At 37.2% G+C, this 461,373-nt stretch carries 461 protein-coding genes, 8 pseudogenes and 3 riboswitches (2 of these 472 only partly in view); of the genes and pseudogenes, 370 read left to right on the forward strand and 99 right to left on the reverse strand.

Annotated features, from left to right (window positions below):
- From ffh to MKY49_RS05155, 84 genes are all read left to right on the forward strand, one after another.
- On the forward strand, window positions 1-779 hold the 3' portion of the coding sequence (gene ffh, locus MKY49_RS04740) for a signal recognition particle protein (protein ID WP_274795942.1). It extends 580 nt beyond the left edge of the window; only the last 779 of its 1,359 coding nucleotides appear in the window; its start codon lies beyond the left edge, outside the window; it ends in the stop codon at window positions 777-779.
- A gap of 94 nt (window positions 780-873) precedes the next feature.
- Window positions 874-1,146 (forward strand): 30S ribosomal protein S16, encoded by a 273-nt coding sequence (gene rpsP, locus MKY49_RS04745; RefSeq protein WP_024362057.1) that lies wholly within the window; start codon window positions 874-876, stop codon window positions 1,144-1,146.
- 15 nt (window positions 1,147-1,161) lie between these two features.
- On the forward strand, window positions 1,162-1,395 hold the full coding sequence (locus MKY49_RS04750; protein WP_004269410.1) for a KH domain-containing protein: 234 nt from the start codon (window positions 1,162-1,164) through the stop codon (window positions 1,393-1,395).
- 482 nt (window positions 1,396-1,877) lie between these two features.
- Window positions 1,878-2,393 carry a ribosome maturation factor RimM gene (rimM, locus tag MKY49_RS04755; protein WP_341385711.1) on the forward strand — a complete coding sequence of 172 codons (516 nt, stop codon included), beginning with the start codon at window positions 1,878-1,880 and terminating at the stop codon, window positions 2,391-2,393.
- Entirely contained in the window at window positions 2,393-3,130 is a 738-nt protein-coding gene (gene trmD, locus MKY49_RS04760) for a tRNA (guanosine(37)-N1)-methyltransferase TrmD (RefSeq protein ID WP_312505489.1), read from the forward strand. The genes rimM and trmD overlap by 1 nt, the downstream gene beginning before the upstream one ends.
- A gap of 117 nt (window positions 3,131-3,247) precedes the next feature.
- Window positions 3,248-3,592: a 50S ribosomal protein L19 gene (gene rplS, locus MKY49_RS04765; protein WP_274795944.1), complete on the forward strand. Its 345-nt coding sequence runs from the start codon at window positions 3,248-3,250 to the stop codon at window positions 3,590-3,592.
- Window positions 3,593-3,697: 105 nt separating this feature from the next.
- A complete protein-coding gene (gene lepB / locus MKY49_RS04770) occupies window positions 3,698-4,261 on the forward strand; it encodes a signal peptidase I (protein WP_274795945.1) in 564 nt (187 codons plus the stop codon).
- A gap of 57 nt (window positions 4,262-4,318) precedes the next feature.
- Window positions 4,319-5,194: a ribosome biogenesis GTPase YlqF gene (gene ylqF, locus MKY49_RS04775; RefSeq protein WP_341385712.1), complete on the forward strand. Its 876-nt coding sequence runs from the start codon at window positions 4,319-4,321 to the stop codon at window positions 5,192-5,194.
- A 154-nt stretch (window positions 5,195-5,348) separates the two neighbouring features.
- The gene (locus MKY49_RS04780; protein ID WP_341385713.1) at window positions 5,349-6,110 is read left to right on the forward strand and encodes a ribonuclease HII; all 762 of its coding nucleotides are present in this window, start codon (window positions 5,349-5,351) and stop codon (window positions 6,108-6,110) included.
- Window positions 6,111-6,167: 57 nt separating this feature from the next.
- Window positions 6,168-8,057, forward strand: coding sequence for a hypothetical protein (locus MKY49_RS04785; RefSeq protein ID WP_341385714.1), 1,890 nt, complete (start codon window positions 6,168-6,170; stop codon window positions 8,055-8,057).
- Window positions 8,054-8,356, forward strand: coding sequence for an EscU/YscU/HrcU family type III secretion system export apparatus switch protein (locus tag MKY49_RS04790; protein WP_341385715.1), 303 nt, complete (start codon window positions 8,054-8,056; stop codon window positions 8,354-8,356). Before MKY49_RS04785 ends, MKY49_RS04790 begins: the two co-directional genes overlap by 4 nt.
- A 162-nt stretch (window positions 8,357-8,518) precedes the next feature.
- Window positions 8,519-9,679 carry an ADP-forming succinate--CoA ligase subunit beta gene (sucC, locus tag MKY49_RS04795; RefSeq protein WP_274795950.1) on the forward strand — a complete coding sequence of 387 codons (1,161 nt, stop codon included), beginning with the start codon at window positions 8,519-8,521 and terminating at the stop codon, window positions 9,677-9,679.
- A 17-nt stretch (window positions 9,680-9,696) separates the two neighbouring features.
- A complete protein-coding gene (gene sucD, locus MKY49_RS04800; protein ID WP_341385716.1) occupies window positions 9,697-10,599 on the forward strand; it encodes a succinate--CoA ligase subunit alpha in 903 nt (300 codons plus the stop codon).
- Between the two features lie 193 nt (window positions 10,600-10,792).
- Window positions 10,793-11,689 (forward strand): DNA-processing protein DprA, encoded by an 897-nt coding sequence (dprA, locus tag MKY49_RS04805; RefSeq protein WP_341385717.1) that lies wholly within the window; start codon window positions 10,793-10,795, stop codon window positions 11,687-11,689.
- 91 nt (window positions 11,690-11,780) lie between these two features.
- Window positions 11,781-13,859 (forward strand): type I DNA topoisomerase, encoded by a 2,079-nt coding sequence (gene topA / locus MKY49_RS04810; RefSeq protein ID WP_341385718.1) that lies wholly within the window; start codon window positions 11,781-11,783, stop codon window positions 13,857-13,859.
- A gap of 23 nt (window positions 13,860-13,882) precedes the next feature.
- Window positions 13,883-15,196 (forward strand): FADH(2)-oxidizing methylenetetrahydrofolate--tRNA-(uracil(54)-C(5))-methyltransferase TrmFO, encoded by a 1,314-nt coding sequence (gene trmFO / locus MKY49_RS04815; RefSeq protein WP_312505168.1) that lies wholly within the window; start codon window positions 13,883-13,885, stop codon window positions 15,194-15,196.
- Window positions 15,197-15,480: 284 nt separating this feature from the next.
- Window positions 15,481-16,380 (forward strand): tyrosine recombinase XerC, encoded by a 900-nt coding sequence (gene xerC / locus MKY49_RS04820; RefSeq protein ID WP_322605975.1) that lies wholly within the window; start codon window positions 15,481-15,483, stop codon window positions 16,378-16,380.
- A gap of 21 nt (window positions 16,381-16,401) precedes the next feature.
- The gene (gene hslV, locus MKY49_RS04825; protein ID WP_004229270.1) at window positions 16,402-16,947 is read left to right on the forward strand and encodes an ATP-dependent protease subunit HslV; all 546 of its coding nucleotides are present in this window, start codon (window positions 16,402-16,404) and stop codon (window positions 16,945-16,947) included.
- Window positions 16,947-18,347: an ATP-dependent protease ATPase subunit HslU gene (gene hslU, locus MKY49_RS04830; protein ID WP_274795956.1), complete on the forward strand. Its 1,401-nt coding sequence runs from the start codon at window positions 16,947-16,949 to the stop codon at window positions 18,345-18,347. The genes hslV and hslU overlap by 1 nt, the downstream gene beginning before the upstream one ends.
- An 87-nt stretch (window positions 18,348-18,434) precedes the next feature.
- Complete coding sequence (gene codY, locus MKY49_RS04835; RefSeq protein ID WP_004229266.1) at window positions 18,435-19,214, forward strand: GTP-sensing pleiotropic transcriptional regulator CodY; 780 nt, start codon at window positions 18,435-18,437, stop codon at window positions 19,212-19,214.
- A gap of 950 nt (window positions 19,215-20,164) precedes the next feature.
- Complete coding sequence (gene flgB / locus MKY49_RS04840; RefSeq protein WP_274795957.1) at window positions 20,165-20,557, forward strand: flagellar basal body rod protein FlgB; 393 nt, start codon at window positions 20,165-20,167, stop codon at window positions 20,555-20,557.
- 3 nt (window positions 20,558-20,560) lie between these two features.
- Entirely contained in the window at window positions 20,561-21,022 is a 462-nt protein-coding gene (gene flgC, locus MKY49_RS04845) for a flagellar basal body rod protein FlgC (protein WP_274795958.1), read from the forward strand.
- A gap of 24 nt (window positions 21,023-21,046) precedes the next feature.
- Window positions 21,047-21,352 carry a flagellar hook-basal body complex protein FliE gene (gene fliE, locus MKY49_RS04850; RefSeq protein WP_274795959.1) on the forward strand — a complete coding sequence of 102 codons (306 nt, stop codon included), beginning with the start codon at window positions 21,047-21,049 and terminating at the stop codon, window positions 21,350-21,352.
- Between the two features lie 119 nt (window positions 21,353-21,471).
- Complete coding sequence (gene fliF, locus MKY49_RS04855; protein ID WP_341385719.1) at window positions 21,472-23,064, forward strand: flagellar basal-body MS-ring/collar protein FliF; 1,593 nt, start codon at window positions 21,472-21,474, stop codon at window positions 23,062-23,064.
- Window positions 23,065-23,079: 15 nt separating this feature from the next.
- On the forward strand, window positions 23,080-24,093 hold the full coding sequence (fliG, locus tag MKY49_RS04860) for a flagellar motor switch protein FliG (RefSeq protein WP_248718157.1): 1,014 nt from the start codon (window positions 23,080-23,082) through the stop codon (window positions 24,091-24,093).
- Window positions 24,086-24,874, forward strand: a complete 789-nt coding sequence (gene fliH / locus MKY49_RS04865; protein ID WP_341385720.1) for a flagellar assembly protein FliH — start codon at window positions 24,086-24,088, stop codon at window positions 24,872-24,874. The genes fliG and fliH overlap by 8 nt, the downstream gene beginning before the upstream one ends.
- A gap of 5 nt (window positions 24,875-24,879) precedes the next feature.
- Window positions 24,880-26,205, forward strand: coding sequence for a flagellar protein export ATPase FliI (gene fliI, locus MKY49_RS04870; RefSeq protein WP_341385721.1), 1,326 nt, complete (start codon window positions 24,880-24,882; stop codon window positions 26,203-26,205).
- On the forward strand, window positions 26,206-26,655 hold the full coding sequence (gene fliJ / locus MKY49_RS04875) for a flagellar export protein FliJ (RefSeq protein WP_274795963.1): 450 nt from the start codon (window positions 26,206-26,208) through the stop codon (window positions 26,653-26,655).
- A gap of 4 nt (window positions 26,656-26,659) precedes the next feature.
- Window positions 26,660-27,268, forward strand: coding sequence for a MotE family protein (locus tag MKY49_RS04880; RefSeq protein WP_274795964.1), 609 nt, complete (start codon window positions 26,660-26,662; stop codon window positions 27,266-27,268).
- A gap of 26 nt (window positions 27,269-27,294) precedes the next feature.
- A complete protein-coding gene (locus MKY49_RS04885) occupies window positions 27,295-28,542 on the forward strand; it encodes a flagellar hook-length control protein FliK (protein WP_341385722.1) in 1,248 nt (415 codons plus the stop codon).
- A gap of 2 nt (window positions 28,543-28,544) precedes the next feature.
- The gene (gene flgD / locus MKY49_RS04890; RefSeq protein ID WP_274795966.1) at window positions 28,545-29,237 is read left to right on the forward strand and encodes a flagellar hook assembly protein FlgD; all 693 of its coding nucleotides are present in this window, start codon (window positions 28,545-28,547) and stop codon (window positions 29,235-29,237) included.
- A gap of 15 nt (window positions 29,238-29,252) precedes the next feature.
- On the forward strand, window positions 29,253-29,624 hold the full coding sequence (locus MKY49_RS04895; RefSeq protein WP_274795967.1) for a TIGR02530 family flagellar biosynthesis protein: 372 nt from the start codon (window positions 29,253-29,255) through the stop codon (window positions 29,622-29,624).
- Window positions 29,625-29,710: 86 nt separating this feature from the next.
- Entirely contained in the window at window positions 29,711-30,676 is a 966-nt protein-coding gene (gene flgG / locus MKY49_RS04900) for a flagellar basal body rod protein FlgG (protein WP_312505178.1), read from the forward strand.
- Between the two features lie 99 nt (window positions 30,677-30,775).
- Complete coding sequence (locus MKY49_RS04905) at window positions 30,776-30,997, forward strand: flagellar FlbD family protein (protein WP_274795969.1); 222 nt, start codon at window positions 30,776-30,778, stop codon at window positions 30,995-30,997.
- A complete protein-coding gene (fliL, locus tag MKY49_RS04910; RefSeq protein ID WP_274795971.1) occupies window positions 30,987-31,415 on the forward strand; it encodes a flagellar basal body-associated protein FliL in 429 nt (142 codons plus the stop codon). Before MKY49_RS04905 ends, fliL begins: the two co-directional genes overlap by 11 nt.
- 31 nt (window positions 31,416-31,446) lie before the next feature.
- Entirely contained in the window at window positions 31,447-32,442 is a 996-nt protein-coding gene (fliM, locus tag MKY49_RS04915; protein ID WP_274795973.1) for a flagellar motor switch protein FliM, read from the forward strand.
- Window positions 32,435-33,658 carry a flagellar motor switch phosphatase FliY gene (gene fliY / locus MKY49_RS04920; RefSeq protein WP_312505180.1) on the forward strand — a complete coding sequence of 408 codons (1,224 nt, stop codon included), beginning with the start codon at window positions 32,435-32,437 and terminating at the stop codon, window positions 33,656-33,658. Before fliM ends, fliY begins: the two co-directional genes overlap by 8 nt.
- A 21-nt stretch (window positions 33,659-33,679) precedes the next feature.
- The gene (locus MKY49_RS04925) at window positions 33,680-34,042 is read left to right on the forward strand and encodes a response regulator (RefSeq protein WP_008180756.1); all 363 of its coding nucleotides are present in this window, start codon (window positions 33,680-33,682) and stop codon (window positions 34,040-34,042) included.
- Between the two features lie 4 nt (window positions 34,043-34,046).
- Window positions 34,047-34,727, forward strand: coding sequence for a flagellar biosynthetic protein FliO (locus tag MKY49_RS04930; RefSeq protein WP_274795975.1), 681 nt, complete (start codon window positions 34,047-34,049; stop codon window positions 34,725-34,727).
- Complete coding sequence (fliP, locus tag MKY49_RS04935; RefSeq protein ID WP_155590241.1) at window positions 34,724-35,389, forward strand: flagellar type III secretion system pore protein FliP; 666 nt, start codon at window positions 34,724-34,726, stop codon at window positions 35,387-35,389. The genes MKY49_RS04930 and fliP overlap by 4 nt, the downstream gene beginning before the upstream one ends.
- 13 nt (window positions 35,390-35,402) lie before the next feature.
- Window positions 35,403-35,672 (forward strand): flagellar biosynthesis protein FliQ, encoded by a 270-nt coding sequence (gene fliQ, locus MKY49_RS04940; RefSeq protein ID WP_274795976.1) that lies wholly within the window; start codon window positions 35,403-35,405, stop codon window positions 35,670-35,672.
- Window positions 35,673-35,676: 4 nt separating this feature from the next.
- A complete protein-coding gene (fliR, locus tag MKY49_RS04945; protein WP_322605965.1) occupies window positions 35,677-36,450 on the forward strand; it encodes a flagellar biosynthetic protein FliR in 774 nt (257 codons plus the stop codon).
- 1 nt (window position 36,451) lies between these two features.
- The gene (gene flhB, locus MKY49_RS04950) at window positions 36,452-37,540 is read left to right on the forward strand and encodes a flagellar biosynthesis protein FlhB (protein WP_274795978.1); all 1,089 of its coding nucleotides are present in this window, start codon (window positions 36,452-36,454) and stop codon (window positions 37,538-37,540) included.
- Window positions 37,541-37,564: 24 nt separating this feature from the next.
- Window positions 37,565-39,598 carry a flagellar biosynthesis protein FlhA gene (gene flhA, locus MKY49_RS04955; RefSeq protein ID WP_274795979.1) on the forward strand — a complete coding sequence of 678 codons (2,034 nt, stop codon included), beginning with the start codon at window positions 37,565-37,567 and terminating at the stop codon, window positions 39,596-39,598.
- Window positions 39,595-40,791: a flagellar biosynthesis protein FlhF gene (flhF, locus tag MKY49_RS04960; RefSeq protein WP_341385724.1), complete on the forward strand. Its 1,197-nt coding sequence runs from the start codon at window positions 39,595-39,597 to the stop codon at window positions 40,789-40,791. The genes flhA and flhF overlap by 4 nt, the downstream gene beginning before the upstream one ends.
- Window positions 40,788-41,663, forward strand: coding sequence for a MinD/ParA family protein (locus MKY49_RS04965; protein ID WP_274795981.1), 876 nt, complete (start codon window positions 40,788-40,790; stop codon window positions 41,661-41,663). Before flhF ends, MKY49_RS04965 begins: the two co-directional genes overlap by 4 nt.
- Window positions 41,664-42,818, forward strand: coding sequence for a protein-glutamate methylesterase/protein-glutamine glutaminase (locus MKY49_RS04970; protein ID WP_312505190.1), 1,155 nt, complete (start codon window positions 41,664-41,666; stop codon window positions 42,816-42,818).
- 15 nt (window positions 42,819-42,833) lie between these two features.
- Window positions 42,834-44,891, forward strand: coding sequence for a chemotaxis protein CheA (locus MKY49_RS04975; protein ID WP_322611418.1), 2,058 nt, complete (start codon window positions 42,834-42,836; stop codon window positions 44,889-44,891).
- 27 nt (window positions 44,892-44,918) lie between these two features.
- Complete coding sequence (locus tag MKY49_RS04980) at window positions 44,919-45,365, forward strand: chemotaxis protein CheW (protein WP_274795984.1); 447 nt, start codon at window positions 44,919-44,921, stop codon at window positions 45,363-45,365.
- Window positions 45,366-45,374: 9 nt separating this feature from the next.
- Complete coding sequence (locus tag MKY49_RS04985) at window positions 45,375-46,007, forward strand: chemotaxis protein CheC (RefSeq protein WP_274795985.1); 633 nt, start codon at window positions 45,375-45,377, stop codon at window positions 46,005-46,007.
- Entirely contained in the window at window positions 46,007-46,513 is a 507-nt protein-coding gene (locus tag MKY49_RS04990) for a chemotaxis protein CheD (RefSeq protein ID WP_396631730.1), read from the forward strand. The genes MKY49_RS04985 and MKY49_RS04990 overlap by 1 nt, the downstream gene beginning before the upstream one ends.
- Window positions 46,513-46,875, forward strand: a complete 363-nt coding sequence (locus MKY49_RS04995) for a hypothetical protein (RefSeq protein ID WP_274795986.1) — start codon at window positions 46,513-46,515, stop codon at window positions 46,873-46,875. The genes MKY49_RS04990 and MKY49_RS04995 overlap by 1 nt, the downstream gene beginning before the upstream one ends.
- Before the next feature lie 364 nt (window positions 46,876-47,239).
- Complete coding sequence (locus MKY49_RS05000; protein ID WP_274795987.1) at window positions 47,240-47,641, forward strand: nucleoside deaminase; 402 nt, start codon at window positions 47,240-47,242, stop codon at window positions 47,639-47,641.
- Between the two features lie 19 nt (window positions 47,642-47,660).
- Complete coding sequence (locus MKY49_RS05005; RefSeq protein ID WP_274795988.1) at window positions 47,661-48,884, forward strand: amidohydrolase; 1,224 nt, start codon at window positions 47,661-47,663, stop codon at window positions 48,882-48,884.
- Between the two features lie 28 nt (window positions 48,885-48,912).
- Complete coding sequence (locus MKY49_RS05010; RefSeq protein WP_274795989.1) at window positions 48,913-50,133, forward strand: amidohydrolase; 1,221 nt, start codon at window positions 48,913-48,915, stop codon at window positions 50,131-50,133.
- A 698-nt stretch (window positions 50,134-50,831) separates the two neighbouring features.
- Complete coding sequence (locus MKY49_RS05015) at window positions 50,832-51,602, forward strand: FliA/WhiG family RNA polymerase sigma factor (RefSeq protein WP_274795990.1); 771 nt, start codon at window positions 50,832-50,834, stop codon at window positions 51,600-51,602.
- A 23-nt stretch (window positions 51,603-51,625) separates the two neighbouring features.
- Window positions 51,626-51,934 carry an RNA polymerase subunit sigma gene (locus MKY49_RS05020; protein WP_274795991.1) on the forward strand — a complete coding sequence of 103 codons (309 nt, stop codon included), beginning with the start codon at window positions 51,626-51,628 and terminating at the stop codon, window positions 51,932-51,934.
- Between the two features lie 9 nt (window positions 51,935-51,943).
- Window positions 51,944-52,522, forward strand: coding sequence for a hypothetical protein (locus MKY49_RS05025; RefSeq protein WP_341385725.1), 579 nt, complete (start codon window positions 51,944-51,946; stop codon window positions 52,520-52,522).
- Between the two features lie 156 nt (window positions 52,523-52,678).
- Complete coding sequence (gene rpsB / locus MKY49_RS05030; protein ID WP_274795993.1) at window positions 52,679-53,398, forward strand: 30S ribosomal protein S2; 720 nt, start codon at window positions 52,679-52,681, stop codon at window positions 53,396-53,398.
- Window positions 53,399-53,496: 98 nt separating this feature from the next.
- On the forward strand, window positions 53,497-54,384 hold the full coding sequence (gene tsf, locus MKY49_RS05035) for a translation elongation factor Ts (RefSeq protein ID WP_274795994.1): 888 nt from the start codon (window positions 53,497-53,499) through the stop codon (window positions 54,382-54,384).
- A gap of 216 nt (window positions 54,385-54,600) precedes the next feature.
- Window positions 54,601-55,326 (forward strand): UMP kinase, encoded by a 726-nt coding sequence (gene pyrH / locus MKY49_RS05040; RefSeq protein ID WP_274795995.1) that lies wholly within the window; start codon window positions 54,601-54,603, stop codon window positions 55,324-55,326.
- Complete coding sequence (frr, locus tag MKY49_RS05045) at window positions 55,326-55,883, forward strand: ribosome recycling factor (RefSeq protein WP_274795996.1); 558 nt, start codon at window positions 55,326-55,328, stop codon at window positions 55,881-55,883. Before pyrH ends, frr begins: the two co-directional genes overlap by 1 nt.
- Before the next feature lie 296 nt (window positions 55,884-56,179).
- Entirely contained in the window at window positions 56,180-56,974 is a 795-nt protein-coding gene (locus MKY49_RS05050; RefSeq protein ID WP_274795997.1) for an isoprenyl transferase, read from the forward strand.
- A complete protein-coding gene (locus tag MKY49_RS05055) occupies window positions 56,971-57,771 on the forward strand; it encodes a phosphatidate cytidylyltransferase (RefSeq protein WP_274795998.1) in 801 nt (266 codons plus the stop codon). The genes MKY49_RS05050 and MKY49_RS05055 overlap by 4 nt, the downstream gene beginning before the upstream one ends.
- Before the next feature lie 61 nt (window positions 57,772-57,832).
- Window positions 57,833-58,978: a 1-deoxy-D-xylulose-5-phosphate reductoisomerase gene (gene dxr / locus MKY49_RS05060; RefSeq protein ID WP_274795999.1), complete on the forward strand. Its 1,146-nt coding sequence runs from the start codon at window positions 57,833-57,835 to the stop codon at window positions 58,976-58,978.
- A 46-nt stretch (window positions 58,979-59,024) separates the two neighbouring features.
- A complete protein-coding gene (rseP, locus tag MKY49_RS05065) occupies window positions 59,025-60,290 on the forward strand; it encodes an RIP metalloprotease RseP (RefSeq protein ID WP_274796001.1) in 1,266 nt (421 codons plus the stop codon).
- A 149-nt stretch (window positions 60,291-60,439) separates the two neighbouring features.
- On the forward strand, window positions 60,440-62,146 hold the full coding sequence (locus tag MKY49_RS05070) for a proline--tRNA ligase (RefSeq protein ID WP_274796003.1): 1,707 nt from the start codon (window positions 60,440-60,442) through the stop codon (window positions 62,144-62,146).
- A 270-nt stretch (window positions 62,147-62,416) separates the two neighbouring features.
- Complete coding sequence (locus MKY49_RS05075) at window positions 62,417-66,748, forward strand: PolC-type DNA polymerase III (RefSeq protein WP_341385726.1); 4,332 nt, start codon at window positions 62,417-62,419, stop codon at window positions 66,746-66,748.
- Between the two features lie 332 nt (window positions 66,749-67,080).
- Window positions 67,081-67,557, forward strand: a complete 477-nt coding sequence (gene rimP, locus MKY49_RS05080) for a ribosome maturation factor RimP (protein WP_274796005.1) — start codon at window positions 67,081-67,083, stop codon at window positions 67,555-67,557.
- Between the two features lie 24 nt (window positions 67,558-67,581).
- Window positions 67,582-68,721, forward strand: coding sequence for a transcription termination factor NusA (gene nusA, locus MKY49_RS05085; RefSeq protein WP_274796006.1), 1,140 nt, complete (start codon window positions 67,582-67,584; stop codon window positions 68,719-68,721).
- 136 nt (window positions 68,722-68,857) lie between these two features.
- The gene (rnpM, locus tag MKY49_RS05090) at window positions 68,858-69,136 is read left to right on the forward strand and encodes an RNase P modulator RnpM (protein ID WP_274796007.1); all 279 of its coding nucleotides are present in this window, start codon (window positions 68,858-68,860) and stop codon (window positions 69,134-69,136) included.
- On the forward strand, window positions 69,133-69,441 hold the full coding sequence (locus MKY49_RS05095) for a YlxQ family RNA-binding protein (RefSeq protein ID WP_016994544.1): 309 nt from the start codon (window positions 69,133-69,135) through the stop codon (window positions 69,439-69,441). Before rnpM ends, MKY49_RS05095 begins: the two co-directional genes overlap by 4 nt.
- Window positions 69,442-69,455: 14 nt before the next feature.
- Window positions 69,456-71,738, forward strand: a complete 2,283-nt coding sequence (infB, locus tag MKY49_RS05100) for a translation initiation factor IF-2 (RefSeq protein WP_322611421.1) — start codon at window positions 69,456-69,458, stop codon at window positions 71,736-71,738.
- A complete protein-coding gene (locus MKY49_RS05105) occupies window positions 71,738-72,016 on the forward strand; it encodes a DUF503 domain-containing protein (RefSeq protein WP_008178987.1) in 279 nt (92 codons plus the stop codon). The genes infB and MKY49_RS05105 overlap by 1 nt, the downstream gene beginning before the upstream one ends.
- A gap of 78 nt (window positions 72,017-72,094) precedes the next feature.
- Window positions 72,095-72,436 (forward strand): 30S ribosome-binding factor RbfA, encoded by a 342-nt coding sequence (gene rbfA, locus MKY49_RS05110; protein WP_274796009.1) that lies wholly within the window; start codon window positions 72,095-72,097, stop codon window positions 72,434-72,436.
- Window positions 72,437-72,554: 118 nt separating this feature from the next.
- Entirely contained in the window at window positions 72,555-73,466 is a 912-nt protein-coding gene (gene truB, locus MKY49_RS05115) for a tRNA pseudouridine(55) synthase TruB (protein ID WP_274796010.1), read from the forward strand.
- Between the two features lie 12 nt (window positions 73,467-73,478).
- Window positions 73,479-74,432, forward strand: coding sequence for a riboflavin biosynthesis protein RibF (ribF, locus tag MKY49_RS05120; protein WP_322605959.1), 954 nt, complete (start codon window positions 73,479-73,481; stop codon window positions 74,430-74,432).
- Window positions 74,433-74,600: 168 nt separating this feature from the next.
- Complete coding sequence (gene rpsO / locus MKY49_RS05125; RefSeq protein ID WP_036121378.1) at window positions 74,601-74,870, forward strand: 30S ribosomal protein S15; 270 nt, start codon at window positions 74,601-74,603, stop codon at window positions 74,868-74,870.
- A gap of 606 nt (window positions 74,871-75,476) precedes the next feature.
- A complete protein-coding gene (gene pnp, locus MKY49_RS05130) occupies window positions 75,477-77,591 on the forward strand; it encodes a polyribonucleotide nucleotidyltransferase (protein ID WP_274796015.1) in 2,115 nt (704 codons plus the stop codon).
- 103 nt (window positions 77,592-77,694) lie between these two features.
- The gene (locus MKY49_RS05135; RefSeq protein WP_341385727.1) at window positions 77,695-78,918 is read left to right on the forward strand and encodes a M16 family metallopeptidase; all 1,224 of its coding nucleotides are present in this window, start codon (window positions 77,695-77,697) and stop codon (window positions 78,916-78,918) included.
- Window positions 78,919-79,088: 170 nt separating this feature from the next.
- A complete protein-coding gene (locus MKY49_RS05140) occupies window positions 79,089-80,084 on the forward strand; it encodes an ABC transporter substrate-binding protein (RefSeq protein WP_274796017.1) in 996 nt (331 codons plus the stop codon).
- A 17-nt stretch (window positions 80,085-80,101) separates the two neighbouring features.
- Window positions 80,102-81,094 carry a FecCD family ABC transporter permease gene (locus tag MKY49_RS05145; RefSeq protein ID WP_341385729.1) on the forward strand — a complete coding sequence of 331 codons (993 nt, stop codon included), beginning with the start codon at window positions 80,102-80,104 and terminating at the stop codon, window positions 81,092-81,094.
- On the forward strand, window positions 81,094-81,876 hold the full coding sequence (locus MKY49_RS05150; RefSeq protein WP_341385730.1) for an ABC transporter ATP-binding protein: 783 nt from the start codon (window positions 81,094-81,096) through the stop codon (window positions 81,874-81,876). The genes MKY49_RS05145 and MKY49_RS05150 overlap by 1 nt, the downstream gene beginning before the upstream one ends.
- 11 nt (window positions 81,877-81,887) lie before the next feature.
- Window positions 81,888-82,382: a HugZ family pyridoxamine 5'-phosphate oxidase gene (locus tag MKY49_RS05155; protein ID WP_341385731.1), complete on the forward strand. Its 495-nt coding sequence runs from the start codon at window positions 81,888-81,890 to the stop codon at window positions 82,380-82,382.
- A gap of 36 nt (window positions 82,383-82,418) precedes the next feature.
- Here the strand turns inward: MKY49_RS05155 and MKY49_RS05160 are convergent, their stop codons facing one another.
- Genes MKY49_RS05160 through MKY49_RS05175 form a run of 4 tightly spaced genes read right to left on the reverse strand, consistent with a single transcriptional unit; the run spans window position 82,419 to window position 84,894 of the window.
- Complete coding sequence (locus tag MKY49_RS05160) at window positions 82,419-83,033, reverse strand: ABC-2 transporter permease (RefSeq protein ID WP_341385732.1); 615 nt, start codon at window positions 83,031-83,033, stop codon at window positions 82,419-82,421.
- A gap of 11 nt (window positions 83,034-83,044) precedes the next feature.
- Window positions 83,045-83,671, reverse strand: coding sequence for an ABC-2 transporter permease (locus tag MKY49_RS05165; protein ID WP_341385733.1), 627 nt, complete (start codon window positions 83,669-83,671; stop codon window positions 83,045-83,047).
- Between the two features lie 2 nt (window positions 83,672-83,673).
- Window positions 83,674-84,516, reverse strand: coding sequence for an ABC transporter ATP-binding protein (locus tag MKY49_RS05170; RefSeq protein WP_341385734.1), 843 nt, complete (start codon window positions 84,514-84,516; stop codon window positions 83,674-83,676).
- Window positions 84,517-84,894, reverse strand: coding sequence for a GntR family transcriptional regulator (locus MKY49_RS05175; protein WP_274796025.1), 378 nt, complete (start codon window positions 84,892-84,894; stop codon window positions 84,517-84,519).
- A gap of 142 nt (window positions 84,895-85,036) precedes the next feature.
- On the opposite strand from MKY49_RS05175, the gene MKY49_RS05180 reads away from it, so the two are divergent.
- The 59 genes from MKY49_RS05180 (at window position 85,037) to MKY49_RS05470 (ending at window position 149,299) form a co-directional block, all read left to right on the forward strand.
- The gene (locus MKY49_RS05180; RefSeq protein ID WP_004224966.1) at window positions 85,037-85,300 is read left to right on the forward strand and encodes a hypothetical protein; all 264 of its coding nucleotides are present in this window, start codon (window positions 85,037-85,039) and stop codon (window positions 85,298-85,300) included.
- Window positions 85,301-85,309: 9 nt separating this feature from the next.
- On the forward strand, window positions 85,310-86,089 hold the full coding sequence (locus tag MKY49_RS05185; RefSeq protein ID WP_274796026.1) for an NAD(P)-dependent oxidoreductase: 780 nt from the start codon (window positions 85,310-85,312) through the stop codon (window positions 86,087-86,089).
- Complete coding sequence (locus MKY49_RS05190) at window positions 86,083-86,673, forward strand: dipicolinate synthase subunit B (protein ID WP_274796027.1); 591 nt, start codon at window positions 86,083-86,085, stop codon at window positions 86,671-86,673. The genes MKY49_RS05185 and MKY49_RS05190 overlap by 7 nt, the downstream gene beginning before the upstream one ends.
- An 82-nt stretch (window positions 86,674-86,755) precedes the next feature.
- On the forward strand, window positions 86,756-87,793 hold the full coding sequence (locus MKY49_RS05195; RefSeq protein WP_274796028.1) for an aspartate-semialdehyde dehydrogenase: 1,038 nt from the start codon (window positions 86,756-86,758) through the stop codon (window positions 87,791-87,793).
- A gap of 13 nt (window positions 87,794-87,806) precedes the next feature.
- Window positions 87,807-88,706: a 4-hydroxy-tetrahydrodipicolinate synthase gene (gene dapA, locus MKY49_RS05200; protein ID WP_341385735.1), complete on the forward strand. Its 900-nt coding sequence runs from the start codon at window positions 87,807-87,809 to the stop codon at window positions 88,704-88,706.
- 278 nt (window positions 88,707-88,984) lie between these two features.
- Window positions 88,985-90,652: a ribonuclease J gene (locus MKY49_RS05205; RefSeq protein WP_274796030.1), complete on the forward strand. Its 1,668-nt coding sequence runs from the start codon at window positions 88,985-88,987 to the stop codon at window positions 90,650-90,652.
- A gap of 155 nt (window positions 90,653-90,807) precedes the next feature.
- The gene (locus tag MKY49_RS05210) at window positions 90,808-93,099 is read left to right on the forward strand and encodes an FtsK/SpoIIIE family DNA translocase (protein ID WP_341385736.1); all 2,292 of its coding nucleotides are present in this window, start codon (window positions 90,808-90,810) and stop codon (window positions 93,097-93,099) included.
- A gap of 199 nt (window positions 93,100-93,298) precedes the next feature.
- The gene (locus MKY49_RS05215; RefSeq protein ID WP_274796032.1) at window positions 93,299-94,027 is read left to right on the forward strand and encodes a GntR family transcriptional regulator; all 729 of its coding nucleotides are present in this window, start codon (window positions 93,299-93,301) and stop codon (window positions 94,025-94,027) included.
- A 53-nt stretch (window positions 94,028-94,080) separates the two neighbouring features.
- The gene (locus MKY49_RS05220) at window positions 94,081-95,166 is read left to right on the forward strand and encodes a BMP family lipoprotein (RefSeq protein ID WP_274796033.1); all 1,086 of its coding nucleotides are present in this window, start codon (window positions 94,081-94,083) and stop codon (window positions 95,164-95,166) included.
- 361 nt (window positions 95,167-95,527) lie between these two features.
- Window positions 95,528-97,075 (forward strand): ABC transporter ATP-binding protein, encoded by a 1,548-nt coding sequence (locus MKY49_RS05225; RefSeq protein WP_274796034.1) that lies wholly within the window; start codon window positions 95,528-95,530, stop codon window positions 97,073-97,075.
- Window positions 97,075-98,121 (forward strand): ABC transporter permease, encoded by a 1,047-nt coding sequence (locus MKY49_RS05230; RefSeq protein ID WP_322605952.1) that lies wholly within the window; start codon window positions 97,075-97,077, stop codon window positions 98,119-98,121. The genes MKY49_RS05225 and MKY49_RS05230 overlap by 1 nt, the downstream gene beginning before the upstream one ends.
- 1 nt (window position 98,122) lies before the next feature.
- Window positions 98,123-99,082, forward strand: a complete 960-nt coding sequence (locus MKY49_RS05235; RefSeq protein ID WP_274796036.1) for an ABC transporter permease — start codon at window positions 98,123-98,125, stop codon at window positions 99,080-99,082.
- A gap of 174 nt (window positions 99,083-99,256) precedes the next feature.
- Window positions 99,257-100,528 carry an EF-P 5-aminopentanol modification-associated protein YfmF gene (yfmF, locus tag MKY49_RS05240; RefSeq protein WP_341385737.1) on the forward strand — a complete coding sequence of 424 codons (1,272 nt, stop codon included), beginning with the start codon at window positions 99,257-99,259 and terminating at the stop codon, window positions 100,526-100,528.
- Window positions 100,525-101,826: an EF-P 5-aminopentanol modification-associated protein YfmH gene (gene yfmH / locus MKY49_RS05245; RefSeq protein ID WP_274796038.1), complete on the forward strand. Its 1,302-nt coding sequence runs from the start codon at window positions 100,525-100,527 to the stop codon at window positions 101,824-101,826. The genes yfmF and yfmH overlap by 4 nt, the downstream gene beginning before the upstream one ends.
- Window positions 101,823-102,551, forward strand: a complete 729-nt coding sequence (ymfI, locus tag MKY49_RS05250; RefSeq protein ID WP_274796039.1) for an elongation factor P 5-aminopentanone reductase — start codon at window positions 101,823-101,825, stop codon at window positions 102,549-102,551. Before yfmH ends, ymfI begins: the two co-directional genes overlap by 4 nt.
- 44 nt (window positions 102,552-102,595) lie before the next feature.
- Window positions 102,596-102,853, forward strand: coding sequence for a DUF3243 domain-containing protein (locus MKY49_RS05255; RefSeq protein WP_004224939.1), 258 nt, complete (start codon window positions 102,596-102,598; stop codon window positions 102,851-102,853).
- Window positions 102,854-103,070: 217 nt separating this feature from the next.
- Window positions 103,071-103,856 (forward strand): DUF3388 domain-containing protein, encoded by a 786-nt coding sequence (locus MKY49_RS05260; protein ID WP_274797280.1) that lies wholly within the window; start codon window positions 103,071-103,073, stop codon window positions 103,854-103,856.
- Between the two features lie 16 nt (window positions 103,857-103,872).
- The gene (locus MKY49_RS05265) at window positions 103,873-104,802 is read left to right on the forward strand and encodes a helix-turn-helix domain-containing protein (RefSeq protein WP_274796040.1); all 930 of its coding nucleotides are present in this window, start codon (window positions 103,873-103,875) and stop codon (window positions 104,800-104,802) included.
- Window positions 104,803-104,849: 47 nt separating this feature from the next.
- Window positions 104,850-105,428, forward strand: coding sequence for a CDP-diacylglycerol--glycerol-3-phosphate 3-phosphatidyltransferase (pgsA, locus tag MKY49_RS05270; RefSeq protein WP_274796041.1), 579 nt, complete (start codon window positions 104,850-104,852; stop codon window positions 105,426-105,428).
- Between the two features lie 17 nt (window positions 105,429-105,445).
- A complete protein-coding gene (locus MKY49_RS05275) occupies window positions 105,446-106,708 on the forward strand; it encodes a competence/damage-inducible protein A (protein WP_341385738.1) in 1,263 nt (420 codons plus the stop codon).
- 156 nt (window positions 106,709-106,864) lie between these two features.
- Window positions 106,865-107,926 carry a recombinase RecA gene (recA, locus tag MKY49_RS05280; protein WP_274796044.1) on the forward strand — a complete coding sequence of 354 codons (1,062 nt, stop codon included), beginning with the start codon at window positions 106,865-106,867 and terminating at the stop codon, window positions 107,924-107,926.
- A gap of 554 nt (window positions 107,927-108,480) precedes the next feature.
- Complete coding sequence (rny, locus tag MKY49_RS05285) at window positions 108,481-110,040, forward strand: ribonuclease Y (RefSeq protein ID WP_274796045.1); 1,560 nt, start codon at window positions 108,481-108,483, stop codon at window positions 110,038-110,040.
- A gap of 137 nt (window positions 110,041-110,177) precedes the next feature.
- A complete protein-coding gene (locus MKY49_RS05290) occupies window positions 110,178-110,942 on the forward strand; it encodes a tyrosine-protein phosphatase (protein ID WP_341385739.1) in 765 nt (254 codons plus the stop codon).
- A gap of 253 nt (window positions 110,943-111,195) precedes the next feature.
- Entirely contained in the window at window positions 111,196-112,131 is a 936-nt protein-coding gene (locus tag MKY49_RS05295; protein WP_341385740.1) for an O-antigen ligase family protein, read from the forward strand.
- Between the two features lie 66 nt (window positions 112,132-112,197).
- Window positions 112,198-112,911: a YveK family protein gene (locus MKY49_RS05300; RefSeq protein WP_274796048.1), complete on the forward strand. Its 714-nt coding sequence runs from the start codon at window positions 112,198-112,200 to the stop codon at window positions 112,909-112,911.
- Window positions 112,911-113,609, forward strand: a complete 699-nt coding sequence (locus MKY49_RS05305; RefSeq protein ID WP_274797281.1) for a CpsD/CapB family tyrosine-protein kinase — start codon at window positions 112,911-112,913, stop codon at window positions 113,607-113,609. The genes MKY49_RS05300 and MKY49_RS05305 overlap by 1 nt, the downstream gene beginning before the upstream one ends.
- Window positions 113,610-113,625: 16 nt before the next feature.
- Complete coding sequence (locus MKY49_RS05310) at window positions 113,626-114,705, forward strand: glycosyltransferase (RefSeq protein WP_322605948.1); 1,080 nt, start codon at window positions 113,626-113,628, stop codon at window positions 114,703-114,705.
- Complete coding sequence (locus tag MKY49_RS05315; protein ID WP_341385741.1) at window positions 114,671-115,861, forward strand: glycosyltransferase; 1,191 nt, start codon at window positions 114,671-114,673, stop codon at window positions 115,859-115,861. The genes MKY49_RS05310 and MKY49_RS05315 overlap by 35 nt, the downstream gene beginning before the upstream one ends.
- A gap of 19 nt (window positions 115,862-115,880) precedes the next feature.
- Window positions 115,881-117,410 carry an oligosaccharide flippase family protein gene (locus MKY49_RS05320; RefSeq protein ID WP_312505245.1) on the forward strand — a complete coding sequence of 510 codons (1,530 nt, stop codon included), beginning with the start codon at window positions 115,881-115,883 and terminating at the stop codon, window positions 117,408-117,410.
- The gene (locus MKY49_RS05325; protein WP_341385742.1) at window positions 117,392-118,393 is read left to right on the forward strand and encodes a glycosyltransferase family 2 protein; all 1,002 of its coding nucleotides are present in this window, start codon (window positions 117,392-117,394) and stop codon (window positions 118,391-118,393) included. Before MKY49_RS05320 ends, MKY49_RS05325 begins: the two co-directional genes overlap by 19 nt.
- A gap of 130 nt (window positions 118,394-118,523) precedes the next feature.
- The gene (locus tag MKY49_RS05330; protein ID WP_274796053.1) at window positions 118,524-119,321 is read left to right on the forward strand and encodes a TIGR00282 family metallophosphoesterase; all 798 of its coding nucleotides are present in this window, start codon (window positions 118,524-118,526) and stop codon (window positions 119,319-119,321) included.
- A gap of 170 nt (window positions 119,322-119,491) precedes the next feature.
- Window positions 119,492-119,758 (forward strand): stage V sporulation protein S, encoded by a 267-nt coding sequence (locus MKY49_RS05335; protein WP_004224903.1) that lies wholly within the window; start codon window positions 119,492-119,494, stop codon window positions 119,756-119,758.
- Window positions 119,759-120,015: 257 nt separating this feature from the next.
- The gene (locus MKY49_RS05340; RefSeq protein ID WP_274796054.1) at window positions 120,016-121,755 is read left to right on the forward strand and encodes a 2-oxoacid:acceptor oxidoreductase subunit alpha; all 1,740 of its coding nucleotides are present in this window, start codon (window positions 120,016-120,018) and stop codon (window positions 121,753-121,755) included.
- On the forward strand, window positions 121,755-122,621 hold the full coding sequence (locus MKY49_RS05345) for a 2-oxoacid:ferredoxin oxidoreductase subunit beta (protein ID WP_274796055.1): 867 nt from the start codon (window positions 121,755-121,757) through the stop codon (window positions 122,619-122,621). The genes MKY49_RS05340 and MKY49_RS05345 overlap by 1 nt, the downstream gene beginning before the upstream one ends.
- A 142-nt stretch (window positions 122,622-122,763) precedes the next feature.
- Entirely contained in the window at window positions 122,764-123,471 is a 708-nt protein-coding gene (locus MKY49_RS05350; RefSeq protein ID WP_312505250.1) for a lantibiotic protection ABC transporter ATP-binding protein, read from the forward strand.
- A 1-nt stretch (window position 123,472) separates the two neighbouring features.
- Complete coding sequence (locus MKY49_RS05355; RefSeq protein WP_274796057.1) at window positions 123,473-124,201, forward strand: lantibiotic immunity ABC transporter MutE/EpiE family permease subunit; 729 nt, start codon at window positions 123,473-123,475, stop codon at window positions 124,199-124,201.
- A gap of 3 nt (window positions 124,202-124,204) precedes the next feature.
- Complete coding sequence (locus MKY49_RS05360; RefSeq protein ID WP_341385743.1) at window positions 124,205-124,960, forward strand: lantibiotic immunity ABC transporter MutG family permease subunit; 756 nt, start codon at window positions 124,205-124,207, stop codon at window positions 124,958-124,960.
- A gap of 21 nt (window positions 124,961-124,981) precedes the next feature.
- Window positions 124,982-125,644 carry a response regulator transcription factor gene (locus MKY49_RS05365; RefSeq protein WP_274796059.1) on the forward strand — a complete coding sequence of 221 codons (663 nt, stop codon included), beginning with the start codon at window positions 124,982-124,984 and terminating at the stop codon, window positions 125,642-125,644.
- Window positions 125,632-127,011, forward strand: a complete 1,380-nt coding sequence (locus MKY49_RS05370; RefSeq protein ID WP_341385744.1) for a sensor histidine kinase — start codon at window positions 125,632-125,634, stop codon at window positions 127,009-127,011. The genes MKY49_RS05365 and MKY49_RS05370 overlap by 13 nt, the downstream gene beginning before the upstream one ends.
- Window positions 127,012-127,154: 143 nt before the next feature.
- Complete coding sequence (locus MKY49_RS05375) at window positions 127,155-127,532, forward strand: 2-oxoglutarate ferredoxin oxidoreductase subunit beta (protein WP_274796061.1); 378 nt, start codon at window positions 127,155-127,157, stop codon at window positions 127,530-127,532.
- A 683-nt stretch (window positions 127,533-128,215) separates the two neighbouring features.
- Window positions 128,216-129,304 carry an ABC transporter substrate-binding protein gene (locus tag MKY49_RS05380; RefSeq protein WP_341385745.1) on the forward strand — a complete coding sequence of 363 codons (1,089 nt, stop codon included), beginning with the start codon at window positions 128,216-128,218 and terminating at the stop codon, window positions 129,302-129,304.
- Entirely contained in the window at window positions 129,294-130,130 is an 837-nt protein-coding gene (locus MKY49_RS05385) for an alkaline phosphatase family protein (protein ID WP_274796063.1), read from the forward strand. The genes MKY49_RS05380 and MKY49_RS05385 overlap by 11 nt, the downstream gene beginning before the upstream one ends.
- Window positions 130,131-130,202: 72 nt before the next feature.
- On the forward strand, window positions 130,203-131,048 hold the full coding sequence (locus MKY49_RS05390; protein ID WP_274796064.1) for an ABC transporter permease: 846 nt from the start codon (window positions 130,203-130,205) through the stop codon (window positions 131,046-131,048).
- Complete coding sequence (locus MKY49_RS05395) at window positions 131,045-131,830, forward strand: ABC transporter permease (RefSeq protein WP_274796065.1); 786 nt, start codon at window positions 131,045-131,047, stop codon at window positions 131,828-131,830. Before MKY49_RS05390 ends, MKY49_RS05395 begins: the two co-directional genes overlap by 4 nt.
- On the forward strand, window positions 131,827-132,828 hold the full coding sequence (locus MKY49_RS05400; protein ID WP_341385746.1) for an ABC transporter ATP-binding protein: 1,002 nt from the start codon (window positions 131,827-131,829) through the stop codon (window positions 132,826-132,828). Before MKY49_RS05395 ends, MKY49_RS05400 begins: the two co-directional genes overlap by 4 nt.
- A complete protein-coding gene (locus MKY49_RS05405) occupies window positions 132,825-133,610 on the forward strand; it encodes a DeoR/GlpR family DNA-binding transcription regulator (RefSeq protein ID WP_312505261.1) in 786 nt (261 codons plus the stop codon). The genes MKY49_RS05400 and MKY49_RS05405 overlap by 4 nt, the downstream gene beginning before the upstream one ends.
- Window positions 133,607-134,617 carry a histidinol phosphate phosphatase domain-containing protein gene (locus tag MKY49_RS05410; protein WP_341385747.1) on the forward strand — a complete coding sequence of 337 codons (1,011 nt, stop codon included), beginning with the start codon at window positions 133,607-133,609 and terminating at the stop codon, window positions 134,615-134,617. Before MKY49_RS05405 ends, MKY49_RS05410 begins: the two co-directional genes overlap by 4 nt.
- 111 nt (window positions 134,618-134,728) lie before the next feature.
- Window positions 134,729-135,991, forward strand: coding sequence for a carboxylate--amine ligase (locus MKY49_RS05415; protein ID WP_341385748.1), 1,263 nt, complete (start codon window positions 134,729-134,731; stop codon window positions 135,989-135,991).
- Window positions 135,992-136,206: 215 nt separating this feature from the next.
- Window positions 136,207-137,751 (forward strand): tRNA (N6-isopentenyl adenosine(37)-C2)-methylthiotransferase MiaB, encoded by a 1,545-nt coding sequence (miaB, locus tag MKY49_RS05420; RefSeq protein WP_341385749.1) that lies wholly within the window; start codon window positions 136,207-136,209, stop codon window positions 137,749-137,751.
- On the forward strand, window positions 137,752-138,189 hold the full coding sequence (locus MKY49_RS05425) for a RicAFT regulatory complex protein RicA family protein (RefSeq protein WP_274796071.1): 438 nt from the start codon (window positions 137,752-137,754) through the stop codon (window positions 138,187-138,189). It begins immediately after the preceding gene.
- 133 nt (window positions 138,190-138,322) lie between these two features.
- Window positions 138,323-138,982, forward strand: coding sequence for an outer spore coat protein CotE (gene cotE, locus MKY49_RS05430; protein ID WP_274796072.1), 660 nt, complete (start codon window positions 138,323-138,325; stop codon window positions 138,980-138,982).
- Between the two features lie 128 nt (window positions 138,983-139,110).
- The gene (gene mutS / locus MKY49_RS05435; protein WP_341385750.1) at window positions 139,111-141,681 is read left to right on the forward strand and encodes a DNA mismatch repair protein MutS; all 2,571 of its coding nucleotides are present in this window, start codon (window positions 139,111-139,113) and stop codon (window positions 141,679-141,681) included.
- 15 nt (window positions 141,682-141,696) lie between these two features.
- On the forward strand, window positions 141,697-143,562 hold the full coding sequence (mutL, locus tag MKY49_RS05440; RefSeq protein WP_322605930.1) for a DNA mismatch repair endonuclease MutL: 1,866 nt from the start codon (window positions 141,697-141,699) through the stop codon (window positions 143,560-143,562).
- 18 nt (window positions 143,563-143,580) lie between these two features.
- Window positions 143,581-145,074 carry a glycerol kinase GlpK gene (glpK, locus tag MKY49_RS05445; protein ID WP_274796075.1) on the forward strand — a complete coding sequence of 498 codons (1,494 nt, stop codon included), beginning with the start codon at window positions 143,581-143,583 and terminating at the stop codon, window positions 145,072-145,074.
- A gap of 19 nt (window positions 145,075-145,093) precedes the next feature.
- On the forward strand, window positions 145,094-146,740 hold the full coding sequence (locus MKY49_RS05450; protein ID WP_341385751.1) for a glycerol-3-phosphate dehydrogenase/oxidase: 1,647 nt from the start codon (window positions 145,094-145,096) through the stop codon (window positions 146,738-146,740).
- Between the two features lie 3 nt (window positions 146,741-146,743).
- Complete coding sequence (locus tag MKY49_RS05455) at window positions 146,744-147,661, forward strand: alpha/beta fold hydrolase (RefSeq protein ID WP_341385752.1); 918 nt, start codon at window positions 146,744-146,746, stop codon at window positions 147,659-147,661.
- Window positions 147,648-148,550, forward strand: a complete 903-nt coding sequence (gene miaA / locus MKY49_RS05460; RefSeq protein ID WP_322605928.1) for a tRNA (adenosine(37)-N6)-dimethylallyltransferase MiaA — start codon at window positions 147,648-147,650, stop codon at window positions 148,548-148,550. Before MKY49_RS05455 ends, miaA begins: the two co-directional genes overlap by 14 nt.
- 118 nt (window positions 148,551-148,668) lie before the next feature.
- A complete protein-coding gene (gene hfq / locus MKY49_RS05465; protein ID WP_274796079.1) occupies window positions 148,669-148,899 on the forward strand; it encodes an RNA chaperone Hfq in 231 nt (76 codons plus the stop codon).
- A 97-nt stretch (window positions 148,900-148,996) separates the two neighbouring features.
- Window positions 148,997-149,299, forward strand: coding sequence for a rhodanese-like domain-containing protein (locus MKY49_RS05470; RefSeq protein WP_274796080.1), 303 nt, complete (start codon window positions 148,997-148,999; stop codon window positions 149,297-149,299).
- A gap of 45 nt (window positions 149,300-149,344) precedes the next feature.
- Here the strand turns inward: MKY49_RS05470 and MKY49_RS05475 are convergent, their stop codons facing one another.
- A complete protein-coding gene (locus tag MKY49_RS05475; RefSeq protein ID WP_312505493.1) occupies window positions 149,345-149,740 on the reverse strand; it encodes a hypothetical protein in 396 nt (131 codons plus the stop codon).
- Between the two features lie 258 nt (window positions 149,741-149,998).
- Here MKY49_RS05475 and MKY49_RS05480 point away from each other — a divergent pair, with 258 nt between their 5' ends.
- Together MKY49_RS05480 and cobT are read left to right on the forward strand one after the other, a co-directional pair.
- Window positions 149,999-150,853: a DMT family transporter gene (locus tag MKY49_RS05480; protein WP_341385753.1), complete on the forward strand. Its 855-nt coding sequence runs from the start codon at window positions 149,999-150,001 to the stop codon at window positions 150,851-150,853.
- A 41-nt stretch (window positions 150,854-150,894) separates the two neighbouring features.
- Window positions 150,895-151,070, forward strand: a riboswitch (cobalamin riboswitch).
- An 89-nt stretch (window positions 151,071-151,159) separates the two neighbouring features.
- Window positions 151,160-152,215, forward strand: coding sequence for a nicotinate-nucleotide--dimethylbenzimidazole phosphoribosyltransferase (gene cobT, locus MKY49_RS05485; RefSeq protein WP_322605925.1), 1,056 nt, complete (start codon window positions 151,160-151,162; stop codon window positions 152,213-152,215).
- A gap of 53 nt (window positions 152,216-152,268) precedes the next feature.
- Here cobT and MKY49_RS05490 read toward each other — a convergent pair whose 3' ends face one another.
- A complete protein-coding gene (locus tag MKY49_RS05490) occupies window positions 152,269-152,874 on the reverse strand; it encodes a trimeric intracellular cation channel family protein (RefSeq protein WP_274796084.1) in 606 nt (201 codons plus the stop codon).
- A 341-nt stretch (window positions 152,875-153,215) separates the two neighbouring features.
- Between MKY49_RS05490 and MKY49_RS05495 the strand changes: the two genes are divergently transcribed.
- The 3 genes from MKY49_RS05495 to glnA (MKY49_RS05505) all read left to right on the forward strand — a co-directional run bounded on the left by MKY49_RS05495 (window position 153,216) and on the right by glnA (MKY49_RS05505) (window position 156,382).
- Entirely contained in the window at window positions 153,216-154,466 is a 1,251-nt protein-coding gene (locus MKY49_RS05495; protein WP_312505279.1) for a methionine gamma-lyase family protein, read from the forward strand.
- 148 nt (window positions 154,467-154,614) lie between these two features.
- A complete protein-coding gene (locus tag MKY49_RS05500) occupies window positions 154,615-154,992 on the forward strand; it encodes a MerR family transcriptional regulator (RefSeq protein WP_274796087.1) in 378 nt (125 codons plus the stop codon).
- Between the two features lie 55 nt (window positions 154,993-155,047).
- The gene (gene glnA, locus MKY49_RS05505; protein ID WP_274796088.1) at window positions 155,048-156,382 is read left to right on the forward strand and encodes a type I glutamate--ammonia ligase; all 1,335 of its coding nucleotides are present in this window, start codon (window positions 155,048-155,050) and stop codon (window positions 156,380-156,382) included.
- 82 nt (window positions 156,383-156,464) lie between these two features.
- Here glnA (MKY49_RS05505) and MKY49_RS05510 read toward each other — a convergent pair whose 3' ends face one another.
- Window positions 156,465-156,773, reverse strand: coding sequence for a CotD family spore coat protein (locus tag MKY49_RS05510; RefSeq protein WP_274796089.1), 309 nt, complete (start codon window positions 156,771-156,773; stop codon window positions 156,465-156,467).
- A gap of 362 nt (window positions 156,774-157,135) precedes the next feature.
- Here MKY49_RS05510 and MKY49_RS05515 point away from each other — a divergent pair, with 362 nt between their 5' ends.
- The 6 genes from MKY49_RS05515 (at window position 157,136) to MKY49_RS05540 (ending at window position 163,864) form a co-directional block, all read left to right on the forward strand.
- Window positions 157,136-158,140 carry an ABC transporter substrate-binding protein gene (locus MKY49_RS05515; RefSeq protein ID WP_322605924.1) on the forward strand — a complete coding sequence of 335 codons (1,005 nt, stop codon included), beginning with the start codon at window positions 157,136-157,138 and terminating at the stop codon, window positions 158,138-158,140.
- Between the two features lie 130 nt (window positions 158,141-158,270).
- Window positions 158,271-159,287: a FecCD family ABC transporter permease gene (locus MKY49_RS05520; protein ID WP_312505283.1), complete on the forward strand. Its 1,017-nt coding sequence runs from the start codon at window positions 158,271-158,273 to the stop codon at window positions 159,285-159,287.
- Window positions 159,280-160,320, forward strand: a complete 1,041-nt coding sequence (locus MKY49_RS05525) for a FecCD family ABC transporter permease (protein ID WP_322611444.1) — start codon at window positions 159,280-159,282, stop codon at window positions 160,318-160,320. The genes MKY49_RS05520 and MKY49_RS05525 overlap by 8 nt, the downstream gene beginning before the upstream one ends.
- 45 nt (window positions 160,321-160,365) lie before the next feature.
- Window positions 160,366-161,193, forward strand: a complete 828-nt coding sequence (locus MKY49_RS05530; protein ID WP_274796093.1) for an ABC transporter ATP-binding protein — start codon at window positions 160,366-160,368, stop codon at window positions 161,191-161,193.
- Complete coding sequence (locus MKY49_RS05535) at window positions 161,190-161,957, forward strand: IucA/IucC family C-terminal-domain containing protein (RefSeq protein WP_274796095.1); 768 nt, start codon at window positions 161,190-161,192, stop codon at window positions 161,955-161,957. Before MKY49_RS05530 ends, MKY49_RS05535 begins: the two co-directional genes overlap by 4 nt.
- Window positions 161,958-162,508: 551 nt before the next feature.
- Window positions 162,509-163,864, forward strand: coding sequence for a YjiH family protein (locus tag MKY49_RS05540; protein WP_274796097.1), 1,356 nt, complete (start codon window positions 162,509-162,511; stop codon window positions 163,862-163,864).
- Between the two features lie 305 nt (window positions 163,865-164,169).
- Here MKY49_RS05540 and MKY49_RS05545 read toward each other — a convergent pair whose 3' ends face one another.
- Together MKY49_RS05545 and MKY49_RS22970 are read right to left on the reverse strand one after the other, a co-directional pair.
- On the reverse strand, window positions 164,170-164,490 hold the full coding sequence (locus tag MKY49_RS05545; RefSeq protein ID WP_144787983.1) for a general stress protein: 321 nt from the start codon (window positions 164,488-164,490) through the stop codon (window positions 164,170-164,172).
- Between the two features lie 420 nt (window positions 164,491-164,910).
- Window positions 164,911-165,064: pseudogene (locus MKY49_RS22970) on the reverse strand (tyrosine-type recombinase/integrase); the annotation flags it as partial.
- A 213-nt stretch (window positions 165,065-165,277) separates the two neighbouring features.
- Here MKY49_RS22970 and MKY49_RS05550 point away from each other — a divergent pair.
- The 6 genes and pseudogenes from MKY49_RS05550 to MKY49_RS05565 all read left to right on the forward strand — a co-directional run bounded on the left by MKY49_RS05550 (window position 165,278) and on the right by MKY49_RS05565 (window position 176,271).
- Window positions 165,278-166,635, forward strand: a protein-coding gene (locus MKY49_RS05550) for an IS3 family transposase (protein WP_274793488.1) whose coding sequence is annotated in 2 segments (ribosomal slippage) — window positions 165,278-165,731 and window positions 165,731-166,635 — 1,359 coding nt in all. Because the reading frame shifts where the segments join, the coding sequence is not laid out codon by codon here.
- A 1,432-nt stretch (window positions 166,636-168,067) separates the two neighbouring features.
- Window positions 168,068-170,128: pseudogene (locus MKY49_RS22975) on the forward strand (lectin-like domain-containing protein); the annotation flags it as partial.
- 30 nt (window positions 170,129-170,158) lie between these two features.
- Window positions 170,159-172,768, forward strand: a pseudogene (locus MKY49_RS22980) (isopeptide-forming domain-containing fimbrial protein); the annotation flags it as partial.
- Window positions 172,769-172,780: 12 nt separating this feature from the next.
- Entirely contained in the window at window positions 172,781-174,007 is a 1,227-nt protein-coding gene (locus MKY49_RS22985; RefSeq protein WP_445928414.1) for an isopeptide-forming domain-containing fimbrial protein, read from the forward strand.
- Window positions 174,008-174,823: 816 nt separating this feature from the next.
- On the forward strand, window positions 174,824-175,642 hold the full coding sequence (locus MKY49_RS05560) for an alpha/beta fold hydrolase (protein WP_312505299.1): 819 nt from the start codon (window positions 174,824-174,826) through the stop codon (window positions 175,640-175,642).
- Between the two features lie 62 nt (window positions 175,643-175,704).
- Window positions 175,705-176,271: a TetR/AcrR family transcriptional regulator gene (locus MKY49_RS05565; protein WP_312505300.1), complete on the forward strand. Its 567-nt coding sequence runs from the start codon at window positions 175,705-175,707 to the stop codon at window positions 176,269-176,271.
- A 127-nt stretch (window positions 176,272-176,398) separates the two neighbouring features.
- On the opposite strand, the gene MKY49_RS05570 is transcribed toward MKY49_RS05565, so the two are convergent.
- Window positions 176,399-177,751, reverse strand: coding sequence for a lytic polysaccharide monooxygenase (locus MKY49_RS05570; RefSeq protein ID WP_341385755.1), 1,353 nt, complete (start codon window positions 177,749-177,751; stop codon window positions 176,399-176,401).
- 1,448 nt (window positions 177,752-179,199) lie between these two features.
- Between MKY49_RS05570 and MKY49_RS05575 the strand changes: the two genes are divergently transcribed.
- From MKY49_RS05575 to MKY49_RS05610, 8 genes and pseudogenes are all read left to right on the forward strand, one after another.
- A complete protein-coding gene (locus MKY49_RS05575) occupies window positions 179,200-180,183 on the forward strand; it encodes a ketoacyl-ACP synthase III (protein WP_341385756.1) in 984 nt (327 codons plus the stop codon).
- A 199-nt stretch (window positions 180,184-180,382) separates the two neighbouring features.
- Window positions 180,383-180,667: a hypothetical protein gene (locus MKY49_RS05580; RefSeq protein ID WP_341385757.1), complete on the forward strand. Its 285-nt coding sequence runs from the start codon at window positions 180,383-180,385 to the stop codon at window positions 180,665-180,667.
- A 122-nt stretch (window positions 180,668-180,789) separates the two neighbouring features.
- Window positions 180,790-181,188, forward strand: coding sequence for a hypothetical protein (locus MKY49_RS05585; protein ID WP_269897391.1), 399 nt, complete (start codon window positions 180,790-180,792; stop codon window positions 181,186-181,188).
- 394 nt (window positions 181,189-181,582) lie between these two features.
- Window positions 181,583-182,290, forward strand: coding sequence for a hypothetical protein (locus tag MKY49_RS05590; RefSeq protein WP_341385758.1), 708 nt, complete (start codon window positions 181,583-181,585; stop codon window positions 182,288-182,290).
- A 180-nt stretch (window positions 182,291-182,470) separates the two neighbouring features.
- Window positions 182,471-183,306, forward strand: a pseudogene (locus tag MKY49_RS05595) (tyrosine-type recombinase/integrase).
- Between the two features lie 64 nt (window positions 183,307-183,370).
- The gene (locus MKY49_RS05600; protein ID WP_312505305.1) at window positions 183,371-183,925 is read left to right on the forward strand and encodes a hypothetical protein; all 555 of its coding nucleotides are present in this window, start codon (window positions 183,371-183,373) and stop codon (window positions 183,923-183,925) included.
- 299 nt (window positions 183,926-184,224) lie between these two features.
- Window positions 184,225-184,749, forward strand: a complete 525-nt coding sequence (locus MKY49_RS05605; RefSeq protein ID WP_012296026.1) for an AAA family ATPase — start codon at window positions 184,225-184,227, stop codon at window positions 184,747-184,749.
- A 248-nt stretch (window positions 184,750-184,997) separates the two neighbouring features.
- Complete coding sequence (locus MKY49_RS05610; RefSeq protein ID WP_274796109.1) at window positions 184,998-185,516, forward strand: NUDIX hydrolase; 519 nt, start codon at window positions 184,998-185,000, stop codon at window positions 185,514-185,516.
- A gap of 367 nt (window positions 185,517-185,883) precedes the next feature.
- Here the strand turns inward: MKY49_RS05610 and MKY49_RS05615 are convergent, their stop codons facing one another.
- Window positions 185,884-186,753: a LysR family transcriptional regulator gene (locus tag MKY49_RS05615; protein WP_274796110.1), complete on the reverse strand. Its 870-nt coding sequence runs from the start codon at window positions 186,751-186,753 to the stop codon at window positions 185,884-185,886.
- Window positions 186,754-186,844: 91 nt separating this feature from the next.
- On the opposite strand from MKY49_RS05615, the gene MKY49_RS05620 reads away from it, so the two are divergent.
- The 4 genes from MKY49_RS05620 to MKY49_RS05635 all read left to right on the forward strand — a co-directional run bounded on the left by MKY49_RS05620 (window position 186,845) and on the right by MKY49_RS05635 (window position 191,038).
- Window positions 186,845-188,032, forward strand: a complete 1,188-nt coding sequence (locus MKY49_RS05620; protein ID WP_341385759.1) for an MFS transporter — start codon at window positions 186,845-186,847, stop codon at window positions 188,030-188,032.
- A gap of 439 nt (window positions 188,033-188,471) precedes the next feature.
- Window positions 188,472-189,014: a hypothetical protein gene (locus tag MKY49_RS05625; protein ID WP_341385760.1), complete on the forward strand. Its 543-nt coding sequence runs from the start codon at window positions 188,472-188,474 to the stop codon at window positions 189,012-189,014.
- 349 nt (window positions 189,015-189,363) lie between these two features.
- The gene (locus tag MKY49_RS05630) at window positions 189,364-190,146 is read left to right on the forward strand and encodes an MBL fold metallo-hydrolase (protein ID WP_274796113.1); all 783 of its coding nucleotides are present in this window, start codon (window positions 189,364-189,366) and stop codon (window positions 190,144-190,146) included.
- Between the two features lie 316 nt (window positions 190,147-190,462).
- Window positions 190,463-191,038 (forward strand): hypothetical protein, encoded by a 576-nt coding sequence (locus tag MKY49_RS05635; RefSeq protein WP_274796114.1) that lies wholly within the window; start codon window positions 190,463-190,465, stop codon window positions 191,036-191,038.
- A gap of 241 nt (window positions 191,039-191,279) precedes the next feature.
- Here MKY49_RS05635 and MKY49_RS05640 read toward each other — a convergent pair whose 3' ends face one another.
- Together MKY49_RS05640 and MKY49_RS05645 are read right to left on the reverse strand one after the other, a co-directional pair.
- Window positions 191,280-191,744 (reverse strand): hypothetical protein, encoded by a 465-nt coding sequence (locus tag MKY49_RS05640; protein ID WP_274796115.1) that lies wholly within the window; start codon window positions 191,742-191,744, stop codon window positions 191,280-191,282.
- Between the two features lie 495 nt (window positions 191,745-192,239).
- Window positions 192,240-193,697: a M1 family metallopeptidase gene (locus MKY49_RS05645; RefSeq protein WP_341385761.1), complete on the reverse strand. Its 1,458-nt coding sequence runs from the start codon at window positions 193,695-193,697 to the stop codon at window positions 192,240-192,242.
- A 154-nt stretch (window positions 193,698-193,851) separates the two neighbouring features.
- Between MKY49_RS05645 and MKY49_RS22990 the strand changes: the two are divergent.
- From MKY49_RS22990 to MKY49_RS05660, 4 genes and pseudogenes are all read left to right on the forward strand, one after another.
- Window positions 193,852-193,971: pseudogene (locus MKY49_RS22990) on the forward strand (DUF3221 domain-containing protein); the annotation flags it as partial.
- Between the two features lie 293 nt (window positions 193,972-194,264).
- Window positions 194,265-194,759, forward strand: a complete 495-nt coding sequence (locus MKY49_RS05650) for a GNAT family N-acetyltransferase (RefSeq protein WP_274796118.1) — start codon at window positions 194,265-194,267, stop codon at window positions 194,757-194,759.
- 359 nt (window positions 194,760-195,118) lie between these two features.
- Window positions 195,119-195,349 (forward strand): ArsR/SmtB family transcription factor, encoded by a 231-nt coding sequence (locus MKY49_RS05655; protein WP_341385762.1) that lies wholly within the window; start codon window positions 195,119-195,121, stop codon window positions 195,347-195,349.
- Window positions 195,346-195,843 (forward strand): SRPBCC family protein, encoded by a 498-nt coding sequence (locus tag MKY49_RS05660; protein ID WP_274796120.1) that lies wholly within the window; start codon window positions 195,346-195,348, stop codon window positions 195,841-195,843. The genes MKY49_RS05655 and MKY49_RS05660 overlap by 4 nt, the downstream gene beginning before the upstream one ends.
- Before the next feature lie 364 nt (window positions 195,844-196,207).
- Here MKY49_RS05660 and MKY49_RS05665 read toward each other — a convergent pair whose 3' ends face one another.
- Window positions 196,208-196,681: an SgcJ/EcaC family oxidoreductase gene (locus tag MKY49_RS05665; RefSeq protein ID WP_341385763.1), complete on the reverse strand. Its 474-nt coding sequence runs from the start codon at window positions 196,679-196,681 to the stop codon at window positions 196,208-196,210.
- A gap of 1 nt (window position 196,682) precedes the next feature.
- Complete coding sequence (locus MKY49_RS05670; protein ID WP_341385764.1) at window positions 196,683-197,270, reverse strand: PadR family transcriptional regulator; 588 nt, start codon at window positions 197,268-197,270, stop codon at window positions 196,683-196,685.
- Between the two features lie 441 nt (window positions 197,271-197,711).
- On the opposite strand from MKY49_RS05670, the gene MKY49_RS05675 reads away from it, so the two are divergent.
- On the forward strand, window positions 197,712-198,536 hold the full coding sequence (locus MKY49_RS05675) for an AraC family transcriptional regulator (protein ID WP_274796123.1): 825 nt from the start codon (window positions 197,712-197,714) through the stop codon (window positions 198,534-198,536).
- Between the two features lie 142 nt (window positions 198,537-198,678).
- Complete coding sequence (locus MKY49_RS05680; RefSeq protein WP_341385765.1) at window positions 198,679-199,641, forward strand: proline dehydrogenase family protein; 963 nt, start codon at window positions 198,679-198,681, stop codon at window positions 199,639-199,641.
- 318 nt (window positions 199,642-199,959) lie between these two features.
- Here the strand turns inward: MKY49_RS05680 and MKY49_RS05685 are convergent, their stop codons facing one another.
- Complete coding sequence (locus MKY49_RS05685; protein ID WP_341385766.1) at window positions 199,960-200,868, reverse strand: DMT family transporter; 909 nt, start codon at window positions 200,866-200,868, stop codon at window positions 199,960-199,962.
- A gap of 117 nt (window positions 200,869-200,985) precedes the next feature.
- On the opposite strand from MKY49_RS05685, the gene MKY49_RS05690 reads away from it, so the two are divergent.
- The gene (locus tag MKY49_RS05690; RefSeq protein ID WP_341385767.1) at window positions 200,986-202,395 is read left to right on the forward strand and encodes an aminotransferase-like domain-containing protein; all 1,410 of its coding nucleotides are present in this window, start codon (window positions 200,986-200,988) and stop codon (window positions 202,393-202,395) included.
- Between the two features lie 421 nt (window positions 202,396-202,816).
- On the opposite strand, the gene MKY49_RS05695 is transcribed toward MKY49_RS05690, so the two are convergent.
- On the reverse strand, window positions 202,817-204,247 hold the full coding sequence (locus tag MKY49_RS05695; RefSeq protein ID WP_274796127.1) for a serine hydrolase domain-containing protein: 1,431 nt from the start codon (window positions 204,245-204,247) through the stop codon (window positions 202,817-202,819).
- Window positions 204,248-204,624: 377 nt separating this feature from the next.
- On the opposite strand from MKY49_RS05695, the gene MKY49_RS05700 reads away from it, so the two are divergent.
- The 4 genes from MKY49_RS05700 to MKY49_RS05715 all read left to right on the forward strand — a co-directional run bounded on the left by MKY49_RS05700 (window position 204,625) and on the right by MKY49_RS05715 (window position 207,356).
- On the forward strand, window positions 204,625-204,954 hold the full coding sequence (locus MKY49_RS05700; RefSeq protein ID WP_274796128.1) for a hypothetical protein: 330 nt from the start codon (window positions 204,625-204,627) through the stop codon (window positions 204,952-204,954).
- Between the two features lie 362 nt (window positions 204,955-205,316).
- Entirely contained in the window at window positions 205,317-206,264 is a 948-nt protein-coding gene (locus MKY49_RS05705) for a helix-turn-helix transcriptional regulator (protein ID WP_341385768.1), read from the forward strand.
- Window positions 206,265-206,331: 67 nt separating this feature from the next.
- Window positions 206,332-206,871, forward strand: a complete 540-nt coding sequence (locus MKY49_RS05710; RefSeq protein ID WP_341385769.1) for a DinB family protein — start codon at window positions 206,332-206,334, stop codon at window positions 206,869-206,871.
- An 11-nt stretch (window positions 206,872-206,882) separates the two neighbouring features.
- A complete protein-coding gene (locus tag MKY49_RS05715; protein ID WP_341385770.1) occupies window positions 206,883-207,356 on the forward strand; it encodes an EVE domain-containing protein in 474 nt (157 codons plus the stop codon).
- 842 nt (window positions 207,357-208,198) lie between these two features.
- On the opposite strand, the gene MKY49_RS05720 is transcribed toward MKY49_RS05715, so the two are convergent.
- Window positions 208,199-209,077, reverse strand: coding sequence for a DMT family transporter (locus MKY49_RS05720; RefSeq protein ID WP_274796133.1), 879 nt, complete (start codon window positions 209,075-209,077; stop codon window positions 208,199-208,201).
- Window positions 209,078-209,196: 119 nt separating this feature from the next.
- On the opposite strand from MKY49_RS05720, the gene MKY49_RS05725 reads away from it, so the two are divergent.
- From MKY49_RS05725 to MKY49_RS22995, 3 genes and pseudogenes are all read left to right on the forward strand, one after another.
- Window positions 209,197-210,054 carry a LysR family transcriptional regulator gene (locus MKY49_RS05725; RefSeq protein WP_341385771.1) on the forward strand — a complete coding sequence of 286 codons (858 nt, stop codon included), beginning with the start codon at window positions 209,197-209,199 and terminating at the stop codon, window positions 210,052-210,054.
- A 183-nt stretch (window positions 210,055-210,237) separates the two neighbouring features.
- Window positions 210,238-210,757, forward strand: a pseudogene (locus MKY49_RS05730) (DUF2785 domain-containing protein); the annotation flags it as partial.
- Window positions 210,736-210,854, forward strand: a pseudogene (locus MKY49_RS22995) (integrase); the annotation flags it as partial. The pseudogenes MKY49_RS05730 and MKY49_RS22995, both read left to right, overlap by 22 nt.
- A 217-nt stretch (window positions 210,855-211,071) precedes the next feature.
- On the opposite strand, the gene MKY49_RS05740 reads toward MKY49_RS22995, so the two are convergent.
- Window positions 211,072-211,581: a DinB family protein gene (locus tag MKY49_RS05740; protein WP_341385772.1), complete on the reverse strand. Its 510-nt coding sequence runs from the start codon at window positions 211,579-211,581 to the stop codon at window positions 211,072-211,074.
- A gap of 350 nt (window positions 211,582-211,931) precedes the next feature.
- On the opposite strand from MKY49_RS05740, the gene MKY49_RS05745 reads away from it, so the two are divergent.
- Window positions 211,932-212,471 (forward strand): sigma-70 family RNA polymerase sigma factor, encoded by a 540-nt coding sequence (locus tag MKY49_RS05745; RefSeq protein WP_312505344.1) that lies wholly within the window; start codon window positions 211,932-211,934, stop codon window positions 212,469-212,471.
- An 11-nt stretch (window positions 212,472-212,482) separates the two neighbouring features.
- Entirely contained in the window at window positions 212,483-213,586 is a 1,104-nt protein-coding gene (locus MKY49_RS05750) for a DUF4179 domain-containing protein (RefSeq protein WP_341385773.1), read from the forward strand.
- Window positions 213,587-214,092: 506 nt separating this feature from the next.
- Here MKY49_RS05750 and MKY49_RS05755 read toward each other — a convergent pair.
- Window positions 214,093-214,239: a YrzI family small protein gene (locus MKY49_RS05755; protein ID WP_274796140.1), complete on the reverse strand. Its 147-nt coding sequence runs from the start codon at window positions 214,237-214,239 to the stop codon at window positions 214,093-214,095.
- Between the two features lie 784 nt (window positions 214,240-215,023).
- Between MKY49_RS05755 and MKY49_RS05760 the strand changes: the two genes are divergently transcribed.
- Window positions 215,024-215,959 carry a DNA/RNA non-specific endonuclease gene (locus tag MKY49_RS05760; RefSeq protein ID WP_341385775.1) on the forward strand — a complete coding sequence of 312 codons (936 nt, stop codon included), beginning with the start codon at window positions 215,024-215,026 and terminating at the stop codon, window positions 215,957-215,959.
- Between the two features lie 675 nt (window positions 215,960-216,634).
- Here the strand turns inward: MKY49_RS05760 and MKY49_RS05765 are convergent.
- Complete coding sequence (locus MKY49_RS05765) at window positions 216,635-217,363, reverse strand: DUF981 family protein (protein ID WP_274796142.1); 729 nt, start codon at window positions 217,361-217,363, stop codon at window positions 216,635-216,637.
- A gap of 223 nt (window positions 217,364-217,586) precedes the next feature.
- Between MKY49_RS05765 and MKY49_RS05770 the strand changes: the two genes are divergently transcribed.
- The 4 genes from MKY49_RS05770 to MKY49_RS05785 all read left to right on the forward strand — a co-directional run bounded on the left by MKY49_RS05770 (window position 217,587) and on the right by MKY49_RS05785 (window position 220,328).
- On the forward strand, window positions 217,587-218,138 hold the full coding sequence (locus MKY49_RS05770) for a TetR/AcrR family transcriptional regulator (RefSeq protein WP_274796143.1): 552 nt from the start codon (window positions 217,587-217,589) through the stop codon (window positions 218,136-218,138).
- Window positions 218,139-218,192: 54 nt separating this feature from the next.
- Window positions 218,193-218,612: a MarR family winged helix-turn-helix transcriptional regulator gene (locus MKY49_RS05775; protein WP_274796144.1), complete on the forward strand. Its 420-nt coding sequence runs from the start codon at window positions 218,193-218,195 to the stop codon at window positions 218,610-218,612.
- Window positions 218,613-219,622: 1,010 nt separating this feature from the next.
- Window positions 219,623-219,895, forward strand: coding sequence for a hypothetical protein (locus MKY49_RS05780; protein ID WP_341385776.1), 273 nt, complete (start codon window positions 219,623-219,625; stop codon window positions 219,893-219,895).
- Window positions 219,885-220,328, forward strand: a complete 444-nt coding sequence (locus MKY49_RS05785) for a DUF5694 domain-containing protein (RefSeq protein ID WP_341385777.1) — start codon at window positions 219,885-219,887, stop codon at window positions 220,326-220,328. The genes MKY49_RS05780 and MKY49_RS05785 overlap by 11 nt, the downstream gene beginning before the upstream one ends.
- A gap of 189 nt (window positions 220,329-220,517) precedes the next feature.
- Here the strand turns inward: MKY49_RS05785 and MKY49_RS05790 are convergent, their stop codons facing one another.
- From MKY49_RS05790 to MKY49_RS05810, 5 genes are all read right to left on the reverse strand, one after another.
- Window positions 220,518-221,081, reverse strand: a complete 564-nt coding sequence (locus tag MKY49_RS05790) for a CPBP family intramembrane glutamic endopeptidase (protein WP_341385778.1) — start codon at window positions 221,079-221,081, stop codon at window positions 220,518-220,520.
- Window positions 221,082-221,264: 183 nt separating this feature from the next.
- Entirely contained in the window at window positions 221,265-221,963 is a 699-nt protein-coding gene (locus MKY49_RS05795; RefSeq protein WP_341385779.1) for a hypothetical protein, read from the reverse strand.
- Entirely contained in the window at window positions 221,960-222,823 is an 864-nt protein-coding gene (locus MKY49_RS05800) for an ABC transporter ATP-binding protein (protein ID WP_341385780.1), read from the reverse strand. Before MKY49_RS05800 ends, MKY49_RS05795 begins: the two co-directional genes overlap by 4 nt.
- 3 nt (window positions 222,824-222,826) lie before the next feature.
- Window positions 222,827-223,186: a GntR family transcriptional regulator gene (locus MKY49_RS05805; RefSeq protein ID WP_274796148.1), complete on the reverse strand. Its 360-nt coding sequence runs from the start codon at window positions 223,184-223,186 to the stop codon at window positions 222,827-222,829.
- Window positions 223,187-223,307: 121 nt separating this feature from the next.
- Window positions 223,308-224,306 carry an acyltransferase family protein gene (locus MKY49_RS05810; protein ID WP_322610350.1) on the reverse strand — a complete coding sequence of 333 codons (999 nt, stop codon included), beginning with the start codon at window positions 224,304-224,306 and terminating at the stop codon, window positions 223,308-223,310.
- Window positions 224,307-224,544: 238 nt separating this feature from the next.
- Between MKY49_RS05810 and MKY49_RS05815 the strand changes: the two genes are divergently transcribed.
- From MKY49_RS05815 to MKY49_RS05830, 4 genes are all read left to right on the forward strand, one after another.
- Window positions 224,545-224,796, forward strand: a complete 252-nt coding sequence (locus MKY49_RS05815) for a phage holin (RefSeq protein WP_274796150.1) — start codon at window positions 224,545-224,547, stop codon at window positions 224,794-224,796.
- Between the two features lie 81 nt (window positions 224,797-224,877).
- Window positions 224,878-226,959, forward strand: a complete 2,082-nt coding sequence (locus MKY49_RS05820) for a DUF2339 domain-containing protein (protein WP_341385781.1) — start codon at window positions 224,878-224,880, stop codon at window positions 226,957-226,959.
- Between the two features lie 283 nt (window positions 226,960-227,242).
- A complete protein-coding gene (locus tag MKY49_RS05825; RefSeq protein WP_341385782.1) occupies window positions 227,243-227,995 on the forward strand; it encodes a prepilin peptidase in 753 nt (250 codons plus the stop codon).
- A gap of 32 nt (window positions 227,996-228,027) precedes the next feature.
- On the forward strand, window positions 228,028-228,750 hold the full coding sequence (locus tag MKY49_RS05830; protein ID WP_341385783.1) for a gamma-glutamyl-gamma-aminobutyrate hydrolase family protein: 723 nt from the start codon (window positions 228,028-228,030) through the stop codon (window positions 228,748-228,750).
- A gap of 109 nt (window positions 228,751-228,859) precedes the next feature.
- Here the strand turns inward: MKY49_RS05830 and lexA are convergent, their stop codons facing one another.
- The gene (gene lexA, locus MKY49_RS05835) at window positions 228,860-229,477 is read right to left on the reverse strand and encodes a transcriptional repressor LexA (protein WP_004232118.1); all 618 of its coding nucleotides are present in this window, start codon (window positions 229,475-229,477) and stop codon (window positions 228,860-228,862) included.
- Window positions 229,478-229,643: 166 nt separating this feature from the next.
- Between lexA and yneA the strand changes: the two genes are divergently transcribed.
- Together yneA and MKY49_RS05845 are read left to right on the forward strand one after the other, a co-directional pair.
- Window positions 229,644-229,958: a cell division suppressor protein YneA gene (gene yneA / locus MKY49_RS05840; protein ID WP_312505368.1), complete on the forward strand. Its 315-nt coding sequence runs from the start codon at window positions 229,644-229,646 to the stop codon at window positions 229,956-229,958.
- Complete coding sequence (locus MKY49_RS05845; protein WP_312505370.1) at window positions 229,955-230,620, forward strand: YneB family resolvase-like protein; 666 nt, start codon at window positions 229,955-229,957, stop codon at window positions 230,618-230,620. Before yneA ends, MKY49_RS05845 begins: the two co-directional genes overlap by 4 nt.
- Window positions 230,621-230,660: 40 nt before the next feature.
- Here MKY49_RS05845 and def read toward each other — a convergent pair whose 3' ends face one another.
- The 4 genes from def to MKY49_RS05865 form a co-directional block, all read right to left on the reverse strand.
- Complete coding sequence (def, locus tag MKY49_RS05850; RefSeq protein WP_341385784.1) at window positions 230,661-231,233, reverse strand: peptide deformylase; 573 nt, start codon at window positions 231,231-231,233, stop codon at window positions 230,661-230,663.
- Entirely contained in the window at window positions 231,226-231,417 is a 192-nt protein-coding gene (locus MKY49_RS05855; protein ID WP_274797284.1) for a helix-turn-helix transcriptional regulator, read from the reverse strand. Before MKY49_RS05855 ends, def begins: the two co-directional genes overlap by 8 nt.
- Window positions 231,418-231,507: 90 nt before the next feature.
- Window positions 231,508-232,047: a DJ-1/PfpI family protein gene (locus MKY49_RS05860; RefSeq protein WP_341385785.1), complete on the reverse strand. Its 540-nt coding sequence runs from the start codon at window positions 232,045-232,047 to the stop codon at window positions 231,508-231,510.
- On the reverse strand, window positions 232,044-232,574 hold the full coding sequence (locus MKY49_RS05865) for a GNAT family N-acetyltransferase (protein ID WP_341385786.1): 531 nt from the start codon (window positions 232,572-232,574) through the stop codon (window positions 232,044-232,046). The genes MKY49_RS05860 and MKY49_RS05865 overlap by 4 nt, the downstream gene beginning before the upstream one ends.
- Window positions 232,575-232,759: 185 nt before the next feature.
- On the opposite strand from MKY49_RS05865, the gene MKY49_RS05870 reads away from it, so the two are divergent.
- Together MKY49_RS05870 and tkt are read left to right on the forward strand one after the other, a co-directional pair.
- Complete coding sequence (locus tag MKY49_RS05870; protein WP_274796159.1) at window positions 232,760-232,993, forward strand: DUF896 domain-containing protein; 234 nt, start codon at window positions 232,760-232,762, stop codon at window positions 232,991-232,993.
- Window positions 232,994-233,119: 126 nt separating this feature from the next.
- Window positions 233,120-235,114 carry a transketolase gene (tkt, locus tag MKY49_RS05875; protein ID WP_274796160.1) on the forward strand — a complete coding sequence of 665 codons (1,995 nt, stop codon included), beginning with the start codon at window positions 233,120-233,122 and terminating at the stop codon, window positions 235,112-235,114.
- A 41-nt stretch (window positions 235,115-235,155) separates the two neighbouring features.
- On the opposite strand, the gene MKY49_RS05880 is transcribed toward tkt, so the two are convergent.
- From MKY49_RS05880 to MKY49_RS05905, 6 genes are all read right to left on the reverse strand, one after another.
- Window positions 235,156-235,494, reverse strand: a complete 339-nt coding sequence (locus MKY49_RS05880) for a hypothetical protein (protein WP_341385787.1) — start codon at window positions 235,492-235,494, stop codon at window positions 235,156-235,158.
- A 189-nt stretch (window positions 235,495-235,683) separates the two neighbouring features.
- Window positions 235,684-236,316: a response regulator transcription factor gene (locus MKY49_RS05885; protein WP_274797285.1), complete on the reverse strand. Its 633-nt coding sequence runs from the start codon at window positions 236,314-236,316 to the stop codon at window positions 235,684-235,686.
- Window positions 236,291-237,331: a sensor histidine kinase gene (locus MKY49_RS05890; protein ID WP_341385788.1), complete on the reverse strand. Its 1,041-nt coding sequence runs from the start codon at window positions 237,329-237,331 to the stop codon at window positions 236,291-236,293. Before MKY49_RS05890 ends, MKY49_RS05885 begins: the two co-directional genes overlap by 26 nt.
- Complete coding sequence (gene liaF / locus MKY49_RS05895; RefSeq protein WP_312505381.1) at window positions 237,328-238,011, reverse strand: cell wall-active antibiotics response protein LiaF; 684 nt, start codon at window positions 238,009-238,011, stop codon at window positions 237,328-237,330. The genes MKY49_RS05890 and liaF overlap by 4 nt, the downstream gene beginning before the upstream one ends.
- Window positions 238,012-238,123: 112 nt before the next feature.
- Window positions 238,124-238,762 (reverse strand): PspA/IM30 family protein, encoded by a 639-nt coding sequence (locus tag MKY49_RS05900; RefSeq protein WP_274796164.1) that lies wholly within the window; start codon window positions 238,760-238,762, stop codon window positions 238,124-238,126.
- A gap of 15 nt (window positions 238,763-238,777) precedes the next feature.
- On the reverse strand, window positions 238,778-239,134 hold the full coding sequence (locus MKY49_RS05905; protein WP_274796166.1) for a lmo0954 family membrane protein: 357 nt from the start codon (window positions 239,132-239,134) through the stop codon (window positions 238,778-238,780).
- 340 nt (window positions 239,135-239,474) lie between these two features.
- On the opposite strand from MKY49_RS05905, the gene sirA reads away from it, so the two are divergent.
- The 3 genes from sirA to MKY49_RS05920 all read left to right on the forward strand — a co-directional run bounded on the left by sirA (window position 239,475) and on the right by MKY49_RS05920 (window position 241,033).
- The gene (sirA, locus tag MKY49_RS05910; protein WP_004232148.1) at window positions 239,475-239,900 is read left to right on the forward strand and encodes a sporulation inhibitor of replication protein SirA; all 426 of its coding nucleotides are present in this window, start codon (window positions 239,475-239,477) and stop codon (window positions 239,898-239,900) included.
- A gap of 98 nt (window positions 239,901-239,998) precedes the next feature.
- Window positions 239,999-240,217: a YneF family protein gene (locus MKY49_RS05915; RefSeq protein ID WP_004232154.1), complete on the forward strand. Its 219-nt coding sequence runs from the start codon at window positions 239,999-240,001 to the stop codon at window positions 240,215-240,217.
- A gap of 345 nt (window positions 240,218-240,562) precedes the next feature.
- Window positions 240,563-241,033 carry an S-ribosylhomocysteine lyase gene (locus MKY49_RS05920; protein WP_312505386.1) on the forward strand — a complete coding sequence of 157 codons (471 nt, stop codon included), beginning with the start codon at window positions 240,563-240,565 and terminating at the stop codon, window positions 241,031-241,033.
- Window positions 241,034-241,083: 50 nt separating this feature from the next.
- Here MKY49_RS05920 and MKY49_RS05925 read toward each other — a convergent pair whose 3' ends face one another.
- Entirely contained in the window at window positions 241,084-242,055 is a 972-nt protein-coding gene (locus tag MKY49_RS05925; protein WP_274796168.1) for an alpha/beta hydrolase, read from the reverse strand.
- 206 nt (window positions 242,056-242,261) lie between these two features.
- On the opposite strand from MKY49_RS05925, the gene MKY49_RS05930 reads away from it, so the two are divergent.
- The 3 genes from MKY49_RS05930 to MKY49_RS05940 all read left to right on the forward strand — a co-directional run bounded on the left by MKY49_RS05930 (window position 242,262) and on the right by MKY49_RS05940 (window position 244,425).
- Entirely contained in the window at window positions 242,262-243,446 is a 1,185-nt protein-coding gene (locus MKY49_RS05930; protein ID WP_396631732.1) for an acetyl-CoA C-acetyltransferase, read from the forward strand.
- A 22-nt stretch (window positions 243,447-243,468) separates the two neighbouring features.
- Window positions 243,469-243,735, forward strand: a complete 267-nt coding sequence (locus tag MKY49_RS05935; protein WP_274796170.1) for a YqkE family protein — start codon at window positions 243,469-243,471, stop codon at window positions 243,733-243,735.
- A gap of 183 nt (window positions 243,736-243,918) precedes the next feature.
- The gene (locus tag MKY49_RS05940) at window positions 243,919-244,425 is read left to right on the forward strand and encodes a GNAT family N-acetyltransferase (protein WP_274796171.1); all 507 of its coding nucleotides are present in this window, start codon (window positions 243,919-243,921) and stop codon (window positions 244,423-244,425) included.
- A 21-nt stretch (window positions 244,426-244,446) separates the two neighbouring features.
- On the opposite strand, the gene MKY49_RS05945 is transcribed toward MKY49_RS05940, so the two are convergent.
- Window positions 244,447-244,926, reverse strand: coding sequence for a VanZ family protein (locus MKY49_RS05945; RefSeq protein ID WP_274796172.1), 480 nt, complete (start codon window positions 244,924-244,926; stop codon window positions 244,447-244,449).
- Window positions 244,923-245,822, reverse strand: a complete 900-nt coding sequence (locus MKY49_RS05950; RefSeq protein WP_274796173.1) for an aldo/keto reductase — start codon at window positions 245,820-245,822, stop codon at window positions 244,923-244,925. The genes MKY49_RS05945 and MKY49_RS05950 overlap by 4 nt, the downstream gene beginning before the upstream one ends.
- A 76-nt stretch (window positions 245,823-245,898) precedes the next feature.
- Between MKY49_RS05950 and MKY49_RS05955 the strand changes: the two genes are divergently transcribed.
- The 12 genes from MKY49_RS05955 to MKY49_RS06010 all read left to right on the forward strand — a co-directional run bounded on the left by MKY49_RS05955 (window position 245,899) and on the right by MKY49_RS06010 (window position 256,753).
- The gene (locus tag MKY49_RS05955; protein WP_274796174.1) at window positions 245,899-246,456 is read left to right on the forward strand and encodes an NUDIX domain-containing protein; all 558 of its coding nucleotides are present in this window, start codon (window positions 245,899-245,901) and stop codon (window positions 246,454-246,456) included.
- 53 nt (window positions 246,457-246,509) lie between these two features.
- Window positions 246,510-247,022 (forward strand): hypothetical protein, encoded by a 513-nt coding sequence (locus tag MKY49_RS05960; RefSeq protein ID WP_341385790.1) that lies wholly within the window; start codon window positions 246,510-246,512, stop codon window positions 247,020-247,022.
- Window positions 247,023-247,144: 122 nt separating this feature from the next.
- Window positions 247,145-247,606 carry a ferric iron uptake transcriptional regulator gene (gene fur, locus MKY49_RS05965; protein WP_274796176.1) on the forward strand — a complete coding sequence of 154 codons (462 nt, stop codon included), beginning with the start codon at window positions 247,145-247,147 and terminating at the stop codon, window positions 247,604-247,606.
- A gap of 232 nt (window positions 247,607-247,838) precedes the next feature.
- Window positions 247,839-248,741, forward strand: a complete 903-nt coding sequence (gene xerD, locus MKY49_RS05970; protein ID WP_274796177.1) for a site-specific tyrosine recombinase XerD — start codon at window positions 247,839-247,841, stop codon at window positions 248,739-248,741.
- Between the two features lie 98 nt (window positions 248,742-248,839).
- Window positions 248,840-250,021: a phosphopentomutase gene (deoB, locus tag MKY49_RS05975; protein WP_322610358.1), complete on the forward strand. Its 1,182-nt coding sequence runs from the start codon at window positions 248,840-248,842 to the stop codon at window positions 250,019-250,021.
- Window positions 250,022-250,034: 13 nt separating this feature from the next.
- Entirely contained in the window at window positions 250,035-251,285 is a 1,251-nt protein-coding gene (locus tag MKY49_RS05980) for a thymidine phosphorylase (protein WP_341385791.1), read from the forward strand.
- Window positions 251,286-251,581: 296 nt separating this feature from the next.
- Entirely contained in the window at window positions 251,582-251,935 is a 354-nt protein-coding gene (gene spoIIAA, locus MKY49_RS05985) for an anti-sigma F factor antagonist (protein ID WP_004232181.1), read from the forward strand.
- On the forward strand, window positions 251,928-252,368 hold the full coding sequence (gene spoIIAB, locus MKY49_RS05990) for an anti-sigma F factor (protein WP_155590400.1): 441 nt from the start codon (window positions 251,928-251,930) through the stop codon (window positions 252,366-252,368). Before spoIIAA ends, spoIIAB begins: the two co-directional genes overlap by 8 nt.
- Before the next feature lie 58 nt (window positions 252,369-252,426).
- Window positions 252,427-253,170, forward strand: a complete 744-nt coding sequence (sigF, locus tag MKY49_RS05995; RefSeq protein WP_445480759.1) for an RNA polymerase sporulation sigma factor SigF — start codon at window positions 252,427-252,429, stop codon at window positions 253,168-253,170.
- 15 nt (window positions 253,171-253,185) lie between these two features.
- The gene (locus tag MKY49_RS06000) at window positions 253,186-254,640 is read left to right on the forward strand and encodes a spore germination protein (protein ID WP_274796181.1); all 1,455 of its coding nucleotides are present in this window, start codon (window positions 253,186-253,188) and stop codon (window positions 254,638-254,640) included.
- A 222-nt stretch (window positions 254,641-254,862) separates the two neighbouring features.
- A complete protein-coding gene (gene lysA, locus MKY49_RS06005) occupies window positions 254,863-256,182 on the forward strand; it encodes a diaminopimelate decarboxylase (RefSeq protein WP_274796182.1) in 1,320 nt (439 codons plus the stop codon).
- Between the two features lie 199 nt (window positions 256,183-256,381).
- Window positions 256,382-256,753, forward strand: a complete 372-nt coding sequence (locus MKY49_RS06010) for a GNAT family N-acetyltransferase (protein ID WP_274796183.1) — start codon at window positions 256,382-256,384, stop codon at window positions 256,751-256,753.
- Here the strand turns inward: MKY49_RS06010 and MKY49_RS06015 are convergent.
- Window positions 256,750-257,256, reverse strand: coding sequence for a DUF309 domain-containing protein (locus MKY49_RS06015; RefSeq protein ID WP_274796184.1), 507 nt, complete (start codon window positions 257,254-257,256; stop codon window positions 256,750-256,752). The genes MKY49_RS06010 and MKY49_RS06015 overlap by 4 nt on opposite strands.
- Window positions 257,257-257,311: 55 nt before the next feature.
- Here MKY49_RS06015 and MKY49_RS06020 point away from each other — a divergent pair, with 55 nt between their 5' ends.
- The 16 genes from MKY49_RS06020 (at window position 257,312) to MKY49_RS06095 (ending at window position 274,305) form a co-directional block, all read left to right on the forward strand.
- The gene (locus tag MKY49_RS06020) at window positions 257,312-258,091 is read left to right on the forward strand and encodes a segregation/condensation protein A (protein WP_274796185.1); all 780 of its coding nucleotides are present in this window, start codon (window positions 257,312-257,314) and stop codon (window positions 258,089-258,091) included.
- The gene (scpB, locus tag MKY49_RS06025) at window positions 258,063-258,656 is read left to right on the forward strand and encodes an SMC-Scp complex subunit ScpB (protein WP_341385793.1); all 594 of its coding nucleotides are present in this window, start codon (window positions 258,063-258,065) and stop codon (window positions 258,654-258,656) included. The genes MKY49_RS06020 and scpB overlap by 29 nt, the downstream gene beginning before the upstream one ends.
- Before the next feature lie 78 nt (window positions 258,657-258,734).
- Window positions 258,735-259,805, forward strand: coding sequence for a D-alanyl-D-alanine carboxypeptidase family protein (locus tag MKY49_RS06030; protein ID WP_341385794.1), 1,071 nt, complete (start codon window positions 258,735-258,737; stop codon window positions 259,803-259,805).
- Window positions 259,806-259,911: 106 nt separating this feature from the next.
- Entirely contained in the window at window positions 259,912-260,499 is a 588-nt protein-coding gene (locus MKY49_RS06035; protein ID WP_274796188.1) for a hypothetical protein, read from the forward strand.
- Window positions 260,500-260,824: 325 nt separating this feature from the next.
- Window positions 260,825-261,556 carry a pseudouridine synthase gene (locus MKY49_RS06040; protein WP_274796189.1) on the forward strand — a complete coding sequence of 244 codons (732 nt, stop codon included), beginning with the start codon at window positions 260,825-260,827 and terminating at the stop codon, window positions 261,554-261,556.
- A 336-nt stretch (window positions 261,557-261,892) separates the two neighbouring features.
- Entirely contained in the window at window positions 261,893-262,426 is a 534-nt protein-coding gene (resA, locus tag MKY49_RS06045) for a thiol-disulfide oxidoreductase ResA (protein ID WP_274796190.1), read from the forward strand.
- Between the two features lie 13 nt (window positions 262,427-262,439).
- On the forward strand, window positions 262,440-264,116 hold the full coding sequence (gene resB, locus MKY49_RS06050; protein ID WP_274796191.1) for a cytochrome c biogenesis protein ResB: 1,677 nt from the start codon (window positions 262,440-262,442) through the stop codon (window positions 264,114-264,116).
- Window positions 264,113-265,294, forward strand: coding sequence for a c-type cytochrome biogenesis protein CcsB (ccsB, locus tag MKY49_RS06055; protein WP_274796192.1), 1,182 nt, complete (start codon window positions 264,113-264,115; stop codon window positions 265,292-265,294). The genes resB and ccsB overlap by 4 nt, the downstream gene beginning before the upstream one ends.
- Window positions 265,295-265,409: 115 nt before the next feature.
- On the forward strand, window positions 265,410-266,126 hold the full coding sequence (locus tag MKY49_RS06060; protein ID WP_274796193.1) for a response regulator transcription factor: 717 nt from the start codon (window positions 265,410-265,412) through the stop codon (window positions 266,124-266,126).
- Window positions 266,119-267,894, forward strand: coding sequence for an ATP-binding protein (locus MKY49_RS06065; RefSeq protein ID WP_274796195.1), 1,776 nt, complete (start codon window positions 266,119-266,121; stop codon window positions 267,892-267,894). The genes MKY49_RS06060 and MKY49_RS06065 overlap by 8 nt, the downstream gene beginning before the upstream one ends.
- A 78-nt stretch (window positions 267,895-267,972) precedes the next feature.
- A complete protein-coding gene (gene sigX, locus MKY49_RS06070; RefSeq protein ID WP_396631733.1) occupies window positions 267,973-268,506 on the forward strand; it encodes an RNA polymerase sigma factor SigX in 534 nt (177 codons plus the stop codon).
- A complete protein-coding gene (locus tag MKY49_RS06075; protein WP_274796196.1) occupies window positions 268,503-269,789 on the forward strand; it encodes an RNA polymerase subunit sigma in 1,287 nt (428 codons plus the stop codon). The genes sigX and MKY49_RS06075 overlap by 4 nt, the downstream gene beginning before the upstream one ends.
- Before the next feature lie 154 nt (window positions 269,790-269,943).
- Window positions 269,944-270,131: riboswitch (FMN riboswitch) on the forward strand.
- 214 nt (window positions 270,132-270,345) lie between these two features.
- Complete coding sequence (locus MKY49_RS06080; RefSeq protein ID WP_274796197.1) at window positions 270,346-270,933, forward strand: ECF transporter S component; 588 nt, start codon at window positions 270,346-270,348, stop codon at window positions 270,931-270,933.
- Between the two features lie 225 nt (window positions 270,934-271,158).
- Entirely contained in the window at window positions 271,159-272,505 is a 1,347-nt protein-coding gene (locus MKY49_RS06085) for a sodium-dependent transporter (RefSeq protein ID WP_341385795.1), read from the forward strand.
- A 190-nt stretch (window positions 272,506-272,695) separates the two neighbouring features.
- Window positions 272,696-274,030, forward strand: coding sequence for a type I glutamate--ammonia ligase (gene glnA, locus MKY49_RS06090; RefSeq protein WP_341385796.1), 1,335 nt, complete (start codon window positions 272,696-272,698; stop codon window positions 274,028-274,030).
- An 89-nt stretch (window positions 274,031-274,119) separates the two neighbouring features.
- Window positions 274,120-274,305, forward strand: a complete 186-nt coding sequence (locus tag MKY49_RS06095) for a sporulation protein Cse60 (RefSeq protein WP_274796200.1) — start codon at window positions 274,120-274,122, stop codon at window positions 274,303-274,305.
- A 65-nt stretch (window positions 274,306-274,370) separates the two neighbouring features.
- On the opposite strand, the gene MKY49_RS06100 is transcribed toward MKY49_RS06095, so the two are convergent.
- On the reverse strand, window positions 274,371-274,754 hold the full coding sequence (locus MKY49_RS06100; protein WP_274796201.1) for an NUDIX hydrolase: 384 nt from the start codon (window positions 274,752-274,754) through the stop codon (window positions 274,371-274,373).
- 203 nt (window positions 274,755-274,957) lie between these two features.
- Between MKY49_RS06100 and MKY49_RS06105 the strand changes: the two genes are divergently transcribed.
- Entirely contained in the window at window positions 274,958-275,821 is an 864-nt protein-coding gene (locus MKY49_RS06105) for an AraC family transcriptional regulator (RefSeq protein ID WP_341385797.1), read from the forward strand.
- A gap of 555 nt (window positions 275,822-276,376) precedes the next feature.
- Here MKY49_RS06105 and MKY49_RS06115 read toward each other — a convergent pair.
- Window positions 276,377-276,883 carry a GNAT family N-acetyltransferase gene (locus tag MKY49_RS06115; protein WP_274796204.1) on the reverse strand — a complete coding sequence of 169 codons (507 nt, stop codon included), beginning with the start codon at window positions 276,881-276,883 and terminating at the stop codon, window positions 276,377-276,379.
- A 132-nt stretch (window positions 276,884-277,015) separates the two neighbouring features.
- Here MKY49_RS06115 and MKY49_RS06120 point away from each other — a divergent pair, with 132 nt between their 5' ends.
- Window positions 277,016-277,813, forward strand: a complete 798-nt coding sequence (locus MKY49_RS06120) for a GNAT family N-acetyltransferase (protein ID WP_341385798.1) — start codon at window positions 277,016-277,018, stop codon at window positions 277,811-277,813.
- Between the two features lie 10 nt (window positions 277,814-277,823).
- On the opposite strand, the gene MKY49_RS06125 is transcribed toward MKY49_RS06120, so the two are convergent.
- Window positions 277,824-278,087 (reverse strand): Parvovirus coat protein VP1-like protein, encoded by a 264-nt coding sequence (locus MKY49_RS06125; protein WP_274796206.1) that lies wholly within the window; start codon window positions 278,085-278,087, stop codon window positions 277,824-277,826.
- Between the two features lie 182 nt (window positions 278,088-278,269).
- Here MKY49_RS06125 and MKY49_RS06130 point away from each other — a divergent pair, with 182 nt between their 5' ends.
- The 3 genes from MKY49_RS06130 to MKY49_RS06140 all read left to right on the forward strand — a co-directional run bounded on the left by MKY49_RS06130 (window position 278,270) and on the right by MKY49_RS06140 (window position 281,391).
- Window positions 278,270-279,316: a DUF418 domain-containing protein gene (locus MKY49_RS06130; RefSeq protein WP_341385799.1), complete on the forward strand. Its 1,047-nt coding sequence runs from the start codon at window positions 278,270-278,272 to the stop codon at window positions 279,314-279,316.
- Between the two features lie 139 nt (window positions 279,317-279,455).
- The gene (locus MKY49_RS06135) at window positions 279,456-280,115 is read left to right on the forward strand and encodes a hypothetical protein (RefSeq protein WP_322610366.1); all 660 of its coding nucleotides are present in this window, start codon (window positions 279,456-279,458) and stop codon (window positions 280,113-280,115) included.
- Between the two features lie 25 nt (window positions 280,116-280,140).
- Window positions 280,141-281,391, forward strand: coding sequence for a glutathionylspermidine synthase family protein (locus tag MKY49_RS06140; RefSeq protein ID WP_274796209.1), 1,251 nt, complete (start codon window positions 280,141-280,143; stop codon window positions 281,389-281,391).
- Between the two features lie 58 nt (window positions 281,392-281,449).
- On the opposite strand, the gene MKY49_RS06145 is transcribed toward MKY49_RS06140, so the two are convergent.
- Entirely contained in the window at window positions 281,450-281,923 is a 474-nt protein-coding gene (locus tag MKY49_RS06145; RefSeq protein WP_322605440.1) for a YbaK/EbsC family protein, read from the reverse strand.
- A gap of 306 nt (window positions 281,924-282,229) precedes the next feature.
- Here MKY49_RS06145 and MKY49_RS06150 point away from each other — a divergent pair, with 306 nt between their 5' ends.
- From MKY49_RS06150 to MKY49_RS06160, 3 genes are all read left to right on the forward strand, one after another.
- A complete protein-coding gene (locus MKY49_RS06150; protein ID WP_404809735.1) occupies window positions 282,230-283,321 on the forward strand; it encodes a PstS family phosphate ABC transporter substrate-binding protein in 1,092 nt (363 codons plus the stop codon).
- A gap of 31 nt (window positions 283,322-283,352) precedes the next feature.
- Window positions 283,353-283,448: riboswitch (guanidine-I (ykkC/yxkD leader) on the forward strand.
- Between the two features lie 112 nt (window positions 283,449-283,560).
- Window positions 283,561-283,902, forward strand: coding sequence for a DMT family transporter (locus MKY49_RS06155; protein WP_274796212.1), 342 nt, complete (start codon window positions 283,561-283,563; stop codon window positions 283,900-283,902).
- Window positions 283,902-284,216, forward strand: coding sequence for a DMT family transporter (locus MKY49_RS06160; protein WP_274796213.1), 315 nt, complete (start codon window positions 283,902-283,904; stop codon window positions 284,214-284,216). The genes MKY49_RS06155 and MKY49_RS06160 overlap by 1 nt, the downstream gene beginning before the upstream one ends.
- Before the next feature lie 44 nt (window positions 284,217-284,260).
- Here the strand turns inward: MKY49_RS06160 and MKY49_RS06165 are convergent, their stop codons facing one another.
- The 4 genes from MKY49_RS06165 to MKY49_RS06180 all read right to left on the reverse strand — a co-directional run bounded on the left by MKY49_RS06165 (window position 284,261) and on the right by MKY49_RS06180 (window position 288,071).
- Entirely contained in the window at window positions 284,261-285,145 is an 885-nt protein-coding gene (locus MKY49_RS06165; protein WP_341385800.1) for a glycine betaine ABC transporter substrate-binding protein, read from the reverse strand.
- An 85-nt stretch (window positions 285,146-285,230) separates the two neighbouring features.
- Window positions 285,231-286,085 carry an ABC transporter permease gene (locus tag MKY49_RS06170; protein ID WP_312505433.1) on the reverse strand — a complete coding sequence of 285 codons (855 nt, stop codon included), beginning with the start codon at window positions 286,083-286,085 and terminating at the stop codon, window positions 285,231-285,233.
- Window positions 286,078-287,277 carry a quaternary amine ABC transporter ATP-binding protein gene (locus MKY49_RS06175; protein ID WP_274796216.1) on the reverse strand — a complete coding sequence of 400 codons (1,200 nt, stop codon included), beginning with the start codon at window positions 287,275-287,277 and terminating at the stop codon, window positions 286,078-286,080. The genes MKY49_RS06170 and MKY49_RS06175 overlap by 8 nt, the downstream gene beginning before the upstream one ends.
- A 158-nt stretch (window positions 287,278-287,435) precedes the next feature.
- Window positions 287,436-288,071: a TrkA C-terminal domain-containing protein gene (locus MKY49_RS06180; RefSeq protein ID WP_274796217.1), complete on the reverse strand. Its 636-nt coding sequence runs from the start codon at window positions 288,069-288,071 to the stop codon at window positions 287,436-287,438.
- A gap of 271 nt (window positions 288,072-288,342) precedes the next feature.
- On the opposite strand from MKY49_RS06180, the gene MKY49_RS06185 reads away from it, so the two are divergent.
- The 4 genes from MKY49_RS06185 to MKY49_RS06200 are packed head-to-tail and all read left to right on the forward strand — an operon-like array spanning window position 288,343 to window position 291,864.
- The gene (locus MKY49_RS06185; RefSeq protein WP_322610369.1) at window positions 288,343-289,074 is read left to right on the forward strand and encodes a GTP cyclohydrolase II; all 732 of its coding nucleotides are present in this window, start codon (window positions 288,343-288,345) and stop codon (window positions 289,072-289,074) included.
- A gap of 15 nt (window positions 289,075-289,089) precedes the next feature.
- Entirely contained in the window at window positions 289,090-290,202 is a 1,113-nt protein-coding gene (gene ribD, locus MKY49_RS06190; RefSeq protein WP_341385801.1) for a bifunctional diaminohydroxyphosphoribosylaminopyrimidine deaminase/5-amino-6-(5-phosphoribosylamino)uracil reductase RibD, read from the forward strand.
- Window positions 290,199-291,284, forward strand: a complete 1,086-nt coding sequence (locus MKY49_RS06195; RefSeq protein ID WP_341385802.1) for an FAD-dependent oxidoreductase — start codon at window positions 290,199-290,201, stop codon at window positions 291,282-291,284. Before ribD ends, MKY49_RS06195 begins: the two co-directional genes overlap by 4 nt.
- A gap of 16 nt (window positions 291,285-291,300) precedes the next feature.
- On the forward strand, window positions 291,301-291,864 hold the full coding sequence (locus MKY49_RS06200; protein WP_274796222.1) for a 5' nucleotidase, NT5C type: 564 nt from the start codon (window positions 291,301-291,303) through the stop codon (window positions 291,862-291,864).
- A 42-nt stretch (window positions 291,865-291,906) separates the two neighbouring features.
- On the opposite strand, the gene solA is transcribed toward MKY49_RS06200, so the two are convergent.
- From solA to MKY49_RS06220, 4 genes are all read right to left on the reverse strand, one after another.
- Window positions 291,907-293,022 carry an N-methyl-L-tryptophan oxidase gene (gene solA / locus MKY49_RS06205; protein ID WP_274796223.1) on the reverse strand — a complete coding sequence of 372 codons (1,116 nt, stop codon included), beginning with the start codon at window positions 293,020-293,022 and terminating at the stop codon, window positions 291,907-291,909.
- Window positions 293,023-293,146: 124 nt separating this feature from the next.
- Entirely contained in the window at window positions 293,147-294,496 is a 1,350-nt protein-coding gene (locus MKY49_RS06210) for a uracil-xanthine permease family protein (RefSeq protein ID WP_341385803.1), read from the reverse strand.
- Between the two features lie 55 nt (window positions 294,497-294,551).
- Window positions 294,552-295,919: a guanine deaminase gene (guaD, locus tag MKY49_RS06215; RefSeq protein ID WP_341385804.1), complete on the reverse strand. Its 1,368-nt coding sequence runs from the start codon at window positions 295,917-295,919 to the stop codon at window positions 294,552-294,554.
- Between the two features lie 321 nt (window positions 295,920-296,240).
- On the reverse strand, window positions 296,241-297,128 hold the full coding sequence (locus tag MKY49_RS06220) for a LysR family transcriptional regulator (RefSeq protein ID WP_341385805.1): 888 nt from the start codon (window positions 297,126-297,128) through the stop codon (window positions 296,241-296,243).
- A 119-nt stretch (window positions 297,129-297,247) separates the two neighbouring features.
- Between MKY49_RS06220 and MKY49_RS06225 the strand changes: the two genes are divergently transcribed.
- From MKY49_RS06225 to MKY49_RS06235, 3 genes are all read left to right on the forward strand, one after another.
- Complete coding sequence (locus MKY49_RS06225) at window positions 297,248-298,432, forward strand: YbfB/YjiJ family MFS transporter (RefSeq protein ID WP_341385806.1); 1,185 nt, start codon at window positions 297,248-297,250, stop codon at window positions 298,430-298,432.
- A gap of 186 nt (window positions 298,433-298,618) precedes the next feature.
- Window positions 298,619-299,359, forward strand: coding sequence for a class I SAM-dependent methyltransferase (locus MKY49_RS06230; protein ID WP_322610376.1), 741 nt, complete (start codon window positions 298,619-298,621; stop codon window positions 299,357-299,359).
- A gap of 13 nt (window positions 299,360-299,372) precedes the next feature.
- Complete coding sequence (locus MKY49_RS06235) at window positions 299,373-299,888, forward strand: DUF6886 family protein (protein ID WP_341385807.1); 516 nt, start codon at window positions 299,373-299,375, stop codon at window positions 299,886-299,888.
- Between the two features lie 48 nt (window positions 299,889-299,936).
- Here MKY49_RS06235 and MKY49_RS06240 read toward each other — a convergent pair whose 3' ends face one another.
- Together MKY49_RS06240 and MKY49_RS06245 are read right to left on the reverse strand one after the other, a co-directional pair.
- Window positions 299,937-300,422, reverse strand: a complete 486-nt coding sequence (locus tag MKY49_RS06240; protein ID WP_312505452.1) for an NUDIX hydrolase — start codon at window positions 300,420-300,422, stop codon at window positions 299,937-299,939.
- A gap of 19 nt (window positions 300,423-300,441) precedes the next feature.
- Complete coding sequence (locus tag MKY49_RS06245; RefSeq protein WP_322605427.1) at window positions 300,442-300,987, reverse strand: GrpB family protein; 546 nt, start codon at window positions 300,985-300,987, stop codon at window positions 300,442-300,444.
- Between the two features lie 117 nt (window positions 300,988-301,104).
- On the opposite strand from MKY49_RS06245, the gene MKY49_RS06250 reads away from it, so the two are divergent.
- Both MKY49_RS06250 and MKY49_RS06255 read left to right on the forward strand, forming a co-directional pair.
- Complete coding sequence (locus tag MKY49_RS06250; RefSeq protein WP_322605426.1) at window positions 301,105-301,557, forward strand: DUF523 domain-containing protein; 453 nt, start codon at window positions 301,105-301,107, stop codon at window positions 301,555-301,557.
- Between the two features lie 79 nt (window positions 301,558-301,636).
- Window positions 301,637-302,395, forward strand: a complete 759-nt coding sequence (locus tag MKY49_RS06255; protein ID WP_341385808.1) for a DUF4184 family protein — start codon at window positions 301,637-301,639, stop codon at window positions 302,393-302,395.
- 16 nt (window positions 302,396-302,411) lie between these two features.
- Here the strand turns inward: MKY49_RS06255 and MKY49_RS06260 are convergent, their stop codons facing one another.
- The 4 genes from MKY49_RS06260 to MKY49_RS06275 all read right to left on the reverse strand — a co-directional run bounded on the left by MKY49_RS06260 (window position 302,412) and on the right by MKY49_RS06275 (window position 305,870).
- Window positions 302,412-303,119, reverse strand: a complete 708-nt coding sequence (locus tag MKY49_RS06260; protein ID WP_274796234.1) for an ABC transporter permease — start codon at window positions 303,117-303,119, stop codon at window positions 302,412-302,414.
- On the reverse strand, window positions 303,112-303,984 hold the full coding sequence (locus MKY49_RS06265; protein ID WP_341385809.1) for an ABC transporter ATP-binding protein: 873 nt from the start codon (window positions 303,982-303,984) through the stop codon (window positions 303,112-303,114). The genes MKY49_RS06260 and MKY49_RS06265 overlap by 8 nt, the downstream gene beginning before the upstream one ends.
- A gap of 144 nt (window positions 303,985-304,128) precedes the next feature.
- A complete protein-coding gene (locus MKY49_RS06270) occupies window positions 304,129-305,145 on the reverse strand; it encodes an ABC transporter permease (RefSeq protein ID WP_341385810.1) in 1,017 nt (338 codons plus the stop codon).
- A complete protein-coding gene (locus MKY49_RS06275) occupies window positions 305,142-305,870 on the reverse strand; it encodes an ABC transporter ATP-binding protein (RefSeq protein WP_274796237.1) in 729 nt (242 codons plus the stop codon). The genes MKY49_RS06270 and MKY49_RS06275 overlap by 4 nt, the downstream gene beginning before the upstream one ends.
- A 117-nt stretch (window positions 305,871-305,987) precedes the next feature.
- On the opposite strand from MKY49_RS06275, the gene MKY49_RS06280 reads away from it, so the two are divergent.
- Window positions 305,988-306,590, forward strand: a complete 603-nt coding sequence (locus tag MKY49_RS06280) for a TetR/AcrR family transcriptional regulator (RefSeq protein WP_274796239.1) — start codon at window positions 305,988-305,990, stop codon at window positions 306,588-306,590.
- A 147-nt stretch (window positions 306,591-306,737) separates the two neighbouring features.
- On the opposite strand, the gene MKY49_RS06285 is transcribed toward MKY49_RS06280, so the two are convergent.
- On the reverse strand, window positions 306,738-307,637 hold the full coding sequence (locus tag MKY49_RS06285; RefSeq protein ID WP_274796240.1) for a hypothetical protein: 900 nt from the start codon (window positions 307,635-307,637) through the stop codon (window positions 306,738-306,740).
- 231 nt (window positions 307,638-307,868) lie between these two features.
- Here MKY49_RS06285 and MKY49_RS06290 point away from each other — a divergent pair, with 231 nt between their 5' ends.
- The 4 genes from MKY49_RS06290 to MKY49_RS06305 are packed head-to-tail and all read left to right on the forward strand — an operon-like array spanning window position 307,869 to window position 311,280.
- Window positions 307,869-308,441: a class I SAM-dependent methyltransferase gene (locus tag MKY49_RS06290; RefSeq protein ID WP_274796241.1), complete on the forward strand. Its 573-nt coding sequence runs from the start codon at window positions 307,869-307,871 to the stop codon at window positions 308,439-308,441.
- The gene (locus MKY49_RS06295) at window positions 308,441-309,031 is read left to right on the forward strand and encodes a DedA family protein (RefSeq protein ID WP_341385811.1); all 591 of its coding nucleotides are present in this window, start codon (window positions 308,441-308,443) and stop codon (window positions 309,029-309,031) included. The genes MKY49_RS06290 and MKY49_RS06295 overlap by 1 nt, the downstream gene beginning before the upstream one ends.
- 49 nt (window positions 309,032-309,080) lie before the next feature.
- Complete coding sequence (locus MKY49_RS06300) at window positions 309,081-309,782, forward strand: response regulator transcription factor (protein ID WP_274796243.1); 702 nt, start codon at window positions 309,081-309,083, stop codon at window positions 309,780-309,782.
- Window positions 309,766-311,280 (forward strand): sensor histidine kinase, encoded by a 1,515-nt coding sequence (locus MKY49_RS06305; protein ID WP_313470527.1) that lies wholly within the window; start codon window positions 309,766-309,768, stop codon window positions 311,278-311,280. The genes MKY49_RS06300 and MKY49_RS06305 overlap by 17 nt, the downstream gene beginning before the upstream one ends.
- Window positions 311,281-311,286: 6 nt before the next feature.
- Here the strand turns inward: MKY49_RS06305 and MKY49_RS06310 are convergent, their stop codons facing one another.
- Together MKY49_RS06310 and MKY49_RS06315 are read right to left on the reverse strand one after the other, a co-directional pair.
- Entirely contained in the window at window positions 311,287-311,592 is a 306-nt protein-coding gene (locus MKY49_RS06310; RefSeq protein ID WP_274796245.1) for a hypothetical protein, read from the reverse strand.
- A gap of 136 nt (window positions 311,593-311,728) precedes the next feature.
- Window positions 311,729-312,607 (reverse strand): LysR family transcriptional regulator, encoded by an 879-nt coding sequence (locus tag MKY49_RS06315; RefSeq protein WP_274796246.1) that lies wholly within the window; start codon window positions 312,605-312,607, stop codon window positions 311,729-311,731.
- Window positions 312,608-312,709: 102 nt separating this feature from the next.
- Here MKY49_RS06315 and MKY49_RS06320 point away from each other — a divergent pair, with 102 nt between their 5' ends.
- Window positions 312,710-313,900: a YbfB/YjiJ family MFS transporter gene (locus MKY49_RS06320; protein WP_313470526.1), complete on the forward strand. Its 1,191-nt coding sequence runs from the start codon at window positions 312,710-312,712 to the stop codon at window positions 313,898-313,900.
- Window positions 313,901-313,945: 45 nt separating this feature from the next.
- On the opposite strand, the gene MKY49_RS06325 is transcribed toward MKY49_RS06320, so the two are convergent.
- Window positions 313,946-314,806, reverse strand: coding sequence for a YitT family protein (locus MKY49_RS06325; protein ID WP_274796248.1), 861 nt, complete (start codon window positions 314,804-314,806; stop codon window positions 313,946-313,948).
- A gap of 33 nt (window positions 314,807-314,839) precedes the next feature.
- On the reverse strand, window positions 314,840-315,379 hold the full coding sequence (locus MKY49_RS06330; protein ID WP_274796249.1) for a transcriptional regulator: 540 nt from the start codon (window positions 315,377-315,379) through the stop codon (window positions 314,840-314,842).
- 187 nt (window positions 315,380-315,566) lie between these two features.
- Here MKY49_RS06330 and MKY49_RS06335 point away from each other — a divergent pair, with 187 nt between their 5' ends.
- The 4 genes from MKY49_RS06335 to MKY49_RS06350 are packed head-to-tail and all read left to right on the forward strand — an operon-like array spanning window position 315,567 to window position 317,908.
- Window positions 315,567-315,818 (forward strand): PLD nuclease N-terminal domain-containing protein, encoded by a 252-nt coding sequence (locus tag MKY49_RS06335; protein ID WP_322610383.1) that lies wholly within the window; start codon window positions 315,567-315,569, stop codon window positions 315,816-315,818.
- Window positions 315,802-316,704, forward strand: coding sequence for an ABC transporter ATP-binding protein (locus tag MKY49_RS06340; RefSeq protein ID WP_274796251.1), 903 nt, complete (start codon window positions 315,802-315,804; stop codon window positions 316,702-316,704). Before MKY49_RS06335 ends, MKY49_RS06340 begins: the two co-directional genes overlap by 17 nt.
- Before the next feature lie 6 nt (window positions 316,705-316,710).
- Complete coding sequence (locus MKY49_RS06345; RefSeq protein WP_274796252.1) at window positions 316,711-317,490, forward strand: ABC transporter permease; 780 nt, start codon at window positions 316,711-316,713, stop codon at window positions 317,488-317,490.
- A 19-nt stretch (window positions 317,491-317,509) separates the two neighbouring features.
- The gene (locus MKY49_RS06350) at window positions 317,510-317,908 is read left to right on the forward strand and encodes a GntR family transcriptional regulator (protein WP_312505745.1); all 399 of its coding nucleotides are present in this window, start codon (window positions 317,510-317,512) and stop codon (window positions 317,906-317,908) included.
- Between the two features lie 28 nt (window positions 317,909-317,936).
- Here the strand turns inward: MKY49_RS06350 and MKY49_RS06355 are convergent, their stop codons facing one another.
- Window positions 317,937-319,334: a hypothetical protein gene (locus tag MKY49_RS06355; protein WP_274796254.1), complete on the reverse strand. Its 1,398-nt coding sequence runs from the start codon at window positions 319,332-319,334 to the stop codon at window positions 317,937-317,939.
- A 422-nt stretch (window positions 319,335-319,756) separates the two neighbouring features.
- Here MKY49_RS06355 and MKY49_RS06360 point away from each other — a divergent pair.
- From MKY49_RS06360 to MKY49_RS06370, 3 genes and pseudogenes are all read left to right on the forward strand, one after another.
- Window positions 319,757-320,004: pseudogene (locus MKY49_RS06360) on the forward strand (aldo/keto reductase); the annotation flags it as partial.
- Between the two features lie 367 nt (window positions 320,005-320,371).
- Complete coding sequence (locus MKY49_RS06365) at window positions 320,372-321,541, forward strand: cyclopropane-fatty-acyl-phospholipid synthase family protein (RefSeq protein ID WP_341385813.1); 1,170 nt, start codon at window positions 320,372-320,374, stop codon at window positions 321,539-321,541.
- A gap of 36 nt (window positions 321,542-321,577) precedes the next feature.
- Entirely contained in the window at window positions 321,578-321,871 is a 294-nt protein-coding gene (locus MKY49_RS06370) for a putative quinol monooxygenase (RefSeq protein WP_274796256.1), read from the forward strand.
- Between the two features lie 115 nt (window positions 321,872-321,986).
- Here the strand turns inward: MKY49_RS06370 and MKY49_RS06375 are convergent, their stop codons facing one another.
- Window positions 321,987-322,370: a winged helix-turn-helix transcriptional regulator gene (locus MKY49_RS06375; RefSeq protein ID WP_274796257.1), complete on the reverse strand. Its 384-nt coding sequence runs from the start codon at window positions 322,368-322,370 to the stop codon at window positions 321,987-321,989.
- Between the two features lie 421 nt (window positions 322,371-322,791).
- Between MKY49_RS06375 and MKY49_RS06380 the strand changes: the two genes are divergently transcribed.
- Both MKY49_RS06380 and MKY49_RS06385 read left to right on the forward strand, forming a co-directional pair.
- The gene (locus MKY49_RS06380; protein ID WP_274796258.1) at window positions 322,792-323,430 is read left to right on the forward strand and encodes a GntR family transcriptional regulator; all 639 of its coding nucleotides are present in this window, start codon (window positions 322,792-322,794) and stop codon (window positions 323,428-323,430) included.
- Between the two features lie 17 nt (window positions 323,431-323,447).
- Entirely contained in the window at window positions 323,448-324,497 is a 1,050-nt protein-coding gene (locus tag MKY49_RS06385) for a 2,3-butanediol dehydrogenase (RefSeq protein WP_274796259.1), read from the forward strand.
- A 321-nt stretch (window positions 324,498-324,818) separates the two neighbouring features.
- On the opposite strand, the gene yiaA is transcribed toward MKY49_RS06385, so the two are convergent.
- Entirely contained in the window at window positions 324,819-325,289 is a 471-nt protein-coding gene (gene yiaA, locus MKY49_RS06390; RefSeq protein ID WP_274796260.1) for an inner membrane protein YiaA, read from the reverse strand.
- A 769-nt stretch (window positions 325,290-326,058) separates the two neighbouring features.
- Here yiaA and MKY49_RS06395 point away from each other — a divergent pair.
- The 4 genes from MKY49_RS06395 (at window position 326,059) to MKY49_RS06410 (ending at window position 330,687) form a co-directional block, all read left to right on the forward strand.
- Entirely contained in the window at window positions 326,059-326,502 is a 444-nt protein-coding gene (locus tag MKY49_RS06395; protein WP_274796261.1) for a GNAT family N-acetyltransferase, read from the forward strand.
- A 443-nt stretch (window positions 326,503-326,945) separates the two neighbouring features.
- Entirely contained in the window at window positions 326,946-327,755 is an 810-nt protein-coding gene (locus MKY49_RS06400) for a CPBP family intramembrane glutamic endopeptidase (protein WP_274796262.1), read from the forward strand.
- A 78-nt stretch (window positions 327,756-327,833) separates the two neighbouring features.
- Window positions 327,834-330,092 carry a sensor histidine kinase gene (locus MKY49_RS06405; RefSeq protein ID WP_341385814.1) on the forward strand — a complete coding sequence of 753 codons (2,259 nt, stop codon included), beginning with the start codon at window positions 327,834-327,836 and terminating at the stop codon, window positions 330,090-330,092.
- A complete protein-coding gene (locus MKY49_RS06410; protein ID WP_274796264.1) occupies window positions 330,058-330,687 on the forward strand; it encodes a response regulator transcription factor in 630 nt (209 codons plus the stop codon). The genes MKY49_RS06405 and MKY49_RS06410 overlap by 35 nt, the downstream gene beginning before the upstream one ends.
- A gap of 205 nt (window positions 330,688-330,892) precedes the next feature.
- On the opposite strand, the gene MKY49_RS06415 is transcribed toward MKY49_RS06410, so the two are convergent.
- The gene (locus tag MKY49_RS06415) at window positions 330,893-332,086 is read right to left on the reverse strand and encodes an MFS transporter (protein ID WP_322610391.1); all 1,194 of its coding nucleotides are present in this window, start codon (window positions 332,084-332,086) and stop codon (window positions 330,893-330,895) included.
- Between the two features lie 242 nt (window positions 332,087-332,328).
- Here MKY49_RS06415 and MKY49_RS06420 point away from each other — a divergent pair, with 242 nt between their 5' ends.
- The 6 genes from MKY49_RS06420 to MKY49_RS06445 all read left to right on the forward strand — a co-directional run bounded on the left by MKY49_RS06420 (window position 332,329) and on the right by MKY49_RS06445 (window position 337,329).
- Entirely contained in the window at window positions 332,329-332,913 is a 585-nt protein-coding gene (locus MKY49_RS06420) for a TetR/AcrR family transcriptional regulator (RefSeq protein ID WP_274796266.1), read from the forward strand.
- 184 nt (window positions 332,914-333,097) lie between these two features.
- A complete protein-coding gene (locus tag MKY49_RS06425) occupies window positions 333,098-333,259 on the forward strand; it encodes a hypothetical protein (protein ID WP_274796267.1) in 162 nt (53 codons plus the stop codon).
- 154 nt (window positions 333,260-333,413) lie between these two features.
- Window positions 333,414-334,463 carry a Cfr family 23S rRNA (adenine(2503)-C(8))-methyltransferase gene (locus MKY49_RS06430; RefSeq protein ID WP_274796268.1) on the forward strand — a complete coding sequence of 350 codons (1,050 nt, stop codon included), beginning with the start codon at window positions 333,414-333,416 and terminating at the stop codon, window positions 334,461-334,463.
- 447 nt (window positions 334,464-334,910) lie between these two features.
- Window positions 334,911-335,654 carry an SDR family NAD(P)-dependent oxidoreductase gene (locus tag MKY49_RS06435; RefSeq protein WP_274796269.1) on the forward strand — a complete coding sequence of 248 codons (744 nt, stop codon included), beginning with the start codon at window positions 334,911-334,913 and terminating at the stop codon, window positions 335,652-335,654.
- A 287-nt stretch (window positions 335,655-335,941) separates the two neighbouring features.
- Complete coding sequence (locus MKY49_RS06440) at window positions 335,942-336,349, forward strand: Rrf2 family transcriptional regulator (protein ID WP_274796270.1); 408 nt, start codon at window positions 335,942-335,944, stop codon at window positions 336,347-336,349.
- 74 nt (window positions 336,350-336,423) lie between these two features.
- Window positions 336,424-337,329, forward strand: coding sequence for an NAD(P)/FAD-dependent oxidoreductase (locus MKY49_RS06445; protein ID WP_341385816.1), 906 nt, complete (start codon window positions 336,424-336,426; stop codon window positions 337,327-337,329).
- A 56-nt stretch (window positions 337,330-337,385) separates the two neighbouring features.
- Here the strand turns inward: MKY49_RS06445 and MKY49_RS06450 are convergent, their stop codons facing one another.
- Window positions 337,386-338,000, reverse strand: coding sequence for a flavin reductase family protein (locus MKY49_RS06450; protein WP_341385817.1), 615 nt, complete (start codon window positions 337,998-338,000; stop codon window positions 337,386-337,388).
- 312 nt (window positions 338,001-338,312) lie between these two features.
- Between MKY49_RS06450 and MKY49_RS06455 the strand changes: the two genes are divergently transcribed.
- The 3 genes from MKY49_RS06455 to MKY49_RS06465 all read left to right on the forward strand — a co-directional run bounded on the left by MKY49_RS06455 (window position 338,313) and on the right by MKY49_RS06465 (window position 343,465).
- Window positions 338,313-338,720, forward strand: a complete 408-nt coding sequence (locus MKY49_RS06455) for a CBO0543 family protein (RefSeq protein WP_341386911.1) — start codon at window positions 338,313-338,315, stop codon at window positions 338,718-338,720.
- A 470-nt stretch (window positions 338,721-339,190) separates the two neighbouring features.
- On the forward strand, window positions 339,191-340,462 hold the full coding sequence (locus tag MKY49_RS06460) for a DUF5068 domain-containing protein (protein ID WP_274796275.1): 1,272 nt from the start codon (window positions 339,191-339,193) through the stop codon (window positions 340,460-340,462).
- A gap of 522 nt (window positions 340,463-340,984) precedes the next feature.
- Window positions 340,985-343,465, forward strand: a complete 2,481-nt coding sequence (locus tag MKY49_RS06465) for an S-layer homology domain-containing protein (protein WP_274796276.1) — start codon at window positions 340,985-340,987, stop codon at window positions 343,463-343,465.
- Window positions 343,466-343,601: 136 nt separating this feature from the next.
- On the opposite strand, the gene MKY49_RS06470 is transcribed toward MKY49_RS06465, so the two are convergent.
- Both MKY49_RS06470 and MKY49_RS06475 read right to left on the reverse strand, forming a co-directional pair.
- Window positions 343,602-344,729, reverse strand: coding sequence for an acyltransferase (locus MKY49_RS06470; protein WP_274796277.1), 1,128 nt, complete (start codon window positions 344,727-344,729; stop codon window positions 343,602-343,604).
- Between the two features lie 265 nt (window positions 344,730-344,994).
- Window positions 344,995-345,987, reverse strand: a complete 993-nt coding sequence (locus tag MKY49_RS06475; protein WP_274796278.1) for an NADPH:quinone oxidoreductase family protein — start codon at window positions 345,985-345,987, stop codon at window positions 344,995-344,997.
- 125 nt (window positions 345,988-346,112) lie between these two features.
- Here MKY49_RS06475 and MKY49_RS06480 point away from each other — a divergent pair, with 125 nt between their 5' ends.
- From MKY49_RS06480 to MKY49_RS06520, 9 genes are all read left to right on the forward strand, one after another.
- A complete protein-coding gene (locus MKY49_RS06480) occupies window positions 346,113-346,700 on the forward strand; it encodes a TetR/AcrR family transcriptional regulator (RefSeq protein WP_274796279.1) in 588 nt (195 codons plus the stop codon).
- A 416-nt stretch (window positions 346,701-347,116) separates the two neighbouring features.
- Complete coding sequence (gene rocF, locus MKY49_RS06485; protein ID WP_274796280.1) at window positions 347,117-348,022, forward strand: arginase; 906 nt, start codon at window positions 347,117-347,119, stop codon at window positions 348,020-348,022.
- 261 nt (window positions 348,023-348,283) lie between these two features.
- Window positions 348,284-349,711, forward strand: coding sequence for an amino acid permease (locus MKY49_RS06490; protein ID WP_274796281.1), 1,428 nt, complete (start codon window positions 348,284-348,286; stop codon window positions 349,709-349,711).
- 221 nt (window positions 349,712-349,932) lie between these two features.
- Complete coding sequence (locus MKY49_RS06495) at window positions 349,933-350,733, forward strand: DUF817 domain-containing protein (protein ID WP_274796282.1); 801 nt, start codon at window positions 349,933-349,935, stop codon at window positions 350,731-350,733.
- Between the two features lie 155 nt (window positions 350,734-350,888).
- Entirely contained in the window at window positions 350,889-351,467 is a 579-nt protein-coding gene (locus tag MKY49_RS06500) for a pyridoxamine 5'-phosphate oxidase family protein (protein WP_341385818.1), read from the forward strand.
- Window positions 351,468-351,624: 157 nt separating this feature from the next.
- Window positions 351,625-352,308 (forward strand): VanR-ABDEGLN family response regulator transcription factor, encoded by a 684-nt coding sequence (gene vanR / locus MKY49_RS06505; RefSeq protein WP_341385819.1) that lies wholly within the window; start codon window positions 351,625-351,627, stop codon window positions 352,306-352,308.
- Window positions 352,309-352,333: 25 nt separating this feature from the next.
- Window positions 352,334-353,428, forward strand: a complete 1,095-nt coding sequence (locus MKY49_RS06510; RefSeq protein WP_341386912.1) for a sensor histidine kinase — start codon at window positions 352,334-352,336, stop codon at window positions 353,426-353,428.
- 87 nt (window positions 353,429-353,515) lie between these two features.
- On the forward strand, window positions 353,516-354,430 hold the full coding sequence (locus tag MKY49_RS06515) for a D-alanyl-D-alanine carboxypeptidase family protein (protein ID WP_341385820.1): 915 nt from the start codon (window positions 353,516-353,518) through the stop codon (window positions 354,428-354,430).
- 657 nt (window positions 354,431-355,087) lie between these two features.
- The gene (locus MKY49_RS06520; protein WP_341385821.1) at window positions 355,088-356,191 is read left to right on the forward strand and encodes a CamS family sex pheromone protein; all 1,104 of its coding nucleotides are present in this window, start codon (window positions 355,088-355,090) and stop codon (window positions 356,189-356,191) included.
- A gap of 272 nt (window positions 356,192-356,463) precedes the next feature.
- Here MKY49_RS06520 and MKY49_RS06525 read toward each other — a convergent pair whose 3' ends face one another.
- The 3 genes from MKY49_RS06525 to MKY49_RS06535 form a co-directional block, all read right to left on the reverse strand.
- The gene (locus MKY49_RS06525) at window positions 356,464-357,372 is read right to left on the reverse strand and encodes a TIGR03943 family putative permease subunit (protein ID WP_341385822.1); all 909 of its coding nucleotides are present in this window, start codon (window positions 357,370-357,372) and stop codon (window positions 356,464-356,466) included.
- An 11-nt stretch (window positions 357,373-357,383) separates the two neighbouring features.
- A complete protein-coding gene (locus MKY49_RS06530; RefSeq protein WP_341385823.1) occupies window positions 357,384-358,382 on the reverse strand; it encodes a permease in 999 nt (332 codons plus the stop codon).
- Window positions 358,383-358,514: 132 nt separating this feature from the next.
- Window positions 358,515-359,714 (reverse strand): AraC family transcriptional regulator, encoded by a 1,200-nt coding sequence (locus tag MKY49_RS06535; RefSeq protein WP_274796289.1) that lies wholly within the window; start codon window positions 359,712-359,714, stop codon window positions 358,515-358,517.
- Between the two features lie 155 nt (window positions 359,715-359,869).
- On the opposite strand from MKY49_RS06535, the gene MKY49_RS06540 reads away from it, so the two are divergent.
- A complete protein-coding gene (locus MKY49_RS06540) occupies window positions 359,870-360,628 on the forward strand; it encodes an SDR family NAD(P)-dependent oxidoreductase (protein WP_274796290.1) in 759 nt (252 codons plus the stop codon).
- Window positions 360,629-360,685: 57 nt separating this feature from the next.
- Here MKY49_RS06540 and MKY49_RS06545 read toward each other — a convergent pair whose 3' ends face one another.
- The 6 genes from MKY49_RS06545 to MKY49_RS06570 form a co-directional block, all read right to left on the reverse strand.
- Window positions 360,686-362,347, reverse strand: coding sequence for a methyl-accepting chemotaxis protein (locus tag MKY49_RS06545; protein ID WP_341385824.1), 1,662 nt, complete (start codon window positions 362,345-362,347; stop codon window positions 360,686-360,688).
- Complete coding sequence (locus MKY49_RS06550; RefSeq protein ID WP_312505708.1) at window positions 362,344-363,330, reverse strand: BMP family lipoprotein; 987 nt, start codon at window positions 363,328-363,330, stop codon at window positions 362,344-362,346. The genes MKY49_RS06545 and MKY49_RS06550 overlap by 4 nt, the downstream gene beginning before the upstream one ends.
- 384 nt (window positions 363,331-363,714) lie before the next feature.
- Window positions 363,715-364,983 carry a PTS ascorbate transporter subunit IIC gene (locus MKY49_RS06555; protein WP_274796295.1) on the reverse strand — a complete coding sequence of 423 codons (1,269 nt, stop codon included), beginning with the start codon at window positions 364,981-364,983 and terminating at the stop codon, window positions 363,715-363,717.
- A 35-nt stretch (window positions 364,984-365,018) separates the two neighbouring features.
- Window positions 365,019-365,282: a PTS sugar transporter subunit IIB gene (locus tag MKY49_RS06560; protein ID WP_274796296.1), complete on the reverse strand. Its 264-nt coding sequence runs from the start codon at window positions 365,280-365,282 to the stop codon at window positions 365,019-365,021.
- The gene (locus tag MKY49_RS06565) at window positions 365,279-365,737 is read right to left on the reverse strand and encodes a PTS sugar transporter subunit IIA (RefSeq protein WP_341385825.1); all 459 of its coding nucleotides are present in this window, start codon (window positions 365,735-365,737) and stop codon (window positions 365,279-365,281) included. The genes MKY49_RS06560 and MKY49_RS06565 overlap by 4 nt, the downstream gene beginning before the upstream one ends.
- A 65-nt stretch (window positions 365,738-365,802) precedes the next feature.
- Window positions 365,803-366,714 (reverse strand): LysR family transcriptional regulator, encoded by a 912-nt coding sequence (locus MKY49_RS06570; RefSeq protein ID WP_313470290.1) that lies wholly within the window; start codon window positions 366,712-366,714, stop codon window positions 365,803-365,805.
- Between the two features lie 138 nt (window positions 366,715-366,852).
- On the opposite strand from MKY49_RS06570, the gene MKY49_RS06575 reads away from it, so the two are divergent.
- The 8 genes from MKY49_RS06575 to MKY49_RS06610 all read left to right on the forward strand — a co-directional run bounded on the left by MKY49_RS06575 (window position 366,853) and on the right by MKY49_RS06610 (window position 375,303).
- Window positions 366,853-367,818: an ABC transporter ATP-binding protein gene (locus MKY49_RS06575; RefSeq protein ID WP_322605349.1), complete on the forward strand. Its 966-nt coding sequence runs from the start codon at window positions 366,853-366,855 to the stop codon at window positions 367,816-367,818.
- Window positions 367,815-368,840 (forward strand): ABC transporter substrate-binding protein, encoded by a 1,026-nt coding sequence (locus MKY49_RS06580; RefSeq protein WP_341385826.1) that lies wholly within the window; start codon window positions 367,815-367,817, stop codon window positions 368,838-368,840. The genes MKY49_RS06575 and MKY49_RS06580 overlap by 4 nt, the downstream gene beginning before the upstream one ends.
- Before the next feature lie 52 nt (window positions 368,841-368,892).
- Window positions 368,893-370,554, forward strand: coding sequence for an ABC transporter permease (locus tag MKY49_RS06585; RefSeq protein WP_341385827.1), 1,662 nt, complete (start codon window positions 368,893-368,895; stop codon window positions 370,552-370,554).
- Window positions 370,547-371,617, forward strand: a complete 1,071-nt coding sequence (locus MKY49_RS06590; protein ID WP_341385828.1) for an MBL fold metallo-hydrolase — start codon at window positions 370,547-370,549, stop codon at window positions 371,615-371,617. The genes MKY49_RS06585 and MKY49_RS06590 overlap by 8 nt, the downstream gene beginning before the upstream one ends.
- Entirely contained in the window at window positions 371,610-372,419 is an 810-nt protein-coding gene (locus tag MKY49_RS06595) for a hypothetical protein (protein WP_341385829.1), read from the forward strand. Before MKY49_RS06590 ends, MKY49_RS06595 begins: the two co-directional genes overlap by 8 nt.
- 187 nt (window positions 372,420-372,606) lie before the next feature.
- Entirely contained in the window at window positions 372,607-373,905 is a 1,299-nt protein-coding gene (locus tag MKY49_RS06600) for a M48 family metallopeptidase (RefSeq protein ID WP_341386913.1), read from the forward strand.
- A gap of 84 nt (window positions 373,906-373,989) precedes the next feature.
- Complete coding sequence (locus MKY49_RS06605; RefSeq protein ID WP_312505696.1) at window positions 373,990-374,808, forward strand: YitT family protein; 819 nt, start codon at window positions 373,990-373,992, stop codon at window positions 374,806-374,808.
- 123 nt (window positions 374,809-374,931) lie between these two features.
- Window positions 374,932-375,303: an MmcQ/YjbR family DNA-binding protein gene (locus tag MKY49_RS06610; protein WP_312505694.1), complete on the forward strand. Its 372-nt coding sequence runs from the start codon at window positions 374,932-374,934 to the stop codon at window positions 375,301-375,303.
- 68 nt (window positions 375,304-375,371) lie between these two features.
- Here the strand turns inward: MKY49_RS06610 and MKY49_RS06615 are convergent, their stop codons facing one another.
- Complete coding sequence (locus MKY49_RS06615; RefSeq protein ID WP_274796307.1) at window positions 375,372-375,716, reverse strand: GIY-YIG nuclease family protein; 345 nt, start codon at window positions 375,714-375,716, stop codon at window positions 375,372-375,374.
- A 17-nt stretch (window positions 375,717-375,733) separates the two neighbouring features.
- The gene (locus MKY49_RS06620) at window positions 375,734-376,489 is read right to left on the reverse strand and encodes a DUF2087 domain-containing protein (protein WP_274796308.1); all 756 of its coding nucleotides are present in this window, start codon (window positions 376,487-376,489) and stop codon (window positions 375,734-375,736) included.
- 257 nt (window positions 376,490-376,746) lie between these two features.
- On the opposite strand from MKY49_RS06620, the gene MKY49_RS06625 reads away from it, so the two are divergent.
- Window positions 376,747-377,457, forward strand: a complete 711-nt coding sequence (locus tag MKY49_RS06625) for a ZinT family metal-binding protein (protein ID WP_341385830.1) — start codon at window positions 376,747-376,749, stop codon at window positions 377,455-377,457.
- A gap of 322 nt (window positions 377,458-377,779) precedes the next feature.
- Here MKY49_RS06625 and MKY49_RS06630 read toward each other — a convergent pair whose 3' ends face one another.
- From MKY49_RS06630 to MKY49_RS06645, 4 genes are read right to left on the reverse strand one after another with little or no spacing between them, the layout of a single operon-like run.
- A complete protein-coding gene (locus MKY49_RS06630) occupies window positions 377,780-378,655 on the reverse strand; it encodes an ABC transporter permease (RefSeq protein WP_274796310.1) in 876 nt (291 codons plus the stop codon).
- Entirely contained in the window at window positions 378,655-379,575 is a 921-nt protein-coding gene (locus MKY49_RS06635) for an ABC transporter ATP-binding protein (RefSeq protein WP_322605345.1), read from the reverse strand. Before MKY49_RS06635 ends, MKY49_RS06630 begins: the two co-directional genes overlap by 1 nt.
- Window positions 379,576-379,580: 5 nt before the next feature.
- Window positions 379,581-379,982: a DUF3021 domain-containing protein gene (locus tag MKY49_RS06640; RefSeq protein WP_274796312.1), complete on the reverse strand. Its 402-nt coding sequence runs from the start codon at window positions 379,980-379,982 to the stop codon at window positions 379,581-379,583.
- A gap of 1 nt (window position 379,983) precedes the next feature.
- Window positions 379,984-380,433 (reverse strand): LytTR family DNA-binding domain-containing protein, encoded by a 450-nt coding sequence (locus tag MKY49_RS06645; protein ID WP_274796313.1) that lies wholly within the window; start codon window positions 380,431-380,433, stop codon window positions 379,984-379,986.
- 218 nt (window positions 380,434-380,651) lie between these two features.
- Between MKY49_RS06645 and MKY49_RS06650 the strand changes: the two genes are divergently transcribed.
- The 5 genes from MKY49_RS06650 (at window position 380,652) to MKY49_RS06670 (ending at window position 385,880) form a co-directional block, all read left to right on the forward strand.
- Window positions 380,652-381,680, forward strand: a complete 1,029-nt coding sequence (locus tag MKY49_RS06650) for an AbrB family transcriptional regulator (protein WP_312505686.1) — start codon at window positions 380,652-380,654, stop codon at window positions 381,678-381,680.
- A 161-nt stretch (window positions 381,681-381,841) separates the two neighbouring features.
- Entirely contained in the window at window positions 381,842-381,982 is a 141-nt protein-coding gene (locus MKY49_RS06655) for an RAxF-45 family protein (RefSeq protein WP_004232534.1), read from the forward strand.
- Between the two features lie 104 nt (window positions 381,983-382,086).
- Window positions 382,087-383,889, forward strand: a complete 1,803-nt coding sequence (gene abc-f, locus MKY49_RS06660; RefSeq protein WP_341385831.1) for a ribosomal protection-like ABC-F family protein — start codon at window positions 382,087-382,089, stop codon at window positions 383,887-383,889.
- Window positions 383,882-384,673: a GNAT family N-acetyltransferase gene (locus MKY49_RS06665; protein WP_341385832.1), complete on the forward strand. Its 792-nt coding sequence runs from the start codon at window positions 383,882-383,884 to the stop codon at window positions 384,671-384,673. The genes abc-f and MKY49_RS06665 overlap by 8 nt, the downstream gene beginning before the upstream one ends.
- 472 nt (window positions 384,674-385,145) lie before the next feature.
- Window positions 385,146-385,880, forward strand: coding sequence for a hypothetical protein (locus MKY49_RS06670; RefSeq protein WP_274796317.1), 735 nt, complete (start codon window positions 385,146-385,148; stop codon window positions 385,878-385,880).
- A gap of 154 nt (window positions 385,881-386,034) precedes the next feature.
- Here the strand turns inward: MKY49_RS06670 and MKY49_RS06675 are convergent, their stop codons facing one another.
- Window positions 386,035-386,412 (reverse strand): hypothetical protein, encoded by a 378-nt coding sequence (locus MKY49_RS06675; protein WP_274796318.1) that lies wholly within the window; start codon window positions 386,410-386,412, stop codon window positions 386,035-386,037.
- A 153-nt stretch (window positions 386,413-386,565) separates the two neighbouring features.
- Here MKY49_RS06675 and MKY49_RS06680 point away from each other — a divergent pair, with 153 nt between their 5' ends.
- Together MKY49_RS06680 and MKY49_RS06685 are read left to right on the forward strand one after the other, a co-directional pair.
- Complete coding sequence (locus tag MKY49_RS06680; protein WP_313470677.1) at window positions 386,566-387,096, forward strand: hypothetical protein; 531 nt, start codon at window positions 386,566-386,568, stop codon at window positions 387,094-387,096.
- 15 nt (window positions 387,097-387,111) lie between these two features.
- Complete coding sequence (locus MKY49_RS06685) at window positions 387,112-388,665, forward strand: flotillin family protein (RefSeq protein WP_274796320.1); 1,554 nt, start codon at window positions 387,112-387,114, stop codon at window positions 388,663-388,665.
- Window positions 388,666-388,704: 39 nt separating this feature from the next.
- Here the strand turns inward: MKY49_RS06685 and MKY49_RS06690 are convergent, their stop codons facing one another.
- Both MKY49_RS06690 and MKY49_RS06695 read right to left on the reverse strand, forming a co-directional pair.
- Window positions 388,705-389,250, reverse strand: a complete 546-nt coding sequence (locus MKY49_RS06690; protein ID WP_312505679.1) for a GNAT family N-acetyltransferase — start codon at window positions 389,248-389,250, stop codon at window positions 388,705-388,707.
- A gap of 14 nt (window positions 389,251-389,264) precedes the next feature.
- On the reverse strand, window positions 389,265-390,089 hold the full coding sequence (locus tag MKY49_RS06695; RefSeq protein ID WP_312505677.1) for a methyl-accepting chemotaxis protein: 825 nt from the start codon (window positions 390,087-390,089) through the stop codon (window positions 389,265-389,267).
- Between the two features lie 291 nt (window positions 390,090-390,380).
- Between MKY49_RS06695 and MKY49_RS06700 the strand changes: the two genes are divergently transcribed.
- Window positions 390,381-391,586: an MFS transporter gene (locus tag MKY49_RS06700; protein WP_274796323.1), complete on the forward strand. Its 1,206-nt coding sequence runs from the start codon at window positions 390,381-390,383 to the stop codon at window positions 391,584-391,586.
- Window positions 391,587-391,610: 24 nt separating this feature from the next.
- The gene (locus MKY49_RS06705) at window positions 391,611-392,339 is read left to right on the forward strand and encodes a sulfite exporter TauE/SafE family protein (RefSeq protein ID WP_341385835.1); all 729 of its coding nucleotides are present in this window, start codon (window positions 391,611-391,613) and stop codon (window positions 392,337-392,339) included.
- 47 nt (window positions 392,340-392,386) lie between these two features.
- Here the strand turns inward: MKY49_RS06705 and MKY49_RS06710 are convergent, their stop codons facing one another.
- The 3 genes from MKY49_RS06710 to MKY49_RS06720 all read right to left on the reverse strand — a co-directional run bounded on the left by MKY49_RS06710 (window position 392,387) and on the right by MKY49_RS06720 (window position 394,304).
- Window positions 392,387-393,169 (reverse strand): enoyl-ACP reductase FabI, encoded by a 783-nt coding sequence (locus MKY49_RS06710; protein ID WP_274796325.1) that lies wholly within the window; start codon window positions 393,167-393,169, stop codon window positions 392,387-392,389.
- Window positions 393,170-393,325: 156 nt separating this feature from the next.
- On the reverse strand, window positions 393,326-393,919 hold the full coding sequence (locus tag MKY49_RS06715) for a hypothetical protein (RefSeq protein WP_312505674.1): 594 nt from the start codon (window positions 393,917-393,919) through the stop codon (window positions 393,326-393,328).
- Window positions 393,920-394,055: 136 nt separating this feature from the next.
- Window positions 394,056-394,304 carry a ferredoxin gene (locus tag MKY49_RS06720; protein WP_274796327.1) on the reverse strand — a complete coding sequence of 83 codons (249 nt, stop codon included), beginning with the start codon at window positions 394,302-394,304 and terminating at the stop codon, window positions 394,056-394,058.
- Window positions 394,305-394,410: 106 nt separating this feature from the next.
- On the opposite strand from MKY49_RS06720, the gene MKY49_RS06725 reads away from it, so the two are divergent.
- From MKY49_RS06725 to MKY49_RS06755, 7 genes are all read left to right on the forward strand, one after another.
- The gene (locus tag MKY49_RS06725) at window positions 394,411-395,442 is read left to right on the forward strand and encodes a helix-turn-helix domain-containing protein (protein WP_274796328.1); all 1,032 of its coding nucleotides are present in this window, start codon (window positions 394,411-394,413) and stop codon (window positions 395,440-395,442) included.
- Window positions 395,443-396,885, forward strand: a complete 1,443-nt coding sequence (locus tag MKY49_RS06730) for a RecQ family ATP-dependent DNA helicase (RefSeq protein ID WP_313470743.1) — start codon at window positions 395,443-395,445, stop codon at window positions 396,883-396,885. It begins immediately after the preceding gene.
- 86 nt (window positions 396,886-396,971) lie between these two features.
- The gene (locus tag MKY49_RS06735) at window positions 396,972-397,712 is read left to right on the forward strand and encodes a LysM peptidoglycan-binding domain-containing protein (RefSeq protein WP_341385836.1); all 741 of its coding nucleotides are present in this window, start codon (window positions 396,972-396,974) and stop codon (window positions 397,710-397,712) included.
- Between the two features lie 113 nt (window positions 397,713-397,825).
- On the forward strand, window positions 397,826-398,581 hold the full coding sequence (locus MKY49_RS06740) for a metallophosphoesterase (RefSeq protein WP_341385837.1): 756 nt from the start codon (window positions 397,826-397,828) through the stop codon (window positions 398,579-398,581).
- A 113-nt stretch (window positions 398,582-398,694) separates the two neighbouring features.
- Window positions 398,695-399,660 carry a YpdA family putative bacillithiol disulfide reductase gene (locus MKY49_RS06745; protein ID WP_274796332.1) on the forward strand — a complete coding sequence of 322 codons (966 nt, stop codon included), beginning with the start codon at window positions 398,695-398,697 and terminating at the stop codon, window positions 399,658-399,660.
- 59 nt (window positions 399,661-399,719) lie between these two features.
- Window positions 399,720-400,280, forward strand: coding sequence for a glycerol-3-phosphate acyltransferase (locus MKY49_RS06750; RefSeq protein ID WP_341385838.1), 561 nt, complete (start codon window positions 399,720-399,722; stop codon window positions 400,278-400,280).
- A gap of 4 nt (window positions 400,281-400,284) precedes the next feature.
- Window positions 400,285-401,856 (forward strand): aminotransferase class V-fold PLP-dependent enzyme, encoded by a 1,572-nt coding sequence (locus tag MKY49_RS06755; protein WP_312505664.1) that lies wholly within the window; start codon window positions 400,285-400,287, stop codon window positions 401,854-401,856.
- Here the strand turns inward: MKY49_RS06755 and MKY49_RS06760 are convergent.
- Window positions 401,836-402,804: an asparaginase gene (locus tag MKY49_RS06760; protein ID WP_274796335.1), complete on the reverse strand. Its 969-nt coding sequence runs from the start codon at window positions 402,802-402,804 to the stop codon at window positions 401,836-401,838. The genes MKY49_RS06755 and MKY49_RS06760 overlap by 21 nt on opposite strands.
- Before the next feature lie 84 nt (window positions 402,805-402,888).
- Between MKY49_RS06760 and prsW the strand changes: the two genes are divergently transcribed.
- The 37 genes from prsW (at window position 402,889) to MKY49_RS06945 (ending at window position 437,178) form a co-directional block, all read left to right on the forward strand.
- Window positions 402,889-403,563: a glutamic-type intramembrane protease PrsW gene (gene prsW, locus MKY49_RS06765; protein ID WP_004232588.1), complete on the forward strand. Its 675-nt coding sequence runs from the start codon at window positions 402,889-402,891 to the stop codon at window positions 403,561-403,563.
- Window positions 403,564-403,662: 99 nt separating this feature from the next.
- Window positions 403,663-404,472, forward strand: coding sequence for a spore cortex-lytic enzyme (gene sleB, locus MKY49_RS06770; RefSeq protein ID WP_274796336.1), 810 nt, complete (start codon window positions 403,663-403,665; stop codon window positions 404,470-404,472).
- A 15-nt stretch (window positions 404,473-404,487) separates the two neighbouring features.
- Window positions 404,488-405,771 carry a PepSY1/2 domain-containing protein gene (locus MKY49_RS06775; RefSeq protein ID WP_341385839.1) on the forward strand — a complete coding sequence of 428 codons (1,284 nt, stop codon included), beginning with the start codon at window positions 404,488-404,490 and terminating at the stop codon, window positions 405,769-405,771.
- Between the two features lie 86 nt (window positions 405,772-405,857).
- Window positions 405,858-406,517 carry a flagellar brake protein gene (locus tag MKY49_RS06780; RefSeq protein WP_274796338.1) on the forward strand — a complete coding sequence of 220 codons (660 nt, stop codon included), beginning with the start codon at window positions 405,858-405,860 and terminating at the stop codon, window positions 406,515-406,517.
- A 95-nt stretch (window positions 406,518-406,612) separates the two neighbouring features.
- Entirely contained in the window at window positions 406,613-407,287 is a 675-nt protein-coding gene (gene cmk / locus MKY49_RS06785) for a (d)CMP kinase (protein ID WP_274796339.1), read from the forward strand.
- A 102-nt stretch (window positions 407,288-407,389) separates the two neighbouring features.
- Window positions 407,390-408,526, forward strand: coding sequence for a 30S ribosomal protein S1 (gene rpsA / locus MKY49_RS06790; protein ID WP_274796340.1), 1,137 nt, complete (start codon window positions 407,390-407,392; stop codon window positions 408,524-408,526).
- A 718-nt stretch (window positions 408,527-409,244) separates the two neighbouring features.
- On the forward strand, window positions 409,245-410,555 hold the full coding sequence (gene der, locus MKY49_RS06795) for a ribosome biogenesis GTPase Der (RefSeq protein ID WP_274796341.1): 1,311 nt from the start codon (window positions 409,245-409,247) through the stop codon (window positions 410,553-410,555).
- 107 nt (window positions 410,556-410,662) lie between these two features.
- Window positions 410,663-411,679: an NAD(P)H-dependent glycerol-3-phosphate dehydrogenase gene (locus MKY49_RS06800; protein WP_274796342.1), complete on the forward strand. Its 1,017-nt coding sequence runs from the start codon at window positions 410,663-410,665 to the stop codon at window positions 411,677-411,679.
- Between the two features lie 224 nt (window positions 411,680-411,903).
- Window positions 411,904-412,116, forward strand: coding sequence for a DUF2768 domain-containing protein (locus MKY49_RS06805; RefSeq protein WP_155590613.1), 213 nt, complete (start codon window positions 411,904-411,906; stop codon window positions 412,114-412,116).
- 23 nt (window positions 412,117-412,139) lie between these two features.
- Window positions 412,140-412,922, forward strand: a complete 783-nt coding sequence (locus tag MKY49_RS06810) for a hypothetical protein (RefSeq protein WP_274796343.1) — start codon at window positions 412,140-412,142, stop codon at window positions 412,920-412,922.
- Between the two features lie 92 nt (window positions 412,923-413,014).
- Window positions 413,015-414,493, forward strand: a complete 1,479-nt coding sequence (gene spoIVA / locus MKY49_RS06815) for a stage IV sporulation protein A (RefSeq protein ID WP_274796344.1) — start codon at window positions 413,015-413,017, stop codon at window positions 414,491-414,493.
- 198 nt (window positions 414,494-414,691) lie between these two features.
- Window positions 414,692-414,964, forward strand: a complete 273-nt coding sequence (locus tag MKY49_RS06820) for an HU family DNA-binding protein (protein ID WP_004232618.1) — start codon at window positions 414,692-414,694, stop codon at window positions 414,962-414,964.
- 210 nt (window positions 414,965-415,174) lie between these two features.
- Window positions 415,175-415,744 carry a GTP cyclohydrolase I FolE gene (folE, locus tag MKY49_RS06825; RefSeq protein ID WP_036126769.1) on the forward strand — a complete coding sequence of 190 codons (570 nt, stop codon included), beginning with the start codon at window positions 415,175-415,177 and terminating at the stop codon, window positions 415,742-415,744.
- Window positions 415,745-415,806: 62 nt separating this feature from the next.
- Window positions 415,807-416,025: a trp RNA-binding attenuation protein MtrB gene (gene mtrB / locus MKY49_RS06830; protein WP_008180408.1), complete on the forward strand. Its 219-nt coding sequence runs from the start codon at window positions 415,807-415,809 to the stop codon at window positions 416,023-416,025.
- Between the two features lie 313 nt (window positions 416,026-416,338).
- On the forward strand, window positions 416,339-417,109 hold the full coding sequence (locus MKY49_RS06835) for a heptaprenyl diphosphate synthase component 1 (RefSeq protein WP_274796345.1): 771 nt from the start codon (window positions 416,339-416,341) through the stop codon (window positions 417,107-417,109).
- Between the two features lie 15 nt (window positions 417,110-417,124).
- Complete coding sequence (locus tag MKY49_RS06840) at window positions 417,125-417,829, forward strand: demethylmenaquinone methyltransferase (protein WP_274796346.1); 705 nt, start codon at window positions 417,125-417,127, stop codon at window positions 417,827-417,829.
- A gap of 19 nt (window positions 417,830-417,848) precedes the next feature.
- Window positions 417,849-418,823, forward strand: coding sequence for a heptaprenyl diphosphate synthase component II (gene hepT, locus MKY49_RS06845; RefSeq protein ID WP_274796347.1), 975 nt, complete (start codon window positions 417,849-417,851; stop codon window positions 418,821-418,823).
- Between the two features lie 86 nt (window positions 418,824-418,909).
- Window positions 418,910-419,326 carry a nucleoside-diphosphate kinase gene (gene ndk / locus MKY49_RS06850; RefSeq protein ID WP_016994415.1) on the forward strand — a complete coding sequence of 139 codons (417 nt, stop codon included), beginning with the start codon at window positions 418,910-418,912 and terminating at the stop codon, window positions 419,324-419,326.
- Window positions 419,327-419,578: 252 nt separating this feature from the next.
- The gene (locus MKY49_RS06855) at window positions 419,579-420,727 is read left to right on the forward strand and encodes a thiolase family protein (RefSeq protein WP_274796357.1); all 1,149 of its coding nucleotides are present in this window, start codon (window positions 419,579-419,581) and stop codon (window positions 420,725-420,727) included.
- A gap of 16 nt (window positions 420,728-420,743) precedes the next feature.
- A complete protein-coding gene (locus tag MKY49_RS06860) occupies window positions 420,744-421,511 on the forward strand; it encodes a 3-hydroxyacyl-CoA dehydrogenase (protein WP_274796358.1) in 768 nt (255 codons plus the stop codon).
- 82 nt (window positions 421,512-421,593) lie between these two features.
- Window positions 421,594-423,219: a long-chain fatty acid--CoA ligase gene (locus MKY49_RS06865; RefSeq protein WP_312505633.1), complete on the forward strand. Its 1,626-nt coding sequence runs from the start codon at window positions 421,594-421,596 to the stop codon at window positions 423,217-423,219.
- A gap of 125 nt (window positions 423,220-423,344) precedes the next feature.
- Window positions 423,345-423,575, forward strand: a complete 231-nt coding sequence (locus MKY49_RS06870) for a hypothetical protein (protein ID WP_274796360.1) — start codon at window positions 423,345-423,347, stop codon at window positions 423,573-423,575.
- A gap of 81 nt (window positions 423,576-423,656) precedes the next feature.
- The gene (locus tag MKY49_RS06875) at window positions 423,657-424,430 is read left to right on the forward strand and encodes a CheR family methyltransferase (protein WP_274796361.1); all 774 of its coding nucleotides are present in this window, start codon (window positions 423,657-423,659) and stop codon (window positions 424,428-424,430) included.
- Between the two features lie 302 nt (window positions 424,431-424,732).
- Window positions 424,733-425,914 carry a chorismate synthase gene (gene aroC, locus MKY49_RS06880; RefSeq protein WP_322605330.1) on the forward strand — a complete coding sequence of 394 codons (1,182 nt, stop codon included), beginning with the start codon at window positions 424,733-424,735 and terminating at the stop codon, window positions 425,912-425,914.
- A 3-nt stretch (window positions 425,915-425,917) separates the two neighbouring features.
- Window positions 425,918-427,009: a 3-dehydroquinate synthase gene (gene aroB / locus MKY49_RS06885; protein WP_341385842.1), complete on the forward strand. Its 1,092-nt coding sequence runs from the start codon at window positions 425,918-425,920 to the stop codon at window positions 427,007-427,009.
- The gene (gene aroH / locus MKY49_RS06890) at window positions 427,006-427,371 is read left to right on the forward strand and encodes a chorismate mutase (protein WP_274796364.1); all 366 of its coding nucleotides are present in this window, start codon (window positions 427,006-427,008) and stop codon (window positions 427,369-427,371) included. The genes aroB and aroH overlap by 4 nt, the downstream gene beginning before the upstream one ends.
- 22 nt (window positions 427,372-427,393) lie before the next feature.
- The gene (gene hisC, locus MKY49_RS06895; protein WP_312505630.1) at window positions 427,394-428,494 is read left to right on the forward strand and encodes a histidinol-phosphate transaminase; all 1,101 of its coding nucleotides are present in this window, start codon (window positions 427,394-427,396) and stop codon (window positions 428,492-428,494) included.
- Window positions 428,491-429,588, forward strand: coding sequence for a prephenate dehydrogenase (locus MKY49_RS06900; RefSeq protein ID WP_274796367.1), 1,098 nt, complete (start codon window positions 428,491-428,493; stop codon window positions 429,586-429,588). Before hisC ends, MKY49_RS06900 begins: the two co-directional genes overlap by 4 nt.
- A 59-nt stretch (window positions 429,589-429,647) precedes the next feature.
- On the forward strand, window positions 429,648-430,940 hold the full coding sequence (gene aroA / locus MKY49_RS06905) for a 3-phosphoshikimate 1-carboxyvinyltransferase (RefSeq protein WP_274796369.1): 1,293 nt from the start codon (window positions 429,648-429,650) through the stop codon (window positions 430,938-430,940).
- An 89-nt stretch (window positions 430,941-431,029) separates the two neighbouring features.
- Complete coding sequence (locus tag MKY49_RS06910; protein ID WP_313471001.1) at window positions 431,030-432,298, forward strand: tetratricopeptide repeat protein; 1,269 nt, start codon at window positions 431,030-431,032, stop codon at window positions 432,296-432,298.
- 14 nt (window positions 432,299-432,312) lie between these two features.
- Window positions 432,313-432,870: a ReoY family proteolytic degradation factor gene (locus MKY49_RS06915; protein ID WP_036123193.1), complete on the forward strand. Its 558-nt coding sequence runs from the start codon at window positions 432,313-432,315 to the stop codon at window positions 432,868-432,870.
- Between the two features lie 140 nt (window positions 432,871-433,010).
- Window positions 433,011-433,460: a DUF2487 family protein gene (locus MKY49_RS06920; protein WP_274796371.1), complete on the forward strand. Its 450-nt coding sequence runs from the start codon at window positions 433,011-433,013 to the stop codon at window positions 433,458-433,460.
- Between the two features lie 154 nt (window positions 433,461-433,614).
- The gene (locus tag MKY49_RS06925) at window positions 433,615-434,121 is read left to right on the forward strand and encodes a QcrA and Rieske domain-containing protein (protein WP_312505623.1); all 507 of its coding nucleotides are present in this window, start codon (window positions 433,615-433,617) and stop codon (window positions 434,119-434,121) included.
- Window positions 434,122-434,138: 17 nt separating this feature from the next.
- Window positions 434,139-434,813 (forward strand): menaquinol-cytochrome c reductase cytochrome b subunit, encoded by a 675-nt coding sequence (gene qcrB, locus MKY49_RS06930; RefSeq protein ID WP_008181573.1) that lies wholly within the window; start codon window positions 434,139-434,141, stop codon window positions 434,811-434,813.
- A 41-nt stretch (window positions 434,814-434,854) separates the two neighbouring features.
- Window positions 434,855-435,622 (forward strand): menaquinol-cytochrome c reductase cytochrome b/c subunit, encoded by a 768-nt coding sequence (locus MKY49_RS06935; protein WP_313471002.1) that lies wholly within the window; start codon window positions 434,855-434,857, stop codon window positions 435,620-435,622.
- 224 nt (window positions 435,623-435,846) lie between these two features.
- On the forward strand, window positions 435,847-436,443 hold the full coding sequence (locus tag MKY49_RS06940) for a DUF1405 domain-containing protein (RefSeq protein ID WP_312505622.1): 597 nt from the start codon (window positions 435,847-435,849) through the stop codon (window positions 436,441-436,443).
- A 60-nt stretch (window positions 436,444-436,503) separates the two neighbouring features.
- Window positions 436,504-437,178: a zinc metallopeptidase gene (locus MKY49_RS06945; RefSeq protein ID WP_313471017.1), complete on the forward strand. Its 675-nt coding sequence runs from the start codon at window positions 436,504-436,506 to the stop codon at window positions 437,176-437,178.
- 55 nt (window positions 437,179-437,233) lie between these two features.
- Here MKY49_RS06945 and MKY49_RS06950 read toward each other — a convergent pair whose 3' ends face one another.
- Entirely contained in the window at window positions 437,234-438,103 is an 870-nt protein-coding gene (locus MKY49_RS06950) for a YitT family protein (RefSeq protein ID WP_274796374.1), read from the reverse strand.
- Between the two features lie 115 nt (window positions 438,104-438,218).
- Between MKY49_RS06950 and MKY49_RS06955 the strand changes: the two genes are divergently transcribed.
- The 6 genes from MKY49_RS06955 (at window position 438,219) to MKY49_RS06980 (ending at window position 443,258) form a co-directional block, all read left to right on the forward strand.
- Complete coding sequence (locus tag MKY49_RS06955) at window positions 438,219-438,554, forward strand: nucleotide pyrophosphohydrolase (protein WP_274796375.1); 336 nt, start codon at window positions 438,219-438,221, stop codon at window positions 438,552-438,554.
- Window positions 438,554-439,351: a 4-hydroxy-tetrahydrodipicolinate reductase gene (gene dapB, locus MKY49_RS06960; RefSeq protein WP_313471005.1), complete on the forward strand. Its 798-nt coding sequence runs from the start codon at window positions 438,554-438,556 to the stop codon at window positions 439,349-439,351. The genes MKY49_RS06955 and dapB overlap by 1 nt, the downstream gene beginning before the upstream one ends.
- Window positions 439,352-439,370: 19 nt before the next feature.
- Window positions 439,371-439,775: a methylglyoxal synthase gene (mgsA, locus tag MKY49_RS06965; protein WP_274796376.1), complete on the forward strand. Its 405-nt coding sequence runs from the start codon at window positions 439,371-439,373 to the stop codon at window positions 439,773-439,775.
- Between the two features lie 33 nt (window positions 439,776-439,808).
- A complete protein-coding gene (gene bshA, locus MKY49_RS06970; protein WP_274796377.1) occupies window positions 439,809-440,954 on the forward strand; it encodes an N-acetyl-alpha-D-glucosaminyl L-malate synthase BshA in 1,146 nt (381 codons plus the stop codon).
- On the forward strand, window positions 440,941-442,110 hold the full coding sequence (locus tag MKY49_RS06975; protein WP_341385843.1) for a CCA tRNA nucleotidyltransferase: 1,170 nt from the start codon (window positions 440,941-440,943) through the stop codon (window positions 442,108-442,110). The genes bshA and MKY49_RS06975 overlap by 14 nt, the downstream gene beginning before the upstream one ends.
- Before the next feature lie 164 nt (window positions 442,111-442,274).
- Window positions 442,275-443,258 carry a biotin--[acetyl-CoA-carboxylase] ligase gene (locus MKY49_RS06980; protein ID WP_341385844.1) on the forward strand — a complete coding sequence of 328 codons (984 nt, stop codon included), beginning with the start codon at window positions 442,275-442,277 and terminating at the stop codon, window positions 443,256-443,258.
- Between the two features lie 43 nt (window positions 443,259-443,301).
- Here the strand turns inward: MKY49_RS06980 and MKY49_RS06985 are convergent, their stop codons facing one another.
- Genes MKY49_RS06985 through MKY49_RS06995 form a run of 3 tightly spaced genes read right to left on the reverse strand, consistent with a single transcriptional unit; the run spans window position 443,302 to window position 445,053 of the window.
- Window positions 443,302-444,138 (reverse strand): DUF4097 family beta strand repeat-containing protein, encoded by an 837-nt coding sequence (locus MKY49_RS06985; protein ID WP_341385845.1) that lies wholly within the window; start codon window positions 444,136-444,138, stop codon window positions 443,302-443,304.
- On the reverse strand, window positions 444,135-444,740 hold the full coding sequence (locus MKY49_RS06990) for a DUF1700 domain-containing protein (RefSeq protein ID WP_322605324.1): 606 nt from the start codon (window positions 444,738-444,740) through the stop codon (window positions 444,135-444,137). Before MKY49_RS06990 ends, MKY49_RS06985 begins: the two co-directional genes overlap by 4 nt.
- Window positions 444,733-445,053: a PadR family transcriptional regulator gene (locus MKY49_RS06995; RefSeq protein WP_036124518.1), complete on the reverse strand. Its 321-nt coding sequence runs from the start codon at window positions 445,051-445,053 to the stop codon at window positions 444,733-444,735. Before MKY49_RS06995 ends, MKY49_RS06990 begins: the two co-directional genes overlap by 8 nt.
- 410 nt (window positions 445,054-445,463) lie before the next feature.
- On the opposite strand from MKY49_RS06995, the gene panB reads away from it, so the two are divergent.
- The 5 genes from panB (at window position 445,464) to dinG (ending at window position 452,862) form a co-directional block, all read left to right on the forward strand.
- Window positions 445,464-446,303, forward strand: coding sequence for a 3-methyl-2-oxobutanoate hydroxymethyltransferase (gene panB / locus MKY49_RS07000; protein ID WP_322605323.1), 840 nt, complete (start codon window positions 445,464-445,466; stop codon window positions 446,301-446,303).
- Entirely contained in the window at window positions 446,300-447,154 is an 855-nt protein-coding gene (gene panC, locus MKY49_RS07005; RefSeq protein WP_274796384.1) for a pantoate--beta-alanine ligase, read from the forward strand. Before panB ends, panC begins: the two co-directional genes overlap by 4 nt.
- Before the next feature lie 2 nt (window positions 447,155-447,156).
- Window positions 447,157-447,540, forward strand: coding sequence for an aspartate 1-decarboxylase (gene panD, locus MKY49_RS07010; protein WP_312505611.1), 384 nt, complete (start codon window positions 447,157-447,159; stop codon window positions 447,538-447,540).
- A gap of 218 nt (window positions 447,541-447,758) precedes the next feature.
- Complete coding sequence (locus tag MKY49_RS07015) at window positions 447,759-449,909, forward strand: 5'-nucleotidase C-terminal domain-containing protein (RefSeq protein ID WP_322605322.1); 2,151 nt, start codon at window positions 447,759-447,761, stop codon at window positions 449,907-449,909.
- Between the two features lie 181 nt (window positions 449,910-450,090).
- Entirely contained in the window at window positions 450,091-452,862 is a 2,772-nt protein-coding gene (gene dinG, locus MKY49_RS07020) for an ATP-dependent DNA helicase DinG (RefSeq protein WP_341385846.1), read from the forward strand.
- A gap of 89 nt (window positions 452,863-452,951) precedes the next feature.
- Here the strand turns inward: dinG and MKY49_RS07025 are convergent, their stop codons facing one another.
- On the reverse strand, window positions 452,952-453,605 hold the full coding sequence (locus MKY49_RS07025; protein WP_322605468.1) for a TetR/AcrR family transcriptional regulator: 654 nt from the start codon (window positions 453,603-453,605) through the stop codon (window positions 452,952-452,954).
- A 293-nt stretch (window positions 453,606-453,898) separates the two neighbouring features.
- Here MKY49_RS07025 and MKY49_RS07030 point away from each other — a divergent pair, with 293 nt between their 5' ends.
- From MKY49_RS07030 to MKY49_RS07060, 7 genes are all read left to right on the forward strand, one after another.
- A complete protein-coding gene (locus MKY49_RS07030) occupies window positions 453,899-455,932 on the forward strand; it encodes a CocE/NonD family hydrolase (RefSeq protein ID WP_341385847.1) in 2,034 nt (677 codons plus the stop codon).
- Window positions 455,933-455,954: 22 nt separating this feature from the next.
- The gene (locus MKY49_RS07035) at window positions 455,955-457,253 is read left to right on the forward strand and encodes an MFS transporter (protein WP_341385848.1); all 1,299 of its coding nucleotides are present in this window, start codon (window positions 455,955-455,957) and stop codon (window positions 457,251-457,253) included.
- A 174-nt stretch (window positions 457,254-457,427) separates the two neighbouring features.
- Window positions 457,428-458,195 carry an isocitrate lyase/PEP mutase family protein gene (locus MKY49_RS07040; protein WP_341385849.1) on the forward strand — a complete coding sequence of 256 codons (768 nt, stop codon included), beginning with the start codon at window positions 457,428-457,430 and terminating at the stop codon, window positions 458,193-458,195.
- Between the two features lie 25 nt (window positions 458,196-458,220).
- The gene (locus MKY49_RS07045; RefSeq protein WP_312505604.1) at window positions 458,221-458,778 is read left to right on the forward strand and encodes a bifunctional transcriptional activator/DNA repair enzyme AdaA; all 558 of its coding nucleotides are present in this window, start codon (window positions 458,221-458,223) and stop codon (window positions 458,776-458,778) included.
- Between the two features lie 13 nt (window positions 458,779-458,791).
- The gene (locus MKY49_RS07050) at window positions 458,792-459,706 is read left to right on the forward strand and encodes a DNA-3-methyladenine glycosylase family protein (RefSeq protein WP_341385850.1); all 915 of its coding nucleotides are present in this window, start codon (window positions 458,792-458,794) and stop codon (window positions 459,704-459,706) included.
- Window positions 459,693-460,178, forward strand: coding sequence for a methylated-DNA--[protein]-cysteine S-methyltransferase (locus MKY49_RS07055; RefSeq protein WP_274796396.1), 486 nt, complete (start codon window positions 459,693-459,695; stop codon window positions 460,176-460,178). Before MKY49_RS07050 ends, MKY49_RS07055 begins: the two co-directional genes overlap by 14 nt.
- Window positions 460,179-460,378: 200 nt before the next feature.
- Window positions 460,379-460,708 (forward strand): DUF378 domain-containing protein, encoded by a 330-nt coding sequence (locus MKY49_RS07060; RefSeq protein ID WP_274796397.1) that lies wholly within the window; start codon window positions 460,379-460,381, stop codon window positions 460,706-460,708.
- A 150-nt stretch (window positions 460,709-460,858) separates the two neighbouring features.
- Here MKY49_RS07060 and MKY49_RS07065 read toward each other — a convergent pair whose 3' ends face one another.
- On the reverse strand, window positions 460,859-461,373 hold the end of the coding sequence (locus tag MKY49_RS07065; RefSeq protein WP_341385851.1) for an aspartate aminotransferase family protein. The gene runs 847 nt beyond the window's last position; 515 of the gene's 1,362 nt are visible here — the last part of the coding sequence; its start codon lies beyond the right edge, outside the window; its stop codon occupies window positions 460,859-460,861.

A 461,373-nucleotide genomic window follows, 5' to 3' on the forward strand; every position in this document is an offset into this window, starting at 1 on the left:
GTCGTTTGCATATAGATGAGGACTTAATGCAGGAATTAAAGGATATTCGTGCGTTAAAAGAGCCAGATGAAGTATTTCTTGTTGTTGATGCCATGACAGGTCAGGATGCAGTCAATGTAGCAGAAAGCTTTAATGAAGCAATCGGCATTACTGGGGTAGTTTTAACAAAGCTTGATGGCGATACACGTGGTGGTGCGGCACTATCTATCCGTTCTGTGACTCAAAAGCCAATTAAATTTGTTGGGATGGGCGAAAAGATGGATGCGCTGGAGCCATTCCACCCAGAACGTATGGCATCACGTATTTTAGGTATGGGTGATGTGCTGTCATTAATCGAGAAAGCCCAAGCAACGGTTGATGAGGCAAAGGCAAAAGAACTTGAAGAAAAGTTCAAGTCTCAAACCTTTACATTTGATGATTTTGTTGAACAATTACAGCAAGTCAAGAAAATGGGACCTCTTGATGAAATATTAAAAATGCTTCCTGGTGCAAATAAAATTAAAGGCTTAGACAATGTAAAAGTCGATGATAAGCAAATGGGACGGGTGGAGGCTATTATTTATTCCATGACGCCTGCTGAAAAGACCAACCCCGAGATTATTAATGGTAGCCGTAAAAAACGTATTGCTAAAGGCTCAGGGACGTCTATTCAAGAGGTTAATCGTCTGATCAAGCAATTTGATGAAATGAAAAAAATGATGAAGCAAATGACTGGAATGGCAAGTGGTAAAGGGAAGAAAAAAATGAAATTACCAGGCTTTGATTCATTGTTTAAATAATAATTTTTAGGTGTTAAGAAAAAACACTTTACAAACAACCTAAACATTGATAATATACTATCTTGTGTGAAACTTATTCGGAGGTGCTATTAAAATGGCAGTTAAAATTCGCTTAAAACGTATGGGAGCTAAAAAATCTCCTTTCTATCGTATCGTAGTTGCAGACGCTCGTTCACCACGTGACGGTCGTTCAATTGAAACAGTTGGTACTTACAACCCACTAACTCAACCAGCTACTGTAAACATTGATGAAGAGAAAGCTCTTAAATGGTTAGCTGACGGTGCAAAACCATCAGATACAGTACGTAACCTGTTCTCAGAACAAGGAATCATGGAAAAATTCCATAACCAAAAATTCAGTAAATAATCGGGGGCGACGTCTTTGAAGCAGCTGATTGAAGCAATCGTTTTACCGTTAGTCGATTATCCAGAAGAAGTTCGTATTGAGACGGATGAAAATGCAAATCGAATTGTTTATAAACTTTTTGTTCATCCAGAGGATCGAGGGAAAGTCATAGGCAAGCAAGGGCGAGTAGCGAAAGCGATTCGTACAATTGTTTATTCAGCGGCAGGTAGTCACCATCAAAAGAAGACCTACGTCGATATATTGGATTAATAGAAAAGATGTTTACGCTCTTGCACTAAGTACTTTTGGATCCTGATAGATGTGGTTACATGTCGCTTAGGAGTTCGAAGTGGCCTTTTAGCATGAAGCGTAAAATCTGGACGAAGAAGGAGGGAGCTTGTAGGTTCCTTCCTTTTTTTATCTTTTTTCGCAATAGAAGCGCTTTATTCCGCATGAACAAGCTGTAATGCCAACTGAACACTTATACTGAAACCGAAGTTAGGTGGTAGGTGAGTTGCTGTACATGTTTGATTAGTGAAAGCTAATAACCGGTAGCTCTAAGGACAAGCAGAAAATAAAGCATAATTAAAGATTATAGCTAATGGTAATTGCTTATATTGATAATACAAGACAAATTAGTCTTAGCTAAAACTACGTTCTTCAAAAGTAAATCTGCTAACAGTGATAGAAGTGAAAATGCTACGCAAGATGCTTTGTGAAGACAAGTATGTTTTTTACGAGGTGAAAGTTGAATGGAATGGTTTAATGTAGGTCGTATTGTCAATACACATGGTATTCGTGGTGAGATACGTGTGCTATCGACAACAGACTTTGAAGAAGAACGTTTTGCAGTAGGGAATAAGCTTGCTGCCTTTAAAAAAGACGATAAGAAGCCAACATGGGTGACTATTGAATCTGTACGTCGTCATAAAAACTTTATTTTATTAACTTTTGAAGGTATGAACAATATTAATTTAGTCGAGCCGTTTAAAGAAGGCATGCTAAAAGTGACAAAAGATCAAATGACTGATGATCTACTTCAAGAAAATGAATTCTTTTTCCATGAAATAATAGGTTGTACTGTTATCTCTGAAGAGGGCGAAACAATTGGTATTGTGGCAGATATCCTGCAAACAGGGGCAAATGATGTGTGGGTAGTCAAAGGTTCGAAAAAAGAGCATTATATCCCTTATATAGAAGATATCGTAAAAGATATAGATGTTAAAGAAAAGAAAATAGTAATCCATGTAATGGAAGGTCTATTATGATGAATATCCATGTACTAAGCCTATTCCCAGATATGTTTTCTGGCGTTTTTGGAGCGTCGATATTAAAGAAAGCACAAGAAAAAGGCGCTGTAAAGCTAGAGGTAACGGATATTCGTACATTTTCGGGGAACAAGCACAATCAAGTTGATGACTATCCATATGGTGGTGGAGCAGGCATGGTATTAAAGCCTGAACCTATGTTTAGTGCAGTAGAGGCAATAACTGCAGGAAAACAGCCACGTATCATTTTGATGTGTCCACAGGGTGAAAGATTTACTCAGAAAAAGGCAGAGGAGCTAGCACAGGAAACGGAATTAGTTTTCTTATGCGGGCATTATGAGGGCTATGATGAACGTATACGTCAGCACCTTGTGACAGATGAAATCTCCATTGGTGATTTTGTGTTAACAGGTGGCGAGTTAGGAGCTATGACCGTTATTGATAGTGTAGTTAGACTGTTACCTGGTGTATTAGGGCAAGAGGATTCCCATATTCAAGATTCATTTTCAACAGGTTTATTGGAGCATCCTCATTATACACGACCTGCGGAGTTTCGTGGAATGAAGGTACCTGATGTTTTACTTTCGGGAAATCATGCTAAAATCGAGCAATGGCGAGAGGAACAATCGCTGAAAAGAACTTTTGAGCGTCGACCAGACTTACTCGAGCATTATCCATTAACAGACAAGCAAAAATTGTATCTAGAAAAACTAAAAAACAATCATCAAGATGCTTGATTACGTGCTTTATTTATGATAACATCTATTCTGTACTTCTATGTGAAGTACTGAATTACGGTGTTCCGCTGTGGCATAGATTGCGTGCAAGAGCATCTGTCTAAGGAGAGAAAAACAATGTCAAACATTATTGCAGAAATTACAAAAGCTCAGCTTCGCACTGATCTACCAGCTTTCCGTCCTGGTGATACTGTTAAGGTACACGTGAAAGTAGTAGAGGGTACTCGTGAACGTATCCAAATCTTCGAAGGTGTAGTAATTAAACGTCGTGGTGGCGGTATTAGCGAAACTTTCACAGTTCGTAAAATTTCTTACGGTGTAGGTGTTGAACGTACATTCCCTGTACACACACCAAAAATCGCTAACCTAGAAGTTGTACGTCGTGGTAAAGTACGTCGTGCTAAACTTTACTACCTACGTAACCTACGTGGTAAAGCTGCTCGTATTAAAGAAATTCGATAATTATGACTTAAAAGTGAGGGGCTTGTGTTCAAGCCCCTTTTCTTTTTGCTTGTCATCTTAATTCACTATCATCTAAAATGGTGATAGACAAGGGGGCAATTCTCGATGGAAAAACAGGTGAAAGAAAAGAATGAATTATGGGAATGGACAAAAGCACTATTAATTGCATTTGCGATTGCTGCAATTATTCGATATTTTTTATTTACACCCATAGCAGTTGATGGAGAGTCCATGATGCCAACCCTTGAAGATGGCGATCGAATGATTGTGAATAAAATTGGTTATAAAATAGGTGAACCGAAACGTTTTGATATCGTTGTATTTCATGCACCTGAACAAAAAAATTATATCAAGCGTGTAATTGGATTGCCGGGGGATACACTGGAATATAAGGACGATCAATTGTATATCAATGGTGAGCCAATAGATGAGCCCTATTTAGATGCTTATAAAGCGCAAATCACCGGAGGAACCTTAACAGAAGACTTTACCCTAAAAGACATCGATGTTTCCTTGGACACTATTCCTGAAGGATATGTTTTTGTTATGGGGGATAATCGTCGAAATAGTAAAGATAGCCGACATATTGGGCTAGTTGAACAAAAGGAAATTATCGGTAACACCAGTTTGATTTTCTGGCCGTTTAGTGACATAAAAATTGTAAAGTAATGCAAGAAAGGGAGAGCTGAATCACTCCCTTTTTCTTTTAGTTTAGGAGGTATAGGTGTGACAATACAATGGTTTCCTGGGCATATGGCAAAAGCCCGACGTGAAGTAACTGAAAAATTAAAGCTTGTTGATATTATATTTGAATTAATAGATGCTCGTTTACCCCTATCCTCACGTAATCCGATGATCGACGAAGTAATTAATCAAAAACCTCGTCTTTTAATCTTAAATAAAGCGGATATGGCAGATGAGCAAGAAACACGTAAATGGGTAGAATATTTTGCACAACGTGGTCATAGAGCAGTAGCCATTAATTCACTTGAGGGCAAGGGCTTACAGCAAGTAACAAAAGCCGCACAAGAAATTTTAAAAGAAAAATTTGAACGTATGAAAGCAAAAGGAATGAAACCTAGGGCTATTCGTGCCATGATTGTTGGAATACCGAACGTTGGAAAATCAACGCTCATCAATCGCTTAGCGAAAAAAAATATTGCTAAAACGGGCAATACACCTGGTGTGACGAAAGCACAGCAGTGGATTAAAGTCGGTAAAGAACTGGAACTATTGGATACACCAGGTATTTTATGGCCGAAGTTTGAGGATCAAGAAGTGGGCTTTAAGTTAGCTTTAACGGGTGCTATTAAGGATACTATTACAAATATGGAAGACTTAGCTGTCTATGGGTTGCGATTCTTATCTGTTCATTACCCAAAGCGTATGGAAGAGAGATATGGTATCGAATTTGTTCATGAAGAGTTAGTGGATACTTTTGATCATATTGGAAAACTACGTCGTGTATTCGGTCCTGGTGGAGAAATTGACTATGATCAAGTAGCTCAACTAATTGTTCGAGATATACGCGGATTACAATTGGGGAAACTTACCTTTGATTTTGTTGAAGAACAGCTAGAAAAAGAAGCTGAGCAATTATAAGTTTTGAAACTGTCACATGTTCTTGTGGCAGTTTTTCTTTTAGGAATGACTTTTCTTACCGATAATGACTATAGAGAGGTAAATAGTTTTCAAGTTAAAGAGACTACATAAACATGTTATAGTTTTAATGAGTAGTAGCAAGAAGGAGTACAAAATGAAAACCATTAAAGAAATTACAACTGCATTGAAAGATGCGGAGGAATGGCAAGATTGGATGTTAGAAATTGAAGCGGATGAAAGAGCTGGGGTACAGAAGGCTTGGCTTACATGGCAAAAAAGACAAGATAAAAAACGTCAATTACAAAAAGAACATCAAGCAAAAGTCGCATTCGATTTAAGCTATGGGGGAATAGATACATTGATTGCTGGTGTAGATGAAGCAGGACGTGGACCGCTAGCGGGGCCAGTCGTGACTGCAGCTGTTATATTACCGACTAATTGCGAGGCATTTGTTGGATTGAATGATTCGAAACAATTATCAAAAGAAAAACGAAACGCCTTTGCCACTTTAATTAAAGAGCATGCCATTAGTTATTTTATCCATTTTCAATCGGCCCAGCAAATCGATGCATTAAATATTTATGAGGCAACCAAACAATCAATGAAAGCAAGTGTAGAGGCTCTAACGAAAAAGCCAGATGTTGTTCTTGTAGACGCTATGACATTGCCCATTTCAATCCCGCAGGATTCGATTATTAAAGGTGATGCTAAAAGCTTAGCGATAGCAGCTGCCTCTATTTTAGCTAAAACAGCCCGAGATGATTATATGGAACAATTAGATAAGGACTTTCCGATGTATGGCTTTGGGCAACATGCGGGCTATGGTACAAAACAACATTTAAAAGCATTAGAGGAATACGGACCGACTATTCACCATCGTAAATCCTTCGAACCAATTAAATCCATGTTTCAATAAAGATAAAAAAAGGTAACACAATTACACGAAGGAGTAATTGATGAAAGGAGTTTGTATATGACAGCCACATCATTTAATCCGATTCAACTGCAACAAAATGCTATCACATCAACAAATCAACCCCTTGCCTTAAAGCAAGGACAAGTATTCCATGGCACAATTAAGCAATTATATCCAGATCAGATGGCAGAGATACAAGTAGGCAATCAAAAATTCATAGCGAAACTTGAAGTACCATTAAAAACTGGAGATGCCCATTTCTTTCAGGTAACAGGAACAAATCCACAAACAGAATTGAAAGTGGTAACAGGACCGATGGCGCAAGCATCTACGTCAAGTCAACAAATGAACCAGCTTTTAGAATCTATGAATTTACCTAAATCTACAGAGATGCAGCAATTGTTAGGACATTTTATGAAGGCGCAGCTACCTATTTCAAAAGATCAACTGCTTCAAGCGGAAATATGGTTAAAGGCATTACCTGAAGGGATGTCAAAAATAGATGCACTGCAAACTATTCAAAAAATGATAGAGCTTAAAATGCCGATGACAAATGATGTGTTTCATGCGCTCATGAATGGTCAAAAAACGTCAGGTATGACCACGCTCATGGATAACTTTGCTCAGCTTTTAGCAAAGGATGTAACTTTATCTGCCCAATTGAGGCAAACTCTAATGCAACAAGTACAAGCGATTGCCAAGCCTTTTGAAGTAGAAACGGGTGGTGTCATCCTTGCTAGAGTTCTTCAAAGTTTAACAAATAGTGCTGCAACGATGAGTGAAAAAATGCAAGCATTATCGATTCTAAAGGAATCAGGCATTCTTCCACAGCAGGCTACATTACAAAACTGGTCAAACATTAAAGAAGCTAAAGCTTTTCAACCAATGCAGCAAGCTGGACAAGTTATTCAAACCATCCTTGCTACAAAGCCTGAAAATGCCAGTCAACTTGTGGAACAGCTTAAAACATGGCTAGGAAATCAGCAATTATTAACGAATGAGCAAAAACAGCAAATCAATCAGCTAATGGACCGTTTTAATCAGATACCGGTAACGAAACAAGCGCTAGATGTTTTTGCTAAACAAATGCAGGATCAACTATTAAAAGTGTTTGCTCAAAATACAGCTGATCGTTTATTTACACAGGATGCCCATGCACTTTCTGTGAAGGATCATCTGCTATCTCTTTTTAGGCAGGAATTCAATTCACCTTTCCAGAATGAAGTGCTAATGCGAAATCTGGTGAAAAATAGCATTGATTCTACACAACCTTTCATTCAGCAAACTTTAACCCAAGCAGATGCACTAGTACAAAATTCGATGGATAGCAAAGCGATGGAGCATGCCCTAAAAACAGTGTTGAAAAATTTAGGGATTAGCTATGAGGCCACTTTAGGAAATAAGTCAGCGGATCTGCAAATGATTGCTCATCAGCTAAAGCCGCAGCTCCATACATTATTGCAGGAAACTAATACGACACCTCAAATGAAGGAAGCGGCAGAAATGCTCATGACACGAATGAATGGCATGCAGCTATCTTCAGGTGAGAATGGTCATCAACACCAGCTTATCATGCAAGTCCCACTTGAGTTTTTCGGCAAAAAGATGGATGCAACATTACAGTGGAATGGTCGTATGAAGGATGATGGCAAAATTGATGCCAACTATGCACGTGTATTATTTTATTTACAGATGGCATCAATGCAAGAAACGGTGATTGATATGCAGGTTCAAAATAGAGTGGTCACAGTAACAGTCTTTAATGAGAATTCAGATATTCAGCCACTTGCGGAGCCACTAAAGGCAGCCTTGAAAATGGGCTTGGCAGAAAAAAATTATCAACTTTCAGGAGTCTTTATTAAACAATTTGACAAGGGGCAAACGACAAAAGTAAGTCCTGTAGTAGAACAGCAAGAGGAGCATAGTGGGGTGGATATCCGCGTATGAGCGAAGAAAAATTTACACGAAAAGAGGCAATTGCGCTTACTTATAAACTTGGACAATTTGATAGTCCAACTGTTGTAGCAAAGGGAAAAGGGAAAATTGCAGAAAATATTTTAGCCCGTGCTACTGAGCATAATGTGCCAATTTATGAGGATCCTAACCTCGTGCAATTGCTTGGTCAACTAGATTTAAATGAGTCCATTCCTGAAGAATTATATCAGGCTGTAGCTGAGGTTTTTGCATTTATCTATCGTTTAGATCAGCAACATGCGCAAAAATATAGAAAAAATGAAGTATTCTGACTATTCTTGCAAGCTGTTTTAGTACACAAAATAGAAAAAAGCGTCATAATAAGAGAGAAAATTCGAACTAAAGACAAAGTGTAGACTTTATCAGAATCTTTCGTTAGAATAGTCTATGTTAGTAAAACAATTCTACGCAAATGTTTGATGGGAGGATGTATTATGAATATCCATGAATATCAAGGGAAAGAGATTCTGAGAAAATATGGTGTAGCTGTACCGAACGGAAAAGTTGCTTTTTCCCCTGATGAAGCAGTGAAAGTAGCGAAGGAACTTGGCTCAAATGTAACAGTGGTCAAGGCGCAAATTCATGCAGGTGGACGCGGTAAAGCAGGTGGTGTAAAAATCGCTAAAAACCTAGACGAGGTACGTACGTACGCAAAAGAATTATTAGGGAAAATTTTAGTGACTCATCAAACAGGTCCAGAAGGTAAAGAAGTAAAACGCTTGTATATTGAAGAGGGTTCTGATATCCAAAAAGAATATTATTTAAGTCTAGTATTAGATCGTGCAACATCTCGTGTTACGATGATGGGATCTGAAGAAGGCGGTATGGATATTGAAGAGGTTGCAGAAACAAATCCAGAAAAAATCTTCAAAGAAGTAGTAGATCCTGTTGTGGGCTTAACAAGCTTCCAAGCACGTCGTATGGCGTTTAATATGAATATTCCAGCAAACCTAGTAGGGAAAGCTGTTAAATTAATGTTAGGTTTATATCAAGCATTTATCGACAAAGATGCTTCGATTGTAGAAATTAATCCACTTGTTGTAACTGGACAAGGTGAAGTTGTGGCATTAGATGCTAAATTCAATTTTGATGCGAATGCACTATATCGACATAAAGATATTGTCGAATTACGCGATTTCGACGAAGAAGATGCAAAAGAAATCGAAGCATCCAAATATGATTTAAGCTATATTTCATTAGATGGTAACATTGGTTGTATGGTTAATGGTGCCGGTCTTGCAATGGCCACAATGGATACAATTAGTTATTATGGCGGAAGCCCTGCTAACTTCCTAGATGTAGGGGGCGGTGCAACAGCTGAAAAAGTAACAGAGGCTTTCAAAATTATCCTTTCTGATCCAAACGTAAAAGGCATTTTCGTAAACATTTTTGGCGGAATTATGAAGTGTAACATTATTGCTGAAGGTGTTGTGACAGCTGCTAAAGAAATTGGTTTAGCTGTGCCGTTAGTTGTACGTTTAGAAGGTACAAATGTAGAACTTGGAAAAGAAATTTTAAATGCATCTGGTTTAAACATCGTTGCAGCGGATTCAATGGCTGACGGTGCACAAAAAATTGTGGGACTAGTAGGCTAAGGAAGGCAGGGAGAACAATGGCTGTATTTATTAACAAAGATACGAAGGTAATTGTACAAGGAATTACGGGCGAAACAGCTCTTTTCCATACGAAGCAAATGCTAGAGTATGGTACTAAAATCGTAGCAGGTGTAACACCAGGAAAAGGTGGACTTGAAATCGAGGGAGTTCCTGTTTTCAATACAGTAGCAGAAGCTGTAGCTGCAACAGGTGCTACAACTTCAGTTATCTATGTACCTGCACCATTTGCGGCAGATGCAATTTTAGAAGCTGTTGATGCTGAATTAGAATTAACAATCTGTATCACAGAGCATATTCCTGTCCTTGATATGGTTAAAGTTAAACGTTATATGGAAGGTAAAAATACTCGCTTAGTAGGTCCGAACTGTCCGGGTGTTATTACTGCTGACGAATGTAAGATTGGGATCATGCCTGGTTACATTCATACAAAAGGCCATGTAGGAGTTGTTTCTCGTTCTGGTACTTTAACATATGAAGCAGTGCACCAACTAACACAAGCTGGCATTGGACAAACAACTGCTGTAGGTATCGGTGGAGACCCTGTTAATGGTACAAACTTCATTGATGTTCTAGAAGCATTTAATAATGATCCAGAAACATACGCAGTAGTGATGATTGGAGAAATCGGTGGTACAGCTGAGGAAGAGGCAGCTGCATGGATTAAGGCAAATATGACGAAACCTGTCGTAGGCTTTATCGGTGGACAAACTGCACCTCCAGGCAAACGTATGGGTCACGCTGGTGCTATCATTTCTGGTGGTAAAGGAACAGCAGCAGAAAAAATTAAAGCGATGAACGCTGCTGGTATTGAAGTAGCGGAAACACCGTCTGTTATTGGTGAAACGTTAATTAAAGTAATTAAAGAAAAAGGGCTATACGAAAAGTGTAAAACCCATTAAAATGGAAGATGTAGCACATTGCGGCTACATCTTTTTCATTATTTATACACTGTATACCATCTTCACTTTTTCCTACTTACGGCGAAGAAAAACGACAATTCTGTGGCAGGTGTCATAAATAATGATGAAAAAGTTGTGTTGAAATTATCTTGCGGTCATTTAATTTCTTCTATTATAAAAGGAGGTTTGTTAAATGATCCTTGCAATGGATACCCAGAGATTACTAGCTTTACATTATGTATACCCATTACCACTTCAGAAACTTCAGCGTTTATTGTCCCCAGTGAATATTTTAAGCGAGTTTGAAAATATTCAATATGATGAAATTGCAAAGGTTTTACAAATATCGGCACATAAAGCATATCAACTCTCGCAAAGTTTTCGACAAATTATGACAAAATCATTTGAAGAGGTTTATGCACAAGCAAATATAATCCCCATACCGTTTTATCATCCCTACTTCCCGGCGCAATTATTTGAAATATCCAGCCCACCTACTGTATTGTATGTGAAAGGTCAGTATTCCTTGTTATCAAATAATAAACAGATAGCTATTATAGGTTCTAGGAAGGCTACAGCGTATTCAAAGAGGGCGATAGATGTCATAGTCCCACCACTTGTTCAACGTGGGTATACGGTCGTCAGTGGGCTTGCTAGAGGTGCTGATACGATAGCACATACGGCGACACTTAATGTGGGAGGCCACACAATTGCGGTGCTTGGACATGGTTTTAATTATCTCTATCCAGCAGAAAATCGCATTCTTGCTAAACAATTGGCAGAACACCAACTATTAGTGACAGAATACCCCCCTTACATGAAGCCTGAAAAATGGCATTTTCCAATGCGTAATCGAATTATTAGTGGATTATCTCAGGCCTTAGTTGTCACAGAAGCTGCGTTGAAGAGTGGCACGCTTATTACAACTGAGCTTGCATTGGAGCAAGGGAAAGATGTATTTGTTGTGCCAGGACCTATTGATGCAATGCAGTCTAGGGGAACAAATCAATTACTTTTAGAAGGGGCCATTCCAGTAATAAATGGTCATCAAATTCTTGAAACATTGGACCTCTTTTCTAACAAAAATTGAAAAAAAGTTGCATTATCTTAAAATCTGTTATACATTTTGCAACAGGTAACTTAAAAAATTAGTAATAGACCTCGCTAAGGGGGAGACATAGATGGCGGATTATTTAGTGATTGTAGAATCACCAGCAAAAGCAAAAACAATTGAACGATATTTAGGTAAGAAATATAAAGTAAAAGCGTCGGTTGGACATGTTAGGGATCTTCCACGTAGCCAAATGGGCGTTAGTGCTGAGAATAACTTTGAACCTAAATATATTACGATACGTGGTAAAGGTCCTGTCTTACAGGAATTAAAATCTGCGGCTAAAAAAGTGAAGAAAGTTTATCTAGCGGCCGATCCAGACCGCGAGGGAGAAGCAATTGCTTGGCACCTTGCGACTGCGTTAAACATTGATATTCACTCAGATTGTCGTGTTGTATTTAATGAAATCACCAAAGATGCAATTATAGAGTCCTTTAAAAATCCACGTCCAATTAACATGGATTTAGTAGATGCACAACAAACAAGACGTATATTGGATAGACTTGTAGGCTATAACATTAGCCCAATTCTGTGGAAAAAGGTGAAAAAGGGTCTATCAGCAGGTCGTGTACAATCGGTAGCTCTACGCATGATTATTGATCGTGAAAATGAAATTAAAAACTTCCAACCAGAAGAATATTGGACAATTGAAGGAACATTTGAAAAAGGTAAAAAAACCTTTGATGCACTTTACTATGGAAATGGTAAAGACAAAATTAAATTAACAAATGAAGAACAAGTAAAGGCAATATTAAAAGATGTAAAAGGAACAAACTTTAATGTTGTTAATGTAACGAAAAAGGAACGCAAACGTAATGCTGCGCCAGCCTTCACAACATCTTCTTTACAACAAGAAGCGGCACGAAAGTTAAATTTCCGAGCTAAGAAAACCATGATGCTAGCTCAGCAGTTATATGAAGGTATTGATATTGGGAAAAAAGAAGGAACTGTCGGGTTAATCACATATATGCGTACCGATTCAACACGTATTTCAGATACAGCTAAAGCGGAAGCGGTAACTTATATTGAAGGAAAGTATGGTAAAGAATATATTGCTACTGAGATAAAGCAAACGAAGAAGGCTTCGAATGCGCAGGATGCTCATGAAGCAATACGCCCAACAAGCACAATGCGTACACCAGATGAATTGAAGACTGTTCTTAGCCGTGATCAGTTACGTTTATATCGCTTAATTTGGGAGCGCTTTATCGCCAGCCAAATGGCTCCAGCAATATTAGATACGGTAGCAGTTGATCTTCAAAATGGTGATGTTTTATTCCGAGCGAATGGCTCACAAGTCAAATTTGCAGGCTTTATGAAACTGTATATCGAAGGTACTGATGATCAGACAGAAGAGACGACAAAACTTTTGCCTGAAATGGAAATTGGTGATCAAGTAAAATCGCTTGAAATCGAGCCTAAGCAACATTTTACACAGCCACCACCACGTTATTCAGAGGCGCGACTTGTTAAAACAATGGAAGAACTAGGTATTGGGCGCCCATCCACATATGCACCGACCCTCGATACAATTCAGCGCCGTGGCTATGTTGTATTAGATGCTAAACGCTTTATGCCAACAGAGCTAGGTGAAATTGTACACCAACTCGTACTAGAATTTTTCCCTGATATCATAAACATCGAATTCACAGCACAAATGGAACAAGATCTAGATGATATTGAAGAAGGTAGTCGTCAATGGAAAAATGTTGTGGAAGAGTTTTATAAAGACTTTGAAGTTCATGTAAAACATGCAGATGAGGCTATGGAAAAAGTTGTGATTAAAGATGAACCTGCTGGAGAGGATTGCGAGCATTGTGGATCCCCGATGGTTTATAAGCTTGGACGATATGGCAAATTTATGGCTTGTTCGAACTTCCCGGACTGTAGAAATACAAAAGCTATTATGAAACCTATTGGTGTAAAATGTCCTTCCTGTGAAACGGGCGAAATTGTAGAACGAAAAAGTAAAACAAAGAGACTGTTCTATGGTTGTAACCAATACCCTGAATGTGAATTTGTATCATGGGACAAGCCAATTAGTAGACCATGCCCGAAATGTAGTGCATTATTAGTAGAGAAAAAGATAAAAAAAGGTGTCCAAATTCAATGTACAAAGTGTGATTATGAAGAGACACCAACTCAATGATAGATAGGAAGATGGTAAGAAACATGGCTGAACAAGTAGTAAATGTAATTGGAGCGGGACTTGCGGGTAGTGAAGCAGCTTGGCAAATTGCTAAGCGTGGTGTAAAAGTTAAACTTTATGAGATGCGTCCAGTAAAGCAAACGCCGGCGCACCATACGGATAAGTTTGCAGAACTTGTTTGTTCTAACTCATTGCGTGCAAATGGTTTAACAAATGCCGTGGGCGTTATTAAAGAAGAAATGCGTTTGTTAGATTCTGTTATCTTAAAAGCTGCAGATCAGTGCTCAGTACCTGCTGGCGGCGCATTAGCAGTAGACCGTCATGAATTTGCTGGATATGTAACTGAGGCTGTAAAAAACCACCCACTAGTGGAGGTTATTCATGAAGAAGTTACTGAAATTCCAGAAGGTATTACAGTTATTGCAACAGGTCCATTGACTTCAAAAGCTTTAGCTGAGAAAATTCAAGGTTTAACTGGCTTGGATTATTTATACTTTTATGATGCAGCAGCACCCATTATTGAAAAAGATAGTATAGACATGGATAAAGTTTATTTGAAGTCTCGTTATGATAAAGGTGAAGCAGCATATTTAAACTGTCCTATGACAAAGGAAGAATTCGATCGATTCCGTCAAGCATTAATAGAAGCAGAAGTTGTTCCATTGAAAGAATTTGAAAAAGAAATTTATTTTGAGGGATGTATGCCGATCGAAGTTATGGCTGCGCGTGGGGAGAAAACGATGTTATTTGGTCCTATGAAGCCAGTAGGTCTTGAAGATCCAAAAACAGGGAAACGTCCTTATGCTGTTGTGCAACTTCGTCAAGATGATGCAGCTGGCACCCTTTATAACATTGTTGGTTTCCAAACGCATCTAAAATGGGGGCCGCAAAAGGAAGTACTACAGCTAATCCCTGGATTAGAGAATGTGGAAATTGTACGCTATGGTGTTATGCACCGTAATACATTCATCAACTCTCCAAAAGTTTTAGAAAAGACATATCAACTTCGTGAACGCAAAAACATTTTCTTTGCAGGTCAGATGACAGGTGTAGAAGGATATGTTGAATCAGCAGGAAGTGGGTTAATTGCAGGAATTAATGCTGCTCGTTTAGCATTAGGGCAAGACCCGATTATTTTCCCATTTGAAACGGCATTAGGAAGTATGGCCCGTTATATAACAGAAGCTCAATCGAAAAACTTCCAGCCGATGAATGTTAACTTCGGTATTTTCCCTGAGTTACCACCAGGACGCCGTTCTAAACCGGAACGTGCTGAAATGCATGCAACACGTGCTTTGAGCACAATTCGAAATTTTGTGAATTCACAAACAATTTGATTGCCAAAAGCCTCTAAAAGTTGATATACTCTTAGAGGCTTTTTCTTTTTGTAGACAAAATGCTTAATTAGACGTATTTTATTATTTTGTATGGACATTTTCTCAAAATATAACTATTTACACTTGCTATATTACGAAGATAGGTTTAGTGTCAATATGTATGTTTATTAATGATGAGCAAAACGATGCAAACTTGTAAGAGATGACAAAGATATATATATCCGTTATACAAGTGTCAGTCATTTGAGAAAATTATTAATAAATCATTGGTGGTGAATCTTTCCATGTTAGTTTCGTCCCAAGATGCACTCGAACAGTTCATGCTTTACATCCAAGTTGAAAAGAACTTCTCTGTTCATACAGTGCGAGAATATGAATCAGACCTGCTAGATTTTTTAACCTTTTTGCAAACGGAGGGAATCGATGATTTAGCGAGTGTTGAATATATACATGCACGTCTTTATGTAACAAAGTTGTATGAAGAAAAAAGGGCAAGGGCTTCTATTTCTAGAAAGATTTCCTCGATCCGTTCCTTTTTTCGCTTTCTAAATAGACAATACGGATTAGATGACGGAGCATTCCGTTCGCTCTATCACCCTAAAAAGGAATCTCGTTTACCAAATTTTTTCTACGAAGAAGAATTGAAGCAGCTATTTGATGCGAATACTGGTGATGATTTGAAATCATTGAGAAATATAGCTATATTAGAGCTGTTATATGCTACAGGTATACGTGTAAGTGAACTGACTTCTATTCAAGTAGAGGATGTAGATTTTCATTATTCAATCATACGAGTAATGGGTAAAGGTCGAAAAGAACGAATTATTCCATTTGGTCAATTTGCGAGTTTAGCAATGCAGGACTACATAGAGCAAGCTCGTCCACGATTGATGAAAAAGACCAGTCATCAGCAGTTGTTTGTCAATATGCGCGGTGGGGAACTTACGCCTCGAGGGGTACGTCATATTTTAAACGAAATGATTGACAAGGCCTCACTCCATACGAAAATTTACCCACACATGCTTCGCCATACTTTTGCCACTCATTTATTGAATAATGGCGCTGATTTGCGAACGGTGCAGGAGTTATTAGGTCACTCTCATTTATCTTCTACACAAGTTTACACACATGTAACAAAAGAGCATCTTCGTCAAACATATATGAATGCTCATCCAAGGGCATAATAGAGCTAAGGAGGAAGGCAGATGGGACAAATTCATGCGACAACGATATTTGCGGTTCATCATAACGGAGGATGTGCCATGGCTGGTGATGGCCAAGTAACATTGGGAAATGCAGTTGTGATGAAGGGTACAGCAAGGAAGGTCAGACGTCTGTTTAATGGGCAGGTCCTTGCAGGTTTTGCAGGTTCCGTTGCTGATGCTTTTACACTGTTTGAAATGTTTGAAGGCAAACTAAATGAATATAACGGTAATTTACAACGAGCTGCAGTAGAAGTAGCAAAGCAATGGCGTGGTGATAAAATGCTTCGTCAGCTAGAAGCAATGTTATTAGTAATGGATAAAACGACATTACTACTTGTTTCAGGTACAGGAGAAGTAATTGAACCAGATGATGGTATTTTGGCAATTGGCTCTGGTGGAAACTATGCTTTATCTGCGGGTAGAGCATTAAAAAAATATGCAGGTGAAACGATGACTGCTCGTGAAATTGCAGAAGCGGCATTAGAAACAGCTGCTGAAATATGTGTATTTACGAATCATAATATTATCGTGGAGGCGCTGAACTAATGACGCAAAAAAATTTAACGCCAAGACAAATTACTGAGCATTTAGATCGCTATATTGTTGGGCAGAATGAAGCTAAGCGAGCAGTAGCCATTGCGTTACGTAACCGCTATCGTCGTTCGTTATTAAATGACGATATGAAGGCTGAAGTTATCCCGAAAAATATTTTAATGATTGGTCCAACTGGTGTCGGAAAAACGGAAATTGCCAGAAGAATTGCGAAGCTTACAAATGCTCCTTTTGTAAAAGTTGAAGCGACAAAGTTTACAGAGGTAGGCTATGTAGGTCGAGATGTTGAATCAATGGTTCGTGACTTAGTAGAAGCCTCACATCGTTTAGTTAAGGAAGAAATGATGGAGTCTGTTAAGGAACAAGCTGAGGAATTAGCAAATGAAGCAATCGTCAAACTTTTAGTGCCTTCTTTAAGGAAAAAACAGGCGATGCAAAATCCATTTGAAATGTTATTCGGTGGGAAAGAACAATCATCAACTGACGATTCATCAACTGATGAAGCTGAGGTACGCTCTAAGCGCGCGCAAATTGCCATTGATTTACGCAATGGTAAATTAGAAAATGAATGGGTTACTGTAGAAGTTACAGAACAAAATCCATCAATTTTTGATGCGCTTCAAGGAACTGGAATGGATATGTCTGCGAATAGCGGCATGCAGGATATGTTATCTAGTTTAATGCCGAAAAAACAGAAAAAACGCCGTGTGCAAGTGAAAGATGCACGCCGTATTTTAACTATAGAAGAAGCAAATAAACTGATAGATGCTGACGAAGTGGCACAAGAAGCTATTACTAGAGCAGAACAATCGGGTATCATTTTTATTGATGAAATCGATAAAATTGCTAGTAAAGAAGGAAACACTTCAGCAAATGTCTCACGTGAAGGTGTTCAACGAGATATTCTACCAATTGTAGAAGGATCTACTGTCACTACGAAATATGGAGCAGTGAAAACCGATTATATGCTGTTTGTAGCAGCAGGTGCATTCCATATGTCGAAGCCATCGGATTTAATTCCTGAATTACAAGGCCGTTTCCCAATTCGTGTAGAGCTAGAAAAATTAACAAAACAAGACTTTGTAAGAATTTTGCAAGAGCCAGATCAATCGCTTATTTTGCAATACAAAGCATTATTAGAAACAGAAGGCGTGGAAATTCATTTCACAACAGATGCTATTGAGCGAATTGCTGAAATAGCAACAGAGGTTAATCAGGAAACAGATAATATCGGAGCCCGTCGTTTACACACGATTTTAGAACGTTTACTTGAAGAGCTATCGTTTGAAGCATCTGAAATTGCACCAGCAAGTATCCCAATCAATGCTGCGTATGTTGATCAAAAACTTGCGGGTATAGTAAAAAACAAAGATTTATCACAATTTATACTGTAGGGTAAAGTGAATTAGTATCATTCAGTATTAAAAACCTTTAGAATATTTAGTAAATACTCTTCGGATTATTTATAGGAGGAACATATAATGAATTTATTAGAAAAAACACGTAAAATTAACTCGATGCTTCAAGCTTCTGCTGGTAAGCCGGTAAACTTTAAAGAAATGGCTGATACTTTAGGAGATATTATTGATAGTAATGTCTATATTTTAAGCCGTAAAGGTAAATTATTAGGTATTTCAATTCACCAACAAATTGAAAACGAACGTATGAAGAAAATGTTCGAAGAGCGACAATTCCCAGAAGAATACACTCATAGCTTATTTACGATTTCTGAAACATCATCGAATTTAGATATCAATAACGAACATACTGCTTTTCCTGTAGAAAATAAAGATTTATTCCAAAATGCTTTAACAACTATCGTACCAATCGTTGGTGGTGGAGAGCGTTTAGGAACACTGATTCTTGCTCGTTTATCTTCTCAATTTGAAGATGATGATTTAATTTTAGCGGAGTACGGTGCAACAGTAGTTGGTATGGAAATTTTACGTGAGAAATCTGAAGAAATTGAAGAAGAGGCTCGTAGCAAAGCTGTCGTACAAATGGCTATCAATTCCCTTTCATACAGTGAGTTAGAAGCGATTGAACATATTTTTGAAGAACTTGATGGCAATGAAGGTTTATTAGTTGCTTCAAAAATTGCTGACCGAGTGGGTATTACAAGATCAGTAATTGTAAATGCATTACGTAAACTTGAATCTGCTGGTGTAATTGAATCTCGTTCTTTAGGTATGAAAGGTACTTATATTAAAGTACTAAATGATAAATTCTTAAATGCTCTAGCAGAAATTAAAATGAAATAATAATACAGATGAAAGCGTCTAGAGTAACTCTAGGCGCTTTCGAACTGTTGGTAAAAGGAATCGGGACTTCATTTTCGATTCCTTTTATCATATAATACCTTGTAGCATTAGTGGTTCATTAAAGGACCGGCCACGACCGGATGATTAGCTTCTTTAAATTGTAGAAAAATAAGCTCACTATCTTAACCATCTTATAGATATTTATCTTGTCCATGCTTTTCATCTAGCACAAAAATTCGTTCAAGGTTTCTTTTCACTTTGTGTAGTGTTATTTAATATCAGTAGATAAAAGAAAAGAGAGGCAGCCAGCACGACTCGCCGATTGAAAGCGTCTGGCCATTGAGTTTATCAAAATAAAAACTTTCAAACTTCTTGAGATTGTCTACTGTTCGAAGCTCTAGAGTAAATCTAGGCGCTTTTTTTATGCAAAAGTATCTTCAGTTTTTGTATTTGCACTATATGCTCTTTTAGAAATTATACAAAAATATTGAAACATGATACTTTTTGTTTCTTTCTTCCTAATATTGTTCAACAATTTGTCACTACCATTAGCACATATAATTTTCTAGTATGTTACTTTAGAATATAGTGAACAAATTGTGAAATGTTCATTTGTAAAATACTTTCGTAATGAATGAACTAGTAAAAAGGGACCTTTATTTATAAGTTAATAAAAAGGCGATAAAGCTCAAAAAAAGGCGTATTTAATACTAAAAGCGTAAACACTGTCGAAATAGTGTAAAATAACTAGATGTATACTATCCTTCCGTGAAGCCTAGAGACGAAAGGGTTCCGGAAGTTTTGTCACGGTTTAGTGGGATAAAAAATAGGGCATATAGACTATCAAAAAGTGACAAAAGACAATAGACACTAGGTATCATCTTAATTACAATTGTATTATTGGATAAATTAACAAGTACATAAATTGGAATAAAATGAGGTGAACAGTTTTGAATTTATTTGGAGGAACTATTAGTAGCCTGGAAAAAGGACTTTCCTATGCAACTTTGAATCATAAAACAATCGCGAATAATATTGCGAATGTCGATACGCCTAATTATAAGGCGAAAAATGTTAGTTTTAAGGGTATGTTGGAAGAACAAAAAAGTATAGCTATCTCTGCTTATCGTACTGATAGTAGACATTATGATTTCACGATTCGACAATCTACACCTGGTGTCAATAATGTCGAGAACCTGCGATATAGGAATAACGGAAATGCTGTAGACATGGATGCTGAGCAGGCGAAATTAGCTGAGAATCAAATTTATTACAATGCTTTGATTGATCGTGTAAATGGAAAATTAAATACATTAAATACTGTTATTAAAGGAGGTAAGTAATAGATGTCTATATTTCACGGGATGAATACCACTGCCTCTGCTTTAACAGCGCAACGATTACGCATGGATGTCATTTCTTCTAATATGGCTAATATGGATACAACTCGCGCTCGTCAAGTGAATGGGGAGTGGGAACCATATCGACGTAAGTCTGTTACGTTCAGTGCACAAGAAGGACAATTTTCAAAATTTTTGAATGTTGCACTTGGTAAAAATGCCAAAAGTGGTGTTGGTAATGGTGTGAAAGTTACTCGAATTTCTGAAGATCAAGAAACACCTTTTAAACTTGTTTATGACCCAACTCATCCAGATGCAAATGCAGATGGTTATGTCAATATGCCGAACGTAGATCCATTGAAAGAAATGGTTGACTTAATGTCAGCTACGCGTTCCTATGAAGCGAATATAACTGTGTTTAATGCAAATAAATCAATGCTTACTAAGGCTTTAGAGATTGGTAAATAAACTAAGTAGAAAGGAAGATACATAATGGCTATTTCGTCCGTTTCGCTAATGACACCTACTCAGGTTGTAAATGAAACAAATAAACTTAATACAACACCTTATGAAGCCCAACAAAGCTTCGCGAACTCGTTAAAAGAAGCGATTTCTAAAGTGAATGATCAGCAAATAACTTCTGATACATATACTCAAAAACTGATTAAAGGTGAAGACGTGGAGTTGCACGAAGTGATGATTGCATCACAAAAGGCAAGCATTACATTAAACGCAACAATTGAAGTTCGCAATAAGGTGATTGAAGCTTACCAAGAAATAATGCGCATGAGTGTTTAATTTTATTATTTAGATAAGGTGACTCCTTTTCAAAATAGATTAATAACCACTACAAGTGGGCTCATTATGTTCGCAAATTATTGATGGCTAGGTTATTCACTATAACCGGAGGATTCATAATGAATGAACGATTGACGAAAATAAAGAACGACACTAGTCAATTTTGGACGAGTCGAAGTAAAAAGCAAAAAATAGTTATGATTGGTTCCCTAGTAGGCGTAATCGCACTAGCTGCCATAGTGACATTTTTTGCTTCAAAAACTACATATGTTCCACTTTATAAAGATTTATCGACAAGGGAGATTGGACAAGTAAAAGAAGCGTTAGATTCTCAAGGTGTGACCTATCAAATTGCTCCAGGTGGAACATCTATTTTGGTGCCAGAAGAGCAAGTTGACTCCTTATTAGTACAATTAGCTTCAGAGGGGTACCCACAGACAGGTACAATTGATTACTCATTTGCTAATAGTTCAGGATTTGGTATGACAGATAATGAATTTAACCTACTTAAAAAAGCAGCTACTGAAACAGAAATTGCGAAGCTTTTTAAAAATTTAGAGGGTGTTAAAGATGCAAAAGTAATGATTACTGTTCCTGAAGAAGGGGTATTCGTTACGGATGTTCAAGAAGAGGCAACTGCATCTATTGTATTAAATACAGACCCCGGCTATAAATTCACAGAACAGCAAATTACTACTATGTACAATTTGGTGTCCAAAAGTATTCCAAATTTAAAAACTGATAATATTGTGATTTCTAACCAATTCTCAGAGTACTTTGATTTGAATGCTGCCACAGCAGATGGAACTTCTACAACTACTGCTGAAGGACAATTACAAATGAAGAAATTAGTTGAACGTGATCTACAGCGTCAAGTGCAAAATATGCTTGGCACGTTAATGGGACAAGATAAAGTGATGGTTTCTGTCACAACAGATATTGATTTCAAAAAAGAAAATCGAGAAGAAAATCTTGTGACACCTGTTGATGAGGAAAATATGGAAGGTATTGCGATTAGTGCTCAACGAATTACAGAGCAATATTCTGGTACTGGAGCAGCTGCAGCTGGAACACCTGAAGCTGAAACAACTACTGATAACTTCACTACTTATAACGAAGGTGCAATGGGGAACGGGGATTATGAACGTACAGAAGAGACGATTAATAATGATGTAAACCGTATCCGTAAAGACATCCAAGAAGCTCCTTATAAAGTTCAAGATATTGGCATTCAAGTCATTGTTGAACCACCGACAGCGGCTGACGCAGCATCGCTACCAGACGGTGTCCGCGAAGATATTGAGAAAATTTTAAGTACTATTGTACGTACAACGATTTCCAAAGACGTTGCAGCAGAACTTACACAAGAGCAAATTGATGAAAAAGTAGCCGTATCTGTACAACCACTATACGGTAAGGCAACTGAGGTTGCTGACGAAAAACCTGTTATTCCATGGTGGGTTTGGGTTATTGGCGGTATTTTATTAGCCGTTATTTTACTTCTTGCATTCTTTATTATCCGTTCACGTAAACGTGCGAAGGAAGAAGAAGAGCTAAGTATCCTAGAAGAACAAGAAGAATTAATGATTGATGATATTAATGAAGAAATTGAAACGGAAGCTACAATGCGTCGTAAGCAGCTTGAAAAAATGGCTAAAGAAAAGCCAGATGATTTTGCGAAATTACTGCGTAGTTGGATTGCTGAAGACTAACTAGGAGGTTCGGCTGTGTCCAAGAAAGAAAAGGAATTAACCGGAAAACAAAAGGCCGCACTCTTGTTAATATCATTAGGGCCTGAGGTTTCAGCTTCTGTTTATAAACATTTAACAGAGGAAGAGATTGAACGTTTAACTTTAGAAATTTCGAGTGTTAAAAAAGTAGAAGCAAATGTTAAAGAAGAGATTATCGAAGAATTTCATAATATCGCATTAGCACAAGACTATATCACACAAGGTGGTATTGGCTATGCGAAAACTGTTTTAGAAAAAGCGCTCGGTGTTGAACAAGCGCAAACGATTATTAATCGTTTAACTTCTTCTTTGCAAGTACGTCCGTTTGATTTTGCACGAAGAGCTGATCCAGCACAAATTTTCAACTTTATCCAAAATGAACATCCACAAACAATTGCCCTGATTCTCTCCTATTTAGAGGCGGGGCAAGCGGGTGTTATTTTATCTTCATTACCACAGGAAGTACAAGCTGATATTGCTAAACGTATTGCGGTTATGGAGTCGACTTCCCCAGAAGTAATTAGTGAAATTGAATCTGTGTTAGAACGTAAATTATCGTCAACCGTGACACAGGATTACACGGAAACGGGTGGTATTGATGCAGTCGTTGAAGTTTTAAATGGTGTAGATCGACAAACGGAAAAAACAATCCTCGATGCACTCGAAATACAAGATCCAGAGCTTGCAGAGGAAATCAAGAAACGTATGTTTGTGTTCGAAGATATCGTTACACTCGACAATCGTTCTATACAGCGTGTTATTCGTGATTGTGAAAACGAAGACTTACTGCTTTCAATGAAGGTATCAAGTGAAGAAGTGAAAGATATTATTTTCCGCAATATGTCACAACGTATGGCGGAAACATTTAAAGAAGAAATGGAGATTATGGGACCTGTACGATTACGTGATGTAGAGGAAGCACAATCTCGAATTGTTGCTGTTATTCGTCGTTTAGAGGATGCTGGAGAGATTATCATTGCTCGTGGTGGAGGAGATGACGTCATTGTCTAGAATCATCCGTTCTGTTTACACACAATCCGATAGCGATAATGTTAAGGAAATACAAATTCGTGATATGTTTGAGCCGATTGAGCCTGAACAAGTTGACATGCCGCCACAGCATCAATTGTCAATAGATGACATATTGGCAGAGCGGGATCAGTTACTTGCAGAAGCTAAATCTATGCTGCAAACAGAGCGTGAGAAGTTTGAACAAGAAAAGCAAGTGCACTTTCAAGAGATTGAACACTTAAAACTCAGCTGGGAAGAAGAGAGACCAAATCGAGTTCAAGAAGCTTATGATGAGGGCTTTGGGCAAGGTTATGAAGATGGTATGAACAAAGCTACTGAAGCGATGGTTCAGTCTCTTCAAACAGCGAATGAAATTATTATTCAAGCTAAAGAAAATGCTCAAAAATATATTGATGATCAAGAAGTAGTTATTTTAGAGCTTGGTCTAACTGCTGCTGAACGAATTATTGGCACGTCATTAGAACAGAATGACGAGCTGTTTGTATCGATTGTACGCAGAGGCTTAAAAGAAGCAAGAGAAATGAAAGAAATTAAAATTTATGTTTCTCCAGCTTATTATGCTTTAATTACAGCCAATCGTGATGAATTAGCAGAAATGTTCCCAATTGATGTACCGTTTATGATTTTTGTAAATGAGGATTTGGAGAATGAAACAGATTGCTATATTGAAACAAATCATGGTCGCATTATGGTTAGTATTGATGAGCAATTGAATGAGCTTAGGTTAAAGCTACATGAAATATTAGAAAGTAAGGAATGATCTTGATGAAAACGGCTCAATTAATCGAACATATTCCTCATATACCTACGTTTAAAAAGTTTGGTAGAGTAACTAGAGTTGTCGGCTTGATGATTGAGTCGCAAGGTCCAGATAGTTCCATTGGTGATGTTTGTAAAATTCATGTGGATACAATAAATAACGGTCACCAGATTATTTTAGCAGAGGTTGTAGGTTTTAAAGATGAAATTGTTATCTTAATGCCTTTCACCTCTTTACGTGAAATATCGATTGGCTGCCTTGTTGAAGGGACGGGAGCTCCACTAGAGGTAAAGGTGGGACCTGAATTAATTGGTAAAGTATTGGATTCTATGGGGAATCCAATCGATGGTACCATATTACCGAAGGGACTAATGACAGTTCCGACTGAGCAAGATCCACCAAACCCACTGACACGTCCACCAATCAATGAAAGACTTGAAGTAGGGGTTAAAGCTATTGATGGCATGTTAACAGTTGGGAATGGTCAACGTGTTGGGATATTCGCTGGTTCTGGGGTTGGGAAAAGTACGCTACTTGGTATGATTGCGAGAAATACCCAAGCTGATTTAAATGTCATTGCATTAATTGGAGAGCGTGGTCGAGAGGTCCGTGAATTTATAGAACGTGATCTAGGGTCTGAAGGTTTAAGTCGCTCTATTGTAGTAGCAGCCACTTCAGATCAACCAGCACTCATGCGAATTAAAGGGGCATTTACGGCTACAGCGATTGCCGAATATTTTAGAAATCGTGGCTTAAATGTCATGCTTATGATGGACTCCGTTACTCGTGTTGCTATGGCACAACGAGAAATAGGACTTGCCACGGGAGAACCCCCTGCACAAAAAGGCTACACGCCTTCTGTATTTGCGATATTGCCAAAATTATTAGAACGTACAGGTACGAATGAAAAAGGTTCAATTACAGCATTCTATACAGTTTTAGTAGATGGTGATGATATGAATGAACCAATTGCGGATACGGTCCGAGGGATATTAGATGGACATATTGTATTGGATCGAAACCTTGCCAATAAAGGTCAATATCCAGCGATAAATGTCTTAAAAAGCGTGAGCCGTCTAATGAATCATGTTGCAGAGCCAGAACATAAAAAAGCTGCTGAGCGATTAAGAGAACTCTATTATACATATGACAAATCAGAGGATTTGATCAATATTGGTGCTTACAAAAGAGGAACATCTAAAGAAATTGATGAAGCAATTTATTATGAACCTCTCATTACAGCTTATCTTAAACAAGGTTACTTAGACAAAGTAACGTTAGAAGAGAGTGTAAACGAGTTAATAACATTATCGAACGGTGGAGGAAAATAGATGGTCAGTTATGTGTATCGTTTTGAAAAAGTATTAACTATTCGTGAGCAAGAAAAAAACGAAACCGAAATGGCTTATAAGGAAGCTGTCCGTTCTTTTGAAGAAATAGCAACAAAATTATATGAATTACTGAAAAAGAAAGAGGATTTAATTGCGTTTCAGCAGGAGCGGTTAACGATCGGCTCATCTATTGATGAAATTCATCACTATAGTCGTTTTATTGATAGTCTTGAGAAAACAATTGCAGATGTGCAACAGAAAGTGATACAAGCTCGGGCAAAGATGAATTGGCACGAAGAAAAATTATTAGAAAAAAACTTGGAAGTACGTAAATTTGAAAAAATGAGAGAAAAGGATTTTAAGCTATTCCGACAAGAGCAAGATCGTATAGAGAGCCTTTTTTTAGACGAAATTTCATTACAAACGTATAACAAGAGAGAAATCAGGTGATTTCATGGCGAAAAAAGACAATCGTTTAACAGCAGATTTAATAGAAGAGCAACCAAAGAAAAAAAAGGGGGGCTTTTTAAAGTTTTTTACTTGGATTGTACTGCCAATTATGTTTGTAGTAGCAGTTTTACTTGTTGTGGCAACGTTAATGAATACGAATGTTTTTGATTTAGGGAAAAAAGCGATAGGTAGTTTACCTTTTATGCCAACAGAAGAGCAACAAGCAAAAGATGCTGTCGTTAATAACGACTCTAAAATAGTCAATTTACAGGCAGAGATACAAGAAAAAGAAGCAGAAATTACACAGCTACAAAAGAAGCTAGATACAACAACAACCGAAAAAGAGAAACTAATGACAGAAAAAGAACAGCTTCAATTTGAAATTGAAAAATTGAATCGTGAGCAAGATGAAGTAAAGCGTGATTTCAACGATATTTTATCGACGTTTGATAAGATGTCTCCTAAAGCTGCGGCACCTGTGTTGATCAATATGAGTGATACAGAAGCTCTACGAATTTTAACGAATTTAAAGCCTGATAAATTAGCAGCTATATTAGAGAAAATGGATGCTAAAGATGCAGCAAAATATACTGAACTGATGGCTAAACAATAGGATTCGTGAAAGGGGGTGAAAGAACAATGGATGTAGCAATGATGCAAATGATGACTAAATCAGCGCCTACTAAAACAACAAAACCAACAACAGTTAGTAGTACGGAAGGCAAGATCAATGGAACATCGTCTAAAGATAATATATCAAAATTCGGGACGGTTTTTGGCCAAATGATGTCGTCTTCAACGCAAACAAACCAATCCTCGCAGACAACTGTAACAAATGAGCTTGATGATTTACAATCTATTTTAAATGCTGGGTCAATGGAGGAAGTACTAGATTTACTAGGGATCCCCCATGATGATGGTTTATTAATGCTTCAGCTTGGTGAAGACGGAAAAGCAGTGGCGATGGATGAAATGCTTAATTTAGACAATATATTAAACGCCTTAGGTATTGATGAAGAGCAACTGCAAAAAATAGTTCAACAGCTGCTAGGAGAGGAAAAGGAAGCTAGTGATGTTTGGGAGCTATTGTCATTAGTGGATGCACAAGCCCCGATCCTACAAGCACAAATAGGTACTGCATTACAGGGGGAAGGTCAAGTAACACCGAAAGAGGCAACACAGCTTCTTCAAGTCTTGAAGCTAGCCCAATTGGTAGGACAGAAAACGGACTTAACGTCAAACCAAGAAAACTTGTTATCTTCGGTTAAAGATATTTTAACGTCATTGCAAACGCAAGTAGGAACACAAGTATTATCAAAAACAACAATAACTTTCCCATTACAAGGTTTTCAGCAAGTCCAAGTAACGAAGCAGAGTGAGACAAGTACGAATGATATGGTGACACCACAAACCGTTCAAACAAAACCAGATACATTCCAGGTAACATTACCAACTGCCAAACCTGCTCAGTCAGAAGCTTTATTAAAAGAAATGCAAGCCATAATTAATAGAGCACAAATTTCTAATGCACAAGGGATCACTCGTTTAACGATTAAACTGTATCCGGAAAACCTAGGGACCGTTCGTATTGAACTTGTCCAAAATGATGGTGTACTGACAGCTCGTCTACTAGCTTCTACAGCTCATGGACGTGAGTTACTTGACAGTCAAGCACACCAGTTAAAGCAAGCGTTTGTTCAGCAAAACATTCAAGTGGATCGTCTGGATATCGCACAATCACTGCAGGATGCAGATCGTCAACAACGGGATCAAAGCTTCTTCAATAATTTCTTTAAGCAGCAGCAAGATGATGAGCAAGAACAAAACAATAATGATGACGATGAAGGATTATCCTTTAGTGACTATTTAATCAATGAGGAGGTGTAACAATGGCAGATGCAACTACGACGAAAGCGACCAATCAGGCTATAACAGACGACCTTTATTACTCTAATTATAGAAAACCTACGAAGCAAACAGGTAATAGTGAACTTGGCAAGGATGCCTTTCTACAATTGTTAATAACACAATTACAGCATCAGGATCCTACGAATCCGATGGATGACCGAGAATTTATTTCTCAGATGGCACAGTTTTCTTCTTTAGAGCAAATGCAAAACATGACAAAGGCCATGGAATCTTTACTAGCATCACAGCAACAAACACAAATGATGAGTTATTCGACATTTGTTGGCAAAGAAGTTAAATGGCATGAAATTACAGAAGAGAAAGATGAAAAAGGGAATCCTGTTGTTAATGAAGGAACAGGCGTTATCGAGTCCCTTAAATTTGTTGATGGAAGTGTTGTATTCGTTTTAGCTGATGGGAAAGAAATAACTCCGGGCAATATTTCAGGAATCTTAGGTGGCTCTGGAACAAATACCACTGGTGATAACACAGCTACAGAATCTCCACTCGTTCAGGCAAGTAAATTGATTGGTAAAAATGTGACGTATAAAGATGGAGAACAAGAATTACAAGGGCGAATCGTTTCTGTTTCAAATAAAGATGGCGTCATTTATTACGTTTTAGATAATGATAAAAAACTAACAGATAAAGATTTTACTGTAATTAGCGAATAAAGGTGGAGAAAAGTGATGGATAAGTTTTCAATTCATCGTGTACCCTTGCATCCATCTATTCGCACTACACAGCCTACATCACTCAATTCACAGCAATCTTCGTTTAAAGCGCATTTACAAGAAGCGGCAAAGCAAGAGCTAAAGGTGAGCAAGCATGCGCATGAACGAATGATGGAGCGCAAAATCGATATCTCTGAACAAGAATGGCAGGTTGTATCGGATAAGGTATTTGAAGCACGCTCAAAAGGTGTCAAACAACCATTAGTTTTGATGGATCAAGCAGCTTTAATTATCAGTGCTAAAAACGCGACTGTCATTACAGCAATGGATCGCACGGAAGCAAAGCAACAGCTATTTACAAATATTGATGGCACGATTGTACTATAAAGGCCGGACCTTCTTACGTAAGGAAGCCTTAGTGATGCTGATTGATAGAGGCTCACACATAAAAAATGAAGGGAGAACGACAACTTATGTTACGTTCTATGTATTCAGGTATTTCAGGTCTTAAAAACTTCCAAACAAAGCTAGATGTTATTGGTAATAACATCGCGAATGTTAATACATACGGCTTTAAAAAAGGAAGAGTTGTTTTTAAAGATTTAGTCTCTCAAATGCAAACAGGAGCATCTGCACCAACGCAAACACGTGGTGGTGTAAACTCAATCCAAGTTGGATTAGGAGCACAACTTTCCGCAATTGACACAATTCACGGCTCAGGATCCTTGCAAACAACTGCTCGAGTTTTAGACTTAGCTATTTCTGGTGATGGGTTCTTCATGGTAGGTGATGCGAATGGAGCACCTAATGAAGACGGAATTATTGATGGAGATGGATACAGCAATATTCTCTATACCCGAGCTGGTAATTTCTATATGGATAAAAACGGTTATTTAGTAAATGCTGATGGTAAATATTTAGTTGGTCATGCAAGTGATGCTTTATCTATTTCAGCAGATGGCGATACAATTGATGGCTCTGAAGCTGAAGAGCAAAAAGCAGATAATGGTCTTTCTGATATCGAAGGAAATATCGCTGAAGAAATGGATTTTTCAGCCGATATTTCGCCAATTCGAATTCCTACAACAGCACAATCTATGTCTATTGGACAAGATGGTACGGTTGAGTATGTAGATTACAAAGGTGACCGTCAATATGCAGGACAGCTAGTACTTGTTAAATTCCCGAATGCTGGTGGCCTTCAGAAACAAGGGTCCAACTACTATCAAGTGACAGCGAACTCTGGTGATCCATATGCTCAAGTAGCAACTGTAGGTGGAATTGGTTCCGTACAATCTGGTTTCCTTGAAATGTCTAACGTAGATTTATCAGAAGAATTTACAGAGATGATTGTAGCGCAACGTGGTTTCCAAGCAAATACACGTATTATTACTACTTCGGATGAAGTGTTACAAGAGCTAGTAAACTTAAAACGATAATCTTATAGTGTAGTCCTTTCAAAGTGGACTTTTATTAAAACATATTTTCATATGAGGGAGGGTCGGGCCGGCTCTCATGCTAGACCCGGCCCTATTTCAATGATAGAGCTAACACGTCTTAGTGGCAAAGCATTTACATTAAACGCTTTATACATAGAAACAGTCGAATCTTTCCCAGATACGACTATTACTTTAACAACTGGAACAAAAGTAATTGTTTTAGAGAGTGAAGATGAGGTGCGACAAAAGGTAACTGCCTTTTATAACAATATACAAATTTTATCCAACCCGCATCTACGAGGTGAAAAAGATGAAGAATAATAAAATGTTAACAATGATTATTATTTTGCTAGTGGCAGTCATACTGATTGGGGTTATTTTGTTTGTATTGCTTACACAATTTAATAAACCAACAGGAGCTGTTGAGCCATCCATTGACGAGATTGTAGAGTCCACAGTGGAGGTACCAGAAATCACAACAAATCTTGCTGATAAAAGAGTTGTGCGCTTGTCATTAAAAATTCAAACAACAAGTAAAGATGCTGCTGCTGAATTAACAAAGCGTGTTTTCCAAGTGCAAAACATTGCCATTCAAGAGCTTTCTGAAATGGAGCAAAAGGATTTAGAAGGTAAGCAAGGCAAACAAATTTTCCAAAAATCATTAAAAACAAGGTTAAATGAATTGATGCAAGAGGGAGAAGTTCAGGAAGTATATTTTACCTCCTTCATCACTCAATAAAACAGAAACTGCTTGAAATGGAGGTGGGCAAATGGCAGGAGATGTGTTATCTCAATCCGAGATAGATGCGCTGCTTTCCGCTATATCAACTGGCGAAATGTCAGCAGATGACATAAAAAAAGAGGATGAGGTTCGCAAAGTTAAAGTATATGACTTTAAACGTGCACTTAGATTCTCAAAAGATCAAATCCGAAGTTTGACCCGAATACATGAAAATTTTGCACGATTATTGACAACCTTCTTCTCTGCACAACTTAGAAGCTATGTGCAGATTACGGTTGCATCAGTAGACCAAATACCATTTGAAGAGTTTGTTCGTTCGATTCCGAATATGACACTCATTAATGTGTTTGAAGTGCCACCATTAGATGGTAATATATTGATGGAAATAAATCCGAACATTGCCTATTCCATGTTAGATCGTTTAATGGGCGGTAGTGGGGCGAGTCATAGTAATGTAGATAATCTAACTGAAATTGAAACTAAAATTATGACAAACCTTTTTGAACGTTCATTCGATAATTTACGCGAGGCATGGGAAAATGTAGCGGAAATCGATCCGATTTTAGTGGAGCTTGAAGTAAATCCACAATTTTTACAAATGATTTCACCAAATGAAACAGTTGTTGTTATTTCGTTAAATACAATCATTGGTGAGACAAGCGGCATGATTAATATTTGTATTCCTCATGTTGTATTAGAGCCAATTGTTCCAAATCTTTCTGTTCGCTATTGGATGCAAACCAATACAAAAGAAATGTCTCCAGAACAAACAAAAATGCTGGAAACGCGTGTGAAACAAGCTCAATTACCACTTTCAGTTGAATTAGGTTTAACAGACATCACAATCGAAGATTTCCTTACAATGCAAGTTGGCGATGTTATTCAGTTAGATCAAAAAATTGAAGACCCATTACTATTGAAAGTAGGAACATTGCCGAAGTTTACTGTTCAACCAGGTAAGCAAGGTAAAAAATTAGCAATCCAGATTATCGACCCTTTGAAAGGAGGAGACGAAGATGAGTGATGAAATGCTCTCCCAAGAAGAAATTGAAGCGTTATTAAGGGGCGAGACGTTGGAAGATAAAAACAGCGACACTGCAGCTTCTTCAAATGATGAAACAAATGAAATTAGAGTAGAGGATTACCTAGATTCGTTTGCACAAGATGCATTAGGTGAGGTAGGTAATATTTCTTTTGGAAGCTCTGCTACAGCTCTTTCTGCGTTATTAGGTCAAAAAGTTGATATTACTACACCAAGTATTTCAATGATCAATCGCAATAAATTAGAAGAGGAATTTCCTCATCCTTATGTGGCTGTTCAAGTGGAATACACGATTGGTTTAACGGGTATGAATTTACTTGTTATTAAACAATCGGATGCAGCCATTATTGCTGATTTAATGTTAGGTGGCGATGGATTAAATCCAAAGCCAGACTTAGGTGAAATTCAGTTAAGTGCTGTTCAAGAGGCAATGAACCAAATGATGGGTTCAGCAGCAACATCAATGTCAACAGTATTCAACAAAAAAGTGGATATCTCTCCACCGACAATAGATTTAATGAATATTTCACAAGACGAAGGTCGAGAGAATATACCAGAAGATGATTTACTCGTTAAAGTTTCATTTAGACTGCGAATTGGTAATTTAATTGATTCAAATTTAATGCAGCTCTTACCGCTTAAATTTAGTCAAAACATCGTAAAATCTCTATTAGGTGAAACAGAGTCAATTGAAGAACCAGTGGCTGCTACTATTGCTCCTGAAGCACCTCCAGTTGCACCAACGCCTGTTCAACAATCGGCGCCTGCAACACCGCCACCTGCCCAACCAATTTATGAGCAGCCGGCAGCACCAATGCAGCAACCTATATATCAGGAGCAACCACAGTTTACGCAACCATCAAGGCCTGCCCAACCTGTGAATGTGCAACAAGCACAGTTTGCTAGCTTCGATACAAATGTAATCTCTCAATCTGAAGCTAGAAATTTAAATATGCTACTTGATATTCCATTGCAAGTTACTGTAGAGTTAGGACGTACGAAGCGTTCTGTAAAAGAGATTTTAGAACTATCAAGTGGTTCGATTATTGAACTAGATAAATTAGCCGGGGAACCGGTTGATATTTTAGTGAATAGTCGTTTAATCGCTAAGGGTGAAGTTGTTGTTATTGATGAGAACTTTGGTGTTCGTATTACAGATGTTTTAAGTCAAGCAGAACGTTTAAATAATTTAAGATAGTTTCAATTGGAGGAGTTAACCATGTCTAAAAGAATTTTGATTGTAGACGATGCTGCATTTATGCGCATGATGATCAAGGATATTTTATCAAAAAATGGATTTGAAGTTGTTGGAGAGGCAGCAGATGGTTTACAGGCTGTTGAAAAGTACAATGAATTAAAACCAGATTTAGTAACAATGGATATTACAATGCCAGAGATGGATGGTATTGCTGCTCTTAAAGCAATTAAGGGTTCTGATCCAAGTGCAACTGTAATTATGTGCTCAGCAATGGGACAACAAGCAATGGTAATCGATGCAATTCAAGCTGGTGCAAAGGACTTTATCGTTAAGCCTTTCCAAGCAGATCGAGTAATTGAAGCGATTCAAAAAGCACTAGGATGATTGCATGAAAATGTTAAAATCATTTCGTTTAACGATGATTTTCGCATTTCTTGTAACCTTCCTGTTTTTATACCCGACACCAGCTTCTGTCTATGCAGACGCTGATACGAATAGTGTCACGGATTGCATTCAAAACCCAGAAGCTTGTAATGGAGATACTACTGATCCAGCTGCTAAACAAGAGACAAATGTATCAGCAGCTGGAGATATATCTGCATGGGAATACATAAAAATGGTTTTGGCGCTTATTTTTGTTGTAGCTTTATTTTATGGATTGATGAAGTTTTTAAACAAGCGAAATTTAAACTTCCAACGTAATCAAATGGTACAAAATTTAGGCGGTTTATCGTTAGGTGCTCAAAAATCGGTTCAGCTTTTACAAGTAGGTAAGACATTGTATCTAGTTGGTGTTGGAGAAGACGTTCAACTGTTACGTGAAATTACTGATCCAGAAGAAGTTGAAGCATTGTTAGCACTATATAACGAAAGGCAAGAACTTGCAGCAACATCACCGTATATTGCAGAAGTATTATCTAAATTTAAGAAAAAAGATCAAGTAAGCGTGCGCAATGAACAAAAGCAAGACTCATTTGGCACATTATTTGAAAAAAAGATATCCGAAATAAAACAGGAGCGTAGTGACGAGATAGAGAGATGGAAGCAAAAGGAGAAGGATGATAAATGAATGATTTAATCAATGTTTTTTCCAATAGCGATCCTACCAACGTCTCTACATCTGTTAAGCTCTTACTTTTACTAACTGTTTTATCACTTGCACCGAGTATATTAATTTTGATGACATCCTTTGCTCGTATTGTCATTGTCCTATCCTTTGTGCGTACGGCATTAGCTACACAGCAAATGCCACCCAATCAAGTGATTATCGGTCTGGCACTATTTTTAACGTTCTTTATTATGGCACCAACTTTTCAGGAGGTTAATAAAGAGGCATTACAGCCGTTATTTGCTGAAGAAATTGGACTGGAAGAAGCTTATGATCGTGCAAGTGTGCCATTTAAAGAGTTTATGAGTAAGCATACAAGGCAAAAAGATCTTGATTTGTTTTTATCGTATAATCAAGCAGAAAAACCAGCATCAGTCGAAGAAATACCTCTGACAATGCTCGTTCCTGCATTTGCTTTGAGTGAAATAAAAACAGCATTTCAAATTGGATTTATGATTTTTATACCATTCCTCGTAATCGATATGATTGTTGCAAGTACATTAATGTCGATGGGGATGATGATGTTACCACCAGTAATGATTTCTTTGCCATTTAAGATTTTATTATTTGTTCTCGTCGATGGCTGGTATCTCGTTATGAAATCGTTACTACAAAGTTTTTAGGGGATGATACAGTATGACAGGTGAATTGGTTATTTCCATTGCAGAGCGTGCCATTATGATTATCCTTCTAACAAGCGGTCCGCTACTTTTAGTTGCCTTAGTTACTGGATTAGCGGTCAGTGTTTTTCAAGCAACAACTTCCATTCAAGAGCAAACATTAGCATTCGTACCAAAAATCATTGCTGTCTTTGTGGCCATTGTGTTTTTTGGCCCATGGATGTTATCTCAAGTAATTAGCTATGCGAGAGACATTTTTGAGAATTTAACGCGTTATATAGGGTGAGTCCATGAATGAATTAATTCCGCATTTAACGGTTTTCTTATTAGTACTTGTGCGAGTTTCAGCATTTTTTGTTACAGTACCATTTTTTTCGTATAGGACCATCCCGCCACAAGTCAAAATTACTCTCGCATTGGTATTAGCTTGGATGATGTATTATACACTGGATGTTGAGCCATTTGCTTTTAATGATGAATACATATTATTAGTGATGAAAGAGGCACTTGTTGGACTGTTATTTGGTCTTATTGGCTATATCATCATGTCCGCAATACAAATTGCCGGAAGCTTTATAGATTTTCAAATGGGATTTGCCATCGCCAATATCATTGACCCACAAACGGGTGCACAAAGCCCATTAATTGGTCAGTTTTTTAATATGCTAGCACTTCTTTTATTGCTAGCTATTGATGGGCATCATATGATTTTAAACGGCATTTACTATAGCTATCAATTTTTACCGATGGATCAATTTCCTAGTTTTACGAATGAAAACTTTCCGCAGTTCATCATCACAACTTTCACAGCCGTTTTCGCGATAGCATTCCAAATGGCTGCTCCTGTGGTGGCAACCTTATTTTTAGTCGATTTAGCTTTGGGTATTACTGCGAAAACAGTGCCCCAATTAAATATATTTGTTGTAGGTTTCCCTATTAAAATTGGTGTTAGTTTTTTAGTGTTGTTTACAATGATGGCTGTAATGATTCAAGTTATTCAAAAGCTCATTACAATTATGATCTATGGTATGCGTGATTTAATGGCCATTTTAGGTGGTGGATAATATGAAACTACTACTGAATTTAGATATACAGTTTTTTTCAGGGGAAAAAACAGAAAAGGCGACACCTAAAAAACGTCAGGATGCTCGAAAAAAAGGACAGGTCGTAAAGAGTCAGGATATTACTAGTGCCATTGTCATGCTTATGGTATTTATCTTTTTATTTTTTTTCGCAGGAACTTTACGGGACGAGCTACTAGCTTTTTTTAGGCAAACTTTTATTCATAACATACGCATCGAGACATTGACTATTGACAGTGTGATGCACTTATTTACAGAAACATTGATACAAATGGCTTTTATAGTTGTACCGATTATGGCAATTGCAGTGGTTGGAGCACTGGCAGGTAACTTTCTGCAGTTTGGCTTTCTCTTTACATTAGAGCCAATGAAATTTGATTTGAAAAAGATGGACCCTATTAAAGGGTTAAAAAAGATATTTTCTGTTAAAGCCATTGTTGAGTTACTGAAGTCTGTCTTAAAGATAGGCTTTATCGGAAGTGTGACAACGATCATTATTTGGACAAACTTACCGGAAGTTTTAGCACTATCTTTTAAAAGCCCGTGGATGACGCTCATAACAGTAGGGAAGCTTGTTGGCATTATGGGTATAGCGGCTTCTTTAGTTTTACTTTGTGTATCCCTCTTAGACTGGATTTATCAAAAATATGAATATGAAAAAAATCTTAAAATGTCTAAGCAAGATATTAAAGATGAATATAAAAATAGTGAGGGTGACCCTCTGATTAAATCAAAAATCAAACAACGACAACGTGAAATGGCCATGCGACGTATGATGTCAGAGGTGCCAAGTGCAGATGTTGTCATCACTAACCCTACTCACTATGCGATTGCCCTCAAATATGATGAGGATAGCATGGATGCCCCACGTATAATTGCTAAGGGGACAGACTTTATCGCTCAAAAAATTAAACTGATTGCCAAAGAACATGACGTCATTATGGTTGAAAATAGACCATTAGCACGTGCTATGTATGATCAAGTTGAAATTGGTGATCAAGTACCAGAGGAATTTTTTAAAGCAGTAGCAGAAATACTTGCTTATGTTTACCGCATTAAGCGAAAAATTTAAAGCTTTTTAGTAGGAGGGACACAAATGAAAGTTCGCGATATTGGGGTTTTAGGTGCGGTTATTTTAATCGTTGCGATGCTCATCATTCCTCTTCCTCCGTGGATGTTAAGTTTCTTAATTGTCATTAATATTACATTAGGATTAATTGTACTGCTAACAGCAATGAGCATGAAGGAAGCATTAGATTTTTCAATTTTTCCTTCAGTAATATTACTGTTAACTTTGTTCCGGTTAGGATTAAGTGTATCCACAACTCGTGCCATTCTAGCGAATGGTGATGCAGGATCTGTCGTTGAAACATTCGGTGATTTCGTAGTTGGAGGAAATATTCTTGTTGGTTTAGTTGTCTTTTTAATTCTAGTGTTAATTCAGTTTATTGTTATTACAAAAGGTGCAGAGCGGGTAGCTGAAGTTGCAGCACGTTTCACACTTGATGCAATGCCTGGTAAACAAATGAGTATTGATGCTGACTTAAATGCAGGGATTATTTCCGAAAAGGAAGCACGTGAACGTCGTGAAAAAGTATCAGGAGAAGCCGACTTCTATGGAGCGATGGACGGTGCTACAAAATTCGTAAAAGGGGATGCCATTGCCTCGATGGTAATGGTTATTATCAACCTATTATTCGGTATCATCATTGGGGTTGTCCAAATGGGGCTTCCATTTGCGGAAGCAGCAACTCATTTTTCTAAGCTAACTGTTGGTGATGGTATTGTATCCCAAATTCCGGCCTTGCTTATTTCAACAGCCACAGGGATAGTTGTAACACGTGCATCTTCTAAAGGGAGTCTTGGCCAGGACATTACAGGACAATTATTTGCCCAAGCTAAGCTTCTTTATGTAGCTGGTGGTACAATTGTATTACTTGGTTTATTTACGCCAATTCCGGATTGGATCACACTTCCAATCGGAATTGCTCTAATAGCAGGAGCTTATATGATGGGGCGTAAGAAGCCAGAGGACGAAGAGGAATTACTTGAAATTGAGGAAGAAGTGGCAACAGATGGCATGAAGAGCCCTGAAAATGTTGTGAATTTATTAAATGTGGACCCTATCGAATTTGAATTTGGTTATGGATTAATTCCTTTAGTAGATGCTGCACAAGGTGGAGATTTATTAGATCGTGTCATCATGATTCGTCGACAGCTAGCATTAGAATTAGGAATTGTCATTCCAGTTGTTCGTATTCGTGATAATATTCAACTTCAACCAAATGAATATCGAATCAAAATAAAAGGGAACGAAATGGCACGTGGTGAGCTTTTATTAGATCATTACTTAGCGATGAGTCCAGGCGATGATGATTCTATTGAAGGTATTGATACGGTTGAGCCATCATTTGGACTACCAGCTAAATGGATTACAGAGCAAGTAAAAGAAGATGCAGAAATGTATGGTTATACTGTTGTGGATCCACCAAGTGTGGTGTCAACACACTTAACAGAAATCATACGAGCAAATGCTCATGAGTTACTAGGACGTCAAGAGACAAAGCAGCTAATCGATCATTTGCGCGAAACGCATCCAATTTTAGTAGAGGAATTGACGCCAACTCCTTTATCTACTGGAGAAATTCAAAAGGTACTTGGCAAGCTACTTCGGGAAAATGTGTCTGTCCGTAACTTACCAATTATTTTTGAAACACTTGCTGACTATGCAAAGTTAACGAGTGATACAGATATTTTAACAGAGTATGTTCGTCAAGCATTGGCTCGCCAAATTACGGCGCAGTATGTTGGAGATAGCTCAGCATTAAAGGTTATTACGGTGTCAGGTAAGGTAGAAAAAATGATTGCTGATAGTATTCAGCAAACGGATCATGGGAATTATTTAGCAATGGATCCTCAAGATTCTCAAACAGTTTTAGAGACTATTGCAGCAGAGGTAGAGCGTGTTTCCTTTATGGAGCAATCCGCTATTATTTTATGCTCTCCAGCTGTTCGTATGTACTTACGTCAACTCACGGAGCGTTATTTCCCACAAATTCCGGTTTTATCCTATAATGAGCTGGATGCTTCGGTCGAAATTCAAAGTGTTGGAGTGGTGAATGTTCAATGAAAATGAAAAAGTATTATGCATCATCCATACCAGAAGCGATGAAGCAGGTGCGGGCAGAATTAGGTGAGGACGCAGTCATTTTGAATTCAAAAGTAGTCATTAAAAAGAAATTTTTCGGTATGATTAAACAGAAAAGTTTTGAAGTGGTTGCAGGAGTGGATGCAATGGAGCCAAATCAAGTAGCTCCAGCACCCTCACCTGCTGTATTACCTGTAGCTCCGAAAAACAATGCAAGGCTACAAGAGATTACTGATGCTATTCAAGCAAAAATTCATCAAGATCAAATACCGCAGGATGCAGCTGTACTAGAGGACACTAGTATGTCTGAAGAATTGAGGAAGGAAATTGCTGATTTAAAATCTTTAATGCAATCCATGCATAAAAAGACTACCCAAGCTCAATATCCCGATGAACTCTTACCCTTCATTGAATACTTAAGACAGCAAGAGCTAAGTGAAGAGCTCATCACAACGATAGGTGATGAGCTTTTTATGCATTTTAAAGAAGCGTCAGAAATAAATTTCTCACAATGTAAAATGATTACGAAAAATTTACTACGTAAAAAGTTAGAAGTTCTTCAAGTAGGGGGATTATCCTACGAAAGAAAATATATCAATGTTTTAGGACCAACAGGTGTTGGAAAGACAACAACCATTGCCAAAATGGCAGCTAGAGCTGTGTTAGAAAAAAAGAAAAAGGTTGGCTTTATCACGACTGACACATATCGAATTGCTGCAATAGAGCAGCTAAAAACATATGCTGGGCTTTTACAGGCACCTGTCGAAATAGCCTATAATGCCACAGATTTTGAGCAAGCCGTGCAAAAGTTATCTCATTTAGATTTAGTTTTTATTGATACAGCTGGCCGAAATTATAAAGAAGTTAAATATGTGGAAGATCTCCAGCGTCTCATAAAATTTGATGATCAAGCAGAATCTTACTTAGTCCTTGCCATGACAACGAAAGAAAAGGATATGGAAAACATTGTTGACCAATTTAAACAAGTACCGATTGAAAAATTTATTTTCACTAAGATTGATGAAACAAATTCTATTGGCACTATGATCAATTTAATGATTAAATATAATAAAGGACTTGCTTACTATACGAATGGTCAAGAAGTACCAGAAGATATTGAGGAAGCTGATTTAGAAGCAGTGCTTAATATGTTTTTTCAAGGTGAAGAAAAATGAGAGACCAAGCTGAAGCATTACGCTTGAAAATGATGAAACAGCAAGGCGAACTAGGTAGAGCAATTGCAATTGTTAGTGGGAAAGGTGGGGTAGGTAAAAGTAACTTCACAATGAATTTTGCTATGACTTTAGTCCAAAAAGGTAAAAAAGTTGCCGTTGTTGATATGGATATTGGGATGGGGAATATCCATATTCTAATTGGAAGAAATGTTTCTAATAGTTTAAAAGATTACCTAGAAGGAAATAAGCAACTTGATGAGGTCATATTTGAAGGACCCTATGGTTTAAAATATATTTCAGGTGGATCAGGTATGACAAGCGTACTTGAATGGTCACATAGTATGTTTGAGCGACTTATTCTTGCATTTGAACAGCTTCAAAAAAACTATGATTATATTTTATTTGATATGGGGGCTGGTGCGACAAATTGGTCGCTAGACTTACTAACATCCATTGATGAAATTATTGTTATTTCAACTGCGGAACCTACCTCTATAACAGATGCATATTCCATGATGAAATATATACATGTTCGAGATCCAGAAAAGCAGTTTTATACTCTCTGTAACCGTGCTTTTAGCAAAGAAGAAGGAATAGAAACGAATGAACGATTAAAGGTAACGATGAAACGTTTTTTAGACAAAGAGATAGAAACTCTTGGTTCTTTACCTGAGGATCCAATTGTGCGTAAGGCCGTGCGTGAGCAAGTACCATTCTCTCTTGCTTACCCAGACGCACTCATTTCAAAGACATTACAGCTCATTGTTGTACGATTTATAGAGCATCGTGTGGAGGAAATACATGCACATGATCAAGCAGCAAAAAAATTTATAACAAAACTCAGAAGTATTTTCTCGAAAGGGCGTGATTAATTGGACTTTTTACATAAAAGCAAGCTATTAGTTGTGGATGATTCTGCTTTTATGAGAAAGCTAATTAGTGACTTTTTTGTTGGCAACTCGAAGGTAGAAGTTGTTGGAACAGCACGGAATGGAAAAGATGCGATCAAAAAGATACAATCGTTGAAGCCTACAGTTGTGACAATGGATATTGAAATGCCCGAATTGAATGGGCTCGATGCTTTAAAAGAAATTATGAAACAATGTCCAGTTCCCGTAGTAATGCTCTCGAGTACCACACAGCGTGGGACAGAAAATGCGATAGCAGCAATTGAGAGTGGTGCAGTAGATTTTGTCGCAAAGCCAAGCGGAACTATTTCTCTTGATTTACATAAAATCCAAAATGAGCTTGTTCGTAAAGTGGAGCAAGCTGCTATGGTGCCAATTTCCAAATTGAAAAAACCTTCTGGTAGTAAAAGACAACAAGAACCAGTGACAAATGCGAGTACCGTAATAAATGAATCACAACAGGTTGGACGAGCACATACTCCTGCAAATGCTACTGCTACTAAGGTAGCGGTAACAAGGCCACAGGTAGAATGGAGTAAAGTTGGGAAAAAAATTGTGCTAATTGGTACGTCCACCGGAGGACCTCGTGCACTTCAGGAGGTTGTAACTAAAATCCCTAAATCCATCCAAGCACCTATATTAATTGTTCAGCATATGCCTGCTGGATTTACTAAATCACTTGCTACTCGTCTCGATCAGCTGAGTGAAATTACTGTAAAGGAAGCTGAACAGGGAGATATATTGCAAAATGGAGTGGCCTATATTGCACCAGGTGGTTATCATATAAAACTCAGAAAAGTAGGGACGACTTTTGGTATTGTTCTAGATAACCAAGAACCACCAAGATCAGGCCATCGACCTTCTGTTGATGTGATGTTTGAAGATGTTAGTCAGTTTAACGATTTTGATAAAGTAGCAGTGATTATGACAGGTATGGGTCATGACGGTTCTAACGGATTAAAGGTATTAAAAAGTACTGGTAACGTTATTGCAATTGCAGAGTCATCAGAAACATGCATTGTATATGGTATGCCAAAAGCAGCGGTTGAAACGCAACTTGTAGATGAAGTTGCAGATGTAGATGATATTGCACAAACAATAATGAAATATTTGCCTTAAAAGGGGTGTCCTCTTATGGAAGTCAATCAATATTTAGAGATGTTTATTGAAGAAAGTAAAGAGCATTTACAAGCGTGTAGTGAACATTTATTAGAATTAGAAAAAAATCCAGAAGACTTAGCAATTGTTGGGGAAATCTTCCGTTCAGCCCATACGTTAAAAGGTATGTCTGCCACAATGGGATTTGAAGATTTAGCTGATTTAACCCATAAAATGGAAAATGTTTTAGATGCTATTCGAAATGAAAAGATTCATGTAACACCTGAAATTTTAGACGTTGTCTTTGAATCTGTTGATCATTTAGAAGAAATGGTGATGGATATTGCGAACGGCGGTGATGGAAAACGTGATGTTTCATCAACTGTTGCACAGCTTAAACGGATTGAATTAGGTGAGGAAGCAGTAGCTGAGGTGGTAGCAACAGCCGTAGCACCAGCTGTAGAAAGTGTTTTAGAATATGATAGTTTTGAACAAACAGTTATTACTCAATCATCAGAACAAGGCTTTAATGCTTATGAAATTTCAGTTACGTTACGTGAGGATTGCCTTCTAAAGGCTGCACGTGTATTTATGGTATTTGAGATTTTAGAAAAAGATGGGGATGTCATTAAATCAAGTCCATCGGTTGAAAAACTTGAAGATGAACAGTTTGATCAACAATTTTATGTTGCATTTGTCACAAAAGAATCAGCAGAAGATATGCAGAAAAAGCTGATGAAAGTTTCAGAGGTTGAGGAAGTTGTTGTGACAACTATTGACCAAAAGAAATTTAGTGAAAAAGAATATGAAGCTCAACAAGAAATAGCTGCAACGGCCACTGCGGTAGTTGAGATGGAGGCTACACCTGTTAAAGCCGAACCAGTTGCAAAGCCAGCTAAATCAGCAGCTCCTAACAAGGCTGATAAAACACATGCACCAGTTGGGAATAAAACAATTCGTGTAAATATTGAACGACTTGATATTTTAATGAACTTATTTGAGGAGCTAGTCATTGATCGTGGTCGCCTTCAATCTATCGCTACAGAAGTGAATCATGGAGAACTCAATGAAACAGTTGAGCGAATGAGTCGTGTAATGGGTGATTTACAAACAATCATTTTAACGATGCGCATGGTTCCAGTCGAAACTGTTTTCAACCGTTTCCCAAAAATGATTCGTCAACTATCGCGTGACTTAAATAAGAAAATTAACCTTGAAATTATTGGTGCTGAAACTGAATTAGATCGTACGGTTATCGATGAAATTGGTGATCCGCTAGTCCATTTAATCCGTAATTCCGTAGACCATGGAATTGAGAATCCAACGGCTCGTCGTGCAAAAGGCAAGCCAGAGGAAGGAACGGTGGTATTACGTGCATACCATAGTGGTAACTACGTCTTTATCGAGATTGAAGATGATGGTGCAGGCATCAATCGTGAAAAAGTACTAGCGAAAGCTATTTCAAAAGGCATTGTGACACAAGAACAATCTTATTCAATGTCTGATCAACAAATCAATGAGCTTATTTTAGCTTCAGGCTTCTCGACTGCAGATGTTATTTCAGATGTGTCTGGTCGTGGGGTAGGGTTAGATGTTGTGAAAACAACGATTGAATCATTAGGTGGCAATATTTCAATTGAATCTACACAAGACGTTGGATCTATCTTTTCAATTCAATTACCACTGACATTATCTATTATTTCAGTAATGCTTGTGGAAATTGAAAAGGAAATTTATGCAATTCCGCTGTCGTCTATTATTGAAACATCTATTATCCGTTCATCAGAGATTATGAATGCACATAATCAAAAAGTAATCGACTTCCGTGGCAAGGTTGTTCCTTTGGTATTTTTAGAGGAAATCTTTGAAGTTCCACGTAAAGCACCGCAAGAGGAAGAATTCCATTCAGTAGTAATTGTCCGCAAAGGTGAAAAACTTGCTGGTTTAGTAGTGGATTCTTTCATTGGCCAACAAGAAATTGTCTTGAAGTCATTAGGAAATTACTTAACAAATATCTTTGCGATTTCCGGTGCAACTATTTTAGGTAATGGTAAGGTAGCCTTGATTGTAGATTGCAACGCACTAATTAAGTAAGGTGAATGAATAAGAGAGGTGTAAAGTATGACAAACGCAGTGGAACAAGAAAGTATAAAAGTTATTGTTTTTCAACTAGCCGATAAAGAATATGCAATTCCTGTATCCCATGTCCAAGGAATAGAAAAATTAATGCATATCACACGTGTGCCGAAAACAGCGAAATATGTTAAAGGTGTAATCAATCTACGTGGGGTTGTAACGCCGATAGTGGATTTACGAGAACGTTTTGAATTACCGATTTCTGATCATGAGGAAACAACACGCATTATTATTATTTCATTAGAGGATATGGAAGTAGGCTTTGTCGTAGACTCAGCTAACGATGTGATTGATATTCCTGCAAGTGCTATTGAACCACAACCAGAGGTTGTTGGATCACTTGAAGAGGAATTTATTTCAGGAGTAGCTAAAGTAGAAAAACGATTATTAATTTTATTGCATTTAGAAAAAGTATTAAATCCACTAAAGTAGGGATCGATAATGACATTTAATCAAAAGATTACATCACTACATTTAGATGTATTAAAGGAAATTGGAAACATTGGTGCTGCGCATGCCGCGACAGCACTTTCCAATTTACTTGGGAAAAAAATTGATATGCGGGTACCAAAGGTAGAAATGGTGTCCTTTAACGATATGATGGAGTTGGCTGGCGGATCAGAAAACGTCGTTGTTGGTATTTATCTTCGCATTGAAGGTGATGCAGAGGGCAGTATGTTCTTTATTTTACCTATCGAACAAGCTAACCGCTTTATTCGTCGTCTTATTTTCGATGACTCATTTGACTTTAAAAAACGACCTGTTTCAGATTTAGGTTTATCTGCTATGCAAGAGATGGGGAATATTTTATCTGGCTCCTATTTATCTGCTCTATCGGACTTTACTAATTTAAAAATTTATCCGACTGTGCCCGGTCTAAGCGTTGATATGTTTGGAGCTATTATAAGCATTGGTTTAATTGAATTATCACATGTGAGTGATAATGTTATTGTTATAAATACATCCATTTTTGAAGAAGGTGTGGAAGACCACGAAACAGTGAGAGGTCATTTCTTCCTACTACCAGATCCTGACTCTTTCGATGCAATTTTTAAATCATTAGGGGTTTCATGATGATGTTAAGCAGTAGTAGTGGACAAGTGATTAAAGTGGGAATTGCACAAATGGATGTAGTAAAACTTCCTAACACAATTCGAACTTCTGGTCTTGGTTCTTGTGTTGGCGTTATTTTATATGATGAGTCAAAAAAAATTGCTGGTTTAATCCATGTGATGTTACCAGATTCAAATTTAGGCAGAGCAGAGTCAATCAATGTAGCAAAATTTGCTGATACGGGTATTGCTGCAATGATTGATTTATTGAAGTTAGAAGGCGTTCAAAAATTTAAACTAAAGGCAAAAATTGCAGGGGGCGCGCAAATGTTTCAATTTACGTCTGATAAAGATACAATGCGCATTGGTCCCCGTAATGTAGAAGCTGTCAAACAGGAATTAAAGAAGCACAGCATTCCTTTAGTGGCCGAGGATACTGGTGGAAATAGTGGTAGAACGATTGAATTTAATCCTGCAACGTCAATATTACATATTCGAACAGTTAACCAAGGAGTGAGCGAAATCTAATGTTTGGTTCTATATTTTATAATCTCTGGGGAGCTTTAATTGCCTTTTCTCTTTATTTTTTTAGCACTTTTCTAAAACCGTATACTCCTCTGCGAATTATTATCGGCTCATTTATTGTAGCAATAATTGTATTTTTATTGATGTATATAGTGCGTTTTTTAATTGCTTACATCATGTTTACCCCAGAGGTAAATGAGGAAGTAGATGAAAGTGATTTAGGGGAAAATGGACTTGATTCAGCGAAAGAAGCAGAAACTCCAGCAGCTAATTCAACGGTAGAATTTCAAGATGAGAATTCTGAAGAAATTGCACAAGTAGTACGAACAATGATGAATCGAGAAGAACAACAAGTGAATGCATAAAAGAGAGTCGCGAATAGCGGCTTTTTTTTATTGGTCTGTATAGGCTTTATTATATGAAAAACTTAAGTAAAACTAATTTTTTTTATATTATTCATATATGCAGTCTTCGTGTTAGCATATTGTACAAAGGATATAGCTTTTAATCAGAAAACTTCAAATTATAAAAAGATTTGACGTTTATCATAGAATGAGTCCTTGTAATCACTTCTTGAAAAGGGCTATGAAAAGGACAAGGATGCCATTGTTTGTACCGTAAAAAGACGAAATGTTTTGACTAGAAATTTTTCAGGGCATCTTTTTTTATCATCATTTGGAATGAAGAGGCAGTGGAATAGTGAATTTCGCATTTCTAGGAGGGAAAGATATGAAACGGCAAGACTTTATGAAACAAGTGCTTGACTTAGCGCGGGAAAATGAAAGTACGAAACATGGTGCTCCTTTTGGCGCCATTGTAGTAAAAGATGGCCAAGTGATAGGGTCTGGCGTGAATGAAGTGACAGTTACCAATGATCTAACGAATCATGCAGAGATTCAAGCAATAAGACAAGCTTGTCATACATTGAAAACGACTAGTTTAGAAGGTTGCGAAATGTATGCGAGTACTGAACCGTGTCCTATGTGTTTAAGTGCCGTCTATTTTTCTAAAATCTCAACTGTTTATTTTTATAATGCTAGTAACCCTAGTCAAGATTATGTCTACAATCAACTATCTTTACCCCCAAAAGAGAGAGCCATTCAAATGGTTCAACTAGTTAATCTTCAATAAATTTTAGGAGGTTCAATGAATGACGCCAACAGCATATTGGTTAATAAATGTACGATTAGAAACGGCTTATCATTACGATAAGGGGACTGTTACAGGAACCAAAACAGCTCTTTTTAATGTTCTCATTGAAAATGGGGAAATAAAGCAGATAATTAGTGGAGATCAGCCGTTAGAAACGGATTTACCTAAACGAGATGCACGAAGTTATTTAATGCTTCCAGCTTTTAGAGATATGCATATTCATATTGATAAAACATATTTTGGCGGGCCGTGGAAGGCTCCTTCGATACCAACAGAAGGTCTTATCACAAGGTTAAAAGAAGAAGAGGTACTACTTCCAAGCTTATTGCCTGTTGCAGAGGAACGAGCGAAAAAGTTATTAGATTTACTTTTACACGCTGGTTCAACACATATTCGGACGCATTGTAATATCGATCCGTTTATTGGTTTGAAAAATCTAGAAGCTGTGTTACGAGCAAAAGAGGCCTTTCGAAATAAGGTAGCTTTAGAGATCGTGGCTTTCCCACAGCATGGGTTATTGCGTAGTGACTCCGTTTCTTTAGTAAGAGAAGCATTACGTAGTGGAGCGTCACTAGTAGGTGGCGTAGATCCAGCGACAATCGATGAAAACATTGAGAAATCATTACAAACGGTAATGGAGCTAGCAGTGGAAGCAAATGCAAATGTTGATTTACATATCCATGATCCAGGTCATTTAGGCATCTTTACCTTTAAACGATTAGCAGCCTTAACCGAGGAAGCAGGGTGGCAGGGAAGGGTGACAATTAGTCATGCGATGGCTCTTGCGGATGTTTCTAGGGAAGAGGCAACTGAAGTAGCAGCGTTGCTAGCGTACCATAGTATTGATATTACCTCATCAGTTCCAATAGGTCAGACAATTCCTATTCCATTATTAGATCAAAAAGGAGTACAAATCTCTTTAGGAGATGATAGTATTACGGATCACTGGTCGCCATTCGGTATGGGTGACAGCTTAGAAAAAGCAGGAACACTAGCTGAACGCTTTGGTTTAAGTGATGAACATTCACTTGCTCAAAGTCTAAAGTATATTACTGGAGGCGTGACACCTTTAAACAGTGAGGGACAACTTGTTTGGCCGAATATTGGAGATGAAGCGGATGTTGTTTTTGTTGAAGCAACTTGTTCAGCAGAAGCAATAGCAAGAAGAGCAAGACGAGTGGCAGTACTCTTTAAAGGAAATGTCGTTTCAGGAGAACTTTAATTTTTGAAAAAGAAGGGATCGTTATAGAATGAATTCTACTTTCTGGTTAACTAATGTACGTCTTGAAACGGGTTATCAAATTGAAAATGGAATGGTTTGCAAGACAAATACGGCTTGTTCTCATCTCTTAATCAAAGATGGAAAAATCGCAGAAATAGTTTCTGCTGATAGTCGATTACATGATGATTTCCCGAAAAACGATATGAAACAATTATTAGCACTACCTTCATTTATAGAAAAACATTGTCATCTGGACAAAACACTCTTAAGCGATCAATGGCGCGCAGTCACACCTGCTAACAATATTTTTGAACGCTTTGAGATTGAAAAAGAGGTGCTGCCAACATTGCACACAACCACACAACAACGTGCAGAGGAGCTACTGGCTCGTTATGTGCAAGCCGGCGTGACACATGTCCGTACGCATGTGGATTTATATCCTGAGGTAGGCTTGAAAAATTTAGAGGAAGTTCAAAAAGCTTTAAATACATTTGAAGGAAAGCTGTCCTATGAAATCGTTGCCTTTCCACAACATGGGCTCTTACGAACGAAGGCAGCAAATTTAGTAAGAGAGGCCCTCCATATGGGTGTCGACCTTGTAGGAGGGGTTGATCCTGCTACAGTTGATGGTGATATTGAAGCCTCTCTACAACAAATGGTGGAACTAGCTGTTGAAGGAAATGTAGGGATTGATTTGCATTTACATGATCCAGATCAACTGGGGACATTTACAATGAAACGATTAGCCCAATTGACTAAAGAAGCTGGTTTACAAGGCAAGGTAGCGATTAGTCATGCATTTGGATTAGGAGATGTTTCTAAAGCCGAGGCAGAAGAAATGGCAGATATTTTATGTGATGCGGGCATCACGATTGTGACAAGTGTTCCTTTACGTAGAAAATTCCCACCTGTTGGTTTATTACACAGTAAAGGAGTACCTGTTGCGATTGGTTGTGACAATATCTTTGATGTTTGGTCACCATTTGGTAATGGGGATTTATTAGAACGAGCAGGCCGTTTGGCAAAAAGTTCAGGATGGGGAAATGAGCGCTCATTAGCACAAACGCTCCATTTTATTACAGGAGGAAAAACACCGCTTAATCAAGCTGGCGAACAAGTATGGCCAAAAGTAGGAGATAGCGCGAACATAGTATTAGTTGAGGCTTCTTGCTCTGCTGAAGCAATAGCCCGCAGATCTCGCCGCATGGCCACTATTTTCAATGGTAATATTGTTTCCAATACAATTTAACATTTGATGATGGGATGGCACACCTAAATTCCAGTAAAATAGCCATCCCTTACTCATTTGTTCTTAATATTTTAATAGTTTGTAGGACAAGGTGGAAAAACATGTAGGGCTCTACATTTTGCATAAATGCTCTATTAGAAAGGGCTCTCACTATGAGAATAGCTTAGCAATCGAGACTATTACAGAAAAGGTACATATATTAATTGACAATGGCTTAATTACTTCTATTGTTCCTGTTACTACGCCATATTGTAATATTTAGAGAATATACGTTGAAACTTATCAAACTTTTAGCAATCATACCGTTTATTGGACTTCTTGTTGTCGTACCATTTGTTAATAGAGGAGAGCCATTTATTTTAGGACTGCCTTTCTAAAATTAAAGTTTAATCATTTCATCAGAATAAGAACTGTATCCAACACGTTCATCATAACGAGGATACAGTTTTTCTATGTAAATAAAAACTAAAGGAATATATTAGAGACTAAGAGAAACAAATGAAATTATAGTCGATTCTTGTTATAATATAGGAAAGATGGCAACAGCTTATTGATTTTTTTGCTTTTCGGGTTCACGTCTAGATTAACTTTAATGTGGATTTAAAAACCGAGAAATCCTGTTGAATGAAAAATTTTAGGAGCGCATGTAGTCAGTGGCAAACGGGCGTGTAAAAGCGTTTTTTAGAGAGGTGGATTTCATGACACAACCAATTCTGAACGATGAGCAAAAACTATGGAATCGATGGATACATGAGCGTGATCCAGATGCTGGTGATTTACTTATAAAAAAATATATTTCTTTAGTGTCTTATCATGTCCAACGTATTGGTGCTGGTTTACCAAAGAGCGTTTCACGAGATGATTTAACGAGTTTAGGTATGGTAGGACTTTTTGATGCTTTAAATAAGTTTGATATCAACAGAGATTTAAAATTTGATACATATGCTTCGTTTCGAGTGAGAGGAGCAATCATAGATGGTCTACGTAAGGAAGACTGGTTACCGCGTTCTGCGCGTGAAAAGGCCAAAAAATTAGATGCTCAAATTGAGCGATTAGAACAAAAATATATGCGTCATGTAACACCTGAGGAACTTGCGGAGCATATGAATGTACCAATTGAAGATGTTTATCAGACGGTGCAGGAGCACTTTTTTTCCAATGTTCTTTCCATTAATGAACAACAAGATCAGGAAGAAGTAGAAGGTAAGTCATTTGTTATTCGGGATGATACGACAAAAACACCCGAACAAACTGTTATTAAAGCAGAGTTGCTAGAAGATTTGGCTGAAAATATTCAAAAGCTCAATGAAAAAGAACAACTTGTACTTAGTCTATTTTACACAGAGGAATTAACATTGACTGAAATTGGTGAAATGCTTGAGCTATCAACATCACGTATTTCTCAAATTCATTCAAAAGCGCTATTAAAGCTAAGAAAGCTATTATCTAGTGAAATGATTAATGCGTAAATATCCTTAGGGGAGAGATTCCAATGAGTTTAAAAGGTGTCGAATTGCAAATTGCTATTCCAAAAACATTTGAAGCTGGAAAAATCGCAGATCAGGCTCAGCAACAAGTATCAGCCCAACAAGCACATGCAAATGAAGCATTAAAAAAGGAAGTAGAACGCAAGCAGAAAATTGTCAATACATCAGAAGGTATGGACGAAATTAGTGAGGATGAAGATGCAGGTGGGGAATATTTAAAGGGTATTTATAAAAAGAAGAAAAAGAAACGGGATCAACAAGAAAAACAGGCAAAGCATCCGTTTAAAGGCAATTTCGTGGATTTCAGTGGATAGGAGTTTACAATGACAACCATACTAATAGCGGTACTATTCTTTTTACAGTTACTTTCATTTTACTTCCTTATTATTTTAAATACAAAGCTAGCAAAGTTTAAAGATTTGGAAAAGAAACAAGAACGCCTAATGCGGGAAATGGACGATACGATTAGTGTCTATTTAACTGAAATGAAAGATGAAAATGATCGTCTTATTAAAGAATTACAAAATGTTTCTCAACCAGAAGTAGCAGCGGGTAGAATGCTGCCAGCAGAACACATTAGAGCACCAAAGGAAAGGGCATCTTCACCAGCAGTACAAGAGTCTCATAGTGATAGTTCTCTAAATTTAGATAAAGAATCTCGTAGCTATGTGCCTAAAAATGTTGTAGCGAATGCTTATTCCCGTCAGCAGCATACAAGTTCAAAAAGGATGCAATCAGCCTCGCCACCAAAAGTAGAGGAGCAAAAGAATCTTGAAAAAGTACTGACAGTGGAACAACAAGCTTTAGAATTAGCAAAGCAGGGTAAATCAACAGAGGAAATAGCGAAACAACTACAAAAGGGCAAAACAGAAATCGAGCTTTTACTGAAATTTCACTACTAAATTGTTGCGAATCAGTTAAAGCTATGATATAGTTGCAAATGGTGTTATTACTACACACGCATTTTGATGTAGTAAGTGGTGCTCTAAGCTTAGGGTAGCTTGTTGCAGATGATAAATGCGGAGGATAAAAACCAAACATACTAGGAGGAAATTCACATGTCAGTAATTTCTATGAAACAATTACTTGAAGCTGGTGTACATTTCGGTCACCAAACTCGTCGTTGGAACCCAAAAATGAAGAAATATATCTTCGTTGAACGTAACGGGATCTACATCATCGACTTACAAAAAACTGTTAAAAAATTAGAGGAAGCTTATGACTTCATGCGTCAAGTTGGTCAAGACGGTGGTAAAGTTCTTTTCGTTGGTACGAAAAAACAAGCACAAGAAGCGATCAAAGACGAAGCTGAACGTTCAGGCAACTACTACATCAACCAACGTTGGTTAGGTGGTACTCTTACAAACTTCGGTACAATTCAAAAACGTGTTGCACGTATGAAAGAAATCGAAAAAATGGAAGAAGAAGGAACTTTCGAAGTTCTTCCTAAAAAAGAAGTAATCCAACTTAAAAAAGAACACGAACGTCTAATCAAATTCTTAGGCGGTATCCGTGATATGCACGATCTTCCAGACGTAATGTTCGTGGTTGACCCACGTAAAGAACGTATTGCGGTTGCTGAAGCTCGTAAATTAAACATCCCTCTAGTAGGTATTGTTGATACTAACTGTGATCCAGATGAAATCGACTACGTAATCCCTGCTAACGATGATGCTATTCGCGCTGTTAAACTTTTAACTGCAAAAATGGCTGACGCTTTAATCGAGTCAAAACAAGGTGAAGAAGAAGCTCCAGCTGTAGAAGCTGCTGCTGAGTAATTCACGTTTACAAAAAGGTGATAAGTGGCTCAAAACCCTTATCACCTTTTTTAGAACCTATCATTAATAGTTCAACCAATTTGAGGAGGAAACACTAAATGGCAAACATTACTGCACAATTAGTAAAAGAATTACGCGAAAAAACTGGCGCTGGTATGATGGATTGTAAAAAAGCGTTAGTACAAACTGATGGCGACTTAGAAGCTGCAATCGACTTCCTACGTGAAAAAGGTCTTTCTTCAGCTGCTAAGAAAGCTGACCGTATCGCTGCTGAGGGTACAACTTACATTTTAGAACAAGGTAACGAAGCAATTATCCTAGAAGTAAATGCTGAAACTGACTTTGTTGCTAAAAACGAAAAATTCCAAGTATTAGTTGCTTCTTTAGCAGAGCAATTACTTGCTGCTAAACCAGCATCAGTAGAAGCTGCATTAGAACTTGTAAATGCTGAAGGTGTAAAAATTGAAGATCAAATTTCTACAGCTGTTGCAACAATTGGTGAAAAAATTACACTTCGTCGTTTCGAAATCAAAACTAAATCTGATGCAGATGCATTCGGTTCTTACTTACACATGGGCGGCCGTATTGGTGTATTAGTAACTTTAGAAGGTTCTACTGATGCAGCAGCTGCTAAAGATGTTGCTATGCACATCGCAGCAATCAACCCAACTTATGTTTCTCGTGATGAAGTTTCAGCTGAAGAAGTTGAACGTGAACGTAAAGTATTAACTGAACAAGCTCTTAACGAAGGTAAACCAGAAAACATCGTTGCTAAAATGGTTGAAGGTCGTCTTGGTAAATATTTCGAAGATGTTTGCTTACTTGATCAAACATTCGTTAAAAACTCAGATCAAAAAGTACGTGACTTCGTAGCTTCTACTGGTGGTTCTGTAAACGGCTTCGTACGTTACGCTGTAGGTGAAGGTATCGAAAAACGTGAAGATAACTTCGCAGAAGAAGTAATGAGCCAAGTTAAAGGTAACTAATTTAGCTTGCATTTGATACTAATCAAATAATATCTAGATTTTCTAGACAAAAAATGGGGAACACAACATAGCGTGTTCCCTATTTTTCCGAAATGCAAGAAAAAAATGCATATAATTTTCTATTCTGCCTTATTCACAACTAGCAATTATTGTTAGATATACTATAATGGAAAAGAGAATAGAGAGGTTTTAAATAAAGTCTTACGGAGGTTTACAATGAGTGTGCCGCAATATAAACGAGTAGTTATTAAATTAAGTGGTGAAGCGTTAGCTGGAGAAGCGGGCTTCGGTTTATCACCAAAAATAATCAAGGCTGTTGCAGAAGAAGTAAAAGAAGTAGTAGATCTTGATGTAGAAGTTGCTGTTGTTGTTGGTGGCGGTAATATATGGCGTGGGAAAATTGGTAGTGAAATGGGAATGGATCGTGCAGCAGCCGACTATATGGGGATGTTAGCAACAGTCATGAACTCTCTTGCTCTACAAGATGCTCTTGAAAAATTAGGCATTGAAACACGTGTTCAATCTTCTATCGTGATGACACAAGTAGCAGAGCCATACATTCGTCGTAAAGCAGTTAGACATTTAGAGAAAAAACGTGTTGTAATCTTTGCAGCAGGGACAGGTAATCCGTTCTTCTCTACTGATACGACGGCCGCATTACGCGCAGCAGAAATTGATGCAGATGCGATTTTAATGGCTAAAAACAATGTCGATGGCGTTTATTCGGCAGATCCAAAAGTGGATGAGACAGCCATTAAATATGATACACTCACATACTTAGACGTTATCCAACAAGGCTTACAAGTAATGGATTCAACGGCTTCAACTTTATGTATGGATAACGATATCCCGCTAATTGTTTTCTCAATTACGGAGCCAGGTAACATTAAACGTGCTGTACAAGGTGAAAAAATCGGAACAGTTGTTAGGAGGAATGCATAATGACTAAACAAGTATTAGAACAAGCAAAAGAAAAAATGAATAAAACAATCGCAGCTTTCACACGTGAACTAGCATCTATTCGTGCAGGCCGTGCAAACGCATCTTTATTAGATCGTATTATGGTTGACTATTATGGTGCACCAACACCAATTAATCAACTTGGTGGTGTATCAATACCGGAAGCTCGTTTATTAGTAATTACACCTTACGATAAAACAATTCTAGGTGATATTGAAAAAGCAATTATGAAATCAGATATCGGTATCACACCAACAAATGATGGTTCTGTTATTCGTTTAATGATTCCAGCTCTAACGGAAGAACGTCGTAAGGAGCTAGTAAAGCAAGTGAAAAAAGAAGCGGAAGATGCAAAAATCGCTGTACGTAATGTTCGACGTGATGCAAATGATGATTTGAAAAAACTTGAAAAAGCTGGCGAAATCACAGAAGATGATCTACGAGGCTACGGTGATGATATCCAAAAGTTAACAGATGAATTCATTGTGAAAGTAGATCAAGTAGCGAAAGATAAAGAAAAAGAAATTTTAGAGGTGTAAACGACACGATTTACATGTCTTGATGGAACTTTTTGAGGAGATGAAGGCGTCCTATACATAACAGGACGTCTTTTCTCTTTATTGTTCATAGCGATGTGCTGATAAAGAAATTTAGAAAAGATCATTTATGACACAATCATCAAATTTTTAACAAACTCATTCTTTAATATGTGTATAGTTCTAAAATAAGCTAGTACATACATAGTCAATTTAGAGGGGAAAAAAAAGACAAAAAGCGCTTTTGTTTGTTATGATAGGTTAGTATACGTCCGATTAGTTGTAGTGGGGGAGTTAGCATGTTTAAAAAGCTATTAGGTAAACAAATAAATATGGATACACTATCATTGGAGGAGCGTGTGGACCTTGCTAAAAGCGAGCCGATTCCTGCCCATGTAGCGATTATTATGGACGGAAATGGACGTTGGGCGAAAAAACGAGCGATGCCACGTGTTGCTGGTCATCATGAAGGAATGAAGACAGTACGTAAGGTAACAAGATTTGCGTCAGACCTAGGTATTAAAGTCTTAACCGTATATGCATTTTCTACGGAGAATTGGAAGCGACCAAAGCCAGAGGTGGATTTTCTTATGCGACTACCAGTTGAGTTTTTAGGTTCCTTTCTACCAGAAATGATGGAGCGTAATGTACGTGTCGAAATGATTGGAGACCCATCTTTATTGCCTGCCCATACGCAAAAAGCATTGTATGAGGCAATGGAAGAAACGAAACATAATACAGGGCTTATCTTAAATTTTGCGCTAAATTATGGCAGTCGTTCTGAAATGGTCAATGCCATGAAAATGATGCTTCAAAAAGTGCAGGACGGTCATTTAACGATGCAAGACATAACAGAAGATTGCTTAACCTCTCATTTGATGACGGCTCATCTGCCTGAACCAGATCTATTAATTCGTACAAGTGGTGAAGTACGATTAAGTAACTTTATGTTATGGCAGCTCGCCTATACAGAATTTTGGTTTACAGATACATTGTGGCCAGATTTTAGCGAGGAAAACTTACTGGAAGCGGTCGAAAACTATCAGAAACGTAATCGCCGTTACGGTGGGTTGAAGGGAGAAGAAACAACTTGAAACAACGAATTATCACGGCAATAATTGCAGCAGCACTTTTCATACCATTCGTTATTTATGGTAAAGTACCGTTCACAATTCTTGTGCTTGCAATGGCTATTGTTGGTTTTTATGAAATATTAAAAATGAAAGGTATCTCCATTTTTTCTGTACCAGGTTTCTTAGGTTTAGTAACCTTAATTTTGCTTGTCATTCCGGGGAACTGGAGTGACAAGCTTGTAGAGACAATTGGCTATTCGTCTAATTTAATGGTAGTCTATGGCTTAATGATGCTACTACTTATTTACGTGGTCCTTGTAAAAAATAAAATCACTTTCGACGAAGTTGGCTTTATTTTATTAGGTGCATTTTATGTAGGGTTAGGATTCCATTACTTAATTGAAACAAGAAATGTTGGATTAGAGTATGTTGTCTATTGTTTATTAGTTGTATGGACAACAGATTCAGGTGCCTATTTTGTAGGACGAAAACTAGGTAAAAATAAGTTATGGCCAGAAATCTCACCAAAGAAAACAATTGAAGGTTTTATAGGTGGCATTGTTATTGCAGTCATATTTGCAATTGGTATGCAACTTATCTATCCATTTGCAAATGGTTATATCTCACTTGTCTTTGTCACGATTTTTGCCTCCATTATTGGTCAAATGGGCGATCTGGTAGAATCGGCTATCAAGCGTCATTTTGATGTAAAGGATTCAGGTAATATTTTACCAGGGCATGGTGGAATTTTAGATCGCTTTGATAGTCTACTATTTGTCGTGCCTCTGCTCCATTTTTTACATTTGTTCAATAATTAATCATTACGTCGAGACATCTTGTGAAATCATTTGCTTAGATAGAAAAAGGGGACAACTTGTTGTGAAAAAAATTAGTTTATTGGGTGCAACTGGTTCAATCGGTTGGCAAACCTACGATATTTTAAAAGATCAACGTGATGCCTTTCAATTAGTGGCATTTTCATCAGGAAGAAACATTGAAAAAACTAGAGAAATGATTGAAACATTAAAGCCTGAGCTAGTGTCTGTGCAGCTTGAAGAAGACGCATGTTCACTTGCAAAGGAGTATCCTCAAATCCAGTTTACATTTGGGGCAAAAGGACTTGTTGAAGTTGCGACACATCCGGAGTCCACAGTTCTAGTCAATGCAGTGCTTGGAAGTGTGGGACTAGAATCAACATTAGCAGCTATTCGTATGGGAAAAACAATTGCTATTGCTAATAAAGAAACACTTGTAACGGCTGGTCATTTAGTGATGGCAGAAGCTAAAAAACACAAAGCAACTATTTTACCTGTTGATAGTGAGCACTCTGCAATTTTCCAATCAATGAATGGAGAAAACCCTAAAAATATCGAACGTCTAATTATTACGGCTTCAGGTGGTAGCTTCCGTGATAAGACTCGAGATCAATTAAAGCATGTTACGGTTGCTGATGCACTAAATCATCCGAATTGGTCTATGGGTGCAAAGATTACCATTGATTCCGCAACAATGATGAATAAAGGGTTAGAAGTCATCGAAGCACATGTATTATTTGATATGCCGTATGATAAAATCGATGTACTTTTGCATAGAGAAAGTATTATTCACTCTCTAGTTGAGTATCATGATACTAGTGTCATTGCTCAGTTAGGCACACCAGATATGCGAGTACCAATTCAATATGCTTTAAGCTACCCAGATCGTATACCGTTACATAATGGTCAGCGGCTAAATTTAGCACAAATTGGTCAGCTCCATTTTCAAGAGATGGACTTTGAGCGTTACCCAGCTTTGCGTTTAGCGTATGAGGCTGGACGTATGGGTGGTACTATTTTAACAGCAATGAATGCAGCAAACGAAGCAGCAGTTGCAGCCTTTTTACAAGGGAAAATCACATTCCTTGAAATTGATGAGACGATTGAACGTGTGATGCAAGCGCATCAAAACATTGCAGTACCAGATCTACAAACAATTTTACATGTGGACAGTGAGACAAGAAAAATAGTGTTAGACATGGTAAAATAACGAGAGCAATGTATCGTTAACTAATCGCTATTAAAGGTGGGGTATTATGCAAACAGCCATTGCATTTATATTAATATTTGGTATGCTCGTCTTCTTCCATGAACTTGGACATTTCTTATTCGCTAAACGTGCAGGTATCTTAGTACGTGAATTTGCCATCGGAATGGGTCCCAAAATTTATGGGAAAACGCATGGAGAAACAATGTATACTATTCGTTTATTGCCTATCGGAGGATACGTACGTATGGCTGGCGAGGATATGGATGGTACTGAATTACAGCCAGGCTACCGAATAGGACTCATTGTAAATGAGGATAATATTGTTAAAAAAATTATTTTCAATCAAAATAATAAGCAGCTACCAGATTTATTATTTTTAGAAGTTGAGCGTGCTGATTTAGAGAAGGACTTGTTTGTAGAGGGCTATGATGAAGAAGAGCGCCTAGTTCGCTATCAAGTAGCAAGAGATTGTGTTCTCGTGGAAAATGGTCGTGAACTGGTCATTGCACCGCATGATCGTCAGTTTAATGCAAAAACAGTTGGTCAACGAGCGATGACAATCTTTGCTGGTCCATTGTTTAACTTTATTTTGGCATTTGTTATTTACTTAGTGATTGGATTAATCCATGGTGTCCCAACATACGAGCCTATCATCACTGAAGTAGTTGAAAATGATCCTGCTGCACAGGCAGGAATGCTTGCAGGGGATAAAGTAACGGCCATTAATGGACAAGTTGTTGAAAAATGGCAGGATTTAGCTGCCATCGTTCAAGACCATCCGAACGAAGATATAAAGGTGACTGTTGATCGAAATGGACAATCCGTTAACTTGAATATGACAGTAAAAGAAGTCCAACAACAAGATGGCGAAAAATATGGACAAATTGGTGTTCGTTATGAAAGCCCAAGAGAATTTAATCCATTAAAAGCTGTTGTATATGGAGCTCAAGAAACTTATAATATGACCGTTAAAATTTTTGAACTGCTAGGTATGCTGATTACAGGTAAGTTTACCATTGATGCACTTTCAGGTCCGGTAGGTATTTATAAAGCAACTGAGCAAGTAGCCCAGTATGGTATTATGAACTTAATGAATTGGGCAGCCATGTTAAGTATTAACTTAGGGATTATGAACCTACTTCCATTACCTGCACTTGACGGTGGTCGTTTATTATTCTTTGGCTTTGAAGCTTTACGAGGAAAACCAATTGATCGTCAAAAAGAAGGAATTGTTCATTTTGTAGGAATTGTGCTACTAATGATCTTAATGGTGGTCGTTACATGGAACGATATACAAAGATTCTTCTTTTAATATTGATTAGCTATTCCGATAAATTACAGTTAAATGAAGTTTGATTTTCTAGCTTTGAGCGCATTTTCTATGAAACATTGCGCTCAAAGCTAAATTTGTTTATGCTATTGAGAGTATAAACTTATCTATTGAAAAAGGTGGAACACTGAATGAAGCAAAGTAAAACATTTATCCCAACGTTACGTGAAGTACCTGCTGATGCTGAGGTAAAGTCACATAAGCAATTACTACGTGCAGGGTTTATTCGTCAAAATACAAGTGGGGTATACTCGTATTTACCGCTTGCAAAACGTGTCTTAACAAAAATTGAAACAATTATTCGTGAAGAAATGGAAGCGATCAATTCAATTGAGCTTTTAATGCCATCACTACAATCTGCAGAGCTTTGGCAGGAGTCAGGTCGCTGGGAAAAGTACGGTCCAGAATTAATGCGCTTAAAAGATCGTCATGATCGTGATTTCGCCTTAGGACCAACACATGAAGAAGTGATTACCACTTTAGTGCGTGATGAAATTAAATCCTATAAAAAATTACCGTTAACATTGTATCAAATTCAAACAAAGTTCCGTGATGAAAAACGTCCTCGCTTTGGCTTACTACGAGGAAGAGAGTTTATTATGAAAGATGCTTATTCTTTCCATGCATCACGAGAAAGCTTAGATGAAACGTATGAAGATATGTATCGTGCATATTCTAATATTTTCTCTCGTTTAGGCTTAAACTACCGTGCTGTTATTGCAGATGCGGGATCTATCGGTGGGAAAGGCACACATGAATTTATGGTGCTTTCTGAAATTGGAGAAGATACGATTGCCTATTCAGATTCATCTGATTATGCGGCTAATATCGAAATGGCTGAAGTAATTGTCAACTATCAACCTTCTGATGAGGCTTTAAAGGAAGTTGAAAAAGTAGCTACCCCAGATCAAAAAACAATTGAAGAAGTATCAGCATTCTTAAAAGTAGAGCCTGCCAATGTCATTAAATCTTTAGTTTTTGACGTGGATGGAGAGCTTGTTGTGGTCCTAGCGCGTGGGGATCATGAAATCAATGATATTAAATTGAAAAATGCACTTGAAGCAGGCTCTGTGGAACTAGCAAGTGAAGCAGCAATTCGTGACTTATTAGGCTGTGGCGTGGGTTCAATTGGACCTGTGAAATTACCTGTCGATGTAAAAGTAGTTGCAGATCATGCGATTAAATCAATTCGTAATGGTATTGCAGGTGCAAATGAGGATGGATTCCATTTAGTAAATGTCAACCCAGAGCGCGATTTTGCTGTGAATGATTACTTAGATATTCGCTTTATTCAAGAGGGAGACCCTTCTCCAGATGGACAAGGTATTATCAAATTTGCGGAAGGTATTGAAGTTGGTCATATTTTCAAATTAGGTACTACATACTCTGCTAAAATGAATGGTACTTTCTTAGACGAGCAAGGGAAGGCCCAACCATTTATTATGGGTTGCTATGGTATTGGTGTTTCTCGTATTTTAGCTGCTGTAGCTGAGCACTTCCAAGATGAAAATGGCTTTACATGGCCAGCACAATTAGCACCATACGATATTCATGTTGTTCCTGTTAATACGAAAGATGAGGCACAGGTTGCTTTAGCAGATGAGCTATACGGCTTATTAAAATCATATCGTTATGATGTTCTTTTAGATGATCGTGCTGAGCGTGCGGGTGTAAAATTTGCTGATGCTGATTTAATTGGTTTACCTGTTCGTGTAACAGTTGGTAAAAAAGCAACTGAAGGTATTGTAGAAGTGAAATTCCGTCAAACAGGTGAAACGTTTGAATGGAAAAAAGAAGAAGTAATTGATCACTTAAACGAATTTTTCCGTAAAAATTAATGGTTTATTACTGGGCGGTTATAATTGGAAGTCCATGCTTTTGATAGAGGCTTTCGTATAATTTTGATAAGATAGATATAAATAAATTCGCGACACTTCTGCGGGACAGTGAGCCAAGCAAAATAGAACAGATGGTACAAACTCTGTTAAGCTTGAAGAGCGCCCGCAGTGAGGGAGCGAATTTTTTTCTTGAATTCTCGTCATGTGTTAAGGCGAAATAGAAGATGAGGCTTTATGGACTGCCTCTTTCTGAAAGTAGGTGTCGATAGATTGGAACAGCAACAAGAGGCAAGAATGAGATTTCGAATGCTCTTGCAGCAACTTGAGTTAACAGATGATGTATACATGTCATTTTTTGAAGAAGGTGAATTATCACGTCTTACTGTCCATAAAAAGGACAGACTGTGGCATTTTACTATTAGATTAAGAGATATTCTTCCGTTTCCACTTTACCAGCTTTTCCGCACTCATTTAACAGAGAAATTTGCAGCAATAGCGCAAATATATACAACGTTTGAGACGCTAGAAAAAAGTGTAACAGAGGAACTTGTGCAGGCTTACTGGTTAAGTGTTGTTGAGCAAATTGATGAGATGGCGCCAACACTAAAAAGCTGTCTTATTTCCCAAATGCCAATGTGGAATGGTCAAAAAATAACGTTATCCTGTATGCAGGAAATGGAATATATGATGTTAAAAACAAAGTATGCAGACAAACTGGCAGAAAGCTATAGTCAGTTTGGTTTCCCGCATATGGCAATAGATTTTGTACTACAGGAAGAAACCGAGGAAATGATTGCTGCTCAGGAAGCATTTATGGAGCAGAAGCGTATAGAGGAAGCGGCATTGGCTCAGCAAGCAATGCAAGATTTCCAAAAACGAGAGCAGGAGAAAAAGGACAATCCAGCAGCAGCGAGCCTAGGAGATCGTCCATTTCAACTTGGGATGCATATTAAAGATGATGAAACGATGGAAATTAAACGAATTGTCGAAGAAGAGCGTCGTGTCATTATAGAAGGTTTTGTCTTTGATACCGAAATTAGAGAACTGAAAAGTGGGCGTTCCTTATTACAAATTAAAATTACCGACTATACAGATTCTATCGTAGTCAAAATGTTCTCTCGTGATAATGATGATGCAGAATTGATGCAGCATTTGAAAAAGGGTATGTGGGTAAAAGTTCGAGGCTCCGTACAAACAGATACGTTCATCCGTGATTTAATTGTCATGGCCAACGACATTAATGAAATCAAAAAAGAAACACGACAGGATCTCGCACCTGAGGGTGAAAAACGTGTTGAATTGCATTTGCATACACCAATGAGTCAAATGGACGCTGTTACGCCTGTTGATCGACTAGTAGCACAGGCTGCAAAGTGGGGTCACCCAGCTATAGCTATTACAGATCATGCGGTTGTACAATCTTTCCCAGAAGCATATGCAGCAGGGAAAAAACATGGGATTAAAATAATTTATGGTCTAGAGGCTAATTTAGTTGATGACGGGGTTCCGATTGCCTATGCTCCAGAGCATCGTTTATTAGCAGATGCAACGTATGTTGTCTTTGACGTGGAAACGACAGGATTATCTACAGCTTACGATACAATCATTGAACTTGCCGCAGTAAAAATTAAAGATGGCCAAGTCATCGATAAATACGAAAGCTTTGCGAACCCTCATCATCCACTTTCAGCTACTACAATTGAATTAACAGGGATTACAGATGATATGGTTCGAAACGCACCAGAAGTAGAGCAGGTTATTAAGGAGTTTCATGCATTTATTGGTGATGCGATTGTCGTCGCTCATAACGCATCATTTGATATTGGTTTCTTGTATACTGGCTATAAAAAATTTGGTCTTGAAGAAATGGTACATCCAGTAATTGATACGTTAGAGCTTGCCAGATTACTTTATCCTACGATGAAAAACCATCGCTTAAATACATTGTGTAAAAAATTCAATATTGAATTAACACAACATCACCGAGCGATTTATGATACTGAGGCGACTGGATATCTACTGTTGCAACTTTTAAAAGATGCAGATGAATTAGCCATCAAATACCATGATGACTTTAATAAGCACATAGGTGGGGGTGACGCCTATAAAAAGGGGCGACCAATGCATTGTACAATTTTAGCAGTCGACAATGCAGGTTTAAAAAATTTATTTAAACTTGTCTCACACTCCCATACCAAAACATTCTATCGTGTTCCTCGTGTGACACGAGCTGTCCTCGAGCAATATAGAGAAGGTTTGTTGGTCGGTTCAGGATGTAATAACGGCGAATTATTCGAAACAATGATGAATAAATCACCTGAGGAAGCAGAGCAAGTCGCTCGTTTCTATGACTATATTGAGGTACAACCGAAGGCGGTCTATGCTCCTTTAATTGAACGCAATGTCGTGCGTGATGAATGGACATTAGAGGATATTATCCGTAAGCTTGTGAAATTAGGGAAGAAGCTAGATAAACCTGTTGTGGCCACTGGTAACGTCCATTATTTAGATCCGACAGATGCTATGTTTAGACAAATACTTATAGGGTCTCAAGGTGGGGCGAATATTTTAAATCGTTCCAAGCTACCAGAAGTTCATTTTAGAACAACAGATGAAATGCTGAAGGAATTTGACTTTTTAGGACCTGACCTTGCAAAAGAAGTCGTGGTGACAAATGCTCAAAAAATTGCTGCAAGCATTGGCGATGTTAAACCGATTAAAGATGACCTTTATACACCAAAAATTGAAGGCTCAGATGATGAAGTAACGAATTTAACCTATGAAATGGCTCATCGTATTTATGGTGAAGAGTTACCTGAAATTGTAAAGGCTCGAATTGAAAAGGAATTAAAATCAATTTTAGGTCACGGGTTTGGCGTAATTTACTTAATTTCGGCCAAGCTAGTGAAAAAATCATTAGCTGATGGCTATTTAGTAGGTTCACGTGGTTCGGTTGGTTCCTCATTAGTTGCAACCTTTATGGAAATAACAGAGGTAAACCCACTACCTCCTCATTATGTTTGTCCCAATTGTAAGCATTCCGAGTTTTTTGATGATGGTTCGGTTAGCTCTGGCTTCGACTTGCCAAATAAGGACTGTACAGAATGTGGCACGCCATATAAAAAAGATGGCCAAGATATTCCATTTGAAACTTTCCTTGGCTTTAAAGGGGATAAGGTACCAGATATCGATTTGAACTTTTCAGGTGAATATCAGCCACAAGCTCATAACTATACAAAGGTGCTATTTGGAGAGGATTACGTGTACCGTGCTGGAACTATTGGTACCGTTGCGGAAAAAACTGCATATGGCTATGTAAAAGGTTATGCGAGTGATCATAATCTACATTTCCGAGGAGCAGAAGTAGATCGTTTAGTTCAAGGCTGTACAGGTGTAAAACGTACAACGGGACAACACCCTGGAGGGATAATTGTAGTACCTGATTATATGGATATATATGATTTCTCTCCTGTACAGTACCCAGCGGATGCACAGGATTCGGAATGGCGGACAACTCATTTTGATTTCCACTCTATCCATGACAATATTTTAAAGCTGGATATACTAGGACACGATGATCCGACTGTTATTAGGATGCTCCAGGATTTATCAGGAATTGATCCAAAAACAATTCCAACCGATGATCCTGTCGTAATGAAAATTTTTAGTTCTCCAGAAACTTTAGGGGTAACAGAAAAACAAATTGGCTGTAAAACCGGAACTTTAGGTATTCCAGAGTTTGGTACCCGCTTCGTGCGTCAAATGCTAGAGGATACAAAGCCCTCAACATTCTCGGAGCTTGTGCAAATTTCTGGACTATCCCATGGAACAGACGTATGGCTCGGCAATGCACAGGAACTAATTCAAAATGGCACATGTGTGCTAAAGGAAGTAATTGGTTGTCGTGACGATATTATGGTGTATTTAATTTACCAAGGTTTAGAACCATCGCTAGCATTTAAAATCATGGAGTCTGTACGTAAAGGGAAAGGTTTATCGGAGGAATTTGAAGCCGAGATGCTTGCTAATAAAGTACCTGGCTGGTATATCGAATCATGTAAAAAGATCAAATACATGTTCCCGAAAGCCCATGCGGCAGCTTACGTTTTAATGGCTGTACGTATAGCATGGTTTAAGGTACATTTCCCAATCCTGTATTATGCAGCGTATTTCACTGTCCGTGCAGATGACTTTGATTTAATTGCAATGGTTCAGGGTTCACAAATGATTCGTGCACGTATCGATGAAATCAATATGAAGGGCTTAGATGCATCAACAAAAGAGAAAAACTTATTAACGGTGCTGGAGCTTGCACTAGAAATGTGCGAACGAGGCATGAGCTTCCAAAAAGTTGACTTATACCGTTCACAGGCAAGTGAATTTGTCATAGATGGGAATTCGCTTATTCCGCCATTTGATGCAATTCCAGGGCTTGGAACCAACGTTGCCAAAACGATTGTAGCTGCCCGTGAAGAGGGAGAGTTTTTATCGAAGGAAGATTTACAGCAACGTGGTCGTGTATCGAAAACACTTATTGAATACATGGATCAACTTGGTTGTCTAGAAGGCATGCCTGATGCCAATCAGTTATCACTATTTTAGTATGGAATTTAATTTGTCAGGTTACGTTACAGAGAATTTCAAATTCCTGACACAATATGGTTATCTTCAATGAAGGAAATTTGCATTGTGTCGAGAACTGTGCTATCCTTATGGTAATAATTTGTTGATATTTTTCCAGCAAAAGAGTGGGTCCTTCCCGCTCTTTTCTGTTGTTATACCGTAGCAAAACAAATTTTGACTAACAGCAGGTAAGACCGTAAAATTTCACCAAAGCAACTGGTGGAATTTCTGTTTTATTTAGGTTCATTACTGAATCAATGGCAGTGATGAACAGTTCATACGCTAGAATTTGATAGATACAGGAGGAAACAATGAGCAAAGTACCATCTTTAATTGAAGAGCTCGCTAAACCAATTGTGGATGAGTTAAATCTTGAGCTAGTGGATATTGAGTTCGTCAAAGAAGGACGTAACTGGTTTTTACGTGTCTACGTTGATACGCCTGAGGGTGGAATTGACATTGACCAATGTGCTCAAGTTAGTGAACGACTAAGTTTGCTATTGGATGAAAAAGATCCAATTACACAAAACTATTATTTAGAAGTTTCTTCACCTGGAGCAGAGCGTCCATTAAAAAAAGATACTGATTTTCAAAAAGCAATTGGCAAATTTATTTATGTAAAAACCTATGAGCCCATCAAGGACATGAAGGAATTCCAAGGCTACTTAACGTCATACGATGAACATACATTAGTGATGGAAGTGCGTATTAAAACGCGTAAAATAACAGTAACAATTGAACAAGAAAAAATCGCATTGGCACGACTTGCCATCGATTTTTCAGCATAATGCATATTTAGGAGTGAAAATAAAATGAGTAGTGATTTGTTAGATGCGCTGAATGCGCTAGAAGAACAAAAAGGAATTTCAAGAGATGTGTTAATTGAAGCCATTGAAGCGGCATTAGTTACAGCTTACAAACGCAACTTTAATCAAGCACAAAATGTTCGTGTGGACTTAAATTTAGATAAGGGCTCTATTCGCGTATTTTCACGTAAAGATGTTGTGGAAGAGGTAGAGGATGATCGTTTGCAAATTGCTTTAGAAGATGCAAAAGCCATTAATCCAGCTTACCAGCTAGAGGATATCGTGGAGCAGGAAGTAACTCCACGTAACTTTGGACGCATTGCTGCTCAGACGGCTAAACAAGTGGTGACACAACGTGTACGTGAGGCGGAACGCGGTTTAATTTATGAACAATATGTGGACCGTGAAGATGATATCGTAACAGGTGTTGTTGAACGTTTAGATGCTCGAAATATCTATGTAGGTTTAGGTAAAGTAGAAGCAGCTCTGCCAATTAACGAACAAATCCAAGGTGAATCTTACCATCCTCATGATCGTATTAAAGTGTATATCACAAAAGTTGAACGTACAACACGTGGTCCACAAGTGATTGTGTCACGTACACATCCAGGTTTATTACGCCGATTATTTGAGATGGAAGTACCTGAAATTTATGAAGGCATTGTTGAGATTAAATCAATCGCTCGAGAAGCGGGAGATCGCTCTAAAATTTCTGTCTATGCCCATAATGAAGAAGTTGACCCAGTAGGTTCATGTGTTGGGGCAAAAGGCGCTCGTGTACAAACAATTGTCAATGAACTAAATGGTGAAAAAATTGATATCGTAGAATGGTCTGAAGATCCAGTAGTATTCGTTGCGAATGCTTTAAGCCCATCAAAGGTATTAGACGTTCAAGTGAATGAGGAAGAAAAATCGACAACAGTTGTTGTTCCAGACTATCAATTATCACTTGCGATTGGTAAACGTGGGCAAAATGCACGTTTAGCTGCGAAGCTTACTGGTTGGAAAATTGATATTAAGAGTGAGACAGATGCTCGTGAGCTAGGTATTTATCCTTCTGCTACAAGCACTTTCATCCCTGCTGACGATGAAGAAAGTGATTTTGATGATGTGGCAGTAGACTTATATCAAGACGACGAAGAATAAGTAAGAAAGCCCGTGTGACAAGTCAGCTGACAGTATTCAGTGGGCCCCCTACGCCGACTGAATACTGTCAGAGCGTCAAGTAGAGCATGACTTGTCCACCTCTTACGACAAGCTTCAGAGAGGAATGGTGATTCTTATGGCTGTAAACAAAAAAGTACCTCTTCGTAAATGTGTAGCAACTGGAGAAATGCTACCGAAGAAAGAGATGATACGTGTTGTTCGCTCCAAAGAGGGCGAAGTAAGTGTAGATGTCTCTGGAAAAAAACCAGGACGTGGTGCCTATGTCTCGAAATCAGAGAAGGCAGTTGACATCGCACGTAAGAAAAATGTATTAGGGCACCAACTTGATGTAAAAATTCCTGAAGAAATATACGAAGAACTGATTTTGCTGATTCGTAGGGAGTCAATTTTATGATGAATCAAGCAATATTTAATTTGCTTGGGATTGCGGCAAGAGCACGTAAAGTGATTTCAGGAGAAGAGTTAGTAGTAAAGGAAGTCCGCAATGGCAATGCTAAGTTAGTACTGCTTGCAAACGATGCTTCTAAAAACTCTAGCAAGAAAATTCAAGATAAGTGCACGTACTACAACGTTGAGTATCATGTAATTGGAGATCGTTATGATCTAGGACATGCTACAGGTAAGGAGGCCCGAGTGGCTTTAGCTATTACCGATAAAGGTTTTGCAAGTAAATTGTCTAGTCTACTCAACGAAAACTAATCGGGGGTGAGCAGATGACCAAAATCAGAGTTCATGAATATGCAAAGCAAGTGAATAAAACGAGTAAAGAGGTTATTGAAGCACTAAGTAAATTAAATGTGAGTGTAACAAACCACATGTCTATGTTGGAGAAAGATATTGTGGCTAAGTTAAACCAATCATTTAAAGCAACACCTGAGAAAAATGTAGCAAAACAATCAACTCAAAACATGGCACAAAGACCTCAATCGAATGGCCAGCAAAAACCACAGCATTCGGTGAAGAAGCAAGAGGGACAAAGGCAGCAATCTGCTACTTCTAAACCTAAAGCAAACAATCAGCAACACGCACAGCAAAACTCAAATTCGTCTAACGAAAAATCTAAGAATACAAAAGGTAATCAAAATAGAAATATGACACAAAATAATAATAATAACAATAATAATCGTAGAGGTGGCGGTGGTTATAACCAACGTCCAAAACCAGGGATTCATGGAGGCAAACGTCGCCATCCAAAAACGCATCAACCATCAATACCAGTAAAACAAAAGGAACTTCCAGAAAAAATTACTTTTGTTGAATCATTATCAGTTGCAGAATTAGCAAAAAAATTACACCGTGAGCCATCGGAAATCATTAAAAAACTATTTATGCTTGGTGTAATGGCAACAATTAACCAAGAATTAGATAAGGATGCAATTGAATTAATTTGCGCAGACTATGGTGTAGAAGTTGAAGAAGAAATCCGTGTAGATATTACGGATTTAGAAACTCACTTCGAGCAAACTGAAGAAGTAAACGAGGCAGATCTATCAGAACGTCCGCCAGTAGTAACAATTATGGGACACGTTGACCATGGTAAAACAACATTATTAGATTCTATCCGCCACACGAAAGTGACAGCTGGAGAAGCTGGTGGTATTACACAACATATTGGTGCATACCAAGTGACAGAAGGCGACAAGAAAATTACATTCCTTGATACACCAGGGCATGCTGCTTTCACTACAATGCGAGCACGTGGAGCGAAAGTTACAGATTTAACAATTTTAGTAGTTGCTGCTGACGATGGTGTTATGCCACAAACAGTAGAAGCGATTAATCATGCTAAAGCAGCTGAAGTACCAATTATCGTTGCTGTGAATAAAATGGATAAACCATCAGCAAATCCAGATCGTGTAATGCAAGAATTAACAGAGCACGGCCTAGTTCCTGAAGCATGGGGTGGCGACACAATTTTCGTACCAATTTCAGCATTAAAAGGTGAAGGCATTGATACATTACTAGAAATGATTTTACTTGTTGCGGAAGTTGGCGAACTTAAAGCAAATCCAGATCGTTTAGCGCTTGGTACGGTTATTGAGGCGCAGCTTGATAAAGGACGCGGTTCTGTTGCTACACTTTTAGTACAAGATGGAACGTTAAAAGTAGGTGACCCAATCGTTGTTGGTCATACGTATGGCCGAGTTCGTGCGATGGTGAATGACAAAGGTCGTCGTGTAAAAGAAGCTGGACCATCAACACCAGTGGAAATTACAGGTTTAAATGATGTACCTCAAGCAGGTGACCGCTTCGTTGTTTTTGAAGATGAAAAAACAGCACGCCAAGTTGGGGAAACTCGTGCGATGTCAGCAATCCAAGCGCAACGTTCAGAAAAACAACGTGTAACACTTGATAACTTATTTGAACAAATGAGTCAGGGTGAAATGAAAGAGCTTAACCTAATTGTGAAGGCTGATGTTCAAGGTACTGTTGAAGCAATGGCTGCCTCATTAATGAAAATTGATGTGGAAGGCGTAAATGTGAAAATCATTCACACAGGTGCTGGTGCTATTACGGAATCAGATATTTCTTTGGCAGCGGCTTCAAATGCAATTGTTATTGGATTCAACGTACGTCCAGATGCAAACGCAAAGCGTGCAGCTGAAGAAGAAGGCGTAGATATCCGTTTACACCGTATTATTTATAAAGTAATTGAAGAGATTGAACAAGCAATGAAAGGTATGCTTGATCCTGAGTTCGAAGAGAAAATTATTGGTCAAGCAGAAGTTCGTCAAACAATTAAAGTATCTAAAGTTGGTACGATTGCTGGTTCATACGTAACTGAAGGAAAAGTAACACGTGATTCAGGTGTTCGTGTAATTCGTGATAACGTAGTTATTTTTGAAGGTGAGCTAGATACACTTAAACGCTTCAAGGATGAAGTAAAAGAAGTTGCAAAAGGATACGAATGTGGTATTACCATTACAAACTTCAACGATATTAAAGAAGGCGATATTATTGAAGCCTATATTATGGAAGAAGTTAAACGCGTCTAATGATCGTGTATGCAGAAGTTGAATTCATTATTCAAACTGCCCATTCGTTAAAGGAAAAACGTGCTGTCCTACAGCGTATGATTACCCGCACCAAGCAGAAATTTAATGTATCTATTGCGGAAATTGACCATCAAAATGTATGGCAGCGTACGAAATTAGCACTTGTTGCTGTTTCTTCGTCCAAAGAAGCAGCTGAACGCGAAATTAATCACGCGCTCCACTATTTAGAGTCAAATCCGTCATGGGAACAGCTTAATGTGTGGCGAGATTATTTATAAGTAGTAATAGGTAGTTGTCCAAGCTTACGAAAGCATGGTACACACAACTATCTGTACATCGAAATAGAGGTGACAAATATGTCTCTACGTTCAAACCGTGTTGCTGAGCAAATGAAAAAGGAGCTCGGTGATATTCTTGGTCGTAAAATAAAAGATCCGCGTGTTGGTTTTGTTACGGTTACAGGTGTTGAAGTAACAGGTGATTTACAGCAAGCGACAATTTATATTACATCTTTAGGCAATGAACGTGAACGAGAGGACACGCTTAAAGCGTTAGTAAAAGCTTCGGGCTTTATTCGCTCTGAAATCGGGTCACGCATTCGTTTACGACGTACACCAGAATTAATCTTCGAATTTGATTCATCGATTGAATATGGTAACCGTATTGATACATTGCTAAGAGATTTACACAAAGAATAAGTTGAAAAAGTCTGCCACATGCATGTTTATGCAGGCAGACTTTTTATCTTCATACTGTAAAAAATGATAGCAGTGAGGATGCACTGCGAAATGAATGAAGGCAATTGGGAGGAGCTATATGAACGGTATTTTACCGCTTTGGAAAGAAAGAGGCATGACAAGCCATGATTGTGTCTTTAAATTACGCAAAATTTTGCGGACAAAAAAAGTTGGACATACAGGTACACTGGATCCAGGTGTTGAAGGTGTGCTACCAATTTGTATTGGTCAAGCAACTCGAATTGCAGAATATTTAACTGATGCAGGGAAGACCTATGAAGCTATCATTTCGATAGGTCGTACAACGACAACGGAAGATGCAGAAGGCGAAACGGTTGAACAAGATCAGACAGTGAAAACATTTTCTCGTAAGCAATTACTAGAGGTTCTAGCTTCCTTAACAGGTGCTATTGAACAAACACCACCCATGTTTTCAGCAGTAAAAGTAAATGGGAAGCGCCTCTATGAATATGCTCGAAAAGGCGAAACGGTTGAAAGACCAACTCGTCAAGTAACCATTTATGATTTAGAGCTTCTTGACAAGGTAGAACTATATGAGGGGCAAGAAATAACATTTCCTGTCCGAATCGCGTGTAGTAAAGGGACTTATATTCGTACATTAGCTGTGCAAATTGGTGAAGCGCTAGGCTATCCAGCACATATGAAGGAGCTTGTAAGAACGGCCTCTGGTACCTTTACACGTGACAACTGTTTTACATTAGCACAAGTTGCAGAGCTAATGGATGCAGAGCAAGTAACTACCTGTATTTTACCTGTCGAGTATGCATTAGCAGACTATCCATATATTGAGATTACTGCCGCCAATGAAAAAGAAATTTTCAATGGACAAGTGCTTCCAGCAGATGCATTATTAAAGAGTCATGATAAAATTGTGTTTGGAATCAATGGAAAGGCAGTTGCGGTTTATCAGGCTCACCCTACGAAGGATGGTTTGATGAAGCCACACAAGATGTTTCCGACGATAGAGTAGGAGGATTTTTCAATGGAGGTCATTCATTTAAAATACCCACATCAATTACAGCAACGAGAAAGCATGCAGGCATATTCACTAGCGCTTGGTTTTTTCGATGGTGTACATAGAGGGCATCAAGCAGTGATCAAGGCAGCTAAGGAAGAGGGGGACAAACGTCAAATTCCAACTGCAGTGATGACATTCGATCCACATCCTTCATTAGTCCTTGGTGGACGGAACGAAAAAGTGTTTTATATTACACTCTTACAACAGAAATTACAACTGTTTGAGGAACAGGGTGTGGATAAAGTGTTTGTTGTCCATTTCACATCAGATTTTGCTAAGCTTTCACCAGCAGCGTTTATTGATACATTTATTCGTGGATTAAATATTCAACATGTGACAGCTGGCTTTGATTATTCGTTTGGAGCATTTGGTAAAGGAACAATGGACGATATGCGTGCACTAAGTAATGGTGAGTATGGTGTAACAGTTGTTGAGAAGAAAACAGACGATATTGAGAAAATTAGCTCTACCCGTATTCGTAAGCTATTACAAGAGGGCGATATGGAAGAGGCAACAAAGCTATTAGGGAGACCATTTGAAATCAATGGGATAGTTGTACATGGTGATAAACGAGGTCGTACAATCGGATTCCCTACAGCGAATGTCCAAGCATTAGAAGGAACCTTTATTCCAGCAAGTGGTGTCTATGCTGTCCGTTTACTAGTGCAAAATAACTGGTATGATGGGGTCTGCAATGTGGGCTACAAACCAACTTTCAAAGATCCGAATGATAAGCAATTATCAATTGAAGTTCATATTTTAAACTTTGATAAAAATATCTATGGTGAGGAAGTACATGTAGCTTGGTATAAACGGATTCGAAGCGAACGAAAATTTGATGGTATTGAGGCGTTGAAGACACAAATCGAAAAAGATAAACAAGAAGCAATTCGCTACTTTAACGACTTGGAAGGCTAACTTCATCATTGTCTTCACATCCTTCAGGTCTACGTTTTGCTTGCTTGACTAACTGATTTATGGTAACATTCATAAGTGCATAAATGCTTAACCTTAGCTCGGTATTTCGATGACTCCAACGTTTACTGTGCTAATGGGGATTAATTATAATTTAGGAGGTCCATACAAATGGCTATTACAAAAGAACGCAAAAACGAAATTATCGCTGAGTACCGTACTCACGAAAGTGACACTGGTTCACCAGAAGTACAAGTTGCAGTATTAACAGAGGAAATCAACGCTCTAAATGCTCACTTACGTACACACAAAAAAGATTTCCACTCTGAGCGTGGTCTTCTTAAAATGGTAGGTCGTCGTCGTCACTTATTAAAATATCTTCGTGAAACTGACGTACAACGTTACCGTGAACTAATCAACCGTTTAGGCTTACGTCGCTAATTAAAGGCGGAAGTATTCCTGTATTAAACTGTAGACAAACCTATGTTTGTCTACAGTTTTTTTATGTTTCTAAGCAGTGGTTATCCTAGGCTTTGTTCATTAGAGAGCCATAACTTTTTATTACACAACAATGACTGATCAATATAAAAATACTATTCTCAATTATAAGAGAGACTATTAGTCAGACATGCCCAGTAAAAGATAGTTTTTCGGGGCTTGCATTTCCATTGTTCACTCAAGCCATTGCTTAAACTTTACTACATACGGAACTTTCTTTATACTAGTAAGATGTTGTATGTTAAGCACCATGTTATAATAAAGCTATTGTTAAAACTTGCACTAGAAAAAATAATGTTTGATAACAGTTACTTCCATTTACATACATTACTTTTCGTCAAGAAGGAATCAATATAAAAAAATCCATATACCAAAATGCTTTTTCAATTAAATATAGAAATAAATCTTAAATAAATTGGCAATAACTGAATTTAAATGTATGATTATTTCATGAAATATTATTTAGCATAGAACAAGCATTTTTGGTACACTTACTATTAGTACATACAGACGAAGTAAGTGTTTTTATAATAGAGAGGGGTTCATTGAATGAACGAAAAGAAAGTCTATTCCTACGAATGGGCTGGCCGTCCACTTGTAATTGAAGTCGGACAGTTAGCAAAACAAGCAAACGGAGCCGTACTAGTACGCTATGGCGATACTTCTGTACTTGCTACAGCAACAATGTCTAAATCACCTAAACCACTTGATTTCTTCCCACTAACAGTTAACTATGAAGAGCGTCTATATGCTGCAGGTAAAATTCCTGGCGGCTTTATTAAACGTGAAGGACGTCCATCTGAAAAAGCGATTTTAGCAAGCCGTTTAATCGACCGTCCAATTCGTCCGATGTTCCCAGATGGTTTCCGTAACGAGGTACAAGTCATTTCTATGGTTATGTCAAACGATCCTGATTGTACTTCAGAGATGGCAGCAATGGTTGGTTCATCATTAGCTTTAGCTATTTCAGATATTCCATTTGATGGGCCAATAGCTGGTGTACAAGTAGGTTATATTGATGGAGAATTCATCGTAAACCCGACAGTAGAACAATCGAATCATTCGACAATTCATTTATCTGTTGCAGGGAACAAAGATGCCATCAACATGGTTGAAGCAGGGGCACTTGAAGTTCCAGAAGAAATTATGTTAGAAGCAATTATGTTCGGTCATGAAGAAATCAAAAAAATCATTGCTTTCCAAGAGCAAATTGTGGCGGAAGTAGGTAAAGAAAAATTACCTGTGACACTATTTGAAATTGATGAGGCGATTCAAGCCGACATAAAAGCAGCTTGTGAGACGGATATGCATGATGCTATTCAAACTGCGGAGAAACATGCACGTGATGAGGCGATTCAAGCTGTAAAAGATCGTATTATCGCTTCTTATGAAGAACAAGAAGCCGATGATGAAACAATGAAACAAGTTTATACAATTTTAGATAAAATGGTTAAAGATGAAGTTCGTCGTCAAATTACGGAAGATAAGATTCGTCCAGATGGTCGTAAGCTAGATGAAATTCGACCACTTTCTTCTGAAACAGGCTTATTACAACGTACACATGGTTCTGGTCTGTTTACACGTGGACAAACACAAGCACTATCTATTTGTACACTAGGCGCACTAGGTGATGTACAAATTATTGACGGTTTAGGTGTTGAAGAATCGAAACGCTTTATGCACCATTATAACTTCCCACAATTTTCTGTAGGGGAAACTGGCCCAATCCGTGGACCAGGCCGTCGTGAAATTGGTCATGGTGCGTTAGGTGAACGTGCGTTAGAGGCAGTTATTCCAGATGAATCAGAATTCCCATATACAATTCGTTGTGTATCAGAAGTACTTGAATCGAACGGATCTACTTCTCAAGCATCTATCTGTGCATCAACATTAGCGATGATGGATGCAGGTGTTCCATTAAAAGCACCAGTGGCAGGTATTGCTATGGGTCTTATTAAAAAAGGTGAACACTATTCAATTTTAACGGATATTCAAGGAATGGAAGACCATCTAGGAGATATGGACTTTAAAGTTGCTGGTACAGCTAAAGGTGTAACAGCTTTACAAATGGACATTAAAATCGATGGTTTATCTCGCAATATTTTAGAAGAAGCACTGACACAAGCTAAGGTTGGTCGTATGCATATTCTAGAATCAATGCTAGCAACACTTTCAGAACCACGTGAAAAGTTATCTGAATTTGCACCAAAAATTGTTATTGTGAAAATTAATCCAGATAAAATTCGCGATGTAATTGGACCTGGTGGTAAACAAATTAACAAAATTATTGAAGAGACAGGCGTTAAGATTGATACGGAACAAGATGGTACAATCTATATTTCTTCTGCTGATGAAGAAATGAATGCTCGTGCAAAACAAATAATTGAAGATATCGTACGTGAAGCAAAAGTAGGGGAATACTACTTAGCAACAGTGAAGCGTATTGAAAAATTCGGTGCATTCTGTGAAATTTTCCCAGGGAAAGATGGTTTACTTCACATTTCCGAAATTCAAGAGGAACGTACGAAGCAAGTAGAGGATGTCTTAAAACTTGGTGATCAATTACTTGTTAAAGTGATTGAAATCGACAAGCAAGGTCGTGTGAATTTATCTCGTAAAGTTGTGATTCAAGAGGAAAAAGAACGCGCTGAACAAGAAAAATAAAAATGATCAAAGGGCTGCGTATGATTGCGCAGCCTTTTTAGATAGTAACAAAAAGAATGTTAGGAATTATACAATAGAGAAATTAAGAATTGGGGGAGATTTTTTGGTTCAAGTACATACATGTCAAAATGGTGTTCGTATTGTATCTGAGCAGATTGATCATGTTCGATCAGTTGCATTAGGTATTTTTGTGAATGCAGGTTCCCGCTATGAACTACCTGAAGAGAATGGTATTACACATTTTATTGAGCATATGTTGTTTAAAGGAACAGCTACTCGCTCAGCTCGTCAAATTGCGGAAGAATTTGATCGAATTGGAGGAGAGCTAAATGCCTTCACGTCTAAAGAAAATACATGTTACTATGCAAAAGTTTTAGATCATCATGCCGAGCTCGCTGTCACAATACTTGCTGATATGTTTTTTAATTCTACGTTTGCAGAGGAAGAATTAGAAAAAGAACGACAAGTGGTGTTAGAAGAAATATTAATGAGCGAAGATGCTCCTGATGATGATGTACATGAAAAGCTATGGAGTGTCATGTATCCGAATGACGCACTTGGTCGTCCAATACTTGGTACTGCAGCTACGTTAAAGACATTTACAGCAGAAACAATTCGACAATATATGGCCAAACATTATGGTCCAGAGTCTGTTGTAATTTCTATTGCAGGAAATATTTCTCCGCAGCTTTTACAAAAGATTGAAGATTTATTTGGACTATATCAGCCTTCACCACATGCTGTAGCGCCTGTGCTAACAAATCCTCCATTTTATCCGGGAGAGATTACAAAAATACGCGATACAGAGCAAGCCCATCTAGCCATTTCTTATCCAGCAATCGGTGTAAAAGATCCAGATATGTATAGCTTTATTGCTCTGAACAATATTATTGGAGGCAATATGAGTTCTCGTCTGTTTCAGGAGGTACGTGAAGAACGCGGGTTAGCTTATTCTATTTTTTCTTATCAATCCTGTTATGCAGATGTTGGTGCTTTTACGATTTATGGTAGTACAAGCCGTCAACAATTAGCACAGCTCCAACATACGATTGATGCCACGTTACTGGATATTGTTGCAGGCGGTGTTACGGAGGAGGAGCTTGATAATGCGAAAGAGCAACTGAAAGGGAGCTTTGTTCTTGGATTAGAGGGGACGGGTGCTCGTATGAATCGCAATGGAACGAGTGAACTTGTCCATCGGAAGCATCGAACTGTAGACGATGTTCTTGCCTCGATAGATGCTGTATCGATGGAGTCGATAGATCGTCTAATTGCTAAAATATTAAAAGCAGAACCAGCTATTTCGATTATCGGTCCTAGTGAATAAAGTCAACAAAATTAACTAATTGTAAGAGGAGAACTTTGATTATTTTCGAAGTTCTCCTTTTTCGTGTTTTCCTCTTTATCAATTAGGTGTTGTAATTCTCAATTAGCTTTGATAGTATAAATGATATTGAAAATCATTTTCAATTAAAAAGTTGATTGGAGGATATATAGGTGAAAAAATGGCTTATCGCTAGTACCTTTGTGATTTCATTAACACTAGTTGGCTGTGTAGAGCAGGAAGATAAAAATATCGACATAGAGGTGAAGAAAGAAGAAACACAGCAACAAGAAACAGCTAATACAGCTAAAGTACAAAAAGCCAAGATTCAGGATGGGGTAGATGAAGAAGCCTTTCAAAAAGCATTAGCAAGCTTCCCAACGACCATACCAGAAAACATAGTAACCACTTCGGTTCCATTAACAGAAATGTTACATCTCCTAGGAATTACACCTGTAGGGGTACCAACATCGACCAATCCTATACCAACAGATTTTGATTCGATTACAAAAATAGGCTCACCTATGTCACCTGACTTAGAGGTCATCTCGAGCTTACAATCGGATTTAATAATTGGAGCTTCCTCCCTACAAAGCTCGCTCGATCAGGCACTTCAAGGAATGAATTTGCCGACAGCTTATTTACCGACAGATTCGTATGAGGACTTAAAATTGAGCTTTAAAGTGCTAGGTACGTACTTTGCTAAAGAAGAAAAAATGAATGACGTTTTACAAAGAATCGTAGCAAAGGAAAAAGAGTTAGAAGCTCAAGCACAAGGCAAAGAATTACCTTCCGTAATGCTTGTAATCGGTACATCGGATTCCTTTATGGTAATGAACGACAAATCCTATTTAGGAAGCTTAGTGGAACGATTAGGGGCAGACAATATTGCGAAATCTGTGTTAAAAGCAGATTCAACTTATTCACCTATGAATCTTGAAGATATTATTGTGGCTGACCCAGACATTGTTTTTGTGTTAGCATCGGGTGACCACGGGGCAAATGAAGATAAATTTAAACAAGAAATTGAAAAAAATAGCGCTTGGCAACAATTATCAGCCTATAAAAATAATAAAATCTATGTACTTGATTACAGCACATTCGGTGTAACATCTATTACGAATGTGGAAACAGCACTGACAACAATTGCAGATTATTTCTATAAATAAGTTTGTGAGGTAAAGGTATGATTCATACAACAAGAAGTCGCATGATTATAATTACAACCTTTGTGGTTACGATAGTAGTGGCAATCATTGCGGTCGGGTTAGGTAGTGTTCATATTTCCGTTCCTAATATTTTAACCACCCTTCTCAATGGACATGATCAGGAAGGTGTATATACAACAATAATTTGGGATATCCGATTACCTCGAGTGTTATTGGCTTTAATTATTGGTGCAAGTATTGCCATTTCGGGTGCCTTATTGCAGGCAGTTATGGGCAATCCGTTAGCAGATCCTGGATTAACAGGGGTAACAAGCGGGGCAGCAGCCTTTGTATTACTCATCCTTTTAGCAAATCCAGAGTTGACACACTTCATTCCTTTAGCTGCATTTGTGGGCGGATTGATTGCGGCTGCAATTGTTTATGCTCTCGCTTGGAGACGGACAGGCATTACACCCATCACTATTATTTTATCGGGGGTAGCCGTGAACGCTTTATGCGGCGGAGTCATTGGATTTTTATCGATTCTTTATAGTGATCGTTTGCCATCAGCTGTGCAATGGATGAATGGTAGTCTCGCTGCAAAAGGGAATGTATCACTACATATGATTTATTTGTATGCCATCATAGGTTGGGTACTATCCATTTTTGCGATTCGCAAAGCCAATATCATTCGTTTAGGTGATCAGGTGGCGACCAATTTAGGAGAAAGTGTAACGCGTATTCGTATTATGTTATCTATTTTAGCTGTTTTTCTAGCAGCTATTTCAGTCGCTGCAGTTGGTATGATTAGTTTTGTTGGATTAATCGTACCGCATATGGCTAGATTACTCGTTGGCTCAGATTATAAGTATATGTTGCCGATGAGTATGGCATTAGGGGCGATTGTCTTATTGATTGCCGACACTGGAGGGCGGACATTATTTGCACCTCTTGATATTCCAGCAGGTATTTTAATGGCCGTCATTGGTGGACCTTACTTCTTATACTTGATGAGAAAGAAGGCGTTTTAATGTTAAAGATTGAACAGTTATCCATCAGCTATGAACAAAAGGAAGTTGTCCATGACTTTTCTTTTGATGTTAAAAAAGGCGAAATCCTATCCATCATTGGACCGAATGGCTCTGGCAAATCAACGATATTAAAGGCCCTTGCAAGGATGCAGCCGTACCAGACAGGAACTATTTTGTTTGATGGGGAAAATATGCGTCGATTATCCTCAAAACAAATTGCTCGAAAAATGTGTATGCTTAGTCAACAAAATCAAGCCCCAACTGATATATCTGTCAAAAATTTAGTGGCCTATGGTCGTTATCCACATAAAAAGTGGTTTGAGCGCCTCAATGCAGAGGATGAGAACATTATTGATTGGGCATTAGAAAAAACTGATCTCTCACATTATAAAGAAAAGCCGATTGCTGCCTTGTCTGGGGGAGAAGCACAGCGCGCATGGATTGCCATGGCTTTAGCGCAACGGCCCGAAGTTTTACTATTAGATGAGCCCACGACATTCTTAGATATTGCGCATCAGCATGAAGTGCTAGAATTAGTGCGAGAGCTGAATCGTGACATGGGCATGACCGTTGTGATGGTACTCCATGATTTAAACCAAGCCTCTAGCTACAGTGATCAAATAGTGGTGGTAAAGGATGGAAAAAGAACTCATATGGGTACACCAGATGAAGTCATGACAGAGCGGATGATTCAACAAATCTATCGGATGGAAGCGGAAATTCAATATGTTTCATGGGATGGTGCTCCAAGAATTCAATTAAAAAATACGGTCAAAGCTTAGGAGGAAAATACATGCCAAAAGCAATCGATTTGGAACAAGTTAAACAGGATTATGAGGCATTTATTCAAAATAAAAAAAATTGTGTGTTAAGCTTCGTGGATAGAGAAGGCAGGCCTTTTAGTAGTACAGCCCCTTTTGTACGACTAAATGGAAAATTTTATATTTATATTAGTCGGATTGCAGAGCATTACCAGCTAATGGAGAAGTCAGAAGTAGTCGATTTAATTTGTGTAGCGGATGAAGCAGTAACAGCTAATCCTTTTGCCACAGAGCGAGCACGCTGGCAATGTCAGCCTAAAAATTTGGGCAATGAAGGGCATGAGAAAGTATTTGCAGCCTTTGATCAACTATTTAATGCAAAAATGATGGCAATGTTACGTTCACTTGATTTCTCATTATTTGAGTTAACGCCAGTAGCTGGGCGGTATATCGTAGGATTTGGCAAAGCCTTTACGATTGATATTGCCAATGACAAATTGATACATGTTGTCATTGATAAAAAATAGGTTGCCAATAAAGGCAGCCTATTTTTCAATGAATAGTTAGCAAATTTCTCTTGTCGTATATAAATGAAGACATTTATGGAACGTAAGAACGCTAATGAGGATGCTAACAATTGTTGGGAGCACTAAGGTGAATAAGTTTCCAGCTACTAATGATAAATAGTAATGAACAACAAAGTTTAGCAGAATAATCAGCAAGGTAGCCGAAAGCATTCTGATAGTTCGTATTCCCTCCTTTTCTTGAAGCTGCTGAATATAAAATTGACTACAGATGAGAAAATAAGCACTGCTTATATAAGCGAAATACATAGCAAAATGCTCCAAAAAATCTGTAGAAGCTTCGGGTTGAGAGAAATAGATTGGTGCAATGAAAAGAAAGAGCAGTGTAATAAAGCCATAGCAATAAAGGAAATCAGACTGTAATTGCGTCTTTTTTGACAGAGGTAGGCTATTGACAAACACTTCCCAGTTTACATGTCGATCCCCTTTGTATAAATTTTCAACAAGTGTGGCCGAAATGACGACAATCACCAAACCAATGGAAGAGCTATCCACGAAGGAGAAGTGAACAATATTAAGGAGAAGACATAAGGTCATTGCAAAAATGAGAGACCATTTTTGTACGACAAATCTTTGTAACAATAATGCCCGCATAGAACCCCTCCCTAAAACTCTTTCCTTTTATAAATGGCTGTAGAAATTAACGAGGATAGCCAAAGTATTAATAATCCGGCAAATGGTGTTACAAACATAAACTGTTTAACATTTAAAAAAGTGAAGGGTATATTGGGTAGATTCTCTTTAAACATCCCTAACAAGAAGCCTGGGATAAAACAAAGCGCAATCAAAACCATTTTTCCTTTAATGGAGCCAAATTTAATATAAATAGGTAATAATACAGCTAACAGACAGAGAGCCAATGTCACAATCATATTAAATGTTAGGAAAAAATCTGTGGTGATACCTTGATCGGTAAAATAATTGATAAGAAATATAATGGGCAGTGCAATAATAAGACCAATGATCATAAGCAATACACTCAATATATATTTACTAAGAACAATATCCCCTTTAGAAATCGGTAGGGTATTGGCATACTTATCCCAGCTACTTTGCTCATCGTAGGTAAGAGCAGTTATAGCTTGAATCGTTACAATAAAGACAATAACAGCCAGCAGCATTGAGCTTTGCTGCATAAAGATCGCCATCACAAGAAGAAATAGAACAACGTATGCCTGGGATCTCAATTGACGTTGAATAGTCATTAAATCTTTTACTATAAGACCTATCATATTTAAACACTACCTTTCACAAAAAATAGCATGATATCCTCTATAGAAGGTTTTTCGAGTCGGAAAGCCTCGTTTACTTCATGTTTCAGAACGAGGGCTTCAATTCCGAATGCTCCATTTCGTTTTTTTATAATGGCATGCTCTGGCAATACGCTTACTTCCTCACTACTCCCTTTGAAAATGCCGTAATCATATAATAGAGCGTCTTTACTTTCACTCAATAAAATTTCACCATTATGGATGAGCGTAATATAGTCAGCAATTTTTTCTAAATCGCTTGTAATATGAGAAGAAAATAAAATGCTATGTGTTTCATCCTGCATAAATGCTAAAAATAAATCTAAAATTTCATCCCTAATAATAGGATCTAGTCCACTTGTTGGTTCGTCTAAAATCAATAATTTTGGATGATGTGACAAGGCTAATGCAATCGACAGCTTCATCCTCATTCCTCGTGATAGTTCCTTGATCTTCTTCCTCTTTGGTACGTTAAATTGAGTCAATCGTTCAAAGTAATAGCTAGAATCCCACGTTTGAAATACCTTTTTCATAATCTTGTCGAGCTGCGTCGCATTTAGCGTCTCAGGTACATGTAAATCGTCAAACACTACACCGATGTCGTTTTTTATCGATAGCTCATGTTCGACATGATCCTGACCAAAAAGCAATATTTCGCCATATTCTTTTTTTAATAAATTCAGCATGCATTTAATGGTAGTTGATTTTCCTGCCCCATTTTCACCGACAAAGCCCATTACCGTTCCTTGAGGGACTGAAAAGCTTACATCTTTAAGGGAAAAGCCTTCAAAAATCTTATGTAGACCATGAAGTTCAATGGCATTCATTTAAATTTCCTCCTCTAACAGTAAAGATATTAATTCTTGCATTTCTTCTTTAGAAAGACCAGCTGTTTTCGCTGCTCTTACCGCCCTCTGCAAATGTTCCTCCACCTGACGTAGTAACTCCTCGCGTAAAAAATCCTGATTACGTTCGGTGACAAAGCTTCCTTTTCCAGCGACTGTTTCAATGAAGCCATCTCGCTCTAAATCGGCATATGCTCGTTTGGTCGTCATCACACTTATTTTTAAATCCTTTGCTAGGGCACGAATAGATGGTAGTGCATCACCTGCTTGAAATTTATTCGCTAGAATGGCCTCTTTGAGTTGTGTGGTGATTTGCTCATAAATAGGCTTATCACTAGCATTACTTAAATGAATATGCACAAATCCTCACCTCTTATAACTGTATATATACACTATATACAGTAGGCGATAAAAATGCAACATATTCCTACTTTTGGTAGGGGGCACGATTTGCAAAAACTCGGCATATATTGAGGTAACGGCTCAAGGAGGGAGATGAGGCATGCTACTATCTGAGATGGTGGATAAAGAATTAATTCAAATTGAGGGTGGCGTACATTTTGGCATTTTAGCACATACAGAATGCCTATTGGATGTGCAAACAGGAAAAATACATGGATTTGAGATTGTGAAAGATAAATTACCATTCCAAAAAAAGAAGATGAAAGTTAGTGAAATGATACCTTGGCATGAAATTATATTAATTGGAGAAGATCGGATTTTATTTAATAAGACATCTACAGTACAATCAGAATATTTACAGTGAGGTGAGCTTTTGGAAAACGAAAAATGGCTTGTTATCGGTGAGGACTCGAGATTAAAGGAATTAGCGACAATGCTAAGAAGTCCATCGAGAACAGTGTTTTATAAAAGAACGACAGTTTGGAACGAAGAGTTAAATAAACTTGTTTTAGAATTCCAACCAAATAAAATTATCCTACCTATTCTTCCGTTGAAAATAGAAGTTGAGCAACTATATGGCATATCACAAGTTAAATTTTATACAGGTCGATTAACGATGCATTGGAAGCAATTGCTGGAGAAAAATGAATCCATTTGTTATTTACAACAAGAATCGTTTATTTGGCAAAATGCTCGGTTAACAGCGGAGGGATTTATCGCCACGTTCTACGGACTCGAGCAAAAATGTATTTACGGACAAAATTTTACGATCGCAGGCTTCGGTCGTATCGCCAAAATGCTCGCCTCTTTACTTGTTAAAATGGGTGCGAATGTTCATATTGTGGCACGTTCAGTTGTACAAGTGAGTGAAGCAAAAGCATATGGTTATAAAGCTACAAATTTAGATGACCGTCAATGGTCTATTACGGATAGCATTTTTATAAATACAATTCCAGCAAAATGGATTACAGAGTCATTTATCGAGCATGTTCCAGCAGTTTTATATGATTTAGCCTCAGAGCCAGGCTGTTTAGATATAGATGCTGATCAATTACAAACGTATGTACTATTGCCATCATTGCCTGGGAAATACTTTGCACATGACGCAGCTACAATATTGTGCAAGGCAATAGAGGAGGAAGAAAATTGTTAACGGGGAAACGAATTGGCCTAGGTATTACTGCTTCACATTGTACTTATGAAGATGTAGTGCCTAAAATTCAAAATTTTATTGATGTTGGGGCTACAGTTATTCCTATCATTACCCACTCCGTTTTACATGCGGCTACCCGCTTTGGGACAGGGGAAGAGTGGATTGCAAAAATAGAAGCATTAACGGGTGAAAAGGTTATTTCTTCTATAAAGGAGGCGGAGCCATTTGGACCATCCAATCCTTTAGATGCAATGGTCATTGCGCCAATGACAGGCAATAGCATTAGTAAATTTGCTAATGCAGCAACAGATAGTCCTGTATTAATGGCAGCGAAGGCAACTTTACGTAATGGGTCTCCTGTAGTATTAGGTATTTCAACCAACGATGCACTTGGCTTAAATGGTATCAATATTATGAAGTTGTTAAATGCTAAAAACATCTATTTTATTCCATTTGGTCAAGATTCCCCTCATTCCAAACCGAATTCTTTAATTGCTGATTTTGATCAAATGGTGGATACTGTTCATGCAGCAATTACGCAGAAAAAGCAATTACAACCGCTGTTGATACAATATTTCAAATAAATCATATATTACACACAATTTTCAGTATTTTTGTGATACAATAGCACACATTATGAAACATGTATTCAAGGAGAGATGACAGATGACAAAGCAGTTAACGGTTGCAGTTGTTGGGGCAACAGGGGCAGTTGGTTCGAAAATGATGGAGCAGTTAATTAAACGTAAATTCCCAATTGGGAACATTAAATTTCTTGCTTCTGCTCGTTCAGCAGGAAAATCAATCGAATTTAATGGTCAAACATATACAATTGAAGAAGCGACACCTGAAGCTTTTGAAGGCGTCAATGTCGCTTTATTCTCAGCTGGTGGGTCAGTATCAGCTGTGCTTGCACCTGAAGCTGCTAAGCGTGGTGCAGTAGTAATTGATAATACGAGCCATTTCCGTATGGATCCAGAGGTACCGCTTGTCGTTCCTGAAGTGAATCGTGGCGACTTAGCGAAGCATAAAGGGATTATTGCGAATCCAAACTGCTCAACAATTCAAATGGTAGCTGCACTTGAACCAATTCGTAATGCATTTGGTTTAACGAAAGTAATTGTTTCAACTTATCAAGCAGTATCAGGTGCAGGTATTTCTGCTATTGAAGAATTAAAGGCACAAAGCGCAAACTGGGAAGCAGGTAAAGATGTAGAAGCAACTATTTTACCGTCTGGTAGTGATAAACGTCATTACCCAATCGCTCGTAATGTCATTCCACAAATTGATAAATTTACAGATAATGGATTTACATACGAAGAAATGAAGATGATTAATGAGACCAAAAAAATTATGCATGCACCAGAGCTAAAAGTAGCTGCTACTTGTGTTCGTGTGCCAGTTGTTTCAGGTCACTCTGAATCAGTTTATATTGAGGTAGAGAAAGAAGCGTCAATTCAAGAAATTTTCGACGTATTACGCAATGCACCAGGTGTGATATTACAAGATGATATTGCAACACAAACTTACCCAATGCCTATTTATGCAGAAGGGGAAGACGCTACTTTTGTAGGACGTATCCGTCAAGATTTAGACAATAGCAAAGGATTCCATCTATGGATCGTTTCTGACAATTTATTAAAAGGCGCCGCATTAAACTCTATCCAAATTGCAGAAGCAATGCTTGAGGATAACTTACTATAAAAGGGGTGTAAGGATGAATTTAGGTCGAATTGGAACGGCAATGATTACGCCGTTCAAAGATGATGGCACGATTAATTATCCAGAACTAGAACGTATTATTAATCATTTGATAGATAACGGTACAGATTGTATAGTTGCTTGTGGTACGACTTCTGAAAACCCAACGATGTCAACGGAGGAGAAAATTGAAGTTGTGCGCTTTACAGTAGAGAAAGTAGCTGGTCGTGTACCCGTTATTGCCGGCACAGGGGATAATGAAACGGCATACTCTATCGCAATGACTCATAAAGCAGAAGAAAATGGAGCCGATGGCATCATGCTAGTAGCTCCATACTATAATAAGCCAAATCAACGTGGGATTTTTGCTCACTTTGAAACAATTGCTAAACAAACGAGTCTACCTGTTATGCTCTATAATGTCCCAGGGCGTACTGGTGTCAATGTTGCCTATGAAACTTCTGTTGCGTTAAGCAAGATTCCAAACATAGCTTGGATTAAAGAAGCGAGTGGTAATTTAGATCAAATGGGTGATATTATCGAGAATGTTGACCCAGAAGATGATTTCTTAGTTTATAGTGGAGATGATGGCTTAACATTACCTCTAATGGCAATTGGCGGGGCAGGCGTTATTTCCGTAGCAGCTCACGTTGTAGGCAATGATATGCAATTAATGATTAAAGCGTTTGAAGAAGGAAATAATAAGCTAGCAGCCAAAATTCACCGAGCATTATTACCTTTAGTACGTGCGCTGTTCGCTCAACCAAATCCTTCGCCTATTAAATATGCGATGACAAAATTAGGTTTTGATACACTCAATGTACGTCTACCAATGATGGAAATGACAGATCAAGAGAAAGCTAACTTCGACAGAATTTGGGATACGTATCAAGAAAAAGCGAAAAGTTTTAGATAAAAAGCAACGAGGCTGAGATTCTTTCAGCCTCGTTTTTGTATGCTAGAAAAAAGATGAAAGACCCCTCAATCCATTACTTCTCATCCTCAAAAATACTAATATGACTATCATGATACAAGTTATCCAATATCTGCTGATCCCTCTCCTAATAATAAGCAAATAAAAGAAAATCTATTTCCAACGTGAAACATGTATTTTTAATTTGTGCAAAAGCTTTGCAAACCGTATAATAAATGTTAAGTGGTTGCTGTTCGGGATATTTTTTAGGAGGAAATAAATTGACAAAAAAGAAAAATGAATTAATTCGTATCATCCCTCTTGGGGGGGTAGGCGAAATTGGGAAAGCAATGTACGTAGTAGAAATTGATGAAGAGCTATTTGTAGTGGATAGCGGCTTAATGTTCCCAGAAGATGAGATGCTAGGCATAGATATCGTGATTCCTGACATTACGTACTTAGAAGAAAATAAAGAGCGTGTGAAAGGTATTTTCTTAACACATGGTCATGAAGATGCGATCGGTTCTATTGCCTATGTTTTACAAAAAATAAAGGCACCTGTGTACGGATCAAAATTAACAATTGCATTAGCAAAGGAACATTTAAAAGAATTACCTGCACCACATCAGGTGAAATTTTTTGAAGTAACAAATCGAAGTCGTATGAATTTCAATTCAACGTATGTAACATTCTTCCACACAACACATAGTATTCCCGATTCGTTAGGGGTGGTGTTCCATACATCTGAAGGCGCGATTGTTCATACAGGAGAGTTTAAATTCGATCAGTCAGCAACAGGTAAATTCAAACCTGATTTAGCAAAAATGGCACAATTAGGAGAAGACGGTGTCTTTATTCTCTTATCTGAATCGTGCGAAGCTGAACGACCAGGATATACGACATCGGAGATTGTGATTGAAGAACAATTATCAAAAACATTCCACTCAGCACCAGGTCGTATTTTAGTAGCTGTTTATGCATCGAATTTTATTCGTATTCAACAAGTTTTTGCCCAAGCCCAAAAATCATTCCGTAAAGTTGTGATTGTTGGTAAACCATTGGAAAAGGCTGTTGATTTAGGCGTACAGCTAGGTTATTTAACAGTTGAAGAAGATACAATTATTCCGATTTCAGAAATGCAAAAATATCAAGATGATGAAATTATCATTATTGCAACAGGTAATAGAGGAGAGCCTCTAGATGCATTAGAGAAAATCGTCCGCAAGCACCATCGTGATATTAAAATTAAGCAAGGGGATACAGTGCTAATCACATTTACACCTTCTCCTGGTATGGAAGTACAAATGGCTAATACGATGAACTCTATGTCCAAAGCAGGCGCTGAAATTTTGACTTCTAGCAAAAATGTTCATGTATCAGGACATGGTAGTCAGGAAGATTTAAAGCTTATGCTGAATTTGATGCAGCCAAAGTATTTTGTCCCTGTACAAGGCGAGTACCGCATGCTAATTGCTCACTCGAAGTTAGCGCAACAGCTTGGTATGCAAAAATCACAAATTTTTATCGCTGATAAAGGGGATATTGTAGAGTATAAAAATAATAAAATGCGCATGAGTGGTCGTGTACAAGCTGGTAACGTCTTAATTGACGGTATTGGTGTAGGCGATGTAGGGAATATTGTTCTTCGTGATCGTAAATTATTATCACAAGATGGTATTTTCATTGTGGTTGTGACATTAAACCGCGCACAAAAGAAAATTGCCTCTGGCCCAGAGATTTTATCGCGAGGCTTTGTATATGTACGAGAATCAGAGGAATTAATGATTGAGGCATCTGACATTGCGAAAAACGTCATTGAAAAATATGTTGGTAAAGATACATTTGAATGGACGAATATTAAACAAGAAATTCGAGATACACTAAATACGTATTTATTCCAAAAAACAAAACGTCGCCCAATGATTATTCCAATTATTATGGAGTACTAATTGAACAAGCTTATCGTCAATGCTTTGAGGAAAAAGTAAAAGAAAAAGGATTTTCTCCCAATTGCGGTGGAAAATCCTTTTTTTGAAATAGTCAAGTTCTACTTGTGATGATTCGCTACATATATAAAATGGATTGCAAAAGAAGGTGAAAATAGATGGCAGTTAGTAAAAGAAAGAAAGGAACTAAAAGTAAAGCGACAACTGAAAAAAAAGACATGCATCCGCTTATGTATGAAATTTTAGGACTGCTTTTAATTGCCTTAGCAGTCATTATGATTTTTGAATTCGGTATGATTGGGCGGATTTTACAAACAATCGCCATGTTTCTTTTAGGTAATTTACATTTTGCTGTTCCATTTATGCTTATATTTGTTGCGTTGTTAATGATGATTGGTCGTAAAAAAATCGGTTTGAAGGATCGATTAATACTCGGCATGGTACTCATTATTATGAGCTTAACCATTTTTAGCCATGGCATATTATTTGAGCAATTATCGAAATCAGGTGGTCTATTATCTGATTCTGTTCTTCGTGAATCGTGGCGCATATTGATCAATACAGAAGGTATTATTCATCGTAGCAATGCTCTAGGCGGTGGGATGATTGGTGCCCTATTATTTAGCGGCCTCCACGTGTTATTTGAAGCATCAGGGGCAAAAGTCGTTGCTTGGGTTATTTTCTTTATAGGGTTAATTTTAGTCACAGGTAAGGCATTGGTACCTTATTTAGCTGAAAAAATGCCAGGTCTATTTGGCAAATGGAAAAAGAAACACCGTGATAAGAAAAAAAATACACCGAAAAAGCCTAGCAATCGTCGCTCTAGAGTAGAAAGTGGAGATGAGGTAGCAGCAGTTAATCAAATGACAGATGTGTCAGAACAAGAGGAGGAAATACCTCATGAGCCGATTATCTCTGCTTTTACGCAAAATGTCTCACAGGAAAGAGCTGTATTTGATACGCCAACGATGGTGGAAAATGAACTAGAAGAAGCAACGGATGATGTCCATATTCAAGGCACTGATACTGTAGAAAATGCAGATTATCAGCTCCCATCCTATAATCTATTACAATTACCACCTCAACATGACCAAAGCGGTGAATATTCGGTGATTCAAGCTAATGCTAAAAAGCTAGAACAAACATTACAAAGCTTTGGTGTAAAAGCAAAGGTGACACAAGTCCATTTGGGACCAGCTGTCACGAAATATGAAATTTTACCAGATATAGGTGTGAAAGTAAGCAAAATTGTCAATCTGCAAGATGATCTTGCGCTAGCACTTGCCGCTAAAGATATTCGTATGGAAGCTCCTATCCCTGGGAAATCAGCGATTGGTATTGAAGTGCCAAATAGTGAGGTAGCCATTGTGACACTTCGTGAGGTATTGGAATCTAATGATGGTGCTAAGCCTGATGCATTGTTACAAGTAGCATTTGGTCGTGATATTACAGGACAAGCGGTTCTAGCAGAGCTCAATAAAATGCCACATTTACTTGTAGCTGGTTCAACAGGTAGCGGGAAAAGTGTCTGCATAAATGGCATAGTTGTATCCATACTAATGCGTACAAAACCACATGAAGTGAAACTCATGATGATTGACCCAAAAATGGTGGAGTTAAATGTTTATAATGGTATTCCTCATTTATTGGCGCCTGTCGTGACAGATGCACGAAAAGCCTCGCAAGCACTAAAAAAAGTGGTATCTGAAATGGAACGCCGTTATGACTTGTTTTCTCATACAGGTACACGAAATATTGAGGGCTATAATGCTCATGTACAAAAGGTTAATGAGCAAACAGAAGAAAAGCATCCAAAGCTACCGTATATCGTTGTCATTGTGGATGAGTTAGCGGATTTGATGATGGTTGCATCAAGTGATGTAGAGGATTCAATTACACGTTTAGCGCAAATGGCACGCGCTGCAGGGATTCATTTAATAATTGCAACACAAAGACCGAGTGTAGATGTCTTAACAGGCGTCATAAAGGCAAATATACCTTCAAGAATTGCATTTGCAGTTTCTTCAGCAATTGATTCAAGAACCATTTTAGACATGGGTGGGGCTGAACGCCTACTTGGTCGTGGTGATATGCTATTTTTACCTGCCGGGGCTTCGAAACCAAAAAGGGTGCAGGGTGCTTTTTTATCAGATCAAGAGGTTGAAGCTGTTGTGAATTTTGTTATAGAACAGCAAAAGGCACAGTATCAGGAGGAGATGATTCCTACTGAAGAAGAAACCATTTTAGAGGAAACGGATGAATTATATGATGAAGCTGTCCAATTAGTTGTCAGCATGCAAACAGCATCAGTATCTATGCTACAACGTCGCTTCCGAATTGGCTATTCAAGGGCAGCACGTATTGTCGATCAAATGGAACAACGCGGGATTGTAGGGCCTCCAGAGGGAAGTAAACCGCGTCAAGTACTTGTTCACCAGTACGATAACTAACCAAAAAATTGGACAAAAATAACTGTGTTTCACTGTATATTTGTCCAAATATTTGCAATAAAAATGAAGAAAGAATGAATTCTATAACAGATTTTCTTTAAAACTGTTTATTTCATTCTGCAAAAATGTTATATTTATGAACGATTAGTAGGAATGTTGTACATCAGATGTCTGATCTCTGATTTTGGTGGTGATATATGTGACTATTAAAGCAGATCATCGTCATCTCTATCTTCAAGTAATCGATCGTTTAAAATCTGACATTGAGGCTGGTATTTTTAAAGAAAATGAAAAGCTTCCGTCAGAATTTGAATTATCGAAATCACTAGGAGTCAGTCGAGCAACACTTAGAGAAGCACTTCGACTGTTGGAAGAGGAAAATGTGATTGTGCGCCGACATGGGGTTGGGACTTTTGTCAATCCTAAGCCGTTGTTTACATCAGGCATCGAGCATTTATCGAGCATTTCTTCTATGATCGAGGCAGCGGGTATGGAGCCAGGTTCGCGGTTTTTAAAAGCGACTGAGCACGTACCTTCTGAGGAAGATTTAAAACGCTTCCAATGTGATGGCGAAGATAAAATACTCACGATTGAACGTGTCAGAACAGCGGATGGCGAACCAGTAGTATACTGCATAGACAGGCTACCTGCAAGCTTCCTGCCTACTGACTTTGTCGAAAAAAAAGAAGTTTCACTGTTCTCTGCTCTTGAGCAATCTGGCAAAATTCATGTAGCCTACGCTGTTACATATATTGATCCAGTAGGATATCATGAACAAGCCTCACCGATCTTAAATTGTGGACGTGAAACAGCTCTTTTAGTGTTAAAGCAGTTGCATTACGATGAGCATGATCAAGTAGTGCTCTATTCAAAAAATTATTTCCGAGCTGATAAATTCAGCTTCCATGTAGTTCGTAAACGGGTGTAGAACATTTCTAAATTTTTTCCTGCTAATTACAATACCTTTGGGGGGTTAATTAAATGAAAAAACGTAAATTTGGTTTAGTATTAACATCAGTATTAGCGGCAAGTGCTATTTTAGGTGCTTGTGGTGCGAAAGACGACGAAAAACCTGCAAAAGACAATGACAATGCTTCAGGCGGTGACAAAACTGAAGAAGCTTTCTCAGTAGCAATGGTTACTGACGTAGGTGGCGTTGATGACAAATCATTCAACCAATCTGCATGGGAAGGTGTTCAAGCTTACGGAAAAGAACATGGTCTTAAAAAAGGCGATGGTGGTTTTGACTACCTACAATCAGCATCAGACGCTGACTATGAAACTAACTTAAACAACTTAATTCGCCGTGACTTTAACTTAGTATATGGTATCGGCTTCATGATGGCTGATGCAATTGATGCAGTTGCTTCTGAAAATCCAGATAACCACTTTGCATTAATCGATGCAGAAGTAAAAGCTGACAATGTAGTTAACGTTTTATTCAAAGAGCAAGAAGGTGCTTTCTTAGCAGGTGTTGCTGCAGCAAAAACGTCTAAAACAGGTAAAATCGGCTTCGTAGGTGGCGTTGATATTCCAGTTATTAACCGTTTCCACGCTGGTTTCGTTGAAGGGGCTAAAGCAGTAAACCCTGATATCGACATTCAAGTAAAATACACTGGTGCATTTGATAAAGCAGATCTTGGTAAAATTACAGCGAACAGCATGTACTCTTCAGGTGTTGATGTAATCTTCCACGCTGCTGGTGCAACTGGTAACGGTGTATTCTCTGAAGCAAAAGAGCGTAAAGCTAAAGATCCTAATGCTGATGTATGGGTAATCGGGGTAGATGCTGACCAATACGAAGAAGGTAAAGTAGACGATAAAACAAACGTAACATTAACTTCTATGCTAAAAGGTGTTAATACAGCAGTAGTAGATATTTCAAACAGAGCAAAAAATGGTGATTTCCCAGGTGGAGAAACACTTGTTTACGGTTTAGCTGAAGATGGCGTTAAACTTGCAGATTCTCGTGGTGCAATTTCAGAAGATGTACAAAAAGTAATTGATGAATATAAAGAGAAAATTGCTAAGGGTGAAATCAAAGTTCCAGAAAAAGTGGAAAAATAATTCATCTTTTGATCATCATAAGGGACTTTTTAGAAGGACCTTATGATGATTTTTCAATCTATCGTTATATTTAGATTATTTGCAATACTCTATTTAACAAGATTTATATGAACCTTTAGAGGTAGAAATGATAATTTACTAGTTTAGGTTTTAAGTTAATAGAAGAAAGGTTTCTAACGATGACCTTTCCTGTATTAATTTAGCAAAACATCTACCTCTATGGGTGAAATTAAATATAGCCTCTGGTAGAAATCTAAATACTGGACGTATGGCTTATCTGTACCATCAATCATGTAGCAGCAGATACTATACGCTAAGGCGAAAAGACTTAATAATAGTGCCTATTAAGGGAGTGACAATTTTGGAATATGTGATTGAAATGCTAGGAATCCGTAAAGAGTTCGGTAATTTCGTGGCGAATAATAACATCACCCTCCAACTGAAACAAGGCGAAATCCATGCATTGCTAGGAGAAAATGGTGCAGGTAAATCGACTTTGATGAACGTCCTTTTTGGTTTGTATCAACCAGAGGGTGGCGAAATTCGCGTTCGTGGGAAGGCTGTAAAAATTACAAACCCGAATATTGCCAATGATTTAGGAATTGGTATGGTGCATCAGCACTTTATGTTAGTGGAAAATTTTACGGTAACAGAAAACATCATTTTAGGCACTGAGCCTACTAAAATGGGGATTGTTAACATAAAAGATGCGGCTAAGAAAGTACAAGCACTTTCTGAAAAATATGGATTGGATGTTGATCCATATGCCAAAATCGAAGACATTACAGTTGGTATGCAACAACGTGTTGAAATTTTAAAAACTTTGTATCGTGGTGCTGAAATTTTAATTTTTGATGAGCCAACTGCTTCATTAACACCACAGGAAATTACTGAGTTAATTCAAATTATGCGTCGACTTATTGCAGAAGGTAAATCGATTATTTTAATTACCCATAAGCTTAAAGAAATTATGGAAGTTTCGGATCGTGTGACAATTATCCGTAAAGGTGAAGGCATTGGTACTGTTGTAACCGCTGCCACAAATCCTGATCAATTGGCTGAAATGATGGTTGGGCGTCAAGTTGAATTTAAAACAGAAAAAATTGATGCCAACCCAACAGATGAAGTACTGTCGATTAACAACTTGGTTGTAACGGATTACCGAAACATCGACAAAGTCAAAGGATTAAACTTAAATGTTCGCAAAGGTGAAATCGTCGGTATTGCTGGTATTGATGGTAACGGTCAATCTGAATTAATTGAGGCCATTACGGGTCTTCGTAAAATCAAAAGTGGGACAGTTAAGTTAAATGGCAAAGAAATTACCAACATGAAGCCTCGTAAAATTACAGAGGAAGGTGTTGGACATATCCCACAAGACCGTCATAAGCATGGCTTAGTGTTAGATTTCCCTATTGGTCATAATATTGCTCTACAAACATATTACCAATCTCCAATAGCGAAGGGCTTTGTTATGGACTATAAAAAAGTGTCTGAGAAAGCTCGCCAAATCATTAAAGAGTATGATGTACGTACTGGTAATGGTGAAATGACACCAGCTCGTGCTTTATCTGGTGGTAACCAACAAAAAGCTATTATTGGTCGTGAAATTGACCGTAATCCAGATTTATTAATTGCCGCTCTACCAACGCGTGGACTCGACGTTGGGGCTATTGAATTCATTCACTCTCGTCTTATTGAGCAACGTGATAAAGGAAAAGCGGTTCTATTAATCTCATTTGAATTAGATGAGGTTATGAATGTTTCGGATCGTATTGCCGTAATTTATGATGGACAAATTGTGGATGAGTTAAATCCTAAAGAAACTACAGAGCAAGAGCTAGGCTTACTAATGGCTGGACAAAGTAAAAAAAATAATAAGCATGATGCGAAGGAGGGGAACGACTAATGTCAAATCGTGTCATTAATTTACTCGTTCCTATCATCTCTATCATTATCGGTTTAATTGTAGGGGCTATCGTGATGGTAGTCAGTGGCTATGACCCTGTAGAAGGTTATATCGCTCTTTGGACAGGTATTTTTGGAGATTCATATTCGATTGGGAACACAATTCGACAAATCACACCCTATATTTTGGCAGGTCTTGCAGTAGCGTTTGCTTTCCGCACAGGGTTGTTCAATATTGGTGTTGAAGGTCAGCTTATTTTAGGTTGGCTGGCAGCTGCTTGGGTAGGTTATGCATTTGAACTACCTAAATTCATTCATTTACCATTGGCATTGCTTGCTGCAGCTGCAGCTGGTGCATTTTGGGCCTTTATTGCAGGTTTCTTAAAAGCGAAATTTAAAGTTCATGAAGTTATTGCGACAATTATGCTGAACTATACTGCGCTTTATATTGCCAACGCAGCGATCAAAAAATTGTCCGATGGCAGCTTTAAAACAGAACGTATTCATGAATCCGCTTCACTGCGTTCTCCGTTTTTAAGAGAGCTTACAGACAATTCAAGTCTTCACTATGGGATCATTGTTGCACTTTTAATGGTAGTAGTAATGTGGTTCATCTTGGAAAAAACTACACGTGGCTATGAACTAAAAGCAGTAGGCTTTAACAAAAATGCTGCTGATTATGCAGGTATGAGCGTCAATAAAAATATTATTCTAGCAATGACGATTTCAGGTATGTTTGCAGGTCTTGGTGGTGCGATGGAAGCTTTAGGTACATTCCAAAACGCATCCATTAAACCAGGCTTTACAGGGATCGGTTTTGACGGTATCGCCGTTGCCCTACTTGGTGCGAATACACCACTTGGGGTAGTGTTTGGGGCTTCACTTTTTGGTTCATTGAAATATGGTGCACTAAATATGCCAAATGCTGCAGGTATTCCAGAAGAAATCGTATCTATTATCATTGCGTTGATTATCTTCTTCGTTGCATCAGGCTATATTATTCGAGTAGGCTTACAAAAGCTGAGCAAGAAAAAGGAGGGACAATAACATGAGCTTTTTAGAAATGTTATATTTCATCATCCCTTCAGCGATTCTTTATGCAACACCTTTGATTTTTACAGCCATCGGTGGGGTATTCTCTGAACGCTCTGGTGTTGTCAACATCGGGCTAGAAGGCTTAATGATTGTTGGTGCATTTGTTGGTATTTTTGTCAATTTAGAATTCGCTTCGTCATTAGGAGGAGCAACAGTTTGGGTAGCAATGCTAGCAGCTGTTGTGATCGGGGCAGTGTTCTCACTTTTCCATGCCGTTGCTTCTATTTCTTTCCGTGCCGATCAAACAGTATCAGGGGTAGCAATTAACTTACTAGGCTTAGCCGCGACAGTTTTCTTAGTAAAAATGATTTATGATAAAGGTCAAACAGATATGATTGACCAACCAATACGTCGTTTTGGTATTCGTTATTTAGAGGATATTCCTTTCTTTGGTCGTTTATTGTTCCATGATGTTTATAGCACATCTATTTTAGCGTTTGTTGTAGCAATTGGCGCATGGTTTATCATTTATAAAACGCCATTTGGATTGCGCTTACGAGCTGTTGGTGAACATCCAATGGCAGCAGATACTATGGGGATTAACGTAAATAAAATGCGTTACATTGCCGTAATGATTTCTGGGGCTCTAGGTGGCCTTGGCGGTGCAGTTTATGCACAAACAATTACACATGACTTCTCACATGCAACAATTGCTGGTCAAGGTTTCATGGCCATTGCCGCTATGATTTTCGGGAAATGGCATCCAATGGGTGCACTAGGTGCAGCATTATTCTTCGGTTTAGCGCAAACATTAAGTATTGCAGGGAACCAAATTCCATTTATCGAGAATGTGCCAGCCGTTTATCTGCAAATTTTACCATATGTCCTAACAATCCTTGCTTTAGCAGGCTTTATTGGTAAAGCAAATGCACCAAAGGCAAGTGGCCAACCTTATATTAAAGGTAAACGCTAAGAAAAATGAATTATCAGAGACTGAGCGATCGTTGCTCAGTCTTTTTTATATGCAATTGGTGTAATTATTAATTTTTCCCATACATACTTTGGATTCCTTTTGCAATTATAGACAATAGACATGTATAGTATGTGTAGTACATCGTTATATTAAGAAGGATAGGAGGGTTTTTATATGTTTAAAACAATACCTTTTGCAAAAGGTGTCAATTTGCATATCCGACAAACAACCCAATTTAAAACTGTAAATTTTTCAATAAAATGGAGAAGAGCATTAACGGCTAAAAGTGCATCAGAACGTACAGTGTTAACCAATGTACTGCAGCACAGTAATGCTAAATATAAGACAACTGCTGCATTTCGTAGCTTTTTAGATGACTTGTACGGCACTGTTTTATATTTTGATACATCGAAGCGAGGGAATGAGCATACGGTGCTACTAAATGTAGAGACTGTAAATGACCATTATCTTGCGAATACAAGTGTGTTAAACGACGTACTTGGTTTATTGCACACGGCTATTTTTGAGCCTAATTTAGAAAATGCTGCCTTTAAGGAATCAATTGTTGAACGTGAAAAGAAAACAGTTATTCAGCGTATTGAATCTATATTTGACGATAAATCCCGCTTTGCTCAGTTCCGTTTACAACAAATTTTAAGACCAAATGAGCCTGCATCGATTTCAGCAAATGGTAGTGTAGAGGAAATTCAAAAAATTACACCGGCTTCCTTATATGAGGCGTATCAATCCATGCTAGCTAACGATAAAATTGATATTTATGTTGCTGGTGATATTAATGAAGAGGAAGTCGTCGCAAAATTAAAAAAGGCGCTACCATTTAAAGATCGCACACCTGAAGAAGTTCCGGCGGTACTTCCCAAAAAACACCCTGACAATGATTATGTTAGAGAACAGCATGAAATGAAGCAAGGTAAGCTCCATATTGGCTTTAGCACACCAGTAAGATTTGGTGATGCGGACTTTGCTAAAATGCAAATTTTTAATGGCATTTTTGGTGGCTATCCACATGCTAAATTGTTTATGAATGTTCGTGAAAAAGAGAGCCTTGCTTATTATGCATCAAGTTCATACGCATCGCATTACGGTCTCGTTTTTGTTGTCTCTGGTATCGAGCCTAAAAATGAAGAAAAAGCTCTAACGCTAATTAAAGAGCAACTTGCTGTCATGCAGGCTGGAGATATTACTGATTTAGAGCTGGAGCAAACAAAAGCTATGCTGACGAATCAGCTTAAAGAGTCGCTAGATTCTGCTCGTGGACAAATCGAAATTTTTGATCAATATAAAGACTTACCTGAGGAATTCTCTGTTGAAACTTGGGCAAATAAGTGGAAAGCTGTAACAAAGGAAGATGTTGTTGCAATGGCAAAGCAAGTGCAGCTTGAAGCAGTTTATTTCTTATGTGGAAAGGAGCAAGCGGCACAATGAAAACAATTGAATTTAAACAATTAGATGAAACACTTTATTATGAAAAGCTAGACAATGGCTTAGATGTTTATATTTTGCCAAAAAAAGGCTTTTCCAAAACATTTGTTACATTTACAACAAAATACGGCTCTGTTGATCGTACGTTTGTCCCCATTGGTGAAACGGAAAGTATCACTGTGCCAGATGGCATTGCTCACTTTTTAGAGCATAAAATGTTTGAAAAAGAAGATGGGGATGTTTTCCAAAAGTTTAGTGAGTACGGCGCTTCGGCTAATGCCTTTACATCGTTCACACGTACGGCTTATTTATTTTCTTCTACTGACAATATTTATAAAAGTACAGAAACTTTATTAAATTTTGTACAAGAGCCATATTTCACTGAAGCTACTGTCAACAAAGAAAAAGGAATTATTGGGCAAGAAATTACCATGTATGATGATCAGCCTGATTGGCGTTTATACTTTGGTACGATTGAAAATATGTATCATCATCATCCAGTGAAAATAGATATTGCAGGTACAATTGAATCGATTGATGGTATTACAGCTGAGCATCTATATACATGTTACAACACATTTTATCATCCATCTAATATGCTGTTATTTGTTATTGGCGCTGTGGATCCAGAGCAAATGATGACTTTTATTCGTGACAATCAAGGTAAAAAAGAGTTTCCGGAGCCTACGCCGATTCAACGTTTCTTCGATAAAGAACCAACAGAGGTTGCAATTAAAGAACGTACATTAAATATGGATGTTCAAAAGCCAAAAGTATATGTCGGTTTGAAAGCAAAAGAAACTAATTTATCAGGTCAGGAAATGTTAAAACATGAGCTATCTGTGCAAATTGCGCTTGAGCTTATTTTCGGACGCACATCAAGTTTTTATGAACGTGTCTATGAAGAAGGATTAATCGATGAAACCTATGCATTTGATTTTACTTTAGAAAATGGTTTTGGCTTTGCCATGATTGGTTCTGATTCAACAGAGCCAGATGGGTTATCAAAGGCAATTAAGGAAGAACTAGCAAAGTATGATGGAAATGCACACTTTGAAAGTGCTGATTTGGACCGTATCAAACGTAAAAAAATTGGATTCTTCTTACGTGCGCTTAATTCAATTGAATTTATTGCAAACCAATTTACACGCTATTCCTTTAATGACATGAATTTATTTGATGTTGTACCAGTACTAGAGACATTAACAGTTGAGGATTTAAAGAAAGCATTTGCTTCTATTCAAGGTGAATCTCAACAAACTGTTTTTAAAATTTTACCAAGCAAGCAGGGAGCACAGTGAAAAAATTTGCCCTTGTTTTAGGTGCATCAGGTGAGATTGGTCGTGCTATTTGTCAAAGCTTAGCTGAAGACGGTTGGTCCATCTATGTGCATTATTCACAAAATAAGAATGCGGCACAGAGTTTATGTGATTCGCTTACTACATCTTTCCCTGCACAAGAGTTTATGCTTGTTCAGGGGGATTTTTCAACCATAAAAGGAGCAGAAATGGTCGCAGCACAAATTTTTAATGTGCAGGCCATTGTCTTTGCTAATGGACAAGCCCATTATTCATTGCTTGAAGATACATCAGTGGAGGATATGGAAGCCTTATGGCGTGTTCATGTTCAAAATCCAATGCGTTTGACTGCTTTACTTTCTAAAAAGCTGCGACAACATGATGTAAGCTATGTACTATTTATTGGTTCAATTTGGGGAGAGGCTGGCTCAGCGGGTGAAGCACTTTATGCTACGGTTAAAGGTGCCCAGCATGCTTTTGTTAAATCCTATGCGAAAGAGGCAGCACTATCTCAAATTCGTGTAAATGCCATCGCTCCTGGTTTTATCAATACGTCAATGAACAGCCATTTAAGTCAAGTGGAGCTAGACTATATTTTAGAGGATATTCCTTTAGGCACCATCGGACAAACTACGGATGTAGCTGAAATGGTTCGTTTTTATTTGTCTGGTAAAGCTGATTATGTCACAGGACAAATCATAAGATTAAATGGTGGTTGGTACATATAATATTCTCTTCTGCACATACTACAAATGTAAAGGAGGAGGAACATATGACCATTTTAGAAAACTGGCAAAAATGGACATCGTTTTTAGGGCAAAACGTTATGCAAGCTGAATCAAGCGGCATGCCAAAGAAAATGATTCAAACGGCTGCTGTCCAAATTGGTGAGTATTTGGCGACAAATGTCGACCCTAAGAACGAACAAGAGCGAGTGCTGTCGGATTTATGGGGCGTTGCCTCTGAAGATGAGAAGCATGCATTAGCGAATTGTGTCATTAAACTTGTACAAAATAAGCATGTGCAGTAAATAAAAGAGGAGAGCCTATCTCCTCTTTTTTCTATATAAAAAAGCTATTTATCGTTGAAAATGAGAACGTATGTAAGCCTAATCTGCGAACACCAAAAAAAATTAGTAAATAACGTCGTAATTCCATGTATTCTAACTTTCCATTACATAAAAAATCAGCTATGATGGAACTTATAAAGGATTTTTTACGTTAACTAATAGGAAGGGAACGAGTGTGTTGAGCGATTGGTACTTTGAATATGAAATTCAGGTGAATCGCCCTGGATTATTAGGAGATATTGCTTCACTTTTAGGGATGCTTCGTGTCAATATTATTTCAATAAATGGTGTCGACGAGGATCGACGTGGTATGTTAGTGCATACAGACAATGATGAGGCGATTGAACGATTTCGTACAATCGTTTCGACAATGGAACATATTAACGTAACCAAATTTCGACAACCAAAACTTCGTGATCGTCTAGCCATTAGGCATGGTCGCTATATTCCTCGAGATGCAGACGAAAAAAACACTTTCCACTTCGTAAGAGACGAACTTGGTATTTTAGTCGATTTTATGGCGGAACTCTTTAAAAAAGAAGGACATAAGCTAATTGGTATACGTGGCATGCCACGTGTTGGGAAAACCGAATCCATTGTAGCTGCAAGTGTCTGTGCCAATAAAAAGTGGATTTTTTTATCGTCTACAATGATTAAACAAACAGTTCGAAATAAGCTTGTGGGTGATGAATTTAGTCGTAACAATATTTTTATTCTAGATGGTATTGTGACTCGACGTTCAACTGATGAGCGACATCTGCAATTAGTGCGTGAAATGATGAATATGCCATGTATTAAAGTTGTAGAGCATCCAGATATGTTCGTTCAGCATTCTGAATATAAAATAGAGGATTTTGATTATATTATTGAACTGCGTCATCACACAGATGAAGAAATTACCTATGAGATAATGGAAAAAAATCACATGTCCGAATCCGATTCATTTGGAGGATTTAATTTTTAATTTGATGTTAAAGTAGGTGTTATTAGTGGCAGAATTAGGTACTCGACTAAAAGAGGCGAGACTGTCTAAAGGCTACAGCTTAGACGATTTACAAGAAATAACGAAAATTCAAAAGCGTTATTTAGTAGGAATTGAAGAAGGCAATTATTCTATTATGCCTGGTTCGTTTTATGTACGAGCTTTTATTAAACAATATGCAGAAGCGGTTGGTTTGGACGCTGAAGAAATTTTAGAGACATATAAAAATGAACTGCCAAGCACTCCAAATGATCAATTAAGTCAATCTATGTCGAATAGTCCTAGCAGAAGAAAGGTATCGAAAGGCCCTTCCAACAAAATGATGGAGGCAATGCCCAAAATCATTGTTGCTTTATTTATTGTTGTTATCATTGTAGCTATATGGATACTATGGCAATCAAAAAACAGTTCAGGGACAAGCGAAGAAGTAAATCCAACTCCTGAGATGGAATATGATACAAATGTTAAGCCAATTGATAGTGAAAAAGATAAAAAAGACAAAGAAAATAAAGATGCACAAAAAAATGATAAAGAAGATACAAACTCTACAGATGAAACACCAATTGATGAAGATCAAACAGATCAAACTGAAGAGATGAAACAAACAATTTCTGCGGGTACTATTGAGACAGATGGAGCGACAACTTCTTATACGTTAACAGGTACAAAGACTATGAAAATTAAAGTCGAAGTATCAGGTCCTACTTTTGTTGGTATTCGTGACCAACAACAACAAGAATTATTAACAGATACACGTGTCTATAATGCTGGTGAAGTAATTGAATATGACGCTACAGCGCAAAATTATGTACGTATCCGTCTTGGTAATTCAACACAGGCTAAAATCTATATTAATGACGAACCTCTAACGTATGCACAACAAATTGTAACGCAAAATATCGTCATCAATTTCAATAAAGAACAGTAGTCATCATGTGATGGCTACTTTCTTTCATCATGAAAGGTGTTAGAAAAATGAATATTCCAAATAAAATTACCATCTCTCGAATCTTGCTTATTCCATTCTTTGTCATTGTTATGATGTTTGATTTCGGCTGGGGAACATTGACACTATTTGGTGCAGAGATGCCAATCCATCATTTTATAGGTGCACTTATTTTTATCTTTGCTTCAACAACCGATTGGGTGGATGGTTATTATGCACGTAAGTATAATCTTGTGACAACGTTTGGGAAATTTTTAGATCCCTTAGCTGACAAATTACTTGTCTCAGCAGCCTTTATTTTAATGGTAGAACTTGATATGGCGCCTGCCTGGATCATTATCATTATTATTAGCCGTGAATTTGCAGTAACTGGCTTACGTCTCATTTTGGCAGGTGGGGGAGAAGTTGTAGCTGCTAATCAGCTTGGTAAAATAAAAACTTGGGCACAAATTGTAGCGATTGCTGCTGCTCTTTTACACAATACAATCTTTACACTAATTGGTATTCCATTTGATATGATCATGCTTTATATTGCATTGTTCTTTACGCTATGGTCTGGGTGGGATTATTTCTATCTAAACAGACGTGTTTTACTTGAGTCTAAATAAGAAAGGTCTTGTGAATCATGAATGCTGAAATTCTTGCTGTTGGCTCTGAGTTATTATTAGGTCAAATTACGAATACAAATGCGAGATTTATCTCAAGTCAGTTATCAGAGCTTGGTATAAACGTTTTTTATCACACAGTAGTGGGAGATAATGCGCAACGTTTAGAACAAGCTATTGAAGTGGCGGAGTCACGTGCTGATCTCATTATTTTTTCGGGAGGGCTTGGACCTACGAAGGATGATTTAACGAAGGAAACGATTGCACGTCACCTCGGCGTTTCTCTTGAATTTGACGAAGTGGCATTAACGTATATTGAGCAATTTTTTGCCAAACGAGGACGTCCAATGACGGAGAATAATCGTAAACAGGCATTAATTTTAGCTGGGAGTGAAGTGCTAGCAAATCACCATGGCATGGCTCCTGGTATGATTTTAACAAAGAATGATCGTACCTATATTTTACTTCCAGGACCTCCAAAAGAGCTAGAACCAATGTTTCAATTTGAGGCCAAACCTAAGCTTGCTGCGATGCTGAATGATGGAGGGATCATTGCATCTCATGTCATGCGTTTTTATGGCATTGGTGAGGCCGAGCTCGAAGTACGTGTTCAAGATATATTAGATGCACAAACAAATCCAACGGTTGCTCCACTTGCTTCTGATGGAGAGGTAACATTGCGCGTGACAGCTAAAGCAGCAACAGAGCAACAAGCCCAACAGTTAATTGCTGCAAAAGTGGCAGAGATACAGGCACTAGTTGGAGAATATCAATATGGTGTAGATGATGATTCACTTGCATCTAAAACGGTTGAAATGTTACTTGATAATAAGCTAACAATTGCAGCTGCAGAAAGTTTAACAGCTGGGTTATTTCAATCTGAACTTGCTGAAATTCCCGGAGTAGGCAATGCGCTTATCGGAGGCATTGTTACATATGCAGCTGATGCGAAAGTAAAACAGCTTGGTATTTCACAAGAATTAATTGATACACATGGTGTTGTCAGCAGCGAGTGTGCAGCGGCAATGGCGAGTGCTGTACGTGAAAAGTTTTCAACAAATATTGGCATAGGTCTTACGGGAGAAGCAGGCCCTACTGCGCATGATCACCAACCTGTAGGTACGGTTTGGATAGGCATTGCCATTGAGGATGAGGAGCCACTTACATATTTACTTCATTTATCTGGCATGCGTAATACGAATCGACTTCGTGCAGTGAAATTTACATGCCATTATTTAATGCAGTTATTAGAAGAGCGTGGATATACAAAACGATATAGATAGAGTAAAAAATAGGAATTTGGGTAGAGGAAAACTATCCAAATTTTTATTTTGAAGAAAAATCGAATAAATGTTCGCTTTTTTCTTGCGTGTTTTCTCAAAAACAAGTATAGTAGAGATAGACAAAAACAGTGAACAGTTTTCGAAGGAGGAAAATGAATGAGTGATCGTAAAGCAGCCTTAGAACAGGCTCTAAAACAAATTGAAAAGAATTTTGGTAAAGGTTCTATCATGAAACTCGGCGAAAAAACCGATCTAGAAATTGCGACATCTTCAAGTGGATCGTTAGCACTTGATGCAGCATTAGGAGTAGGCGGATATCCACGTGGACGTATTATTGAAGTATACGGCCCAGAATCATCTGGTAAAACAACAGTTGCGCTTCATGCCATTGCGGAAGTTCAAGCAAAAGGTGGACAAGCTGCATTTATCGATGCAGAGCATGCATTAGACCCAGTTTATGCGCAAAAATTAGGCGTCGATATTGACGAGCTATTACTTTCACAGCCAGATACAGGGGAGCAAGCACTTGAAATTGCAGAAGCATTAGTGCGTAGCGGTGCTATTGATATTATCGTTATTGACTCCGTTGCTGCCTTAGTACCAAAAGCTGAAATTGAAGGGGATATGGGTGATTCTCATGTCGGCCTACAAGCACGTTTAATGTCTCAGGCATTACGTAAACTTTCAGGTGCGATTAATAAATCAAAAACGATTGCTATTTTCATTAACCAAGTTCGTGAAAAAATTGGTGTCATGTTCGGAAACCCTGAAACAACACCAGGTGGACGAGCTCTTAAATTCTATAGCTCTGTCCGTTTAGAAGTGCGTCGAGCAGAAGCTATTAAACAAGGTAATGATATTGTTGGTAACCGTACAAAAATTAAAATTGTTAAAAATAAAGTAGCGCCGCCTTTCCGTACTGCTGAAGTGGATATTATGTATGGTGAAGGTATTTCTAAAGAAGGCGAAACAGTTGATTTAGGTGTAGAATTAGATATTGTCCAAAAAAGTGGTTCTTGGTATGCATATGGTGATGAACGTCTAGGTCAAGGTCGAGAAAATGCTAAACAATATTTAAAAGAAAATGTTGCTGTTATGGAAGACATCGCAAATAAAATTCGAGCTTCTTATGGTATTGCAGCTTCTTCTTACACAATTGCTGCTCATGATGAAGAAGAGATGGATGAAGAATTGATGTTACTTCTTGAAGAAGAATAATAAACGATTGCATTGTTCCCATTTTTTGAGGGAACAATGCTTTTTTTGTCTATATTCTTAAACTTTTACCCATAATAAGAGTAATGCCATCTATCTCAAGGTGTTATTTCTTATGTACTGTTTTTATATTAATTGTATTTAAGATGAAATTTTTTCTAGTGTAAAAGTAATAGGGTGAAAAATAACCGAATGGATAGGACTTACTTTTTTTGGCTGAAGGGCGAACAGACGCCCGACTATCCTTGACAGAGCTTAAGGCTAGCTATACAATTAAATATGTATAATTTCTGAATTATGACTTTAAATAGGCAGTACATTTTATCTTCATTTACCTAGTGTTTTCTAGTGAAATGGACATCACACATTTAGAATATTGTTGAGATTTTCCCTTTCATATAGATGTCTAAACACCTACTAAATGAAGCTAGAGCCTTTGGCTAATAGAACGGATTTTGTGTAAATTCAATCAAAATCTGGCGCAATTTCGCCAAGGCGCGATAGATGTATGCGCCGACTGAAACAGTAATACCCAAATAGCAAGAGGAGGTGTTCATATGGATGGAATTACTATCATCTCCGCTTTGCTTGGACTCATCGTTGGTGCCGCTGTTAGCTATATCTACATGAAAAAAGTGAATGACTCAAAAATCACTGGTGCTAAACATGTTGCTGAAACAATCGTTGAAGAAGGAAAACGAGAAGCGGAGGCAATGAAGAAAGAAGCACTACTTGAAGCCAAAGATGAAACTCACAAATTTCGTACTGAAGCCGAAAATGACATTCGTGAACGTCGTTTAGAACTTCAAAAACAAGAGAACCGTTTATTGCAAAGAGAAGAGAATCTTGATCGCAAGGATGATGCTCTAAATAAGAGAGAAGCAGGCTTAGAGCGTAAAGAACAAGCTCTAGCTGAAAGACAACAGCATATTGAACAGATGGAGAGCAAAGTGGACGAGCTCGTAGCACTACAAAAAACAGAGCTAGAACGTATTTCTGCTTTAACTAGAGATGAAGCTAAAACAGTTATCCTAAATGAAGTAGAAAAAGAGTTAGCGACTGATATTGCTGTGATGACGAAGGAAGCTGAAACACGTGCGAAAGAAGACTCAGATAAAAAAGCACGTGAAATTTTATCATTAGCATTACAACGCTTTGCGGCAGATCATGTAGCAGAAACAACTGTATCTGTTGTGAACTTGCCAAATGATGAAATGAAAGGTCGTATTATTGGTCGTGAAGGCCGTAATATCCGCACATTGGAAACATTAACAGGGATTGATTTAATTATTGATGATACTCCTGAAGCGGTTATATTATCAGGCTTTGATCCAATTCGTCGTGAAACGGCTCGACTTGCACTTGAAAAACTTGTACAGGATGGTCGCATCCACCCAGCTCGCATTGAGGAAATGGTGGAGAAAGCTCGACGTGAAGTGGATGAACAAATCCGCGAAACAGGTGAGCAAACTACATTTGAAATTGGCATTCATAATTTACATCCAGATTTAATGAAAATTTTAGGCCGTATGAAATATCGTACAAGCTATGGACAAAACGTCCTAAAACATTCAATTGAAGTCGCACATTTAGCAGGATTACTTGCTGCTGAACTTGGTGAAGATGTAGCGTTAGCTCGTCGTGCAGGCTTATTACATGATATTGGGAAAGCAATTGACCATGAAGTTGAAGGTAGCCACGTCGAAATCGGTGTGGAACTAGCAACGAAATATAAGGAACATCCGGTTGTTATCAACAGTATTGCTTCGCATCATGGTGATACTGAAGCAACATCTGTTATTGCGGTATTAGTTGCAGCGGCTGATGCATTATCAGCAGCTCGCCCAGGTGCACGTAGTGAAACACTTGAAAACTATATCCGCAGACTTGAAAAGTTAGAGGAAATTTCAGAAAGCTATGATGGTGTAGAAAAATCTTTTGCTATTCAAGCTGGACGTGAAATTCGTATTATTGTACAACCTGAAAAAATTGATGATTTAGCATCTCATCGTCTTGCACGAGATATCCGTAAACGTATTGAGGAAGAGTTAGATTATCCAGGTCATATTAAAGTAACAGTCATTCGCGAAACACGTGCTGTGGAGTATGCGAAATAATATTGAATGTTAGAGGTTTCTTTAGATTATTATCTAGAGAGCCTCTTTTTTAGTAGAGGTAGAGTCATGTTTGAGGAGCATCTATCATAAAAAAGAACAAGGCTAGATTTTGATTAACGATGAAAGATGTGATAATCATGATCGATATCCATGCACATATCTTATATGATGTGGATGATGGACCAAAAAATGAGATGGATTCCTTGGAAATGCTAAGGCAAGCTGCTAAAGAAGGGATTACAGAGATTATTTGTACATCCCATGCTAGACACCCACAATATCATGTCACTTATAGAAAAGTGGTAGAGCAAGTAAATGATTTACAACAATTATTACATCATCATGAAATTCCAATTACACTCCATACAGGCCACGAAATTCGCTTACATGATAATCTCCCAACATTACTACAACAACAGCAACTTCATCCATTAGCACAGTCAAAATATATCTTATTAGAACTTCCTTCGAGCACTATTCCGGCTTATACGATAGAGATGATAAGGAGCTTAAAAACATTTGGCTATATACCAATCTTAGCTCATCCAGAACGAAATTTTGCCATTAAAGAAAACCCAAAGAAACTAGAGGCCCTTATTCAACAGGGAGTATTGACACAATTGACAACAGGTAGTTTAACAGGATTATATGGAAAGGACATACAACGTTTATCCCTCGCTTTAGTGAGAGCAAATTACATTCATACGATTGGCTCAGACGCACATGATTTACAAAAAAGAAGTTTCTTCTTTCAATCAGCACTGCACTATCTGGAGAAAAAGAAAGAAATAGATACAATCACTCGCCTCTTAGATAATAATGCAAGAGTTTTAGCGAACAAGCCTATTTTGCCACTTGAGTTAGATGATATGGCTATAAAGAAACGATGGCTTATATTTTAAACGTCTTTGTTAGAATTGAGCGTGAAAAAAGATGCAATTGCTCTATACATTACTGTTTAGCTTACTTGTTTTTATGAGCCTGATGCAGCCTGTCGCTGGTATTTTCCATAAGTTATCCTTATTAATCAGCCTGTTAATCATACTCGTCTCTTTTTTCATCCATAAAAAAATATTCATTCACAATGTACAAGCTAGTGTTTTTTTTAGTATGTATACTTTTTTTTGTGTGATATCAGCAGGGGTGAATCAGGATATGGTTCTCCTGAAAAACAGTCTACAATTAATGTGCATGTTTATAGCAGTTTCAATTTTTTTTAATGATCTTGTCAAAGAACAGGTAATAGAAATTGTTTTGAATAGTGTTTTAATGGCCTATATACCATTTTTAGCTTTATGTTTTCAGCAAGCAAATTATATGTTTTCAGCTTTTTCAGGTGTATTTGAGAACCCAAATACGATGGGGTTTTCAATGATTGGTTTAATGATCGTTGTACTCATGAGATTGTATAAGGTGGCAATGCAGATGCTACATGGACAACAACAGGTAAACTACATATGGTCTTTTATTCTTTATATGACCGTTTATATATTTACTTTGTATGTCATCTTGCTATCTAATGCCCGCACTTCCTTGTTAACGGTTTCTATTGCCACAGTTGTTGTATTGTTTTGTATTGTCAAAAGCATGAACAAAACCTTTTTACCACTCTTAAAATTGATTTTACTCTTTGTAGGTGCAGGTTTAGTGGTGGTGATAGTGATGATCAAATTGGACATAATGCAAGAGGCGGTACAAAGTATTTTATCGAAAATGGAAAAAAAGTCGACGAACATAACAGATGGTCGTCTTGAAATTTGGCATTATGTTATTGAGCATTTTCGTTTCTGGGGACACGGTGTTGAATCACTGTGGTCGATAGGTGTTGCTCATGCACATAATACATTCGTAAATATTGTACAAGAAACAGGATTGATGGCATTGATTAGCTATTGTTTGTTCTTATTGGCAATCGTCAAAGGATATCGTCATATGAATAAACAAACAATCGTATTTATGGGCTTAGTAATGGTAGCCGCTCTAGGGGTTTCTACATTTGAAATACTATATTTTAATATGCTTCATATTCTTGTATTTGTTGTGAGTGGCACTATTTATAATAAAGGCAAAATCACAATTACATCTGAATAACCAATAGGCTTGTTTAATATACTTTATTAGCATTGCGCACATTTGCCAATTAGGAGGGGATCCATTTTGAATGAAGAAATGACAATACAAAGTCTAGTAAAAGTAATGCTAAAACGTTGGCTCCTTATCCTAATGCTCACTATTCTATCAATAGGCGTTGCTTTATTGATTAGTTACTTTATTCAAACACCCATTTATGAAGCGGAAACCCAAATATTGGTCAATCAAAAAAGCTATGAAAATCAGCAACTAGTAGGGGCACAGAATGTTGATACGGATCTTCGGTTAATTAATACGTACAATGTCATTATCAAAAGCCCTGTTATTTTAGCGAAGGTTATTGAAGTGCTAGTACTTGATACGACGCCAGAGAAATTAATGAGGCAAATTGAGGTTTCGAGCGCCAATAACTCCCAAGTAGTGAACATTCGAGTACAAGATGAGAATAGTGAGAGGGCAGTAAAAATAGCTAATACGATTGCAGAAATATTTAAAGAGGAAATCCCTGTATTAATGCATGTAGACAATATTAATATTCTTTTTGTAGCACAAAATAGTGAGCATCCAGTACCTGTTAAGCCAAATAAACTGTTAAATCTTATCATAGCAGCCATCACAGGTTTCAGTTTGGCGATGGTGCTTGCATATTTTTTAGAAAAAATTGATAGGACTATTAAAACAGAACAAGATATTGAGGTTTTATCATTACCAGTGATTGGGGTTGTCAGTAATATAGAAATGCCTACTAGAAAAAAATCTAGAAACAGGGGGTCATCGTAATATTTTCCAAAAGAAAAACAAAAAAATCAACAATGGCTCGTAAGCTGATTACCGTTTCTGATATGACATCCATTCCTTCCGAGCAATATCGTACGATCCGGGCAAATATTAAATTCTCGCAACCTAATCGAGATGTGAGAACTATTTTAGTAACCTCCTCTATCGCTGGTGAAGGAAAATCTACAAATGCAGCAAATATCGGTGTCGTATTTGCGCAAGAGGGTAAAAATGTCCTCATTGTAGATGCAGATATGCGTAAACCAACTTTGCATCATACATTCTATCTTGACAATATTTCGGGACTTTCCTCTGTGTTATCACGCCAATCTACACTACAGGAAGTTATTCAAGAAACCTTTGTTGAAGGAGTGGATATCATTTCGAGTGGGGCCATTCCGCCCAATCCTACAGAGTTGCTAGCTTCTGAAACGATGACCTCGTTTTTAGCTGAAGTGAAAGATCTATACGATATCATTATATTGGATGCACCACCATTACTCTTTTTATCGGATGCACAAATTTTATCAAATAAATGTGATGGCACCCTGTTAATCGTCAACACAGGGGTGGTTGGGAAAGCCGCTGTTATAAAATCAAAATCCATCTTAACGGTTTCCAAAGCCAATATTTTAGGGGTCATCTTAAATAATTATAAGATAAAAGGTAGTACGTACGAGTATTATTACGGAAAAGAATAAGGGTGAGAATATAGCTGTGAAAAAAATCCTGCATATTATTCCAACAACAGATTATGGTGGTATTACCACGATGATTGTAGACATCTTAATGAATACAAACAAATCATTATATCATTTTGATTTTGTGTCGTTTAATAAAGGGCCATACCATGATATTTTATTACAACAAGATGCAAAGATATTTTATGAGGAATATATTACGCAACAGGGTCCTCTCTCGTATATTAAAAATATTTATCGAATAATTAAACAACATCAATATGATGCCGTTCATGATCATACAGGCTATCGAGCAGTCTTTACATTACTAGCAGCTCGTTTAGCAGGTGTTCAGTGCCGTGTACTACACAGTCATACGAATGTTGCAGAAGAGTGGAATCATCCAGTCATGTTAACCATGTTGAAGAAACTAAGTGTTTTCAATGCGACTCAATTGGTAGCCTGTAGTAAAAAAGCAGGAGAATTTTGTTTTCATAAAAAACCTTTTGAAATAATAGCGAATCCGATTGATAGCACCAAAATTGAACGCATATCAAATGAAGAGAAGCGGAGTTTGAGGAAGAAATTAAAAATCCAAGATGGCGAGTTAGTATTAGGACATATTGGGCGTTTTGTTCAAGTTAAGAACCATTCTTTTTTAATTGAACTTGCTAGCAATTTAAAACAACAAGGTGTTCCTTTTAAATTATTTTTGATAGGGGATGGCCCCTTAGAACAGGAAGTTCGCGATCTCGTAAAAGCAAAAAACGTAGAGGACTGTGTTCTGTTTTTAGGACAGCGTGCTGATATCATTAAACTACTACAACTTTTCGATAAATTTATTTTACCATCTCATTTTGAAGGGTTTGGAATTGTTCTGTTGGAAGCTCAAGTTTGTGGTACACCATCCATTGTTTCTTCGACTTTACCAAGGGAAGTAGACCTTGATATTGGTTTACTACATTATCTAGATCTACAGGGCGATATAGATAGTTGGCTACAACAAATTGCTAAGAAGAATGTTAAATTGGATGAACAAATTATTCGAAACAGTATAATCAATAAAGGACTGGATGTAGAAAATGTTACGCGCCAATTATGCGCTCTCTACAAGTAACAAATTTAAGTCAAAGGATGAGACTATCCAAAAGAAAATTAAAATTACTCATATCATTACCACTATTGGACTTGGGGGAGCCGAAGCAATGCTTTATCGTCTTTTGCAAAATATGGATCGGAATGTGTATGAGGTAGAAGTCATCTGTTTAACAGAGATGGGGACATATGGTAAGTTAATTGAGCAGCAATTACATATTAAGGTATCTATATGTGATATGCGCAGTAATAGTATAAGGGCTGTTCTAGACTGTTATCGATTATGTCGAGGGAGCGACATTATTCAAACTTGGATGTATCATGCAAATTTACTAGGGTATATTCTATCCATTTTCCTCAAAAAGAAATTAATTTGGGGTATTCACCATAGTAATTTAAACAAACAGGAGAATAAACGCAGGACTATTTTTATTGCCAAGCTTTGTGCAAGATTGTCGAAACGTGTGGATGCCATTATTTCGTGTGGGCCAAAAGTAAAGGAAATACACGAAGCGATTGGCTACAAAGGGAAGCAACATCACGTTATTGTTAATGGAATTAACACAGATGAATATATGCCGAGTAAAAAAAGATACTATTATATGGAACAATTCGATATAAAAAACCAACCAATCTTGTTGCATGTCGGGAGATGGGATCCCTTAAAGGATTATGAAAATTTGATTGCTAGTTTAAAAAGGTTACGTCAGCTTCGACAAGACTTTTATTTATTTTTAGTTGGCTATGAAATCGATACCTTTAATAAGGAATTAATGCTAATGATTGAGGAAGCACAGTTGCAACAGGTAACATTCTTATTAGGTAGTAGAGAGGATGTCCCACAATTAATGGCTGCGGCTGATTTATTTGTTTTATCATCAGCGGGAGAGGGGCTACCTAATGTGCTAGTGGAGGCACTGGCTAGTGGAACCTGCTGCGTGACAACGAATGTTGGCGATTGTGAGTATTTGGTGGGGGATTATGGAGAAGTAGTGTCAGCCAAGGATCCAAAGGCTTTAGCAATGGCAATAAATAAGGCATTAAACTACAGTTCACAGCAATATGCAGAAAGAGCGAGCCACGGTCGTGACCATGCTTTAGCAAATTATCAAATTAAACAAGTCGTTGCGCAATACCATGCATTATATCCTGCGATACTTGATGAAAAGTCATCCTAACTAGTAGAAAGGTGTGCTCATGAAGGAAATTAAGATTGGAGCCATTCTTTCGTATTTGACAATAGGTTGTACAATGATTTCTTCTCTTATTTTCACACCTATTTTGATCGCGCTCCTTGGTCAGAAAGAATACGGTTTATATTCCTTAATGATAGTAATTGTAGGGTATTTATCTATTTTAGATTTAGGGTTAGGCAATGCCATTATACGCTATATTGCTAGAAATAGAGCCGCAGCGGATAAAACGTTAGAAGCATCTTTAAATGGATTTTTTCTAAGATTATTTATCGGTATTGGCTGTCTTTCATTATTGATAGGATTTTTTCTATTTTCACACGTGGATCATATTTTTGGTCAAAGTTTATCAAAGGAACAATTAGAAAAGGCCAAGATCATGGGCTATATAATGACCATTAGTTTGGCGATGCAGTTTCCCTTAGGCGTCTTTACTTCCATTCTACAAGCATATGAAAAATTTATTTTTATTAAATTGACAACATTATTACAGGTGATTATACAGCCTCTGACAATGTTGTTTTTTTTGTTACAGGGGACAAATTCGGTGACATTAATAGCTATTATCGCTATTTATAACATTCTTTTTTTAGCGTTAGATGCTATTTATTGTACGAAGGTGCTTTCTATCCAATTTACTTTTACCATAAAAAATACAGCACTAATAAAAGAAATTTTCGTCTATTCATTTTTTATTTTTATAACAGTCATTGTGGATAAAATTTATTGGCAAACTGATCAAGTTCTATTAGGAATATTGAAGGGAACTGCGGATGTTGCCATTTATGCAGTGGCGGTTCAAATTGTTTTGATATTTATGTCACTTGCTTTAGCCATTAGTGGATTATTTTTACCTCGTATTTCGATGCTTGTGACAAAGGAAAATGGATTAGAAGAGATAAATCAACTCTTCATTAAAGTTGGAGCGATACAATTTTTAGTCGTTGGTTATATATTGGGTGGCTTTTTTCTTTTTGGTCAAGAATTTTTATTACTGTGGTTAGGGAAAGATTTTATCGACATATATGCGATCGTTCTCATTATTATGGTGCCTTTTAGTATTGATCTCATTCAAAACTTGGGGCTTAATGTATTAAAAGCCAAAAACCTTTTTAAATTTAGAACTGTTTTACTAATTAGCGTTGCAGTCGCCAATGTTTTTATATCAATACCAGCTATCTATTTTTATGGAAAAATCGGTACAGCAATGATTACGGCTTGTTCATTATTTATAGGGAATGTAGTGATCATGAACATCTATTACCATAAAAAAATTGGATTAGATATATTCGGATTTTGGAGAAAGGTTGGTAGACTAGTTATCGCTTTTAGCTTGGCCATTTGTATAGGTAAGTTATTATGGGAATTAACAAAACCTCCAATTAGTTGGCTTTCTATTTTGCTTTATATTTTCTACTATACAGTTCTGGTAGCAGGCAGTCTTTTTTGGGTTGCTTTAAAGAAGGAACAAAGAAAAGAGTGGATAGAGTTTTTCCGTAAAGGAGGCGCGAAGTTATGGCGTCCAAAATCTTAGTGAGTGTCATTGTGCCTGTCTACAATGCTGAGAAATACTTGGAGAAATGTCTAACGAGCATATGCCATCAAACATTAAGAGATATTGAAATTATTATGATTAATGATGGCAGTCAGGACCAATCATTATCTATTTTGCAAAATTTCGCTGATCTTGATAAGCGTATTACCGTTTTGGATTTGGAAAATAGCGGTGTAAGTAAGGCGAGAAATATAGGGATTGACCATGCGAATGGACAATTTATCACCTTTGTGGATGCGGATGATTGGCTAGAGGTAACCATGCTGGAGGAACTGTATCAAGCATGTAGGCTAACAGGCTCCAACATTGCAAAATGCGATTTATACTGGCAGGAAGCGGAAGGAAGTAGGCAATTACACTATCCATCCAACACCTATTGTACTTTTAGTGCAATAGAGTGTTTAAATAAATTATTTACAGAAATAGGGGAAAGCCATTTTGGTTTCGCAAGCTGCAAATTGTATGAAAAATCTTTTTTAGATATGCATAGGCTTCGTTTTGATGAAGCGATGAGTTTCGCTGAAGATACTGTTTTTTTAACGAGAGCCGTCCTAAAAAACCAGTCTATCTGCTATGTACCAAGACAACTTTATTATTATAATGTGAACAACGAAAGCTCTTTAACTAAGAAAGCAATGGTTAATTTACGGAATAATTATGATGTCTTGTATAAAAAGCTCTTAATGGAATTACTGCGTGCAGAGGTTTATGCGGAAGTGAAAAATAGCTTTTTGAATTACCAGTTTGAGGGGTTACTAGTTATTCTTCATCAAAGCGCAACGAAACAACAAATGAAGTATGAGATGCAATCCTTTTTAAAGGCTTATCCAGACATACTAAAAGTTAAGTTAATTAATCGCAATATGAAACAGTTTGTTTTTTTAAAACTAATAAAAATGAATTGGTTTAGCCTATCTTCAACACTGATCTATTTGAATGTAAAAAAGCCTAAAGTTATATAGCATTGTAAGATCCGATATTTTATTTTGCGTAATCATTGTCCTCGCGTTACAATGAATGATGGTATGATAGGTGCGAATGAATGTCTCTAAAATCCTATAGAGACGGAATGAAAGAAAGAGTGGTTAAAAAATGAAAGTTTTATTTATTGGCGATATTGTTGGATCAATTGGGCGAGATGCGGTGGAGAAATATTTACCTCGCTTAAAAAAGAAATTTAATCCAGATGTTGTAATCGCAAATGGTGAAAATGCTGCGGCAGGACGTGGGATTACGCGTAATATTTATAATAGCCTATTACAGATAGGTGTAGATGTCATTACAATGGGCAATCATACATGGGATAATAAAGATATATTTGATTTTATTGATGATGCAGACTATTTAATTCGACCAGCCAATTTTTCAAATGAGGCACCTGGTAAAGGAATGGTGCAAATTTCGAAAAATGGCGTGACATTATCTGTCATTAATTTACATGGTCGTGTATTTTTGCCTCCTCATGAAGACCCATTTGCAATGGCGGAACAATTGATTGAGGAAGCACGTCAAACATCACCACTTGTTTTTGTAGATTTTCATGCGGAGGCGACGAGTGAAAAGATCGCCCTTGGCTGGCACTTAGATGGAAAGGCTTCAGCGGTTGTTGGGACACATACTCATGTACAGACAGCAGATGCAAGAATTTACCCGAACGGTACAGCCTATATTACGGATGTTGGTATGACAGGTCCTTATGATGAAATTTTAGGCATGACAAAGGAGAGCGTCATCTATAAATTCCAAACTAATATGCCTTCACGTTTTGAAGTGCCAAAGAAAGGGCGAGAGGTATTAAGTGGATTCTTTGTAGATATTGATGATCGAACAGGGAAAGCTACTGCATGTGAACGTATTTATATAAATGAAGATTATCCGTTTCAAGGATAAAATAAGTCGAAGTTTGTTGGTTTACAACTCTTTTAGTGGGATACAGGATTCTTAGTCTATTTCCTTCTTGCGGAGCATAAAATGTGCTACGGACAATAACTTGAGGTCCAAAAAAGGGGGACATGAGTTGTTGAGCGTAAACACTATTCGCGAAACGGGGAGGAATAATTGTGGATTCATTAAAAGTATCATCACGCTCTAATCCAAATTCAGTTGCAGGTGCATTAGTCGCGGTAATCAGAGAAAAAGGGCAAGCAGAAATGCAAGCAGTTGGGGCAGGTGCACTTAACCAAGCCGTGAAAGCAGTGGCCATTGCACGCGGATTTGTAGCGCCAAGTGGCACAGATTTGATTTGCGCGCCGGCGTTTGCCGATATTTTAATTGCTGGTGAAGAACGTACAGCCTTGAAGCTGCTAGTGGAAAAACGTATTCGATAAAATTGTAATGAAGTAAAATGCCTTGTCACATAATAATGTGGCGAGGCATTTTTTCATGTTCTACATATGATACATGTCACTTGAAAAAGAGGCTTGATTTTGCTTAGATTTGAAAATTACAACTTTATGAACAGGATTTTCAGTCAAAGGTCTGATTTTCGCCTAAATCGTTGAGAAACAATAGTGCAGACGGTTTCTTCGTGTTAAACTTATGAAGGAAAAATAATAGTACACATTGGATTTAAGGAGTTGTTGACATGTTACATCAGCTTTCATGGAAAGTCGGTGGGCAACAGGGTGAAGGGATTGAGAGTACAGGTGAGATTTTCTCAATGGCAATGAATCGTCTAGGTTATTTCCTATACGGTTATCGTCACTTCTCTTCTCGAATTAAAGGTGGCCATACGAATAATAAAATTACAGTTCGTCCAACAGAAGTACGTGCAATTGCGGATGATTTAGATATTTTAGTGGCATTCGATCAAGAAACAATCGATGTCAATTATAAAGAGCTTACAGAGAACGGTGTTATTTTAGCAGATGCGAAATTTGATCCTGTTAAACCAGAAGATTCAAAGGCACCTTTATTTGCTGTACCATTCACTGAAATCGCAGCAGAACTTGGTACTTCGTTAATGAAAAATATGGTGGCAATAGGATCTACCGCGTCATTACTAAATTTAGAGGATGCCGTGTTCCAAAATGTTGTTGATGATATTTTTGGTAAGAAGGGCGAAGAGGTCGTTCAAAAAAATATGGAAGCCATTACACGTGGTCGCCAAATTATGAATGAGCTTTTAGGTGATCGTGTAGGTGAATGGGAGCTTGCACCTGCAGATGGTAAACGTCGTATGTTTATGATTGGGAACGACGCTGTGGCGCTTGGTGCATTAGCTGCTGGGACACGCTTTATGGCTGCATATCCAATTACGCCAGCTTCTGAAATTATGGAATACTTGATTAAAAAATTACCGAAATTCGGCGGGACAGTCATCCAAACGGAAGATGAGATTGCTGCAGCTACGATGGCTATTGGTGCTAACTTTGGTGGTGTACGTTCCTTTACTGCTTCTGCAGGTCCTGGTCTTTCATTAATGATGGAAGCAATAGGTCTTTCAGGTATGACAGAGCAACCATTAGTAGTAGTCGATACACAACGTGGAGGTCCTTCAACGGGATTACCAACAAAGCAAGAGCAATCAGACCTAATGGCTATGCTTTACGGAACACATGGTGAAATTCCTAAAGTAGTCATCGCACCTTCTACTATGGAGGAAGCATTCTTTGATACAATCCAAGCATTTAATATTGCAGAGGAACTACAATTACCAGTTATCTTAATGACTGATTTACAATTGTCACTAGGGAAACAATCTGTAGAACCGTTCGATTACAATAAAATCGAAATTCGTCGAGGGAAAATAGTTACAGACGAATTGGAAGAAGCGGCAGACAAAGCCTACTTCAAACGCTATGAAGATACAGAAGATGGCATTTCACCTCGTGTATTACCAGGTAAATTACATGGTATTCACCACGTTACGGGTGTTGAACATGATGAAACAGGTAAGCCATCTGAAGCAACGGGTAATCGCCAAACGCAAATGGATAAACGTTTCCGTAAGTTAGCTAAATTAAAATTTGATAACCCAGTATATGTCAATGCGCCACATGAGGAAGCTGAGATTTTATTAGTAGGCTTTAACTCAACAAGGGGTGCTATTGAAGAAGTGCAAGAACGATTAAATGCGCAAGGAATGAAGGTAAATCATGCACATATTCGCTTAATTCACCCATTCCCATCTGCGGAAATGGCTCCTCTTGTAGCAAAAGCGAAAAAAGTGATTGTTGTCGAAAATAACTATACTGGTCAATTAGCTAATATTATGAAGATGAATATTGGTGGTCATGAGAAGATTGCAACAATTACTAAATACAATGGTACACCATTCTTGCCAGGTGAATTAGAAAATCGTGTGAAGGAGTTGACTCGCTAATGGCAACATTTAAGGATTTTCGTAATACAGTGAAGCCAAATTGGTGCCCAGGTTGTGGAGACTTCTCCGTACAAGCAGCTATTCAACGTGCTGCTGCAAATGTCGGCATTGAACCAAATGAACTGGCTGTCATTTCTGGAATTGGTTGTTCAGGTCGTATCTCAGGCTATATTAATTCTTATGGATTCCATGGTATCCATGGCCGTGCACTTCCAATTGCACAAGGATTAAAAATGGCCAATCGTGATTTACATGTCATCGCTTCAGGTGGTGATGGTGATGGATTTGCTATCGGTATGGGGCATACAATTCATGCGATCCGCCGTAATATCGATATCACTTATATTGTAATGGATAACCAAATCTATGGCTTAACAAAAGGTCAAACATCTCCACGTTCTGCTGCCGGATTTATTACGAAATCTACACCAGGTGGAGCGATTGAGCCATCATTAAAACCGTTAGAGGTAGCATTAACAAGTGGTGCTACATTTGTGGCACAAGGTTTCTCTACAGATATTAAAGAATTAACAGCTTTAATTGAAGCTGGTATTAACCATAAAGGCTTCTCATTTATCAATGTCTTCTCACCTTGTGTAACGTACAACAAAGTGAACACATATGATTGGTTTAAAGAAAACTTAACAAAACTAGCAGATGTGGAAGGCTATGATCACTCAGATCGTGGAATGGCGATGCGTACAGTAATGGAACATGAGGGCTTAGTAACAGGTATTATTTATCATGATACAGAAACAACATCGTATCAGCAAAAAGTACCTGGCTACTCTGAGTTACCATTAACAGATATCGATATCAAAATGAGTGAAAATGATTTTAATGAATTAGTAAAAGAGTTTATGTAAAATATACAGGCAAAGCATTTGGAATGATGTCATTTCCAAATGCTTTTTTTGTTTCGCTATTTATAAAACTGAATTTGGAATCCTTATAAAATCCTTATAATTATTTTTTATACTAAGGTCATCGAAAGGATGATGACTACTTATGAAAGAATTGATTTTGAAAACGGAAAATCTTTATAAAGCTTTTAAAGGTCAAACAATTGTGGACAATTTATCTTTAGAAATCCAACGAAATACCGTTTATGGTTTGCTCGGACCTAACGGAGCAGGGAAGTCAACAACATTAAAGATGATTACTGGCATGCTACAGCCTAATGCAGGGGAAATCATTTTTAATGGGCGTCCATGGACACGAAATGATTTACAAGACATCGGTGTCTTAATTGAAACCCCTCCTCTATATGAAAATTTAACAGCAAAAGAAAATTTAAAAGTTCGAACGGTAGCGTTAGGTCTACCGCAAAGTCGTATTGAAGAAGTATTAGAAATTGTAGATTTAACAAATACTGGAAAGAAACGGGCTGGCCAGTTTTCCTTAGGTATGAAACAAAGATTGGGAATAGCCATTGCGCTGTTAAACAAACCAAAGCTATTAATTTTAGATGAACCTACGAATGGGCTGGATCCAATTGGAATTCAAGATCTACGGAAGCTTATTCGCTCATTTCCTGCCCAGGGCATCACAGTTATATTATCTAGTCATATACTGTCTGAGGTGGAACAAGTCGTGGATGACATTGGCATTATTGCTGATGGCAAATTGGGCTATCAGGGAATGGCACCACAGGGACAGGAATTAGAATCTTTATTTATGCAGGTTGTGTCTGCTAATAGAAAGGCAGGCCATTAACATGATAGCAATTATAAAAGCAGAACAATTAAAATGGAAGCGATCTTTTATCCCAAAATTACTTTGGCTTACGCCCATTATGACATTACTTTTAAGTGCTGTACTTATGGGTGGGACTTTCTTTCAAACAGGTGCTTATAACTGGTGGTACTCCATGCTTTTGCCAGGAGCTTTGACGATCTGCTGTGCTTTAGTGGTGGAAAAAGATAAAAAAATGAAATATCATAGTTTACTTGCATTACCACTTAACCTGAAAAAAATCTGGCTTGCAAAAATACTTGCAACAAGTTTATGGTTACTACTAATTACGATTATTTTCTTTATAGGAATCACAGCAGGAGGTTTGCTTTTCAATCATAGTTTACCTCTAACAAGTAGTTTACTGAGTGCTCTCATCATTTTTCTTACGTTTTTGTGGCAAATTCCCTTATGTCTTTTCTTAGCAGCTAAATTAGGCACCTATTTAGCTATTTTGATAAATTTAGTAGCTAATATCATTGGGATTGTTGCTTTTGCAGACGGGGATTTGTGGTATTCTTATCCATTTGCAATTGGAGCACGTTTATTATGTTCAACACTTGGCATATTACCAAATGGTTTGCCAGTTCCAGAAGGAAGCCCATTATTCAATAATAGTGTTATACTTCCAGGCTTACTAATTGCATTAGCTTTATTTATAATGATTAGCTTCCTGACTGCAAAGTGGTTTCAAAATAGGGAGGCGAAATAGCTGATGGTCATGTTACGATTATTAAGAGCAGAATGTCTTAAAACAAAAAGAACACCTTTTTTACTCACACATCTACTGGTCCCCCTCATTATTTCAGGGATCTTTTTAGCCTACTACACTTATTCACCATGGGATTTTCAAGGAAAGGTAACAGCATATTTTCAGGGATTAGCGTGTGGTTTACCTATTATTATAGGATTGGTGTGTGCTATGGCATCTGAACAGGAGGCAAACGCAGGTCATTTTCAGGTAATGCTGGCTACAACGAACAGAAAAATCATGACATACATGGCTAAACTGTTACTGTTATTGCTCTTTAGCCTTGGAGCTATTTTTCTTTCTATAGCAATTTTTAGTATAGGCTTTATAGAACTATTACATGAAGTACATTTTGATTATTCATTTTATAGTATGGCTGCATGTATTCTGTTCGGCAGTCATGTCATTTTATATATATTACATTTATTTGTTAGTCTCCAATTTGGAAAAGGAGCTTCAATTGGACTTGGTATAGTAGAAGCTCTTTTGGTTGCTTTACTGCTTACAGGCTTAGGAGATAGTATTTGGCCATTTTTACCTTATGGATGGAGCGGGCACTTCATTTCCTTATGGATCATAAAGTCTGTAGGAATGGATATAGCATTGCTCGAGGTTAGCTTGCGTCATGGTATCATAGCTTGTATAGGAGGCATATTAGTGACCTTTATACTGTCGTGTCTATGGTTTTGGAAATGGGAAGGCAGAGCATCAGAACATTAGGAATGGATTTGAGGGTTAGTTATGGCGAATATATTAGTAGTTGATGATGAGGAAGATATTTTAATGTTGATTAAAAATTCACTTCGAACAGATGATCATTTAGTAACAATTGTATCCGAACCAACAGAAGTTGCTAAGCTAGATCTAGGTATCTTCGATTTAATTTTGCTCGATGTGATGATGCCTGCTATTGATGGCTTTACACTATGCGGACAAATTCGCCATGCAGTGGATTGTCCGATTCTTTTTCTTACTGCTAAATCGTTAGAGGAAGATGTTATGTATGGTCTTGGATTAGGTGCAGATGATTATTTAACCAAACCCTTTGGCATTGGGGAGCTACGTGCAAGGGTCAATGCCCATATTCGACGTGAAAGAAGAGAGAAACGGAGCATTCTTTATATCGATAATGTGCATTTTAATCTTTCAGGTAAAGAGCTTTTTGTTCATAATGAGCGAGTCATGCTAACTAAAAGTGAGTATGAGATATGTGAATTTTTAGCACGTAATCGGGGACAAGTTTTTTCAAAAGAACAAATATACGAAACGATTTTTGGATTTGATGGCAAAAGTGATAGTACGGCGATAACAGAACATATTAAAAATATCCGCTCAAAGCTACATACTTTTGACATAGATGTCATTAACACGGTTTGGGGGATTGGATATAAATGGAGTCAATAAAACCGAGGAAAGGAACACGTCTTCATACATTTTTCCTTAGGTATTTATTATTTCTTTGTATAGGGATTATTTTATTAGTTGCACTGCTAATGGGTCTATTTATGTTTGCCTTTTCGGCTAATATCATTTTGCCAGCAAATTATGCAGAAACTCAGATTACTAAGGTGAAAGATCATATTGCTTCAAGCAGTTTAGTTACAGACAATATGATTCCTGATCTTGTAGACTACGCTGTTATATCCAATCAAGGGAAATATCTTTCTGGCAATTTAACAGAAAAAGAGGCTCTCCATGCTTTTCATTTGCAGCAAAAGGGGGAGAGGCAGAGTAGCTCTAGGTTTTATACATTTATTGAACGAGAACAGGAAGTGTGTATTCTACGCTATAGTTTAGTTCCCGAGTATCGCTCCACTATTATAAGAAAGTACTTACCCAACCCTCAACTAACAGTGTTACTGTTATTTATTTTAGGAGTAATTTTGCAGGCAACAGTGCTTGCAGTTCATTTCGGCAGAAGGCTTAAACGGAAAATGTCGGGCTTACAAGTGGCCATTGAAAAAATCCAAAATCAAAATTTGGATTTTCATTTAAAACCTTCTGGTATTAGAGAAATAGATGATATTGCACTCTCTTTTGAGCAAATGAAGGAAGCATTAAATCGTTCATTAACACAACAATGGGAGGCAGAGAGGTCGCGAAGAGAACAAATTTCTGCACTTGCCCATGATTTGAAAACACCTCTTACCATTATTCGGGGAAATGCGGAGCTTTTACAAGATACTGTTCAAGATGATATACAAAAAGAATATAATCGTTATATATTAAAAAATACCATTGAAATAGAAAAATTCACAAAGCAATTAATGGACATATCGAAGATGGAACAACATGTTGTGAATGCAAAAACAAATGTAGAATTAGATTCCTTTGTTCATAAGATAGAACAACAAATGAAGGCTCTTGCTTTGGAAAAAAGACTCGAAGTAGATGTAGTGAAAGATAAATTGCCTGCTGTTTTGATGATAGAGGAGGAACTCTTTTATCGGGCTCTTTTAAATGTGATTGTTAATGCTGTTGAACATACACCCAATAATAGCAAAGTCACTTTATCGGTTGCTGGAGAATTAAACTTTGTTCATTTTACTGTGACAGATAGTGGTCCAGGTTTTTCATCGAAAGATATAAAAGAAGCAACCAAGCAATTTTATCGAGGGGATCCAAGTAGGAATTCTGCAAAACATCATGGGATGGGGCTTTACATTGTAGAATCGATTATTCAAAAACATGGTGGAACATTGACGCTAGCTAATAGATCGATAACGGGTGGAGGAAAAGTGACAATCACAATTCCAACGTCAGGGTTGTAAATCATACTTGTCCGCAAAGACCAGGCTTCCGCGTGTATTCCATCTAAGCCTCTGTTAAATTATTAAGAGTTCCCCAAAAAAGCAGAGGCCAGTACAGGCAATGTTTGTCTAAACAATGCTACAATAAAAGAAAAAAAGAGGCGATGACCGTGAATAACGTCATTGATTTTATTGCAAAGAAAAAGGAACGTGAAGAAAGAAAGCGTGCACAGGATTTAGAACTTTATGTAGCCACACAGTGTAATTTTCAGCAGCCTGAAAAAATAGATGCTCTTGTAGATGATAAATTGATTGAAGTAAAGGATCATACATTATTTCTGGGCTTTTTATCCATTCTAAAGGATGAGCAAATCGAGCCACTCGCTATTTTTCAGGATGTTTTTACGTTAGAGCCTTCTCGATTTGAGCTGTCCTACAATATGAGATGGTGGTCAGTTGTGCAGCTAGCATTTACATTTTTAACAATTCTAAAGGAACATGAGCCGCATACATATGCAGATTTCTTAGGTCTCTCCAACTAATCAACACAATAAATATTTCATCCCTGTCGTTACATTCGAGTAAGGAATTATTTCGGCTACCTGTCATAGTCTGAAATTGTATGTGATTTTACTTTTCAATACGTCCAATTTTGTGTAAGCTTGGTAATTTTTCAGTTTTTCATCGTACTGTTCTTATTAAATTAGAAATGAATGGTGGGTTCCATGAAAAAATTAGGTTTACTTAGAATACTGGCATTTATAGCTATAGTACTAATACTTTTTTCAAATGGGGTACAAGCCCATGATTTTCTTATTTTATTGTTTGCTGTTTTCTTTGTAGGTGTTCCATGGTACCAATTTTTTAAAAGGTAAAATGAATTAGAGCTTAACACATATAGTCGACTTAAAAATTTCTATATTCATTTCTATTCTGTTCAATGCTTAATATTTTGATTGCTGTCGAAACCATAAATTTATCTAAAAAACTCACACATTTTGATTATTTTCCTCAAAATGTGTGGGTTTTATTTATTATAAGGAAATTAAAGCAGGAGAACTGGTTTTATAAATGGATTTTGCTATTTTAAATTTAAAGATTTTTATAATTTCTCAATAATTTTTACTAAATATTTTAATGCACTCCATACTTGCTTAATGTTTGTTTTATACCATTACGTTTGTAAGCAAATAAAAATAAACAAAAACAAATGGAGGTCCAACACATGGCAATTCAAAAGTGGTGGAAAAAAGGTCTAATTGGTGCATTAACAATTTCCATGTTAGCAGCTTGTTCTGACAGTTCATCTAGTGCAAATGAGGTAAGCAAAGATTTATCGCTTGAGGAAATTACGGAGAAAGCGAAGGAAGAGGGTACTGTTAATTCCGTTGGTATGCCAGATACATGGGCGAACTGGGTGGAAACTTGGGAAGAGCTTGGAGCCGAATATAGCATAAAGCACAAAGATACGGATATGTCGAGTGCTGAAGAGTTAGCGAAATTTGAAGCAGAGAAGGATGATGCTACAGCAGATATTGGCGATGTTGGCATCGCTTTTGGTCCAATCGCTAAGGACAAGGGCTTAACCTTACCATATAAAACTTCGTACTGGGATGAAATACCTGATTGGGCTAAGGACGATGAAGGACACTGGATTGTCGGTTATACGGGGACCATTTCATTTTTAACAGATAAAAATAATGTGAAGAATCCTCCAACTTCCTGGGAGGATCTGAAAAATGGAGATTACACAGTTAGTATTGGGGATGCCTTAACGGCAAATCAAGCTCAGTTTGCTATTTTAGCTGCGGCAATGGCATTTGGGGGAGATGAATCGAATATCCAGCCTGGCATTGATTTTTTTGCTGAGTTAGCAAAACAAGGTCGATTACAAGGAGATCCATCCGTAGCAAATTTAGAAAAAGGAGAAATTGATGTCGCCATCTTATGGGATTTTAATGCCTTAGGGTATCGTCATCAAATTGATGAAGAACGTTTCGATGTAGTGATCCCATCGGAAGGATCTGTTACTTCTGGCTATGCAACGATTATTAATAAGTATGCAAAAAATCCACATGCTGCCATGCTTGCTCGCGAATATATTTTATCCGATGCTGGTCAAGAGAATTTAGCAAAGGGCTATGCACGCCCAATTCGAGAAAAGGTAGAGTTACCACAGGATGTAAGGGATCTACTATTACCAGCAGATATGTATACGAATGCTCAACCAGTAAAAGATCAAAAGAAATGGGAAGAAACAACAAAGCAAATTCCTCAATACTATCAAGAGCAGGTGTTAATCCATGCAAAATAACAAAGTGGTACTCATTGTGATCGATGCGCTACGTTTTGATACGGCCTGTACACATATGGGATTCTTGCACCATCTAGTCGAACGTAAGGTGGCCGCTCGCTATAAAATTTGCTCAGAGGTGCCATCCTTATCAAGACCTTTATATGAGACGATCTTAACAGGGACACCCCCCATTGTTCATGGAGTTACAAGCAATATGACCGTACGTATATCGAATCAAAAAAGTGTCTTTCATGTCGCAAAGGAACATGGTTTGTCCACTGCAGCCTCTGCTTATTATTGGGTAAGTGAGCTATACAATAGAGCGCCATTTAGCCATATGGAGGATAGATTACAGCTTGATAAACAGTTACCTATTGAAAATGGTTTGTTCTATTTCGAGGATCATTATCCTGATAGTCATGTATTTGCTGATGCAGCATGGTTAATGGATCAAAAGCAGCCTGATTTTCTTTATATCCATCCAATGAATGTTGATGATGATGGTCATAAATTTACGGCAGATTCCGCACAATATCGCAATCGAGTTTTAGCCATGGATGCGTTACTTTCCTTATTTATTCCTAAGTGTATGGCACAAGGCTATGAGGTCATCGTTACGGCTGATCATGGTATGACAAGTGATGGCAACCATGGCGGAACTACCCATGAGGATCGACATGTCCCGCTGTTTGTCATTTCTGATTTTGTAAAGGCTGGTATTAAAGAAGGGATTATTTCGCAATTACAAATTGCACCATTATGCTGTCATTTATTAGCTATTGAGCCTGCTGAAGGTATGGTACCACTCCTACTAGAAGGTGTGTTTACAGCAAAAGAAGTTTAAACAATAATAGTCGCTCCACTTTAACAGGAGCGGCTATTATCCCCCTAAGCCGCAAGTAATTTATAGAAAGAAGTGATTGTGTTGATATCGAAGCGGCAATCCATTGCCTGGCTTTCGCCTTTTCTTGTCTTACTATTATTGTTTTTCTTTGTTCCGTTATTTTATATGCTCATAACAAGCTTTCAAAATAGTGAAGGCTTTACGTTGATGCAATATGAAGCCATTTTTACGAATGACTATATTTTACAAGGTTTTAAAAATAGTATTACATTATCCATTATCTCTGCCTTGATTGCGCTAATTGTCACATTGTTCGCGGTCTATGCCATGATGAAATTTTCTGAACCAGTAAGGGAGAAAATTTTAATTTTATCAAATTTAACTTCGAATTTTTCGGGTATTCCGCTTGCATTTGCTTTTATCGTTTTACTCGGAAATAGCGGGCTATTTACCCTATTATTTGAAAAATGGGATATCGATGTACTATCGTCCTTCTCTCTTTATAGTTGGGGTGGTTTATTATTAATCTACATTTACTTTCAGCTTCCGTTATCACTCATGCTGTTATATCCCATTTATGATGGGATTCAGCAACATTGGAAGGAAGCCGCTGCCTTACTAGGCGCATCTAGTTGGCAGTTTTGGATGAAGATTGGTCTACCTATTATGCTACCAGGTATTGTTGGAACATTTAGTGTGTTGTTCGCCAATGCGATGGGTGCGTATGCTTCTGCCTATGCACTAACAAGCAGTAATTATAACCTCGTTGCGATTCGTATTGGTTCATTAATAAAAGGGGATATCTTTGCTCAACCAGAGCTAGCAAGTGCGATAGCGGTCATTCTCGCTGTAACAATGGTCACTGCTATGCTAATTAGTGAGTGGAGCATCTCAAAAACAAGGAGGAAACTTAAATGAAAAAGCGAGGCTTGGCCGATTTATTTTTCCTCCTGTTAGTGGGGTATTTACTATTACCTGTGCTAGCAACCATGCTCTATGCCTTTGCGTCAAAATGGAACAAAACTATACTACCAGAGGGATTGACATTAAAATGGCTTTCTACGTTGTTTCAAGACACTGATTTTATTCAGGCATTTGGACGTTCTGTACTATTAGCCAGTGGCGCTGTAAGTATTGCACTCCTTGTCATTGTGCCAGCCATTTTCGTCATTGTTCTATACTTTCCTACATACGAAAAATGGATACAAATGGCAGTGGTTATGGTCTATTCTTTCCCAGGAATTATTTTAGCAGTAGGGCTTATTCGTGTTTATAGCCAATTTGGTATACCGATGATTTTTGTTGTTTTAGGAGCCTATGTTGTTGGGATTCTCCCTTATATCTATCAAGGAACACGAAATAGTTTACGAAATATAGATGCTAGGCAGCTACTTGATGCAGCCCAATTACTTGGCGCTTCTAAAAAGCAAGCATTTACAAAAGTTTTATTGCCTACTGTTTATCCAGGTTTATTTGCAGGGGCATTGTTATCCTTCTCTGTCTTATTTGGTGAATTTGTCTTGATTAATCTTGTGGTTGGTTCTCGCTTTGAAACAGTTCAGATTTACTTAATGAAAAAGCTTAGCACAAGTGGACATATTGCTAGTGCAATTGTTTTCATTTATATCGTGCTGATGGGTCTATTAACTTTTGTCATTGCGATAGTAACGAAAAGAACGAAAGGTGCTACAAATCTATGAGTTATCTTGTTATTGAAGGACTTCATAAAAAATATGGGCAATCAGCCGTTTTAACAAATATTACTATGGAAATTAAAAAGGGTGAATTCATTACCTTGTTAGGGCCAAGTGGCTGTGGGAAGAGTACTATTTTACGAATTGTCGCAGGCTTAACAGACGCAACTAAAGGTAAGATTTCTATTGAAGGAAAAGATATGACTGGTGTGCAACCGAAGGATCGTCAAGTGGGCATGGTCTTTCAATCCTATGCGCTCTTTCCAAATATGACTGTGCAAGAAAATGTTGCCTTTGGTTTACGTATGCAAAAAGTTGCTACTGCTGAAATGGATAAACGAGTTCAAGAAATGCTATCACTTGTTCATTTAAGTGAAAAAGCCCATGCCTACCCAAAAGAATTATCTGGTGGACAACAGCAACGGGTAGCTCTTGCACGAGCCTTAATTGTTCGTCCCAAAGTACTTCTCTTAGATGAGCCGCTTAGTGCGTTAGATGCGCAAATTCGCAAGAAGCTGCAAGCTGACTTAAGAACAATTCAACGAAAACTCAATATGACGATGATTTTAGTCACGCATGATCAGGAGGAGGCAATGGCTGTTTCAGACCGAATATTCGTGATGAATCATGGTAACATAGCCCAAAATGGTACACCGACAGAGATTTATACAAGACCGACTAATGAATTTATTGCTGGCTTTATAGGGCATTACAATATCTTTACTCGCAAGTCATTAGAGAAAATGCTTGGAAAAACTTTAGCAGAGCAATCCACCAAATTTGCCATTCGACCAGAAGCCCTGCATCTTGAAAAAAGAGAGGGGGATTTATGTCTATCGGGGATAGCGAAGCAATCATTAATGAGTGGCAATATTATTCGAACTACATTTGATGGAGAAACCACATTTACAATGGAACAACTCCATCAACAAGGGTATTCGCTTGAAATGGGCAAATCCTATACGTGTTATGTCGCAAAAGAAGATGTGATTGCCCTATTATGACGTACGCAAAACTTGAGAGATTTGAATTTATTTTAAAACAATTAGATATAGAGGGAAAAATAATCGTTGCAAATATTGCCGATGCCCTTCAAGTGGCACCAGAAACAATTCGCCGTGATTTTGATGAATTAGAGCAGCAGCATTTACTAACAAGGGTTCATGGTGGAGCTATTAAATACACCAACGTTCGAAATGAACCTGCTTTTTTACGCAAGCTACAAATGCAAAAAGAAGCAAAGCGCCAAATTGCTCGTATAGCTGCCAAACGCATTTGCGATGGCGATACCATTGCAGTTGATACAGGGACAACAACAGTTCATATGGCCGATTTCTTACTAGCTGTCGATGATATAACTGTTGTAACCAACTCGATCGCGGCAGCTATTCAATTTAATTTAGCGATTGAAGAGCGACGTATGACAGGCAAGGTCATATTACTAGGAGGTACGGCAAATCCTAAACAATCTTCAGTCGCGGGTGCTATGACATTAGAAATGCTAGATAATATGAATTTTGATAAAGCCTTCTTATCTTGTGGTGGTATTAGTGATGGCATTGTTTATGATTACGATTTAGATGAATCTCTAGTTTCTAAAAAGATGCTCAAGCATAGTAAATTGAGTTATTTATTAGCCGATGCATCTAAGATGGATGGGAAATCATTTTTTCAAATCTGTCATCTAGAAGATTGTACAGAAATTCTGTGTGAAAGCACCTGTCCAATAGAATGGCAGGATTATGAGGAAAAATGGACGGTATGTAATGGAGGGAATAGCGGATGACAATAGATTATCATGTGCATTTAGAAGAAGGACCTTATTCATTTCGCTGGCTAGAGCGTACATCACAAGCATTAGATTTTTTCCATCAACATGATGCGATAGATAAAGGTTCGAAGGCACATATGACCGGTCAACTACAGCGACTAGCAAAGCGAGTACAAGGTGGCTGTTATAGCGAGGAGTGGTTAGATTTATATCTTGAACAAGCAAAACAGCTTGGCTTACGTGAAGTAGGCATTGTGGATCATTTATATCGTTTTCAAGAAACGCGTGCCTATTTCGAGCGCTTTATGCAGCTGGATGATAGTGAAATAGGTCAAATCCAGCGATATTGGCTAGAACGTGTTATGACAGAAAATATAACTGATTTTGTTAGTACCATCCAGCAGGCAAAGGAGAAGTGGCGCCAACAGGGCATCGCTTTAAGGCTTGGTATTGAGGCTGATTATTTTGTCGGCGGGGAGGAAGAATTAACGGCCTTGCTAAATGATTATCCTTGGGATTATGTCATCGGTTCTGTCCATTTTGTTGATGGCTGGGGCTTTGATAATCCTCAAACACAATATCTTTTTGAGCAAATGGATCAATCTGCTTTACAACAAAGTTACGAGGAATTTTTTACAACGGTTGAGAACATGATTCTTTCCAATATGTTTGATTTTGTTGCCCATCTTGACAATTTTAAAGTGTTTAATTATCAAGTAGAGAATCATGAATTTAATGAGGCTTGGTATAAACGTATTGCTCAAGCGCTTACGTCAACACTAACTGCTACTGAAATTAATGCTGGGCTGTATTATCGTTATCCTGTAAAGGAAATGTGTCCTGGCCCTCGTTTTTTACAAACCCTACTGAACCATGGAGTTGCTTTTACAGTGTCCTCTGACGCCCATTTTCCTGATGATTTAGGTAAATATACATTTGCCAATACAGAATTGCTAAGGAGTTACGGTGTTCAATCGGTGGTCGCCTTTGAGCAACGGGTCAAAAAATGGCTAGATTTATAGTGAGAGTAAAAGGCACTTAAGTTTCAGAGTGCCTTTTAATTGTGTTACATAAGTACAATGGAGCTTGCATACAAATGATTAAATTCAATTTAATATGTGAGGCGAGTCAAATTGACATTCATAAATGAACAACCCTTTTTGCCTATTATTATCCAATCGGGTCAGCATGCCTATGGAGTAGCCCGCTCCTTTTATGAAGCCTATCGTATCAAAAGTCTTGTTATTGAGCCTGCTGTAAAGGATAGAAATATTCGTACGCTCCTATTAGGCGGCTCACAAGGCGTTGCCACACAAAATAGCAGTATATTGGAGTTTCAATATGTAGAGAACTTAGATGAGCCTGCCTACTTTGTACAAGCTTTAATCGGAGTAGCACTGCAGTATCAACAGAAGAAATTGATTTTAATCGTTTGTGACTGCTATTACGCAGAGCTTATCATTGAAAATAAAGTACAGCTTGAAAAATATTTTATTTTACCTTATATTGATCAAACTTTGCTTAAGAGGGTGCAAACGAAGGAAAAATTTTATCAGCTTTGTGATCAGTATCAATTAAACTATCCCCAAACCATCATTGTAACTAAACAGCACCTACCGGGTAAACTCCCTTTCCAGTATCCAGTTATCATTAAACCCTCTAATCCAGTGGCCTATACGAATTGTTCTTTTCCAGAAAAGAAAAAAATTTTTTTTGTGCAGGATGCCGCTGAGATGCAGCATATTATTCAATCTATTTATCGTTCTAGCTATCAAGATGCCTTGATAGTACAAGAATTTATTCCAGGCGATGATTCTTCTATCCGTGTACTAGATGTTTTTGTAGGAAGAGATCACAAAGTCAAATTAATGTGTATCAGCACCAAGCTGCTTGAAGATCCATCCCCACAGAATAAAGGTATTTCTTTAGCTGTTATGACTGATTACGATGAACAGCTAATGGAGTCCATACGGCACTTTTTAGAGGACATAGGCTATAGCGGTTTTGCTAATTTCGATATGAAATATGATGCCAAAGTCGGAGTATACAAGCTATTTGAAATGAATTTACGTGCAGGGGCTTCAAGTCACTATGTGACAGCAAGCGGTTATAATTTAATGCAGTATATGGTGGATGACTACTTACTTGGCATACATCATGAACGAACGTATGTCCAGACAAAGCATATATGGTCACTCCTTCCACCGAAAACTTTATTAAAATACATGCGGAATGAAAAATTAAAAATAGAAGCAAAGCGTTTAATGAAAGAAGGACGATATACAGATGCATTGCTTTATAAAAAAGATGTAAATATCAAGCGATGGATCAAGCTGAAATTGTATAATCGATACTTACATGTAAAGTATCACAAGTACTTTCATGAAAGTGATTGATTAAATAAGTGAATAACAGGATTGAACGTCTAAACTGCAGGATAGCACTTAAAATTTAAAAGATATAATGGATAGATACTTCCAACTTGCTGTAATTAAGTCGAATCCCCGACATTTGAGGCGCAAACCTTGTAGGAAGTATCAACTATTCAGTATAATAGTAAAATGGAAATTCAAGTGCATGGATTTCGTTTGAAAGGAGTTACCTGATTGCGATGAATGAGGAACAACGCTTAGCTAATCAACAGGTCAATCAACCAAAAAAAGAAGACAAGCCTGAAAAGGATTATAGTAAATATTTTGAGAGGGTCTTTACAGCTCCTTCCTTAAAAGATGCTAAAAAACGTGGCAAAGAAAATGTTAAATACCATAAGGATTTCAGCATTGCCGAGGAATTTGCAGGCATGGGTAAAGATCGTACTTTTTACATTCGTACTTATGGCTGCCAAATGAATGAGCATGATACAGAAGTAATGGCCGGGATTTTTATGCAGCTTGGCTACACACCAACAGAGGCGATTGAAGAGGCTGACGTTGTCTTACTGAATACATGTGCTATTCGTGAAAATGCAGAAAATAAAGTATTTGGAGAACTAGGTTTCCTACTAAAATATAAACGTAAAAACCCAGAAATGCTGATTGGGGTTTGTGGCTGTATGTCGCAAGAGGAATCGGTTGTCAACAGAATTTTAAGAAGCTATCCACACGTCGATATGGTATTTGGTACGCACAATATTCATCGTTTACCAAACATTCTTAAAGAAGCCTATATGTCGAAGGAAATGGTTGTAGAGGTTTGGTCAAAAGAAGGCGATGTCATTGAAAATCTGCCGAAAAAGCGACTTGGTTCTATTAAAGCTTGGGTTAATATTATGTACGGTTGCGATAAATTCTGTACGTATTGTATCGTTCCCTACACACGTGGTAAAGAACGTAGTCGACGTCCAGAAGAAATCATTGCTGAAGTTCGTGATTTAGCGGCTGCAGGCTATAAAGAAATTATGCTTCTGGGGCAAAATGTCAACGCTTACGGGAAGGATTTTGAAGATATCGATTATCGCCTCGGTGATTTGATGGATGAATTAAGAAAGATCGATATCCCACGTATCCGTTTTACAACAAGTCATCCGCGTGATTTCGATGACCATTTAATCGAAGTGCTTGCAAAACGCGGGAACTTAGTGGAACATATTCATTTACCTGTACAATCTGGCTCTAATGAAGTTCTAAAAATTATGGCTCGTAAATATACACGTGAGCATTTCCTTGGATTAGTAGACAAAATTAAAGCCGCAATACCTGAAGTTACCTTAACGACAGATATTATTGTTGGCTACCCAAATGAAACAGAGGAGCAATTCGAGGAAACATTGTCGTTATATCGTGAAGTGGGCTTTGAGGCAGCATTTACGTATATTTATTCTCCTCGTGAGGGAACACCAGCGGCTAAAATGATTGACAATGTACCCGAAGAGGTCAAAAAAGAGCGCCTTCAACGTTTAAATGAAGTAGTGGGTGAATACTCTCGCAAAGCATTGGAACGATTAAAAGGTGAGATAGTCGAAGTTCTAGTTGAAGGTACAAGTAAAAAACGCGATGATGTCTTAGCTGGCTATACGCGAAAAAATCGTCTGGTTAACTTTAAAGCGCCAGCTGAAGTAATTGGTCAATTAGTAAAAGTTAAAATAATAGAGGCTACCTCTTATTCGCTTACTGGTGAATTTGTAGAAGTCGTAAAAAATGAAAAGGTGGAAGCGTAAATGACACAAGTCTTATATACAAAAGAAGATTTAATTAAAAAATCACATGAAATTGCACATATGATTGCGAATACGCCAGAGGTTGAATTCTTTAAAAAGGCAGAGGCACAAATTAATGAAAATCAACAAGTACGTGAACGTATTGCAAGTTTAAAAAGCTTACAAAAACAAGCTGTTAATTTCCAACACTTAGGAAAAGAAAAAGCATTGAAAATGATTGAAGATAAAATCGCTAAAATTGAAGAAGAAATTAATGACATCCCAGTTGTGCAACAATTTAAAGAATCACAAGGCGATGTGAACGATTTATTGCAACTTGTTTCGAATACAATTGCTAATAATGTAACAAATGAAATTATTCGCTCAACAGGTGGCGATGTACTTCGCGGTGAAACAGGTTCATACGTAGAAAACTCTCAGCCAGGTAGCTGTTCTTAAAAAATCATAGAAATGAAAGCTCGAATGACAGCATTCGAGCTTTTTTATGTCTTCTTCTATAGAAGGACTCTATCCTATAGTAGACATCTCATGGAAAAGAATCTTGCCGAACCATTACATTCTCTAAAAATATATGTTCACCCAATGGGCGCTACCTGCATATGATGGAGTGAAAAGAGTCGAAGGAGGAATTGCGCTGAAACGTTTACGACAAATCGTGACGAAAGCAGTAGTTGCCAAAGGGAAGAAGAGAACGGAAGAACGTGTCACATTATCACCAACAAATAAACCGACAAGTATTTTAGGATGCTGGGTTATCAATCATACGTGCTCTGCAAAAAGAGTCGGGAAATTTGTTGAAGTAACAGGGAAATTTGATGTCAATGTATGGTATGCGTATAGTAACCATTCGAAGACAGCTGTGTTTTCCGAAACAGTTCACTATAAAGACAAAGTGAAGCTTCACTACCGAGAAGGCGAGATTAGCGTTGGTGAGGATGTTCGAGTACGGGTGTTACAAGAACCAAATTGTATTGAAGCGGTCATCTCTCCATGTGGTACAAAGTTTGAAATTGTAGTAGAACGTGAAGTAGTAGTTGAAGTAATGGGTGAAACAACAATTTGTATTAGTGTCCATCCATTAGACTATGAGGAAGATTGGAACTTTAATGATGAAAGCTCATCATCATCGTCATCAAGCTCAAGCTCAAGTTCAAGTTCATCTTCGAGCTCTGATGGTGAAGGTAGGTATGTGTTAGAGTCTTCATCGTTTCCTGATGAACGACCAAGATAAATCTAGAAAACATCATTTTTTGATACATGCGGAACGCTAGCATCTTAAAAAAGGTGAATCAAGCGTTTCGCATGTATCTTTTGTTATAATAAAAATATCTATTAGGCAAGAGCGAGGTAAATATTTATATGACAACATATACACCAATGATGCAACAGTATCTACAGGTTAAAGAAGATTACAAAGATGCCTTTTTATTTTTTAGATTAGGCGACTTTTATGAAATGTTTTTTGAGGATGCCATTAATGCCTCACAAATTTTAGAAATTACATTAACGAGCCGAGATGCAGGGGCAAAAGAGCGAATACCCATGTGTGGGGTGCCTCATCACTCGGCTAAAAATTATATTGAAACACTTGTACAAAAAGGGTATAAAGTGGCGATTTGTGAACAAACAGAAGATCCAAAGCAAGCAAAAGGTGTGGTAAAACGGGAGGTCGTTCAATTGATCACACCAGGTACCATTATGGAAGGTAAGGCGCTTGATGGTAAATCTAACCATTTTATTGGAGCAGCAGAGCAATTGGATGACACAACTTTTGGCTATGCTTATTTAGATTTATCGACAGGCGAAGCAGTTGCTTCTTCTATAGAAGGCGATGGAAAAGCTCTTTTAATGCAAATGCAAGCTTACGGCATTCGGGAGCTTATTGTGACTGATAGTTTACAACTATTGTTAGCAGAGCATGCCGTCAATGCGGGAATTGTGCTTTCAGTTGAAACTAATGAAATGCCGATCGATCAAGCAGCAAGCTATTTAGAAGCGGTCCCACAACCATTACAAATTGCATGTCTGCGTTTGTTAGCTTATATTGACCAAACACAAATGCGTTCCTTATCACATATTCAAGCATTCACATTTAATGAAATAAAAAATTATTTACGAATTGATTCTAGTTCTAAACGAAATTTAGAGCTGATTCAATCGATTCGTGGCGGAGACCAGAAAGGGACACTTTTATGGCTGCTCGATGATACTGTAACGGCGATGGGTGGGCGTAAATTAAAGCAATGGCTTCATCAACCACTTGCCACTCGATCAGCTATAGAAGCAAGATTAGAGATTGTAACCGATTTATTGGAAGCATATTTTGTGCGAACAGAGCTGCAAACAGCCTTAAAACAAGTATATGATTTAGAACGCTTGGCCGGTCGTGTTGCTTTTGGTAATGTGGGTGGACGTGATTTAGCTCAATTGCGTGATTCACTACGCCAGGTACCAACCATCCAGCAACAATTGCTGGATGCAGACAAGGAAACGCTTCACCGATTGGGTCTAGCACTCGATACATGTACAGATGTTGAGGCACTGTTAGCAAAGGCAATCACAGATAATCCGCCTATTACCATTAAAGAAGGAGACGTCATCCGTGATGGCTTTAATGAACGCCTAGATGAGCTTCGCTATGCTGCTCGAAATGGCAAGGATTGGATTGCTCAGCTTGAACAAGAAGAGCGGATGAAAACAGGTATTAAGAATTTAAAAATAGGCTATAATCGAATTTTTGGTTACTATATTGAAATTACAAAATCCAATATCCATTTAGCGGATTTAACTCGCTATGAGCGTAAACAAACACTAGCTAATGCAGAGCGCTATATTACTCAGGAGCTAAAAGAAAAAGAGGCGTTAATTTTAAATGCTGAGGAAGAAAGCTTAACATTAGAGTACAATCTGTTTGTGGAAATTCGAGATGCATTAAAAGCATATATTCCCCGTGTCCAAGCACTCGCAGCAAGCATTAGCGAGCTAGATGTTTTACTAAGCTTTGCAAGTGTTTCAGAAAAGTATCGTTTTACGAAACCAGAATTTCATGGTGGACGTGCCTTAGAAATTATCGAGGGCAGACATCCCGTTGTTGAAAAAATGTTAAATAAACAAATGTATGTACCAAATGATTGTGTGTTAGAAGAGCAGAACAATATGATGCTCATTACAGGGCCAAATATGTCTGGTAAAAGTACCTACATGCGTCAAGTTGCTTTGATTGTTGTGATGGCGCAAATGGGCTGCTATGTACCTGCTGAAAAAGCGAAGCTACCGATTACCGATCAAATTTTTACTCGAATTGGGGCGGCTGATGATTTAGCAGCAGGACAATCCACATTTATGATCGAGATGCTTGAATCCCAGTATGCCATTATGCACGCAACGAAAAATAGCTTGATGTTATTTGATGAAATTGGGCGTGGAACATCGACGTATGATGGTATGAGTTTGGCCCAGTCAATGATGGAATATATTCATGACAAAATCGGAGCCAATACGTTATTTTCTACGCATTATCATGAGTTAACAGCACTTGAAAAGGATTTACCTCGTTTACAAAATGTACATGTCTCAGCCACAGAAAAAAATGGGACGGTTGTCTTTTTGCATAAGGTAAAAAAAGGAGCTGCTGATAAATCCTACGGTATTCATGTGGCGCAGCTTGCGCAATTACCAGAGGAAATTTTAGCGAGGGCACGTGTATTGCTAGAGAATTTTGAAGCAGGTAAAGAAGTAGTAGCCGAAAAACAGGAAATAGCCGAACAACCCGTGCAAATGTCCTTATTTGCTGAGGAGGAATCAATTTTGCCAGCTGAGGCAGAAGTGCTAAAAAAATTAGAAAAAGTAAATATTTTAGGAACTTCACCAATGCAGGCAATGAATATTTTATATGAACTGCAGCAAGAGCTTATTAACGCCAAAAAATAAAGGAGTGATTCGTTAGTGGGAAACATACAAATTATGGACGAGTGGCTATCCAATAAAATCGCAGCAGGAGAAGTGGTAGAAAGGCCAGCTTCTGTTGTCAAAGAGTTAGTTGAAAATGCTATTGATGCTGGAAGTACGTCCATTGATGTGTTTTTACTAGAAGCGGGTCTTACTTCTATTCAGGTAATTGATAATGGTGGCGGTATGGATGAGGAGGATGCCTTAATGTCATTCTCTCGCCATGCTACTAGTAAAATTCATCAGGAACATGATTTATTCCGCATTCGTACATTGGGGTTCCGTGGAGAAGCATTGGCATCGATTGCTTCTGTTTCTAAAATGACATTAATTACATCGAATGGGGAATCTGGAACACATTTAGAGCTTGAAGGGGGACATATTCTAACACATAAGCCCGGTCCCTTACGTAAAGGAACGGATTTAACAGTTTCACAGCTCTTCTTTAACACACCCGCTCGCTTAAAATATATGAAAACTATTCAAACTGAACTAGGGCATACAATAGACTTGATGAATCGCCTCGCGCTTAGTAATCCTCAAATTGCGTTCAGATTACTGCATAATGGTCAACAATTATTGCAAACGAATGGACGAGGAGATGTGCAACAAGTTCTTGCTGCTATCTATGGTATACATAATGCCAAGAAAATGGTGTCGTTCCAGGGAGAGTCACATGACTATCGAATTTTTGGCTTTGTAACCTTGCCAGAGGTAACACGTGCATCTAAAAATTATATGTCCTTATTTGTTAATGGTCGCTGGGTTAAGCATTATTTAGTACAAAAAGCAATTGTAGATGCCTACCATACGTATTTGCCTATCGAGCGCTTTCCAATCGTTGTCCTCTATATTGAAGGTGATCCATATTTAACAGATGTCAATGTGCATCCTGCGAAGCATCAGATTCGTTTAAGTAAAGAGCCAGAGCTTTTGAAGTTAATAGAAGAAACCATTCGAGAAAAAATTCGCAGTGTTATTCGCGTTCCACAAATGGAGAAGAAGGAAAAAAGCGTCAAACCTGTGACGGAGCAATTAAATATTTGGAAACCTGCGCCCAAGATAGATGTTGAGAAGATGAATGCAATCGTAGAAAAACTGTACGATGTACAAACTATTCAAGAAAATAATCAACAGTCAGTTGAGCCAGAGCCTATTCCTGATGTTGTGGGGGATAAGGATAATTGGCAGCCAGCCCCTCAAATAGAGACTAATGAGGTTGAAGAGGTAAGCATTGTAGAACAACAAGAAGTATTAGAGGATGAGCCAACGAAAGAACCGTTTCCCGAACTGGAAGTAGTAGGACAAATCCATGGCACATACATTGTTGCACAAATGGAGGATGGTTTTTATTTAATTGATCAGCATGCTGCACAAGAACGGATTAAATATGAGTTTTTCCGCGAAAAGGTTGGTCAGGTCAATCCACATGAACGTCAGGCATTACTGCTCCCACTAACATTCCACTATGCTGCCGATGAGGCACTTATTTTACGAGAACATAAGCAAGAGTTAGAAGCTGTAGGTGTATTTTTAGAGGAATTTGGACAGTCATCTTTCGTTGTCCGTGAGCACCCAAGTTGGTTCCCACAGGGGGAGGAACAGGAAATCATCGAGGATTTAATTGAACAAGTGCTGACAACGAAAAAGGCTGATGTCAAAAAGTTACGTGAAGCAGCAGCCATCATGATGAGCTGTAAAAAATCGATTAAAGCCAATCATTTTCTAACAAAAGAACAAATGGAAACATTGCTGCGAGATTTACGCAATGCAGATAATCCATTTACATGCCCACATGGACGTCCAGTGCTTATTCACTTTACATCGTATGAAGTGGAAAAAATGTTCAAACGGGTAATGTAGTAAGAAGGGGGAATAGGAATGGGCGAATTTATTTTAGCGATTGATCAAGGAACGACAAGTTCAAGAGCCATTTTATTTAATAAAAAGGGTGAAATTGTTCATGTAGCACAAAAAGAATTTCAACAAATTTTCCCGAAGGCTGGGTGGGTAGAGCATAATGCAAATGAGATTTGGGGTTCTATCTTATCTGTTATCGCCGCTGTATTAACTGAAAGTGGACATGAAGCAAGTGAAGTCCATGCAATTGGCATTACCAATCAGCGGGAAACAACGGTTGTCTGGGATAAACAATCAGGTCAGCCAATTTACAACGCTATTGTCTGGCAATCACGCCAAACACAGGATATTGTGAATACGTTAAAAGAACAAGGACATGAAGAACTATTTCAGCAAAAAACAGGATTACGTTTAGATGCTTATTTTTCAGCCACAAAAATAAAATGGATTTTAGACAATGTGGAGGGTGCACGTGAACTCGCTGACAATGGAGACTTGCTATTTGGAACGATTGATTCTTGGATTGTTTGGCGATTATCAAAGGGAAAGGCCCATATTACGGATTATTCAAATGCAGCACGAACAATGCTTTATAATATTCATAAATTGCAATGGGATGAGGAACTTTGCAAGCTGTTAGATATCCCTATGTCCATGCTTCCTGAAGTGAAAAATTCATCAGAAATTTACACAGAAACTGCTCCAAGTATTTTCTTTGGTGAAAAAATTCCAATTGCTGGTATTGCGGGTGATCAACAGGCAGCTCTATTTGGGCAAACTTGTTTTACCAAAGGAATGGCCAAAAACACGTACGGCACAGGCTGTTTTATGTTAGTAAATACGGGACAGCAGGCGGTAACATCTGAGAATGGATTATTGACTACCATTGCATGGGGAATAGATGGGAAAGTGACTTACGCATTAGAGGGTAGTGTTTTTGTAGCTGGGTCAGCTATCCAATGGCTACGGGATGGACTACGAATGATACGCACCGCCGAAGATTCTGAAACCTATGCTACAAAAGTAGATGATACGGACGGTGTCTACGTTGTACCCGCCTTTGTGGGACTAGGTACTCCTTATTGGGATACAGATGCTCGTGGTGCCATTTTTGGCTTAACACGAGGAACGTCTAAAGAACATTTTATCAGGGCAACACTTGAATCACTAGCTTATCAAACGAAGGATGTACTAGATGCGATGGAGGAAGCGGCTGGCACACCAATTGAAGTGCTGCGTGTAGATGGTGGGGCCGTCAAAAATCAATTTTTAATGCAGTTCCAAAGTGATATTTTACAGCTCCATGTAGAGCTAGCAAAGCTCAATGAATCAACAGCACTAGGCGCGGCCTATTTAGCAGGGCTTGCTACTAGCTTCTGGCCAAACCAAGAGGCTTTATCGGCATTATGGATGAGTGGTCAAACCTACCAACCACAAATGGATGAAGAACAAGCCACAGCTCTTTACACAGGCTGGCAAAAGGCTGTAGAAGCTACACGAATTTTTAAATCATAGCTATTGGGGGGAAAAAAGTATGTTTTCATATGAGCATCGTCCAAAAATTTTATATTATCTAGAGCACTATAGCTTTGACGTATTAGTCATTGGTGGAGGGATTACAGGTGCAGGTATTGCATTAGATGCTGCATCAAGAGGACTTTCAGTTGCATTAATAGAAATGCAGGATTTTTCAGCTGGTACCTCTAGCCGTTCGACGAAACTTATTCACGGCGGCTTACGTTATTTAAAGCAATTTGATGTGGGTGTCGTAGCAGAAGTGGGACGTGAGCGTGAGATTGTATATGATAATGCGGTTCATGTAACAACGCCTGAAAAAATGCTCTTACCTTTATATAAAAAGGGCTCGCTCGGTCCTTTCACAACATCTCTAGCATTAAAGGTATATGACCGTTTAGCGGGTGTTAAAAAAAATGAACGAAGAACGATGTTAAACGCTCAAGAAACACTAGCATTAGAGCCATTACTCAATCAAGATGGACTTGTTGGTGGCGGCTATTATGTTGAATATCGAACGGATGATGGACGTCTGACGATTGAGGTATTAAAGAAGGCTGCTGAATATGGTGCACTGTGTCTTAATTATGCAGAAATGAAGGAATTTATTTACGAAAAGAAAAAGCTTGTTGGCATTAAGGTGGAGGATCATTTAACGGGGAGAATACTCGATGTTCATGCTGCACAAATTGTCAATGCTACAGGGCCTTGGGTAGATGAAGTGCGACAAAAAGATAAAGTAGCTGATAACAAGCAATTACGATTAACAAAGGGTGTTCATATTGTCCTAAAACAAAAGGACTTTCCACTGAAGCAAGCTGTTTATTTTGATATTGCCGATGGGCGTATGGCCTTTGCCATTCCACGAGATGGCAAAACCTATGTAGGGACAACTGATACTGTCTTTGAAGGTGATCCTGTACATCCTATTGCAACCCAGCAAGATGTGGATTATTTAATTGATGCAGCTAAACGTGTTTTTCCAACAGCTACAATTACTAGAGAAACAATTGAATCCACTTGGGCAGGAGTACGCCCACTAATTTATGAAAAAGGAAAGGACCCTTCTGAAATTTCAAGAAAAGATGAAATTTGGACGGCACCAAGTGGTTTAATGACGATTGCAGGTGGAAAACTCACAGGTTATCGTCAAATGGCAGAGACAATTGTAGATAAAATTGTTAAGGTTCGTCGTTATAAGCATGCGAGTGAATGTTTAACTCGTGAGCTATCACTCTCGGGTGCAAAGGGAATAAACGCTATTAATTTCCCTGACTATATAGCCTATAAAGCACGAGAAGGTGTCCAATATGGCTTGAATTATGATGAAGCCAAACAGCTTGTACAAAAGTATGGTACGAATGTTGATGCGTTATTTGATCGTGTGAAATATTTACATGAACATGGCAGTACAATGCCTTTAGCCTTACATGCCATGCTATTGTATGGCATTGAAGCAGAAATGGTCTATACACCGAGCGACTTCTTTATTCGTCGTACTGGCTTGTTATACTTTGATATTGAAGCAGTGAAGCTCTATAAGCAACAAGTGGTTCAAGTAATGCAACAACACTTGAATTATACGGAAGAACAAAAAAATACTTATATAGCTGAATTAGATCAAGCTATCATGGATGCGACAAATTTTGTAAATGAAGGGGAGTAAGGGATGGAGCGTTATATTCAAATGTCGGATGATCAATTTGTCTTCACGCGAACATTGGAGCCATCAACGCCATGCATTGGTCATATACACATTTTGCATGGTATGGCAGAGCACAGTGGTCGTTATGTAACATTTGCCAAAACACTCAATGCATTTGGCTATGCTGTAACGATGCACGATCATCGTGGACATGGTGAAACGGCCGCTTATAATGGCACATTAGGCTTCTTTGCTGAAGAAAACGGCTTTGAACGTGTTGTAAAAGATGCCCATGAAGTGATAATGCAATTACATGCACCGTTTGCAGATGTCCCATTCATTCTATTTGGTCACAGTATGGGTTCATTCATTACACGGCGTTATATTCAACTATACGGAGAGCAAGTTGATAAAGTAATTCTTTGTGGTACCGGAAATGTTACAACTTTGCATGCAGTGGGAAATATTGTCGCTAAAGCATTAGCGAAGGGACTTGGTAAAGAGTCGGAAAGTAATTTGTTAAATCAGCTGAGCTTTGGTAGCTTTAATAAACAGTTTCCGAATCCAAAAACTGCCTATGACTGGCTATGCTCAGTACAGAAAGAAGTCCAAAAGTATATTGATGATCCCTATTGTGGCTTTATTCCGACCAATCAATTTTTCGTTGATTTAACGACGGGCTTAACAACACTAAATCGTAAAAAAGAATTAGCGAAGGTAAGACAAGATCTTCCTATCCTCTTGATTAGTGGTAGTAAGGATCCCGTAGGTGAACAGGGGCTAGGGGTTTACGCAGTTGCTGAACAATTAACTGCGGTAGGTGTAAAAGATGTAACGGTTTATTTATTTGAGGATAAGCGGCATGAAATTTTAAATGAAGACAATCAAGAAGAAGTCTTTCAAGTTATATTACGGTGGTTAAAAAAATATGATACAAACTAGATTACAGCAGGCAGAGGTCGTAGCTATTGTGGGGCCAACTGCTTCTGGGAAAACAGCTTTAAGTATTGAACTTGCAAAAAAATATAATGGTGAAATCATAAATGGTGACTCCATGCAAGTTTATAAAGGACTGGATATAGGGACTGCTAAAATTACGGAAGAAGAGATGGAGGGTATCCCACATCACCTACTAAGCTTTTTAGAGCCGACAGAATCTTTTTCAGTGGCAGATTATCAAAAACTAGTGCGAGCCAAAATTGCAGAAATCCAATCTCGACATAAGTTACCCATTATAGTAGGTGGCTCGGGCTTATATGTACAAGCTGTCTTATATGATTTTCAATTTACTGATGAAAAAGTCGATGAGGCTGCACGTAAAGCCTATTATGATGAATTAGCAAAGCTTGGCCCAGAGGCAATGCACGATAAGTTAAAACAACTAGACCCTCAAACGGCTGAAACGATACATCCAAACAATACTCGACGTGTGATTCGGGCATTGGAAATGTTAGAATTAAGCGGTGTATCCAAAGCTGCAGAAGCACAAAATCGAGGTGAAGTGCCTCTATACAAGCATGTCATTTTAGGGCTAGGTCAAAATATGTCACGTGAAGTGCTGTATGACCGCATTAACCATCGTGTTGATTTGATGATGGAAAAAGGTCTTTTAGAAGAGGTTAAAGGATTATGGCAGCAAAATATTCGAGATGTTCAGTCCATACAAGCGATTGGTTATAAGGAACTATATGATTATTTGGATGGAAAATGTTCCCTTGAGGAAGCGATAGACAGTTTAAAACAAAATTCTCGCCGCTATGCAAAAAGACAGCTTACCTATTTCCGCAATAAAATGGATGTCTATTTTATGACGACACATGAGCAATTATAAAAGTTGACATATTTTCTTGCTAATTAAAGAAATATTTCTAAAAATTACTAATTGATAAATTGGTAGAACGTGCTACTATAGGAATGAAGAGGTAGAAAGTTAGTAGGGAGGCTATTTGATGAAATCAATCAACTTGCAAGATACGTTTTTGAACCAACTACGTAAAAACAGTGTTTTTGTAACTGTATTTCTGTTAAATGGATTTCAGTTAAAAGGGACTGTGAAATCATATGATAATTTTACAGTTTTATTATTAGATGCTGAAAATAAACAGCACCTAATCTACAAGCACGCCATTTCTACATTCGTTCCAGCTAAACAAATAGATTTTTTAGAGACAGAAGCATAAAAAGATAGTATTAAACAGTTAGTGTTCTCCACACTGGCTGTTTTTTTTTCTTCAGGCTATAATGATAGAGGAAATTGATATTTGGAGGACGAGTTTTATGAAATCGATGGAAACAACGCAATTATTAGATCTATTGGATGCTAATGAAGACCTATATATTATTGACGTTCGAGAAGACGAAGAAGTAGCGCATGGCATGATTCCTGGCGCTCAGCATATTGCCCTTGGGACAATCCCAGAGCGTTTAGATGAATTAGATGTAGAAAAGCCGTATATTGTTGTATGTAAGGCTGGTGCTCGTTCTGCGAATGCTTGCGCCTATTTAGAAGCTCAAGGATTTGATGTAACAAATCTTGAAGGCGGCATGCTTGCATATGATGGAGAATTAGAATTTAAATAATGTGATACGTAAAAAGAAAGAGTGCCTACTCTTTCTTTTTTAGCTCTATTCTTTTAATGAATTCATAATGTAACCAAAGTTTTCTGCAAAATTGTTATAAAGATTCACATTTTTTTGTCCTTTAATCTTTGCAGCATAACTGGCAAAGTTCAAACCAGCCCCGTAAACTTGTAGTGCACCATTCGCAAGATCCCCCTTTTGGAGAAGCTCAATACCATCCTTTAAAAAATTGTCACTTTCATCAAAGTGACACTCCGTAATGTATTTATGTCCGCTATGAAATAATTTTAAATTTTTTATAATTGTATGTGCTGTTTCTTCGCTGATAGATGCGTCGATGTCCATTAATAACTGATTAATTGGTTTTACGAGCTGGGCATACAGGCTATCATGAGTTTCACATGTTTCAGCAATGGCGTTTCTTAATTCTTTTGCATTCATCGTATCTTCTCCTTTTTCATCATTTAGATTATTGAATAATTTACCTCATTTTTTCAAAGACAAACTCTCCTGAATTTTCAGAAATATGTTATGATAACATGAAATGAAGGAGGGATTTTGTATGTTTCGATCAATAGCACCCCCAACAATGTCTTTACAGTAGAATCTACTGTTTAGGCATCCGATAACTGATTGCTCATTCTTATTAGATTCTACTGTATAGGCTCAAACTATATGCGTAGAAAGTAGGAATTTTTAATGAGCGGAAAATTAGCATTTGTATTATCTATGGTTATTTTTGGTGCTGTCGGTGTTTTTGCAAGGTATATTCCTTTAGCTTCTAGTGAGATTGCCTTTTGGATGAGTGGCATTGGTGCTTGTTTTTTACTACTAATTTTTATTTATAAAAAGGAAAGCTTTGCAAGAAGCGCTATTGTCCTGAATAAATGGCCGTTATTAATTTCAAGTGTTGCTTTATGTGGAAATTGGATATTTTTATTTCAGGCGTATAAGGAAACGACCATTGCTAATGCTGCCCTAAGTTATTATTTTGCACCCGTATTGGTCATCTGTTTATCGCCTATTATTTTAAAAGAAAAGCTAGTTGCAAGAAAAATAGTTTATGTTGGTGTAGCACTTATCGGTCTTTTTTTGATAATGCAAAGTCAGAACGCAGAAAATAGTGGACACTTAATTGGTATTGTCTATGGTCTGATTGCGGCATGCTTTTACACCCTACTAACATTTACAAATAAAAATATTCGCGGGTTAAAGGAACCACATAATACGATTATCCAACTCTGTTTAGCTGCATTTTTCCTCAGCCTCTATATTGTAGGAACGACGGGTTTTCAGGTGATGCAAATAAATTTTGCTTCTATTCTATTACTCATCGTATTGGGCATTGTCCATGCAGGTATAGGGTTTTATTTATTCTTTTTAGGCATGTCACAGCTAAAAGGTCAAAGTATAGCTATTCTTAGCTATATTGATCCACTGACATCATTAGTGATCTCCACGATGATTATTGGAGAAAAAATGACGCTGCTACAACTAATAGGAGCCATTCTCCTATTAGGCTCCACATTACAAAGTGAAATCGAAAAAGTGTAAAAGGGTTTGACAGGAAGAATAAGCTGTCGTAGATTTAAAGTAATTTAATAAAAGCATTAGGTGCCCAAAGGGGAGAATAGGGAATAAAGTGAAAATCTTTAGCGGACCCGCCACTGTATAAGGGAGTTCTATAGTAAATACCACTAGCGCGTTGCTGGGAAGGTGCTGTGGAATGTTGAACTTGAGCCAGGAGACCTGCCTATTTGCTTTAAAAGGTATGGATGATGGAAAAGTCTGTAGTTTATTTGTTGTGACGATAAACTACAGGCTTTTTCTTTTTGTCTTAAAAGGAAAGGAGAAATTATCATGCAATTACTACAAAACACGTTACAAAACATCCAAGGTGCTGACATGAAAACGAGGGAGCAAGCAAGAAAGCGTATAGATGCTCTCTGTAAGCCCCCTGGTAGTTTAGGAAAACTAGAGTCCATTGCTGTGCAGCTTTCTGGGATAACTGGACAATTATATCCGCTCGTTGATAAAAAGGTCATTATTGTCTGTGCTGCTGATCACGGTGTTTGTGAAGAAGGTGTAACCACGAATCCACAAGATGTTACGGTCTTTCAAACATTAAATTTCCCTCAAGGTGGTACAGGCGTTTGTGCAATTGCAAACATTACCAATGCCAAGGTTGTCACAGTAGATGTAGGGGTGAAAGAAGAGATTCCACACGGTGCAGGTGTCATCATCAATAAAATAAAGTACGGTACAGACAATATGGCAAAAGGACCTGCCATGTCTAAAGAGGAAGCCATTCAAGCAATTGAAGTAGGAATTCATGTGGCGACAGAGGAAATAGCAAAAGGGGCTAATGTACTTGGCACAGGTGAAATGGGCATTGGTAATACAACACCTAGTGCTGCTATTTTAGCTGTATTGACTGGATGTGATCCAATTGAAGTAACAGGGTTTGGGGCAGGTGTAGGCAATGGTGGCATTGCTCATAAAGCAGCGGTTATTAAAAAAGCTATTGAGGTCAATCAACCAGACCCTCAAGACGGTTTAGATGTATTAGCTAAAGTCGGGGGCTTAGAGATAGGGGCCATGGCTGGTATCATACTAGGGGCAGCTGTCCATCGTAAGCCGGTTGTGATTGATGGTTTTATTTCAACTATTGCCGCACTTATCGCATATAAGCTTGAACCGAAAGTAAAAGATTATATTATCCCTTCCCATGCTTCAGAGGAACCGGGTGCTAAAATTGCCGCAGCGTTACTCGGCATTGAACCAATGCTACATATGAACATGCGCTTAGGAGAAGGCTCTGGTGCCGCCTTAGCTTTTCCCATTTTAGATGCAGCCTGCTCCATGATGAACAATATGGTGACGTTAGAGGAAGCGATGCAACTATTAGCTAAATAAAAAAGGAATAAGCCTGTATAGTTCCAATACTATTTGGGCTTATTCCCCACTCATTATGCTCGATTTAGCTTACGTAAAGGCAAACGCCATTTCATCATATAGGAAAGAATGCGTAACACTGTGATGATGGCGAATAAAATATAAAGGAAGATGTCTCCTGTAAACACTTCAAATCCAATAATTAGCCCTGCAAGTGCAGCCCAAACACCATACACCTCATCTCGTAGAACTAATGGTTTACGTCTAGCCAATAAATCACGCACAATGCCGCCACCCGAACCAGTTAAGACAGCAGCTACTATCACAGCACTAATAGGCATATCTAGTTTCACGGCATACAACGCACCTTGAATTGCAAATGCTGATAAGCCAATCGCATCTGTGAAGTTACCCCAACGATGCCAATGCTGAATCAAATGATGAGGGAAAATAAAAAATATAGTAATCGCTGCTAACGCAATTTGAAACATCATATCCTGCCCCCATAAGGTCGTGACAGGTAGTCCGATAAGTAAATTTCGAATAGCCCCCCCGCCAAAAGCAGTTACAATTCCGAGTATATAGACACCGAATAAATCGTATTCTTCTTCCATGGCAATAATTGCCCCAGAAATAGCAAAGGCAATTGTTCCGATAATACTAAAAACCTCCCAAGCCATTCCTTTCACCCCTTCTAGTAATAAATAAACTTCTTTTTATGTTAAAAGACTTTTCTTGAAACAAAATCTATGGATTTATGAGCCAAATTCAGTCATTAAACACGCTTCTTGAAACAAGTCCGCACATTAGCTTAGCGTAAAATGCGCTTAGAAACAATAGGCAAGTTTTGCAGGTACACATACAAATTGTTAAGATGATAATGAAATAAAGAAAAAGATCTGTCATGAGCGTTGATATACCAGTAGTTGATTAGCAAATTCTAGAGAGAGTTAGTTCAATTTAGATCATAAATATCTTACTGATTGAAATGCGGGACAACGGTGAAATGGAGAAGAAAAGAATGACGTTTACATCTAACTTATCAGTACAAACGCTATCATTAGCAGCACAAATAGAGGAGCGAGTTCGACCTTATCATGCAAAGGTCGAAGAAATGGCATTTTATAATCAACAGAAGGTGCTAGCAGCTTTCAGAAAGCATCAAGTAAGTGATTATCATTTACATCCATCAAACGGCTATGGCTATGATGATGAGGGACGCGATAATCTAGAGCGTGTTTATGCGGAAGTATTCGGTGCAGAGGCTGCCATTGTACGACCACAAATCATTTCCGGAACACATGCGATCACGCTTAGTCTATTCGGTGTACTTCGTCCTGGTGATGAGCTGCTTTATATTTCTGGTCAGCCATATGATACATTGCAATCTATTGTCGATGGTGGTGACAAAGATACAGGCTCCTTGAAAGATTATCAAATCGGCTATCGCCATGTCGATTTACTGAATAACCAAGAAATTGATTGGACAGGTGTGGAAGCGGCTATTACTCCGCAAACTAAAATGATTGCAATTCAACGATCAAAAGGTTACGCGACACGACCTTCCTTTACGATTGCAGAAATTGCGGAAATGTGCGCAAAGATTCGTCAATTGGCCCCACAAGCGGTCATTTTTGTAGATAATTGCTATGGCGAGTTCGTAGAAGCACAGGAGCCTACAGAGGTTGGGGCTGATTTAATGGCCGGCTCACTGATAAAAAATCCTGGTGGTGGTTTAGCTAAAATTGGTGGCTATATTGCTGGCCGTGCCGATTTGGTGGAGAAATGTGCCTATCGCATGACATCTCCGGGTATTGGGGCAGAGGCGGGGGCTACATTAAATACACTAGGAGATTTTTATCAAGGATTCTTCCTAGCACCCCATGTCGTATCACAAGCATTAAAAGGGGCAATCTTTACGGCAGCCATGCTAGAGGAAATCGGGATGAATACGTCTCCAAGCTATAAGGCGAATCGCACGGATTTAATTCAATCTGTTTCATTCCAAACGGCACAGCAAATGATTGCCTTTTGTCGTGAAATACAAGCCAATTCCCCAATAAATGCCCATTATGCACCAGAACCAGCCTATATGCCCGGCTATGAAGATGATGTCATCATGGCTGCGGGAACATTCATCCAAGGCTCTAGTATTGAATTGACAGCAGATGGTCCAATACGTCCGCCGTTTACAGCTTTTATACAGGGTGGACTGACATATGAACATGTGAAGTTTGCTATTTGCAGTGCTGTTCAAGCTATTCAAAAATAATCATGTGGAAATTAAAAATTTGAACAGTTTTTTACAATTTTCTAGCACTTTTAAAAAAATAACATTGTCATGTTAGGAAACCTTACATGCTTGGTTGACAGTGAAAAAATTTCGTTATATGATAAGCGGGTATTGGAGGAGGACTTAAATGAGTCGTGAAATTAGACGAACTATGCCGTTATTATCGATGAGTATTGTGATGCAATTAACTGAACTTTCGGCACGACAAATTCGTTATTATGAAGAACACCATTTAATTGAGCCGCACCGAACAGAAGGCAACCGTCGAATGTTCTCACTAAATGACGTCGACACATTGCTTGAGGTTAAAGACTACTTAGAACAGGGTATGAATATGGCAAAGATTAAAAAAATATTTGCTAAAAAGCAAAATCCTGTTGCTACAATTGATGAGCAAGATTTAAGTGATTCAGAATTACGCCAAATCATGCGAGAAGAAATGCGACAAGCACAGCGCATGCAAAAATCATCCATCCGACGTGGGGATTTATCTCGATTCTATTAATTAATAGGGTAGGGTAAACATAAAAGCTAGACAAATTATAGGAGTGTGGAAAACTGTGGGTAAATACACAAAAGAGGACATTAAACGTCTCATCGAAGAAAAAAACGTAAGCTTTATTCGTTTACAATTTACAGATATTCTTGGCACAATTAAAAATGTTGAGATTCCTGTAAGTCAATTAGACAAAGCACTAGAAAATAAAATGATGTTTGATGGCTCATCTATTGAAGGTTTCGTTCGAATCGAAGAATCTGATATGTATTTATATCCTGACCTCGATACTTTCGTAGTATTCCCTTGGACTTCTGAAAAAGGGAAAGTAGCACGTTTTATCTGTGATGTTTACACTGCGAAAGGCGAACCATTTGCTGGTGACCCACGAAATAACCTAAAACGTATTCTTAAAAAAATGGAAGACATGGGCTTTTCAAGCTTCAATTTAGGGCCTGAGCCAGAGTTCTTCTTATTCAAATTAGATGCAAAAGGCGAGCCAACGTTAGAAGTAAATGACCATGGTGGTTACTTCGATTTAGCTCCAACAGATCTTGGTGAAAACTGCCGTCGTGATATTGTATTAGAGCTAGAAGAAATGGGCTTTGAAATTGAAGCCTCTCACCATGAGGTAGCTCCAGGACAACACGAAATTGACTTTAAATATGCTGATGCTGTTACTGCATGTGATAACATCCAAACATTCAAATTAGTAGTGAAAACAATCGCTCGTAAACATGGCTTACATGCTACGTTTATGCCAAAACCACTATTTGGTGAAGCGGGCTCTGGTATGCACTTTAACGTATCACTATTTAAAGGCAAAGAAAATGCATTCTATGATGAATCGACTGAATTAGGACTTTCTGAAACAGCTATGCAATTTATGGCGGGTGTTCTAGCACACGTACAAGGCTTCACAGCTGTGACAAACCCAACAGTTAACTCTTATAAACGTCTAGTACCTGGTTATGAAGCACCATGTTATGTAGCATGGTCTGCACAAAACCGTTCACCACTCATTCGTATCCCATCAGCTCGTGGGCTTTCAACTCGTGTAGAGGTACGTTCAGTGGACCCTTCAGCAAACCCATATTTAGCGATGGCTGTTATTTTAGAAGCAGGTCTTGAAGGTATTCGTCAAAGCTTAACACCACCTGCAGCTATTAATCGCAACATCTATGTAATGACAGAAGAAGAGCGTCAAGCAAATGGTATTGAAAACCTACCTGCAGCATTAGATGATGCTTTAACATTACTTGCAAAAGATAAAGTAGCACAAGCAGCATTAGGCGAGCATATTTATGCAAACTTTAAAGAAGCAAAAGAAATCGAGTTCGATATGTACCGTACAACAGTCCATCAATGGGAACGCGATCAATATTTAAAAATGTATTAATCATAAAAGATAAACCGAGTGGCTTATGAGGTCACTCGGTTTTTTTCGTCTAAATTTCTGTGTACGGTTAGACAGTTTTTTATTAATACCCCATATGTTTATGATGGTGTGGCATATGGCAAGGGTTAGGCGGCATACCGCACATTGTATGTGTTTCACAGCATTCATTAACGACAGATTCTGTGCATGGGAAATAGTATTGATGATCAATCATATGTTTGTTCACTGTTGTTACATGTGCTGGTTGTACGTGTGGAACAACTGTATGGATATAATTTGTGCGTACATATTGCTCTGGTGGTAAAAATTGTGGTGGATCAAATTGCGTTGGCATTGTTTGTGGCGGACAGCAGTGTGGACCTTTCGCCGGATGGCGTCTTCGTTGAAACATGTTATAACCTCCTGTTTTGATAAGTTGTAGTTCATTATTAAGATATGAGATATATGTCGATAGGGTCTATTTATTTGCCTATTAATGCATAGGTAAATCTAACAAGTAGCTAATTTGGTAGAAATTATAAAATCAACTTGCCTACATCTAGGAGTGAAATAAAAGTATCAAGATGAAGGATTTAACCTTTTTCTTTACTGTCAAAACTAATACATCAATGTCCTGAATTTTTTATTTAAAATAAATTTTGATGAAAAGAGTACGTTTTTTGAAAAAATAGATATTGTCATTAAAACAGTCGTACAGTATACTCTTTAATTGATAATGATTATCGTTATTAATTAAATCTTAGGAGGATATGTATGCCAAAATTATCGCTACAAAGGAAAGACTTTTTTATATTTTTTACACTGCTACTTAGCTTTGCGCTCTTATTAGTTGGATGTGGGGAGTCAACATCGAACTCCAGTAGTTCACAAGAAAATGACAAATCAGAAGTAAGTAACACGGAATCCTCTAGTCGAGAGATTAAACATGCAATGGGCACTACCACAATTAAAGGAACACCTACAAAAATCGTTACCCTTTACCAAGGGGCTACAGATGTGGCAGTAGCGTTGGGCATTAAGCCAGTTGGGGTAGTAGAATCTTGGGCTGAAGCACCTATTTATAATTACTTAAAAAATGATCTTGATGGTGTTGCAATTGTTGGACAAGAAACTCAGCCAAATCTTGAAGAAATTGCAAAGCTTAAACCAGATTTAATCATTGCTTCTAAAGTCCGTCATGAGGAAATTTATGATCAGTTATCTCAGATTGCACCAACAGTTGCTCATGAAACGGTTTTCGATTTCAAAGGGACAGCTGAAATGATGGGGCAAGCAATGAATCAAGAAGAAAAAGTTAAAGAGGTATTAGGGGATTGGGATACTCGAGTGGCTGATTTCCAAACAAAAATTCAAGAAAAGCTGGGCGATAAATGGCCATTCCATGTATCTGTTGTTAACTTCAGAGCAGACCATGCACGAATATATGTAACTGGGTATGCGGGCTCTATTTTAGCAGAGCTTGGCTTTCAAGGCCCTAAAAATTTAACAGATGATTCATTGGAAATCGTGAAACTAACAGACAAAGAAAGCATTACACAAATGAATGCTGATGTTATTTATATGTTTATGGAAAATGATGAAGCAGTCAAAAAGGTTTATGAAGAGTGGACAAATCATCCACTATGGAAAGAGCTTGATGCTGTAAAGGCAAATCAGGTTTATCAAGTAGATGAAATAAATTGGAATCTAGCTGGTGGGATTATTAGTGCTAATTTAATGTTAGATGATATTTATGACAAATTTGAATTAGAAAAATAGTGAAGGAGATAAGGGCTGTTTAAGGTGTTGGAGAATGCTTGAACAACAGCCCTCTCCTGTAGTGTTAGAGATTTCGAAAACTACAACCCTATTCATAAGATAAAATGTGGATCAGAAAGTTGGCATAAAAATGAGAATTATTCTTTCTAGTACTTCGATGAAACAAACAGGCTTATTCATCAGTTGTATGTTTCTTTTGCTGGCATTTATCATTAGCATAGCCATTGGTCAAACTCCCATTCCTTTCTCGTCAATCTACGATGCCATGTTTCATTTTGATGCTGCTGATAAGGAGCATGTTATTATTCGAACATCTAGATTTACAAGAGCTGTAATCGCTACAGTAGTTGGCGCAAGCCTTGCTATAGCAGGGGCATTAATGCGAGCATTAACAAGAAATCCTTTAGCAGCTCCTGATATTTTAGGAATCAATGCAGGAGCCATATTTTTTATTGTCAGTGCCATTACTCTTTTTTCCATTCAATCTTTAATGAGCTATATGTGGATTGCCTTTTTAGGGGCGGGCATTGCGGGAGCAATGGTGTTTTTCTTAGGTTCATTAGGTAGGGATGGTTTAACACCAATTAAAATAGTATTAGCTGGTGCAGCGATTACAGCTCTATTTGTCTCGTTTACGCAAGGGCTTTTAGTAATTGATGAACAGGGTTTACAAAGCGTCCTTTTTTGGTTAGCGGGGTCTGTGTCAGGACGTAGCATTGAAATGCTTGTACCTGTATTACCTTTTATTTTAATAGTAACAATCGTGGCGATATTAATGGGGCGTTCTATCAATATTTTACAATCTGGTGATGATATTGCAAAAGGTTTAGGTCAACGAACAATGATCACGAAAATTACTCTAGGCATCATCATTATCATACTTGCAGGTAGTTCAGTTGCTGTAGCAGGTTCAATCGGTTTTATTGGATTGATTGTCCCTCATATTGCCATCAATCTTGTTGGTACAGATTATCGTTGGATTATTCCGTATAGTGCAATATTAGGAGCGATATTGCTACTGTTAGCTGATATGGCAGCTAGATATGTTATGATGCCGTTAGAACTCCCAATTGGTGTAATGACTGCCTTAATCGGAGCTCCTTTCTTTATTTATATTGCACGAAAGGGGTTAGCGAAAAATGTCTAATTATATGTCGGTTCGAACGAAATCTAATCGCATATCTTTTCAAATTGCCAAAAGAACTTGTTGGGTGTTACTTCTGCTAAGTTTATTAGTAGGCATCATATCAGTCCTTGCTCTATCTGCGGGTAGTGAGTTTATCCATCCATTCACAGTGGTGAAAGAACTATTCGGCTATGGTAATAGGGATTATGATTTTGTCTTACATACATTAAGGCTCCCGCGTGTGTTGATGGCATTGTTAGTTGGTGCTGCGCTAGGTGTTGCAGGGTTACTATTACAAGGAATTATCCGCAATCCACTTGCGGCTCCAGATATTATCGGAATAACGAGTGGAGCATCCATGGGTGCAATTATCTTTATCGTGTATTGTATGGGGTCAATCAGCATTCAATTTTTACCGTTAGCTGCTATATTAGGTGCTGCTATAATCTCCTTTATCATCTATCTTCTCTCGTGGAGAAAAGGCGTAACACCTATTCGCATGGTCCTCATTGGGATTGGTATTTCTGCTTTAGCAAAGGCAGTTGTGACCATGTTACTTGTTATGAGTGAGGTGGCAGCGACAACGAAGGCCTATTTATGGCTAACAGGTAGTTTATATGGGGCGAATATGCAGGATGTGTATTTACTCTTACCGTGGGTGGCCATTTTATTGCCATTAACATTTATGTTGGCAAGAACGGTGAATGTAAAGGAACTGGGAGACGAAATGGCAATAGGGCTAGGGGTCAAAGTGCAAAGGTATCGTTTACTTTTTTTACTTATTAGTGTGATGCTAGCCGGTTCAGCAGTCGCTTTTGCTGGTGGAATTGCCTTTGTAGGATTAGTAGCTCCTCATATTAGTAGAATGCTTGTGGGGCGATCCTTTGCTGGATTAATTCCGGTGACAGCTATTATTGGTGGCATTATTGTTATCGTAGCCGATATTGTGGCACGAACAGCCTTTTTACCAAAGGACTTACCAACAGGTGTATTTACAGCTGCAATTGGCGCACCTTTCTTTATATATTTACTATTTAGAACGCGCAATCAATAAATTAATATAGAAGAATAGGAAAGCGTAGAAGAAGGTGACAGGAATATGAGAAATGTCTTAGAAGCACGAGATTTAAATGTTAGTTATGGAGATAATCTTATTTTGGAGGATTTGAATCTTCAAATACCTAAAGGGAAAATAACGGTACTGGTAGGTGCCAACGGTTGTGGAAAATCCACCCTACTTCGAACGTTTGCACGACTTCAAAAAGCGAAGTCAGGTGACATTCTATTAGAAGATGATCAACTACATGCCATTTCTACCAAAGAAGTGGCAAAACGTTTAGCTATTTTACCACAGGGTCCTGTTGCGCCTGAAGGATTAACCGTCCAACAATTGATTAAGCAAGGTCGCTATCCCCATCAAAGCTGGTTAAAGCAATGGTCTACTGAGGATGAAAAAATTGTGGAGAATGCACTTACGGTTACACAGATGACTAAATTTGCTGATCGACCAGTGGATGCATTATCTGGCGGTCAAAGGCAACGTGTGTGGATTGCCATGACATTGGCTCAAAATACAGATCTTATTTTACTAGATGAGCCCACAACTTATTTAGATATGGCTCATCAAGTAGAAATTTTAGATTTACTATTTGATTTAAATGAAAATGAAGGCCGTACTGTTGTCATGGTGTTACATGATTTAAATTTAGCATGTCGCTATGCCCATCATATTGTTGCTGTGCGCGATAAACAAATTTATGCGCAAGGTAAACCTGAGGAAGTGGTAACAGCCGAGATGGTACAGGCTGTCTTTCGTATGGACTGTACCATAATAAAAGATCCGTTATTTAGTACGCCATTATGTGTCCCTCATGGTAAAGGACGATCAGTGAATGAGGAGATTTTAGAGGAGGTAGGGATCAGTTGAGTGTAAAACTGTCAGCTGAAGAAATAGCCATACTTGTAAGAGATTATCGATTGACGAAGGAACCCATTTTAGATTCAAACTACTCTTTATGCGCTCAAGAATTATTGAATACTAAACAAGCTTTAAAATATTTACAAAAAATTGCACCTTTCTTCCAATCTCCATCTATTCTCGTTACAGCATCGCTATTTGCTAAGCGCTACAGTGTTTTAACTATGGCTTCAGCGTTTTATGCGATGTCGAGATTTGATAAAGGTATACCTGTTCATATCGACAATATCTGGATAGAAGCAGAAAATAATGCAAAGCCGTGGCTTCCCAAAATTCGATTAATCGATAGCACGGTCTCAGAGCCTATACTAGACCGTAATCAATGGCGTGATGAGGTTCTTAGAGGAATTTTTGCGGACAATCTTGCGAAAGTATGGCAATCTTTAACAATTATAACGAAGATTCCAAAAACAATCTTGTGGGAAAACACCGCAATTTATGTCAATTGGTTATATGAAACAAAATTAAAAGAAGATGCCAGCGAGCAAGAGCTAGCACGAATCCAAGAAGATTATCATTACATAGTAAAGCAAGCGCCAGGTATCCTTTTTGGTGAAAGAAAAAATCCTTTGACCCACTATTGTGGACCTAAAGTGACAATTGAGGAATCCGAGCATCCAGTTCGACTGAGAAAAACGTGCTGCTTCTACTATCAAACCTCTGATGAAACAAAAGACTTTTGCATCTCCTGTCCTAAAATAAAAAGACCATAATAATCCCAAAGTGAGTGAATAGACAACTTATCATTGTATAGTTGTCTATTCACTTATTTTATCTTCAGCCCCGTTCTTTTTTTCATTAATCTAGAATGAAGTTTATTTTAGAATATATTATTATATAAGTATAACAAAACAATAATTACATGTATAAATATTCAGAAAATTGTAAGGTTGAACCAAACATATTGTAGCGTTTACAATAGTTTTATAACACAATTATGTTATAAAAACATGAATGAAGTAAGTCTTTTTCTGGCTAAAACTCAAAACTTCAAAGTTTTTATAATAGTTCTATAACAGAGGGAGGAAAGAGGTATTGAATGAAAACGGCATATCCTAGCTCGTAGAACGTGGCAACAATCAAAGGGGAGGAAAGTAATATAGTTAATTATTAACACTATATGTATTGTTGGTATGTATTAAAATAGTTACAGGTAATTTTGTTTGGTATGAATGTTATAGTAGCAAATTTCTATATGACTAGCTAAAAATACATAATGATCAAGCTTTCTTGCGTAAAAAGAGAAATGGGGTTTTATAAAAAAATGAAAAAATATTCTAGTTCTACATATTTCTATTTTATTATTCCTTCTTTAATCGGTATTTTCTTATTCATGACACCGGTATTAACTGAAGAGGGGTGGAAAGTACCAATAGCAATATTAGCAAATATTCTTGCGGGGATTGTGGCTCCAGTTATTAGTTACTTTACGATCTTAATGTTTGCAATTTCAGCATTTGGAGCACTTATTGCTAAATTTATTCCTCGAAAAAATGCGAAAGAGCCTAGTATTTTAGATACATTGTTTTATGTAAACTGGTTTTGGACGATAACACGATTTATCGGATTAATTTTTGCTTCCATGGTTGTCTTTAATTTTGGACCGTCTGCGATCAACAATGAAAATACTGGTGGACTACTAATGGATCCAAATGGTGGACTTGTGACGTTCCTATTTACCATTTTTTTATTTGCTGGATTCCTCTTACCTTTTTTAACAAATTTCGGTTTACTTGAATTTTTCGGCACAATGATGGTAAGAATCATGCGACCCCTATTTAAGAGTCCTGGTCGTTCTTCAATCGATGCTCTTACATCATGGGTTGGTGATGGTACGATTGGTGTGTTAATGACTAGTAAGCAATATGAGATGGGGAACTACACGAAGAAAGAAGCAGCTATTATTGCGACAAGTTTCTCGGTTGTATCTATCACATTCTGTATCGTTGTATTGGATACTGTGCACCTGGCACGCTATTTTATTCCTTATTATTTAACAGTTGTGCTTTGTGGGATTGTGTTAGCCATTATTATGCCAAGAATTTATCCACTTGCAAAGAAGGAAGATACATATATAGATGGTACGCCAGTAGACTATTCGCGTGAAAAATTGCCAGAAGGCTATAATTCTGTCTCACATGGTCTAGAAAACGCCCTTGCTGTTGCCCATGCAAACCGAGATCCACGTCAATTTTTAAAAGATGGATCTAGAAATGTCATTGATTTATGGATTGGAGTTGCTCCGATTGTAATGGCTTTCGGAACAATTGCCTTAATGCTTGCCGAATTTACAAGCATCTTTGTGATTTTAGGGAAGCCATTTGAGCCAATTTTAACAGTACTCGGTTTACCTGAAGCAGCAGAAGCGGCTCAAACGATGGTTGTAGGCTTTGCCGATATGTTCCTACCTTCAATTTTAGGAGCAGGAATCGAATCGGATGTTACTAGATTTGTTATTGCAGTGGTATCTGTTTCACAGCTGATTTATATGTCAGAAGTGGGTGGCCTTATTCTGGGTACAAAAATTCCATTGAAATTCTTCGATTTAGTTGTTTTATTTATCCTGCGTACACTGATCACTCTACCAATTGCAGCATTGATTGGTCACTTACTCTTCTAAATAAGGAAAAGGAAGTTTAGTTTTAAAAAATAATAGATCACCATTTTAAGATAAGAATCATTAATCTATAACAAATTTTGAATAAAAATCCTGTGTTTATATGCAGGGTTTTTTCTTATTCCATAATCGAGCCATATTATCGAAGAAGATTCTTTAATGAAGAAGATGAAAATTTCATTGACAATAAAGAAGGATGTTTTATACTGACTTGGTTGAAAGGCTATCTGGAATACAGAGTCGACGGAATACGAGGAGGACTTGTAAAATGAAAAACAAACTCGGGAATTTACTTCCCGAGTTTGTTTTTACTTATTGGCAACAATGACCAATTTACCTGTATCCAGTTCCTTTTCGAATTGAGCAGCTTCCGATTCACTTAATCCGACAGAAGCTAACTCGTTGCGGAGTTCATCTCCACGGGAATTCACCAGGTTCTTCATAGTAGTCAGGAACCCTTGCTCGCCAATACCAGCTTCTTCTGTCCCGAGTGCTTCGTTAATATCATCTTCACGTTCTTCGTAGTGGGCAAAGATGTAAATGTTATCTCGAAGATATCCTTGTGCTTCTAATTTCTCCACTTCTTGTTTCGCCTGTACTACGTTTTCTACTGTCAATTTGACTGTCATTATTTATCCCTCCTATATATGTTCACATTCAATCTATTCCACTAAATTGAATAAATAAAACATCTTTTTAGTTTTAATTATGTTAGAGTGGCACAACTAATGGAATACTAATGAACAACTCGAAAACATTGTAAGTTGTTATTCTATAATTGGGCACTGTTCTATTTAGGGATTGTACCTTATTCAAGAATAGGGCGCTTTCCTGGTAACAAGGAAAATGCCTTTTTGATTAATTAGAGTTCGAAACTATCACTATTTTTTAGGTTGTTGAAAATCCTTGTATGAAAAAATCTTTCATTGAACTAATAGAAAGGTGTGAGAGTGAAAGACACATGTTATCCGAAGCATGGAAAAGGTATCAACAGGAAAAAAAATCGAGGGAGATTCATCGCTTACATTAAAAACATATTGTTTTCAATAACCGTTATTAAACATATGCGTTGCATACTATGTCGTAATTGATGCGGATGTATACTTTTTATACCAGCCCGATTTGAGATGCGCTTGATAATATATCTTAAATTATCAATGCTCATTTGCCTTTCGGTCTTCTGTCCGTAATAAACAAACAAGGTGCGCCAAATGATGTCATTTAAAGTTTACTGGGTCATGAAAAGAGTGAGACTACAAAGATATACGCTAAGCAGAGAGGAAAGCTAAGACAGGATTTTTACAGTAGATACTTTTAAAATTAAATAAATTTAACTTTAATTTAAAAAGACACTCATGTATAATGAACTGCCCCGTAAAAGTTAGACACCAATCTAACTTTTACGGGGGTTTTTTTATGGCAAAAGTAAAGGCTGAACAACGTATTCAAGCAGTCCAGCGATACTTAAATGGAGATGAATCTATGATTGAAATCGCAGAAGACATCGGAGTGACAAAAAGGGTTGTAAGTGAATGGGTTCGCCGATATCAAAAAAATGGTGTAGAGACTTTCTTAAAGTCCTATACAAACTATTCAGCTGACTATAAAATGAATGTACTAAATTATATGAACGAGACAGGTACATCTTCAGTTGATACAGCTGCTCTCTTTAATATTTCATCTTCTGGCTTAATTCGGGGTTGGAAATTAAAGTTTGAAGTTGGTGGTTATGATGCTCTTGTTTCCAAGAAAAAGGGGCGTCCATCCATGAAAAAAGACACAAAAAGAACAACGAAATCAATACCAGCTGAAGGGTCTGTTGAGGCGTTAACAGCACGTATTAAACAATTAGAAATGGAGAATGCCTACTTAAAAAAGTTGAATACTTTAGTTCAAATGAAAGAAAAATTACCAACCAAATCAAAGCGCAAGTAATTTACGAACTAAAGGAAATCTATGAAGTGGTGGAATTAATCAAAGTCGCTGATATTCCACGTAGTACGTATTATTACTGGGAAAAGCGTTTGAATCGTACTGATAAATACGCTGATGTGAAAGTCGCAATTCAGTCCATTTATCATGAACATAAGGGACGTTATGGCTATCGTCGGATTGCTAAAGAACTTAAAAAATACGGCATTGTTCATGATCCCAAAACGATTAACGGTTTGATGAATGCCATTGGCATAAAATGTGAAGTCCGCATGAGGAAATATCGTTCGTATAAAGGAAAAGTCGGAAAAATTGCCCCAAACATATTACAACGTGATTTTACAGCGAAAAAAATGAACGAGAAATGGGTAACAGACGTGACAGAGTTCCATCTATTTGGTGAGAAACGCTATTTATCACCAGTCCTTGATTTATGTAATGGCGAAATTATTGCATACACGGTAATGAATCGTCCAGTGTATAACCTCGTCCATGATATGCTAGAACAAGCATTGGAGCGCATTCAATCAGGTGATCAAGTCGTTCTTCATTCGGATCAAGGTTGGCACTATCAAATGAAAAAGTATCAACGAACCTTAAAACAACATGGGATTACGCAAAGTATGTCCCGTAAGGGCAATTGTTTAGATAACGCAGTCATAGAAAATTTCTTTGGCTTATTAAAATCTGAACTCCTGTATCTACAAGAATTTGAATCCATGGCACATTTCGAACAGGAACTTCATGACTATATTCACTATTACAATCACAAACGAATGAAGGCAAAATTAAAAGACCTAAGCCCGGTGGAGTACCGAACTCAGGTCTTAGAAGTAGCTTAACTAAATATGTCTAACTTTTTTGGGTCAGATCAAATAAATGGGTGTTTTTTGTAATAGATCCAATTTCTTTAGTAAGAAAAGCAGCTTAATTCTTCTAAGGAATAAGCTTGGATTTAGTTACATGAACAATATATTTACCTAGAATTTTTGAAAATAAATAATATATATTTGTCTTTAATAATAAAATTTCGTTGTCAATAATAAAATTGTATAAAATTCTTTTAGTATACTATTAATATAGTGATGAGAAAATTTAAAACCTTGGTACAGGCATTCGTTGCTGTATCAAGGTTTTTATTTTATACAGGAGAATAACATTATTACCCAAAAGAGTAAAAAGTATTAGAGGATAATAAGCATAAGGTTTTGCGTGATGATTATATAATAATTCAAATCACTTAATTAACAGTCTATTATAATGTTAAATTTTTACTTTTTAATTAATTCTTTTAACTAAAAAAATGAAATTGTATGTGCGAATTATATTAATAGGTAAATAATTCCTACAACCTATTAATTTTATTTTAAGATAAAACGATAATCATTATGAATATAGTGGAAAATGAAGTGACTAATGGTAAAACCAGAAGTGATATTAATCTCGGAAGATATTCTAAATCCAAAAAACCTTGAAAGGGGGGATATTGTTTTTAATAAAAAATTTCTATTTAGAAGGGGGAGTTACTTAGTTTGATTGTAAATATTACAACTACATAGGAGGAGAATAATGGGACGTAGCATATATTGTTCTAGGAAACTTAGCATATTCCTAATTTTCGTATTACTATTTCAAAGTCTGTCTTCTTCAATTATTTCTGTAGCTAGTGCAGAGGAGTTAATAAATAATTATACAGATAATTTGTATTTTACTGAGAAAGGCCAAAATGAGAGAATTCAAGAGTTTAAAGTAGAAAACCAAGTAATCTCTTTGGACTTAGTCTTACAAGAAGGACAAGATACAGATACTAAATCAAAGTTGCAACTGCCAGAAGGGTTATCCCTGAAATTGGATAATCCTTTGCAAGAAGGACTAACTTATGATGAAAACACTCAAACAGTATTTGTGGATTGGACCAAATTTACTCTTGTAGGAGATAAGAAAAGAGTTTCCTTATCCCTTTCTAGTAGTCTTACTGATAATGTAAATATTCAGGCAACAATGGAGCAAAATAGTCAAATTTTTTATTCACAGCCATTGAACATTACACCTGTACCCTCTGAAACGCCATCAACTACTGAGGCAACATCAGATGAAAATATAACATCTAATGAGAATACAGCACCAGATGAAAATGCAGTTCCAGAGGAAATAATTGAAGAAACACCAGAAGAAGAACAACCTATTAAAGAACAGCCTACAGAAGACAATCATACTTCTTCAGAAATGTCTTCTTCGCAAGATGCAGCCATTACTTATACAGACCAAGATATTATGGCAAATGCTACTGGCTCTAATCCTTGGCTTACGTATAAGTTCGATAATTTTCCAATGGATACAGTGAATCAATTATTTACTTTAAATGGAACTGCAGCGGTACCGGGTGGTTCCGATATTATTCGCTTGACATCTGCAACTCCTCTACAAAGTGGAGCCGTCTTTAACAAAGATGCAATGTGTCCTAAAAACAATTATTCATTTAGTACAGCATTTTCTTTTAGTATGAATAATGCAAATCCTGCAGGTGCAAGTGATGGATTGACCTTTACGATTTCAACTAAATCAACTAGCGAAAAGGCAGATGGAGGCGGTTTGGGATATTATGGTATAAACCCAAGCTTTGCCGTTAAATATGATACATTCTTAAACGATGTTTATAAAGATCCATCTTCAAATTACATTGGACTTGCAGAAAATGGATCAGTGGTAAATCAGACAGGTCGATTTACAGATTTGAATCAGTATAATACAGATAATGGTACCAATTTTGTTTTATCTAACGGTACTCAGTATTATTCTTGGATCGACTATGACGGTTTAAGCCAGATTGTTCAGGTTCGTTTAGGTACTTCACCGGATAGGGCTAGTTCTAATATAGTTCTAAGTGTGAACAACGTAGACCTTGGTGCTATATTTGGCGGACAACCGATTCATGCTGGGTTTACCGCGTCAACAGGATATCCTAATTATGAGAACCATGATATCAATAGCTGGTATTTTGTGAATGATTTGGCTCCTATTACGACACTTAATCCTCAAAATAATTACAAGCAAGCGCCTAGTAGTGTGGAATTAGCGACAGAGCCAATCGGTAATTCTGGGGAATATAATGTGACAGCAACTTTATTAGATCCATTAGGCAATCCAGTTTCAGGAGCATCTCTTGATACTTTCACTTCAACAAGTGGAGTATTAACAGGGCCAAACGGAGAAGCACTGGCAGATTTAGTTTCGGATACAGAAGGAAAAATACATGCAGTTTTAAAAAATGCTGATTATTCTATGGATAATACGCTTAAAGCCACTATTGGTTGTAAAGAAGATACGGCAACAATCCCAGCTTCGAACCAACCACCAACTGATCCGCCAACAGAATCATGTCCAGCACCAGTAGCATTGATTAATGGTAGTTTTGAAGAGCCGACTGCAAGAATGCCGGGAGATACAGGTTCACCAGGATCTGAACATGCATGGCAGTATTTCTTGGAAAGTGAAGTTCCAGGATGGAAAACATCAGCATCCGATAAATTTATTCAAATTATGAAATCAGAATACCTTTATGGAGGTATGGAAATTAACCCTCCAAATGGGAATCAATATGCTGAGTTGAATGCTGAACAAGTATCAGCATTATATCAAGATGTTGAAACGATACCAGGCCAAACGATCTATTGGCGATTAGCTCATAAGGGAGGGCTAGGTGTCGATACAATGTCTGTACAAATAGGGTCAGCAAATATTGATCCAAAAAGCCTTCCGACAGTTAAAGAAATTACGACTGATAAAGATAAGTGGGTATATTACTCAGGTACTTACACAGTACCAGCAGAACAAACAACAACAAGGTTTGCTTTTAACTCTATCGAAGCAGCAGGTGGAGATCAACGTTGGGGTAATCTATTAGATGATATTTTCCTAGGAACAGTACCTTGTGTGACAGCAGAAAAAACCGTTTCACCGGAAGGAGAAGTATCTGCTGGTGATGAGTTAACGTATGAAGTTACCATTAAGAATAACGGAGGAGATGTTGCATCTAATGCAATATTTGAAGATGCTATTCCGGCAGGTACTGAATATGTTCCAGGCTCATTAAAGATTACCAACGGCCAAGGTACAGGCGATCTAACAGATGCAAATGACAGCGACAAAGGCCATTTTGATGGCGATAAAGTCATTGTTAAGCTAGGAGACTTGCCAAATACTAGTTCTTTACCAGATGGCATTACTGTTCAATTTAAAGTAAAAGCTTTACTAAGTGGTGCTGGAACAACTGTAGCTAATAAAGCGCAAGTAAACTATAGAAATTTATTAACAAATACAGAAGAAACAACGAATACGAATGAAGTATCTACGTTGGTTAATGAAAAGGGACCAGTCCTACAATCTGAAAAAGTTGCAGTGCTAAAAGAAAAAGCTGCTGCTAATACTGATGCGACAAATCCAGAAGTTGGAGATACATTACTGTATACGATTTATACCCAAAATACTATCTCTAATAGCATGATTAAAAATTTAGTTATTTCAGATGCTATACCAAAAGGGCTTGCATACCAACCTGGTAGCTTAAAAGTAGATGGCGTAGCAGTAACAGATGAACAAGATACAGATAAAGGCCATTTTATAGATGGGGTTATTACAGGACAATTCGGTGATATTACGGATATGGATTGGCATGTATTAACGTTTGAAGTAAAAGTACAAGCTGGTCAAGCAGGATTGGATATTAAAAATGTAGCGACAGTGACAGGCGATAATATTCCAACCCCAGATAAACCGGAAGAGGTAGTCAATGTTTATCCACGTGGCGCACAACTAGCGTCGGAGAAATCATCGACTATTAAAGAAAAGGCTTCAGGAAATACAGATAAGGATCACCCAGAGGTTGGAGATACGCTTCTGTATACAATCAAAACGCAAAATACGTTAACAGATAGTCTAGTTAAAAACTTAGTCATCTCGGATGCGATACCAAAAGGGCTTGAGTACCAACCAGGTAGCTTAAAAGTAGATGGCGTAGCAGTAACAGATGAACAAGATACAGACAAAGGTCATTATGCCAACGGCACTGTAACCGGCCAATTCGGTGATATTACGGATACAAACTGGCATGAACTAACGTTTGAAGTAAAAGTCCAAGCGGGTCAAGCAGGATTGGATATTAAAAATGTAGCGACAGTTACAGGCGATAATATTCCAACCCCAGATAAACCGGAAGAGGTAGTCAATGTTTATCCACGTGGCGCACAATTAGCGTCGGAGAAATCATCGACTATTAAAGAAAAGGCTTCAGGAAATACAGATAAGGATCACCCAGAGGTGGGCGATACGCTCCTGTATACAATCAAAACGCAAAATACGTTAGCAGATAGTCTAGTTAAAAACTTAGTCATCTCGGATGCGATACCAAAAGGACTTGAGTACCAATCAGGTAGCTTAAAAGTAGATGGCGTAGCAGTAACGGATGAACAAGATACAGACAAAGGCCATTATGCCAACGGCACTGTAACCGGCCAATTCGGTGATATTACAGATACAAACTGGCATGAACTAACGTTTGAAGTAAAAGTACAAGCTGGTCAAGCAGGATTGGATATTAAAAATGTAGCGACAGTGACAGGCGATAATATTCCAACACCAGATAAACCGGAAGAGGTAGTCAATGTTTATCCACGTGGCGCACAATTAGCGTCGGAGAAATCATCGACTATTAAAGAAAAGGCTTCGGGAAATACAGATAAGGATCACCCAGAGGTTGGAGATACGCTCCTGTATACAATCAAAACGCAAAATACGTTAACAGATAGTCTAGTTAAAAACTTAGTCATCTCGGATGTGATACCAAAAGGACTTGAGTACCAACCAGGTAGCTTAAAAGTAGATGGAGTAGCAGTAACAGATGAACAAGATACAGACAAAGGCCATTATGCCAACGGCACTGTAACCGGCCAATTCGGTGATATTACAGATACAAACTGGCATGAACTAACATTTGAAGTAAAAGTCCAAGCGGGTCAAGCAGGATTGGATATTAAAAATGTAGCGACAGTGACAGGCGATAATATTCCAACCCCAGATAAACCGGAAGAGGTAGTCAATGTTTATCCACGTGGCGCACAACTAGCGTCGGAGAAATCATCGACTATTAAAGAAAAGGCTTCAGGAAATACAGATAAGGATCACCCAGAGGTTGGAGATACGCTTCTGTATACAATCAAAACGCAAAATACGTTAACAGATAGTCTAGTTAAAAACTTAGTCATCTCGGATGCGATACCAAAAGGGCTTGAGTACCAACCAGGTAGCTTAAAAGTAGATGGCGTAGCAGTAACAGATGAACAAGATACAGACAAAGGCCATTATGCCAACGGCACTGTAACCGGCCAATTCGGTGATATTACAGATACAAAATGGCATGAACTAACGTTTGAAGTAAAAGTCCAAGCGGGTCAAGCAGGATTGGACATTAAAAATGTAGCGACAGTGACAGGCGATAATATCCCAACACCAGATAAACCGGAAGAGGTAGTCAATGTTTATCCACGTGGCGCACAACTAGCGTCGGAGAAATCATCGACTATTAAAGAAAAGGCTTCAGGAAATACAGATAAGGATCACCCAGAGGTTGGAGATACGCTTCTGTATACAATCAAAACGCAAAATACGTTAGCAGATAGTCTAGTTAAAAACTTAGTCATCTCGGATGCGATACCAAAAGGACTTGAGTACCAATCAGGTAGCTTAAAAGTAGATGGCGTAGCAGTAACGGATGAACAAGATACAGACAAAGGCCATTATGCCAACGGCACTGTAACCGGCCAATTCGGTGATATTACAGATACAAACTGGCATGAACTAACGTTTGAAGTAAAAGTCCAAGTGGGTCAAGCAGGATTGGATATTAAAAATGTAGCGACAGTTACAGGCGATAATATTCCAACTCCAGATAAACCAGAAGAGGTAGTCAATGTCTATCCACGTAATCCAATTTTGGAATCTAGTAAAACTGCTGTAAATGCACAAACAGGAAAGAACAATTTTGAAGTTGGAGACACGATAGTTTATACAATTAAATCACGTAATAAAGTATCTGAAAGTATCATTAAAAACTTTACGATTACAGACAAGCTTCCTACAGGCATACAATATGTAGAAGATAGTATTAAAGTTAGTCATAATGGTAAAGGTTCATTCAGTAATGGCGCTGTAATCGCGGAATTTGGTGATGTGAAAGATACGGAATGGTATACAGTCTCATTTGAAGCTAAAATCTTGTCGGGACAATCCGGCGAGGAAATCAAAAATATTGCTGCTGTTGGTGGAGACAATATTGATGATCCGGATAAGCCAAGTACGGATATCCAAGTTTTACCGGTTGATATAAAGTTAACTAAAGAAGTAGATAAAGCAAAAGCAAATATAGGTAGTCTTATAACCTATACAATTGAAGCTAAAAACGAAGAAAAAATTGAATCTTGGAATGGTACAATCAAAGATAAACTACCTGCTCATGTTGAGCTAGTTCCAGGGTCTACTATTTTAAATGGCAAAGAATTAATGGATACTGATGTTTGGAAAAATGGTGAGTTAATTATTCAACCTGTCGTATTAAAAGCGGGGGAAACAGCTACTATTAAGTTCAGCGTAAAAGTGTTACCAAGTGCTTTAAATGCAACAATAGAGAACATAGCAATTGCATATGACTCAAAAAATAATGAAATTACAACACCTCCAGCTAAAACAGAAGTGGTTCAGGTAGTTCCGGATGGCAATACTAATACAGACGGTAATACTGGTACGGATGGTAATACTGGTACGGATGGTAATACTGGTACGGATGGTAATACTGATACGGGTGGTAATACTGATACAGACGGTAATACTGGTACGGATGGTAATACTAATACAGACGGTAATACTGATACGGATGGTAATACTAATACAGAGGATAATACTGGTACGGATAGTAATACCAATACAGACGGCAATATTGGTATGAATGGCAGTTCTAATACAGACAGTAATACTAGTAAAGATGCTAATAGTATTGATAGTAATACCAATGAAAGTAATATTACCCCAGAAGACTATACGAAAAAAGAGAAACAGCAAATATTGCCTCAAACAGGTGAAAAGCAGACAGGTTTTATGAACCTTATCGGTATTCTCTTGGTTGGATTTGCACTTTTTGGTCTTCTGAATAGAAAAAGAGTTTAGAAAAGATATTTATTAATTAACCAACAACAACAGTACCTGAAAGTATATCCAAAATTGGGTAACCAAAGGTACTGTTGTTTTTGTTTAAAATTACATTTAATAGCATTGTATCAGATATCGAACAGATGCATTCGTTTCTATAATGGTGTTTTAGTAAAAATAACTATGTGTTTAAACTATTTTAGGCCAGGGACTTTAGATGAAAAACGTTCTTTCAACATCGGTCGCATTTCTTTAATAAGGAATGGGTCTTTTTTCAATTAAGGACAATTTTATTGAACAACCCTTTTTCTAAAATAACTGGATATTTATGGTGATAATTAGGATAATTAATTTATAAGATTAACGAGGTGATATGGTATGGATTTAAAAGCTTTAATAAAATCTGATATTAAATTCAAAAAAATTTGGGAAAGTTCTTGTAAGAATCATCGAGTTCTATATTTTCAGATAGATAAAGATGATAATGGAATTGAAGCTCATTTCCATCCATATGGAGAAGATCATCCTAATTTTAGAAGGAGAATTGACTTATTATACCATAAAAGGTAGTAATAATCGAGTACTTCATTCCCCAATTGCTGTTCATTTTTATTTTCATGTAAATAAAAGTATTTAATTGTGTTTGACTACTAGGAGTAAAAAAGAGTATAATCACTTTCGTTATGGAACGTTCATTCCAAAAAAGGACAGACTACTTTCATCAAAGGTAGGAAGCAATTGAGTCGAAGTGACTCTTTTTTTAAACTCTTTTCGGAATGATTGTTCCATAATGACTTGGAATAACAATAAATGATAATATGGAGGGTTATTAATATGACTCAAAGATTAACAACAGCTTCAGGCCATTTTGTATCTGTGGGAGGCAACGTAAACTTATATGTAGAAGATGTCGGTGAAGGGAAGCCGGTAGTATTCATACATGGTCTTCCTGTCGGGCAAGCAATGTATGAATACCAAAGAAACGTTCTACCTTTCAAAGGGATTCGCTACATTGGTATTGATTTAAGAGGTTTCGGCAAATCTGACCGTCCGCTCAATGGCTATTCGTACAATCAGTTTGCGGATGACATTCGCAGGGTTTTTGAGCATCTAGAGATTAAAAATGCTACCCTTGTGGGCTTCTCGATGGGAGGAGCCATTGCAGTAAGATATATGGCAAGACATCAAGGTTATGGCGTTTCAAAAATGGTGCTTGCTTCTGCAGCTACACCTCTCTTCACGCAAAGATCGGATTATCCATATGGCTTGCCAGTTGAGGTTATGGAGTCTCTTATAGAAGCTGCACAGCAAGACCGTCCACAGCTGATTGAAGATTTCAATAGCACTTTGTTCCATCAAAAGCCAAGCCAAGCTTTTATTGACTGGTACAATCGCATGTCTTTGGATACAGATCCCGTAGCTTTTGCAATGTCACTAAAGTGCCTTGCTTATGAAGATTCACGAGAAGAATTGAACCAAATTCATGTGCCTGTTTGTATTTTCCAAGGCAAAAATGATACAATGCCTTTTGAACCTCAGATTAAAGGGTTTCCAAATGCAGAAATTATCGTATTTGAAGAAAGCGGCCATGGACTCGTGTTTGAAGAGAAGGAAAAGTTTAACGCTGAGATTCTAAAGTTTGTGCAAGCTTAAGTGACACTTGAGTTTCACGCACCTTTTTTGCCGCTTAAGGTTGTTTTGTGAAGAGGTGGGTTATGAGCAGAAGAAAAAGTTTTGAAATTCCTAAAGTATTGGATTTGGCCATCGATGTGTTTTGGCATAAAGGGTATGAGGGTTGTTCTATGCAGGATTTGGTGGAGCAGCTTGGACTTAGTCGAAGCAGTATTTATGAGACTTTTGGAAGTAAAGAGGATTTGTACCTTCAAGCTTTGGAGCGTTACGACCTTCAATCCAAACAACAACTGGGGTCTATCTTGTATGAACAAGGTTCGGCGAAGGAACTACTGTTGCGATATTTTCATGAGGTTATCGAATATACGGGCCGCCGTAGCTGTTTTATGGTGAATGCCTCGTTAGAGCTGGCAGCTTCCCATCAGAAGGTATATAATCTGGTCAAAGCTAATATGGCTGAGAACGAGGAAGCCTTTTACCAACTGCTAGAACGTGCGGTGCAGAGCGGTGAGCTGAAGGGAACCTGGGATATAAAAGCATTGGCCCAATACCTGGTTAATGTTATGCATGGGATTACAGTGACCACTGTAACTGCGGATCGTGAAATGCTGGACAATATTGTGCGCAATTCACTTTACTTTCTGCCGTGAGCACAAGAGAATACAATAGAAGGAGCTGTACGTTTATGTACAGCTCTTTTTGGTGTTTATAAAGATAGTGTCGTTTACTTAGTAATCGGCAAGAACGTTATAATAATTTGTTTATTACACTTAATTTTTATTGGATTTCTTTCCATAAAGACAACGCGTTGATCCAATTTGGATCTCCGTATCCTTGATAGCTTTGAACAGCTTCATAATTCTTTCCTTGATATTCTACCTTATCTCCTTTTGTATACGCCTTAAACGGATTCCATTGTTCATAAGAAGCTCCGAGGTCTTTTGTTGTTACAGTTAAAATTGGACTTTTAATGGATTCATTTCCAGCTGTATCTACAGAAGTTACTGCATACTTATATGTCGTACTTGCTTGGAGATTCTTGTCCATAAATGATGTAGTTTTTGATGTCCCAACAACAGTCATAGGTTCAACTTGTGTCCCTTTATATATAACATAATGGTCAACTGCTACATTATCCTCTGATGCACTCCACATTAAGTCTACACTAGAAGATGTTACTCCCATTGAGTGTAGTGCAGTCGGTTGCGTTGGTGTTTCTGTATCTGGAACAGTGTGCATTGTCTCTACAACTGTCGATTCGCTTTCATTAGAAACATTTCCAGCAGCATCTACTGCTTTTACTGTATATGTATATTTTGTACTCGCTTTTAAATTTTTATCTGTGAATGTTGTTCCTGGTACCACGCCAACTACTTTACCATCTCGTAATACCTGATATTCTTTTACACCCACATTGTCTGTAGAGGGATTCCATTTTAGTTCAGCACTGTTTGAAGTAATTTTTGTTGTAAGTAATCCATCTGGTTGAGTTGGAGCTTCTTTATCTACGTCTCCATTATTCACCAAATTAACATCAATTGCACTATAGAAGGCATTTGAAGTATCAGCTACATCCCAAACAGCTAGAATAATGTGGTACCCACTACGATCAGTTGGGACGTTAATTGTATGAGTTAAATTATTCGATGCGGCAGAACCATTATGTTCAACAGTACCAATCAGTTCAAGATCAGCCCGAGTTAATGGTTTATTAGGATTCCAACCACTTTTTGTAATATAATAATGCCATTTACTTGTTAAATGGGGGGCAGTATATTTCCATGTAAAAGTATTTAATCCTCCTGTAATCGTATTTTTAAACCAGCGATCTGCAGTTTGTTGATCAAGGATACCACCAAATAGGCCTCCAGCAGATGCAATTTTACCATCAGCAGGTCCACTTTGTGGAAATCCTTTAGGTGCCTCTAGACTTTGTGGCTCGTACATAACGTTTCCACACATTAAGTTAAGTGCCCCATAATTTTGAGTACATAAAGCAGCTCTGCTAGCCGGTTTTTCAACAAACCCATGAGCATATGCATTTGGCGCCATTGAAATACCTATGATTCCAGCAGCTAAAATGGTAGCACTTAATCCTTTTTTGCTTAATTTTGTGAATTTAGTATTCATATAACTAGTCTCCTTTTGTTGGAATTAGAAAGCAACTAGTATGATAGCAATATATTAATAATTATTCAAAGTCTGTATATATAGTTAAATTGTAATGGTTAATAAAAACAAATTGTTTCAATATGGTTGGTTATATAGTCCTTAATCGAATATTTATCTAATTTTTTGGACTTGTTTTCTATTAAAAATAACAAGTTATTTTATAAAAATCTTTAATTCTATTGAAATTTGTCAATTTACGTACAGTTACTCTTCTCATCCATGTAATGACATAAAAAAAGTAGTTAGATTGAAACGAAACACTCAAATATTGCAACATGAAGTATCTAGCTAAAGCTCCTTTTGTTCAAAAATAGACTAAGAAGCAATATTGTAATAATTGGTGAAATTGTAGTAACTTAATTTAAATAACGGGAAGAACCCGCTTCAAGAAACCATTATGACTGGGCTTTTAAACATGGCATGGTATTTGAAGCGGGTTCTTTTTATTTATTGAAAAGAAAAGATTCGAAGGGAAGATAACTAATGTATTGAGTGCTTTGCATCAATACATACGATTATAATTTAACATGTCCATAAACATGAAAAATGCAAGGAAAGAGAATAATTTATTGATAATCAGCCAAATTTTTATTATTGTCTGCCAGTATTTATATTTTGTTATCGCTTCAGTTGAATTTTTATATCCCATTTTTAATTATCAGCATTCTCATAGGTATTATATAATGCAATCTAAAAAATATAATAATAATAAAAAGAATTCATTTATTGTGGAGTCTTTTTATTATGTCTGAGTAATCTGGTTTATCACTCACTAAGACTAAGAATGGAAATCTAAGATTGGAAATGAATAATTTTAAACTAAGGTAGGAGTTAACCTACCTTAGTCGGGCGGACAAAATAACAGGAAAATGATCGAACTTTTTTAAAAAAATCTTATACTTAATCTAAAAAGAGTAACTAACTACATTTTATCAATCATTTTTTAAAATGTAATTTTTGATAAGGAATGAGGGATATTTTTTAATCAATCTTTATAAAGCTACAAAAAGTTATAATCTAGTTTTAAATTGTATGTAGTATTCATTACGCTTCGTTTCCATCTTTCTTTTATTCCTTCAAAATTCCTTATGGCTTGAACTTACAATTTATAAGGAATATATTTCAAACTTTATTTGTCATATACAATTTTATAAAAAAGATTGATCATTTATAACAAAGCTCGATTATTTAAAACAAAGATTAACATTTATAATATAGTTTGATTAAAATTCCTTTGTTGATATGCAGGATTTTTTTGTTCAACTATCGGGCCATTTAATGGAGTAAGGTTTATTGAATTAACTGTGCATCCGGTAAAAAAAATTTTTTTACCCATTATTAGTACCTAGTGCTAGTAATAAGTGATAAAATAAAGGAGTAAAAATTTCTAAATAAGGTGGTTTTTTATGTCCGTATCTAAAGCTCGTATTACTGCCATAGGTTCATATGTACCTGAAAGAAGGTTAACAAATTACGATTTAGAAAAATTAGTTGAAACAAACGATGAATGGATTGTTAAACGTACTGGTATTAAAGAACGAAGAATAACAAATGAAGAAGAATTTACAAGTGATATAAGTTATAAAGCCGTAAGAAATTTAATGGAACGATACGATAAATCAGTAGATGACGTCGATATGATTATCGTCTGTACATTAACTCCTGATTTCAAAACTCCAAGCGTGTCTTCATTAGTCCAAGCAAAGCTAGGTATTAAAAATTCTGGAACTATTGATTTAAACGCTGCTTGTGCAGGGTTTACTTATGGATTGCATGTAGCAAATGGATTAATTACTTCTGGTTTACACAAGAAAATTCTTGTTATTGGAGCAGAAACTCTATCTAAAGTTACTGATTATGAGGATAGATCTACCTGTATTTTATTTGGAGATGGTGGAGGAGCAGTACTTGTAGAGTTCGACGAAAAAAAAACAAGTTTTCTATCCTCACATTTGGGTTCAGAGGGGGAAAAAGGAAAAAGCTTATATTGTTCCAATTTATCAAATCGTATGTTTGAAGAGGATTTAATTAATAGTGATAAAATCGTTCAAAATGGACGCGAGGTTTACAAATGGGCTCTTACTACTGTTCCTAAAGGTATGCAAACTGTTATGAAAAATGCATCTATCCCTTTAAGTGATGTTGATTGGTTTGTACCTCATAGTGCAAATTTAAGAATGATTGAATCAATATGTGAAAAAGCTGATTTCCCGATAGAAAAAACATTATATAGCTTAGTTGATTACGGTAATACTTCGTCGGCTACAATCCCATTATCACTAGATAAGGGTATACTTGAAGGGAAAATCAAAAATGGTAACAAGATGTTATTGTATGGCTTCGGTGGTGGTTTGGCATATGCTGGATTATTAATTAATTGGAATATATGATAATTTGTTTATAGCTTTCTTATCTACTTCACACTTTCGTTGTTCATCAATCGGGCGCTTTTCTGAAATAGGAAAGCGTCTTTCTTCATGGAAAGGGCCAGATTGTTGAATAACAAATTTTCACTAAATATTACCAAGTAAGGGTTTGGGAACAATTTAATTACAATTTATGTCTATATTGAAAAAGGGAGGTGTCATTTTGTGGTTAATATTAGGTCTTATTGCTATAGTAGCAACTTTTATAAATCTTTATATGTATACAACAGGTAAAGATTATAAACTTGCGATGACAACCGGGTTATCATTTACAGCACTGACACTCTGTGCAAAACATAGCCTTGTATCTAATTGGGTAAAAGTTGAAGATTGGACGGCTTTATTGGATGTTGCACCTTCTATGGAAAAGGCGTTATGGTTTCTGACAATTGTTTCTATTTTACTAAATATAACACCTATACTTTTAGAACTAAAAAATAAAAAATAATTACTTATTGTTGTTCATTTGGATTTACAACGTTAAGAGCAAAAAGTCCCCAAATCTCGCTTTGGGAAGGTTATACTTTAATTAATTTAAAAGTATAGCGATTTTGATACGGAGGTGTTGAAATGTATACTCAAAAAATAATGTTAGCTTTATTTTTATTTATTTTTCTTTTAACAGGCTGTGGATTAGAAACGAAAACACTTACGGAATTTTATAAAAACGACCTTGAAGATGTTACTAAAATTCAAGTACAAGATGGAGGTACAGGTTATTCAAAAATCACAACAGATAAAAAAGTAATTGATGAGTTTTTGAGTGAAATCAAGGATGTACAATTTATACCTGAAGAAAATCAAGAAGATAGAGCTGGATTCCTTTATTCCATTACCCTTTATGAAGATGAACAAATGACTTTTATATTTACAGAAAATTATGTAAATGACTATTACTATTATACAGAGCCTGATATTTATCCAATAGTTGATAGCTTTTATAAAAATCTCAAAGTTGAAGAAGAATAAGCATTTCCTTATGCAACTAACGATGTCCCTAAGAATGGTAGGTTAGTATTTAAACTAACGGGATACTTTAGTGTAACATGGATTTATAACGCATACATCAATAAACAAAAAAACGTTCCCAAAATCAAAGTTAGGTAACAAAACTTCGTTTGGGGAGCATTTCTTGTTCAACTAACGGAGTGCTTGAGTTGAATAACGATCTTCAATAATCGGGCGCTTTTCCGTAATAAGGAAAGCGTCTTTCTTCATGAAAAGGGCCAGATTGTTGAATAAAATCATTTTCAATTACATTATGTTATCAAACCAGGGTTTGGAAGGTTTTACCTCCATTAACTTAGCAAATCGGTAGAATAGTCAGTAAAATTCCGAGAACACTAAAATGAGGTGTTTTCATATGAAAAAAATTCTTATTTTAATGATTGCTATCTCTCTTTTTACTGTTTTATCGAAGGCGATAGCTACGACAAATGACTATGATGAAATTGCTAGGTCTGATAAAGTGGGCGTTACCATTTATGCAAAAAAGCTAAATGGATATGGATTATATACAAATTTTAAAATTGATTTTCAAGGTAGTATCCTTTCAAAACCTTATTGGATAAACACAACAAGTCCTACTTGGTCTCCTGAAATTATCTACGAGGATATCAGTCAAGATGGAAAGAAAGAGCTAGTTATAATTTTGACTAAAGATATTGGCACGGGTGTTTTAGAACGCGAAGTTCATGTTTTTCAAACACAACCGCGAAAATCAGATAAAACACAGAGTCAGATACCAGTTGAAGTACCTGTTGATGAACCATTAGCGATATTATTAAAAAACGTAAAGACCGAGTTAACACCAAACAAGGCAAGTGTTAGTATTGGTGACAAGAAATATACAGTTGATATTAAACCTTTGGGTATCCAACCTGGAAATTTATTTGATGAGATATACTTTGGTAATCTTATCAACTTTGAAATAAAAAACAATCAACTTGTTGCAAAGCTCGGAGGACAAATCTTTCCTGTAGGAGGATATATAGGGGATATTCAAATCATCTATATATACAAAGATAAAATGTATCAAGTAAAATCAATTAAATTTATACCTCATGAATAAAGAACGGTCTTCCATAATCGGGCGCTTTCCTGGAAAAATGGAAAGTGCCTTTTAGATTAATTAGAGTTCAAAACTATCACTATTTTTTAGGTTGTTGAATATCCTTGTATGAAAAAATCTTTCATTGAACATAATAGAATTTAGAATTAATAGATTTATAGGTAGGAGAGTGAAAGACACATGTTATTATCCGAAGCATGGAAAAGGTATCAACAGGATAAAAAAATCGAGGGATATTCATCGCTTACATTAAAAACATATTGTTTTCAATACAATCTATTATTACGATTTTTTGGTGATATTGATATGAACGAATTTAATACAGATAGATTAAAGGAATATTTAATACGATCAGGAGACCACTTAAAGCCTTCCAGTTTAGGACATAGGATTCGTTGTGTTAAATCATTATTTAGATGGTCACATGAAGAAGGTTATACTCTAAAAAATCCTGCAGCTAAATTAAAAGAGCCGAAATTAGGTAAAAGGATTCCTAAATTTCTCTCAGAATTAGAGATAGAACATCTAAGGGAAGCTTGTCAAACAACGATGGAGAAAGCACTATTTGAGTTTATGTATTCAACCGGCTGCCGTATTGGTGAAATTGTAAAATTAAATCGAGAAGATATCGATTTTCAATCGAATTCAGTAATTGTACAAGGGAAAGGTGATAAAGAAAGGGAGGTGTACTTTAATACCCGCTGTTCTATTTGGTTAAAAAGGTATTTAGATGAACGAGAGGATAAAGAACCTTGTTTGTTTATTACGGACAGACGGCCGAAAAGGCGAATGAGCATTGATAATTTAAGATATATTATCAAGCGCATATCAAATCGTGCTAGTATAAAAAAGAGTATACATCCGCATCAATTACGACACAGCTATGCAACGCATATGATTAATAACGGTGCGCCAATTGATGTCATTCAAAGAGTCATGAAAAGAGTGAGACTACAAAGATATACGCTCAACTAAGCGGAAAGCTAAGACAAGATTTATACAGTAAATACTTTTAAAAAACTTTCATTCAATCAAGACACTCATGTAGAATTACAATACTTTCTAAAAGGAGGATATATAATGAAAGCAACGAAACTCGTATCATTAGCAATACCTATTCTATTATTAGTAGGTTGTGCGGTAGAAAATAAAGAGTCTACTCCTAAGACTGAGCAGTTAAGCAAATCAACAATGAAAACAGTAATATCAGAGAAACAGTATCCCTATTATATTTGTGAACAATTAGTAGAGTTTCAATACATGAAGGATTTATTCATAGTAAACTCGATGAAAGCTATGGAAGACAAAGAAAAAGAAAAAGATATTTTAAAAACAGCAAACAAGATGGATAAGATTTTAGACAATATGGAATATGTAAAAGTTCCTGATAAATACAAAGACATTCACAAAGACATACAAGTAGGGGTAACAGATGCAAGAAAAGCAATAAAGCTTATTAAAGACGCTAGTAAAGAGGATAAGCCGAATATGCAAGAAGTTGTACTAAAAAGTACTCCACATTTATCAGGTGTGGATGGAGATAATTGGAAAAACGCACTTTATGAGTTAAGTAAGGAAAACAAAGATGCTTATGGTAAAGCACTTGATAAATTAATGAAAGAACATGCGGAATAATATAGTACCATACAACAATTATAAGGGAGTTATGCGTAAAATTAGTTCTTCAACTAACGGGCTGCTTTAGTTTAACACGAATTATGGTTATAATCTTCCACAATCGGGCGCTTTCCTTGAATAGGAGAGTGTCCTTTTTCATGAAAAGGGCCATTTAGTTGAATAACTGCCTCTAAAGAGAATTGTATATTTATGTTAAAATTTAGGGGTAGTTCTTGAGAACAACTTGGTTATTTAATAAGAGTTTTTCGTTATTGCCATAGATACTTTATTTATAGTAGAAGAAGTGAGGGATTAACATGTTTTTTGTTCAAATGTCTGGCTTTCCTGGGTCTGGAAAGTCTACACTTTCTCGTCAAATTGCTGAGCGTACAGGAGCAGTCATAATAGACCACGATATTGTAAAATCTGCTTTATTACAGTCAACAGAAGAAATTCAAATCGATTCAAAATTAACTGGTAAGATTTCATATAATATTGATTGGTCTTTAATTGAATTTTACTTATCACAAGGACAAAATGTAGTATTTGATAGCCCTTGCCTTTATCAAGAAATGGTAGATCGAGGAATTGCTATGTCTAAAAAATATAATGTGAAGTACAAATATATTGAGTGCTACCTTGATGATTTTCAAGAGATTAATTTTAGATTGAAAAATCGAGAAAGAATGATAAGTCAAATAAGTGAGGTAACTTCCGAAGAGAATTTTAAATATACATTAGTCAATAGTAAAAGACCCGCTGATTATCAGTGCTTGGTTGTAAATACTGGCGAACCTATCGATAGTTATATTAATGACGTTGTAAATTACATAAAGAAATGAGTTGTAAATATTTTTTATTCAATTAAAGGGCGCTTTCCTTGAATAAGGAGAGGGTCTTTCTTCATGAATAGGGCCAAATTGTTCAAAAACAATCTTTTAATGGATGTTACCAAATGAGACCTTGGGAACAATTTAGTCAAACAAATATACAAATTAAAGTTGAAATTTTCTTAAAATTCACTTTTGCCAACTTGTTTTACGGTATAATAAAAGGCTAGCTAAAATAAAAATCCATAAGGAGTTTAACAATGGAAAAGTGGGATTTATATGATAAACATCGCAATAAAATAGCGAAACAAATAACTCGTGGAGATGACATGGCATCAGACGAGTTTCATTTAGTAGTACACGTTTGTATATTTAATTCAAAGGGAGAAATGCTTATTCAGCAGCGTCAGCCTTTTAAGAAAGGATGGTCGAATCTTTGGGATATTACTTGTGGTGGTAGTGCTATTGCAGGCGACACAAGTCAGCAAGCTGCTTCAAGAGAGTTATTAGAAGAGTTAGGGATACATTATAACTTTGAAAAAATGCGTCCACAATTTACTATTAATTTTGAACGTGGATTTGATGATTATTATCTCATTGATTATGATTTTAATTTGAATGAATTGACGTTACAAACAGAAGAGGTACAAGCAGTGAAGTGGGCTTCTAAAGAGGAAATTTTAAAGCTAATCGAACTAAAAAAATTTATACCTTATTATGAAAGTATAATTGCGTTTCTTTTTGAAGGACGACATCAATATGGCTCTATTCGTCTTTAAACGGAACATGCAAAGAATTAAACCTATTCATTCAATTTTACTTCCTCAAATGAAGGTTTATAATTTAGTATCTTCAACAATCGGGCGCTTTTCTGAAATTGATCTGCACCCCAAATGTTAAAGTCTTGTCTAACATTTGGGGTGCAGATCAAAATAAGGAAAGTGTCTTTCTTCATGAAAAGGGCCCTATTATTAAAAAACATTTTTTAACGAAAGGCTCCAAAACAACGATTGGGGACGTTCCATTACACTTGTTAGGTGTTTTTAAAAAATCTAAAAGGCTATACAAATCCCTTTTTTCTTCCCTTTTATCATGAGTTACATGAATAAAGGAAGCTCTATTTTGAAACGTAATCGCTGCAAATGTTCACTTAAAAACACTTTTTGCCACATGGAGAAATTCCTTAACTGCAGGAGAAGCATTTGCAATAGAATGACAGGCAAGTGCTACTTCACGGCTGTTTTCAATATTTAATTTGCTGATTTTTATGTTTTGCTGTGTCTTTAAATATAATTCTGGACCTATCGTAATGCCAAGTCCTTCTTGTACCATATTAGCGATGGTTGTACAGTCGTGTACTTCAAAAAGAATAGATGGTTTAATTTGCGCTTCTGCAAATAATTCCTCAACATGTGATTGGTACATCCCTGTTGGCATAATAAAGGATTCATCCATTAAATCATTCATTTCTACTGTTTCTTTAAAATGGAATTGATGATCAGGGTGATAAGCGACTACCATCTTGTCTTTAATCAAAGGAACTAAATCGAAATTTGGATTTGATTTTCCTTTTACTACAAATCCAATGTCAATAATGCCTGAACCCAACCATTCTGTAATCTCCTCATAGGTTCCTTCGTAAAATTTAAATTCTATTTTAGGATGTTTTTTCCGGAATTTCACAAGTAATTTAGGCAATAAGCAAGAAGAAGCACTCGCAAAAGTGCCGATACGAATAATACCTGTTTCCAAGCTTGTCATAAGTGCAATTTCTTGATTAATGACTTCCACTCTTTTCAATATTTCTCTAATATTCGGCAGAATTTTTTGCCCTATTTCTGTAAGTGTTATTCCCTTTTTTCGATCTCGAATTAATAAAGTAACTCCCCATTCAGATTCTAAACTTGCAACTGCATGACTCACGGCTGATTGAGTCATATTTAATATTTCAGCAGTTTCTGTAAAGCTTCCTAGCTCGACTACTTTTGCAATGATTTCGTAGCGCACAATAGTCATGAGTAATTACTCATCTCCTTTATTAAAAACATCAATTTTACTTATATTAACATGGGACCTAAAATAAAAACAGCAGTTCAAATATAAGGAGATGTACAAATTGAAAAATAATATAAATCAACTAATCATCATACTTTTAGCTTTAGGAGCTTTTGTAACAGGAACAGCAGAGTTTGTTGTTTCTGGAATTTTAGAACTGATTTCTTTTGAATTAGATGTTTCAATTTCAATAGCTGGCCAGTTGATTACGATTTATTCTTTATCTTATGCCATTGGAGCTTTGATTTTGGTCATACTAACGTCTAAATTGAACCGTAAAAAAGTGCTTTTATATGCTATCTCTATATTTATTCTAGGAAATCTAGTTGCATTTTTTAGCTATAATTTTGTCTTTCTTATGTTATCCAGAGTCATTATGGCGATGAGTGGAGGATTATACATTGTAGTTGCCACCAATTATGCTGCGCAAATTGCAGTTCCAGAAAAAAGAGGTAGTGCTATGGCAACAGTCATTACTGGTTTCACTGTTTCATTAGTACTTGGAGTGCCTATCGGCACATTTTTAGCTGGACATTTTGATTGGCACTATATTTTCTTAATCATTGCGTTTGGCACAGTTTTTTTATTGATAGGACTATACAAATTATTACCATATATAGAAGGGAACCAACCGTTGCCATTTAAACAACAGGTGCAAATTATTAAAGATAAACGAGTCGTTACAGGTTTAATGACAACGATCTTTTGGATATTAGGATATACTATGGTGTTTGCCTACATTGCTCCATTATTAAGTCATACTGCTGGCTTTTCTATTGAAATGACAAGTATCGCTTTATTTATTTTAGGCACTTTTGCTTTTATTGGTTCACGCTTTGGAGGATATGCGGTAGACAGATGGGGACCTAATCGAACAATATCATTAAGTTTATGTGTTCATATCATCTCTTTATTTGTACTAACATTTACACAGTATAGGGCAGTGGGTGTATTTGTCACACTAGCTTTTTGGGGAATAGCAACTTGGACAACGACACCAGCAAAGCAGTTTTATCTGATTTCACTAAAACCACAATCCTCTGAAACAGTTCTCAGTTTTAATACCGCCTTAATGAATGTGGGAATGATGCTGGGCTCTGTATTAGGAGGAATCATTATTCAATATACTAATATAGAAAATTTAAGCTGGATTGGTGGATTATTCGTTATACTCGCATTTATTTTTATCAGATGTTCTTTCTACCTAAATAAAAAAATTATGAAGCACCATCGACTTTAATGAATTAAAAAGTAATTTCTAAACTCAACTGCCTTGATATTCAGTTGGGTTATTATTTTTTTAATACTCTTCGAATTTGGCATTTTATAAAAAATCTTGTTGAGGTTATGGAAGGGGAAATCATCACCCACATTTGAGTTGAGAAGGGAGGGGAAATGCATGTTAGAACGAACGTACCTAATGGCAAGTTCGCTGTACATTTTAATGCCTTTTGTAAACGAGTATTGAAGAAGATAACAAGGAACTTTTATTAGAGTATGACTAATGAGTATAGGATTTAATAAACATCTTAGTTATTCCATTATAGGGCCATATTATTGAATAACTTTCTTTATAAAATTTTACCAAACGAAGCTTTGGAAATTTAAAACCGATAAAAACCAATAAAATCCATTTGTGGTATTATTAAAGTAACTTTTTTTGATATGGGGTGGAAATGTTGAAAAGATATTTTTACATAAGCATTTTATTAGGTTCATTGGCTTTATCAGGTTGTATTAATGATGAAGCTGATAACACAGAAGCTACAGCAGAATCGTTGGCTACTGAACGTTCCAAAACAATTCACAAAGATGATAATACTAAAAAGACAGAAGAAGTAAAAGAAGTTGTAAAAAAGGAACCTTTTATCTTAGATGTCACGGATATAGAGAAAGTAGCACCAATAAGAAGTTTTTATCCTATTGCGATTGATGCAGAGATAACGTCTCCTATAGGTGAAATTAAATCCTCTTTTACTCATTCTGGTGATAGTCCATTTAAAATAACCTTACTAAATATTGGTACTGAAAGTTTTTTATACAAAATTCAAAATCTAGATAAAGAAACAAAAATAGCAAATGGTATTTTAAAAAGTAATGAATGTTATGAGAAGATATTTGACGGCTTCCCTGAAGGCATTTATGTCATATCTTCCGTAATAGAAGAAGAAGGGTTCCCTACGGATATAAAACTAAAGGTAAAGGTAGAGATGCTTCATTAACTGATTTGGTTTTTAAGGTGAAAACTCAAAACCTTGTTCAACTTACTGTAGCATTAGTGAAACAAGGTTTTATAAAGTATACATAAACAAACCTAATAACGTTCCCAAATGAAAGTTAGAGAAGACACAAAAACCCAAAAAATGTTGTTTTAAAAGTAACTATTCGTCTTGGGTTCATTTGCTGGTATATTTTTGCGGAAGAAGGATCACTGGGGATTAAAGATGTAGATTTAGATGAGTTAGAGATTATGCTAAATGAAGGTACTCAGTTTGGGTTGACTAATTTTGCAACAAACGAAGATGTAATGTAGAACAAGTAAGGAATAAACTAATTTTTTGGAGGTAAAGTATGATTAAAGATTTGTGGTTTACTGTGCATCCGATTGATATTAATACATATGCAATTAGTGAATATGGACATTGGGAGAAGGTACATTCATTTTTATTATTAGGTAATCAAAAAGCGATTCTAATTGATACAGGTCTTGGAATTGATAATATAAAGAGAATTACTGACCAATTGACTACTTTACCGATTGAAGTCATCACTACCCATGTCCACACTGATCATATCGGAAGTCACGGCGAATTTGAAAAAATATATGTTCATGAGGGAGATAAAGACTGGTTAGTGAATGGAATAAAAGGCTTATCAATTGAACAAATAAGAAAAGATATTAGTAGAGATATAACATTGCCTACTCCTAATACATTTAATCCTCATACATATCAACCATTTCAAGGGGAACCAACAGGGTTGTTAGGTGATGGCGACGTAATTGAATTGGGTAATAGAAATTTAATAATTTATCATACTCCTGGACATTCTCCAGGTCATATATCCGTTTTTGATGAAACAAACGGTTACTTGTTTACAGGGGATTTACTATATGATGAAACTCCTATATATGCTTTTTATCCTTCAACAAACCCTGTGGATTTAGTCAATTCCTTGGAAAAAGTTTCAGAGATACCAAACGTTTCAATGGTTTACGGTTCACATAATACTTTAGGGCTTGAACCAAAAATATTAGAAGAAGTAAAAATTGCAGTTAAGTTTTTGAGAGAAAATAAACTTACTAAATTCGGTACAGGAATCCATAAATTTAATGGTTTTAGTGTACAGTTTTAACAGTTCTTATTGAACTAAAGCGTAGCGTTTTTCAATAAGTTCTTTAAATTGTTTTTCTGCTAAAAGGAAAAATAGAAAAAAATTTTAGTAATGTCTTTTATAATTATCTTGAAATCGAGTTTTCCATTAAGGGGCGCTTTTCTGAAATAGGAAAGCGTCTTTCTTCATAAGGGCCAGATTGTGGAGGAACGTTTTCAGTAAAATTGGATATTATTGTTGAAATATAGAGTAAGGTAGTGAAGTTTCTCACTAACTAACGAAGCAGGATAGTTAAAGCACATTTAGGGTACGTTACTTCTAAAAAGGAGTAATCTAAATGAAAAATACATTCTTAATTAGTTCGTTTGTGATTATATTTTTGTTCAGTTTTTCTATATTATTAGAAAGTCCTGTTCATTCTCAAACTAACCCTTCAGATAATAATGAATATTTATATCCTGCAAATAAGGAAAAAGTTGTTGATGAAACTGTAGATGAATTTTACCAGGCATTAAGGAACCTAAAGTATCCTATACATCAGGAGGTTTATCAAAGATATAAGCAGAAGCCAAAGCAACAGCAAAGGCATTTGGATACTGTTCTTTTTAAAGAAATGCCTGATGCATCTGTAAATGTTAGAAAAAAATTATTGTTCAATGAGGTAGAAAGATTAAATTATATAACTTTTGATGGAAATATTCTTAGTATCTACCCTTATATAGATATTAACTATCATCAGACCGTTAGTCCTGATAGGCAAGTTTATTTTTTTTATTCCTTTAAAGACACAGAAAAAGAATTTAGAGGTAATTATGCAATTTATGATGTTGAAACAAAAGAAATGGTAGCAGGCGGAAATACTTATATGCCAAAGCTCAATCTTACAAGGAACACTTATGATAAAGAAAGATAAATTTAGGTAAAATAGCAAAATTATTGTGTTCGTTGTTGAACTAACTTTTGATGGAAATTTATTCCTATAGCAGCAAATGTGGTCATTGTTGTACAAAAAGGATAGATACAAGCAGGTATAATTCCTGTTCATCTATCCTTTTCTTAATATCTTATATAATGTGTGACTTTTTAATTGGATATTTAGTTATCGGGCAGTAATTATTCTTGATTTTAATAAAAGAAAAGCGTGAGACCTTTTTTTATTTATTTGGGTTGCGTTCAATAAATTCAATGATTACATCTTTTAAACGATATACTTGTGTGAAGTATAAATGTTCAGGTACGTTATCACGTACAAGCCATTTTCTTAATACATCATGATGGAAAGTTACAAAATACTCCATTAAAACATCCCTGTCAATACCTTGTTCTTTAGCCATATCTGAAATCGAAAGCCCGTCTTTCCAGTACGTATCATATTCTTTTTCAGTTAATTTTAACAACTCATAAATCTCATCATAGTTATACTTAAAGCTGTAACTGTATTCCTTTTTTGTATCTCTATTTTCTTCAACTGAAATCGTTATGTGATCGTATTTTTCTTTATCGTTATTTTCAATTTCAGTTAAAGTACCAAGATTCGTGTCCTCAGCTTTTGCAAAATGTGAAAAAGATAAAAACGATACTATTAGTAAAATAGGTAGATACTTTAATATTCTTTTCATATTTTTACCTCTCTGGTTATTTTTATTTTTCAATAATAATTTTGGGCTTAGGTTTACCTTTATATACATTACATATTGGATTATTGCATTGGTCATTAACCACAAACACAATGCCTTGTTCTAGGTTTAAAAATTGTTTTCTTAGTACTAAATAAGGATCAAGGGATATAACTTTTGTAGAGTATTTCTTTATTCCACAATCGGGCGCATTTCTTTAATAAAGAATAGGCCTTCCTATATTAACGGGCCATTTTCTTGAGTAATACATTTAAAGAAAATCTTTATGGAGCAAAGAAATTTTGAAGATTTTCACTTAAACCAAAAGAGCAGGATAGTTAAAGAACATTTAGGGTACGTTACTTCTAAAAAGAATCTAATTGAGAGAAATAAAAATGACAAAAAAAGGCATCAAGAATGCTCTTCTAGATACCTTTTATCTAAAGTTCACTGCAGCCTTAAAGGGTGCTTTTTTACGTTTCTTTGAAATATTAGTTTTTATTTTTCTAGTTCTAACCAACCCTCAAATAGGGTATCATCTTTTAAATCAAAATAGTATTTTACGAATCTCACAAACTCTTTAGTATCAACTTCTTTATATCTATAAAAAAGATAATAGCTTTTTAAAAATTTTTCAGCTTCTTTAAGCTCTCCATTATCTTTAAATAATTCCCATAACTTTCTGGCAGATTTTCCATAAACATATGAACCCATATTGGATTCATCGTATTGATCAAGAGGTAAATTTACTGGAAGTTCTCGTTTTGGGTCAATTCTGAAAATCGAATTATAAGTTTCATTTTGTTTCGATTTCGAATACATAAATAGACCAGTAGCAAATTCTGCAAAGCCTTCATCTAACCATGCATTTTTATAAGGATCATTGCTAATCATCCCATAAAACCATTGATGAGCAATCTCATGAACTACCATAGTTTTAAGTTGCTTGGAATTGTTAAGACCACTATTATAAATCGAATGAGCTGTTACAATTCCTGGATATTCCATACCCATTCCATCTAATACAATATCTAATTGTTTAAAAGGATAAGGCCCCATAATTTCTTCGAAATAATTTAATGCAGAGGTAGCCTCGTCTACTATTTCTTGATATAGTTCCTCTTTTTTCTCTTCAAATCCAAATACTCTAATAGAAATGCCCTCCTCTTTTTCTACTAGTATTGGATCTTTTAATATAGCTAGAAATATCTCCTTCACATTCTGAATTTCAAGTAAACCTTTGTTCAGACTTGGAAATACTTCGTGGTCGAAGGAAGAAACCAAGGTGTACTCTTTAGGAATGTCATACGTTAATTTGAAATTGCTAAATGTTGTATGATAAGTCTCTCCTCGATCGAGGTACACTTCCTTGTTCCATTTATGGCTTCTATATGTGGCAAGCATTGGATAAAATTGAGCTAAATGAAAATTACTATTATTTTTCGTGAATCTTATGCCCTTTTCAGGAATGGTTAGTTCATAGGAAAAATTAACTTTGATTTCTTGATTAGGTTTCAACTTTTCCATAAGCATTATGCTTAATGTATCTTTATCTAGTGAGTAATTTACCTTTTTTCCATCAATCGAAATGTTTTGAATATCAACTTTCGAGGGATGTTCTAGCTCAGATGAAACACTTTTTGTAAACATATTAGGTATAAAGTAAAAAATTAATTGTTCCCAATCATCGTTAGATAGATTTTTGATTAAACAGGTTGATTCAAATCGGAAATTTCCGTTATTATCCATTGTTAGTTTAATGTCATAATCACTGGAATTTCCAGGATTTAATCCTTTTGAAATAAATCCTTCTCTTTTCACTTTTTTAGTAACCGTCGATTCCAAATTATCATCTTGTTTATTTAACTTCCATGTTACGAAAAATACACACATTAAGACTAAAAATATGATTATTATTTTCTTCTTAATAACTTCCCTCTCCAATCTACGTAACAATAAAAATAATTTACTCCACTATATGAATTTACTAAAAAGTTTTTAAATTTATACATATTTTTTGAACTTAATAGTTACTACGTTTCTGTTTGAACCTACAATTACAGGAGAAACTATTTAAAATGATAGATTTTTAGAGGAAAGCACAACGAAAAAATTACCAAATGGGATACCAGATGCGATTTGGTTTTCAACAGATGTTGTTACATCTTTAAAAGTGGGACAAAACGTTACAGTTTGGACAAAGGCAAAAGAACAAAGTTATCCAGAATAAGCGAGGGAGGGATAAAATCGAAATTAATAATGAAAAATGAGGGAGTAAATCAACAATTAGATATTCAACAATCGGGCGCGATTCTGTAATAAGAATCGGCGCTCGTTTTCATTAAAGGGCCAATTAATTGAATTACACTTCTGAAAAAATGGTATTTTGTGTTAATTTTTATGTGAGTTTTTGAAAAAATGTACTTAAGATAATGGGGCAGTTTAGCTTTAGAAGTATAGAGGTTTTGATAATCTTAATGTCGAAAAGAATGTATAACCGCATAAAACAGAAGGAGAGGTACTTTGAAAAAAATTAGGGAAGCAACAAAAGAGGATATGATAGAAGTTTATAAGATGGGCTATGATGTTTGGGGAGATAATCTGCCATATGAAAAATATATAACTATGTGCCAGGCTTCCAATAAGTATAAAAAGGGAAAGTGGTACGTTCTTGAAGCAACAGATACAAAGCAACTATTAAGCTCTCTCATCGTATATGAACTAAATCTTTCAGAAGACCAAATTGTAAAAGGGCTTGGTTCAATCGCTACTCCTTTAAATTTAAGAAAAAAAGGATATGCTTCTTTATTGGTCAAAGAAACGATAAATAAACTAGAGCAGGAAGAAAACTGTAACAACTTTTTCCTTTATAGTGATATTGGGATAGAATTTTACAAAGGATTAGGTTTTATTGTACTACCTAATGATAGTCAAAAATATAACGACAGTGTTTGTATGTATTACTCAAAAGAAAATAAGATCGGCTCCATATCACTTGATATCCCAGATTACTTTTAACGGACATCCAAAGTAACGGGGGCTTTAGTTAAATAACAATCTTCAACAATCGGACGCTTTTCTGAAATTAAGGAAAGCGTCCTTATTTATGGAAGTGTCCAGATTATGGAAGATTCCATATTCATATGTTTTTTTGTAAGAGGACAGAATGTAGAAAAAGAAAGATTAGAATGTTTAATATTTAACTACATGGTTGAATGTAAATTAAAAGGTTGTTATATTTAACCACATGGTTAACCATAATAAAGATATCTTAAATGTAACTTTTCATGCTTTAGCTGATTCAACAAGAAGTGAAATAGTTCGTATGTTGGCGCAAAAAAGAAAGGACTATTTCTGAATTAGCAGAGCCCTTTGATATGTCTTTGACTAGTATTTCAAAACATATAAAAGTTCTGGATCGGGCAAAACTTGTTGAAAGGAGTGTAAATGGAAGAATTCATTTATGTCGGTTAAACAAGGAATCATTATCCCAAGCAACGGAATGTTTTATGAAAAGTCCTGGAACAATCGTTTCAATCTTTTGGAAAGTGAATTATTCAAAGCAAAAAATAAAGAACATTAATTTACATAAAGGAGTGAATGTATGAGTGACGTTTCCACAACCACTTTAATAATGATAAGAATTTTTGATGTATCGACTGAAAGAGTTTTTAATGCATGGTTGAACCCAGAAATGATGAGAAAATGGTTTTTTACATTGGAAGGGACGAATAAGATAACACAAAATAATCCGCAAGTTGGTGGTACTTGGGAAATTGTTGACCATCGGGAAGGGAAGGATTACCGTGCGATTGGGGAGTACCTTGAAATTGATCCTCCGAAAAAAATCGTGTTCACTTTTAAAATGCCACAATTCAGCGAATTAGAAGATACGATTATAGTTGAGCTAAAAGAACTTAAACAAGGCTGTGAGATGACATTCAAACAAGTTATTCATGTTCCTCATGAAAAGAATTGGTCAGAATCTGATATAGAAAAAGCCCTTGTCGAATGGCATGACAGTACCGAACATGGCTGGAATTTAATGTTTATGGGGCTTAAAGAATTATTGGAGACAGGAAAAATTAGCTATAAAGGCTAGAAACACAATAAAATTTATATGAAGAAAAGCGAGTTTACCCTAAAACTCGAAAAATCTTCCTTCAATTATCGGGCGCTTTTCCGAAATTAATCTGCACCACAAATGATAGACACAAATCTAAAATTTTGGGTGCAGATTATAGTAAGGAATGCGTCTTCTGTAGTTAAAGTATTAAGTAACAATATAGTCCTTTAAAATAATAAAGTTGTTTAAATATCCTTTTTTAATTAAAAGGGAAGGTTGATTAAAAAAGGATTTTTGCTTTTATTTCTTGAATTCCTAATTTAATCGTAAATTAAAGAAATTAGAGAAGGGAGCGTGATTATTGTGGTGTTAAATAAGGTAACCATGAAAATCATTGTACCTAATCACCAAATTTTGATTTTCCCTCTACCTTTTTACCTTTTTTCATAAACCAATTGATTAAAAAGTTTGGTTCTTTGATCCGACAATTGTGAAAGGAAGTAATCTTCCATTCCCCATTTTGTTTAACTAATACATTCGTATTAATGGAAGCTCTTTTCTCCGAATAATTTTTTTGGCTTGGCATTTTCGTATTTCCTATACAGTGAACTATAGCTAGGTCAGCATTGAGGAAACGAATGCTCGTAATCCGTCCTTGCATTTGCGAACCTTTTAAAACACCATTAAATAAATCTTGATGTGAATTCTCCACTTCTTCCCTGCCTTTTAAATGCTGACCGAAAAAAGTGATATAGTCTACATCTTCTGTAAAGCAATTCGCAAAAGCTCTTCCATCCCCATGACTCCATGCAGAAAACAATTCATTAAACAAAATGTTTATATCTTCTTTATCTTTTTTCCATTCTTGTGTCATTTTAATAATCCTTTCTTTTTTCGTTTTTTATGCTCATCATAATTTGTTCCTTAAGATGAGTTGCCCATTGCTTTTCCAGACTCCACTGCTCTGTATTTAGACGCATCAAACTCTTGATGGCCGAATAAAATGAGGTACCTTGTATGGACTTCACTTGCTCAGGATTTTCGTCAAATTCTAATTGCTGCGTCTTTATATGCTCAATTGCTGTTTGGCAATATTTTATATAGTGATTAACCAAATAGATCTGATCTTCTTCGCTTAAGAACTCCAGATAAATCGCCTTTATGTGGAAAATTTTTTGGTAATTTCCAACGTTTTTTTTGGTATCCATCATCAACTCAAAAAAACGATCTTTCCCCTTATTAGTTATTTCGAAAGTACGAGATGGTCGTTCGGTCGGAAAAGGGACGGTGGCTGGATCAGCCTCTTGAATTAGACCAGCTTTTTCTAATTTATTTAACAATGTTGAAAGCGTTCCTCTGCTCACTTGTTCCCATGGGCCAATGGTGTCATTAGATATTTTTGAGATAAGATAAGCATGTAATGGAAATTTCATTAATAGCGAAAGAACAAGAAGTTCATACATCCATGATCAACCTCCTTTTATTAGTTTTATTAAAATGGTTTTTTTAAAACTATATGTTGTTTTTTATTTTTTGTCAATAAAAATCAAAAAAATTCACCTGAAAGACGAATGAGAGGATAATTTCTCTTAAACTTTCTAAGAAGCTCTTCTGCAATATCTCTTGTAAGTAGCTAGGTGGCCCTTAAAAGTATTGAACAGTCTTCCATTATCGATGGAAAGGGCAATTTTATGGATTAAGGTAACTTTTTTGTCTTGAAAGAAATAATTTTTTTAGTTCTTCCAATGAAGAAAGGTGGTATAAAGGAAAACCTTAAATATGAATAAAAAGAATAGTGTGGCAGTTTTTTTAATCTGCCTTGCCATTTTTTAGTCAATATCTTACAAGAGTACCTTAACCATATGTGTTACATTAACTATCAGAAATCAAAAGGGGGTGTTCATATGGGACAAGAAGAAAGAACTGTACGTTTTGATTATGATTTACAAATAGAAGCTTATCGTTTTGAAGGTATCATGCAAAAGTTTCCGAACCACTTCCATGAATATTATGTGATTGGGTTTATAGAGAGTGGACAAAGACGATTGTCTTGTAAGAACGAAGAATATGTAATAGGTACCGGTGATATTATATTTTTTAACCCACTGGATAATCATGCCTGTGAATCAATTGACAACGAAAAATTAGACTATCGCTGCTTGAATATCAAGCCTGAAATCATGCGAAAAGTTACAAAAGAGATTACAGGGCAAGATTATCTTCCTTCCTTTGCTTCTCCTGTTGCCTGTCGTAGTGAAAAAGCTCAATTGTTGCATAATCTTCACCAGATGATTATGGATGAAATAACAGATTTTGAGAAAGAAGAAACTTTCTATTTTCTTATTCAACAACTTATTGAGGAATATAGCGAAGCCATCGAAGATACAGAACCAAGAGCTATTAAACAAGAAATTGAAAATGTTTGTCACTACCTAGAAGTACATTATGCAGAACATATTGCTTTAGATGATTTAGCAAAGATAGCTAATATGAACAAATATTCTTTGTTACGCTCATTTACCCAAATTCGGGGGATTACCCCGTATCGTTACTTACAAACGGTGCGTATTAATGAAGCAAAGAAACGATTGGAACATGGTGTAAAACCACTTGATGCAGCAATAGAGACGGGTTTTGTAGATCAAAGTCATTTTAGTAATTTCTTTATGGGGTTTATTGGATTAACACCCGGACAATATAGGGATATTTTTATTCAGAATGAAAAATGATCTACTTTAATAAATTCCCCACAGTAATTACCGTTTTCATTTGAGATTCAACTTTAATGTAGGAATTTGATTTTCGCGTATAAAAAGTCATCGTCGTAAAACGTAAACCCAAATAAGATAAAAATTAGGATGTGATTATTTTATGCTTAATGAAGAAAGACGTTTTTCCAAAGCTCTCAAATCGATTGCTAGAGATCAAGAACTAAAAGCCTATTTTCAAAATTCAAAAGAACTTTTTCCGATTTTTATTAAAGGTGCTAACCGATTTGTGGCTGGAGAAACACGTACAGAAGGGATAGAGCGTGTTATAAATCTATATAACAAAGGGTATCGGGTTTCATTAGAATTTATTGGCGAAAATACAACATCCCTAGAAGAATGTATGCTTGCCAAAAATGAATTCAAAGAATTAATAAAAGATCTTGGGTATAATCAAATGAAGGCTACCGTATCATTTGATCTTTCTCATATCGGAATGATGATTTCTGATGAAGTAGCATTTACCAATTTAGAAGAATTAGCAAAAGAAGCACAACAGCATAATATTCAACTAATGATAAGTATGGAAGAATCACAAAAAACGGATAAAATTTTATCATTATATAAAAGAATATCAAAATCATTCTCAAATGTTGGGATAACATTACAAGTTCATTTGAAGCGTTCTTCTATTGACCTAAATGGACTATTGAAAACCTCAGGTAGAATACGTTTAGTAAAGGGGGCTTATCAAGAGTCTGAAGGTATATATATTCCAAGAACCGAAGAGTTAAATAAACGGTATATAGAATTTGTATCTATGTGTATAGATAGTAATCATCCATTATCTGTTGCTACACATGATGAAAATATATTGATGGACTTAAAAGAAAAAGGATTTCTTTATAATTCGAATGTTGAAGTAGAGATGTTAGATGGGGTTCGACCTGACCTATTAAGATCTTTAAAGGAGGATAATATTCAGACTAAAGTTTATGTAACATATGGTAGTGAATGGTATTTATATGTAGTTCATCGTATTGCTGAATATCCTCCGAATATTTATACTTTTATTTCAGATATGATTGAACAAAGTACCATTAGAGATAAAATAAATACATACTAAATAATGAAATTTCTATTGTTTCGTTAAAATTTTGTATCTTCAACAAACGGGCGCTTTTCTGAAAAAGGAAAGCGTCTTTCTTGTAAAGGGCCAGATTATTGAGTAACATTTTCATTGGATATTATTGTTGAAATATAGAGCAAAATAAAGATTCACTCCATTTTGATCAATCTTTTTTCAAAATGGAGTCTTTTTATTTACTGATAAAGTTTTTTTATCAATCGAAGAATTAAAAATGACAACATGTATAAAGTGCTACTGCTCTCATACTTGTTGTCATCAATCTAAAGTGAACCAAAACAAATTAATTATTGATCACTAGTTTAAACTTTGAGAATTATTTTCTTTAATCATTTCTTCTTTTTTTATGTTTGCAATAAATACACCTAATAAAGTAATTAAGCCCCCACTTATTGCAGAAAATTGTGGAACTTCACCAAGCCAGATCCATGCTATAAGAAATGCAAAAACAGAGGTTAAATAAAGTGTACTTGTTGCTTCAGCTGCTCCAGTTCGTGAGGTAACATAAGCTAGAGTAAAATAAGGAATGATTGTTGGAAAGACTCCAAGATACAAAATGACTAATGTTGTATTTAACGGGGCATCCATAATTGCTTCACTTAGACCAGGTGAGAAAAGTAGCATAAAAAATGTACCTGACCAAATTGCGTACATCGTAAAGGGAAAAGCCCCATACTTTTTTAGATATCGATGTTGAAAAACAAAATAAATACTTTCTGAAAGGGATGCTATTAAAACGATCATAACCCCAGAATTAAGTGAAAAACTTTCATTTGAATCTCCAACAGAAATAAATGCTACACCACAAAGACCAATAAGTGAACCAAGCCATCCCCATAATCCAAGCTTCTCACGATAAAAGAATACAGCTAACAGAGCAGTGAATATCGGAGTTGTTGAAACAAGTAAACTCGCAATCCCAGCACTAATCGTTTGCTCTCCATAATTTAGGGCTACTTGATACACGGTGAAACCTGAAAAGCCAAGTAATAAAATAATAGGGATATCTTTTAACTCAGGCAAAGGGGTTTTTGTAATAATTGCTATGATGATTAAGACAAATGAGCCTACTAATAACCGCAATAATGAAATATGTTCAGGCGAATAGGCTGACAATGCAACTCGTATTCCTGGAAAAGCTGATGCCCATAAAATGATTGTTATGAAATGAGCAGAAATAATCTTAAAATCAAGTGTTTTAAACATGAATACACCTCTTATCCAACCAATTAAATTTATAATTTCAATATTAATAGGTTTTTGCTAAAACTTCTCCAACCGGTTAAAATGAAAAAAACCAACCAGTCAGAAGAGGAATTACTAATGAAAAAACCAAAATATCAATTAATTATTGATTTTATAAAAGAAAAAATTGCTAAAGGGGAGTGGGCGATTGGAAGTCCCATACCAAGTCAACGTAATTTGGCAAAACAGTTTGAGGTTAATCGTAGTACAGTCATAACGGCGTTAGAGGAGCTGATGGCAGAAGGGCTACTAGAAGGTAAAGCTGGGAAGGAAACAGTCGTCACCAATAATACTTGGACTTTGATGGGGGCAAAATACTCGACTAACTGGAATGAAAACGTCACTTTAGGCATTCATAAACCCAGTGTATCTATGGTGCAGGAAATTAATCAGGCTGAATCGAATACGAATCTCATTCAATTGAGTAAGGGGGAGCTATCACCAGAAATGTTCCCCTTAGAAGAGATGAAATTCATCGTTCAAAAAATATCAAATCAATTGACCTCGTTTGGCTATGAAGAGCCGAAAGGTAATTTAAAATTACGCCAAGCCATTAGTGACTATTTAAAGGTAAGGGGTATCGAAGCATCACCTTCATCCATTCTCGTAGTTTCAGGTGCGCTCCAAGCTTTACATTTAATTTCAATTGGATTACTAAAAAGAGGTTCTACGGTATTGCTAGAGATGCCGTCCTATCTTTACTCGTTGACTGTTTTTGAGTCTGCGGGGATGGAGTTGCAAGGATTAGCGATGGACAAGGAGGGGCTAATCATCGATTCAATTTATTTGAAAAAGGAAAAAGGAAAAAATATTTTATATACGATTCCAACCTTTCATAATCCTACAGGCGCCTTAATGCAAGAAAAGAGACGAGAGAAATTAATTGCTTATTGTGAAAGAGAGCAGCTACCAGTTATAGAAGATGATGTGTACCACGATTTATGGATTGATAACCCACCACCTAAACCACTAAAAGCAATGGACCTTTATGGAAATGTATTATATGTTGGGAGTTTATCAAAAACCCTTAGTCCAGGATTACGAATTGGCTGGATAGTTGGCTCGGAGTCAGTTATTAATCGATTAGCGGATTTAAAAATGCAATCCGATTATGGATCAAGTACTCTTTCCCAGCTCGTTGCCGCAGAGTGGTTATCTAGTAATTTCTATGATAGTCATCTTGATAAAGTAAGAGAACAACTTAGGGTTCGTAGAAAAGTTGCTTTAGATGCACTGGATAAATATTTGAGTCCTTATGCTACGTGGGACATCCCAAAAGGTGGTTTGTTCATATGGGTAAAAATAAAACCTGAATTCAAAGTAAAAAGGCTATTTGAAAAAGCATTTTCCAATAATATTCTTCTAAATCCTGGTAGTATTTATGCAGAAAAGACTGGACAGTTTATACGAATCTCTTATGGGTATGCTTCACTCGATGAAATAAAGGTAGGCATATTCAAATTAAGCGAAATAATAAAAATTAAATAGATATAATGCTATAATTCTTTAGTGAATTAAAGCGGTTTCTGAATTTGAAATGAAAACAAATTATAAAATATTAGACAAATAAAATATTTTAGGTTAAAAAACAGCATAATGCATTTTATCAATTCACATCTAGGTGTTTTTTCTTTGATATCAAACTTAGTTAGTTTCATTATAGAAATTTGGAGAGTTGAATGTTTTTGTAACAATAAAGTTGTTAAGTTTACAATAAAGTCATAAAAGAATAGTAAAACTATTTATTTAACAACATTTCTTTAATAAGGAATGTGTCTTTGGGTTTGACTGGGAAAAATGTCGATGATTTTAAAATAGACACCGAAGTGTCTTATGTTTTTCAAATAAGCATACCGATAAATTGAAATTTAGTTACTTAATATTATGTTTATCTTGGGAGCGAGGTATTTTATCGGTGAGTGTATACAAACCATGTAATGCTTGCTGTTAATAATGCTGACGAAATCATAGCTGTAAGAACACTGTATGTTTGCCAAATAAGTATCGTGGACCAATCGATAGCACAGCACAGTATACCAAGGGAAATCGTAGCGATCAGGAAAATAACTGTTACAATTATTCTCTTTTTTGTCATTGGCCGGCGCTCATTCGTTTTCCTTCTGCGTAATCCTAAGAGAAATAGCAGAACGGCCAATAAGCAAAGAATAATAGTGATAGACGACAAAACGATATCCAAAAGCTGTGTGCCGCTTATTTCATATGACTGAGTTAGATTGCCGTCTATTATATCTTTCACTTTTAGGACCAAGTTTATATTGGTATTTGCGCCGTTGCTCAACAAACAGACGCCTATTCGTTCATTTAGCAGTATGGCTACTTCGGTTCTGAAATTTGGGTTGCCGCCAGTGTGTTCTATAATCGTTTGGTCAGCGTTTACCGACCAGCCTGCCGCATAATACATATCGTTGACAGCCGAAACAGACATATCACCCTTATGTGATTTTTCGATAACCGTGTAAAATATTTCGGGTATGTCCTGCACAATACCCATCTGTATGCCCATCCAACGCGCCATATCTTTTGTATTAGAAATGATGTAGCCTGCGGGCTTATTCCCAGCATAATCCGGAGCTTTAAATGGAGTTGTCATAAAAAAGGAAGAACGATAGCCCTGTGCCAACTGTCCAGTAGCTTCAGCATCTTCTTTATAAACATACGTATGGTGTAGACCTAACGGCTGAAATACCTGTTCCCTCATAAAGTCTTCATAACTTTGTCGCGATACAATCTCAATAACCAAACCCAACACGTCATAATTAACGGTTCCATAGTTATACTGTTCACCGGGAGGGAATGCCAATTCAGTATCTACGAGCATTTCCACAGTCTTTTGCAACATATCCGGTGTATTACCTTGTGGGATATTTTGAACCTTATGCCTAATATTTGTTAGACCACTGGTATGGTGAAGAAAGTTATTTAGTGTAAGGCTTTGCATATCAACAGGTTTCCCTTGATACTTTAACGTAAACCAAGGTAAATATTTTTGGACAGGGTCAGTCATTGAGAGCTGCCCTTGCTCTTCTAACAGCATAATACCCATACCGGTAAAAGCTTTACTGACCGAGGCTAACTCATAGAGTGTATTTTCACTTGCAGACAACCCCTTTTCACGGTCAGCATACCCTGAAGAAAAGTAGAACACTTCATCATCAGCAAGTATTGAGATTGACATTCCCGGCACACCTGATATACGAGTGGCATCTTCTAGCAACGCTTGTATTGCCGCAGATTTCGAATCTGACAACGCATAACTTTGTGTTGAGAATCCTGAGAATAATATAAATATCGATAATACAAAAACTATAATCTTTTTCATAAACTCTCCTTTTTTGAAAAATTATAAGAGAATAATATAAATAATCTACTTTTACAACTAACTAAATTCAATTTATCTTTCTATTCACCTATATAATATCAAGTAATTGTAAAGAGTTACACTTAACGAACAGATGTGTTAGTACAATAAGAAAAACGATTTCAACAATCGGGCACGTTTCTTGTGTAGAATTGTGGCTTTTATATTATTTGAGCTATTTAGTTGAGAAGAAAATAAATATTATCAACAAAGTGAACTCAATAGAACAAAGAATAATTTATAAAGGACTGATCTTAATAAGTATAATTTCACTAATCAAACCATTAAGAAAGTATGAGGATTATGTTTATAGAGCAAATGCCTATGAGCTTTTATTCATGAGAAAAAAGGCAATCCGGATATTAAATTTGTCTACCAAACAACCAAATTTCAGCAAAGAAGAGAAATCAAGTGGTTTTATTTATTTAGGGATATTATATTCAAAAACAAAAGAATTTAATTTAGCTTCGGATTGCTTCCATCAAGGGCTTGAACTAATGGTGTATGTGAATTTTAATTACCATGACAACTTTAAGAAAGCCATTGAAACATTTATAAAAAGTGAGGATTTTGAAAGGGCAAATTTTTGGTTAAACAATCTAATTCAACGACAAAGTTATGATAATAAATTCAAGAAACTTGGTGAATTAGAAAAGAAAGTAAAGTGATCTTTATTCAACAATCGGGCGCGATTATTAGGAAAGCGTCCTTTAAAGGGACATTAATGGAATACATCTTTATAGAAAAGAGTGTTGGATAATCATGTTAAAATTTAAGTTGTACAGTATTAAGGGTGAATACGTGTTGTTAACGGGAAAATCTAGTTGAACGGTGTTTAAAAACTCTTAATGGAAGCAACTCTTATTAATTGTTCTAAAAAGAGGTTGTGCTATGATTCTAAGCAAACTTTGGCATCATTATGAGGCATACAAACGTATCCAAGGGTATAGGCCAAATACATTGTGAAGCGGATTCTCTTCAACTATTGGGCAAGTACCGTGAAAGAATGCAGAAATGGTGGAGGAAAAAAATGAACAAAACTGAGAGGCAGCTTGCAATCACGCTTGAATTACAGCGAAGCAAAACACTGAGAGCAGAAGATTTAGCTTCTCAATTTGAGACAAGTGTGCGTACGATATATAGGGATATTCAAGCATTAAGTGAGGCTGGGGTTCCAATTTTAGGCGCCCCTGGACTGGGTTACTCCTTAATGGAAGGATATTTTCTACCCCCGGTTAGGTTCACAGCAGAAGAGGCCGTCTCCCTGCTCATGGGAGCTGATTTTATCGAGCAAAGGTTGGATACAGATTATGGTATTTATGCAAAGTCCGCTAAACGCAAAATCGAGGCTACTTTGTCGGAGTCAGTTCGTAACGAGTCAAGGCTTGTTCGGGAAACAATGCGACTCCTTCATATAGGTGAGCAATCAACTGAAGAGCGGGTAAAAACGTATCTTAATCAAGTTCGCGATGCCATTTTGAAACAGTGCAAAATCAGTTTTATGTATATTAAAAAAATGCCAGGAGCAGATGGGAATCGGAAAAATAAACGTGTGGTCTCTCCATATGGATTAACACTTGTCCATGAAAATTGGGTTTTACTAGCATACTGCGATATGAGGCAAGAAATGCGTCATTTTCGCTTGTCCCGGATGACCGAACTTTCTGTGTTGGAAGATCAATTTCTTCTACCAAATGATTTTGACCTAAGTAGCTATCGGCCACCTGACAATCGAGACGAAAGTATAATAATTAGGGCAAACCCCGAAATTGCCGACAAAATCATAGAGGCAGTTAATTTTTATATTGAATCCATTGAGGAGCGGAAGGAGGATGTAATCTTTCAATTTCGTGTTCGGTATCCAGAGGAAATATTACATCATTTACTTGGCTGGGGCGGAGATATCGAGGTGATTGAACCGAAATCTTTACGCTTCAAGATTCGGGAAGTAGCGAAAAAAATTTTAGAACACTACTGACATACACCTGTCAGTAGTGTTCTTTTATACTGTGATTATACCAAGATGAAGAGGAGCTGCTTGAAGGATGAAAAGTACAAAGGAAGTATTGAAGTCAATTGAACTTACAGTAGAAAGATATTTGGCAGAACTAACAAAACTTAATATGGATAAATTACATAGAAAGCTGAACGAAGAAGATTGGTCCATTGGACAGATGTATGTACATTTAATTCAATCTGCTTTCATGCATCTACATAATGTCGAGCAATGTTTAGTTGGCAGTGAATCGACATTGAACCCAGCGAAGGAAAAAACTGAGCAAGGTAAGATTGTATTTAAACTAGAACAATTTCCTGCTGTTCGTATTAAGGTCCCTGCTTCGCCGAATTATACTCCGCAACCACCAGAGAGTATGGAGCATTTGGTAGAAGGACTTCACAGTGTAGTGGAAAGGATGAGGAATACAGAGTCAGTTCTACATCAATCGCCTGAAAGTAACAAGATACTTCATCCGGCGTTCGGTGCATTAAACGCGCAAGAATGGTTTTTGTTAATTGAAATGCATTACAGACATCATTTTTTACAACTGGATCGGTTGAAAACGAGTTTAGCATTTGAAGAGTAGGGGGATTCGTCATGTCGACTATAACTAGTCAGAAAAGCAGATATTGGATTGGCGTTGTATCCGCTTCTCATGTGAATTTAGCCAAAGAAGGTGGGTTTGCACAGTTGTGTCATGGTAAGGCAACACCTTTGCGTAAAATGTCTCCAGGTGATTGGCTGATATACTATTCTCCTCGCACAGACATGTCCAAAGGAAAGCCAGTTCAAGCATTTACTGCTATTGGTCAGGTTACGGACAACGGAACTTACAAACATCAAGTGTCGGAGTCGTTTGTGCCATTTCGCAGAGATATTCGATATATTCCTTGTCGAGAAGTTAAGATTGCATTGTTGTTAAACCAGCTCACTTTTACGAGTGGAAATCGCAATTGGGGGTTTACATTCCGTCGAGGTCATTTTGAAATTGGAGCGGAAGATTTTATGACAATCGTTACCTCGATGTTAGATGGTGAGGAACAGGCTTTATCCGAGATTTTAAAACACTGATTACAATTTGTGAACAGCTTCACTTAAACTATAGAGTGATTTAGTTAGATAACAAGCTTCAACAATCGGGCGCTTTCTTTCCTAAGAATGTGCCCATTTGTATTGTAGGGCCATTTTCTTGAATAACATATTTAAAGAAAAGCGTTATAGGCAAAGAAATTGTGAAGATTTTCACTTAAACCAACTGAGCAGGATGTTAAAGGGTACGTTACTTCTAAAAAGAGTAATCTAAATGAGAGAAATAAAAATGACAAAAAAGGTATCAAGAATACTCTTCTAGATACCTTTTATCTAAAGTTCAAGGTAGCCTTAAAGGGTGCTTTTTTGCTTCTCTTTAAATATTAGTTTTATTTTTCTTGTTCTAACCAACCCTCAAATAGGGTATCATCTTTTAAATCAAAATAGTATTTTACGAATCTCACAAATTCTCTAGTATCAACTTCTTTATATCTATAAAAATGGTAATAGCTTCTTAAAAATTTTTCAGCTTCTTTAACCTCCCCATTATCTTTAAATAATTCCCATAACTTTCTGGCAGATTTTCCATAGACATATGTTGGGTCATGAATAAGCGGAAAGCTAAGACAGGACTTTTATTTACAGTAGATTCTTTTAAAAAACTTTCATTCAATTAAGACACTCATGTAGACATGGGTGTTTTTTGTTATAGGTCCATTATCTTGAAAAACCTTTGTGCAAAAATAAAATTTATTTCTTTTAACAGTTATACTTAATAGTGAAGTAAGTAGCCAAGATTTTTGTTAGGTTTTGAAGAATAATTCACTTCAAGAAATAACTCGATATGCAACTTTTTTAAATTTTTTCTTTGATATTTAGACGAGCTATGTTTTTCCATGTTGTCGTTTTTTCATTGACTGGCTAAAGAACGTACCTGCAATAACGAATAAAGCACCCACGTAATGGTAAACAGTAAGCATCTCATTTAAGAATATTGCCGATAAGATGTAACCGAAAATAGGTGTTAGAAATAAAAAATTATTTGCTCTAACAGCATCAAATTTAAGCAGGTAAAACCAAAGGATCATAGCAATAATAGAAGTCATAACAACCTGCCAAAATAGTCCGATCAAAAAATATGGATCAAACTGAATATAAAAATCCGGCTCTAATAAGAAAACAAAGGGGATTGCTATTAAACTGCCGAAAATAATTTGCCAGGTATTAACGACAATTTGAGGCAGGTTCAGTTGTATTTTACTATAAAACACACTTCCAATGCCCATGGATAATACTCCTACTCCCAGAGTAATTAGCCCAAATAATGTGGCATTCAATGATTCTAAATAAGGAATAATAGCAATCATGATTCCAAATGCAGAAATGGCCATTCCTAGAATTTCTTTTTGTCCTATCTTTCTATGAAGAAAAATGGAGGCAAGAAAAGCTACAATAAATGGATTTATTGTAATAAATAAATTAAAAATTGTGGAATCCACATACGCAAGGGATAGGAACGAGCAGCCAACATAAAGAGTTGTATTTAAAATACCAAGTATTATTAAATTTGCCCATTCCGATCCTTTAGGATATGGATAGTTTCTGAAGATATATACGAACAAAAACAGTATAACTCCTGCACATAGCAATCGTACAGAAGCAAAAATCAAAGGGCTGGCTGAAAAAAGACCTATCTTAGTGGCGATTGCTCCACTCGCCCAAATAAAAGCATAAAATATCCCTACTTTATTTATTTTCATCATTTATCACTGCCTTTATGGAATATAGCTTCAAGTATAAGTATTTGCATTCAATTAATAAAATTGATAATTTGAATTATATCCATCATGTTTTCTGATGGATTGGAAGGAGGAATTGGTTAATGGAAATACGCCATTTGAAAACTTTTAAAACGATAGTTGAAACTGGTGGATTTACAAAAGCTGCAGACAAACTAGGATATGCACAATCAACGATCACTTCACATATTAAATCCCTTGAAATTGAACTCGATCAACCACTTTTCGATAGAATCGGTAAACAAATCATTTTAACAGAAACCGGAAAACAACTATTACCCTATTCCAATAAAATGCTTCAACTTTACAAAGATATAAAAGAAGTCACTTCCGTAAATGGAGAGGTTGGTGGAGATATTGTTATTTCGGCCCCTGAAGCATTATTGATCTATCGTTTTCCACCGATAATTAAAGAATTTAAGGATAAATATCCAAATGTAAATATTGAATGGCATCATTTAGATCCATTGAATTTTAAAGAAGAATTAATTACAGGGAATGCAGATATCTCGTTTTTATTGGGAAATGAATTAAATGATGTAGACATACAAACAGAAAAACTTTGGGATGAACGGATGATGTTTTTGTATCCGAATGATTTTGATTGGAATAATACATGTAGCAATTTACTTTACACAGAGAAGGGGTGCAGCTATCGGTTTCTGTTTGAACAGTTTATTCAGGAATATAATATTCCTTCAAAATCGACAATTGAATTCTGGAGTATTGAGGCCATCAAACAATCAATAATCAGTGGACTTGGAATATCCATGCTACCATACGTTACTGTGGAAAATGAGCTTAGTGAAAAAAATTTATCGGGGATGGAGTATCAAACCGATGGTAAAATTGCTACTTATTTGATGTATCATAAGAACAAATGGCTGTCTCCTGCGGTCAAAGCGTTTATTGAAATGGTTAGAAAACATGTACAGCGATGACTGGAAAACCAGTTTGTTCAACAAACGGGTGCGTTTATTTAGAAACACGTCTTTTTCTTTTAAAGGGCCATTTTTCTGAAATAAGGAAAGCATCTTTCTTCATAAATAGTGACACTTTATGGAACAAATAGGTAACTTAATTAACCTTTATCCGTCTAACAATCCGGGGAGGGATAATTTGGGTTTACAAGGACGTTTTCTGCCTTGCCTATCGCTTTGATTATACAACGCCGCAGACAAAATCCAGTTTTAAATCAAGAAGAAATTGAGCAATTAATGCAAGCAATGCTCCGTTATTACAATGAGGAGAAGGATCTGCGGGGTTACCTTTCAGTAGGAGGCTGGGCTCACGGCGCATCTCACGGTGCAGATGTTTTTGTTGAGTTGGTGCAGTGCGAGGAAAGCAGCGTTGCGATGCTACGTGAGGTTCTTGTCGCTATTTCTGGCATGCTACTTAATGGAATACATATTTTTAGTGATGAAGATGATGAGCGGTTGGTCAATATCGTGATACGATGATTGACAAAGAGTTACTGCAACATCAAGAAATTGCTGATTGGATTAGCTGCTTAGCGCAATGCTGCGATTGTCCGAGAAGTCGCTGTCAGGTGATTGCTCGCGTGAACAGCAAGAATTTTTACACAGTCTCTATTTCAGAAGGGGACAGATAGCCGGGGGAAAAACGGTGCGCCAATTGATGTAATTCAAAGTTTACTGGGTCATGAAAAGAGTCAGACTACAAAGATATACACTCAGCTAAGCGGAAGCTAAGACAGGATTTATACAGTAAATACTTTTAAAAACTTTCATTCAATTAAGACACTCATGTAGAAATGGGTGTTTTTTGTTATAGGGCCATATAATTGAATAAGAAATTATATAAAATAGGAATTTATAAATAGAGATAGCGTCAGGAAAACAGTGGATTTATAACGCAAAGGAAGTTTCACTATTAAAAAATCTAATTTCTCAGTATTAAAAATGAGAAATTAGATTTTTTCATTAATAGAAAGAGACTTATAAGTATTTATCACTAATCACTTTCATATGGTGTAACTCGTGCCCGGCAATGCCATATGCAATGGTACCTACCGAAACTGGGCTGTTCATTACAGTTCCATTACGAACCCACGCAGCTTCATCAATAGTTGAAATCAGGCTTAACGTATTGGAGCGTACCATGTCTAAACCAGCTAGTAACTGTTCCCAAGATAATTTGTTGAAGTTTGCCGCAGAAACGTATTGATCTTGATCCATTGATGGGAGTGTTTCACCTTCATTTCGTGCAATGGCAAGCATTCGATACGACATCACACGTTCCGAGTCGGTCATATGCCCAATCACTTCTTTTAAAGTCCATTTCCCTGGTGCGTACGTTTTGCTTGCAAACTCCTCTGATACGCTGCCTAAGAGGCTAAGGGTCTTAGTTCGTTGCTTATTCAGTATTTCTTCAATATCTCCATCTGACACAAGACTAACATACCTATCATGCTCTGGATTTTCAATAAATAATGGTCGTGGACGCACAAGAATCCTCCTCATCGGAATAGTTAATTATGGTTGTAGGGTAATATTCTACTTTCGAGAGGATATTTCCTTTATTTAATATTTATTTTCATAATCGTTTCGAAAATATCTTCAATAATCGGGCGCATTTCTTTAATAAGGAATGTGTCTTTTTCCATTTAAGGGCCAGATTGTTGAACAATACCTTAAAAAAAATTGGATTTTTATCTTAGAGTATAGATAAGATTGTGAAGGATTGTAGGTTTTCAAATTTAACATTTCTGTTATTATTTTTTTCTTTTGTGATAGATTTATCGTATTCATTTCGTATTACATAATAGGTACCAATATTCATTGAGCGGGGTGAACAATTGAAAATTACAGAGAACAATGTTGTACAACACATACAGAAAAAAAATGAAAAAGCAATTCCTTTTATTATTAATCAGTATGGTGGTTTACTTACAGCAATCATTAAACGTCATTTAAATTACCAGCAGCAAGATTATGAAGAATGCCTTGATGATGTTTTATTATCGATATGGAATAATATTCATTCCTTTGATCCTAAGAAAAATTCATTCAAACATTGGATTGCAGCGATTGCAAAGTATAAAGCAATTGATTATCAAAGAAGACAAATTACCATACAAAATCAGCAATTTTTAGTTTCAGAAATTGATGATTGCTTGGTAAAAGCACAACAACCATCAGAAGAAAATTGCGTTGAGGAACTCCTTGAGCAATTGTCAGCTGGTGAGCGGAAAATCTTTGAAAAATACTATTTAGAAGGAACCCCTTCAAGTGAAATAGCAAAAGAATTTGATGCGAAAGAGTCTTGGGTTTATAACAAGCTTTCCAGAGGACGTAAAAAGCTTAAAAGTATTTTAGTTCAAAAAAATGGGGTGTGAGGAGTGAGAATATGTCTATTTATAAAGATTTAAATGATATGAATATAGATTTGGAACAGTATGAAGAACAAAACCTTACAAACTTCGAGAAAAAGAAATGGGAAAAGCGTATATTGAAAAAAATTTGTAAAGAAAAGCCATCTCACGTAAAGAAATATTTAGGAGTTACAGCAACTGTAGCAATGATTTTTAGTTTGATTATTGTTACAGGTTTAATTTCACCAACGATGGCTGCGACGATGAAAGAAGTGCCTTTATTATCATCTGTTTTTAAATTTACAGGGGATCTTGGTTTACACGCCGCAGATGAAAAGGGACTCTCAACAAAATTGAATATAAGCGCTACGCATGAAGGCTTTACATTAAATGTAACAGAAGTAGTGTATGATGGTACACGTGTTGCAATTGGGATCGAACGCCATGATAAAGAAGGTGAAAATGCCAAAGAAAATTTATCAGAGCAAATGAGTAATATTGAATTTTTACTAAATGGTGAACCATTGAATCACACCAATTTTAGTAGTGTTTTTGAACAACCAAGTAAGGATAAGAATTCCGTAATTCTTGAATTTGCAGATTTGAAAAACCAAGGTGGAAGTCCTTTTCCAAAGCAATTTAATTTGACATTATCTGCTACAATAACTGGGATCTCTGAACCTTTTAAAATGGATATTCCAGTGAGTGATATTGGTAACTATGTAAACCTACAACCTAATATAAGTAGAAAGTACAAGAATAATCAGTTTACTATTGAACAAATTATGCTAACTCCTATTACAACTAGTATTACGACAAGAATAGCCTTGCTTGATAAATCAACTTCTGTAGATTTCCGGGAAGGAATAAGTATCGAAGTTTATGATGAACAAGGGCATGAACTAAAACTAATTCATGGCAATGGTAGACGTGAGACAAATAAAGGAAATAGCGATCTCATTATGGATTTACGGTTACATCCATTTGAAACTTTACCAAAAGCTATTACGATCAAACCATATATCCATCTTTATAATGACTACCCAAAAGGAACATATCAAGAGGATGAAAATGGTGACCCAGTCATTCAATACATTCCAGAACTAGAAATAACAATACCAATTAACTCACAAGAATAAAAAAGTACAGAAAGTGTGGCAAAGCTCACCTTCTGTACGAACTAGTCAATGAGTACCTTGCATAGCGTATTTAGAACTATAAGCGATTTTAGGAATAAGCCCATATTTTAGTTATCCCATTAAAGGGCGCTGTTTTTGCGCTACATGGATGGATAACGGGGCAGAATAATGGAATTAAGAAAAAATTCCTAAATTTAATTTTAGTATCGAGGAATTACACTTTTTAGAATTAGAATTTCCCTAACATTGTAATTCCGCATTTTCTTAAACTACATCAAGTTGTATGTGTAAAATATCGCTTAAAAAAGTGCAGAATACCTTCTGAAGCAACCCGTCCTAGATTAGAACGGGTTAGCTTTACTGGTTATAAAATTAAATAGCTATATTGTCACTTTATATTACTTCATCTGGTGGTTGTGTCTTTCTCCAGCCATAAAACTGCATGTCGTCTTTTAATTAAATAAATCATTTCAATTCCCACCTTTCATGTTTTTTAAAGAACAAAATTAAAATTGACGAATACGAATATAATTTTCTACTTTTCTTCGGTTCTCTTCAAAGATTTTTTTCACGTATTCATCATGAAGTGCTTTCTCAAGAGAGATCTCACGTTTTGTAATGGTTATCGTGAGAGCAAAAATGTTTAATATCATTTATTATCACCTCCTTAAATTACCACAAAAAAACCGTAGAGAGACTCCCCTACGGTGAAAAAAGGCACAAAAATACCGCAGGGGCACACTTCTCCCTGCGGTATGGGTATGCTTAAATATAAAAAACCTTAAGCGATCCATTCCGATCTGGTCGAATGTGTGTGTTTCATTTTTACTGAAGTTGTAACTACCAATGACATCAATTTAACGATAACGATCATTTCATTCGACCTCCTTAAGAATTTTTTGATTACTTTGTAATTATATCCATCTTTAAGTTGTTTGTAAACATCTTTTACTAAGTTTCCCTGATTTAGTTAATGATGACTAGAAAAACTCTTTGCTACTTTACCTTGTAGTAAAGAGAAGATATAGAAGACTTAAAGCCAAAAAACATAATTATTATTAAGACAGAGATTTCAGAAGTCGTTTAGAATTTTTAAGGCTTGAGAATTTTTAGTACTTAAAGTAAAGGGTGGCTTTTTAAAGGGTAATTTTGATGTCCTTTACTCGAATTTTTTCTCGTATATTAATCTTAATTAGAGTTTTATTTTGATTTTCTTCTAGTTTTGTCTTCAGTGAAATCCCCTAGTTAGGGTTCTTTGTTGTTTTTACTAAAAATTAAATTGCTTTTATTTGAATTTAACACTACATATCGAACTAAGTATCTACTGTAATAAAATTAATATTGTAATATACTATTTTAAATAGGTTAACAATGTTAATTTATGTTTTAATCAAAAATCTCTAGAAAATTTAGTGAAAAATTAGAAGGAGTCCTAAAATGAAAAAGAAAATAAGCTATTTAATCTTACTACTAACTGCCATCTTTATAGTTGGTTGTACTAACGTAGAAGATGCATCGAATACTGATGGAAAAGCTGAATTACAAGAAGTAACAACAAAAAATAGTGATAAAGAAAATACTACGACTGAAAAACAAGTAGTAGAGGAAACATCAACTCAATCAAAAGATTCACTGTTCAAAGGTTACAAACTAATTGAAGTTGACGGTGGTGATTTGTCTGGACATCGCGAACCGAGCGTGGTCGTAGACATTGGTTTTGGGGATCGAGAGTATTGGTCCTTTACGAATGAACACGGGCAATTAGTCCGTGTCATTGCAAACAAAATCGTTTTACAAGATGATCGTACCGAGCCTGTAACATCGTCTGGCAGATACTACGCTGATGAAGCAAAAGTACCTGGTGTTGAAAGAACAGATTTAGATGAAGGACATATTATTGCAGATTCTCTAGGTGGGGTATCAAATGCTTATAATATTACCCCACAAAATAGTACGCTTAACCGCCATGGTGATCAAGCATATATGGAAGACGCTATTCGTAAAGCTGGTGGAGCTACAAATTTTGAAGCAATAATCACATATTCTAATACGGAAACGCAGATTCCTTCTCATTACAAATACACTTACACTTTAAAAGGGAATAAAATTGTAGATGAGTTTGATAACGGTAACCCAGATGAAATAAATAAATCTCTTGGATTAACTGAAAGTAAATCAACTAAGTCAACAAGTTCTAATAAGTCCAATGCTTTGAATGGAACTAAAGATATTTCTAGCATTGATACAGATGGAAATGGTCAAGTAACGATTAAAGAAGCAAAAGCAGCAGGTTATAGTATGCCAATAACGAGTGATCATTGGTTATATCCATATATGCATGATAATGATAACGACGGTATGGTAGGGGAATAAGCACCTAGAACCTAAGGCAAAGAAATTGATCACAGATATAGAAACAATCGAGGCTCTTGTTAAATAAGCTGTTCTGTTCTTCTTGAATTAACGGAGCCGAGGATTGTTAAGTAAATAACAACAAAATAAAAGCGGTCCTTTAAGAAAGAAATCGTTACGAAAGAACAAACGTGGTATGGAGAGTATATTCACCAGCTAAACTATATGTGGTGCCAAAGAATTCGAATATTCAAGAAGTGTGGCGTGTAGGGATGCTGAATGAAAATCATCCATTGTTCTTAAGAGATGGTTTTACTATAGTGAATTTCGAAAATGAGACAATCAAGAGGGCGATCTTAATAATCTGTATCTTTTCTTCTACAAAGTTCACTATATGAGCCAGTGGACAGGTATGGAGGGCTACAAGAGTAGCTTTGTTGACAGCTATGGACATACGTTTAATCTGTAGGAAGGTGACGTTATCTTCTATCATGCCGATCCATCTTCATTTGACGATTTTAATTCGAGCGTTACCCACTATTAAGAGAATAAAATAATGAAAAGCTTAGGATTTAGTTCCTAAGCTTTTATTTTTCGGTTGGGCAGGTGCCCCGTAACGGGTGAATTTTTTGTTGGGGGAGAATTCCTAACTGTAGAAAATTCACAACCAAACTTTATTATAAAGCTATATCAATACTATTTAGGCATTGTATTTACGATCAAACCAATATGTGTAAAGTAATTCATTGCTCCAAATAAAACAAAGGCGATACCTGCTACTGTCCAAAGGAATTTAATAACTTTAGCAAAGTTTGGATTTGCGTTTTTGTTTAAGGCAAAAGGAAATAATACTGCTCCAATCCCTATAATCGCAAATAATCCTGACATAAAAGTTGCCTCTAGCATTGGGTAATCCGCAAAGGCGCCTGATATTGGTTCTTCTGGTGGAGCTGCGAATAGTTGGAATCCGATACCTGCAAATGCGATTGAAATAAGTGCTAGCCCCATTGCCGCAGCAAAATAAGATAATGGTTTTATCAAATATGGCAATTCCTTACTTAAAGTATTGGAAACTATTTTTGAATCGTTCATATTTATACCTTGTTTTAAATATAGATTAGATTTTCTCCATAATAAGACTGATACAGCCAGAAGCAGAATGCCAAAAGCTAGTGAAGTCTCACCGAATATAATATCATCAAATGGGAAGCCAATCTTTGACAATGGCCAAGTAAGGGTCATATGAGCTCCTGTTAGTGTTAATATAAACCCTGGTATTCCAAATCCTATTGCCCAACCTTCTAGTTGTCCCACTTTTTCTTTAGCTAAATGGGAACCAAATCGAATAATTAGTAATAATCCAATCCCAGCTGATACTGACATGATTGTGTTATAGACAGCTGTAACTGACCAATCGATAATCATATAAAAAACTCCTTCTTAATTATCTTGAATTCAAGATATTTTAATTGCAAATAAATTCTATTCCCTTGTCACAAATTTGTCAACAAGATAACAGCAAATTACTTTATTTGCATTGCAATTGAATTTTAAGTCATAATGAACAAGATCAAAACCAATAATTTTATGGATTTGTTGTTTATACAACACATTTAAGATTTTGTTGAAAAAATAGGAGTGGAAACATATGACGCAATCGAAGACGGACCTTCGGGTTTTACGTACTCGTAAATTAATTATGGATTCTTTCATTGAACTTTCAGGGAAAAAGGAATTTAAGGATATTACCATAAAGGATATTACAATAGAAGCCATGATTAATCGTGCAACTTTTTATTATCATTTTAAGGATATATATGACTTATTGGAAAAGGTATTATCGGAGGTATTGTTAGTTAATTTGGATTGTGAATACTACCAAAATAACGAACTAAATGAAGAAGCATTAGTGAACATTTTCAAAGCAATTACAAATTTCCATAAGTCATTATCCCATCGTTGCCATAGAGGTTACGAAGATACTATTGCTCGTATTATTAGGGAACAGCTTGAAATCATATTTTACAAAATGTTGTTGAATCAACACCCTACTAAAGATAAGGAAGCCCTAAAGCTTACTACTACCATGTTAAGTTGGGGAATTTACGGAGCATCTTTAGAATGGGGAAGGAATAGTACAGTACCACCAGAAGAATTTATTAAATTGGTAATTCCTTCAATAATGTATGAGATTGATTGAATTTTTTCTATACGGTAGATAAAATATATGCTATAGCATATAAAGAGGTGTTATATGGATTTACATGATTTATTAGGGTATCTTATTCATCGTACTGATGTAAAAATGACAAATTATTTTACTAAGGTGTTGAAACCTTATGGAATTACCCCAGAACAATGGAGTATCATTAGTGTTCTTAGTAGCCAAAGAGGCACTACTCAAAAAGAGTTGGCAGAAGCAATTGATAAAAATCAAACAACTGTTGTAAGAATGATACATTCAATGGAGAGAAAGAGTATTGTAAAAAAGGTTTTTAATGAGCAAGACAGACGTTCGCATTATCTTTTCCTAACTGAAAAAGGTGAAGAGATAAAAAAAACAATTCTTTCTGTAGTCAAAGATGCTCATCATGTCGTTTCGAGTAATTTAAGCAAGGGAGAAATCCAACAATTAAAATCGTTATTAAACAAATTATATGATACTCGTTACTAATACCTGACCCTATGGATATTTTGCTATTTATAAAGGATTTTTCTCACACTATATGCTATAGCATGTAATTTTTGTCCATGGGATAGGGAAATTTAACTTCTTTTCAACGTTCTTGAAGATAAATTATGTTACAGCTATGTACTATTGAAGTAGCTGCCTAGTGTCAAGTAATTTTAAATGACTATAGTAATCTTGCTATTTTTGATTGATTTGGAGGCCATTCTCCAAATGCAAAAGTTGTAAGAACGTTAATAATCAGTTATTCGTGAAACGTCGAAAGGCTTAGGAAGTATTCCTAAGCTTTTTTGAGGTTTCTTTATGAAAGAAAATACTACCAATCCTTATAGTATATGGGGTCTTAATCCGGACCTATTAACCCTGAAGAAAATTTATTAAAGGGAAGGCGAGGCGTGTACAAAGAAGAACGACAATTAACTGAAAGTGCAATTTGTAATACAAAACGAAAGCCTTAAGCATTATCATAATGCGCTAATTATTATTATTTTTATAATTACATAAACTTTGAATAAATAAAAAAACCTTATACAAAAATAGGGCTGACTTTTATACAAAAAGGTTTGAACCTGACTTTCTCCTTTAGAAACATCCAGACCAAAAACTGGATTCATTTCGAAATCTCCTCAAGGAAAATACTAAATTAGTCGGTAACCCCCTAAGCTACTTGTAATATCAAAGATTCGCTTGTTAAACGGGATCTTTGTCCCAACTAGCTCTAAACACGTTTATACAAGTTAGGGGTGAACAGTTTTGCGGACGGGAACGGGTCCCACGGGCGCTACCTTCTACCCTGACTACCGTTATAATATGACCAAAAACAAAAAGGTCAAAAATCTGGCTACCCTTATACTTACTTGACTTTTTAAATAATGGGACAGATTGTTTAAAATCAATTTCAATAAAATGGTTATTTGTGTTAGGGTTTACTTTAGACTGCGAAATAACTTACTTAAACTAACGATGCAGGTTAATGAATAAAGGGAGGATTCTCAATGAATGTAGAAAAAGCGAAAGTCCTTATACTTGGAACTTTTCATATGTCTGAACATGAAGGTTTAAATTCTGAAAGAAGGCAAAATGAAATAGTGGACTTAGTATCTAAACTGGCAAGGTTTAAACCAACGAAGATTGCAGTTGAAATGGTACCAGAGGAAAGTGAATATTGTAATGAGAAATATAAACAGTATAAATCAGGTGTACATAAATTAGAGATGAATGGAAATATTTCAAGTAGGCTTCCGATTAGGTTTAAAGATGGGGCATGAACAGATTTATCCAACCGATTGGATGGGTAAATCGGACATGGGTTATGCAGAAGTTGAAAGTTGGGCAAAAGAAAATCAACCAGAACTTTTAAATGAAATATTTGAGGGTCTTGTATTTCCTGAATTGTCGGAAGATAAAAGTATAATAGATTATTATAAAGCATTAAACGCTCCCATTTTTCTTAATAAATTGCATAAAATGTATGTAAATATTGCACGTATTGGTGGTCTTAATAAATATGTTGGTATGGACTGGCTAAGTTGGTGGTATAAGAGGAATTTGATTATGTTTGCTAATTTAACCCGTCTAATTGATACGGAAGAGGAACGTATTTTATTTATAGTAGGTGCTTCGCATACAAATATAGTTACTAAATTTCTTGAAGAGAGTGAGATTTGTGAGGTGGTCCCTCCACTAAGTTACTTATCCTAAAAGGTTTTTTCTTTAGATGTTTAAATGGTTCATTATTCTCATAAGTTCTCTTTTTAAATATAAAAGGAATTAGGAATAGTGTATAAGAGGACAACTATACAAAAAAGTACACCACTAAATAAAAGTAATGTACCAATTATCATGTATAATATTAAAGATAATCTATTATACATTCACTTATCTTTTATTTTACAGGGTAGACTTGACATTTTTCATAAAATTAATTGAGTGGCCTTTTTTTACACGTCTCCATAAAAAGAGCATATAGACAAAGAGCACAAAAATAATGAGATAAGCACTCGTCATAGAGCTTTCTTCATTGCCCATGAAGTTAAAGGAATTATTAAACCCATGGAAAAGAATTGTTACAATAATGGATTGACCATCCAAGATAAGCAATGATAGAACAAGACCTACTAATAGTGCATAGATGATTTGTATAATGGTGTCTTCTAAGGATTGACCTCCAAGCAACTGAAGGGCATGTGTGACGCCAAACAAAATACTAGAAACCCATACAGCAGTAGCTACTCCTTTAGTCAGTAGCATTCTAAGCAAAATGCCCCTAAATATAGTTTCTTCGATAAATGCTATAATAAGCAATTGCATCAAGAACATAGCAATGACATTGCTCATAGAAGTCAAATTTAAGCCTTTTGCGCTCACTAAGATAATACATAAAATGAAAAGTAGTGGTAAGAGGATGAAGAGTTGATTCTTTGAGAAATACTTTTGCCAGTTATTTTTTATCATGATATAAATGAAAATCCCCAATGCAAGTGGAATTAACAAAGCAAACTGAAGAAAAGGACTTGAAGGTTATAGAATAGAAACAAAAGCACCATTTATAACATAGAAAAATATGAGAAGAAATTCTAAAGCAACTATTTTAAATATTAATTTTTGATTCATTCGATAAATTTCTCCCTATTATATTTATACAGGATTTACAGAAACCTTTCGCATGCTTGTAGAAATAACTAAATAGAGTAAGATACTTAAAATAAAAATGCTTCCTAAGATAGCGCTTAAGGACGAATTAGCTAAAAGCTCAAATAATGGTGTGAACCATTCAAACACGACCATTAAAATTGGAACTAAAGCAAGTAAGCCAATTAAACTATAGCCGCCTAAAATACCTAAGCGATAAAAAGTGACATTAAGAAGAAGGCCTGAATTAAGACAGAATAGAAGTAAGACTGAATCAAATGCTGCGGTTTGTAAAAATGAATAGGTGTTATCAAAAATTAAGAGTGGGTGGATGATGATAATATTATTTTTGATGTTTAGTAGGGTAGAAACATAAGTAATAATATTTTGTGCACTCGCAATGATTAGTGCACCAACTAAACTCCAACTTATGAAAAACAGCCCGACATTGACCATATATTGTTGGCGACTTAACCCTAGCTTTAAAAAATAGGGTAATGTTCTATTTAAAAGCTTTGCTGCCATTGAACTATAAAAAATGTAAACAGGTATCGAAATGGTAATTGCAAAAGATATATATTGACCGAAAAATGCATCTAAGAAAAATGACAATAGCACAATTAAAAATAAAATGCTCCAAAAAATGATATTATGTTTTTTGAAATTTTGAAATAAGATATAAAAACTACCTTTCATTGTATTCATTTCATAGACCTCACTTTCTGTTTACTGAAATAAACCAGCATGTCTTGAAGAGAGACTGATTCAAGCGATATGTTCTGACCTTCAATGAATTGGCCATTTGCATAAACAACAGCTGTCATTTCTTGCATAAACATATGCTGATAAATCACTGTTAAGTCACCAATTGCTGAAGCAACATCTGTAGCACTACCTTTTACAGCAACAATATGTTCGTACCACTCCTCAGCAGTTTTTTGCAATAATAGCTCTCCCTCATGAAGAATAAAAATTTCCTCAAATAGTTCGCTTGCTTCATCAATTAAATGTGTGGATAAAATAAATAAACGTGGATTTTCAGTTTGTTGTTCAATTAACAGATCATAAAACGTATTCCTTGCTGCCACATCTAAGCCTATATAGGGTTCATCAAAGATGGTAATGTCCGCACGACTCGCAAAGCCTGTAATGATTCCAAGTGCTGAGACCATTCCTTTTGATAAACTACGTACCTTATCTTTTGGATTCAAAGCAAATACTTGGACCAGTTCTTGAGCTAGCTCTTCATCCCATTTAGGATAAAAGAAGCGATTTGCCTTCAATGTTTGCGCAATGGTCATTTCTGCTTGGAAATTGTCACTTTCAGCGATAAAACAAATATTACGTAAAGTAGAAGGAGCATTAAAGACATTTTCTCCGTTGACCAAAATTTCTCCACTTGTAGTCGCGATGAGTCCTGATAACAGATTCAAAAAAGTTGTTTTACCAGCCCCGTTATGGCCTAAAAAACCTATAATTTTCGGACCCTCCATAGTAAATGTGACATTTTGTAAAGCGGATTTATGTTTATATGACTTCGTGACATTGTTGACAGTAATCTTCATACATTATCCCCCTTGTATCAATCTTTGTAACTCTTCATCGGAAATGCCTAAACGACTAGCTTCCTTTTTCAACGGTTCAATATGTTGACGAAAGAAGTTTTCTTTACGCTCAGTAACTAAAATTTTTCTAGCGTCCTCATGTACAAACATTCCGACACCTCGTTTTTTATAAATGATCCCCTTATCCACTAATTCATTCACGCCTTTCCCAGCAGTTGCAGGGTTGATTTGGTATTCTTTTGCAAACTCATTCGTAGATGGAATGCGATCATCTGGCTGTAGCTGTCCATCTAGAATGGCATCTTCTATTCTTTCGCGAATTTGTTGGAAAATTGGTTTTTCGTTATTTAAAGAATGAATCACAATCCACCTCACTTGTTAATTGGTTGATTACTTATGTAATTAACCATACAACTTATGGTGCCATCTGTCAATTGTTTGGCAAAATTAATTAAAAAATTTATTTTCCATCAAAAAAGCCTTCTCAATGTTGAGAGGGCTTTTGATGAGCTTTACCTATCAGATAGGCACTTAAAGGTACGTACGAAATGATTTTGATAAGCAGCATACAGACAAGTAAACTGGACAGGAAAAGTGAAATTACTTGAAGAGCGGTAGTAGGTAGTAATGCGCAATAAGGAGCAAGATATTCTTGGATCAGCCAGTGTATTAGAAAGATACCAAAGGAATAGCGACTTAAAATATGGAGATAAGAGAGCTTGGGCATACTTTGTGCAAACGCTAATATACAAAATGTTATAGTCAAAACGAATAACATAATATCGATTCTTCTGGATGTAATCTGCTGAGCACCTAAATAATAGTTTGCATATAAAATGGCCATTGCAAGTATAACGGAAAGGACTGTGACGAATTTATATTTGACAAGATAACGTGCTATTTTTTCATAATGACTACCAATGATATAGGCCATTGCAAAATAAGGAAGCCAACCAACAAAGAGCAAACGCATAAAATGATCATTCTGGATGAAATAGTCGAAATTCAAATTTGCAATAGTCATATAAAAAATTCCTAGTAAGAAAAAAATAGAAGTAAACCAGATACTGGATAGCTGCCATTTTTTTATGAAAAAAAAGAGAATATAAAGCTGAAAGATCGTCATGACAAACCATCCTGAAAAGTCTCCTAAAACAATATGTCGATATAATGCAATCCAAAAGTTTTCATCATAATGAAAAGCGGCGTTGGCTGCATATAAAATACCTGCAGCTACAAACGGCATAACAATAAACTGAAAACGACGCCATAAAAAAAGGGGAGGTAGCTGATTTGGGTAGCGATTAGCTAAGATCAAAATAGACAATAAAATAAAGGTTGGTGTAGCGAAACATAACAATAATCTAAAAAATTGATAGTATGGTTGATCAATATAGCCATTAATCGTTTCAATATTGGTTGTAGCATGTAATAATACAATACTTAAGCAAGCAATTACCCGCAAAACGTTCCACTCATACACCAAATCAATCACCCTCGTTTTCAGTAAACTGGGAGGCATCCAGTTATAAGATGCAACCTAACTAAATATATGTGTATGACATACGTGATAAAACCTTCCTAGCTTTCCTTCCATAAATAGTTTGGACCACAAAATATTAATAAAAAACTCTAGTAACTTAGCAAGAGTTCCATTTTTGCATATGTGTCACATAACTACTATGCATATACTGTGGCAAGAGGGGGGGAGGTGAGCTTTTATGAGAATTAACTGGAAGGTTCGTCTTCAACATATTCCATTTCTACTAGGGCTATTTTCATTGTTACTCCTACTCGCACAACAAGTAGCGGCTATTTTTGGCTATGATTTAACAGCTGCGATGAGTGAGCAAATTTCATCGATTTTAAATACAGTTTTATCCATCCTTGTGTTAATGGGTGTCATTGTAGATCCTACGACACGTGGCACAAGTGATAGTGAGCGTGCTCTAATGTATAGGAGACCGAGATAAATTAAACTAAAAGTGTAATTTTACAATAAGGATAAATATGTTATAATGTTAGAAAATTGATAAAGTAGGGAGGATGATTGAATGTCCATTGAATTGGAGCGTAGAATTGCTAAGCTCGAGGAGGAAATGGCAGATTTACGTCAGGAGTTGTCTTCACTAAAGCGTACTCAAAACACTGAAAAAATAAATACTCTTGATGCCAGACAATCGATAATCAAGCAATCAGAACCAATAAAACCAAAACCCACACTGGAGTCGAAGCCTATCCCGTCCAAAGTAACGGAAAAAGAAGTGCAACCACAGCCATCGATGGAGGAACGTGTTATGTGGGCACTTCCAAAAGTATTCATGGTTATTTTAGTGATGGGGGTCCTTTGGGGACTAAAACTTGTCAGTGATTATGGTTATTTATCGAATGGCGTGAAAATCATCCTCGCCTATGCATTATCGGTGGGATTGGTGGTCATTGCCTACGTATTGGAACGTAGAAAAGTAGGCTCTGCTGCAATGACAATTTCACTATATGGTGGGGCATTTATTGTTGGTATTTTAACAACAGCAGCAAGTGCCATTTTGTATGAAATCATCGCTCTAACACCTGCATTAGGCATTACGATTCTGTATATTGGCTATGGAATTGGCATTAGTTATTTGAAGAAAAATGAAGCACTCACTATTTTTGTTGCTTTTACGTCGTTATTATTACCTTATTTACTAGAGTATATGGATTTTAGTGCCGTCATTATTTTACTATTTGTGATCGTATTGTTTGCTGCACTACAATTGGTCATTTATCAGCACAAGCAAAAGCTTGCACTTTATATAGCTACTTTCTTCTCTGTTCTAGCAGTGAGCATTGTAGCGTTTATGAATAGTGATCAGCAAGTTGTTTTTGCACTTGGTTTACTGGTGATTCTGGCAATCTTTTACGCAATTTGGTGTCTACTGTATCGTGTGCAATCAAAATGGAAGCCACTACATATAGGGCTCCAATTTTCTTTAGGCTCTTTTACTTTAATATTGATGAATCTTATTATCCGTTCGCTTGAAAATGGAGAAATACTACTCATTACCTTGATGATTTTATTTGGCGCAATAGCGTTTTATAGCTATCGTAAAAATTGGCAGGAAGTATTGGATAGTGCTGTCACGCTGGCATTTATTACACTATGTAATACCGTACTTCTAATGAATTTACCAAATAACATAGATGATTTACTTTATCCGCTCATTATATTTGCTGGTGTTATGATGAGTTTACGTATACGGGCAAGTATCATGAAGGTAGTTACTTCATTTTTCCTTGTGTTGACATTTACATTAAACTACGTCTTTCATGAGCCAAAACCATTTTTCAGCATAGATCATCTAAGTTTATTCATGCCGATTATCTACCTAATCGTCATATATTTATATGCAAGACGTCCAAAAGAAACAATTACACCATTTGAAAAGGTTATGAAGGATTTATACATCATCGATATTTTAGCAGTGGTCACAGCAGGCTATTTCTTAGCTTATATTGGCAAACTAGACAGTGCTTATTTTGTGGACACAAACGGTATTCCTTATATGATGAGTATTGCATTAGCTGCACTATTTGCAGGCTCTTTACTAGTTGCCGAATCATACAAAGGGCGAGCGTTAACACCAGTTCTCGGCGCATTTTTCCTCCTATTCTCTTTGCTGATTAGCACCAAGACTTCAATGATGGATAGTTTAAATATTATCACTAGATTTGTTTATATTGCAGTCATTGTAGCCATCATCGTAGATATCTTTGTAAAAGGGCTTATTTACCGATTGTATGAAGATCGTCTAGGGAAATATGTCGATGCTATTGTAAGTTCTGGTATTGTACTCACAATGATTTCTATTTGGGGGCTGATTCAACAGTTTACGAATAATAACGTACTAGATTGGAAGCTAAGCATTGCCCTTACAACGATCACATTATTCTTGACGGCCAGTGTTTCATTATGGCTTGGTTCAAAACATCATCTTAAAACACTCCGTACAACAGGCTTTGTCATTTTGGTCATGGCGTTTATTAAGCTTATATTCTTTGACTTATCCGCACTTGATTTATTAATTAGAGCAATTCTGTTTATTACAATTGGTGGGATTGGCATGCTGTTGTCGGGTAGGTTGTTGAGGAAATAAAGAAGAAAAGAGATTCCAATGTATTTTGGAATCTCTTTTTACATTATGTTAAAATGATATCGAAACCTTACTATATTCCCCGCTTTTTAAAGTTCAACATTTCCCTAATCTTACATCATTCATTCTCTATTGTTTTTATCCAAATTTTCCATAACGACAAGTATTTTAATAGATTCTTTAATAACCTAACAATGTTAGAAGGACTTTTTATTGAACAATACTTACATGGATAGGTGAACCATACGATTTGTATGGGCTCCTATTGGTTTAGGAGGTCAAAAAAATGGAAATGGCTTATACAATCTTTATATTTTTATTTGGGCTTGTCTTTGGCTCTTTTTATAATGTGGTAGGTTTACGCGTCCCACAGAAGGAATCGATTGTCCATCCTCCCTCACATTGTACCAAATGTAATAGACAATTAAAGATGATTGATTTAGTACCAGTATTGTCTTATGTGTTTTTAGGGGGGAAATGTCGAACCTGTGGCTATACAATTTGTTGGATATACCCAGCAATAGAAATATGGACAGGTGTTTTGTTTGCCTTTGCTTATTGGCGGCTAGGTTGGGGCATAGAATTTATTGTAGCGCTTTTATTTATCTCCTTGTTCGTTATTATTATTGTTTCGGATTTAGCCTATATGCTCATCCCAGATAGGGTGCTTATATTCTTTTTACCATTCCTCGTTGTAGGTCGGGTACTATCGCCATTAACACCATGGTGGGATTGTCTTGTGGGTGCTGTCGTTGGTTTTGGCATACTATATGTTATTGCGGTTATATCGAATGGTGGCATGGGTGGAGGAGATATTAAATTATTCTTTTTAATTGGACTCGTTCTTGGCACAATCAATACACTGTTAACACTATTTCTGGCGGCAGTTATCGGTATGATTGTGGGGGTTATCATTTTGTTCAAGCGTAAGCAAGGAAGAAAAACACCCTTCCCCTTTGGTCCGTCTATCGCCTTAGCAGCGATCATTGTTTATTTTTATGGTGATTCATTAATCAATTGGTATTTAGGTTTTTGGTAATTGTCAATCTTCAAGTATATGGAGGGAAGCAAGTGAAACCGGTTATTGGCATTACAGCCTTTGTGGAGGATGATTTATCCGCTCATTTAAATGCTGCTTACAGTCAAAGTATTATTGAGGCGGGAGGAATTCCGCTTATTATTCCTTTAGGTGTTGAGGAGGATGCGGCTCAAATTTTAGCTCTTACAGATGGTTTATTGTTATCGGGTGGCTATGATGTGCATCCATTTCTATTCGGAGCAGAGCCATCACCAAAGCTAGGGAAAATTCATCCAGCGAGGGATACAGTTGAACTAGCTTTAATTGAAGCTGCTTTTATACGAAAAATGCCTATTTTCGGTATTTGTCGTGGAATCCAAATTTTAAATGTCGCATTAGGTGGTACTTTATATCAGGACATTGATAGTGACCATTTTAGTACGAAGTTGCTTAAACATGCACAGCAATCAGGTCGAGCTGTAGCTACTCATTATGTACAGATTATTGCAGATAATTTATTAGCAACTATTTTAGAACAAGAGAAAGTTGCTGTAAATTCGTTTCATCATCAGGCTGTGAATGTTCTAGCAGAGAAATTAAAAGTAGCAGCGAAATCAAGCGATGGTATTATCGAAGCAGTAGTTCATGAAGATTTACCATTTTGCTTGGCAGTTCAGTGGCATCCTGAGGAAATGGCCAAAGCAGGAGAAGAGAACGCTAAAAAATTATTTTCAGCATTTGTAGAGGCTAGCTTAAAGTTCAAAAAAGAAGCTTAGAAGGGCATAGAGTAAAGAATCCAATGCTAGTATGTGGATTCTTTTTTTGCGTAAAAAAGAGGATACATGCTCATAAGGAACATATAATCCTCGATACCTATTTTCGTAATTAATGCACACGACGGTAGAGACCAACAACTTGTCCTAAAATAGAAACTTGATCGACAATAATTGGCTCCATGGATGAATTTTCAGGCTGTAAACGGAAATGGTTTTTTTCTTTGAAAAAACGTTTTACAGTGGCTTCATCCTCAGCTGTCATAGCTACAACAATATCACCGTTATTGGCTGTTGCCTTTTGCTTCACAATGACTAAGTCCCCATCTAAAATTCCTGCTTCAATCATTGATTCCCCCATAATTTCAAGCATGAACAATTGATCTTCACTTGTGCCATACGTATCTGGTAGCGGGAAATACTCTTCAATGTTTTCAATAGCTGTAATAGGAGAACCGGCTGTAACCTTACCAACAAGTGGAACATGAATTACTTGTTGCTTTTGAATGGATTCTTCAGGCTCTAGAATTTCAATCGCACGTGGCTTTGTTGGATCTCGACGAATAAAGCCTTTTTGTTCTAATCGAGCTAGATGACCATGAACAGTGGAACTTGAAGCAAGTCCAACTGCTTCCCCGATTTCTCGTACTGATGGTGGATAGCCCTTAGCTCGTACCTCTTCTTTAATAAAAGCTAAAATATCCTCTTGTCTTTTTGAAACTTTTTTCATGAGTGCTCACCTCTTTTTTCTAATATCATTCTTCTTATTTGATAGTATAACAGAATGCGAACACGTATGCAAACATAGGTTCGAAAAGTGTTTGACAAAAACGTTTGTTCGCTTTATTATGAGAACATACATTCCGAACAAACATTCTACAAAAGGGGTTATGAACATGACATGGTTAAAGAAAAACACACATATTTCAATCTTGATGGGAGTTTGTCTACTATTTGCAGGATATCTTTACATTACTGATCCAGGACACGTTAGTTACGCTGAAATTCAAATCGAACACGGGGATAGCTTATGGTCGTTAGCAGAGCAATACCGTGGTAAAATGAGTACTGAAGATTGGATTAAGCTTGTGAAAACAGAAAATGAGCTAGCGGATATTAAAATTGTGGCAGGAAAATCTCTAGTCATTCCTGTAGTGAGTAATCAGGCCGATCCCATCAATACCATTGAAATTGCGAGAAACGAACAATGATCAATAATCAACTGTCGGCTGTTGTCTATTGCCGTGTAAGTACTGAAAAGGAAACACAAAGCTCGTCTTTAGAGCGACAACAAGAAGAGTTACTGCGCTATGCAAAAGAGCAAGGTTATGAGGTGAAGGGCGTTTTTAAGGATAAGCACAGCGGCTACGATGTAGAACGTGAGGGCTTACTTGAAATGCTTGATTTCATTAAAGAAAAGGGGATTAACGCCCTTTTTGTACAAGATGAAACACGTTTAGGACGTGGAAATGCAAGGATGGCTGTGTTGCATTTGTTACAAAAATCAGCAACAGATGTTTTCTCTATGCGTGATGCAGGACCGGTGCAACTAAACGAAATGGACACGATGCTGCTTGAGATTTTAGCGATAGTAGAGGAATACCAGCGTAGAATACATAATGCTAAAATACGTAGAGGTATGCGCCGTGCTGTAGAGAATGGCTACCGTCCTGAAAATAATTTATCGAATCGAGGTAACCCGCATGGTCAGGAGCGTAAGGAACTACCTGTAGATGAAATTGTCAAGCTGCGTAAACGTGGATTTACCTTTGAAGAAATTTCTATAACGCTTAGAGGGTTAGGTTTTGAAGTTAGTAAAGCGACTGTCCATCGCAGATTTCAAGAACATCAAGAAAGATTAGCAGGAAAATGATATAGCCTGCTAATCTTTTTTTATCTTCTGTACTTCGCTATTAATAGGAAGATAAGCTTTCTATGCTTACGTTAGTAGGTAGTTTAAAAGGGTGTTCTTTATTAATTCGATCATAAAACATAATGCCGTTTAGATGGTCGATTTCATGTTGGACAACAATTGCACCATAGCCCTGTAACTGCACGATGATTTCTTGTCCATTAATGTTATAACCTTTAACCTTAACACGTTCATATCTTGGCACAAAACCATGGACTGGTCGATTAACAGATAAACACCCTTCTCCCTCTGGTAAATAAATCATATTTACAGAATGACTGATTATTTTAGGGTTGATCAACATCATTTCATAGTCATCAAAAAATATAGCAAACATTCGTTTATCTACGCCAATTTGGTTAGCTGATAGTCCACTTCCAGGTCGAAGCTTATATTTTTTTGCTAGATTTGGATCTTGGCTATTTTTTAAATATTGCAGCATTGATAATAATGTATGTTGGTCTTCTTTTGTCACAGGGATTGTCACTTCTTGTGTTTGTTTTCGTAATAATACGGAGTCCTCTTTTACGAAATCTTTCATAGTAATCATATAATTAGGATGAAATCTATTCATAGATAAACACCTCATCAATACGACTATTGAGGACTTTAGCAATTTTAAAAGCTAACTCAAGCGTCGGATCGTACTTATCATTTTCAATACAATTGATTGTTTGTCTGACAACCCCGCATTCCTTAGCAAGAGCAGCTTGTGTTATTCCTAATCTTTTTCTCAAAACTTTGATAATATTCTTCAGATTTACTCCTCCATTTTTGTCCGAAGTATTAGACATTATTATAGCGAAAATCTACAAGAGATGTCCAAGGAATTAGACATGTGGAGTGTTTTATTTTTCATACCAGTTGGCATTAAAATTTAGATTTAGCGCTTTCCCTAAATTAATACCGAATTGAATAAAGGCTCTACCACGTGCTGTAATGATATGGCCGTCTTGCACAAAGAGTTCGTCAGAATAATGTCGTAGATCAAAAATCCCTAACTGTCTTATTCCATCTAAAGGCAAACCAACCGTGTATTGTTTGTTTGCTAAAATTCCAGCCTTTGCTAATAAATAGGGGGAGCTAGAGATACTTGCGATAATGCCTTCTTTATCGTGGATTGCACGTATAAAATCGAATATTTCCTGTTCTTGTTGTAGGCAAGATATGTCCACGCATCCTGGCAATACAAGACTATCAATATCAGCTAAGTTCGCCTCGCTTATTAGAGAATCCACTACACAGCATAAACCCGATTCCCCGCGTATTGGTTCATTGTTTAAACCTAGGGTGATGATAGGTTTGCCACCTTGCATTAATATAGACAAGGCCACGCTTAATTCATATTCACTAAATTGAGGGTATAATAATACAGCCGTTTTCTTCATTCACACTCTCCTTTGTTCGTCCACTCTTCCTGCAAAATGGCGTAATAAAATTCATCCCACCAATCTTCACCATGCGGTATACATTTTTTAAAAAAACCTTCACGTCGCATACCTATCTTTTCCATGACCCTATATGAAGCGATATTTTCGGGCTGACATGTTGCAATTATTCTATGAAGCTTCATTTCGGTGAAGCCATAATCTAAAACAGCACGCGCCGCTTCAGAAGCAAACCCACGGTTCTGATAAAGAGGATTTAAAACCCATCCGATTTCATAGGTATGTTCACCAAAGTATCGGTGAAAAACAATATGACCGATCACCAATTGTTGCTCTCTTAAAACAATGGCAAAATGTTTGGCTTGTACATCACTGTTTTCTATTATAAATTTTCGTACCTGTTCTTCATCGAAAACGCCTTCAGGCATGTAATGCATCACCGTTTTATCTGACAAATAGCTATAAATAGCAGGAAAATCTTTTGCTTCAAAATTTCTGATAAGTAATCGTTGAGTTGTAATATTCACGTTCATTCCCCCAATATCTATCAATTTTTCCCTTTTACTATAGTTATACACCTCTAACATCTGGAAGTCATGTGAATAATAGCAAAGAGGTGTTATTAAGGGTTGGTATAACTGCATTTTAAGGGAAACCATGCTATACTTTGCATACTGAAGTCTTTAAGATAGGTATTGAAAGGTGTGTAACAATGTTATCAAAAGAAAAAATTAATCGAATTAATGAACTTTCTGCCAAAGCAAAAAGTGGACAATTAACAGAGGAAGAGGCAAAGGAGCGAACAGCGCTTCGTAAGGAGTACTTAGATACGTTCCGAGCAACAATGCGCGATACGATTGAAAATGTAAAAGTGGTGGATGTAGAAGGTAATGATGTCACACCAGAGAAGGTTAGACAAGCGAAAAAAAATAAATTTCTAAATTAATGTGACACAATTCAATAAAGTATGTATGAAAAACCAAATAGTATAACAAAAGCATTGTTTTCTACAGCAATGTTGACTAAACTGTAAAAGAACAATATATAGGACGAGAAAGGATGTCACAATATAATGACTCAACATGCGGATCTATTAGCAATTAATGCTATCCGAACTTTGTCAATCGACGCTATTGAAAAAGCAAATTCTGGTCACCCAGGTTTACCGATGGGGGCAGCGCCAATGGCTTATACGCTATGGACAAAACAATTACGCCATAATCCAGCCAATCCAAAATGGTATAACCGTGATCGTTTTGTACTGTCAGCTGGTCATGGTTCAATGCTTCTATACAGCTTACTTCATCTTGGAGGCTATGGTTTACCAATGGAAGAAATTCAAAATTTCCGCCAATGGGATTCATTAACACCAGGACATCCTGAATACGGTCATACAGTAGGTGTAGAGGCAACAACTGGTCCTCTTGGTCAAGGGATTGCTATGACTGTTGGTATGGCAATGGCTGAGCGTCATTTAGCGGCTACTTACAATAAACCAGGTCATGACATCGTTGACCACTACACATTTGCACTATGTGGTGATGGTGACTTAATGGAAGGTGTAGCTGCTGAAGCTATTTCATTAGCAGGCCACTTAAAACTTGAAAAATTAATCGTGCTTTACGATTCTAATGATATTTCTTTGGATGGTGACTTAGAAAAGTCATTCTCAGAAAACGTGCAAAAACGTTTTGAATCTTATGGTTGGAATTACTTAAAAGTAGCAGATGGTACAGATGTTGATGCGATTAATGCTGCCATTGAAGAAGCGAAAAAATCAACTGGCAAACCAACATTAATTGAAGTAAAAACGGTTATTGGTTTTGGTTCTCCAAATAAATCTGGTAAAGCAGATTCTCACGGTGCACCACTAGGTACAGATGAAGTTGTTTTAACGAAAGCTGCCTATGAGTGGGCTCACGAACCGTTCAAGATTCCTGCAGAAGTATATGATACATTTACTGCTGCTGCTGAAGTGCAAGGAGCACAACCAGAGGAAGCTTGGAATGCTAAATTTGCAGCATATAAAGAAGAATTCCCAGAGTTAGCAGCTCAATTTGAAAAAGCAATGAATGGTGAATTACCAGAGGATTTTGCTTCTGAATTACCAGTATATGAGGCAGGTAAATCAGTAGCAACGCGTTCTTCATCTGGTGATGCGATCAATGCCATCGCAAAGAAAACACCATCTTTCTTTGGGGGTTCAGCTGACCTTGCCGGCTCTAATAAAACAACAATGAAGGGCGCTGGTGACTTCTCAGCAGACGATTATGCAGGTCGCAACATCTGGTTCGGTGTTCGTGAATTTGCAATGGGTGCTGCTATGAACGGTATGGCACTTCACGGTGGTTTAAATGTATTTGGTGGTACGTTCTTCGTGTTCTCAGATTACGTTCGTCCAGCAGTGCGCCTATCTGCATTAATGGGTCTTCCTGTAACATATGTATTTACACATGACTCAATTGCAGTAGGGGAAGATGGTCCAACTCATGAACCAATCGAACACCTTGCATCATTACGTGCAATGCCAAATCTATCTGTTATTCGTCCTGCAGATGCAAACGAATCAGCAGTCGCTTGGGAACTTGCAGTAGCTTCTGAAAAAACACCAACAGTTTTAGTATTATCTCGTCAAAACTTACCAGTACTTGACGCTTCTATTGAAACAGTACGTGAAGGTGTGACAAAAGGTGCTTATACAGTGTCTCCTGCTACAAAAGAAGTTGCAGATGCGATTTTAATCGCAACAGGCTCAGAGGTTTCACTTGCTGTTGAAGCACAAAAAGCATTAAAAGCTGAAGGAATGGATGTAGCTGTTGTTTCAATGCCATCTATGGATCGCTTTGAAAAACAAGATGCAGCTTACAAAGAATCTGTTCTACCAAAAGCTGTGACAAAACGTCTTGCGATTGAAATGGGTGCATCATTCGGCTGGCATAAGTATACTGGCTTTGAAGGTGATGTGCTTGCTATCGATAAATTTGGCGCATCAGCACCAGGTGAAGTAGTAATGGAAAAATACGGCTTCACGGTAGAAAATGTCGTAGCAAAAGTAAAAGCATTATAAAAGAAACAATGAATACCGCAACACTCAGTGAGCTTCTTTCTCTAATGAGTGTTGCGGTTCTTTTCTTTTTTATAGCTTTTTAGTACCGTAATGTATAAAGCCAAGAATTGAGTGACTAGAATACCCATGAAAAGGATAAAATCCTTTGTACTACCACCAATTCCTAATTCATCTACGATAATGGCAGAAAACCAAAGAAGCTGACCAGAAACGATGACGGTTAAGCTGGCAAAAATAGCACATAACCAAATGGGTGTTTTTTTGATGCAAACCATAATGAGTAGCAAAATAGAGAACAGAAAAATCACGAGAAAGATAGGATCAAGTAAGGAAAACACATTGTTTGTGACAAAGTTATGATAGGTAAAACGATGATCCATAAAAGAAAGGCCCCCTTTTTACAAATATTAACGTATCTATAAAAAAAGGTTCAATTTGTGAGTGGGGTAAAAAGAAGAGTGAGTAGTATATGATGTAATTGGTGCACGTCATCATGTAAGTGATCTACCAAAGTACCTCTAAAAGTATAAAAAACTGCATGCTAACATGCAGTCTTTTTATGTAGGAGGCTATTTAGCGAGCCCATTTTGAAAGGCGTAGACAACAGCTTGTGTGCGATCTTGCACTTCTAGCTTAGCCAAAATATTGCTTACATGCGTCTTTACCGTTTTTAAGGCGATATATAGCTCGTCGGCGATTTCCTGATTGGCTTTGCCCTGTGCCATCAGCAATAATACTTCCATTTCACGGTCAGTAAGTTGCTCGTAAAGGGGCGTATTATTACCGTGACGCATACGGTGCATCATTTTGGATGTTACCTCTGGCTCTAATACCGTTTCGCCACCTATTGTTTTACGGATAGCATCGGCAATTTGTTTTGCATTTGATGTTTTTAGAATATAACTCACTGCCCCAGCCTCTAAGGCAGGATAGACTTTATCATCATCTAAAAAACTAGTGACCATCATAATTTTTGCCTCAGGCCATGCCGCTAAAATTTCTGCTGTTGCCTCTGCTCCTGTCATGATCGGCATGACATTATCCATTAAAATTATATCAGGTCTAAGTTCAAGGGCACGTTCTACAGCCTCTTTGCCATTTTCAGCCTCTCCAACAACTGTAATATCCGGTTGTGCTGATAAATACGCTGAGACACCAATACGTACCATTTCATGATCATCCGCTATGAGCACTTGTATCATCGTCATTGATCTCCTCCTTATGCAGTGGAATTTTAACCTCCACTATCGTTCCTTCTCCAGGCACTGACACAATTTTATAAGTGCAACCAATTTCAACTGCCCGTTCTGCTATATTTTGTAAGCCATAGGAAGTGGATTTATCTGCCTCTACATCAAAGCCTAACCCATTATCTTGAATTCGTAAAATAGCTAAGTCGTCTCGTGCAACTAAAAGTAACTCCACTTCACTTGCCTTAGCATGACGAAGTGTATTGGAGAGCGCTTCCTGAGCAATACGGAATAAATGGTCTTCCTCTGCCTTGGTTAAGGCCATTTCCTCTAACTCATATTCAATATGAAAATAAACTTTTTGCTGAAGCTCAATAATCAATTCCTCTAAGCCTTGTGCCAATGTTTTATTGTGTAGCGCTACAGGTCGTAAATGCAGCAATAATGCACGCATTTCAAGCTGAGCTTGTTGAACAATTTTCTCCACTTGTTTTAAACTCGTAGCATTTTCGTCATTTTCAGTTAATGCGGAGAGCAACATGGAGGCAGCAAACAGTTGCTGTGACACGGAATCATGCAGTTCTCGAGCAAGTCGTTGGCGTTCAGCAATTATGCGCTCCTGAATAATTTTGTCATTAGCTTCCGCCCGTTCATTAGATAAACGCTGTAAGCTTTTACGCTGTGTATCAATTAATTCACTTGTTTGAATAAGTGCTTTTTTTAATGGCTTTGGTAAAGCTTGCTTTTTAGGAAAAATAAAATCTGGCTCGATTAATTGCTTCACGATACGTGTTGCTTGAGCTTCTCGTGCACGAGCAGTCATACTAATCCAGCTAGCAAACAGGAAGCTGAGTGCAAAAAGGCTAACAACAATGATTCCACCTAGAGGAAAATTATCGTAATTCTGTTGCCATAAAGGCTCCCATGTTTTTTCGTCTGGGTTTCCCCAAACAGCCACAAGCAGCCCAAATGTAGCACTCATTAAAATGAAAAATAAAGTAAATAATCTTGAGATAAAGGCAATCATTTGCGTAGCACCTCCAAATCTCCAAGCCATGTTGCGACATGAATAATCAAAATACGTTTTGCATCCTCAGGGTTGCCATCGGAGAAGCTAACACTTTCATTTAATATACGTTGTGGCCCTACATGTAAGCATGTAAGCTCACCAAATAATGTTGTATAGTGTAAACGGAAAGGGATTTCATATGGAATATAGATCTGAACTTTGCCGATACCTTGCCGAATCGTAATAAGACTAGTACCAGCAGGTAAAATGGTTTGTGTTGTATCAATAGTTATATCTCCTGCAAGGCGTTGAATTTGGACATCTTGCCATTTATACGCTTCCGTAGGAGCAGGCATTGTACCGATTAAGTCATTTTTAGTCGCAGGGAGTTTTTCAAATAGCTCTGCACCAACCACTTTTGGCTCGTTTTCTCGTTGTAAGTATTGATAGAGCATATATAAGAGCATGATTACAATGAATAAACGTAAGCTCCACATAGTAAACAGAGCAACCGCAATAAAGAAAATTCCTGTCCATTTGAAAAAACGTACTTTTTTGGAAAAACTTAAATAGAGAAGTACTGCCCCAATCAATAAACAGAAGGCGCCACCATTATTAAAAATAGTGAGCTCGACAAAAACGAGTAAAAAGAAGCATAGTACCCAAAATGTGAGCTTATTAGTTGTAAAATTTTGCAAGAGGGTCACCCTTCCTTCTACTAATAGTATAAGAGAGGGAATGGGTCCCTCTAATTTAAAACGTGAAAGAATGCGCCTTATAAAGTTGGCGCATTGCTTTCATTATATCATGTTATTTATTTTCAATTAGCAGTGGTGAGCTTTCTTCGGCTGCTTTTTTTTCTAATTCTGCCAATCTTGCCTCAAAAGTTGTAACCTCATGATCTTTGTCGATTTGGTAAGCTAATTTATCAATATAGGCTTCTAAATCTTCAAAATTTGTTTTATTGTTTTTGGCAATCATACCGTCCATTTGATGATGAGCACGTGTTACGTTTTCTTTCCCCATCAACTGTAATTGACGTACTTTCATGTCTTTAATTTTATGTTTCATTGTTTCGAATTTGCGCTCAAGCTCGAAGTATTCTCGTGTACTCGCCTCAATACTTGCTTGTAATGTATGGTTTCGCGCTGTGTAAGCTGTTACTTCATCTGTTGCGAAATCAATTAAATCTTGCTCTCCGCTAGTTGTTGCTAACGCTAATTGAGATTCACGTTTTGCGAGTAATTCAGCGTTCTCTTTAAATTCTTGCTCCAATTTTTCCTTTAATTGCCCTTGACGTTCTAATAATTTACCTGTTTGTTCTGTTTGTTTTTCTGCCTCGCGAATGTACTGGTTTAACATCGCAATTGGATTTTTTTGTTCCTTTTTATCAAATAGGTGATGTATGTCCGCCTCTACTGTATATCTAAAACGTTGAAATAAATTCATGTAAATTCGCTCCTTTTATTTTGTTAGATTTGACCATTCTTTTTCAAAGTTTGTAAATGGATCTTCTTCTTTTTTCCCTTCAATTGTAGGGATTTTTACATCTTCGCCATTCCATTTTTTATAGATGACGTAGATAATAGCGATTGCTGCAAGACCGATCATGGCTGGAATGTTAGAAACTGCAGATAGGACTCCGATTAGACCAACCGTAAACCAGAAAATTTTCCCGAATGTGGATTTGCTAGCGATGTAGAAATGCATGCCCAGTGCTACAAATAATCCGGAGAATAGTAAGCCTGCAAGTGGTCCGATTAAGGCAAGTGCAACACATGCTGCGATTACGCCTCCAGTTAATAAAAGAAATTTTCTCATTTGTTTTAGCTCCTTTCGTTTGTACCTTTATGTTACCTATTTGCATGATTGTCTAAAACGGACTCGAAATTGATTTTGTACTAGGTCTTGAGGCGGAGCTTCTTCTAAGCAGCAGTAATAGAGGGGATTTCGGAGTGTTTTACGACTTACTTTTACTATTTTTGATAACTATTCATCGATTTCTAATGCGAATTTTAGCTTTTGCCATAAAGTCATTTTTAGAACCGAAACTAGAATTTTTTCGACAAAAATAGAAGATAGATCCTTCCTTCGTTTGACAAATTAACAAGAGTGGATGAGCTATACTTATGGAAAAGAAACGAGCGAAGGAGGATTTCTGTTGAGAACCTATTCTATATATAAAATAAAAGAAGAGCATTTAACGTTTATTTTTGGCAGAGAGCGTAAGTTGTTGGAAATGATGCAAGGCTGTGAAGATGCCAATGAGAAATCCTTAAAAGAGCTTGCCTATATATGCGAATCCGTTCGTTTTGAAGAAATTGCAGCAATGTTGGAGCATCAACTTGATTCTAAATATGCCCATTTAGAAAGAGCTCGCAATGCTTTGTTTTTAGAACATCCTATAAAAGGCAAAATGGCTATTTATTTAGTCGATCGTAAAATTTGCGTTTATTGCGAAGGTTCGCGAATGCTAGATTTAGATCTATTTCAAATGCTTGCTAAAATGAGTGAACGGTTTATTGCTTTTAATAAACAGGATAATGAGTGTGGGTGGTTAAAGCCGATGAAGTATACAATGCACTAGGAAAATTCACTACAATATATAGTAACATGCTATCATTTGGTGTATAATGGAGCGTGGAGAGTTTTTCTCGGTATATTGTAGTGGAGGAGGTTGGTTGTATGCCTACATGGGGCTGGATTATTATCGTAATTATCGCATTAGCAGCGGGCGCGGCACTTGGTTTCTATTTCGCTCGTCAAGCTATGATGAAATATTTAAAAGAAAACCCACCTATTAATGAGCAAATGATTCGAATGATGATGGCACAAATGGGTCGTACGCCGTCTGAAAAGCAAGTACGTCAAATGATGGCACAAATGAATAAATTCCAAAAGTAATCGGAATTTTTAAGGAGCAGCTAGTTTCAGTAACTGGTTGCTTTTTTCGTGGGTTCAAAAAGAAGGGATTATCTCAAAAGTAAATTGAGATAATCCCTTCTTTTTGTTTAAGAAATGTTTAATAATGGAGCAGCTATACATTTTTTATCTCAAATATTCAACACTTCTATTATTTCATGAAGGACAAAAAAGCGGATATCGAAAACCCCTTGAAATGGGAGAAACATTTTATCAGATTGATATTCTCTTTAAAAATATAAAATTTCATGCAATTTAAAATATTTACACTTATTTTTGGGAAACTAGCTATAATAGGTAGTATTGATAGAAAAGGAGCTGTTAGAAATGGAACGTGAAAAGACAAATGTAGAAAGTTTTGATCTGGATCATACGAAAGTAAAAGCACCGTATGTTCGTTTAGCAGGTGTTAAAACTGGGAAAAATGGCGATGAAGTGTACAAATACGATATACGCTTTAAACAGCCCAATAAAGAGCACATGGAAATGCCAGCCTTACATTCTTTAGAGCATTTATCAGCTGATATTATCCGCAATTACTCTGATCATATTGTTGATTTCAGTCCAATGGGTTGCCAAACAGGCTTCTATGTATCACTTATTAATCACACTGATTATGAAGATTTATTATCTATTTTGGAAAAAACCTTTACAGATGTGACGAAAGCAACAGCAGTGCCTGCATGCAATGAGGTGCAATGTGGATGGGCGGCGAGCCATAGCTTGGAAGGGGCACAAGCCTTAGCGAAAGAATTTTTAGCAAAACGTGATGAATGGCATATCGTTTTTGCGGAATAAAATAACTTAAAAACCTTGCGTGATTTTTAATCAGCAAGGTTTTTATATTGCTAAAAATGGAAAGGTATGACGTTGGAGGAGGAAGAATCTCGATTTATTTTTTGGTAAATAAAACTTTCTAAAAAATCATGAATTAAATCTTCATATTCATCCATATTTTCATTAAAGGACTGTGCATGTGCACCTGTATCAAAGAGTTTTAATTTTTTTGGACCTACTTTTTTATTGTATAAATCAAGTGACATAGAGGCTGGAATAAATGTATCTGGAATACTATGGATAAAAAGTATTGGCTTTTCAATATGGGTAACTGCTTCAGCAGGTGTGACACTTTTAAAAGAGTAGCCATCTCTTAGGCGAACGAAGAAATCGGCAAAACGGATGGGTATAATGGAACCGTATTTAAATTCTGTTTTGGCGATTTGCTTGAGAAGCATCGAAAAGTCAGAGAACGCACAATCGGAAATGTAAAAATCAGCACCATCTTCTACTGTCCCAGCATACAGTAGCATAGTTGCAGCACCCATGGATTCACCATGAATACCAAGAATAGCATCCTCACCAATCATCGCCTTGACTGTTTTCACTACCGCATCCAGATCGTTTTTCTCATAATAGCCGTAACTCGTAGTTTTGCCTCCAGATTCACCGTGGCGACGGTGGTCAAAAATAACTGAATTATAGCCAAGTCTTTCAAATAATCGCGCGTATTTTACGGAATTTATTTTATTTTCCGTAACACCATGACAAATGATAATGGTGTTATTGGTTTCCAAAGGTTGAAACATAATGCCGCGAATGGTGTAACCATTTGGAGAATCAATATTGAGTTCACACTTCAAATTATTATTATACCAAGCTTCGTCAAAGCGCTTAGCTGTCGTTTCACGTTCGCGAACAAATTCAGGGTCTTTTTGCTGTATATACATTAATTTATTGGAAAGCGCGAAGCCGAACAAACCTGTTGCAGCCGCGGCTAGCGTTGTCGTAATACCAGAAAATAAAAGCATCTTCTTTTTCATCTAAAACACCTCCACATGCTATTTCTTATTTGTAATGTTCCCAACTAAGATTGTTTAAAACACGTCAACATTTTACAATAACTTTGGCAAAACTGCGATTATTTCTATTATCGAAAATCGTCAAAACATTTGTTAAAATATACATATCTGCTAGTAGCATATGCATGCAGTGTTGATTTTTGAACGGGGAAAAGGGGAGAATGGACATGACAAATGAGGTAGTAATCGTGAGTGCTGTGCGTACAGCTATAGGCTCATTTCAAGGGACATTGAAAGACGTACCAGCAACAACTTTAGGTAGTATTGTCATTAAAGAAGCATTAGCTCGTGCAGGTGTAGCAAAAGAGCAGGTCGATGAGGTGATTATGGGGAACGTCTTATCAGCAGGACTTGGGCAGAACCCAGCGCGGCAGGCAGCGATAAAGGCTGGTTTACCACATGAAGTGTCAGCTTTAACCATCAATAAAGTATGTGGATCTGGTTTAAAGGCTGTTCATTTAGCAACACAGGCCATTTTAGCAGGAGATGCTGATATTATTGTTGCAGGTGGCTTTGAAAATATGAGTCAAGCGCCTTATGTCTTAAAAAATGCACGAGAAGGCTTCCGTATGGGAGATCAAAAGGTAGTCGATACAATGATTCATGATGGCTTGTGGTGTGCGTTTAATGATTATCATATGGGAATTACAGCAGAAAACCTATGTGATATGTACGAGATTTCACGAGAAGAGCAGGATGATTTCGCAGCTCGCTCACAGCAACGTGCAGAGGCCGCAATTTCTGCAGGCAAGTTTGAAGATGAGATTGTCGCTGTAGAGATTCCTCAGCGCAAAGGTGATCCTATTCTTTTCGAAAAGGATGAGTTTCCTCGAGCAGGTGTGACAGCAGATTCTCTTGCAAAGTTACGTCCAGCATTTAAAAAAGATGGATCAGTAACAGCAGCGAATGCATCTGGCATTAACGATGGTGCCGCAGCCGTTGTTGTGATGTCAAAGGAAAAGGCACAAGAGCTCGGTATTCAACCAATGGCCATCATTTCTGCTAATGCCAGCGCAGGAGTCGATCCTGCCATTATGGGAACAGGTCCTGTCAAAGCAGTGCAAAAAGCGCTAAAAAAGGCAGGGGCAACATTAGATGATGTGGATTTAATTGAAGCAAATGAAGCATTTGCAGCACAATCGATTGCTGTAGATCGTGAATTAAGCTTTAATCATGATAAACTAAATGTTAACGGGGGTGCGATTGCTCTTGGTCACCCAATCGGTGCAAGTGGTGCTCGAATTTTAGTGACGCTATTACATGAGATGGAAAAGCGTGATGCAAAAACGGGCTTAGCCACATTATGTATTGGTGGTGGACAAGGCGTAGCAACTGTTGTCAAGCGCCCTTAATGTCAATAAGTAGGTGAATGGAATGGGAAAGAAACGAAAACAACAGCAACATGCGGCTAATAGCATGACAGCAAGTTTACCAAAGCAAGAAGCTGTAACATTAGCAGACCAACTAGGTGGCGATGTACTTGCAAAATTAAAAGCTGCGAAGCAAGATTTAACTGCTAAAGAGCAAGCGGCAGAAGAAGAACGCCAAGCAAAACTTGCATTTGAACGCAAACAACGTGAAAAAAATAAATCGTTTGAAGAATTACTAAACGAATACGGAGATAAAGGCTCAAAATATTAAATGGGAAAGCAGTGAATTCATGCATAAATGGATTCACTGTTTTTTTATGTCCATATAAAATATCCTTTAATAGACGATATTATAAAGGCAAGAGATTCTTAATCATAAAATGGAGGACGCTGCCAATAACATATACCTTATTGTAGTTTATTAAATGATTAAATTATGATAGGAGTAACAGCCATGTTAGAAATACAAACAGAAAGATTAAGATTAATACCTTTAAATGCTAAGTATCTACAATTACTAATTGAGCGTGGAGAACAAATGGCAAAAGAGCTGTCGTTAAGTAAGTTTGAGGAAATATTAGATGACGAGCTTAAACAAGCATTGCATTTCAGACTCTTCAAGGTTTTAGAAGATGAGCAAAACTATCTGTGGCATACAAATTGGTTGCTTGTATTAAAAGAACAAAATTGTGCTATTGGAGGCATTATGCTAAAAGGGATGCCTAACGAGAGGCTGGAAGTGATCATTGGTTATTACACTTTTCCTAGTTTTCAGGGATGTGGTTATATGACAGAAACCATCATCGCATTGAAGAACTGGTTACTTAGTCAACCAAATGTAAAGTATGTTATAGCTGATACTGAAAAGGATAATAAGGCTTCCCATCGAGTTTTAGAAAAAGCAGGAGCTACATTATATAAAGAAACAGAGTCATTCTTTTTTTGGAGATTCCTACATTAATTATAGATAAAAGACAAAAGGCTAAAACAACGCCTTTTGTCTTTTATTTTTAAACAATTTCCTTATAATGACGACTGCACCAACAAAAACAATGGCCCCGGCTGTATCAACAAGCACATCTTGACCACTCATCGTGCGACCTGGAGTAAAGCTTTGACGAAATTCATCAAGCATTGCGATAAAAGCCGTGCCGATAATGGCAATAATAGCTGCAAAACGGCGTTTTCCCCATGCAAAGTACAGACCAAGTGCAATACATCCAAACCCGATAAAATGTGTCAATTTACGAATTAAAAATTCTACAAATGGAAAATAACCGCGTTCTTCAATAGATACGGTTGTTCCCCAATACGGAATTTTTAAAACGGATAGTTGTTCTTCAAAAGGTTTATTGGAAAGTAAGTCTTCTAATTCAGGTAAAATACTTTGTTGCTCGTAGGTCATACTTGAAGAGGTGATTAGTATGACTAGACAGATGATAAAGATCAACCATTTTTTCATCGGTGTTCTTGATAATGCTCATCTTTAGTCAGCTTATTGACTTTCTTAAAATCTGTTATCGAATCAATTTTTTCATAGGCAGCAAGTGTTTCAGCTAATTGTTGTTGTGAGCTTGCACCGATGACCGTTGAAGCGATAGTAGGTTCTTTTAGATTAAAGGCGATTGCCAGTGCATGTAAATCATCATATTGAGCAGCTAAGTCTGTTAACGTTGTAGATAACTCATCTACTGTATAGGTATTAAAACCATTTACATGCTGTAGACGTTGTTGCCAGCTATTCGTTAGTAAGCCTTTCGCAACTGTTCCACGTGTTACGACAGATGCACCTTCCTTTGCAATCAACTCAAACCATTCTTCAGGGCGACGGTCTAATGCACTATATTGCATCATAACGCTTTTTGCTGAGCTTGCGGGTAAAAAACGACGTAGCACGTTGGGGCGAATGGAGGAAATACCATATTCCCGAATAAGACCTTCTTTTTTCAAATCCTCAAATGTACTGATAATACCATCCCAGTCATCCTCGATTGTACCACCATGTAATTGGTAAAGATCAATGTAGTCAGTACCTAAACGACGTAGGCTAGCATGTATGGCTTCTTTTATATAGGACGGGGATGCATCCCAGTGCCAGCTATTGACACCTTCAGTCCAGCGATTACCTACTTTTGTGGCTAAAATAACATCTTTACGACGTTTTCCTAGGGTTGCCCCAATAATTTCCTCGTTTGCACCGTAATCATATAAATCTGCTGTATCAATATAATTAATGCCAGCATCTAAAGCCATATCGACAATAGTAGCAGCTTGCTTTTTATCTGTCGAAAGAGACATGCCTCCTAAACTGATCTCTGAAATAAACAATTCACTTGTGCCAAGCTGTCTTTTTTTCATGTGAACAACCTCCTTCGATTTCTCTACTTGTAATGGTACAATGAACATATCTGAAGAACAAGCGAGGTTATCGTCAATGAAAAAGTTTGAGGAAAAAACAACTAAAACGACACCGGTCTATGACGGAAGAATAGTAAAACTACAAATTGATGATGTGACGTTACCGAATGGTCAGGTTGCCAAACGAGAAATTATCAAGCATCCAGGTGCTGTGGCAGTCATTGCTGTTACGGCTGAGGGGAAACTAGTGTTGGTAGAGCAATATCGTAAAGCGCTTGAACGTTCTATAATTGAAATTCCTGCTGGTAAACTTGAGCCTGGTGAGGAACCAGTGGTAACAGCACGCCGAGAATTAGAGGAGGAGACTGGCTATGGGGCACATAGTCTAACTTTTTTACAGGCATTTGCGACATCTCCAGGCTTTGCGGATGAAGTTATTTATCTATTTGTTGCCAAGGGTTTATATAAAATAGAAAATAAAGCAGACTTAGATGAGGATGAATTTGTCGAACTATTAGAAGTTTCGTTGGAAGAGGCACAAACAATGGTAGTAGATCAACGAATATACGATGCTAAAACAGCATTTGCGGTACTTTGGCTTGCAGCAAATTTAGAAAATAATCTTTTAGCATAATAGAGACGGACGAGCATAAGCTGTACAAACCTTGATAGAAAAGGAGCATGTTTATGTCTCGTACGGTGTCTATATTTTATCACGCTTCCATCATTGCGGTAAGTTTTGTTTGTGGTGTTATCTTCTTTCATATTATTGGTGGACCGAAAGCGGAACCATTTATTTTATTTATAGAGCCTCGTTTAGCAGATGAGGACAGGCAATCCATTTTTCGTTTAGTTTTACCTGTTGCTATTTCCATAGGCCTTGTTTTGCTACTAGCGACACATAGCGTTTTAAAGGTTTTAGTACGTGTGAGTGTAGCTATGCGTGCCACTTTTTTTGGCTTTAGCTCGGTTTTTTTATTACAAAAACTTGAAGCTTTTTGGCTTTATACGATTTGGTGGTTTCCATTTCAGCTCATCTATTGTATATTGTTGCTAGTCCTATGCAATTTACTTGTACCTGCTTGGTCAAAGCGAAAAATCGGGAAACAAGTATCTGGTCGGACAATTTTGTTGAATTTTATCGCATTTTTCATCATAATAGTTGCAGAGTTTATTGTTATTTCTTATGTGTTAAAATGATGAATTGAATGGACATAAATTGAGATCAGATAAAAAAATAGAAGCTTGTTAGAAATCTATTCACTATCTTGTAATAGGATTTACTCCTTTGGTATAATGGAAAGAGTTTAGGGGGGCGTCACATGGAGAGCCGAATTGATCGTATAAAAAAACAGTTGCATAGTGCTAGTTACAAGCTGACGCCGCAGCGAGAAGCGACAGTTGCTGTCTTGCTTGAGCACGAAGAGGACCACCTAAGTGCTGAGGATGTATACCTTTTAGTAAAAGAAAAAGCACCAGAGATTGGTCTAGCTACTGTTTATAGAACGTTAGAATTATTAACTGAGCTCAAAATTGTCGACAAAATCAACTTTGGCGATGGCGTATCGCGCTATGACTTACGCCAAGAGGGAGCTGCCCATTTCCACCATCATCTTGTTTGTATCGAATGTGGTGCTGTTGATGAAATTCAAGAAGATTTGCTTGAAGATGTGGAAGCCGTAGTTGAAAAACGTTGGAACTTTATCATCAAAGATCACCGACTAACTTTCCACGGCATATGCTGGCGCTGTCATGATAAGAACGACGAAACGAATGAAGACTAATAACGAAAAACTGTCTGTTTTAATCTTTAGTATAGATTGAAATAGGCAGTTTTTTGTTTTATCTTGATGCAGTAGAAAGCAATGATTGGGAAGATTAGCTTTTAGGCTAACCCGAATTTCTAAACTTACGATGTAACGACATGGGTTGAATTATGTCGAATGGAGGGTGCTTTAGCACATTTCTTTTTGCCGTGCTAAAATAGAGAATAATTGACAGTGAGGGGGCGTTGTGATGAATGAGTTTCAATATGCAGTAGAGGACTATATCCATTTTATCCAGGTGGAAAGGCAGTTATCTGATAATACATTAGCATCCTATCGCCGAGATTTAGAAAGCTATGTGCATTTTTTACAGGAGGCAGAGGGGATGGCTGATTTTAGCCGTGTGGAACGAACAACCATATTACGGCATTTAGAGCAATTGCGGGCACAAGGCAAGACAAGCCGTACCGTTGCTCGTCATATCTCCTCTATTCGGAGCTTTCACCAATTTTTACTGCGAGAAAAGCGTGCTGAAACAGATCCAACGGTTCATTTGGAAATGCCAACCATAGAGCAAAAATTGCCGAATATCCTATCTATCGAAGAAATTGAAGCTTTACTAACAGCTCCAAATCGTAGTAAACCACAAGGTATACGTGATCTAGCAATGCTAGAGTTATTATATGGCTCAGGTATGCGCATCAGTGAACTTATTGCGTTGGACTTAGCCGATATTCATTTAACAATGGGCTTTGTACGTGTATTTGGGAAGGGTGGGAAGGAAAGGATTATTCCACTTGGCAAAAATGCACTATCAGCCATTAATGCCTATTTAAACGGTGCTCGTGGTCAATTACAAGGAAAGCATCCAAAAACAGATGCGTTTTTTATTAATCAAAGAGGGAAACGTTTAACAAGGCAGGGTTGTTGGAAATTAATGAAGGAGCATGCATTAAAGGCAGGCATCCAACATGAGTTAACACCACATACATTGCGACATTCCTTTGCTACTCATCTGGTTGAAAATGGAGCCGATTTACGAGCGGTGCAGGAAATGCTTGGCCATGCAGATATTTCTACTACGCAGATTTATACACATATTAGTAAAACCCGATTATCTGAGGTTTATAAGCAATTCCATCCACGAGCTTAATACTTCTAAAAGGAAAAATATTTTTTAGTCGGATGTCTGACCTTTATTTTTAGCTTTTTTTTGGTAAAATAGAGTCATGAGATTAGGAGGCAACCATTATGAATAAACCGTTTAACAAAATCCATGTTGTTGTCATGGATTCCGTAGGTATTGGTGAAGCACCGGACGCTGCAAATTTTGGTGATGTTGGTGCACATACACTAGGACATATCGCTGAAAAAATGAATGGGCTTACAATGCCAGTGATGGAGTCCTTTGGTTTAGCAAATATTGAATCATTGCAAGGCATGCATCCAGTTAAGGAACCAAAAGCATACTACGGTAAAATGCAAGAAGCATCTGTTGGTAAAGATACGATGACTGGTCATTGGGAAATCATGGGGTTAAATATCGATAAACCATTTAAGGTGTATCCAGAAGGGTTTCCAGCGGAGCTTATTTCTGAGCTAGAGAAGCGTACAGGTCGTAAAGTGCTGTGCAATCAACCGGCAAGTGGTACACAAGTCATTGAAGACTTTGGTAAGGAGCATATGGAAACAGGTGCGATTATTGTCTATACGTCGGCAGATCCTGTTTTACAAATTGCTGCACATGAGGAAATCATTCCATTAGAAGAATTATATAAAATATGTGAAATTGCTCGTGAATTAACATTACAGCCTGAATATTTAGTAGGGCGCGTTATTGCACGTCCATTTGTTGGTACACCAGGAAACTTTACTCGTACTTCCAATCGACATGACTATGCATTAAAGCCATTTGGCCGTACAACGATGAATGTTTTGAAGGATGCAGGGTTAGATGTAATTGCTATTGGAAAAATCTCTGATATTTTCAACGGTGAAGGTGTTACAGATGCCGTTCGTACAAAAAATAATATGGATGGTATGGATCGATTTGCAGAGGTTGTACGCCGTGACTTCCGTGGTATGAGCTTCTTAAATTTAGTAGACTTTGACGCCAATTTTGGCCATCGTCGTGATCCATTAGGATATGGACAGGCATTACAAGAGTTTGACGCACGTTTACCAGAAATTTTGGAAGCGATGTCAGAAGAAGATTTATTAATTATAACAGCTGATCACGGAAATGATCCAACCTTCCATGGAACAGATCATACGCGTGAATATGTACCGTTAATTGTCTATTCACCACGCTTCAACGGAGGAGCACAACTTGCACTTCGTGAAACGTTTGCGGATATTGCAGCAACAGTTGCTGAAAACTTTCATGTAGAAGCACCACCATTCGGCAAAAGTTTCTTACAGGATTTGAAATAAGGGGGTTATTCGTATGAATATGGTTCAACTGTTTGAAAAGAAAAAACAAGGATTAGAGCTATCTCAAGCTGAAATTCAGTATTTTGTTGAAGGCTATACGACAGGTTCAATCCCAGATTATCAAGCAAGTTCACTGTTAATGGCAATACGCTTATTAGGTATGTCTGATGATGAAACGTTTTATTTAACAAAGGCCATGATCGAATCAGGTGATGTTATTGATTTAACATCCATTGAAGGCTTTAAAATTGATAAGCACTCAACAGGAGGAGTTGGTGATAAGGTTACACTTGTTGTTACACCAATTATTGCTTCCCTAGGAATTCCTGTGGCTAAATTTAGTGGTAAAGGTCTAGGTATTACTGGAGGTACAATCGATAAACTAGAATCGATTAAAGGCTTGAAAACAGAGCTTTCCTCACAAGAGTTCATTGATAATGTCAATCGACATAAAATTGCAGTAGCTGGTCAAACAGGTAATCTAGTGCCAGCTGATAAAAAGTTGTATGCCCTTCGAGATGTAACAGGTACGGTTGATTCTATACCATTAATCGCTGCATCAATCATGAGTAAAAAAATTGCAAGTGGTGCCGATGGTATTGTATTAGATGTTAAATGTGGATCTGGTGCCTTTATGAAGACACAAGAAGAAGCACAGCTTTTAGCGGATACAATGACAGCTATTGGAGAAAAACTAGGACGTAAAGTGGTTGCACATATTAGCGATATGGATAACCCACTAGGTAAAATGATTGGTAATAAGCTTGAGGTCGTAGAAGCCTATGCTTTATTAAAAGGACAGTTAGAAGAAACACATGAAGATTTAGTCGATGAATGTGTCGTCATTGCCTCCTTAATGTATCAAGTTGCCGCTGGTGTAAAGGAAGCAGAAGCAACTGCAGCTGTTAAGCGTGTGCTTGCGGATGGTTCGGCCGCTGCAAAATTTGAGGAGTTTATTGTCGCACAAGGTGGAGTAGTCTCTGATATTGTTCAAAATGACACAGCTTATAAAGTAGCGGTAACAGCAATTACAGAGGGTACGGTGGAAACAATTAATGCCCTATTAGTTGGTGAAGCGAGTGTCGGTTTAGGAGCTGGACGTTTAACGAAGGAATCTGAACTTGATTTTGATGCAGGAATTCAGTTGATTGCTAAAAAAGGCGATCATGTTAACAATGGTGAGACCATTGCTTATCTATACTCAAATAATCCAATTGACGAAGAAACAATTAATAAAGTACAAAAAGCTTATACAATTGTATAAATGTTAGTTTAGCGAGAGCTCTCACTTTTAGAGAGTTCTCGCTTTTTTGTGTTTTAAGGAAAGAACAATCAAATAGATGGATAGAGCTTAGAAGACAGACAAATTAAAGAATAGAACAATTGAAGTTTAAGAATGAGTTGCGTTTAAAAAATGTAGATTTATCCCATACTGCACTTAACCTAAAAAGCTATAAGTATGTCGATTAGACACTATTTCGGAAGACTTTGCACTAGTTCTGTCAGCCGCAAGGATTCACCGTATTGAATGTGGAATTGCACGAGAAGGAGGCGATGTTCATGCATTATCAATTAGAAATGGTCACAAGAGAGACAGTCGTTATACGTTTGTTTGGGGAGCTCGATCATCATGCAGTAGAACAAATTCGAGCAAAAATTTCTGCAGCAATTTTTCAAGGCACTGTGACGACCATCATTTGGAACTTAGAAGGCCTATCTTTTATGGATAGTTCAGGAGTTGGATTAGTGCTTGGTCGTATGCGAGAGTTAGAAGCAGTTGCTGGGCGAACTATTTTATTGAATCCATCGCCAACGATGCGAAAAGTATTTCAATTTTCAGGTTTAGGGCCGTGGATGATGGATGCAACAGAGGAACAAGCGATTGATCGCGTAAGGGGGATTGTAAATGGATAACGAAATGACATTAACTTTTTTAGCACTTAGTGAAAATGAAGCCTTGGCACGTGTGGCTGTTACAGGCTTTATTGCACAATTAGACCCAACAATTGATGAGTTATCAGAATTTAAAACAGTTGTCTCAGAAGCGGTTTCCAATGCCATTATTCATGGCTATGAAGAAAATGGTAAGGGTGTTGTTACAGTTCATGCAAAACGTGAGGATGATATTGTAACAGTATCTGTCATGGATAAAGGGGTAGGAATTGAAGACGTTAGTCGAGCAATGGAGCCGTTATTTACAACGAAAAGTGCAATGGAACGCTCAGGTATGGGCTTTACTATTATGGATAGTTTTTCGGATCAGCTAACAGTTATGTCTAAATGGCAAGAAGGAACAACTGTAACGTTTACGAAGAAATTTTATACAGTTCGCACAGCGGTAATGTGAGGTTGAGACAGTGAAGCCGTTAGAACAGTCGTCCGATAAGCTATTGTCTCAGGAGGAAATGCGTGATCTAATTGCACGTGCACAGCAGGGCGATCATGAGGCTCGTAAACGAATGGTAGAAGGTAATACGAGGCTTGTGTGGTCCATCGTTCAACGTTTTACAACAAGGGGTGTTGAACTCGAGGATTTATTTCAGATTGGCTGCATAGGGCTCATGAAATCTGTGGATAAATTTGATTTAACCTATGATGTGAAGTTTTCAACCTATGCAGTACCAATGATCATCGGAGAAATTCAACGCTTTTTAAGGGATGATGGCATGGTGAAGGTGAGTCGCTCGATTCGTGAGCTGAACTTTAAAATCCGTCATGCTACAGAAGAATTTATTAAAAAGAATGAACATCCACCGACTATTCAAGAGCTTGCTCAGGTGCTTGGTGTTACAGCTGAAGAAATTGTCACAGCTTCTGATGCGCTAAGAGATCCAGCATCTCTCCACGAGCAATTGTATGAAAGCGAAGGGGATTCCATTACATTGATGGATCAAATGAAAGATGAAAAATCAGAACAACCATTTGACTATATTCCATTGAAAGAAGTACTCACGAGACTTGAGCCAAGGGAGCAGTCTATTATTTATTTACGCTATTTTTCAGATTGCACGCAAACTGAAATTGCGAATAGACTTGGAATATCTCAGGTACAAGTATCCCGTTTAGAGAAAAAAATCCTCGCCCAGCTGAAAAGTTGGATGGCGACAAGTGCAACAGTGGAGCAAGAAGTAATGAAAAAAGACATCTAAGAAAATGGTGACAGCATGACAAATAAATTATTTAACAGCTTAGAAGAAGCCGAAGATTTTCTTATAGAACATTTTGGTGACGGCGAATCATTTGACGTTTGTGTCAAACACTTATTTGTCAAAGATTTGCCGGTCCTTTGTGCCTATATTAGCGGACTTGTGGACGGGGAAGCTTTAACACAATTACTCTCTAGCATGCTCCCAGATGAGGACTCGGACATTGAAATTGATGTTGAGGATGAGAAAGAATATTTTGAGTCCTATTTTAATTTCCATGGACGTTCAGAGGAAACAGAGCGTAAAGCCTATTTACTATCCATTTTAAGTGGACAAGTAACCTTTATTACTAAAGGGGGCTATTGCTTTGTTGCCGAGTTGAGAAACTACCCGGGTCGTTCACCAGAGGAGCCTGACAATGAAAAGGTTATCCGAGGTTCGAGGGATGGTTTTACGGAAGGAATAATGCAGAATACGGCTTTAATTCGTAGACGAATTCGCAATAGTAATTTACGTTTCGAGCTACATAAAATATCAAAAATCGGCCAAACTGACGTCGCGATTGCATTTATGAAGGATGTTGCCAATGAAGATATGCTCGAAGGATTACGACAGCGTCTTGGACAAATTAATCATGATGGCCTGACGATGGCCGATAAATCGCTAGAAGAATGGCTTTTTAAGCAGAAGTTTCATCCAGTTCCATTTGTACGTTATACGGAAAGGCCGGATATTGCAGCAGCTCATCTACTTGAAGGACATATAGCCATAGTGGTAGATACCTCTCCATCGGTTATTCTTGTGCCTGTTACGATGTTTCATTTATTACAGCACGCAGAAGAGTATAGACAGGCGCCAACTGTTGGAACTTTTGTACGTCTAATGCGGTATTTTGGCTCTGTAATGGGTTTACTTTTACTACCATTGTGGTATGTATTTGCAACGAATGAATCGTTACTTCCTGATGCCCTATCCTTTTTAGGTATTGAGGAAAAATCACATGTACCCTTATTGCTGCAAATTCTGATTGCCGATATAGGTATTGAGTTTCTAAGGATGGCCGCCATTCATACTCCCTCACCATTATCTACTGCGATGGGATTGGTTGCGGGAGTGATTATTGGTCAAATTGCCATTGATGTAGGATTGTTTTCTTCAGAGGTTGTGCTCTATACAGCTGTTGCTGCTATTCTTATTTTCATTATCCCGTCGTATGAGCTCAGTATCTCAATCAAAATTTTTAGGTTGATGTTATTGATTATGACAGGTATATGGGGTGTCAATGGATTATTTATTGGATTATTTTTATTGTTTACGTATTTATGTTCATTGCGACCAATGCAGGCACCTTATTTATGGCCGCTAGTTCCATTCTTTCCAAAGGCAATGCTACGTGTCATTATTCGCTTCCCAATGACTGCGGATGCATTAAGACCTTATGTAGTCGCTTCCAAACAGCGAAAAAGATCATAGGAGCCGTTGCACTCGTTTTTTTCATGTGATAAAGTTCACATATAGTATTTTGTGATTTTTGCAAAAATTATTTTCATTCAAGAAAAAGTAAGTATTATACATTTACATTTTCTTGCTTAGTGGAAATAATTATTTGATGGTGTACGTTTATTTGAAGGTACAATTTCGCTATCAATGCGTAAAAATAACAAGATGGAACGATGTGAAAAGGGAGAGATGCACATGCATTTATATGGAACACAAGCGGTATCTGAAGATGGTCATTTAACAATTGGACAGGTAGACACACTAGACTTAGCAAAAGAGTATGGTACACCACTTTTCGTGTATGATACTGCACTTATTCGTAAGCGTGCACGTAGCTTTATCGATACGTTTAAAAAATTGGGCGTAAAAGCAGAAGTAGCATATGCTTCAAAAGCATTTGCATGTGTAGCGGTGTATCAATTAGCAGCAGAAGAAAATTTATCATTGGATGTGGTATCAGGGGGAGAATTATTTACAGCTTTAAAGGCAGGATTCCCAGCTGAGCGCATTCATTTCCATGGCAATAATAAAAGCATTGCTGAATTAGAGCTAGCTTTTGACTCCAAAATTGGATGTATTGTTGTAGATAATTTCTATGAAATACAGCTTTTAAAAGAAATTTCGGAGCGCCGTCAGCAAAAAATGCGTATTTTATTACGTGTTACACCAGGGGTTGAAGCACATACGCATGATTTCATTACGACAGGTCAAGCAGATTCAAAATTTGGCTTTGACTTAAACAATGGCCAAGCGGATGAAGCATTCCAACAAACATTTAATCATGAATTCCTAGAGCTATTAGGCTTACATTGCCATATCGGCTCACAAATTTTTGACACTGCTGGCTTTGGCTTAGCTGGAGAAAAGTTGATTGACAAAATTTCTGATTGGAACAAGGCTCACGATTTTACGTGTACTGTGTTAAACTTAGGTGGGGGCTTTGGTATTCGTTATACTGAAGAAGATGCACCGCTTGAACCACAAGTATATGTAGAGGATATGATTACAGTTGTAAAAAATAAAGCAACTGTACTTGGACTGAAAATGCCAGAAATTTGGATTGAACCAGGTCGATCGCTTGTAGGTGATGCAGGAACATCTCTTTATACAATCGGTTCACAAAAAACAGTGCCAGATGTGCGAAAATATATTGCTGTTGATGGTGGAATGAGTGATAATATCCGCCCGGCATTATATGATGCTAAGTATGAGGCTGTCATTGCAAGTAAAGCAAATGCGCCAAAAAATGAACTTTATACAGTTGCTGGTAAATTATGTGAATCTGGCGATAAATTAATTATTGATGCTAAACTCCAAGATGCAGCTTCAGGTGATATCTTAGCTATTTTCTGTACTGGTGCCTATGGTTATTCAATGGCTAGTAACTATAACCGTGTACCTAGACCGGCTGTTGTGTTTGTAGAGAATGGACAGCATCAACTAGCTATTCGCCGTGAAAGTTATGAAGATATTGTGCAAAACGATCTCCCGCTAACTTTAAAAAAGGGTGAGTAAATTTGAGGAAAAATAAATGGGTATTGCTAGCGTCGATTTCAACTTTTATTTTGTTGTGGGGCGTTGTCTATTGGGTGTTGGCATCTAAAGGTATTCTCGGACCTGGTTCGTAAGACAGAAATTGGCTTGCGGTAAAAGTACAAATCGTGTAGGATAGTCAAAGATTATGTACAGCTAGAAAAAGAGGGAATAGACAAATATGTTAATTCGATATAAAAAAGCTTTAGAGAAAATAGCAATGGGGCTACTTTCATTTATGCCTAACGAAAAAGACGTAAAAAAGCTTACAGAGACCATCCACTCCTATGAAAATGATGATCATTGGGTTTTATATTTATGGAAAAAGAATGATGAATATGTTGGTATTGTAGGGCTTGTAATCGATGAGGATAACACGGCTACAATCCAGCATGTATCAGTTGTTCCCTCCTATAGGGGCGAGGGTGTAGCAACGGAAATGCTTCAGGAAGTAGCGGAACTTGGCCAATATGAAAGTGTACGCGCTACGGATGAAACACGAAGCTTCGTTCAAAAATGTATCCATTGTATCGATGAAAAAGCAGACGATTAACAACGTCTGCTTTTTCTTTGTTTGCTTTCTTGTCGCTCTGCAAGAATATGTGAGCGATCTCGTAGCATATGTTTATGAAGAAGATAGGTTGAGCTACTAGAAGGCAAAAGCTGTATACGTGTTATGGTTAACTCCAGTAAACTTGCTGAAAGAGGGAGTTGAAAAGCTTGAAAGGACTTGCCTGCTTTAATGGCAGATAAGGTTGTTGTTACTTGTGTTAGGAGTTGATGATAATCAATTTCCTGGAAAAAAATATGACCTTCATTTTTTTTGAAATTATGAAGTGCCTTTTCTAAAATTCGGACAGCGCCAGTATTGTTACCACGTCGCCAATGATAGAAACCTGTTGCAAGCTGCACATAGCCGACTAAAGGATGCAATTTATCACCTGGTGCAATTTTCTTCCAATATTCCTCAAGCACTTCATGGCATTCAAAAAAATCCTGATTGCCATTAAAATATGCACAGTAATCTATAAATAAAGTATGATGCTGTGGATGCATTTTGGACTCCTTTCCTCTATACTAAAAGAACATAGAATCACAGGGTGGTAAAATAATGTCTTATGAAGTAAAACTAGATGCCTTTTCGGGGCCTCTTGATCTATTATTGCATTTAATTCACAGATTGGAAATTGATATCTATGATATCCCAATGGCTGAAATTACACAACAATATATCGACCATATACATGCTATGCAAGTACTGGAGTTAAATGAAGCGAGTGAATATTTAGTGATGGCAGCAACATTGCTGGCTATTAAAAGTCGTATGCTTTTGCCTATTCATGAAGGAGAAATGGAAGACGCAGAATTAGAAGTGGATGGACCTGACCCGCGTGAAGAACTGGTGCAACGACTAATCGAATATAAAAAATACAAAGAAGCTGCCAGCAATTTGCAAGAACTTGAAACTGACCGATCGCAGGTATTTACTAGGCCACCTGCTGATTTAACAGGTTTAGCCTCAGATGAACAAATGGCTTTGTTTGATTTAAATGTCAATATTTATGACATGCTTGGCGCATTCCAAAAATTAATGCGCCGAAAAAAATTGAAGAAACCTTTAAAAACAACAATTGCTAGACAGGAACGATCAGTAAAAGATCAAATGCGTTCAGTTGTTGATTCTTTACGATCAACAGGTGGACGTGCATCATTTTTCGAGCTTTTTCCCTATGAAGATAAGCCGACACTTATTCTGACGTTTGTATCCCTTCTTGAATTGATGAAACGACAGGTCGTCATCGTAGAGCAAAATGGTAACTTTGAAGATTTAACTGTTACCTTACAGAAGGAGGAATGGGAAGATGACGAAAACATTGATGTTACAGAGTAGAATTGAAGCCTTATTATTCGTTGTTGGAGATGATGGCTTAACGATTAAACAATTATCACAACTTTTAGGGGAACAGGAAGAGCTCATTGTTCAGGCGATGAGTGCCTTGAGAGAAGCTTATGACGAGGATTTAACTAGAGGAATCACTGTAAAAGAAATTGCGGGCGTTTATCAGTTAATTACAAAAGCAGAGTTTGCTGATACGATTCAAAGATTAGTAGAGAACCCAACGGCCCAATCTTTATCCCAAGCCTCCCTCGAAGTATTAGCGATAGTAGCTTATAAACAACCAATTACCCGTGTGGCAATAGAGGATTTACGTGGTGTGAAGTGTGAACGACCAATCCAAACATTAGTTTCACGAGGATTAATTAAAGAGGTAGGGCGCTCTGAGGGAACTGGACGTGCCATTTTATACGGGACAACTAAAGAATTTTTACATTATTTTGGTTTGAATAGTATTGATGAAATGCCACCTCTACCTGATGAAGACCTTATGGAAACTGAACAAGAAACAGATTTATTTATGACTAAATTTCAAGAGACGTTTAGTGGTTCAAAGTAATTTGTTAGGTATAATGCCTAGCCTTCGACAAAAATATAAATCTATATTTTCCTATCATATTGAATAAGGAGTGGCTAGTTGCTTCGGTTATTTCGTTTTACACTGTTTATGATTATTTTGCTAATGGTAATGCTCCCACAAACCAGCTATGCAAGAGGTGGAAGTGGCTATGCTGTCTTAGATGGAGAAACAGGACGTGTTTTAATAGGATCTAACAGCGATGCGCGATTACCTATTGCTAGCTTAACGAAAATTTGGACGGCGCTGGTGGCAATCGAAAATAGTGATCTCCAAGATGAAGTTGTTATTTCACCGAAAGCTGCTATGTCTGAAGGCAGTTCCATTTATTTGCAGGCTGGCGAAACGGTGACAGTAGAAACGTTATTATATGGTTTAATGTTACGTTCAGGTAATGATGCTGCCACAGCTTTAGCAGAGCATGTGGGGGGGTCTGTGGAGGGCTTTGTTAAATTAATGAATGAAAGAGCTGTAATTGCGGGTCTTTCTAATACAGTTTTTATGAATCCATCTGGCCTTCATCATGAAGAACATTTATCGTCTGCAAGGGATACTGCAGAGATGTTAAGAATTGCCCTGCAAAATAAAACCTTTGAGAAAATTGCTTCCACTGTTCTTTATCGGGCGGATACGGTAAACGGAATGCTGTGGGAAAATAAACATCGTTTATTAAGAGAAGGCTCAGGGATGGCTGCAGACATAGATGATGAAACGGAGCAGCCTGTCAGTTCTTTAAAATCAGCCACAGGTACGGCCTTTGCTGGTAAAACAGGCTTTACAAAAGTTGCTGGGCGTACACTTGCGACCGCCTTTCAAAAGGACGGGCAAACTTGTATTGTCGTAACATTAAATGAATCAGATGATTGGAATGTTCATCGAGGACTATCCAATAAAGTATGGCAAGATTATAGTCTTGAAACAGTAGTGAAAAAAGGGAAATACAACGTTAATAAGAAATTGGCGATTCGTTTAGAACAGCCTATACGCCTACAATTAAATAAAGAAGAAAAAGAGCAAGTACGGCAAGTTCTACATGTTTCAAGAAAACGTAAGGAAGCTGTCTTGTCAATCTTTATTGGGGAAGACCGTATTTATGCTACACCTGTAAAAGTTGAATCAGCGAATCGTTGAAAAACGAGACGCTGATTTTTTACATTAATTGATTAATTGAGGGTAAATTTGGTAAGATAATAATGAGGTTAATAGTCTTAATTTTCTAAAAAAGGGGGAGGAATATTTGAGGAGTGTTTCTGTTGAAACAAATAGTAGACAGATTCAATTAGGGATAATCATTGTATTGTTCTTATCAAGTTTAATTATCCCTGTCATTCTACTATTTCCGATTCAAGAGTGGTTTTATCGACCAAAAGAGGTTTATTATTTTGAACCGTACTTGCAAGCTTATATAATATTTATGGCCGCATTATTGTTCATGGCACTAGCACTATTAATAAATTATTTGATCATACCTGAAACTAAAAAAGGTAAAAGTATTCAACGTGGTATACTGATTACTTCCTTTTTAATTGCTTTAATCTTCATTGCCTTGAGCTTTAATCACTATAAAGTAATGGATTCAAATGGTATTCATATGAATCAATTTTTTAGTTTAAAAGAGGATTTTGTCGCCTGGGAAGAAATAGTGAAAGCTGAGCAAGTAAATGTAAAAAAAGATGGAGCGACAAAGCCTGAGCGACTGGTATTTACATTAAAAGATGGTTCCACAATTGAAGAACCTACATCGACTAAATTGATGCTAGCAAAAAACTTTATTTCCTTTGAGTTAAATCAACGTGGATTAACAATTGAAAATGTGTTTGAATAAAGCTGCCGTGTGGTAGCTTTTTTTGTTAGAAAAAAGGAAGTACAAATAGTTTATATAAACATTTTTTAGGAACGATTTGCTTTCTGGTAAAAAGAGCATACTACTATCTAGGACTGATAAAAAATTTTTTCCTTAATTTGGTGAATGAACAGAAGATAGATAATTACGAATACTCTAATAACAAATGTGAAATTTGTTTTTCTTTAATAATGCTTAAAAGTATGACATAATTTTCACAGATTGGCGGGAAAAATAACCCTATTCATGAGGTTGAAATCGAATGGTGACGAAAGTGTCAATGTGAAAGAAAACTAGAGGTGAAAAAATGGAAAGATTACAAAAAGTCATTGCCTATGCAGGAGTTGCCTCAAGGCGAAAGGCAGAGCAATTGATTTTAGAAGGTAAAGTAAAAGTAAACGGTGAAGTTGTTCGTGAGTTAGGAACAAAGGTATCTAATTCCGATACAATTGAAGTAGAAGGTGTGAAACTTGAAAAGGAAGATAAGGTTTATTTCTTACTATATAAACCACGTGGCACAATTTCAGCTGTAACAGATGATAAAGGACGCAAAACTGTCACAGATTTATTTCATCATATTCCGCAACGTATTTTCCCAGTTGGTCGTCTTGATTATGATACATCTGGATTATTGTTATTGACAAATGATGGGGAATTTTCCTATATGCTGACACATCCAAAGTTTAAAATTGATAAAACGTATATCGCTCGTGTCAAAGGTGTTCCAACAATTGAAGGGCTTAAAAAGCTTCAAAGAGGGATTAAATTAGAGGATGGTAAGACAGCACCAGCTAAGGTTAGTATGACCTCCTTTGATGAAAAAGCAGGCAAAGCGATTTGTGAAATTACGATTCATGAAGGTCGCAATCGCCAAGTGCGCCGTATGTTTGAAGCAATTGGTACTCCTGTTGTTAAATTAAAGCGTGAACGCTTTGCATTTTTAGATTTATATGGCCTTGCCCCAGGTGAATACCGTGAATTGACAAAGCATGAAGTAAAACAATTGCGTGTCTTAGCAGAAACAGGAAAGCTTGATTAAAAGAACTTCCATGAAGAAAGGTTAGATACCTCGAAAGGTATTAAAAATGTTTACACTTTCTTTGTGGTGAAATCGTTCATAAATCATTCATAATTAATAGCTAAGTGTTTTTGTATCATTTTGCTATAATAGGTGAGAATAGTACACCTAGTAACAGTTTGCATAAAAAGAACTGTAGCACATTTTAATCTGGTATTGTTGACGTCCATGTGAAAGAAGTTTTTACATACTCAAAGACGTAAATAAAATGAAAAAGTTCTATCTGGGTCTTTAAAATGTAAAAGCTTCACGTCTACAAAATTACGCTATGTCGTAATTGATAGGGGGTTTATTAACTTGGAGAAAAAGAAAAAGCGACTCGTACTGCGAACGGTCATTTTAGCCGTGCTGGCATTGGCAATTGGGTACACGGTTTATGGAACAGCAACAAAGGAAAAAGTAGAGTTAGTGGCAGTAGGGTCTGAAGCACCTGACTTCACGTTAGTAGATTTAAATGGTGAAAAACATAAATTGTCTGATTATAAAGGGCAAGGGGTATTTTTAAACTTCTGGGGAACTTGGTGTAAGCCTTGTGAGAAGGAAATGCCTGCGATGGATAATCAGTATCAAGTGTTTAAAGATCAAGGTGTACAAACATTAGCTGTTAATATTGCGCAAACAGACTTTGAAGTGCAGAATTTTGTCGATCGTTATAATTTATCATTCCCAGTAGTCATTGACAAAACGAAAAGTGTTATGACTGCATACAATGTAGGTCAATTACCTGCTACAGTGTTAATTGATCCAGAAGGCAAAGTAGCGAAAATTATCACAGGTGAAATGACGGAGGAAAATATCGCTTCGTTCATGGAATTAGTGAAGCCGAAATAAGGAGTAAATGACGATGGAAAATATCATTTGTGCTTGTGGTCATAGTAACCCATACGGCACGAAGCTCTGTGAGAAATGTGGTCGTCCTTTAACCGAAGAAGAAAAGCAAAATAAAGTAGTTGATATGCGATATGATGGCATGGCCATTCGTTCAAAAACATACAACAAATCTATCATCGATAAAATATGGAATTTCTTCTCGAGTGTTAAAGTTGGTATTACCTTAATTATTATCACATTGATTGCTGCTTCAATCGGAACATTACTACCACAAGAGTTTTACGTAAAAGCTTCTGATATGGAGAAAGGAGCTTATTACGCAGACGTATATGGTACATTCGGTAAAATTTATTACACGTTAGGCTTATCGGATTTATATAGCTCATGGTGGTTCCAAATTTTAGTTGGTATGCTGGCTGTGTCGATAATCGTAGCGAGTCTTGACCGAGGAATTCCACTTTATAAATCATTAAAAAATCAACGTGTGAAAAGACATGAAAGCTTTATGAAGCGTCAGCGCATTGTCGCGGAAGGGCAAGTGACTGGTAGTGCAGAGGAAACGCTTGATAAAGTAGCACAAAAAATGACTGAGATGAGATATTCTGTTCGTCGAGATGGTAGCGCTCTCTTAGCTGAAAAAGGACGCTTTTCTCGTTACGGCCCGTACATAAACCATGTCGGTCTCATTATTTTTTTAGGTGGAGTCATGCTACGTCTTGTCCCGGGCTTCTATGTCGATGAATCGATTTGGGTTCGTGAGGGAGAGACACGTGCTATTACTGGCATGGACGGTTATTTCATTGAAAACCGTGATTTCATTTTAGAGACTCATGATAATAAACCACAGGGAGAGCAAGTCAAACAGGGTGTGAATGTTGTTGCGAAAAATTTCCAAACAGATATTACACTATACAAACAGCCTGATGACGCACTACCAGGTGATACAGAAAATCTAGAAAAAGTAAAAGATTATTCGATTCGTGTAAACCATCCTTTAAAAGAAGATGGCTTCGCTCTTTACCAAATGGATTATCGTCTAAATGAATTAAAACAAATGAATTTTGAATTAATCAATAAGTCGACAGAAAAATCACTTGGTAAAGTAGAAATTGATTTAACTAATCCTAAAAAAGAATACGATTTAGGTAATGGTTCTTCAGTACAAATTCTTGTTTATACACCAGATTTTGATGGGTTTGAAAACGGAGAGCCACAAACAAAAACTTCAATTCCAAATAATCCAGCATTTTTATTTAAAATGACAACGCCAGAAACACCAGAAGGCGAAGTAAGTTTTGTTGAAATTATGCAACCTCCGTTAGAGCCGCTTGGTGAAAATAAGTACAGAATGAAGTTTGCAGCAGCAGAGATGCGTGATATGTCAGGTATTACGGTCCGTAAAGATAGTACAATTCCTATTTTATTTGTCGGGGGTGTCATCTTTATGATTGGTGTTGTGATAGGTTCTTACTGGAATCACAGACGTTTATGGCTTCAAGTAGAACCAGATGGCCGCGTGTTAATGGCTGCCCATGTCAATAAAAATATGTTCAGCATGAAAAAGGATTTAGATGCTGTAACAGCCTTTGCTACATTGCCTCCGTATATAGACCAGTTAGAGAAAAATGAGGCTAGCGAAGAGTCCACAAATGGTGGCAATAAAGAAAAGGAAGGTGACAACACCTTATGAGTTTGATTGACCTAAGTGGAAACCTATTATTTGTAGCATTTATTGCTTATTTAGTTGCAACATTATTATTTGGTGGCTCCATTAAGCAAGCGAATGCTACTGGTAAGAATACAGGAAAATGGGGTAAGCTTGCCATTGTTGTAACAATTATTGGTTTCCTTTCTCAGCTTGGCTATTTTATTACGCGTTGGATCTATACAGGTCATGCGCCAGTAAGTAATATGTTTGAATTTACAACGGCATTTGGTATGTTCATTGTAGGCGCGTTTATCTTAATTTATTTTATTTATCGTTTGACTGCACTTGGATTAGTTGCCTTACCTGTAGCACTTTTAATTATTGCCTATGCCGCGATGTTCCCAAAAGAAGTAAGTCCATTAGTACCTTCCTTACAAAGTCATTGGTTAACCATTCACGTTATAACGGCAGCATTAGGGCAATCTATTTTAGCCATTAGTGCTGTGGCAGGACTTATTTACTTATTAAAAGTAGTCGATTTAACAAAGCCTTCTAAACAACGTTTTTGGTTAGAAGCCGTGATGTACTGTCTTGTAGTAGTGGTTGGTTTTGTTGCGGTGACATCTACATTTAGTGCGATGGATTATGAGTCTAGCTATAATTATGTTGATAAAGAAGGAACAACGCGAAAAATTATTTATAATTTACCGCCAATTTTCGGTATGAATGAGTATGAAGCTGTTGAAGAACATGGCATGTCACCATTAGTAGAAATGCCAGCTTTAATTAATGCGAAAAAATTAACAACTGTTGTTTGGTCATTAATGGTAGGATCGGTTTTATATTTATTAATTCGATTAATCGCTCGTCGTCGAATTAGTGCCATTTTCCAACCACTCGTTAAACGTGTAAATTTACAATTACTTGATGAAATTGGTTATCGTTCAGTGCTAATTGGATTCCCTGTATTCTCCCTAGGTGCTTTAATCTTTGCGATGATTTGGGCACAAATTGCTTGGAGTCGTTTCTGGGGTTGGGATCCAAAAGAAGTTTGGGCTCTTATTACATGGTTATTCTATGCAGCATTCCTACATCTGCGACTATCTAAAGGCTGGGAAGGTCGAAAATCTGCTTGGTTAGCATTAATTGGATTCGGGATCATTTTATTCAACCTAATTGCTGTTAACTTAATTCTTGCAGGTTTACACTCCTATGCATAACCTGTGAAGCAACAAGCCTTTTCGCTGTAGCGAAGAGGCTTTCTTTTCTTTTCAATATGTGTCACACCATGTACAATAGAAGTTAGAGAAAGATTGGAAGAGAGGGATCGTGAAAGTGTCAGAAAATATTTCAGTATTAGTAGTAGATGACGAGGATCGTATTCGCCGCTTATTAAAAATGTATTTAGAGCGTGAAGGATACCTTGTTGACGAAGCAGAAAATGGTGAACAAGCGATCGAAAAATCTTTAGAAAAAGAGTATCACTGTATTTTACTTGATATTATGATGCCTGAAAAAGATGGGCTAGAAGTATGTGCGGAAATTAGAGAACGTGCAGCAACACCGATTATTTTATTAACTGCAAAAGGCGAAGAAGCGAATCGTGTACAAGGCTTTGAGCTTGGTGCAGATGATTATATTGTAAAACCGTTTAGTCCTCGTGAGGTCGTATTACGAGTGAAGGCTATTTTACGTCGTTCACAAGCGTTCTCACCAGCGACAAATGCATCCTCTTCAAAAGATTTAGTGGTATTCCAGCATTTAATGATCGATCATGATGCACACCGCGTGACAGCAGAGGGAATTGAGGTCAATTTAACACCTAAAGAGTACGAATTATTATACTTCTTAGCGAAATCGCCAGACAAAGTATTTGACCGTGAACAACTACTAAAAGAGGTTTGGCATTATGACTTCTTTGGTGATTTACGTACAGTTGACACACATGTGAAACGATTACGTGAAAAGCTCAACCGGGTTTCAGAAAACGCTGCTAAAATGATTGTGACGGTTTGGGGCGTTGGTTACAAATTTGAGGTTGTCAATGAATAGAATATGGAATAGTGTTGTCGGGAAGCTATGGGTAACCATATTGCTTCTCGTTTCATTTGTATTATTTGTTTTCACGGTATTGATGCTAGAATTTCTTCAAAACTACCACATGCAGCAAGCGGAAATTTCATTACGTCAAACGGCTGCAACAGTGGCAAGTATAGTGGACGACAATGAAACAGCAGAATCCACTTCAGAATTATTAAAAGATATATTACCTACAGGGACCAATGCATTGATTGCTATAAGTCATGTGGAAGTCTCTTTTGCAATGCAAGAAGGTGTAAATAAAAAAGAAATACAAGACACCATTTTAGCTAACAAATCTTTCCATGAAGTATTTCAATCTGATGAACCCATTATTAAAGAAATGATGATGCCTTCTTCTACTGTTCCAGAAAAGATGGAATCGTATGTTGTGCTTGGTTTCCCATTGAATGTTGAAAACGCAGTACATGGAGCTGTCTTCATCTACCAAAGCCCAGATGCGTTACATAAAACGTCTAAGGAAACAACGAAAATTGTCTTTTTAGCGGCCTTTATAGCATTTGTATTGACAACATTTTTTGCGTTTTTCCTTTCTTCACGTATTACTTCACCGCTTAGAAAAATGCGTGAGTTGGCCTTTGAAATTGCTAAAGGTAACTTTGAAGCAAAAATGCCAACGACCCAAAATGATGAAATTGGTCAGCTTGCGGTTGCTTTCAACCAAATGGGACGTCAATTAAAACATAATTTAGAGGTCATCAATCAGGAAAATGAACAGCTTTCAAATATTTTGACATCTATGACAGATGCTGTGATTACATTTAATCGTGACCGTACAATATTATTAAGTAATCCACCAGCCGAACGTCTTATGCAAAAATGGTTTGTCAACAAAGGCTCGCAAAGTGCTAAACCAATTCCACCTGAGCTTTATCATATGCTTGATCATGTGCTGATGTTTGAGGATAAGTTAGAAGAGGAAATTGAAATGGACGGCAATTATTATACATTTACTATTAGTCCTCTTTATAGTGGAGAAATGATACGTGGTGCTGTCGCTGTTATTCGTGATATGACTGAACAACATCGCTTAGAAAAACTAAGATCGGATTTTATTGCGAATGTTTCTCATGAGCTTCGAACACCGATTGCCATGTTGCAAGGATACTCGGAAGCGTTGATGGATGATGATTTTATTCAAGATCAGGAAGAGCGCAATGAAATTACTAAAATTATTTATGATGAATCGAAGCGAATGGGTCGCCTTGTAACAGATTTATTAGATTTGGCACGAATGGAATCAGGGCATATGACCCTCTATAAAGATGAATTACCAATTAATTCTACATTTGAACGTATTACTCAAAAATTTGCCCAAGTAGCAAAAGAAAAGCATGTTCGCTTGATCTTTGACAGTGAATTTAACGACGATGCCATGATTAATATGGATGAAGATCGCATTGAACAAGTGCTCACAAATTTAGTTGATAATGCATTAAGACATACTGATGAAGGGGCTGTCACTGTAAAGGTTGAACAGGAGCCAACCTTTGCTAAAATTTCTGTGCAAGATACAGGGCACGGCATTCCACAGGAGGACCTACCATATGTCTTCGAACGTTTTTATAAAGCAGATAAGGCACGTACTCGCTCTAAAGGAGGAACGGGTCTTGGTTTAGCCATTGCTCGAAATATTGTAAAGGCACATTCAGGTAATATCATGGTAGATAGTGTGCTGAAAGAAGGTACAACCTTCACGTTTTATTTACCGTTCGATTAATAACATGTATTGCTATTAATTGGCTGTAACTTCTATGAATGTAAGACGACAAATACTATAGAACGGGGGTGGAGTGCTTTGAATGACTCCGTGTTCCATCGACTATACGATGCATATCACCAGGACGTGTTCCAGTTTTTAATATATTTAGTAAAAAACCGTACACTCGCTGAAGATTTAGCGCATGAAGTTTATGTACGAGTGTTGCGCTCATATGATCAATTTGCAGGTAACAGCAGTGAGAAGACCTGGCTTTTTGCTATTGCTAAAAATGTAGCAATTGATCATTTCAGAAAGCAAGCTGTACGCCAAAAGCATTCACTTGATTTCTTTGACTGGGAAACGGAACAGCTCCATTCAACCACACCATCACCGGAAGATATGCTACAGGCCAGTGATGAATTTATGCAAGTCGAGTCAGCACTTGAAAACTGTACAGGTGACCAGAAAATGGTCATTATTATGCGCTATTTTCAGGATTTATCTATTGCAGAAACTGCGCAAATACTAGATTGGACAGAAGCTAAGGTAAAAACAACCCAGCATCGAGCCATTAAATTTTTAAGGCAACAGCTACAGCCGATTAAAGAACAGGAGGCGAAACGGCAATGACGCATAAGCCATTTGATGATGAGCAGCTTGAACATGTATTGAACAATGCCCCTAAGCTTTCTGACCACCGTTCAAAAGAAGACATATTAAATCGGTTAATGGCAGATGCTCGCTTGCAGGATAATATTCACCTTCAAGAAGCAATTCAACAACCAGTAGAGGATGAACAAACTCAGCAACAAAGTAATTCTCTGAAACAAGAAGAACGATCAACCGAATCTAAGTTTCGTAAAATACCATTTTTTATGAGTGTGGCAGCAGTTTTTGCGTTAACAATACTCGTAGGCTCAATGGTAATGAATAATCAAGCTGAACAGAAAGATCAAGCTAGTACGGCTGAAACAGCTACGTACTCTACTTTACAGGAAGATCGTGCTACAAAAGATGCATCTGCGAAGGATGAGGTGCTCCAATCCAATATTGTAACAGAGCATGAGCGTATTTTATCTTTACGGTCATCTGTCTATGAAGAAGATGTCAAAGATGCTGTTGTCTTTCGTATTGGTTTAGCTGGACGAGACGCAGAAAGTGTTCCTATGACATATGTAATTCCAAATGAGCGTGTTGCAACTGATTTTGGAACTGAAAAACCTTCTACTTTACAGATGTATGAAAAATACGCTCCTCAAATAGATGAGGAAGCTAAAGGGTTTACAGACTATCATCCTTATAAAGGTGAGTTAAAGGAGAAGGAAGATAAGCTTGTTCATGTTTTACCTAAGGACAATGATTATGATGTTGCTTCAGCTACCGTCAATGAATACAAAGGAACTTTGGAAGATACATTCTCAGATTCTGAATATACAGAAGTAGAGATTCAAAATGAAGATGGTACGCCTTATGAGTTTTCCCAAGATGGTGAGCCAAGTCAAGCTATGTCATTAACAGGTGCCAAACATTATAATTATTATTTATACAAGGATCCAAATGGAGCAGAATATTTATCTCCAGATTTCCGTCAAACCTTTGCTAATGTGACAGAGGCACTCACACAGATGAAAAATAAAAATGATGATGTTTATGTGCCAGTTGTTCCTGAAAACGTGACATACACAGTAAAAGAGGAAGCGGATGGTGTAGTCATTACATTTGATATCCCTCTTGATTTAACATCCTTGGAGCCAATTCGAGCTACACAATTAATCGAAGCCATGATGCTAACTGCTGCTAGCTTTGATCAACAGTTACGCTTAGATAATGTTGTTCAGGAAAGCTGGGAAGGATTCGATTTAAAAAATTATTTGCCAAAGCCTGTAGGACCAAATAAACAATATATGCCGTAGTCAAAGAGATAAAAGAAATAGGGTATTCCTACAACGTAGGAATGCCCTATTTTCTTTTTGCAATACATACAAATCTAATCGGAATTTTTTGAGCAGAACTATTTACTTTTTCTTAATAATTCATTATAGTAAGGCTGTAGAACAAAATAATATGATTCATCTTCGGGGCAGGGTGAAAATCCCGACCGGCGGTAATAGAGTTGTAAATCGTTAATGAATTTTCATTAACTCGAGAGATTTATGCTAAACTCTTCAGCCCGCGACCTGTGCAAATTTTTTTGCATGGCTGACTTGGTGCAATTCCAAGGCCGACAGTTAAAGTCTGGATGGGAGAAGATGGAGGTACGATCGTCATTCATTGTTATGAAATAAACTGTGACTGAGCGCTTTTTCCTATGGCTTTAAACGCTGCTCAAAAATAGTTTATATTGACGCCTATTCGTCATGCCTTTCTCCCTTGTGCTTTAGATGCATAAGGGTTTTTTCATGCTAACAATTGAAAGATCGTCACCTTTCTTCTTGCGAGATTGAATCAGCAAAGAGGAGAGAGTTTTCTATGAAGAAAAATGTTAAACTTCAATCGTTTATTACGATTGGTATGCTGAGCAGTATTTCGTTTTTATTAATGCTTTTTAATTTCCCTATTCCGCCTTTCCCAGCATTTTTGGAAGTGGACTTTAGTGATATGCCTGCCTTACTAGCAGCCATCACAATGGGACCGGTAGCTGGTATTTTAGTAGAATTATTTAAAAATGTGTTGGATTGGATTTTCTCAGGTACTCCAACTGGGGTGCCAGTAGGTCATATTGCCAACTTTGCAACAGGTATTTTATTTATTTTGCCAGTAAGCTTTATTTTTAATCGTTTTAAATCGATTGCGGGCCTTATTGGAGGTTTAGCGACAGGGACAATAGTGATGGCAGTGGGAATGAGCGTTTTAAACTATGCTTTATTTTTACCAATGTACACATATTTCCTAGGAATGGAACCAGTTGTAGGAGACTCACTTTATAAAATGATTGTCGCTGGGATTTTACCATTCAACATTGTGAAGGGTATTTTATTAACAGCTATTATGGCTTTATTATTTTCAACGATGCGCAAGTGGATCGACCGCCAGCGCTCAATGTATATAACGAAATAATTGAAGATGAACCTCGGGTGGATGAACTGCTCGAGGTTTTTTGTGGTTTAAACTGGATGGGAGGTAGCTTTGCTAAAGTGAGAGAGATAAAAATCGGAGCGTAAAAATAGAAAAAAGTAATAGAAAATGCTAGCAATCTAGTTCTTTATGATTATTACCTAGTCGAAAGGCATATTTTCATGTAAAATAGAGTTGAGTTTAGAATGTTTGAGGAGTTTTGAAGAGATGAGTGGAAAAAAAGGACAATGGTCAAGTAAATTAGGTTTTATTTTAGCGTCAGCTGGTGCTGCAATTGGTTTAGGAGCGATATGGAAGCTACCGTATGTCACAGGGCAGAGTGGCGGTGGGGCATTTTTCCTAATTTTTGTGCTCTTTACATTGTTAATTGGTTTGCCCATGCTATTATCCGAATATGTCTTAGGTCGTGGTACGCAATCAGAGGCGATAACTGCGTATAAAAAAATCGCTCCGTCAAAACCAGGGTGGGCATGGATAGGCCGAATGGGTGTGCTTGGTTGTTTTTTATTATTAACTTTTTATAGTGTTGTTGGTGGTTGGATTTTCATTTACAGCGGCCTAGGTGTAGCTGGCGCTGTGATAGATCCAGCAATTGATTCAGCTGAATTATTTGGGAAAATTATAGGGACCCCTTGGATTACGCTAGTGGGCTTAGCTTTGTTTACATTAACAAATGTACTAATTATTTCATTAGGTGTACAAAATGGTATTGAGAAAGCTAATAAATGGATGATGCCATTACTCTTTATCATGTTCATTGTTCTTGTTATGCGAGCTGTTACATTAGATGGTGCGATGGAGGGAGTAAAATTCTTCTTATGGCCAGATTTCTCTAATATTACTGGGAAGGCACTATTAGAAGCACTAGGGCAATCATTCTTTGGACTAGCAGTAGGATTCTCTTGTCTTGTTACATATAGTTCCTATCTAAAAAAAGATGTTAGTCTTCCAAACTCAGCGGGCTCTGTTGTGCTACTAACTGTACTAGTATCTTTTTTGGCAGGACTAGCGATCTTCCCTGTTGTATTTGCCTTTGATTTAGAGCCGGCAGCGGGACCAGGTTTACTATTTATGGTGCTACCGACTGCTTTTAGTCAAATGCCATTCGGGGAAGTATTTTTAGCCATGTTTTTATTGTTATTTTTATTTGCTACATTAACATCATCATTCAGTTTATATGAAATTATCGTAGCAGCCATGATGGAAAATAGTCAGAGATCTCGTCCGATGTGGACACTTTTATTAGGTGTAGTCGTTTTCATTGCTGCCATTCCAGCGGCACTTTCCTCTAGTATTTTATCGGATGTAACTATTTTCGAGAAAAGTATTTTTGATGCAACCGACTTTTTAGTGTCCAACTTAATGTTGCCATTGGGGAATTTGTTTATTGCGATCTTTATTGCCTATGTAGTGGATAAGGAAATTGTGAAGAGAGAACTGCTAATGGGTAGTAAAATGGGGCAGGGCTATTATTCAACATATCGTATGTTAATGTTAGTCGTTGTACCGATTGTTATTCTCGTTGTATTTATTAATATGTTATTGCAATATTAAAATAAAGATAAGGTGTATCCATTGAAAAGTGGGTGCACCTTTTTTATGTATCGAAAATCAAGATCAATATATTCTAAAAAAACAATGTTATAAAAACTAACATAAGTATTGCGTCGTTTTCATTTTTAATGTATTTTAAGTACAGTTATAAAAAGTTGTGTAAACTAAAATTACATTGGAGTGGTGAAGAATGAAACATTATACAAAAGAAGATATTATTCGTCGGGTAAAGGAAGAAAATGTGAAATTTATTCGCCTACAATTTACTGATATATTAGGAACAATTAAAAATGTCGAAGTTCCAGTGAGTCAATTAGAAAAGGCTTTAGATAATAAAGTCATGTTTGATGGTTCGTCGATTGAAGGGTTTGTCCGTATAGAGGAATCTGATATGTATTTAAAGCCTGACTATAATACATTCGTAATTTTCCCTTGGACTGCCGAGAAAGGAAAGGTTGCTCGCTTCATTTGCGATATTGCGAGACCAGATGGCACACCGTTTGAGGGAGATCCTCGCTCCAATTTAAAACGTGTATTAAAAGAAATGGAGGAGCTTGGGTTTTCATCCTTTAATCTTGGTCCAGAGCCAGAATTTTTCTTGTTCAAGCTTGATGATAAAGGGCATCCAACACTAGAGTTAAATGATAGTGGCGGATATTTTGATTTAGCACCTACTGATTTAGGAGAGAATTGTCGTCGTGATATCGTCCTAGAGTTAGAGGGGATGGGCTTTGAAATTGAGGCTTCTCATCATGAAGTAGCACCTGGTCAGCATGAAATTGACTTTAAGTATGCCAGTGCCATTGAAGCATGTGATCATATTCAAACGTTTAAATTAGTCGTAAAAACCATTGCTGCACAGCATGGATTACACGCTACGTTTATGCCAAAGCCACTATTTGGGGTCAATGGGTCAGGAATGCATTTTAATCTATCGCTTTTTGAAGGGGATAAAAATGCATTTTATGATGAACATGCGGACTTACAATTAAGTGCAACAGCACGCAGCTTTATGGCGGGGGTAATGAAGCATGTGCATGGCTTTACGGCAATTACGAATCCGCTAGTCAACTCTTATAAAAGATTAGTACCCGGCTATGAGGCGCCATGTTATGTAGCATGGTCTGCTCAAAACCGTTCACCACTCATTCGTATCCCTGCAGCTCGAGGATTGTCTACTCGAATCGAACTACGTTCAGTTGACCCAGCTGCAAATCCTTATTTAGCAATGGCTGTTATTCTTGCATCTGGACTGGACGGTATACGGAAAGATTTAACACCACCTGCTGCAGTGGATCGTAATATTTATAAAATGACAGAGGGGGAGCGTGAGTTAAATGGTATTGATAGCTTACCATCCTCATTGGAATATGCGCTTATTGAATTAGAAATGGATACCGTTGTTCGAGAGGCTCTTGGCGATCATATTTACGATAAATTTACCGCTGCTAAAGAAATTGAGTGGAATAAATATCGTACTCGCGTCCATAACTGGGAGCGTGAGGAGTATTTAACGATGTACTAAAAAGTGTAGGAGTCTTTTTTCTCCTACGCTTTTTTATGTGTGACATGGACATCTTTTTGCTCTATCATTAGAGTAAAGGAGAGTGGACCATGGCACAAACGACTCAAGTTGTAACAATTCAAAATCATGATATTGTGCAATTTGAACATGATATTAATCGAGCTTTAGCAGATTTACGAGGCTTTATCATACTTGATATCAAATACAATACGCTCTATATTGGTGAGCAGACAGTCATCCATTCGGCATTAATTATTTATGAATATAACGATTAGACACCAAAACAGATTAGAATCTGTACGAGTATATCGTTTGGTCATGTCGATGAGACGTGACTTTTTTATTTAAATAAGGATAAGAGAAATACCCGATCTTCTGGAAAGGTTAGAGGTAAAATAGCTACTTCCTCTTTAGTTTTCCATGCGATGTCATAAATTAATCCATCGGGATCTTGAATCATCATTTGTCCACCTGTTATGATGGCTTGAAAATAGCGAACTTCCACTACTTCATTGTGCTTATAATAAATTTCCTTCATAATATCGGCTGTATAGCCTGTTTCCTCATAGACTTCCCTTTTACAGCAAGCCTTAAAATCTTCCGTCGCCTCTTTCCCACCTGATGGGACAGTCCACGTTTTCTCTTCATCAACAGTTCCTTGTAAAACCATTAATAACTGATTCTCTTCGTTCAAACAAATAGCTGCAGCACCTAGCCATTTCATCGTAGAGGCCCCCTATACTTTCTTTTATACTATTTTTATAATGAATACTATTGTAAATAAATATAAGGAGAAACGAACTATAAAAGACTTAAATATGAAAAGCTATTCAAAAAATACTTCCCATTTCACCTGTCCAAAGTTAGCATAAAAAGACAGGTTATACAGCAATATCTATTTTAAGATGGTATCAAGGAGTGAGAGCAATGAGTTGGATTGAGTCGATTCAAAAGGCCATTAATTTTATGGAAGAACATTTATTAGAGGACATCACGATTGAACAGATTGCACAGGAGGTTAATTCATCTGTCTTTCATTTTCAACGAACGTTTGCAATATTGACGGATATGTCCATTGCGGATTATTTGAGACGAAGAAGATTAACATTAGCTGCACAAGAATTAATGGACACAGACCGGAAAATAATCGATCTCGCCTACAAATATGGCTATGAAACTCCTGAAGCTTTTACAAAAGCGTTTCGTAAGCAGCATTATGTAACGCCAAGTGAAGCTAGAAAGAAACAAGGACCATTACAATCATACAATCGCCTGGTCATCCAGGTAAGCTTGAAGGGAGCAGAACCAATGAAGTATAAAATTGTAGAAAAAGACAAGTTTCAAATTGTTGGTGTGAAAAGAACGTATAACTGTCAAAATGGAGAGAACTTAAGAGAAATTCCTTTATTTTGGCAAGAAGTGAATCAGAGTGGCCTTGATCATCAGCTATATCAATTAAATAACGGCAGTATCGATGGCGTATTAGGTGTATGTGTACCAAATATAAAGCAAGGACAAAAGGGATTCATTGATTACTGGATTGCTACTGATCATGTAGGGGATGTTGATGAGGGGCTATTAGCAATGGAAGTCCCTGCATCTAAATGGGTTGTCTTTGAGGTCCATGGACCAATGCCAGATGCGATGCAAAATACATGGAAACAAATTTATTCTGAGTGGTTTCCGTCGAATCCGTACGAGCCAGCAGGGACAGCAGAACTTGAGGTTTACCCGGAGGAAGATCCCTACAGCCCAGATTCATACTCAGAAATTTGGATTCCAATAAAGTAATCGTCAAGCCAAGAATGCAAACCGATGCATTCTTGGCTTTTATCATTCTTATAAAAATTTCCTTTTTAACAGTACATTAAAGATGTAAAATAAATGTATGTTTACAATAAACGATTAAATATTAAATGACTTTTTAATCGTTAATTATTTTCATAAGGGGGTTAAAGGATGATGAGAGGTACGATTCAACAAACGTGTTGAAATTTCACAAGTGGAAGCATAGCACTTCTTAAAATCAGGGAGAGTAGCGCATGTCGCAACTGTTGATGAGGAAGGCTTTCCTTACGTAATTCCTTTTGTCTATGTATATGAAGGGGATGACAAACTTACACGAATCGAGGAGGTATCTAAGAAAGAATGGTTCTTTGATGCTCTTCTAGAGAAGTATGGCAATCCTGAATGGACATTTGAAAGAGAAGGCTATCCGATTCTGCCTAAAATTGAGCTTTTTGAGGTACAAATAGAAAAAATAACTGGAAAAATAAATCACAGCATGTATCACTGATAAAAAAGGCTAAGTATTAGTTGAAATCTACCATCCTTAGCCTTTTCATTTTACGAGTTAGTTAAAGTGAATAATTGAAGCGTATTGTCAGTATCGTCATAGCCTTGGTAAATAAAGTTCAATTTCTTTAAAACCTTGATAGAATTGATATTTGCAGCCTCAACTTTTGCAACAATTGTATTCATTGCTAAGTTCGTAAAGGCGTAATCAATTAAAGCAGTTATAGCTTCTGTTGCATAGCCCTTTCCCCAATGAACCTTCGCTAAATCATAGCCAATCTCAGTGATAGCATGGTCAAAATCAAACATATTAAAGCCACATGAGCCAATGATATGATTGGATGCCTTTTCAAAGATTGTGAAACGGAGCGCCTTTTGTTGATCTGCTAATTGTTCCAGTAGTTCAATCATTTCTAGGGCCTGGTCTTCATGTGTAAAATAAGTGATATTCATATATTTGGTTACATCAGGATCTGACCAAATGGCCAATAAATGTTTAGCATCAGCCTTCACCATTTTTCGTAGCTGTAATCTTTCAGTGTTAATACATTCAATCAATACTTTTACCTCCAAAAAGTTAGGATGTTGGATGAAAAATATTGCTATCTGTGCATAATTCAGTCCCTTCTAATGAATCTAATTTTATTATAATAGACTGGGTACAGACTGCAAGTAACTGGAGGAAATATTATGATAAGAGTCTCAGAGGAACAATATCCAACCATTAAACAAATGATTTTAAGAGCCCCAACATTTGTTTATAGTATACTAGATCAAATAATAGAAGGAACTGTCTATGCGGATACAACTGCTTTTCAAACTTTATTATTTCATACGAAATCAGGCATTTATTATATATATGGTGATATAAATAAGACTGCGGTTGATCAACAGCTTAGCTATTGCTTTCTAGAATCTATCAAGCAAAAGAAACGTTTTACTCTATTCTCTTCCACAGCACAGTGGGATACTAAAATTGAACAATTATTCGATGGGCTTATTAGAAAATTAGAGCGCTATACATTTTCATTTGATGAAGACATGTATAATCAACGTGAAAAAAGCGAGGGGCATAATTACAAGGTACAACCTATTACTGAACATCTTATTAAAAATTCATTGGAATTCGGGCATGCATATTATGATGAATATTGGGACTCTCCTGCGAATTTTCTTGAAAAAGGCTTTGGCTTTTGTTTAGTCCATCATCACCAAATAATTAGTGAAGCTGTCGCTATTTTTAAATCAAATGATTATGCGGAAATTGATATTATGACGGATCCGAATTTTAGAGGGCAGGGCTTAGCTAGTATGATTGCAGAAACATTTATTGACCGTTGTCTCGCACATGCTATAAAACCTTGTTGGGATTGCGATATTTCGAATACTGCGTCCATTTATCTTGGTACAAAGCTTGGTTTTACTAAGCCGCAAAAATACTCGATTTTTACTAAGAAGGAGCCCACGCTGTCCTCAAAAACATCGTGAGCTTTGTTCCTTAAAAGTATCGATTGCGTAAATCAAAAACACGATAGAATAATCTGGCATCTCTCGCCATTTTATTAGGTGCATTCATATACGGTTGAAGGCATCGTTGAAACTGTTCATCACAATGTCTTGTGCTACCGTGGCGTGTATAGCATTCATCGTGTAGTTTACAGCAAGCATCCACTGCATTCGTAGGCTCGCCTGGCCCTGAGCAGCCAGGACCACAGTACCGATAACCTGGGTAACAAAAACCAAGCTTGCGTTTTCTATTCATTGGCTAAACCTCTCTTTACTATGTTTTTACTATAAAATATGTAACATTTCATGACAAAAGAGGTTAAAAAACTACTAGGCTATTCTTTTAATTTGTAAGGTTGCTGTAAGCTTAAATGAACATAACTGTAAGGATGGGGCGTTATGCTAGCTATAGCATAAAAGATAAGGAGTTAATGCAACATGAATCCATCCGTAACACAGAAAGAACGAATTATTTCCTTAGACATTATTCGAGGATTAGCGTTATTTGGTATTTTATTTATTAATGTAGGTGCCTACCAAGTTCTTATTGAAGGTGGCCCAATGCCTGATTATAGTGGCATCAATGGTGTAATCAATACACTTATTGATATATTTATCGAAAAGAAATTCTTTTCTATTTTTTCATTCCTGTTTGGTGTTGGTTTTTATATTTTCGCTACTCGTGCAGAAGCGCGTGGAGATAGACCGAGATGGCGCTTTGCAAGACGGTTATTGGCATTATTGATTATTGGTATTATTCATATTTTTCTATTTTGGGGCTCGATCCTAGCCATTTACGCAGTGATTGGATTTTTATTGCTGCCATTTTATTCAGCAAAAGTGACAACAATTAGTAAATGGTTAATGGCTATTATCACGCTTTATATTCTTGCTTTATTAGGACAAATATATATGCCTGCTAATACTACAATGTCAGCTATTTATGGCTTTGTAGGTAATGATGCCGTCTCTATTTTCATTATGTTTTTAAGTGGTTTTTTAGCAGCAAAAGCCGGCTGGATTAGCCATATAACAGAGAATATGCAAAAAGTGAAATGGCTACTTTATGTGACAGGTCCATTATTTATCGGATTTTCATTATGGATTTGGTTGGCATCGCAAGCAGATGATCAACATATACAATCTATTCTTGGCTTAGGTGTTATTCCGACAACATACTTTTATTTAACATGTTTGTTTATAATATTAGAGCATAAACAAGTAGTGAAACTTCTTCAACCAATCGGACGAGTGGGTCAAATGGCATTTACCAACTATTTAGCACAAAGCTTTATCGGTACTGCTATTATTTCACTAATGGGTTTAGAGGTTGTCTCACCATCAGATATTGTTGTAATAGCGAGCATCATTTTTATTATTCAAATTATTTTTAGTATGCTTTGGTTTAAATTCTTTACAATCGGACCATTTGAAAAGCTATGGCGATATATGACATACGGTAAAAGAGCGGTGACAAAGCAATGATAAAATTCTTGGAATCCCAAACATGTAGTTTGGGATTTTTTCCTGGAGAAATAAATATTGTATGATTTTGTAAAAAGTGAAACCTACTATTAATCACATCCGTAGATTAGTTACATGAAATAAAGGAGCATTTGAAAATATGGCAAAACAAATAAAAAAATATATGGCTGTAACAACGGCATCTTTTATGGCTGTACAGCTAGCCGCATGTGGAAATAGTGAAACAAAAATAGTAGAGGAAAATCCTACAACAACATCTGCTACTAATCCGTCAAGCGAAGAACAAACTCAAGCAACGAGTGATGAATTAATAAATGTTTATAATAGCGAAATGGCTGATGCCTGTGATGAATGGCAAGAGGGAGACGATGGTTCCTATGAATGTATCGATGAAGATTCCCCGTATTATTCTCAGCATTTCTTTAATGGTCTCATGTATGCAACGGCGGGCGCAATGATCGGAAGTGCCATTTATAAAAGCCGCAATTTAAAAAATGGCACAGATCGAGATGAACAAAGCGGGGGTGGTGGTTCTACTGTACCTCGATCAACCCAAAATGCTAAGGATGAAAGTAAAACAAATGGTCTCACGAACAGCACTCAAGAAAAGGCTGGTACAACATCCAGTAGCTCTACACCGAGTAGTTCAAACTCCTATTCAAGTGGTCAGCGCTCCTATTCAACGGACAGCTCATCAAAAAGCTCGAACTCCTATTCCAATAGTTCTTCCTCCTCTAGTACAGGGAAATCTGGCTTCGGTTCAGGTGGGGCCTCTCGTGGCGGCTCGTCCTCCTCGTAAGTTTGAAAAGGGAGCATAAAAACTAATGAATTATACACAACAACGACAAGCATTCTATTCTAAATTTCCCCACTTCTTCCCTGATTTTGAGGATTTAGAGTACGCACTTTATGATGTTTTAGAATTGCCAAAACAACAAATCGATCAACTTCACTATGCCACACAAATACTTTGGCGTATCTTTTTAAAAGTAGGGAAACAATTTAAGCATTTATCGTGCGATCAATTATTAGCCTTAGGAATTCGTCCCGAAATGATACCCTATATTCAACTAGATTATTTACAGCAGCAATCTGTTCTGGCTCGCTTTGACTTTATTTGTACAGAGGATGGTCATATTAAATGTCTAGAGTTGAATGGAGAAACACCTTTTCTTGTACAAGAAACCTTTGAAATGAATGAACAGCTCTGTCAGCATTTTAGTTTTAAAAACCCAAATGATGTGACCGCTTTACAAAAAACGTTGTCAGGTGCACTTTTTGCTGCTATGCAATATGTAAACGATGTTAAAAAGCCAAAGATTGTGATCACCGGAAAAATGGCAACAGAGGATTATGAAGAGTATTGTCAGGTGCAATTTATTAAGAGCTGTATTCCTTTTGAAATTGAGTATGTACCTATTCAGAAACTAACCATTTTTTCTAGTGATACGTCAAATGTGTCTCAAGGTCTTTATACACCTGCTATGGAGAAAATTGATATTTTATTTCGTCCTGCACATCCTGCAGAGTTTTTAATAGATGATATAGCTTCAGATGGGGATCGTATTGGGCTACAATTATTAGAACTTGTCAAAAAGCGACAGCTAGCCATCATTAATCCACCTGCAGCTTATGTCTTACAATCGAAAATCTTATTATGGTTAATATGGGAGCGGAGAAGTGACCCACTACTCTTTACAGCAGAGGAAAGAGCAGCAATTCAGCAATTTATGCTACCTACATATCTTACAGCAGAGCCTTTTATTCGTGAGGATATGCCTTATGTGAAGAAACCTGTTTATTCACGTGAAGGAAATACTGTGGAGATTTACGAAGGTAGTGGGAAGAAACTAAATGCCTCTCAATCCTCCCATTATGATGATAATTTGTTTATTTATCAGCAGTATATAGAGATGCCTAACATAACGATTCAGCTAAAAGAGGGATATCAGTCTAAAAAATGGCTAATCGGTTCATTTGTTGCTGATAATCGAGCGTGTGGTTTAAGCTGTCGCGTCGGCAATCAGATTACTGAATGGGATTCACATTGGTTAGCAGTGGGTTACAAGGAATAGTAAGTCATTAATAGTAGAATCGGCGAGACCTTTTGATAAGTTTCGCCGATTATTGTTTTTAATCATTCCAGCCCTTACATACATCAACCCATTCTTTATAGGGAGTATACGTTTCGAGTTCTGAAATGGTTACCTCTATGGCAGAATTGCTACTACCGCATGCTGGAAATACAGTTGTGAAGCGTTTCAGTGAGTCATCTAAATAAATGGCCACCCCTTCGTTTACACCAAAAGGACAAACGCCTCCAACATCATGCCCAATCATTTTTTCAACGTCATCCCTTGCTAGCATCTTAGCCTTCGTCCCAAAGACCGCTTTAAATTTGGCATTATCGATTTTAGCATCGCCTGCAGCAACAATTAATACGGCACCGTCATTCACCAGAAAGGATAAAGATTTTGCTATACGTTCAGGCTCACAGCCGAGTGCCTGTGCAGCTAATTCAACGGTTGCAGAACTTTCTTCTAATTCTTGTATCTTGTGCTCAACATTCCATTGTGCTAAATGATTACGTACTTTTTCAATTGCCATATGTACAACTCCTCCTACTTATCTCTATTACATTCGACATAGTGCTATCCAGTTTAATACTTTTTTAAAAGTATTACTCTAACGAAATGCTAGCCTTTGCAACCAAATGTTAAACCTTTGAAATTAAAGCTATGCCGAATCAGGATAAATTTAATTTTAACATAATTTTCTGAATAAACAGTTGTGAATGCTTTATCTTTCCAGTACGATTAGTTTAGAAGTGTAAAATTACACTGGAGGAGGGTATCTGATATTAGAATTATACAAATTGTATCGGTGTTAATTGGTTTATCGGTTGTCACATTAATGGCTGCGCTTATTGTTACACTGAATGGAAGTATACATTTTATGCATTTAGTGTTTACCGTGCCTGTTTGTTTATTTGTCTTTTTTATATCTAGCATGTTTAAATGGATCAACACTAAGAGAAGAAGAGGCTTGTTATTTGGTGCTATGGGGATTGCCTTATTGATTGCGTCCATCAAACCGATTCAACATTATTATAAAATGAGTATCCCGACTGTCGATGCAGAAATTGATGTAACGGCCTATCAGCCATTTGCACAGGGCAATAAAGTGGAAAAGACTGACGCAAAAGCATCCTTACAATTATCGGAGTCATTACCACGTTTAGATGGTGCGACGGCTCTGTATCCTTTGTACGCAGCTTTTGTAGAGGCCACTTATCCAAAAAGTGACTATGCTCCGTATAATAGTAGAGTACAAGTTAATCGCACACCTGAAGCTTATCAAAATTTAATTACAGGAAATGTTGATCTTATCTTTGTGGCAGCACCGTCCACCTCACAGGAATGGCAAGCAGAAAAGGAAGGTCTGACGTTAAATATGACACCAATAGGACGAGAGGCATTTGTCTTTTTCGTGCACCATAAAAACAGTGTCGATAATTTAACTCTAGAGCAGGTGAAAAAAATATACGCGGGCGAAATTACCAATTGGCGAGAGGTAGGTGGCAGGGACGAGACAATTCGTGCTTTCCAACGTCCAGCAGATAGTGGCAGTCAAACAGCACTAGAAAAATTGATGGGCAATACGCCATTGATGAAAGCACCTTCTGAAGACATCGTGTCGGGAATGGGAGGAATCATCCGAGAAGTTTCGCAATACCGAAATTATAAAAATGCCATAGGCTTTACGTTTAGATATTATTCGACAGAGATGGTCAAAAATGAAAAAATTAAATTATTAGCTATTGATGGAGTGGTACCGACTAAAGAAAATATTCAAAATGGTACATACCCTTTAGTATCAGAATTTTATGCAATCACAGCAGGAACAGAAAATCACAATGCACAAAAATTAATTGATTGGATTCTTTCTGAGGAAGGGCAAGTCATGGTTGAAAAGGTCGGCTATGTACCACTGGAAAATCATTAAATAGTTTGCTATACTAAGAGTAACAATCGAATGAATAGTTTTCTAGGGTTCCGTAGCCTTGCTAGTCTGGTCCGAGAGAAAACCACAAATTGATTTTGTGACACGGAAGGATAAAAGCCTGGGAGATACTGTTTTTAAAACAGTTTCTTCAGGCTTTTTTTGTTTGGCTAAAATTAACTCACAAAGTGAATGCTAAACAACGGTTAATCGTCCGTGTCTTATAAAATGGAGGGGTTTTTATGAATAAACAGTGGATAAGTGTCATTGTAGCGGCTTGCTTTGAAGTATGTTGGGTCATTGGTTTAAAGCATGCAACAAGTGTATGGGAATGGCTAGGTACTGCCATTGCTATTTTTGTAAGTTTTTATCTGCTTATTAAGGCAGGGGAGCATTTACCAGTTGGTACGGTTTATGCTGTCTTTGTCGGTTTAGGGACAGCTGGAACTGTTTGTGCGGATAGCTTGTTATTTGGGGAGCCATGGAAATTAGCAAAAATAGTATGTATTGTAGTGTTACTCGCAGGAGTAGTCGGCTTAAAGCTTGTAACTGGAGAGTCAAAGGATCAAGAGGTGACTGAATAATGGCATGGATGGCATTAGTGATTGCAGGATTGTGTGAGATGATGGGTGTATATATGATCAGTAAATATAACAAGATGAAAAGTATGAAAAATTTAGGATTACTGATTTTTGCATTTACCTTAAGCTTTGCAGGTCTTGCCTATGCAATGGAAACATTGCCAATGGGTACAGCCTATGCTATTTGGACAGGAATCGGTGCGGCTGGGGGAGCACTGCTAGGAATGCTATTTTTTAATGAATCCAAGGACTGGCGCCGTATTGTTTGTATTATCCTTGTATTAGGGGCGGCAGTCATGTTGAAGTTGTTATCATAATAAACAGGCACTCCTGCATAAGCGGAAGTGCCTGTTTTCTTATATTATTTCTTTACATCTTTTGTCCATTCAGCTACCTTATCTGGATTAGCTTCTACCCATTCTTTCGCAGCGTCTTTTGGATCTTTACCATCCATTACTTCTAGCATTACGCTTTCTAAATCTTCTGCTGTCCAGTGGAAGTTATCTAAAATAGAGTATACATCTGGTAAATCTTCTTTCAAGCCTTTACGAACAAATGTATTAATGGTTTCTTCTCCACCATATACACCTTTTGGATCTTCTAAGTATTTAAGATCATATTTCGCAAATTTCCAGTGAGGTGACCAACCTGTGACAACAATCTCTTCTTCATTTTTCAGCGCCTTAGCCAATGAAGTTGTCATTGCGCCAGAAGAAGAAGTAATAAAGTTCCAATCTGCTAAATTATCATATTCTTCTATTGCTTTTTCCGTAGCAGCCGTAATACCAGCACCCGGTTCAATCCCAGTGATTGTATGATCAGCTTCATTTGTTAAGTCTTCAATAGAGTTAACATTCATATAGCTTGGAACAACTAAGCCAATTTTTGCACCAGCAAGGTTTTCTCCAAGCTCATCTAAATCAGCTTTATATTTTTCGTACTGTGATGCATGTGTATGTGGTAACCATGCAGCAACCATTCCGTCAGCTTCCCCTTTAGAGACAGCCTCCCACATAATTGCATTATCTAAAGGAGTTAATGTCACATCATAACCTAAATCTTCGAGAACTTGCCCAACAACATTCGTTGAGGCGATTTCTGTATCCCACTCAACATAGGCAAGGTTTACCTCCTTAGAATCACTGGTTTTTCCAGAGCTTGAGCCTGAATCGCCTCCACTACATGCAGCGAGCATGAAGCCTAGACCTAGAGCCATTCCTAACTTTGATATTGTCTTTAGTTTCATCGAATCTCCCTTTCTATTTATCATTTTATCAAACTGCCAACACTATCCATAAGGTGCATGCCGGCGAGAAAGATTAACTATGTTTCTATAATGCTTTCTTTTTATTAAAGCTTTGTGTTAAGCGGTCAATAATAATAGCAAAAATAACTAAGCCTAGGCCTGCAACAAAGCCATTCCCAACTTGTGTACGTTGAAGGGCTGTTAATACCTCTCGTCCTAGACCCGGTGCTCCAATCATAGAAGCAATAACTACCATAGAAAGTGATAGCATCACGGTTTGGTTAATTCCGGCCATAATCGTAGATTTAGCCAAAGGAATCTCTACTTTAAATAGTTTTTGACTAGCGGTACTACCATAGGAGTCTGCTGCTTCGACTAATTCCTTCGGTACTTGACGAATACCGAGGTTTGTCATACGTACTGTTGGGGGTAAAGCGAAAATAACAGATGCAAAAACACCAGGCACAATCCCGATGCCGAAGAAGGCAACTGCTGGGATCAAATAAACAAAACCAGGCATTGTTTGCATGAAGTCAAGTATTGGTTTAATAATGTTTTCAGCTATTGTAGATTTCGACATTAGAATACCAAGTGGAATACCGATAATGATGGATATAATACTTGAAAAGAGCACGAGTGTAGTTGTCTCCATAAGGTGTGTCCATAGTCCTTGATTATAAATAAACAAGAGACCTATTAATGAGAATGCAGCTAGCCCGAATTTTTTGCCTGAAACGAAGAAGGCAAATATCACTACAAGTAATATAAGAATAATGGCTGGGATACCCATTAATAAATCAGTGACCTGATTCATGAGTAGTTTTCCAAATTGCTGAATAGAGTTAAAGAACGCTGAAAAATTACTCGTCAACCAGTCCATAGCTGATTCTACCCATTGAGCTAGTGGTATTGTTGGAATATTATCTAAAAAATTATTCATGTACTTCGGCCTCCTCATCGCTCGTTGAAAGTGCTTGGATGACAACGCCCCTAATGAGAACCCCTAGTAAGCGGTCATCTTTTACAACTGCGATAGGAGTAGGTGAATTATAAATCATCCCTAGAATATCTTGTAATAGCATATCTGGTGGAACGGTTAGCACCTCAGTTTGCACAATGGAGTGGACGGTCTGTTCATGCTTTTTAGCTGCAGCTAGTGCATCATCCGCAGTAATATAGCCTTTTAAGTGTCGATTTTTATCAACAGCCATTAATAAACTAACTGCTTCTTGTCGCATGCGTTTGAGTGCTACTGTAGGGCCATCCAAGTCTACATTAACGTAAACAGGTCGTACCATAACATTTTCAGCTGTTAATACTTTAGAACGGTCCACATCCTCTACGAATGTTTTGACATAATCATTTGCTGGGTTGGTTAATATTTCCTCCCCTGTACCAATCTGAATGATAGAACCATCCTTCATAATAGCGATCCGGTCCCCAATGCGTAATGCTTCATTTAAATCATGTGTAATAAACAAAATCGTTTTTTTCAATGTTTGTTGTAGATCAAGTAGTTCATCCTGCATTTCTTTACGAATCAAAGGATCTAGTGCAGAAAAAGCTTCATCCATTAGCAGTATTTCAGGGTCATTTGCAAGTGCACGCGCTAACCCAACACGCTGCTGCATACCACCAGATAATTGACTTGGATACTGATCTTTGTATGCAAGTAATCCAGCATTTTCTAGAGCCTGTTCAGCTTTTGCTTGTCGTTCTTCCTTTGAAATACCACGAATTTCAAGGCCGTATTCGGTGTTTTGAAGTAGTGTACGATGGGGGAATAAACCGAAGTTTTGGAATACCATACTCATTTTGTTTCTTCTTACAGTCCGTAGACTTTCTTTTCCCATTGTAGAAATATTTTCTCCATCAATATATATATTTCCGCTCGTTGGTTCAATAAGGCGGTTTAAGAGCCGTATAAGGGTTGATTTGCCACTACCTGACAAACCCATAATGACGAAAATTTCTCCTTCATTGACAGTAAAGCTTGCATCGTATACACCAACAGTTGCACCTGTTTCTTTTAAGATATCAGTCTTACTTTTTTGTTGCTTAACGAGTTCTAGTGCTTGGGGAATATGTTTGCCAAACACTTTCGATACGTGTTCTATTTTAATTTTTTCCATAGAAGCACTCCTTTCGTAAATTATTACTATGTGAGGATAATGATACCCAAAAATAAACAAGTAACAACTTTACTGTAGCAAAGGGTTGTTACTTTTGTCAAATCGACAAAAAAGAAAAAAACCGCTTAAACGCTGTTATATCAGCGCTTAAACGGATTTTAATTTGGATATAAAAAGCTTTGAACTCTGGCAAAGCTTTCATCATTACCGACAAAATAAATAATGTCTCCCTCTTCGAATGAGACATAAGGTCCAGGGGATAGTAATAATTCATTACCACGTCGAATTCCTACAATGGTACTTGATGTATTTTGCCAAAAGTTTAATGCTTGTACTGTTTGATGAATGCAAGGGCTATCAGCTGTCATTTCTAATTGATAGGGAATGAAAGGATTGACTGAACGGAAATGCTCTGTGCGGCTAATTAGCTGCTTTGCTTTATCTTGTAAATTAATTAATTCATGATGCTGTTTTTGGATGCTAGTTAAAAGTTCATTTTGTATTTCATGTATAGATTGAACATCATGAAACTGTCTAACGAAATGTGCCGCTTTTTCATAAGATTTAATGATAACTCCACTACCTTTTGAGGCCTCTACAATTTCTAAGTCTTGTAAAACAGCAATGGCTCTTCTTGCAGTTTCCGCCGAAACATTATATTGACTTGCTAAAGAGGATCTTGCATATATTTTATCGCCAATTTGGTATTTTCGTTCCACGATCTTTGATGCAAGGTCATTGGCTATTTGTTGATATTTTGGCTGTTTTACTTGAACATTTTTTTCTAAGTTCATTCTTAACTTCCTTTCGTCATTACAGGTACCACAGCTTATTATAGACTAGCCTGCACAGAAAAAATAGCATCTCCATAAGCTAGTAGTATATGATGTAAAAGTAATGTTAAAATTTTTGTATCTTATATTTATAATCAAAGAATAATAGCTGTTGATTGACACTTTTTAGTTATTATTATAAACTAAGTTACGTTATGTAAGTGCTGTGAAAATACATGTGCTCAGTTGGTGTATTTACCCCAACTGTTTCTATAGAAGGTTGGAGATTATAATGACAATTACGACTAAAGTTATGGACTTAGTGAAAGATAAAATGACAATGGTAAAGTATACCGACACAGAAAATATTTGCCTTGTTGGACCTGTAAATTTACCGATTAAACAAGGTGATTTTTCTGCCACATTTCAATGGTATAACTGGCTTAAAGTTGATGCAAATTTATCAAAAGAAGAAATCATTGATGGATTAGCCACTGCCAATTTAGCCTTTTTACAGCAATCATCAGTCCTTGTATATGGTGATTTTACCCATTCAGAAGATGCTTTAATCCGAATGCATAGTATTTGTCACACAGGTGACATATTTGGCAGCCAACGCTGTGATTGTGGCTATCAATTGCATGAGTCCATGAAAATGATTGTGGAGCATGGCTGCGGAGCAATTTTTTATTTAGCAGACCATGAAGGCCGTGGTATTGGTTTATTCTCTAAATCTCTTGCTTATTTATTACAAGAGGAAGGGTTAGACACGGTTGAGGCAAACCATGCTCTTGGCTTCCCGGACGATACTCGTTCTTATGAAGAAGCACTTGCCGTTCTAGCTACGCTGCGTTCTAAACCGGTAACACTTATTACAAATAATCCTAAAAAACTGGCTGCTTTACAGGATCGCGGCTTGGCAGCAGAAGGGCATGTACCTTTATGGGGTGGGTTGACGGAGACGAACCGTTATTATTTAGAAACAAAGGTTGAAAAATCTGGACATATACGCGAAAAGCAATGAGTGGAGGTTACGATCATGACGAATTTAGATGAAAAGTATATGCAATTAGCACTAGATTTAGCAGCTAGTGCGAAAGGAAATACTAACCCAAATCCACTTGTTGGGGCAGTCATTGTGAAGGACGGCGTGATTGTTGGCACAGGCTTACACAGAAAAGCAGGTGAACCTCATGCAGAAGTGCATGCTTTTCGCATGGCTAGTGAACATGCGCACGGTGCGACGCTCTATGTAACGCTAGAGCCCTGCTCACATTATGGCAAAACACCTCCTTGTGCGAATTTAGTGAAGGATTCTGGAGTACGTCGTGTTGTGGTTGCTATGCAAGATCCTAACCCAGCTGTAGCAGGGCGTGGCATTCAATTGCTTCGAGATGCTGGAATAGAGGTAGAAGTGGGGATTTTAGAGCAACAAGCGCGCCGTTTAAATGAACGCTTTATTCACAATATGTTGACGCAACGCCCCTTTGTCATTTCAAAATTTGCTATGACTTTAGATGGGAAAATTGCCACACATACAGGGCATTCTAAGTGGGTGACAGGCGAGGCAGCGCGTGAGGATGTGCACCAAATTCGTCATGAAGTAGATGGAATTTTAGTAGGTGTTGGTACAGTCATCGCTGATAATCCTACTTTAACAACAAGATTAAAGGAAGGGAATGGAAAACATCCAACACGTATTATTATGGATAGTTCTCTACGTACACCTGACCTTGCGAATGTGTTAAATACAGAGCAAGCACAAACGATTCTTGTTTGTAGTAAGGACGTAAGCCAAGACAAGATTGATCAGTTTACAGAGAAAGGTGTCACGGTTTTACCTGTGGGCAAAAATGAACACGGACTTCAGATTGATGAGATGCTTGAACAGCTTTATCAACTTGGCATTACAGATATTCTACTAGAAGGTGGAAGTAAAGTGAATGCTTCATTTTTACAGCAAGGAGCTATTGACAAGTATGTGGTGTATATTGCCCCTAAAGTTCTGGGAGGGAATTTATCGTTAACGCCATTTGCTGGCCATAATCCCTCTTTTATGAACGAAGCATGGAATGTTGAAGTTACTACATTTGATAAAGTCGGCGAGGATTTGCGAATTATTGCCTATCCAAAGCAAGGTGAGGAAAAATGAATTACCATGCGGATGTATGTATAGTAGGAGCAGGACCAGCTGGAACATTGCTGGCCTATTTATTAGCCCAAAAAGGGTTATCCGTGATTCTACTAGAGCAGAACTCAGCACTCGGCCAGGCATTTCGTGGCGAGCATTTAAATGAGGAGGGCGAGGCTGTTTTAAAAAACCATCATCTTTTTGAAGCAGTCGAATCCCTTGGCGTATTACGAATGGAGAAGCTTGAGTATTACGCAGATGGTAGACCTTTTAAAACGATATATCCTGATGAGGCAGTAGGGCATTTAGGTATACATGTACCGCAAAAACATTTATTAAAAGCCATTATACAAAAAGTACAATTATTACCCAACTTTACATGTTTACTACATACAAAGGTAATAAAGCTCGTTATGGATGCATCGGGATATTATAAAGGGGTCACAGCAATAAAAGGTGGGGACACGATAAAAATCAATAGTCAGTTAATAATCGGTGCTGATGGCCGCTATTCTACCATTCGTAAGCAAGCACATATTGATGCTCAAAAACATAAACATGGCTTTGATTTACTATGGGCTAAAATTCCTGCCTCTCCTGGCTGGGAACCATCAATTAAAATGGCATTAATCGAAGATAAGCAACTGTCATTGTTTACACAAGTCGGGGGCTTTATTCAAATTGGCTGGAATATTGAACAAGGGAGCTTCCCGCAGCTTCGAAAACAAGTTTTTACACCATTTATACAACAGCTTTCGGATGCATTTCCAGAGTTAGCGAAGACCGTGACGGAGCGTATAACATCTTGGCGTGATTTTGTGTTGCTGGATGTCTTCAGTAGCCATTGTCATAGCTGGGGGACAAAAGGTCTTGTCTTGTTAGGGGATGCTGTTCATACTATGACACCCACTGGCGCCTTTGGGCTTAATAGTGCACTGAAGGATGCAGAGTGTCTTGCGTCATTACTAAATAAAGACACGCTAGCACATTTTAATGTACAAGATTTTCAACAAATGCGTAAGCAAGCCATTGAAGAAGTATTAGCAAAACAAATTGAAAAAGAGCAAACGTTTGCTGATAATTTCATCAATAAGGCTTCTTGAAGGGACGAACAACTAGATGAAGTTTGGCTTTGATATAGATGACACATTAATTGATTTACGAGCACATGCCTTTTCTCTTTACAATCAAAAACTAGGGAAGAATGTTTCCTTTGAAACCTTTCAAGCCTTACTACGAGTAGAAATTCATGAACCTTTTGGTTTAACGGATGAGGAAGGTTCAGCAATGTGGAATAGCACATTAGAGGAAATTTATTTTACGGACTGTCCTCCTTTTAAGGACGCCTTAGAAACACTGCAAGCTTTAGCCGAGTCAGGACATGAGATTTACTATATTACTTCTCGTCCTAAGCAGTATTGTGCGCAAACAAAAGCATGGATGGAAGAGCAAGGTTTCCCCATTACCGAAGGACGTTTTTTCTGTGGGATGCAAGATACAGAAAAAGTGGCCATTATAAAAGAGCTTGCTTTAGATATTTATGTAGATGATAAACCAGCTGTGCTGGAAACGCTGAACGACGTAAGGACTAAAGTTATGTTAAAAAATCAATCCTATAACCAACATGTGAATCTACCACGCTTATATGATTGGCAAGAGTTTCAAGGGATGCTACAAAAATAAAGGATTGGTGCAACGAATACCGTTGTACCAATCCTTATTTTGTTAAAATCGACTAAGCTGAAAGGTTGTTAAATCCTGTTTACTTTTGCCGTCAATGATTAAATCCGCTAATACTTCTCCAACGGCACTGCTAAATTTAAAGCCATGTCCAGAAAAGCCTGCAGCGATGATGATATTTTGATGTTCAGGTAAAAAATCGATAATGAAATCTTCATCTGGTGTCATCGAATATTTACATGTTTTTCCGTATTTTAATGCTCCGTGCTGGGGCATGAACTGATCGATAAAGTTTTGTAAGTCAACGCTGTCGGCTTCATCAAATGGTCGTAACGGTTCATTTGGATTAATCGCTTCACCGCCATCATGTCGTCCAAGCTTCAATCCTGTCCCATCAATACTTGGAAAGCCATAGTAGGTCGAATCGGCAAATTCAAAGCAATAGGCTGGAAAAACCTCGTCATGATAAAGCTGCTCATCTGCGTCAAACCATGCAAAAGTTTTCCGAGTTGGTGTTACTGGAATAGTTATACCAAGCGTTTGGAGTAACTCCGTTGCCCAGGCACCTGCAGTTACAATTAAGTGCTTCGCCTTGTAGATGTTTTGTGCTGTTTGAACTTGTACCATTTCTCCAGCTTGGATGGTCAGTACTTTTTCGTTTGTCTGTAGGCTTGCCCCGGCTTCTAAAGCTAATTTTTTATAAGCTCGTATACACGCTTCCACACGAAGGACACCTGCTGTCGGCTCAAAATAAGCTACTAAATTTACTGGCAAGGATAGCCCTGGCCACTTATTCATTGCTTCAGCTGCTGAATAGTATTCGAGTGCTAAGCCATAAAATGCTGCACTAGCTTTCACGTTCTGAATAAAAGCACATGTTGGTTCGCCAATATTTACTACCCCTGTTTGTAAAAATAAATGTTCGTCTGCTAGCGTTTCGAGCTCCTGCCAAAGTTCCCCAGCTCTTTTGACAAAAGGCACATAACTAGCGCCTTCCCCATAAGCATAACGGATAATTCGTGTGTCCCCATGATGGCTACCTTCCTGATGAGGGGGAGTATAAGTATCTAGCATAAGGACTTTTTTTCCAGCCTTAGCTAAATAGTAACCAGCAGCCATTCCCATAGAGCCAGCACCCACAATTATGACATCATATACCATTTTAATCCCTACTTTTTTGCTCTAGTATAACAGATGAATCGTTAAGGAAACAGAAATTTTTGAAAGTAAATAAGCACAGCACCTACTCTCCTAATGGACGAAGGTGCTGTGCACGTCAGATTTACTACTTTGAGCTTGGTAGAACTTTGTTGAGGATAATAGCAACGAGGGCAGCAGTTGCTATGGGTGAGCCAAATAAATATTGAACAGTTGTAGGTAACGAGTATAAGAAATCATCAGGCAATAAAGAAAGAGCTAACGTTAAAATGATAGGGATTGCTATCACATACATTTCCTTTTCACCAATACGTTCATTTTTCATGACCTGTAAACCACTAATGGCTATTATGCCACAGACAATCACAAATACACCACCGATGACGGCAGACGGAATTGCTGAAATCAGTGCAGCTAATTTACCAGAGAACCCGAAGACGATAAACCAAATACCCGCAGCGATAAATACTCGACGGCTTGCAATCCCTGTAATAGAGATAACACCTGCATTGGTAGAGTAGCCCGTAACTGGAGTTGATCCTAATAATGAAGCAATAAAGCAACCAATTCCTTCACCAATAACACCACGATTAATTTGTTTATCGGTTAATGGTTTGTCGATGACATTGCTGATCGCAAACCATGTTCCAGTAGTTTCTGCCATTAAGACAATATAAATAATGACCATTGTGATAATTGCTGAAATATTAAAGCTAAAGCCAAAATCTGCGAAGGGAATTTGTGGCATACTAAACCATTTTGCTTGCGATACTGCTGATAAATTTAAAACACCCATCATATTTGCTGCAATACTACCAGCGATTAAGGCAATGATAACGGAAGTAATACGGAATAGACGTCCTTTTTGTTGAAAGACCGTGCCTAACATAACACAAATAATCAAGACAATTGCTGAAATTAACGCTAAATAGATATTTTGGTTAATGGATGCACCTGCTCCATTAAAAATATTATCACTTAAACCGACAGGCATTAAGGATAGACCAACCACAAAAATAATTGTTCCTCCAACAATTGGTGGAATAAATGTTTTGACAATTTTATTGAAGATGCCTGTATAGCCTAAAATAATGACTAAAATAGCTCCTATTAAGCTAGCACCTAACACAGTGCTCCAGCCTAAATCACCACTACCGCTTGCTGCATAGATCCCAACAATGGCGCCGAGTGGGACATAGGAAGGGCCTTGTGCCATCGGTAATTTCATACAAAAATGTGTTTGTACAATCGTTGCGATTCCTGCCGCAATAAACGTTGATTGAATTAATGCACTTGCCTGGCCAGTTTGTAAGCCGATAAGCATGGCAATTAAAAATGGGACTACGTAAACATCCATTGCCATGACATGCTGTAACCCTAGAAGGGCTGATTGACCAATCGAGACTTTTTCATCTGGTAATACGGTTAACTGGGTTTTTCTTGTTTCATTAGTTTGTTTACTAAGTTGCGTTTCCACGAAGATGTACACCTCAAATAATTATTTAGTTACTATAGAAATTAGAGAATCAATTTTACACTCTCGTATGTACTTTATTTCCTTGCACCCAAACCTCACGAATATTTTCTGGACGCACAAGATACATCATTTTTTGAAAAATATCGCGTAAATCTTCATTCTGATCAAAAATAGGGAGCTTGGCAGAAGGGATTTTTGTATCAATGATCTGTACATCCCATGTATAGTGTTCCTGTAAACGGCCTATTGGAAGGCTTAGGCTTTCTCCACCGCCAGCTGTTGCTAAATAAAATGCCTCATTAATGGTAATACGTGAATTTGGCACACCACGTTGATCAGCCGCTATAGCTGTATCTACACCATCCTCTAACATTCTCGATGACATAACAGCCTGTCTTGCATTATCAAAAAGACTTGGAGAAAATCCTCCTGAAACATCTGAGCCTAATCCAATATCAACACCCATCGCATGGAAGCGGGCGATAGGAATGACACTATTAGCAAAATAGGCATTGGAGATTGGACAATGGCCAATGGCAGTACCAGTTTCAGCAAATAGTCGTGCATCGTCATCACTTAAGAAATTACAATGTGCCATGACAGATTTTTTACCTAATAAACCAAAGTCATGTAAAGCAACAGCATCATTTTTATTAAATCGTTCTTTAACATAGCCATGCTCCCAGTCACTTTCGCTACAATGCGACTGAATATGTGTATCATATTTTGCAGCTAATTCACCTAAACCTTTTAAGGCATTGTCAGTACAGCTTGGTATAAAACGTGGTGTCACAACTGGATAGACACCTTGTTTAGTTGTTTTGGCTAGTTCTTTTACTGCTAAAATAAACTCTTCTGTATCGGCTAATGCTGTTTGTGTGTTTGCATCACGATAAAAATCTGGATTTTGCTCTGGATCATCCATGACCACTTTTCCGACTAGTCCTCGTTGGCTCTTCTCTGCGCAAATTTTAGCTAAAAGAACGCTTGCCTCTTTATGGACTGTCGCAAAATATAAGGATGTTGTTGTTCCATTGGCAAGAAGCGTGCCTACTAAATCCTCATAGACCTCTTGGGCAAACGCTAAATCCGAAAATTTTGATTCGATAGGGAAAGTGTATGTGTTCAGCCAATCATAAAGAGGAATATCTAGAGCTGTACCTGATTGAGCCCATTGCGGCGCATGGACATGTAGATCGACAAACCCTGGTAAGAAATATTGCCCTTCAGATAATTGATGGAAATTATTTTGATGTTGATATGTAGTTAATAGTTGCTGGTAATCAGTATGTTCAGGAGCGATTGTTTTATCAATCATGCCGTCAGCATTAATGAAAAATAAATAATCTTTTAAGATTTGAACCTCAGTAGCAGATTTACTTGTAAATGCTGTCCCTTTGAAAATATGCGTATATTCAGTCATAAAAACCACCTTAATGTTCGTTTATTGATAATAACATGGATTATTATAGGCTATTTAAACTATCAAGTCCATAAAAAAACGAATATTGATGAATTAACAAGAGGATTTAAAGAGCATTTTCAACTACTATTTGACAGCTTTGACAAGCGTTGATGGATGGATAAACAAAGTAATTTGAGAGCGTTACACAAATTGGATAGTTTGCCGTACTAGCTGCAATAAGACTACTAGTAGTCTTAGACATTAGATGATAAGCAGAAGAAGCTAGAAAGGAATCGATGATGAATTTCTCGATTCCTTTGAGATTGGACACGTTTACTATCAAATCGATTGATTGATGATGTGGAGAAAGTTATTAAAGGATGAGGAATGATGCTGTTCATTTTTTCTAGTACAAAGATAGATAGGACGCTGAATATCGATATCCTTTATAAAGACACGCGATACTTGTTGCTGTTGGATAAAGCTAGAGGCTGCAATGGAAGGGGCTAGCATAGTACCGAATCCTGCTGCAATAGCATGGATTGATTCATTAATTCCATCTAGTTGTAGTCCGACCTGAGGTGGGGGAATCTTATGCACCTTACATAAAGCATTTAAGTATTCTTTTGTGGAGCTACCATCTTCCCTTGTGACAAAGGGCTGTTGCATAAGTTCTGCTAACGATACAGTTTGATCCGCTAGTGGGTGATTATAGGGCACGATAAACCAATAATCTAAGTTCATTAAAAATTGATAATTGATATCTGGGTGATGTCCATCCTCTTTGACAATAAAGGCTAAATCTACCTTATAATGCAGTAATTCCTCAATTACTTGCTGCGAGTTAGCCGTTTTTAAATGAATATTTGTAGCTGGATAGATTTGCTTAAAATAAGCAAGCCATTTGGGTAATAAAAAGTGAGAGGGGACATGTGTAGATGCGATTTGCAGTTCTTCGTTGCCAGTATTTTTTAGCTGCTCTATTTTATTTTCGATATCCTGCTCTAAATCAAATAATCGCTGAGCCTGTTTATATAAAAAAACGCCATTTTGTGTTAGTGTAATACCTCTCCCTTTAGATTCCAGCAAGGTTAAAGCTAGTTCCTTTTCTAAATTTCGTATTTGTATAGTGACGGCTGGCTGACTAATCATAAGAGCTTGGGCTGCTTTGGAAACACTATTGAGCTCGGCCACTTTCGTAAATAAACGTAGTGCATGTAAATTCATGATAGACACACCTTTTATAAAATATTTTTATGCTTTTATATACATTATATATTAGATTTATTAATCTTCACTCTGTATTCTTTTAATTACAGTAGGGAACTGGGGAGGGGGATGAACACTTGAATCGACAGCATATGGGGATTGTTTTTGGGGGAATATTATTATTGGTTGTAGCGATGGGGATTAGTCGCTTTGCTTTTACACCGATTTTGCCATTTATGCGCCGTGATGTAGGATTTTCATTAGAAGTAGCTGGGTTTTTAGCCTCAAGCAATTATATTGGCTATTTTATTGGAGCATTATGGGCGGGCTTTATTTATCGTCAACGCAAAAAACTTTTATTGACAAGTGTTGTTTTCAACGTCCTTTCAGTAGGCTTAATGGGATTAATAGAGCTGTATAGTGTATGGCTAGTGCTTCGTTTAATCGCAGGTATTACAGGGGGCTTAATTTTTGTCTTGACGTCAAGTATTGTGATGGATTATTTGGCGAAACATTCACTGTCACGATGGTCTGGCTATGTCTTTAGTGGGATTGGTTTAGGGATTGCAATTTCAGGTTTATGTGTACCTATTATTGAAGCTAAATTTGCGTGGCAAGGTACATGGCTAGGATTAGGAATATTGTCAGCGGTTTTTTTACTCATGACAACTATTTTGTGGAAGGGTTTAGAGACTGGGGACGGTTTAAAAGTTGCAAAATCACTCGATACGAAAATGACAAAGGGCTTTATGCCATGGCTGATCGTGTCTTATGGATTAGAGGGCTTAGGTTATATTATTACAGGAACTTTTTTAGTTGATATTATTCATAATATCCCTTCTCTCCAGGCTTATTCCTCGTATAGCTGGGTGATGGTGGGGTTAGCAGCGATACCATCAGCACCAGTCTGGACAGTTTTATTAGAAAAATTTTCGGCAATAAAAATTTTGTTTGTGGCATACATATTTCAAGTGATAGGCATCTTGTTACCCGTATTTTCACAAACTGTATGGAGTGTATTGTTAGCATCGTTTTTATTCGGTCTAACCTTTGTAGGAATAGTCACACTAACAACATCCTATGCACGTCAGCTTTTTCCGACCCAGAGCGGATTCGTTGTATCTCTATTAACAACCTTTTATGCTTTTGGACAAATTATTGGTCCAATTATCGCAGGAAAACTGGTAGAAGTTTATAGCAGCTATAAAGCAGCACTTGTCTTTGCAGGGGTAATTGTATTTCTTGCATTACTTGTCATGGTTGTTGGCAGGTGGCTCACTGTCAAAAAAGAAGCTGTCGCTGAACAATCCATTTCAATATAACGCATAAAAGCCAGAAATCCTATTGGGATTTCTGGCTTTTCTCATTTACTTAAAGAAGCCGTGCCTCTATCTACATGATATTAAAAGATATAATAAAAGTCTATATATTTTTTTCTTTATATGGAAAAATAGACAAGTGCACAAGAGACGTAACGTTACGATTCTACTTTGAAATGAGGTCTTTATATGAATACAGAACAAGCCATTCAACGCTGGAATCTATATGCAGAAAGGTATACAGCTAACTACGATGAGCAGGGTGACATTCATCGTGTAGTACTGTTAAACCCCACCATCTTTGCATTGTTGGAAGAGATCAATGGAAAGCATGTATTAGATGCAGGGTGTGGAGAAGGCTATTTAAGCAGATTACTGGTGAAGAAGGGTGCAAGAGTAACAGCGGTTGATTTTTCACAAAAAATGCTGGACATTGCTAAGGAAAGAACGCCACAGAAGGATGCTATTCAATTTTTACAAGGGAACTGTGAAAAATTAGCGTTTCTAGCAGATGAACAATTTGATTGTATTGTTTCGAATATGGTTCTCCAAGATTTAGAGGATTATCAGGCTGCTCTATGTGAGATGTATCGATTATTAAAACCTACTAGCACTTTTATTTTTTCGATTTTACACCCATGCTTTGTGACACCAAATAGTGGATGGATGAGACATGTGGAGCTAGATCAGCAATATTGGAAAGTCCAACGTTATTTTTATGAAGGGGTGTACCAACAGCTAGATGCTGAGCCACCAATCATTCTGTACCATCGAACATTAACAAGCTATGTGCAAGCAATTAGGCAAGCTGGATTTATGATTGAGACTATTGTAGAGCCAAAGCCATCAGAGGAGATGCTGGAGAAGTATCCTCAATTTAAGGAAGATTTGCATTGTGCAGATTTTATTGTTTTTAAATTAAGAAAATAAAGGAGAAGTAACCATGCGTTTATTCCATATCAGTGAAGACCCTACTATTACGATTTTTCATCCTCGACTACCTGAGCGACCAGATTTAGATGCCACCAAAGGGCTTGTATGGGCGATCAACGAGAGATGCTTGCCGAATTATTTAACGCCAAGAGATTGTCCACGTGTTTGTTTTCATGCAGGAGAACAGACAACAGAGCAGGACAGACAGCACTATCTAGCTCAAGCTTCTCATGTAGTAGTCATAGAAAACAAGTGGTTGGAAGTATTGAAGAATACAAGTCTTTACCTATATGAGTTTGATAGTAATGGATTCACATTACAGGATGATATTACTGGCTATTATACAAGTGAATTAACACAAATGCCCATCAATGTCTCAGAGATCGAAGATATAGAGAAAGCATTATTAGAGCGTAATGTTGAATTGCGAATGGTAGATAGCTTGTGGGACATCCATGATGAAATCCAGCATACAAGCTTAAATTGGTCGATGTGCAGAATGCGCTTTGCAAAGCCTAGACATTAAAAATAAGCCTCGTCATGCACCTAATGCATGGACGAGGCTTGTTTTTTATTAGACAGTAGATGCTTGTTCAATTGGTGCTGAAGATATATTGACTAATTTTTTGTCTTGATAGGTAAAAATATATTCATAATTAGTTGTTTCCTTTAGCATTGTGGGTAAATAATATTTTAAATCCGCAATGCCCACATTTTCAGGGTGGAAAATCCAAGTAAGTTCCTTCCAATCTAGAATACCCTCAGCAACCTTTAGAGGGGTTACATATGTAAAAGATTCAGGTAGTTCCGCTATAAACGCATACATACAACCATAGTTAATATCGCCATCTGTCCATGTAATTTTTCCTTTATACGTAATATCCTCGACAGTAATACCTGTCTCTTCTTTAATTTCACGGATTGCACAAGCTAATGGTGTTTCATTCTGTTCAATTTTACCACCAACACCATTCCATGCACCCATCCATTGCGGCTTATCTCTATTCAGCAAAAGGATATGATCACCCTTCTTTACAAAACAAATAGTAAATTCAATCAAATTTATTCCTCCTTGTTAATTAGCTATCCGAGCGAGAGGGCGACCAGCCTGTAAGCTGACTCCATTGATTAGCTTGTTTTAAAATTTCCCAAATGATCGCTTCTTTAGAGTTTGTATATAGTTGTCGGTTATTTATGTATTTTTCTGCAAATTCACATTTTACCTGCTCGTAGCGACGACAGTAATCTGGATGACAGCGCAAAAAATCTCGAAATAATAAGGCCAGCTGTTCTGCCCAACTACCAGCCTGTCGAACATGAATATGTACTCGTCTATGACCAGGAGCCTCTCGAAAATAGCGTTTAGACTTGTCTGGATTGTTTGCTCGATAAATAAAATCAAGACATTCTAGTGGTCCTTTAAACGCTTCCAATGGCGTAAATGATGCTACGGATAGTTGTATGTCAATCACTGGTTTCGCTGCTAAGCCTGTTATAGAAGTTGAGCCAATATGATCAATTCTCAGTGCGTTGTCTCCTAGGGCCTCACGTAATCGAGAACCTATGCTATGAAATTCTTTAGCCCATTCATCTGTATATGGCAAAATTAAAATAGGATCGGACATTTTTTCCTCCTTTGGATAGCTATTTAAATAGTGTATCAAAAAAAGAGCAGATCACGTAAAACATTCTAATGTGAGCATGTTATAGTTGTATAAAGATAGTTGAAGGAGTGAGGAGCTATGATTTTAATTAGTGCCTGCTTAGCTGGAATAAATGTTCGTTATAATGGTACGAACAGTCTAAATGAAAAAATACAAAAGCTTGTGTTAGAAAATAAAGCTGTCACCGTTTGTCCTGAGTTAATGGGAGGTTTTACAACGCCACGCGAGCCTGCTGAAATTGTAGGAGGAAATGGTCATGATGTTCTTGATGGGAAAGCAAGGGTCGTTGAAAGATCTGGACGTGATGTTACAGAATTATACCTTAAAGGAGCGAATGCGACCTTACAAAAAGCACGCGAAATAGGTGCAACAAAGGTTGTCTTAAAGGAGTATAGCCCATCTTGTGGTAGTGCCATGATTTATAATGGGGAATTCAATGGCACTAAATTAGTTGGTGTGGGAGTAACGACTGCATTACTACAAAGGCATGGAATTAAGGTTGTGTCGGAAGAGCAATTTCTAACAAATTGAACCCAACATGACTGCGATTTTAGATGAGGGGGTAACCTTTGTCATTGGAAAGCATCTGAACAGATGGGAGGTGGGTGATATGCCATTAACCTTTGCACATCCAGCCGCAATTTTACCTTTTTCAAGACAAAGTAAATACATACATTTTTCAGCATTAGTATTAGGAAGTATGGCACCTGATTTTGAATATTTTTTAAGAGGCAGACCAGTAGGCGAGATTGGACATAGCTTTACAGGTTTTTTTACTTTTAATCTACCTCTTGTAATCTTGCTCTATCTAATTTATCGAGCATGTATTCAGCAACATCTAATTAATCATTTACCGATATGTTTGCAGGACACAGCTAACCAACGAACTTCCAAAAGTAAACTATTCAATGTCATGGTATTTAGCTATTCAGCTTTATTCGGAATGTTAACTCACGTGGTCTGGGATTCTTTTACTCATAAAAATGGATTTATGGTTACGCACGTATCTATTTTAGCTGAAATAATGCCACTGTTTGGTTTACAGATTCCTCTTTATAAATACTTGCAACATGGAAGTACTTTAGTTGGCATCACACTAATGATTTGCTATGTCTCTTATAGGGCAGCTAATCAACCAAAGAAATTCTTACCAAGTATTCAGCCTAAACAAAAACTCTTCTTTTGGCTTCAAGTACTTGGATTGGCATTTTTCTATGTATGTATTTGGTGCTTAATAAATGAGGTTTCACTAAGAAGCTATGGTGTTTGGGTGGTTCGCTTTATCGATTCTAGTTTCTTGAGCCTGTTAACGATTTGTTTGCTACATACACCTCGTCACAATAACATCAAGGTAAAAGGACTTCCATAACCGGGAGTCCTTTTGGTTATTTCCTTTTTAGCTTAGATAAAAGGAAGAATAGAGTGATAACGAAACCAGCATAGACTAGTATCCAGGCAAATTGCCAATAAAACTTACTAGGTATGGATGTTATTTGATCGCCAATAGCCAACATTTCTAAAGAAAGATGGACAGGGGGAAGAACCCAAATAAGACCATTTAGTTGGTCAAGTGAATCCTTTAATGTTGCTAATACTATGGCAAACAATAATACACTAATAACTCCCCACCAAGTATTTTGTTTATTTTTAACAAGGTCTCTTGTAAACAGAGCGGATAGGGCCATACCTAAAGTAGCCAAAGTAAAATGGGCAAAAAATCCAAGAAATAGGTGAATAAAGCTTGGCTTTTCAGCAAAAGCATGGATGACTACTGGGTAAATGATAGATACAAAACTTAAGCTGAAAGCAATTACTATATTAATTATAAATAGGCTGACATTATATGGTGTTGAACCATTCGCATGCAGTATCGTAATCATTTTTTGCCCTTCATCCTCTGAATGAAACAATGTCACGGTAAACCAACCCATCAGGAAAAAGAGGATAATAGATGTAAAGGAAAAGCTATCTAATATAGGGTTTGGAACAAATGTATAGTTGATTACAAGACATAAAATGAAAATAGAAAAAGGTGGCACATACTGATAGGTTCTCGCGTAATTGCTTAACTGATAACGCATTAAACTAATCATTTGCTATAAATATCTCCTTATCATTGATTGGCATAAGTTGTTTGATAGAAGCTTTTTTTAGAAGTAGCTGTTGTAAAAGATCGTCGGTATGCTGTGCTTGATAGCGAATATTAACTTCGTAAAAACCAGTAGCCAATTGTGTCTGGTGGTTAATTTCTATTAAATGAGATAGGTCCTCTAAGTATGTAGGATTAGAAATATCAAAAATTAATTGATTATAGGTTACATCCTTCAAGGGTAAATCTGTCCGCATCACTTTTTTGTTGTGAATCATGAGAATCGTATCCACGACATGATCCAAAAGCTTTGTTTCGTGACAGCTTAAGATAATCGTCATTCCTTGTTGTTTGAGGCTATGAAGAGTTTGTTCCAACTCATTTTGTGTTGTAAGGTCTAATCCTGATAAAGGCTCATCTAATATCAACAAATCTGTTTCATCCAGCATCGCCTGCATAATCATTATTTTTTGTTTCATCCCTTTAGAAAAGTTGATAATACGAGTATTTTGAACATCTACTAAGCTAAAAAGTTCTAGTAAATAATTTATTCTCGGTAATAGTTCTTGTTTAGCCATTCCACGGATTCGCCCCATCTTATAAAGATATTCTTGAGGCGTAAATAAAATATGAGAAGGGGAAACTTCTGGGACATAGCCAATTTTTAAGTTTTGTTTGGAAGGAATAATTGAACCATGGTCAGGCGTAATAAGACCAGCAATCATTTTTAATAGCGTGCTTTTGCCAGAGCCATTTTTCCCAACGATAGCAATGATTTGGTTATGATCGATTGGAAATGAGACATTATCTAAAATTTTTATGCCCCTGTATTGCTTGGTGATATTTTGTGCGTTAAACAAACTATTCATAAATCTAACACCTACTTATTTGGGTTTTGAAAGGAAACTACCCTAATTGTAAGACACTAGATGTTTGTTTGGCAAAAGAAACCATTTTAAATAAAGAAACAGTAAGGATCTTCTCTAAAGGGGGATGGATCCTTACTGTATTTTTTACAATGAGCGATATTTTTTTAAACTGATAATATTTAATGTAATAAAAACGAGGGCGAAACAGGCAAGAACGCTGATATTCACTACGATATCAGGGAAGGTATAACCTTTATACATAACATCATTCAATGCGTCCGCTGCATAGTAAAGAGGCATGATACGTCCAATGTTTTGAAGCCATTCTGCCATACTATCGAGCGGAAATATACCTGAAAAGAATACTTGCGGAACAATAACAATCGGGATGAATTGCATCATTTGGAACTCTGAAGCAGCAAAGCTTGATAGCAAGGCACCTAAGGATAACGATACAAGGGCAACCATCATATTAATGAGAAAGACAAGCCAGATTGAACCTACATGAACGATATCTAGTACATAAATACCAAATAGCACGATAATAATCGTTTGCAAGAAGGCAAATAATCCATAGCCAATCATATAGCCTGCTACAATTTCAGAGCGTTTAATAGGTGTCGCAAGTAGTCGCTCCAATGTCCCTGAAGTACGTTCCTTTAGTAAAGCGATTCCTGTAATTAAAAAGACAAAGAAGAACACAAAGAAACCAATTAACATGGGACTAAAAATATCAAAAATTGCCGTATCCTCATTACCATAAACATAGTCCGTTTCTAAACTGTCTATAGCAGCGTGTGAAGGTTGTAACATTTGCGCAAGCTGCATCGTTAACGCTTTTGCTTGGGAAGGGTCATCATTTAATAACGTTAACTTACTATCATTTTGCTTGATTGTAAGCCAGCCATCATACTCTTTATCTTGTAGCTGCTTTTTCGAAAAATCATCATCCTCAATAATTGTAAAATCGGCATCTTTTAATTTATCGATTAGTGGTGCGGGTCCATTCGTGACAACAAGTGTGACAGAAGTTTCGTTACTATTAAATATAAAATACATTAAGGATAAGACGAGAAGCGGGGCAAAAAATAATAAAGCGAGTGTCCGTTTATCTCGTTTCATTTGCTGAATAATTCTTGTGACAATTGCACCTATTCTCATTGTACGTCACCTCCAGCTTTTAAAAATACTTCATCAAAATCTTTTGCCTGGTAATATTCTTTTAACGCTTGTGGTGTGCCTTGCGCAATAATATGACCACTTCTTAACATAGCTAATTGATCACACTTTTCTGCTTCATCCATCGCATGTGTCGTCACTAAAATTGTCTTTTGTTCCTCTTCTTTTAACCGAATAAGTTCCTGCCAAATTTCTTTTTTTAAAACAGGATCAATACCAACGGTTGGTTCATCTAAGATTAATAGTTTAGGATTTTGGATGAGAGCAATAGCAAGAGATAATCGACGTTTCATTCCTCCCGAATAATTGATCACTTTAAGATGTAGGTCATCAGTTAAACGAACAAGGCTTGCGGCATAGGCTACACGCTCCACTCTTTCTGCCTTTGACAAGGAGTAAAGCTTTGCAAAAAAATGAAGATTTTCTTCACCTGTTAAATCTGTATAAAGTGCATCTGATTGTGCCATATAGCCAATATCATTCAATAATTGCTTATGGGGAACATCTAAATCTAACACTCGAATGTGACCATTATCAGGCTTTAGCATGCCCATAATCATTTTGATTAGCGTCGTTTTACCACAGCCTGACGGACCAAGTAAGCCCATTAACTGTCCTTTAGGAATAGCTAAAGAAAGGGGGGCAATAACTTGCTTGTGGTGAAATTTTTTTTCAAGGGATTTAATAGAGATTGCTTGGTTGCCCATACGGACCTCACTCCTTCACTGAACACAATGTTGATTTGATAAAAATTTTACGGTAGCATGTGAGCAAATACAATCAACAGTTTGCCAGCATGTGTTAAGTAAATGGAGGGAATTTGTGTGTCGGTACATGAAAAAATGAATTTTGAAACGAAGCAAGCCATTAAAAAGGCACTGATTCTGCAAGTAGAGGAAGTGGGCTTTGAACGTGTGACCGTAAAAAAATTAGCATTAGCAGCTCAAATTAATCGTGGAACGTTTTATCTACACTATGCGGATAAATATGCCGTAATGGAGGATTTGCAACAAGAGCTCTTAGTGGAATTAGAACGCTATGTGAAGCATGTTCAACCAGTCGATGCTTTTCAAACATTAAAAATGGGCCAACTGTATCAACCATTTATTAACGTGATAGCCTGCATAAAGGAACATGCCCCAGCCTTTCGTATGCTATTAGGAGAGCAAGGAAGTCCGGGCTTTACACAAAAAATGAAAACAATCTTTGGCAATCATATATTAGATAGATTATCCGTTATACGCGAGGAAGTGCAAGATCCAGAATTTCAGCAATACCTACAAGCCTTTATCGCATCTGCCATTTTGGGGGTAATTCAGGAGTGGTTAGACAAGGGTAATGAGAACTTAACCGTAGATGAAATGGTTTCTCTCCATTTCCGATTATTGCGTTTCTTAGGGAATGTTGTAGCCAATACGAAAGGGTGAAAATCTGATATAGATTCAGGGAACCTGATTGACTATATGAATACATTATATTTTCACAGCATCGAGCAGGTAATATCATGATCTAATAAAAAGAACATGATTGGGACTATTTTAAATAGTCTCACTCATGTTCTACTAGTATTTGCTTTATTTTTCATAGTATTCGTTCAACGCAACTTCTAAACGCTCTTCTAAATGCTTGGAAATATAGCTTAGGACAAACTGCTCTTTTTCCATCTCGATTTGGGCGGATTTGAACATCTTGGTGAAAAAGCTAATTTTATTGTTCGTTGAAAATTCCTGTAATGCTTCTGTACGTAGTGTAGAGACAATTTCATTTTCAATATGACGCTCTCTAATTTTTTGCACAATATCCTTTACACTGTTTTCTTGTAGCTCGGTAATTTGCTTTTGGAGATGCTCGTTTTCCTGCTTTAGTTCTAACGTTTCTTTTTGAATTTCTTCCACTTGAAGGACTGAATCAGTCGATAAGCGTTGAATGTTTTCGACAAGAAAGTCCTGATTAATGTTAACTTGTAACGTCCCTTGCTCTTCATTCGGCAAAATTTGAAAGAGCCCTGTTTGGATCATTTGTTGTAGGACGTTTCCAAGAACATCAATTTTATGGGTTAGATCCTCTGAATCCATGGTCGTTGCCGTAATTTGATGTTTAAGTAACTGACCGTTATCATCAAGACCTAGCAATAATTTTATCCCTCTCACACGATACTCATCCTTCAGTAACAAAATCATTCTTAGCCTTACGATAGCAGGCAAGTTTAAACGGATATTCCCATGTACGTTCGGTGAAGCATTGTCAAATACATATTGCTCAAACGGTTTTAAATAGTAGCGAAGCATAGCGTCTGTGATATTAAACCAGCCCGCGACTTCTGCTATTGTATAGTGTTTGGATTCATCGATGTCTGCTAGATAGGCATCATTATAGAGGTTCTCCTCTAAAGGCGTATGTTGTAGTGCAACAAACAATGGGTCATCTTGCACAATTCCGAGTACCAATTCTTTTGCATCATTTACTTTAAGCATCCTTTCACACCCCACTTTATTTTTCCCCTGACTAATTGTTCTCTATATAGGTTTCTATTCGATTGGAAGCAATTGTATGCCTATTTTATGTAGGAAATAACATTAGAACGAATTACCTTTTAAGCTTTTATGACTCTTAAGAAAATTTTAAGAATTCTCCTCGCAATTCGTTAAGAAATGCTCTTTATAGTTAGAACCATCTACATGAAAGCAAAGTGAGGAGAAATTTTCATGCAATTTATTACCTTTCTTACTGAATTTATAAAACATCCTAAAACAATTGGAGCAATTTCCCCGAGCTCTAAAAAATTAGCTTATAAAATGATACAACCTATTTGTTTTGAAACTGCACAATGTATTGTCGAGCTAGGACCAGGAATGGGCTCTTTTACAAAGGAGCTTGTGAAAAGAAAAAAGCCAGCTACATGGCTTGTACTCATTGAACATAATCCGAATTTTTGCGAGAAATTACGTCAACAGTTCGCTCATGAGGCCTATGTTATTGTAATCAATGGCTCTGCAGAAAATATGAAGCAATATATAGACGAGTTGCATATTGAAAAAATAGACTATGTTATCTCTGGGCTACCATTTACATCTTTAAAGTCAGAAGTATCATGTTGCATTTTAAATAATGTGAAGGATTGTTTGGATGATGGGAAATTCATCACGTTCCAATATTCACTTGTGAAAAAAGCATTCTTCCAACGCTATTTCGCGGAGATCTCACATGAAAAAGTGTGGATCAATATGCCTCCAGCATATGTCTTTAGCTGTCAACTTGGAAATACGAGGGTAAGCTAATGGAGTTGCAGGATCTCTTACTATTTATTGATCAATATGGCTATTTTGCATTGTTTTTCAGTTTATGGCTAGGCATTATCGGGATGCCACTCCCGGATGAGATGATTGTAATGAGTGGTGGTTTTTTATCGTCATTAGATACAATGAGTGTATGGAAATCCTTTCTAATTACTTATTTAGGTGTTGTTTCAGGCCTTTCACTAGGTTATGTTCTAGGTAGACAATTTGGTCAACGAGTGCTCGATAAACTTATGAAAAAGAAAAAAGCAAAGTATTTATTGCAATCCAAAGATTTGCTTGATAAATATGGGCGTTTTGCTTTAGTCTTTAGTTATTTTATCCCGATTGTTAGACATATTCTTCCGTACTTGGTCGGGATGAATCATATGTCCTTTAAAACTTATGCCATATTCTCGTATACAACAGGCTTTGTTTGGACATTAATTTATTTCATACTTGGGCACTTATTTGGTAGCCAGATTGAGTATATTTCTTTGCTTGCTACTAAATATGGTATCTATTTAGGTATCGTCATCGTCATAATCAGCTTGCTTTATTATTTTTATATTCGAAAATTAAAAAATAGTTAAAATAGGGAACATTCCTATTAGTAAAATATTTGAGGTATGGTGGGGTTAGATGAGTAATGAAACAATTTTAATTGTTGATGATGAAAAAGAGATAAGAAATCTTATCGCTATTTATTTGAAAAATGAGGGCTATCATGTGCTAGAGGCATGTGATGGGGAAGAAGGCTTGCAGCTACTGAAGAAGCATCAGGTACATTTAATAGTACTCGATTTAATGATGCCTAAAGTGGATGGTATAGAAATGTGTATGAAGGTAAGAGAAGTAGCGGAAATGCCGATTATCATGCTTACTGCAAAGTCACAGGATATGGATAAAATTGTTGGTTTAACAATAGGGGCTGATGATTATGTGACAAAGCCCTTTAATCCATTAGAGTTGATTGCACGCATTAAATCACAGCTTCGGCGCTATCTTAAAATGAATGGCTTAAATAATAGCAATGGTGAGGAAATGGAAATCGGTGATTTGCGTCTCAATACAGCGACTCATGAAGTCTTTGTTAACAATGAAAAAGTAAAATTAACACCAAGAGAGTTTGCTATTTTGGAACTACTTGTAAGTAATCCGGGCATCGTGATGAGCGCAGAGCAAATCTATGAAAAGGTTTGGAAAGAGGAAGCTTTCCAATCAGAAAATACAGTGATGGTACATATACGAAAAATTCGTGAACGTATTGAAACAAATCCAAGAAATCCACAATATATCAAAACTGTCTGGGGAGTAGGATATAAAGTTGAAAAAGATCTTTAGGCTATTCTTAAAGCTACTGGGGCCCCTCCAGCGTATTTACAGAAAAATAAAGAATAATATAGAGCGCAGCATTAGAATTCAATTATTTACAACCTTTATTTTATGTGCACTTGGAAGCTTTTTAGTATCACGGGCAGTCCTCCCTTTATTTGAGAATATTAATGACACTGTCATCGTTGATTATAGCTACAGTATGAAGATGATGTATTATCAGGCACAAGATACAGCAAAATTAGCGACCCAAGAAAATAATGTGAATGTGTTGAGGCAATTGATTGAACAAGAAGATGAAAATTTCGAAAGTGACCAGAATGCTTTAAAAATTGTAGTAACAGATGAGGTAGGGAAGGTTTTATATAAAACAAAGCAGGTAAAAGAGTCACAAATTGATTTACATGAAGAAATTAGAAAGGTCATGGATTTTACAATTAATCAGCCGTTTGATCAAGCGTATCCTGATACGATTGAAACTTCTCGTAGAGAATTTTCAACATTAGTACCTCTGACCTTGCAAGATAAAAACTATTATTTTTTCGTAAGTGGCCTTCCACAAGGTGAAGCCATTACAAGTACGAGTGAAGGACCTATACCTTTTTTCATTGGTATTATTTTATTTATTGTATCGTTCTTCTATATAACCAAGCGCAAAATGAATCAAATAGAAGCGTTAGCAGAGGGGGTATTGGAAATAGCAAAGGGGAATTTAGCCTTTCGCATTGAGAAAAAAGGGCAGGATGAAATTGCTTTATTAACAGATAATATTAACCAAATGGCAGAAGAAATCATGACAAGTATCGAAATGGAAAGGAAAATTGAGCAACAGAAAAATGAGCTCATTACAAATGTTTCACATGATCTGAGAACACCGCTTACCTCCATAATGGGTTACCTACGGCTATTAAGAGAGGAAAAATATGAGACAAAAGAGCAATACGACGAATATTTGAAAATAGCCTTTTCTAAATCCGAGCAATTAAAAAATTTAATTGATGATTTATTTGAATATACAAAGCTAACAAATGATAAAAATGCTTTAGTGCGACAACAAGTCTGTTTAAATGAGCTACTCGATCAATTAATGGAGGAATTAGTGCCACTTGCAGAGGAGAAACAACGCATTTTTAAGAAGCATTTTTCAGAAGAGCGAGTTTTTGCGGCGCTTGATTCAGAAAAAATTGTTCGTGTGTTTGATAACTTATTAATCAATGCGATTAACTATAGTACGGGTGACGGAAAAATAATCGTTTCTCTTGAAGGGCAAGGCGATCATGTGCGTATTGGTGTAGCAAATCAAAGTGATGCCTTTACACCAGAAGAGCTTGATAGTTTATTTGAGAGGTTTTATAAAAAGGATCAGTCAAGAACGAATGTAACAGAAGGCTCTGGGCTGGGTCTAGCGATTGCCAAAAGCATTGTGGAGCTTCACGGAGGAACCATTCACGCTACATATAAAAATGAGACATTGTACTTTATTATCACATTGCCATTAACGACTTAATCCAAATCACAGTGGGTAAATGGTGATGGTATGATGGATTTGCTTAACGTGTGAAAGCATTTCCTGCATGGTTGCTAAGTGAGCTATGTCCTTTATTAAAAGTTGAATTTCTGTCTGCTTGTACTGTCGTTGAAAGTCAAAAATATAGTCTCTAATAATGGCTAAATTATGAGGATGTTTCATTTCTACCTCTACAAAAAATGGCAATGTTACATCGGGAAGTTTTGTACTGCCCCCGCGACGAATCCAGACCGATTCTTGCACATAATAACGGATAGGTAATTGGCGGTTACTAGCGATAAAAATATCCATAAAAAGCTCCTTTCTATATCTAATTAAAGCCTAAAGGAATTACGTTCAGCCGTCAAAGGAAAACATGAAAAGAGCTGTTCAGTGGGGGAAATCTACTGAACAGCTCTTTTAGTAATGAAAATAATAGATAGAACACTCAAACTGATGGATAGTCATACGCGTCTATTGATTCTAAAAAATATTGAAGTATTGGTGATTGTACATCATCCTTACGATAAATAAACCAGGTAGGAATATGTGCTTGCTTATTCGTTAATTCGTGCAGAGTTAGTGTTTGTGTTGCCATATATTTTTCCGCAATAGCACGAGGAAGTAAAGTAATACCTAATCCAGCAGCAACGCAGCCAATTATACCATCAAGCGTACCAAATTCCATTCTATTTTGAGGACGTACTCCGTCTTCGTGTAACCAATGCTCCAAAATGGCTCGATAGGAACAGCCATTTCGGAAGGTAATCACAGTGCTACCCTCTAAGTCTCTCAAATTTTTAATGGGCTTATGCTTAGAAGATGTGATAAAAACAAGCTCTTCACAGATAAACTCCTTCACCAATATATTTTCTTTATATACAGGCCCGGTCACGAATGCACCATCTATTTCATAGTTTTCTAACCGTTCAATATTATGCTGAGATGGACTAGTCAATATAGTGATATCAACCTGTTCATGGGCTTGATGGAATGGTGTTAACAGTGCTGGTAAGTGAAGTGCTGCTGTAGTTTCCATTGAACCAATGCGCAAAATTCCTCTTTGTTCCTCTGTATTTTGTAAAATCTCAAACGATGTATCATAGAGATGAAGCATCTTTAATACCAGTTCGTAAAATTGTTCCCCTTTAGGTGTTAGTTGAATGCCTCGATGCCCCCGATAAAAAAATGTTGTATGATACATAGCCTCAAGATTTTGGATTTTCATAGAGATATTTGATTGCGTGTAATTAAGTGCTGTAGCAGCTTTTGAAAAACTCCCTGTTTGGACGACTGTTCGAAAGATCTTTAAATCATTAATATTCATTGGTCCTCCAGCTATCAATTTTTTTGATACTAATTTTAACGAATTGAACATATTTGTGATAGCTAATTATTCGATATAGTGGAGAAGAGAAGGAGTGATACGATGCACAAACAAACAGTTCAATATTTAATAGGTGGTATTTTTTCTTTGATCATTGCCATGGGCATTGGTCGTTTTTCCTATACGGTCATTTTACCTTATATGCAAGAAACAGTTGAATTTAGCCGTTCGACTGCTGGTTATTTAGCAACAAGCAACTATTTAGGCTATCTAATAGGGGCAATAGTGGCAGGTCGTTTAACCTTAGAGAATAAACGTATTCCGTTTTTGCAAATAGGGCTAATTATTAGCATTCTTACAACTGCATTTATGGGCTTTACAGATAATGTTGTTTTATGGTATATACTTCGGTTTATCTCTGGAGTAGTGAGCGCTTTTATTTTTGTAGTGATTGCTAGTCTTGTACTCGATCAGTTGGCTAGTAGTAGTAAAATGCATTTATCAGGATTTTTCTATAGTGGGGTTGGTGTAGGGATTGCATTAAGTGCCATTATTGTGTCACCCATACAGGCAATCTACCATTGGAATGGCACATGGATTGCGTTAGCTTTGTTTTGTATTCTATTGTTTGGCATTATCGTACTATTCATCAAACCTATTAGGCCAAGTGAACAACAACGGATACATGAACCCACTACATCGAAGAGAACTCCACCAAAGAAATGGATGAAGTGGTTAATGATGTCCTATAGCTTAGAAGGGCTAGGTTATATTGTCACAGGTACTTTTATTGTATCGATTGCGCGAGAATCAACAAGCTTTAATGGGGATGCTGCCTTTGTCTGGTTTGTTGTGGGAATAGCTGCCATTCCATCGTGCTTCGTATGGTCAAAGCTAGCGCAGCAGTATGGTTATGTAAAAACATTATTTGTATCCATGATCGTTCAAGCAGTTGGGATTATTTTACCTGCATTTGCCTCGAATACGATTACACTCTATGCTAGTGCCTTTATTTTTGGCGCTACTTTTATGGGCATCACAACAGTTAGTACAACGCTAGCAAGACATATAGCTCCTATTAATAGCCATAAAATTTTAGGTTATTTAACGGCTGGCTATGCATTTGGACAAATGATTGGGCCATCCATTGCAGGAAAGCTTGCCAATATAACCAATAGCTATCACTATGCATTGATTAGTGCTGCAGTAGTCGTAGCTATTGGAGCTTTCTGTTTAATCGGTGGCCTAAAATATGAAACACATGAAACTGTAACCTCTCCAGTAAGTAAATAAACAAAAAAAGTAAGTAAGACTATAGAAGCCTTACTTACTTTTATATTAATGGATATCTCGCTTCTTGAAGTTACCGCCGCGAACCTCCGAAACATCGGAAATAACAACAAATGCACCGTCATCAATATCTTTAATAATCGAAACTAATTTATTTTCTTCCATACGGTTAATGACACAATTTAAAATTTCAGTTGGTTCATTGGAGAAACCACCTCGTCCATGTGTATAGGTAACACCACGACCTAGGCGTGCTTGGATGGCATCACCAATTTCCTCAGATTTTGCACTGACCACACGTACTTCTTTTGATTTTTCTAAACCAACTTGGATTATATCAATAACATTTTTTGCAATATAGTATGTTAATGCTGAGTATAATGCGCTTTCTAAGCCGAAAATAAAGCTTGCCCCTAAGAAAATAAAGGCATTGATAAATAATATAATATCACCGACTGAAAATGGAATCTTACGTGATAATAGTACGGCTAACACCTCGGAACCATCTAAAGCTCCACCGTTTCGTAAGACAATACCAATACCAACACCAAGTAGCATTCCACCAGATAAGACAATCAGTAAGGGATCATTTGGTCCTAAAATGGTTTTGACATCATGTAAAAGAACCGTAGAAATGGATAATGCTGCGATACCAGCACAACTCATTAAGGCAAATGTTTTTCCTACTTGCTTGTAGCCGATATAAATGAACGGAATATTTAGTACAAAGAGCAGTACGCCTAACGGAATGCCAAAGAGGTGAGCGCCCATAATACTTAAACCCGTAACACCACCATCAATAACATCATTAGGAATTAAAACAGCTTCTAATCCGTACGCCGCAATAACTGCGCCAATAATAATCATGATTAATTTTCTTATGTTTTGAAGTAACTTTCCTTTTTTCATAAATCTTCTCCATTTCTTTACGTAAAATACTACCTAAGGTTTTGGAATAATATTTAAAGCAATCGTTTTTGTTTCAGAACCTTTAGTTGAGTCGGCCATATTATAGTATTTAGTTAATAATTCGTTTAATTCATTATCAAAGTTCTTGAATTGCTCCGTTGTTAATGTCAAATCAATGAAAGAAAAAGTTGCTAAATCTGCAGTACTTTCTTTTTCATCAAGGGATTGTAAATAATTTTGATATTGAGAAAGTAAAGCTAATTGATAGTAAGAAATATAATTTAACTTTTGCTTGGTTGAAAGTTGTGTCCAATCCTCCTTACTAAGTTTTGCTGCTCCTTCATTTAATGCATAAAACTTCTCTGTAACAGAACGTACTTTACGCTCTTTCACAATTTTTATGATGTTTTCATCCACTAAAATTTGGATATGCCGATATAAAGTAGCCTGGGGTACATCCTTAATAACAGAAATCATCTCCAAAGTGCTTAAGCCTTCTTCTTTATTGTGCATAAGAGCTTGTAAAATTTTCATTCTCACAGGGTGCATTAATACCTCTGCTTTATTACGCATAAATCGATCCTCCTATCAGATAAAATGAGATAGTATCAAGGGAAGCAATCAAATGTTATCAATATGAGAACATTATCAAAAAATATACTATAGATTTTTTTTTGAGATGTACAGTAAAAAGGTAATGTAATTTTTTAAGATTTCTGTTATCATTATCGATAATGATAATGAAAGGGGCTATATTAAGATGAAATTACATTACGGTTTTGAAGACTTAGGTCAAATTGATTGGGCAAGTATACTACCAATCCTTTTACCTTTTTTATTCGTAGGATTTTTACTTATCGTTGTTGCACTAGTCGATTTATATCGGCACCGAGAGACGAGAGAAAATATACTGATGTGGGCAATTATTATTTTATTCTTTAATACAATTGGTTCTGTTCTATATTTCGTGATTGGCAGAAAGGATGTAAATAAACATGCGCTTAGAAATTAATAATATTACAAAAAAGTTTAAATATAAGACGGCTGTGAATAATTTTTCAATGGTTATCGATACGAATGAATGTGTAGGACTTATTGGACCAAACGGGGCAGGGAAAACCACATTAATTCAAATCATTGCTGACATTCTTAATGCAGATGAAGGAGACATTGTACTTGATGGACAAAAAATTTCAAAGATGAAAAACAAAATCGGTTATTTACCACAGTATCCTAATTTTTTCTCCTGGATGACAGCATTTGAAACTTTATCCTTTATGGGGACACTTTCTGGTATTTCGAAAAATCAACTACAAAAGGACATTCCATTTCTTTTAGAAAAAGTGGGCTTAGGGAAAGAAGCACATGCTCATGTCGGAACATTTTCAGGAGGAATGAAACAGCGTCTTGGCATCGCACAAGCTTTATTACACAAGCCAGCTTTCATCATTATGGATGAACCAGTATCAGCGCTAGATCCCATAGGTAGACGTGAAGTATTGAATTTATTAAACGACATAAAAAAAGATACGACCATATTATTTTCCACCCATATATTAAGTGATGCAGAGGAAATTTGCGAACGCTTTGTCGTGATTAAAAATGGTTACAAAATAGAAGATGCGTCGAAATTAGAGTTACTTAATCGCTATCAAGACTCAGCTATCTTTTTAATGATTCAAAAGAAAGATGTTAAGTGGCTCACAACGATTGAACATTTACCGTATGTAAAGAGAATCGAAAGTAGTGGTGATGGTTTTAAAGTATACGTTAATCAATTGGAAGCGGATGCCCATCGATTGCTACAGTACGGCTTGGATTCAAACGTGTTATTTACAAAGTTTGATCTTGGCATTCAAGAAAGCTTAGAAGAAATATTTTTAGAATTGGTGGTGTAACGTGGAGTGAATACGTTTTTAGCATTAAGTAAAAAAGAAATCAATCAAATGACAAAGGAATATAAAGTAGTTTGGTTACCAATTGTATTTATTCTACTAGGCCTAACTCAACCGATCATGATGTATTTCTTGCCTGCTATTTTACAATCAATGGGTGGGATTGAAGGGATTATGATTGATCCTACATTGGCAAAGCCAGAGGGACAAGAAGTGCTGGCCTCCACCCTTAATTCCCAATTTGATCAACTAGGTATTATCATACTTGCCATTGCGACGATGGGCATTATTCAAGGAGAAAAAGCCAATGGGATGATGGCATTCATTTTCACAAGGCCTGTCTCTATCTCATCCTACTTAAATAGTAAGATCCTTAGTCATTATGTTTTAGCTGTTCTATGTATTGCTCTAGGCTATGCAATGTCCTTTGGCTATACATCTTATTTATTTACCTCTGTACCGATAACTCATGCATTGATAGCTTTAGTATTTTATTGTATTTGGCTGTTATTTGTCATAACACTTGTTACCATGATGAGCACATTTTTTAATAGTTCACCATTTATTGCTTTAATAAGTATAGCTGTCTTATTTATTTGTCGTTTATGTGCTGGTTTACATCCATTCTTAGATGTACTTAATCCTGCTAGTAATAGCTTGTATGCTACAACGATATTAGTGACAGGTGACGTGGAAACATGGTATTACGTTACTATTGTTGTCACACTGTTGCTTGTACTATTAATGATGATTATCATGCATCATTTTATTGCCAAAAAGAAATTTTAATGGAAGGATTCCTCGACAAATGAATGTAAAAGTAAATCGAAGGAGCAAAATTCCTTATTATCAGCAACTTACCCAGCAACTGCATTTATTAATCGCGACAGGAAATTTAAAAAAGGGTGATCATTTGCCTTCTATTCGCAAGTTAGCGACACAAATAAACCTCAATCTTCATACGGTTCGTAAAAGCTACAAAGAGCTTCAAAAAAAGGGGATTATCACCATTAACCCTCATACTAGAGCACTTGTTACTGTAGATTCTAATAAAGCAAAGACTATTTCACTTCAACAACTATCGATGAGTGTGGAACAAATAATGATAGAAGCCTATATTTTAGGCATTAACGAATGCCAACTAAAAGAAATGTTTCATAAGAACTTACAAAAATATTATGTGGAGAGTGAAAGAGATGGTTTCTAATAAAGTGACCATCTCTTTTCATTTTTATCTAAATTAAAAACACAGCTACAATCGTTGTCACAATCAGCCCAATAACGACAGGAATTAAGTTACGTCTTGCCAATTCAAATGGGCTCACATTACAAATTGCAGCAGCGGGAATTAAAGCCCATGGAATCAAAGTACCGCCGCCTACCCAAATCGCTGTGATTTGCCCTAAAGCAGTTAAAGTGGCTGTTCCCCCTCCAATGGCATTGCCAAAGAGACTGCCAACTGATCCTGCTAGGGAAATTCCAGAGAAGCCCGAACCATCTAATCCAGTAATGGCACCGACGACCGCCAACGTGATAACCGCAATTTCCTTTGTTAAAGGGACGACCGCTGCAAGACCAACACCAAGATCATTCACAATACCATGCGAGGTAGCAGGTAGGTGGTCACCGAGAATTTGTGTGAAGCCAGCATCTCCAAGATAGAAGAATGCGGCGATTGGGATAACAGGCCCGAAAACTTTAAAGCCGAATTGGAATCCTTGAATCAAATAGCTTGTCGTCTTCTCGAGCCCTTCTCCTTTATGAGTAACAACACTAAGCAAAAGTAAAATAAAAACAGAGGTTCCACCGATTAAAGCAGTTGCATCGCCGCCCGTTAAATTGAATACTGACATAGCGATGACGTCTAAGATAAAGGCAATGGGAATAAGCACGGCGAAGAAACGTTTTTGACCAATTGACAGTAAATTTTCCGCAGTTTCTTGTTCGCCATCCTCCTCTTCGTTGTTGCCAGTATTTAAAAGCAGCGTTCCTCGCTTCATATCTCGCCGTAAAAAAATATAAGCAACAATTGTGGTTACAACGCCCATTGTAATGACGAGTGGAATACTAGCCGAAACTACATCTCCAACAGGGATACCCGCAGCATCAGCCGTTAATTTTGGAGCCCCTTGTATGACAAAATCACTTGATAACGCAATCCCGTGCCCAAATAAGTTCATCGCCATAGCAACGCCAAGTGCCGGAAGTCCCGCTCGAATGGCAACAGGCAAGAGCACAGCTCCTAATAATGCAACTGCAGGAGATGGCCAGAAAAACCAGGAGATTAACATCATTAACAGACCAATCGTCCAATAGGCAAGGGCAGGTGTTTTAATGATCTTTGTGAAAGGTGCAACCATGACCTCATTAATACCTGAAGACATCATCACTCGACTCATAGCAACGATAATCGAAATAATAAGAATTGTTGATAACAGCTCTGTAATGGCATAGATAAAGCTGTTAAAAACGCCACTGATAGACGAAGTTAAATCGCCAGTCGCAACGATTGCGAGCACAAAGATGCCAAGTATACAAATGAGGGTGGTATCGCGACGTTTAACCATAAATCCGATGATGAGCACAATAAAAACAACGTAAATCCAATGGAGAGCTGTGAATTCAATCCCCATAACGTTTCCCCCTCAATATTCGACCTGATTCTCTAGAATATGAAGAGAAAAGAAGATGGTGATGATTTTGAAAAATTTCGCTTTAGATGAACAGCAATGTGAATTGATAAGCGCAATAACTAATGAAAAGAGATGAAGTACAAGTAATTAGGAGGGGCATAATAGAGGTAGTAGAAATGGGGTTATTCCTATATTTATCAATGAGTAGATGTTGTGAGAAAATTTCTTTAGATAAGGCACATTTAAACAAGATAAATGAACACCAAGAAGGTATCTATCAGATATATTTACCATTCTTTTAGGTACTTTTTTGTTTCTATAGCACTTTTAAGTACGTACTTTTTATTGTGTTAGATATATTTCATAATGACATTTGTAAGACGAGAATGAATGATGAGGTATTTTATCGTGTGAACTTTTTCTTATTAAAGAAAGTAGAAAAAATCAAAAGTATTGCAGATCGTCATCAAATCAGCATTAAGTCAGCTGCTTTACAATTTTCATTGGCGAACCCAGCAGTTGCTACGGTTATTCCTGGCGCAAGTAAACCAGAGCGAATTGCAGAAGACAAAGCTGCATTAAATACAGTATTCCGCCAGCATTCTGGAAAGAAATGCGTGAACAAAAACTAATAGCTCCTCATGCACCACTTCCAATCGATCTTAAGTAAAGAGAGTATGAAATGGCTTAGAAGGATTTACAAAGGATTTTAGAATAATCTGGTTACTGACAACTGTTTTCTAGATATATGGCATTTTAAAGATACTTCAGCAGCCAAGTGCTAAAAAAAGCCTTGGCTGTTTATCTTAGTATTTCCTGTTTTTATAAGAAGACTGATTTGAAATAACATTGATAGGTAAGACTTAGCTTGTATACCTTTGTAGAGAGCCACACTATAAGGGCTATATAGGTGTATGTCTTGTGTTTAAATTACTGATTTAAGAAATGATGGAATCCATGCTTTATAAGAGTAACCTTTTCATTTTACTCATCATGGTCATCTAGATATTTTTAACTTTTCAATAGGAGATGTTTAAATGGTTGAAGAATTTTTTTATAAAAATATACTAAAAAATCTCTTTTCAGACCCTGTTCAAATTACACTTTGGAATGGTGAAACCTTACATTATGGTGAGGGAAAACCTCGTTTCCATGTAACATTCCATAAGCCTCTATCAAAAAAAGAGGTTGCTATGGACCCTTCTATTGCATTTGGTGAAGCATATATGAATGGAGATCTTGAAATACAAGGAGATCTTGAAAAAGCAATTCAATCTATTTACAAAAAGCAGGATAGTTTTTTAGGGAATAGTAAATTGCAATATTTCAAAAGTAAATGGAATTTCTCCAAACAAAAAAATAAAGAAGATATTGCTTACCATTATGATATCGGGAACGACTTCTATAAATTGTGGCTCGATGACACAATGACATATTCTTGTGCATATTTCAAAAGCGATAAAGATACTCTAACAGCAGCTCAACATAATAAAGTAAATCATATTTTAAGGAAGTTAAATCTTCAGAAAGGTGATACTTTATTGGACATTGGTTGTGGATGGGGTGAACTGATCACAGCTGCAGCAAAGCAATATGGTGTTAAAGCCATGGGCGTAACATTAAGTGAGGAGCAATATGCACAGACTTCTGAGCGAATTAAGCAAGAGGGACTTACTGAGTTGGTTGAAGTATCTTTACTTGATTATCGTGATATTCAAGGTCGTAAATTCGATAAAATTGTTAGTGTAGGCATGATTGAACATGTAGGAAAAGATCACATTACGGAATACTTTGAAACTGTGAATACACTATTAAATAACGGCGGTTTATCTCTGCTTCATTGTATTTCATCGCCAACGAATGGTGCTACAAATGGATGGATTGAAAAATATATTTTCCCTGGCGGATATGTTCCTGCTGTCAACGAATTAATTACCAATATGACAAATCAACAATTTTATATAGTTGATGTGGAAAGCTTACGTAGACATTACGGTAAAACCTTACAACACTGGGCTCGAAATTTTGAACATGCGCTAGGTGAAATTCGTCAGACTAAAGATGAGCGATTCATTCGTATGTGGCGCTTATATTTAAATGCCTGTGCAGCTTCATTCTTTACAGGTAATATTGATTTACATCAATTTGTATTTACAAAAGGCATTAATGATTCAATTCCTATGACGCGATCTTATATGTATGAATAAGAGGATAATCTATCCTTAACAAGGAGAAAGAAAATAATGACAGAAATTATAATCAATGCGGTTTTAAAAGCTAAATCTGGGAAAGGTGAACTGCTTAGAAAAGAGTTATTAAACTTAGTTGAAGCATCTCGAATGGAAGACGGCTGTCTCCAATATACTCTTCATGAATCTGTTGAAAATAGTGATACATTTATTTTTTATGAAAGATGGAAAGATGAAGAGGCGCTTATATTTCATATGAACGCTGAACATTATAAATATTGTGGTCAGCAAACAGAACCGCTACTGGAAAAACAAGAGATTCATCGTTTACAAATAGTAAATTCTTAAATGAAAGATCCTATGGCACCGTTCACATTCTCAATAGATAATACGACATAACCCTAAATGCGTTAAAAAGGAAAAAGAGACTGTCTTGTGTTTGACAGTCTCTTTTTCCTTCTCATTACGATGTTTGCTGCATGGCTATATCATCATCACGTTGTTTTAACATGACATCTTCGCCATTTTCCTGTAATAATTCAACATGCTTTTCGCCCCAAGTGCAAAGCATGTTTAGAATAGGTTCCATTCCTTGTCCATAAGTGGTTAAGGAATATTCCACTTTGGGCGGTACTTGATTAAAGACCTTTCGGTTGATTAATCCTGCCTGTTCTAATTCTCTTAATTGACTTGTGAGCATTTTTTGGGAAATACCTGGAATTAATCGTCGGAATTCATTTGTTCGAATTTTACCATGGTGGTTCAAATGACAAAGAATAACCGGTTTCCATTTACCGCCAATGACTTCAAGTGTAGCTTCAACACCAATATTATAAATTTTTTGCATTGTAAACCTCCTATAATATACAAAAGTAACTAAAAGTACTGTACATTCTTTTTAAGTATGTATATATTACTACACAATATTAAAAAAATCAAAGGAACTTTATTCTAAAACTCCATATCAATCTAATGTGAGTCATTATGTAAGGCTCAGAACTACTATCTTATATCCTCATCTTCGCAAACCATCTCAAATTAACTATCAAATCAACGTAACAATCATTTTCCTAGCGTTTTAAACTTCTCTTAAAAGATTCTTCAATAGCATTCCAAAACAAGATAATTGAAAGTAACAAGCTTTTATATTAAAATACCTTTATAGATTATCGATAATCTATAATCCATAATATATAACACCTTTAGCTAATCACCCTATACACTGAACTATGTTAAAATAGAAGATATAAATTTAATGGAGTGGTTTAATGGGGTTTGATGAAAATTCAATTTCAAAAAAAACAATTTCTGAGCAAATAGCTGAACGATTATTATTTCGTATATTTTCTGGGTATTATGAACAAGGTCAGCGCTTAATAGAAGCGGAAATTGCAAAAGAGTTACAAGTAAGTCATGCACCTGTCCGTGAGGCTCTTTATCTTTTACAAAAAGATGGTGTAGTTGAAAAAGTTCAACATAAAGGTGTAAGAGTGAAGATTATAACGGATCAGGAATTGAAGGATTATTTGGAAGCGCTTTATTACCTGTTGGATACTGCACTTACAAAGTGTGAATCTAAATGGACGGCCGATTTGCAAAGCGAACTATTACGTCGTTTTGAAGCAATGAAACAAAGAAAGTCTGCTGAAAATATTTATGAATATGTTGTTTCGTTTGCACACTTATTACAATTGTTTTTTGATGTTACAGGAAATATTGCGATGCTACGATTTTTTAAAGAAACCATATTTGTTACAAACGTAGCTGCACAAACAAAATGGAAAATGAATCTAGTTGAATCCTATCATATGTCCATCAATACATTTATCAAGTGTATAGAAGCATCGGATTTTGATAATGCACGAGTAGCTATTAAAGATGTTATTTTATGGTATCAATTTAAATAATTTTGGGGGTAACATAAATGAAAGCTGCAGTTTGGCATGGTGTGAAAGATATTAGAGTCGAAGAGGTTGAATTACGAGCTTTAAGAGAAGAAGAAGTGAAAGTAAAAGTAGCGTGGGCTGGTATTTGTGGAAGTGATTTGCATGAATACGAAGAAGGTCCAGTTTTCGTACCAGTTGATGTCAAAGCTGAATTAACAGGTGAGGTTGCCCCACTTACAATGGGACATGAATTTGCTGGAATCATCGAAGAAGTTGGCGCTAAGGTTACTGATTTTAAAGCAGGGGACCGAGTTGTAATCAACCCTACTTTAACGTATAGAAACAAGCATGAAGATGTCGATCGATATGATGGATTTAACTTCATCGGATTACATGGAGACGGTGGATTTGCAGAATATGTCAACGTCCCCGTAACAAATATCCACCGTTTAGCAGATAATTTAACATTACAAGATGGTGCACTTGTAGAACCAATGGCTGTTGCTGTACAAGCTGTCAAAGATGCTGGGGTTACACTAGGAGATTCAGTTGCAGTATTTGGGGCCGGACCAATCGGATTATTAACAGTAATCGCTGCCAAAGCATCTGGTGCAAGCAAAGTTATTGTATTAGATTTATCTGACGAACGACTAGAGAAGGCAAAAGAATTAGGGGCAACTCATGTTATTAACTCAGGTAAAGAAAATCCTGTACAAGCAGTTCGAGCAATCGTAGCAGATGGAGTTGATGTATCCTTTGAGGTTGCTGGAGTAGCTCCTACCTTTAAACAAGCAATTGATGTAACAAAACCTCGTGGTAATATGATGATTGTTTCGATTTTTGCTAGACCGATCGAATGGAATCCAATGCAACTTACAAATACAGGTGTTAATGTATTATCATCAATTGTTTATACACCATCAATTTTCCAAAGAACAATAGATGCTATGAGCTCTGGTCAACTAAAACCACAAGGAATAATCACAAGTCAAATTGAACTAGATGAGATTGTTGACAAAGGATTCAAAACGTTAACAAGTGACAAAACACAATCCAAGATTTTAGTTGCGATAAGTGGAGAAAAATAATATAGATTAATGTATATCTAACGGAGCATGGCTAATTACAGCCATGCTCTTTTCGTCTAGTCTCCTGACATAACATTGTTTTACTCGGAATTTGATAGAGGGAAGGGGGCTTGAAAAATTAGTCTCGACTTTTTTCACTATCAACGTACAACAGGGGGCAGGGTACCAAATATCAATAGGAAAGATTTTTACATAAATCGAAAGCGTATTGTACTGAACTTGGACAGGCCGAGGACTTGATACGCTTAGGAGTGTAATGAGACAAGAACAAATGACAAAAGGAATCCAGAATGAACTTCTAGATTCCTTGAGTGATATAACTTAATTTCTTTCTTTTGCTCTTTGTGTGTCTCTAATGTTCTTTTGGACCGTAATGGATGCAAATAAACTAAGAACAAAGGACATACCATAAAAACCTTTTTCGCTTAAAACAATACTTCCAGCATTATATAACCCAATACCCATTAATGAAATAGATAGAATAAGTGCGATCCAACTAATACCATAATAAATACTAGTAACGGGTATTCCCTCATCTTTGTCTCTTACCGCTTTTTGTAACGATATGGCTGAATAGAGTCCGAAAACTAAAACGGCTAAGTAATACCCTTTTTCATTTAGTTGCATCGTTGCGTTGAACAATCCTATAAGATAAGCAGAAACACCTACTAGCAAAGCTGCCCAAGAAGCACCTTTAAAAGCAGCAGTCGGTTCTCCCTCTTTTCTTTCTATTTTAATTTTCTGATCAGGTTGTTTTTCCTTATCTAATGAAGTTTCATTTTGATTAGACAATGAATCCTTCTCCTCCTTCTTTCACTGTATAAAAACATTCTATCATTCTAAAGGGATGTTATGAGAACAGAAATTTACAAAATCTCACTTTCAGTAAAAAAGCAACTCTTTTTGTAGGAAACAGCCTAAATTTGTCCTATTTTGTAAAAATATAGACGGTTAATATGGATTATAAATGGTGCAACTGTGCCTAGTTCTTCAATGACAAAACTATAAAGGCTTCATGGTGATTTTTTGGAAAATTCTATTGTGTACTAAGATTAACTTTGTTTCAGATTATTCAAAGACACAGCTGATTATGTCAATGCACCGCTATATTAGACTTGCGACTACAATAATAGAAATCATAAAAATGATTGATAACAGCTTTGTTTTGCCACAAATAAAGCTGTTAAAAACCACACTATTGATGAACTGAAATCACCAGAGACTACAAACGCTAACATGAATATGCTTCTTCCCATAACGTTTGCCCTACATTATTCAACTTCTTTCTATAGAATATGAAGAAATAAAAAGAAGGTGATGATTTTAAATTCGATTAGTTGAAATGGAAGGTAATATTACAGAAGTAAACGATTAAACGCAGGATATAATGCTAGTAAAATTGGATATTCTTATAAAAGAACTCAATTTATACATGAGAGTTTTTCTATTAAAGTTTGTAAACTATAATATCCTATAAGGAGTGATGTGTTATGCAAATAAAACAATATAAATTTAATGATTCGGATAAAATAAACTAGACTATTATAGGAGGAATCCAAATTTGATTTATTTAAAATCTATTGATCAAAGTAATTGGGAAGATTGCATAGAACTGAAAGTAAAGCAGGAACAGCAAAGTTATGTAGCATCAAATTTGTATTCAATTGCGGAAAGTAAAATATTTCCTCATTTAAAAATTAAATCAATCTACTGCAATGAAAAGTTAATAGGTTTTGCAATGTATGGAATAGATTCAGACGATGGGAACTACTGGATTTATAGATTTATGATTGATGAACGTTTCCAAGGACATGGATATGGTAAGGCCGCAATGAAATTAATTATTCAAGATATAGAAGGCAGAAATGATTGTACTGACGTAGTATGGCTTGGGTATCAACCGGAAAACGAACAGGGAAGAAGATTATATGCGAGTGTAGGATTTGAAGAAGTAGGAATTGCTCCATGGGGTGAAATGCTGGCTAAATTTAGCTTTTCTTCATGAAGCTGAAGCATGTAGGTAAAAAATAAAATATTATTTTTAGTTTCTTTCATTTTTCGAAGTTAATTTTGCAGGGAGTGAACCATCCTAATTAGATTTTAGCCAAAAAGCCCGAACTATTTACAAAACATTAATTTAATGTTCTGTAAATTGTTTGGGTTTTCAATTTATAGGGATAACTTTTACTTCAACATTTTCTTGTGATATTTATAAGTCAATTGTTTATTTACCGTATATTGGCTGAATCTTTTATTAATTAAATGAATATTGACGTGAAGTAACAAAAAACGCAATATTATTTCTTTGCGTGAACACGCAAAAAGAATGCGTAAGTAAACTTAATTTTGACGGAAAATACGGATTCTGTAGACACCAAATTCCGCTATGCTCAATGAGTACTTTAAGAAATTAAAGTTCATTTTGAGAATAACAGGAGGGGTTTTGTCATGTCTGAGGTTTACCGTAAACTTGTAGATTTTTTCAACTTGTCTGATCCGAACTATATCCGTTTCGTCCGTAAATATGAAGCCAAAACAAAAAAAGAAATTGCTTTTTACTTGTTTATTGGTTTGTTACCCGGTCTGATAGCATATGTTTTCATCTATCCGCTTCGAGAAATGATAATGGCATGGACCGACTTATCAGCTCATTATGTGCAGTTATATGTGCTTGTCCTAATGAGTGCCGGCTGGCATATGCTCGTTCCTTTCCTAATGCTACGATACAAGGACAGACTTTCATTCAAGGAATCACTCGTATACTTAGGCTTCACCAGACTTGATCTGAAAGGGCTGGTATTCGTCTTTCCGATTTTGACGATTCTATTCACGCTTTTATCGTTACCTTATGTAAAATATGTCTATCCACCATTTTTTGAATGGCTGAATGGATTCCCTGCTTTCCATATGGGGGAATGGCATGTTTTTTATCAAGGATACTATGATCCAGCTTTTCCGTTACCGTTATTGCTAATTGGCCTAATTGGAAATTTTATCGGTGAGGAAATTTATTTTAGGGGTTATTTGCTACGTAAAGTGGGACTTCTCAAGTTTGATTGGCTATGGATTGCCATCATTTTTCAACTCTATCACATGTGGCAAGTGCCAATTAACTGGGCGTACGTTCCGTTAGCCATAATGATTCCTGAAGAAATCTTAGTGAAGTTGCGCAAAAATATTTATGGCGCTATCCTGCTGCATTTATTTGTCAATTTTTTATGGGGGATGATTAACATGTATTTAGTGGGAGTTCGATAAGCGCTTAGCATGTCATTCACCTTTACTTTTATGCTCGACTAAGTGATTTATTAGAGTAATATACTTAAAGAGAGGTGAGTGGATTTGCAAAAAATAGCCCGTAAATATAATTTAGCTGTATACAGTTCAGCCTTGTTATTTTTACTTGTTGCAGGTTATATTCATGCCATTACTTTAAAGAATCCATATACTGGTTTAATGTTCCTTGAAGACGGAAACACCTGGGTCGTTGCATCCATCGATCCAGCAGGTAAGGTTAGAGAATGGGACATCCATATCGGTGACAGACTTTTGACGGTTGATGGTCAAAAGCCAGAAATAATGAAATTAGGTAATCGTGCTTATCTGAAGAAATTGGGGGTACTTCAGTTCGAGCGCGAGGGCTTGGGTCGCTTCGAATTGCGTAGTGAATTAGCAATGTCAGAAGTTTATAAAAGTTTGTATGCAGCATGCGTGGAATTGGCGCTGCTCGTTATCGGACTGGCTGCCTATAGGAACAAGCCTGAGTCCTATATGGTGCGTCGTTTTTATGCATTAAATGTATTTATGGCGGCGACGCTGCTATCGGTCTATTCAACAGAGACTGTGCTTACTGGACTAATATTGCCTGTCGTTGTTAGTTGGTTGCCTTACCTGCTATTTGCTTTCTTCGTTGCCTTCGTATTTCGCACGGTCCCAAGGTGGATTGGTTTAGTAATGGCTGTCTATCAGGTATTGGCAGCTATGTTCGCTGTATATGCTTTACTAGTTTTCTCGCTAGGGGTCATCCCAGGATGGACCAGGAGTGCTCTTCATGCAGCACTGATTGGTACATTACTTGCCCTATTCGTCATTACTATCATATATTGGCGTACGATGGATCGCGCTGAAAAAAATCAGCTTCTTACATTTGTTGCTGCATTGACATTTGGCCTGTTACCTTACCTGTTTTTATATGCGCTCCCTGATCTACTATGGGGGGAATACATAGTGTTGCCGGATATGACATTGGCCGGTCTTATTGTTTTCCCAGCTTCCATCCTAACGTTGTGGACCAGACAAAAGCTGCTAGATATCCGTTTTTATCTCCCTAGTTTAGTTATTAATGGATTATTTTTGGGGATTGCAACTATCCTGATAGCAGCGCTTATACGTTCTAGTGCATCTCTACTAACACTTATATTGTGTGGTGCGTTTATTATTCTCACATTGCTACACCGACTTGGACTTGATAGTTTCAAACGACAGCGGAAGAAACGGGAAAATCTATTGGATCAACAAAGGTTAGAGATGTCGATTAGGCTTGCTGAGCATCGTAATAGCCGTGATCTATTACGAATGCTTGCCGAGCTCGTCCATAGCGTGACAGATATTGAAGGGCTTTGCTTCGTCTGGAATCGGGGAAGTGAAGCTATTATCTATGGTACAGGCCAATTTACCGAGACGCATACCAATTTTAGCCAACCTTCACTAACTGTTTTTGCACAAGTGATGAATCTTGTACAGCCTGATGGAAAGGTCATAGGCTATTTGGGACTTGGTTCAAAAAAAAATAATACTTCCTTTACGCCTGAAGAACTAAGCTTAATCAACAAAGTAAGGCAAGAAACCGTTAGTCTCCTGATGGGTGCTGCTTTACTCGATGAACTAAGAGGAGCGAGAAGTGAATTACCAAAGGAAACCTCAGAATACAGATTGCTAGAAGCCCAGCAGGCAGAGCGGATTCGGTTGTCATATTACTTGCATGATCATGTGTTGCAGAATCTAATTTTTCTTGCTCGCGATTTAGAAGAGTTACACGATACCGAGCGAAGTGACAGGCAGTTAACCGCCGTTTGGTTAAAATGTTTGTACGATACGCAACGTGACATCCGAAAGCTATGCGATGATTTATATCCTCACATCATTGACCAGGCGGGGTTAGATGCAGCACTGCTCTGGCTCGCACGCACAGTTAAAGAGAACGGAGGCCCTGCAATTAAGTTGGACAACAAATTGCCAGCTACATTGCCTCCATTATACAAAATGACACTATTTCGAATTGTTAGGGAGCTTGCAAATAATACGGTTAAGCACGCGAAGGCACAAAAGTTGGAAATTCAGCTATGGGAAAATGATGACGCGTTCTGTGGAAAGGTCAGTGATGATGGCATCGGATTCGATCCAGTACAAGCTAAAGACAGTACTGACTCTAAAGGATTTGGGCTTGTCACAATCAGTAGTCAAGTAGCTCAATTTGGAGGAGGTATCGAGATTGAATCGGAAGCTGAACGAGGTACGATTGTCTTTATTAGACTGCCAAAACTGGGAGGTGAAGCAAATTATGGATCAACCAATCAAAGTTCTGTTACTCGATGATCATCCACTTGTCATGGAGGGATTGAAAAATCGACTAGAGCGTGAGCAGGATATGCAGGTCGTAGAGACATTCAGTGACCCGCTTGAGGTGATTAAACGTATCGGTACATTGAAGCCGGACGTCGCCGTAATTGACATTTCCATGCCAGGTATGACGGGATTTGACTTGGCAGTAGAAATAAAGCGGACTTACGATATGGCAATCAAAATGATCGTGCTGTCGGGTTATGTCTACGATGAATATGTGCAAAAAGCTTATGAGATAGGAATACATGCTTATTTATCGAAGCAGGCGACCTATCCACAAATAATAAATGCCATTCGGCAGAGTATGCTTGGTCTGCGGCTCGTACCGGAAAATATCACTACATTACCGAGAGCTGATCAATTAACACCAACAGAAAAGGCTGTACTAAAGCAAATAGCGCTTCAGAAGACAAATAAAGAAATTGCTAGGGAGCTAGCTATGAGTCAGCGGACGGTGGAATATCATATGGCGGCAATTAACCAAAAGCTTGAGGTGAAGACAAGGGTCGGGGCGGTAGCAAAAGGCTATGAAATGGGATTGCTAGAACGCTTATACGACAGAAGCTAGCATTAAAGTGTTAATTGCTGCTATAGCGATACTTTTTACATTAGATAGTGAATAATGAAGTAGGAATGAGTCTGAGTGCCAAACGGCCCATGGCAACATTAATATAAATTTGTAATGAAGCACATAGTTAGATTAATAATTGAAGAAACGGATTTGGATTAAGAAGAAATCTCCAACTCCGTTTCTCTAAGAAAAAATTATAGAATTACTTCTTCTCTGTAGTAAAATAAAGTAAGGATATAATTGGAAATGTTATTCCAACCCATAATGCTGTACTCCATCCTCCCTCGGCATATGCCCACCCCCCTATTGCAGATCCAATTGCACCGCCAAAAAAGAAAATAGCCATGAATAATCCATTCAGCCGACTACGAATTTCGGGACTCAACGAGAAAATCTCGCGTTGTCCGAGCACAAGATTTGCGGATACTCCAGCATCCAACAATAACGATGAAACTACGAGAACAGCTATTCCGATGGGTGAACTTGTTTGGATGATAAGTGGCAATAAAAGAGAAATAACAACTGTAAGGAGTGCTATTCCTGTTGCAGGTCTAGTAAAGCCACGATCTGCAATTCGTCCGGCTATGGGTGCAGCTACTGCACCTGCAACTCCAACTAGCGCGAATAATGCAACTTCTTTCTGAGAAAAATGAAACATAGAGCTAGTTAACAGTTGAGGAACTGTAGTCCAAAATAAACTAAAAGATGCAAATACACATGCATGATATGCAGCCCGACGGCGTAATATTGGGGTTGTTCTTAGCAAATGCCACATAGAATAGAGCAGAGCTAAATAGTGAGTGTCAGTTGAAGGCTTTCTTGTAGGTAACACCTTCGCAAGTACGATAGCTAAAATAATAATAGCTATAGCAGATAAAATAAATATGGCATGCCAGCCAAAAAAATCAGCGACTAAGCTCGATAAAGGACGTGATAGCATAATTCCAAGTAACAAACCGCTCATCACATTGCCAACAACTCGCCCGCGTGAAGAATCGGATGCAAGATAAGAAGCAAAGGGGACGAGTACTTGGGTAGCTACCGAGCCTAAACCAATGACAAATGAAGCGGCTAGGAACAACCAAGTTTGTTTAGACAGTGCTGTAATGATGAGAGCAACTGCCGTGATAAGTAAAGATGAGACAACTAACTTCCGATTTTCTAAAATATCTCCTAAAGGCACGATAAATAACAAACCGACTACGTAACCGATTTGTGTTAACGTAACGATAAAGCCAGAACTGTTTGCTGACAACCCGATTGATGAGCTAATTACTCCGACTAAGGGCTGTGCATAATACAGATTAGCAACAATGATACCGCATGCTGTTGCCAACAGGAAAGTTAACCAAGAAGGGATGTTTTTTTCAAATGTTTGTTTAGTTATATTAGGCATACTGAACAACTCCTTATGTGAAAATTTATTGTTTAAACACTAATAATTACAACGCCATGTTGTTTCCTCCCTTAAGTTTTGTTCAATTATAAATACTAAACGTATAGTATATAAAATGATTAACAACATAATATACTGAACGTACAGTTTTGTAAATAGGCAAATCCAACTTTCTGTTTTTCTATATAATTGATATACTGAACTTATAGTTTTTAAATTCCGGAAGAAAGGTGATACTTATAATGGATGGTAAAAGAGGGAGACCACGTAATTTAGAAGCACAAAACTCAATCCTATCAGCATCGTATGATTTATTATTAGAAAACGGGTTTCAGGCTGTAACTGTTGATAAAATTGCAGAATGTGCCCAAGTTAGCAAAGCAACTATTTATAAATGGTGGCCAAACAAGGCTGCTGTAATAATGGATGGTTTTCTTTATGCTGCCTCAGAAAGATTGCCTGTGCCTGACACTGGTTCGGCATACGATGATATACTTATTCACGCCACAAATTTAACGAAGTTTTTGACGAGTCGAGAGGGGACAATAATTAAGCAATTATTAGGAGAAGGACAATTTGATTCCGGATTGGCAGATGCCTATCGTGATCGATATTTTCGCCCTCGCCGACTTGAAGCAGGCAGTCTTTTAGAAAAAGGGGTAGAACGTGGTGAATTGAAAAAAAATATCGACATTGATATATGTATTGATTTAATTTATGGTCCAATTTTCTATCGATTACTTGTGACCGGCGAACCATTAGATGAATCCTATGTACAACAATTAATAGTAAACGCTTTTGAGGGAATTCGTACTATCAAGCAGTAAAAATAGGTTTACTGGAATCTTATTTTCAAACCTTAAAATAGCCGGGGGCACATATATAGTGCAAAACCTTAGTGTGATTATAATAATGAGTGATACCTCTGTAAAACAAACATTTATCTTTACATAAGGGAAACTTCATGCTATGTTATCTATTACTATTATTTACAGGAAAGAGGTGAAAGCAATGATAACAGTTTTTAGAATTTTGTTCGGTAAAAATGCAAAACTTGGAAATCGTTTGGCGTATAAAGGGAGTGGTCTGTCCTTTTTTAAGCCAAATAACCAAACAAAATCAGTTATCGGAGCTTTTTCTCTACAGCAAATAAACTTTAATTCAATGACATAAATAATGTCCTTGATTATTTGTGTATGATTTTTTAAGCGTAACACCGATAATTGTGTCGGTGTTTTTTTGTGCTTAAATTTATAAAAAAGGTTAGATGATAACTCCCTCAAATTTTACTCAAGCAAAAAAGAGTTAAATTGAAGGGTGAGAAAATATGCAACAAAAAAACAAGTATGCAAGAATTCAAGAGTTCTTAAATCAGAATAATTTCCCTAATTTTAGAATGAACCAAATTACAAATGCTATATTCCAAGGTCGGATAAATAATTTCACTGACATAACGGTTCTTCCTAAATCCCTAAGAGAAATGTTAATAAAGGAGTTTGGAGAATCGATTTTAAATATTGAAGCGTTAAAAGTACAACATTCTGAACAAGTGACAAAAGTTCTATTTGAAATTGTAGGGGATGAAAAAATAGAGACAGTAAATATGAAATACAAAGCTGGTTGGGAGTCATTTTGCATATCCTCTCAGTGTGGCTGTAATTTTGGTTGTAAATTTTGTGCTACTGGAGATATAGGATTAAAACGCAACCTCACATCAGATGAAATTACAGACCAAATTTTGTATTTTCACTTGAAAGGACATTCAATTGATAGTATTTCTTTTATGGGAATGGGGGAAGCATTAGCTAATGTACAAATTTTTGATGCTTTAAATGTTCTTACAAATCCGAGGTTATTTGCTTTAAGTCCTCGCAGATTATCAATTTCGACTATAGGCATTATTCCAAGCATTAAAAAGTTGACTCAAAATTATCCGCAGGTTAATTTGACTTTTTCATTACATTCTCCATTCAATGACCAGCGAAGCAAGTTAATGCCAATTAATGATCAATACCCTTTATTGGATGTAATGGACACTTTAGATGAGCATATACGGGTGACCTCAAGAAAGGTTTATATTGCGTATGTTTTGTTAGCTGGAGTGAATGATTCTATTGAACATGCAAAAGAAATAGTAAATCTTTTAAAAAGTAGATATAAGAAAGGGAACTTGTACCATGTAAACATCATCAGATATAACCCAACTTTTAGTTCACCTATGAGATTTGAAGAAGTAGGTGAAAATCGTGTTGAAAACTTCTATAAAGAATTAAAGTCAGCAGGAATTAACGTTACGATAAGAAGTCAATTTGGTATAGATATAGATGCGGCTTGCGGGCAATTATATGGAAACTATCAAAAAACAATTACCGAATAAATAAAGGTGAAGGTAATGGTCAGAACGTGGGAAGTGCCATAAAAGCTAATGATCAAGAAGAAAATAGGAATGTTCCAGTAGAAAAAAGTGGATTATAAAAGATACGATGTAATCCAAATTGGATGACCAATAAAAAAACAAGGTGAACTTGGGGGGATATGTTATATAGGTTCATTGCGCTAAACTCCTTCTTATATAACTGTAAAGGAATAAGCTCATTCCTTCTAAAGTATTGAATACGTTTTTTCCTAGAAGATATACTACTAATGCAAGCAGAAATAAAAAGCATTAGGAGGCAATATCAAATTTTTTAGATTGTAAGTTCATTTTGATATTGGCCGTGTAACAGCACTTGCGTTAGCGTGTCAGGTTCATCAGGTGCGATTGAAACGTAACCTGAATCAAATCTGGGATATATTTTAGAACATTACGTAGGAGGAACTTACTATGAGATTTCAAGATAAAGTTGTCATTGTAACAGGAGGGGCAAGTGGTCTTGGAGAAGCTACAGCACTTGAATTTGCAAAAGAAGGAGCGAAAGTAGCTATCGCTGATGTTGCAGATAAGGGACAAGCATACTCTGATGAATTGAATTCAAAAGGCTACGATACAATCTTTGTAAAGACTGATGTATCAAAAGAAGACGAAATTAAAAATTTAGTTTCTACAACGGTTGAAAAGTTTGGGAAATTAGATGTTATGTTTGCAAATGCTGGCATTAACATTGAGGCTGATGTACACGATCTAGATTTAGCATCTTGGCAAAAAGTAATTGATATTAATTTAACAAGTGTCTTTCTTTCAGATAAATATGCAATTGAACAATTCCAAAAACAAGGTACTGGTGGAGTTATAATTAATACTGGTTCTATTCATAGTCTAGTTGCACGTGATGGTCTTGCCCCATATTCAGCTTCAAAAGGTGGCATTAAAATGCTAACTCAACAAGTAGCTGCTAGATATAGTAAAGAAGGAATACGTGCAAATGCTATAGCTCCAGGCTATATTGAAACACCGCTTATGAACACATTATCACAAAATGTCATTGATAGCTTGGTAGGTCTTCACCCAATGGGACGTTTAGGTAAACCTGTAGAAGTAGCCAAAACAGTATTATTCCTAGCTAGTGATGATTCATCATTTATTTCAGGCGTAACTTTACCAATTGATGGTGGTTACACAGCTGTTTAATCTTTATAATTAAATACACATTTATCATGAACTGCATCCTACTTGTTAGCTATTAACTAACAATTGGAGATGCAGTTTTTTATTTTCACTTATGATTTATAGACTCATTGCTAAAAGAAATATTATAGAAAACATCGATTCTAATAAAGGTTTGGGGAAAAGTCCTAATTGTTTTTCGAGTCTTTTTTGTACACTAAAATAAAACTAGCATCGATACAAAAAAATTGACGGGAAAAAAATAAATAGATATTATAGATATATTAAGTCCTTAATATGGTGGTGATAAGATGAAGCTAACAAAAGCAACTAATTATGCTCTCCACACAATGCTCTTTTTAGCTATTAATCCACCCAATGAGCATATTGGGGTGGCAAAATTAGCTGAACGACAAGAAGTTTCAACGACCTATCTATCTAAAATACTAACAAAGTTAGTAAAGTCAGGAATGATTGAATCTGTCTCAGGTGCAAATGGAGGCTATAAATTAAAAAGGGGATGGGAAGAACTTTCATTACTCGATGTTATAAAAGCCGTTGAAGGTTTGACCCCTATTTTTGATTATTGTCTTAATCATAATCCTGATTGTTTAATTCAAAAGGCGATTGAATCAGCTGAGGAAAAGTTGTTGGATGAATTGGATCACACACTAATTGTCGATCTAGCTAAAAAAATGAAAGAGGCATCACCTATGTAATGGTGATGTTTTTCACCCTAATTGGAGATATTAAAGGTCTTTAATGTATTTTATGAAAATGGAGGAAAGCAGAGATGTATCAATACGATTGTATTATTATAGGCGGTGGGCCAGCTGGTTTAAGTGCAGCTTTAACTTTGGGTAGAGCACGAAGGAAAATACTTTTATTTGATAATGGAACAAATCGAAATCGTGTAACACAGGAGTCCCATGGATACTTAACAAGAGATGGAATAAAACCTCATGAATTTAAAGATATTGCTATTAAAGAATTGCAGTCTTATCCATCTATTTCAATATCAAATCAGACAGTTATTGAGATAAAAAAAGATGATCAACATGATTTATTTGTAGTGAATACATCAAATAATAATTCATATCTGACAGAAAAAATATTATTAGCTACTGGTTTACAAGAGGAGTTTCCCATACCACAAATCAGACAATATTATGGTAAGAGTTTATTCAGCTGTCCATATTGTGATGGTTGGGAGCTAAAGGATAAGCCATTAGCTATAATAGCAGAAAGCGAAGCTCACATTAATCATATGACCAAATTGCTGTATAATTGGTCACAGGACTTAATCGTATTTACAAATGGTCATCAACTTTCCGATATCGTACAAAATGAATTTCAACGTAAAAAGATAATGGTTTACACGGCTACTATAAAAAATTTACATGGAGACGAAGGTAATTTATACAGTATTGAATTAGAAACAGGTGAAAACATTGTAAGAAGTGGTGGCTTCGTAGTTCCAAGTTTTTATCGTCCAAATAATTTGGCTATACAGTTAAACTGTCAAGTGGATGAAAACGGAGTCATTATAACAGACAGTGCTGGAAGAACAACTGTGAGTGGAGTATATGTTGCAGGTGAAACTGAAAAAGCGGGACCCTCTTCCTTGATGATCGCCGCTGCTGATGGCTTTAAAGCTGCTACAAGCATAAACTTAGATTTAACATTATTGAGATTTTAAATTAAAAGCTGATGAGTTGAAAATACAAACTCATCAGCTTTTGTTATAAAAGAGGTCTACATTTCTGATCGAAAGTTGTTACCTAGCTCGTTACCCAGACCAAAATAATGTCGGAAATTATAAATAAGAGGACTCCATTTATTTGGATCAATATGATGATCTTTTAAAATAATGTCCGTATGAGCATGTATATGTATCGTTTGTGTTTCAACAATGGCGAAATCAGGAGAATAATTAGGGATCCGAATATGTTTTACCTTTGCCTCAATTTGAATGGGGCACTCCATAATACGAGTAGGAATGACTGTTGTAGACTCAATAGGTGTTAATCCACTAATTTCAAACTTATCTTTTCGATAAGTAAATCCAATCTGTTTTTTAAAATCTGGCACTATACTTTTTCCTGTATATGGCGCTAACTGTTCAACATTCTCCCATAGAGAGGGATCAGGAATATTAATAACACATTCGGGATGCCGTTCTAAATTTTCAATTGCTTTACCACCAAGCCCTATACCTAAGATAATATAATCTCCTAATGCCCATGATGATGACAATGGGCTTATATTTACTGTTCCATCCTCATTTAACGTAGTTAGTAGAATTACAGGAAATCCATAATATAAAATTTTAGGGTTGATCATTGTTGTGTTTGGATTCGTTCTTTTCATCTTTAGGTCCCCCTACAAGCGATTTTTATTTGCTAACTTATTGTAAAATAAAAATATTTCCATTTACATCGAAGTGTCGATTACATAAATAACTACATTCTTTAAAGAATTTTTAAGAAAATAATGAATTTAATAAATCCAGCTACTCCGGTGGGGGGAATGAGCTCTCAGGGTTGCTAGAAAAATAATAGCTAAATCTGTATTCTAAAGAGTAGTTAAAAAAATTTTTGTTAATAATAGTACTAAAAGGACGTTAGTCAAATGTTCTTCAATATTCTAATTGCATTTGTTCTTCCATGGCTTATAGCTTCCATGCACTTATTCAAAAAAGATAGTTTATTAATCGTATCAGTTGCCCCTTTTTCTAGTGTTCTAGCTTATTTTATAAATACCATTGCTTATTATTTTGGATTTTGGGAGGTAGCCCCTTTTTCAGAGCAAAAAAATCTTGCTTCATTGCCTTCGGAGTTGGGGATGTATCCTGTATTAGCCTGTTACTTAGTTTTTTTTATAAGAAAATTTAAAAGGACTTTTATGGTCATTGTCATAATGACCGTCTTCACAACATGTTTAGAACTTATTTTTGTTCTTTTCGGGTGGATCATTTATGAAAATGGATGGAATATAATTTATACATTTTTCTCCTACCTGTTGCCCTATCTTGTCGTCTATTGTTATTACAGATACTTAACAAAATTAGCTTTATTTAAATACAATTGAACTGATTTTAAAGCAATTAATTCGTTTGTTTTAATTTAGAGAAAGGTCATCTATTTATAGGATAAAGCCAGGAAGCTCATAGAATGAAGTGAGTACCTGGCTTTTTCTCAGTGTAAGGAACAGGAATCTTATGTTTTCTATTTTTAAGACTTATGACCTGGGTATATTATAACTTTTTTACATATCCAAGTACAAAACCGTTGTTATAAATAGGATAAGAACTATTTACCTACCTATGAAAATGCTACACGAAAAAGAAAATGTAATAATTTGTATTACATTAAATGATATCGGATTACTAAAGTGTTAATTATTGGTATGCCTTTGTTGCGATAGTATAATTTTTACCAAAAAATGTTGTTTCATTACAAAATGTGGATTAAAATGGGTATCAGCTCAAAATGGTTTATTGTGAAACTATTTTAAAATTGAGTTTGAAGTTTCTGATTATTGAAATTATGGAGGAAGAAATGAAAAAGAACTTATTATTATTACTGTCACTTACTTTCGCTATCGCTGTTATTCTTAGTGGATGTGGAAAAAGTGAGGAAGAAGCGAAGAAAGACAATGATGCGAAAAATACGCAAGAGGAACAAGGACAGGAAAAAGAACATTCAGATAAAAATGAGGAAGATAAGAAAGAAGAAGAACCAACTAAGGAATCAGCAGATATTACTTCTTTAATCTCTTATATGGAAGAGGAAACACAAGGGACAGCAAAAGTTCTTTATGAAAATAAAGAGCCACAAGTCCATAAAATGGAGGATGTTTCAATTTCTCTTGATAGCTACTCGTTAGTTGAATTAAAGGACTTCCACACTGATTTTGCTATTCCATTTAACGATGAAACAAATGGTGGGGTTATTTTAGCAAAATATACAGTGAAAAATGACATGGATAAAGATGTCTACTATATGCCAAGCTTAGATATTACTTATACAGGAGCACCTAAATACTATACTAATTATAAGGATTTAATTCCAGAGGATCAGCAATTGCCTACAAAATTAAACTATCAAACAGGTTATGAGCTGAAAGCTGGTGAAGAGGTAACTGGCTACATTGCATATCCATTCGGAGAAAGTCATTTAGCGAAAATCAATGAGTTAGGTACAGTTACAGTAATGGTTCCACTACCAATTACAGAGAAAGATAAATATGATACGTCTATTGGTTCAGAAGGCCGATTTAATTTAGCAATTAATGCACAAGGCTCTGAGAAGGTTTCTAGTAACGCTGCGTTCTATCAAGATAAAGCAACGATGGACAACATGGGTGAAAAGAAAATGCTGAAGGAAAAAAGTAATATCAACGACAGCAAACCAATTGGTGATGTCAATGCAGTGTTAGAAGGGTATCAATTTACTGCATTTACCCCAAATGAAGTGGAAGCACCACGTTTTTCTAATTTCACAAATGGCGTAACATTATTAACAGTTAAATTTAAATTAGACAATAAAACGACAAGTGAAATTGGTTTATCGTCTTTGTCCTCAAAATTAACAGTGAATGATGGCACTCAATATTTATTGGATGAAGGAATGCTATTAAATTATGGCTATAAAGATGTCATTAAAGCTGGTGAAACGGGTGAACTATTACAAATCTATGTGCTAGATCAAGAGCAGTATGAAAAGATTTGGAAAGATAAAGCCTTTGAAATTGAATTAGGTCCAATTCGTAACCAAGGAGCAGAGGATATTTCTAAAGGGAAAAAAGCAACGTTTATTCTACCAAAATAAAAAACAAAGAGGAAGGCATGAGTCCATTACAGGGCTTAAGCCTTTTTTTGTTTAAAAGATCGTTGAAAAAAATAGAACCTTTAATTAATACAATTAGGACCCTATCAAACATATAGTAGACAGTTTGTTGTTATATTAAGAAAGTATTGAACGTAAATACTTTTTCTACATGAAATCTCTTAAACATGTAAATATTATCTAACTTTTGTCATCAAGTAATCAAACACTCCTATATTTTGGAATTTTTTAATGAAGAAATTACCTACATAACCAATACAGTATTAATATTACCTTATTTTTAGCATTTATTTATTGGTAATGTAGTTATAATATTGTCTTGTAAAGCAAATTACAGTTGGATTGGGATATTTAATCTTGGAAACTTAGGAAGATTGCTTTACATATAATTGGTTGTAATTATTATTTGCGAGAACAAATTATACATATTTTAAAAACTAAATAGAGCGATAATATTGTTTTCACAGAATAATATAATTTATTAAAATTCTGGAGGAATATACTATGACAAAACAAAACAAAGGTCGTAAATTTTTCGTAACTACTGCTACTGCAGCATTAGTAGCATCAGCAATCGTGCCAGTAGCATCAGCTGCTGAATTTAACGATGCAGATAGCATTTCATCTTGGGCTAAAGAAGCAGTTCAATTTTTAACTGACAAAGGCTTCATCCAAGGCGATGAAAAGGGGAACTTCAACCCAGCTGGTACTCTAACTCGTGCAGAAGCTGCTGAAATCTTATCAAAAGCATTAGACTTAAAAGCAACAGGAACTGAAGATTTTTCTGATGTAGATGAAAATGACTGGTTCTATAATGCAGTACTTGCAACTTCACCTGAATTATTTGACGGTATGGGCAATGGTAAATTTGAACCGAAAGCTCAATTAACAAGAGAACAAGCTGCGAAAGTAATCGTAGAAGGATACCAATTAACAGGTAAAGCGGATTTAAGCCAATTCGCGGATGCTTCTAAAGCTTCTAAATGGGCTGTATCTTACTTAGAAACAGCTGTAGAAAACGGCGTAATCAACGGTAAAGGTTCATTATTAGCTCCACAAGATAAAATTAGCCGTGAAGAATTCGCTACAATGGTAAAACGTACAATTGATGCAACAGTAAAAGAGGTAACTCCAGCTGTAGCTTCTGTACAAGGACTTAATGCAAAAGAGCTTGAAGTAAAATTCAACACAGCTGTTGATGCAAAAGATGCTGCTGTGACAGGTAAATATGCGATTGAAGGTGTAGCGATCACAAAAGCAGAAGTATCTGAAGATGGCATGTCTGTTATTTTAACAACTAATAAAGAATTAAAATTAACAAATGGTAAAGTAACTGTTAAACCAATCCAAACAAAAGCAGATACTAAAGTTTTAACTGAAGAGTTTAACAAATTAATCACATTTGCAGACACAACACCTGTTAACGTTAACTCTGTAGAAGCAAAAGGCACTACAGCAGTAATCACTTTCGATGAGCCTGTACAAAGTGAAGGAACAGTAAGCTTAAATGGTGCTGAACTTTCTAAAGATCGTTATACTTTATCTGGTAAAACTTTAACTATCAAAGGTTTAACTGCTGAGCAAGCTTATAAAGTAGATATCGTAGGTGCAACTGACTTCGCTAATAATATTGCAAATCCAATTGCTGTGAATTTCACAGTTCTAAAAGCAGATGCTGATAATTCAAAACCAACTGTTTCTACAGCAGTAAACGGTACAGAAATTACGTTTGATTTCTCAGAAGAATTAAAGAAACATGATTTTGTTGTTGATAAAGAGACAACTATTAAAGGGTATGCAAAAGTAACTGTTGGATCAACTGTTTTCTATTTAACAGATGCTGATATTAAAGATACAGAGGATAAAACTGTATTCACGATTGATGCAAAATCTGCATTAGGTACAGCTACATTCATTAATACAAACATTAAAGTAGAGGGACAAAAAGATTTAGCTGGTAATGCTGGAGATGCATTTGAGTTTAATGCTATTCTATCAAAAGATTTAACACCTGCTTCACTTGTATCTGCTTCTACTAAAATGTTAGTAGCTGATGATGTAAATGCTACTACAGATGTTGATGCACTATACCTTACATTTAGTGAGCCAGTAAAAGTAGATGGCACTTTAACAGTTAAAACGCAAAACGGTATTGCTTACACTACTGGAAAAGAAACAGCAGTAAAAGCAGACGCTGGTTTCGATGTAGATGGTAACGGTAAAATTGAGGGTGCAGAGAAAAACACTGTAAAAGTTGACATTGATTTAGATAGCAATTCATCTTATACATTTGAATTATCTGCAAAAGCAGTGACAGATTTAGCTGGCAACGTGACTGCAGATACAGTTACTTTCAATGTAACAACAGGCGTGTTTGAAGCTACACCTGAAACACCTACAGATTCATTAGTATTTGGAGCTACACCAGTTGTTGTAACAGATAACAATGTATTCACTGTTGAATATGCTGCAGATGTAACTGCAACAGCAACAAATGCTGCTAACTACACACTTGGAGGAAAAGAACTTCCTGCTGGTACTCAACTTCAGTTTGTAGATGGTACTAAAAAAGTAAGATTCACTTTACCTGAAGGTTCTATCACTGCTAATGGTAATTATGTACTTGAAGCTATCAATGTAGTAGATACAAAAGGTAACACTCTTAAAGGTGGAAAAGTGACAACTCTAGTAGCACTTAAAGAAAATGTTGTACCTGTTGCTACTAAAGTAACTGCAGTAGATAGCAAAACATTTACAGTAGACTTCTCTGAAAATATTGCTGACCAAGCTGCACCAACAGGAGTAACAGTTAAAATTGCTGGTTCAACTGTAGAACTTGCTTCTGCTAAAGTAGAAGGTGGTAAACTTACTGTAACAACTAAAGCTGACTATACATTAACAGACAGCATTGTAGTTGAATTCAAATCAACAAACTTAGTTGACGCTAATAACAACAAAGTGAAAGACGGATCTATTGCTAAATAATTAAACCGTTCAAATTTTGAAACCCCTGTAGAGAATAATTCTACAGGGGTATTATTATTAGTTTCTTCTATAATATAGGGGGTTAATTCAAACGATGCTTTCAATTATTCATGTGAATGACCGTATATTTAATAAATTATTTGTAAGGAAACTTCTTCGGAATTGGTCCAAACGCAATCCAATGATAGTTAAAAAATCTGCCTATCAATAGCACAAGAATCCATGGGATAAATAGGGCAAAGATAAAGCCACCAACACTCCATAAATGAAAGATAATACTATTGCCACTTATATTGATTTGTCTATAAAGGAAAAGGAAAAGTGGATGCAAGAGATAGACACCAAATGAAACTGTTCCTAGATTGATTAAGACATTTACAAAGCCTTGGTTCCATTTATCATAGATCCAGAAGGATAGTTGTAATAAGACCATACAAGCAGTCAAAGATTGTAGCTGAAAAACTAGTTCAAAGATGATGCTGTTCGTTAAATAGGTTTGAGACGAAAAGACAAAGTAATATAAATAAACATTATATATAGTAGAAAAAAGCCAGATTGCCCATATAAAAAGGGTTGGTATCGGGAAATTTTCTTTCTTTAAATGGAGCCATTTTTTATATTGTTCAAAATAGATACCTAAAAATGCACCGGCTAAGAAATAAAGAATATACGAGAAAGAGATACTGCCTCTATAGGGATACTGCCAAAACTCAGCATTTAATAGAATAAAGACCCATTGAAGGGCAAAGCCAATCCAAATTAAATGAGGAGATAGGGCTGGTTTTTTCTTTAACATATACAGGAAGAGTGGGAACATGAGATAGAACTGCACAATAATAAAAATATAGTATAAATGTGTGTACGCTTTCCCAATCAAAAGCTTCTTAAGAAATTCCACACTAAATAGAGCATTCCATGTTACTACTAAATCACGTGACACAAAAAATTGCGTAGCTGCATAGTAGAAAATAGAAAAAAAGAGGTAAGGAATGAGTATTTGTGTTACTCTCTTCTGATAAAAACGAACGATAAGCTCTTTTGTTAAATCTTTTTGTATATAATTGTAAAATAAAACAAAGCCACTTAAGAAAATAAAAACTGGCACAGCGAATTTCGGGAAAATATTAAAAAATACATAAAGTGGATAAAGTTTCGAATCACTTGATAAAACTGTAACAGGTGTACTGGTTGAATGAATGAGAAGTACAGCTAGAATGGCTAATGCTCTTGTGATATTTAATTCATTAATATGTGCTCGCTTCATACGATCATCTCCAAATATTGATTATAGTGTTGACTTCCCATATTGCTACATACATACTCTATTGTTATGCGAATAAGTGCTAAATTAGACAATCTTAATCATTAGTATTTGAAATAGATGGGCATCTATGACTAACTATAGGGAGCTATTATGTCAGGCAGATGTCAGCAATAAAAAAAGTTACCACGCTCTTTATGCGCAGTAACTTCCGTGTCATAAAACTATAATGTTTGGAAATGGAATGGAGAGCAGTTCATATACCTAATTACATTGTAACCAGGAATCTCCCTCTCGCTTGCCCTTTCAGTAAAACTGGTAAAACATCAGGTAGTTGTTGCAACGTTACCTCTCGCTGAATGAAATTAGCAATATTAGCAGGTTTAAAATCAGTTGCTAAACGATCCCAGATCTTTAATCGAATGTCCATTGGGCAATAAACAGAATCAATTCCAAGTAAATTTACCCCTCTTAAAATGAAGGGGAATACGCTTGTCGGAAGCTGTGTACCTGCTGTTAAACCGCTACTTGCAACGGCTCCTCCATATTGAATTTGGCTTAATAATGAAGCTAGTGGCTCTCCTCCAACAGAATCGACAGCAGCAGCCCATTTTTGTTTCCCTAATGCTCTAATCTTTCCATCAAAAACTTCTTCACGATTCACGATAGTGGTAGCTCCAAGTTTATGCAAATAATCATGTTCATCTTCTTTTCCTGTACTTGCTTCCACCTGATAGCCTAACGTAGAAAGAATAGCAACAGCGAAGCTTCCTACACCGCCTGTTGCACCCGTTACTAGGATTTTTCCTTTTTCAGGATGAATAGCATTGTCCTCTAATTTTTGGATAGACAATGCGGCTGTAAATCCTGCAGTTCCAATCACCATTGCCTCTTTAAGGGAAAGGCCTTTTGGAAGGGGCACTATCCATTTTGCTGGGATACGGGCATACTCACTGAAGCCTCCAAAATGAGATACACCTATTTCATAGCTAGTGGCAATGACTTCATCGCCTTCGTTAAAGCGAGGATCTTCAGAGGAAACAACAACTCCTGCTAAATCAATACCAGGTACAAATGGATAGGAAGTAACGATTTTACCATCAGGGATGGAAGCAAGACTATCTTTATAATTAATACCGGAATAACTAACTTTAATTAATACCTCACCTTGGGGTAAATCTTCAAAAGTTAAATTGTTCACTTTCACTGTAAAATCGTGGTCTTTATTGACTACTAATGCCTGAAAATTTTCTACTGTCATTGTAACGTCCTCCTACAATTAAATTCCATTAAACAGTATCAAAATTATTCTGACCGGTCAATATAAAATTGGATTTTATCTATTAATCCTGTATAATGGCTTTTATTACGTCATCGGAGGCTCGTATGAAAAAGAAAGAGGAAGAACGAAAAAAACAGATTATGAATGCAGCCTTTCATGCTGTTTCAAATTTAGGCTATGATAAAGTCACACTACAGGACATAGCAAACCATGCTAATGTTTCTAAAGGGGTAGTACACTACTACTTTACAAGCAAACAAAACATTTTATTAGAATTACTAGAATCCACTACAAGCAAAATTTATCGCTTTGAAATACAAGAAATAGGCAAGTACCATTCCGCGATAGAAAAGCTTCAAGCCTATGTAAACGCTGTTTTTGTGTCGCCCCAAGATAATAAAAAATTTTACAGAGTATATTTAGATTTTTTGGCCCAGGCAAACGGTAATGAAGACTATAAAAGAATTAACTTGAAATTTTATGAAAATTGCTGGGGAATTGGCCAAGAAATCATTGAACTAGGAAAAGGTGAGGGTGTATTTAGGGAAGACATCGATCCATTAACATATGCTAAAGTGATAAGGGCGATAATTGATGGATCATTAATTCAATGGTTGACATGTGATATAGAAGAACAACATACGTTTTATAAAGATATATGTTTTAATAGTATTTTAAAATTATTAAAGTAGAAAATGAAAGTAACTTTTAAAGCCTTACTAACTATATTGTAAGGCTTTTTTTCTGTCTCAAAACGATAATTTGTTAATCGGAGCTTTCCCACTCTTTATACAAAATTGGATATGGTTTCAATATTTTTCTAATATATAGTACTTAACCCTTAAATTACTGAGCTAATTTTCTTAAAAATCTATAAAAATAGAACAGTTTTAATTTTTTATTTTGAAATTTCTAACAAAAAAACGCATTAATTTGGTAAAAAAAGTATCCTTATTCATTGAAACCGTTTTTATACATTCATTTATACAAGAAAATATCTATGTTTTTAATAATTTAAACTGTATAAAAATTTAAAATAATGTCGAGTTGAGTCAAAATCCCATTTTCTTTATACTGTGAAAGTAATTATCGGAGAGGAGAAAACATCATGAACAAAGAAGTGACAATTATTGGGGTACCCATGGATTTTGGCCAAACTAGAAGAGGGGTAGACATGGGACCAAGTGCTATTAGATATGCTGGATTAACAGATCGACTTGAAGGCCTTGGTTATTCGATTTATGACGAAGGGGATTTAAATATTGAAATAGTAAATGAAGATAAAGAAGCCGAAGAAAAGACAAACTTAAAAAATTTAAAAACTGTAGCAGATAGTAATGAAAAGCTAGGTCAAAAAGTAGATCGCGAAATTTCTTTAAATCGTTTTCCTTTAGTTTTAGGTGGAGATCACAGTATTGCTATTGGAACATTAGCAGGTGTTTCAAAGCATTATGAGAATTTAGGTGTCATTTGGTACGATGCCCATGGAGATCTCAATACTGGTGAAACATCTCCTTCAGGAAATATTCACGGGATGTCTTTAGCTGTAAGTTTAGGACTTGGTCATCCTGCACTGACAAATATCGGGGGTTATGCACCAAAAGTTAAACCTGAAAATGTTGTCATTATTGGTGCTCGTGATTTAGATCCAGGTGAGAAAAAGCTAATTAAGGAAATTGGTATTAAAGTATATACGATGCACGAAATTGATCGTTTAGGTATGACAACAGTAATTTCGGAGACGATTGAATATTTAAAGGAACGTACAGACGGTGTCCACCTTTCATTAGATTTAGATGGGCTTGATCCAAACGATGCACCAGGAGTAGGGACGCCAGTTGCGGGTGGAATTAGTTACCGTGAAAGCCATTTAGCTATGGAAATGCTATCAGAGGCAAATATTATTACTTCTGCAGAGTTTGTTGAGACAAATCCTGTATTAGATCAATATAATAAAACGGCAGTCGCTGCTGTAGCTTTAATCAGCTCTTTATTCGGAGATACACTACTCTAAACAAAATCTTAAAGAGGAAGAACTTTTCTTAGATTAATAGTCACCACAACCAAATGTAAGAAAGTAGCTCTCCCTAAATTAAGTTTACAATAGAAACGGCGAATGCTCTAGCTATTCAATGGTATTTATTTTGTCAGAAAATTGACAGTTCGTAAAATATACTAAATTAATATCCTATTAATTATTAAAATTTCTATTAGTTATCTTTCTTGCACGAAAAAAAGAAAGTGCTTACAAGATAATTAGTGTAAGGAGCTTCTTATGGCATCAGAACAATATGAATTAAAAAGAAGTATGAAAGCAAGACATTTATTTATGATCTCACTTGGAGGATGTATTGGAACTGGTTTCTTTCTTGGATCAGGCTACACAATTAACCAAGCTGGACCATTAGGTGCCATTTTAGCCTACTTAGTAGGTGGAGCAGTTATGTATTTAACTATGCTATGTTTGGGTGAATTGTCTGTTGCAATGCCAGTATCCGGTTCATTCCAAACATATACGACGAAATTTATTGGCCCTGCAACTGGTTTTGCTGTTGGATGGTTGTATTGGTTAGGCTGGGCAGTAACTGTGGCCCTTGAATTTTTAGGTGCTGGACAACTTATGCAAAGATGGTTTCCTGAATCACCAGTATGGATGTGGTGTCTACTATTTGCTGCCCTGCTCTTTGTATTAAATGGATTATCAGCAAAAGCATTTGGTGAAGCAGAATTTGTCTTCTCAAGTATTAAAATATTGGCCATCCTAATGTTCCTTGGGGTTGGCGGAGCGGCAATGTTTGGTCTAATCGATATGAAAGATGGATCAAATGCCCCATTCCTTTCTCATTTTTATGAGGGTGGACTTTTTCCAAATGGTGTAACAGCACTGTTAATTACAATGATTACGGTGAATTTCTCATTCCAAGGGACGGAGTTAATTGGTATTGCGGCTGGGGAAAGTGAAAATCCTGAAAAGACAATCCCTAAATCGATTAAACAAACAGTTTGGCGCACGCTATTCTTCTTTGTTTTATCAGTCGTTGTGCTTGCTGGAATGATTCCTATGGATAAAGCTGGTGTTGTTGAAAGTCCATTTGTTGTTGTACTGGATAGTATAGGTATTCCTTATGCAGCAGATATTATGAACTTTGTTATTTTGACAGCCTTATTATCTGTTGCGAACTCTGGTCTCTATGCAGCAACGCGTATGCTTTTCTCTCTTTCTGTTGAAAAGATGGCAAGCCCTTTATTAGGGAAGGTTAATAAAAGAGGGATTCCAATGAATGCCTTATTGATTACACTTGCTGTGGCTGGTTTATCACTACTTTCAAGTGTATTCGCCGCAAAAACAGTATTTGTTTGGCTACTCTCCCTAGCAGGGTTAGGTGCACAAATTGGTTGGATTGCTATTACTGCTTCGCAAATTGCTTTTAGAAGATCCTATATCCGTCAGGGAGGAAAAGTAGAAGATTTAAAATTCAAAGCACCATTATACCCAGTAATTCCTATTTTAGGTTTGTTGGCAAACTGTATAGTTATGGCAAGCTTGGCTTTTGATCCTGCTCAACGATTAGCTCTTTATTGTGGAGGAGCATTCTTTGTTGGCTGTTATATCGTCTATTATTTAAAAGTGAAGAAAGTTGTGAACTTACAAATAAACCAACAAGAAGTACAACTAAAATTAGATCAAAAAATGTATCTTTAATGACAAGAGTGGCTGCATGTTGCGGCTACTCTTTTTTATTTGTTAAACCCATTTCCTTCCTAATCAGGAACAAGAAAGACGTATTTTGCAAAGAATAGTTGCAAAATAAAGAGAAAAAAATTATCGTTTTTCGATAAAAAAATATTGAAATAGAATAATTAATCGTTTATTCTTCATACAAGAAGAAATTAAATTCTGACCAAGTTCATTGAGGTGGGTGCATGTTAAAGAAGCTTTTTAAAGATCTAGGAGTCTTTACTTATCATCAAGCATTATCTTGTATTTTTCCTGTTGTCATATTTATGACACTTGCACTTTCTAAAGCTATTCAAATTCCTGGCGTAGCAAGATACGACTTCATTCTGATCATCTGTCTTGTGACCCAATATTTAATGTATAAATTTGGCTTAGAAACAAAGGATGAAATAAAAGTAATCTGTCTGTTTCATATTATTGGCCTTGTGCTAGAGCTCTATAAAGTGAATTTTAATTCGTGGTCCTATCCTGAAGAAGCATGGACAAAAATAGCAGGTGTGCCATTATACAGTGGTTTCATGTATGCCAGTGTAGCCAGTTACATTTGCCAGGCATGGCGTCGCTTTGATTTGAAAATCGTCAGATGGCCCAAAAGTTATGTAGCCATTCCTCTTGGTGCCATGATCTACTTAAATTTTTTTACCCATCATTTTATATATGATTTTAGGTGGGTATTAATGGCTTTACTTTTTATAGTGTTTTATCGAACAGCTGTCAAATTTACAGTACGAGACTCTATCTATAAAATGCCTATCGTTGGGTCATTCTTTTTGATTGGTTTTTTCATTTGGATTGCAGAAAATATCGCCACTTTCTTTGGGGCATGGTCCTATCCTAACCAAGAAGTATCGTGGAAGATCGTTCATTTTGGTAAAATCAGCTCTTGGTTTCTGCTGGTAGTCATTAGCATTATGATTGTTGCACAGCTTAAATTATTTTATCGCGATGCAGGTGAGGATGAAAAAAAGACAAAAAGAAAGGCTTGAGAAATTATTAACTAAAGACTTCTAAAAGAGCACAATTAAATAGAAGAAATTTCTATGGTTTTTAGTTGTACCTATTCCTTTTCATTAAACTGTCTCTTTTTTAGTGATAACACCTACTGTAGACTCCTTTTATAAGATATAAGGGGGACATAAGGATGGACAAAGACATTCGAATGAAGAACAGAGCTTGTATAGATGAACATCACATAAAACAATTTTTAGAGCACGCACAAACCGCTTTTCTAGGTTTAGTGGATCAACATATCCCATATGTTATTCCGTTAAATTATATCTTCAAAGATGGTAGTTTCTATTTCCATGGTGCCAATGAAGGAAGAAAAGTAGCCATACTGACGACCAATCCGAATGCTTGTATTACCATATGTGAAAGCTATGGAACAATGGTAGATCCCATTCCAGCTAAGACGGATACAGCTTATATGAGTGTCATCGCCAATGGTGAGGTCGAAATTGTCACAGATATCAATGAGGCAACAGTTGCTATGCAGGCAATGCTTGATAAATATGTGCCAGACTATTACCAAGCCCCATTGTCAAAGTCACATATAGAAAAGTATCAATCATCTTTAGGTAGCAAAACGCTTGTATTAAAAGTGAGACCAAACAATCTAACTGCAAAAGAACATAAACTTAATGAACAAATGCAATATTTTCCTGGGAGAGTTGTGACACAGGACCTGAACAGAAAATCCTCTCCTCTAGCAATCAATTAAATTTAAAAGTAGATTTAGGGAAAACATATTTTTCTAAATCTACTTTTTTATTTGTCCACAAGACATTTTCTTATTAATAGATATAACTACTAGTAAATGCTATAATGCCTGTGAAAAATCCATTAGCATCAGGGTGGTAGAAGGAGAGGGGCATTTATTGAATATTTTAGTTGTAGATGATGAAAAAGAAATTGCAGATTTAATTGAGCTTTATTTAAAAAATGAAAATTACCATGTGTTTAAGTATTATAATGCCCAAGAGGCTTTGGCATGTATTGAGCGCGAAAATGTGGATTTAGCTGTTTTAGATATTATGATGCCAGATATCGACGGCTTTACTATTTTACAAAAAATACGAGAAAGATTTAATTTTCCAGTGATTATGCTTACGGCAAAGGAAGAAGAGATCGATAAAATAAATGGATTTTCTTTAGGGGCAGATGATTATATAACAAAGCCTTTTCGTCCATTGGAAATGGTTGCTCGTGTAAAGGCACAAATACGGAGATTTACATTGTATAACCAAGGTTCAAAGCAAAACGAGGATATCATTGATTTCGCAGGTTTGATGATCAACAAGAATACAAGACAAGTCTTTTTAAATGAAAGACCATTATCCCTCACACCCACGGAATTCGCGATTTTATGGTACTTATCTGCAAATCGAGGGAAGGTTATTAGTTCAGAGCAATTATTTCAAGAAATTTGGGGAGAAAAGTACTTTAATAGCAATAACACTGTAATGGTTCACATTCGGCATTTACGAGAAAAAATGAAAGATTCTGTGGACAACCCAAAATTTATTAAAACCGTATGGGGAGTGGGGTATACCATTGAATAATGAGTTTGGCAGACTGAAGAGAAAAATGGTAGTACAAATTATTATTATCCTTCTCTTAGCGATCATCATAGGTTTATTTATAAATTTTGCATTCATTGATGGAGTCTTGCAAGCTCCTTTTGCAGATGCCTTTGTTGACTTTTGTGAAAAAGTCTTGCAGCTCGATTATTTTGCTGCACAAAATGCCTACAATGTGTTATTCCAACAAAATAAACCCCTTTGGCTTGCTATCGGTTTTATTGTATTATTATTAATCATTTTTTATATTGCCTTATCTCGCTTTACTCGTTATTTTCATCAAATTAGTACGAGTATCACAATGCTTGCCGATGAGTCAGATAAGGAAATTCAACTTCCCGAAGAGCTTGATTTCTTGGAGAAAAAACTAAATGATGTGAAAAATAAATTAGAAAAACGTGCGAGAGATGCTCAAGAAGCGGAACAACGTAAAAATGATCTAGTTGTCTATTTAGCGCATGATATTAAAACACCCTTAACATCCATTATTGGCTACTTAAGCCTTTTAGATGAGGCAAGGGATATGCCTATTGAGCAAAAAGAGAAATATGTTGCGATTACGCTAGAAAAGTCAAATAGACTAGAACAATTAATTAACGAGTTTTTTGACATAACAAGATTTAATTTACAATCCATTGTTTTAGAAAAAGACCTTATTCCTCTAAATTATATGCTAATGCAAGTAGCTGATGAATTTTACCCATTGCTAGCACCAAGAGGGCAAAAAGCCGTTGTCAAAATAGATGGAGAAATTAATATATATGCAGATGGTCATAAATTAGCAAGGGTATTTAATAATATTTTAAAAAATGCCATTGCCTATAGTGATTCAAATAGTACAATTGAAATTAGTGCAAAAAGCGAAAACAATCAAACGTATATTTCGTTTACTAATACAGGAAAGACAATTCCTCCTGAAAAATTGACCATGATATTTGAAAAGTTTTACCGTTTAGATAATGCTAGGTCTACACAAACAGGTGGAGCTGGTCTTGGTTTAGCCATTTCAAATGAAATTGTCCAAGCCCATGGCGGGACCATTACGGCAACTTCTAATAATGGGAAAACAGTTTTTACTGTGATGATTCCAACGAATTCTTAAGAAACCTTAAGAATTCACTAATAGTTAATTAAAAAAAAGCTCCTTTTTTTATGGTTGAATAAAACTATAAGAGAAGGAGTTGTTTTTATGACGAGAAAAGGTGTTTTAAGTATATTGTTCCTTATCATCATGCTACTTGGTTATTTACTAGTAAAAGAAACACCCGTGTCACTACGTCAGGAAATTGTCGAATCACCTAACGTAGTGCAAACAATGGGTAGTAATATGCTCAATATCGATTTATACAGTGCTAATGCAATATTAGTGAATTTAGATGAAAATCAAGTGCTACTAGAAAAAAATAGTGAGGAAATTATTTATCCTGCATCCTTGACAAAAATGATGACGGTTTTAGTCGCGATTGAACAGATTTCAAATTTACAAGAAGAAATCGTGTTACAAAAAAATATCTTTAATGATTTATTCCAGGAAAATGCGTCTGTGGCGGGTTTTCTCCCGAATGAGAAGGTAACTTTAGAGGATTTATTATATGGTTCCATGTTACCCTCAGGTGCAGAAGCATCCATTGGTTTAGCTGAATATGTTGCTGGATCAGAAAAGGAGTTCGTAAAACTTATGAACGATAAGGCACAGCAGCTAGGAATGAAAAATACACATTTTATGAATACAACGGGATTGCATCATCCTAAACATTATACGACAGTAAAGGATATGTCTTTACTCTTACAATATGCATTAACCAATCATGAGTTTCGCAATGTTTACACAGCAGAACGATATTCTATTAAGCAAACAAACCTTCACCCCGAAGGCATTACATTTACAAGCCGCATGTTTCAGCATATGACTACATCTGCATTGCCAGGAGGAGAAATTGTAGGTGGTAAGACAGGCTATACAGATGAAGCTGGTTTGTGTTTAGCAAGTCTAGCCGTTGTAAATGGACAAGAATACGTGTTAGTAACAGTAGGGGCAGAAGGAAATCCTCGAACGGAGCAATACAATATCACCGATGCACTTTCGGTATATAGTCAATTATAGGCTGGATAAAAGTGAGGAAAATACTTCAATGTGATGGAGCTTTTGATCAAAAATGTGTGGCTCCCGCTCCAAGTTGAGGAGAGGGCGCTCATAAAAGGATGGCCCCCGCTCCAAATTTGGGAGTAGCCCGCTCATAAAAGAGAGAACCGCTCAAAGTTCAGGAGAAGCCGCTCATAAAGTGAAGAAAAGCGCTCCAATAAGGTGAGAAGTCGCTCATAAAGTGAAGAAAACCGCTCCAAAGTGGTGAGTAGTCGCTCACAAAGGTAAGAAAACCGCTCCAAAGTGAAGGGTATCCGCTCAAAAAGGTAAGAAAACTGCTCCAAGATGGGGAGTAGCCGCTCCAAGTTGAGGAGAGGTTGCTCATAAAAGGATGACCCCCGCTCGAAAGGTGGGGAGTACTCACTCAAACAAAAAAGGCAAATGCTCTAAGTGATTGACACTATGACGAGGGACATCCTATATTAACCAGATACTCTATTAAAGATCAATGTTCATTTTTCTTGAGCATTGATCTTTCTTTTGTGATTGACCTTGTATAGAATGGTGAGATTTATTAATTTATAATGTTTTATTTTGGAAAATTTGGTATGGTTAAGTTATAGGAATAAACAATTATTACATAATCGTCAAGGAGTAATCGTAATGAGGAAAAGGCGAATGTTATTTTTAATTGCACCAATATTGTTAGTAGCCTCTTGTAGTAGTGATGTTGAGGGTGTTCCTACTAATGAGAAAATGTATACTTCATCTATACAAAAAAAGGAAGTTTATGAATTTCAACAGCCTGCAAAGTCCACTATTGCTAGAGGCTTAATCACCAAAAATATGAATAATGCCTTGAATATAAATGAGATAGAAAATGGATTAATGAATTTATCTGTGAAGCATTTTCCAACAGAAAAGTTTTACATGCAGGAAGGTCAATATTTGGATGAAAAAATGATTAGTCAATGGTTAGAAAGAAAAACAGAAGAAGGTATAGGTTTAAACCCTGCCATTGAAAATAGGACGGGTAATGTTTTAGAGGATGAAAAAAAGTATCCTTTGATACTCTCTCATGTTTTAGAACATAATTTTATAAATAAAAAAACTAACAAAATAGAAGGTATGTCGATCGCAATATCTCTTAATGAATTTTATGATATACGAGTAACGGATGACAACGGTTTAATTTACACTGGCCAAGTGAAAGTTGATGAAAATGATGATAATATTCATGATGTGAAAAGGTATGGGAAAGAAGTAGCTGAAAAGATTATTAAAGACCTTAGAAAAAATGAAAAAGTACCTCGTGTTCCCATTTATTTAACTTTATATCAGGAATCTAATATCAATGATATTATTCCAGGCGTATTTTTAGCTGAAACATTTATGACACAAGGGGAAGATACCATAACAAAGTGGTCTGAGGTTGATAAAAAGTATTATTTATTCCCATCAGATGCGTTATATAGTTTAGACCAAAATATGTATAATAAATTATTAAATTTTAAAGAAGAAATACAAGATGGATTTAAACATTTAAACCCGAAAATTATAGGGAAACTTCGATATGAGGATGACCAATTAACTGATATTAAAATCGATGTAAATGTTCCTCTTATTAATGATACAGAATTGGTAGGGCTATTACAGCTGATTAGTACTAAACTAAATTTTGATTACATTCCCATTACAGTTCGAGTTATCGATCAGGGAGCGGATGTGGGCATTGTTCTTTGGGACCCAATAGAAAAACAAATTTTTGCAACCCCTTTGTGAGTAGTTAATCATTTCAAACATAAAAAATCTAAAGGCTCAGCTACCTATTGTTAATTTCGTAACTTGTATTTACAGTTATGCTCTTTTATGAATTTGGTGCTCGTTAATAGAGTACCTATCTTATGGATAAATGGCATGGATGTTACGCCAAATTGATAACTATTCCCGGTTATTGTAAAAATGAAAAGACACTTTTTTTATGGGTAGGCATTTAGCTGTTCCTGGGATTAAATGATGAAAAAGGGCAAATTATTCGCTTTGCCCTTTTATTGCTAGAAGCTCATTCGGATGTTAATAGGATAAAGGTAAGGTGATTCGGGTTGTTCTATTGTTACACAATCTTCAATATGGATAACAGGTAAGCTAGTTCCCTCATAGGTTGTTTGACTAATTGTACCAACCACTTCAATCCATGTATCTTCTGTGAGAGAGGGAGCCTCAGGAAATTCTGTTAGGAAGCCTACGATACTTGCATCAGCTACACAATGGGTAATAAGAAATCTTGAAATAACGAGTTGCTTTTCTGTAAAGCTTTCTTCTTTTAAAACAAAGCCCTTCAGCTGTATTTTCTTCCCTAAATAGTTGACCAAATTTTGATTAATCTCTTCATAATAAATCGTATAGTCCTTATCAGTCATTTTCAGTATAGGTTTTTGTGAGAGTTGTTGCTTTAATCGCTCATATTGCTTTTTTGTCATCTCCTGTTTTTCCTCCAACAGTCGGGGATCAGCCTCATGTTCATCGTAAATATTTTCATCAATCGTTTCATTTGAAGTGAGGTAATCCTCTATTTTAGATGATTGACTTTGTTGGGTGAGAATAAAGGCACCACCTTTTTTATCAGCAATGGCAGCATCTAAAATTTTAGCTGGTACGAAGAAGCCTGTCAGTATGGGGGTCATGATAATGAGATAGGCTATCCATGAGTAACCATGGTGGTGATGAGAGCAACAAGCTTGTCCAGCATGATCACAGTGATGGGGAGACTTTGAAAAAGATATAACTCTAGTCAATTGAACAAGAAAGAGTACAAAAAATAAAATGGCAGCTGTTTTACTGAGGCTTTCATATTTAGGGTTTATGAATTTTGTTAGTTCCCCGGTCCAATGCAGGCTGGCAATCATAGCTGAAAAGGCGAGTAACATCAAGGCTTTTAACGCTTGTTGAAAGTGAAATTTCATGGCTTTCCCCCTTAGAGATACGCTGAAAGAATCCATATACTAATGTAGACAACTGTAGCCACTAAGGCGATTAACCATAAGACAAATTTAATACGAAATACGCTCATCAACATAATGGTATTTTTTAAATCAATCATAGGGCCAAAAATGAGAAATGCCAGAATGGATGGAGTGGAGAATATAGCACTAAAGGATGCACCAATAAAGGCATCAGCTTCCGAGCAAAGTGATAAAATGAAGGCTAAGCCCATCATAACTAAAATAGAAGAGGGGACACCTTCTCCAATTTCTACGAGTGTTTTGGTAGATACATATGTTTGTACAAAGGCAGCTAAAAATGCTCCGATAATTAAGTATTTGCCCATATCAAAAAATTCATCAATGGCATGTTTGAACATATTTATTAGCTTTGTGACAAAGGATGGTTGTTGATTAGTTGTTGTCAATGAAATGGGTTGTACAGAGCTCTTAAATTGTGAACCTTTAAAAAACAAGCTACTGAGTAATGCGATAATAATAGCAATGACAAAGCCAACTAGCATCCGAAGGCCAGCTATTTTTAAATCATTTCCAAATGCCATGTAGGTGGAGAGAATAACAATGGGATTAATGAGTGGACCAGTTAACATAAATCCTATAGCAGCATGTATTGGTACGCCTTTGGCAATCAATCTTCTAACAATAGGAACAATCCCACATTCGCAGGCAGGAAATAAGGCTCCTACAAAACAACTCATGACAACAGCCATCAACGTATTGCGAGGAATCCATCTTTGGATATGTTCCTCTTTAATGAAAATTTGAATAAAACCGGCAATCAGTATCCCAATTAAGACAAACGGTAATGCTTCAATTAAAATACTTAAAAATATAGTGTGTAGACTGAGTAAAGAAGAACTTAGATCTTTGAGTGCTGAGAAGTTGAATAAGTTTAGTGGTAGCAGACTTACGAATAGAATAAAGAGGAACCAAAAATTCAATACATATCTAGTAATAGGGAGACGTTCCACATATACCTCCTTAAAGTGTAATGATTACGTTTTAATGTAAGGTATGTTTTAGGAGATACAGGTATTACTTCAAATCAGGAAAGAGAAAGTAAAAGTAGGTGGCTACAGTGCTTCACTTTCTCTTTTTTTACATCATTTACGAGAATACTCATTTCTATATTGCTTAGGGGTGATATCCGTAAATTTTTTAAAAACTTTAATAAAATAACTTTGGTCTGTGAAGTTCAGTAATGAGCCGATATCAAGGATTGGATAGTTTGTAAAGGTTAATAGTTTTTTCGCCTCCTCAATTTTTTGTTGCTGAATATATTCGCTTAAGGAAATTCCTACTTCTTTTTTAAATAAAGAAGAAAGATAATTTGGGCTTAAGTGGCAAATTGCTGAAAGTTGATCAAGTGTGATTTCACCATATAGTTGATTTTCGATCGTGTGGATGCAAGTTGTAATGGGTGCTGAATATTTCTGTTTATTTGTCTTTGACACACGACGCGTAAAATCGTAAATAGCTTCCTCCATTAATGAAAGAATGTCGATTAAGCTATTTTGATCCTCAAGCTTTTGTATGTAGAAATCATTTAATGTAAAGGCTGTTTCTTCATTTAAACCACCTTCAATCGCTGCACGACATATAAGGGCAACTCCTGTAATCATCAAGTACTGTACACTTCTTAAATTATTACGTTTGGAAAGTACTCCTAGTTCTGCTTGCTCCATAATGGAATAGTTTAAAACTTCATTTAGATTTTCCATACGTCCATTTTTCACATAGTCTAACAGTATTTTTTCGTAGTAAAGATTTGTATGAACAATAGCATTTCTTCTAGCATGTGAAAGTTCTATCGCAGTATTTTCCTCATGACGAATTAGGGGCTTTAATGCTTGGTTGTGTTGAATAACAGCCGTTTTAGTTAATTTCTTTTGATAGATTGAAAAATAAACAAATAAACTAATAGCTAAACATTGCTGATAATGAAGATGAGGAATCATCTCGTGCTCATGATAAGTAGTTGGATTCACAGCGTCTTCCATTTCTGGTGAAAGGGAAGGGCCAACGACAATGGCTCCTAAATATTGTTCATCGATTTTTAGGTTGATATAGAAAAAATTAAATTCAGCATGAGAGAAAAAAATTGGATAATCATTTGAAGCTCTATGATATGGATATGCTGTTAACTGTTCCTTTAAAGAATGATAGGAAGGATTATTTTGATAGTCAGCTGATGGAAAGTCAAAAATAACTTCTCCTAATGCATTAATATAAGAAACAGGAAGGTGATGGGTTTCATAGATGAGTTGACTTATGTATTGAAGATCAATTGTCGATATTTTCACGTTTCTTCCCCCGTTTATAATAGTAATGAAAGCAATTACAATTTTTATTGTATAGACAATGAGAAAGTACTATTTTGTGTAGAATAATACAATAAATTAAGGAGAAGTAGCAATAAAATAGATACTGAATTCAAGATGTTAGGGAGGAATAGAAGATGGATCTTTTGAATAAAATTGCAGTTGTAACAGGTGGAGGAAGTGGTATTGGAAGAGCCAGCAGTTTGAAACTTGCTAGCAATGGTGCAAAAGTGGTAGTTGTTGATTTCAACAAGGAAACAGGGGAAGAGACATTAAACTTAATTAAAGAGCAAGGCGGAGAAGGCATTTTCGTTCAGGCTGATGTTTCAAAAAGTGAAGATGTTCAGAAATATGTCAATGCGGCAGTAGATACTTATGGACGTATTGATGTATTTTTCAATAATGCTGGAGTTATTCAAAAAATTTCTCCATTAACAGAGATCGATGATTCAGAATATGATCGTATTATGGCAATCAATGTGAAGGGTGTATTCCTTGGCTTAAAACATGTTTTAAAAGTAATGGAAGGACAAGGTAGCGGCTCTATTATTAATACGGCTTCAACAGCTGGCGTTCGTAGTGAGCATAGTATGGCTGTCTATTCTGCAAGTAAGCATGCAGTAGTAGGTTTAACAAAGTCAGCTTCCTTAGAATATGTAAAAAAAGGCATCCGTATCAATGGTATTTGTCCAGGTGGAGTAGAGACAGCGTTAACAAACAGCGTAACAAATATGTTTGAAACAGGTGGCTATATTCCTGAGGAACTTCCGAATATGAGAATGGGACGCTATGCGAAACCAGAGGAACTTGCTGAAATGGTTGTGTTCCTAGCATCAGATAAAGCAAGCTATATGACAGGCTCAATCGTGCTAGTAGACGGTGGCTTAACTTTATAACATTCAGAAATCCAGTGAAAGTCTTCACTGGATTTCTTTAGGTATTGCGTCTAATGGCTATAATGTAAATTTTTTTAGCTCATTCATCAATGTATCTGTCATTTCTTGAAGGTCGATTATTTTTGTATTAATTTTTTCGAAGGCTAGTAGCTGTTCCTGTGTCGATGCAGATATTTCTTCTGTACCAGCCGCTGTTTCTTCAGTAATGGCTGAAATATTTTCAATAGTACGATTTACTTGTTGGCTCATGTCATTCGTATGACCCATTTCTTTTATAAGATGTTGTAAATCATGATGGATATTTGCAATTTGGGTCGCAATCACTGTGAAAGATTTTTCTGTTTCTTCCATAGATTGTGCTTGCTCATTTGAAAGCTGATAGCCACGTTCAGCCGTAGTTAGTATATGGGTAATGCCATCTTGAATTTGCGTTACCATTGAAGATATTAAAGTCGTTGCATGCTCTGTTTCTGTTGAGAGCTTTTTAACTTCATCTGCGACAATGGCAAACCCTTTACCCGCTTCTCCCGCGCGTGCAGCCTCGATAGCGGCATTTAAGGCAAGTAAATTCGTTTGGCTTGCAATCGTGTGGACAGCATTAGCTGCTCCTTCAATTTCTGAGGTAAATTGGGAAAACTGCGTAACAGCCTCTTTAATATCAAGTGATGTGGTTGAAATATCCTTCACAATAGTAGCTTGCTTTTCTAATGAGTACTGCCCATTATGAACGGCTTCCAATGCCTGTTTACCTGTTGTAGCTGATTGCTCGCTTGTTAGCATGACACCTTTGAATTGATCAGCCATACCATTCATCAGAATCGCAACAGATTGGATGTCCTCTGACATTGTGTAGCTTCCTTTTGCTAATTCATCAGTAGATGTAGCGATTTGGTTACTGCTTTCATGAATATTTTTCATATGGCTCGTAACATCTTGTGTAAATAAATTAACATCCTGTCCGATATGATCAATCGATTGAACTGTACCTTTTAGATTATTCATCATCTGTGAAAAGCTTTCTGTTAATCGATCGATTTCGTCTCGACTGTTTGGTTGATAGGAAAGGGTAGCGGTATCAATCGTTAGATCCCCTGTAGCTGCGGCCTGTGCACATTCTACAATTTGATTAATCGGTTTGGTAATTCTTTTCGCAGCCAAATAGGAGTAAATAATTGTTGCGATAATTAATAACACACTACCAATGATTGTCGAAGTTGTAATGAATCCTATTTTTTGCTTTGTGACTTGTATCATCTCCTGATACCATTCGTTCGTTTCTTTTTTCAGCAAATACATATCATTTAAAATACCTTTGATTCTGATGGACTGCTTTTTAATTTCAGAACGGTTGTTTTCTTGAAAGCCGCTTTCTGTAGCTTGTTCCAGATATTTAAATTTACTAGCTATTTTCTCGATGATTGCTTGATGCTCTGGTATTTTTGAGAGAGCGGCTAATTCGTCTACATTACTTTTTGTTTCTTGTAATATAGCAAGTGCTTCGTTTTTATTGGCTTCACTTTCTAAATAGGTGTAATTATTTAATGATTGGCTGGCAACCACCAGACTTTGTTCAAGTTCCTTTACTACAAGTAAAAGTTCAGTGTCATCCTGTGCTGTTGTTTGAATCGTAAATGTTTGCATGATAATGAAACCAATCATAGCCATTGCCAGTACGATTGGGATCAGTGTATTCATAAATAATTTTTTACGTAATGTCACTGGCCATCCCTCTTTTCTGCAGTTACTTTTATCGTACCTGCAACAATGGCTTCTCTTGCTTTTTCAATGGCAGCTTGTTGCTCGGTTGTCAGTTGAATAACGCGAATATCGGCTAGTCCCACGCCTTGATCGGCGAGACCTAAGGCAAACGATTTTTCCGTTATTTTTCCGTCTTCTACTAATGTCTTCGCAAGTTGATAGACGGCAAGGTCAACATTTTTTAGCATGGATGTAACCACCGTTTTTTCAGCAACAAAAAATTGATCAATATCAACACCGGCTGCATAAATGCCTTTTTCTTCGGCCTTTTTAATTGCCCCAAAGCCAGTAAAACCAGCGGCATGGTAAATAAAATCAACGTTATTTTTAATATATTGATCAGCTATTGCTGCGCCTGCCTGAGTATCATCAAAAGTACCAGCATATTTACTCAAAATTTCAATAGTAGGTTTTACGTAACGAGCTCCCTCAATAAATCCATTTTCAAAGTGATGGATAACAGGAGCATCTGCCCCACCAATAAAGCCTATTTTTCCTGTTTTGCTTGTCATAGCTGCCACCATACCAACTAAAAAGCTACCTTCCTGTTCTTTAAAGGTAATGGAAATTATGTTGTCGACCTCGGATTGTCCATCAATCAGTATAAATTGCTGCTCTGGAAATTGTTTTGCTGTCTTTTCTAGCGCTTCTTGTACTGAAAAACCTAGGCCGATGATGATATCGTATTTTTCAGCAACAAGCTCGTTCAGCTTTTCCTCGTAATTACCATCAGGTGCCTCTTTGTAATCAAATAAAATGCCAAGCTCATCTCGGGCCTTTTCTAGCCCCTTAAAAGCAGAATCATTAAATGACTCATCACCAAGTCCTGCATCTGAAAGTAAAATACCTATTTTATATTCCTCAGTTGATGATTCTGTCTGAGCTGTCGAGCAACCTGCTGCTAACAGAGCAATCAAAAGAAAAATAACCATTAATTTTTTCAAATTGTGTACCTCCTGTTGTTTATAGAGTATATATCGGCAAAATGTGAAGTTTTTTAGTCTGATGTCAGACATCGAGAAAAAATAAATATTAGTTTTCTGCTATATATCCATACTAAGTGACACATATAAAGGAGGATTACAAATAAAGTAATCGTTTTATTAAAGTTTCCGCAGCAAAAAGCCTACCGCTAATAGCGCTAGGCATTCATAATGTAATTTTTATGAAAATTGATAAGACTTTCCATGCCAGAATTGCTTGGTGATGAATTCCTGGTGGCATGCAATGAGCCGCGCGATGCCACTAGAAAAGAACGCTGGCATAACCAAAATCAACTCCACGTCAATCGTTCTTTATTAACAAAATGAAAGCTAATTACATCAGCTTTAAACCGCTCCAAATAATTTTAATAAATTAATAATAATAATACCGATAACACCGAAGTCTGAATCGCCAAAGGTTGTTCCTTCATAGCCAATGTCTCCCATAAAGATAAGAAGGATAGCTGGGATAAAACTAATTAATAAACCGTTAGCAAAAGCTCCTGCCATGGCACCAATTCTGCCGCCTGTGGCATTACCAAAGACGCCTGCTGCAGCACCTGTGAAGAAATGCGGAACAAGCCCTGGAACAATAACCTTTAGTCCGATGAAGGGGAGGATAAACATAGAAACCACCCCTGCTAAAAAACTAAAGATGAAACCAATGATGACGGCATTCGGTGCAAAGGGGAAGATGGTTGGGCAATCTAGTGCTGGCTTTGTATTTGGTACGAGTTTATCAGCAATTCCTTTAAAGGCTGGAATAATTTCTGCAATTAACATCCGAACGCCTGCTAAAATAATATAGACGCCTGCAGCAAATGTAATCGCTTGCATAATCGCGAAAATAATAAAGTTAGACCCATTAGACAATTGTGCCTCGATATAAGAAGGTCCTGCGAAAAGGGCAACAATGACAAAGAATATAGCCATTGTTAAAGAAATAGCGACAGAAGTATCACGTAAAAAGCCAAGTGATTTTGGTACTTGTATGTCCTCTGTTGTTCTCGCTTTATTACCAACTAACTTGCCGATTTTGGCAGAAACATAATAGCCAACACTGCCAAAATGACCGACGGCAAAATCGTCACTACCAGTGATTTGTCGGACTGTTGGTTGTAAAATAGCAGGGAACACGACCATACAAAGACCGAGGATAATAGATCCGACAATAATAAGTGGTATACCACTCATCCCACCTACAGACAATGAAGCAGCGATTAAACAAGCCATAAATAATGTATGATGCCCAGTTAAAAAGATATATTTTAATGGCGTAAATCGCGCTAATAATAGGTTCATAATCATTCCGAATACCATAATCAGTGCAGTAGCTGTACCAAAATTAGTCTGAGCAGCTGCCACAATGGCTTCATTGTTAGGAATGACCCCCTGTACTTGAAAGGCATGGTCGAACATTTTACTAAAATGATCTAAAGAGCCAATTAGGACAGTTGCTCCTGCACCAAGGATGACAAAGCCCATTATGGTTTTTAAAGTACCTGAAAGAACTGTAGAACTTGATTTCTTTTGAATCAGTAAACCAATCAATGCGAATAGGCCGACTAATATAGCTGGTGTTCCTAAAATGTCATACATGATAACATCTAACATATTCAACACCTCATCCTATCCAATTTTTTAAGTGCCTAAAGAAATGGTTCTAGCTTTTCTTTAATTTCCGCAATGCTCATCATATTAACGATGCTCACAATGATTCCTTTGTCTTTTGCTAGTTCATTTACAATGTCGGCGGCGCCTAAATAAATATCTGCTGTCTCCGCCTTTGCGGATGCTAAATCCGTATGTGATACCTCAGCTTCTTTCCCTAATGCCTCTAATGCTTTTTTGACATTTAACTCTAAAATAAAACTACTGCCTAAGCCGCTCCCACATACAACTAAAATTTTCATTCTGTTGACTCCTTTGTTGTATATTGTTTGATTTTCTCCCATAGCGTGTCTTGATGCTGACAGGCAATAAGGTCGTCAATCTGGTCAGGATTTTGTAATACTACTATCAAATCTGCCAAGGCTTGTAAATGTGACATATTATCGATGGCCGCTAACACAAAAATTAAGTAAACAGGCTGATTGGGACTGAAAAATACAGGCTTTTCTAAGCATAGCAAACTCATTCCTTGTTCATAAACGCCATCAGTTGGTCGCGCATGTGGAATGGCCACTTTCGGTGTGATAACGACGTAGGGACCATATTGCTCAATGGATTGAATCATAGCTTCGATGTAACGTTGTTCAATCTTGTTGTACTGTAATAATGGGCTTGCCGCTAAATGAATGGCTCCCTGCCACGAATGGACAAAATTTGCAAGCTGTATACAATCCTTTGTCAACAGCTTGGTTAGCAAGGACAACCCTCCTTTCTAAAAGAATAAAATGTCCCCATTTCATGTTATTACGGCTACCTGTGGAATTATGTCATGACGGAAGACTTTTTTAATTGTTGTGCAACTTCATCAATCGACTGTTTGACAAATTTATCAATCGTGTGATCTAAGCGCGTTTTAGGATAAATAAATTGAATTTTTCTCTTAAGTGTCACATCATGTAAATCCTTTTTTACTAGTAATCCGGATTTTAATTCTTCCTCTATTAAAGCAACAGATAAAAAAGCCACATTTTTTTCAAAGGTCAGCATCTTTTTAATCGTGCTTACAGAATCCAATTCAATCGTATACATAGAGGGCTGAAAAGGATTCATCCATTTTTCAATAAAGTGATTCGTGGAGCTAGAGGACGTGTGCAATAATAGTTTGTTTTTAAGAACATCTTCTTTTGTGATGTTCTTTTTTGTTGCTAGCTCGTGTGTAGGACTGCATGCCAAAACGAGTGCATCTTCACCAATAGTCTCGTAATGAAGTAAAGGATTTTCCTGTTTAGTTTCCATAATAAGTCCGTAATCTAACTCTTGCAGTGCAACTTTTTCTTCAATTTCAGGTGCTGTTTTTACTTCCAATGAAATGCGAATCTCTGGATAAGCTGTTGAAACTTGATGGATTAAATCTGGCATGAAAATATGCGCAGGCAATCCACTTGCCCCAAGTCGCAATGAGCCAATATGTCCTGCCAAAAGGGTTTCGACAAAACGATTCATATCCTTTTGGAGTTGAACGATTTGACGGGCATAATGATAAACACCCTCGCCAGCCTCTGTTAAACGATATCCTCCTGCATTTGTTCGAAACAAGCGAATGCCGTATTCCTCTTCAATAGAGCGGATATGAAAGGACACTGTAGGGGCTGTAATGCCAAGTTCTTTGGCAACAGGGGCTAATTTTTTTAATTCTACGAGTAAGCAAAATGCCTTTAATTTACTATTATTCATTTTATCCTCCTAAAGCAAATTAGAAAAAATCTTGCATTTACTTTAGTTTATTAGATTTATTTTAACGAGTTATTAATAGTAGATTAATATTTTCTAAATATCTGGAATTTATAGTTGTACATAACGAGGAGGATATGTATGAAAATCTCATTAACCAATATCGAGAAAAAATATGGGCAATCCCAAGCATTATGGCCTATCGATGTGGAGTTAGATCAACAATTCATTACCATTCTTGGACAATCAGGCTGTGGTAAAACAACCTTACTAAAATTGCTTGCAGGCCTTGAACAACCAACGAAAGGGGAAATTCGATTTGATGACACCGTAATTTATTCTTCGGAATCTCGCAAAAATGTCAAACCGAATAAACGCAATATTGCCATGGTTTTTCAGGATTTTGCACTGTGGCCACATATGACCATCTATCAAAATATTGCCTTTGGCTTAAAGGGGATTGTTCCTAAGTCAGACATTCCGGCTCGAGTGGAACATGTCATGCAAATGGTTAAAATGCAAGGCTATGAGCTACGGAAGCCTGGTGAATTATCGGGAGGCCAACAGCAACGGGTAGCATTAGCGAGGGCTTTAGCAACCAATCCTAAATTGATTTTATTTGATGAGCCATTGTCAGCTCTTGATGCTGTCCTCAGAGAGCAAATGCAAGACGAAATCATGCATCTTATTCATGAGCTTGATTGCCAGGCTATTTTTGTCACACACGATCAAACAGAGGCCATGACCATGTCTGATCAAATTATTGTCATGGAGGCAGGGAGGATTGCTCAAATCGGCTCACCAGAGGAAATTTATCGAGCACCAGCAACACCGTACGTAGCAGATTTTATTGGCAAAGTGAATTGGCTACAAAATGGACATTCCATTGTACGTCCTGAAGGCGTTTCGAGTATCCAACGTCCAGGGACGATAACGAAGCAAGCGGAGATTATGAAAAGTACGTTTGTGGGTGACCGTTATTTAGTGCAAGCACAGGTGGAAGGAAAGCCATGGAGTTTTTATGAAAATCATCCCTTAGAGCAGGGAAAACGACTACAAGTATTTATTGATGAAAAACAAATCTATCAATTGGAGGGTTTACATTGAAAAAACGACGTTTTAAGTTATGGGCAACTGCTGGGATTTTATTGACATTAGCATTAGCAGGTTGTGGTAATAAAGAGGCAAAAGATGTGAAAGAAGCAAGTGCAAAGACACCGGAGGAGAAAGTACTGACGGTATATTCTGCTGGTCCAGATGGTTTAGCTGCAAATATTCAAGAAGCTTTTGAAGAAAAAACAGGGATCAAAGTTGAAATGTTTCAAGGAACTACTGGTAAAATTCTTTCTCGTTTAGAGGCAGAAAAAAATAATCCTGCAGCAGATGTTGTGGTGCTTGCGTCCGTTGCCTCCATGGATGGCTTAAAGGCAACAGATCAATTGCAAAGCTATCAAGATGCTGCCAACAAAGACAACATCAACAAGGACTGGTCTGATGGAGAGGGCTATTTCTATGGCTACAGTGCTTCAGCTTTAGGTATTGCTTATAATACGAAAAATACAACACAAATACCTGAAGATTGGTCCGATTTAGCAAAAGCCGACTGGCAAAACAAAATCAATATCCCCGATCCTAGCTTGTCTGGTTCTGCTGTTGATTTCTTATTCGGCTATACGGAAGCAGATAACAAGGCTTGGAGCACGATTGATACGTGGAAGAAAAATGGCTTACAAGTCAATGGTGCAAATAAAGAAGCATTAGATGCTGTTATTACGGGTGAGAAAAATGCCACGATTGCAGGCGTGGATTATATGGCGTATAAAGCAAAAGCGGACGGTGAGCCGGTAGAGATTATCTACCCGAAAAGTGGGACGGTAGTTAGTCCTCGTGCTGTTGGTATTTTAAAGGAAGCTAAACATGTAGAAGCTGCAAAGGCCTATGTTGATTTTTTACTGTCAGATGAAGGCCAAAAACTTGTAGCTGATGCTTATTTATTACCTGGAAATAAAGAGATTGCTGTTAAAAATCGAGCCGCATTAGATGAAATTCCACAGCTATATGTCGATTGGATTGGTGCCGAAGCTAAGCAGCTGGAAGTACTAACAAAGTTTACTGATTTATTTCGTTAAATAGGGGGGCTATACCTCCTTTTCAGTTTTCTATAGAAGGGTTGTAGTAGTCATGATTATGGAAAGAAGACGAGCTTTTGGATTTTTAATGGCACTTGTCACCGTTTTTGCTGTCGCTCCATTACTGGCAATATTATTTTATACCTTTACAAAAGAGGGGCAATTCGATGTTTCTCAGTTTGGCCGAATGTTCGAGCATGAAAGATTATGGCAGACACTTGCCAATTCAGTAGGTCTAGGGCTGTTCGTTATCATCGGGACAACGGTTATCGCTTTTCCTATGGCGTTTATCCGAACGAAAACAAGTTTATATCAATATGATTGGCTTGATATTGTGTTAACAATTCCATTTATGACACCGCCTTATATTGGTTCGATGGGCTGGATATTGTTTATGCAAGAAAACGGATTTCTTCAGCAACTAGTTCCAAGTGCGGCTTGGATGACGGACTCTTTCTTTTCTTTATTTGGCATGGTCATGATTATGAGCCTCCATCTCTTTCCGTTTTTGTATTTAATGTTAAAAAATACATTGCTACGAATGAATGGCTCGTTTTTAGATGCGGCACTTATTTTTGGAAGAAGTTCTTGGCGGAATTGGCTAACAGTTGTTTTACCACTTGTACTTTCAAGCTATGTTTTAGGCAGTCTACTCATTTTTATCAAAACGCTTGCTGAATTTGGAACTCCTGCCACATTTGGTAGTCGTATTGGATTTCAAGTATTTACAACCGAAATACACACGTATCTATCGAGATGGCCAGTCGATATTAGCATGGCGACCTCTCTCTCTTTATTTTTACTATCCGTTTGCTTAATCATTTGGTATTTCCAAAATCTTATTGGACGTCGTTATACGTATGGTGTACTTTCTGGAAAAACACCTGCTAAACGTGAAATCAAAGACAAGTGGTATATAAGAGCAAGCTCATGGATATTTGTAGGGATGGTCCTATTGCTGTCTATTGGTATACCTTATTTTTCTATTATCGTTACCTCTTTGCAAAAAGTAAGAGGAGATGGTTTACAAGCCGGAAATTTCAGCTTCGCTTCTTACCAGGAGGTATTTACAGCAGGAAGTGCAGGCTTAACGGCATTTATAAATAGCATTACTTTTTCAATTATGACAGCTATTATCACAGCCATTGTTGGATTATTAATTGCTCTTTATATTAAAAAAGGAGAAACCAAAAAACAACAGGTTTTAGATTTTTTTAGTTTAATGCCTAATATTATTCCAGGGATTGTTTTTGTTGTAGGGCTAATTATGTTTTGGAATGCTCCATGGCTGCCAGCAACCATTTATAACACGAAAGCAATGGTTGTTGTCACATATTGTGTTCTATTCCTACCCTACTCGGTACAGTATATTAAATCTTCGTTTTCCCAATTAGATGCTTCTATTTTTCAATCAGCCTCTATTTTTGGGCGTAGTAATTGGCATGTGTATCGTCGCATCATTCTTCCGTTATTAATGCAAGGGATTCTAACAGGTATGATGATGACCTTTATTATTTCAATGCGAGAGCTAGTAGCAGGTCTCCTGATTTTGCCGCCTTCAGTCGAGACGGGTGCCACATTTATCTATAGTCAATTTGAGCAAGGGAATGTAGGAGTAGGGATGGCGGTTGCTGTCATCACAGTCATTATGACAGTAATTTTTATGTTTCTATTAGATTGGCTGCAAAGACGAGGAGGACAGGCCAATGCTTAATATTGACATTTTAGGTGGCGTTGGGGAGTATGGGCGCAATTGCTTTTATATTGAAAACCGAGGACAGGCCATATTATTGGATTGTGGCATTATGAAAAATGCTGAAAAAACGCCACCAAATTTAACGCCTGCCCATATAAAAAAGCTACAAGCTGTCTTTATTTCCCACTCGCATATTGATCATGTAGGCGCATTGCCATTACTAAAAAAGATGGGGTATTCAGGACAAGTACTGATGAGCCACAGGACCGCACAGCAGCTTCAACAGCCTATACCAAATCTTCATACTTTCCATCCAGATTCCATAGGAAAATGGTTTAAGGTTAATGACTTTATTGCCTTCCAATGGGGCTATAGCGGACATTTAATCGGAAGTGTGTGGTACAAAATTCAATTTTTTGATGAAGTACTTTTTTTCTCAGGCGATTATGTAGCCGATTCTTATTTGTTAAAAGCAACCCTACCAGAGGAGGACGGGACCGTTTATGATGTAGCGTTTATTGATAGCGGCCATATAGAAAAATGTATTGATAATCTGGAAGTGTTACAGCAACTTGCTGCTTTCATTAAGGCTCAACCAAATCACGCTTTTATTTTTCCCTCCTCGTTTTCTGGCAAAACAGTTGATATGATCAGCTATCTTTCTGAACATACTTCGCGAGCTATCCATGTAGATACTAAATTACAAAATTTATTGGAGCAATATGATGAAGACCCTGACAACCTGTGGCCAAGCAAGAAGGTGTTGCCATTACGTCATCAGCACCTAGCGGACAGTGATCATATGCTTTATTTCGTTATGGAGCAGAATGACGCTCGGTTAGAGGAACTTGTAAAGAAGTATCCAACGGCCATTGTCATCCAAACTGGTTATGCTCATTCCTCGCTTAAGAGAAAAGATTTGAATCGTCCTGTAACGGAGTTTTTTTATAAAACGCATCCTGACTATCGAGATCTTATGAAGCTGTCGCAATGTATTCATGCGCGAAAAACTATCTATTTTCACAGTACTCATACAAATTTAGCAACAACATTAAAAAGGGAGGAAATCAATTATGGTTAACTTGAAAAAATGGGCTGTATATATGTGTGTGATGGGTTTGACAATTATCAGTATTATGGGTGTAAGCACAACAAAGGTGAAAGCAGCAATTGAGCCAGGACATGAAATTAAATTCAATGTCAAATCAGAGCTTTTCACAGAATCATCCAATATTCTAGAGGTTTTTCAGGCGGTTAAGAAGGATGATGTGAAGATTTACTTTTATGATACGCCTGATCAATCCTTTCTCCAAAACGATTATATTCACCGCTTGCGTGTATACAAAGGAAGCAATAAGATGGATATTACCTATAAAAAGCGCTTTTTGAATACACCATTGAGCGAAGCAATTGCAGAGACAGAAAGTCATGGTTTTACTGGTTCTGAATCCAATTACAAGTTTGAATTAGATATAAAGGGAAATCATCGTACGTTTACCATTAGTCGTAAAGAATCTTTAAAAACATCCTCGAATGTTTCTTACGATGAGGTAGATACGAGTACTGCAAAAAAACTGATTGTTGATAATTCACCAAAGAAAATTCTAAATTGGGATTCTGATGCTTGGTATAAAAATACTTTATCTCAAGCCGTTGTGTACGGTCCTGCTAATGCTACTACTTATAAAGGAAGCTTTTTTGGACAGGATGCAGATATTGAGGTGTGGCAGTATAAAGGAGACATTATGGTTGAGCTTTCTACAAAAGTAGATCATGAGGCTCAGGCAGCCGTAATTGAAAAGCAATGGTATAAGCAGCTACTATCAGCTGGCTATTTAAGTGAAGACCAACGAGGAAAAACAGCTTTTGTCATGGATAAATAGGATATAATATATTCGCAATATTTCGAAACGGTGAGAAAGCTTTTATGTCCTCGTTGATAGAAATGTTGCGAATTTTTTCTTAGTGAGCGGAGATGTTAAAAAAGTAGGTCCTTGTTTGTTCTAACTTTGGTAATTTCGCTTACACTTACTATAGGACAATCTTTGGGTGATATGAGGGGGAAATGACATAGCAAAAAAAATGGGCATTGTTACGCTGCTTCTATTCGGTGTTTACGTGCTTTGTATGTACTGGTATATATTCCATAGTGGTGGAGGGAAAATACCTAGTGCTTTACAAGGAACGGTTGCAGATCCAGTGATGTTTATGTCTGGCAAGGAACTTTTTTTGAGTGGTGAATATTCAAAAATACGGAACTTTTTATTCTTTGTAGCGACACCTTTGGAGTGGCTTGTTTACTTTATGATTTTATTGCTGGGCGTCTCGCGGTATTTTGAGAAGGTGTCTACATCTCAATCGAAATGGAAGCTATTACAAAATGCAGGCTACTTATTCCTATTGTCTTTATTAGTCTATGTAGTTTTATTCCCACTTAACTATTATCGCTACTATCTTAGTAAAAGCTATGGGATTAGTACTCAAGCCTTTGGATCGTGGATGAAGGATGGAGTCATCGATTTTTGGATCAACTTTGGAATGAGCCTGATTATCGTTACCGTTATTTATTGGCTTATTAAAAAAAGCGAAAAAAGATGGTGGCTCTATGCATGGCTATTAACTATCCCATTTACAATTTTTGTAATGTTCATCCAGCCAGTAGTCATCGATCCTTTGTACAATGATTTTTATCCGCTAAAAAATAAAGAGCTAGAAACGAAGATATTGTCACTTGCTACGCAGGCAAATATCCCGGCAGAGCATGTTTATGAGGTGAATATGGCGGAAAAGACCAATTCCTTAAATGCTTATGTGACAGGGATCGGTAGCAATTCGAGAATTGTGTTATGGGATACCACCTTAAATAGACTTACGGACAATGAAATTTTATTTATCATGGCGCATGAAATGGGACATTATGTAGAAAAGCATATATATTTTGGAATCGCAGGCTATCTTCTGCTTACCTTAATAGGGTTGTGGATAACGGCGAAACTTATGCGGCGTCTAGTTGCACGATATGGACAGGTTTTGAAAATTAATAAAGTGAGTAGTATCTGCTCGTATCCATTATTTTTACTCATCACCTCCATTTTATTATTTGCTTCCAATCCAATGTCAAATTTCGTGTCAAGATATCAGGAAACACGAGCAGACCAATATGCGATTAACCTCATGAATGATCGTGAAGCGGCAGTAACAGCATTTCAAAAGCTAACGATTTCAGGCTTAAGTGAAGTCAATCCACCACTATTGGTGAAATGGTTCCGTTATACCCATCCACCAATGCTAGAGCGTATTTATAAGGTTGCTGATACAAGCGTTCACAAGGAGAATGGCCCTTTGAAGGAAGAAAAAAAGAAAAAGTAAGGTCGTTAGGTTTTTCATTTAATGAAGTTGGGTAGTCTAAGAGAAAGTTCTATCAAAAATCGGTCGATTATAGGGGACATCATTATGCGTAATGTGATTATAATTACACTTTCTTCCATCGTAGTGGCCTTTGCTTATAATTTTTTGTTAATTCCTCATGAAATTCTCAGTGGTGGATTGAGCGGGATTGCCATCATGCTTGGGATTGTGACACCTTTAAATACAGGAGTGTTAAATTTACTCCTTAACTTGCCCTTGCTAATTATAGGTGTAATGAAGCTTGGCAAACGTTTTATTAGCTATACAATTCTTTCTGTGGCTGTTTTGTCAGTAAGTTTATATATTATTCCGGTTTACAAAGCGACACAAGAGCCAATCCTTGCATCGTTATTTGGTGGTGTCATTGTGGGTCTTGCAATGGGGCTAATTTTCCGTGCTGCAGGTTCCTCAGGGGGCTTTGATATTATTGCGATGCTTCTGAGCCGTAAACGAGATTTTCCTCTAGGTACTTTACTTGCCGCAATGAATGGTATTGTAGTGGCTGTTTCTGGTTTTGTCTTTAGTTGGGATGCTGCATTATTAACGCTTGTTTCTATTTATGCTACTGGAAAAGTGGTTGATACGATTCATACTAGCCATATTAAATTAACACTAATGATTATTACGAATAAAGGTGAGGAAGTTAAACAGCAGTTATTAGAAAAACTTCATCGAGGCGTAACCATTATTGATGCCAAGGGAGCCTACTCTGGTGAAGGTCGGAAAGTGTTGATCACTGTAATTACGCGTTATCAACTTGCTGATGTGAAAAGCACAATCAAGGAAACCGATCCTAAGTCATTTGTCAATATTCTACAGACGACAGAAGTAATAGGGATGTTTGATCGAGGTACAAGTAAATAACGCTATTTTCTACACACGTTTTCGATTATACTGACTATAATCGAACGTGTGTTTTTGTTATCTTCATTCTAAGAACAAGATAACAAGTAAAACAAAGCTTATGGAATGAAAGGGAAATGTAGGATGGAAAAGGAAAAGATTCATGCTTATTGTCTACAACTTCACGCAACAACCCATGACTATAAGGAAGAATGGCAGGCAGACCGTTATCATATTGGTGAGAAGATGTATGCCATGATTGGTGGTGATGGAAAGGGGAGACTAGTACTTACGTTAAAATGTGAGCCTGCTCGTGCAGAGGTTTTACGTGAATCATATAACAGCATTATACCTGGCTATTATATGAATAAGACTCATTGGAATTCGATTTATATGGATGCTACAGAAGTCCCTATGGATTTGGTAGAGCAACTTATCCAACATTCGTATGAGCTCGTTTACAGTAAGCTAACAAAAAAAGCCCAAAAGGAAATTGGATTAAAAGAAACTAACTAAACGCAATGCATGCAAAAGTTTTAAAGCGCATTTACCTATCTTATTAGAGTAAATGCGCTCATGTAAAATTAAGAATGATACCCACGCTCACCAAAAGGCTTTAACGTGTCCAGCCATTTTTGCTCTAGTTTTTCGAGTTCTCTTTTAGCATCGAAATAGCCCTCTTCTTTTTTCTTCAAATATTCAACAATTTTCACTTCAAAAGCATCTTGGCCAAACGTATTGTAATCAGCTTGAAGCTCTTTATTGGTATGTGTATTTGTTTTTAGCATAAATTGAAAGCCATTTAGTCTTTTCAAGTTATTAAAGCTACCGACAAACACTTTTCCTGTTTGTGTATTAGTCATTGTAAAAACGCCTGCTTCAATTTTCATGTCTTTATACATTTCTTTTAACTCTTTTTTCTGATCCATGTGAAAAACCCGCTTTCTTATTTTTTTACCCAATAGGCACTACCGTCTGCTTTTCGGTCTAGAAATCCATATTCAATTAAGTAGCGACGAATATGGACATAGTCTTCATACATCGGTTTGATTACTTCATTCAATTCTTTTTCCGTGTATTGTTTTTCTGCGTCAAATAGCTTTGTTATGGCACGGAGTACTACAATTTTCTGCTTTTCTCGTTTAGGGAAACGTACTAGCTCTTTGCCGATACCATGTGGAAAGAATTTTTCTAATAATTGCTGTTCTTCCGAGTGGGTGACGTTGTAGCGATCGTCCACCATTGTAGCTGTTTTATGAATAGGCACAAATGGTTCCTCCTTCTGATCTTGTTCCTTCAATAACTCCATCATTACCAACAATGTTTTGGCTTGGCGTTCTTTTTCTTTTAACGCAAAACGGTGGTGGCGAATAGTCGTAGCACTTCCAATCTCTAATTCCTCTTTTATATCCTGGTCTGATTTACCTTCATAAAATAAGCGTAAAATATGACTTTGGTGTTCTGTTAAGCCTGTCATTTTTTTATTGAGACCATTTAAATAATGAAAGACAGATTGGTGTGCAACTGTAATATGTTGCTGCATCATTTTTTCCGCTTCATACAGTAAGCCTTCATAGGGATATATAATCCCTTTCTCTACTTTTTCACCGCACAATAAGCAAGTGAAATGTGTCTTTTCGTCGATGTAGCCCTTTTTGAGGTCGTTGATAGGAGCTTGCCAAAATAGTTCGTTTACATCCATGAGAAATCCTCCTATTTAACAAACGTTTTTGATATTCGTTTGTTAATTTATATTTAAAATAACAAAATGTTTATATAAAATCAATGAAAACAATTCGTTTTATAAACGATGTGTCAATATGTTGGGGAAGCTTTTAAATTTTTACTAATACTAGATAAGCGAAAAAATAACCCTAGATGATGAAAACTATTTACAAATCGTAATGATTACTATATAGTTTTAAATCGTAAATATTACTATTTACAAGGAGGGTAACAATGAATAAAAAATGGTTAGTGCCATTTGCAGTAGCAACAATTGCTTCTACTTTAGTGGCGTGTCAGGAGAAAGAAAAAGAGGAGGAAGTGGTTGCTAAAGCGACAGAGCATAGGGAGGACCATGAACAACATCACAATCACAGCCATGGGGAACAAACAGATAAGGATAAACAGATTTCCAAAGGTTATTTTGAGGATAGTGATATTACAGATCGCCCATTAACGAATTGGCAAGGTGAATGGCAATCTGTCTATTCCTATTTGTTAGATGGAACATTAGATGGGGTATTAGAGCATAAAGCTGCTCATGGCGATAAAACGGCTGAGGAATATAAGGAATATTACAAAGTTGGCTACCAAACAGATATCACACAAATTGAAATTGCCGAAAATACAATGATATTTTATAGGAATGGAGAAGTTGTTACAGGTGTTACAGGTACATATGTGTATGATGGATATGAGATTTTAACATATGACAAAGGTAATCGTGGCGTTCGCTATATATTCAAGCAAACAGATGAAAATTCACAAGCGCCAACATATGTACAATTTAGTGACCATATTATTTCAGATCAAGCATCAACACATTTTCATATTTACTTTGGTGATGATCGTGCAGAGCTGTTAGAGGAGCTGGATAATTGGCCCACATTTTATCCGAAGTCATTAACAGGGGAGGAAATTGCTGAGGAAATGGAGGCTCATTAGTAGTAAATAGACACGAGGTTTCTGGAAGTCATTAAAATAATGGTTTCCATCGAAGTTGAAAATCATTTGTTTTAAAATTACTATATACGATAAAAACAGGCTGGAGCCAGCATTTTTTTCCCATGTTTTATCCGTTAGAAGTAAGACTACTCGAAATGTAAATGCTTTCTAATTGGAAGTATGATTGATCATAAAATACACATTATAACCAATAAATACCTCCCCGGTTTTTAGATTACTTAGGGAGGTATTTATTAATCTGACTTTATAGATAGCTGTTTCGACAGAGGGGAAGACTTGGTACATATTCTATTAACTAATTTTATTTATATTTTCTTTTGAAAAGCATGATAGACGCAGCTGCTAGTATGATAGTTGTGCTGACTATAATGAAAAAACTAGTTGACGTACTAAGTATATTTCCATGAAGGTCATAGATGATGCCATAATTGATTTTATAATCCTCAACATAGGTAGTTGGCACACCATCAAATACTTGAGCAATAGAACCTTCCATAAAAGCATTTCGTAATAATAATGTTGTATGACTAATAGGGAAGTACATAATTAAATTTTGAGCAAAGTTTGGTAGTGCGCCTAGTGGTACATAGACACCACATAGAAATCCGAGTACTGTCCCGACGATTGTTCCTAATGTTGAGAAAGCACTTTGTGTTGAAACAAATAGCGAAAGGAATAAGTTAAAGACACTTGCAAGTAAGACAGCTAAAAATAAAATGCTGATGACTTGAACAAAACTTTGGAAGCTAAGAAGCTCACCACCGGTTGCTACAATAAATATCTCGCAGCCAATTAGGGCGATAAAGGTAAAAATACTTCCGATAATCAGTGCATTAACTACATAGCTCATCTGTATAGTGGCACGGGAAAGAGGAGCTGTTAAAAAATCCGCCTGCGTTTTGGATTCCTGATCCTTTACGGCAATGCCATATGCCCCAAGTGTAGTAGTAACAGCAATCATGGACAGTAATCCTGCTACAAGCCATTCATTGACAAGGGTAATTAATTCTGGTGTCGCTTCGGTTATTTGTTCAATGGCATCAATTTGCATCTTTTGGAGAAATACAGCGTAGAGCACAATGACAATCAGGACTGATAGTAGCGAAAAAAAGACTTGAGTCTTATCTCGCCTAAATACTTTACTATTACGCTGGACTAAAGTTAACAATGCTTCCACTAAGCTACATCCTCCTCTGCCATTATGTGAATAAAGACATCATCCATAGACCCTTTAATGACCTCAAAGGAGGAAATAAGTGGCTCAGCCTTTTTTAATAGGGAGAGCGCTTCTAGAGTAGAATCCAAACGGATCGTATAGATGTTCTGTTTTTCGGTGTAGGGAATGGCAAGCTCTTCAAGCCATTTGACGCCATCTATAGGATGCTTGAAAACAAGGGCCATTGAATCATAAGTATACTTAGTCTTTAACGCATCAGGAGTCCCTTGTGCGACAATTTTCCCTTGTTTTAGGACAACAACTTGATGGGCGACTGCAGCTTCCTCCATATAATGTGTTGTTAAAAAAACGGTCATATTGGTTTCAAGTTGAAGCTGCTTAATGGCCTGCCAAACAAATTGTCTTGTTTGAGGGTCTAGTCCTGTGGTCGGTTCGTCTAGAAATAGAATTTGAGGACGATGAATAAGAGCGCGAGCGATATCAGCTCGTCTTTTTTGTCCTCCAGATAATGTTCCATACTTGTGCTTGTCAATATCTTCTAAATGTAAATACGTAGAGACAAATTGATAGTTTTCAGCAAGCTGTTTTTTCGATAAACCGTATGTTCTGCCTCGATGTAAAATGTTTTCACGCACTGTTAATCGCTCATCTAATAAATTTTGTTGGAATACAACGCCGATTGATTTACGGATATCCGCATTTTGATTGCTTGCATCAAGCGTGAAACCATTAATGGTTACTTGACCACTGGATTTTTTTAATAATGTACATAGAATCTCAATTGTTGTTGATTTTCCGGCACCATTAGCACCTAAAAAAGCGAAGAGCGTGCCTTGTTCAACTGTAAATGAAATGCCTTTGACTGCTTGATGTTCACCATATTGTTTACATAAATTTTCAACTTCTATCGCAAGGGTCATCTAGGCTAATCCTTTCTCTTTTGAATTTCTTGATTCATTTTTTCAATATCATTTAATTGAAGAACATAGAGAATACACCAAACAATCAAGTAAATAATGGCTTCCGCTATCAGTACATACCATACACCGGAATCAAACCAATGACCAAAATAGCCCGCGGTTAATACACATGCTGTCACCGCTACTAAATGCAATAGAAGCTGTATCGTAAAAGGCAATGGCTCTATATCAAAAATGATGGATAGCAGTCCAATTGCAATGCCAAGAATGGCTGCGATAATAATTTGTTCTAGTAACTCTGTACCTAATGCAACTTCATTGCTTGATAGGAGGCTTAACGTGACTAAGATGTACGAAGAGCTAAGTGAAATGAGTAGTCCAATAATCATCATGCGTAAGTACCTCATGCTATGAATCCCTCCCAATACCTAAGTGTCGCTTTAATTCTTTTAAATATTTTCGACTGACATGAATGGCTACATCATTTTCAAGAAGGAGTTGTGTTGTACCGATTTTGCCCATTTGAATGGAAGAAATTTTTTGAATATTAACAAGGGTGGATTTACTTACTCGTACAAAGTCTTTCGCTAGCTGTGCCTCTAGCTCATATAATTTTCGCTTTGACTCAAATTCATGTTCATCCGTTTGCAAAAATACTTTGGCATCCTCTGCGTAAATGGAATAAATTTCAGAGATTTTTAGTAGATGAATTTCTTGTTGAAAATATCCATCTAGCATAGTAGTTTGGGATGCTTGCAGCTGTTTCATCAGTCTTTCAATTTGTTCGTTATATTCCTTGGCGTGTATATGAACCTCTGTTTCTTCAAGTTCATGATTGATGGTTAGATGAATTTTCATAGGAGGCCTCCTTTATTCTCCGGTTGGAGAAACGCTGAATCAGGTAATACTAATGTAGCATAGAAAATTTTAGTCAGGATAAATTGTTGGATAAGAGGTTAAATTTCCTCCATAACAGGTTCTTTTTTAGCAATAGCAGACAGCTCAAAGTCAGTCTGGTAGAAAAAAGGGGTAATAAAGGTCATAATAGGCTTATCCAGTTGTAAGGGGTTGCTAAAATGTTTGTTTTTGATAAACATATGCTTATCACATTATGTATTGGCCTCATCGGCGCTGTTGTTTTTCAGTTATTACATATTCCTATGCCTTGGCTATTAGGTGCGATTACAGCGGTGCTCATTGTACAATTGTCAACCAATGTACAATTGAAATGGCATCATTATTTCCGTAATTTTGGTTTAATTGTAGCCGGATATTCTATCGGCTATGCCTTTACACCGGAGGCCGTTCAGGATATTAAGCTCTTTTTAGGGAGCATGATCCTTTTAAATGTGTTATTTATTGTGCTATTTTTCGCTGTGAGTCTTCTTGTAGCCAAACGTACAGATATAGATTTTGCTACTGCTCTGACATGCTGTGTACCAGGGGGAATGTCACAGGTTGTAGCATTTGCGGAGGAGCAAGGAGATATGGATATGGCTGTCATCACCTTTTTTCAGATCCTTCGTGTTCTTTTAATCGTTGGCTTTGTGCCATTAATGGTGGCAGGCGCTGGTAGCAATAGTTCCCTTATTGAGGGAACATATTCATGGAGCCTTGTTGCTATCCTCGTTGTTTGTGGACTAGCTGGGTGGCTTGCTCAAAAGCTTAAAATTCCAACAGGTTATATGCTTGGTCCAGTGTTTTTATTGATGGGCATTAATATGGCTGGGATAGAAGTGCCTAAATTGCCATTATCCCTTTTGCATATTGCTCAACTAATGATAGGCATTTATATTGGATTACTTTTGAAAAAAGAGGATTTACATTTATCAAAGAAGCATATTTTTTATGCCTTTGTATCAGCAGGCATTTTTATCGGCGCAGCCTACGGGTTAACATTTATTATGACTAGTTTGTATAAGCTCGATTTTAGGACAGGCTTTTTAAGCGTTGTACCAGGTGGGCTAGATCAAATGGGGATTATCGCTGCTTCTGTACATGCAAATGTCACGATTGTTACGGCTTTCCAATTATTTCGTGTATTAGTGGTCTCGGTTTTCCTTGTGCCTGTGGTGAAAATGTTTGTGAAAAAAGCGAAAACATGAGGGAGAGGATAATGACCCATCCTTCATGTTTTTTTAATTGTTCGAGCATCTAGTGTCAATGATGCCATGTAACATGGAAAAATCTAATAAATTTAACCCTTTCCAAATAATCTGAATAATGTTATGATACAAATAACTATGACGAACGGAGGTGAAAAGGAATGAATAAAAACGCTACGAAAACATGTGTAAAAGTGGATACAGCTATGTATTTTGCACGTGTAATTACTTTCGATTTTGCTAACAACGGGATAGGTCTGTCCATTTTTAAGCAAAATCAAATAACAAACGTAGCGAATTAACCATTCTTTTTCACAAATGTAAATGAGAAGAAGACTGCTTGTTAATAAGCAGTCTTTTTTGTGTTTAAAAGATGTTTTCGCACGTTTCATTGGAGGAAAAAACGATGCAAATGAAAGCTGAACAAATACAAAAAATTATGGGTGGAAATATATTATTTGAAAATTTACAGCTCGAGGTCAATAGCGGTGAACATGTGGCCATTGTTGGCGTGAACGGAAGTGGAAAAACTACTTTATTACAGCTATTGGCAGGCGTAGATGTACCGGATAAGGGACGTATTATCAAAAGTAAAGATGCCACAATTGGCTACTTACATCAAATCCCACAATATCCACTACATGCTGTGCAAGAAGTACTGGAGGAGGCATTTGCGGATATTTATGCTTTAAAGGCTAAAATGACGGCCCTTGAGCATGAGATGCAGTCGGCTGTAACAGATAAAATACTGTTACAATACGGGCAAGTTCAGGAGCAGTTTATGTTACTAGGGGGATATGAAGTAGAAGCACAGTTGGCAATGATTGCAAATGGACTTGGCATTACAGATATGCTGGATCAGCCTTTTAGTAGCTTAAGTGGTGGAGAAAAAACAAAGGTGATGCTTGGGCAAATTTTATTAAAAAGGCCTTCGATTTTATTACTGGACGAACCAACAAACCATCTTGATATGCAAGCAATTGAATGGCTGGAACACTATGTGCGAAATTTTGATGGCATTGTTATTGTCGTTTCTCATGACCGACATTTTATGAATCAAATAGCATATAAAATTATTGAAATTGAGGATGGAGAGGCATTCACATATAGCGGTAATTATGATGCGTTTATGGCTCAAAAAGAGGCGAAGATTGAACAGCAGTTTGCTGACTATGAAGAGCAGCAAAAGAAAATTAAAAAAATGCAGGAAACGATAAAACGATTAAAGCAGTGGGCGAATGAAGCAAACCCACCCAATGCCTCCATGCATCGACGTGCTAAAAGTATGGAGAAAGCATTAGCGCGCATCGAGCGAGTGAAGAAGCCGATCACTAAAAAGAAAATGAATTTAGCTCTCACGATGGCTGAACGCAGTGGTAAAGAGGTGGTGCACCTACAGGCTATTCATCACGGATATGATAAACCTTTATTCAAGGACAGCAACCTTGCCGTCTATTTTGGGGAAAGGGTAGCCATTGTTGGGAGCAACGGTAGTGGGAAATCAACTTTATTAAAAATGATAGTAGGAGAAGTTGTACCCAATCGTGGTGTCTGCCATATCGGTAGTAATGTAAAATTCGGCTATCTATCTCAGCAGTTTGAACACCATAATCCTACTATTCGTTTAATTGATGCCTTCCGAGAGAGTGTCGCAGTGTCCGAGGCTGAAGCACGTCATATTCTCGCACGATTTTTGTTCTATGGCTATGATGTCTTTAAAAAAGTGAAGGATTTAAGTGGCGGAGAAAAAATGCGCTTACGCCTGGCACAATTAATGCATGAGGATATTAATGTATTGATATTAGATGAGCCGACCAACCATTTGGATATTGAAGCAAGAGAGGTATTGGAAGAGACACTGGAATCCTTTGAGGGGACTATTATTGGTGTGTCACATGACCGCTATTTCCTACAGAAGATCTTTGCGAAAACGGCGTGGATTGAGGATCAAGTCATTCATGTTTTTGAGGGAGATTATGAATGGGCAAGACAAAAGAGACAGGAATTTTCCAAGAAAAAAGTGGTTGAAAAAGAAATACTCGCAAAAGTGCAGCCAGCAAAGAAAGAGCTTTCGATTGACCAACAAATTGAAAAAATAGAGGCAAAACTACAGGAACCTTCGCTTGCAACAGAGCAACGACAGAAGCTAGAAAAGCAATTAGAGGAGTTATATGAACGTTGGATGGAAGAGGGGACAGGAAATGCTTAATTTAGAACGTATTATGCAACTTGATATCGATTATTTAAAGAGTTTTAGTGAGATGGAAGAATGGAAGGAGGGAGCCTTATTTTACAATAAGACAATCCCAACCTATTATGATGCAAATCATGCACATATTTGGAGAAAGATTGATCATCCCAATGCTTTTTTGCAAGACATAAAGGATTTTTATCAATCAAAGTCACTGATCCCGCGGATGTATCTATACAACGTGGAAGACAATCATTCTTGTCTCGATGCACTAGAGAAGAACGGATTCCAATATGAAGATTTTCAGGATGATATCCAGTGTTGGAATGGTGAGTATGTGCAACTAACGCCTAATCCTGCGATTCAAATTGAACGGGTAACAGATACGAATATGGAGGAAGCATTAGCAATAGAAATGAGCATTTCTGCATTTGGGGAGCCTACTCTAATTAAACAGGCATTTGAGCAAACCTATCATTCACCAAACTTTACGTACTATTTATTAAAACTTGGTGGTGTGGCTTGTTGCACAGCAAATATATTTATCTCAGGAAATCAAGGACGGATTGAGAGTGTCGCAACGCTTGAAAGCTATCGAGGACGTGGCCTAATCGGCTATATATTGCAGCATATCCAACAACAATCAGTAAAGCTCGGACTAGAGTATCTTTGGATTTTACCGATTAGTGAGCAGGTTGCGAAAGTCTATGCCAAAGCAAACTTTAAATCAGTCGGCACTATTACATCCATTCATGCCTTTACAGAAGGTAAAAGCATTAAAGAAATACGACAAGACGCCTAAATCAATTAAACGTCGCCCATTTCCTGTGAAACTCACAAGGAATTGGGTGACGTTTTTTAGAACGTTACTTGACAGTTAAGATAACAGGTTGCTTGGATGTAAGAATGCTTTAAAATATAATCAGCAATTAGCTCTGTCATGTCGATTTGTATTTCCTTTACCACATAGGGGCCCATTTAATTTTTGCGACGAACGCCTACAAATGGTCACAGGTAGGCTCTATTTTATTGGGGCTTGTTATTCTTATTCTAGTCGTGGAATATGTTTCGAATCGTGTGCGAACCAAGCTTGTAAAGGGGGAAGTCTTGATTTCTGAAAAATAGTAAAGTCCTGAATAGTATACTATTCGGGATTTTTGATTTATTCTTAAAAAGAAGGATTTTCAATTATTAAAAGTTTTTTACTTGAAAAATTACCGTATTCGATTTATTGTCTTTAGAGATACTTGTTTAATGGACTTGGAGGATATGGAATGCACGGAATTTATATATGCTATAATGTCTCAAAAGAAACCCCAGCAGCACAATGGCCCAAAAAAATGGATGCATTTGCGTATGTTCAACGAGGAAAACCACAACAAGACAATGACAACTTGCTGTCAATAGAAGAGCTAAAAAGCCATGCTATTCGCTATATTAAAAGCTTAAAAGATAATGCAAGTGTCCATTTAGTAGAGCAACGCAACGGCGAAATTGAGCATTTTGATCGACGCTATATGGAATCCTTAAAATTAAAGGAAAGCATCGATTCACAGCTTATTAATTTAGAAGAAATCCGTTTATTATTGCAATTAATGAATGTCTTGAATTTATCTCATGCATTCGGTGAAAATGCTGGAAAGCTCTTACGTCAAATTACTCCTTATGCAAAAGAGGTAGAGCATCCAACATTCCAAACTACTCGTGTTGAGCGACATTTTTATTCGGAATTAATAGAACAAATAGAAATGGTGTATGTTCGAATTATGCGACAACACAACCCATCTACAACGGAAATGCAGCAATCAGAAAAGCTGTGGACAACAGTCTGTGAGCAAGCAATAGAAAAGGTAGAGGCACGAATTGAACGTTTATCATCTATCAAATTAAAACATGAGAAAAATTTGCTAGAGTTTAGTCACTTAAAACAGCAAAATATCGAGGCAAAGGAACGCTTAGATTTAGCTGTTAATGAACTGGATGAAATTTTAAATGTATTAGAATCTTAAAAAAGCATGTCTACCGATTGGAGAGCCAGTCGGTGACATGCTTTTATCTTGTAGACAGATAGAAACGCCAAATTGCCCGATAAAAGCTACAATGTGACGGATAGAAAAGAAAAAACGGTGGATTAAGCCGTAGAAGTGACGGATACCACTAATCTTATTTTGTTTTTTCTTCTGTTTGTTCCCGTTTGCTTTGGCGTGAAATACGCAGTAAATCAAGTCCAAGCAACACAACAATGATATAGAATAGAGGACTTGTGAACGATAAGCCAATTTGTGATTGACCACCAAGCAATGTTAAAACAATCCATAGCGCGACTGTATATAGTGTTAAACCAATATAGGCCTTTTTGGATAATTTTTTATATCTACCTTTGTCGATAGCTAGCTGTATGATGACTAAAACAACTAATATCAGTAGAATTATTTTTTTAGTTAATAGTGCAGCCATCGCAGTGTCAGGAAAGAAATCATTGACGAATAATAACGTGAAAAATACTAAAATAACAAAATTGATGATAGTCGAAAGCTTCATGCCGTATCTCCTTAGTTGCCAGAATTCCTTTTTATTGTAACATGGTTCGACATAAAGAAAAAAATAATACTTGAAGAAAATATTTGAAAATTTTTGAAACTTTCCTATGTGACATCCGTATAGTAGGTAATATGATGAAAAGGGGTGAGCAACTTGACGCTATTTGGCTATTCACTCGAACAAATCTTTTTAGTGGTTTTGATTTTCGCTGGCCTTGCCACAATATTAGTTATGTTTTTTGGTGATGCTGTCGAAGGTATTGGGGAAGGACTACCCATTTTGAATCCGAGTGTCATTCTATCTTTCATTACGTTGATGTCAGCAGCAGGATTTATTTTAGAAAAACTAGCCTTATTCTCTAGCGTTTGGAATATCATTGCTGCATGTATCATTGGCGCTATTTTAAGTACTTTATTTTATTTATTCGTTCTCGTTCCGCTACGGTCTGCTGATGTTTCTTTAGCTTATACCGAGGAATCACTAGGTGGGCAATTAGGGAGAGTCATTGTTCCCATTCCAGTAGATGGCTTTGGAGAGGTTGTCATCGAAACGACAAGCGGCATGATTTCAAAGCGGGCAACTGGCTATGATAATGAAGCGATTGCTTATGATGAGACCGTACTTGTAGTGGATGTGAAGGACGGTACACTTTTTGTTAGAACGTATGAGAAAAAATTTGTTTAAAGGGGAGATACATCTATGTCAACCGAAATTTTAACTGTATTAGGAATTGTAGCGTTTGTTTTAATTGCGCTAGTCGGATTGTATGTGACAAAGTATCGTACGGCGGGTCCTGATGAAGCACTGATTGTGACAGGTAGCTATCTTGGCTCAAAAAATGTACATAAGGATGAGTCAGGAAATCGTATAAAAATTATTCGTGGGGGAGGTACATTCGTATTTCCCATTTTCCAGCAAGCACAGCCGTTAAGTTTATTATCTAGTAAACTAGAAGTGACTACGCCAGAAGTGTACACAGAGCAAGGTGTTCCGGTCATGGCAGATGGTACAGCCATCATCAAAATTGGGGGTTCTATCACAGAAATAGCTACAGCTGCAGAGCAATTTTTAGGAAAGCAAAAAGCGGAGCGAGAAGGTGAAGCCCGTGAAGTGTTAGAAGGTCATTTGCGGTCAATTTTAGGTTCCATGACAGTGGAGGAGATTTACAAAAACCGTGATAAATTCTCACAGGAGGTTCAACGTGTGGCCTCGCAGGATTTAGCGAAGATGGGTCTTGTGATTGTATCCTTTACGATTAAGGATGTACGAGATAAAAACGGTTATTTAGATTCACTTGGTAAGCCAAGAATCGCACAGGTGAAACGTGATGCTGATATTGCAACAGCAGATGCAGAGAAGGAAACACGTATTAAGCGTGCTGAGGCGTCTAAGGAAGCCCAGAAGGCGGAATTAGAGCGTGCAACAGAAATTGCGGAAGCAGAAAAAGAAAACCAATTAAAAGTAGCAGAATTCCGTCGCGAGCAGGATATTGCTAAAGCGCGTGCTGACCAAGCATATGAGCTTGAAACAGCTCGTGCAAAGCAGGAAGTAACGGAGCAAGAGATGCAAATTCGCATTATTGAACGTCAAAAGCAAATTGAATTAGAAGAAAAAGAGATTTTACGTCGCGAGAAGCAATATGATTCTGAAGTGAAGAAAAAGGCGGACGCTGACCGTTATGCGGTAGAGCAAAATGCTGAAGCCGAAAAAATGCGAGAGCTTGCTCAGGCAGATGCAGAGAAATATCGCATTGAATCATTGGCAAAAGCGGAAGCGGAGAAAATTCGTTTGGACGGTCTTGCTAAAGCGGATGCAGAACGAGCAAAAGGGGAGACAGAGGCAGATATTATTCGTCTACGCGGTCTTGCAGAAGCTGAAGCTAAACGTAAGATTGCCGAAGCCTTTGAATACTATGGTCAAGCAGCTGTGCTGGATATGGTTGTGCGCATGATGCCAGAGTATGCAAAAGAGCTTGCAAGCCCACTTGGCAATATCGATAAGATTACAGTTGTCGATACTGGTGGTGGAGAAGGCAGTGGAGCGAATAAAGTCACATCCTATGCAACCAATTTAATGTCTACACTACAGGAAACGTTAAAAGAAACGTCAGGGATTGATGTGAAAGAACTGATTGAAAGTTATGCGGGTAAGCATACATTGCGACCAGAGCTAGAACAAATTGCTTTAGGTCTAGAAAAAAAGCAAGCACCTGTTGAAGCCGTAGAGACGAAGGAAACAGTAGAACAATCCTAATAAAAGCGACCTGATGAATTTATCATCAGGTCGCTACTTTTATTTTTGTTGCTGCCATTCACTCTTGAGCATGCCATAGACCACATGATCTACATAATGATCATAGAGCCATTCTGCTGCACGAATCGTCCCCTCTTTTACTAGACCAAGTCGTTCAGGGATCGCGCGACTTTTGTAATTGGCCTCAGCAGCACGGATTTCTACTTTATGAAGCTGCAATGTTTCGAAGGCATATTGTAATAAGGCTTTAACTGTTTTGGTCATGATACCATGCCCTTGTGCTCCTTCACTAAGCCAATAACCAATCGTCCCAATTTTATTAGTAGCATTAATAGAATTAAAGCCAGCAATGCCAACAATTTCGTTTCTAAAGACAATAACGAGAGAGAGGCTACTGTTTGCTTCATGTCCTTTGATACAGCTCTCAATATAAGCGCGTGTATCTGCTACCTCCTTTGTATAATCCAACCATGGTAGCCATTCTTTTAGATACTCTCTAGAGGCATTCGTTAAGGCAAATACTTTTTCTGTGTCCCCAAGAGAAATTGTCCGTAAAGAGAGTTCTTGATTAATTGTGATCTGCAAATTGTTCACCTCACTTATTTTAAGGCATTATGCATAAAGCCTTTCATTTCACGACTAAGTACAGTCAGCTCTTCAATGATTTCGCTAAAATCCTGTACGAGCTGTGCTTGCTCATTCGTTGCATCATTGACTTGTCCCATATTTTGTCTTAGATTTTCAAGATTTCTATTAATATTTCGTAAAGAAGTTTCTATATTTTCAGTAGCGCTGGATGTCTCAAAGGACAATTTTCGAACCTCTTGTGCCACGATATTAAAGCCTGCACCATGCTGACCAGCACGAGCTGCCTCAATGGATGCATTTAAACCTAGTAAATTGGTTTGGCGTGAAATACTTTTAATTAAATCGGTCACTGCATTTGTTTTCTCAGAATCCTCTAATGCGTGCTGCGCTTGCTTATTAATTTCCTCACTTGTCGCCGCTAATTCCTCTGAATGAGAAGCAATGGTATGTACTTTATCTTGTAGACTGTTGATAATATTATCCATGGTACCCATATATTTTTCGAGCTTTAGTTCATTATCAATTGGTAGACCAAAAGCCAATGCCCCTACAACTTGACCATTTTCACGAATGGGGAATGAAAAAGCATTAAGGGCTACGCCGTATACCTCCTCTGGAATAATCACATCTGCATTTTGTCCATTAAAGGCAATGTAAACATTCTGATCATTAGGATTTACTTTTTGTCCATCTTTATCACCGGTATCCACACGTTTACCTGCCAAATATTTAACGACTGTTTCACTTTCCTTTTCAACAACAGCTACAATAGCTTCTTGTTTTAATGCAAGATGAATATAAGGTGCTGCTAGGGCTAAAGCCTCGATAATTTTCATAAAAGTTCCTCCGAGTATAGTCAATGAAAAATAGGTAGATCATCTAATTTTTTTGTGACAATGGTTCTAGATGATTTCTAGTTTTACTGTAGCACAATAGTTGCCTAAGCTAAAATAGTAAATTTCAAAAAAATGAATAAATAGCATTATTTCTTTTTGTCAACTAAAATTGGGAATCCCTCGTAAAAAGTGATAAAATTTTTGTCTGTTTTTTGACAAACTGTTGTGTGTTTTGCGAAATATTGTATTAGAATAATAGTAGTACGTTGTAGAAGTGAAGGAGAGAGATATATGGAGTATATACAAAAGGGCACGAGAGCATTTTATAAAACAAACTGGGCATTGTTTTTAGCAGGCTTTATTACCTTTGCGAACTTGTATATAACACAGCCATTATTGCCAACATTTGCAGACATTTTTCACGTCTCACCAGCTATGGCTAGTTTATCTCTTTCCGTAACTACCTTTGCTTTAGCATTAAGTTTAATTATTGTCAGTTCGCTATCCGAGGCATGGGGACGAAAATCGCTGATGACCATTTCGATTTTTGCAGCTTCTATCCTTACGCTTGCACTAGCATTTTCTCCTAATTTTGAAACGATTATTATATTACGCATTTTTCAGGGGATTGTTTTCGCGGGATTACCTGCAATCGCTATGGCTTATTTAGGAGAGGAAATGGAACCAGCGAGCTTAGGGGTTGCTATGGGCTTATATATTAGCGGTAATTCAGTAGGAGGGCTTAGTGGGCGAGTTATCATTGGCACAATAACGGATCATTATAACTGGCATATAGGGATGATCGTGCTAGGGGGAATTAGCCTTCTTGTCAGTGTGTTGTTTGTCTGGATGCTGCCTAGTTCCAAACATTTTAGCGCCCGACCGCTACAATTAAAAGCATTGGCCAAAACACTTTATCAACATATGAAGGACCCTTCTATGTTATGTCTTTATGGTATAAGTTTTGTGTTAATGGGGAGCTTTGTTACACTTTACAACTATATTGGCTTCAAATTGATGGCACCCCCCTATAATTTGAGTGCAACCATTGTAGGCTGGATATTTGTCATTTACTTAGTTGGAACATTTAGCTCTGCATGGTTTGGCAGTCTGGCTGATCGATATGGTCGACAACGAATGCTGTTACTAGCTATTGCGATTATGTTAGCAGGTTCCATTGTCACGCTTAATGGACTACTTACTTTAAAAATTATAGGCATTACGGTTTTTACCTTTGGTTTTTTTGCAGCTCATTCTATTGCTAGTGGCTGGGTGAGCAAACGGGCCTCCCACGATAAAGCACAAGCTTCATCTCTTTATTTATTTTTCTATTATTTTGGTTCGAGTGTTGGTGGGACAGTAGGCGGTGTCTTTTGGGTGAAATACGGTTGGGTAGGTGTTATAGCGATGATTGCTCTATTTCTAGTGATAGCTTGTGTGCTATCTTATTTATTAAATAGGATTATTGCTAAACAAAATAGCGCAACAACTTTATAACATTTGATGATGTGAGGTGACGTTTTGCAGGAATTATTTATTTTCTTTTTTATTATCCTAACGGCATCGATTTTGCAAACTAGTACAGGATTTGGTTTTTCCATTATGGCTACGCCTTTTTTACTGCTGCTTTTTTCACCACAAGAGGCGATGCAAATGAATATAATTCTGTCCCTTGTTATTTCCTTTTCCTTGATTTTAAAAGTAAGACAGGATATTGATCTGACCTTACTCAAAAAGGTGATTATAGGAAGCGTTGTAGGCGCACCTTTTGGTAGCTTACTCTTTGCGTTGGTTGATGTGACGACATTCAAACTGCTCATCGCTATCCTTTTATTAGGGTTAACGATTCTTTTAATTAAAAATTTCTCCATTCAACAAACAAGCTGTAGAGATTACGGTGTTGGCTTCATCTCCGGTATATTTACAACGAGTATTGGCATGGCAGGACCACCGTTATTACTATATTTTGCGAGCACGAAAAAGAATAAAGAAATGATTCGAGCAACTTCATTAGCCTATTATATATTTATTTATCTAATTAGCTTACTATCTCAACTAACGATTGAGGGCACCAGTTTAATGGTTTGGCTCTATAGTCTATACGCCTTACCAATTGTTTTGATTGGCCTTATTGTGGGACAAATCGTATTTAAAAAACTTCATCAAAGGCTATTTTTAAAATTGGTATATTTATTATTATTTGCTGCTGGCATGATGCTATTAATACAAAGTATATGGACAATGCTGTAGACAAAAAAAAGTATGGAAGATTATTCATCTTCCATACTTTTTCGTTGTTAACCCATAATATTATAGCCAGCATCGATGTAGATTGTTTCACCAGTGACACCACGTGATAGGTGAGATAGCATCACAAGCGTCATATCTGCTACTTCGTCTTGTTGAACATTACGTTTTAAAGGAGCAGTTTCTTCGATTTTGTGTAAAATTGTATTAAAGGATGGGACACCTTTTGCAGCAAGAGTACGAATAGCACCAGCTGAAATAGCATTGACGCGAATATTATCTTGGCCGATATCAGCAGCAAGATAGCGCATAGAAGCCTCTAATGCAGCCTTTGCTACACCCATAACATTGTAGCCATCCAGTACACGTTCTGCACCTAAGTAACTCATTGTGACAATAGAGCCACCCTCAGTCATGTATGGATGAGCTGCTTTTGCTGTTGAAATTAATGAATAAGCACTTGTATCTTGTGCAAATGCATAGCCTTCACGTGTTGTTTCAAGGAAGCGATTGTGTAAATCTTCTGCATGAGCAAAAGCTACTGAATGAACAATGCCATGAATAACGCCAACCTTAGAGCCGATTTCATCGAAAGCTGCTTTTGTACTGTCATCACTATTTACGTCGCATTGAACAATGAGAGAATCGGATTGTCCAATATTGTCTAATTGTTTTTGTAATTTTTTTAATGAGCGTTCTTGACGATACGTGAAAATGACGTTTGCACCTACATCAAATAAGCGTTTCGCAATGCCCCAAGCAATACTTCGATCATTTGCAACACCCATAACAACAATGTTCTTATCTTTTAATTGTAATAAATTATCCATCATTATGAAGAACTCCTTTGTGAGATAATATCTGTTATTAGTACCAACTACTAAAATCTTATCATACATAAAATAGCGTTGCAATAATAAGATAAAAAGAGAGGCTGTTAAATAGCAAAAAAAATTCATCCCAGAAGAGACGAATTAAATAATGGCTATTTATTTTATAACATGATATTCATACATATCGATTGCTCGATTAACTGCATTGTTGACAGCAATTCTAAAGCAATTTTGAGTGCGAATAGCTTGCACAAGAACTTTAATTGCTCTTGTTTGATCTCTATGAAAAGAAGCGTTGTCAGTTTGAAAATCATCCTCTAAATAAGCTAGAAAATATGGCTTCTCCTCTGGTAGCTCTAATAAATCAGACTCAGCACTTTTTTCAACGGTATTGTAAATCCACAAGTCTATGGCATTCCCTAATTGAAAGGCAACGAAGTATTGTAAGTCATCATTATCACATTCTCTTATTTTTTGAATTATTTGAATTTTTTTGAGCTCATCTATTAAAAATGTATTGATTGAGTAGTAGATAGCTTTAGAAGGATTGAGAATAAGTTCATCGGTATGCTGAGATTTAAAGAAAACCCAGCTATTTAAAACGCTGGCCCATGAATCTAACGTATTCAAACATTTTGCATATACATCTGGAAAAACTGTTTGCCATTTTGCCGCAAGAGTTTTAAATAAATCAATATGGTCTTGATCAATATGAAATAAACTATGCTCTACTTGTAACTGCTTAAACATCATCATTCCTCCAGTAGATTGTTATGTATAGAATGGACCATATGATTATTATCTGATGCAAAAATTAGCAATAATTTTAATCAATAAGAAGGCATCCAATGAAGGATGCCTTTTAGGGTATACATTCAATTGAAGACTATTCGTATTTTAATGCGTCCCCATCGAAAGTTTCATCTGCTACTTTGATAGAGTCTGTTGGACAACCTTCAAAAGCATCTTGCATATCTTCTAATAGATCTTCTGGCACTTCAGCAGTTCCCATGTTATCATCTAAAATAACGAAGGCAATCCCTTCATCATCATAATCATAAATGTCTGGCGCTGCGGCTCCACATGCGCCACAAGCGATGCATGTATCTTTATCAACAATTGTGTATTTAGCCATTTTATTCTCTCCTTTAACGATGTTCCTACAAAGCTTCATACTCATTTTAAAGATGTTTATCTTACATTTCAACTTAAATACTATTAAATTGGAGGAATTTGCGTCAATGTTTCATCAAATTTTATTGCAAATCTTTCAAAAACTCAATAATGAACGTACAATTTCGGCTGCCTATCATGTTTTAAGAGGTAAGCGCTCAGGCCAGACAATTCAAGATATTGGCCTTTTTCAGTTACATTCATATTTTGGCTTATTACCAAAACTACCTCGTGCTACATTTGATGAGGCTGTTACATTATTTATGCAATATAGTTGGTTAAAAGTGCAGGAATCTGGTCATTTCTACATGGAAAAGCTAGGATTGCAGCGAGCCCAACAAACACCGAGCTTTTTCTTTGATGGCTGGCATTATCGTGGGAATGAGCATGTTTTTTTTGCCCGGCTATCTTTAATTGTCCAAAGTTTGTCACATCAAGCTGCAGCAGTTCGTTCTTTTTCTCCCATCAGTAGAGATCCAGCGATACAAGCATGGGTGCGGTCATTTTTACAGGGGCACCATTACAAAGAAGGGCATTTACAGCAACAATTATTAGTAGAATGTACAAATGTACTTAACATTCTTCCTATTTCAGATGCTAATAAGCAGCTAGTTCTATACCGTTTAAGCGGTCATCGATTACCTGGTTGGACGTGGCAACAGCTTGCGGATGAACGAAAGGAATCCGTGCTTGATAGTCAGTTAGCTTTTATTGAAACACTACATATATTATTAAATGAAGTGCATCAAACAAATAATGATTATCCTTTACTTGGGCAAATAGCAGAAGGATTAAAAGTGAAAATATTGTTAACCGATTCTGCACAACAAACAGCACAATTATATGAACAAGGCTATTCAATAGAGCAAATTGTACAATTGAGGAAGTTAAAACAAAGTACAATAGAGGATCATTTTGTGGAATTAGCAATGTATGAACCGAACTTTTCTATTGGACCATTCGTCTCATATGAAGAAGCACAAAAAGTTTGGCAGGCGTCGGCGCAATATCAAACAAAAAAATTAAAAATATTACATGAAGCTTTAAATGATATGAGTTATTTTCAATTAAGGCTTGTCCTTGCGAAAGGAGAAGTTTAAATGGAACTTGAACAATTATTGCAAAAGCATTTTGGTTATTCATCCTTTCGACCAGGGCAGAAAGAAGTCATTGAAGCTATACTGGAGGAACAAGATGTTATTGCGTTATTACCAACAGGAATGGGGAAATCACTTTGCTATCAGCTCCCAGCCTATACGTTAGAGAAGCCGGTATTAATTGTTTCGCCATTGCTCTCATTAATGCAGGATCAAGTGGAGGAACTGAAACGTTTCGGGGAAAAAAGGGTTGTTGCACTAAATTCCTTTTTAACCGTCACGGAAAAACGCTATGTGCTACATTATTTAGAACAGTATCGCTTTATTTTTACATCACCAGAGATGCTCCTTCAACAGCAGGTACAAGAAAAACTAGCACACATAAAGCTAGGATTAATTGTAGTAGACGAAGCGCATTGTATCTCACAATGGGGATTTGATTTTCGGCCGGATTATTTACGCATAGGTGAATGGTTTTCGAGGGGAAATCGTCCACCAATCTTAGCGTTGTCAGCAACAGCAACGAAAAAGGTTGTTCAAGATATTAGGGAGACCCTATCACTTAAGGCTCCATTTGAGTTTATGTATAATGTGGACCGACCAAATATTCATTTAGGTCGCATTGTAGTAGAGGATAAGGCTGATAAATCTAAGTGGCTCATGCAACATATTAAAGAAACGGCAGGCCCAGGTATTTTGTATGTTTCCTCTCGTAAACGTGCGCAACAATACAGCGAGGCCCTTTTACAAGCCGGTATTCGGACTGCTGCATACCATGCGGGCTATGGTGCAGAGGACCGTCAGTTTATCCAACAACAGTTTATAGATGGTGAACTGGATTGGATAGTAGCAACAAATGCTTTCGGCATGGGGATTAACAAACTAGATATACGCCAAGTAATACATGAATCTATGCCTGGCAATATTGCGAATTATATGCAGGAGATTGGACGTGCCGGTCGAGATGGTCATTCTGCGCTTGCCATTTTACTGTATAGTGATGGAGATGAAGAGCAGGCGAAATTTGTTGTGACAGGTGATTTGCCGACACCTCACCATGTTGATCGCTACCAGGAATTACTTAATCAGCAAATCCAGCCAGCACAAATGCTAAAGAATGGCGAGTTGAGTGAGACAGCCTTTCGAGTGTTGGACTACTGGATTCAACAAGAATCTACGGAACAAGTAAAGGCCCGACTAAATCATTTAGCCCTAGAGAAGTACCGTGCAGTGGACGAAATGCTTAAAATCATTCAGACAAAAGACTGTATTCGTGAACATTTAGTCGGGTATTTTGGGCAAAAATTGCAGAAAAGGCCGGAAAACTGTTGTGAAAATTGTGGAATCCATTATGATGAAATCAAGAAAACACGCTTACAAGAAGATAAGAAAATGGAAATGATGTCATGGGAAAGTCGATTGCAGCAACTTTTAATGGGTATTTAGACTAAAACTGACGGTCATTTACTTTTTTCGTAAAATTCGTCATAATAGAAATGATAGAAAGCGTAGTAAGGTTGGGGGAAAGGCGAATGAATAAAGAAGATTATCGCGATAAAATAGAAGAGCATCGTCAATCATTTGAAGATGAACAAAAAGAGCAGTCTTTATCGAGAGTTTCCAGAATGAACAAAAATGGCAATAAAAACAAAAAGCCAAATAATTCAAAACGAAAAACACCATTAATGACAATTCTTTTTGTTATTTTTATCCTTATTCCATTAACGATACTCATTTATTTTTGGAAGTTTTATGAACCAGGAAAAACGATTGAACAAGCTGAGAAGGATACAGCAGAACAGGTCGTCGAATTAGATCCTTCAGAAGCATCTGCATCAAATCAAGATAAAAAGGATCAAGACGGTCAGGCTGATAAAAAAGCTCAGGAGCAATCTCAAAAAGATGCAGATAAACTAGCGGCTGAACAAAAGGCCGCGGAAGAAGCGAAAAAAGCGCAAGAGGCTAAGAAGGCTGAAGAAGCGAAAAAAGCCGAAGCAGCTGAAAAAGCCGAAGCAGCAAAACGAGCTGAGGAAGCTAGAATAGCTCAACAACAGGCGGAGGCTGCGAGAAGAGCCGAAGAGGCTAAAAAAGCCGAAGAAGCAAAACAAAATGCTAAAGCAAGTACACATACTGTAAAAGCAAATGAGAACTTATACCGCATTGCATTAAATCATTATGGCGATGGCAGTGAAGCGACATTAGCAAAAATTCGCGCAGCCAATGGCATGTCTTCGAATACTGTCATGGTTGGTCAAGTAATAAAACTACCTTAATGTATAAAATAACAGACAAACGTTCACACCAAAACGTATGTCTGATTTAGCAAAAAGGCGATTCGTTTGTTAAGAAGAATCGCCTTTTTGCTGTCGTAAGGAGAAGTGAGGGAATGCTATATTTAGGGCTATTGCTATTAATAGCTATTGCCTTTCTACTTTATATGTGGAAGGTAGCGCATGAAAACAATGTTTTGCATCACCAGCTAACATTACAGGGTGAGCAGGAGAAGGTACGATTATTTTTTATTTCAGATGTTCATTTGCGTAAAATAAATAAGAAAATGATTGACCGGTTAGAGGGCCATTTTGATGCTGTCATCATTGGTGGGGACTTTGCAGATAGTCGTACACCCATTGCACGAATTCATGAAAATTTACAATTAGTAACTTCTATCGGACCAACCTACTTTGTTTGGGGGAATAATGACAGAGAAGTTGGAGAGGAAAGGCTGAAGGCCATTTTACAAGAGCACCAGGTTCAAATCATCGTTAATGATGCTGTGCTACTTCCCACCAAAAATCGCTTTTGGCTAAGTGCCATTGAAGATACAACGGTGAAGGAATATAGTTTTGAAAAGGCCTTTGCGAAGGTTGGAGAGCAGGATTTGGTTGTTTTTATCGCTCATAATCCAGGTGTTTTTGCCAAAGTTCGTGCAAAGTTCCATGCTGATTTAATGATGGGAGGGCATTTACATGGGGGGCAGATTCGATTCGGTCCCTATGGTGTACATCCAAATGGTTCTTATCGAGAGCGAGATGGTGTCATGACCTTAGTTAGTAATGGCTATGGCACGACATTAGTACCTTTCAGACTAGGTGCTAAGCCGCAATGTCATATTATAGATATTGATATTGCGAGTAAATAACCAACCAAAATCTGTGAGAAGGCGTATAATAAAAAGATATCATCTATTCTATGATGATGTGAAAGCATGGAGCAGCAAATTGTGCTGGTCCAATTCGATTGGAGTGTCAAGAAATGCAGCAAGCAGATGCAATTATTGTTGGAGGAGGCCCTTGTGGTTTAGCAGCAGCAATAGCTTTGCAAAATATTGGATTACAACCTATTGTGATTGAAAAAGGAAATATCGTAAATGCTATTTATCATTATCCAACACATCAAACATTTTTTAGTACAAGTGAGCGTTTAGCAATTGGTGACGTACCCTTTATTATTGAAGGACGTAAACCAAAACGCAACCAAGCATTGGTCTACTATCGTGAAGTTGTCCGTTTAAAAAATATACAGGTTAATCGCTTTGAAAAAGTACAAAGTGTTGTGAAAAATAAGGATATGTTTACGGTTACTTCCGATAAAGATACGTATGAAACGCCGTATGTTGTCATTGCAACGGGTTACTATGATCACCCAAATTATTTAAATATCCAAGGCGAACAGTTACCGAAAGTATTCCATTATTTTAAAGAGGGTCATGAATTTTTCGATACAGATGTTCTAGTTATTGGTGGTAAAAATTCAGCTGTGGATGCAGCTTTAGAATTGAATAAAGCGGGTGCCCGAGTAACGGTTGCCTATCGAGGAAGTGAATATTCTTCAAGCATCAAACCTTGGGTATTACCTGAATTTGAAGGGGTAGTTAAAACAGGGGAAGTTGCTATGCATTTTAATACGAATGTGTTAGAAATTCGCGAGCATGAGGTTGTTTTAGAAATAGATGGTCAAGAGCAAATAATCAAAAATGATTTTGTTTTTGCCATGACTGGCTATCATCCAGATCACTCCTTTATTAAAGCAATGGGAGTAGAAATTGATGAAGAAACAGGGCGTCCTTATGTTACCCCAGAAACGATGGAGACTAATATCGAAGGATTATTTATTGCGGGCGTCATTGCAGCTGGGAATAATGCAAATGAAATTTTTATCGAAAATGGGCGTTTTCACGGAGAATGTATCGCTCAAATTATCGAGCAAAGAAGAAAATAATGAAATGGGCTGTATAGGCAATGTAGCTTATACAGCCTTTTTAGCAAGGAGGGCCTTTTTTGTTTGGGTGGTACTGGCTATTCAGTTATATAATAGGAAACTTTATGACGGCCTATTTCGTTGGAAAGATATATAAGGTTAATTTACAGCAAGAGCGCAGTAAAAACTTAGGTGCTCGAAATGCAGGAAGTGTTATTGGAAAAGCGGCCTTTATTTGGACTTTGCTCGGGGATTCACTGAAAGGTGTGCTAGTAGTCGGATTAGGCCATCTGTGGCATTTGGATGAATGGATCATTATTGGGGGTGCTGCATGGGTTATTGTGGGGCATCTATTTCCTATTTGGTTGAAATTTAATGGGGGAAAAGGTGTGGCTACTTTTATTGGTATAGGTCTCGCTCTATCTCCGAGCCTATTTTTTTGGATGATTATAGGAACTGCGTTTGTGATGGTTTTTACAAGAAGTTTGACACTTGGCATGGTCGGGGGCTTTATATTCTATGTCGGTGCAATCATTCTTGCAGGGAAACTAGAGCTCTATAGTCTGTTAGTCTTAGCCATTGTATGTATGCTCATCAAGCATAGGTCTAATATTCAGGAGTCGTTGACAAGAGGGAAGTGAAGAGATGTATTGGTGTAAAATTGCACAAACGAATGAGGAATTTGAGGCCATTGCCCAACTGAATTATGAGACTTTTGTAGAAGAAATTCCACAGCATAAACCAAATGCGACAAGAAAAAAAGTTGACCGATTTCATCAACAGAATACGTATGTTGTCGTGTACAAGGAAACAGAACTAATTGGAATGTTGGCATTTAGAGATCAAAGACCATTTTCCATAGATGAAAAAATTGGTAAGGTTGAACAGTTTTTAGAGAAGGAAAATTGTGCTAAGCTATGTGAAATTCGCTTGCTTGCAGTAAAAAGAGGTTATCGGACAGGGCGTGTACTTCTAAAACTTACACAGGCCTTAAACACATTTGCCTACGAAAAAGGCTATACAGCGGCAGTGATTTCAGGTACAACTCGTGAAGAAAAGCTCTACCGACAAATGGGTTTTAGACAGTTTGCGCCAGCGGTAGGGGAAAAGGAAGCATTATTTTTACCGATGGTGCTTACTAGACATGAATTTGAGCAGTCACTACAACATAGACTATCTGCGGACCATTTTACTTTTTATCCAGGGCCTGTAAAGCAATTAGAGCAAATTGGTTATACAGATTTATCACACCGTTCATTACCATTTTATGCACTCTATGAACGTGTACAAAAAAAGTTACTGTATTTATCGAAAGCAAATCATGTTGGCATCATCGTTGGTACAGGGACGTTGGCAAATGAAGTGATGCTTGCGCAACTAAAGGAACAACAAGTTGGAAAAGGACTAATCTTAACAAATGGAGAATTTGGTGAACGTTTAAGAAAGCAAGCTATTCGTTGGTCATTACAATTTGATGTGGTAAGAAAAGACTGGGGGACAGCGTTTGATTTCGATGAAGTGGCGTCGCTGTTAGCAACAGGTTCTTATCAATGGATGCTAGCAGTACATGGCGAGACTTCTACAGGGACTTGTAATGATTTAGAAAGTCTTAGTAAGCTCGCCAAACACTATCAGGTAAAGCTGTGCATAGATAGTATCAGCACGTTCGGGGCCATGCCATTTTCTTTACAAGACTGCTATTTAGCAACTGCCGTGAGTGGTAAAGCTATAGGTGCATTAAGTGGGCTAGCTTTTGTTTTCTCTCAATCACTTGCACCATCATCTGCCACGCTTCCTACTTACCTAGATTTAGCTAATTACCAGCAAGGAGCCATACCATTTACGCTCCCAGCAGTGTTACTTGGCAATGTTGATAGGTCATTGCAAGCCTATCCAGAAAGGTATGAGCAACTACAGCAACGCTTTAAGGCATTGCTGAAGCTACCGATCATGCAGTATCAATATTCAACAGTTCAATATCCAATGTTGGTAACTGTTCAACTGCCGAGCACCTTTTCAAACTTACACATTGATTTAGCATTAAATGGACTATTCGTGCATGGTGATAGCCATTATTTACGTCAAAAGGGATTCCTCCAATTTTCGGTTATTCAACCAGATTTCGATGAAGCCCTCCAACGACTTGGCGAAATATTGAGCTACTATGAAAAGGTCATAAAGACAGAGACGTTGACTTTACAGGAAAAAGTCCTTTAAATTTAACGGAGAGCCTGTAGTATTAAGTCCAATTAATAATTTTAAACGTGCCTTTTGACCATTAATCCCTGTGGCAAAAATTGCGCCCAAATCTTCTAGCATTTTACCGCCGCCAACATAACCATAAACACCCTCTGCAATACCATTGAAGCAGCGGGAAACAAGTATAACAGGAATGTCTCGCTGTATAAGGCTTTCAATGCCCTTTACAACAGATGGTGGGACATTTCCTTGTCCTAAGCCTTCAAGCACAACACCATCATATTTACAAGCAAGCACAACATCAAGTAAATCTTCTTCCATACCGGCATAAACCTTTAACATTGCTACACGCTTTGATAAATTATCAACTTCTACATATTGTCTACGAATAGGTGCATGATGGAATAAGATACGTGATTTTGTAATCAATCCAATCGGTCCATACTGAGGGGATTGAAAAGTATTTACTGAACTTGTGCTTGTTTTTGTTGTATTAACCGCAAGATGAACTTCATCATTCATCACAACCAATACTCCTTTGTCACGAGCTTCATCATCAACAGCTACACGAACTGCCTCCACTAAATTATAAATGCCATCTGCCCCTAGTTCGTTAGATGAACGCATTGCACCTGTTAGCACGATCGGAATGGCTAAATTTGTTGTTAGCTCTAAGAAATAAGCAGTTTCTTCCAAAGTGTCAGTGCCGTGTGTAATGACAACTCCATCGATTTGCTGTGACATAATTTGTTCCATCATGACATGGCGTAATTGCAGCATTTCTTTCGGTGTAATATGAGGAGATGGAAGATTAAAAGCTTCTATTTCAATGATGTCTGCAAGGGATGCCAGTTTATTACTTTCCTTCATGAGTGGATTTTCTATATTTGGCATGACCGCTCCTTCAGCACTCATGGCCATGGAGATTGTGCCGCCTGTATGAATTAATAAAATTGTCTTTTTCATAAAAAATAAAATCTCCTTTTAAAAAGTTTTTTTGTCATTACATGGTATAATAATAGCAGTCTATTGTTGAAAGGAGCCGGCATCATGATCATTTTATTATCTGCTGCCATTGCTCCCGGTCTAGCGCTTTTTAGTTATTTCTATTTGCGCAATCAGATGGCTACGGAGCCAAGAAGAACTTTACTACAAACGTTTTTATACGGTGCATTCTTAACGTTCCCTATCATGTTTTTACAGTATGTATTAACAGAGGAAGGGGTATTTCGATATCTTTATCTTCAAGACGTCCTTTTTTCTAGTGTTATTGAAGAGTTTTTTAAATGGTTTGTTCTATTAATTGCCATTTACAATCATATAGAATTTGATGACCCTTATGATGGTATATTGTATGGTGCCAGCATATCACTTGGTTTTGCGACAATTGAAAATGTCCTTTATTTACTTTCTTTTGGCTTGGACACGGCATTCATGCGAGCCTTATTACCAGTCTCAAGTCACGCATTGTTCGGTGTCGTCATGGGCTATTACTATGGACGTGCTAAGTTTTCGAAGCTTGTAAAGACAAAAGAAATGATTGCAATGGCGCTTTGTGCACCTGTTGTACTTCACATTCTATACAATACAATATTATCATTCAAAGGTCACTGGGTTTATTTAATGATTCCTTTTATGTTGTTTTTATGGTGGTTTGGCTTGCGAAAAGTAAAGCTTGCCCATTACCATCTAGTTCAACATTTGCATATGCAAAAGAAAATTTAAAGCGTAGAAATCGTCAAAGATTTCTACGCTTTATTTCTTTATTAGCATGTATAAATTACTTCTTTTGTTTCAAGCTATAAAAAAAAAGGAGTGATAAAAGTGCGTTTAGTCAGCATACTTTTTGCTTTGATATTAGGAATTAGTATAATTGCGATTCCTCAAAATGATGCAATAGCTTTTAGTGACCAGCAAATTACTCGTGGTGCCTACGGAGATGATGTCATTGAATTGCAATCCAGATTACAATACTTAGGTTTTTATAAGAGTAAAATCGATGGCAAATTTGGCTATAACACATACTGGGCTTTACGTAATTTCCAAGAGAAATATGGTTTACCAGTAGACGGGATTGCTGGCGCAAAAACAAAGAAAGCGTTAGCAGGCTACTCTGATTATGATGAAAAATGGGTAAAAGCACAATTAAATGCGGGTAATCAATTTACTTATTATGGTGGCAAGCCACTTGATCAGCAGGTACAAAAAGGTACTGGTGGCGGTAATAGTAGTGGGAGCAGCAATAATAATGGAACTCAAACGCAAGTCCCACCAAAATATACAGAACGTGATTTGCAGTTAATGGCGAATGCTGTATATGGAGAGGCTAGGGGAGAACCGTATGAGGGACAAGTAGCAGTAGCAGCTGTTATTTTAAATCGTTTAGAAAGCCCCGATTTCCCTAATACAATTTCAGGTATTATATTCCAACCACTAGCTTTTACAGCAGTAGCTGATGGACAAATTTGGTTAGAACCTAATGAACGAGCAAAAGAAGCCGTTATTGATGCAATGAACGGCTGGGACCCATCTGAAAATGCGTTATATTATTTCAATCCAAAAACAGCAACAAGTAAATGGATTTGGTCACGTCCACAAATTAAACAAATAGGAGAGCATATTTTCTGTTCATAGAAAGGAGGAACATCGATGAAAACTTGGCTCGTGGTCTTAACGATTGCTGTTATTGGGTTAGGGGCATACAGCATAGATTTACATGGCGATAAAGAAGATTTACAACGTACCGTACTAGCGCAATATACAGATAAGTTAACAGATGCATCTGAAAAACTATCCCATCTCCAGCGGGCTGTATCACAATCCCTCTTGTTTCAAGACGAGCAGGCGATTCACAGTGAGCTAGACTCGGTTTGGCGCTTAAGCTCAGAAGTTCGTTCTTCCATTGCTAATATCCCGATTGGACAAGAACTATCGAATGAATGGATGAATTATTTAGGACGACTTGGCGATGAAGCAAAAAGAACAGCAAAAACAGGTGATTATGAGGCTTGGCGTGATAAGATGCCGCAGGTCTCCGCAAATTTACAATCCCTTTCTGATGATTGGACAGCTGCAACAGTTGATTTTTATAAGCATGATGGAAAAATGGATGTTTGGCTACAGCAAGTTGATAATAAAAATCCAAACACAAAATTTGATACTGTAAAAGATACGTTAAAAGGTTACGGAGAAAAGGATTTCCCGCTAACACTATCAGAATCTGATTGGCAGAAGAAAATCGAGTTAAAAGCATTGCAGGATGCTGTGATTACCGAAAAAGAAGCGTTAGAAAAAGTCAGATATTTATTCCCTGCCATTAAAGAAGCAACATTTACGGTCACTAAAAGTAGTGACACCGCACCGTATCCTTTCTATCACATTCAATTCCATCAAGGGATACGTTTAGGCTATGTAGATTTGACGGAAAAGGGAGGACATTTACTGTCCTATTTAGTAGAACGTCCTGTTGATGAAGCAAAGCTCTCACAAGAGGAAGTCCTCAAAAAAGCTCAGGAATATGTGAAGAAACTAGGCATGAAAGATGTGGCTTATGTGGAATCACGAGAAAATCATCAAGCATGGCATGTGACATTTGCCCGTGTACATCCTGGGGACAATGCGTTAATTTATGCGGATGGTGTTCAATTAAAAGTAGCGAAAGATACAGGTGAGCTGTTAGGTGCGAATGCAATGGAGTATATTCAAGAAGAGAATATTAAACCACAAACAGCGAAACCTATTGATTGGAAAACATTCTTCCAAGACGATATTCAAGTACAAGAGGTAAAAAATATTTATACAGATAATGGCCAATTTGAACAGCGACTTTGCTATGAGGTCATTGCATTACGTGACGGCAATACTCAGGAAACATTTAGAATTGTTATTGATGCGGAAAACCACAATGTATTAAAAGTGGAATATCTAACTTAATAATAAGAAAATACTACCAATTTTTATAGCCAAAATAAACTTCTCATGAGATAATTAAACCATATTTTTCGTACGAGGAGATGCTCATGGAAATAAAAATTGGTACACATTTACAACTTGAACCTACGTATACAGAGCAAGTGGAGAAATTCCGCTGTAAAGTTGTAGAGCAACAAGATCATATTCTTTATATTGATTATCCGATTAATATGGCAACGAAGAAAACAGCATTTTTAATAGATGGCTCAGAATTTAGAGCAACCTTTCGTACCGAGGATAAACAATCCTTTGCTTTTAATACAGAAGTAATTGGGCGTAAAGCAGGCAATATACCAATGATTATGTTGCATTGTCCAAAGCCCGAGGAATTTATAAAAATTCAACGACGAGAGTATGTTCGTGTTGAAACGCCAGTGGACGTTGCTATTCAGTTCAACGATTACAAGTATCAACTTGTGACTGTTGATATTAGTGCTGGAGGCTTGGCACTCATCTTGAAGGGAGAAGTAGCTTTCAATGATGGTGATGAGATAAAATTAACGATTGTATTACCTTTTGCGAATGGAGATGTCAAATACGTTATTACGGATGCAACAGTCGTGCGCATTTTTGAAAAAGACGATAAACGCATTGCGACCATTCAGCTAACGGATACAGATGATGTCGATCAACAGCATATTGTACGTTTTTGCTTTGAACGCCAATTAGTCAATCGTCGTAAAGAAGTGAATCCTTTCAATGTTTAATTTCCTTCATAATATTTTTACAAAGCCCTCTCCTAGCAGAGGGCTTTTTTGGGGTTATATGTTACAATATGAGGTGAAGAAAGTAGGGAAGAATAATGAAGAAAAACATTCAAATTGCGATAGACGGGCCTGCAGGTGCTGGTAAAAGTACAATAGCCAAAATAGTTGCTGAAGCACTTGGTTTTACTTATATCGATACAGGTGCCATGTACCGAGCAGTTACGTATAAAGCGATGCAACAAAACATACATTTAGATGATGAAGCAAAATTAGCAGAGATGTTAATGACTAGCACAATTGAATTAAAGCCATCTCCACAGGGCCAGCTTGTTTTTTTAGATGGTCGCAATGTATCGGCTGAAATTCGTTCAAATGAAGTTACTTCCTCTGTTTCTCAAGTAGCTGCCCATGCAAATGTTCGAGAGCTATTAGTTGCTCAACAACAAAAGCTTGCAGCTAATGGCGGTGTTGTCATGGATGGACGTGATATTGCTACACATGTTTTAAAGGATGCAGAGCTAAAGATTTTTATGTCTGCAACAGTAGAAGAACGTGCAAGAAGACGATTAATCGATAATCAAAAAAGAGGGATTGATTCTTCTCTTGAAAAACTTCAGGAAGAAATTGCGCTACGTGATAAAAAAGATAGTGAGCGTGAAGCATCGCCACTTATTCAAGCTGAAGATGCAATATTTTTAGATACAACAGCATTGTCCATTGATGATGCAGCACAAGCTATTTTAAAATTAGCAGAAGAAAAAATGCTATAAATCCTAAAATTTCAGACATTTTTTGAATTTAAAGGATTTATTTTTGTCTTTGTCTTCAATATCGAATAAAATAGTAAGGGAAGATGCGAAGGAGGGTTACATATGTCTGAAGAAATGAACTATGCAGAACAAACGTTTAACGAGGGTGATATCGTCAAAGGTATTGCAGCACAAGTTGATGAAAAGGCAGTATCTGTATCAATTCCAGGTGCACCGTTTGATGGTATTGTACCGATTAGTGAATTATCAAGCTTACACATTGAGAAAGCGTCTGATGTCATCTCTGTTGGGGATGAGTTAGAGTTGATGATTACAAAGGTAGAAGAAGAGAACTTTGTCCTATCAAAACGTAAAGTGGATGCTTTAAAAGCATGGGATACACTAGAGCAACAATTTGCCGCAGAGGAAATTTTCGAAGCGGAAGTAAAAGATATTGTTAAAGGTGGTCTTGTCGTAGATTTAGGTGTACGTGGCTTTGTACCAGCATCACTTGTAGAAGACTACTTTGTCGATAATTTTGAAGGCTATAAAGGAAAAACGTTAAGCTTTAAAATTGTTGAGCTTGATAAAGAAAAAAATCGCCTAATCTTATCTCATCGTGCAGTAGTTGAAGCAGAAAAAGCTTCACAGAAGAAAAATGTCATTAATCAAATTAAAGCTGGCGATGTATTAGACGGTAAAGTACAGCGATTGGCTTCATTTGGTGCATTCATCGACCTTGGTGGTATTGATGGGCTTGTTCATATTTCGCAAGTATCACATGAGCATGTGAGCGATGTGAGTGAGGTTTTAGCTGAAGGACAAGATGTAACAGTGAAAGTTCTTTCGGTGGACCCAGAAAATGAACGCATTTCATTATCCATCAAAGAAACAATTCCGGGACCTTGGTCAAATATCGAAGAACGCGCAGCTAAAGGCACGATTTTAGATGGCCGAGTAAAACGTCTAACTTCATTTGGTGCATTTGTAGAAGTATTCCCTGGTGTTGAAGGCTTAGTGCATATCTCTCAAATCGCCCATAAGCATATCAACACGCCACATGAAGCGTTAAAAGAGGGACAAGAAGTACAAGTAAAAGTACTTGATGTCAATGCAGAAGAAGGACGCTTAGCGCTGAGCATTAAAGAATTACTAGAAAATCCAGAAGCAGAAGAAGTGATTGACTACGAATTACCAGAAGAAAACACAGGCTTCTCATTTGGTGATGTAATTGGCGATCAATTAAAAAACTTTAAATAAAGTGCGGGGCGAGGATGCAAACATGCATCCTCGCTTTTTTGTTGGGGTGGAGGATAGAGCTTCTTAAATGATGGATAGAATTCATAAAGTAGTGGAAATAACTTAAAGTAGCGGATAGAACCTTCAAAGTGGCGGATAGAACTAATAAAGTGAAGGATAGAACTTGAAAAGTAGTGGATAGAGCATTCAAAGTGACGGATAGAACCCGTAAAGTGACGGATAAAACTTAAAGTAGCGGATAGAACCTTCAAAGTGGTGGATAGAACTTAAAGTAGTAGATAGAACCTTCAAAATGGAGGATAGAACCCAAAAAGTAGTGGATACAATCCATAAAGTGAAGGATAAAACTTAAAGTAGCGGATAGAACCTTCAAAGTGGTGGATAGAACTTGAAAAGTGTTGGATAGAACTTGAAAAGTAGTGGATAGAGCCTTCAAAGTGAAGGATAGAACTTAAAGTAGTGGATAGAATCCTCAAAGTGGCGGATAGAACCCCTAAAGTGTTGGATAAAGCCCTAAAATTGAACGATAGAATCCATAAAGTTCAGGATTGAATCAAAATACCTATATCCCCATTAAAGTACTGCTTAGACTCTTAAAAATAAATCCCGAGAGTGATGATTGCCATACATAGCGTTCTACTTTATGGATATGATATGATATAATGGCATTTTTCGTGTATAATAGCGAAAGACAAGAAGTTGGAAGGATGAAGTACAGATGACGAAACCAGTAGTAGCCATCGTAGGTCGTCCGAACGTAGGTAAGTCGACGATTTTTAACCGTATCGTTGGAGAGCGTGTTTCTATTGTGGAGGATATCCCAGGCGTAACACGTGATCGTATTTATAGTTCGGCAGAGTGGTTAACACACGATTTTAATATTATTGATACAGGTGGCATTGAAATAGGGGACGAGCCGTTTTTAGAACAAATTCGTCAACAAGCTGAAATTGCCATTGATGAAGCGGATGTTATTATTTTCATGACAAATGGTCGTGAGGGAGTAACGGCAGCAGATGAGCAAGTTGCTAAAATTTTATACAAAACAAAAAAACCAGTCGTATTAGCGGTCAATAAAATTGATAACCCCGATATGCGTGAAATGATTTATGACTTTTATGCACTTGGCTTTGGGGAGCCTTGGCCAATTTCAGGGTCACACGGCTTAGGCTTAGGGGATTTATTGGACGAATGTGCGAAACATTTCCCGAAAGAAGATGAAGAGCAATATGGCGATGATGTGATTAAATTCTCTTTAATCGGTCGTCCGAATGTTGGGAAATCCTCTTTAGTCAATGCATTCTTAGGGCAAGAACGTGTTATTGTAAGTAATATTGCTGGGACAACACGTGATGCGATCGATACGCCTTATGAATATGAAGGTCAGGAATATGTCATTATTGATACAGCCGGTATGCGTAAAAAAGGGAAGATCTATGAAACAACTGAGAAATACTCTGTTTTACGTGCTCTACGCGCCATTGAACGCTCAGATGTTGTTTTAGTGGTACTGAATGCAGAAGAAGGCATTCAGGAGCAAGATAAGAAAATTGCTGGCTATGCGCACGAGGCTGGAAAAGCTGTTGTGATTGTCGTGAATAAATGGGATGCGATTGAAAAAGACGAGAAAACGATGAATGTCTTTACACAGCAAATTCGTGAGCATTTCCTATTCTTAGACTACGCACCTATTATTTTCGTATCAGCCAATACGAAACAGCGTGTACATCAAATTTTACCGATTATTCAACGTGTAAGTGAGAATCATGCGATGCGTATCCAGTCATCTATTTTAAACGAAGTAATTGAGGATTCAGTGGCGCGTAATCCTGCGCCAACTGATAAAGGTCGTCGTTTACGTATTTACTATGCTACTCAGGTTGCGATTAAGCCGCCAACATTTGTTGTATTTGTGAATGAACCAGAGCTTATGCACTTCTCATATGAACGTTTCTTAGAAAACCGAATTCGCGAAACATTTGATTTTGAAGGGACACCAATACGTTTAATTACACGTGCTCGTGCTTAAATGAAATAGCGGTACACTATAATACGCCAACCTGACAAAATTGTTGGGTGGCGTCTTTTTACAAAAAAGAGCGTATGATAGACAACCCAGCAAAGGGAGGATTTTTAATGGAAAAAGTTTGTGTGTTAGGGGCAGGCTCATGGGGTACTGCACTTGCAATGGTACTAGCGGAAAATGGACATGATACGCTTGTATGGACACATAGAGCTGAACAGGCAGAGGAAATCAATAACCTGCATACGAATAAAAAATATTTACCTGAAACCGTTCTGCCAGCAAATTTACATGCGACAAGTGATATTGCAAAGGCGGCTATGCATGCAGAGACTATTGTTGTGGCTGTCCCAACAAAAGCTATTCGAGAAGTTTGCGAGAAATTGACGGTTGAATTAACTAGGAAAGTGTTGTTCGTCCATGTCTCTAAAGGGATTGAGCCGGATTCTTTAAAACGGATTTCTGAAATTTTAGCTGAGAGTTTGCCAGCTGAGTATGTGGAAGAGATTGTCGTTCTTTCAGGCCCAAGTCATGCGGAGGAAGTGGTATTACACCACCCTACAACGGTAACTGCTGCATGTGCCAATATAGATGCAGCAGAAAAGGTACAGGATTTATTTATGAATCAATTTTTCCGTGTCTACACAAATGAGGATGTCATTGGAGTAGAGATTGGAGGAGCATTGAAAAACGTTATCGCTTTAGCAGCTGGTATTACAGATGGCTTAAATTATGGAGATAATGCAAAGGCTGCACTCATTACACGAGGTCTTGCAGAGATTTCACGTTTAGGTGTAAAAATGGGTGGTAATCCATTTACGTTCTCGGGGCTAACTGGTATGGGCGACTTAATAGTAACTTGTACAAGTGTTCACTCTCGAAATTGGCGTGCAGGGAATCTGCTAGGGCAAGGGATGAAGCTACCGGAAGTTCTGGATCAAATGGGTATGGTTGTAGAGGGTGTACGTACCACAAAGGCAGCCTATCAATTAGCAGAAAAGTATGGTGTAGCCATGCCGATTTCCACAGAGCTTTATAGTGTGCTATTTAATGATGTTGAACCAAAAGTGGCGGTTGATGCATTAATGATGCGTATGAAAAAACGAGAAATAGATGATATGAAACATTAATGACAATTTTTTGATTAACTTTGTCATAAAATGGACATAAATGAGGTGTCTCAACGAATCTGTTGTGACGCCTTATTGTGTGCTATTAGTTGAATAGTGTGAGCAGCATAAAAGAGTTGTCCATTTCTTGATCGTTATGGGACAACTATTTCTTTTTAGCAGAGGCACATAGTATAATATACTTTGATTGTGTCTTGACATTGAAAGAAAGGTGGTTATTTGAAATGGGCCCGTTAGCTCATATGCCTGCACTAGATGTAATGTGGGTATCATTTTATTGCATCGCATTTATGATTATATCAGTCGGTTTAATTTATTTAGCTCGAAATAAAATTTCAAATGTATTTTTACGAACAATCGTAAATTTATGTGCATACATACTGTTTGGACTTGGCACATTTTTAATGGTACTAGTAGTTGCCACATGGCCAGCATAAAAATTTAATGAGGTGTCAGTAACATGAAAAAACTAAGTTCTTTTCTGTTGGTATTTGCAACCGCCATACTATTAGTAGGATGTGCGTACCCAGAAGACGAAAAAAGAGCAAAGGTCACGCCTGATGTCGACCAACTAGCTGCAGTTCAACGTGCTGTGAACGAATATCGTGAAGCAACTGGTGGGCTAGTACCGATTAAAAATAGTGAATTAGATACAGACATTTATATCAAATACTTGATCGATTTTCAAAAGCTTATGCCGAAGTATTTGACGACGATTCCTGGAAATGCCTATGAAAAAGGCGGGATATATCAATATATTATTTGGGATCCTGAACATGAAGCGACAGTCAAATTAGTAGATTTAAATGCGGCAGAGCGGATTCGTGAAATAGGCATTCGCAAATTATCTACACAATATTTACCGATAAAAGGTTCTTCATCTGACAATGTTTATCAAATTAATTATAAAGATTTAGGCTATAAAACAGATGTGACGGTGAAAAGTCCTTATTCTGGCGTCGAACTACCACTTTTTATGACGGGTGACGGTGAATTGCACGTAGATTATTCTGTGGATTTAGGGCAGCTTTTAAAAGAGGACAAGCCTGATGTGAAGCCTGGTGATGATATTCGCCAGCTACTAGTGGACAAATATCCCGTAGTGCCTGCTTATTCTATTCCTTATACTGTCGATAACAATGGGGAACCAGTTTATGATATGGAAACCTATAATGCAGATGTTCAAAAGGCCAAAGAGAGACAAAAACAAGAGGCAGAAGCTGCTGAAAAAAAAGAACAATAAGAAACAGGCTCCTTACATTTGTGAGGGGCTTTTTCATATTTGTCTACAAGCTTGCATATAGTGAAAAAGCGTAGATAAAGGAGGCAGAAACCTTGAGTGAAGCAGTATTTAGAGAAATTGCAGAGCGCACAAATGGCGATGTTTATATTGGTGTTGTCGGTCCAGTACGTGTAGGTAAATCAACATTTGTAAAAAAGGTAATGGAATCAGTCGTGTTACCAAACATTCTGGATGAGACGGAAAGAATGCGAGCACAAGATGAGTTGCCACAAAGTTCACCGGGGCCAGTCATTATGACTGCTGAGCCGAAGTTTGTGCCTGCCCAAGCAACACGTATTGTGGTCGGTGATGATGAGATGCCATTCCAAATCCGTTTGGCAGATTGCGTTGGTTATATTATCGAAGGAACGAAAGGCTATGAGGATGAAAATGGACCAAAATATGTTCATACTCCTTGGCATACAGAGCCGATTCCATTCCAGGAAGCAGCTAAAATTGGCACAGATAAGGTAATTCGTGATCATGCAAATATCGGTATTGTCGTAACCACTGATGGTACTGTGAACGGGATTAGCCGCCGTGCCGCAGAGAAGGCAGAGGAAGAAATTGTTGAGCAATTAAAAGAAATCGGCAAGCCTTTTGTGATTTTACTCAATTGCCAAATGCCAGCGAGAGAAGAAACGGTTCAGCTTCGCAATGAATTGTTTGAACGTTATAATGTACCTGTTATTGCTATGTCTATTGATCAAATGAGAGAAACAGATATTCAATATATTTTACAAGAAGCTTTATTTGAATTTCCGATTCGTACAATTGAGGTAGAAAAGCCAGATTGGCTGGATGTATTAGATGCCACGCATCCGTTGAATGTTGCGTTGATTGATTCAATGGAGGAAGTACTTTCGTCTGTGATGAAAATTAGAGACGTACAACAGGCATCAGATGCTTTTAAAGCGATTGATTTTATTGATCAAAGTGAAGTAGTTCATGTTGATGCAGGTGTTGGAACGGCTGTGATTCGTGTATCCTTACAGGGTGAATTATACAAATCGGTGTGTAATGAATGGCTAGAAGAACCGATTGAAACCAAAAAAGATTGGCTGCTCTTTATTAAAGAGGCTGCGGAGGCAAAAGAAGCACAAAAACGCTTTAAGAGTGCAATCCATGATGCGGATACGACAGGCTACGGCGTGACATTACCAATGATGCAGGAATTTGAGCCGACAGCACCAGAGCTCATTAAGCAAAATAATTTCTTTGGCGTTCGAATGAAGGCAAAAGCACCATCTTACCATATTATTCGAGTAGATATGGAATCAGAATTCGCACCGTTGATCGGCTCAGAGTTCCACAGTCAGCAACTACTTAAAGACTTAAATCATGCTTATTTACATGATCGTGAGGCATTATGGAATACGCAACTATTTGGAACTCCGTTACATGAAGTATTAAAAGAGGGTATACGCTATAAAATGGATGCTGTACCACCTACTGCCAAAAAACGGATGCGACAAACAATTGAACGAATGGTTAACGAAGGTGATAGAGGTTTAGTAACATTTATTTTATAGTAATAAAATTGAAAAAATGTGTGAAAAATAGGTGTAGGGCTTTTCGTTTTTAAGCGAAAAGTCCTTTTATTTTTGTTTTTTGGGTGAAAATCTAATTTTTTGGTTATAATCATGTATGAATACAGTTGCGTAGCGGTTTTCTATGTGTTACTCTTTTTACAGAATTGGTTCATGACCCTTTGAGAGGAGGTGAATGGTGTGAATAAAACAGAATTAGTAAACTCTGTTGCTGAAGCTGCAGGTCTTTCTAAAAAAGACGCTTCTAAAGCAGTTGAAGCTGTATTTGATACAATTCAAGATGCTCTTGCAAAGGGTGACAAAGTACAATTAATTGGTTTTGGTAACTTTGAAGTACGTGAACGTGCGGCTCGTAAAGGTCGTAACCCACAAACTGGTAAAGAAATCGAAATCGCTGCTAGCAAGGTGCCTGCTTTCAAACCAGGTAAAGCGCTTAAAGACGCGGTAAAATAATACACGTCTAGTAGTTACATAGAGCAGTCTTCATGTTAACGAACATGAAGGCTGCTCTTTTTAACTTTTTACATAAGAATTCTACGAGGATTTACTACTCTAAAGGCAATTTTTTTATGAAACAGGTAAGTCATTTTGCGCTAACCTTTTGGATGTGCTACGATGCATAGGGAAATGTGTAATGTTTTGATACGCAGGAGGTTTTTTCGGATGTCGAATATTGATTTATTAAAAATAGAAGAAGCAGTAAAAATGATTTTAGAAGCGGTAGGTGAAGACGTAAATCGCGAAGGTTTATTGGATACACCGAAACGTGTAGCTAAAATGTATGCCGAAATGTTTAGTGGCTTGCATGAGGATGCTAAAGATTACTTTAAAACGGTATTTCATGAGGATCATGAAGAATTAGTCCTTGTAAAAGATATTCCTTTTTATTCAATGTGTGAGCATCATCTAGTGCCTTTCTATGGCAAGGCACATGTTGCATACATACCAAATGACGGAGTTGTTGCTGGGCTTAGTAAATTAGGACGTGCCGTTGAAACCATTGCTCGACGACCACAATTACAAGAGCGTATTACGTCTTCTGTAGCCGAGACGATTATGGAGATGCTTGCCCCAAAAGGAGTCTATGTTGTCATTGAGGCTGAGCATATGTGTATGACGATGCGAGGACTAAAAAAACCAGGTTCTAAAACGGTAACTTCGGTTGCTCGGGGTATTTATGAGGAAGATGAAGTAAAACGAAGAGAAGTGCTATCATTTATCCAAATGTCTTAAATTACATGTCTAATTATGTTATGATGTACTAAGAATTTGTCGGATTTAAGGAGTGTACAAAGATGTCACAAGATTATATTGTAATTCAAGCAGAAGAAGATGGTGTACATGTCATTGGATTAACACGTGGAACAGATACAAAATTCCATCATTCAGAAAAATTAGATGCCGGCGAAGTAATGATAGCTCAATTCACAGAACACACGTCTGCCATGAAAATTCGTGGTAAAGCACAAATTCATACAGCACATGGTGTGATCCATAGTGAAGCGAAAAAATAATAAAAATAGTTACTAACATTGTTATTATAAAGAATTTTTTGAGTAAGTCTGAAAAATTCCGATTACAGTGACACCTTGGTAACTGATTTGTACAATAAGCACATATAAAAGCACTAGATGTGAAAAACTGAGTATAGATCTTAAGGGCAGTTAGCATTCCTTCAGCCATTTGTGGGAAAGCTTTACTGCCTGTCGTTTGAAAGAAGCAAAAATTTTTTATTCCGCATCGTTGCATATGCTATAATGATTCAGTAAGTAAGCGTTATGCCTTAGATAGGACTAGCGTATCTGAAAGTGAAATGGAGTAAGGTCTATGAATGCAACATACATTCAAAATTCAATTGCACAGTTAAAAACAGAGATTTTCATGGATGTTCGTCATAGAACTTTGCAAAAATACACAGGGGTACCTGTGATAGATGAAAATCAATTGTTTTATTTGTTAATCCCGTTTTTGAATGGTGAGGAGTGGCAACAAGAACAACAAGAGGCTGCAATTACTGTTGGCATTGTATACGCGGCATTAGCGGCTCACGATCATATAAAAGAATTAGATGCAACATCAAAAGAACAGCAGCTTACCGTTTTAGCTGGAGATTTTTATAGTGGTCGTTATTATGAACTATTAGCAATGTCAGGGAATGTTGCTTTGATTCGTAGTTTGTCACAAGGCATTGTGGCACGCTGTGAACATCAGATTAAAGTATATGAAGCGGAACAACGAACAAAGGAGCAATGGTACGCGTCGATGAGTACGATTGAATCGGGGTTAATTGCTCAATTTTTCGCTCTTTATTCTTTTAGTGAATATATACCACTTATAGAAAAAAGTTTATTAATCTTGCGTTTAGAAAGAGAATGGACGGCTTATCAACGTGGGCAACAAATGTCTTTAATGGGTAAGGCACTAGAAGAAAGTGTCAGACGAAATGACGCAACCTTTAATAGCGTCATCCAGGAAAAAATTGTGCATTTAAAAACAGAGCTTTTACAGTTGATCGAACAGGCAAGTTTTTTACAAAGTGATATCAAACAAGCTTTACATGCACATGTAGAGGCATCTATTGCTTCTACTAACGGATAAGAGAGGTTTTTCAAAATGGCTAAAACGAAAGAAGAACACGTTCACGAAGTATTTGAGAGTATTTCGGAAAACTACGACAAAATGAATGGTGTGATTAGTTTCCAGATGCATGTTGGCTGGCGTAACGATACGATGAAGCACATGGCTGTTAAACCTGGAACAAAAGCACTCGATGTATGCTGTGGCACAGCAGATTGGACGATCGCATTGGCAGAGGCAGTTGGTGAAAGTGGAGAAGTAAAAGGACTCGACTTTAGTCAAAACATGCTGAAAGTTGGCGAACAAAAAGTAAAGCCGTACCCACAAATTGAACTAATTCATGGAAATGCAATGGAATTACCTTTTCCAGATAATTCATTTGATTATGTGACGATTGGCTTTGGTCTTCGCAATGTACCTGATTATTTACAAGTCTTAAAGGAAATGCATCGTGTTGTAAAACCGGGTGGTATGGTTGTGTGTTTAGAAACATCTCAATCAGAAATTCCTGGTTACCGTCAACTGTTCCGTTTTTATTTTAAATATATAATGCCGATATTTGGTAAAATATTTGCGAAAAGCTATAAGGAATATTCTTGGCTTCAGGAATCTGCGAATGATTTCCCAGGTATGAAGAAGTTAGCGGCATTGTTTGAGCAGGCAGGATTAGAAAAAGTAACGTACAAAGCATACAGTGGCGGGGCTGCGGCAATGCATATGGGCTTTAAAAAGGTACGTTAATGGGGGAAGGTTTTCACACGTGGAAAAGATGAAGTTAAAACTACTCTATTCCGATTTGAAATCAGATATTGATATCATTGAACGAGAGTTAGAAAAAGCAGTGGACTCATCTTCATATTTGATCAACGATGCTTCTCTCCATTTATTACAAGCTGGTGGCAAACGGATACGACCAATTTTTGTGTTATTAGGTGCAAAATTTGGCGATTATGATATTGAGAAGATGAAGGATGTAGCGGTGCCTTTAGAGCTCATTCATATGGCATCACTTGTGCATGATGATGTTATTGATGATTCCGATATGCGAAGAGGACGCCCGACTGTCAAATCACAATGGAATAATAGGGTAGCAATGTACACGGGCGATTTTATTTTTGCACGTGCGCTAGAATATATTACAAAGCTTGAAGACCCACTTGTTCATCAAATTTTAGCACGTACCATGGTAGAGATTGTTAACGGTGAAGTCATTCAAATTGAAGATAAATTTAGATTAGATCAGGGCTTAAAAGATTATTTTAGAAGAATCAAACGTAAAACGGCATTACTTATTTCCTCTAGCTGTGAGCTGGGGGCGGTCGCTGCAGGCGTTGATGCAAAAACAGTGAGACATTTAAAGCGCTTCGGCTACTTTGTGGGCATGAGCTTCCAAATTATCGATGATGTTTTAGATATTATGGCAACAGATAAAGAATTAGGTAAACCCGCGGGTAGTGATTTGTTGCAGGGCAATATTACCTTACCGATCTTATTACTGAAAGATGATCCAGAGATGCAACCTTATTTAGTTAAAGTATTTGCAGGTACACTAACAGAAGCGGAACGTCAAAATATGTTGCAATATGTGCGTAAATCTCATGCAATTGAACAAGCTAATCGTATGAGTGATAAATATTTGAAAAAAGCCTTACAAGAAATAGATGCTTTACCAAAACATCCAGTTAAGAAAAAGCTGCGAGATGTTGCATTGTTTATGGGTAAGCGCAAATTCTAGCTTTTTGTTGTATAAAGGCTCGTTTTTTGTTAATATTTATCGGTAGGTGTAAAACCTGTTAGACGAATTTAAGGAGTGTTTTAAACATGGCAATTGAACAAACTTTTTTAATGGTTAAGCCTGACGGCGTTGAACGTCAAGTAGTTGGAGACATCGTTGATCGTTTCGAACGTCGCGGTTTTGTAATGAAAGGTGCTAAATTAATGGTAATTCCTAAAGAATTAGCAGAAAAGCACTATGCTGAGCATGCTGAGCGTCCATTCTTTGGTGAATTAGTTGATTTCATCACTTCTGGTCCTGTATTCGCTATGGTATGGGAAGGCGAGAACGTAATCAAGCTTGCTCGTACAATGATGGGTGCAACTAAACCTGAAGAATCAAACCCAGGTACAATCCGTGGAGACTATGCAACAACTGTTTCTCACAACATCATCCACGGTTCTGACTCTCTTGCTTCTGCAGAGCGCGAAATCGGCTTATTCTTCGGTGAAGATTTAGTTTAATTCGTGAATAGATTAGGCAATTCCAATTCATTTGGGATTGCTTTTTTTATTACCTTGAGAAACGGAAGAATTACAAAAGGTAATGTTCTATTGCAACATATAAATAAACTTCTTCTAGATACATATAGAATTGTTAAAAACTTCTTACTCATGTACAATAAAAAATATAATATTCAGACAATTAAGTTAGGAATAGAATTGTAGACCTGTCAATAAACTGTGAAGGATGACGAGGAAAAGGGGTTATAGATAATGAGAGAAGTGGTAATTGTCGCAGCAGTTCGAACTGCTGTTGGCCGAAGTAAAGGGGCATTAAGCCAAGTTCGAGCAGATGATTTAGCAGCAGATGTGCTAGAAGAGGTTGTAAGGCGTGCAGGGATTGACAAGGAACAAGTGGATGACGTTATTTTGGGCTGTGTAACGCAAACAGCAGAACAAGGTGCCAATATTGCGCGGACATCCTTATTAATGGCTGGCTTCCCGGATAGTGTGCCAGGGGTAACCATTGATCGTCAATGTGGCTCTAGTCAGCAAGCCGTTCATTTCGCCGCTCAGGCAATCTTAGCGGGAGATATGGATATTGTCATTGCTGGTGGCGTGGAAAGTATGTCGAGAGTACCGATGGGGTCAAACATGCAACATGCGCATAGTAGTAAACGCTTACAGGAGAATTATGACATTATCCATCAAGGGTTATCTGCGGAGAAAATAGCAGCAAAATGGTCTTTATCGAAAGAACAGCTAAATAACTATGCTTACCAAAGCCATCAACGGGCAATTTCTGCTATTGAAGCGGGTCATTTCAAACATGAAATACTACCTATTCAAGTGCCACAAGAGGATGGATCAATGACAACGTTTGCTGTTGACGAGGGACCACGTGCAGAAACAACTATCGAAATTTTAAATGGCTTAAAGACTGTTTTTCAAGAGGATGGCGTCATAACTGCAGGCAATGCAAGTCAGATGAGTGATGGGGCATCAGCAGTTGTGGTGATGGCTTTGGACAAGGCGCAGGAGCTTGGCATTCAACCACTTGCCAAAATTGTGACAAGAGTGGTCGTTGGCTCTGATCCAACATTGATGTTAACAGGGCCAATCGAAGCAACTAGAAAGGCGTTAGAACGAGCAGGCCTCAACATTGAAGATATCGACACTTATGAAGTTAATGAAGCCTTTGCACCAGTGCCACTTGTATGGCTACAAGAAATTGGTGGAGACCCGAATAAGCTTAACCCAGATGGCGGTGCTATAGCACTGGGGCATCCGTTAGGGGCTACAGGCACTAAATTGTTAACGACCATGCTACATCGTATGGAGCGAGAGAATTATCGTTACGGTTTACTTGCTATTTGTGAAGGGATGGGAATGGCTAATGCCACGATCATTGAAAAAATGTAAAAGGGGATAGAGTTGGATGAAAAATCATGAAGTGATTGCAGTAGTAACGGGCGGTGCCTCAGGTTTAGGTGAGGCAACTGTCCGTAAGCTGGTTGAACAAGGTGGCAAAGCAATTATTTTTGATGTGAATGATGAGCGTGGACAAGCTCTAGTACAGGAATTAGGGCAAAGCGTACATTATGTGCGAGTGGATGTCACAAAAGAAGAAGATGTGGCAACAGGTCTTGAGCAGGCCATTGCAGCATTTGGTAAGGTGAATGTGGCGGTAAATTGTGCAGGCATTGCAGATGCGAGTAAAGTCATCTCGAAGCGAGGGGTTCATGCTCTTGCTTTATTTGAAAAAATAATCTCTGTTAATTTAATTGGTACGTTCAATGTTATCCGTCTAGTTGCTGAGAAAATGCAGCATAACGAACCAAATGAGGATGGACAACGTGGCGTCATTATTAATACTGCATCGGTAGCAGCATTTGATGGGCAGATTGGACAAGCGGCTTATAGTGCATCAAAGGGCGGTGTGGCAGCGATGACCTTGCCAATTGCACGAGAGCTTGCAGAAATCGGTGTCCGTGTAATGACCATTGCGCCTGGGATAGTTGAAACGCCAATGTTTGCATCGTTACCTGAGCCAGCAAGAACGGCTCTTGCCCAAATGACACCATTCCCTAAGCGACTTGGTAAACCTTCAGAATATGCCTTGTTAGTTGATAGTATTATCCACAATGGTTTGTTAAATGGGGAGGTCATTCGTCTAGATGGGGCCATCCGCATGCAGCCAAGGTAACTATAAAGTCTATTTTTAATTGGTTTGTAGCAGCTGTAGAGTTGATCGTTTCAAAAATTCGTTTATGAAGGGAAGCGGTAGAATGCATATGATGGATACACCTTTATTATTAACAAGTTTTTTGAATCGCGCAGAACGATTTTTTCACTCAAAGAAGATTTATTCACGAACAAATGCTACAACCATTCACGAGTTCACGTACAAAGAATATGTTAAACGTACCCGCCGTTTAGCTGATGCTCTGACGAAGCTTGGAATGGAGCGAGGCATGAAAGTGGGCACATTTGCTTGGAATCATCATCGCCATTTGGAAGCCTATTTTGCTGTACCGTGTGCAGGGGCAGTACTGCATATGATTAATATTCGATTAGCACCAGAGCATATTGCCTATGTCATCAATCATGCGGAAGACGAAATATTATTAATCGATGACAACCTAGTGCCTTTAATTGCACCAATTGTGTCACAGCTTAAAACGGTAAAGCACTTTATCATTATGGGGGATGCTGTCGAGGTAGAATCTGTGCCCATTGCAAATGCTCTTTCTTATGAGGCATTACTCGCTGAGGCCGATGAACATTTTACATTTCCAGATGACTTAGATGAGAATACGCCTGCAGGCATGTGCTATACAAGCGCAACGACAGGTATGCCAAAAGGGGTTGTTTATACTCACCGTAGCATTGTCCTGCACAGTTTAACGGCTGGTCTTGCTGATAGTATTGCTATTTGTGAATCCGATGTGGTGTTACCTGTTGTACCGATGTTTCACGCTAATGCATGGGGCCTACCCTTTGCTAGTGTTGCATTTGGTTCTACACAGGTGTTACCAGGCCCGATGTTTACCCCACAGCTTTTGCTTGAGTTATTTGAAGTGTATAAAGTCACGTTAACTGCAGGAGTACCTACAATTTGGCTCGGTGTTCTACAAGAGCAACGCCAACATCCACGTGACTTATCGTCTATGCGATTAATTGTTTGTGGAGGATCTGCGTCGCCAATTGGTCTTGTCCGTGGCTTTGAACAAGAACTCAATATCCCATATATGACAGGCTACGGTATGACAGAGACATCACCGCTCGTTAGCCTATCCACGTATTTAACACATATGCAGGACTACACAGCTGATGAAAAGATGAATGTTCGTATTACGCAAGGTATGACGATGCCTCTCATTGAAACTCGAATTGTTAATGAAAATGGTGAAGTGCCATGGGATGGTAAAACAATGGGAGAATTAACGATTAGAGGACCGTGGATTGCCCATGAGTACTATCAAGATGAACGAACGGAAGAAGCGTTTAAAGACGGTTGGCTATACACAGGTGATATTGCCGTGATGACAGTAGATGGCTATATAAAAATCACAGACCGTACGAAGGATTTAATTAAGAGTGGAGGGGAATGGATCTCCTCTGTTGAACTTGAAAATGCATTAATGTCCCATCCAAAAGTATTTGAGGCGGCTGTCATTGCCATTCCGCATGAAAAATGGCTGGAGCGACCATTAGCCTGTGTCGTAGCAAAGCCAGAATTTAAAAATTCTATTACCAAAGAGGAGCTATTAGAGAGTTTACAGGCACAATTCCATAAAACGTGGATCCCTGATGATATTGTCTTCATTGAAGAGGTACCGAAAACGTCTGTTGGTAAATTTCTGAAAGCTAAATTACGAGAAGATTTAAAAGAGTATCGCATTGAAGTTTAACGAAAATGGATAGAATGAAGGTGGTGAAAAGCTACCTTCTTTTTTTAATTGAAATATATCCTAAAAAATGAAACTATTTTTTCCATTTTGCCGTATAATCTTAGTAATGAAAGGAAGTGGACGGAGTGTCAATTGCGATTGTAGCGATTATTGGAGGCGTCATCATCTCATTAGCAGGGATTTTTACAGATGCTCGTACAAGACAGCAAAAAATTAAATTAAAGGCTATCGAAAAAGAGGTGGAGTTAGAAAAGCTTAGGCTGGAAAACTATACAATAGAAACAGAAAAAATGCGTCTGGAATTAGAACAGTCTAAAATGCTATTATTAGAGGAAAAGCAAAACGCAAGCAAGTAGATAGGCAGTTAGAAAGACTATTTCAGGATTGGGACTTTTCCGCTATAATGGAAATACGACGCTAGAGGGGAAGATGACCATATGTCTGATTATGAACAGTTTATAGAAGGTATAAAGCGCAAAACAGGAATAGATTTAGCGTTATATAAAGAGGCGCAAATGAAAAGACGATTAACCTCTCTTTATGAGAAAAAGGGCTATCGTAATTTTGTAGACTTTCTAAAGGCACTTGAACAAGATCGTGATTTAATGAATGAATTTTTAGATCGTATGACGATTAATGTTTCTGAATTTTATCGCAATGGGAAGCGTTGGGAAGTGTTACAAAAGAAAATATTTCCGAAGCTGTTACAAACAAATAAGCGTTTAAAAATTTGGAGTGCTGCTTGTTCAACAGGAGAGGAACCTTATTCTTTAGTGATGGTATTATCTCAATTGTTGCCTTTATCTCAAATTCAAATTATTGCTACTGATTTGGATGAAAATGTAATCCAAAAAGCGAAGCTAGGTGTATACCCTGAACGATCTTTAGCAGAGGTTCCCAATGATATTAAAGCGAAATATTTTGAACAAGAAGGATCCTTTTATCGTGTGAAGGATGAGATTAAGCGTTGTGTTACCTTTAAGAAACATAATTTACTGAACGATTCCTATGACAGCAATTATGACTTAATCGTTTGTCGCAATGTTATGATTTATTTCACTGAAGAAGCGAAAGACCAAATTTATAATGATTTTAGTAAAGCACTGCGCAAGGATGGCGTTTTATTTGTTGGATCGACAGAGCAAATTTTTAATCCAGCACGTTATGAATTTGATGTAGAGGATACATTCTTCTATCGGAAAAATAATTAATAATATGGATGAAAAGCTTTGTACAAATGACCAGAACAGTCATGTACATATAAGTAAGCCGGCATTAAACATAGATATTTCGTACGCTTTTCGCTTATCATAAGCAAAGGCGTATTTTTTATAAAATTGAGCACTTCACTTCAGTAGTGAAGTAAGTTTTTAGAGAAGTCATTCAGAATATTCGCATTTGACTATGAAAATGGTAAGCATTTAAAAGACATTTGTAAAAGGACTGTTTTTTTAAAGAATATATGTTATAGTGAAAAATACATACTTTAGCGAGTTGAAGGGAGAAAGTGTTTATGCGTTACTTAACAGCAGGTGAGTCACACGGACCTCAATTAACAACAATTATTGAAGGTTTACCGTCACTCTTATCTATTACAGCAGAAAAAATTAATCACGATTTAAAACGACGTCAGGGAGGTCATGGACGTGGGCGCCGCATGCAAATCGAAACGGATACAGTAGAGATCGTTGCAGGTGTACGTCATGGACAAACACTTGGATCTCCAGTCGCACTTGTCGTAACAAACGATGACTGGAAGCACTGGACTAAAATTATGGGGGCTGAGCCTTTAGCCGATGATATTAATCCAGAGGATATCAAACGTCAAATTTCCCGACCTCGACCAGGTCATGCCGATTTAGTTGGGGGCATGAAATATGGACATCGTGATTTACGTAATGTATTAGAGCGATCCTCTGCACGCGAAACTACTGTTCGTGTTGCAGTCGGGTCAGTGGCAAAAGCTTTACTGAATGAATTGGGTATTTCTATTGTTGCTCATGTCACTGAAATTGTGGGGATTAAAGCTGATACCTCTTTAATAGAAGGAAAAACAGCTGATGAAATCCGTGCCATAGTCGAAGCAGATCCATGTTACTGTGTAGATCCAGAGGCTTCTGCCAAAATGGTTGAGGCAATTGATGAGGCGAAAAAAGCAGGTGATTCCATCGGTGGTGTCGTAGAAGTCATCGTTGAAGGTATGCCAGCAGGAGTTGGTTCATATGTTCATTATGATCGTAAGCTCGATGCAAAACTAGCAGCAGCGATGCTATCTATTAATGCATTCAAAGGTGTTGAATTTGGGCTTGGCTTTGAAATGGCACGCCGAAAAGGCTCTGAAGTGCATGATGAAATTATTTGGTCTGACGAAGACGGCTATACACGTGCAACAAATCGATTAGGTGGCTTAGAAGGTGGCATGTCTACTGGAATGCCAATTGTTGTTCGAGGTGTCATGAAGCCAATTCCTACATTATATAAACCATTACAAAGTGTGGATATCGAAACAAAAGAGCCGTTTAAAGCAAGTGTAGAGCGCTCTGATAGCTGTGCAGTACCAGCAGCATCAGTAGTGGCAGAACACGTTATTGCCTGGGAAATAGCTAATGCTATTTTGGAGCAATTTCATAGTGATCAACTTCCACAATTAAAAGCTCAAATTGATGAGCATCGACAATATACAAAGGGGTTCTAATATATGCGAGTACCAGTAGCAACAAAATCCCATCATTATGAGGTTGTTCTTGGTCATCAATTTCTAACGGAAGCTCTTCAAGCATTTGCTGATAAGCTTCAAAAAGCAGATAAGCTGATTGTATTTACAGATGCCAATGTATGGGCTGCACAGGGAGACTATTTCAAGGCTCATTTCCCATATGAATTTAACGTGTTTATTTTGCCTGGTGGCGAAGCATGCAAAACCTTTGAACAGTACAATGCTGCTCAAACATTTTTATTGGAACAAAAATGCTCACGAAAATCATTTATTTTTGCCTTTGGTGGAGGAGCTGTTGGAGATTTAACTGGCTTTGTTGCAGCAACCTATATGCGAGGGATTCCGTTTATTCAAATTCCAACGACCATTTTAGCTCATGATTCTGCGGTTGGGGGTAAAACAGCTATCAATCATCCGTTAGGAAAAAACATGATAGGTGCATTTTATCAGCCAGAAGGTGTTATTTATGATACAGCTTTCACGGAAAGCTTATCTGAGCGCGAAGTACGTTCAGGAACAGCAGAGTTAATTAAGCATGCGATGATTTCTGATCCAGCATGGCTTGAGGAATTAATGGCAGCAGATTCAATCATTCATTTTAATCAACATGAACTAGCAAAACAGCTGAAAAAAGGAATTGAAGTGAAAGCACAAATTGTGGCAGAGGATGAAACAGAGCAATCTGTTCGGAAATTTTTAAACCTAGGCCATACATATGGACACGCCATTGAAGCGGCTGCGGGCTATGGCAAAGTAGCGCATGGTGAAGCGGTAATGATAGGTCTTGTTTATTGTTTATTACTAAGTGAACGCTATGGAGAATTAGATCGTACGTTTACCAAAGCGTTTTTACAATTTGCGTTGAAAAATGGCTATCCTTTTGAGGCTGTAAATGATTATTCATTCGACCAGTTAACAGATTATTTAATGAAAGATAAAAAAACAGAATATGGCATTTTGCAATTTGTTTTACTGGAAAATATAGGTAAACCGTTTGTGAGGGCCATTGAGTTAGAAGAATGCAAAGAAGTAGATGCAGAATATAGACAGTTATTAGCGGAGGTGCTTGTATGATTCGTGGACTAAGAGGGGCAATAACAATTGAATCTGACAAGCCAGAGCTTGTATGGGATGAGACAGCAAGATTAGTACGTGAGGTTGTGGCAGCAAATAACGTGGAAGTAGATGATATCGCATCCATTCTTATTTCCACTACGCCAGATATTACCTCAGCATTTCCTGCTCGTGCGGTACGCATGATGGATGGGTGGCAATATGTGCCTGTAATGTGTACACATGAAATGGATGTGCCCAATGCGTTACCATTGTGTATTCGTATTTTAATCCATGCAAATGTTGAGGTAGCGCAAAAAGATGTCAAGCACTTGTATCTCAATGATGCAGTGAAATTAAGACCAGATTTGGCTAAAGGCTGAATAAGTAGAGGAGATGTTTTAAATGAAGTGGAAACAACAATTGGACGGTATGCAAGCATATAAGCCAGGCAAACCAATTGAAGAAGTTCAGCGTGAATACGGCTTAAAGGAAGTCATTAAATTGGCATCTAATGAAAATCCATTCGGATGCTCACCTAAGGTAACCGCTTATTTACAAAATAATACAGTGAATCATGCACTATATCCTGATGGCTACGCACAAAATTTACGTACGGCTGTTGCGAATCATCTTGATGTTCAAGAAACACAACTTCTTTTTGGTAACGGATCTGATGATATCATTGCTATTATTACTCGTGCACTGTTGTATCCAGGGGTAAATACGATAATGGCTGACCCTTCCTTCTCTCAATACTGGCATAATGCGGAAATTGAAGGGGCTGAAGTACGTAAAGTTCCTTGTATTGAAGGCGCTCATGATTTAGATGCTATGGCAGCTGCAATCGATGACAAAACATCTATTTTGTGGGTATGTAGTCCGAATAATCCTACAGGGGTTGTCATTCCAGATGCTCAATTACGTGCCTTTCTCGCCAAAGTTCCGAGTGATGTACTTGTCGTATTGGATGAAGCGTACATTGAATATGTTACACATCCTGATCATAAAGATACGCTACCTATTATTGATGAATATCCAAATGTTCTTTTATTACGTACTTTCTCTAAAGCGTACGGACTAGCATCATTCCGAGTTGGTTATGCAATAGGGCAACCGGACATTATTGCTAAGCTCGATCCTGTCCGCTCACCGTTTAATAATACGATTTTAAGTCAAGCTGTTGCGGCCATTGCTCTTAGTGATCAAGATTACATTGAAGCATGTCGCAAAGCGAATGAAATCGGTAAAAAGCAATATGTAGAATTCTGTGAAAAGCATAACTTAACATACTACCCATCTGATACGAACTTTATTTTCTTTGATACACATGCTGATAGTGATGTTGTCTTCCAGGAGCTTATGAAAAGAGGATTTATTGTCCGTAGTGGCAATGCTCTAGGATTACCAGGGTTCATCCGTGTCACAATTGGTACAGAGGCGCAAAATGCAGCCTTATTGAATCAACTTGACGAAGTGTTAAAGGAACAAGGAGTATTTGCATGACACGCAAAGTACTCGTTATTGGGCTAGGATTAATTGGCGGTTCCATAGCCCTTGCTTTACAAAAAGCACCTGAAACAAAAATCATTGGCTATGATATGGATGCTCAAACACGTGAACAAGCGAAAACATTGAATATTGTGCATGAAATTGTGACAGATCCGCAAGCTGTTGCTGCTGAAGTTGATATTATTATCTTTGGTACGCCTGTTAATGCAACGCTTGATTGGATGGAGCAATTAAAATCATGGCCGTTAAAAAATAAAGTCATCGTAACAGATACAGGGAGTACAAAAAAATTAATTATGCAAAAAGCCAGCGAATTACGTGAACTCGGCATAACGTTTATTGGAGGACATCCAATGGCAGGTTCACATAAAAGTGGTGTGTTGGCAGCGAAGGCGCATTTATTTGAAAATGCATACTATATGCTTACACCGCTCGCTGGAGAAGAAATTATTCATATGGCGCAGCTTGAAAGTTTACTAAAGTTTACGCACGCAAAAGTCGTTAGCGTTTCGGCCAGTGAACATGATCATATGACAGCTGTAGTAAGTCATTTCCCACATGTCATCGCAGCCTCACTTGTACATCAATTAGGTGGGGAAAATGGGGAATATCCAATGACACGTTCTTTGGCAGCTGGAGGTTTTCGTGATGTTACACGAATCGCCTCTTCCAATCCGATTTTGTGGCGAGATATTACGCTACAAAATCGTGAGGAGCTACTCACGCAATTAGAGGGCTGGGAAAAAGAAATGACTCGTATTAAGGAGCTGCTGACGAATGGTTCTTCGCAGGACATTGAAAACTATTTTTCTGTTGCTAAAGAACTGAGAGATGAATTACCGATTAGTGCAGGGGCAATGTACACACCGTTTGACTTATATGTGGATGTTCCCGACTATCCTGGTGTAATTTCGGAAGTGACGGGCTTTCTTGCGGATGAAGCAATTAGTATTACGAATTTACGAATCGTCGAATCACGCGAAGATGTTTTCGGTATTTTAGTCATTAGCTTTCAAAGTGAAAACGATCGTGAACGTGCTGCAGCATGTATTCAAAAACGAGCAAATTTCGAAACGTATATTTCATAGTTCAAGAAAGCGTCGGTATTGCGGCGCTTTCTATCTTCATATTGGAGGGAAGAAAGTTCATGAGTGAAAAAGTTTTGCAATACAATAAGCCATCTTTACAGGGAGCTTTAACTGTCCCAGGCGATAAATCTGTATCTCACCGCTCTGTGATGTTTGGTGCCATTGCAAGTGGGACTACAACAGTAGAGGGCTTTTTATTAGGAGAAGATTGTTTAAGTACCATCGATTGTTTCCGAAAGCTAGGTGTTGATATTGAGGTGGAAGGAACAAATGTAACCATCCATAGTCCAGGTATGGATAGTTGGCAGGAGCCATCAGAAGTGTTATATACAGGAAACTCTGGTACCACAACACGTCTAATGCTAGGCATTTTAGCCGGATCTTCTGTCCACACTGTGATGACAGGTGATGCATCTATTGGAAAACGTCCAATGCGACGTGTCATAGATCCACTGCGTCAAATGGGAGCACATATTACAGGGCGTGCAGACGGGCAATATACACCACTTGCCATTCAGGGTACGACACTACAAGCCATTGATTATAATATGCCTGTAGCAAGTGCACAGGTGAAGTCTGCTATTTTACTAGCGGGCTTGCGTGCAAATGGAACAACGATAGTTCGAGAAATGGAAGTATCTCGAGATCATACAGAGCGAATGCTACGTCAATTTGGGGCGCATGTTGCAGTAGATAATGGGGTTGTTTCAATTGAAGGAGGACAAGCTCTAAAGGGGACACATGTTTCTGTTCCAGGAGATATTTCTTCAGCAGCCTTTTTCTTAGTGGCAGGAGCAATTTGCGAAAATAGTCAAATAACCCTTCATAATGTTGGCATCAACCCAACACGTGATGGCATTATCGAGGTTCTGCAAAAAATGGGAGCAACGATGACCATAACGCCAAATGATGATAATCAAGCTGAACCTACAGCAACGATTCAAATAGCAACATCTACGTTAAAAGCTACAACGATTGAGGGAGATATTATTCCACGCTTAATTGATGAGATTCCGATTCTAGCATTACTAGCTACACAAGCACACGGTCAAACTATTATTAAGGATGCAGAGGAGCTAAAAGTGAAAGAAACGGACCGTATTACGGCTGTTGTAACGGAATTGAAAAAGCTTGGTGCGCAGATTGAAGCTACAGAAGACGGTATGATTATCAATGGACCAACACCTTTAAAAGGAGCAAATCTTCAAACATATGGTGATCATCGTATTGGCATGATGGGAGCGGTCGCGGCTTTAGTAACGGATGGAGTCGTTACGTTAGATGATGCACAATGTATTGCTGTATCCTATCCATCTTTCTTTGAGCATGTTGAGGCAGTGAGGAACAATTAAAGATAGACTCTCCAAGCTTTTGGGGAGTTTTTTCTTGTTTCAAAGGTAAATGTTTTGTAGCATAAAGGTATCAATGAAAGAATAGGTGAATGACTGTGAACAATGCGATGACTGAAATGATGCAAGCACTTGAACAAGGAGACTTAGCATTAATAGATCAGCTACTAGAATCATTTTTAATGAAGGAGCTACCCGAAGAGATTTATGCACTTGCTGAGATTTTTATGCAATATGGGTATATGAAAGAAGCTGACCGTGTGCTGGAGCATTTACAATTTTTATTCCCAGAAGAGGCACAGTTAAAAATAGATCGTGCAAATGTATTAATGGAGCTTGGTGATGAAGATGAAGCATTAGAATTATTATTAGAAATCGAAGAAACATCACCAGAATATCCTCAAGCTTTATTAGTTTTAGCTGATTATTATCAAATGCAAGGGTTATTTGAGGTGGCAGAAAAACGTATAAATGAAGCATTAGTGATTTTACCAGACGAGCCATTATTACATTTTGCAAAAGCAGAGCTGTTATTTGAAACAGGACGTTTTTTAGAGGCAGCAAGATTATATGAGGATTTATATGAACAGCAAGAGGAATTCGCTGGGATACAACTGGTTGAACGATTGGCCGAGGTGTACCGAGCAGGGGCAGCCTATGAAACAGCTTTCGATTATTATGTAAAGGCTCTTGAGGATGAGGTAAAGCCAGATATTTTATTTGGAGCCGCTTATTCTGCCTTTCAATCACAAAAATACGAGATGGCTATTAAACAATTAGAGGAATTAAAGGAATTAGATCCTGATTATTTTTCAGCCTATTTATTGCTTGCTGAAAGCTACGCTATGACAGAGGATAATTCAAAGGCCTATGCTGCCATTCAAGAGGGATTAAAACGCGATGAGTATGATAAATCACTTTATTTATTTGCTGGTAAAATGGCATTGAAAAATGGTTTACCAGAAGAAGCAGAACAACACCTAAGAGAAGCCATAGCGCTTGATCCTGAATATATGGAAGCGGTACTGGCACTTATTTCTGTGTTAGGCCAACAAGAGCGCCATGAGGATGTTATTGAATTATTTGAATCTTTACAGCAAAATGATTTTGAATGGAGCGCATTATATCCTTTTGCGGCAGAAGCATATGAAAATTTAGAATTGTACGACCGTGCATACGAATTTTACCGTTTGGCATATAATGATTTTAAGGAAGACGCAACATTTTTAGAGAAATATGTTTACTTCTTATTAGAGGAAGGAAAACGTTCAGAGGCAAAAGAGGTTCTTGGACAATTAATCAACATTCAACCGGGTGAACCAGAGTGGCAAGAGAAGTTAGAAACCTTAGAATTTGAGTAAAGGAGGGAGTGGGTATGACTGCTTCTGTATCAGTTGTTGATAAAAAAGCATTTGTTCGATGGTTTTTAAAAAATTATCAATTGAAACGTCGTGAGTGTGTATGGATTTTAAATTACTTATTAAGTAATGATGACCTATTAAAAAGAATCCGATTTGTGGAAGAAGCTCATTATTGTCCTAGGGCAATGGTGATGTCGACAGTAGACTCAACAGGTGTGCCTTTTCGTTTCTATAAAGGCAATGTAATGACGGCAGATGCTGAGAAGTCTTTCCATGATTTACGACTACATGAACAAGAAGATATGTATATACAATTGAATTTTCCAAATATACCACCAAGTGCACAATACTTAGCAGTTCTCGAAGAAAACCCTTATATGCCAGAAACACTGTTAGTCAGTGAAAAAGATCGTTTACTGGCAGAAGAGCTGCTTTCCAATAGCTTACTCGTATTCCAGGAAGAAAAATTACTCGCACAAATTGATGAAGCCCTCGACCAGGGAGATGAAGAGCGTTTTTATGAATTGTCTAATTTGTTACAAGCACTAAAAGAAACGGCCAATTTACGTTAATCATAGGTAAAATTTGAATGTCCTTTATCCACTTCAATATGGTAACATTACTAGTGAATGATTGTTTTCACTTTTAATTGGGTATCCTATTGAAGAGTGGATAAGGGATTTTTATTTTGCAATAAAAGGAGGTTTGTTGGATGTATTTTAATGCAAACGATGTGACATCGTTTATGGCACAGAAGGATTTCATTGATACTGCAATTGTTCCACTCGTATCCATTGATCTATCTTCTGAAAAAATGAAACAGAGTGGTGCGGAAGTAGATTTTGTTATGTCTTTAACTTCATTTATAGAGCAACAGTTCAAAGGCCGTTTACTAGTCATGCCACCATTTTCTTATATGACAACTTTAAAAAACGAAGATTTACCACAGCAATTAGAAGCACAATTACATAATGCTGGATTTAAGCATGTGTTCTTCATTACTTGTGACCATTTTTGGACAAATAGTGGGGATATAGTAAATATTATTTGGTTACCAGCTATTCCATTAGAAAGTATGGATGCCAGTGTGAAAAAATCCATTCTGGAAGATCAACTACGACAAGTGATTCCGATGCTTTCGACCAAATGGGCACAGATTTAACAATTAGTTTCAATAAATGTTCACATTCTCCAGCTTTCCACAGAATGCTATATTGACCAAGCTATGGACTTGATATATCATATATATGTCCTAGTATTACTATTTGTAAAAGTATGTCCGTTGGACTGACCTTTAAGTTAGAGGGGGGAAAATAATGAGTAATAATCGAGTTTCACGTCGTCAATTTCTTAGCTATACACTAACTGGTGTAGGTGGATTTATGGCGGCAGGTATGCTAATGCCAATGCTTCGATTCGCAATTGATCCAGTGTTACAAAAGCATGATGGTGGAGATTTTGTTAAAACAGAGCATAAAATCGCTGACCTCACTGAAGAACCTGTAAAAGTTGACTTTTCATTCGAACAAGTTGATGCATGGTACAAATCGGATGTTACAAACGTAGCGTGGGTATACAAAAATGGCGATCAAATCATTGCCCTATCACCAGTATGTAAACATTTAGGATGTATGGTTGACTGGAATGGAGATTCTGCACACCCAGAACAATTCTTCTGCCCATGTCACGCAGGTCGTTATGAGAAAAACGGGAAAAACATTGCAGGTACACCACCTCTAGGTCCGTTGGATGAATTTGAAGTAAAAGAACAAGATGGCTATTTAATGATTGGTCCAGCAAAAGCAAATACTCTAGTTAAATAAGTAAGGGGGTACGACAAGTGCTAAATAAAATTTACGATTGGGTCGATGAACGCCTAGATATTACACCTATTTGGCGTGATATTGCCGACCACGAAGTGCCAGAGCACGTTAACCCTGCACATCATTTTTCAGCATTCGTTTACTGCTTTGGTGGATTAACATTCTTCATCACAGTAATTCAAATTCTATCTGGTATGTTCCTAACAATGTACTATGTACCAGACGTTGTGAATGCCTGGAAATCAGTTTATTATTTACAAAACGAAGTAGCATTTGGTGAAATCGTCCGCGGTATGCACCACTGGGGAGCTTCATTAGTTATCGTAATGATGTTCTTACATACGCTTCGTGTATTCTTCACAGGTTCTTATAAGAAACCTCGTGAGTTAAACTGGATGGTTGGTGTAGGTATTTTTGGTGTAATGATGGGTCTTGGCTTTACAGGATACTTATTACCATGGGATATGAAAGCATTATTCGCTACTAAAGTAGGTATCGAGATTGCTGCATCTGTACCGTTTATCGGTTCAATGATTAAAGTATTATTAGCGGGTGACACAACGATTCTAGGTGCTCAAACGTTAACACGATTCTTTGCGATTCATGTATTCTTCTTACCTGCAGTATTGTTTGGGTTACTTGCAGCGCACTTTATCATGATTCGTCGCCAAGGAATTTCAGGACCGTTGTAATTGTCTTGACGGTTCGATGATCTTTAAAAGGAGGGGACACTATGCATCGCGGAAAAGGAATGAAATTCGTCGGCGATTCTCGTATTAAAGCGAATCACAGAATGCCGAACGTTCCAAAGGATTATTCCGAATATCCAGGTAAGACGGAAGCTTTCTGGCCGAACTTCTTACTGAAGGAATGGATGGTAGGTGCTGTATTTTTAATTGGATACTTATTATTAACTGTCGCTCACCCGTCACCACTTGAAGGGCCGGCAGATCCAACTAGAGCATATACACCGCTACCGGACTGGTACTTCTTATTTATGTATCAACTTTTAAAATACTCATTTGCTTCTGGTCCATACAATGTAATCGGAGCAATTGTTATTCCAGGTCTTGCATTTGGAGCGCTATTATTAATGCCATTTTTAGACAAGGGTCCAGAACGTCGTCCATCTAAACGTCCATTACCAACAGCGTTTATGTTATTAACTTTAGCTGCTATGTTCTACCTAACTTGGGAGTCAGTTGTTAACCACGACTGGGAAGCTCAAAAAGCTATGGGTGCAATCGTAGAAACAGTAGAGTTCGATAAAGAATCTGAAGGTTATAAAATCTACGCTGGTTCTGCATGTATTACATGTCACGGTGAAGGCTTAGAAGGTGGGGCTGGTGCACCATCTCTAATGAACACTGGTTTAACAGCTGATGAAATTAAGGACATTGCTCATAATGGTCGTGGAAACATGCCACCAGGATTATGGACAGGTTCAGATGAAGATCTTCAAAAACTTGCTGAATTCATCGAAAGCTTAAAAGCAGAGTAATAGTAAAAGAGTCAGGAAACTGGCTCTTTTTTTCTACCTTGTTATAGTAATGGGACTGAAAGCCAAACTAAAAGGTTCCCGTGTGTAAAAAATTTTAGCGAAAAATGTCGAAAAGACGTTTAATCTAGGAATTAATAAGCGAATTAAATCAAAAAAATAACATATCCTAGGTCTCAAAGCTATACATACTGAATGTTTTTAAAAAGAGGAAGGAGTTGATGATGATGCAATTAACAAGAGCAAATATTTGGTTTCTTCTTACTCATAAAACTTTTTTAATCGCGCTATTAATTATTAATTTACTAGGTACAATTTATGGCTATTATTGGTATGGATGGCAGTTAGCCATTACAAAGCCTATTTTTTATATTTTTGTGCCAGATAGTCCGACAGCAAGTCTTTTCTTTTGTTTTGTGCTGATAGCTTGGATTATGGGTAAAAGCTGGCCACTCATGGAAGTGCTGGCACTCGTTACATTGGTAAAGTATGGCCTTTGGGCAGATGTCATGAATATTTGGACATTAATTGAAACAGGAACGATAGGCTGGCAAGGCTGGATGCTTGTAGGATCGCATTTTGCAATGGCTGTTCAAGCCATATTATATATGAAGAAATATGTTTTCTCTTATTGGCATGTAGCTATAGCTGCTGTATGGACGCTCCATAACGATGTTATTGACTATGTATTTGGTCAAATGCCTATGTATCGAGATTTAGCCGATTACACAAGCTATATTGGCTACTTCACGTTTTGGTTATCAATTGCATGTATTTTTCTTGCAATTTTCTCAATTAGATGGCGCAAATATTTGCCGAATTAGGGTATAAATTATAGAATTATAGTATCGAGGTAGAAAGGGGTTAGGATATTGTCAACAGGCATGTATATCGTTTATTTTGTTATTATTATGCTGCTGCCACTTTACGCACAAATGAAGGTAAAAGGCACGTATAATAAGTTTGCAAAACAACGTACAATGAAGGGACAGACTGGTGCAGAAGTAGCGCGTGCGATTCTAGATGCGAACGGACTATATGATGTACGAGTTGTGCCAACGCAAGGTGTGTTGTCTGATCATTATAATCCGGCAACCAAAACAGTTGCTTTATCGGAAAGTAACTTTTATGAAGCGAGTGTTGCAGGTGCTGCGGTAGCTGCCCATGAGGTAGGTCACGCCATCCAACATAAAGAAGCTTATTCTATGCTTACACTACGTAGTAAGCTCGTTCCAGTAGCAAATATTTCTTCCAATATGTCTTGGGTATTTGTGATGATTGGTATTTTTGCAAGTAGCACGAATTTCTTGCTGTTAGGTATCATATTATTAGCAGCAGGTGTCGTTTTCCAATTAGTGACACTGCCAGTGGAATTCGATGCTTCGAAGCGTGCGTTAGTTCAAATGAATTCATTAGGTATCATTACTAACGAAGAAGAACGTCCAGCTCGAAAGGTGTTAAGTGCAGCCGCACTCACATATGTAGCAGCGGCAGCAGTAGCTGTACTTGAGTTATTACGTTTAATATTAATTTTCACAAATATGCGTAGCGACGACTAAGAAAAAACTTGTTATAGTGGTACACCACTATAGCAAGTTTTTTATCTTCGTATGCTTAATGAAGTGGCTGCTTTTGGTCATCTAGCGTGAAGCCTTCACCCGCAACATCTCGAACTTCTATTATCGAAACGAATGCGTGAGGATCAACTTCATGGACAATTGATTTTAAACGTACAACTTCATTGCGGCCAATTACACAGTATATTACCTCTTTAGGTTGCTTAGTAAAATGACCATGACCTTCTAAAATGGTGATACCTCGTTCCATTCTTAAGGCAATTGTTTCAGCAATCATACCCGACTTTTCAGAAATAATTAGAGCACCTCGTGCAGCGTAGGCACCTTCTTGTACAAAATCAATGACACGTGCACCGACAAATACAGCTACTAGTGTATACATCATAGAACGTGCATCTAAGAAAGTTAACCACGAAAGAATGATAACAATGGCATCGAAGACAAACATGGTCTTACCCATACTCCATCCAAAGTATTTATGTCCAAGTCTCGCCAAGATGTCGACACCACCTGTCGTGCCGCCAAATCGGAAAACAATACCAAGACCAAGACCAACAAATACACCAGCAAAAAGGGCAACGAGTAGCATATCGTCCTCTAAATGTATGGTAAATTGATATTTTTGGAAAATTTTTAGAAAAAGAGATACAGATAAAGTGCCTACAAGTGTATAAACAAATGATTTTTTTCCAAGCAATCGATAACCTATAATAAACATGGGAATATTTAATAACAGGTTCATTAAGGCGGGGTCCCAACCTAGTGTAAAATAAAGGATGAGAGTAATCCCACTTAGTCCACCTTCACCTAGCTGATTTTGAATGTTGAAGTGAACAAAGCCGAAGCTGAAAATGGCAGCTCCGAGCATAATTGCGATAATATTGCGAATTTTAATCTGTTTTAGCATTTGACCTCCTGAAGTTCCAAACAAATGAAGTTGTGTTATCTATTATCTGACATTTTATTGGTTTTGACAACAATGGTGTAAATTTTATACGATGGTAAATAGGAGTGTGATTTTTATGACAGAGCAACTATCAATGCAAGCATTGCAACAGCGTGTTGATGATTATATAGGACAATTCAAGGAAGGATATTTCCCACCATTCGAGCTACTTGCGCGTTTAACAGAGGAATTAGGTGAGCTGTCACGCGAGGTTCAAGATGTTTACGGACAAAAAAAGAAAAAGAGTACAGAGGACACAAATAGTATCGAAGAAGAGCTAGGAGATTTTTTCTTTGTACTAGTATGCTTTGCAAATGCACAAGGTATTAAACTAGATGAAGCACTTTTACGCGTCATACATAAATTTGAAACTAGAGATAAGGATCGCTGGACTAGAAAGGATGAAGAATGATGTCGATTCGTGTAGCTATTGCGGGAGCTAGAGGAAAAATGGGAGCTGAGGCTGTACATACGGTCATGAAACATGACAAAATGGAATTAGTAGCTGTACTAGATTATAAGGAAGTAGGAAAAACATTAGCTGATTTAGATATGTTTCCAGCAAGCTATACGATACCTATTTTTACAGAAATGCATGATCTTGTAGAAGCAACTGCACCCGATGTGTTAGTCGATTTAACTAACCCTCATGCAGTATACAAGCATACTAAGGAAGCATTGCATTTAAATGTCCGACCTGTAATTGGTACAACAGGATTTACAGAGGCACAACTAGAGGAATTATCAGCCATGGCTAAAGAAAAAGAGTTAGGCTGTATTATTGCACCTAACTTTGCGATTGGCGCTATCCTGATGATGAAATTTGCGAAAGAAGCGGCTAAATACTTGCCAGATGTAGAAATTATTGAAATGCACCATGATCAGAAGCTTGATGCACCATCTGGAACAGCAGTAAAAACGGCACAATTAATACAAGAGGTTCGTACGCCTAAGACGCAAGGACATCCAGAAGAAAAAGAAACCATTGAAGGTGCAAGAGGTGGAGACTTTGATGGCATGCGCATTCACTCCGTCCGTTTACCTGGTTTAGTGGCACACCAGCAAGTATTATTTGGAGGAGATGGGCAGCTACTAACGATTCGTCATGATTCATTAAACAGAAACTCCTTTATGTCAGGTGTTGCTTTTTGCATAGAAGAGGTTATGAAAATGGATCAGCTTGTTTATGGTTTAGAAAACATCATCTAAAGATTGGGATGGAAGCTATATGAAAATCGCATTGATTGCACATGATCGTAAAAAAGATAATTTAGTACAGTTTGCTATTGCTTACCAAGATATTTTACATGAACATACGCTTTATGCTACCGGCACAACAGGACAACGTGTAATCGAGGCTACTGGCTTAGAGGTAACGCGTTTTCGCTCAGGGCCACTTGGTGGCGACCAACAAATTGGCGCTATGATTGCCAATAATGATATGGACATGGTTATTTTTTTCCGTGATCCATTAACAGCACAACCACATGAGCCAGATGTTTCTGCACTTATCCGTCTTTGTGATGTTTACCAAGTGCCACTGGCGACAAATATGGGAACAGCAGAAATATTACTAAAAGGCCTACAAGAGGGCTTTGTGGATTGGAGACTGATACAAGAAAGACGCAATTAATAAAAGACGTGATTTAGAAAGGATGATCATCGAATGAAAAAGCTAAAAATCGGCATTACCTGTTATCCTACAGTTGGTGGCTCTGGTGTCATTGCAACAGAATTAGGCAAAATGCTTGCAGAAAGAGGACATGAAATTCATTTCATTACCTCAAGCGTACCATTTCGATTGAATAAAATTTATCCAACCGTCTTTTTCCATGAAGTCGAAGTTAATAATTATTCAGTGTTTCAATATTCTCCATACGATATTGCATTAGCGAGTAAAATGGCAGACGTCATAAAGGATGAAGAGTTGGATGTGTTGCATGTGCATTATGCCATTCCACATGCAGTATGTGCGGTATTAGCACGTGAAATGAGTGGTAGAGATATTGGCATCGTCACAACCCTTCATGGCACAGATATTTCGGTGCTGGGGCAAGATTCTACGTTATCACAGGCCATTAAGTATGGAATTGATAAATCTGATATTGTGACAACCGTGTCACAAGCATTAAAAGAACAAACCTATGAGTTAATTGATACAGTAAAACCAATTGAAACGATTTATAACTTTGTGGATGAACGTGAATACTTCCCTCGTAATTCAGGAAACTTAAAAGAGCAATTTGGTATTCAAGAAGATGAAAAAGTCCTCATACATGTATCTAACTTCCGTAAAATTAAAAATCTTCCACATGTTGTAGATGCTTTTATGAAAATTCGTGCAAACATGAAGGCAAAGCTCCTACTAGTTGGAGATGGTCCTGAAAAGCATCGTGTTATGGACCAAGTAAAGGGAAGTCCCTATATGAAGGATGTTTTATTTTTAGGAAAACAAGAAAACTTGGCTGAATTATATGCGATTAGTGATTTGAAACTATTACTTTCACAGCAGGAATCGTTTGGACTGGTTTTATTAGAAGCAATGGCTTGTGGTGTACCTTGTATTGGGTCCAATGTAGGTGGCATCCCAGAAGTCATTGAACATGGCGTAGATGGCTATATTGTTGAATTAGGGGATACAGATGCAGTAGCTGAGTATGCTACTCAATTATTGCAAGATGAAGAACAACTATTGCGTTTCCGAGAAGCGGCTATTCGTGCAGTAAGTGAAAAATTCCATTCAACAAAAATTGTTAAACAATATGAAAATTTGTATGAGAAGGTTGCGGAAAGAAATCATGCAAAACAATAATGAATGGCAGGCAGCCTTTTTTGTAATCGAACAGCTAGAACAGGCAGGATTTGAGGCTGTTATTGTTGGTGGGGCTGTAAGAGATGCTTTACTCAATCGGCCTGCCCATGATGTAGATGTTGCAACAAATGCCTTGCCTGAAGAAGTAAAATCTGTCTTTCCACGGACAGTTGATATTGGGATTCAGCATGGGACGGTACTTGTTATCGTACCCGCTGGACCTGTTGAAGTGACTACCTACAGGACAGATGGGGAATATACGGACCATCGCCGTCCAGAAAAAGTACAGTTTGTGCGTTCCTTGCAAGAGGATTTACAACGTCGTGATTTTACGATGAATGCCATTGCTATGCGTCGTGACGGTTCTTTTGTAGATTATTACGGTGGGCGTCAAGATATCGACAAGCATATTATTCGAGCTGTTGGTGATGCACCAAGTCGCTTTGCAGAAGATGCTTTACGGATGCTGAGAGCGATTCGCTTTTCCGCGCAGCTTGATTTTACAATCGAGAAAAATACATTGACAGCCATCCAACAAAAAGCCGCTGATCTGGCTTTTATTGCAAAAGAACGCATAAAAGCAGAGCTGGATAAACTTTGGGTAGGACAAACAGTTTTTGGTGGTCTACAGAAATTAGAGGAAAGCGGTTTGACTGCCTATTTAATAGGAGATTTTCATGCTGCGCATTGGCTTGAATTTCATACACAGGACAAGCGCTTGGGCTGGGCCTATTTTGCTTTACTGCAAGGGACAGATTGGCGAGGGGTTTTGCGAGATTATCGACTATCAAATAAAGAAATGGCGTTTGTCAAATCGGTTTTAAGTGCCTATGATGCTCTAAAAGGTGGATGGACAAACACACATTATTTTATGTACACAGAGCAGGAGCTAGAGGCGGCACGCTATTTTGCCCAGCTGACTCAATTGGGCGCTCCTATACCTCGGCTGTCTGTAAGAGAGTTACAGGCAATGCTACCCATTAAACAGAAGCAAGAATTAGTGGTGAATGGGGCAGATTTACTGAAATGGTCAGGAAAAAAAGGTGGACCTTGGGTAAAAGAAGCCTTGGAGGACATGCTGACAGCCATTCTTCATCATGAGCTTCAAAATGATCGACAACAAATACGAAACTGGCTGGAGCTACACTATTTCTAGAAAGGCTTCACTTACTTTAAGCCATATTATATACAGCAAATTTACCGTCTCAAAAATGTGGGACGGCTTTTTTCTTTGGTGGTCATTTACGTTAATTTACAGTATGATAAAGACAAAATAGGTACATAAAAAATAGCACAGTTGACTAAAGGATTGATGTGAAGATGACAATTTCGATGAAGGATGAAATTTTAAAAAGAATACTAGCTGCAGATGGTGAAGCTGTTTCAGGTCAGGAACTAGCAGATTCTCTTGGTGTCTCAAGGACGGCAATCTGGAAGCACATGCAGACATTACAGGAGGAAGGCTATACATTTGAAACAATTAAGAAAAAGGGTTATGTTTTGACAGGCGTACCAAATAGCTTGAATCCAACACAAATCGAGCTTTTTTTAAAGACCGAGCATTTTGGTCGTGAAATTCATTATTTCGATGTAGTGGATTCTACACAAACTATTGCACATAAGCTTGCCCAAGAAGGGGCTCCACATGGAACGATTATCATTGGGGAGGAGCAAACAGCGGGTCGTGGTCGAATGGCTCGTCCTTGGGAATCGGCACATGGCACAGGAATTTGGATGACGATTATCGTACGTCCAGATGTGACACCCCAGCAGGCATCCTCTTATACACTTGTAGTGGCAGTAGCGGTAACGATGGCCATCAAAACATTATATGAGCATGTAGAACCATTAATTAAATGGCCAAATGATTTGTTGATTAATGGCAAAAAGTGTACTGGAATATTAACAGAGATGCAGGCAGAGGCAGATCTTGTTCAGGCTTTACTTGTTGGCATTGGCATAAATGCAAATCAAGAGGCTACTGATTTCTCACCTGATATTGCAGATATTGCTACTTCTCTACGTCTAGAAGCTGGCGAAGAAATCAATCGGGCAGCATTGGTGGCCTCCATTTTACACTATTTAGAACAATTTACAGAGCTCTATGTAAGTGAAGGTTTTGCAAGTATTAAAACACTGTGGCAGCAACTGTCCTGTACCATTGGTCAACGTATTGAGGTGACAACATTACGAGAACGTTTTGAAGGGGTTGCTAGTGGAATTACAGACGATGGCGTCCTCCAGCTTACCCAAGATGATGGGACAATACGAACGATTTATGCAGGTGACATCAAAATTATATAAAAAAGAAGCTGCAATGAACGTCTTGTTCTTGCAGCTTCTTCATTTACTTGAAAGTTACATCTAAATCACCTTGTGATAAAGATATATGTAGCTGATCATTACCATTGTTTACTTGAGTAACTGTACTACTTTGTTCTTCGTCATTAATTGTGAGATCACCGAAGCTTGTTATGAAGTTATAGCCTAGGTCAGATTGTTTGTTTTGTAAGCGAAGGGTCGTATCACCAAAGCTTGACGTAATGGTTGATTGACCATTTAATGTCCCATCTATACTGATATCTCCATGTTCACTTTTAATACTAATACCGTTACTAGCAAGGCGTTGGAGCGTCAAATCACCAAAGGACTGTGTAATCTCTGTGTTGTTACCAATTATGTTGGTAAAGGTAGTATCTCCGTAATCTTGCACTAGGTTAAGCTCCTGATAATGTAGCTCGTGAATGGCTATATCACCGAAGTCGCTATCTATAGTAACAGCATCTATATTTGCATGCTTTGGTACATAGAGCTTGATCGAAGGAGATGAAAAGCTTCCAAAGCCAATTTGGAAATCACTCTTTTTCTTCGCTACGGTTTCAATCGTTAAAGTCCCATCTTCAATATGATAGGTCACATCCTGCTGCTTAAGGACCTTTGTGTCTAATTTATAGTCGTTATCACTAGCAACAATATCAATATCGCCATATTCATTTACGATCTTGATATTTGTAAATGCATCTAATTTGTGAGAATGACTTACTAATTTAGTAGAGCTTGGTACGTGAAGACCCTCTGCATCTTTTTCAATAAACCAGCGACCACCTGAAAAATAGCCGACCAGTGCAAGTAAAATACCTAAAGCAATCATGGTCATAGCAATTAGCGTATTTTTTGATGTCATTTAGAAGCCCCCTTTCCCTTTTTTGTTATTTTGTGAAATAGTCTCCCTAATGTTTCAACTGAGACAAAAACCGTTTTCTTGATAAAACGAGCGACAATAGGAAAGAGTAGGACACCTAAGCCCGTTACAATCAATCCGACACCCATAAAGAGCAGAGCGGTAGGCCAATGCTCTGTTAAAATCAGGAGGCCAGATATAAGCGCCACAACACCACCGACAAAGATACTAATGACTGTAGCGATAATAGCAAAGATTAAACTGACAATGACTGCGCCAAATGAAAAAATAAGTGCGATTGCAGTAGCAAGTAATGGCAATGAAAGGGGCGCAGATAGGATGGCTAAAATAATAAGCCAAATAGCCGATATATTCTTTTTTGTCGATTTTGCCGAGGAGGTATCCAAATCCTTCAATGCGAAATCAGCTAATATTTGTGAGGCGACATGTGAAGGAGAGCCAAGTTGTGAAATAACTTGTTGCTCATTTTCTTCTCCTGCTTCCTCGAAGTATTCCTCATAATAGGCAATTGCAGCGTCAAACTCATGCGCAGGAAGCCGACGCAATTTGCCTCGTAGCTGTTTCAAATAGCTAGCTCTATCCATCTAAATTCCCTCCTAAAAGTACACAATCAACCTTTTCCTTATACACTTGCCATTCCTTTAATAGCTCTAATAACCGAATACGTCCTTGCTCTGTAATTTGATAATAGCGTCTATTTCTGCCTTGATAGGGCTGATCGTAGGTTGTTAAGTAATGCGCTTTTTGTAAGCGACGTAAAACGGGGTACAGTGTAGATTCCGAAATCTCCATGACGGATTGTACTTGCTGTGTTAGTGAGTAACCATAGGCGTCCTCTTTGTCGACAATAGCGAGTACACAAGCGTCAAGTAAAGCTGAACCAAGCTGAAATGTCATCTTTCCACCTCACATGTAATACTTATATTTCATTTTATATTATATATCGTATAGTATGTGGATAGTATATGACGTATAGTATTAATTGTCAATTAGTTAAAATAAACTCTGTTATTATAAGAAAATAATATTTGAAGATTACGAGGATTATTGTTATAGTATGTGCTGAAGGGCAGTATCCATTGTGAACGGCACCTTCACAAGCGCAAGATCCAATACAACAAATATCTGCCTTGATCTTTTCAGACAGGGACGGAAGAAAACACGCGTTCAACATAGCTGCTAGCTATCGCCTCTTGTCAACACTTCATCAAGAGGTATTTTGTGACGAACGAAACACTACCCTTCTGTCTATTTTCGAAAACAGAAGGGTTTTTCTGTTTTCTTCCCTTAAAAAGGAGGACTACAAATTGAAAACGACTACAGATTTTTTAAAGATGAAAGCGGCCGGTGAAAAAATTGTCATGGTGACAGCCTATGATTATCCCGCTGCTAGATTTGCTGAAGACGCTGGTGTAGATATGGTACTAGTCGGTGATTCACTTGGGATGGTCGTGCTTGGCTATGATTCTACAATGCCAGTGACTGTAGCGGATATGGTGCATCACGCTAAGGCGGTTCGACGTGGTGCGAAGAATACGTTTATTGTCGTTGATATGCCATTTGGTTCTTATCATGGCGATGTCAATGAAGCATTAAAAACGGCTGTTGACATGATGCAACAAACAGGAGCCGATGCTTTAAAGGTTGAGGGTGCAGGAGAGGTCATTTCGGTCATACGTAAACTTACATCAGCCGGTATTCCAGTAGTAGCGCATTTAGGTTTATTACCACAATCAGCAGGTGTGCTTGGTGGTTATAAAGTACAGGGAAAAACGGCAGAACAGGCTGCTACCCTTATAGAGGATGCAAAGAAATGTGAAGAAGCAGGAGCTTGTGCTGTCGTGTTAGAATGTATCCCACATCAGCTAACAAAAATTGTTTCAGCTAGCCTTGTGATCCCGACGATTGGTATAGGTGCAGGAGTAGAAGCTGATGGACAAGTGTTGGTTTATCATGACATGTTAAGCTATGGCTCACACCATGTGCCTAAGTTTGTTCAGCAATTTGCTAATATGGGGAAAGAAGCAAGTACTGGTATGCTTCACTATGTTGAAGCAGTTAAAGCTGGTACATTCCCTGCACCTAAGCATTTCTTCACAATGAAAGAGGAAGCGTTAGATCAGCTATATGGGGGCGTCAAAGCATGAAAGTAGTCACTACCATACAAGCATTAAGAGTAGAAATTGATGCAGCAAAGCAGGCTCATAAAACGATAGGTCTTGTCCCAACGATGGGCTATTTACATGAAGGTCATTTGACATTGGCAAAAACAGCACGTGCAGAAAATGATCTAGTTATTATGAGCATTTTCGTCAATCCAACACAATTTGGACCGAACGAGGATTTTGAAAGCTATCCTCGGGATTTACCTAGAGATACCGCTTTAGCACAATCTGTCGGTGTTGATATTGTGTTCGCTCCAAGTGCGGAAGAAATGTATCCGCATGATGGTGGTATTCGAATACATGCTGGTGAACAGGCAACAATTCTTTGTGGTGCGAGTCGACCAGGTCATTTTGATGGTGTGCTACAGGTTGTCTCAAAATTATTCCACTTAACACAACCAACTCGGGCTTATTTCGGACAAAAGGATGCACAGCAGGTTGCGATTATTGCTACAATGGTACGTGATTTTAACTTCCCATTGGAATTGCGAGTAGTCCCAATAGTGCGTGAGGAGGACGGTTTAGCCAAATCTTCTCGCAATATCTATTTAAGTGAATCAGAGCGACAGGAGGCTCCTGCGATTAATGAAGCTTTGCAATTGGCACGTGATAGCTTTTTAGCGAATGGTGATGCTGAGCGCGCACTGGTTAAAGCGAAAGCGCATATTCATGCACGAACGCATGGCCGAATTGACTATATAGAGTTATTAGCGTACCCCGATCTAACACCAGTAACTGCAACGACACAGCAAGTCCTGTTGGCAGCAGCCGTCTATATTGGCAAAACACGCTTAATTGATAATTGTATTTTTACTGTGAAAGAAGGACTGTAAAGATGTTACGAATGATGATGAATAGTAAAATCCACCGTGCAACAGTGACACAGGCCGATCTAAATTATGTCGGCTCCATTACAATTGATGAAGATATTTTAGATGCGGTAGGTATGCTGGCGAATGAAAAGGTACATGTCGTTAACAATAATAATGGAGCCCGCTTTGAAACATATATTATTGCTGGTGAGCGAGGTTCTGGTGTAATTTGCGTTAATGGCGCAGCTGCACGACTTGTACAACGTGGCGATATTGTAATTATTATTTCCTATGTATATGTGGATAATCATGAGGCAAAAGAGCATAAACCAACCGTTGCCATTATGGGTGAGGGTAATAGGATTAAAGAAATGATTACACATGAGCCTGAAGCCACGGTGATGTGATCAGATTATAGATAGAAGAAAGGAGGATTGGCAAATGCTTTGTCAATCCTCCTTTTTTGATTGCATCTATTACAAAAGTAACTGGTAAAATTTTGTTTTTCTTACTATTAAACTAGTTTTTAAAATTATAATTTTACAAATGTTCTAGTATTTTGGGTCATATTTATGTAGAATTTAGTTGTAAGTACATCAATTTACTAGTGGAGGTATCATTTGTAATGGAAAATAAACGAAACAAGTTTTTAACAGTAACTGCCGCGGCATTGGCTGTAACAGCGGTAGCAGTAGCGCCAGCATCGGCAGCAAGTCCTTTTTCAGATGTAAAAGAAAGCCATGCAAACTTTGAAGCCATTTCTACACTTTATGCAGCAGGGATTATTAGCGGGTATCCAGATGGTACATTCAAACCAGATACAAATGTCACACGTGGACAAGCAGCAAAAATGATTGCAGGCGCATTAAAGCTAGATACAAAAGATGTGGAGAATCCAAACTATAAAGATATTGATGTTTCTAATCCATATTACGGTCCAATTGCAGCACTTGCAGGATTAGAAGTGATTACAGGCTATGGTGATAATACTTTCCGTCCAAATCAAACAATTACACATGGTGATTTAGCTAAAATTTTAGCGTCTATTCCAACATTACCAGAGCTAGAAAGTGCTAAAAACCACGCGGCAACTGATAAAGTTACACGTGGACAGCTTGCAACATTGATTGCAGAAGCTTTAACAAAATCAAGCACAGAAACACCAGAAACTCCTGAAACACCAGAGAAACCTGAAACGCCTGAAGGTGCATTTTCTCTATCTATTTTACATGTAAATGATACACATGCTCGTGCAGAGAAGTTACCTCAATTAGCAACAGCGGTTAAGGAGCAACGTGAAACGAAGAAAAATGTCTTAACTTTACACGCTGGAGATGCATTTAGTGGAACACTATATTTTAACGAATTTAAAGGAAAAGCTGACTTAGCGCTATTAAATGAAATTGGCTTTGATGCAATGGTATTCGGTAACCATGAATTTGATTTAGGTTCTTCACCAGAAGGTCATCAGGCATTAGCAGATTTTGTTAAGGCTGCTAAATTCCCATTTGTGGATGCCAATACAGATTTTTCAGCAGATGATAAATTCACTGGTTTATTTACAGACTTAATTTCAAGTGAGCCTGAAAATGGAAAAATTTATTCAGGGATTGTGAAAGAAATTGATGGCGAAAAAGTAGGTATATTCGGCTTAACAACAGAAGAAACATTGGATATTGCTTCTCCTGATAAAGTAACTTTTACAAATTACATCGATGAAGCGAAAAAAGCAGTAGCTGCCTTTGAAGGAATGGGTGTTAACAAAATTATTGCTTTAACACATATTGGCTACAATGATAATCCAAATGTTGATAATGATATTTTACTAGCGAAAAACGTACCAGGAATTGATGTCATCGTTGGTGGACATGACCATACAAAATTAGAAGAGCCAGTTGTTGTTGATACAAACACAGTAGGTGAAGCAAAAGAGGCAACATTAATCGTACAAGCTAATGAATATGTAAATTATTTAGGCACACTTGACGTAACATTTGATGGAAATGGTGTTGTTACAGAGTATGGTGGCGAATTAATCGACCTTGGTAAAGTTGCACAAGACGAGTCTTTAGTGAAGTTACTTGAACCATTTAAAGCTAAAGTGAATGAAGTAAGCAACAAGGAAATTGGTGTGAAAATTGCTGAGGAGTTAGCAAATCCACGTGCAACTGAAGAAAATTTAGAAAGTGTACGTAGTAATGAAACAGCTCTAGGTAATATCATTACTGACGGTATGTTGGCAAAGGCACAAAAATATACAGATAAAACTGTTGTGATGGCATTACAAAATGGCGGTGGTATTCGTGCGGCGATTCCAGCTGGTAATATTACAGTTGGTCAAGTGATTACGGTATTACCATTTGGTAACACATTAGCATTAATGGATGTTACAGGTGCAGAGTTAAAGGCTGCATTTGAAGTATCTCTGAAAAGTGCACCAAAAGAAAACGGTGGTTTCCTACACATTGGTGGAGCGAAATTACAATATGATTCTTCAAAAGAAGCTGGCTCACGTGTAGTATCTATCGAATATTTAGATAAAGCAACTGGAAAGTATGTTGCTTTAGAAGATACGAAAACATATACAGTAGCAACAAATGCTTTCACTGCTAAAGGTGGGGACGGCTTTGATATGTTTGCTAAAGCATATGAAGAAGGTCGCGTTACAGACTTAGGTTTATCTGATTGGGAAAACCTACAAGAACAATTACTTTCATTAAAAGAAGTAAAAACAACAACAGAAGGTCGTATTGTTGATCTTGCTAAAAAACAATAATCGAATAGCTTGAATTACTATTTTATTTAACTACTATTCATTTACGCAACCTTAGGGGCTTCCTCTAAGGTTGTGTTTTTTTGTATAGATTAAGTGATTTTACAAGGAGGAGAAAGGATGCTGCAAAGCCAAATCTATGATAAAATTCAACTTATCTAATGTGAACTGTGAGTTGAGATGTATGATGGAAAGTCAAAAATATGCCATTGTCGATTTGGAGACAACGGGTCATTCACCAGCCAATGGGGACCGGATGATTCAAATAGCAATTGTTATTATGAAGGATTGGAAAATTGAGCGTACTTATACGAAGTTCATTAATCCAGGAAAAACCATTCCATCTTTCATTCAAGATTTAACGCATATAACGGATGAAGATGTAAAGGATGCCTTGCCATTTGAGGCACATGCGGATTACATATATGAGCTATTAGCAGACTGTGTGTTTGTCGCACATAATGCAGATTTTGACTTATCCTTTTTACAAGCAGAGTTTAAGCGAGCAGGACTTCCGAAGTGGCAAGGTAAAAAAATGGACACGGTGGAGCTTGCTAAAATTTTATTTCCTATGTCCCTTGGCTTTAAGCTAGGCGATTTAGCGGCAGATTTAAATATTGAGCTAGCCAATGCGCATCGGGCAGATGATGATGCACTGGCAACAGCAGAATTATTCAGATATTGCTGGAGGGAGCTTTTAAACCTTCCTCAGCTAACGTTGGAACAGATGCATAAACGTTCTTTCCGTTTGAAATCAAATGTTTCCCAGCTCTTTTTTGAGGCTTTGCAAATTAAACGACAGCATGTGACAGGTCATGAGAATGTACATTATTACCGCAATTTTGCCATTTGCAATGGTCGCAATAAGCATGAAAATGCATCAGAACCACTAGTCTATCCGCAAACAGTAACTGAAAAGGTAGCTTTAATGTCAAAGGCCCTTGCGAATTTTGAGGAACGTCCAGCACAATTTGAGATGATGGACACGATCTGGCAGGCATTACATGAACAAAAGGAATGTGTGATTGAAGCCTCCACTGGTATTGGCAAAACGGCTGGCTATTTATTGCCTGCGATTTTGTACGCCCGTACTGTCGATAAAAAGATTGCCATTAGTACGTATACATCGTATCTACAGGAGCAGCTTGTAGAGGAGGAACTACCTAAGATTGAAAAAATCCTAGGAACAAAAGTAAATGTATGCGTACTAAAGGGAATGCAACATTATATTGATCTTGAACGCTTTGAGCAATGTATGGCCCATGCAGATGAGTCCTATGATGAAACATTTACTATTCTACAAATACTTGTGTGGCTTACTAAAACAGAGACAGGTGTGTTAAGTGAATTAAATGTTTCAGGTGGCGGACAACTATTTTTAGAAAAAATCCGAAAAATACCAAGTGACAAGCCCTCAAAGGGCTTTGATTTCTATGAACAAGCTTTAAAAAATAGTGCCGTTGCGGATTGTATTGTGACGAATCATGCTATGGTATTAAGCGATTTAGTTCGCCAAACACCACTCTTTACCCAAATCGATGGATGGATTATTGATGAAGCACATCAATTTATTCAGGCAGCCATGCAGCAGGATGAAATTGCCTTCTCCTATACACAATGGAAGTATATCTTTGGACAAATTGGTACGATGGAGGAGACCACCCTTTTTCACCAGTTTTGTGAAGCAGCGAAGAAAAAACAGCGTGTAGCCATGCAAAATTTGCAACGTCTGGATGCCCAATTTATACGCTTGCAGCGGTCATTTGATGAAACCATTCAGTTAGTTATTCGAAAAATACAGCAACAAGTTAAAGGGAAGCAAGTAGGTAGTAAATGTACCCTATTTTTAGAGGATCTATCATTTGCAAAAGAATCATTCGTGCAAGTTAGTAAGCAGACACAACAATGGCTAGACCTTGCAACTGCAATTACGCAGACATTCGAAAATAATATTGAGCAATTAGATAAAAATGATCTTTATGTTTTATCTGAATGGCAGTATTGGATACGAGAAGTGAAAATAAAAATTGCTGAATGGGAAGATATTTTTCTATCACCACATGAGGGTAATTCAATATGGCTAGAACTGGATCTCCGTAGTGTTCCTGGCAGTCTTCATGTCTTTAAGAAACCAGTCAATGTCACACCGATTATTGAACAAGTATTAGCACCGCTTCGTAAAGAGGCAAGCATTGTTTGGACATCAGGTACATTAACCGTACCAGGCAATGAGCGCTTTGTCACACGCCAGTTAGGAATCTCTGATGATGTTGAGATCATAAAACTCCAAGCACCTCCAGCCTATTACGCTGGTGCCAAGGCTTTTATTGTAACTGATATGCCAGATATTCAGCATGTTAGCCAGGAAGAATACATTGAGGCTGTTGCACATGCAATTACTCGGACAGTCCGCATGACGGAGGGACGCTGTTTTGTGCTCTTTACAGCACAGGATATGCTTCGGAAAACAGTCGAGCTCATTCAAGAAAGTGAACTTTTAGATGACTACATGCTTTTTGCACAAGGTGTTACTGGTGGAAGCCGTATGCGCATTCTAAAATCATTCCAAAAATTTAGCCATGCTGTTCTGTTTGGGACAAATAGCTTTTGGGAGGGAGTGGATGTACCAGGAGATGCTCTCGCTTCTGTCATTGTGGTACGATTACCATTCTCTTCACCAGAAGAGCCAGTATTTAAGGCAAGAGCCAAGCATCTGACAGCTCTAGGTGGCAATTCATTCACGGAGCTTTCCTTACCAGAGGCCATTATGCGCTTTAAACAAGGCTTTGGTCGATTAATTCGTTCTTCCCAAGATAAAGGAGCCTTTATCGTCCTCGACCGACGTATCACTAGTAAGTCTTATGGGAAAGAATTTATTAAGGCATTACCGCCTATCGATGTGAGGAAAGTTCAGCTACCTGAATTATTAAAAGAGTTGAACCGTTGGCAAAAATAGATGAAATCCCTTTTAGCATAGCTAGAAGGGATTTTTTTATAGGCTATTTGGAGTGTTTTGTGTTTTGAAATGCTATATTGCAATCGTAATTAAAGCTGCTTGTTTTGATTTTGCTCATCAAAAAGGTTAGCGTTTCTAACAATCTCAGTAATATATTTCATGACGATTTCGGTTGCTTGTTGTGAATTATAACTTTTACGATTATTTAATAGGTTGGTAAACATACCTTGCCATATTAATAGTGTTAATTCATTGATTGCATCCACATTACCCTCAGTTAGGTATCCTTCTTTTAAGGCAATCTCTAGCATAGAACGTCCACGTTTCGTCAGACTGTGTTGAAATAGAATAGCCGTTAAATCTTCTGGAATATTGATTAAATCATTAGGGTAGAAATTATAATAATTTTCCAAAAGTTTTTCGGGTGTTTCACCTAAGTCCATGATAAAGACTGCGTGAAAAATCTGCGGTTGTTGAAAGGAATACTTACAAAAACATTCCCATGCCAACAAATATTTATCAATGGGGTCTTTGCCTTTTTCGATGTAACGAGCAACTTCATTGGTATAGTCTTGCATACATCTCATCGAAGCAAAAAATAAAAGATGAGAGATTTCTGAAAAGTAATTGTAAATGGTAGCACTATTATAACCAGCTTTATCGGCAACTTTTCTAATCGTTACATTTTCTACCCCTTCTTCTTCGATAATTTCTGCTGTAGCGTCCACAAAGTACTTCCACATACGACGCCTTTGTATTTCCTTTTTCTTCAAAGTATAATCCCTCCGACGAACAATTAATGTGAATATTAGTTAAATGTATAAATTTACCTTAAATTGATTATTTATTTTTATTATAGCATAACAATTTTGAATTCTATCTTCAATTCTATGTTTTGTTTTTGGAATATTCAGAGTTGTGAAATGAATTTTCAGGTGATATACTAATCACAATTATTTTATAATCATGATTACTAAACATCAACATATAAAATAATTGGTAGATGATGGGGTAAAGCACAAGGGGAGGAAATTTAATGAGTAAAAAAATCGTGACTCAATTTGAACGTACATATGAAACAATTGAAAACACATGGATTGAATTAGCAGACGGTACGAAACTTTCTAGTCGCATTTGGCTACCAACTGTGGAAAAGGGAGAGAAAGTACCAGCCATTTTAGAGTATATTCCTTATCGTAAAACAGATGGCACGAGAACTAGAGACGAGCCAATGCATGGTTATTTTGCAGGTCATGGTTATGCTGTTGTCCGTGTAGATATGAGGGGTTCTGGCGAGTCAGATGGATTATTGAAAGATGAATACTTAAAGCAAGAGCAGGATGATGCTCTTGAAGTTATAGAATGGATTGCTAATCAAAGTTGGTGTGATGGCAATATCGGTATGATGGGGAAATCTTGGGGTGGATTTAATTCTTTACAAGTAGCAGCTCGCAGACCCAAGGAGTTAAAAGCAATTATTACAGTAGGTTTCACAGATGATCGTTATAACAATGATATTCACTATAAAGGTGGTTGTTTATTAAACGATAATTTCTGGTGGGGCGCAATTATGTTAGCCTACCAGCTACGTCCGATTGACCCACATATTGTCGGAGATAGCTGGCGTGAAAAGTGGATGGAACGATTAGAAAATATGCCTTTATGGATGGCACAGTGGATGGAGCACCAAACAAGAGATGACTATTGGAAACATGGTTCAGTGTGTGAAAATTATGATGACATAGAAATTCCTGTTTTTGCGATTGATGGTTGGGAAGATTCTTATACGAACACAGTATTAAGTTTAATGGACGGACTCTCTGTTCCAAGAAAAGGTATTATCGGACCATGGGCACATGTTTATCCGCATGATGGTGTTCCTGGTCCAGCAATGGGCTTTTTACAAGAAGCGGTGAAATGGTGGGATCATTGGTTAAAAGGAATAGACAATGATGTAATGGATGGACCGATGGTGAGTGTTTGGGTAGAAGAAAGTATGCAGCCATCAGTTAGGAAACCAATTAGCAAAGGTTATTGGGTTGGATTAGAATCCTGCCCAGCAGGGGAAGAAGCACAAACAAAGACGTATCATCTAACACATGGAAAATTGCTGGAACGGCGAAATGACGAGGAAGAGCAAGTCTTGTTAAAAACTCCACTCAATCATGGGCTTTTATCTGGTGAATGGATGGGTGCTGGGGTACTGGGTGAAAGTCCAGCAGATCAACGTCTAGATGATGGAATGGCAATGGTGTTTGAAAGCGATATTTTAAAGGATTCCCTAGAAATTGTGGGCTATCCGAAATTTGATGTAGAGTTATCGAGTGACAAACCACATGCTATGCTTTTTGCTCAACTTTCAGATGTTGCACCAGACGGAGCAGTTACTCGAGTTTCCTATGGTGTAATGAATTTAACACATTTAAATGGGCATGATCGGGTGGACTTATTAACGCCAGGAGAAAAAGTAAATGCTTTTGTTAAATTAGATTGCTGTGGCCATCAATTTAAAGAAGGGCATCGTTTGCGTTTATCTTTAGCTACAACGTTTTGGCCAATGTTTTGGCCAATGCCTGAAGATGCTAAACTGACATTAAATCTTGAAACCGCTAGATTATCATTGCCAATCTTCAGTGGTCAGCGAGTAAGTGGACCTAATATGATCCCTGAAAGTGCACCACTAACGCCAATCACAATACTACAAGAAGGAAGAGTAGATCGTTCAATATCATACGATATTTTAGCGGATACTTGGACATGTATTACAGATGGAGTTGGTGGCGTATTTGGTGAGGGTATTTACCGTTTTGATGATATTGATGTTACAGTGGAACATAATTTGAAACGTGAATTAACATTAACAAATGCTGATCCTTTGTCTGGTAAATATACAATCTATCAAAAAATGAAAATTGGTCGTGAAGGTTGGTGGATTGATGCTGATATTATAGTTACCCAAACTTCTGATTTAGAAAACTTCAAGATCGTTGGGGAAATGGCGATTAAAGAAAATGATGAACAGGTCTTCCATAAGGAATGGGATCAAAAAATCAAACGTCATGGCTTGTAAATAACATCTAAGGGGTAAAGATATGGAAGCTAAGTTAAAAAAGAATACAGCTACATTAGTTATTTTAGCTGTTTCAGGTGCATTGATTTACGCATTACCTTATTTTAGAAACTACTATTACGATGTCTTTTTGGAGGCGTTTCATTTAACTAATACACAAATGGGGACACTTGGTAGTGCGTATGGTGTTTGTTGTTTAATTTCCTATATTTTTGGCGGATTTTGCGCAGATCGTTGGAAAACAAAATATTTATTAACGATTTCTCTAGTAGCCACAGGATTATTAGGTTTTACATTATTATTGTATCCACCATATTCAGTGCTTCTATTAATTCATGCTGCTTGGGGAATCACGTCGATAATGACATTTTGGGGAGCATTAGTAAAAGCGGTTCGTTCCTTAGGGTCTGAAAATGAGCAAGGCAAAGCTTTCGGATTTTTTGAAGGTGGACGTGGCGTAACCAATATCATTCAATCTGCTGTGATTTTAGGGATCTTTGCTTTTTTTGCGAAACATATGAGTGATAAAATGGCTCTCTCAGCAGTTATTACGGTGTATTCTGTTATTTGTCTTTTGCTGGGTTTCATGATTATGTTGCTCTATAAAGATCCAGACCAAGCAACTGATAGTCCCAAAGACAAGGAGAGTAGTAAATCATTTGATTGGGCAGTCCTTTGGAAAGTGTTGAAGATGCCAACTACCTGGCTTGCAACTATTCTTATTTTTACGTCCTACGCGATGATTATTAGCTATTATTACATCACGCCTTATGCAACAGCTGCATTTGGTGCTTCTACGTTAATTGCTGCAGCCTTGGGCTACTTCTCGCAATATTGTCGTCCAATTGGTAGTTTTAGTGCAGGAATCATAGGAGACCGAATCGGTGTATCGAATATGGTGTTGATCGGTTATATTTTATTATCGTTTGGTTTAGTAGGACTCATTTTATTGCCAGGAAAAGCTTCTTTTATACTTATGCTTTTAGTATTCATAGGGATTATCTATACATCTATGTATGCTTTGCAAGCTATGCATTTTGCAATTCTAGTAGAAGGCGATTATCCTGTAGAATCAACAGGAACAGTTTCCATGCCATTGATGATAGTTGGTTATAGTGGTGAAATCTTTATGCCGATTATTGCAGGCGCTTGTTTAGATTACTGGGATGGTACAGCGGGCTATAAAGTATTCTTTGGTATTTTATTAGGCTTGGCTATTATTGGATTCATTACAGTAATCATTTGGCAACGTGTAACGAAAGTAAAACGGCAAGAAATTGCTCTACAACGAAAGCTTGCGAAGGAACAAGCACTTACTTAAATATAGTTTGATTATAAATAACATGAAAAGGCGTCAGGACAAGGCTATTGTCTTAGGCGTCTTTTTTTTGTAAAACAATCCGCTTCGCTAGACCATAACAGCAAGATTGAGGACGAAGTGAAGAAATCATTCCTGATAAAATGAGGTCTATCAAATAGTATGGAGGCTTTCGATATGTCTAAAATTCATGAATTCAATGATTTACATTCTTCACAAGAGCTCTTATTTTTAGGGAATGCTTGGGATTTATTATCGGCATTAATGTTAGAAAAGGCAGGTTTTCAAGCGATTGGCACAACAAGCTGGGGTATTGCTAATTCACTTGGCTATGCAGATGGTGAATTAATAGATTTTCAACGACATCTTAATATTATCCAAACCATTGCAGAGAATGTGAGCATACCTGTATCTGCTGATATTGAAGCAGGGTATGGATCTGATGAGCAGAGTATTATCGACAATGTATTAAGAACGGCCGATGTCGGTGTAGCTGGGATTAATATTGAGGATTCTCTCAAAAACCAAATAGGGTTAAAAAGTGTAACAGAACATTGTCGTCTACTAACAAACCTAAGGGCAGCGTTAGATTACCACGGTTTTAAAGATTTTTTTATCAACGCTAGAACGGATACGTATTTTCAATTGGAGCAACCATTTGAAGAAACCATGGTGAGAGCGAAGGCTTATGTAGAGAGTGGGGCTAGTGGTATATTTATTCCTGGATTAACGGATTTTAACGACATAAAAGCCATGACAAGTAACATAGAAGCACCCATCAATCTGCTTTCATTACCCGGCTTAACCAATTGTCAGCAGCTAAAAGAATTAGGGGTAAGGCGTTTTAGTTTTGGTAATGCACTATCAGATAAAATCATTGCAGATATAACGCAACATGCTGCACAATTATTAGAAGACCAAAATACTTCTTCTTTATATGTTTAATCAATGAAAATGAGGTGAGGTATACGTGGACCATCCAATCAATTTATCTTTTGAGGAGAAGTGGGAAAAGATTATAGCTTGTGATCAAACCTATGATGGGCTTTTTTATACAGCGGTTAAAACGACTAGGATTTATTGCCGTCCTTCCTGTAAATCCAGAAAACCGAAAAAGATGAATGTTGAATTTTATGAGGATTTACAAGAAGTAGAGGCTGCTGGCTATCGTGCATGTAAACGATGTCAGCCAGAGATTGAACATTCACCACATACACAATTGATTAAAAATGTAACAGCCTTTATTATCAACGAATATAAACAAAAGATGACATTACAAGATATGGCGGAGCATGTCGGCATCAGTCCATTTCATCTAGAACGGCTTTTTAAACAAGAAACAGCAGTGACACCCCGAACATATTTAGAAAAAATAAGAATTGATAAGGCTGCCCACTTATTAAGACATACAGATTTTACAAATTTAGAAATTTGCTATGAAGCAGGATTTCAAAGTCCCTCTAATTTTTATAAGGTGTTTCGACGATTGAAAAATTGCTCACCTACAGAATATCGAGGCCTTTCCTAAAAGGAGTCAGGATATGCACTGGATTAATGACGAAACTTATTTAGAAATCGTGCAGCCAAAAGAATTTAATTTTAAAGAGTGTTTGCTGTTTTTAAATAGATCCAATCAAGAAATTCTTCATTCAATAAAAGGGGATGTGCTTTACAAATTACTGAATATTGATGAACAGCTTATTTTATGTAAAATCAGTGAGCAAGACAATAACATAAAAGTGGAATTTCCAATGGATCAACCAATAGCCAATGTAAGAGAAAAAATCGTCCATTATCTAATGGAATGGTTTGATGTAAAGCAAGATTTGGCTTGTTTTTATAAGATGGCTAACCGAGATAAAATCCTACAGCCACTTGTTGAAAAATATAGTGGTCTACGATTAATCGGTATACCTGATTTATTTGAAGCGCTAGTTTGGGCTATTATTGGTCAACAAATCAATTTAACATTTGCCTATACACTAAAAAAACGATTTGTCGAGCAATTTGGAGAGTATGTAAGCTTCGAGGGGCAAAGCTACTGGCTATTTCCACCGCCAGAAAAGATCGCTGCCATTCAGGTGGAAGATTTAAGAAGTCTCCAATTTACGTTAAGAAAGTCGGAGTACATTATTGATATTGCAAAAAGTATGGCAAGTGGTCAATTGACAAAAGAGTTGTTGAAGCAAAAAGATAACTACGAGGACAAGAAAAAAAGTTTAATGGCTATTAGGGGCATTGGTGCATGGACCGCAGACTATGTGCTGATGAAATGTTTACAAGAGCCGTCTGCCTTTCCAATCGCAGATGTTGGTTTGCACAATGCGTTAAAAACTCAATTAGCGTTAGAACGAAAACCAACGATAGAGGAAATCAACCACTATGCGATACATTGGCAAGGTTGGCAGGCTTATGCCACCTTTTATTTATGGAGGTCTCTATATGAAAAAGTATAAAGTAGATTACAAATCACCAATTGGAGTAATTGAAATAGAGGGTAGTGATAGCGCTATTTATGGAATTAATTTTGCGGAGCGGGATGAAATTATCCATATTCCTCAACAAGATACACCGAAAGTTCTGATGGAGTGTGCCAAACAGTTGCAAGAGTATTTTATAGGTGAACGTCATGACTTTTCATTTCCCTACGTAGTTGAAGGAACAGACTTTCAACAAGCGGTTTGGCAAGCTTTACCGACTGTAAGCTATGGTGAAACGGCTTCCTATAAGGATATTGCTGTAGCTATTAACAATGAAAAAGCTGTAAGAGCTGTTGGTAGTGCAAATGGCAAAAATAATATTAGTATCGTTGTTCCCTGTCATCGCATTATTGGCTCTAATGGAACGTTGACAGGGTATGGCGGCGGGATGTGGCGCAAAGAATGGCTTCTTCAGCATGAACAAACCTATAAAAATCCATCAGAGTAATATTTGTTTGAGTACCCTTCTTTGGTGGCAATATCACTGTGCAGCCATTTCTTAGGACTGTATAAAAAAGTGGTTATTGCAAAAAATAAGACCGTCAAAATGGCGGTTTTAATGACTAGTCTTTGTCATTTTATCGCTTCTTATGACACCTCTCTGCTAAGAAATTAGCTTGGAGTATAGACGATAAAGGAGGTGTACTCATGAGCGTACTTTATAGAATTGCCTTAATATTAGTCATTATAGGTGCAATCAACTGGGGACTCATTGGATTCTTTAGATTTGATTTAGTGGCTTATTTATTTGGTGGACAAACTGCGGTCTTATCTCGATGGATATATGCCCTTGTTGGGCTTGCGGGACTGATCACGATTCCAATTCTGATGAAGCGATTTGAAGATGAGGAGGATGTAGATACATTCTCTCGTATGGACAGAAATCCTAGCTATGGTATGGAGGCTGGGGAAGAAGCAGATTTTACTGAAGTAACAAAAAAAGAAGTAAAAACTGTAGAGAAAAAAGACAAAAAATAATGTATGTAAAAACTGGGTCCACCCGTTTTTGAGAAACATTCGTCTAGTTCCTTCAAGGGAGCTAGGCGAATGTTTACTTTTAGAATTATTTATTTAGAAAAGGTTCAGCCATGGCCATGTTCCGAACAGCAAGTCAGCGATTTATTCATGCTATTGTTTAATGGAATGTAATGCTTGTACAAAATTTTTAACGATGAAATCTTTCTCATCAGAGGAAATAATCAATGGGGGAGATAATGTCAGAACATTATTAAACCCAGCAACGGTTACGCCATTTTTCCCAATGATTAACCCCAGTTCCTTACACTGTGCAATCACTTTGTTTACAAGTGTGACATCGAGTGGTGTTTTGCTGTCTTTATCTTGTACAAGCTCTACGCCAATTAATAAGCCCTTACCGCGAATATCCCCAACATGTGGGTGCTCCTTTAATTGCTCCTGTAAGGCCGTAAGAAGCGTAGCACCAAGTGTAGCAGAGTGACTAAATAAATTTTCCTGCTCCATTATTTCAATATTTTTCAATGCTACAGCACAAGCTGCTGGTGATCCACCGAACGTATTGACATGGCGGAAAAAGTCATATTCCTCACTACCTGCAAAAGCCTCGTAAATTTCACGTCGAACGGCAGTTGCTGATAGTGGCATATAAGCGCTTGTCAAACCCT

Source organism: Lysinibacillus sp. FSL M8-0134 (genome assembly GCF_038069745.1).
In the GTDB taxonomy this organism is placed as follows: Bacteria; Bacillota; Bacilli; order Bacillales_A; family Planococcaceae; genus Lysinibacillus; species Lysinibacillus irui.

Bases quoted from the DNA above. Each gene is read 5' to 3' on its own strand.
- rpsP (WP_024362057.1), top strand. From the start codon at position 874: ATGGCAGTTAAAATTCGCTTAAAACGTATGGGAGCTAAAAAATCTCCT.
- rimM (WP_341385711.1), top strand. From the start codon at position 1,878: ATGGAATGGTTTAATGTAGGTCGTATTGTCAATACACATGGTATTCGT.
- trmD (WP_312505489.1), top strand. From the start codon at position 2,393: ATGAATATCCATGTACTAAGCCTATTCCCAGATATGTTTTCTGGCGTT.
- rplS (WP_274795944.1), top strand. From the start codon at position 3,248: ATGTCAAACATTATTGCAGAAATTACAAAAGCTCAGCTTCGCACTGAT.
- lepB (WP_274795945.1), top strand. From the start codon at position 3,698: ATGGAAAAACAGGTGAAAGAAAAGAATGAATTATGGGAATGGACAAAA.
- MKY49_RS04780 (WP_341385713.1), top strand. From the start codon at position 5,349: ATGAAAACCATTAAAGAAATTACAACTGCATTGAAAGATGCGGAGGAA.
- MKY49_RS04785 (WP_341385714.1), top strand. From the start codon at position 6,168: ATGACAGCCACATCATTTAATCCGATTCAACTGCAACAAAATGCTATC.
- MKY49_RS04790 (WP_341385715.1), top strand. From the start codon at position 8,054: ATGAGCGAAGAAAAATTTACACGAAAAGAGGCAATTGCGCTTACTTAT.
- sucC (WP_274795950.1), top strand. From the start codon at position 8,519: ATGAATATCCATGAATATCAAGGGAAAGAGATTCTGAGAAAATATGGT.
- sucD (WP_341385716.1), top strand. From the start codon at position 9,697: ATGGCTGTATTTATTAACAAAGATACGAAGGTAATTGTACAAGGAATT.
- dprA (WP_341385717.1), top strand. From the start codon at position 10,793: ATGATCCTTGCAATGGATACCCAGAGATTACTAGCTTTACATTATGTA.
- topA (WP_341385718.1), top strand. From the start codon at position 11,781: ATGGCGGATTATTTAGTGATTGTAGAATCACCAGCAAAAGCAAAAACA.
- trmFO (WP_312505168.1), top strand. From the start codon at position 13,883: ATGGCTGAACAAGTAGTAAATGTAATTGGAGCGGGACTTGCGGGTAGT.
- xerC (WP_322605975.1), top strand. From the start codon at position 15,481: ATGTTAGTTTCGTCCCAAGATGCACTCGAACAGTTCATGCTTTACATC.
- hslV (WP_004229270.1), top strand. From the start codon at position 16,402: ATGGGACAAATTCATGCGACAACGATATTTGCGGTTCATCATAACGGA.
- hslU (WP_274795956.1), top strand. From the start codon at position 16,947: ATGACGCAAAAAAATTTAACGCCAAGACAAATTACTGAGCATTTAGAT.
- codY (WP_004229266.1), top strand. From the start codon at position 18,435: ATGAATTTATTAGAAAAAACACGTAAAATTAACTCGATGCTTCAAGCT.
- flgC (WP_274795958.1), top strand. From the start codon at position 20,561: ATGTCTATATTTCACGGGATGAATACCACTGCCTCTGCTTTAACAGCG.
- fliE (WP_274795959.1), top strand. From the start codon at position 21,047: ATGGCTATTTCGTCCGTTTCGCTAATGACACCTACTCAGGTTGTAAAT.
- fliF (WP_341385719.1), top strand. From the start codon at position 21,472: ATGAATGAACGATTGACGAAAATAAAGAACGACACTAGTCAATTTTGG.
- fliI (WP_341385721.1), top strand. From the start codon at position 24,880: ATGAAAACGGCTCAATTAATCGAACATATTCCTCATATACCTACGTTT.
- fliJ (WP_274795963.1), top strand. From the start codon at position 26,206: ATGGTCAGTTATGTGTATCGTTTTGAAAAAGTATTAACTATTCGTGAG.
- MKY49_RS04880 (WP_274795964.1), top strand. From the start codon at position 26,660: ATGGCGAAAAAAGACAATCGTTTAACAGCAGATTTAATAGAAGAGCAA.
- MKY49_RS04885 (WP_341385722.1), top strand. From the start codon at position 27,295: ATGGATGTAGCAATGATGCAAATGATGACTAAATCAGCGCCTACTAAA.
- flgD (WP_274795966.1), top strand. From the start codon at position 28,545: ATGGCAGATGCAACTACGACGAAAGCGACCAATCAGGCTATAACAGAC.
- MKY49_RS04895 (WP_274795967.1), top strand. From the start codon at position 29,253: ATGGATAAGTTTTCAATTCATCGTGTACCCTTGCATCCATCTATTCGC.
- flgG (WP_312505178.1), top strand. From the start codon at position 29,711: ATGTTACGTTCTATGTATTCAGGTATTTCAGGTCTTAAAAACTTCCAA.
- MKY49_RS04905 (WP_274795969.1), top strand. From the start codon at position 30,776: ATGATAGAGCTAACACGTCTTAGTGGCAAAGCATTTACATTAAACGCT.
- fliL (WP_274795971.1), top strand. From the start codon at position 30,987: ATGAAGAATAATAAAATGTTAACAATGATTATTATTTTGCTAGTGGCA.
- fliM (WP_274795973.1), top strand. From the start codon at position 31,447: ATGGCAGGAGATGTGTTATCTCAATCCGAGATAGATGCGCTGCTTTCC.
- fliY (WP_312505180.1), top strand. From the start codon at position 32,435: ATGAGTGATGAAATGCTCTCCCAAGAAGAAATTGAAGCGTTATTAAGG.
- MKY49_RS04925 (WP_008180756.1), top strand. From the start codon at position 33,680: ATGTCTAAAAGAATTTTGATTGTAGACGATGCTGCATTTATGCGCATG.
- MKY49_RS04930 (WP_274795975.1), top strand. From the start codon at position 34,047: ATGAAAATGTTAAAATCATTTCGTTTAACGATGATTTTCGCATTTCTT.
- fliP (WP_155590241.1), top strand. From the start codon at position 34,724: ATGAATGATTTAATCAATGTTTTTTCCAATAGCGATCCTACCAACGTC.
- fliQ (WP_274795976.1), top strand. From the start codon at position 35,403: ATGACAGGTGAATTGGTTATTTCCATTGCAGAGCGTGCCATTATGATT.
- fliR (WP_322605965.1), top strand. From the start codon at position 35,677: ATGAATGAATTAATTCCGCATTTAACGGTTTTCTTATTAGTACTTGTG.
- flhB (WP_274795978.1), top strand. From the start codon at position 36,452: ATGAAACTACTACTGAATTTAGATATACAGTTTTTTTCAGGGGAAAAA.
- flhA (WP_274795979.1), top strand. From the start codon at position 37,565: ATGAAAGTTCGCGATATTGGGGTTTTAGGTGCGGTTATTTTAATCGTT.
- flhF (WP_341385724.1), top strand. From the start codon at position 39,595: ATGAAAATGAAAAAGTATTATGCATCATCCATACCAGAAGCGATGAAG.
- MKY49_RS04965 (WP_274795981.1), top strand. From the start codon at position 40,788: ATGAGAGACCAAGCTGAAGCATTACGCTTGAAAATGATGAAACAGCAA.
- MKY49_RS04975 (WP_322611418.1), top strand. From the start codon at position 42,834: ATGGAAGTCAATCAATATTTAGAGATGTTTATTGAAGAAAGTAAAGAG.
- MKY49_RS04980 (WP_274795984.1), top strand. From the start codon at position 44,919: ATGACAAACGCAGTGGAACAAGAAAGTATAAAAGTTATTGTTTTTCAA.
- MKY49_RS04985 (WP_274795985.1), top strand. From the start codon at position 45,375: ATGACATTTAATCAAAAGATTACATCACTACATTTAGATGTATTAAAG.
- MKY49_RS04990 (WP_396631730.1), top strand. From the start codon at position 46,007: ATGATGTTAAGCAGTAGTAGTGGACAAGTGATTAAAGTGGGAATTGCA.
- MKY49_RS04995 (WP_274795986.1), top strand. From the start codon at position 46,513: ATGTTTGGTTCTATATTTTATAATCTCTGGGGAGCTTTAATTGCCTTT.
- MKY49_RS05000 (WP_274795987.1), top strand. From the start codon at position 47,240: ATGAAACGGCAAGACTTTATGAAACAAGTGCTTGACTTAGCGCGGGAA.
- MKY49_RS05005 (WP_274795988.1), top strand. From the start codon at position 47,661: ATGACGCCAACAGCATATTGGTTAATAAATGTACGATTAGAAACGGCT.
- MKY49_RS05010 (WP_274795989.1), top strand. From the start codon at position 48,913: ATGAATTCTACTTTCTGGTTAACTAATGTACGTCTTGAAACGGGTTAT.
- MKY49_RS05015 (WP_274795990.1), top strand. From the start codon at position 50,832: ATGACACAACCAATTCTGAACGATGAGCAAAAACTATGGAATCGATGG.
- MKY49_RS05020 (WP_274795991.1), top strand. From the start codon at position 51,626: ATGAGTTTAAAAGGTGTCGAATTGCAAATTGCTATTCCAAAAACATTT.
- MKY49_RS05025 (WP_341385725.1), top strand. From the start codon at position 51,944: ATGACAACCATACTAATAGCGGTACTATTCTTTTTACAGTTACTTTCA.
- rpsB (WP_274795993.1), top strand. From the start codon at position 52,679: ATGTCAGTAATTTCTATGAAACAATTACTTGAAGCTGGTGTACATTTC.
- tsf (WP_274795994.1), top strand. From the start codon at position 53,497: ATGGCAAACATTACTGCACAATTAGTAAAAGAATTACGCGAAAAAACT.
- pyrH (WP_274795995.1), top strand. From the start codon at position 54,601: ATGAGTGTGCCGCAATATAAACGAGTAGTTATTAAATTAAGTGGTGAA.
- frr (WP_274795996.1), top strand. From the start codon at position 55,326: ATGACTAAACAAGTATTAGAACAAGCAAAAGAAAAAATGAATAAAACA.
- MKY49_RS05050 (WP_274795997.1), top strand. From the start codon at position 56,180: ATGTTTAAAAAGCTATTAGGTAAACAAATAAATATGGATACACTATCA.
- rseP (WP_274796001.1), top strand. From the start codon at position 59,025: ATGCAAACAGCCATTGCATTTATATTAATATTTGGTATGCTCGTCTTC.
- MKY49_RS05070 (WP_274796003.1), top strand. From the start codon at position 60,440: ATGAAGCAAAGTAAAACATTTATCCCAACGTTACGTGAAGTACCTGCT.
- rimP (WP_274796005.1), top strand. From the start codon at position 67,081: ATGAGCAAAGTACCATCTTTAATTGAAGAGCTCGCTAAACCAATTGTG.
- nusA (WP_274796006.1), top strand. From the start codon at position 67,582: ATGAGTAGTGATTTGTTAGATGCGCTGAATGCGCTAGAAGAACAAAAA.
- rnpM (WP_274796007.1), top strand. From the start codon at position 68,858: ATGGCTGTAAACAAAAAAGTACCTCTTCGTAAATGTGTAGCAACTGGA.
- MKY49_RS05095 (WP_016994544.1), top strand. From the start codon at position 69,133: ATGATGAATCAAGCAATATTTAATTTGCTTGGGATTGCGGCAAGAGCA.
- infB (WP_322611421.1), top strand. From the start codon at position 69,456: ATGACCAAAATCAGAGTTCATGAATATGCAAAGCAAGTGAATAAAACG.
- MKY49_RS05105 (WP_008178987.1), top strand. From the start codon at position 71,738: ATGATCGTGTATGCAGAAGTTGAATTCATTATTCAAACTGCCCATTCG.
- rbfA (WP_274796009.1), top strand. From the start codon at position 72,095: ATGTCTCTACGTTCAAACCGTGTTGCTGAGCAAATGAAAAAGGAGCTC.
- truB (WP_274796010.1), top strand. From the start codon at position 72,555: ATGAACGGTATTTTACCGCTTTGGAAAGAAAGAGGCATGACAAGCCAT.
- ribF (WP_322605959.1), top strand. From the start codon at position 73,479: ATGGAGGTCATTCATTTAAAATACCCACATCAATTACAGCAACGAGAA.
- rpsO (WP_036121378.1), top strand. From the start codon at position 74,601: ATGGCTATTACAAAAGAACGCAAAAACGAAATTATCGCTGAGTACCGT.
- pnp (WP_274796015.1), top strand. From the start codon at position 75,477: ATGAACGAAAAGAAAGTCTATTCCTACGAATGGGCTGGCCGTCCACTT.
- MKY49_RS05145 (WP_341385729.1), top strand. From the start codon at position 80,102: ATGATTCATACAACAAGAAGTCGCATGATTATAATTACAACCTTTGTG.
- MKY49_RS05150 (WP_341385730.1), top strand. From the start codon at position 81,094: ATGTTAAAGATTGAACAGTTATCCATCAGCTATGAACAAAAGGAAGTT.
- MKY49_RS05155 (WP_341385731.1), top strand. From the start codon at position 81,888: ATGCCAAAAGCAATCGATTTGGAACAAGTTAAACAGGATTATGAGGCA.
- MKY49_RS05160 (WP_341385732.1), bottom strand. From the start codon at position 83,033: ATGCGGGCATTATTGTTACAAAGATTTGTCGTACAAAAATGGTCTCTC.
- MKY49_RS05165 (WP_341385733.1), bottom strand. From the start codon at position 83,671: ATGATAGGTCTTATAGTAAAAGATTTAATGACTATTCAACGTCAATTG.
- MKY49_RS05170 (WP_341385734.1), bottom strand. From the start codon at position 84,516: ATGAATGCCATTGAACTTCATGGTCTACATAAGATTTTTGAAGGCTTT.
- MKY49_RS05180 (WP_004224966.1), top strand. From the start codon at position 85,037: ATGCTACTATCTGAGATGGTGGATAAAGAATTAATTCAAATTGAGGGT.
- MKY49_RS05195 (WP_274796028.1), top strand. From the start codon at position 86,756: ATGACAAAGCAGTTAACGGTTGCAGTTGTTGGGGCAACAGGGGCAGTT.
- dapA (WP_341385735.1), top strand. From the start codon at position 87,807: ATGAATTTAGGTCGAATTGGAACGGCAATGATTACGCCGTTCAAAGAT.
- MKY49_RS05210 (WP_341385736.1), top strand. From the start codon at position 90,808: ATGGCAGTTAGTAAAAGAAAGAAAGGAACTAAAAGTAAAGCGACAACT.
- MKY49_RS05220 (WP_274796033.1), top strand. From the start codon at position 94,081: ATGAAAAAACGTAAATTTGGTTTAGTATTAACATCAGTATTAGCGGCA.
- MKY49_RS05230 (WP_322605952.1), top strand. From the start codon at position 97,075: ATGTCAAATCGTGTCATTAATTTACTCGTTCCTATCATCTCTATCATT.
- MKY49_RS05235 (WP_274796036.1), top strand. From the start codon at position 98,123: ATGAGCTTTTTAGAAATGTTATATTTCATCATCCCTTCAGCGATTCTT.
- yfmF (WP_341385737.1), top strand. From the start codon at position 99,257: ATGTTTAAAACAATACCTTTTGCAAAAGGTGTCAATTTGCATATCCGA.
- yfmH (WP_274796038.1), top strand. From the start codon at position 100,525: ATGAAAACAATTGAATTTAAACAATTAGATGAAACACTTTATTATGAA.
- MKY49_RS05255 (WP_004224939.1), top strand. From the start codon at position 102,596: ATGACCATTTTAGAAAACTGGCAAAAATGGACATCGTTTTTAGGGCAA.
- pgsA (WP_274796041.1), top strand. From the start codon at position 104,850: ATGAATATTCCAAATAAAATTACCATCTCTCGAATCTTGCTTATTCCA.
- MKY49_RS05275 (WP_341385738.1), top strand. From the start codon at position 105,446: ATGAATGCTGAAATTCTTGCTGTTGGCTCTGAGTTATTATTAGGTCAA.
- recA (WP_274796044.1), top strand. From the start codon at position 106,865: ATGAGTGATCGTAAAGCAGCCTTAGAACAGGCTCTAAAACAAATTGAA.
- rny (WP_274796045.1), top strand. From the start codon at position 108,481: ATGGATGGAATTACTATCATCTCCGCTTTGCTTGGACTCATCGTTGGT.
- MKY49_RS05290 (WP_341385739.1), top strand. From the start codon at position 110,178: ATGATCGATATCCATGCACATATCTTATATGATGTGGATGATGGACCA.
- MKY49_RS05295 (WP_341385740.1), top strand. From the start codon at position 111,196: ATGGTTCTCCTGAAAAACAGTCTACAATTAATGTGCATGTTTATAGCA.
- MKY49_RS05315 (WP_341385741.1), top strand. From the start codon at position 114,671: ATGTTACGCGCCAATTATGCGCTCTCTACAAGTAACAAATTTAAGTCA.
- MKY49_RS05320 (WP_312505245.1), top strand. From the start codon at position 115,881: ATGAAGGAAATTAAGATTGGAGCCATTCTTTCGTATTTGACAATAGGT.
- MKY49_RS05325 (WP_341385742.1), top strand. From the start codon at position 117,392: ATGGCGTCCAAAATCTTAGTGAGTGTCATTGTGCCTGTCTACAATGCT.
- MKY49_RS05330 (WP_274796053.1), top strand. From the start codon at position 118,524: ATGAAAGTTTTATTTATTGGCGATATTGTTGGATCAATTGGGCGAGAT.
- MKY49_RS05340 (WP_274796054.1), top strand. From the start codon at position 120,016: ATGTTACATCAGCTTTCATGGAAAGTCGGTGGGCAACAGGGTGAAGGG.
- MKY49_RS05345 (WP_274796055.1), top strand. From the start codon at position 121,755: ATGGCAACATTTAAGGATTTTCGTAATACAGTGAAGCCAAATTGGTGC.
- MKY49_RS05350 (WP_312505250.1), top strand. From the start codon at position 122,764: ATGAAAGAATTGATTTTGAAAACGGAAAATCTTTATAAAGCTTTTAAA.
- MKY49_RS05355 (WP_274796057.1), top strand. From the start codon at position 123,473: ATGATAGCAATTATAAAAGCAGAACAATTAAAATGGAAGCGATCTTTT.
- MKY49_RS05360 (WP_341385743.1), top strand. From the start codon at position 124,205: ATGGTCATGTTACGATTATTAAGAGCAGAATGTCTTAAAACAAAAAGA.
- MKY49_RS05365 (WP_274796059.1), top strand. From the start codon at position 124,982: ATGGCGAATATATTAGTAGTTGATGATGAGGAAGATATTTTAATGTTG.
- MKY49_RS05370 (WP_341385744.1), top strand. From the start codon at position 125,632: ATGGAGTCAATAAAACCGAGGAAAGGAACACGTCTTCATACATTTTTC.
- MKY49_RS05375 (WP_274796061.1), top strand. From the start codon at position 127,155: ATGACCGTGAATAACGTCATTGATTTTATTGCAAAGAAAAAGGAACGT.
- MKY49_RS05380 (WP_341385745.1), top strand. From the start codon at position 128,216: ATGGCAATTCAAAAGTGGTGGAAAAAAGGTCTAATTGGTGCATTAACA.
- MKY49_RS05385 (WP_274796063.1), top strand. From the start codon at position 129,294: ATGCAAAATAACAAAGTGGTACTCATTGTGATCGATGCGCTACGTTTT.
- MKY49_RS05395 (WP_274796065.1), top strand. From the start codon at position 131,045: ATGAAAAAGCGAGGCTTGGCCGATTTATTTTTCCTCCTGTTAGTGGGG.
- MKY49_RS05400 (WP_341385746.1), top strand. From the start codon at position 131,827: ATGAGTTATCTTGTTATTGAAGGACTTCATAAAAAATATGGGCAATCA.
- MKY49_RS05405 (WP_312505261.1), top strand. From the start codon at position 132,825: ATGACGTACGCAAAACTTGAGAGATTTGAATTTATTTTAAAACAATTA.
- MKY49_RS05410 (WP_341385747.1), top strand. From the start codon at position 133,607: ATGACAATAGATTATCATGTGCATTTAGAAGAAGGACCTTATTCATTT.
- miaB (WP_341385749.1), top strand. From the start codon at position 136,207: ATGAATGAGGAACAACGCTTAGCTAATCAACAGGTCAATCAACCAAAA.
- MKY49_RS05425 (WP_274796071.1), top strand. From the start codon at position 137,752: ATGACACAAGTCTTATATACAAAAGAAGATTTAATTAAAAAATCACAT.
- cotE (WP_274796072.1), top strand. From the start codon at position 138,323: ATGTTCACCCAATGGGCGCTACCTGCATATGATGGAGTGAAAAGAGTC.
- mutS (WP_341385750.1), top strand. From the start codon at position 139,111: ATGACAACATATACACCAATGATGCAACAGTATCTACAGGTTAAAGAA.
- glpK (WP_274796075.1), top strand. From the start codon at position 143,581: ATGGGCGAATTTATTTTAGCGATTGATCAAGGAACGACAAGTTCAAGA.
- MKY49_RS05450 (WP_341385751.1), top strand. From the start codon at position 145,094: ATGTTTTCATATGAGCATCGTCCAAAAATTTTATATTATCTAGAGCAC.
- MKY49_RS05455 (WP_341385752.1), top strand. From the start codon at position 146,744: ATGGAGCGTTATATTCAAATGTCGGATGATCAATTTGTCTTCACGCGA.
- miaA (WP_322605928.1), top strand. From the start codon at position 147,648: ATGATACAAACTAGATTACAGCAGGCAGAGGTCGTAGCTATTGTGGGG.
- hfq (WP_274796079.1), top strand. From the start codon at position 148,669: ATGAAATCAATCAACTTGCAAGATACGTTTTTGAACCAACTACGTAAA.
- MKY49_RS05470 (WP_274796080.1), top strand. From the start codon at position 148,997: ATGAAATCGATGGAAACAACGCAATTATTAGATCTATTGGATGCTAAT.
- MKY49_RS05475 (WP_312505493.1), bottom strand. From the start codon at position 149,740: ATGAATGCAAAAGAATTAAGAAACGCCATTGCTGAAACATGTGAAACT.
- MKY49_RS05480 (WP_341385753.1), top strand. From the start codon at position 149,999: ATGAGCGGAAAATTAGCATTTGTATTATCTATGGTTATTTTTGGTGCT.
- cobT (WP_322605925.1), top strand. From the start codon at position 151,160: ATGCAATTACTACAAAACACGTTACAAAACATCCAAGGTGCTGACATG.
- MKY49_RS05490 (WP_274796084.1), bottom strand. From the start codon at position 152,874: ATGGCTTGGGAGGTTTTTAGTATTATCGGAACAATTGCCTTTGCTATT.
- MKY49_RS05495 (WP_312505279.1), top strand. From the start codon at position 153,216: ATGACGTTTACATCTAACTTATCAGTACAAACGCTATCATTAGCAGCA.
- MKY49_RS05500 (WP_274796087.1), top strand. From the start codon at position 154,615: ATGAGTCGTGAAATTAGACGAACTATGCCGTTATTATCGATGAGTATT.
- MKY49_RS05510 (WP_274796089.1), bottom strand. From the start codon at position 156,773: ATGTTTCAACGAAGACGCCATCCGGCGAAAGGTCCACACTGCTGTCCG.
- MKY49_RS05515 (WP_322605924.1), top strand. From the start codon at position 157,136: ATGCCAAAATTATCGCTACAAAGGAAAGACTTTTTTATATTTTTTACA.
- MKY49_RS05520 (WP_312505283.1), top strand. From the start codon at position 158,271: ATGAGAATTATTCTTTCTAGTACTTCGATGAAACAAACAGGCTTATTC.
- MKY49_RS05525 (WP_322611444.1), top strand. From the start codon at position 159,280: ATGTCTAATTATATGTCGGTTCGAACGAAATCTAATCGCATATCTTTT.
- MKY49_RS05530 (WP_274796093.1), top strand. From the start codon at position 160,366: ATGAGAAATGTCTTAGAAGCACGAGATTTAAATGTTAGTTATGGAGAT.
- MKY49_RS05540 (WP_274796097.1), top strand. From the start codon at position 162,509: ATGAAAAAATATTCTAGTTCTACATATTTCTATTTTATTATTCCTTCT.
- MKY49_RS05545 (WP_144787983.1), bottom strand. From the start codon at position 164,490: ATGACAGTCAAATTGACAGTAGAAAACGTAGTACAGGCGAAACAAGAA.
- MKY49_RS05560 (WP_312505299.1), top strand. From the start codon at position 174,824: ATGACTCAAAGATTAACAACAGCTTCAGGCCATTTTGTATCTGTGGGA.
- MKY49_RS05565 (WP_312505300.1), top strand. From the start codon at position 175,705: ATGAGCAGAAGAAAAAGTTTTGAAATTCCTAAAGTATTGGATTTGGCC.
- MKY49_RS05570 (WP_341385755.1), bottom strand. From the start codon at position 177,751: ATGAATACTAAATTCACAAAATTAAGCAAAAAAGGATTAAGTGCTACC.
- MKY49_RS05575 (WP_341385756.1), top strand. From the start codon at position 179,200: ATGTCCGTATCTAAAGCTCGTATTACTGCCATAGGTTCATATGTACCT.
- MKY49_RS05585 (WP_269897391.1), top strand. From the start codon at position 180,790: ATGTATACTCAAAAAATAATGTTAGCTTTATTTTTATTTATTTTTCTT.
- MKY49_RS05590 (WP_341385758.1), top strand. From the start codon at position 181,583: ATGAAAAAAATTCTTATTTTAATGATTGCTATCTCTCTTTTTACTGTT.
- MKY49_RS05600 (WP_312505305.1), top strand. From the start codon at position 183,371: ATGAAAGCAACGAAACTCGTATCATTAGCAATACCTATTCTATTATTA.
- MKY49_RS05605 (WP_012296026.1), top strand. From the start codon at position 184,225: ATGTTTTTTGTTCAAATGTCTGGCTTTCCTGGGTCTGGAAAGTCTACA.
- MKY49_RS05610 (WP_274796109.1), top strand. From the start codon at position 184,998: ATGGAAAAGTGGGATTTATATGATAAACATCGCAATAAAATAGCGAAA.
- MKY49_RS05615 (WP_274796110.1), bottom strand. From the start codon at position 186,753: ATGACTATTGTGCGCTACGAAATCATTGCAAAAGTAGTCGAGCTAGGA.
- MKY49_RS05620 (WP_341385759.1), top strand. From the start codon at position 186,845: ATGTACAAATTGAAAAATAATATAAATCAACTAATCATCATACTTTTA.
- MKY49_RS05630 (WP_274796113.1), top strand. From the start codon at position 189,364: ATGATTAAAGATTTGTGGTTTACTGTGCATCCGATTGATATTAATACA.
- MKY49_RS05635 (WP_274796114.1), top strand. From the start codon at position 190,463: ATGAAAAATACATTCTTAATTAGTTCGTTTGTGATTATATTTTTGTTC.
- MKY49_RS05640 (WP_274796115.1), bottom strand. From the start codon at position 191,744: ATGAAAAGAATATTAAAGTATCTACCTATTTTACTAATAGTATCGTTT.
- MKY49_RS05655 (WP_341385762.1), top strand. From the start codon at position 195,119: ATGTCTTTGACTAGTATTTCAAAACATATAAAAGTTCTGGATCGGGCA.
- MKY49_RS05660 (WP_274796120.1), top strand. From the start codon at position 195,346: ATGAGTGACGTTTCCACAACCACTTTAATAATGATAAGAATTTTTGAT.
- MKY49_RS05665 (WP_341385763.1), bottom strand. From the start codon at position 196,681: ATGACACAAGAATGGAAAAAAGATAAAGAAGATATAAACATTTTGTTT.
- MKY49_RS05670 (WP_341385764.1), bottom strand. From the start codon at position 197,270: ATGTATGAACTTCTTGTTCTTTCGCTATTAATGAAATTTCCATTACAT.
- MKY49_RS05675 (WP_274796123.1), top strand. From the start codon at position 197,712: ATGGGACAAGAAGAAAGAACTGTACGTTTTGATTATGATTTACAAATA.
- MKY49_RS05680 (WP_341385765.1), top strand. From the start codon at position 198,679: ATGCTTAATGAAGAAAGACGTTTTTCCAAAGCTCTCAAATCGATTGCT.
- MKY49_RS05685 (WP_341385766.1), bottom strand. From the start codon at position 200,868: ATGTTTAAAACACTTGATTTTAAGATTATTTCTGCTCATTTCATAACA.
- MKY49_RS05690 (WP_341385767.1), top strand. From the start codon at position 200,986: ATGAAAAAACCAAAATATCAATTAATTATTGATTTTATAAAAGAAAAA.
- MKY49_RS05695 (WP_274796127.1), bottom strand. From the start codon at position 204,247: ATGAAAAAGATTATAGTTTTTGTATTATCGATATTTATATTATTCTCA.
- MKY49_RS05700 (WP_274796128.1), top strand. From the start codon at position 204,625: ATGAGAAAAAAGGCAATCCGGATATTAAATTTGTCTACCAAACAACCA.
- MKY49_RS05705 (WP_341385768.1), top strand. From the start codon at position 205,317: ATGAACAAAACTGAGAGGCAGCTTGCAATCACGCTTGAATTACAGCGA.
- MKY49_RS05710 (WP_341385769.1), top strand. From the start codon at position 206,332: ATGAAAAGTACAAAGGAAGTATTGAAGTCAATTGAACTTACAGTAGAA.
- MKY49_RS05715 (WP_341385770.1), top strand. From the start codon at position 206,883: ATGTCGACTATAACTAGTCAGAAAAGCAGATATTGGATTGGCGTTGTA.
- MKY49_RS05720 (WP_274796133.1), bottom strand. From the start codon at position 209,077: ATGATGAAAATAAATAAAGTAGGGATATTTTATGCTTTTATTTGGGCG.
- MKY49_RS05725 (WP_341385771.1), top strand. From the start codon at position 209,197: ATGGAAATACGCCATTTGAAAACTTTTAAAACGATAGTTGAAACTGGT.
- MKY49_RS05750 (WP_341385773.1), top strand. From the start codon at position 212,483: ATGTCTATTTATAAAGATTTAAATGATATGAATATAGATTTGGAACAG.
- MKY49_RS05755 (WP_274796140.1), bottom strand. From the start codon at position 214,239: ATGATATTAAACATTTTTGCTCTCACGATAACCATTACAAAACGTGAG.
- MKY49_RS05760 (WP_341385775.1), top strand. From the start codon at position 215,024: ATGAAAAAGAAAATAAGCTATTTAATCTTACTACTAACTGCCATCTTT.
- MKY49_RS05765 (WP_274796142.1), bottom strand. From the start codon at position 217,363: ATGATTATCGATTGGTCAGTTACAGCTGTCTATAACACAATCATGTCA.
- MKY49_RS05770 (WP_274796143.1), top strand. From the start codon at position 217,587: ATGACGCAATCGAAGACGGACCTTCGGGTTTTACGTACTCGTAAATTA.
- MKY49_RS05775 (WP_274796144.1), top strand. From the start codon at position 218,193: ATGGATTTACATGATTTATTAGGGTATCTTATTCATCGTACTGATGTA.
- MKY49_RS05780 (WP_341385776.1), top strand. From the start codon at position 219,623: ATGAATGTAGAAAAAGCGAAAGTCCTTATACTTGGAACTTTTCATATG.
- MKY49_RS05785 (WP_341385777.1), top strand. From the start codon at position 219,885: ATGGGGCATGAACAGATTTATCCAACCGATTGGATGGGTAAATCGGAC.
- MKY49_RS05790 (WP_341385778.1), bottom strand. From the start codon at position 221,081: ATGATAAAAAATAACTGGCAAAAGTATTTCTCAAAGAATCAACTCTTC.
- MKY49_RS05795 (WP_341385779.1), bottom strand. From the start codon at position 221,963: ATGAATACAATGAAAGGTAGTTTTTATATCTTATTTCAAAATTTCAAA.
- MKY49_RS05800 (WP_341385780.1), bottom strand. From the start codon at position 222,823: ATGAAGATTACTGTCAACAATGTCACGAAGTCATATAAACATAAATCC.
- MKY49_RS05815 (WP_274796150.1), top strand. From the start codon at position 224,545: ATGAGAATTAACTGGAAGGTTCGTCTTCAACATATTCCATTTCTACTA.
- MKY49_RS05820 (WP_341385781.1), top strand. From the start codon at position 224,878: ATGTCCATTGAATTGGAGCGTAGAATTGCTAAGCTCGAGGAGGAAATG.
- MKY49_RS05825 (WP_341385782.1), top strand. From the start codon at position 227,243: ATGGAAATGGCTTATACAATCTTTATATTTTTATTTGGGCTTGTCTTT.
- lexA (WP_004232118.1), bottom strand. From the start codon at position 229,477: ATGAAAAAAGTTTCAAAAAGACAAGAGGATATTTTAGCTTTTATTAAA.
- yneA (WP_312505368.1), top strand. From the start codon at position 229,644: ATGACATGGTTAAAGAAAAACACACATATTTCAATCTTGATGGGAGTT.
- MKY49_RS05845 (WP_312505370.1), top strand. From the start codon at position 229,955: ATGATCAATAATCAACTGTCGGCTGTTGTCTATTGCCGTGTAAGTACT.
- def (WP_341385784.1), bottom strand. From the start codon at position 231,233: ATGAATAGATTTCATCCTAATTATATGATTACTATGAAAGATTTCGTA.
- MKY49_RS05860 (WP_341385785.1), bottom strand. From the start codon at position 232,047: ATGAAGAAAACGGCTGTATTATTATACCCTCAATTTAGTGAATATGAA.
- MKY49_RS05870 (WP_274796159.1), top strand. From the start codon at position 232,760: ATGTTATCAAAAGAAAAAATTAATCGAATTAATGAACTTTCTGCCAAA.
- tkt (WP_274796160.1), top strand. From the start codon at position 233,120: ATGACTCAACATGCGGATCTATTAGCAATTAATGCTATCCGAACTTTG.
- MKY49_RS05880 (WP_341385787.1), bottom strand. From the start codon at position 235,494: ATGGATCATCGTTTTACCTATCATAACTTTGTCACAAACAATGTGTTT.
- MKY49_RS05885 (WP_274797285.1), bottom strand. From the start codon at position 236,316: ATGATACAAGTGCTCATAGCGGATGATCATGAAATGGTACGTATTGGT.
- MKY49_RS05890 (WP_341385788.1), bottom strand. From the start codon at position 237,331: ATGATTGCCTTTATCTCAAGATTATTTACTTTATTTTTCATTTTAATG.
- MKY49_RS05900 (WP_274796164.1), bottom strand. From the start codon at position 238,762: ATGAATTTATTTCAACGTTTTAGATATACAGTAGAGGCGGACATACAT.
- MKY49_RS05905 (WP_274796166.1), bottom strand. From the start codon at position 239,134: ATGAGAAAATTTCTTTTATTAACTGGAGGCGTAATCGCAGCATGTGTT.
- MKY49_RS05915 (WP_004232154.1), top strand. From the start codon at position 239,999: ATGCCTACATGGGGCTGGATTATTATCGTAATTATCGCATTAGCAGCG.
- MKY49_RS05920 (WP_312505386.1), top strand. From the start codon at position 240,563: ATGGAACGTGAAAAGACAAATGTAGAAAGTTTTGATCTGGATCATACG.
- MKY49_RS05925 (WP_274796168.1), bottom strand. From the start codon at position 242,055: ATGAAAAAGAAGATGCTTTTATTTTCTGGTATTACGACAACGCTAGCC.
- MKY49_RS05930 (WP_396631732.1), top strand. From the start codon at position 242,262: ATGACAAATGAGGTAGTAATCGTGAGTGCTGTGCGTACAGCTATAGGC.
- MKY49_RS05935 (WP_274796170.1), top strand. From the start codon at position 243,469: ATGGGAAAGAAACGAAAACAACAGCAACATGCGGCTAATAGCATGACA.
- MKY49_RS05940 (WP_274796171.1), top strand. From the start codon at position 243,919: ATGTTAGAAATACAAACAGAAAGATTAAGATTAATACCTTTAAATGCT.
- MKY49_RS05945 (WP_274796172.1), bottom strand. From the start codon at position 244,926: ATGAAAAAATGGTTGATCTTTATCATCTGTCTAGTCATACTAATCACC.
- MKY49_RS05950 (WP_274796173.1), bottom strand. From the start codon at position 245,822: ATGAAAAAAAGACAGCTTGGCACAAGTGAATTGTTTATTTCAGAGATC.
- MKY49_RS05955 (WP_274796174.1), top strand. From the start codon at position 245,899: ATGAAAAAGTTTGAGGAAAAAACAACTAAAACGACACCGGTCTATGAC.
- MKY49_RS05960 (WP_341385790.1), top strand. From the start codon at position 246,510: ATGTCTCGTACGGTGTCTATATTTTATCACGCTTCCATCATTGCGGTA.
- fur (WP_274796176.1), top strand. From the start codon at position 247,145: ATGGAGAGCCGAATTGATCGTATAAAAAAACAGTTGCATAGTGCTAGT.
- xerD (WP_274796177.1), top strand. From the start codon at position 247,839: ATGAATGAGTTTCAATATGCAGTAGAGGACTATATCCATTTTATCCAG.
- deoB (WP_322610358.1), top strand. From the start codon at position 248,840: ATGAATAAACCGTTTAACAAAATCCATGTTGTTGTCATGGATTCCGTA.
- MKY49_RS05980 (WP_341385791.1), top strand. From the start codon at position 250,035: ATGAATATGGTTCAACTGTTTGAAAAGAAAAAACAAGGATTAGAGCTA.
- spoIIAA (WP_004232181.1), top strand. From the start codon at position 251,582: ATGCATTATCAATTAGAAATGGTCACAAGAGAGACAGTCGTTATACGT.
- spoIIAB (WP_155590400.1), top strand. From the start codon at position 251,928: ATGGATAACGAAATGACATTAACTTTTTTAGCACTTAGTGAAAATGAA.
- sigF (WP_445480759.1), top strand. From the start codon at position 252,427: ATGCGTGATCTAATTGCACGTGCACAGCAGGGCGATCATGAGGCTCGT.
- MKY49_RS06000 (WP_274796181.1), top strand. From the start codon at position 253,186: ATGACAAATAAATTATTTAACAGCTTAGAAGAAGCCGAAGATTTTCTT.
- lysA (WP_274796182.1), top strand. From the start codon at position 254,863: ATGCATTTATATGGAACACAAGCGGTATCTGAAGATGGTCATTTAACA.
- MKY49_RS06010 (WP_274796183.1), top strand. From the start codon at position 256,382: ATGTTAATTCGATATAAAAAAGCTTTAGAGAAAATAGCAATGGGGCTA.
- MKY49_RS06015 (WP_274796184.1), bottom strand. From the start codon at position 257,256: ATGCATCCACAGCATCATACTTTATTTATAGATTACTGTGCATATTTT.
- MKY49_RS06020 (WP_274796185.1), top strand. From the start codon at position 257,312: ATGTCTTATGAAGTAAAACTAGATGCCTTTTCGGGGCCTCTTGATCTA.
- scpB (WP_341385793.1), top strand. From the start codon at position 258,063: ATGACGAAAACATTGATGTTACAGAGTAGAATTGAAGCCTTATTATTC.
- MKY49_RS06040 (WP_274796189.1), top strand. From the start codon at position 260,825: ATGGAAAGATTACAAAAAGTCATTGCCTATGCAGGAGTTGCCTCAAGG.
- resB (WP_274796191.1), top strand. From the start codon at position 262,440: ATGGAAAATATCATTTGTGCTTGTGGTCATAGTAACCCATACGGCACG.
- ccsB (WP_274796192.1), top strand. From the start codon at position 264,113: ATGAGTTTGATTGACCTAAGTGGAAACCTATTATTTGTAGCATTTATT.
- MKY49_RS06065 (WP_274796195.1), top strand. From the start codon at position 266,119: ATGAATAGAATATGGAATAGTGTTGTCGGGAAGCTATGGGTAACCATA.
- MKY49_RS06075 (WP_274796196.1), top strand. From the start codon at position 268,503: ATGACGCATAAGCCATTTGATGATGAGCAGCTTGAACATGTATTGAAC.
- MKY49_RS06080 (WP_274796197.1), top strand. From the start codon at position 270,346: ATGAAGAAAAATGTTAAACTTCAATCGTTTATTACGATTGGTATGCTG.
- MKY49_RS06085 (WP_341385795.1), top strand. From the start codon at position 271,159: ATGAGTGGAAAAAAAGGACAATGGTCAAGTAAATTAGGTTTTATTTTA.
- glnA (WP_341385796.1), top strand. From the start codon at position 272,696: ATGAAACATTATACAAAAGAAGATATTATTCGTCGGGTAAAGGAAGAA.
- MKY49_RS06095 (WP_274796200.1), top strand. From the start codon at position 274,120: ATGGCACAAACGACTCAAGTTGTAACAATTCAAAATCATGATATTGTG.
- MKY49_RS06100 (WP_274796201.1), bottom strand. From the start codon at position 274,754: ATGAAATGGCTAGGTGCTGCAGCTATTTGTTTGAACGAAGAGAATCAG.
- MKY49_RS06105 (WP_341385797.1), top strand. From the start codon at position 274,958: ATGAGTTGGATTGAGTCGATTCAAAAGGCCATTAATTTTATGGAAGAA.
- MKY49_RS06120 (WP_341385798.1), top strand. From the start codon at position 277,016: ATGATAAGAGTCTCAGAGGAACAATATCCAACCATTAAACAAATGATT.
- MKY49_RS06125 (WP_274796206.1), bottom strand. From the start codon at position 278,087: ATGAATAGAAAACGCAAGCTTGGTTTTTGTTACCCAGGTTATCGGTAC.
- MKY49_RS06130 (WP_341385799.1), top strand. From the start codon at position 278,270: ATGAATCCATCCGTAACACAGAAAGAACGAATTATTTCCTTAGACATT.
- MKY49_RS06135 (WP_322610366.1), top strand. From the start codon at position 279,456: ATGGCAAAACAAATAAAAAAATATATGGCTGTAACAACGGCATCTTTT.
- MKY49_RS06140 (WP_274796209.1), top strand. From the start codon at position 280,141: ATGAATTATACACAACAACGACAAGCATTCTATTCTAAATTTCCCCAC.
- MKY49_RS06145 (WP_322605440.1), bottom strand. From the start codon at position 281,923: ATGGCAATTGAAAAAGTACGTAATCATTTAGCACAATGGAATGTTGAG.
- MKY49_RS06150 (WP_404809735.1), top strand. From the start codon at position 282,230: ATGGCTGCGCTTATTGTTACACTGAATGGAAGTATACATTTTATGCAT.
- MKY49_RS06155 (WP_274796212.1), top strand. From the start codon at position 283,561: ATGAATAAACAGTGGATAAGTGTCATTGTAGCGGCTTGCTTTGAAGTA.
- MKY49_RS06160 (WP_274796213.1), top strand. From the start codon at position 283,902: ATGGCATGGATGGCATTAGTGATTGCAGGATTGTGTGAGATGATGGGT.
- MKY49_RS06165 (WP_341385800.1), bottom strand. From the start codon at position 285,145: ATGAAACTAAAGACAATATCAAAGTTAGGAATGGCTCTAGGTCTAGGC.
- MKY49_RS06170 (WP_312505433.1), bottom strand. From the start codon at position 286,085: ATGAATAATTTTTTAGATAATATTCCAACAATACCACTAGCTCAATGG.
- MKY49_RS06175 (WP_274796216.1), bottom strand. From the start codon at position 287,277: ATGGAAAAAATTAAAATAGAACACGTATCGAAAGTGTTTGGCAAACAT.
- MKY49_RS06180 (WP_274796217.1), bottom strand. From the start codon at position 288,071: ATGAACTTAGAAAAAAATGTTCAAGTAAAACAGCCAAAATATCAACAA.
- MKY49_RS06185 (WP_322610369.1), top strand. From the start codon at position 288,343: ATGACAATTACGACTAAAGTTATGGACTTAGTGAAAGATAAAATGACA.
- ribD (WP_341385801.1), top strand. From the start codon at position 289,090: ATGACGAATTTAGATGAAAAGTATATGCAATTAGCACTAGATTTAGCA.
- MKY49_RS06195 (WP_341385802.1), top strand. From the start codon at position 290,199: ATGAATTACCATGCGGATGTATGTATAGTAGGAGCAGGACCAGCTGGA.
- MKY49_RS06200 (WP_274796222.1), top strand. From the start codon at position 291,301: ATGAAGTTTGGCTTTGATATAGATGACACATTAATTGATTTACGAGCA.
- solA (WP_274796223.1), bottom strand. From the start codon at position 293,022: ATGGTATATGATGTCATAATTGTGGGTGCTGGCTCTATGGGAATGGCT.
- guaD (WP_341385804.1), bottom strand. From the start codon at position 295,919: ATGACTGAATATACGCATATTTTCAAAGGGACAGCATTTACAAGTAAA.
- MKY49_RS06220 (WP_341385805.1), bottom strand. From the start codon at position 297,128: ATGAATTTACATGCACTACGTTTATTTACGAAAGTGGCCGAGCTCAAT.
- MKY49_RS06230 (WP_322610376.1), top strand. From the start codon at position 298,619: ATGAATACAGAACAAGCCATTCAACGCTGGAATCTATATGCAGAAAGG.
- MKY49_RS06235 (WP_341385807.1), top strand. From the start codon at position 299,373: ATGCGTTTATTCCATATCAGTGAAGACCCTACTATTACGATTTTTCAT.
- MKY49_RS06245 (WP_322605427.1), bottom strand. From the start codon at position 300,987: ATGTCCGATCCTATTTTAATTTTGCCATATACAGATGAATGGGCTAAA.
- MKY49_RS06250 (WP_322605426.1), top strand. From the start codon at position 301,105: ATGATTTTAATTAGTGCCTGCTTAGCTGGAATAAATGTTCGTTATAAT.
- MKY49_RS06255 (WP_341385808.1), top strand. From the start codon at position 301,637: ATGCCATTAACCTTTGCACATCCAGCCGCAATTTTACCTTTTTCAAGA.
- MKY49_RS06260 (WP_274796234.1), bottom strand. From the start codon at position 303,119: ATGATTAGTTTAATGCGTTATCAGTTAAGCAATTACGCGAGAACCTAT.
- MKY49_RS06265 (WP_341385809.1), bottom strand. From the start codon at position 303,984: ATGAATAGTTTGTTTAACGCACAAAATATCACCAAGCAATACAGGGGC.
- MKY49_RS06270 (WP_341385810.1), bottom strand. From the start codon at position 305,145: ATGAGAATAGGTGCAATTGTCACAAGAATTATTCAGCAAATGAAACGA.
- MKY49_RS06275 (WP_274796237.1), bottom strand. From the start codon at position 305,870: ATGGGCAACCAAGCAATCTCTATTAAATCCCTTGAAAAAAAATTTCAC.
- MKY49_RS06285 (WP_274796240.1), bottom strand. From the start codon at position 307,637: ATGCTTAAAGTAAATGATGCAAAAGAATTGGTACTCGGAATTGTGCAA.
- MKY49_RS06290 (WP_274796241.1), top strand. From the start codon at position 307,869: ATGCAATTTATTACCTTTCTTACTGAATTTATAAAACATCCTAAAACA.
- MKY49_RS06295 (WP_341385811.1), top strand. From the start codon at position 308,441: ATGGAGTTGCAGGATCTCTTACTATTTATTGATCAATATGGCTATTTT.
- MKY49_RS06300 (WP_274796243.1), top strand. From the start codon at position 309,081: ATGAGTAATGAAACAATTTTAATTGTTGATGATGAAAAAGAGATAAGA.
- MKY49_RS06310 (WP_274796245.1), bottom strand. From the start codon at position 311,592: ATGGATATTTTTATCGCTAGTAACCGCCAATTACCTATCCGTTATTAT.
- MKY49_RS06315 (WP_274796246.1), bottom strand. From the start codon at position 312,607: ATGAATATTAATGATTTAAAGATCTTTCGAACAGTCGTCCAAACAGGG.
- MKY49_RS06320 (WP_313470526.1), top strand. From the start codon at position 312,710: ATGCACAAACAAACAGTTCAATATTTAATAGGTGGTATTTTTTCTTTG.
- MKY49_RS06325 (WP_274796248.1), bottom strand. From the start codon at position 314,806: ATGAAAAAAGGAAAGTTACTTCAAAACATAAGAAAATTAATCATGATT.
- MKY49_RS06330 (WP_274796249.1), bottom strand. From the start codon at position 315,379: ATGCGTAATAAAGCAGAGGTATTAATGCACCCTGTGAGAATGAAAATT.
- MKY49_RS06335 (WP_322610383.1), top strand. From the start codon at position 315,567: ATGAAATTACATTACGGTTTTGAAGACTTAGGTCAAATTGATTGGGCA.
- MKY49_RS06340 (WP_274796251.1), top strand. From the start codon at position 315,802: ATGCGCTTAGAAATTAATAATATTACAAAAAAGTTTAAATATAAGACG.
- MKY49_RS06350 (WP_312505745.1), top strand. From the start codon at position 317,510: ATGAATGTAAAAGTAAATCGAAGGAGCAAAATTCCTTATTATCAGCAA.
- MKY49_RS06355 (WP_274796254.1), bottom strand. From the start codon at position 319,334: ATGGGGATTGAATTCACAGCTCTCCATTGGATTTACGTTGTTTTTATT.
- MKY49_RS06365 (WP_341385813.1), top strand. From the start codon at position 320,372: ATGGTTGAAGAATTTTTTTATAAAAATATACTAAAAAATCTCTTTTCA.
- MKY49_RS06370 (WP_274796256.1), top strand. From the start codon at position 321,578: ATGACAGAAATTATAATCAATGCGGTTTTAAAAGCTAAATCTGGGAAA.
- MKY49_RS06375 (WP_274796257.1), bottom strand. From the start codon at position 322,370: ATGCAAAAAATTTATAATATTGGTGTTGAAGCTACACTTGAAGTCATT.
- MKY49_RS06380 (WP_274796258.1), top strand. From the start codon at position 322,792: ATGGGGTTTGATGAAAATTCAATTTCAAAAAAAACAATTTCTGAGCAA.
- MKY49_RS06385 (WP_274796259.1), top strand. From the start codon at position 323,448: ATGAAAGCTGCAGTTTGGCATGGTGTGAAAGATATTAGAGTCGAAGAG.
- MKY49_RS06400 (WP_274796262.1), top strand. From the start codon at position 326,946: ATGTCTGAGGTTTACCGTAAACTTGTAGATTTTTTCAACTTGTCTGAT.
- MKY49_RS06410 (WP_274796264.1), top strand. From the start codon at position 330,058: ATGGATCAACCAATCAAAGTTCTGTTACTCGATGATCATCCACTTGTC.
- MKY49_RS06415 (WP_322610391.1), bottom strand. From the start codon at position 332,086: ATGCCTAATATAACTAAACAAACATTTGAAAAAAACATCCCTTCTTGG.
- MKY49_RS06420 (WP_274796266.1), top strand. From the start codon at position 332,329: ATGGATGGTAAAAGAGGGAGACCACGTAATTTAGAAGCACAAAACTCA.
- MKY49_RS06425 (WP_274796267.1), top strand. From the start codon at position 333,098: ATGATAACAGTTTTTAGAATTTTGTTCGGTAAAAATGCAAAACTTGGA.
- MKY49_RS06430 (WP_274796268.1), top strand. From the start codon at position 333,414: ATGCAACAAAAAAACAAGTATGCAAGAATTCAAGAGTTCTTAAATCAG.
- MKY49_RS06435 (WP_274796269.1), top strand. From the start codon at position 334,911: ATGAGATTTCAAGATAAAGTTGTCATTGTAACAGGAGGGGCAAGTGGT.
- MKY49_RS06440 (WP_274796270.1), top strand. From the start codon at position 335,942: ATGAAGCTAACAAAAGCAACTAATTATGCTCTCCACACAATGCTCTTT.
- MKY49_RS06445 (WP_341385816.1), top strand. From the start codon at position 336,424: ATGTATCAATACGATTGTATTATTATAGGCGGTGGGCCAGCTGGTTTA.
- MKY49_RS06450 (WP_341385817.1), bottom strand. From the start codon at position 338,000: ATGAAAAGAACGAATCCAAACACAACAATGATCAACCCTAAAATTTTA.
- MKY49_RS06455 (WP_341386911.1), top strand. From the start codon at position 338,313: ATGCACTTATTCAAAAAAGATAGTTTATTAATCGTATCAGTTGCCCCT.
- MKY49_RS06460 (WP_274796275.1), top strand. From the start codon at position 339,191: ATGAAAAAGAACTTATTATTATTACTGTCACTTACTTTCGCTATCGCT.
- MKY49_RS06465 (WP_274796276.1), top strand. From the start codon at position 340,985: ATGACAAAACAAAACAAAGGTCGTAAATTTTTCGTAACTACTGCTACT.
- MKY49_RS06470 (WP_274796277.1), bottom strand. From the start codon at position 344,729: ATGAAGCGAGCACATATTAATGAATTAAATATCACAAGAGCATTAGCC.
- MKY49_RS06475 (WP_274796278.1), bottom strand. From the start codon at position 345,987: ATGACAGTAGAAAATTTTCAGGCATTAGTAGTCAATAAAGACCACGAT.
- MKY49_RS06480 (WP_274796279.1), top strand. From the start codon at position 346,113: ATGAAAAAGAAAGAGGAAGAACGAAAAAAACAGATTATGAATGCAGCC.
- rocF (WP_274796280.1), top strand. From the start codon at position 347,117: ATGAACAAAGAAGTGACAATTATTGGGGTACCCATGGATTTTGGCCAA.
- MKY49_RS06490 (WP_274796281.1), top strand. From the start codon at position 348,284: ATGGCATCAGAACAATATGAATTAAAAAGAAGTATGAAAGCAAGACAT.
- MKY49_RS06495 (WP_274796282.1), top strand. From the start codon at position 349,933: ATGTTAAAGAAGCTTTTTAAAGATCTAGGAGTCTTTACTTATCATCAA.
- MKY49_RS06500 (WP_341385818.1), top strand. From the start codon at position 350,889: ATGGACAAAGACATTCGAATGAAGAACAGAGCTTGTATAGATGAACAT.
- MKY49_RS06510 (WP_341386912.1), top strand. From the start codon at position 352,334: ATGGTAGTACAAATTATTATTATCCTTCTCTTAGCGATCATCATAGGT.
- MKY49_RS06515 (WP_341385820.1), top strand. From the start codon at position 353,516: ATGACGAGAAAAGGTGTTTTAAGTATATTGTTCCTTATCATCATGCTA.
- MKY49_RS06520 (WP_341385821.1), top strand. From the start codon at position 355,088: ATGTTATTTTTAATTGCACCAATATTGTTAGTAGCCTCTTGTAGTAGT.
- MKY49_RS06525 (WP_341385822.1), bottom strand. From the start codon at position 357,372: ATGAAATTTCACTTTCAACAAGCGTTAAAAGCCTTGATGTTACTCGCC.
- MKY49_RS06540 (WP_274796290.1), top strand. From the start codon at position 359,870: ATGGATCTTTTGAATAAAATTGCAGTTGTAACAGGTGGAGGAAGTGGT.
- MKY49_RS06555 (WP_274796295.1), bottom strand. From the start codon at position 364,983: ATGTTAGATGTTATCATGTATGACATTTTAGGAACACCAGCTATATTA.
- MKY49_RS06560 (WP_274796296.1), bottom strand. From the start codon at position 365,282: ATGAAAATTTTAGTTGTATGTGGGAGCGGCTTAGGCAGTAGTTTTATT.
- MKY49_RS06570 (WP_313470290.1), bottom strand. From the start codon at position 366,714: ATGAATAATAGTAAATTAAAGGCATTTTGCTTACTCGTAGAATTAAAA.
- MKY49_RS06575 (WP_322605349.1), top strand. From the start codon at position 366,853: ATGAAAATCTCATTAACCAATATCGAGAAAAAATATGGGCAATCCCAA.
- MKY49_RS06585 (WP_341385827.1), top strand. From the start codon at position 368,893: ATGATTATGGAAAGAAGACGAGCTTTTGGATTTTTAATGGCACTTGTC.
- MKY49_RS06590 (WP_341385828.1), top strand. From the start codon at position 370,547: ATGCTTAATATTGACATTTTAGGTGGCGTTGGGGAGTATGGGCGCAAT.
- MKY49_RS06595 (WP_341385829.1), top strand. From the start codon at position 371,610: ATGGTTAACTTGAAAAAATGGGCTGTATATATGTGTGTGATGGGTTTG.
- MKY49_RS06605 (WP_312505696.1), top strand. From the start codon at position 373,990: ATGCGTAATGTGATTATAATTACACTTTCTTCCATCGTAGTGGCCTTT.
- MKY49_RS06610 (WP_312505694.1), top strand. From the start codon at position 374,932: ATGGAAAAGGAAAAGATTCATGCTTATTGTCTACAACTTCACGCAACA.
- MKY49_RS06615 (WP_274796307.1), bottom strand. From the start codon at position 375,716: ATGGATCAGAAAAAAGAGTTAAAAGAAATGTATAAAGACATGAAAATT.
- MKY49_RS06620 (WP_274796308.1), bottom strand. From the start codon at position 376,489: ATGGATGTAAACGAACTATTTTGGCAAGCTCCTATCAACGACCTCAAA.
- MKY49_RS06625 (WP_341385830.1), top strand. From the start codon at position 376,747: ATGAATAAAAAATGGTTAGTGCCATTTGCAGTAGCAACAATTGCTTCT.
- MKY49_RS06635 (WP_322605345.1), bottom strand. From the start codon at position 379,575: ATGACCCTTGCGATAGAAGTTGAAAATTTATGTAAACAATATGGTGAA.
- MKY49_RS06640 (WP_274796312.1), bottom strand. From the start codon at position 379,982: ATGAGGTACTTACGCATGATGATTATTGGACTACTCATTTCACTTAGC.
- MKY49_RS06645 (WP_274796313.1), bottom strand. From the start codon at position 380,433: ATGAAAATTCATCTAACCATCAATCATGAACTTGAAGAAACAGAGGTT.
- MKY49_RS06650 (WP_312505686.1), top strand. From the start codon at position 380,652: ATGTTTGTTTTTGATAAACATATGCTTATCACATTATGTATTGGCCTC.
- MKY49_RS06655 (WP_004232534.1), top strand. From the start codon at position 381,842: ATGAATAAAAACGCTACGAAAACATGTGTAAAAGTGGATACAGCTATG.
- abc-f (WP_341385831.1), top strand. From the start codon at position 382,087: ATGCAAATGAAAGCTGAACAAATACAAAAAATTATGGGTGGAAATATA.
- MKY49_RS06665 (WP_341385832.1), top strand. From the start codon at position 383,882: ATGCTTAATTTAGAACGTATTATGCAACTTGATATCGATTATTTAAAG.
- MKY49_RS06670 (WP_274796317.1), top strand. From the start codon at position 385,146: ATGCACGGAATTTATATATGCTATAATGTCTCAAAAGAAACCCCAGCA.
- MKY49_RS06675 (WP_274796318.1), bottom strand. From the start codon at position 386,412: ATGAAGCTTTCGACTATCATCAATTTTGTTATTTTAGTATTTTTCACG.
- MKY49_RS06685 (WP_274796320.1), top strand. From the start codon at position 387,112: ATGTCAACCGAAATTTTAACTGTATTAGGAATTGTAGCGTTTGTTTTA.
- MKY49_RS06695 (WP_312505677.1), bottom strand. From the start codon at position 390,089: ATGAAAATTATCGAGGCTTTAGCCCTAGCAGCACCTTATATTCATCTT.
- MKY49_RS06700 (WP_274796323.1), top strand. From the start codon at position 390,381: ATGGAGTATATACAAAAGGGCACGAGAGCATTTTATAAAACAAACTGG.
- MKY49_RS06710 (WP_274796325.1), bottom strand. From the start codon at position 393,169: ATGATGGATAATTTATTACAATTAAAAGATAAGAACATTGTTGTTATG.
- MKY49_RS06715 (WP_312505674.1), bottom strand. From the start codon at position 393,919: ATGTTTAAGCAGTTACAAGTAGAGCATAGTTTATTTCATATTGATCAA.
- MKY49_RS06720 (WP_274796327.1), bottom strand. From the start codon at position 394,304: ATGGCTAAATACACAATTGTTGATAAAGATACATGCATCGCTTGTGGC.
- MKY49_RS06725 (WP_274796328.1), top strand. From the start codon at position 394,411: ATGTTTCATCAAATTTTATTGCAAATCTTTCAAAAACTCAATAATGAA.
- MKY49_RS06730 (WP_313470743.1), top strand. From the start codon at position 395,443: ATGGAACTTGAACAATTATTGCAAAAGCATTTTGGTTATTCATCCTTT.
- MKY49_RS06735 (WP_341385836.1), top strand. From the start codon at position 396,972: ATGAATAAAGAAGATTATCGCGATAAAATAGAAGAGCATCGTCAATCA.
- MKY49_RS06740 (WP_341385837.1), top strand. From the start codon at position 397,826: ATGCTATATTTAGGGCTATTGCTATTAATAGCTATTGCCTTTCTACTT.
- MKY49_RS06745 (WP_274796332.1), top strand. From the start codon at position 398,695: ATGCAGCAAGCAGATGCAATTATTGTTGGAGGAGGCCCTTGTGGTTTA.
- MKY49_RS06755 (WP_312505664.1), top strand. From the start codon at position 400,285: ATGTATTGGTGTAAAATTGCACAAACGAATGAGGAATTTGAGGCCATT.
- MKY49_RS06760 (WP_274796335.1), bottom strand. From the start codon at position 402,804: ATGAAAAAGACAATTTTATTAATTCATACAGGCGGCACAATCTCCATG.
- prsW (WP_004232588.1), top strand. From the start codon at position 402,889: ATGATCATTTTATTATCTGCTGCCATTGCTCCCGGTCTAGCGCTTTTT.
- MKY49_RS06775 (WP_341385839.1), top strand. From the start codon at position 404,488: ATGAAAACTTGGCTCGTGGTCTTAACGATTGCTGTTATTGGGTTAGGG.
- MKY49_RS06780 (WP_274796338.1), top strand. From the start codon at position 405,858: ATGGAAATAAAAATTGGTACACATTTACAACTTGAACCTACGTATACA.
- cmk (WP_274796339.1), top strand. From the start codon at position 406,613: ATGAAGAAAAACATTCAAATTGCGATAGACGGGCCTGCAGGTGCTGGT.
- rpsA (WP_274796340.1), top strand. From the start codon at position 407,390: ATGTCTGAAGAAATGAACTATGCAGAACAAACGTTTAACGAGGGTGAT.
- der (WP_274796341.1), top strand. From the start codon at position 409,245: ATGACGAAACCAGTAGTAGCCATCGTAGGTCGTCCGAACGTAGGTAAG.
- MKY49_RS06800 (WP_274796342.1), top strand. From the start codon at position 410,663: ATGGAAAAAGTTTGTGTGTTAGGGGCAGGCTCATGGGGTACTGCACTT.
- MKY49_RS06805 (WP_155590613.1), top strand. From the start codon at position 411,904: ATGGGCCCGTTAGCTCATATGCCTGCACTAGATGTAATGTGGGTATCA.
- MKY49_RS06810 (WP_274796343.1), top strand. From the start codon at position 412,140: ATGAAAAAACTAAGTTCTTTTCTGTTGGTATTTGCAACCGCCATACTA.
- folE (WP_036126769.1), top strand. From the start codon at position 415,175: ATGTCGAATATTGATTTATTAAAAATAGAAGAAGCAGTAAAAATGATT.
- mtrB (WP_008180408.1), top strand. From the start codon at position 415,807: ATGTCACAAGATTATATTGTAATTCAAGCAGAAGAAGATGGTGTACAT.
- MKY49_RS06835 (WP_274796345.1), top strand. From the start codon at position 416,339: ATGAATGCAACATACATTCAAAATTCAATTGCACAGTTAAAAACAGAG.
- MKY49_RS06840 (WP_274796346.1), top strand. From the start codon at position 417,125: ATGGCTAAAACGAAAGAAGAACACGTTCACGAAGTATTTGAGAGTATT.
- ndk (WP_016994415.1), top strand. From the start codon at position 418,910: ATGGCAATTGAACAAACTTTTTTAATGGTTAAGCCTGACGGCGTTGAA.
- MKY49_RS06855 (WP_274796357.1), top strand. From the start codon at position 419,579: ATGAGAGAAGTGGTAATTGTCGCAGCAGTTCGAACTGCTGTTGGCCGA.
- MKY49_RS06860 (WP_274796358.1), top strand. From the start codon at position 420,744: ATGAAAAATCATGAAGTGATTGCAGTAGTAACGGGCGGTGCCTCAGGT.
- MKY49_RS06865 (WP_312505633.1), top strand. From the start codon at position 421,594: ATGCATATGATGGATACACCTTTATTATTAACAAGTTTTTTGAATCGC.
- MKY49_RS06875 (WP_274796361.1), top strand. From the start codon at position 423,657: ATGTCTGATTATGAACAGTTTATAGAAGGTATAAAGCGCAAAACAGGA.
- aroC (WP_322605330.1), top strand. From the start codon at position 424,733: ATGCGTTACTTAACAGCAGGTGAGTCACACGGACCTCAATTAACAACA.
- aroB (WP_341385842.1), top strand. From the start codon at position 425,918: ATGCGAGTACCAGTAGCAACAAAATCCCATCATTATGAGGTTGTTCTT.
- aroH (WP_274796364.1), top strand. From the start codon at position 427,006: ATGATTCGTGGACTAAGAGGGGCAATAACAATTGAATCTGACAAGCCA.
- hisC (WP_312505630.1), top strand. From the start codon at position 427,394: ATGAAGTGGAAACAACAATTGGACGGTATGCAAGCATATAAGCCAGGC.
- MKY49_RS06900 (WP_274796367.1), top strand. From the start codon at position 428,491: ATGACACGCAAAGTACTCGTTATTGGGCTAGGATTAATTGGCGGTTCC.
- aroA (WP_274796369.1), top strand. From the start codon at position 429,648: ATGAGTGAAAAAGTTTTGCAATACAATAAGCCATCTTTACAGGGAGCT.
- MKY49_RS06910 (WP_313471001.1), top strand. From the start codon at position 431,030: ATGACTGTGAACAATGCGATGACTGAAATGATGCAAGCACTTGAACAA.
- MKY49_RS06915 (WP_036123193.1), top strand. From the start codon at position 432,313: ATGACTGCTTCTGTATCAGTTGTTGATAAAAAAGCATTTGTTCGATGG.
- MKY49_RS06920 (WP_274796371.1), top strand. From the start codon at position 433,011: ATGTATTTTAATGCAAACGATGTGACATCGTTTATGGCACAGAAGGAT.
- MKY49_RS06925 (WP_312505623.1), top strand. From the start codon at position 433,615: ATGAGTAATAATCGAGTTTCACGTCGTCAATTTCTTAGCTATACACTA.
- MKY49_RS06935 (WP_313471002.1), top strand. From the start codon at position 434,855: ATGCATCGCGGAAAAGGAATGAAATTCGTCGGCGATTCTCGTATTAAA.
- MKY49_RS06940 (WP_312505622.1), top strand. From the start codon at position 435,847: ATGCAATTAACAAGAGCAAATATTTGGTTTCTTCTTACTCATAAAACT.
- MKY49_RS06945 (WP_313471017.1), top strand. From the start codon at position 436,504: ATGTATATCGTTTATTTTGTTATTATTATGCTGCTGCCACTTTACGCA.
- MKY49_RS06950 (WP_274796374.1), bottom strand. From the start codon at position 438,103: ATGCTAAAACAGATTAAAATTCGCAATATTATCGCAATTATGCTCGGA.
- MKY49_RS06955 (WP_274796375.1), top strand. From the start codon at position 438,219: ATGACAGAGCAACTATCAATGCAAGCATTGCAACAGCGTGTTGATGAT.
- dapB (WP_313471005.1), top strand. From the start codon at position 438,554: ATGTCGATTCGTGTAGCTATTGCGGGAGCTAGAGGAAAAATGGGAGCT.
- mgsA (WP_274796376.1), top strand. From the start codon at position 439,371: ATGAAAATCGCATTGATTGCACATGATCGTAAAAAAGATAATTTAGTA.
- bshA (WP_274796377.1), top strand. From the start codon at position 439,809: ATGAAAAAGCTAAAAATCGGCATTACCTGTTATCCTACAGTTGGTGGC.
- MKY49_RS06975 (WP_341385843.1), top strand. From the start codon at position 440,941: ATGCAAAACAATAATGAATGGCAGGCAGCCTTTTTTGTAATCGAACAG.
- MKY49_RS06980 (WP_341385844.1), top strand. From the start codon at position 442,275: ATGACAATTTCGATGAAGGATGAAATTTTAAAAAGAATACTAGCTGCA.
- MKY49_RS06985 (WP_341385845.1), bottom strand. From the start codon at position 444,138: ATGACATCAAAAAATACGCTAATTGCTATGACCATGATTGCTTTAGGT.
- MKY49_RS06990 (WP_322605324.1), bottom strand. From the start codon at position 444,740: ATGGATAGAGCTAGCTATTTGAAACAGCTACGAGGCAAATTGCGTCGG.
- MKY49_RS06995 (WP_036124518.1), bottom strand. From the start codon at position 445,053: ATGACATTTCAGCTTGGTTCAGCTTTACTTGACGCTTGTGTACTCGCT.
- panC (WP_274796384.1), top strand. From the start codon at position 446,300: ATGAAAGTAGTCACTACCATACAAGCATTAAGAGTAGAAATTGATGCA.
- panD (WP_312505611.1), top strand. From the start codon at position 447,157: ATGTTACGAATGATGATGAATAGTAAAATCCACCGTGCAACAGTGACA.
- MKY49_RS07015 (WP_322605322.1), top strand. From the start codon at position 447,759: ATGGAAAATAAACGAAACAAGTTTTTAACAGTAACTGCCGCGGCATTG.
- dinG (WP_341385846.1), top strand. From the start codon at position 450,091: ATGATGGAAAGTCAAAAATATGCCATTGTCGATTTGGAGACAACGGGT.
- MKY49_RS07025 (WP_322605468.1), bottom strand. From the start codon at position 453,605: ATGTGGAAGTACTTTGTGGACGCTACAGCAGAAATTATCGAAGAAGAA.
- MKY49_RS07030 (WP_341385847.1), top strand. From the start codon at position 453,899: ATGAGTAAAAAAATCGTGACTCAATTTGAACGTACATATGAAACAATT.
- MKY49_RS07035 (WP_341385848.1), top strand. From the start codon at position 455,955: ATGGAAGCTAAGTTAAAAAAGAATACAGCTACATTAGTTATTTTAGCT.
- MKY49_RS07040 (WP_341385849.1), top strand. From the start codon at position 457,428: ATGTCTAAAATTCATGAATTCAATGATTTACATTCTTCACAAGAGCTC.
- MKY49_RS07050 (WP_341385850.1), top strand. From the start codon at position 458,792: ATGCACTGGATTAATGACGAAACTTATTTAGAAATCGTGCAGCCAAAA.
- MKY49_RS07055 (WP_274796396.1), top strand. From the start codon at position 459,693: ATGAAAAAGTATAAAGTAGATTACAAATCACCAATTGGAGTAATTGAA.
- MKY49_RS07060 (WP_274796397.1), top strand. From the start codon at position 460,379: ATGAGCGTACTTTATAGAATTGCCTTAATATTAGTCATTATAGGTGCA.